This window comes from Chthonomonas sp., from assembly GCA_016788425.1.
Lineage (GTDB): Bacteria > Armatimonadota > Fimbriimonadia > Fimbriimonadales > Fimbriimonadaceae > JAEURQ01.
Genome location: JAEURQ010000002.1, coordinates 113465 through 569279, shown reverse-complemented (window position 1 = coordinate 569279; position 455815 = coordinate 113465). Strand labels below are relative to the sequence as shown.

At 60.3% G+C, this 455815-nt stretch carries 443 protein-coding genes, 7 tRNA genes, 2 other RNA genes and 1 other annotated feature (2 of these 453 cut by a window edge); of the genes, 199 read left to right on the top strand and 253 right to left on the bottom strand.

What is annotated here, in order from left to right; all coding sequences use genetic code 11:
* Positions 1–432, bottom strand: partial view of a GAF domain-containing protein gene (locus JNJ45_04650; GenBank protein ID MBL8047951.1) — the start only. The gene continues 738 nt to the left of window position 1, outside the view; the window shows 432 of its 1170 coding nt (coding positions 1–432); it begins with the start codon at positions 430–432; its stop codon lies off the left edge, out of view.
* 69 nt (positions 433–501) lie between these two features.
* Here JNJ45_04650 and JNJ45_04645 point away from each other — a divergent pair, with 69 nt between their 5' ends.
* On the top strand, positions 502–1611 hold the full coding sequence (locus JNJ45_04645) for an HD domain-containing protein (GenBank protein ID MBL8047950.1): 1110 nt from the start codon (positions 502–504) through the stop codon (positions 1609–1611).
* On the opposite strand, the gene JNJ45_04640 is transcribed toward JNJ45_04645, so the two are convergent.
* From JNJ45_04640 to rfbD, 6 genes are read right to left on the bottom strand one after another with little or no spacing between them, the layout of a single operon-like run.
* Entirely contained in the window at positions 1608–3506 is a 1899-nt protein-coding gene (locus JNJ45_04640; protein ID MBL8047949.1) for a thioredoxin family protein, read from the bottom strand. The genes JNJ45_04645 and JNJ45_04640 overlap by 4 nt on opposite strands.
* A gap of 24 nt (positions 3507–3530) precedes the next feature.
* Positions 3531–4433: an acetylxylan esterase gene (locus JNJ45_04635; protein ID MBL8047948.1), complete on the bottom strand. Its 903-nt coding sequence runs from the start codon at positions 4431–4433 to the stop codon at positions 3531–3533.
* Positions 4430–4669 carry an NIL domain-containing protein gene (locus JNJ45_04630; protein MBL8047947.1) on the bottom strand — a complete coding sequence of 80 codons (240 nt, stop codon included), beginning with the start codon at positions 4667–4669 and terminating at the stop codon, positions 4430–4432. Before JNJ45_04630 ends, JNJ45_04635 begins: the two co-directional genes overlap by 4 nt.
* Positions 4670–4690: 21 nt before the next feature.
* Positions 4691–5347 carry a fructose-6-phosphate aldolase gene (fsa, locus tag JNJ45_04625; protein ID MBL8047946.1) on the bottom strand — a complete coding sequence of 219 codons (657 nt, stop codon included), beginning with the start codon at positions 5345–5347 and terminating at the stop codon, positions 4691–4693.
* 47 nt (positions 5348–5394) lie between these two features.
* Positions 5395–5967: a DUF4339 domain-containing protein gene (locus JNJ45_04620; GenBank protein ID MBL8047945.1), complete on the bottom strand. Its 573-nt coding sequence runs from the start codon at positions 5965–5967 to the stop codon at positions 5395–5397.
* A 50-nt stretch (positions 5968–6017) separates the two neighbouring features.
* Positions 6018–6902, bottom strand: coding sequence for a dTDP-4-dehydrorhamnose reductase (gene rfbD / locus JNJ45_04615; GenBank protein MBL8047944.1), 885 nt, complete (start codon positions 6900–6902; stop codon positions 6018–6020).
* A gap of 745 nt (positions 6903–7647) precedes the next feature.
* Here rfbD and JNJ45_04610 point away from each other — a divergent pair.
* From JNJ45_04610 to JNJ45_04590, 5 genes are all read left to right on the top strand, one after another.
* Positions 7648–8238, top strand: a complete 591-nt coding sequence (locus JNJ45_04610; protein MBL8047943.1) for a hypothetical protein — start codon at positions 7648–7650, stop codon at positions 8236–8238.
* 87 nt (positions 8239–8325) lie between these two features.
* Positions 8326–9900 (top strand): flagellar hook-length control protein FliK, encoded by a 1575-nt coding sequence (locus JNJ45_04605; protein ID MBL8047942.1) that lies wholly within the window; start codon positions 8326–8328, stop codon positions 9898–9900.
* A gap of 12 nt (positions 9901–9912) precedes the next feature.
* Complete coding sequence (locus JNJ45_04600; protein ID MBL8047941.1) at positions 9913–10569, top strand: hypothetical protein; 657 nt, start codon at positions 9913–9915, stop codon at positions 10567–10569.
* 2 nt (positions 10570–10571) lie between these two features.
* Complete coding sequence (locus tag JNJ45_04595; protein MBL8047940.1) at positions 10572–10958, top strand: hypothetical protein; 387 nt, start codon at positions 10572–10574, stop codon at positions 10956–10958.
* A gap of 162 nt (positions 10959–11120) precedes the next feature.
* The gene (locus JNJ45_04590; protein ID MBL8047939.1) at positions 11121–12440 is read left to right on the top strand and encodes a flagellar hook protein FlgE; all 1320 of its coding nucleotides are present in this window, start codon (positions 11121–11123) and stop codon (positions 12438–12440) included.
* 64 nt (positions 12441–12504) lie between these two features.
* Here JNJ45_04590 and trxA read toward each other — a convergent pair whose 3' ends face one another.
* Complete coding sequence (gene trxA / locus JNJ45_04585) at positions 12505–12822, bottom strand: thioredoxin (GenBank protein MBL8047938.1); 318 nt, start codon at positions 12820–12822, stop codon at positions 12505–12507.
* A 149-nt stretch (positions 12823–12971) separates the two neighbouring features.
* Between trxA and JNJ45_04580 the strand changes: the two genes are divergently transcribed.
* The 3 genes from JNJ45_04580 (at position 12972) to JNJ45_04570 (ending at position 16564) form a co-directional block, all read left to right on the top strand.
* The gene (locus JNJ45_04580; protein ID MBL8047937.1) at positions 12972–13811 is read left to right on the top strand and encodes a hypothetical protein; all 840 of its coding nucleotides are present in this window, start codon (positions 12972–12974) and stop codon (positions 13809–13811) included.
* Positions 13812–13819: 8 nt separating this feature from the next.
* Positions 13820–15565, top strand: coding sequence for a DNA primase (dnaG, locus tag JNJ45_04575; protein ID MBL8047936.1), 1746 nt, complete (start codon positions 13820–13822; stop codon positions 15563–15565).
* Between the two features lie 132 nt (positions 15566–15697).
* Positions 15698–16564 (top strand): sigma-70 family RNA polymerase sigma factor, encoded by an 867-nt coding sequence (locus tag JNJ45_04570; GenBank protein ID MBL8047935.1) that lies wholly within the window; start codon positions 15698–15700, stop codon positions 16562–16564.
* Here the strand turns inward: JNJ45_04570 and JNJ45_04565 are convergent.
* On the bottom strand, positions 16561–17316 hold the full coding sequence (locus tag JNJ45_04565; protein ID MBL8047934.1) for a hypothetical protein: 756 nt from the start codon (positions 17314–17316) through the stop codon (positions 16561–16563). The genes JNJ45_04570 and JNJ45_04565 overlap by 4 nt on opposite strands.
* A 74-nt stretch (positions 17317–17390) precedes the next feature.
* On the opposite strand from JNJ45_04565, the gene JNJ45_04560 reads away from it, so the two are divergent.
* A tRNA-Gly gene (locus tag JNJ45_04560) sits at positions 17391–17465 on the top strand.
* Positions 17466–17504: 39 nt separating this feature from the next.
* Here JNJ45_04560 and JNJ45_04555 read toward each other — a convergent pair.
* Genes JNJ45_04555 through JNJ45_04545 form a run of 3 tightly spaced genes read right to left on the bottom strand, consistent with a single transcriptional unit; the run spans position 17505 to position 19032 of the window.
* On the bottom strand, positions 17505–17720 hold the full coding sequence (locus tag JNJ45_04555) for a hypothetical protein (GenBank protein MBL8047933.1): 216 nt from the start codon (positions 17718–17720) through the stop codon (positions 17505–17507).
* A gap of 18 nt (positions 17721–17738) precedes the next feature.
* Positions 17739–18437 (bottom strand): glycosyltransferase family 2 protein, encoded by a 699-nt coding sequence (locus tag JNJ45_04550; GenBank protein ID MBL8047932.1) that lies wholly within the window; start codon positions 18435–18437, stop codon positions 17739–17741.
* A 4-nt stretch (positions 18438–18441) separates the two neighbouring features.
* Entirely contained in the window at positions 18442–19032 is a 591-nt protein-coding gene (locus JNJ45_04545) for a PEP-CTERM sorting domain-containing protein (protein ID MBL8047931.1), read from the bottom strand.
* 120 nt (positions 19033–19152) lie between these two features.
* Between JNJ45_04545 and JNJ45_04540 the strand changes: the two genes are divergently transcribed.
* Positions 19153–20463 carry a dihydroorotase gene (locus tag JNJ45_04540; protein ID MBL8047930.1) on the top strand — a complete coding sequence of 437 codons (1311 nt, stop codon included), beginning with the start codon at positions 19153–19155 and terminating at the stop codon, positions 20461–20463.
* Between the two features lie 3 nt (positions 20464–20466).
* On the opposite strand, the gene JNJ45_04535 is transcribed toward JNJ45_04540, so the two are convergent.
* From JNJ45_04535 to greA, 5 genes are all read right to left on the bottom strand, one after another.
* Positions 20467–22365 (bottom strand): hypothetical protein, encoded by a 1899-nt coding sequence (locus JNJ45_04535; protein MBL8047929.1) that lies wholly within the window; start codon positions 22363–22365, stop codon positions 20467–20469.
* Between the two features lie 16 nt (positions 22366–22381).
* Positions 22382–24562, bottom strand: coding sequence for a hypothetical protein (locus JNJ45_04530; GenBank protein MBL8047928.1), 2181 nt, complete (start codon positions 24560–24562; stop codon positions 22382–22384).
* Positions 24559–25287, bottom strand: coding sequence for a 3-deoxy-manno-octulosonate cytidylyltransferase (kdsB, locus tag JNJ45_04525; protein ID MBL8047927.1), 729 nt, complete (start codon positions 25285–25287; stop codon positions 24559–24561). The genes JNJ45_04530 and kdsB overlap by 4 nt, the downstream gene beginning before the upstream one ends.
* Before the next feature lie 248 nt (positions 25288–25535).
* Positions 25536–26171, bottom strand: coding sequence for a hypothetical protein (locus JNJ45_04520; protein ID MBL8047926.1), 636 nt, complete (start codon positions 26169–26171; stop codon positions 25536–25538).
* A gap of 10 nt (positions 26172–26181) precedes the next feature.
* Entirely contained in the window at positions 26182–26655 is a 474-nt protein-coding gene (gene greA / locus JNJ45_04515) for a transcription elongation factor GreA (protein MBL8047925.1), read from the bottom strand.
* 37 nt (positions 26656–26692) lie between these two features.
* Between greA and JNJ45_04510 the strand changes: the two genes are divergently transcribed.
* Genes JNJ45_04510 through JNJ45_04500 form a run of 3 tightly spaced genes read left to right on the top strand, consistent with a single transcriptional unit; the run spans position 26693 to position 29160 of the window.
* Positions 26693–27526 carry a glycosyltransferase family 2 protein gene (locus tag JNJ45_04510; protein ID MBL8047924.1) on the top strand — a complete coding sequence of 278 codons (834 nt, stop codon included), beginning with the start codon at positions 26693–26695 and terminating at the stop codon, positions 27524–27526.
* A 10-nt stretch (positions 27527–27536) separates the two neighbouring features.
* Entirely contained in the window at positions 27537–28910 is a 1374-nt protein-coding gene (locus JNJ45_04505) for a D-alanyl-D-alanine carboxypeptidase (protein ID MBL8047923.1), read from the top strand.
* Positions 28891–29160, top strand: coding sequence for a hypothetical protein (locus tag JNJ45_04500; protein ID MBL8047922.1), 270 nt, complete (start codon positions 28891–28893; stop codon positions 29158–29160). Before JNJ45_04505 ends, JNJ45_04500 begins: the two co-directional genes overlap by 20 nt.
* A 59-nt stretch (positions 29161–29219) precedes the next feature.
* Here JNJ45_04500 and groL read toward each other — a convergent pair whose 3' ends face one another.
* The 3 genes from groL to JNJ45_04485 all read right to left on the bottom strand — a co-directional run bounded on the left by groL (position 29220) and on the right by JNJ45_04485 (position 31624).
* Positions 29220–30818, bottom strand: a complete 1599-nt coding sequence (gene groL, locus JNJ45_04495; protein ID MBL8047921.1) for a chaperonin GroEL — start codon at positions 30816–30818, stop codon at positions 29220–29222.
* A complete protein-coding gene (groES, locus tag JNJ45_04490; protein ID MBL8047920.1) occupies positions 30818–31129 on the bottom strand; it encodes a co-chaperone GroES in 312 nt (103 codons plus the stop codon). Before groES ends, groL begins: the two co-directional genes overlap by 1 nt.
* Before the next feature lie 120 nt (positions 31130–31249).
* Positions 31250–31624 carry a hypothetical protein gene (locus JNJ45_04485; protein MBL8047919.1) on the bottom strand — a complete coding sequence of 125 codons (375 nt, stop codon included), beginning with the start codon at positions 31622–31624 and terminating at the stop codon, positions 31250–31252.
* Positions 31625–31698: 74 nt separating this feature from the next.
* Between JNJ45_04485 and JNJ45_04480 the strand changes: the two genes are divergently transcribed.
* Positions 31699–32556: a tetratricopeptide repeat protein gene (locus JNJ45_04480; protein MBL8047918.1), complete on the top strand. Its 858-nt coding sequence runs from the start codon at positions 31699–31701 to the stop codon at positions 32554–32556.
* Here the strand turns inward: JNJ45_04480 and JNJ45_04475 are convergent.
* From JNJ45_04475 to JNJ45_04465, 3 genes are read right to left on the bottom strand one after another with little or no spacing between them, the layout of a single operon-like run.
* Positions 32553–33785: a hypothetical protein gene (locus JNJ45_04475; protein MBL8047917.1), complete on the bottom strand. Its 1233-nt coding sequence runs from the start codon at positions 33783–33785 to the stop codon at positions 32553–32555. The genes JNJ45_04480 and JNJ45_04475 overlap by 4 nt on opposite strands.
* 48 nt (positions 33786–33833) lie before the next feature.
* Positions 33834–35183: a replicative DNA helicase gene (gene dnaB, locus JNJ45_04470; GenBank protein MBL8047916.1), complete on the bottom strand. Its 1350-nt coding sequence runs from the start codon at positions 35181–35183 to the stop codon at positions 33834–33836.
* A gap of 49 nt (positions 35184–35232) precedes the next feature.
* Complete coding sequence (locus JNJ45_04465; GenBank protein ID MBL8047915.1) at positions 35233–35520, bottom strand: hypothetical protein; 288 nt, start codon at positions 35518–35520, stop codon at positions 35233–35235.
* A 92-nt stretch (positions 35521–35612) separates the two neighbouring features.
* Between JNJ45_04465 and JNJ45_04460 the strand changes: the two genes are divergently transcribed.
* The 9 genes from JNJ45_04460 to JNJ45_04420 all read left to right on the top strand — a co-directional run bounded on the left by JNJ45_04460 (position 35613) and on the right by JNJ45_04420 (position 40956).
* Positions 35613–36020, top strand: coding sequence for a CBS domain-containing protein (locus tag JNJ45_04460; GenBank protein ID MBL8047914.1), 408 nt, complete (start codon positions 35613–35615; stop codon positions 36018–36020).
* 27 nt (positions 36021–36047) lie between these two features.
* Positions 36048–36725 (top strand): hypothetical protein, encoded by a 678-nt coding sequence (locus JNJ45_04455; GenBank protein ID MBL8047913.1) that lies wholly within the window; start codon positions 36048–36050, stop codon positions 36723–36725.
* A complete protein-coding gene (locus JNJ45_04450; protein MBL8047912.1) occupies positions 36722–37174 on the top strand; it encodes a peroxiredoxin in 453 nt (150 codons plus the stop codon). The genes JNJ45_04455 and JNJ45_04450 overlap by 4 nt, the downstream gene beginning before the upstream one ends.
* A 17-nt stretch (positions 37175–37191) precedes the next feature.
* Positions 37192–37980: a 3-methyl-2-oxobutanoate hydroxymethyltransferase gene (gene panB / locus JNJ45_04445; protein ID MBL8047911.1), complete on the top strand. Its 789-nt coding sequence runs from the start codon at positions 37192–37194 to the stop codon at positions 37978–37980.
* Positions 37981–37994: 14 nt separating this feature from the next.
* The gene (locus JNJ45_04440; protein MBL8047910.1) at positions 37995–38807 is read left to right on the top strand and encodes a pantoate--beta-alanine ligase; all 813 of its coding nucleotides are present in this window, start codon (positions 37995–37997) and stop codon (positions 38805–38807) included.
* Positions 38808–38835: 28 nt separating this feature from the next.
* Positions 38836–39243 (top strand): hypothetical protein, encoded by a 408-nt coding sequence (locus tag JNJ45_04435; GenBank protein MBL8047909.1) that lies wholly within the window; start codon positions 38836–38838, stop codon positions 39241–39243.
* A 70-nt stretch (positions 39244–39313) separates the two neighbouring features.
* Positions 39314–39388: transfer RNA gene (locus JNJ45_04430), tRNA-Thr, on the top strand.
* Positions 39389–39464: 76 nt separating this feature from the next.
* A complete protein-coding gene (locus JNJ45_04425; protein MBL8047908.1) occupies positions 39465–40421 on the top strand; it encodes a PEP-CTERM sorting domain-containing protein in 957 nt (318 codons plus the stop codon).
* A gap of 82 nt (positions 40422–40503) precedes the next feature.
* A complete protein-coding gene (locus JNJ45_04420; protein MBL8047907.1) occupies positions 40504–40956 on the top strand; it encodes a CsbD family protein in 453 nt (150 codons plus the stop codon).
* An 84-nt stretch (positions 40957–41040) separates the two neighbouring features.
* On the opposite strand, the gene JNJ45_04415 is transcribed toward JNJ45_04420, so the two are convergent.
* On the bottom strand, positions 41041–42603 hold the full coding sequence (locus JNJ45_04415; GenBank protein ID MBL8047906.1) for a hypothetical protein: 1563 nt from the start codon (positions 42601–42603) through the stop codon (positions 41041–41043).
* Positions 42604–42749: 146 nt separating this feature from the next.
* Here JNJ45_04415 and JNJ45_04410 point away from each other — a divergent pair, with 146 nt between their 5' ends.
* Positions 42750–43514: a LamG domain-containing protein gene (locus JNJ45_04410; GenBank protein MBL8047905.1), complete on the top strand. Its 765-nt coding sequence runs from the start codon at positions 42750–42752 to the stop codon at positions 43512–43514.
* Between the two features lie 59 nt (positions 43515–43573).
* Here the strand turns inward: JNJ45_04410 and JNJ45_04405 are convergent, their stop codons facing one another.
* Positions 43574–44527 (bottom strand): prepilin-type N-terminal cleavage/methylation domain-containing protein, encoded by a 954-nt coding sequence (locus tag JNJ45_04405; protein MBL8047904.1) that lies wholly within the window; start codon positions 44525–44527, stop codon positions 43574–43576.
* A 290-nt stretch (positions 44528–44817) separates the two neighbouring features.
* On the opposite strand from JNJ45_04405, the gene JNJ45_04400 reads away from it, so the two are divergent.
* A complete protein-coding gene (locus JNJ45_04400; protein ID MBL8047903.1) occupies positions 44818–45261 on the top strand; it encodes a hypothetical protein in 444 nt (147 codons plus the stop codon).
* A gap of 54 nt (positions 45262–45315) precedes the next feature.
* Here the strand turns inward: JNJ45_04400 and rplT are convergent, their stop codons facing one another.
* The 3 genes from rplT to JNJ45_04385 all read right to left on the bottom strand — a co-directional run bounded on the left by rplT (position 45316) and on the right by JNJ45_04385 (position 46422).
* Positions 45316–45663 (bottom strand): 50S ribosomal protein L20, encoded by a 348-nt coding sequence (gene rplT, locus JNJ45_04395; protein MBL8047902.1) that lies wholly within the window; start codon positions 45661–45663, stop codon positions 45316–45318.
* A gap of 98 nt (positions 45664–45761) precedes the next feature.
* Positions 45762–45956, bottom strand: a complete 195-nt coding sequence (rpmI, locus tag JNJ45_04390) for a 50S ribosomal protein L35 (GenBank protein MBL8047901.1) — start codon at positions 45954–45956, stop codon at positions 45762–45764.
* On the bottom strand, positions 45871–46422 hold the full coding sequence (locus JNJ45_04385) for a translation initiation factor IF-3 (GenBank protein ID MBL8047900.1): 552 nt from the start codon (positions 46420–46422) through the stop codon (positions 45871–45873). The genes rpmI and JNJ45_04385 overlap by 86 nt, the downstream gene beginning before the upstream one ends.
* Before the next feature lie 231 nt (positions 46423–46653).
* On the opposite strand from JNJ45_04385, the gene JNJ45_04380 reads away from it, so the two are divergent.
* The 7 genes from JNJ45_04380 to JNJ45_04350 all read left to right on the top strand — a co-directional run bounded on the left by JNJ45_04380 (position 46654) and on the right by JNJ45_04350 (position 54014).
* Entirely contained in the window at positions 46654–47205 is a 552-nt protein-coding gene (locus JNJ45_04380) for an acyloxyacyl hydrolase (GenBank protein MBL8047899.1), read from the top strand.
* 2 nt (positions 47206–47207) lie between these two features.
* Positions 47208–48314 carry a tRNA guanosine(34) transglycosylase Tgt gene (tgt, locus tag JNJ45_04375; GenBank protein ID MBL8047898.1) on the top strand — a complete coding sequence of 369 codons (1107 nt, stop codon included), beginning with the start codon at positions 47208–47210 and terminating at the stop codon, positions 48312–48314.
* Between the two features lie 25 nt (positions 48315–48339).
* Positions 48340–48415, top strand: a tRNA-Arg gene (locus JNJ45_04370).
* A 94-nt stretch (positions 48416–48509) separates the two neighbouring features.
* A complete protein-coding gene (locus JNJ45_04365; protein MBL8047897.1) occupies positions 48510–49553 on the top strand; it encodes an SLBB domain-containing protein in 1044 nt (347 codons plus the stop codon).
* A complete protein-coding gene (locus tag JNJ45_04360; GenBank protein MBL8047896.1) occupies positions 49550–50281 on the top strand; it encodes a D-alanyl-D-alanine carboxypeptidase family protein in 732 nt (243 codons plus the stop codon). Before JNJ45_04365 ends, JNJ45_04360 begins: the two co-directional genes overlap by 4 nt.
* Before the next feature lie 16 nt (positions 50282–50297).
* Positions 50298–52826, top strand: coding sequence for a hypothetical protein (locus JNJ45_04355; GenBank protein ID MBL8047895.1), 2529 nt, complete (start codon positions 50298–50300; stop codon positions 52824–52826).
* Positions 52827–54014, top strand: coding sequence for a hypothetical protein (locus tag JNJ45_04350; GenBank protein ID MBL8047894.1), 1188 nt, complete (start codon positions 52827–52829; stop codon positions 54012–54014).
* Here the strand turns inward: JNJ45_04350 and JNJ45_04345 are convergent.
* Positions 53998–54837 (bottom strand): hypothetical protein, encoded by an 840-nt coding sequence (locus JNJ45_04345; protein MBL8047893.1) that lies wholly within the window; start codon positions 54835–54837, stop codon positions 53998–54000. The genes JNJ45_04350 and JNJ45_04345 overlap by 17 nt on opposite strands.
* 67 nt (positions 54838–54904) lie before the next feature.
* Positions 54905–56368: a PQQ-dependent sugar dehydrogenase gene (locus JNJ45_04340; protein MBL8047892.1), complete on the bottom strand. Its 1464-nt coding sequence runs from the start codon at positions 56366–56368 to the stop codon at positions 54905–54907.
* Between the two features lie 28 nt (positions 56369–56396).
* Between JNJ45_04340 and deoC the strand changes: the two genes are divergently transcribed.
* Positions 56397–57368 carry a deoxyribose-phosphate aldolase gene (gene deoC / locus JNJ45_04335; GenBank protein MBL8047891.1) on the top strand — a complete coding sequence of 324 codons (972 nt, stop codon included), beginning with the start codon at positions 56397–56399 and terminating at the stop codon, positions 57366–57368.
* Here deoC and JNJ45_04330 read toward each other — a convergent pair.
* The 9 genes from JNJ45_04330 to purL form a co-directional block, all read right to left on the bottom strand.
* Positions 57365–58045: a HEAT repeat domain-containing protein gene (locus JNJ45_04330; GenBank protein MBL8047890.1), complete on the bottom strand. Its 681-nt coding sequence runs from the start codon at positions 58043–58045 to the stop codon at positions 57365–57367. The two genes, deoC and JNJ45_04330, sit on opposite strands and share 4 nt — an antisense overlap.
* A 193-nt stretch (positions 58046–58238) precedes the next feature.
* Positions 58239–58724: a bifunctional nuclease family protein gene (locus JNJ45_04325; protein MBL8047889.1), complete on the bottom strand. Its 486-nt coding sequence runs from the start codon at positions 58722–58724 to the stop codon at positions 58239–58241.
* Between the two features lie 13 nt (positions 58725–58737).
* Positions 58738–60378 (bottom strand): carbamoyl-phosphate synthase large subunit, encoded by a 1641-nt coding sequence (gene carB / locus JNJ45_04320; GenBank protein ID MBL8047888.1) that lies wholly within the window; start codon positions 60376–60378, stop codon positions 58738–58740.
* A gap of 20 nt (positions 60379–60398) precedes the next feature.
* Entirely contained in the window at positions 60399–61124 is a 726-nt protein-coding gene (locus JNJ45_04315; protein MBL8047887.1) for an ABC transporter ATP-binding protein, read from the bottom strand.
* Positions 61124–61978, bottom strand: a complete 855-nt coding sequence (locus JNJ45_04310) for an ABC transporter permease (GenBank protein MBL8047886.1) — start codon at positions 61976–61978, stop codon at positions 61124–61126. The genes JNJ45_04315 and JNJ45_04310 overlap by 1 nt, the downstream gene beginning before the upstream one ends.
* A complete protein-coding gene (locus JNJ45_04305) occupies positions 61978–62709 on the bottom strand; it encodes an ABC transporter ATP-binding protein (GenBank protein MBL8047885.1) in 732 nt (243 codons plus the stop codon). Before JNJ45_04305 ends, JNJ45_04310 begins: the two co-directional genes overlap by 1 nt.
* A complete protein-coding gene (locus JNJ45_04300; GenBank protein ID MBL8047884.1) occupies positions 62702–63571 on the bottom strand; it encodes an NAD(+)/NADH kinase in 870 nt (289 codons plus the stop codon). The genes JNJ45_04305 and JNJ45_04300 overlap by 8 nt, the downstream gene beginning before the upstream one ends.
* Complete coding sequence (locus tag JNJ45_04295) at positions 63572–65035, bottom strand: tetratricopeptide repeat protein (protein MBL8047883.1); 1464 nt, start codon at positions 65033–65035, stop codon at positions 63572–63574. It abuts the gene before it with no gap.
* Positions 65036–65044: 9 nt separating this feature from the next.
* On the bottom strand, positions 65045–67303 hold the full coding sequence (gene purL / locus JNJ45_04290) for a phosphoribosylformylglycinamidine synthase subunit PurL (protein MBL8047882.1): 2259 nt from the start codon (positions 67301–67303) through the stop codon (positions 65045–65047).
* Positions 67304–67313: 10 nt separating this feature from the next.
* Between purL and JNJ45_04285 the strand changes: the two genes are divergently transcribed.
* A complete protein-coding gene (locus JNJ45_04285) occupies positions 67314–67682 on the top strand; it encodes a hypothetical protein (protein MBL8047881.1) in 369 nt (122 codons plus the stop codon).
* Positions 67683–67692: 10 nt separating this feature from the next.
* Positions 67693–68235, top strand: a complete 543-nt coding sequence (locus JNJ45_04280) for a LemA family protein (protein MBL8047880.1) — start codon at positions 67693–67695, stop codon at positions 68233–68235.
* On the opposite strand, the gene JNJ45_04275 is transcribed toward JNJ45_04280, so the two are convergent.
* The 5 genes from JNJ45_04275 to JNJ45_04255 all read right to left on the bottom strand — a co-directional run bounded on the left by JNJ45_04275 (position 68219) and on the right by JNJ45_04255 (position 72066).
* Complete coding sequence (locus JNJ45_04275; GenBank protein ID MBL8047879.1) at positions 68219–68407, bottom strand: hypothetical protein; 189 nt, start codon at positions 68405–68407, stop codon at positions 68219–68221. The genes JNJ45_04280 and JNJ45_04275 overlap by 17 nt on opposite strands.
* A 93-nt stretch (positions 68408–68500) precedes the next feature.
* Positions 68501–69628, bottom strand: a complete 1128-nt coding sequence (locus JNJ45_04270) for a helix-turn-helix transcriptional regulator (protein ID MBL8047878.1) — start codon at positions 69626–69628, stop codon at positions 68501–68503.
* Position 69629: 1 nt separating this feature from the next.
* Complete coding sequence (locus JNJ45_04265) at positions 69630–71246, bottom strand: peptide ABC transporter substrate-binding protein (protein ID MBL8047877.1); 1617 nt, start codon at positions 71244–71246, stop codon at positions 69630–69632.
* Between the two features lie 25 nt (positions 71247–71271).
* The gene (locus JNJ45_04260) at positions 71272–71724 is read right to left on the bottom strand and encodes a hypothetical protein (protein MBL8047876.1); all 453 of its coding nucleotides are present in this window, start codon (positions 71722–71724) and stop codon (positions 71272–71274) included.
* Positions 71725–71742: 18 nt separating this feature from the next.
* Entirely contained in the window at positions 71743–72066 is a 324-nt protein-coding gene (locus JNJ45_04255; GenBank protein MBL8047875.1) for a (2Fe-2S)-binding protein, read from the bottom strand.
* A 40-nt stretch (positions 72067–72106) separates the two neighbouring features.
* Between JNJ45_04255 and JNJ45_04250 the strand changes: the two genes are divergently transcribed.
* From JNJ45_04250 to JNJ45_04225, 6 genes are read left to right on the top strand one after another with little or no spacing between them, the layout of a single operon-like run.
* Complete coding sequence (locus JNJ45_04250) at positions 72107–72613, top strand: DinB family protein (protein MBL8047874.1); 507 nt, start codon at positions 72107–72109, stop codon at positions 72611–72613.
* A 15-nt stretch (positions 72614–72628) separates the two neighbouring features.
* Positions 72629–73642 carry a BMP family protein gene (locus JNJ45_04245; GenBank protein ID MBL8047873.1) on the top strand — a complete coding sequence of 338 codons (1014 nt, stop codon included), beginning with the start codon at positions 72629–72631 and terminating at the stop codon, positions 73640–73642.
* Complete coding sequence (locus tag JNJ45_04240; GenBank protein ID MBL8047872.1) at positions 73643–74959, top strand: ATP-binding cassette domain-containing protein; 1317 nt, start codon at positions 73643–73645, stop codon at positions 74957–74959. It begins immediately after the preceding gene.
* Between the two features lie 26 nt (positions 74960–74985).
* Positions 74986–75963: an ABC transporter permease gene (locus JNJ45_04235; GenBank protein MBL8047871.1), complete on the top strand. Its 978-nt coding sequence runs from the start codon at positions 74986–74988 to the stop codon at positions 75961–75963.
* Positions 75960–76817, top strand: a complete 858-nt coding sequence (locus JNJ45_04230) for an ABC transporter permease (GenBank protein MBL8047870.1) — start codon at positions 75960–75962, stop codon at positions 76815–76817. The genes JNJ45_04235 and JNJ45_04230 overlap by 4 nt, the downstream gene beginning before the upstream one ends.
* Positions 76817–77638 (top strand): 6-carboxytetrahydropterin synthase, encoded by an 822-nt coding sequence (locus tag JNJ45_04225; protein ID MBL8047869.1) that lies wholly within the window; start codon positions 76817–76819, stop codon positions 77636–77638. Before JNJ45_04230 ends, JNJ45_04225 begins: the two co-directional genes overlap by 1 nt.
* A gap of 1032 nt (positions 77639–78670) precedes the next feature.
* Here the strand turns inward: JNJ45_04225 and JNJ45_04220 are convergent.
* Positions 78671–79384 (bottom strand): outer membrane lipoprotein-sorting protein, encoded by a 714-nt coding sequence (locus tag JNJ45_04220; protein ID MBL8047868.1) that lies wholly within the window; start codon positions 79382–79384, stop codon positions 78671–78673.
* A gap of 74 nt (positions 79385–79458) precedes the next feature.
* Here JNJ45_04220 and JNJ45_04215 point away from each other — a divergent pair, with 74 nt between their 5' ends.
* Genes JNJ45_04215 through JNJ45_04205 form a run of 3 tightly spaced genes read left to right on the top strand, consistent with a single transcriptional unit; the run spans position 79459 to position 82158 of the window.
* Positions 79459–80421: a hypothetical protein gene (locus JNJ45_04215; GenBank protein ID MBL8047867.1), complete on the top strand. Its 963-nt coding sequence runs from the start codon at positions 79459–79461 to the stop codon at positions 80419–80421.
* Entirely contained in the window at positions 80393–81148 is a 756-nt protein-coding gene (locus JNJ45_04210) for a DUF4129 domain-containing protein (protein ID MBL8047866.1), read from the top strand. Before JNJ45_04215 ends, JNJ45_04210 begins: the two co-directional genes overlap by 29 nt.
* 5 nt (positions 81149–81153) lie before the next feature.
* Positions 81154–82158, top strand: coding sequence for a hypothetical protein (locus tag JNJ45_04205; protein MBL8047865.1), 1005 nt, complete (start codon positions 81154–81156; stop codon positions 82156–82158).
* Here the strand turns inward: JNJ45_04205 and nuoI are convergent.
* Together nuoI and JNJ45_04195 are read right to left on the bottom strand one after the other, a co-directional pair.
* Complete coding sequence (gene nuoI / locus JNJ45_04200) at positions 82155–82667, bottom strand: NADH-quinone oxidoreductase subunit NuoI (protein ID MBL8047864.1); 513 nt, start codon at positions 82665–82667, stop codon at positions 82155–82157. The genes JNJ45_04205 and nuoI overlap by 4 nt on opposite strands.
* A complete protein-coding gene (locus tag JNJ45_04195) occupies positions 82667–83248 on the bottom strand; it encodes an NADH-quinone oxidoreductase subunit B (protein MBL8047863.1) in 582 nt (193 codons plus the stop codon). Before JNJ45_04195 ends, nuoI begins: the two co-directional genes overlap by 1 nt.
* Before the next feature lie 77 nt (positions 83249–83325).
* Between JNJ45_04195 and JNJ45_04190 the strand changes: the two genes are divergently transcribed.
* Together JNJ45_04190 and JNJ45_04185 are read left to right on the top strand one after the other, a co-directional pair.
* Positions 83326–83997: a hypothetical protein gene (locus JNJ45_04190; GenBank protein ID MBL8047862.1), complete on the top strand. Its 672-nt coding sequence runs from the start codon at positions 83326–83328 to the stop codon at positions 83995–83997.
* A 44-nt stretch (positions 83998–84041) separates the two neighbouring features.
* Positions 84042–84959 (top strand): PEP-CTERM sorting domain-containing protein, encoded by a 918-nt coding sequence (locus JNJ45_04185; GenBank protein ID MBL8047861.1) that lies wholly within the window; start codon positions 84042–84044, stop codon positions 84957–84959.
* On the opposite strand, the gene JNJ45_04180 is transcribed toward JNJ45_04185, so the two are convergent.
* From JNJ45_04180 to JNJ45_04165, 4 genes are all read right to left on the bottom strand, one after another.
* On the bottom strand, positions 84940–86088 hold the full coding sequence (locus JNJ45_04180) for a glutathionylspermidine synthase family protein (protein MBL8047860.1): 1149 nt from the start codon (positions 86086–86088) through the stop codon (positions 84940–84942). The two genes, JNJ45_04185 and JNJ45_04180, sit on opposite strands and share 20 nt — an antisense overlap.
* The gene (locus tag JNJ45_04175) at positions 86088–86360 is read right to left on the bottom strand and encodes a hypothetical protein (protein MBL8047859.1); all 273 of its coding nucleotides are present in this window, start codon (positions 86358–86360) and stop codon (positions 86088–86090) included. The genes JNJ45_04180 and JNJ45_04175 overlap by 1 nt, the downstream gene beginning before the upstream one ends.
* A 149-nt stretch (positions 86361–86509) precedes the next feature.
* Positions 86510–87490 (bottom strand): alpha-ketoacid dehydrogenase subunit beta, encoded by a 981-nt coding sequence (locus JNJ45_04170; protein MBL8047858.1) that lies wholly within the window; start codon positions 87488–87490, stop codon positions 86510–86512.
* Between the two features lie 26 nt (positions 87491–87516).
* Positions 87517–88647, bottom strand: a complete 1131-nt coding sequence (locus JNJ45_04165; protein MBL8047857.1) for a thiamine pyrophosphate-dependent dehydrogenase E1 component subunit alpha — start codon at positions 88645–88647, stop codon at positions 87517–87519.
* Positions 88648–88746: 99 nt separating this feature from the next.
* On the opposite strand from JNJ45_04165, the gene JNJ45_04160 reads away from it, so the two are divergent.
* Genes JNJ45_04160 through JNJ45_04140 form a run of 5 tightly spaced genes read left to right on the top strand, consistent with a single transcriptional unit; the run spans position 88747 to position 92706 of the window.
* The gene (locus JNJ45_04160; GenBank protein MBL8047856.1) at positions 88747–89112 is read left to right on the top strand and encodes a tetratricopeptide repeat protein; all 366 of its coding nucleotides are present in this window, start codon (positions 88747–88749) and stop codon (positions 89110–89112) included.
* A 10-nt stretch (positions 89113–89122) separates the two neighbouring features.
* Entirely contained in the window at positions 89123–90925 is a 1803-nt protein-coding gene (locus JNJ45_04155) for a hypothetical protein (GenBank protein MBL8047855.1), read from the top strand.
* Positions 90926–90929: 4 nt separating this feature from the next.
* Positions 90930–91382: an OsmC family protein gene (locus tag JNJ45_04150; protein ID MBL8047854.1), complete on the top strand. Its 453-nt coding sequence runs from the start codon at positions 90930–90932 to the stop codon at positions 91380–91382.
* On the top strand, positions 91379–92137 hold the full coding sequence (locus tag JNJ45_04145; protein ID MBL8047853.1) for a triose-phosphate isomerase: 759 nt from the start codon (positions 91379–91381) through the stop codon (positions 92135–92137). The genes JNJ45_04150 and JNJ45_04145 overlap by 4 nt, the downstream gene beginning before the upstream one ends.
* Positions 92137–92706 (top strand): acyl-CoA thioesterase, encoded by a 570-nt coding sequence (locus tag JNJ45_04140; GenBank protein ID MBL8047852.1) that lies wholly within the window; start codon positions 92137–92139, stop codon positions 92704–92706. Before JNJ45_04145 ends, JNJ45_04140 begins: the two co-directional genes overlap by 1 nt.
* Here the strand turns inward: JNJ45_04140 and JNJ45_04135 are convergent.
* The 4 genes from JNJ45_04135 to JNJ45_04120 form a co-directional block, all read right to left on the bottom strand.
* Positions 92699–92980, bottom strand: coding sequence for a hypothetical protein (locus tag JNJ45_04135; GenBank protein ID MBL8047851.1), 282 nt, complete (start codon positions 92978–92980; stop codon positions 92699–92701). The two genes, JNJ45_04140 and JNJ45_04135, sit on opposite strands and share 8 nt — an antisense overlap.
* Positions 92977–94722 (bottom strand): hypothetical protein, encoded by a 1746-nt coding sequence (locus JNJ45_04130; GenBank protein MBL8047850.1) that lies wholly within the window; start codon positions 94720–94722, stop codon positions 92977–92979. Before JNJ45_04130 ends, JNJ45_04135 begins: the two co-directional genes overlap by 4 nt.
* Positions 94723–95222: 500 nt before the next feature.
* The gene (queG, locus tag JNJ45_04125) at positions 95223–96185 is read right to left on the bottom strand and encodes a tRNA epoxyqueuosine(34) reductase QueG (GenBank protein MBL8047849.1); all 963 of its coding nucleotides are present in this window, start codon (positions 96183–96185) and stop codon (positions 95223–95225) included.
* 5 nt (positions 96186–96190) lie between these two features.
* Positions 96191–97312: a M20/M25/M40 family metallo-hydrolase gene (locus tag JNJ45_04120; protein MBL8047848.1), complete on the bottom strand. Its 1122-nt coding sequence runs from the start codon at positions 97310–97312 to the stop codon at positions 96191–96193.
* Positions 97313–97354: 42 nt separating this feature from the next.
* On the opposite strand from JNJ45_04120, the gene JNJ45_04115 reads away from it, so the two are divergent.
* Positions 97355–97801 (top strand): HIT family protein, encoded by a 447-nt coding sequence (locus JNJ45_04115; protein ID MBL8047847.1) that lies wholly within the window; start codon positions 97355–97357, stop codon positions 97799–97801.
* Here JNJ45_04115 and JNJ45_04110 read toward each other — a convergent pair.
* Together JNJ45_04110 and JNJ45_04105 are read right to left on the bottom strand one after the other, a co-directional pair.
* Entirely contained in the window at positions 97782–98648 is an 867-nt protein-coding gene (locus JNJ45_04110; GenBank protein MBL8047846.1) for an Ig-like domain-containing protein, read from the bottom strand. The two genes, JNJ45_04115 and JNJ45_04110, sit on opposite strands and share 20 nt — an antisense overlap.
* Before the next feature lie 39 nt (positions 98649–98687).
* Positions 98688–98778: transfer RNA gene (locus JNJ45_04105), tRNA-Ser, on the bottom strand.
* A 110-nt stretch (positions 98779–98888) separates the two neighbouring features.
* On the opposite strand from JNJ45_04105, the gene JNJ45_04100 reads away from it, so the two are divergent.
* The gene (locus tag JNJ45_04100; protein ID MBL8047845.1) at positions 98889–99857 is read left to right on the top strand and encodes a hypothetical protein; all 969 of its coding nucleotides are present in this window, start codon (positions 98889–98891) and stop codon (positions 99855–99857) included.
* Between the two features lie 18 nt (positions 99858–99875).
* Here JNJ45_04100 and JNJ45_04095 read toward each other — a convergent pair whose 3' ends face one another.
* The 6 genes from JNJ45_04095 to JNJ45_04070 are packed head-to-tail and all read right to left on the bottom strand — an operon-like array spanning position 99876 to position 106407.
* Complete coding sequence (locus JNJ45_04095) at positions 99876–101447, bottom strand: GAF domain-containing protein (GenBank protein ID MBL8047844.1); 1572 nt, start codon at positions 101445–101447, stop codon at positions 99876–99878.
* Complete coding sequence (locus JNJ45_04090; protein MBL8047843.1) at positions 101444–102670, bottom strand: insulinase family protein; 1227 nt, start codon at positions 102668–102670, stop codon at positions 101444–101446. Before JNJ45_04090 ends, JNJ45_04095 begins: the two co-directional genes overlap by 4 nt.
* Before the next feature lie 5 nt (positions 102671–102675).
* A complete protein-coding gene (locus JNJ45_04085) occupies positions 102676–104148 on the bottom strand; it encodes an amidohydrolase (protein MBL8047842.1) in 1473 nt (490 codons plus the stop codon).
* On the bottom strand, positions 104145–105428 hold the full coding sequence (locus JNJ45_04080; GenBank protein ID MBL8047841.1) for an FAD-dependent oxidoreductase: 1284 nt from the start codon (positions 105426–105428) through the stop codon (positions 104145–104147). Before JNJ45_04080 ends, JNJ45_04085 begins: the two co-directional genes overlap by 4 nt.
* Positions 105425–105673, bottom strand: a complete 249-nt coding sequence (locus JNJ45_04075; protein ID MBL8047840.1) for a hypothetical protein — start codon at positions 105671–105673, stop codon at positions 105425–105427. Before JNJ45_04075 ends, JNJ45_04080 begins: the two co-directional genes overlap by 4 nt.
* The gene (locus JNJ45_04070) at positions 105670–106407 is read right to left on the bottom strand and encodes a hypothetical protein (GenBank protein MBL8047839.1); all 738 of its coding nucleotides are present in this window, start codon (positions 106405–106407) and stop codon (positions 105670–105672) included. The genes JNJ45_04075 and JNJ45_04070 overlap by 4 nt, the downstream gene beginning before the upstream one ends.
* A 34-nt stretch (positions 106408–106441) precedes the next feature.
* On the opposite strand from JNJ45_04070, the gene dapA reads away from it, so the two are divergent.
* The gene (gene dapA / locus JNJ45_04065) at positions 106442–107335 is read left to right on the top strand and encodes a 4-hydroxy-tetrahydrodipicolinate synthase (GenBank protein MBL8047838.1); all 894 of its coding nucleotides are present in this window, start codon (positions 106442–106444) and stop codon (positions 107333–107335) included.
* Here dapA and JNJ45_04060 read toward each other — a convergent pair.
* Positions 107280–108347, bottom strand: a complete 1068-nt coding sequence (locus JNJ45_04060) for a tRNA-dihydrouridine synthase (GenBank protein MBL8047837.1) — start codon at positions 108345–108347, stop codon at positions 107280–107282. The genes dapA and JNJ45_04060 overlap by 56 nt on opposite strands.
* Positions 108348–108382: 35 nt before the next feature.
* On the opposite strand from JNJ45_04060, the gene JNJ45_04055 reads away from it, so the two are divergent.
* The 3 genes from JNJ45_04055 to JNJ45_04045 are packed head-to-tail and all read left to right on the top strand — an operon-like array spanning position 108383 to position 111735.
* On the top strand, positions 108383–109543 hold the full coding sequence (locus tag JNJ45_04055) for an amidohydrolase (protein MBL8047836.1): 1161 nt from the start codon (positions 108383–108385) through the stop codon (positions 109541–109543).
* A 3-nt stretch (positions 109544–109546) separates the two neighbouring features.
* The gene (locus tag JNJ45_04050; GenBank protein ID MBL8047835.1) at positions 109547–110605 is read left to right on the top strand and encodes a hypothetical protein; all 1059 of its coding nucleotides are present in this window, start codon (positions 109547–109549) and stop codon (positions 110603–110605) included.
* On the top strand, positions 110602–111735 hold the full coding sequence (locus tag JNJ45_04045) for an aminotransferase class V-fold PLP-dependent enzyme (protein ID MBL8047834.1): 1134 nt from the start codon (positions 110602–110604) through the stop codon (positions 111733–111735). The genes JNJ45_04050 and JNJ45_04045 overlap by 4 nt, the downstream gene beginning before the upstream one ends.
* A gap of 54 nt (positions 111736–111789) precedes the next feature.
* Here the strand turns inward: JNJ45_04045 and rpoC are convergent, their stop codons facing one another.
* The gene (gene rpoC, locus JNJ45_04040; protein MBL8047833.1) at positions 111790–116577 is read right to left on the bottom strand and encodes a DNA-directed RNA polymerase subunit beta'; all 4788 of its coding nucleotides are present in this window, start codon (positions 116575–116577) and stop codon (positions 111790–111792) included.
* 154 nt (positions 116578–116731) lie between these two features.
* On the opposite strand from rpoC, the gene JNJ45_04035 reads away from it, so the two are divergent.
* From JNJ45_04035 to JNJ45_04010, 6 genes are read left to right on the top strand one after another with little or no spacing between them, the layout of a single operon-like run.
* Complete coding sequence (locus JNJ45_04035; protein ID MBL8047832.1) at positions 116732–118051, top strand: N-acetylmuramoyl-L-alanine amidase; 1320 nt, start codon at positions 116732–116734, stop codon at positions 118049–118051.
* Positions 118051–118851 (top strand): hypothetical protein, encoded by an 801-nt coding sequence (locus tag JNJ45_04030; protein MBL8047831.1) that lies wholly within the window; start codon positions 118051–118053, stop codon positions 118849–118851. The genes JNJ45_04035 and JNJ45_04030 overlap by 1 nt, the downstream gene beginning before the upstream one ends.
* 23 nt (positions 118852–118874) lie before the next feature.
* Positions 118875–119690: an acetyl-CoA carboxylase, carboxyltransferase subunit beta gene (gene accD, locus JNJ45_04025; protein MBL8047830.1), complete on the top strand. Its 816-nt coding sequence runs from the start codon at positions 118875–118877 to the stop codon at positions 119688–119690.
* Positions 119690–120676, top strand: coding sequence for an acetyl-CoA carboxylase carboxyltransferase subunit alpha (locus tag JNJ45_04020; protein ID MBL8047829.1), 987 nt, complete (start codon positions 119690–119692; stop codon positions 120674–120676). The genes accD and JNJ45_04020 overlap by 1 nt, the downstream gene beginning before the upstream one ends.
* Entirely contained in the window at positions 120673–121137 is a 465-nt protein-coding gene (locus JNJ45_04015) for a hypothetical protein (GenBank protein ID MBL8047828.1), read from the top strand. The genes JNJ45_04020 and JNJ45_04015 overlap by 4 nt, the downstream gene beginning before the upstream one ends.
* A 7-nt stretch (positions 121138–121144) precedes the next feature.
* Entirely contained in the window at positions 121145–121609 is a 465-nt protein-coding gene (locus JNJ45_04010) for a hypothetical protein (GenBank protein MBL8047827.1), read from the top strand.
* Here JNJ45_04010 and JNJ45_04005 read toward each other — a convergent pair.
* Positions 121606–122109 carry a DinB family protein gene (locus JNJ45_04005; GenBank protein ID MBL8047826.1) on the bottom strand — a complete coding sequence of 168 codons (504 nt, stop codon included), beginning with the start codon at positions 122107–122109 and terminating at the stop codon, positions 121606–121608. The two genes, JNJ45_04010 and JNJ45_04005, sit on opposite strands and share 4 nt — an antisense overlap.
* Before the next feature lie 61 nt (positions 122110–122170).
* Between JNJ45_04005 and JNJ45_04000 the strand changes: the two genes are divergently transcribed.
* The gene (locus JNJ45_04000) at positions 122171–123460 is read left to right on the top strand and encodes an alpha/beta fold hydrolase (protein MBL8047825.1); all 1290 of its coding nucleotides are present in this window, start codon (positions 122171–122173) and stop codon (positions 123458–123460) included.
* Here the strand turns inward: JNJ45_04000 and ychF are convergent.
* The 6 genes from ychF to JNJ45_03970 all read right to left on the bottom strand — a co-directional run bounded on the left by ychF (position 123457) and on the right by JNJ45_03970 (position 132693).
* Positions 123457–124548 (bottom strand): redox-regulated ATPase YchF, encoded by a 1092-nt coding sequence (gene ychF / locus JNJ45_03995; GenBank protein ID MBL8047824.1) that lies wholly within the window; start codon positions 124546–124548, stop codon positions 123457–123459. The two genes, JNJ45_04000 and ychF, sit on opposite strands and share 4 nt — an antisense overlap.
* A 24-nt stretch (positions 124549–124572) precedes the next feature.
* Positions 124573–126321 (bottom strand): hypothetical protein, encoded by a 1749-nt coding sequence (locus tag JNJ45_03990; protein MBL8047823.1) that lies wholly within the window; start codon positions 126319–126321, stop codon positions 124573–124575.
* A 71-nt stretch (positions 126322–126392) separates the two neighbouring features.
* Entirely contained in the window at positions 126393–127712 is a 1320-nt protein-coding gene (locus tag JNJ45_03985) for a hypothetical protein (protein MBL8047822.1), read from the bottom strand.
* Positions 127713–127814: 102 nt separating this feature from the next.
* Positions 127815–130322, bottom strand: coding sequence for an ATP-dependent Clp protease ATP-binding subunit (locus JNJ45_03980; GenBank protein MBL8047821.1), 2508 nt, complete (start codon positions 130320–130322; stop codon positions 127815–127817).
* Positions 130323–130761: 439 nt separating this feature from the next.
* Positions 130762–131115: a transfer-messenger RNA gene (gene ssrA / locus JNJ45_03975) on the bottom strand.
* 537 nt (positions 131116–131652) lie between these two features.
* On the bottom strand, positions 131653–132693 hold the full coding sequence (locus JNJ45_03970) for a BMP family ABC transporter substrate-binding protein (protein ID MBL8047820.1): 1041 nt from the start codon (positions 132691–132693) through the stop codon (positions 131653–131655).
* A 100-nt stretch (positions 132694–132793) separates the two neighbouring features.
* On the opposite strand from JNJ45_03970, the gene JNJ45_03965 reads away from it, so the two are divergent.
* From JNJ45_03965 to JNJ45_03950, 4 genes are all read left to right on the top strand, one after another.
* Entirely contained in the window at positions 132794–133444 is a 651-nt protein-coding gene (locus JNJ45_03965) for a hypothetical protein (protein MBL8047819.1), read from the top strand.
* Positions 133445–133527: 83 nt separating this feature from the next.
* The gene (gene dusB / locus JNJ45_03960) at positions 133528–134511 is read left to right on the top strand and encodes a tRNA dihydrouridine synthase DusB (GenBank protein ID MBL8047818.1); all 984 of its coding nucleotides are present in this window, start codon (positions 133528–133530) and stop codon (positions 134509–134511) included.
* Positions 134512–134529: 18 nt separating this feature from the next.
* Positions 134530–135453: a proline dehydrogenase family protein gene (locus JNJ45_03955; GenBank protein MBL8047817.1), complete on the top strand. Its 924-nt coding sequence runs from the start codon at positions 134530–134532 to the stop codon at positions 135451–135453.
* Between the two features lie 105 nt (positions 135454–135558).
* The gene (locus JNJ45_03950; protein MBL8047816.1) at positions 135559–138921 is read left to right on the top strand and encodes a PEP-CTERM sorting domain-containing protein; all 3363 of its coding nucleotides are present in this window, start codon (positions 135559–135561) and stop codon (positions 138919–138921) included.
* Between the two features lie 96 nt (positions 138922–139017).
* Here the strand turns inward: JNJ45_03950 and JNJ45_03945 are convergent, their stop codons facing one another.
* The 3 genes from JNJ45_03945 to JNJ45_03935 are packed head-to-tail and all read right to left on the bottom strand — an operon-like array spanning position 139018 to position 141364.
* Positions 139018–139491 carry a hypothetical protein gene (locus JNJ45_03945; GenBank protein ID MBL8047815.1) on the bottom strand — a complete coding sequence of 158 codons (474 nt, stop codon included), beginning with the start codon at positions 139489–139491 and terminating at the stop codon, positions 139018–139020.
* Positions 139492–139547: 56 nt separating this feature from the next.
* Entirely contained in the window at positions 139548–140297 is a 750-nt protein-coding gene (locus tag JNJ45_03940) for an ATP-binding cassette domain-containing protein (protein MBL8047814.1), read from the bottom strand.
* Entirely contained in the window at positions 140294–141364 is a 1071-nt protein-coding gene (locus JNJ45_03935) for a shikimate dehydrogenase (protein MBL8047813.1), read from the bottom strand. Before JNJ45_03935 ends, JNJ45_03940 begins: the two co-directional genes overlap by 4 nt.
* Before the next feature lie 68 nt (positions 141365–141432).
* Between JNJ45_03935 and JNJ45_03930 the strand changes: the two genes are divergently transcribed.
* The gene (locus JNJ45_03930; GenBank protein ID MBL8047812.1) at positions 141433–142689 is read left to right on the top strand and encodes an SGNH/GDSL hydrolase family protein; all 1257 of its coding nucleotides are present in this window, start codon (positions 141433–141435) and stop codon (positions 142687–142689) included.
* Here JNJ45_03930 and JNJ45_03925 read toward each other — a convergent pair.
* A tRNA-Ile gene (locus JNJ45_03925) sits at positions 142668–142743 on the bottom strand. The two genes, JNJ45_03930 and JNJ45_03925, sit on opposite strands and share 22 nt — an antisense overlap.
* A gap of 20 nt (positions 142744–142763) precedes the next feature.
* A complete protein-coding gene (locus JNJ45_03920) occupies positions 142764–143618 on the bottom strand; it encodes a hypothetical protein (protein MBL8047811.1) in 855 nt (284 codons plus the stop codon).
* 21 nt (positions 143619–143639) lie between these two features.
* Between JNJ45_03920 and JNJ45_03915 the strand changes: the two genes are divergently transcribed.
* The 5 genes from JNJ45_03915 to kdsA all read left to right on the top strand — a co-directional run bounded on the left by JNJ45_03915 (position 143640) and on the right by kdsA (position 147220).
* Complete coding sequence (locus tag JNJ45_03915; protein MBL8047810.1) at positions 143640–144035, top strand: hypothetical protein; 396 nt, start codon at positions 143640–143642, stop codon at positions 144033–144035.
* A 114-nt stretch (positions 144036–144149) separates the two neighbouring features.
* Positions 144150–144989: a prepilin-type N-terminal cleavage/methylation domain-containing protein gene (locus JNJ45_03910; GenBank protein MBL8047809.1), complete on the top strand. Its 840-nt coding sequence runs from the start codon at positions 144150–144152 to the stop codon at positions 144987–144989.
* A 109-nt stretch (positions 144990–145098) separates the two neighbouring features.
* Entirely contained in the window at positions 145099–145869 is a 771-nt protein-coding gene (gene sdhB / locus JNJ45_03905) for a succinate dehydrogenase iron-sulfur subunit (protein MBL8047808.1), read from the top strand.
* A 35-nt stretch (positions 145870–145904) separates the two neighbouring features.
* Positions 145905–146399 (top strand): hypothetical protein, encoded by a 495-nt coding sequence (locus tag JNJ45_03900; GenBank protein ID MBL8047807.1) that lies wholly within the window; start codon positions 145905–145907, stop codon positions 146397–146399.
* Positions 146400–146476: 77 nt separating this feature from the next.
* Positions 146477–147220, top strand: a complete 744-nt coding sequence (gene kdsA / locus JNJ45_03895) for a 3-deoxy-8-phosphooctulonate synthase (GenBank protein ID MBL8047806.1) — start codon at positions 146477–146479, stop codon at positions 147218–147220.
* Positions 147221–147275: 55 nt separating this feature from the next.
* Here kdsA and JNJ45_03890 read toward each other — a convergent pair whose 3' ends face one another.
* From JNJ45_03890 to JNJ45_03880, 3 genes are all read right to left on the bottom strand, one after another.
* On the bottom strand, positions 147276–147779 hold the full coding sequence (locus JNJ45_03890) for a CAP domain-containing protein (GenBank protein MBL8047805.1): 504 nt from the start codon (positions 147777–147779) through the stop codon (positions 147276–147278).
* A gap of 69 nt (positions 147780–147848) precedes the next feature.
* On the bottom strand, positions 147849–148649 hold the full coding sequence (locus tag JNJ45_03885; GenBank protein MBL8047804.1) for a tryptophan synthase subunit alpha: 801 nt from the start codon (positions 148647–148649) through the stop codon (positions 147849–147851).
* Between the two features lie 17 nt (positions 148650–148666).
* Positions 148667–149269, bottom strand: a complete 603-nt coding sequence (locus tag JNJ45_03880) for a hypothetical protein (protein MBL8047803.1) — start codon at positions 149267–149269, stop codon at positions 148667–148669.
* A gap of 70 nt (positions 149270–149339) precedes the next feature.
* On the opposite strand from JNJ45_03880, the gene lysA reads away from it, so the two are divergent.
* The 9 genes from lysA to ruvB all read left to right on the top strand — a co-directional run bounded on the left by lysA (position 149340) and on the right by ruvB (position 159241).
* Complete coding sequence (gene lysA / locus JNJ45_03875; protein ID MBL8047802.1) at positions 149340–150629, top strand: diaminopimelate decarboxylase; 1290 nt, start codon at positions 149340–149342, stop codon at positions 150627–150629.
* Entirely contained in the window at positions 150626–151270 is a 645-nt protein-coding gene (locus tag JNJ45_03870) for a site-2 protease family protein (GenBank protein MBL8047801.1), read from the top strand. Before lysA ends, JNJ45_03870 begins: the two co-directional genes overlap by 4 nt.
* Entirely contained in the window at positions 151267–152259 is a 993-nt protein-coding gene (gene trpS, locus JNJ45_03865) for a tryptophan--tRNA ligase (protein MBL8047800.1), read from the top strand. The genes JNJ45_03870 and trpS overlap by 4 nt, the downstream gene beginning before the upstream one ends.
* The gene (locus JNJ45_03860) at positions 152256–153014 is read left to right on the top strand and encodes an HAD family hydrolase (protein MBL8047799.1); all 759 of its coding nucleotides are present in this window, start codon (positions 152256–152258) and stop codon (positions 153012–153014) included. Before trpS ends, JNJ45_03860 begins: the two co-directional genes overlap by 4 nt.
* Before the next feature lie 144 nt (positions 153015–153158).
* A complete protein-coding gene (rocD, locus tag JNJ45_03855; GenBank protein ID MBL8047798.1) occupies positions 153159–154400 on the top strand; it encodes an ornithine--oxo-acid transaminase in 1242 nt (413 codons plus the stop codon).
* A gap of 65 nt (positions 154401–154465) precedes the next feature.
* On the top strand, positions 154466–155335 hold the full coding sequence (locus JNJ45_03850) for an alpha/beta hydrolase (GenBank protein MBL8047797.1): 870 nt from the start codon (positions 154466–154468) through the stop codon (positions 155333–155335).
* A 30-nt stretch (positions 155336–155365) separates the two neighbouring features.
* Positions 155366–157591: a prolyl oligopeptidase family serine peptidase gene (locus JNJ45_03845; protein MBL8047796.1), complete on the top strand. Its 2226-nt coding sequence runs from the start codon at positions 155366–155368 to the stop codon at positions 157589–157591.
* 20 nt (positions 157592–157611) lie between these two features.
* Entirely contained in the window at positions 157612–158211 is a 600-nt protein-coding gene (gene ruvA / locus JNJ45_03840) for a Holliday junction branch migration protein RuvA (protein ID MBL8047795.1), read from the top strand.
* Positions 158212–158215: 4 nt separating this feature from the next.
* Positions 158216–159241 carry a Holliday junction branch migration DNA helicase RuvB gene (gene ruvB / locus JNJ45_03835; protein ID MBL8047794.1) on the top strand — a complete coding sequence of 342 codons (1026 nt, stop codon included), beginning with the start codon at positions 158216–158218 and terminating at the stop codon, positions 159239–159241.
* 377 nt (positions 159242–159618) lie between these two features.
* On the opposite strand, the gene leuD is transcribed toward ruvB, so the two are convergent.
* Together leuD and JNJ45_03825 are read right to left on the bottom strand one after the other, a co-directional pair.
* Positions 159619–160212: a 3-isopropylmalate dehydratase small subunit gene (gene leuD, locus JNJ45_03830; GenBank protein MBL8047793.1), complete on the bottom strand. Its 594-nt coding sequence runs from the start codon at positions 160210–160212 to the stop codon at positions 159619–159621.
* 12 nt (positions 160213–160224) lie between these two features.
* Positions 160225–160524 carry a zinc ribbon domain-containing protein gene (locus tag JNJ45_03825; protein ID MBL8047792.1) on the bottom strand — a complete coding sequence of 100 codons (300 nt, stop codon included), beginning with the start codon at positions 160522–160524 and terminating at the stop codon, positions 160225–160227.
* A gap of 251 nt (positions 160525–160775) precedes the next feature.
* On the opposite strand from JNJ45_03825, the gene JNJ45_03820 reads away from it, so the two are divergent.
* Entirely contained in the window at positions 160776–161408 is a 633-nt protein-coding gene (locus JNJ45_03820) for a uracil-DNA glycosylase (protein MBL8047791.1), read from the top strand.
* On the opposite strand, the gene JNJ45_03815 is transcribed toward JNJ45_03820, so the two are convergent.
* Positions 161341–162570, bottom strand: a complete 1230-nt coding sequence (locus JNJ45_03815) for a PDZ domain-containing protein (protein MBL8047790.1) — start codon at positions 162568–162570, stop codon at positions 161341–161343. The two genes, JNJ45_03820 and JNJ45_03815, sit on opposite strands and share 68 nt — an antisense overlap.
* A 35-nt stretch (positions 162571–162605) precedes the next feature.
* Positions 162606–163430: a tetratricopeptide repeat protein gene (locus JNJ45_03810; protein ID MBL8047789.1), complete on the bottom strand. Its 825-nt coding sequence runs from the start codon at positions 163428–163430 to the stop codon at positions 162606–162608.
* A 163-nt stretch (positions 163431–163593) separates the two neighbouring features.
* Between JNJ45_03810 and JNJ45_03805 the strand changes: the two genes are divergently transcribed.
* The 5 genes from JNJ45_03805 (at position 163594) to JNJ45_03785 (ending at position 168475) form a co-directional block, all read left to right on the top strand.
* A complete protein-coding gene (locus JNJ45_03805; GenBank protein ID MBL8047788.1) occupies positions 163594–164817 on the top strand; it encodes an ABC transporter substrate-binding protein in 1224 nt (407 codons plus the stop codon).
* Between the two features lie 70 nt (positions 164818–164887).
* Complete coding sequence (locus tag JNJ45_03800) at positions 164888–166060, top strand: branched-chain amino acid ABC transporter permease (protein MBL8047787.1); 1173 nt, start codon at positions 164888–164890, stop codon at positions 166058–166060.
* Complete coding sequence (locus JNJ45_03795; protein ID MBL8047786.1) at positions 166060–167238, top strand: branched-chain amino acid ABC transporter permease; 1179 nt, start codon at positions 166060–166062, stop codon at positions 167236–167238. The genes JNJ45_03800 and JNJ45_03795 overlap by 1 nt, the downstream gene beginning before the upstream one ends.
* Positions 167235–168029 carry an ABC transporter ATP-binding protein gene (locus JNJ45_03790; GenBank protein ID MBL8047785.1) on the top strand — a complete coding sequence of 265 codons (795 nt, stop codon included), beginning with the start codon at positions 167235–167237 and terminating at the stop codon, positions 168027–168029. The genes JNJ45_03795 and JNJ45_03790 overlap by 4 nt, the downstream gene beginning before the upstream one ends.
* Positions 168026–168475: a hypothetical protein gene (locus JNJ45_03785; GenBank protein ID MBL8047784.1), complete on the top strand. Its 450-nt coding sequence runs from the start codon at positions 168026–168028 to the stop codon at positions 168473–168475. The genes JNJ45_03790 and JNJ45_03785 overlap by 4 nt, the downstream gene beginning before the upstream one ends.
* Here JNJ45_03785 and JNJ45_03780 read toward each other — a convergent pair.
* Both JNJ45_03780 and JNJ45_03775 read right to left on the bottom strand, forming a co-directional pair.
* Complete coding sequence (locus tag JNJ45_03780; protein ID MBL8047783.1) at positions 168472–169722, bottom strand: sensor histidine kinase; 1251 nt, start codon at positions 169720–169722, stop codon at positions 168472–168474. The two genes, JNJ45_03785 and JNJ45_03780, sit on opposite strands and share 4 nt — an antisense overlap.
* 66 nt (positions 169723–169788) lie before the next feature.
* Positions 169789–170415, bottom strand: coding sequence for a PEP-CTERM sorting domain-containing protein (locus JNJ45_03775; GenBank protein ID MBL8047782.1), 627 nt, complete (start codon positions 170413–170415; stop codon positions 169789–169791).
* Between the two features lie 134 nt (positions 170416–170549).
* Between JNJ45_03775 and mqnC the strand changes: the two genes are divergently transcribed.
* Both mqnC and JNJ45_03765 read left to right on the top strand, forming a co-directional pair.
* Complete coding sequence (gene mqnC / locus JNJ45_03770; protein ID MBL8047781.1) at positions 170550–171635, top strand: dehypoxanthine futalosine cyclase; 1086 nt, start codon at positions 170550–170552, stop codon at positions 171633–171635.
* Positions 171636–171720: 85 nt separating this feature from the next.
* Entirely contained in the window at positions 171721–172173 is a 453-nt protein-coding gene (locus JNJ45_03765) for a tryptophan-rich sensory protein (protein MBL8047780.1), read from the top strand.
* An 11-nt stretch (positions 172174–172184) separates the two neighbouring features.
* Here JNJ45_03765 and JNJ45_03760 read toward each other — a convergent pair whose 3' ends face one another.
* Positions 172185–173609: a hypothetical protein gene (locus JNJ45_03760; protein MBL8047779.1), complete on the bottom strand. Its 1425-nt coding sequence runs from the start codon at positions 173607–173609 to the stop codon at positions 172185–172187.
* 45 nt (positions 173610–173654) lie between these two features.
* On the opposite strand from JNJ45_03760, the gene JNJ45_03755 reads away from it, so the two are divergent.
* Complete coding sequence (locus tag JNJ45_03755) at positions 173655–175331, top strand: DUF885 family protein (protein ID MBL8047778.1); 1677 nt, start codon at positions 173655–173657, stop codon at positions 175329–175331.
* Here JNJ45_03755 and JNJ45_03750 read toward each other — a convergent pair.
* Positions 175328–176839: an ATP-grasp domain-containing protein gene (locus JNJ45_03750; GenBank protein ID MBL8047777.1), complete on the bottom strand. Its 1512-nt coding sequence runs from the start codon at positions 176837–176839 to the stop codon at positions 175328–175330. The genes JNJ45_03755 and JNJ45_03750 overlap by 4 nt on opposite strands.
* A gap of 33 nt (positions 176840–176872) precedes the next feature.
* On the opposite strand from JNJ45_03750, the gene JNJ45_03745 reads away from it, so the two are divergent.
* Positions 176873–177439, top strand: coding sequence for a hypothetical protein (locus JNJ45_03745; GenBank protein ID MBL8047776.1), 567 nt, complete (start codon positions 176873–176875; stop codon positions 177437–177439).
* Here the strand turns inward: JNJ45_03745 and JNJ45_03740 are convergent.
* The 6 genes from JNJ45_03740 to JNJ45_03715 are packed head-to-tail and all read right to left on the bottom strand — an operon-like array spanning position 177436 to position 183825.
* On the bottom strand, positions 177436–178713 hold the full coding sequence (locus JNJ45_03740; protein ID MBL8047775.1) for a homoserine dehydrogenase: 1278 nt from the start codon (positions 178711–178713) through the stop codon (positions 177436–177438). The two genes, JNJ45_03745 and JNJ45_03740, sit on opposite strands and share 4 nt — an antisense overlap.
* Positions 178714–178737: 24 nt before the next feature.
* A complete protein-coding gene (locus tag JNJ45_03735; protein ID MBL8047774.1) occupies positions 178738–179469 on the bottom strand; it encodes a 16S rRNA (uracil(1498)-N(3))-methyltransferase in 732 nt (243 codons plus the stop codon).
* On the bottom strand, positions 179439–180284 hold the full coding sequence (locus JNJ45_03730) for a 50S ribosomal protein L11 methyltransferase (GenBank protein ID MBL8047773.1): 846 nt from the start codon (positions 180282–180284) through the stop codon (positions 179439–179441). Before JNJ45_03730 ends, JNJ45_03735 begins: the two co-directional genes overlap by 31 nt.
* Complete coding sequence (gene dnaJ / locus JNJ45_03725; GenBank protein MBL8047772.1) at positions 180281–181396, bottom strand: molecular chaperone DnaJ; 1116 nt, start codon at positions 181394–181396, stop codon at positions 180281–180283. The genes JNJ45_03730 and dnaJ overlap by 4 nt, the downstream gene beginning before the upstream one ends.
* Positions 181397–181404: 8 nt before the next feature.
* Positions 181405–181908 (bottom strand): DNA-directed RNA polymerase subunit omega, encoded by a 504-nt coding sequence (rpoZ, locus tag JNJ45_03720; protein MBL8047771.1) that lies wholly within the window; start codon positions 181906–181908, stop codon positions 181405–181407.
* 12 nt (positions 181909–181920) lie between these two features.
* Positions 181921–183825: a glycogen debranching enzyme family protein gene (locus JNJ45_03715; GenBank protein MBL8047770.1), complete on the bottom strand. Its 1905-nt coding sequence runs from the start codon at positions 183823–183825 to the stop codon at positions 181921–181923.
* A gap of 30 nt (positions 183826–183855) precedes the next feature.
* Between JNJ45_03715 and mnmE the strand changes: the two genes are divergently transcribed.
* The 3 genes from mnmE (at position 183856) to JNJ45_03700 (ending at position 186682) form a co-directional block, all read left to right on the top strand.
* Positions 183856–185157 carry a tRNA uridine-5-carboxymethylaminomethyl(34) synthesis GTPase MnmE gene (gene mnmE, locus JNJ45_03710; GenBank protein MBL8047769.1) on the top strand — a complete coding sequence of 434 codons (1302 nt, stop codon included), beginning with the start codon at positions 183856–183858 and terminating at the stop codon, positions 185155–185157.
* Positions 185158–185263: 106 nt separating this feature from the next.
* The gene (locus JNJ45_03705; GenBank protein ID MBL8047768.1) at positions 185264–185878 is read left to right on the top strand and encodes a G5 domain-containing protein; all 615 of its coding nucleotides are present in this window, start codon (positions 185264–185266) and stop codon (positions 185876–185878) included.
* Positions 185879–185965: 87 nt separating this feature from the next.
* Positions 185966–186682 (top strand): hypothetical protein, encoded by a 717-nt coding sequence (locus JNJ45_03700; GenBank protein ID MBL8047767.1) that lies wholly within the window; start codon positions 185966–185968, stop codon positions 186680–186682.
* Here the strand turns inward: JNJ45_03700 and fliD are convergent.
* From fliD to JNJ45_03680, 4 genes are all read right to left on the bottom strand, one after another.
* Positions 186653–188962, bottom strand: a complete 2310-nt coding sequence (gene fliD, locus JNJ45_03695; GenBank protein MBL8047766.1) for a flagellar filament capping protein FliD — start codon at positions 188960–188962, stop codon at positions 186653–186655. The two genes, JNJ45_03700 and fliD, sit on opposite strands and share 30 nt — an antisense overlap.
* 95 nt (positions 188963–189057) lie before the next feature.
* On the bottom strand, positions 189058–189936 hold the full coding sequence (locus tag JNJ45_03690; GenBank protein MBL8047765.1) for an HDOD domain-containing protein: 879 nt from the start codon (positions 189934–189936) through the stop codon (positions 189058–189060).
* Between the two features lie 4 nt (positions 189937–189940).
* Positions 189941–191932, bottom strand: coding sequence for a chemotaxis protein CheA (locus JNJ45_03685; GenBank protein MBL8047764.1), 1992 nt, complete (start codon positions 191930–191932; stop codon positions 189941–189943).
* Between the two features lie 14 nt (positions 191933–191946).
* The gene (locus JNJ45_03680) at positions 191947–192381 is read right to left on the bottom strand and encodes a purine-binding chemotaxis protein CheW (GenBank protein MBL8047763.1); all 435 of its coding nucleotides are present in this window, start codon (positions 192379–192381) and stop codon (positions 191947–191949) included.
* Between the two features lie 86 nt (positions 192382–192467).
* Between JNJ45_03680 and JNJ45_03675 the strand changes: the two genes are divergently transcribed.
* Positions 192468–192821, top strand: coding sequence for a hypothetical protein (locus tag JNJ45_03675; GenBank protein MBL8047762.1), 354 nt, complete (start codon positions 192468–192470; stop codon positions 192819–192821).
* Between the two features lie 96 nt (positions 192822–192917).
* Positions 192918–194201 (top strand): UDP-N-acetylglucosamine 1-carboxyvinyltransferase, encoded by a 1284-nt coding sequence (murA, locus tag JNJ45_03670; GenBank protein MBL8047761.1) that lies wholly within the window; start codon positions 192918–192920, stop codon positions 194199–194201.
* Positions 194202–194269: 68 nt separating this feature from the next.
* On the opposite strand, the gene JNJ45_03665 is transcribed toward murA, so the two are convergent.
* The 4 genes from JNJ45_03665 to JNJ45_03650 form a co-directional block, all read right to left on the bottom strand.
* On the bottom strand, positions 194270–194551 hold the full coding sequence (locus tag JNJ45_03665) for a hypothetical protein (GenBank protein MBL8047760.1): 282 nt from the start codon (positions 194549–194551) through the stop codon (positions 194270–194272).
* The gene (locus JNJ45_03660) at positions 194548–195429 is read right to left on the bottom strand and encodes a prepilin-type N-terminal cleavage/methylation domain-containing protein (protein ID MBL8047759.1); all 882 of its coding nucleotides are present in this window, start codon (positions 195427–195429) and stop codon (positions 194548–194550) included. The genes JNJ45_03665 and JNJ45_03660 overlap by 4 nt, the downstream gene beginning before the upstream one ends.
* A gap of 2 nt (positions 195430–195431) precedes the next feature.
* The gene (locus tag JNJ45_03655) at positions 195432–197459 is read right to left on the bottom strand and encodes an alpha-glucosidase C-terminal domain-containing protein (GenBank protein ID MBL8047758.1); all 2028 of its coding nucleotides are present in this window, start codon (positions 197457–197459) and stop codon (positions 195432–195434) included.
* 92 nt (positions 197460–197551) lie between these two features.
* On the bottom strand, positions 197552–198571 hold the full coding sequence (locus JNJ45_03650; protein ID MBL8047757.1) for a LacI family DNA-binding transcriptional regulator: 1020 nt from the start codon (positions 198569–198571) through the stop codon (positions 197552–197554).
* A gap of 91 nt (positions 198572–198662) precedes the next feature.
* Between JNJ45_03650 and JNJ45_03645 the strand changes: the two genes are divergently transcribed.
* The 12 genes from JNJ45_03645 to JNJ45_03590 all read left to right on the top strand — a co-directional run bounded on the left by JNJ45_03645 (position 198663) and on the right by JNJ45_03590 (position 207364).
* Positions 198663–199139 carry a methylated-DNA--[protein]-cysteine S-methyltransferase gene (locus JNJ45_03645; GenBank protein ID MBL8047756.1) on the top strand — a complete coding sequence of 159 codons (477 nt, stop codon included), beginning with the start codon at positions 198663–198665 and terminating at the stop codon, positions 199137–199139.
* Positions 199140–199245: 106 nt separating this feature from the next.
* Positions 199246–199614, top strand: a complete 369-nt coding sequence (flgB, locus tag JNJ45_03640; GenBank protein MBL8047755.1) for a flagellar basal body rod protein FlgB — start codon at positions 199246–199248, stop codon at positions 199612–199614.
* 3 nt (positions 199615–199617) lie between these two features.
* Positions 199618–200007: a flagellar basal body rod protein FlgC gene (gene flgC, locus JNJ45_03635; protein MBL8047754.1), complete on the top strand. Its 390-nt coding sequence runs from the start codon at positions 199618–199620 to the stop codon at positions 200005–200007.
* Between the two features lie 14 nt (positions 200008–200021).
* Entirely contained in the window at positions 200022–200312 is a 291-nt protein-coding gene (gene fliE, locus JNJ45_03630; protein ID MBL8047753.1) for a flagellar hook-basal body complex protein FliE, read from the top strand.
* 31 nt (positions 200313–200343) lie between these two features.
* A complete protein-coding gene (fliF, locus tag JNJ45_03625; protein ID MBL8047752.1) occupies positions 200344–202056 on the top strand; it encodes a flagellar M-ring protein FliF in 1713 nt (570 codons plus the stop codon).
* Positions 202053–203063 (top strand): flagellar motor switch protein FliG, encoded by a 1011-nt coding sequence (gene fliG, locus JNJ45_03620; protein ID MBL8047751.1) that lies wholly within the window; start codon positions 202053–202055, stop codon positions 203061–203063. Before fliF ends, fliG begins: the two co-directional genes overlap by 4 nt.
* On the top strand, positions 203056–203730 hold the full coding sequence (locus JNJ45_03615) for a hypothetical protein (GenBank protein MBL8047750.1): 675 nt from the start codon (positions 203056–203058) through the stop codon (positions 203728–203730). Before fliG ends, JNJ45_03615 begins: the two co-directional genes overlap by 8 nt.
* Positions 203727–205049: a FliI/YscN family ATPase gene (locus tag JNJ45_03610; GenBank protein ID MBL8047749.1), complete on the top strand. Its 1323-nt coding sequence runs from the start codon at positions 203727–203729 to the stop codon at positions 205047–205049. Before JNJ45_03615 ends, JNJ45_03610 begins: the two co-directional genes overlap by 4 nt.
* The gene (locus JNJ45_03605; protein MBL8047748.1) at positions 205042–205464 is read left to right on the top strand and encodes a flagellar FliJ family protein; all 423 of its coding nucleotides are present in this window, start codon (positions 205042–205044) and stop codon (positions 205462–205464) included. The genes JNJ45_03610 and JNJ45_03605 overlap by 8 nt, the downstream gene beginning before the upstream one ends.
* Positions 205434–206084, top strand: a complete 651-nt coding sequence (locus JNJ45_03600; protein ID MBL8047747.1) for a lytic transglycosylase domain-containing protein — start codon at positions 205434–205436, stop codon at positions 206082–206084. The genes JNJ45_03605 and JNJ45_03600 overlap by 31 nt, the downstream gene beginning before the upstream one ends.
* Positions 206081–206539, top strand: a complete 459-nt coding sequence (locus JNJ45_03595) for a hypothetical protein (protein ID MBL8047746.1) — start codon at positions 206081–206083, stop codon at positions 206537–206539. The genes JNJ45_03600 and JNJ45_03595 overlap by 4 nt, the downstream gene beginning before the upstream one ends.
* Positions 206540–206557: 18 nt before the next feature.
* Positions 206558–207364 carry an alpha/beta hydrolase gene (locus tag JNJ45_03590; protein MBL8047745.1) on the top strand — a complete coding sequence of 269 codons (807 nt, stop codon included), beginning with the start codon at positions 206558–206560 and terminating at the stop codon, positions 207362–207364.
* Between the two features lie 166 nt (positions 207365–207530).
* Here JNJ45_03590 and tkt read toward each other — a convergent pair whose 3' ends face one another.
* Complete coding sequence (tkt, locus tag JNJ45_03585; protein ID MBL8047744.1) at positions 207531–209471, bottom strand: transketolase; 1941 nt, start codon at positions 209469–209471, stop codon at positions 207531–207533.
* 122 nt (positions 209472–209593) lie between these two features.
* Between tkt and JNJ45_03580 the strand changes: the two genes are divergently transcribed.
* Together JNJ45_03580 and JNJ45_03575 are read left to right on the top strand one after the other, a co-directional pair.
* Entirely contained in the window at positions 209594–210661 is a 1068-nt protein-coding gene (locus tag JNJ45_03580) for a lytic transglycosylase domain-containing protein (protein MBL8047743.1), read from the top strand.
* 48 nt (positions 210662–210709) lie between these two features.
* Positions 210710–211159: a nuclear transport factor 2 family protein gene (locus JNJ45_03575; protein ID MBL8047742.1), complete on the top strand. Its 450-nt coding sequence runs from the start codon at positions 210710–210712 to the stop codon at positions 211157–211159.
* On the opposite strand, the gene JNJ45_03570 is transcribed toward JNJ45_03575, so the two are convergent.
* From JNJ45_03570 to JNJ45_03525, 10 genes are all read right to left on the bottom strand, one after another.
* Positions 211143–212453, bottom strand: coding sequence for an FAD-dependent oxidoreductase (locus tag JNJ45_03570; protein ID MBL8047741.1), 1311 nt, complete (start codon positions 212451–212453; stop codon positions 211143–211145). The genes JNJ45_03575 and JNJ45_03570 overlap by 17 nt on opposite strands.
* A complete protein-coding gene (locus JNJ45_03565; protein MBL8047740.1) occupies positions 212447–214126 on the bottom strand; it encodes a carboxypeptidase in 1680 nt (559 codons plus the stop codon). The genes JNJ45_03570 and JNJ45_03565 overlap by 7 nt, the downstream gene beginning before the upstream one ends.
* Positions 214127–214171: 45 nt before the next feature.
* Positions 214172–217318, bottom strand: coding sequence for a PD40 domain-containing protein (locus tag JNJ45_03560; protein MBL8047739.1), 3147 nt, complete (start codon positions 217316–217318; stop codon positions 214172–214174).
* 42 nt (positions 217319–217360) lie between these two features.
* A complete protein-coding gene (locus tag JNJ45_03555) occupies positions 217361–217576 on the bottom strand; it encodes a hypothetical protein (GenBank protein MBL8047738.1) in 216 nt (71 codons plus the stop codon).
* Between the two features lie 53 nt (positions 217577–217629).
* A complete protein-coding gene (locus JNJ45_03550) occupies positions 217630–218283 on the bottom strand; it encodes a dienelactone hydrolase family protein (protein ID MBL8047737.1) in 654 nt (217 codons plus the stop codon).
* Between the two features lie 14 nt (positions 218284–218297).
* Entirely contained in the window at positions 218298–219893 is a 1596-nt protein-coding gene (locus tag JNJ45_03545) for a DUF4127 family protein (GenBank protein MBL8047736.1), read from the bottom strand.
* A 79-nt stretch (positions 219894–219972) separates the two neighbouring features.
* On the bottom strand, positions 219973–221787 hold the full coding sequence (locus JNJ45_03540) for an ABC transporter ATP-binding protein (protein ID MBL8047735.1): 1815 nt from the start codon (positions 221785–221787) through the stop codon (positions 219973–219975).
* Positions 221788–221860: 73 nt separating this feature from the next.
* A complete protein-coding gene (locus JNJ45_03535) occupies positions 221861–224947 on the bottom strand; it encodes a hypothetical protein (protein ID MBL8047734.1) in 3087 nt (1028 codons plus the stop codon).
* A gap of 268 nt (positions 224948–225215) precedes the next feature.
* The gene (gene eno, locus JNJ45_03530) at positions 225216–226499 is read right to left on the bottom strand and encodes a phosphopyruvate hydratase (protein MBL8047733.1); all 1284 of its coding nucleotides are present in this window, start codon (positions 226497–226499) and stop codon (positions 225216–225218) included.
* A 23-nt stretch (positions 226500–226522) separates the two neighbouring features.
* On the bottom strand, positions 226523–226918 hold the full coding sequence (locus tag JNJ45_03525; GenBank protein ID MBL8047732.1) for a hypothetical protein: 396 nt from the start codon (positions 226916–226918) through the stop codon (positions 226523–226525).
* 65 nt (positions 226919–226983) lie between these two features.
* Between JNJ45_03525 and JNJ45_03520 the strand changes: the two genes are divergently transcribed.
* Positions 226984–227625, top strand: a complete 642-nt coding sequence (locus JNJ45_03520) for a hypothetical protein (protein MBL8047731.1) — start codon at positions 226984–226986, stop codon at positions 227623–227625.
* Between the two features lie 7 nt (positions 227626–227632).
* Here the strand turns inward: JNJ45_03520 and JNJ45_03515 are convergent, their stop codons facing one another.
* On the bottom strand, positions 227633–228103 hold the full coding sequence (locus JNJ45_03515) for a DinB family protein (protein MBL8047730.1): 471 nt from the start codon (positions 228101–228103) through the stop codon (positions 227633–227635).
* Positions 228104–228164: 61 nt separating this feature from the next.
* Between JNJ45_03515 and JNJ45_03510 the strand changes: the two genes are divergently transcribed.
* Together JNJ45_03510 and JNJ45_03505 are read left to right on the top strand one after the other, a co-directional pair.
* Positions 228165–228884, top strand: coding sequence for a superoxide dismutase (locus JNJ45_03510; protein MBL8047729.1), 720 nt, complete (start codon positions 228165–228167; stop codon positions 228882–228884).
* Positions 228885–228968: 84 nt separating this feature from the next.
* Positions 228969–229952 (top strand): hypothetical protein, encoded by a 984-nt coding sequence (locus tag JNJ45_03505; GenBank protein MBL8047728.1) that lies wholly within the window; start codon positions 228969–228971, stop codon positions 229950–229952.
* Here JNJ45_03505 and JNJ45_03500 read toward each other — a convergent pair.
* The 12 genes from JNJ45_03500 to trpD all read right to left on the bottom strand — a co-directional run bounded on the left by JNJ45_03500 (position 229949) and on the right by trpD (position 241031).
* Complete coding sequence (locus tag JNJ45_03500) at positions 229949–231250, bottom strand: adenylosuccinate lyase (GenBank protein ID MBL8047727.1); 1302 nt, start codon at positions 231248–231250, stop codon at positions 229949–229951. The two genes, JNJ45_03505 and JNJ45_03500, sit on opposite strands and share 4 nt — an antisense overlap.
* A 252-nt stretch (positions 231251–231502) precedes the next feature.
* Complete coding sequence (gene purD, locus JNJ45_03495) at positions 231503–232744, bottom strand: phosphoribosylamine--glycine ligase (GenBank protein MBL8047726.1); 1242 nt, start codon at positions 232742–232744, stop codon at positions 231503–231505.
* Positions 232741–233334: a recombination protein RecR gene (gene recR / locus JNJ45_03490; protein MBL8047725.1), complete on the bottom strand. Its 594-nt coding sequence runs from the start codon at positions 233332–233334 to the stop codon at positions 232741–232743. Before recR ends, purD begins: the two co-directional genes overlap by 4 nt.
* A complete protein-coding gene (locus JNJ45_03485) occupies positions 233331–233660 on the bottom strand; it encodes a YbaB/EbfC family nucleoid-associated protein (protein MBL8047724.1) in 330 nt (109 codons plus the stop codon). Before JNJ45_03485 ends, recR begins: the two co-directional genes overlap by 4 nt.
* 7 nt (positions 233661–233667) lie before the next feature.
* Entirely contained in the window at positions 233668–235188 is a 1521-nt protein-coding gene (dnaX, locus tag JNJ45_03480) for a DNA polymerase III subunit gamma/tau (protein ID MBL8047723.1), read from the bottom strand.
* A gap of 14 nt (positions 235189–235202) precedes the next feature.
* Positions 235203–235301: signal recognition particle sRNA small type (ffs, locus tag JNJ45_03475), an RNA gene on the bottom strand.
* An 18-nt stretch (positions 235302–235319) separates the two neighbouring features.
* Positions 235320–236699, bottom strand: coding sequence for a tetratricopeptide repeat protein (locus tag JNJ45_03470; protein MBL8047722.1), 1380 nt, complete (start codon positions 236697–236699; stop codon positions 235320–235322).
* 3 nt (positions 236700–236702) lie between these two features.
* Positions 236703–237491: an ABC transporter permease gene (locus JNJ45_03465; GenBank protein ID MBL8047721.1), complete on the bottom strand. Its 789-nt coding sequence runs from the start codon at positions 237489–237491 to the stop codon at positions 236703–236705.
* Complete coding sequence (locus tag JNJ45_03460; protein ID MBL8047720.1) at positions 237488–238369, bottom strand: ABC transporter ATP-binding protein; 882 nt, start codon at positions 238367–238369, stop codon at positions 237488–237490. The genes JNJ45_03465 and JNJ45_03460 overlap by 4 nt, the downstream gene beginning before the upstream one ends.
* Positions 238370–238699: 330 nt before the next feature.
* Positions 238700–239269 (bottom strand): hypothetical protein, encoded by a 570-nt coding sequence (locus tag JNJ45_03455; GenBank protein MBL8047719.1) that lies wholly within the window; start codon positions 239267–239269, stop codon positions 238700–238702.
* Entirely contained in the window at positions 239266–240042 is a 777-nt protein-coding gene (gene trpC, locus JNJ45_03450; protein ID MBL8047718.1) for an indole-3-glycerol phosphate synthase TrpC, read from the bottom strand. The genes JNJ45_03455 and trpC overlap by 4 nt, the downstream gene beginning before the upstream one ends.
* Positions 240039–241031, bottom strand: coding sequence for an anthranilate phosphoribosyltransferase (gene trpD / locus JNJ45_03445; GenBank protein MBL8047717.1), 993 nt, complete (start codon positions 241029–241031; stop codon positions 240039–240041). Before trpD ends, trpC begins: the two co-directional genes overlap by 4 nt.
* Before the next feature lie 73 nt (positions 241032–241104).
* Between trpD and JNJ45_03440 the strand changes: the two genes are divergently transcribed.
* Both JNJ45_03440 and JNJ45_03435 read left to right on the top strand, forming a co-directional pair.
* Entirely contained in the window at positions 241105–241509 is a 405-nt protein-coding gene (locus JNJ45_03440) for an NADH-quinone oxidoreductase subunit A (protein ID MBL8047716.1), read from the top strand.
* Positions 241509–242114, top strand: a complete 606-nt coding sequence (locus JNJ45_03435; GenBank protein ID MBL8047715.1) for an NADH-quinone oxidoreductase subunit C — start codon at positions 241509–241511, stop codon at positions 242112–242114. The genes JNJ45_03440 and JNJ45_03435 overlap by 1 nt, the downstream gene beginning before the upstream one ends.
* Before the next feature lie 46 nt (positions 242115–242160).
* On the opposite strand, the gene JNJ45_03430 is transcribed toward JNJ45_03435, so the two are convergent.
* Positions 242161–244275, bottom strand: coding sequence for a right-handed parallel beta-helix repeat-containing protein (locus JNJ45_03430; protein MBL8047714.1), 2115 nt, complete (start codon positions 244273–244275; stop codon positions 242161–242163).
* A 53-nt stretch (positions 244276–244328) separates the two neighbouring features.
* Positions 244329–245441, bottom strand: coding sequence for a glycosyltransferase family 4 protein (locus JNJ45_03425; protein ID MBL8047713.1), 1113 nt, complete (start codon positions 245439–245441; stop codon positions 244329–244331).
* Between the two features lie 315 nt (positions 245442–245756).
* Between JNJ45_03425 and JNJ45_03420 the strand changes: the two genes are divergently transcribed.
* Positions 245757–246527, top strand: coding sequence for an exosortase/archaeosortase family protein (locus tag JNJ45_03420; GenBank protein ID MBL8047712.1), 771 nt, complete (start codon positions 245757–245759; stop codon positions 246525–246527).
* Entirely contained in the window at positions 246515–247204 is a 690-nt protein-coding gene (locus JNJ45_03415; protein ID MBL8047711.1) for an exosortase-associated EpsI family protein, read from the top strand. Before JNJ45_03420 ends, JNJ45_03415 begins: the two co-directional genes overlap by 13 nt.
* A 13-nt stretch (positions 247205–247217) precedes the next feature.
* Here JNJ45_03415 and JNJ45_03410 read toward each other — a convergent pair whose 3' ends face one another.
* From JNJ45_03410 to glmS, 4 genes are all read right to left on the bottom strand, one after another.
* Complete coding sequence (locus JNJ45_03410; GenBank protein ID MBL8047710.1) at positions 247218–248663, bottom strand: hypothetical protein; 1446 nt, start codon at positions 248661–248663, stop codon at positions 247218–247220.
* Between the two features lie 3 nt (positions 248664–248666).
* Positions 248667–250676 carry a hypothetical protein gene (locus tag JNJ45_03405; GenBank protein ID MBL8047709.1) on the bottom strand — a complete coding sequence of 670 codons (2010 nt, stop codon included), beginning with the start codon at positions 250674–250676 and terminating at the stop codon, positions 248667–248669.
* A 143-nt stretch (positions 250677–250819) separates the two neighbouring features.
* Complete coding sequence (locus JNJ45_03400; protein MBL8047708.1) at positions 250820–251569, bottom strand: sugar transferase; 750 nt, start codon at positions 251567–251569, stop codon at positions 250820–250822.
* A gap of 54 nt (positions 251570–251623) precedes the next feature.
* The gene (glmS, locus tag JNJ45_03395) at positions 251624–253453 is read right to left on the bottom strand and encodes a glutamine--fructose-6-phosphate transaminase (isomerizing) (GenBank protein MBL8047707.1); all 1830 of its coding nucleotides are present in this window, start codon (positions 253451–253453) and stop codon (positions 251624–251626) included.
* A 107-nt stretch (positions 253454–253560) separates the two neighbouring features.
* On the opposite strand from glmS, the gene JNJ45_03390 reads away from it, so the two are divergent.
* The 6 genes from JNJ45_03390 to JNJ45_03365 are packed head-to-tail and all read left to right on the top strand — an operon-like array spanning position 253561 to position 258822.
* Positions 253561–254433 carry a UbiA prenyltransferase family protein gene (locus tag JNJ45_03390; GenBank protein ID MBL8047706.1) on the top strand — a complete coding sequence of 291 codons (873 nt, stop codon included), beginning with the start codon at positions 253561–253563 and terminating at the stop codon, positions 254431–254433.
* A gap of 4 nt (positions 254434–254437) precedes the next feature.
* The gene (locus JNJ45_03385) at positions 254438–255151 is read left to right on the top strand and encodes an SDR family NAD(P)-dependent oxidoreductase (GenBank protein MBL8047705.1); all 714 of its coding nucleotides are present in this window, start codon (positions 254438–254440) and stop codon (positions 255149–255151) included.
* Positions 255148–256524 (top strand): FAD-binding oxidoreductase, encoded by a 1377-nt coding sequence (locus JNJ45_03380; protein MBL8047704.1) that lies wholly within the window; start codon positions 255148–255150, stop codon positions 256522–256524. Before JNJ45_03385 ends, JNJ45_03380 begins: the two co-directional genes overlap by 4 nt.
* The gene (locus JNJ45_03375) at positions 256521–257501 is read left to right on the top strand and encodes a bifunctional oligoribonuclease/PAP phosphatase NrnA (GenBank protein MBL8047703.1); all 981 of its coding nucleotides are present in this window, start codon (positions 256521–256523) and stop codon (positions 257499–257501) included. The genes JNJ45_03380 and JNJ45_03375 overlap by 4 nt, the downstream gene beginning before the upstream one ends.
* Positions 257480–258349 (top strand): tRNA pseudouridine(55) synthase TruB, encoded by an 870-nt coding sequence (gene truB, locus JNJ45_03370; protein MBL8047702.1) that lies wholly within the window; start codon positions 257480–257482, stop codon positions 258347–258349. The genes JNJ45_03375 and truB overlap by 22 nt, the downstream gene beginning before the upstream one ends.
* A complete protein-coding gene (locus tag JNJ45_03365; GenBank protein MBL8047701.1) occupies positions 258319–258822 on the top strand; it encodes a DUF2752 domain-containing protein in 504 nt (167 codons plus the stop codon). The genes truB and JNJ45_03365 overlap by 31 nt, the downstream gene beginning before the upstream one ends.
* A gap of 32 nt (positions 258823–258854) precedes the next feature.
* Here JNJ45_03365 and aspS read toward each other — a convergent pair whose 3' ends face one another.
* On the bottom strand, positions 258855–260672 hold the full coding sequence (gene aspS / locus JNJ45_03360) for an aspartate--tRNA ligase (GenBank protein ID MBL8047700.1): 1818 nt from the start codon (positions 260670–260672) through the stop codon (positions 258855–258857).
* A gap of 55 nt (positions 260673–260727) precedes the next feature.
* Between aspS and JNJ45_03355 the strand changes: the two genes are divergently transcribed.
* Positions 260728–261735, top strand: a complete 1008-nt coding sequence (locus JNJ45_03355) for an FAD-dependent oxidoreductase (protein ID MBL8047699.1) — start codon at positions 260728–260730, stop codon at positions 261733–261735.
* A 148-nt stretch (positions 261736–261883) separates the two neighbouring features.
* Here the strand turns inward: JNJ45_03355 and era are convergent, their stop codons facing one another.
* The 4 genes from era to hutH are packed head-to-tail and all read right to left on the bottom strand — an operon-like array spanning position 261884 to position 268111.
* Entirely contained in the window at positions 261884–262798 is a 915-nt protein-coding gene (gene era, locus JNJ45_03350; protein ID MBL8047698.1) for a GTPase Era, read from the bottom strand.
* Complete coding sequence (locus JNJ45_03345; protein ID MBL8047697.1) at positions 262798–265926, bottom strand: hypothetical protein; 3129 nt, start codon at positions 265924–265926, stop codon at positions 262798–262800. Before JNJ45_03345 ends, era begins: the two co-directional genes overlap by 1 nt.
* On the bottom strand, positions 265887–266606 hold the full coding sequence (locus JNJ45_03340) for an HAD-IA family hydrolase (protein ID MBL8047696.1): 720 nt from the start codon (positions 266604–266606) through the stop codon (positions 265887–265889). Before JNJ45_03340 ends, JNJ45_03345 begins: the two co-directional genes overlap by 40 nt.
* Positions 266603–268111 carry a histidine ammonia-lyase gene (gene hutH / locus JNJ45_03335; GenBank protein ID MBL8047695.1) on the bottom strand — a complete coding sequence of 503 codons (1509 nt, stop codon included), beginning with the start codon at positions 268109–268111 and terminating at the stop codon, positions 266603–266605. Before hutH ends, JNJ45_03340 begins: the two co-directional genes overlap by 4 nt.
* Before the next feature lie 80 nt (positions 268112–268191).
* Here hutH and JNJ45_03330 point away from each other — a divergent pair, with 80 nt between their 5' ends.
* A complete protein-coding gene (locus JNJ45_03330; GenBank protein MBL8047694.1) occupies positions 268192–268740 on the top strand; it encodes a hypothetical protein in 549 nt (182 codons plus the stop codon).
* 197 nt (positions 268741–268937) lie between these two features.
* Complete coding sequence (locus JNJ45_03325) at positions 268938–269078, top strand: hypothetical protein (GenBank protein MBL8047693.1); 141 nt, start codon at positions 268938–268940, stop codon at positions 269076–269078.
* A 40-nt stretch (positions 269079–269118) separates the two neighbouring features.
* On the opposite strand, the gene JNJ45_03320 is transcribed toward JNJ45_03325, so the two are convergent.
* The 4 genes from JNJ45_03320 to JNJ45_03305 all read right to left on the bottom strand — a co-directional run bounded on the left by JNJ45_03320 (position 269119) and on the right by JNJ45_03305 (position 273557).
* Entirely contained in the window at positions 269119–270060 is a 942-nt protein-coding gene (locus JNJ45_03320) for a TerC family protein (GenBank protein ID MBL8047692.1), read from the bottom strand.
* A gap of 48 nt (positions 270061–270108) precedes the next feature.
* Positions 270109–270426, bottom strand: coding sequence for a zf-TFIIB domain-containing protein (locus tag JNJ45_03315; protein MBL8047691.1), 318 nt, complete (start codon positions 270424–270426; stop codon positions 270109–270111).
* A 4-nt stretch (positions 270427–270430) separates the two neighbouring features.
* Positions 270431–271279 carry a zinc metalloprotease HtpX gene (locus tag JNJ45_03310; protein MBL8047690.1) on the bottom strand — a complete coding sequence of 283 codons (849 nt, stop codon included), beginning with the start codon at positions 271277–271279 and terminating at the stop codon, positions 270431–270433.
* Positions 271280–271424: 145 nt separating this feature from the next.
* Positions 271425–273557 carry a protein kinase gene (locus JNJ45_03305; protein MBL8047689.1) on the bottom strand — a complete coding sequence of 711 codons (2133 nt, stop codon included), beginning with the start codon at positions 273555–273557 and terminating at the stop codon, positions 271425–271427.
* 29 nt (positions 273558–273586) lie between these two features.
* On the opposite strand from JNJ45_03305, the gene JNJ45_03300 reads away from it, so the two are divergent.
* Positions 273587–274342: a hypothetical protein gene (locus JNJ45_03300; GenBank protein MBL8047688.1), complete on the top strand. Its 756-nt coding sequence runs from the start codon at positions 273587–273589 to the stop codon at positions 274340–274342.
* Between the two features lie 289 nt (positions 274343–274631).
* Positions 274632–274874 carry a helix-turn-helix transcriptional regulator gene (locus tag JNJ45_03295; GenBank protein MBL8047687.1) on the top strand — a complete coding sequence of 81 codons (243 nt, stop codon included), beginning with the start codon at positions 274632–274634 and terminating at the stop codon, positions 274872–274874.
* Between the two features lie 71 nt (positions 274875–274945).
* Here JNJ45_03295 and JNJ45_03290 read toward each other — a convergent pair whose 3' ends face one another.
* Complete coding sequence (locus JNJ45_03290) at positions 274946–275881, bottom strand: PEP-CTERM sorting domain-containing protein (GenBank protein ID MBL8047686.1); 936 nt, start codon at positions 275879–275881, stop codon at positions 274946–274948.
* Entirely contained in the window at positions 275878–276807 is a 930-nt protein-coding gene (locus JNJ45_03285) for a PEP-CTERM sorting domain-containing protein (protein ID MBL8047685.1), read from the bottom strand. The genes JNJ45_03290 and JNJ45_03285 overlap by 4 nt, the downstream gene beginning before the upstream one ends.
* A gap of 677 nt (positions 276808–277484) precedes the next feature.
* Here JNJ45_03285 and JNJ45_03280 point away from each other — a divergent pair.
* On the top strand, positions 277485–277688 hold the full coding sequence (locus JNJ45_03280; protein ID MBL8047684.1) for a hypothetical protein: 204 nt from the start codon (positions 277485–277487) through the stop codon (positions 277686–277688).
* Here JNJ45_03280 and rimM read toward each other — a convergent pair.
* From rimM to JNJ45_03250, 6 genes are all read right to left on the bottom strand, one after another.
* Positions 277685–278188 carry a 16S rRNA processing protein RimM gene (rimM, locus tag JNJ45_03275; protein ID MBL8047683.1) on the bottom strand — a complete coding sequence of 168 codons (504 nt, stop codon included), beginning with the start codon at positions 278186–278188 and terminating at the stop codon, positions 277685–277687. The two genes, JNJ45_03280 and rimM, sit on opposite strands and share 4 nt — an antisense overlap.
* A 77-nt stretch (positions 278189–278265) precedes the next feature.
* Entirely contained in the window at positions 278266–278502 is a 237-nt protein-coding gene (locus JNJ45_03270) for a KH domain-containing protein (GenBank protein MBL8047682.1), read from the bottom strand.
* A gap of 15 nt (positions 278503–278517) precedes the next feature.
* Positions 278518–279000, bottom strand: a complete 483-nt coding sequence (gene rpsP, locus JNJ45_03265) for a 30S ribosomal protein S16 (protein MBL8047681.1) — start codon at positions 278998–279000, stop codon at positions 278518–278520.
* 23 nt (positions 279001–279023) lie between these two features.
* A complete protein-coding gene (gene ffh / locus JNJ45_03260) occupies positions 279024–280343 on the bottom strand; it encodes a signal recognition particle protein (protein ID MBL8047680.1) in 1320 nt (439 codons plus the stop codon).
* Positions 280344–280395: 52 nt separating this feature from the next.
* Complete coding sequence (locus JNJ45_03255; GenBank protein MBL8047679.1) at positions 280396–281709, bottom strand: O-acetylhomoserine aminocarboxypropyltransferase/cysteine synthase; 1314 nt, start codon at positions 281707–281709, stop codon at positions 280396–280398.
* A gap of 106 nt (positions 281710–281815) precedes the next feature.
* Complete coding sequence (locus JNJ45_03250; GenBank protein MBL8047678.1) at positions 281816–282409, bottom strand: hypothetical protein; 594 nt, start codon at positions 282407–282409, stop codon at positions 281816–281818.
* Between the two features lie 77 nt (positions 282410–282486).
* Between JNJ45_03250 and JNJ45_03245 the strand changes: the two genes are divergently transcribed.
* Positions 282487–283311: a serine/threonine-protein phosphatase gene (locus tag JNJ45_03245; GenBank protein MBL8047677.1), complete on the top strand. Its 825-nt coding sequence runs from the start codon at positions 282487–282489 to the stop codon at positions 283309–283311.
* On the opposite strand, the gene JNJ45_03240 is transcribed toward JNJ45_03245, so the two are convergent.
* Positions 283304–284851, bottom strand: coding sequence for a M20/M25/M40 family metallo-hydrolase (locus tag JNJ45_03240; protein ID MBL8047676.1), 1548 nt, complete (start codon positions 284849–284851; stop codon positions 283304–283306). The genes JNJ45_03245 and JNJ45_03240 overlap by 8 nt on opposite strands.
* Before the next feature lie 73 nt (positions 284852–284924).
* Here JNJ45_03240 and pruA point away from each other — a divergent pair, with 73 nt between their 5' ends.
* Positions 284925–286556, top strand: a complete 1632-nt coding sequence (pruA, locus tag JNJ45_03235) for an L-glutamate gamma-semialdehyde dehydrogenase (protein ID MBL8047675.1) — start codon at positions 284925–284927, stop codon at positions 286554–286556.
* 3 nt (positions 286557–286559) lie between these two features.
* Here the strand turns inward: pruA and JNJ45_03230 are convergent, their stop codons facing one another.
* The 4 genes from JNJ45_03230 to JNJ45_03215 all read right to left on the bottom strand — a co-directional run bounded on the left by JNJ45_03230 (position 286560) and on the right by JNJ45_03215 (position 291173).
* Positions 286560–288488, bottom strand: a complete 1929-nt coding sequence (locus tag JNJ45_03230) for a hypothetical protein (GenBank protein MBL8047674.1) — start codon at positions 288486–288488, stop codon at positions 286560–286562.
* Positions 288489–288650: 162 nt separating this feature from the next.
* Complete coding sequence (gene rho / locus JNJ45_03225; GenBank protein MBL8047673.1) at positions 288651–290039, bottom strand: transcription termination factor Rho; 1389 nt, start codon at positions 290037–290039, stop codon at positions 288651–288653.
* Positions 290040–290106: 67 nt separating this feature from the next.
* A complete protein-coding gene (hpt, locus tag JNJ45_03220) occupies positions 290107–290643 on the bottom strand; it encodes a hypoxanthine phosphoribosyltransferase (GenBank protein MBL8047672.1) in 537 nt (178 codons plus the stop codon).
* On the bottom strand, positions 290640–291173 hold the full coding sequence (locus JNJ45_03215; protein ID MBL8047671.1) for a transcription elongation factor GreA: 534 nt from the start codon (positions 291171–291173) through the stop codon (positions 290640–290642). Before JNJ45_03215 ends, hpt begins: the two co-directional genes overlap by 4 nt.
* Before the next feature lie 217 nt (positions 291174–291390).
* On the opposite strand from JNJ45_03215, the gene JNJ45_03210 reads away from it, so the two are divergent.
* Genes JNJ45_03210 through JNJ45_03200 form a run of 3 tightly spaced genes read left to right on the top strand, consistent with a single transcriptional unit; the run spans position 291391 to position 293734 of the window.
* Positions 291391–292014, top strand: a complete 624-nt coding sequence (locus JNJ45_03210) for a hypothetical protein (GenBank protein ID MBL8047670.1) — start codon at positions 291391–291393, stop codon at positions 292012–292014.
* Positions 292015–292041: 27 nt separating this feature from the next.
* On the top strand, positions 292042–293094 hold the full coding sequence (locus tag JNJ45_03205; GenBank protein ID MBL8047669.1) for a PilT/PilU family type 4a pilus ATPase: 1053 nt from the start codon (positions 292042–292044) through the stop codon (positions 293092–293094).
* A 4-nt stretch (positions 293095–293098) separates the two neighbouring features.
* Positions 293099–293734 (top strand): SDR family oxidoreductase, encoded by a 636-nt coding sequence (locus JNJ45_03200; GenBank protein ID MBL8047668.1) that lies wholly within the window; start codon positions 293099–293101, stop codon positions 293732–293734.
* Here the strand turns inward: JNJ45_03200 and JNJ45_03195 are convergent.
* The 7 genes from JNJ45_03195 to JNJ45_03165 all read right to left on the bottom strand — a co-directional run bounded on the left by JNJ45_03195 (position 293706) and on the right by JNJ45_03165 (position 300459).
* Positions 293706–294587: a metal ABC transporter permease gene (locus JNJ45_03195; GenBank protein MBL8047667.1), complete on the bottom strand. Its 882-nt coding sequence runs from the start codon at positions 294585–294587 to the stop codon at positions 293706–293708. The genes JNJ45_03200 and JNJ45_03195 overlap by 29 nt on opposite strands.
* Positions 294575–295456 (bottom strand): metal ABC transporter permease, encoded by an 882-nt coding sequence (locus JNJ45_03190; GenBank protein MBL8047666.1) that lies wholly within the window; start codon positions 295454–295456, stop codon positions 294575–294577. Before JNJ45_03190 ends, JNJ45_03195 begins: the two co-directional genes overlap by 13 nt.
* Positions 295453–296124, bottom strand: coding sequence for an ABC transporter ATP-binding protein (locus JNJ45_03185; protein MBL8047665.1), 672 nt, complete (start codon positions 296122–296124; stop codon positions 295453–295455). Before JNJ45_03185 ends, JNJ45_03190 begins: the two co-directional genes overlap by 4 nt.
* 53 nt (positions 296125–296177) lie before the next feature.
* Positions 296178–297086, bottom strand: coding sequence for a zinc ABC transporter substrate-binding protein (locus tag JNJ45_03180; GenBank protein MBL8047664.1), 909 nt, complete (start codon positions 297084–297086; stop codon positions 296178–296180).
* A gap of 76 nt (positions 297087–297162) precedes the next feature.
* The gene (gene lon, locus JNJ45_03175) at positions 297163–299601 is read right to left on the bottom strand and encodes an endopeptidase La (GenBank protein MBL8047663.1); all 2439 of its coding nucleotides are present in this window, start codon (positions 299599–299601) and stop codon (positions 297163–297165) included.
* Positions 299602–299606: 5 nt separating this feature from the next.
* Complete coding sequence (locus JNJ45_03170; protein MBL8047662.1) at positions 299607–300089, bottom strand: Hsp20/alpha crystallin family protein; 483 nt, start codon at positions 300087–300089, stop codon at positions 299607–299609.
* 103 nt (positions 300090–300192) lie between these two features.
* Positions 300193–300459, bottom strand: coding sequence for a hypothetical protein (locus tag JNJ45_03165; GenBank protein ID MBL8047661.1), 267 nt, complete (start codon positions 300457–300459; stop codon positions 300193–300195).
* Between the two features lie 89 nt (positions 300460–300548).
* Here JNJ45_03165 and JNJ45_03160 point away from each other — a divergent pair, with 89 nt between their 5' ends.
* Positions 300549–301613, top strand: a complete 1065-nt coding sequence (locus JNJ45_03160; protein MBL8047660.1) for a YcaQ family DNA glycosylase — start codon at positions 300549–300551, stop codon at positions 301611–301613.
* Here the strand turns inward: JNJ45_03160 and JNJ45_03155 are convergent.
* The 6 genes from JNJ45_03155 to JNJ45_03130 form a co-directional block, all read right to left on the bottom strand.
* Positions 301610–302461, bottom strand: a complete 852-nt coding sequence (locus tag JNJ45_03155; protein MBL8047659.1) for an ABC transporter permease — start codon at positions 302459–302461, stop codon at positions 301610–301612. The genes JNJ45_03160 and JNJ45_03155 overlap by 4 nt on opposite strands.
* A complete protein-coding gene (locus tag JNJ45_03150) occupies positions 302454–303458 on the bottom strand; it encodes an ABC transporter permease (GenBank protein MBL8047658.1) in 1005 nt (334 codons plus the stop codon). The genes JNJ45_03155 and JNJ45_03150 overlap by 8 nt, the downstream gene beginning before the upstream one ends.
* Positions 303455–304936: an ABC transporter ATP-binding protein gene (locus tag JNJ45_03145; GenBank protein ID MBL8047657.1), complete on the bottom strand. Its 1482-nt coding sequence runs from the start codon at positions 304934–304936 to the stop codon at positions 303455–303457. The genes JNJ45_03150 and JNJ45_03145 overlap by 4 nt, the downstream gene beginning before the upstream one ends.
* Before the next feature lie 66 nt (positions 304937–305002).
* The gene (locus JNJ45_03140) at positions 305003–306286 is read right to left on the bottom strand and encodes a hypothetical protein (protein MBL8047656.1); all 1284 of its coding nucleotides are present in this window, start codon (positions 306284–306286) and stop codon (positions 305003–305005) included.
* Positions 306283–307602 (bottom strand): hypothetical protein, encoded by a 1320-nt coding sequence (locus JNJ45_03135; protein ID MBL8047655.1) that lies wholly within the window; start codon positions 307600–307602, stop codon positions 306283–306285. The genes JNJ45_03140 and JNJ45_03135 overlap by 4 nt, the downstream gene beginning before the upstream one ends.
* On the bottom strand, positions 307595–308131 hold the full coding sequence (locus JNJ45_03130) for a hypothetical protein (protein ID MBL8047654.1): 537 nt from the start codon (positions 308129–308131) through the stop codon (positions 307595–307597). Before JNJ45_03130 ends, JNJ45_03135 begins: the two co-directional genes overlap by 8 nt.
* A gap of 82 nt (positions 308132–308213) precedes the next feature.
* Between JNJ45_03130 and aroA the strand changes: the two genes are divergently transcribed.
* Both aroA and JNJ45_03120 read left to right on the top strand, forming a co-directional pair.
* Positions 308214–309497, top strand: coding sequence for a 3-phosphoshikimate 1-carboxyvinyltransferase (gene aroA, locus JNJ45_03125; GenBank protein ID MBL8047653.1), 1284 nt, complete (start codon positions 308214–308216; stop codon positions 309495–309497).
* Positions 309497–310165: a (d)CMP kinase gene (locus tag JNJ45_03120; protein ID MBL8047652.1), complete on the top strand. Its 669-nt coding sequence runs from the start codon at positions 309497–309499 to the stop codon at positions 310163–310165. The genes aroA and JNJ45_03120 overlap by 1 nt, the downstream gene beginning before the upstream one ends.
* Here the strand turns inward: JNJ45_03120 and JNJ45_03115 are convergent.
* Both JNJ45_03115 and JNJ45_03110 read right to left on the bottom strand, forming a co-directional pair.
* Complete coding sequence (locus tag JNJ45_03115; GenBank protein ID MBL8047651.1) at positions 310162–311148, bottom strand: LD-carboxypeptidase; 987 nt, start codon at positions 311146–311148, stop codon at positions 310162–310164. The genes JNJ45_03120 and JNJ45_03115 overlap by 4 nt on opposite strands.
* A gap of 9 nt (positions 311149–311157) precedes the next feature.
* On the bottom strand, positions 311158–313056 hold the full coding sequence (locus JNJ45_03110; protein MBL8047650.1) for a heavy metal translocating P-type ATPase: 1899 nt from the start codon (positions 313054–313056) through the stop codon (positions 311158–311160).
* 52 nt (positions 313057–313108) lie between these two features.
* Here JNJ45_03110 and JNJ45_03105 point away from each other — a divergent pair, with 52 nt between their 5' ends.
* A complete protein-coding gene (locus JNJ45_03105) occupies positions 313109–315007 on the top strand; it encodes a family 10 glycosylhydrolase (protein ID MBL8047649.1) in 1899 nt (632 codons plus the stop codon).
* Here the strand turns inward: JNJ45_03105 and JNJ45_03100 are convergent.
* Positions 315004–315573: a TlpA family protein disulfide reductase gene (locus JNJ45_03100; GenBank protein ID MBL8047648.1), complete on the bottom strand. Its 570-nt coding sequence runs from the start codon at positions 315571–315573 to the stop codon at positions 315004–315006. The two genes, JNJ45_03105 and JNJ45_03100, sit on opposite strands and share 4 nt — an antisense overlap.
* 46 nt (positions 315574–315619) lie before the next feature.
* Between JNJ45_03100 and JNJ45_03095 the strand changes: the two genes are divergently transcribed.
* Genes JNJ45_03095 through JNJ45_03085 form a run of 3 tightly spaced genes read left to right on the top strand, consistent with a single transcriptional unit; the run spans position 315620 to position 317757 of the window.
* Positions 315620–316270, top strand: a complete 651-nt coding sequence (locus JNJ45_03095; GenBank protein ID MBL8047647.1) for a class I SAM-dependent methyltransferase — start codon at positions 315620–315622, stop codon at positions 316268–316270.
* Between the two features lie 5 nt (positions 316271–316275).
* Complete coding sequence (gene galE, locus JNJ45_03090) at positions 316276–317253, top strand: UDP-glucose 4-epimerase GalE (protein ID MBL8047646.1); 978 nt, start codon at positions 316276–316278, stop codon at positions 317251–317253.
* A gap of 3 nt (positions 317254–317256) precedes the next feature.
* Complete coding sequence (locus JNJ45_03085; protein MBL8047645.1) at positions 317257–317757, top strand: hypothetical protein; 501 nt, start codon at positions 317257–317259, stop codon at positions 317755–317757.
* Here JNJ45_03085 and tsaD read toward each other — a convergent pair.
* Genes tsaD through JNJ45_03070 form a run of 3 tightly spaced genes read right to left on the bottom strand, consistent with a single transcriptional unit; the run spans position 317676 to position 319883 of the window.
* Complete coding sequence (tsaD, locus tag JNJ45_03080) at positions 317676–318707, bottom strand: tRNA (adenosine(37)-N6)-threonylcarbamoyltransferase complex transferase subunit TsaD (GenBank protein ID MBL8047644.1); 1032 nt, start codon at positions 318705–318707, stop codon at positions 317676–317678. The genes JNJ45_03085 and tsaD overlap by 82 nt on opposite strands.
* Positions 318704–319186: a ribosomal protein S18-alanine N-acetyltransferase gene (gene rimI / locus JNJ45_03075; GenBank protein MBL8047643.1), complete on the bottom strand. Its 483-nt coding sequence runs from the start codon at positions 319184–319186 to the stop codon at positions 318704–318706. Before rimI ends, tsaD begins: the two co-directional genes overlap by 4 nt.
* Positions 319179–319883, bottom strand: a complete 705-nt coding sequence (locus JNJ45_03070; GenBank protein MBL8047642.1) for an ABC transporter ATP-binding protein — start codon at positions 319881–319883, stop codon at positions 319179–319181. The genes rimI and JNJ45_03070 overlap by 8 nt, the downstream gene beginning before the upstream one ends.
* A 66-nt stretch (positions 319884–319949) precedes the next feature.
* Here JNJ45_03070 and JNJ45_03065 point away from each other — a divergent pair, with 66 nt between their 5' ends.
* Positions 319950–322742: an EAL domain-containing protein gene (locus tag JNJ45_03065; protein ID MBL8047641.1), complete on the top strand. Its 2793-nt coding sequence runs from the start codon at positions 319950–319952 to the stop codon at positions 322740–322742.
* On the opposite strand, the gene dapF is transcribed toward JNJ45_03065, so the two are convergent.
* From dapF to JNJ45_03040, 5 genes are read right to left on the bottom strand one after another with little or no spacing between them, the layout of a single operon-like run.
* Complete coding sequence (gene dapF / locus JNJ45_03060) at positions 322739–323473, bottom strand: diaminopimelate epimerase (GenBank protein ID MBL8047640.1); 735 nt, start codon at positions 323471–323473, stop codon at positions 322739–322741. The genes JNJ45_03065 and dapF overlap by 4 nt on opposite strands.
* Positions 323474–323501: 28 nt before the next feature.
* Positions 323502–323756: an RNA chaperone Hfq gene (hfq, locus tag JNJ45_03055; protein ID MBL8047639.1), complete on the bottom strand. Its 255-nt coding sequence runs from the start codon at positions 323754–323756 to the stop codon at positions 323502–323504.
* Positions 323757–324608: a tRNA (adenosine(37)-N6)-dimethylallyltransferase MiaA gene (gene miaA / locus JNJ45_03050; protein ID MBL8047638.1), complete on the bottom strand. Its 852-nt coding sequence runs from the start codon at positions 324606–324608 to the stop codon at positions 323757–323759.
* Positions 324609–324611: 3 nt separating this feature from the next.
* A complete protein-coding gene (locus JNJ45_03045; protein ID MBL8047637.1) occupies positions 324612–326291 on the bottom strand; it encodes a DUF1289 domain-containing protein in 1680 nt (559 codons plus the stop codon).
* Positions 326292–326309: 18 nt separating this feature from the next.
* Positions 326310–327176 carry a hypothetical protein gene (locus JNJ45_03040; GenBank protein MBL8047636.1) on the bottom strand — a complete coding sequence of 289 codons (867 nt, stop codon included), beginning with the start codon at positions 327174–327176 and terminating at the stop codon, positions 326310–326312.
* A gap of 282 nt (positions 327177–327458) precedes the next feature.
* On the opposite strand from JNJ45_03040, the gene JNJ45_03035 reads away from it, so the two are divergent.
* Entirely contained in the window at positions 327459–328100 is a 642-nt protein-coding gene (locus JNJ45_03035) for a fibronectin type III domain-containing protein (GenBank protein MBL8047635.1), read from the top strand.
* 621 nt (positions 328101–328721) lie between these two features.
* On the opposite strand, the gene atpG is transcribed toward JNJ45_03035, so the two are convergent.
* From atpG to JNJ45_02995, 8 genes are all read right to left on the bottom strand, one after another.
* Positions 328722–329579: an ATP synthase F1 subunit gamma gene (gene atpG / locus JNJ45_03030; GenBank protein MBL8047634.1), complete on the bottom strand. Its 858-nt coding sequence runs from the start codon at positions 329577–329579 to the stop codon at positions 328722–328724.
* A 9-nt stretch (positions 329580–329588) separates the two neighbouring features.
* The gene (locus JNJ45_03025; protein ID MBL8047633.1) at positions 329589–331133 is read right to left on the bottom strand and encodes a F0F1 ATP synthase subunit alpha; all 1545 of its coding nucleotides are present in this window, start codon (positions 331131–331133) and stop codon (positions 329589–329591) included.
* An 8-nt stretch (positions 331134–331141) separates the two neighbouring features.
* Positions 331142–331693, bottom strand: a complete 552-nt coding sequence (atpH, locus tag JNJ45_03020) for an ATP synthase F1 subunit delta (protein ID MBL8047632.1) — start codon at positions 331691–331693, stop codon at positions 331142–331144.
* Positions 331693–332331: a F0F1 ATP synthase subunit B gene (gene atpF, locus JNJ45_03015; GenBank protein MBL8047631.1), complete on the bottom strand. Its 639-nt coding sequence runs from the start codon at positions 332329–332331 to the stop codon at positions 331693–331695. The genes atpH and atpF overlap by 1 nt, the downstream gene beginning before the upstream one ends.
* Positions 332332–332393: 62 nt before the next feature.
* Positions 332394–332600: an ATP synthase F0 subunit C gene (locus JNJ45_03010; protein ID MBL8047630.1), complete on the bottom strand. Its 207-nt coding sequence runs from the start codon at positions 332598–332600 to the stop codon at positions 332394–332396.
* A gap of 57 nt (positions 332601–332657) precedes the next feature.
* Positions 332658–333407: a F0F1 ATP synthase subunit A gene (locus JNJ45_03005; GenBank protein ID MBL8047629.1), complete on the bottom strand. Its 750-nt coding sequence runs from the start codon at positions 333405–333407 to the stop codon at positions 332658–332660.
* A 21-nt stretch (positions 333408–333428) separates the two neighbouring features.
* Positions 333429–333770, bottom strand: a complete 342-nt coding sequence (locus JNJ45_03000; protein ID MBL8047628.1) for a hypothetical protein — start codon at positions 333768–333770, stop codon at positions 333429–333431.
* Positions 333771–333787: 17 nt separating this feature from the next.
* A complete protein-coding gene (locus JNJ45_02995) occupies positions 333788–334267 on the bottom strand; it encodes a hypothetical protein (protein MBL8047627.1) in 480 nt (159 codons plus the stop codon).
* 19 nt (positions 334268–334286) lie between these two features.
* Here JNJ45_02995 and recG point away from each other — a divergent pair, with 19 nt between their 5' ends.
* Genes recG through JNJ45_02965 form a run of 6 tightly spaced genes read left to right on the top strand, consistent with a single transcriptional unit; the run spans position 334287 to position 340554 of the window.
* A complete protein-coding gene (recG, locus tag JNJ45_02990) occupies positions 334287–336422 on the top strand; it encodes an ATP-dependent DNA helicase RecG (GenBank protein ID MBL8047626.1) in 2136 nt (711 codons plus the stop codon).
* 14 nt (positions 336423–336436) lie between these two features.
* Positions 336437–336919: a cytidine/deoxycytidylate deaminase family protein gene (locus tag JNJ45_02985; GenBank protein ID MBL8047625.1), complete on the top strand. Its 483-nt coding sequence runs from the start codon at positions 336437–336439 to the stop codon at positions 336917–336919.
* Entirely contained in the window at positions 336916–337944 is a 1029-nt protein-coding gene (locus tag JNJ45_02980; GenBank protein ID MBL8047624.1) for an undecaprenyl/decaprenyl-phosphate alpha-N-acetylglucosaminyl 1-phosphate transferase, read from the top strand. The genes JNJ45_02985 and JNJ45_02980 overlap by 4 nt, the downstream gene beginning before the upstream one ends.
* Positions 337945–337959: 15 nt before the next feature.
* Positions 337960–339093 (top strand): UDP-N-acetylglucosamine 2-epimerase (non-hydrolyzing), encoded by a 1134-nt coding sequence (gene wecB, locus JNJ45_02975; GenBank protein ID MBL8047623.1) that lies wholly within the window; start codon positions 337960–337962, stop codon positions 339091–339093.
* Entirely contained in the window at positions 339084–339947 is an 864-nt protein-coding gene (gene uppP, locus JNJ45_02970; protein ID MBL8047622.1) for an undecaprenyl-diphosphatase UppP, read from the top strand. Before wecB ends, uppP begins: the two co-directional genes overlap by 10 nt.
* 1 nt (position 339948) lies before the next feature.
* Complete coding sequence (locus JNJ45_02965) at positions 339949–340554, top strand: aminoacyl-tRNA hydrolase (GenBank protein MBL8047621.1); 606 nt, start codon at positions 339949–339951, stop codon at positions 340552–340554.
* Here the strand turns inward: JNJ45_02965 and JNJ45_02960 are convergent.
* Together JNJ45_02960 and JNJ45_02955 are read right to left on the bottom strand one after the other, a co-directional pair.
* On the bottom strand, positions 340532–340912 hold the full coding sequence (locus JNJ45_02960; GenBank protein ID MBL8047620.1) for a hypothetical protein: 381 nt from the start codon (positions 340910–340912) through the stop codon (positions 340532–340534). The two genes, JNJ45_02965 and JNJ45_02960, sit on opposite strands and share 23 nt — an antisense overlap.
* A 40-nt stretch (positions 340913–340952) precedes the next feature.
* On the bottom strand, positions 340953–341303 hold the full coding sequence (locus JNJ45_02955; GenBank protein ID MBL8047619.1) for a hypothetical protein: 351 nt from the start codon (positions 341301–341303) through the stop codon (positions 340953–340955).
* A gap of 50 nt (positions 341304–341353) precedes the next feature.
* Here JNJ45_02955 and JNJ45_02950 point away from each other — a divergent pair, with 50 nt between their 5' ends.
* The gene (locus JNJ45_02950) at positions 341354–341644 is read left to right on the top strand and encodes a 4a-hydroxytetrahydrobiopterin dehydratase (GenBank protein ID MBL8047618.1); all 291 of its coding nucleotides are present in this window, start codon (positions 341354–341356) and stop codon (positions 341642–341644) included.
* Between the two features lie 74 nt (positions 341645–341718).
* Positions 341719–342228, top strand: a complete 510-nt coding sequence (locus JNJ45_02945; protein MBL8047617.1) for a glutathione peroxidase — start codon at positions 341719–341721, stop codon at positions 342226–342228.
* 3 nt (positions 342229–342231) lie between these two features.
* Here JNJ45_02945 and JNJ45_02940 read toward each other — a convergent pair whose 3' ends face one another.
* Positions 342232–342843: a ComF family protein gene (locus tag JNJ45_02940; GenBank protein ID MBL8047616.1), complete on the bottom strand. Its 612-nt coding sequence runs from the start codon at positions 342841–342843 to the stop codon at positions 342232–342234.
* A gap of 41 nt (positions 342844–342884) precedes the next feature.
* Here JNJ45_02940 and rocF point away from each other — a divergent pair, with 41 nt between their 5' ends.
* Entirely contained in the window at positions 342885–343859 is a 975-nt protein-coding gene (gene rocF, locus JNJ45_02935; protein MBL8047615.1) for an arginase, read from the top strand.
* Here the strand turns inward: rocF and JNJ45_02930 are convergent.
* Positions 343834–345282 carry a cryptochrome/photolyase family protein gene (locus JNJ45_02930; protein MBL8047614.1) on the bottom strand — a complete coding sequence of 483 codons (1449 nt, stop codon included), beginning with the start codon at positions 345280–345282 and terminating at the stop codon, positions 343834–343836. The two genes, rocF and JNJ45_02930, sit on opposite strands and share 26 nt — an antisense overlap.
* Positions 345283–345342: 60 nt before the next feature.
* Here JNJ45_02930 and JNJ45_02925 point away from each other — a divergent pair, with 60 nt between their 5' ends.
* Positions 345343–346023: a DUF192 domain-containing protein gene (locus tag JNJ45_02925; protein MBL8047613.1), complete on the top strand. Its 681-nt coding sequence runs from the start codon at positions 345343–345345 to the stop codon at positions 346021–346023.
* A 3-nt stretch (positions 346024–346026) separates the two neighbouring features.
* On the opposite strand, the gene JNJ45_02920 is transcribed toward JNJ45_02925, so the two are convergent.
* Positions 346027–347892, bottom strand: a complete 1866-nt coding sequence (locus tag JNJ45_02920) for a homocysteine S-methyltransferase family protein (GenBank protein MBL8047612.1) — start codon at positions 347890–347892, stop codon at positions 346027–346029.
* 318 nt (positions 347893–348210) lie between these two features.
* Between JNJ45_02920 and JNJ45_02915 the strand changes: the two genes are divergently transcribed.
* From JNJ45_02915 to JNJ45_02890, 6 genes are all read left to right on the top strand, one after another.
* Positions 348211–349443 carry an MFS transporter gene (locus JNJ45_02915; GenBank protein MBL8047611.1) on the top strand — a complete coding sequence of 411 codons (1233 nt, stop codon included), beginning with the start codon at positions 348211–348213 and terminating at the stop codon, positions 349441–349443.
* Positions 349444–349496: 53 nt separating this feature from the next.
* Positions 349497–349745 (top strand): hypothetical protein, encoded by a 249-nt coding sequence (locus tag JNJ45_02910; protein MBL8047610.1) that lies wholly within the window; start codon positions 349497–349499, stop codon positions 349743–349745.
* Complete coding sequence (locus JNJ45_02905; GenBank protein ID MBL8047609.1) at positions 349742–350113, top strand: type II toxin-antitoxin system death-on-curing family toxin; 372 nt, start codon at positions 349742–349744, stop codon at positions 350111–350113. Before JNJ45_02910 ends, JNJ45_02905 begins: the two co-directional genes overlap by 4 nt.
* A 34-nt stretch (positions 350114–350147) precedes the next feature.
* Positions 350148–350288, top strand: a sequence feature (ribosomal protein L10 leader region).
* Between the two features lie 3 nt (positions 350289–350291).
* Positions 350292–350819: a 50S ribosomal protein L10 gene (gene rplJ, locus JNJ45_02900; GenBank protein ID MBL8047608.1), complete on the top strand. Its 528-nt coding sequence runs from the start codon at positions 350292–350294 to the stop codon at positions 350817–350819.
* Between the two features lie 59 nt (positions 350820–350878).
* Entirely contained in the window at positions 350879–351268 is a 390-nt protein-coding gene (rplL, locus tag JNJ45_02895; protein ID MBL8047607.1) for a 50S ribosomal protein L7/L12, read from the top strand.
* 66 nt (positions 351269–351334) lie between these two features.
* Positions 351335–351610: a DUF2087 domain-containing protein gene (locus JNJ45_02890; GenBank protein MBL8047606.1), complete on the top strand. Its 276-nt coding sequence runs from the start codon at positions 351335–351337 to the stop codon at positions 351608–351610.
* On the opposite strand, the gene JNJ45_02885 is transcribed toward JNJ45_02890, so the two are convergent.
* The 4 genes from JNJ45_02885 to JNJ45_02870 all read right to left on the bottom strand — a co-directional run bounded on the left by JNJ45_02885 (position 351597) and on the right by JNJ45_02870 (position 354729).
* Entirely contained in the window at positions 351597–352250 is a 654-nt protein-coding gene (locus JNJ45_02885; GenBank protein MBL8047605.1) for a DUF2807 domain-containing protein, read from the bottom strand. The genes JNJ45_02890 and JNJ45_02885 overlap by 14 nt on opposite strands.
* A gap of 44 nt (positions 352251–352294) precedes the next feature.
* Complete coding sequence (locus JNJ45_02880) at positions 352295–352726, bottom strand: NUDIX domain-containing protein (protein MBL8047604.1); 432 nt, start codon at positions 352724–352726, stop codon at positions 352295–352297.
* Between the two features lie 66 nt (positions 352727–352792).
* Complete coding sequence (gene tuf, locus JNJ45_02875; GenBank protein MBL8047603.1) at positions 352793–354016, bottom strand: elongation factor Tu; 1224 nt, start codon at positions 354014–354016, stop codon at positions 352793–352795.
* Between the two features lie 140 nt (positions 354017–354156).
* Positions 354157–354729, bottom strand: a complete 573-nt coding sequence (locus JNJ45_02870; protein ID MBL8047602.1) for a hypothetical protein — start codon at positions 354727–354729, stop codon at positions 354157–354159.
* A 364-nt stretch (positions 354730–355093) separates the two neighbouring features.
* On the opposite strand from JNJ45_02870, the gene JNJ45_02865 reads away from it, so the two are divergent.
* Positions 355094–355387: a hypothetical protein gene (locus JNJ45_02865; GenBank protein MBL8047601.1), complete on the top strand. Its 294-nt coding sequence runs from the start codon at positions 355094–355096 to the stop codon at positions 355385–355387.
* Positions 355388–355514: 127 nt separating this feature from the next.
* Here the strand turns inward: JNJ45_02865 and JNJ45_02860 are convergent, their stop codons facing one another.
* The 3 genes from JNJ45_02860 to JNJ45_02850 form a co-directional block, all read right to left on the bottom strand.
* Positions 355515–356354 carry a DUF1559 domain-containing protein gene (locus JNJ45_02860; protein MBL8047600.1) on the bottom strand — a complete coding sequence of 280 codons (840 nt, stop codon included), beginning with the start codon at positions 356352–356354 and terminating at the stop codon, positions 355515–355517.
* Positions 356355–356435: 81 nt separating this feature from the next.
* Positions 356436–357053 carry a PEP-CTERM sorting domain-containing protein gene (locus JNJ45_02855; GenBank protein ID MBL8047599.1) on the bottom strand — a complete coding sequence of 206 codons (618 nt, stop codon included), beginning with the start codon at positions 357051–357053 and terminating at the stop codon, positions 356436–356438.
* Between the two features lie 100 nt (positions 357054–357153).
* The gene (locus tag JNJ45_02850) at positions 357154–357456 is read right to left on the bottom strand and encodes a hypothetical protein (protein ID MBL8047598.1); all 303 of its coding nucleotides are present in this window, start codon (positions 357454–357456) and stop codon (positions 357154–357156) included.
* 65 nt (positions 357457–357521) lie between these two features.
* On the opposite strand from JNJ45_02850, the gene JNJ45_02845 reads away from it, so the two are divergent.
* A complete protein-coding gene (locus JNJ45_02845; protein MBL8047597.1) occupies positions 357522–359258 on the top strand; it encodes a family 20 glycosylhydrolase in 1737 nt (578 codons plus the stop codon).
* Positions 359259–359358: 100 nt separating this feature from the next.
* Here JNJ45_02845 and fusA read toward each other — a convergent pair whose 3' ends face one another.
* The 8 genes from fusA to pheS form a co-directional block, all read right to left on the bottom strand.
* The gene (gene fusA, locus JNJ45_02840; protein MBL8047596.1) at positions 359359–361488 is read right to left on the bottom strand and encodes an elongation factor G; all 2130 of its coding nucleotides are present in this window, start codon (positions 361486–361488) and stop codon (positions 359359–359361) included.
* An 81-nt stretch (positions 361489–361569) separates the two neighbouring features.
* Positions 361570–362040, bottom strand: a complete 471-nt coding sequence (gene rpsG / locus JNJ45_02835) for a 30S ribosomal protein S7 (GenBank protein ID MBL8047595.1) — start codon at positions 362038–362040, stop codon at positions 361570–361572.
* A 13-nt stretch (positions 362041–362053) separates the two neighbouring features.
* A complete protein-coding gene (locus JNJ45_02830; GenBank protein MBL8047594.1) occupies positions 362054–362437 on the bottom strand; it encodes a 30S ribosomal protein S12 in 384 nt (127 codons plus the stop codon).
* Positions 362438–362641: 204 nt separating this feature from the next.
* Complete coding sequence (locus JNJ45_02825; protein MBL8047593.1) at positions 362642–363097, bottom strand: DUF1579 family protein; 456 nt, start codon at positions 363095–363097, stop codon at positions 362642–362644.
* Positions 363098–363100: 3 nt separating this feature from the next.
* Positions 363101–364000, bottom strand: a complete 900-nt coding sequence (locus JNJ45_02820) for a TIGR01777 family oxidoreductase (GenBank protein MBL8047592.1) — start codon at positions 363998–364000, stop codon at positions 363101–363103.
* On the bottom strand, positions 363997–364593 hold the full coding sequence (locus tag JNJ45_02815) for a UbiX family flavin prenyltransferase (GenBank protein MBL8047591.1): 597 nt from the start codon (positions 364591–364593) through the stop codon (positions 363997–363999). Before JNJ45_02815 ends, JNJ45_02820 begins: the two co-directional genes overlap by 4 nt.
* A gap of 88 nt (positions 364594–364681) precedes the next feature.
* Positions 364682–365194, bottom strand: coding sequence for a flagellar basal body-associated FliL family protein (locus JNJ45_02810; protein MBL8047590.1), 513 nt, complete (start codon positions 365192–365194; stop codon positions 364682–364684).
* Between the two features lie 121 nt (positions 365195–365315).
* Positions 365316–366311, bottom strand: a complete 996-nt coding sequence (pheS, locus tag JNJ45_02805) for a phenylalanine--tRNA ligase subunit alpha (protein ID MBL8047589.1) — start codon at positions 366309–366311, stop codon at positions 365316–365318.
* Positions 366312–366389: 78 nt separating this feature from the next.
* Here pheS and pheT point away from each other — a divergent pair, with 78 nt between their 5' ends.
* On the top strand, positions 366390–368453 hold the full coding sequence (gene pheT / locus JNJ45_02800; GenBank protein MBL8047588.1) for a phenylalanine--tRNA ligase subunit beta: 2064 nt from the start codon (positions 366390–366392) through the stop codon (positions 368451–368453).
* Positions 368454–368492: 39 nt separating this feature from the next.
* Here the strand turns inward: pheT and JNJ45_02795 are convergent, their stop codons facing one another.
* The 4 genes from JNJ45_02795 to JNJ45_02780 form a co-directional block, all read right to left on the bottom strand.
* Entirely contained in the window at positions 368493–369719 is a 1227-nt protein-coding gene (locus tag JNJ45_02795) for a PEP-CTERM sorting domain-containing protein (GenBank protein ID MBL8047587.1), read from the bottom strand.
* Between the two features lie 518 nt (positions 369720–370237).
* Positions 370238–370624 (bottom strand): hypothetical protein, encoded by a 387-nt coding sequence (locus tag JNJ45_02790; GenBank protein ID MBL8047586.1) that lies wholly within the window; start codon positions 370622–370624, stop codon positions 370238–370240.
* A gap of 74 nt (positions 370625–370698) precedes the next feature.
* A tRNA-Ser gene (locus JNJ45_02785) sits at positions 370699–370786 on the bottom strand.
* 46 nt (positions 370787–370832) lie between these two features.
* Positions 370833–372908: a DUF255 domain-containing protein gene (locus JNJ45_02780; GenBank protein MBL8047585.1), complete on the bottom strand. Its 2076-nt coding sequence runs from the start codon at positions 372906–372908 to the stop codon at positions 370833–370835.
* 35 nt (positions 372909–372943) lie between these two features.
* Here JNJ45_02780 and gatC point away from each other — a divergent pair, with 35 nt between their 5' ends.
* The 7 genes from gatC (at position 372944) to JNJ45_02745 (ending at position 378507) form a co-directional block, all read left to right on the top strand.
* Entirely contained in the window at positions 372944–373234 is a 291-nt protein-coding gene (gene gatC / locus JNJ45_02775; GenBank protein MBL8047584.1) for an Asp-tRNA(Asn)/Glu-tRNA(Gln) amidotransferase subunit GatC, read from the top strand.
* A 6-nt stretch (positions 373235–373240) separates the two neighbouring features.
* The gene (gatA, locus tag JNJ45_02770; GenBank protein MBL8047583.1) at positions 373241–374683 is read left to right on the top strand and encodes an Asp-tRNA(Asn)/Glu-tRNA(Gln) amidotransferase subunit GatA; all 1443 of its coding nucleotides are present in this window, start codon (positions 373241–373243) and stop codon (positions 374681–374683) included.
* A gap of 10 nt (positions 374684–374693) precedes the next feature.
* Positions 374694–375485 (top strand): hypothetical protein, encoded by a 792-nt coding sequence (locus JNJ45_02765; GenBank protein MBL8047582.1) that lies wholly within the window; start codon positions 374694–374696, stop codon positions 375483–375485.
* Between the two features lie 156 nt (positions 375486–375641).
* Entirely contained in the window at positions 375642–376631 is a 990-nt protein-coding gene (locus tag JNJ45_02760) for a PEP-CTERM sorting domain-containing protein (protein ID MBL8047581.1), read from the top strand.
* 22 nt (positions 376632–376653) lie between these two features.
* Positions 376654–377463: a 4-(cytidine 5'-diphospho)-2-C-methyl-D-erythritol kinase gene (gene ispE / locus JNJ45_02755; GenBank protein MBL8047580.1), complete on the top strand. Its 810-nt coding sequence runs from the start codon at positions 376654–376656 to the stop codon at positions 377461–377463.
* Between the two features lie 9 nt (positions 377464–377472).
* Positions 377473–378198, top strand: coding sequence for an NTP transferase domain-containing protein (locus JNJ45_02750; GenBank protein ID MBL8047579.1), 726 nt, complete (start codon positions 377473–377475; stop codon positions 378196–378198).
* Between the two features lie 42 nt (positions 378199–378240).
* On the top strand, positions 378241–378507 hold the full coding sequence (locus JNJ45_02745; protein ID MBL8047578.1) for a hypothetical protein: 267 nt from the start codon (positions 378241–378243) through the stop codon (positions 378505–378507).
* Here the strand turns inward: JNJ45_02745 and JNJ45_02740 are convergent.
* The gene (locus JNJ45_02740; protein MBL8047577.1) at positions 378504–379025 is read right to left on the bottom strand and encodes a hypothetical protein; all 522 of its coding nucleotides are present in this window, start codon (positions 379023–379025) and stop codon (positions 378504–378506) included. The genes JNJ45_02745 and JNJ45_02740 overlap by 4 nt on opposite strands.
* Before the next feature lie 43 nt (positions 379026–379068).
* On the opposite strand from JNJ45_02740, the gene acs reads away from it, so the two are divergent.
* From acs to JNJ45_02715, 5 genes are all read left to right on the top strand, one after another.
* Positions 379069–381039: an acetate--CoA ligase gene (acs, locus tag JNJ45_02735; GenBank protein ID MBL8047576.1), complete on the top strand. Its 1971-nt coding sequence runs from the start codon at positions 379069–379071 to the stop codon at positions 381037–381039.
* A gap of 25 nt (positions 381040–381064) precedes the next feature.
* Positions 381065–382126, top strand: coding sequence for a GNAT family N-acetyltransferase (locus tag JNJ45_02730; protein MBL8047575.1), 1062 nt, complete (start codon positions 381065–381067; stop codon positions 382124–382126).
* A 3-nt stretch (positions 382127–382129) separates the two neighbouring features.
* Complete coding sequence (locus tag JNJ45_02725) at positions 382130–382828, top strand: glycosyltransferase family 2 protein (GenBank protein ID MBL8047574.1); 699 nt, start codon at positions 382130–382132, stop codon at positions 382826–382828.
* Positions 382809–383972 carry a TIGR03790 family protein gene (locus JNJ45_02720; protein ID MBL8047573.1) on the top strand — a complete coding sequence of 388 codons (1164 nt, stop codon included), beginning with the start codon at positions 382809–382811 and terminating at the stop codon, positions 383970–383972. The genes JNJ45_02725 and JNJ45_02720 overlap by 20 nt, the downstream gene beginning before the upstream one ends.
* Before the next feature lie 95 nt (positions 383973–384067).
* A complete protein-coding gene (locus tag JNJ45_02715; GenBank protein ID MBL8047572.1) occupies positions 384068–384889 on the top strand; it encodes a glycosyltransferase family 4 protein in 822 nt (273 codons plus the stop codon).
* Here JNJ45_02715 and JNJ45_02710 read toward each other — a convergent pair.
* From JNJ45_02710 to JNJ45_02680, 7 genes are all read right to left on the bottom strand, one after another.
* Positions 384879–385745 carry a DNA-processing protein DprA gene (locus tag JNJ45_02710; GenBank protein MBL8047571.1) on the bottom strand — a complete coding sequence of 289 codons (867 nt, stop codon included), beginning with the start codon at positions 385743–385745 and terminating at the stop codon, positions 384879–384881. The genes JNJ45_02715 and JNJ45_02710 overlap by 11 nt on opposite strands.
* 4 nt (positions 385746–385749) lie before the next feature.
* Positions 385750–386481 carry an MTAP family purine nucleoside phosphorylase gene (locus tag JNJ45_02705; protein MBL8047570.1) on the bottom strand — a complete coding sequence of 244 codons (732 nt, stop codon included), beginning with the start codon at positions 386479–386481 and terminating at the stop codon, positions 385750–385752.
* Entirely contained in the window at positions 386468–387406 is a 939-nt protein-coding gene (locus JNJ45_02700) for a serine hydrolase (GenBank protein ID MBL8047569.1), read from the bottom strand. The genes JNJ45_02705 and JNJ45_02700 overlap by 14 nt, the downstream gene beginning before the upstream one ends.
* Positions 387403–388293 carry an MBL fold metallo-hydrolase gene (locus JNJ45_02695; protein ID MBL8047568.1) on the bottom strand — a complete coding sequence of 297 codons (891 nt, stop codon included), beginning with the start codon at positions 388291–388293 and terminating at the stop codon, positions 387403–387405. Before JNJ45_02695 ends, JNJ45_02700 begins: the two co-directional genes overlap by 4 nt.
* Complete coding sequence (locus JNJ45_02690) at positions 388290–388781, bottom strand: YajQ family cyclic di-GMP-binding protein (protein MBL8047567.1); 492 nt, start codon at positions 388779–388781, stop codon at positions 388290–388292. The genes JNJ45_02695 and JNJ45_02690 overlap by 4 nt, the downstream gene beginning before the upstream one ends.
* A 19-nt stretch (positions 388782–388800) precedes the next feature.
* Positions 388801–390465: a DNA repair protein RecN gene (gene recN / locus JNJ45_02685; protein MBL8047566.1), complete on the bottom strand. Its 1665-nt coding sequence runs from the start codon at positions 390463–390465 to the stop codon at positions 388801–388803.
* Positions 390466–390576: 111 nt separating this feature from the next.
* On the bottom strand, positions 390577–391383 hold the full coding sequence (locus JNJ45_02680) for a Bax inhibitor-1/YccA family protein (GenBank protein ID MBL8047565.1): 807 nt from the start codon (positions 391381–391383) through the stop codon (positions 390577–390579).
* Positions 391384–391587: 204 nt separating this feature from the next.
* Between JNJ45_02680 and JNJ45_02675 the strand changes: the two genes are divergently transcribed.
* Positions 391588–393438 carry a hypothetical protein gene (locus JNJ45_02675; GenBank protein MBL8047564.1) on the top strand — a complete coding sequence of 617 codons (1851 nt, stop codon included), beginning with the start codon at positions 391588–391590 and terminating at the stop codon, positions 393436–393438.
* Here the strand turns inward: JNJ45_02675 and JNJ45_02670 are convergent.
* The 5 genes from JNJ45_02670 to JNJ45_02650 form a co-directional block, all read right to left on the bottom strand.
* Positions 393419–394249 (bottom strand): helix-turn-helix domain-containing protein, encoded by an 831-nt coding sequence (locus JNJ45_02670; GenBank protein MBL8047563.1) that lies wholly within the window; start codon positions 394247–394249, stop codon positions 393419–393421. The genes JNJ45_02675 and JNJ45_02670 overlap by 20 nt on opposite strands.
* Before the next feature lie 4 nt (positions 394250–394253).
* Entirely contained in the window at positions 394254–395165 is a 912-nt protein-coding gene (locus tag JNJ45_02665; GenBank protein ID MBL8047562.1) for a VOC family protein, read from the bottom strand.
* A gap of 56 nt (positions 395166–395221) precedes the next feature.
* Positions 395222–396421: a hypothetical protein gene (locus JNJ45_02660; protein MBL8047561.1), complete on the bottom strand. Its 1200-nt coding sequence runs from the start codon at positions 396419–396421 to the stop codon at positions 395222–395224.
* A gap of 127 nt (positions 396422–396548) precedes the next feature.
* Complete coding sequence (locus JNJ45_02655; protein MBL8047560.1) at positions 396549–397229, bottom strand: PEP-CTERM sorting domain-containing protein; 681 nt, start codon at positions 397227–397229, stop codon at positions 396549–396551.
* A 120-nt stretch (positions 397230–397349) separates the two neighbouring features.
* A complete protein-coding gene (locus JNJ45_02650; GenBank protein MBL8047559.1) occupies positions 397350–398594 on the bottom strand; it encodes a phosphotransferase in 1245 nt (414 codons plus the stop codon).
* Positions 398595–398647: 53 nt separating this feature from the next.
* Between JNJ45_02650 and JNJ45_02645 the strand changes: the two genes are divergently transcribed.
* Positions 398648–399244, top strand: a complete 597-nt coding sequence (locus tag JNJ45_02645) for a hypothetical protein (GenBank protein ID MBL8047558.1) — start codon at positions 398648–398650, stop codon at positions 399242–399244.
* 29 nt (positions 399245–399273) lie between these two features.
* Positions 399274–400506, top strand: a complete 1233-nt coding sequence (locus tag JNJ45_02640; GenBank protein MBL8047557.1) for a potassium/proton antiporter — start codon at positions 399274–399276, stop codon at positions 400504–400506.
* On the opposite strand, the gene JNJ45_02635 is transcribed toward JNJ45_02640, so the two are convergent.
* From JNJ45_02635 to JNJ45_02610, 6 genes are read right to left on the bottom strand one after another with little or no spacing between them, the layout of a single operon-like run.
* Entirely contained in the window at positions 400463–401806 is a 1344-nt protein-coding gene (locus JNJ45_02635) for an HD domain-containing protein (protein MBL8047556.1), read from the bottom strand. The genes JNJ45_02640 and JNJ45_02635 overlap by 44 nt on opposite strands.
* A 47-nt stretch (positions 401807–401853) precedes the next feature.
* The gene (locus JNJ45_02630) at positions 401854–402345 is read right to left on the bottom strand and encodes a hypothetical protein (GenBank protein MBL8047555.1); all 492 of its coding nucleotides are present in this window, start codon (positions 402343–402345) and stop codon (positions 401854–401856) included.
* A 48-nt stretch (positions 402346–402393) separates the two neighbouring features.
* Positions 402394–402741 (bottom strand): hypothetical protein, encoded by a 348-nt coding sequence (locus JNJ45_02625; protein ID MBL8047554.1) that lies wholly within the window; start codon positions 402739–402741, stop codon positions 402394–402396.
* 26 nt (positions 402742–402767) lie between these two features.
* On the bottom strand, positions 402768–403658 hold the full coding sequence (locus JNJ45_02620; GenBank protein ID MBL8047553.1) for a hypothetical protein: 891 nt from the start codon (positions 403656–403658) through the stop codon (positions 402768–402770).
* 41 nt (positions 403659–403699) lie between these two features.
* Positions 403700–404140 carry a hypothetical protein gene (locus JNJ45_02615; protein ID MBL8047552.1) on the bottom strand — a complete coding sequence of 147 codons (441 nt, stop codon included), beginning with the start codon at positions 404138–404140 and terminating at the stop codon, positions 403700–403702.
* Positions 404121–404708 (bottom strand): hypothetical protein, encoded by a 588-nt coding sequence (locus tag JNJ45_02610; GenBank protein ID MBL8047551.1) that lies wholly within the window; start codon positions 404706–404708, stop codon positions 404121–404123. Before JNJ45_02610 ends, JNJ45_02615 begins: the two co-directional genes overlap by 20 nt.
* A 233-nt stretch (positions 404709–404941) precedes the next feature.
* Between JNJ45_02610 and JNJ45_02605 the strand changes: the two genes are divergently transcribed.
* Complete coding sequence (locus JNJ45_02605; GenBank protein MBL8047550.1) at positions 404942–407125, top strand: hypothetical protein; 2184 nt, start codon at positions 404942–404944, stop codon at positions 407123–407125.
* Here JNJ45_02605 and JNJ45_02600 read toward each other — a convergent pair.
* Both JNJ45_02600 and JNJ45_02595 read right to left on the bottom strand, forming a co-directional pair.
* Positions 407082–407156: transfer RNA gene (locus tag JNJ45_02600), tRNA-Val, on the bottom strand. The genes JNJ45_02605 and JNJ45_02600 overlap by 44 nt on opposite strands.
* Before the next feature lie 20 nt (positions 407157–407176).
* Entirely contained in the window at positions 407177–409588 is a 2412-nt protein-coding gene (locus JNJ45_02595) for an EAL domain-containing protein (protein ID MBL8047549.1), read from the bottom strand.
* A gap of 123 nt (positions 409589–409711) precedes the next feature.
* On the opposite strand from JNJ45_02595, the gene JNJ45_02590 reads away from it, so the two are divergent.
* A complete protein-coding gene (locus tag JNJ45_02590) occupies positions 409712–411853 on the top strand; it encodes a M1 family metallopeptidase (protein MBL8047548.1) in 2142 nt (713 codons plus the stop codon).
* A gap of 73 nt (positions 411854–411926) precedes the next feature.
* Here JNJ45_02590 and JNJ45_02585 read toward each other — a convergent pair whose 3' ends face one another.
* Both JNJ45_02585 and JNJ45_02580 read right to left on the bottom strand, forming a co-directional pair.
* Positions 411927–412994, bottom strand: coding sequence for a PEP-CTERM sorting domain-containing protein (locus JNJ45_02585; GenBank protein ID MBL8047547.1), 1068 nt, complete (start codon positions 412992–412994; stop codon positions 411927–411929).
* A gap of 106 nt (positions 412995–413100) precedes the next feature.
* Positions 413101–413577 (bottom strand): TetR/AcrR family transcriptional regulator, encoded by a 477-nt coding sequence (locus tag JNJ45_02580; protein ID MBL8047546.1) that lies wholly within the window; start codon positions 413575–413577, stop codon positions 413101–413103.
* Positions 413578–413674: 97 nt separating this feature from the next.
* Here JNJ45_02580 and JNJ45_02575 point away from each other — a divergent pair, with 97 nt between their 5' ends.
* The gene (locus JNJ45_02575; GenBank protein ID MBL8047545.1) at positions 413675–414022 is read left to right on the top strand and encodes a CrcB family protein; all 348 of its coding nucleotides are present in this window, start codon (positions 413675–413677) and stop codon (positions 414020–414022) included.
* Here JNJ45_02575 and JNJ45_02570 read toward each other — a convergent pair.
* From JNJ45_02570 to JNJ45_02560, 3 genes are read right to left on the bottom strand one after another with little or no spacing between them, the layout of a single operon-like run.
* Positions 414019–414834, bottom strand: a complete 816-nt coding sequence (locus JNJ45_02570; protein MBL8047544.1) for a carbohydrate ABC transporter permease — start codon at positions 414832–414834, stop codon at positions 414019–414021. The genes JNJ45_02575 and JNJ45_02570 overlap by 4 nt on opposite strands.
* A complete protein-coding gene (locus tag JNJ45_02565) occupies positions 414831–415715 on the bottom strand; it encodes a sugar ABC transporter permease (GenBank protein MBL8047543.1) in 885 nt (294 codons plus the stop codon). The genes JNJ45_02570 and JNJ45_02565 overlap by 4 nt, the downstream gene beginning before the upstream one ends.
* Positions 415712–417073: an extracellular solute-binding protein gene (locus JNJ45_02560; GenBank protein ID MBL8047542.1), complete on the bottom strand. Its 1362-nt coding sequence runs from the start codon at positions 417071–417073 to the stop codon at positions 415712–415714. The genes JNJ45_02565 and JNJ45_02560 overlap by 4 nt, the downstream gene beginning before the upstream one ends.
* Positions 417074–417108: 35 nt before the next feature.
* Between JNJ45_02560 and galT the strand changes: the two genes are divergently transcribed.
* Genes galT through JNJ45_02545 form a run of 3 tightly spaced genes read left to right on the top strand, consistent with a single transcriptional unit; the run spans position 417109 to position 420294 of the window.
* On the top strand, positions 417109–418068 hold the full coding sequence (gene galT, locus JNJ45_02555; GenBank protein ID MBL8047541.1) for a galactose-1-phosphate uridylyltransferase: 960 nt from the start codon (positions 417109–417111) through the stop codon (positions 418066–418068).
* Positions 418065–419033 (top strand): hypothetical protein, encoded by a 969-nt coding sequence (locus tag JNJ45_02550; protein ID MBL8047540.1) that lies wholly within the window; start codon positions 418065–418067, stop codon positions 419031–419033. Before galT ends, JNJ45_02550 begins: the two co-directional genes overlap by 4 nt.
* A gap of 16 nt (positions 419034–419049) precedes the next feature.
* Positions 419050–420294 carry a glycosyltransferase gene (locus JNJ45_02545; GenBank protein ID MBL8047539.1) on the top strand — a complete coding sequence of 415 codons (1245 nt, stop codon included), beginning with the start codon at positions 419050–419052 and terminating at the stop codon, positions 420292–420294.
* Positions 420295–420375: 81 nt separating this feature from the next.
* On the opposite strand, the gene fabF is transcribed toward JNJ45_02545, so the two are convergent.
* Both fabF and acpP read right to left on the bottom strand, forming a co-directional pair.
* Complete coding sequence (gene fabF / locus JNJ45_02540; GenBank protein ID MBL8047538.1) at positions 420376–421626, bottom strand: beta-ketoacyl-ACP synthase II; 1251 nt, start codon at positions 421624–421626, stop codon at positions 420376–420378.
* Between the two features lie 9 nt (positions 421627–421635).
* Positions 421636–421869, bottom strand: coding sequence for an acyl carrier protein (acpP, locus tag JNJ45_02535; protein MBL8047537.1), 234 nt, complete (start codon positions 421867–421869; stop codon positions 421636–421638).
* A gap of 93 nt (positions 421870–421962) precedes the next feature.
* Here acpP and pyk point away from each other — a divergent pair, with 93 nt between their 5' ends.
* The 3 genes from pyk to JNJ45_02520 all read left to right on the top strand — a co-directional run bounded on the left by pyk (position 421963) and on the right by JNJ45_02520 (position 424487).
* On the top strand, positions 421963–423372 hold the full coding sequence (gene pyk, locus JNJ45_02530) for a pyruvate kinase (GenBank protein ID MBL8047536.1): 1410 nt from the start codon (positions 421963–421965) through the stop codon (positions 423370–423372).
* Positions 423373–423419: 47 nt separating this feature from the next.
* Positions 423420–423686 carry a hypothetical protein gene (locus JNJ45_02525; GenBank protein ID MBL8047535.1) on the top strand — a complete coding sequence of 89 codons (267 nt, stop codon included), beginning with the start codon at positions 423420–423422 and terminating at the stop codon, positions 423684–423686.
* A 78-nt stretch (positions 423687–423764) separates the two neighbouring features.
* Positions 423765–424487, top strand: coding sequence for a hypothetical protein (locus tag JNJ45_02520; GenBank protein ID MBL8047534.1), 723 nt, complete (start codon positions 423765–423767; stop codon positions 424485–424487).
* An 80-nt stretch (positions 424488–424567) separates the two neighbouring features.
* On the opposite strand, the gene JNJ45_02515 is transcribed toward JNJ45_02520, so the two are convergent.
* The 6 genes from JNJ45_02515 to JNJ45_02490 form a co-directional block, all read right to left on the bottom strand.
* Positions 424568–426259: a hypothetical protein gene (locus JNJ45_02515; protein MBL8047533.1), complete on the bottom strand. Its 1692-nt coding sequence runs from the start codon at positions 426257–426259 to the stop codon at positions 424568–424570.
* Positions 426228–428195 carry a hypothetical protein gene (locus tag JNJ45_02510; protein ID MBL8047532.1) on the bottom strand — a complete coding sequence of 656 codons (1968 nt, stop codon included), beginning with the start codon at positions 428193–428195 and terminating at the stop codon, positions 426228–426230. Before JNJ45_02510 ends, JNJ45_02515 begins: the two co-directional genes overlap by 32 nt.
* Before the next feature lie 53 nt (positions 428196–428248).
* Positions 428249–431068: a hypothetical protein gene (locus JNJ45_02505; GenBank protein MBL8047531.1), complete on the bottom strand. Its 2820-nt coding sequence runs from the start codon at positions 431066–431068 to the stop codon at positions 428249–428251.
* Positions 431069–431237: 169 nt separating this feature from the next.
* Entirely contained in the window at positions 431238–433307 is a 2070-nt protein-coding gene (locus JNJ45_02500; protein MBL8047530.1) for a hypothetical protein, read from the bottom strand.
* Between the two features lie 170 nt (positions 433308–433477).
* A complete protein-coding gene (gene coaE / locus JNJ45_02495; protein MBL8047529.1) occupies positions 433478–434023 on the bottom strand; it encodes a dephospho-CoA kinase in 546 nt (181 codons plus the stop codon).
* Between the two features lie 64 nt (positions 434024–434087).
* Positions 434088–435548 carry a S1 RNA-binding domain-containing protein gene (locus JNJ45_02490; GenBank protein ID MBL8047528.1) on the bottom strand — a complete coding sequence of 487 codons (1461 nt, stop codon included), beginning with the start codon at positions 435546–435548 and terminating at the stop codon, positions 434088–434090.
* Between the two features lie 80 nt (positions 435549–435628).
* Here JNJ45_02490 and JNJ45_02485 point away from each other — a divergent pair, with 80 nt between their 5' ends.
* Positions 435629–436561 (top strand): hypothetical protein, encoded by a 933-nt coding sequence (locus tag JNJ45_02485; protein MBL8047527.1) that lies wholly within the window; start codon positions 435629–435631, stop codon positions 436559–436561.
* Here the strand turns inward: JNJ45_02485 and JNJ45_02480 are convergent.
* Positions 436529–437173: a hypothetical protein gene (locus tag JNJ45_02480; GenBank protein ID MBL8047526.1), complete on the bottom strand. Its 645-nt coding sequence runs from the start codon at positions 437171–437173 to the stop codon at positions 436529–436531. The two genes, JNJ45_02485 and JNJ45_02480, sit on opposite strands and share 33 nt — an antisense overlap.
* On the bottom strand, positions 437142–437903 hold the full coding sequence (locus JNJ45_02475; protein MBL8047525.1) for a polyphosphate kinase 2 family protein: 762 nt from the start codon (positions 437901–437903) through the stop codon (positions 437142–437144). Before JNJ45_02475 ends, JNJ45_02480 begins: the two co-directional genes overlap by 32 nt.
* A gap of 115 nt (positions 437904–438018) precedes the next feature.
* Here JNJ45_02475 and JNJ45_02470 point away from each other — a divergent pair, with 115 nt between their 5' ends.
* Both JNJ45_02470 and rplA read left to right on the top strand, forming a co-directional pair.
* A complete protein-coding gene (locus JNJ45_02470) occupies positions 438019–440238 on the top strand; it encodes a DUF1080 domain-containing protein (protein MBL8047524.1) in 2220 nt (739 codons plus the stop codon).
* A 74-nt stretch (positions 440239–440312) separates the two neighbouring features.
* Positions 440313–441029, top strand: a complete 717-nt coding sequence (gene rplA / locus JNJ45_02465; protein MBL8047523.1) for a 50S ribosomal protein L1 — start codon at positions 440313–440315, stop codon at positions 441027–441029.
* A gap of 71 nt (positions 441030–441100) precedes the next feature.
* Here rplA and JNJ45_02460 read toward each other — a convergent pair whose 3' ends face one another.
* Positions 441101–441598 carry a hypothetical protein gene (locus JNJ45_02460; GenBank protein ID MBL8047522.1) on the bottom strand — a complete coding sequence of 166 codons (498 nt, stop codon included), beginning with the start codon at positions 441596–441598 and terminating at the stop codon, positions 441101–441103.
* Between the two features lie 138 nt (positions 441599–441736).
* Here JNJ45_02460 and glyS point away from each other — a divergent pair, with 138 nt between their 5' ends.
* Positions 441737–443728 (top strand): glycine--tRNA ligase subunit beta, encoded by a 1992-nt coding sequence (gene glyS, locus JNJ45_02455; GenBank protein ID MBL8047521.1) that lies wholly within the window; start codon positions 441737–441739, stop codon positions 443726–443728.
* A gap of 52 nt (positions 443729–443780) precedes the next feature.
* Here glyS and JNJ45_02450 read toward each other — a convergent pair whose 3' ends face one another.
* The 3 genes from JNJ45_02450 to JNJ45_02440 all read right to left on the bottom strand — a co-directional run bounded on the left by JNJ45_02450 (position 443781) and on the right by JNJ45_02440 (position 447165).
* Entirely contained in the window at positions 443781–444617 is an 837-nt protein-coding gene (locus JNJ45_02450; protein ID MBL8047520.1) for a hypothetical protein, read from the bottom strand.
* Between the two features lie 86 nt (positions 444618–444703).
* A complete protein-coding gene (locus tag JNJ45_02445) occupies positions 444704–445768 on the bottom strand; it encodes an acyl-CoA/acyl-ACP dehydrogenase (GenBank protein MBL8047519.1) in 1065 nt (354 codons plus the stop codon).
* Positions 445765–447165, bottom strand: a complete 1401-nt coding sequence (locus tag JNJ45_02440; GenBank protein MBL8047518.1) for a hypothetical protein — start codon at positions 447163–447165, stop codon at positions 445765–445767. The genes JNJ45_02445 and JNJ45_02440 overlap by 4 nt, the downstream gene beginning before the upstream one ends.
* Before the next feature lie 9 nt (positions 447166–447174).
* Here JNJ45_02440 and JNJ45_02435 point away from each other — a divergent pair, with 9 nt between their 5' ends.
* The 5 genes from JNJ45_02435 to JNJ45_02415 all read left to right on the top strand — a co-directional run bounded on the left by JNJ45_02435 (position 447175) and on the right by JNJ45_02415 (position 453281).
* Complete coding sequence (locus JNJ45_02435; GenBank protein ID MBL8047517.1) at positions 447175–448473, top strand: CPBP family intramembrane metalloprotease; 1299 nt, start codon at positions 447175–447177, stop codon at positions 448471–448473.
* Positions 448473–449606, top strand: coding sequence for a cysteine desulfurase (locus JNJ45_02430; GenBank protein MBL8047516.1), 1134 nt, complete (start codon positions 448473–448475; stop codon positions 449604–449606). The genes JNJ45_02435 and JNJ45_02430 overlap by 1 nt, the downstream gene beginning before the upstream one ends.
* A 103-nt stretch (positions 449607–449709) precedes the next feature.
* Positions 449710–451092 (top strand): ATP-dependent protease ATPase subunit HslU, encoded by a 1383-nt coding sequence (hslU, locus tag JNJ45_02425; GenBank protein ID MBL8047515.1) that lies wholly within the window; start codon positions 449710–449712, stop codon positions 451090–451092.
* A gap of 6 nt (positions 451093–451098) precedes the next feature.
* Positions 451099–451833 carry an ABC transporter permease gene (locus tag JNJ45_02420; GenBank protein ID MBL8047514.1) on the top strand — a complete coding sequence of 245 codons (735 nt, stop codon included), beginning with the start codon at positions 451099–451101 and terminating at the stop codon, positions 451831–451833.
* A gap of 53 nt (positions 451834–451886) precedes the next feature.
* Positions 451887–453281 (top strand): DUF2779 domain-containing protein, encoded by a 1395-nt coding sequence (locus tag JNJ45_02415; protein ID MBL8047513.1) that lies wholly within the window; start codon positions 451887–451889, stop codon positions 453279–453281.
* Here JNJ45_02415 and JNJ45_02410 read toward each other — a convergent pair.
* Together JNJ45_02410 and JNJ45_02405 are read right to left on the bottom strand one after the other, a co-directional pair.
* Positions 453255–453884 (bottom strand): hypothetical protein, encoded by a 630-nt coding sequence (locus JNJ45_02410; GenBank protein MBL8047512.1) that lies wholly within the window; start codon positions 453882–453884, stop codon positions 453255–453257. The genes JNJ45_02415 and JNJ45_02410 overlap by 27 nt on opposite strands.
* Before the next feature lie 5 nt (positions 453885–453889).
* On the bottom strand, positions 453890–454588 hold the full coding sequence (locus tag JNJ45_02405; protein ID MBL8047511.1) for a hypothetical protein: 699 nt from the start codon (positions 454586–454588) through the stop codon (positions 453890–453892).
* A gap of 10 nt (positions 454589–454598) precedes the next feature.
* On the opposite strand from JNJ45_02405, the gene JNJ45_02400 reads away from it, so the two are divergent.
* The gene (locus JNJ45_02400) at positions 454599–455648 is read left to right on the top strand and encodes an RsmB/NOP family class I SAM-dependent RNA methyltransferase (protein ID MBL8047510.1); all 1050 of its coding nucleotides are present in this window, start codon (positions 454599–454601) and stop codon (positions 455646–455648) included.
* Between the two features lies 1 nt (position 455649).
* On the opposite strand, the gene JNJ45_02395 is transcribed toward JNJ45_02400, so the two are convergent.
* Positions 455650–455815: the end of a protease complex subunit PrcB family protein gene (locus JNJ45_02395; protein ID MBL8047509.1), read on the bottom strand. 752 nt of this gene lie beyond the right edge of the window; the window shows 166 of its 918 coding nt (coding positions 753–918); its start codon lies off the right edge, out of view; it ends in the stop codon at positions 455650–455652.

Below are 455815 nucleotides of genomic sequence, written 5' to 3'. Positions count from 1 at the left end.
ATCGTCGGCGGTAAACGGCTGATGGCTGGCGCGGCGCGAAAGGCAGAGCACACCCAATACGTCGTTCGCGCGGCCCTCCAGTGGAAGCACAAGGCTCGTTGCGATTTCCTTGCGGCGGGTGATGGAGCTTTTGAGCAGCGATTCTTGGCTCGGATCGCCGATTAGCAAGGGTTGGCACTCCATGATCGCAGTACCCGCGATGCCCTCGCCAGGGACGATTTCCGCCGTCCAGGGCATCTTCGAAAGATCGCCCGCCTTACTCACCAGCGGATGGTGGTCGCCGCCCGCCTCGCGCAAAAAGAGTGATCCGCCATCGGCTTCGAACACGCGCACGACGTGCTCCAAAATCCGGTCGAAGCGCGCTCGACCGATGTCGGTGGAGGCTCGACCGACGAGGTCAAACAGGCCCCAAATGTCCTCTGAATGATGCATTCCAAAATTATTGGCTTGCAATAGGTTCGATTTAGGTTATAATTCGATCAACGCAATTTTGCGGGGATTATGAGCCGGATACTCATCGTTAGCCAGGATGGCGACGTGGCCGAAGGGCTGGCCGCGAATATGAACGGACCCGGGACGGAGATCGTTCGCGCCGAGTCCGAGCGCGAAGGCATCAGCGTCAGTTTGGTGGCCCCGTTCGACCTCATCATCGTTGACCTCGATGCAGTGACCGTCGCGGGCATCGAGCGCTTTAAGGTGAGCGGCGGCGTGCAAGAGATTCCGATTCTCGCCCTCACCGACATGACCCGCATCGGCCAGATCGCGCAGTGCGTCCGGGCCGGAGCCGACGATTATCTGGTCAAACCGATTCACCCCGTGGTGCTTTGCGCCCGCGTGGTCACGCTCCTCGACCGCCGCAAGCGCAACTTGCGCGAATTGAAGCGCCAAAGCAAGATCGAACGCGAGCACTCGCGCCTCAAGATTCGGGTGGAGAAAGAAAAGCAGCGCACCGAATCAGCCGAGCTTTCGACCATTTTCGCGATGTGCAAACTGGCCGAATCGCGCGATCCCGAAACCGGCGAGCACCTGGACCGCATGCGCGAGTACAGCCTCATCATCGCCGAGCAGTTGATGCTCGAAGGCACGTTTGGCGATGAGATTGACGACGCATTTTTGCAGCTGGTCTACGGCGCGAGCCCGCTGCACGACATCGGCAAAGTCGCGCTTCCCGACCACATTTTGCTCAAGCCCGGCCGCCTCACCGATGACGAACGCCGCGTGATGCAAACGCACTGCGAACTGGGCGCCGACACGCTGCGGGCCGTGCACCAACTGCACCCGACCAACGCCTTTGTCGAAATCGGCATCGAGATCGCGGCCAGCCATCACGAGTGGTGGGACGGCCATGGCTACCCGAACCAACTGAAGGGCGACCAGATTCCGCTCGTGGCGCGGGTGGTGGCCGTGGCCGACGTCTACGACGCGCTGACCTCGGCGCGATGCTACAAAGACGAATATTCGCACCAGCGCGCGCTCGACATCATTTTCAGCGAAAGCGGCACGCACTTCGACCCGCGCGTGGTCAACGCGTTCTTCCGCGCCGAACCACGCGTTCGAGCAGTTCGGGCGGATATGGGGCTGTTCAGCGGCGTTGCCGCCGGACTCAACTAGCCGCGCAAGAACTTGGCAAACGCTTCGGCGTTCTTGGTGAAGCCGCTCACCCGGATCGGCGTCTCGCCGTCTTGCGTCACCACGTAGCTGGGGAGCTCGGCGGACTTCGTCATCTTAAGCTTCAGCTGGTTGTACTTTTCGTCCTGCTCGTTCTTAGGGCGGTCGGTGTACAGCTTCACCAGCACAAACTTTTCGAGCTCGGCGTTCACCGCGTCCTTCGGGAAGATGTTGCGCTCCACGTACCGGCAGTTGGTGCAGAACACGCCGGTGAAGTCAATGAACATGAGCTTGCCTTCGGCGGCGGCTCGGGCCTTGGCCTTCTCGAGATCAGATTCCCAGACGAGCTTTTCGCCTTGGTTCTCAGCCATGCCTGGGTAGGGGTTTGGCGGCAAGAACGAGTCGAGTTCGCCGAGCGATTTGCCGTTTAGACCCATGAGCAAGTATCCGCCCAGCACGATAAACGCCACGCCAAAGCCGCGGCGCAGCCAGCCGATTTTGCTGCGCTCTTCGTGCGGAAGCTTCAGCCCGCCAAACAGGTAGGCCGCGGTGACCAGCGCGAGGCCCGCCCAGATCGCGAGGAACACGGGCATGGTCAGCGCTTTGGCTTGCACGGCGAGGTCCACGTTCGAGAAGAACTTTAAGGCCGCCATGAGCTCGACGAAACCGAGCGTCGCCTTGACCGTGTTCAGCCACGAGCCCGACTTAGGCATCTTGCTGAGCATGCTCGGGAAGAGCGCGAAGAAGAAGAATGGCAACGCAAACGCGGTGCTAAACCCGACCATGCCGACGATGCTGTAAAGCGGCCCGAGTTTGGCGGAACTGGCGAGTACCGTGCCCACAAATGCCACCGTGCAGGTGAACGTCGTCAGCGAGAATGTGGTGCCCATAAAGATCGGTGCCATCCACCCCGCGCCGCGCCCGAACTTGTCCACCTTGTTCACAAATCCGCTGGGCAGAACAAGCTCAAACAGGCCGAAGAGGCTCAGGCTGAGCACGACAAACAGGATCGCGAGGAACAGGTTGACCCAAAGATTGTTGGCGAGCTGCGAAACCCCGGTGGGTCCCGCGATGGCGGTAATGCCGAGCCCCAAAATGGTGAACGTGCCGATGATGCCGAGGCAGTAGAGCCCGGCGCTCTTCATCTGCTTGCTGAAGCTGCCGCCGCTCGATTTGCTAAAGAAGCTCACGGTCACCGGGATCATCGGGAACACGCATGGCGTGACAAGCGCGATGAGGCCGCTGGCGAAGGCAAAAAGGAAAAAGCTGAAGATGCCGCCGTCTTTCGCTTCGTTAAAGCGCTGAGCGGTTTCGTTGATCGCACCGCCAGCCGGAGCGGCCTTTTCCACCACCTTGGCGGCGGGTGGATTGGCGAAATCGCTACGCACCGCGCCGGTTCCGACCGAGACCTTGACGGTCATCTCCGGCCCCCAGGGTCGGAGGCAGCCGCCGTCGTTGCAGGCTTGCGCCATCGGATTCAGCTTCACCACGATCTCGCCTGATTTTTCGGCCCGGAACGGCACCGTGAAGGTGATCGTTCCTTCGTGCGTGCCAACCTTCTTCTGGAAGTTGGGGTCGAACTTCACCTTCGGCGCCGGCTCCATCAGGCGGCTCACTTCGGAGCCCAAAATCGTCAGCTTCTCGGTAAACACGGCATCGCCGGTCACCGTCACCTGAGTTGGGAACGGCCCATCGGCGACTTCGGTGGTGTCGTAGATGTGATAGCCCTCGGCCACGGTCGCAGTCAGCTTAATGGTTCCCCACTCGCCCTTGTTCAGGGTGTCCTGGCCCAAAGCGGCCTCCCACTTCACCGCGGTTTTCTCGGTCAGTTGCGCTCCGGCCAACGAAAGCATGAACGCGAAAAGAGCGACAAGGACCGAGCGAAGACGAAGGGGCATACCAGTGTTCATATGACAATTGCGTTAACTGAGTTCCGACTTTAAGGCGCGAAGGACGAAATCGCGATTATTCTCCACCATGTCCGGATGCCAATCGTGGCCCCAATCGTATGTGACCAGTTGCTTGTCGGCGGCCGGAACGGCGTCGTATATTGCCTGCACGTTTTCTGGTCGGCAGGCGGGGTCTTTCAGACCGCGGCTAATGAGCGTCGGCACCCGCACGCGCGTGGCCTGATTCATGGTGTCGAAGTAGCTAATGGTGTAGAGCACGCGTTCCCGCCCAAACGGAATCGTCTCCATGTAGTCAATCAGCTCTTTGAGCGGGTAGCGGTACGCGTTCCGGCTGAGCGCGTCAGGCATCGCGCCGAGAAATGGCATGTCCGCGGCCACCGCGCGAACAATCGGGCAGTGCGCGCCGAGCCACAACGAAAGGCCCGCGCCTTGGCTCATGCCCATCGCCGCGATCTGACGTTCATCCACTTCGAGTTGGGCTTCCAGCACGCGGGCGGCGATAAACGCATCCTGAAACATGCGGCGAAACACCCAGGTGTTGGGGTCGTCCGCACCATCGGCAAAGTAGCCGCGGGTGGGCGTGTACTTTTCCTGGTGGAAAGCGCCGTGCCCATGAAAATTGAGCGAGAGGCTCACCATTCCGGCTCGGGTGCCGTACCGATTCGGGAGCAGCGATTCGCGGCCATACGGCGGCGACCAAACGAAGCCCGGGAAGACCTCGCCGTCGCGCGGGATCGCGAGCCAGCCTTCGACCGTGCGACCCTGCACCGATTGAAACCAAATCGTCTCGACAAAAAACCCGTCGAGCACGAAATCGTTGCGCCGCGAGCGACGGAAATCAAGAGGGACGGCGCGCGCTTCCTCGACCACTTCGGCCCAAAACTGGTCGAAGTCTTCGGGCACGTACGGCGTCACGCCTTTACGGAGCGTTGCTGGGTATCGACGTGCAGGCCGGTGGTCATCAGCCAGCTGGTGGCGCGCTGAATTTCTTCCACCGCTCCTTCCAGGGTGATGTGCATCCACCCGAAATCGGTGTCGATGCTCGCCTTGACGATGTTCACTTTGACGTCGAAATCGCGGCCGATGCGCCAGATGAACGGCTCGTTTACGGCGTCGCCTTTTGCGGTGAGATGAATGTCAACCAGTGCCATGCGTTTGTGTTGGTTATACCCTTAGCTGATGCTCAATCCGGCGTCGCTCCAATCCTTAAGGAACCGGGTGAGGCCCGAATCGGTGAGCGGGTGATGGAACAGCGCTTCAATGATCTTGAGCGGCATCGTGGCCACATGCGCTCCGGCTTGGATGGCCTGCGTCACGTGTAGCGGATGGCGCACGCTGGCGACGAGCACTTCGCTATCAAAACCGTACACATCCACCATCTCGACGGTGTCAATGACGGCTTGCATGCCGTCTGTGTTGAGGTCATCCACGCGCCCGACAAAATTGGAAATGTAGGTGGCGCCCGCCTTGGCCGCCAGAAGTGCCTGTCCCACCGTAAAGACCAGCGTCACGTTGGTACGAATGCCCTTGTCGGCGAGGAAACTCACCAGCCGAATGCCGTCTTTGATCAGCGGCACCTTAACCGTGACTTGCGGATGCCAGCTACTAATCTCCATGGCTTCCTTCACCATGGTTTCGTAGTCGGTGGCCACGACTTCGGCGCTAATGTCGCCGCCGGGCACGGCCTCGCAAATCGCGAGCACGGTTTCCTTGAATCCCTTTCCTGACTTGGCGATGAGCGTGGGATTGGTGGTGACGCCATCAATCACGCCCCACTCGGCGGCCTGCCGCACTTCGTTGATATCGCCGGTATCGAGAAAGATTTTCATGTCCAGCTAGTTTACCGGAGGGCGGCCGACCAGCCCGTGGACAAGTGCTACTGCAACCGACGGCCGTAGCCGTCGAACTTCACGTTTCCGCACAGCATCAAAATGCCGTCGATCCACGCCCAGACGGCGCCGATCACGCAGGGCGACAAAATGAGTTGCATGACCCCCTGGGCAACGTGGCCCAGGTACATGCGCCCAACGCCGGGGATGAGAATCTGCAAAATGCCGGCGGCGATGCGGCTCTTGTCGCTCACTTGATACGCCGGATCTTGCCGCGCGTAGGGGTTCATCGTGCTCGGCACGGTCGGCATGGTGCCGTAATCCGGCTCGTTGAACATGCGGTGGAAAACATCGCCTTGCGGCTGAGCGGCGTAAGTTTGCACCGGCGGCATGTTCGGCTGGAACGGGGGCGGCGAAGACGCCATCGCCGGGAACATCGTGACCAGCGCCGGCACGTTGCCGGCCGGAGCCCAATCGGCCATGCCGGTCACCCAGACGTAGGTGCTGCGCTCGATCACCAGGTCGGTGATGAGGCCACGGACTTGCTCCTCGGTGAGCGGACCGAGGCGGCCATAGTGGCCAACGTAATACCATTCCACGCTGTTCGGGATTCCGCTCATGTTCTTGCTTATTGTAACGGGGTTGCGGGCATTTCTGTTGTGCGGCCCGACTAAGGTCCCAGCAGGGTTTCCGGCGGGTTTTGCTCGGCGAATTGGATAATTGCCTCTCGCAGCGGGGTGGGCGGGCCGTAACGCTCGTGCACCACGGACGAATCGAGCGCGGAATAGGCGGGTCGCGGAGCGGGCGCGGGCCAATCTTTGGTCGCGATGGGCTCAATGTGGATGGGGCAGCCAGTCTGGTGAACTTCCTCGTAAGTCCCAATCACCAATCGGGCAAACTCGAACCAACTCATGGCCTCGGCGCCTGCGGCGTGGAGCGTTCCAAACGGCATCGGACTGGCCAACAACGCCCGGATCCACTGCGCAAGGTCGGAGGCGTAGGTCGGCGTGCCCACCTGATCGCTCACCACGCGCAGTTCGCGCCCAGCCAGCCATGCGCGCACCATCGTCCGCGGAAAACACGCCCCAGCATTCCCGAACAGCCACGATGTGCGCACCACCCAGCCGTGGTTGATGTAGCGCTCGCCCGCCTCCTTGGTCTTGGCGTACACGCCTTGCGGGTTGGTGAGCGCTTCCGCCGAGTAGGGAGTTGTGGCGCGGCCATCAAAGACAAAGTCGGTGCTGACGTGGACCACCGGCACGCGGTGCTTAGTCGCCCATGCGCCCAGCGTCTTCGGCAAAAAGTGGTTCAACTCGCGGGCGAGAATCGGTTCGGATTCCGCTCGGTCCACGGCCGTGTAGGCGGCGCAATTGACCACTGCCGCAAGGCGGCGGTCGCCGATGGCGGTTTCGAGATTCACATTGACCAGCTCGAATTCGTCACGGGTCGGCGCCCAAACCGGCGGCGGCAAGTGCGCCACAACCTCTCGCCCCAGCATGCCCGTGCCGCCCAGGACGAGCGTTGCCGGTTGCGGTTGGGATTTTTTTGCAGCCACGGTCAGATTATGAGTGTAAGGTAGGGTGTGGAGTTTCTACCTGTGGCTCACCGTTGCGCACTAACCTGCCCTGGCTAACCCTTTACGCGCCGATTCCGATACGAAATGAGTACTCCATTGATGTTTGTGTTCTACTTCGTGGTTCCGTTGGCGATCCTTGGAATCGCGTGGAGGACAGGTGAGGATCGGTGGCTGGCCGGTTACTCAACAACGGTTGCGGCACCACTCATTCCACTCGGCTTATTCGGCTCAGTATGGTGGGATACTTCCTGGGTCTATCTCGATTCCCCTTGGTCAATTTTTTTGGCCGTGCCCATAATCGCGCTCAGTTTGATCCCAAGGAGCTTCGTACACCGAATCTTGCCCGGCGTTGCCTTCCTCGCCACTATCGCCTCGTTTGCCATTGGGATTGCCGGCGCAATACCGCCGAGGAGCGCAGATTTTTGGCAAGACCGGAGCCTGACGCTGTTAATCTGCCTCGTTGTGGCCGCCGCTTTCGGCTACCACGAAAGCCGTTGGGTGACGTTTACTCGGGCTGCCATCTGCACGCTTCCCGTCTTGCTCCTCGGGATATATATCGCAATCAGCATCGAGACTAGGCTGTTTGATAACACGCCGAACTTGTGGTTCATGCTACTTGCAGTCTGGTTGGGCGCCAGCGCTCTGGTCGCAGCTCGACACGAGACCCTGCGTCAGCAGAAAAACTCGAATCCTCCGGCCAGTCCAACTGGTATATCTTAGTGTCATGCAAATATCTGCCATCCTCCTGACCCTCGGGGTTTTCGCGTGTCTGGTTGATGGCTGGGATGGCCGGCGCAATGGCTTGCTGCGATTCGCGGCCGGTGCGCTGGGTTGGCTGTGGCTCATGCAAAGCCTCCCCATCGGCGAACCAAACACCGCAAGGGGAATCTTTGTCTCAATCCTCTCAACGGTGATTGCCATTACGGTCGCCTGGAATACCAAGGACACCTCAGCGGAAAAGCTCGCCATAAGCATCGCGTTTACTAGCATTGTGGTGAGTTTGGTGTTCAAACTCCTGAGTTTGGCCGGCGTTCAAATCAGACTTCCGTGGTACGGATATCTGGTTGTTGTGCTTATCCCCGCCCTTCTTGTTTGGCGCCGCCCCGCCCCCAAGGGAATCCTGGAGTTCTTCGCTGGCACCGCCTGTATATCGTTGGTGTTCGAAGCGTTGGCATCGATCGTCAAGACCAATTGGCCCCAGGGCATTTACTATCTTGAACTCGGACTGCCAGTTGTCTCACTCATCATCGGGTGGGGCATCGGCAGGCGGCACCGCGATTCGGGGCTGCGCGAAACCTCCCCGGATCCAGCCTAGTCCGCCTCAAAACCTCAAGCGCTACTTGAGGAGAGCGATTTTCCCCCTGAAGGAAATCGGCATCTTGCCAACAACACAAATGGCACTATGCAGATCGAGTCGCTACTTCAACTAGGAGCAGTTCCCGCGGAAACCGGAGCGCAGTTTGGCGCGCCGGCAGTCTCGCCGGACCTGGCCCCGGAGTTTGCGGGTCTCTTGGAACAGGCGCTCACCACGCCGCCCGATGTTCCAGACCCGGGACCACCCGGCCCTCCGATCAACCTGACGATCGAGGAAGCGCACATCGAATTGCCGAATGCAACCGAAACCCAGCCGCTGGACCTCCCGATCGAACCACGAAACGCCGCTCACACGGACTGCCGCCCGCAGACCGATGGCGACGACGAGGTCGAGCCCGCGCTTACCGCCGAGGTTCTCGCCTATGCGGTGCCGCCGCAGTTCGTTCCGTCAGCTGCGATCGTGGCCACCGATGAGCCGGAAGCCAAGGTCGAAACCGTGGGTGCCGTAGCCCCGGATGAAGAGCCCGTGTTCGCCCCGAGCCGCGAGTTCGCCGAATACGACCTCGCGCCAAAGGCCGATGCCAAGGTGGAAGTCACCACGCCCGAGCAAGACTTGCAGGTCGCGCCTGGCACCGTCAAGCAGTCGGCTGACACCCAGCTGCTGACCAGCGAGCAACTCGACTTTCTGAACCCGACGAAGGTGGAGCAATCCGCAGAAGTGCCGCGCCATCCGCTCACCGGCGAGCCCTTGAATCCGGCGAAAATCACGTTCACGACGGACGAGATTGCTCCCAAGCAACCCGCCGAAGCCAAGGTCACCACCCCGACTGAGCCAGTGGTCGCCGCCCAACCGAAGCCCAAGAGCAAGTTCGCGTTCGCCGACCGCGTGGATATGAAGCGCGCCTTTGAAAGCGGCTTCTCGGAAACCATCGAGCGTGTTGAAGTCCCAGCGCAACCCGTGACCGAAACCGTGACCAAGGCCGCCAAGCCCACGCCGGAACCGGTCGTGGAGCCGCAGGCACCCGCCAACGCGCCGAAGGAAGAAGTTTTCCAACTCAAGGGCAGCGAGACCACCCCAATTAAGGACGGACTCCTCACCCTCGAAACCAAGGAAACAAGCAAGGATTCCAAGCCGGTTGACGAACCAAAGGCTGACTTGACGACCCGCGAAGGCGTAGCGCCGACGCGCACCGAAGCGAGCCAGCCTAAGGAAAAGCCGCAAGCCCCGATTGACGATGCCAAACTGCACCGTCAAATCGTGGACCGCGCCGAGACTTTCCTCGCGTTTCGCCGAGAAGGTGCGTTGACCATCCATCTGGAACCGCGCGAATTGGGCCAGATCACGATGAGCGTGAAGCTTGACAACGGCCAGGTCCGCACCGAGATTCAGGCCACCAATCAGCAAGTCGCGCAGTCGCTGGAAAGCAATAAGCAGCAACTCGTGCAGCAGGTTGAGAGCCGCGGCCTTAGCCTGGGCTCGCTCAACGTGAGCACCGGCGGCCATTCCGGCAACCAGCAAGGTCAGCACCAAACCGCGACGCACCAAGATTTCGCCCGCCAGCAACAACTGGCTCGACACTTCGCTCCTCCGAGCCACGCCCTCGCCCCGGTCGCCCGAGCTTATACCTCGCCTACGTCCATGGGCCTCGACTACCTCATCTAGGGAACCTCAACCATGCCTGACATCGCAGTAACCCCGGTAAATGGCGCGCAGTATTTCGGCGCGACCACTCCCCGCAAGACCTCGGAACTGAACATGGAGACGTTCCTGCGGCTGTTGACCACACAGTTGGCCAACCAAAACCCGCTGGAACCCATGAACGACCGCGACTTCTTCGCCCAAATGGCGCAGCTCGGTACGGTTCAAGGCCTCGATAAAATCTCCAATAACGACGAGATTACGCAGGCGAACCAGCTGATCGGCAAATCCATTACGGCCACCCGACCCAATGCCGCCGCTGGCGACACCGACTACGTGCAAGGCGTGGTGCGGGGACTCATCATCCGCAACGGCGACCGCTTCCTGCAAGTGCAAGAAAGCAATGGCGGGATTGTCGAAATCCAATCCGAACACATCCGCGCCGTGGGTGATTCGGCGGTTTCGTCGAGCGTTCAGCAGATTCTGGATGCGGCCAGCGCGGCCAACCTCATCGGCAAAAAGGCAACTGCCTATCACCCGACGCAAAAGAACGCCGACGGCTCGCCGCTGGAATTTGATGGCACGGTGGACAAGGTGTCTTTCGAAAAGGGCACGGTCTATCTGACCATGAAGGATCGTCTTGGAACTAACGTCAAAGTCTCGCTCTCGAACGTGCTTTCGTTTAGCAACTAACCATGAGTAACCCGATTCAGAACTCGAAACTTAGCGACATGCTGGCCACCCGGGGCGTCACCCCGGCCACAAGTGCGCCGACCACGCCGGTCGATCGTGCTCAGCAAGGCGCCGAGTTTCAATCCCTTCTTGCCGACCGCCTCAAGGTGAGTGGCCACGCCCAGACCCGTCTGGCGAGCCGCAACATCGAACTCGGTCAAGGCGAATGGGAGCGAGTGATGAAGGGGGTGGATCAGGCCGCCGCCAAAGGTGCGCGCGAATCGCTGGTCATGGTCGACGACGTGGCCCTCGTGGTCTCGGTCAAGAACCGGACGGTCATCACCGCCGTGGACAAGGCCGGACTCAAGGACAACGTGTTTACCAACATCGATAGCGCCGTCATCGTTTAGCGCCAACAATTTGTAGCTGGCTCGCCAGCGACGACCGGAAACAGAACTGAAAACCGCTGGATCGAACACCCCGGTGTTCGAGAGCAACGCAAGGCCCGAATGGCCGAGCCCGGTTCCCTTTCCAACCTAGGACAGTAACAGAGAACCACTATGCTACAAGCAATGCTCGCTGGCGTCGCCAGCATCAAAGCGCAACAAACGCGCATGAACATCATCGGCAACAACGTTGCCAACGTGAACACGACCGCCTACAAGGGTAGCCGCGTCACGTTCCAAGACATGTTGGCCCAAACCATTCGCGGCGCTGGTCGCCCGACCGGGAGCCTCGGCGGGACGAACCCTATCCAGTTCGGTCTTGGCGTGTTGGTGGCTGGCACGGACGTCAATAACGAGCAAGGATCGCTTAACGCTACCAACCGCCCGACCGACCTGGCTATCCAGGGCAACGGGTACTTCATGACGGGAGATGGCAGCCGTGTGGCTTACACTCGCGACGGCGCCTTTGACCTCGACTCGAACGGGGACATGGTTCACCGGGCGACGGGCGAGCGCGTCCTCGGTTGGGACTTCATTCGCCAAGGCTCGCAAAGCACGAGCATCCCGATTGACGCCTCGAGCCGGGTGAACATCCCGATCGGACGCCTCAACGCGGTGCAGGCAACCACCAAGTCGGCCCTCGCCGGCAACCTCTCGGGCTACCACGCAGTCGGCAGCGACCCGCGCACCGCGCCGGGCGTCGCCGACTGGACCACAAAGTTCCGCGTGTTTGACGGCCAAGGCGGGAGCCACGATGTCAGCGTCGAGTTCTTCAATCGTCAAGAAGCGCCGTTTACTCCGGCAGCTCCGGGCGTCAACTCGCGATGGCAATGGCGCGTCATGGACGGCAACGGTGTGGAAATCGCGCAGTCAGATGGCGCTTCACCCGAAGGGGCCGCGCTTGACTTTGACGTCAACGGGAACGTGCTGAATGGCGACGCGATCCGCACCGTCACTGTGCCGACGCCGGGCAACTCGCTGGACTTTCCGTTCTCGCTTGACATGAGCAAGGTCACTCAGCTGAAAACCGGCTCCGCTACCGCTCCCGAATCGCAGGTGAATCTGGACGAGCAAGATGGCTTCCCGCCCGGATCGCTCTCGAGCTTCTCGGTTAGCACCGACGGCGTCGTGACCGGTCTCTTCACCAACGGTCTGACCCGCTCGCTGGGCAACATCGCCATGGCGATCTTCCCTAACCCGGGCGGTCTGGAACGCCAAGGCAGCAACCTGTGGCGCAACACCGACAACTCGGGCATCCCCGTCGTCGGAACGCCGCGCTCGGGTGGTCGCGGGGTCGTCAACTCGGGCTTCCTTGAGCAATCGAACGTGGACATCGGGAACGAGTTCACCGACCTGATCATCACGCAGCGTGGCTTCCAAGCCAACACGCGGGTTGTCACCACGGTCGACGAAATGCTGCAAGACCTGATCAACATGAAGCGTTAAGGCCCTAGCGGCTAACGCAACAATGCCCCGGCAGTGGTTCGCCGGGGCATTCTTTTTGTGGGACTTAGATGTGGCGGTCGAGCATGGCCGCGATTTGCGGCTTCGGCATCGCGCCGACATTCTGTTCGACCAGTTGGCCGCCCTTGAACACGAGCAGAGCGGGAATGCTCATGACGCCATACTTTGCGCCGATATCGCCTTCCTCGTCCACGTTGAGCTTAAGCACCTTGGCCTTGCCCGCGTACTCGCTGGAAAGCTCGTCAATGCTGGGGCCAATCATGCGGCACGGACCACACCAGGTAGCCCAAAAGTCGACAAGAACGGGGACGTCCGAGTTAAGAACCTCGGTGTCCCATTGTGAAGTTGTTACAGAAGCTGCCATGAGTTTTTGTACCTGTGAATATTCCGACGTATAGGAACGCGGAGATGTCGCATGGGTATACCCGGCCCGGGAAAAACGCGTGTAACAAAAAGGGCGGGTGGGGGCGTCTGACTCTTTGGAATCGCCGCAAGGAGGCGTGTAATCGAATTATGAAGTTATTCCCGGCTGTTTTGAGCCTAGCCCTCGTGGCTTCGACCCTGACCATTGACGCCCAACCGCGCACCAAGCGCATTGGCCGCGTCGCCGAAACGGCGCTGGTTGGGATCCCGCTGTATTCCCCCGGCCTCAAGGTAATCAACAAGTTCGGCCCGCCCGATGACATCCTCGCGATTACGCTCGGCACCGGCGGTGGAGCCGGTGGCGCAGGCGGCGGCGGTGGCGGTGGCGAACAAGGCCTCACCCGCCCGCCGAAGGGCGGCGGTGCTCCGGCTGGCGGCGGTAGCCCCGGCTCGGGCGATATGGCACCTCCGGGAGCCGTGACCCGACCTGGTTCAGGCGAAGATTTTATTGGCGATCCGTTTAGCAACGTCGGTTGGCGACAAGCCAATGCCGGTGCGGGCGACATGTCGCCGGCCGACGCCGGTGGTCGCGATGGCGGCTCGCCTCCCCTTCCCGGTGGCCCCGGCGGTGGGAACGGCGGTAGCGGCGGCGGTGGTTCGACCACGGCAACTTCCGTGCAGTTCACCAAGTGGGTTTACAAGCGCAAGAATGCCCGCTACTCGTTCGTCATCGACAAGTTCAACCGTGTCGTGCAAATCGAAGCGATCGGCATCAACGATCCAAACGTGCGCACCAGCCGCGGTATCAAGTTTGGCGACAACTTCAAGACGCTGTCGAACAAGTACTTCCAACCCGATGGCTACGATCTAGCCGGCGATTCGTTCGTCGTCAAGTATCTGCAGCGCGGGAAGGTAGCGTTCCGATTCAGCCGAATGGAACCGAACAAGCCGCACGTGATCACGGGCATCGTCGTCGCCGCCGGTAAGTAACGGACGGCGTGTCGGACGATCGCGATCAGATCCGCGCGCGGATTAGCATTGTTGAACTCGTCCAAGAACGCGTCAACCTAAAGAAAAAGGGCAAAGGCTGGTGGGGCCTTTGTCCTTTTCATCCTGATAAGGACCCCTCCATGCAGGTGTCCGATGACACCGGCGGATACCGCTGCTGGTCGTGCGGCGCGCGCGGCGACGTCTTCACCTGGGTCATGGAGACCGAGAAGGTCGAGTTCCGCGAAGCGATGGAACTCCTCGCCCAGCGCGCCGGGATCGAGCTCCGCAAGGGCCAAGCCCAAGAGCAGGGCCGCAAGAACCAGTATCGCCGCACCATGGACTTGGCGACGCAGTTTTTCGCTGAGCGCATCAACTCGGCCAAGGGTGTGCTCGACTATTGCGAGCGGCGCGGGCTGACCGACCTCGTGCGCCAGGCTTGGGACCTTGGCTACAGTCCGGGCGAGTACGAGCTCGCCACGTTTCTCAAGAAGAGCGGCGCTTCTCTGGCCGAGGCGCAAGAACTGTTTTTGGTGGACGGCGACGCACGTTCGGGCTACCTCGATAAGTTTCGCGACCGGCTGATGTTCCCGATCCGTGACGAGCGCGGCCAGGTTGTCGCCTTCGGCGGACGAATTCTCGGGCAAGGTCAGCCGAAATACATCAACAGCGGCGACACGCCCCTCTTCAGCAAGCGCAAGGTTCTCTACGGGCTCAACCGCGCCAAGGCCGATATCGCCGACCAAGATCGGGCCGTGCTGGTGGAGGGCTACATGGACGTGATCGCCTGCCACCGCGCCGGATTGACCACCGCCGTCGCCTCGCTTGGCACCGCGCTCAGCGAAGACCAAGCGCGGCTTCTGCAACGCTGGGCGAAGAACGTCACGATTCTCTACGATAGCGATGAGGCGGGCCAAAAGGCCGCCGAACGGGCGAGCGAAATCCTCATCGCCCAGGGCCTCAACGTCAAGGTCGCGCTGCTGCCGCAAGGGCAAGACCCCGATTCTTTGCTCAAGGAGGTCGGGGCGGAGGCGGTGATTCGGGCGGCGGGCGGCGGACTCTCTCCGGTGGAGTACGCGCTCGAGCGCTTGAAGATGCAGTACGGCGTGGATTCCGACGGCTACTGGGCGAATGTTTACGGCGCGCTCAAGCTGTGCCGCAACAACCTGGAACTTGAGACCCACCTGCAGCAACTCGCGGCCACCTATCCGCATATTCGCGATCCGCACGCCGCGTACCGGGCCTTGCGAAAAGAGGCGTACCAGGTTCTCCGTCCGCAAAAGCGGGCCGGCGACGAAGCGCCCCGCGCCGTCGCCAACATGAAGTCGGCACCGTTGCCGGGCGCAGAAAAGATGATTCTGGAGGCGTTGCTCATCGAAGAACTCCGCCCGCTCGCTTGGGAAGTGCTGGACGAATCGGATATTTTCAGTTCTCCGCAAGCAACGGCTGTGCAGCTGGCCTGCCTGGAAGCCTTTGGCGACGAAGCCCCGAGCGGGCCGGTATCAGAGTGGCTAGGCCAACTAGGCAACGAGGAAGTCGAGAGCTTGCTCGGCGACCTGGCTCTGCAACGCGAACGCCCGATCGGCGTGGTTCCGATTCGCGAACAAGACGTCATTGGGGCGATGAACATCCTCGTCCAAAAGCGCCGCCAAATCCTTCTCAAGCGCCAGCGGCTGGAGGGCAAGTTCGAAGGCGAAGGCGTGCGTGACTTCACCGAGCGGTGGCGTCAACTCAAAGATGCAGGCCGTGACGCCTAAAATTGTGACCAGCACAATTGCCAGCTTTCTCCCGTGTTTTAGCCTGCTATAACGATATTCTAAAATCTTTCTAAAATCTGCCCTTGTTTTCACCAGACGATGGTTGTACACTGATTTATAAGGGAGATTATTGTGCTTGCTCACGCTTACATCGCCGACGAGGCACCAGGTCTAATTGCGGATCAGGTGCCGGCTTGGCTCCAACGAGTTCGAAAGTTTCCGCCCCTTTCGGCGGACGAAGAGCGAACTCTTATTTCACGCGCCAAGGATGGATGCCTGGCCTCGCGCCACCGCCTCATTGAGAGCAACTATCGCCTGGTCATCAGCATCGCGAAGAAGTTCTCCAATCGCGGCCTGACCCTGGTGGACTTGATCCAAGAAGGCAACCTGGGCCTCATCCGCGCCCTCGATAAGTTTGAGATTGATCGCGGCAACCGGTTTAGCACCTACGCTACATGGTGGATTCGCCAAGCCGTGTCCCGCGCCGTGATGGATCACGGTCGCACGATCCGCATTCCGATCCACACGCTTGCCTCGTTTAGCAAGCTCAGCCGATTCCGCACGTCGCTGATCAATCAGTTGCAGCGGGAGCCGAGCTTCGAAGAGCTCGCCTACGCGAGCGGTGAGAACCTGGCCCGCGTCGAGGAGTTCTATCAGAACCTCCCGCAAGCCATCTCGATGGAGACATCGTCCACCGACCAGCACGAGCTCAGCCTGCTCGACGTGATTTCCGACGAGCATGAAGCCGATGACCAAGTGACGCGCGACTTCGCGATTCAGTCGGTTGTGCAAACCGCACTCTCGGACCTCAGCGAAAAGGAAAAGAGCGTGATGAGCCTGCGCTTTGGCCTCGATGATGGCGTGTGCCACACACTCGAAGACATCGCGCGCATTCTCGGCATGACCCGCGAGCGCGTGCGCCAGCTTGAGCAAAAAGGTCTGCGTAAGTTGCGCTCGACGCGCGTGCGCGACGAGCTAGCCTCGATTCTCTGCCGCTAAACGCGGAACGTATTGCCGGCCGGGAAGATCACAAAAGGCCCCGGCATGCGTCCGTGTTGCGCCACCCATTCCAGATCAATGGCCTCGCCGGTTACTTGGCGAAACTCCGCGCCCAATTCCTGCAAAATCACCACGCTGGCCGCGATGTCGTAGAGGTTTGCCCGCTGGCTGATGAGGCCGCGAAACGCTCCCTTGGCCATGAACGCGGCTTCCACCACGAACGCGCCGTTGTAGCGCATTTTGCCGGGAATATCGGCCGTTGGATACGCCAGTAGGGTGTCCTCGGCGTAGCTCACGAGTTCGGTGCGATCAATGTCTCCGGGGCGGACCGGCGGCAACGCCTTGCCGTTGAGGGTCGCGCCTCCTTGCGAGTGAGCCGAATATATTTCGCGAAGCTCGGGCAGAATCATGCCGCCAAGCGTGATGGTGCCTTGCTGCAACAGGCCGATGCTCGTGCCCCACAGCGGCGATCCAAACGAATAGTTGGTGGTGCCATCCACCGGATCAACCAGCCACAAACCTGACTCGCCGGGAGATTGGTGGCCGTGCTCCTCGCCCCACACGCGGGTGCCGGGCACGAGTTTCGGGAGCTCGGCATGCAGAAAATCCTCAATCTGCTGATCGGCCTTGGTCACCAGCGAACCGTCCGGCTTTACGCGGCGATCGTGGTTGGCGCGAACCTCCAAGGCGATGGTGCCGCAGGTGCGAAGCAGGTCTTCTAGCTTCGGGCGAATTGCGGCAAGGTCGGTCACAACAATGATTATGGCGAATTTTGCCCCCGACCCCCTTGCGCGGGACGGGAAAGGTTGGTACTATCTTTCTACTTGCGGGAGTAGCTCAGTGGTAGAGCATCTCGTTGCCAACGAGAATGTCGCGGGTTCGAATCTCGTCTCCCGCTCCAAGTTTGGAGAAGCCGCCAATAGGCGGCTCTTTTCTTTTATCAGGGTCGAAATCCCGTGTTCCAATCAACGGCCGCGTTCAGTTCTTCGCCGTCGAGCATGGCGTAGCAATATTCGCAAAGGCCGCAGGCCATGACGCCCTCGCGCATGCACAGCATGCAGGCGTTGCGGCGCACGTATTGGTTGACGATTTCTCGTCGCCGCAGAGCTTCTTTCAGCTCACGGCGAGGTACGCCCTCAAAGTTCCATCGCGCCATAGCCGATAGTGTACCGGTCTACTTGCGCCACTTCCGATACTTCCACAGCGTCGCGAATGCCTCGGGCGCGTCCGTCCAGCGAATCTTCTTCCCCGCTTTCAAGTTGCGCGGCTCGTAGGTAATCGGAACTTCGCGAATGGTCTCTCCGAGTCGCAGAGCTTTCGCCGTGACCTCGGGGCAGAACTCAAACCGGTGGCACTGCAAGTCCATGCTTTGCAGGAGTTCTCGTCGCAGGGCTTTGTAGCAGGTCGCTTCGTCGGTAATTCGCGTGCCAAACAACAGGCGCACCGCGCCGCGCAGCATGAGGTTGACCAACTTATTGGGGAGCGCCATACCTGGATGAAGACCGTGCATAAATCGGCTGCCGTAAACCACGTTCACGGTTCCGGCGAGAATGGGCTCGATCAAGCTCGGAATCTGCGCCGGATCGTACTCCAGGTCGGCGTCCTGAATCACCACCACTTCCCCGGTGGCAACTTTCAGCGCGGTGCGAATGGCCATGCCTTTGCCGCCGGGCTCGGGATTTGTGATGACCGTGATGCGATCGGCGAACTCCGCGAGAATATCGCCGGTCTTGTCGCGACTGCCATCGTTCACGACCACAATCTGTGTGCTCAGGGGCAACGCGAGCAGACGCGTGATTACCTCGCCGATGGTGGCTGCTTCGTTCAGGGCCGGCACGATGATGCTGACATCGGGCGGGCGGGCGTCGGACATGACGCTAGGATACTCGCCTTCGGCGCATCACCAAAAGCGCGGCCGCCGGCAAGAGCAACACACTTGCAGGCTCGGGCACGGAATAGAACTCGATTTCGTCCACCAAAATCCACCGCTGGGTGTTGCCGTCCACCAATTGCAAGCGCAAGGTTTCGGTTTCCCACCGCCCCAAAACCGTGATGAATCCTCGGCTGTTGGGCGCGACCAGCGCCGGGTTGATGTTGTAGAACACCCAGTTGAGAATGATCACCGGCGGCACATAGATGCGGCTCGACTCGTTGCGGGCGAAGCCGATGCGGATGCGGTCGATGCGGGTGGCCGGAGCAAACCGGAACTCGATCGCGGGTTCGGCGTTGCGCCACCCAACCCATTCGTAGGCCGCACCTTGACCCAAGTTTGCTCGCCATTGGTCGGCCCCCGGAATGCGGTCTTGGAGTTGGCGGCCCGTTTGGTCCGTCAAGTCGTAGGGGAGGCCCTGCGCCACGCCGTCGCCGGTTGGCGCGGAATACGACACGGAGTACCGTTGCTGGGCCACCGCGGAAGCGACACACGCCCCCAGCACCACGGCCCCAAAACCCTTGACCAAAACACCCATCCCAGTGAAATTATCGGCACGAAAACCAACCAATCGCACAAAATAGGTGCATGCTGAGCAACACTCTGGCCCGTGCTTGGGCCCGTACGCAGGGATGTCGGACCACCAATGTTTGACTGGGTGATTCACGAAGCGGAGATCATTTCGGCCACGGGCCGACAGGTCGCGGACATCGGCATTGAGGGGGGCCAGATCGCCGAAATCGGCACGATTTACAACAAGCGGCGCGACGAGATTAACGCGGGCGGCATGGTCGCCATGCCCGGCATCATCGACACGCAGGTGCACTTCCGCGAACCCGGAATGATGCACAAGGAAGACCTCGAATCGGGTACGCGTTGCGCGGTGATGGGCGGCGTGACGACGATTTTCGAGATGCCCAACACCAATCCGACCACCACGACCGCCGCTGCGCTTGATGACAAGCTGCAGCGTGCCGAGGGCCGCGCGTGGTGCGATTACGGGTTCTTTGTCGGGGCGGCCACCGACAACATTGATCAACTCGCCGCGCTGGAAATGCTCCCGGGAACGCCCGGCGTGAAGATTTTTGCCGGGTCGTCCACCGGCAACCTGTTGATCGAAGACGATGAGCACCTCTTGCGTGTGCTGGCCAACGGCAAGCGCCCCTGCCCCATCCACAGCGAAGACGAGCCTCGGCTCAGGGCGCGCAAAGCGCAATACGCCGCTGGAGCCCACGTCCGCGAGCACCCGAATATTCGCGACGCCGAGGCGGCTCGCCTTTGCACCGAGCGCGTGATCGCCGCGTGCCGCGAGACCGGGCGGCCGGTGCACGTGCTGCACATTTCCACGCAAGACGAGCTGCCGATGCTCGCCGCGGCCAAGGCGGAGGGTCTGCCCGTGACCTGCGAGGCCACCCCGCAGCATCTGACCCTGAACGCCGAGCTTTACGAAACTCTGGGCACGTTGCTCCAGATGAACCCGCCGATTCGCGACGAGTCGCATCGGGCTGCCATTTTTGAGGCGTTTGAGAATGACCTGTTCGACGTTCTGGGCAGCGACCATGCGCCGCACACGCTGGAAGAAAAAGCCAAACCCTACCCCGAGAGTCCGAGCGGCATGCCCGGCGTGCAAACGCTGTTGCCGGTCATGCTGAGCTGGGCGCAGCGGGGCCGCCTGAGCCTGGAAAAGCTGGTTCGCATGGGGTGCGAGCGCCCTGCCGAACTCTACGGCATCGTCAACAAGGGCCACATCAAGCAAGGCTACGACGCCGATCTCGTGCTGCTAGACCCTCGGCGAGAGTTCAAAGTCGAAAGCCATTGGCTGCAAAGCAAGTGCGGCTGGAGCCCCTACGAAGGCTGGACGCTGGTGGGTCAGCCTCAGCATGTGTTTGTGCGCGGGACGCGGGTGGTTAAAGACGCTCGCCCCGAGCGCATGGGCCAGGGGCGAGCGGTCACCTATTCGTGGAAGTAGCGGCTAGTCAACCTCGTTGATCGCTTCGGTGGCAAAGCTCGAGGCCGAGTCGTCGATCGGCACGCTGTACATGGCCACCAACCCGGGAATGCTCACCAGCAGGACGACCACAAAGAGCGCGGTGTAGCCGAAGTTAGCCTGCACGACTCCTCCGAGAGCACCAGCGAAAGCGATGGTTAGCGCGCCGAGTCCGGTGGCGATGGCGTAGTGCGCGGTCTGATACTTTCCGCGCTGGGCGACCCACATGAGATACACGAAGTAGCCGGCAAAGCCAAATCCGTAGCCGAACTGGTCAATGAACGCGACAAAGTACAGCGCCCCCGGCTGGGGTCGGGCGATGCTGGCCCACAAGTACATCAGGTTCGGCACGTACATCGCGGCGGCGAGGATCCAAAACGACTTGCGCACTCCGCGCTTGGAGATGAAGAGCCCGCCGACGATTCCGCCAAGGATAATGCCGATCACTCCGGCGAGGCCATCAATGGTGCCAAGAACCTCGTTGGGCACGGCCAGCCCACCCTTGCTCGGCACGTCCTTGTAGAACAGCGGCACCATGCCCGTGAGCATCGCCTCGCCGAACCGATAGAACAGCACGAAGAAGAAGATGCTGACGATGCCGGGTTGCTTGAAAAAGTCTTCCATCGAGGCCGCGAGGTCGCTTCCCTTCATCGTGAGGCGGGCCACAAAAACGAGAAACAGGAAGATGGCGGCGCAGAGGAGAAGTTGCGAGAATTCGACCGCGACCGGGTTGGCAAACGTGGCGAACCCGAGCATCAGATTGTTATCCGGCAGCAACCATCCCTTGAGGCCCTCCGAGCCGAAGCCACGCGCAAGGCCATGCAGGGTGAGGCGCAGGAGCGCGTTCATCATGAAGTAGCCGCTGAGCCCCAGGCCGACGAGGCTGACGATCTGAAAGACGTTGACGTTGCCCTCGACCGGGACGTGAACTTTCGGCGTGGCGCGGCTACTCCACAGGGCGCCGAGCCCGTAGACGATCGCCGCGACCAAGAACGTGAATGTCCACGCGAGGCGTGGCTCCATGCCGCTCTTGCTCTCGGCCTTCTCGGGAAGGGTTTGGCCATTCGTGAACAGGAATCCAAGATTCTTTTCACCGCCGCCCGTTTGGGCGATGAGGCTCCGGCCGTCGTATCGGAGGCCGTACGTGCCGGGAGGAGCCTCTACGGCACCGGCTCTGCCACCCGTCGGGGCGACGACAATGGGCATTTTTGTCGCTTGGTCCACGAGTTTCCCGCCTTCGACTACGACCGAAACGGTGTCGCGATACACGTACTCCGCATTCTTCTCCGCTTCAGCCGTCTTCGGCAACAGGGCAATGCCCGCCGGCGAGGCCACGCTCAGTTTCAGCGGTGTAAACGAAATGAGGAGCCCGGCGATGACCACAAGCAGGCTCTTGCAGAACAGCACCCCCAGGCGAAAGCATGTCGTCCGAACGCCGACATAGCGGGCCTGCTCGTCCTTGGTGGCCAGGATCATGTAGTAGCCGTCGGCGGCGATATTGGTCAGCGCGCTGGTGATGGCCGTGACGCCGAGAATCACCAGGCTGATGGTGAAGGAGTGCGGAAGCTTCTGCGCGAACGCGGTGAGACAGATGCCCACCGCGATGGTGAACTGCCCCACCACGATCCAGTTGCGCTTCGTGCTGTTGAATTCCACCAGCGGCCCGAGCAACATTTGCAGCGCCCACGGGAGACCGATGAGCGCAATCCAACGCGTGATCTCCTGGTTCTCGACCCCCTGGTCCTTGAACATGATCGCGGCCACGCCTTGCACCAGCACCACCGGGATGGCCTGCATGAAGTACATCAGCGGCAGGAACGTCCAAAAGTTGATTTTTGGACGCTCCGCCGGAGCGGGCACGGGGACCGGAGTTTGATCTTCCATGAGTGTTAAGCCAACTTTACCGACTTTTACCGTGCGGGACGAGCGTGATCGCCATGATTTCCAGCGCGGCCTCGTCATCGAGTTGTTTGAGCACGAGGTTGGGCCCGCTGCCGGTTTCGAATCGGATCGTCACGACGCTTGTGCCGTCCGGCCCGTTCTGTGCCCGGAATAGAGGTCGCAGATCGTCCTTGACCCGCACGTCCCAGCCGTAGTGCACAGACTCGTCCTCTTCGCCGATTGTTGCCAGAAGCACCGACTTCCCTTCGACGACCGGATTCCGGGCGCGGAGCATAATCTTGATCTCGCTGACCTCGTTGGGGAGGTCGAACGTATAGCTGGTGAACGGCTCGCCACCCTGGTAGGTGTCGTAAAACCGCAACGGCTTTTGCAACACGATTTGACCCTCAGGCACGTCGGTTGGCGCGGCGCTTGTGTCCCATATCACCGCCGACCCCGCGAGAGTGCGTCGTTCGCCGCCGAACCAGAGGTCGCGCAGCACAGTCTCGGGCTTGTAGGGCAAGTCTTTTGGGCGCTCTTTGCGACCGGAGAACGAGTAATCCGCGAGCAGCACCGTGCTGGCGTATTGACCCCAGTTGTCGAGCATGCTGCGCTCGCTCAGGTAGTAACCGGCCCAGGTGGTCTGCAGCATTCCGCGCTCGCCATGGTTGATGATGGCGTGGGTGTAGCCGTACACGTTGTCGGGGCGGTTCCACACCGATCCGATCTGGCGAAAGCCCCACTGTTTCCAAAGGGCGACATTGTTGTAGACCGCCGGATTCGGGTTGTTCAGATAGTGCCAATCGGTAATGGTGGCGGTTTTGGGCACAACCTCACGCCGCTTGGCGGCTTCGGCGACGCTGTCGCCTAGCGCGGCATCGGGTGCTTGGCCCGGACCGAGCATCTGGTCGCCCCACAGCATCCACGGGAGCTTTTTACTATCGGCATAGGCGGCAAGCTGCGGGATCATCTTGCGCCACAACTCGGTGGTGAGTGCCGGGTCGTCGGGCGCGCCGCGCATATCCACCTCGTCGAGTCCAAAGTGAATCTCTTTGGGCTTGAGTACCTTAATCGCTTCGTCCCAGATTTTCAGGATCGCGGCCACGGCTTCGGGTTTGCGCGGATCGATCGCGTAGGGCACCAGCGGATTGAACGCGAGGTCGCGATTTTGGCCACCCGCGAAGAACCACTCCATATGCCCGAAGCTTTGAATCAGCGGAATCGGTTCGATGCCGTTCTTGCGGTAGGTATCAAAAATCCGTTTGAGGCTGGCGAGATCAGTGAAGTTCTTGAGTGTGTCGGTTTTGAGGCTGCTCCACCGCGATTGCTCGCACTGCAGCAACACCTTGTTGATCTTGAGTTTCGGCAAGACGTCGCGCGCCAGTTTGGCGTGCACCGCCTCGCTTTGCGGCCCTACGAAGAGGTGAAGGCCGCGCCACTCCAGCTTGGGTTTCCCGGAGAGTTGCATGTCGCGCACGCCGCGCGGTTCCCAGGGTTTGACGGCCTGCTTCAGAGGCGCAAACGTGGCCGAAATGGCTTTGTCTCGCAGCATCGGTGCCATGCGAATCGGGTGCTCGACCGTCACCGAATAGCTGACCGGGACGCCCTTTTTGAGTTCAATCGCGGGGTGACCGAGCCAGAGCAAGTCTTGTCGCCGGGCCCATTCCTGTTCGTAACCGCGAGCATCGAAGGCGATGAACGGCAACGTGCTGGAGACGGTCACTTCGCGGCTGGGTCCGGAAAACACAAAGCTACGTTGCGGGTCGGCGGCCAAACGGCGAGCGACTTCGTCTCCCTTTCGCGCCGGGCCAAAGTCTTGTGGCTTTTGACCCGCGGAAAACTTGGTGAAGGGGCGTAACTTGAGCAGACCGATGGTGCTCTCCACGAGGCACGGCTCGTCGCCACGCCATAGGTAGTTGCAATCAATCCGAAAGCCCATGGGCGAAGGCCAGTAAGTTTGGGTGCCTTCGGCCTTGCCGTCGCCCGACTTGAACGTCACCAAGAGCGAGCCATCCGGCCGGCGAGTGATGGTTTGGTCATTCCAATTGCTGCTGTAGTAGCCCTTGGTCCATCCGGGGGCATAGAACTGTAGGAAGCTGCCACTCACAAGTTCAATTCCCTGCGAGCGAACCACCAGCCCGCTTCGGTTAACGTAGTCAAATTCGAGGGTCGAACCCACCTGCATATCCATAAGAATCATGATCGTCCTCCGGCCAACACTTGGCGCACCTGCTCCGCCTGCTCGGGCGTGTCCACGGCAATGGCCGAGCCGCTTCCCTCGCTCATCTTGATGCGCACACCGTTTTCTAAGAATCGCAGCTGCTCCAGGCTCTCCGCCTCCTCCAGCGTGCCCATCGGCCACCGGCAAAAGTCTTGCAGCACCTCGCGGCGATAGGCATAGATTCCGACGTGCTTGCGCAGGGCCTGAGGTCGGGGGTTGCGCGGAAACGGAATCGCATGGCGGCTAAAGTACAGCGCAAAACCTGCGCGGTCGGTGACCACCTTCACCACGCTGGGGTCATCCTCCTCCTCAGGTTTGCACTCCGAGAACACGCTGCCCATCAAGATGCTTGCGTCAGCCAAGAGCGGCGCGGCGCAGGCGCGGATGGTCTCAACCGGGATAAGCGGCTCGTCGCCCTGCACGTTGACGTACACGTCGGCAGGAATCTTCTCGCTCACTTCGCCAATACGGTCGGTGCCACTCGGATGGTCGTCGCGGGTCATGATGGCTTCGGCGCCAAATGCGGCGCACGCGTCCACAATCACCTGGTCGCAGGTTGCGACCACCACGCGGTCGGTGATCTCGGCTCGTCGCGCCGCCTCCACCACCCATTGCACCATCGGCTTGCCGCCGAGGTCAGCGAGCGGTTTGCCGGGAAAGCGCGTGGAGCCCATGCGGGCGGGAATGACGATGACGCAATTCACAAATCGCAGTATAGCGAAAACGAAAGCGCCCCTCGGTTGAGGGGCACTTCTGATTTTGTCCAGGGAGAGCAATGTTCATCGCACGCCCACGAACGCGGTCGTTGGTCGGCTAAAACCCTCGACCTCCCTGGTTACGTTTGTTACTATCCATTTTTTACGCACCACCTCCTGCTTTTGTAGATTTCCAATCCGCAGTAGATTGGATACATTAGATGACGCGGGTTTGCGTAAAAACGTTTCCGATGCGCCTACTTTGGTGTTTGGGCCGAAAGCAAGTTGCTGGCCCGCATGGCGTCGGCTTCTGCGCTGGAAGGATCCATCCGGAACTCACGCATGACCGGCGTGAGGCCCACCGCAGCCGTCACCAGCGTGGTGTTAGAGGCGTTCGGCGCCCAGCACAGCATAAGGGTTTGCCCGAGTTCCGGCGTGTCCCAAAAGCGGTATTCGACTTGGCCCCGGCTGACAAACTCGGGCTGGCCAAACTTTTTGGTGTAGCGATCGAGCAGAACCTGCACCGAAGTTGCGAGCGGCTTGGTGTGCACGGCCACCAGAACCCGTTCGTCGAGGCTCAGCACGGCAAACGACTCTTGGTCCTTGTCCCACACCGCGGTCTTGGCGCCAACGATCTTCACCGGCGGCTCATCGGAGCTTTCCACCGCGCCCTTCGGCCGCGGGAACTGCTGAAACGCGAGTTCGGAGTTGTCACCCACGTGGACGATGGCCGTGCCGTAGAGCAGAGCCAGCGCATCGGAACTCGGCGTTCCGGGAACCTGCACTTCAAGCTCGGTCGGAGCCGCTGGCCCCGCCGGTTTACTGGCCGCCCGCACGGTCTCGTTATTCTCCACGGTGGGCTCGCTTGAGCCGCAACCCGCGAGAATTCCCAAGAGCGCGAGGCTACTCGCTAATTTCCAGAATCTTGTATTGCTGCGTTCCACTCGGGGCTTCTACCTCCACTTCGTCGCCGACACTGCGGCCCAGAATTGCGCCGCCGAGCGGCGAGGTGATCGAAATCAAGTCGGCGGTCGGGTCGGCTTCGAAGCTGCCGACGAGGCTGATGACCAGTTCTTCATCCCACTTCTTGTCGTGCAACTTCACCTTGCTACCGAGGTGCGCCATCGCGCCCGCGTTCTCGGGACGTTGCACGACGCGCGCGATTTGCAACACCTTTTCGAGGTCCGCCACGCGGCTGTCGTTGCGGGTCTGGTTGAGCTTCGCTTCGTGATAGGCGGCGTTTTCACGCAAGTCGCCATGCGCTTTCGCCTCGCGGATCGCGTCGGCAATCGCGAGTCGCTTCGGCCCCTTCAGGTGAATCAACTCTTCTTCGAGCTTGTTGTAGCCTTCCTGGGTCAACAAAATTTCGTCGGCCATCCCGGCTATTTTAGCACCTTCGGGGTACAACCTCGGCGTGCTGCAGGTAACGGTGGTGGTGGTGAGCTATAACACGCGCGACCTGCTGCGTCGGTGCCTGGAATCCTTGGCCGATGTGGACCAGGTCATCGTTGTGGACAACGCGTCTGCCGACGGTTCGGCGGACATGGTCGGGTCCGAGTTTCCCATGGTCGAACTCGTCGCGAACCCCGACAACCGCGGGTTTGGCGCGGCCAACAACCAAGGCTTGGCTCGGCGGCGGCACGAGATCGCGCTGTTGCTGAACTCCGATGCGGCGGCCGAACCTGGTGCTATCGCCCGATTGCTTGATGAGATGGTGCCCGGCGTGGTTGCCGTCGGCGGCGGGCTGGTCACCGGCGGCTCGCTCTCACCATCAGCGTGCCGAAGTTTGACTTTGGGACGCCTGTTGTGCGAACAACTCTTCTTGGAAAAACTGTTCCGGGGGAGTTTTATGGACACCTACTGGATTCGCTCCGACCGAACTATGGAGGTCGAGCAGGTTATGGGCGCGTGCCTGATGTTTCGCCCGGTTGAGCCGTTCGATGAGCGCTTTTTCCTGTACTGCGAAGACACCGAGTTATGCCGTCGCCTACGCAAACATGGCCGCATTTTGTACATCCCCGAGGCGCGTTTTGAGCACGCGCTCGGGGCGAGTTCCAGCGGCAATCGGTGGTGGAGCGTGGCGATGTATAACCGCGGCAAGGAGCTTTACTTCCGCATCCACCATGGGCGAGCGGCGATGGCGGCGGCGTGGTGCATCAACCGTCTGGGCGCGCTGCTGCGGCTCCCGTTCAAACCGATGTTCTGGCGAGTGCACACCGCCCCGCTCTCGGGCCCGAAAGTCCGGTAAAACGGAACCTATGCTCGTCGTCAAGTCGCTTTTGCTCGCCGCTTCGCTTTGGCAAACTCCGCCGCTCAGCCAGCGCATCGACGAGATTCTCGCGAACCCCGCGCTGAGCGGTGCTCTGGTGAGCGTGACCGTCACCGACGAGCGCGGCTCCGAGCTCTACTCGCGGCTCAGCGGCATTCGCGTCGTTCCGGCGAGCAACCAAAAACTGCTCACCAACATCTTCGCGTTTGCCACGCTCGGCCCCGATTACAAGCCTGTCACCAGGTTCGCGCGGGTCGGCAATCGCGTGATCGTGGACGCCCCCGGCGATCCTGAACTCACCGGCGAAACCCTGCGCACGGTCGGCAAGAACCTGGGCGTGCGGAGCAACATGACGGTGTGGGCGCGGCTCGCCTACAACCCCGGTTACGGGCCGAGTTGGGAATACGATGACCTGCCCAACCGGTACGCGCCCAAGATTACGGCGTTCACCGTAGACGAAGCCGGCTTTGAGGCTCGCAGCCGCGCCGGAGCGGTCGTTCCGCTTGCGCGCGAACTCGGCATCAAGGTGATTCGACGTCCGGATGAGGCGGGTCCCAAGAGCGAGTTCGACCCGCACTTCGCCACCCTCATCGTGCGCGGCAAGCTTCCGCAGGACGAAGCCAGCATCGACACCCTGGCGCAGCCCAACCCGCTGAAAACGGCCGCCGCTTACCTCGGCGGAAAATGGGGCGGGGCGCTTAAGGAGCTTCCAGCCGATCTCAAGTGGAGTCCGCTGACCGGCAAGCCGCTCAGCGAGGTGGCCAAGGAGTGCCTTGTGGACAGCGACAACCATCACGCCGAGCACCTCCTCATGATGAGCGCGGCCAAACTCGCGCCGCTCGAAGCCGGGAAGGAATATAGCCAGGCCGCCCAACGAATGGGTGCGTTTTACGCCGGCATTCTCGCCGACCCTTCAGACTTTCGCCCGATTGACGGCAGCGGTCTGAGTCGCCACAACTTCGTCACCACGCGCGGCATTGCGCAGATTTTGCAATGGGCGCAGGGACAACCTTGGTTTGAGACGTTTTACGACTGCCTGGTCTCCGCGGGGGCTGGTACGCTCAAGGGCCGCAACCCGGGGGCGAGCTTCCACGGCAAGACCGGGACGCTAAATTCGGTAGTTTCACTGAGCGGATACGTTAAAAATGCGGTTGGCGAGCGGAGGATTGTTAGCGTAGTGTTTAACCACGGGATCACTTCTTCTTCCGCCCAGCGCGATTTGGCCGATAAATTGATGCGAACAGTAGAGGAAGATGGCGGCCCCACCCAAGGATATGAAAACACTCGCACAACTGCCCGCGCTGTATCGGCGAATACTGCCCACCCGCGCGCTGTTGTTGCTGATGGCGATTGGCTTCCTTGACCTGATCTCGACCGCGGTTCTCCATGCTCACGGCAAAATCGAAGAGCTGAACCCCGTGATGCGGCCCATCATTCAACACAGCGAATGGGCCTTCGTGTTTGTCAAGGCGCTCACGCTCATCACGTGCTGGGCAACCATGGTGTGGTACTGGCCACAAAACAGCGCCTTCGTGCGCCGCACCTGCCTCATCGGCTCGGCGGTCTACTTCAGCATTTGGCTCGCTTGGTTCCTCATCGGAACCCATAGCTAAAAGCAAACTGGCCCCTCATCATCGTGATGAGGGGCCAGTTCTATCTAAGTCCCGGTGACTTAGTGGTGGTGGCCGTGGCCTTCGTCTTCCTTTTCAGGAGCGTCGGCGATGGCGCATTCGGTGGTCAGCAGCAGGCCGCTGATCGAAGCCGCGTTTTGCAGACAGGTGCGAACAACCTTAGTCGGGTCGACGACGCCAGCCTTGAGCAGGTCTTCGTACTGCAGGGTGGCGGCGTTGAAGCCCTTCCCTTCGCGCTGAACCTTCTCAACCACAACCGAGCCTTCGACGCCGCAGTTTTCGGCGATCGTGCGGAGCGGAGACTCTACGGCGCGGCGGACGATGTTGATGCCGATTTGCTCGTCACCCTCACCTTGCAGCGTGTCGAGAACCTTACCGGCGAGCAACAGAGCTTGACCGCCACCGCTCACAACGCCTTCTTCCAGCGCGGCGCGAGTGGCCGCGAGGGCGTCTTCGATGCGAGCCTTTTGCTCCTTCATCGCGGTTTCGGTCGGGGCACCAACCTTTACCACGGCTACGCCGCCGCTGAGCTTCGCTTGTCGCTCTTGCAGCTTTTCCTTGTCGTAGTTGCTTTCGGTGGTTTCGATCTGGCGCTTGATCTGGCTCAGGCGACCTTCGATCTTCGCCTTGTCGCCCTTACCGCCCACAATCGTGGTGGTGTCCTTGGTGATCACGACGCGCTGGCAGGAGCCGAGCATGTCGGGGGTCACGTTTTCGAGCTTGAGGCCGAGGTCTTCGCTGACGAATTGACCGTTAGTCAGAATCGCCATGTCTTCGAGCATCGCCTTCCGGCGATCGCCGAAGCCCGGAGCCTTCACCGCAACGAGCGGGAGGTTGGCCTTCAGGCGGTTCAGCACGAGCGTGGCGAGACATTCGTTCTCCACGTCTTCGGCGATGATCACCAGCGGCTTGCCGAGGCGCAGCACCTTTTCCAGCACGGGAACGATGTCCTGCACCGAGCTAATCTTCTTTTCGTAAAACAGCAGAAGCGGGTCTTCGTAGACCGTTTCCATGCGCTTGGGATCGGTGATGAAGTAGGGCGACATGTAGCCCTTGTCGAACTGCATCCCTTCGACGATGTCGAAGCTGGTTTCGGTTGACTTGGCTTCTTCGACGGTCACGACGCCATCCTTGCCCACCGTGCTGATCACTTCGGCGACGAGTTCGCCGATGTTTTCCAGCTTGGAGCTGATGGTCGCAACTTCCTTCATGCCAACCTTGCCTTCAACCGGCTTGCTCATCTTGGCGAGCTCTTCAACCACGGCATTGGTGGCGGCTTCGATGCCCTTGCGGATGGCCGTCGGGTTGCTCCCAGCGGCGACGTTGCGGACGCCTTCCTTGAAAATGGCTTGGGCGAGGACCGTGGCGGTCGTGGTGCCGTCACCGGCGAGGTCGTTGGTTTTGCTGCTGACTTCGCGGATGAGCTGAGCGCCCATGTTTTCGAAGCGGTCTTCGACTTCGATTTCCTTGGCGATGGTCACGCCGTCGTCAATGATCGTCGGGCTGCCGAACTTCTTCTCGAGCACGACCAGGCGGCCGCGCGGGCCGAGGGTGACCTTCACCGTGTTGGCGAGCTTATCGACGCCGGCTTCGAGAGCCTTGCGGGCGTCGGTAGAGAACTTGAGTTCCTTGGCCGACATTAGTTGCCCACCCCAGCCGGAACGTTGGTGACCACGCCGAGGATATCGTCGGAGCGCAGGATCATGTATTCCTTGCCGTCCACCGTGACTTCGGTGCCGCTGTACTTGCCGTACAGAACCACGTCGCCTTGGCTGACCTCAACTTCCACCTTCTTGCCGTTGTCCAGAACCTTGCCCGGGCCGACGGCGATGACGGTGCCCTTCAGCGGCTTTTCCTTGGCCGAATCGGGCAGGAAGATACCGCCCGCGGAAACTTCTTCCTTGGCGGCCGGTTCGATGATGACACGATCGAGTAGCGGTTTCAAATTCATCGTTGTTCCTCTGTGAAGATGGTTGTCGCGGGCTCGCCGCGGCAACCAAGTTTTAGCAGTATACCCTTGCGACTGCTAATTTCATCACATTTCTACGATGAATTTCGGGCCTTGTTCGGCCTATTTAATGTTCGTGCTGATCCACTTTGTAAAGGCAGTTCGCTCGGCATCCTTGGGTTGCGGCTTGGCATCGCGCGGCGGCATTTGCTTGCTACCCGCGTACCGCGCTAGCTTGCGGTAGAGCTTGGCGTACTTCACCTTGACGTCGGCTTCCTTGACGTTCTTGGGGATGTCCACGCCATCGGCGGCGTTCTTGCCGGTATGGCAACTCACGCAGAACTTAGTGGTGAAGTCAACAACGTCCTTTTGGAACGTCGATTTGGCGGCGGACATCTTGGCGGCCACGGGCTTCTTCTTTTGTTGGGCGGTGGCCAGCGGCAAGGCGGCCACAAGAACGGCCACAGCGGCCACAGTCGTGAGGATTCGCGTACTCATCATTTGCCATCTTATCCTAACACTGGCCGATTGATGGGAGTCTGAAAGGGGCAAAGGTAAACTTTCGCTTCCCGATGAACCCCGAGTACCAAAAAATTGTGGACCTGTTTGGCCTGGCGATTCCGCAGGCCGAGCAAGAGGAAACCGACAGCGCGCTCGCGGACAGTCCCGACAACCTGCAGGAACTGGCCGAGGCGAGCCTGTTGCAAGGCGATTACGATCGGGCGGCGCGCCACTTCCGCAAAGTTTTGGAAACCCAGCCCAAGGAGTCGCTTTCGGCTCGTCGCGGCTTGGCGACGGCGCTGGAATGTCTGGGGCAAAGCCCGCAGGCGGTTCGACAGTTTAGCCGGATCATCCGCGAGAACGGCGGCGACATGGAAGCATCGCTTGCGCTTGGAGAAATCTACGCCCGCGAGGGTCGCACCAGCGAGGGCCTTGCCCACCTTGAGGAAGCCGTGAAACTTGAACCTGAGAACCCGTTTCCGTACCTCAAGCTCGCCGAAGAGCTGCGTCGCCGCGGCTACCGCGAGCGCGCGCTACGCGCGATTCAGGGCGCCGTGCTGTTCGCGCCGGATCAAAGCTTTTATCACTATTGGATGGGCGACATTCTGCTGGAACTGGGCCGGTTCGACGAGGCACTGGCCGCGTTCCGCGCCGCCATCGAGCTTTCGCCCGGCGACGACTATTTCTATATTCAGGCAAGCCTCGCGTTTTGGGCAACGGGTCGCCCGCTGGAAGCGATCAAAGCTGTCCGCATGGCGACCGACTTAGAGCCCGATAAGCTGTGGTACCGCGTGATTCTGGCCGAGTACTTGCACAAGCAAGGGCAGACGGACGAGGCGGAAATTGAACTGAAAGCGGCGAAGGAAGTCGGCGCTTACGAGCGCGAAAACCTTCGCCGCTTATTCAAGTTAGGCGGGCTGAGCCACTAGCGAATCAGCACATACATCGGCGTGGAGGTTGTCTCGCCGTTGTAGCTCACGTCCACCATCACAGTGTGCAGACCCTGAGTTCCGGCGGGAACCACGAGCTTGACCGGCAGCTTTTGCACGCCGCGAATCTGATGGATCATCAGGTTCGCTTCGCCACCCTTTTTGGCGGCCCACCCGCTTGGCAAACTTAGCGAAATCTTGCCGCGAAGACGCGTATCGGTGTAGCTCTTCACCATCACGTTCGCATCAATCACCTGCACGTCGGGGCTCATCACCGGCTCTCCGGACACCTTGCCCTCGACGCCATACGTTGGGCGGACGGCGTAGCTGGTTTGGATCGTAATGTCCTCTTGCTGGGCGCCACGAATCTTGGTTTCCATCACGCGATAGCCGTGTGTGGCCGTGCGGGCAACCTTTGTGCTGTAGTCCACAAAACTGCGACCCTTGCGGTCGAACTCGGGGAACGGCATTTCGAAGGCGACGGTGCTGGCGCGACCGAGGCCCATGGTGCGGCAATACACGCGCTCCAATTCGGCGTCCTTGGGCCGCCGGAAGTTCATGCGAATGCGGAAGTTGTCGCTCGGCGTGACGTTGCGGGCGAGGGTTTCGGGCTCCCATTCCATGCCGTTCGGCAGGCCGCGACTCCGATCGAAGCGCATCGTCACCGGCGAAACCCGGCGGATGAGATCAGTGGCGTTGGTGGATTCACCAGGGCCAAAAGCGTCGGCGCGAACGCCGATGGTGCGCCCCATTTCGAAGCTCGGAATCTCGATGGGAAGAAGTTTGACTTCGACACTCCACATGCCGCCGGCGTTCAGGGCGCGCGCGGTCATGGTTTGCTCAATCCAGGGAGCGCTGACCCAACTCGGCTCTTGGGCGCGTGTTGCATCGAGCGTGCGGCAACTCGCCTTCACGTCGCCATCGGCCCAGCTGAGGCGGACTTCCAAATTGTTCTTGCCGACCAGCCAGCCGTCGCCATCCATGTCGAGGCTAAACACGACGTCTTTGCCTTCGGGCGCGACCGAGGCCAGGTAGAGGGCACCGGGCTCCCATTGCAAGTAGGACTTGAGTTCGGGGGTTTCGCTGAGCGCGTCCCATTCCTCGTCGTCGAGGCGACCATCAATCGCCGGAGTGAGCGCGATGCGATTCAGCTCGGGGACGGCAAAGGCAGCTGCCATTTTGTTGTTGCCGCCGAGGGCAATCGTTGCCAAAAGCGTTGTGAGTTCCATCTCACTTATGTAGACGCATTCTCGCCGGGATACGTGTCCCCGATTTGTTTAGGTTTTCAAGTTCACAAACCGCGCATAGTTGGGCTGGAACCCGAGGACCACCTTGCCGGTCGGGCCGTTTCGGTGCTTGGCGATGATGATCTCGCTTTCCTGCACTTCGTCTGGATCCCAATCTCGCTCGGCGTTGTTCTCCTTGTCGGCGTAATAGGCCTGCCGGTAGATGAACATGACAAGGTCAGCTTCGGCTTCGATCGAACCCGATTCGCGGATGTCGCTGAGTTGCGGTCGCTTGTCGTCGCGGTTTTCTACGTTTCGGCTCAACTGCGAGAGGGCGAGAAGCGGCACGTTGAGCGTCTTCGCCATCCGCTTGAGTTCGCGCGCAATCTCGGAGACTTCTTGCACCCGGTTTTCGGTGCGCTTGCTGCTCCGCATGAGCTGAAGGTAGTCCACGACGATCATCGCCAGGCCGCCCTGCTGCGCGAGGCGACGACACTTCCCCATCATTTCCATGGCCGAGATGTCGCTGTTGTCGTCAATGTAGATCGGGAGGCCGTACAAGGTCTCGCACGCGTCGGCGAGCTTGTGATAGTCGTTATCGTGCAGGCGCTCCTGCTTGAGCACGCTCATGCTGACGCCCGAAATCATGGAGAGCATCCGGCGAACGAGCTGCTGACCGCTCATTTCCAGACTGAACACCGCGACATTGCCCTTGCCTGCCCGCGCCACGTTGAGGGCAAAGTTCAACACGAGCGAAGTCTTTCCCATGGCCGGGCGCGCGGCGACGATTGTGAAATCGCTGCCGTAAAAGCCGCCCGTCATGTTGTCAAGATCGTGAAACTTGGAGGGAACCCCAAGGATCGGCTGGCCCGTTGCAAAGAAGTTGTCCACTTCAGTGAAGAAGTCTTTGGCGAAGGTCTGCACCGGGCGAAGGTCTTGCCCCATGCTCTCGCGGCCAAGGTCAAACACCATGCTTTCCGAGCGGTCCACCTTTTCGCGGGAAGTTTGCTCGGGGTCTTGGGCGATCTTGACAATCTCATGGCCGATTTGCTGCAAGCGGCGCTCGGTGGATTTGTCCTTGACGATCGCGGCGTAGTCGGGCGCGTTGGTGGGGCTCGGCACGGCCTCCACGAGCTGCATCAGGTAATCCTGACCGCCGACGTTGCCCAGCGACTTGCGCTCGCTGAGCTCGTGCGTGAGCGTGAGAATATCCACCGCTCGCTGGTTGAGCACCAACTGGCGCACGGCCTTGAAAATCTCCTTGTGCGCGGGGCTGTAGAGGTCTTCTTCGCTCAGAATCTCGAGCACTTCGTCGAGCGCCCGCTCGGACATGAGCATGGACCCGATCGCGCACATTTCCGCTTCGAGGTTTTGGGGAGGCAAATAGGGGTCAATCGCCATGAATCGTCCATTATAGGGACGAGCCACGGTGGACTACTTGTGGCAAAGACTATGCGCGAATGTCAATTTTCTGGCGGCGTGTGAAACGCCTCCAAAGCCGCTGAAACCAGTTGCCGGCCGGCCATTGGTAAGGCAATAGTTCCTGCAGATTCGGACACTGGTCCACCAGCGAATCCATGGCCTGAGCCACCTGCGGGTGAGCGGCTTCGAACTTGCCATGCCAGCCACACACCTTGCACTCCGCGATCTGCCGACTCGTGACCGTGGAGCACACCGGGCAAACATGGGCCTGGCGCTTGGTGCTGGGTCGGATTCGGCTGCGGAAAGTGTAGGACATCTTGTTGACATGTCCATTTTCGGCCCGCGAGCGGGGGCTTCTTTAGGCGGATTCGCCAAACCTCAAGCACGTTGTGAGGTCACAATAGTGCAGTGACGATTCGCGAAGTGTTGCATGCCCATTTGCCGGTGCTCAGTCGCACCAGTACCATCCGCGACACCGTGGACAAAATGGACATCTACCAGTTCCCAGCGCTGGTGTTTGTTGACGACGAGAATCGGCCGCTGGCGGTGATGACGGAGGGCGATTTGGCCCGCGCGATTCATGCGCAGGGCAACCTTAGCGGTTTGGCTCACGAACCCGCCATTAAGTACGCCACGCTCAATCCGGTGACCGAGCATGTGGATGCCGAAATCAGCAACGCGTTGCACAAAATGTTGGTCAGCGGGCTCACGATTTTGCCGATTGTCGAAGACGAGTACTTCATGGGCGTGGTGCTCCGCGTGGATCTGATGCAGGCCCTGCTGATGGATCGCAGCGAAGACTTGCCGGGAACTTGACTCCTCGCCCAGAGTGTAGGATAGGGCATGCCACTTGCTCTCGCCTTGGCCACTGCGTTGCTCTCCTCGGACCTGGATCGTTATGTCTATCCGCTCGCGCCAGCTAAGGTTTGCCCTCCGATTTCAGTGGATACGAAGGCCGCTCCGAGTCTAGAACCGTGGGGCGAAGAGGCAAAAAACCTCGCGACCGCGTGGTACCCGCACATTTGCCAGTTGCTCGCAACAGAAGATTACAAACCGCTCAAAAGCATAAATTTTGTGTTCCGTAAGGATCAAGGTGCCCCGGCCTATGCGAGCGGTAACGAGATTTCGTTTAGCGTGGAATGGGTCACCGCGCACCCCGACGACCTCGGCATGGTCATCCACGAACTTACGCACCTGATTCAGGCCTACCCGCGCAACAAGGTGGACACGGGTTGGCTGGTCGAGGGAATTGCCGACTACATTCGCTGGTGGCGCTACGAACCCGAAGCCCCGCGTAGCCGCGTGAATTGGGAAAAGGCTAGCTATCGCGACGCCTACCGAACCACCGCCGGCTGGCTCGCTTGGGTCGGCAAAAAGTACAACCTCTCGCTGGTGCCCAAGCTCGATCGCGCGCTACGCAAAGGCGACGACCCGATGCCCATTTTCAAAGAGCTGACCGGGAAAGATGCCGATGCGTTATGGGGTGAGTACCGCGCGGCAAACGAGGCGAAATCGCGATGAGCAACAAACCTTTCCCTGCATTTTCGCTGGTCGATCAGGATGGCAAAACCTGGACAAACCAAGACCTGATTGGGCGCCCCACCGTGATCTACTTCTATCCGAAAGACGACACTCCCGGCTGCACCAAGGAGGCGTGTGACTTTCGGGACAACTTGCAGGGGCTTGGCAACGCCCAGGTGCTCGGCGTGAGCCCCGATCCGGTCAAGAGCAAGGCGAAGTTTGCGAGCAAGCATTCGCTCAACTTTCCTCTGCTGGCCGATACCGAAAAAGCACTTTGTGAGGCGCTGGGCGTTTGGGTTGAAAAGTCTATGTATGGCCGCACCTACATGGGCGTCGAACGCTCGACTTATCTGCTTGATCGCGAGGGCAACATTGCGCGCGAATGGCGCAACGTGAAGGTGCCGGGGCATGTCGCCGAAGTCGCCCGCGCCGTAGCCGAACTTGGATAGGTCGGTATACTGCCCGCGTGGCTGAGCGTATCTCCGCACATTCCCTTCCCCAACTTAAGGCTAACGGCCAAAAGATTGTGAGCCTGACGGCTTACAGCGAGGCTTCGGCGCGCATTGCCGATGCCGCGGGAGTTGACTTTATCCTTGTCGGAGACAGCGTCGGCAGCGTGGTTTACGGTCAGCGCAACACGGTTCGGGTGACGTTAGCCGATATGGTGCGGCACACTATGGCGGCACGCGCGGGTTGCAAACGCGCGCTTTTGGTCGCCGATTTACCGCTAGGCACCTACAATTCTTCCATCGCCCAAGCCGTGGATTCGGCGGTGGAATTGGTTCGAGCCGGGGCCGAGGCGGTGAAGCTGGAGGGGACCTATACCGAGGAGATCAAGGCGATTATTAAAGCCGGAATTCCAGTGATGGGTCACCTTGGCATGACCCCGCAAAGCGTGCATGTTTTTGGCGGCCATAAGGTGCAAGGCAAGCAGGCCGATGCGGCCGAGACGTTGCTTCGTGAGGCGCAAGCGTTGGAGGCGGCGGGGGTGTTTGCCATTGTCATCGAGCTCGTGGTGGCCGACGTTGCGGCTCAGGTTTCGCGGCAACTCGCCGTGCCCACCATCGGTATTGGTTCGGGTGTGGGTTGCGACGGACAGATCCAGGTGTTTCACGATCTGTTGGGGCTGACGGAGCACAAGTTTAAGCATGCAGGGCGTTACTTGGAAGCGGCGCTCCTGATGCAAGATGCGGTGGCCAACTACGCCGCCGATGTGCGGGAATCCACCTTCCCGCGTCCGGAGAATAGTTTTTGAGAATTGTGCGATCGGTGAGCGAGTTGCGCTCGGCTATTGCCGGTTGCAAGAGCATCGGGCTTGTGCCGACCATGGGCGCACTGCACGAGGGGCACCTCGAACTCATGCGTCGGGCTCGCGACGAGAATGAGCTAGTTGTTGTGTCACTGTTTGTCAATCCGACGCAGTTCGGCCCCAATGAAGATTTCACCAAATATCCGCGGCAAGAGGGCGTTGATGTGTCTCTGGCGGAAAGCGTTGGCGTGGATATAATCTTTGCGCCCCCGGTGGAGGAAGTTTATCCATTAAGGTTGGTGACCATTAGTGTTGCCGAAATCACGAGTCTCTTTGAAGGAGCCGTTCGGCCCGGACATTTTGCGGGCGTGGCAACTGTTGTGGGCAAGTTGTTCCATATGTGTCAGCCGCATCGAGCCTACTTTGGGCTTAAGGATTTACAACAATGTGCGGTGATTCAAGCCATGGTCACTGATCTTTGGTTACCCATTGAACTAAAATTTGTGGAAATTGTTCGCGAATCTCACGGTCTGGCGCGTTCGAGCCGCAACGAATATCTGAACCCCGAAGATCGTCAAAAGGCAGGCGCAATTTATGCGACACTTGTCGACTGTGCAGCGGCAATTCAACGCACAAAATCAAGCAGTATTGAACTTGAGAAAGCTCGAATCAAACTAACTTCTCAAGGTTTTGGTGTTGACTACTTGGAGTTGGTGAATCCAGATTCGATGCAACCTATTGACCAACCGGATGAAAAGAGTCGCTTGATTGTTTGCGCACGATTGGGCGGAGTTCGCCTTTTGGATAACATCAGTTGCGCAATCACAAATTAGGGTAACTTATTGGTTGTAGGAGTACCTTATGGCACAATCTGTTGAAAAAATTGAGAAAGCTCTGAAGTTAAAAGCGACGCCGAAAGTCGGTGCATTATCGCTCAAAGTCGGCGCAAAGCGCGTCACCCTTCCCTTTGACGTTCGCGTTCTGAGTTCGGAAGGTTCGCTGTTCGTCCACATTCCGCCGAGCGCTGGTCTGTTCTCGCTGAGCGGCAAGGACATCAAGAAGATTGATTCTGTGGATGCCGCGCAAACTGCGGTGAAGTCGTTCCGCAGCCGCAAGGGTCGCGGTGCCAGCAAGGCCAAGGCCTCGGCCGCCATGCCGCTGTCGCCCGAACTCGAGGCCGCTTTGAGCAAGATCCCCGCCGGCTATAAGCTGGTGAGCGACGCTAAGGGCAGCCGCCTCGTTCGCTCGCGCGCTCGCAAGACGAAGTAACTACTTCCCAGGCAACTGGGTCAGCACGCGGTAAGGATTTCCTTGCCGCGTGCTAAAATTTAAGTGGAGGGCCGACATAGCTCAGTGGTAGAGCGGCTGTTTTGTAAACAGCGGGTCGCGGGTTCGAGTCCTGTTGTCGGCTCCAATCTCAAAGTGTCCGCACCCTCAGAGATTTGCGGGGTTTGACGGCCAATCAGCAACCGATCCGCTAGAATATTTCTATGAAGAAATGGACCGTGATCTTCGCCTTGGCCGCCGCGGCGTCCGCGAACGCCTCGTTCGATCTGATGTTGCTGCCGTCCGGCGATGGTCGCGTGAGCCGCATTGATCCGATCAACCGGGCGTCCCTCGGTTCCTTCGGACCGAGCACGCCATCGCAGGTGTTCAGTTCGTCCGGCGGCATCTGGGTGCAGAATTCCACCAACCGTTACGCCCGCTACGACTATTCGACAGGTGAGCTGCTCCTTCAATCCTCGGTGCTGCCTGGTTTCACCTCGAACGCAATTGCCGGGAATTCCAGCACCTTCCTGCTGGGTCTGGTGGGCAGTTCCATTCGCGAATTCAACATGTCAACCGGAGCGTCGGCGACCATCGGCACCACCAGTTCAACTGTGGTGTACTCGCAAATCGAGCGGATGCCGAACGGCATCCTGGTGTTGATGGGCAAGGTGACGGCCACAAACAAATTCGTTTGCTCAACGTACTCCAGCAGTGGAGTTCTGATCGACTCCTTGCAAACCACGGAGAACGTTTTTGATGCGGTCGGCCAAATGGCCATCACCGGATCGGGCTTCAACTATCGCGCGTCCGCCTTTTACGGGACGGGCGGTGGGTCACCCACCCCACGTCTCACCACCATGAACATCACCGCGACGGGCCTCGTGACCGGATTTACCGGCATCACGGTCCCGAGCACGACTTGGTCCGCCAACGCCGAGCCCGCCACGGTCGCCGGACATGATGGTCTTTGGGTGGTCGGAAGATCAGTCGCCGGCACGACTCAGATTAGCCAGATCGCCTTGAATCCCACTCCTTCGGTCGTCGATACCTACTCGATTAATCACAATCTGCCGGACAGCGGTCGTTGGAGCATGGTCAATATCGTCGCCCCCGAACCCTCATCGCTCTGGGCTCTGGGCCTGGCGGCATTTGCATGCATCCGGCGGCGTCGCAGCTAAACCCTTCATAAGAAATTTTCAATGCGACCCTCGTGTAACCGGGGGCGTTCCAAAAACTGTTGCGAAAGCACGGAGGAAACAAATGAATTGGAACGAAATTGAAGGACATTGGACGACTCTCAAAGGAAAAGCCAAGGAGCATTTTGGCGACCTCACCGACAACGATCTCACCGAGATCGATGGCAAGAAGGACCAACTCGTTGGCCGGATTCAGCGCACCTACGGCATCACGTTGGAAGAGGCTGAAACCCGCGTTAATCACTTCGTTGACGACGTCAACAACAACAAGGATCGCCTGCTCAACCTCTCGGCCGACGGTGAAGCCGCGCTCAAAGGTGGCGGCGTTGCCGGAGCCGTGGTCGGCGCGATCGCCGGTTCGGCGTTGGGCGCGCTAGGCACCATCGGCGGCGCCATTGCTGGCGGCGCGGTGGGTGGAGCGGCATCGGCCGCCGCCGTGGAAGCCGTAGACAAGTACGATTCCGACGGTTCGCCTGACGAAAAGCAGCCCGAACCGGCCCGCCCACAAGTCGACTAAATTTGCCAAAACCTTCCCTGGCAAAAAAAGCCCGGCCACTTTCGTGAGCCGGGCAACTTGCTTCTTCAGAGAAAGTTTTGTCGCTTAGTTTTCGCCGACGCCATCAAAGTTCGTGGCCAGGATCGTATAGTCGGCGATATCCACAACACCGCTCGCATCGAGGTCGGCGGCGTCGAGCCAGTTCGGCGACGACTGGTTGCCAGCCGTGTTCACGTCTTCATCGAGTACGGCATCGAATGCCAACGCCAGAGCCGAGTAGTCGGCCACGTCGATGATGTTGTTGCCATCCACGTCGCCATTGACCAGCGCCGGGATCACGATTGCACCGCGATCGGCGAAGTCCACCGTTACTGTCTTCGAGAGCCAGTGCGAAGCCTTGACCCAGAGCTTGTACTGACCGCTCGCAAAGGTCGGCGACAGCATCTTGAGGAAGCGACCGTCGGGGCCGAGGTTTTGCGTCCAAGTGGAAACCAAGGTGCCATCCATTTGGCGGAGTTCGAACGTGGTCGGAACCGAGCTTTGCAGGGTGGCCGGATAGCTGCCGAGCGAGGCGGTGCCTCGATAGTTAGTGGACACCTTAGCGAGGGTCGCTTGGTTTGCCGCAATCCAGCTATAGCCGACATGCCATTCGCCGTTTGGCGACATGCCCCACAGGTTGTTCATGCTCGCCGTTTGGCGATCTACGGAGAAGCCGTCCAGGTGATCGTTGAGGAGCACCGAACCGGTTTCGCGAGTCCAGATAAAGGTTCGACCCTCGAAGAACGGGTTGCCGGCCGGCGGAACCACGCGGTAGGTGACCATGTCGGCCGCCTTGCTGATCGAGAAGACCGTGATCGAGCCGGTCATCGGCGGGGTCACCACTTCGGCGGTGCCGTTCAGGCGATCGTACACCCAGAACTTGCCGCTGGTTCCACCGTTACCGGTCATGAATCGACCTTCGCCATCCATGTCAGCAATCGCCGTCAGGTTGGTCGGCACGCCCGCCACCATCGCCGTAATGAGTTGCGGAGCACTCCACACACCGGCGGTCTTCACCCAGAAGTAATTGGGCGAAGTCCCTTCGCGCCAACCCGCGGCAACCGTTCCGTCGAAGTTGATGGCCGCGATGCGACCGTTATTCGTGATGGTCGGATACATGTTCGTGGCACCAGCCGTTGTGGCAACGGCAGCGTTGGCGCGAGCCGAGGGGCTACCCGCGGGCAGGGTTTGGTAGTAGCCTTGACCGGCGATGGTGTTGCCGTCGCCCGAAAGTCCCCAGCTGTTCGAGGCTTCCTTCGTTCCGCTCGAACCGTGGTAGTTCAGGTGGCCGAATTCGGTCCACGAGGAAGTCGTTCGATCGTAGCGAGCCATGGCGCTGTGAACGGCGTTGTCCAGGAACGTGTAGCTGCTATTCAGATTGCCGCTAATCTTAGTGCCGTCTTCGCTGATGTTGGCGCGACCGGTCGTTACGTTGTTACCGCCGATGAGCGTCATCGTGCCGATGTCGGTCCCGGTCATGAAAAAGTACTGGCTGGTGTTGAGGCCCACCGACACGGGAACATCGTTCACAGTGGTCACATCCCAGAACTGAGAAGCGTTCGGGTACAGGTTTACTTGAGCGAAAGCCGCCGGAGCGATGAGAACGGCGAGAAGGGAAAGTCTTTTCATAGTGTTGTCCAAAAGTCGTTGTGATAACGTTATCACAACTTTCTCAAATTAAGCAACCTTGTAAAGAAAACCTTATCATGTCAGGTAAAAATACGGGGCAAGTAAGGTAGTAACGCTTGGGTTCCGTTGAACGTCCAAACCGTATCATGCGAGTTGTCTTGTCGATCGCAGCTTTGGGCGTCGTCGCGCTCTCGTCCGCCGAATTGGTGGCCGCCTTTGGCGCCGAGCGCACCACCGCCGAGTCGGTCCAAAACATCCGGTCTCTGCCTCATGACCTGGTGGGATATGGTCAAGGCGTGCGCGGCAGCGGGTTCGACTTTATGAGCGAGACCGCCACAGTGCAGGTTGCCGACCATCCGAAGCTCGCCTTCACCGAGTCGTTCACCATTTCGCTCTGGGCGTTTCCGCGCTCGCTACCAGGACGCTACTCGCCCAATTCGCAAATCTTCTTCCGCGGCGACGACCGCGATGGCCTTGATCCCTACTGCCTTTGCCTGCGCAAGGACGGCGTGTGGCACTTCGCCATCAACAGCGAGAAGGGCGGCAACTTTATCCAAGCGCCGGCCACGATCGGCCAATGGAGCCACCTCGTCGCCAGCTTCGACGCTTACCGCGGGCGCATGCGCCTGTACGTCAACGACGAGCTCATGGCGCAGAGCTTCACCAGCGAAACCCCGTTTAGTGGCCTCGACATTCAGTGGGATCCCGGCGTATCCATTGGCAACGTCCAGCGCACCCAAGCCAACCGCCACTGGCAACCGTTCGATGGCCTCATCGACGAGATTTTGGTCTACAACGACGCCCGCGCCGTGCCTTCGAATCAGGCATACGTCACGCGCCCACCGCTCAGCCAAACCGCGCCCAAGAAGCTGGGTCTGTTTGGCGACGTCAACAAAAGCACCATTCCCTAGGTCACAAAAAAAGTGGCCACCCTCTGCAGGGTGGCCAAAGAAAGCTTTGAATGAAGCTGTTAGTTGACGGGCTCGGTCGTGCTGCCCGACTTGTAGATGAGCTTTCCGCCAGCCGAGTAGGCTTGGGTGCCCCACAGGTACTTGGTCGGGCTCAGGGTTGCATCGAGCGTGTAGAACTTCGCCGAGGTATCAGCCAGGGTGTAGTTCGCACCGTTGCCGAATCGCTCCGGCGAGGTGTAGCGCATGTGCGTTTGGGTTGCGTTGATCGTGCCGGCGATACAAGCGGCGATGTCCGACTTGACGCGAGCCGTGGTGACGGCCCAGAAGTTGGCCTGAGTGTATTCGGTGGCGTTTTCGCCCACGAATGCGGCGCTGCTGCTAGCCGAGCCGAGCAAGAACGCGTTGGCCGGTCGGTGCGACTTGAAAGCCACGCCCGATGCCGTCGAGGTGTCGTTGATACAACCAACCACGTCGGTCAGCGGAGCCAGCAGAATCGTTTGCGACACGCCTTCGACGGTTGTTTGCGAAACCACGTTGGCGGGGTCAGCCGAGCGGCGCTTGCGCGGCATCAGCGCGGCGTTGGCCGTGTAGCTGAGGCGCGGAGCTTGGTTGTCTTGAATCGTCGGATCTTGCGAAGTTTGGCCGCCGGGAACGCCAGCGCCGTCGTTGTTGGTCGAGGTGCGGAAGTTGGTCGGTGCCATACCCTTGAGCTTGTCGTTCGGGCTCACAAATATCTGCTTGTTCTTGATGTACGGCATGATCGAACCCGACCAGTGGACGTAGCCGCCCGCCGAGTTGTTGTCGTTCGGGTACCAATACGCCGACGGGTAGGTGTCGTCGTTATCGTTGAGGTAGATGGCAATCGCGGTGCCGATCTGCTTCATGTTCGACAGGTCTTGAGTCTTCTTTGCCGAGAGTTTGGCTTGGGTGAAAACCGGGAACAGGATCGCCGCCAGGATCGCGATAATCGCGATAACAACGAGCAGCTCAATGAGTGTAAAGGCCTTTTTCATAACGGTGACACGGGAGAACTCCCACACCAAATGATCCATCGGCAACGTTAGCCCGTCGTTAAGGACTCACTAAGGCAATGTTAAGGGCACCCTAAGCCCGTGGCCTTACCAGGTTCAACCCACCGGGGAAAACCCCGGAGTGAAATTTTACGTAAGGATGTTAAAAGAAGTCAGTGGACGTCATCTTGAACCCATACTTGGAGAAATTGTCCCCCGGTCCCGCCGGGGAAATCATTCTCCGGGATACGTGGCGGCCCGACCCTCTCGCATCCAGCACCCCGCAATTCGGCATGATCAATCATGCCCTCCACGAGCTTCCTCTCGGCCAATACTCGGTGCGGCAACGCGTGCGCACCATGCAAGAGCACGAGCTCCTTTGGCGAGTTCCGGAGATCACCCACTTCTCCCTTGCGGGCGACAATCAGCCGCGCCTGATCGTGCTCCACCCTTGCTGTCCCGACGAACTCGTGCACCTTCTCGACCCGCAGGTCCCCACAATTCAAAAGGGCATGAGCAAGGGTCGGGTCGCTTTCCTTACTGCCGATGGCCAACCCATTCTCCGTGTTGAACCCTTCCGCGAACCCGAATCAGTGGAAACTCGCGTGTGGCTGGAACTTATGGACGAAGAACCGCGCCACATTCACTGGGCCCTCTTCGCCGCCCTCATATTGGCCGAGCAGCACGCCCCCCTCGACGAAGGAATGTCGCAGTACCGGCACACCCTGACCCGATAAAAAAGCTCCCCCGGAATCATTCCGAGAGAGCTCTCAACGAGACGACGAGGCGTCTTAAGCCGTGGCCTGCTTCACCACTTCGGTGAAGGCGGCGGGGTTGGCGATAGCCAACTCGCTGAGCATTTTGCGGTTGACCGCAATTCCCTTCTTGTTCATGCCGTCGATCAGTCGGTTGTACTTCACGCCGTTCAGGTTGCAAGCGGCGGAAATCCGAGCGATCCACAGTCGGCGAAAATCTCGCTTCTTGGCGCGTCGGTCGCGGAAGGCGTATTGGCCCGACTTCATCACCTGCTCGTGAGCACGGCGGAAGACGTTCTTCTTACGACCCCAGTAGCCCTTGGCTCGGTCGATGATCTTCTTGTGGCGCTTGTGGCGCATTAGGCCACGTTTAATTCTTGCCATTGTTGTTGTTCCTCTGTTTGTTCGTTGAGCGGTTTGCTCAGGTCATGACCGGGTCCCAGCCTCAAATGGGCGGTAGCGGTAAGGGATGGTTTCTTCGCCTAGAGAACCAGGAGGCGACGAATGCGCTTGCGCATCGTCTTGTGCACTTCCGGTTCGCCTTCCAGACGGCGCTTTTGGCCGCCGCTTTTGGCTGCGAAGAGGTGGCTGTTACTCGACTTCCTTCGCGTGATCTTGCCCGACCCCGTGATCTTGAATCGCTTCGCCGCCGTCTTGTTCGTCTTGATTTTTGGCATCTTGTTTCGGTCCCTTGCCCTTGACCTTCGGCATCATGATCATTGACATTTGGCGACCTTCAAGGTTCGCCGGTCGTTCGACCACGGCCACATCGGCACAAAGCTCGGCAAAGCGGTCCATCTTTTGTTTGCCAATCTGCGGGTGAACTAGCTCCCGCTGGCGAAACATGCAGACGACCCGCACTTTATCCCCTTCCGCGAAGAACTTGGATGCCGTTTTGGCAAGGTGTCCAAGGTCGTGTTCCGCGATTCGGGGAGTTATCTTTATACCCTTTAATTCTTGTTTGTGCTTCTTGTTCTCCTTGTCCCGCTTCTCTTGGTCGTACTTGTACTTACCGAAGTCGATGACGCGGCAGACCGGGGGGTCGGCGTTGGGAGCAACGAGCACGAGGTCGAGATCGACCGAGCGAGCCAGTTCGAGGGCGTCGCGCGATGTCATCACGCCTTTTTGTTCGCCATCGGCCATGAGCACGCGAACTTCTTTCATCCGCAGCAACCGCCCATTGATCATGGGTCCCTCTTCGCGGCGAGGGGGACGGCGGAATCCACCACGTTTAGGCGGAATAGTGACTAACCTCCAGGGAAATCATCATGTGTTTCGTCTTCATTATAGCGTCGGCAGAATTCATCCATCCGCTTAGGCTCAAATCCTTTGACGTCTGGCACCGGAAAAGCGGTGCAGGTACAGTCTTTGACTATGACGCGGTGGTGGCTGGCCGGAGCGATTTTGGCCCCGATGGTGGCGAAGGCGGGCGACTATGATCGCCCCATTTTTTATCTGTCCGGCGGCAAATCGTGGCAGATTCTCGGGTCGCAAGACTTGCGCAATGGCTACGGCCTGCACGTGCAATTCGCGAAACCCGACAAGCGCCTGAGTTTCCGCCAAAATCGAGCCAAATTGGTGTGGGAGGGCTACTACATGCACTCCACCGGCGGCCGCCCCAATCGCACCGACGACATCCAAACGAACCTCGGGGTGCTCGCCATGGGCCGCTTTGAGCAAGGTCAACCCGGCTCGGCCCGTTGGTATTGGGAAGCGGGTTGGGGACTTCAGTACATCAGCCGCCTTGGACCTGATATCAACCTGCACTTCAACAGCACGCCCACCTTCGGCGCGGGCTACGTGATTCCGATGGGGAGCCGCGAAATGTGGCTCGGCGCGCGCTACCTGCACATCAGCAACGGCGGGTTCCGTAAACCGAACCAAGGCCAAAACTGGATGCAGCTTTTGGTCGGAGTGAAGTTCTAACCTTGCCCAACGTTCGCTACGAACTCCTCAAATTCTGTCCGCACACCGGTGCTCGCCGTGGGCGTCTCCACACACCGCACGGCACCGTTGAGACGCCGTGCTTTATGCCGGTGGGCACGCAAGGCTCGGTCAAAACGCTCGGCTCCGAAGATGTTGAGGCGCTCGGTTTCGAACTCATTCTGGCGAACACCTACCACCTGGATTTAAGGCCGACCTCCGAACTGGTGGAGCGAGCCGGGGGCCTTCACGAGTTCATGTCGTGGCGCGGGGCGATCCTCACCGACTCCGGAGGCTATCAGGCCATGAGCCTGAGCAAGATGAACAAAATTTCGGACGAGGGCGTGCTATTCAAAAGCCATCTCGACGGACACGAAGTCATGCTCACGCCGGAGAAGTCAATCCAGATTCAGGCCCGGCTCGGCGTGGACATCTCGATGGCGCTCGACGTTTGCCCGCCCTACCCTTGCACTCGCGATGAGGCCGCCGCGGCGATGGTGCGCACTCACGAATGGGCGCCCCGCAACTTGGCGGCGCGCGGCGAAGCGCAGGCGATTTTTGGCATTGTGCAGGGCGGCGTTCACGAAGACCTTCGGCGCGAATCGGCGGCGTTTTTGAGCGATCAGCCGTTCGATGGGTTTGCGATCGGCGGAGTGTCGGTGGGCGAACCGACCGAGATGCAGTACCCGGTGGTGCAACTCGCCGCGCCGCTGTTGCCCGCCGACAAGGCGCGGTACCTCATGGGCGTGGGCCATCCCCAGGATATTTTGCATGCGGTGTCGTGCGGGGTGGACATGTTCGACTGCGTGTTGCCCACGCGCATGGCGCGGCACCAGTGCCTTTACACTCTGCGGGGGCGCGTGAACGCGGCCGGGGCGCGCTGGGCGGAGCACTTTGGCCCGCACGATCCGGACTCCGTGTTTCCCAGCACCGAGCGATATTCGGCGGCGTACCTCCGCCACCTGTTCAAGGCCAACGAGCCGTTTGCCGCGCGGCTGGCAACCTTGCACAATCTGGCGTTTTACGCCCGGCTGATGCAGGAGATTCGGACCGCAATTGACGAGGAATCGTGGCCGGCGCTGCGCGACCGCTACGCCCACGTCGGGGATTAATTCGGGTACTATCCTTGCTCGGAACGCGCTCGTAGCTCAGTGGATAGAGCATCAGCTTGCGGAGCTGAGGGTCGGAGGTTCGAGTCCTCTCGAGCGCGCCAAACTCCAAACAATTTGTTCCGGAGACATGGGTGACACCTTGTCCTGGCAAACCATCCGCAACTACCGGGCTAGGTGGCTCGTCTGTAAAGGCATATGCTGCGTCAATTTGCCCTATTCCTGCTCCTGATCCTGGCGTTGGTTGCGCCGGCCCAGACGAAGGAGCGGATTATCGCGCCGGGCGACACGGTTCGCCTGACCTGCGAGGAGGAGCCAAGCCTCAACGGCCCCTACAAGATCACCCGCGACGGGCTGATTGTCATGAAGTTCATCGGCGCGGTGAAGGTCAGCGGATTGACCACCGCCGAATCGGGCCTTAAGATCCGCGACCAATTGCTCTTGCATCGCGTGTTGACTCAGGCCACCATCACGATCACGTTCCCAAACGAGGCCACGCCGAGCAAACCGGTGCGCTTTGAGGGCGCGGTAAAGCTGGCGAGCGAGATTCCGTTCACCGATAAGATGAAGCTCGCCGACGTGATTAAGCTGGCCGAACCGACTTCGGCGGCGAACCTCATGGCGATTGAAATCATCAGCGAGTCGCAGAAGAAAGCCATTTACGAGTTCCCTCGCGAGAACCCGGAAATCAAGCCCGGCGACGTGGTGTTTTTCCCGCTTGTGATCACGCGCACCGGCACGATTTCGGTGCTCGGCGGAGTGGTGAAGCCCGGCGTGCAAACCTGGAGCGACGGCCTGACCGCGCGCCTCGCCATTAAGGCGGCCGGTGGCTTCGACGCCCTCGGCAATTCGATGCGCGTGCGGCTCGAACGCGAGAGTCAGTCCCCGCGCAATCTCGACCTCAGCAAAGACGAGACCGACGCGGAACTCGTGCCGGGCGATCGCCTGATCATCGAACTCAACCCCGTGCGACGATTCGTGTTCATGTCGGGCCAGACCGTCAAGTCGGGCGCGATGGAGTTTGTTGACGGCCTCACGCTGACGCAAGCGATTCAGATGGCGGGCGGCTTGATCCCCGACGCCAAGGTCAGGGAAGTCAAGATTTACGAATCCGCTGCCCGCGGCAATGGCAAGCTCAAAGGCACGTACAACCTGGAAAAAATCCTGCAAGGTTATGTCGGCGACGTGAAGCTGGTCCCCGGCGACCGGATTGAAGTCGGCAAGGTGACGCGTCGCCGGTGAGGCCGCGCTGGGACCGAACGCAGGGTCGCCCCGAGCCGATAGCCGCGCTCAACCGCATTCCTGAACGAGAGAACGGCGAGCCGCTCCTGAGTCTCGCTGAGGCGTGCCCCAGCGTGCGCGTATTGCGCCCGCAGGTCATTCCTTGGCTCCGCGCGAGCGTCTGCGCCAAGATCGAGGCGGCAGCCGCCAGCCTGCCGGAGGGCGTGTACCTTTCGGTGTGGGATGCCTGGCGCTCGCTTGACCGGCAGCGCAAGATTTACGAATGGATGACGCGCTGCGCGATCGAGGTGTTTGGCGAGTTGCCGCCCGCCGTGTTGCGACGCCGCATCAATCGCTGGGTGGCTCCGTGGGATCAGCCGGCTCCGCCGGGCCACTGCACCGGCGCGGCGGTGGATGTGGCGCTAGTTAACGACGACAACGAGGAGCTTGACGTGACCTCTCCGTACCCGCGATTCATCGCCGCGCCCACCTACACCCTCGGCCTCACCAACGAGGCTCAGGCGAACCGCTCGATGCTGGTGCAGGCAATGCTCGCGCAGGGGTTCTCCAATTGCCGCGACGAATATTGGCACTACAGCTACGGCGATGCGGGTTGGGCGGTGCGGGTTGGCGAACCCGAGTGCTTCTACGGCGTCGCGCCGCTTCCGGATGAGTTCCACGCGGCCCATGATGAGCTTTGGCTGCAGCGATTACTCGAGCGGCCCAACCCCTTTTTGGAAGGCAAGTAAGCGTTATACTGGCGGAATGCTCGGCGCATTTGCCCTCGCCACTTCCCTGCTTTTCGCGGACAAGGACTATCATCAGCGGCCGCCTTACGCGGCGGAGATTCCGACCCCGCAATCGGTGCTCGGATTCGCCATCGGCACGCGCCACACCGACGTGCTGCTGCAAGAAAAGGTGGTCACCGCCATCGCCAACGCTGCGCCCGATCGCGTCGTGCGCATGGATTACGGGCGGAGCACCGAGGGACGTCCGCTGCGGGTTTTCGCCATCTCTTCCCCGGCAAACATCAAGAATCTGAGCCAGATTCAGCGCGATATCGCGAGCGTCAACGCCGAGCCGGGCTCGGCTAAAGCGGCAGAAATTATTCGCAAATCGCCCGCCATCGTGTGGATCAACCAGTGCATCCACGGCGACGAGACCGCGTCGTTCGAATCGTCCATGGAACTTATGTATAACTTGGTCGCTTCTCGTGATCCCAAGGTGATGGCCGCGATGGAGAACGTCGTCGTGATCCTGAACCCCGTGTACAACCCCGACGGCCACGACCGCTACATTACGGCCTACAACTCGATTCCGCAAGGCAACCCCGAGCGCGGCTCGTACGATCGCAGCGTGCCGAGCGCCTTCATGGGCCGGGCGAACCACTATCGGTTCGACATGAATCGCGACCGCGTGGCGATGAGCCAGGCCGAAACCCGCCAAGAAGTGCGCATGTTTCTGCAGTGGAACCCCCAAGTTTATGTGGACCAGCACGGTCAGGTGGAGACGTACTTCTTTCCGCCCGTCCAGCAATCGGTGAACGCCAATGTAGATCGCGCGCGGTACGAAAAGTGGACCGACATCTTCGGGCGGGCGACCGGCAAGACGTTCGACAAGCAAGGCTGGACGTACTACATCCGCGACCAATTTGACTTTTTCAACGTGTGCTACCTCGACTCGCACACAACGCTGATGGGCGCCATCGGCATGACGCACGAAACCGACGGCGGTCGCGTGGTGTCGCAGCGTCGCTCCGATGGAACGATCCTGACGCTCGCGGATGGCATTGAAAAGCACTTGGCCTCGGCGATCGCGGTGGTGATGAGCGCCGCCGACAAGCGCGAGGAGCTACTTTCCAGCTACAAAACCTACAAAGAACGCGCCGTTTCGGGCGCTCATGCCGGCCCCATGAAGCGCGTCGTGGTGACCAGCGCCGAGCCGCGCGAACTTCGCCGGATGGCGACGTTGCTCGATCGGTCGGGCATAAAGTCGAGCTTTGCCGCGAATTCTTGGTCGCAGGCAAACGCCCACAACTATTGGACCGGCGCGAAGGAAACCGCCAAGTTCCCCGCCGGTTCGTTGGTGATTGACATGGCGCAGTCGCAAGGGCCGCTGGCCAAAGCGCTCTTGGAACCGACCGCCGAGTTTGAGCCGGAGTTTATCAAGCGCCAAATCAGCCTAGCGAAGAATCTCAAAAACGACCGACCCGACCCGGAATTGGACAGCTACGAGTTCTATGACAGTACGGCGTGGTCGCTTCCGTATAGCTTTAACCTCAAAGCTTGGTGGTGCGAGGACGCGCCGAAGGTGGCCAGCATGAATCAGCCACGCCTCGACGCGCCGCTGCCGCTCTCGCCGGTGGGCTACTTCTTCCGCTACACCGACCAAGAAGATATTCTCGCCGCCGCTCGGTTGCTGCAACGCGGCGTAAAGATTTCCGTGGTCACCCGCGAAATCAAGGCCGGTGGCGAAATTCTTGCCCCGGGCACATTCTTAATCCTCAAGGCACGTAACGATCAAAAGTCGCTGCAGGCGTTGTTGGAAGAGGGCGCGCCGACCGTGCAGGCTCTCGCCACCAGTTACCCCGACGAGGGCCGCAACGGCCCGGGGAGCGGGTCTGTTATGCAACTGGTTGCGCCGCGCATCGGCATTGCCTTTGGCGATGCGGGTCGCTTGGCCGGGGGCGCGACCTGGTACCTGATGGAACAAGAGTTTAAGTTCCCGTTCGAAAGTATCACGACCTCGGCGCTGAGCGGCGACCTGAGCGGATTCACCACGATCGTCGTTCCGGAAGGGGCGATGAACGCGTTCCCGAGCAAGCTCAAGGAGTGGGTCTCGGCGGGCGGCACCCTGGTGTGCCTCGGTGGCGGCAGCTGGGCGACCGGCGAAAGCAACGCCGGGAAAGTCGAGTCGAAATCCACCGCCGAAAGCCTGCCGGGCACCTTTTTCCGGGCAAGCCTGGATGCCTACCATTGGCTGAGCTACGGCTACCCACGCAACGGATACGCGCCGATCACCATGAGCGTGCCGCTCGAAGGCGATTCCTTCTACAAGACGCCAGAGGGCGGCGGGGTGGTTGATCTGGCCGCCGACCCCAAGACCACGCGCTGGCTCTCAGGATGGACCTTCCCCGACAGCGACAAGGAACTCGCCGGGACTTCGTGGTTGCTGAGCAAATCGCTCGGCCGCGGCCAGGTCGTGCTGTTCTCGCAGGATCCGACGTGGCGGGCGCAATATCCCGGCCTCTGGAAGCTGTATCTGAACGCGCTGTTCTTGGGCTCGATGCAATAGATGAATTACGCCGAGGCCCTCGCCTACGTGCACGGATTGGCCCCGCGCGGGTGGCGCATGGGGCTGGACCGGATGCACGAGTTCGCCCGCCGCGCGAGCCTGGAAGTCGGCCCCGAGCGCAAGTTTCTGCATATCGCGGGCACGAACGGCAAAGGCTCAACCACGGCGTTTGTGCAGAGTCTTCTGCGCGAGCACGTCGCCCGCGAGGGCGCGTTTTTCAGCCCGTTTGTTTACGACCCGCGCGAGCGAGTGCAAGGGCCGGATGGTTACATTCCGGAGGCTGACTTTGCGCGGATCGTGACCGAACTCGAACCGCTCGTCGAGGAACTAGAAGCCTCTGAGTTTGAACTGAAGACCACTATCGGGTTCAAGTTTTGGGCCGAGCAGCATTGCCAAGCCGTTGCTCTTGAGGTGGGGCTGGGCGGGCGGCTCGATGCGACCAACATTTGCGTCCCGGCGGCCACCGCGATTGTGAGCATTGGCCTCGACCACCAAGCCATTTTGGGCGACACCATCGAGCTCATCGCCGCCGAAAAAGCGGGCATCATCAAGCCAGGCGTGCCGGTGGTCCTCGGGAGTCTCCCCGAAGCCGCGGAGCGCGTCATCCGCGCGATAGCCGACGAGCGCGGCGCGCCGATTGTGCGCCCAGAGCCGCCTGCGCACACGCCAACGAAACTAAGGGGGAGCATGATGCCGCACAACTTCGCGGTCGCGTTGGCGCTCTTTGGGGCGGCTGGTTACACAGCTGATCCGGCGAGCGTTCAACGGGCCGCCGCCACCGCCACCTGTCCGGGCCGGTACGAGCACCGCGAGATTAATGGCCGCCTTTGGATATTGGACGGCGCGCACAACGCCGATTCGGCCCGAGCGCTCGCCGAAAGCCTCGCGCAGGACGGGCACCACGACCTTGTGCTGATCACCAACGTGCTGCACGGTCACAACCCCAGCGAGGTGTTCGCCGCGCTGGCACCGTTTTGCGCCGAGGCACGGGTCGTGCCGATCGACTTTCACCGCGCCCGCGCGGTCGAGGAGACCGCCGCCTTGCTTCGCGAGCACATCCCCGACACAGTGGCAAACACAACTTTGGCGGCGGGTCTTGAGGACCTGCCGCCAAATTGCACCGTGCTGGTCACCGGGAGCTTTTATCTCCTCGGCGACGTCCACCGATACCTCAGTTGTCGTAGTTGATCGTGGTTTCGCTCACTACATAGTCCTTTTTGTTGACCAGGCAGCGGAACTTGAACTTGCGACGGGTGCCACCCGCGCTCGTGACTTCGGCTTCGCCGGTCACTTCATAAAGCAGGTTGCCCGCATCCTTGCGCGACGGCTGCCAGAAGCGCAGATCGTACTGGTTACCAAAATCCCGGGCAATGCGAGCGCGAACGGCTTCGCGAGCGGCGTCTTCCGGACTCTTGATGATCGGCGGAGTCGGCGGCTTCGGACGATCCGGCTGCTCGCGACCGAGGTTTAGATCGTAGCGCGAGATGCGACCCCGAGTGTTGTCCACAGTTGCCGTGAAGTCAAAGTCGCGAAGTTCCTTACCGAGTTGGAACGTGCCGTTACCGGTCGAGATATCCTGATCGCGATCGCGGCGAAGCGACGACTTTCGGAACGTGATTCGCGTGTTGTTTCCATGCTTACGGCGGATGTCGGCGATCACTCGGTCTTCAACCGCCTCGCGCGATTGTTGCTCGCTCCAGCCGATTTGTTCCCGATCTAAGTCGTAACGAGTCGAGAGCGCGCGTTGCCGATAAGTATCCACCGAAACATCAAACGTGAAGTTGCGTCGGTCTTCGCCACGCCGAACAATATATCCGGCGCCCGTCACATCAACGCGGTCGCGCCCAGCATCCCGCTTGTTCGCCTTGGTAAACACGACATCGTAGCCGCGGCCCTCGCGACGGGAAATCTCGTCCTCCACTGCCCGCTTGGCAATTTGCACCGAAGGCGGATCGCCAGCCAGGGCAAAGTGGGCGGCCAAAGCCAAACCGATTACTGCAAACTTTTTCATCATCATTAGTTTAACGAACCTGCTTATCAAATGCCATGTTTAGCTTAAAAATACTGGGCATTATTCCCTAACTTTGAGCGACGATCCTGACAATTCTATCAGCCCCGTTGAGCACCACATAGATCGCGCCATCGGGTCCCACACGCACGTCGCGCACTCGGCCCATGTCGCGCAAGATCGTTTCTTGAGAGACCATCTTGCCGTCCTTTAGGCGAATGCGATCGAGGTTTCCACCGGCCAAACCACCAGCCACAAAGTCGCCACGCCACGCCTTAAACTTCGGCGAGTTCACCACCGCCAGACCGCTCGCGCCGATGCTGGGAAGCCAACGGAAGGCGGGCATTTTGAAGTTTTGGTCCGCCGAGGGGTAGGCCGTGGTCAACACGGTGTCGTTGTAATTGATGCTAAATGCGATCTTCGGCCAGCCGTAGTTGGCTCCTTTGTCGATGACGTTCATTTCGTCGCCGCCTCGCGGACCGTGCTCAGTGTCCACGAGTTCACCGCTGAGACCCTGCGCCAGACCCTGCGGGTTGCGGTGGCCATAGCTCCAAATGGAGCCCAGCGCGCCTTGGCGCGCCACAAATGGGTTGTCCTTGGGCACCGACCCATCCTCGTTCAGGCGATGAATCTTGCCGTTGGTGCGCGTGAGGTCCTGCGCGAGTTCGCCGCTGCCGCGCTCGCCGGTGCTAAAGAAGATGTGACCCGTGCCGTCGAACACGATCTTGCAACCGAAGTGCACGCCGCTTCGCACATATTGGCGATCGGGCGCAGTCCAGATATCCTGCTGACTCACCCAATCGAAGTCGCCGCCGTTTGCCTTCAGCTTCCCGCGAACCAGTCGCGTCATCGCGCCGTTCGATTTGGGATCGGCAAACGAGAGGTATACCCAGCCGTTCTTTTTGTAGTCGGGGTGAACCGCGACCTCCATTTGGCCGCCTTGACCCATCTCCACCGTGGGTGGTAATCCGTTAATGGTTCCGGTAGCTTTGCCGCCCGTGAGCACCGAGATGCCGCCGGGGCGGTTGGATACGAGCATCCGACCATCGGGCAGCCAGTCCAGCGACCAGGGCGTGCGCAAGCCTTGCTTGGTGTCAACCACCTCTTCGATGCGGTACTTGATGCCGCCCGATTCGTACATTCCGCCCGTGGCCTTGGGCTTTGTCTCCTCGCGCAACGCATCGCGCTGAAGTTCGCGAATGTGCACGACCATGGCCCACACGGTGGCGTCGTCCATGCTCTCGCCAAAGGGCTCCATCCCCATGTCCTTCACGCCGTTCTTAATCGCATCGAAGAACGGCTTATCCCACTTTTGGTGGTACTTATCGAGCGTAAGGAGTGAGGGCGTGCCGCCGCCACCGCCTTCGGCTCGCCGACCGTGGCAGTTGCCACAGTTCGTGTCGTAAATCGCGGTGACGCTGCGGCCCTGAACTTGGATTTTTTTGGCCGGCTCTTTGGCCGAAGCTTCTTCTTTCGGGGCGCAGGCAAGGGCGGCTAACACCGCCAGGGGTCCGATCAACCAAATTGGTCGCATGCTTCGCATCTTAGCGTAAACTACGGTTATGATTCACACCCGGTCGCATGTTGCCCCTGTCACGCGGAACGCGGGCATGCCACTTGACCAAAGTTGGGTGGAAGAAACGGTCATTAATCGCAGTGCCGTGGAGCGCCGCGCCGCTACCTTGGGCGGTCGCCGAACGGTTAAGAAGGCATGGCAAGCGGCTTGGCTCTTGCGGGCGGTTGAGTGCATTGACCTAACCACCCTGAGCGGCGACGACACCGAAAGCAATGTCCACCGCCTGTGCGCCAAGGCCAAGCAACCCGTGCGGCAAGACTTGCTCGACGCGCTCGGGGTCGGGCCGATTCGCACCGGCGCCGTGTGCGTGTATCACAACTACGTGGAGGCTTGCGTGAAGAATCTGGCCGGCAGCGGCATCCCCGTCGCCGCAGTGAGCACCGGCTTTCCGGCGGGGTTGTCGCCGTTCCGCGAGCGCATTCACGAAATCAAGGCGAGCGTCCAATCTGGCGCGTCGGAAATTGACATCGTCATCACCCGGGCGCACGTGCTCAACCAAGATTGGCAAGCCCTTTACGACGAGATGCAGCAGTTCCGCGAGGCATGCGGCGAAGCCCACGTGAAGGCGATTTTGGCCACGGGTGAGCTCGGCACGCTCTCGAATGTCGCGCGCGCGAGCCTGGTGTGCATGATGGCCGGGGCGGACTTTATCAAGACCTCGACCGGCAAGGAGTCGGTCAACGCGACCATTCCCTTTGGCCTCGTGATGTGCCGAATGATCCGCGACTACGAGGATCGGACGGGCTTTAAGGTGGGCTTCAAACCGGCCGGCGGAATCCGCACGGCGAAGCAGTCGCTGGACTTTCTCACGCTCATGCGCGAGGAGTTGGGGCCACGATGGCAACAGCCCGACCTCTTCCGCATCGGCGCTTCGACGCTACTCAGTGATATCGAGCGGCAGTTAGAGCACTACTTGACGGGCCAGTATTCGGCGTACAATCGCCACCCGATGGCCTAGCTGCCCCAGATCACCTTGTTGGCGTCTTGCTTGGTTTTGTGCTTGGCAAGCGCGTTGAGCAACGCTTGGCGGGTGCCCTTCTGCTCTTCGTACGGCATGCGCAGCATGAGGATGCGTCCGGCTCGCGGCGAAGGCGACGATCCAAGCGCGGAGTAGGCAGCAATGCGCGTGTCCGAATTGGGATCGTAAGTGAACTTGCGAAGCATGTCGAGGAACTCTGGGCGATTCGTACCCATAAACAGTTGGCAGAATCGGCGACGCACTTGACCGCGCGGCTTGGTGCGACGAATGTACGCCTTCACCAGGTCCGGGTGCTCTGGAAACTTGCGCGTGAGTTCGGCAATGGCCATCGCCACTTCTTCTTCTGGCTCGGCCAGCAGAATCTCAAACACCACCGCTCCTTCAATTTTGTCCGCGTAGGGCAGCAAATTCTTGGCCGCTTGCAACCTGCTTTCGGGCGGCGAATCCTGGTCGCGCATCACGCTCTTGGCGGATTCGACATCCAGCGCCTGTTGCTTGCTGAACCCCGGGTTTTTGGCGTCGCTTGGGTGCGCGATCGAGCTGATCATCCAGCCCATGCCGATTAAAGCGGCGGCGGCAAGAACCTTCGGTCCTTGCTCCTTCAGCCATAGCAAAACGGGGTGTTCGCCAGGATACATGGCGCTCTTTAGATCCATCCTCCCCAGAGTTTTCGGTTCATTCCTCTACTCTTTTGACGAAAAAACCACACAATTTTGTAAATCTTGTGAAAAGGTTGTCACAAACTGGCCCTTTCCGGACAATTAGAAGCAGAGCAAAGCACGTTCTGGTGAGGCAAATTGCCTTCCGAATTGCAAGGCGGGTTGGTTTACTCAATCCGCCTCTATTTTTTTAGCCGTCGGCCGTTTTGTCAAACACTTGCGCCTTCACCCAGATCGGGCAACCCACGCGCAACGCCAACGCAATCGCATCGGATGGCCGGCAATCCACTTCGTACTGGCCGCTGCGGTCTTCGATGAACAGCTTCGCGTAGTAGGTGTTCGTCCAAATGTCGTCGATGAGGACGCGCACCAGGCTTCCGCCCAGGCGATGCAGCAGCGTGCGCATAAGGTCGTGGGTCATCGGGCGGTCGGACTTTTCGCCCTCGAACGCCATGCTGATAGCGGTCGCTTCAAACAAGCCGATGATGATCGGCACCCGGCGACCGGACTCGTCGGCGAGCATGACAAACCGCTGCACCGAGCCATTGGTTTCGGCGACGTAAAGACCCTCGACAGTCACTTCTACCGGCTCAGATTCAACCTGTTCCTCCTCGTCCTCTTCGTACGGAAAGAACGCAGGCGGCTGGTTTAGCTGATCGTCAAACTCATCCGGCATGGCAGAAAGGTACCTAGTTCAGGACGCGTCCGGCAAGGTAGGCGTTGTAGGGCAAGCACGAAGAGAGCTCGGGATTCTCGTACAGGGGTAACGCTTTGGCCAGTGCCCGGGCCGTGTCAACGCTCGTCAGGCACGCGATTCCGGTTTCGATGCAGGTGCGGCGAATGAGTTTTGCCTCGATGGTGCTCTGCTTGCCATGGGTGGGCGTGTTGATCATTAGGCGGACTTGCCCAGCCCGGATCAGGTCCACGAGATTTTCGCCGCCGTCCAGCATCTTGTTGACCAGCCGAGCTTCGATTCCGGCTTGTTGTAACACGGCGTGCGTTCCGGCGGTGGCGGCGATGGGAATGCCGAATTTTCTTAGCTGCTCGGCAATCTCGACGGCGAACATCTTGTCGCGATCATCGAGCGTAAGCACGACATAACCGCTACTTTTGAACGTGACATGGCTGGCGATGAGCGCCTTGTAGAGCGCGGCCTCGAACGTGAAGTCCAGGCCCATAATCTCGCCGGTGGACTTCATTTCCGGGCCGAGGCTCGGCTCGACCTTGCTGAGTTTTTGGAAGCTAAACACGGGTGCCTTCACGGCGTAGAACGGGGCGGTGGCTTCGAGGGCATCGGCGTTCATGTCGCCCACCGGCATCACCCAGCCGGGTCGTCCACCCGCGGCGACCTGCCAGAGGCCGCTCACGAAACCAAGTTCCTTTAGGGTCTTGCCCATCATGCACTGCGTCGCCAACTGCACCATCGGAATTCCGGTGACCTTGCTCAAGTAAGGCACCGTGCGGCTGGCGCGCGGGTTGACTTCGAGCACGTACGCCTGGTTGTCGCGAATCACGAACTGGATGTTCATCAGGCCACGCACGTCAAGGCGACGCGCGATCTGGCACGCGGCGCGCACCATCTCGACTTGCACTTCGCCGCTCAACGTCACCGGCGGATACACCGCCATCGAGTCGCCGCTGTGCACGCCGGCGCGTTCAATGTGTTCCATCACGCCCGGCACAAGGGTGTCGCTGCCGTCGGAAATCACGTCAACTTCGGCTTCCTGACCCAAAATGTATTCGTCCACCAGCACCGGCTGGCCAGGGTTGGCGTCAGCGGCTTCGGCAAAAAAGTGAGCCAGCTGATCGTCGTCGAAGCAGATTTCCATGGCCCGACCGCCGAGCACAAAGCTGGGCCTGACAAGCACGGGATAGCCGACTTCGGCAACAACGCGCTGGGCGTCGGCGACGCTCGTCACGGCTTTGCCACGCGGCTTGCGAATGCCGAGTTCGTTGAGCAACGCGTCGAACTGGTCACGATCTTCGGCGAGAGCGATGGCGCGAGGCTGCGTTCCCAGCACGCTCACGCCGGCGGCGTCCAGGTGCTCCGCGAGGTTGATGGCGGTCTGGCCTCCGAACTGGCAAACCACTCCGCGCGCGCCGGTGGCGCGCACCACGGCGACTACATCATCGAGCGTCACGGGCTCAAAAAACAGGCCGTCGCCGGTATCAAAATCGGTGGAAACCGTCTCGGGATTGTTGTTGATGATCTGGGCTCGGTAGCCCATTTCGTTGAGCGCCCACACGCAGTGAACGCAGGAATAATCAAACTCAATCCCCTGACCGATGCGGATCGGCCCCGAGCCGAGAACGAGGATGGAGTCTGGCATGCTCCGACTATTTTGGCACGTTACGCGTTTCGATACGCGCTCAAAATTTCGGTCGCCGGGCCATCGGCGCGCAGCTTGCCTTTTTCCATCCAGAGGCAGCGATCGGCCACGCGTTCCACGGCATCGGGATTGTGCGAGACAAAGAAGATGGTGCCGCCAGCTTGGCGAAACTCGGCGAGGCGGTCGTAGCACTTCTGCTCGAACTTCGCGTCGCCCACGGCCAGTACTTCGTCCACGATCAGCAGATCGGCATCGACGTGAGCGGCAAGCGAAAAACCGAGCCGCGCCATCATTCCCGCCGAATAGGTGCGGACCGGCGAATCAATATGCGAGTGAAGCTCGGCGAAGTCCACGATGGCCTCAGTTCTCTCGCGAACCTGCTTGCGCGTGAGGCCCATGATTACGCCGTTGAACAGCAGATTCTCAAGCCCGGTGAGGTCGGGGTGGAAGCCGGCGCCGAGCTCAAGCAACGGAGCCATTCTCCCGCGCCTTGTGATGGTGCCGCTCGTCGGCTGGTAGATCCGGGCGACCAGGCTGAGGACGGTGCTCTTCCCCGCCCCATTGCGGCCAACGAGGGCCACCGATTCGCCTTGCCGCACCTGAAAACTGACATCGTCCACCGCGACAAAGTGCTCGAGTGAACGCTTCCGCCACCACAATAGGCTGGTTTTGAGGCTCGCCGCGCCGCTATGGCTCAGCAAGAACTCCTTGCGGACGTGGTCGAATTGGATCAGCGCGTCGGCCATTAGGGACGCTCCACGAAGCGCGACTTCAGGCGATTAAAGAGGGCGTATCCGCCGACGAGCACCACAACACTGAGTCCGGCGGTGAGGCCAAGCATGCCCCAATCCATGGGTAGTGGGTCCACGAATTGACCGTCCACCCACACTCGGCTGGGCGGGACAAGAATCTTGCGGTAGGCCGTGCACAGCATCGCGATCGGGTTCGCGTGATAGGCGGTGTAAATCCAGCCGTTCTCGCGAACAACGGGCGAGTTCGCCACCGTCTCGCTGAAATACATGATCGGGCACACGAAGAACAGCAGGTAGAGGAGCACGCCGACGATGTACTTGACGTCCTCGTAAAACGTGTTGAGCGCGCTCACGATGAGCCCCACGCCCAGCGTAAGGGCTAGCTGGATGACGAGCAGAAGCGGCAACCACAGCAGGTTCATGGTCAGCGGAAACGCGCCGGGATTGAACGCCCACACCACCAGTCGGAACACAAAGAAAACCCCGAGCGCGAGGATGAAATGCAGGAAGTTGCTCAGAATCGGCGCAAGCGGCAAAATCTCGCGCGGGAAATAGGTTTTGCGCACCACTGGCAACGCCCCAATGACGGACTGCGCGGAGTCCATAATCGCCAGTTGAAAGAACATGTAAGGCAGGTACCCCGCCAGAATGTACGCGCTAAAGCTCGGCATCGGGTTGCCGAGCAGGTATTTGAACACCACCGTCATGACGGCGATCGTGATGAGCGGGTTGAGCAGCGACCAGAAAAAGCCGAAAAAGCTGTTCTTGTAGCGGATGCGGATTTCGCGCTCGATCATGCTGAGGAGCAATTCACGGAATTGCCATAGTTCTCGCAAGTGCGCTCGCATCACGGTACCGCCAAAAACCGCTCAAGATCGGGCGCGGCGGCAAGCAACGTCTTGGTGTACTCGTGCTGCGGACTGGCGAACACGGACTCGGTGGGGCCGGCCTCCACGATGATGCCTTGCCGCATCACACACACCCGCTGCGCGATGTAGCGAACGGTCGCGAGGTCATGCGAAATGTAGAGCATGGCGGCCTTTTCGACTTCCTGGAGGTCGCGCAGGAGATTGAGAATCTGCGCCTGAATCGAAAGATCCAGCGCCGCGGTGGGCTCGTCGAGCAACACCAGCGCAGGATGCAGAGCCAAGGCTCGACCGATGGCCACGCGTTGTCGCTGACCGCCGCTAAGCTGCCGCGGCAAACGGTCATGCAGGGTTGGGTCGAGCCCGACCCGTTCCATGAGGTTCGGCACATCCACCGAGTCGCCATGGATGCGGCCCGGTTCGCCGAGGCTTCGTCCGATCGTCCAGCGGGGATCGAGGCTGGCATAGGGGTCTTGCCAAACCATGCCCACTTTGCGCGCGAGGTCCTCGCGCCGGATGCGTTCACCATCCAGCCAAATCTCGCCGCTCGTGAGCGGCTGCATGCCCAGAATCGCGCGGGCCAGCGTGGTTTTGCCGCAGCCGGACTCGCCGACCAGCGCCACGACTTCACCGGCGTTGACGCTGAGACTCACGCCATTGACGGCGCGGAATCCGCCTTTGTACTCGACGACCGCGTCGCGGACCTCAAGCATCGAGGCTGGCTCCTTCGTCCACGTGCTTGCTCCACAGGAGCTTCTCGGTGAGCTTGGCGAGGAAGTCGCTGTCGTCCACGCTCACAAGTGTGGTGACAAACGGGGAGCGTTGCACGCGCACGGTGTCGCCACTAATCATGGTGAGGCGGCCTTGGCCATCGCAAGAAAGCACGACGTCCCCGCGCGTCTCGACGCGGATTTCGACGACCGAGTTGGGGCGGAGCACGAGTGGCCGCGCCGAAAGCGTGTGCGGGTTGGCCGCGGCGAGAATCATCGCCTCTAAGTCTGGGTCGCAAATGGGGCCGCCCGCCGAAAGGTTGTAGGCGGTGGAGCCGGTCGGAGTGGCGACGATGACCCCGTCGGCGGGGTAGCGCGTCAAGTGATGCCCATCCACTTTGACCTCGAAATAGAGCATACGAGCGGTCACCGCGCGCTGCACGACAGCTTCGTTGAGGGCGTGCAGGGTAGCGATCACTTGGCCGTCGCGAATGAGGTCCGTCTTCAGCATCATGCGCTCGATGAGGCGGGCTTGCCCGTCAAAAAAGTTGCTGAGCGCGGCACCGACCTCGTTAGGGTCGCACTGCGTGACGAACCCGAACCGGCCAAAGTACACGCCGAGAATCGGGGTTGGGTGCGGGCTACAATAGTGCGCTGCGCGCAGCAGTGTGCCGTCGCCACCAAAAGCGATCATCAGGTCGGCGCGGCCCAGCTCTTCCGGACCAAAGGCTGGCACATCCAAAAATGGAGCACCTTCGGTGTCGCTCGCCAATTCTACTTGGCGAGCCCGAAGGAACTCCACTGTTCGTCCCGCTGCTTCGACCGCGTCGGGTCGGCGAGCGTTCACCAAAAGGTGAATGCGCACTTATTGAGCGGCGGCCGAACGCATTCGCTCAAGGTTGCGTCGAGCTTCCGCGTAATCGGGGTTCATCTTAAGAGCCTTTTCCAACAAGGCGATGGCTTCCTTGCGCTTGTTCAAGCGTTCGAGGGTCACGGCCAGGTTGTTGTAAGGCGGCAGGTAGGCGGCCTTGGAACTGATCGAACGGCGGAACATCGTTTCGGCGTCCTTCAGACGATCGGCTTGGTAGTAGTACAGACCGAGCCCGTTCATCGCTTGCACGTTCTTGGGGTCGGATTGCAGCACCGAGGCGTACTGGGCGCGAGCGTTTTCGCGCTCACCCATTTGCCACATGGCGTTGGCCATTTCCACGCGCACATCGCTGCGAGCGGGGTTCTTTTGCAGATACTGCTTCCACAGTCCAACGGCGCCCTTAAGGTCGCCCACTTGGCTGCAGCACGCGGCGTAGTTCAGCGTGGCCGACGGCGTCGGGCTCATCTTGTAGAGGCGTTGGAAGAACGGCAATGCGTCCTCGTAGCGGCCCTGCTTAAAGAGCATAATGCCCAGGTTGTTGATCGCATCCTTGTCGTTTGCGTTCATCGAAACGGCCTTGCGATAGGCTTCTTCGGCACCCTTGCTGTCGTTGCTCGACGAGCGAAGCACGCCGAGGTTGTACCAGTAGTCGCTTTGGTTGCCTTTGGTGGCTTCCAGCGCCTCAAACATTTCGAGGGCGTCCACCTTCTTGCCTTGCTTCAGATAAATCTGAGCGAGAGCAAACGTGGCGTCCATGTCTTGACCGCTCTTGGCGACAACTTCCAGGTAGGGGACGGCTTCGGCTTCCTTCTTCAGGCGGAGCAGAGCGAACCCGGCGTTACGGTTGAACAGCACTTCTTCCGGTCGGCCGGCGACTGCCTTTTGGTAGCAGTCGGCAGCTTCCATCAGCTGGTTGTTGCCTTCGTAGGCGATGCCCAGGTTGTTCACAGTAAAGGGATCAGCCGCTTCGGGTCGGAGTTCCATGGCCTTTTTGTAAGCAGCGATGGCACCCTTGTAATCCTTCTTTCGCAGGCTGAGGCCGCCGATGTTGTACCAAGCTTCGGCTTGGTCCGGCTTCTTTTCCACCACCATGCGGTACTGGTCGAGCGCGCCTTCCGAGTTGCCAACCGCGAGGTAGGCGTTGCCCAGATTGTTCATGACTTCAAGGTCGTCCGGACGCAGCTTCTGGGCTCGTTCGAGGACGGCCACGGCCTTGGCGTTGGCGTTGTCCTTGATGTAGAAGAAGCCAAGCCAGGAAAGAAGCTCCACGTTATCGGGCGACTTGTCGAGGGCAGCTTCGAGTTGGCCGATCGCCCCGGCTAAGTCTCCGGCCTTGTACTTGTTGGCCGCTTCGACGATCTGAACCTTGGGATCGTCCGCCGCACCACTTTGAGCCGGGGCAATCGCGGCGGTCATGAGGACCGCTAGGATTGCAAGATTCTTCAATAATTGCTTCATATGATTACTCTATTTGCCCGACATGACCGAGGGAATACACCCCTCATAAAGCTCAGACAATTCGCCCAACTTCAGGTGAATATTGTCCACATCAAGCGCGTCGTTGTCACCGGTGAAGGTGCCAAACCGATCAACTTCCAAACCGAAAGACGACGCTAACTTCAATATCGCGTCAACATTCTGTTCAGAAGCGGCCACTACTACCTGGCCGGGGAACTCCCCAAACCAGCGCGCATCGGCCCGCTCTAATCCATTCATGGCGGCGATGTCCGTGGTTGCCTTGGCTCCGCAGTGACTCAGCACGCAGAGTTCGGCTAGCGCGAACACCAGTCCCCCTTCACTACAATCGTGGGCGGCTTCGAACAGGTTCTGCTCGGCAGCCGCAACCAAGAAGTTGCAGAGGTCACGCTCCTTTGGCAAGTCTGGTGAAAGTGGTCGCCCGTTCTCCACGCCATGAACTTCGGCGAGGTAACTCGACGCCCCCAAACCTTGCTGAGGTGCAATTTCCCGGGAATAGTATAGTAGCAATGCGACGCTATTCTTCCCCGTGACCTTACTTGGTTTGCGGTTCGATGCGCACTTTATGACGCCCAGCATGCCAATCAGCGGGGTTGGCAGCACTTCGCCAAGGTCGCTTTCGTTGTAAAAGCTCACGTTGCCGCTGATGACCGGTGTGCCCAACGCCTCCGCCGCATCGGCAATCCCGCGCACGCTTTCGTCGAACTGCCAGTAAATATGGGGCTGTTGCGGGTTGCCGTAGTTGAGGCCGTCCGTCACCGCGGTCGGGAGGGCACCAGTGCAGGCGACGTTGCGCGCGGCCTCGCACACCGCTAATTGTCCGCCCACATAGGGGTCTAGATACACCCAGCGTCCGTTGCCATCCACCGAGAAGCTGAGGCCGCGCTCGGTTCCGCGCGGAGCCAAGACCGCGCCATCGGCCTCGCTCGGGCCGAATGCGGTTTGGGTTTGCACTTCTTGGTCGTACTGTTGATACACCCATCGGCGACTACTGAGGTTCGCGCTGCCCATGAGGGCTTTCAGCGAAGCGGCAAGATCGGCCACCGGAATCGTCCCGATGTCAAAACTGGTTGCTTCGCGGAAGTAGTCCGGCACCGCGCTCGGCGAGGTGTAGGTCGGGCAGAAATCGGTGAGTAGCTTCGGGTTCACCTCGGCGATTACCTCGCCGTGACGGCGGATCGTCACAACCGGGTTGGCCGTGACTTCCCCGATGACCACCGCGTGGATGCCCCACTTGCGAAATACGTCGAGAACCTCTTGTTCGCGGCCCCGATGCGCGACCGCCAGCATGCGCTCTTGACTCTCGCTGAGCATCAGTTCGTAGCCACTCATGTCGTTTTCGCGGGCGGGCACCATGTCGAGATTGATGGTCATGCCGACGCCGCCCTTGCTGGACATTTCGATGGTGCTGCAGGTGAGGCCCGCCGCGCCCATATCCTGAATCGAGTGAACCGCGCCGGTTCGCAGCGCTTCAAGGGTGGCTTCAATGAGGAGCTTTTCGGCAAAGGGATCGCCGATTTGGACGTTCGGACGCTTGTCTTCGTTGTCCTCGCCCAAGGCATCGCTGGCAAAGGTCGCGCCGTGAATGCCATCGCGTCCTGTGGCCGAACCCATGTAGATCACCGGGTTGCCGGGACCACCCGCACCCGCCGTCGCGATCTCGTCCATGCGGACCATGCCGACGCTCATCGCGTTGACCAGCGGGTTGCCGCTGTAGCGCGGGTGGAAGGAAACTTCCCCGCCGACGGTAGGCACCCCCACGCAGTTGCCGTAGCCGCCGATGCCTGCGACCACGCGAGAGAACAGATAGCGATTGCGCTTGACGACCTCAGGGTCGGCGCCGCCGTCGTGAATCGGGCCGAAGCGCAGGCTGTTGAGGCTGGCAATGGGGCGCGCGCCCATTGTGAAAATGTCGCGGATGATGCCGCCGACCCCGGTGGCCGCTCCCTGGTAAGGCTCCACCGCGGACGGGTGGTTGTGACTCTCAATCTTCATGGTCACGCCCCAGCCATCGCCGAGGGGTACCACGCCGGCGTTTTCCAGGCCATCGCCTTCCATCGCCTCCTTGTATTTCTTAAAATAGTTGAGCACCGGGCGCGAGTACTTGTAGCCGCAGTGCTCGCTCCACATTACGGCGAACATGCCGAGTTCGGTGTAGCTCGGTTCACGCTCCAAAAGCTCACAAATGCGGCTAAACTCGAAGTCATTCAGGCCCATGGACCGATACACATCAACCGCAATTGCGCTCATCCCCCTTATTATGGCGGGTACCTGGGCTTGCGGTCCCACCGGGAATCCGGCTGAGTTTCTTGGCCGTTGGGAGGCCACGCTCAAAGGCGTGGCCAAGCCGGGTACCCCGCCCGACATCGTCAAGAGTTTGGAACGAGTACGCGTGGACCTAAAACCCGACGGCTCGGCGGTCGTCGTGCTCATGTCCATGCCCTACACTGGCATCTGGCGCGGAGATTCGCCGATCACAGTCCGCCTAACCCAGGTGCTTGGCAAGCCGTTGCCGGCAAAAGACGTGTTCGAAGTGAAGCTCGACTACAAGCAAGGGCGAGTGCAAGTCTACAAAGAGTGGATCGCGATCCGGAGAATCTCTGAAACCGTGCCCGCCGACGGCACGTAAGGACGTTATCTTGGACGCGCGACTGGTCGGACTGATCTTGCTCGCGGTGATTGCCCTTTATGCGGTGCTCACCTTCAATCGCTTCGTCCAGATGCGGCACCGAGTGACCAACGCGTGGCAGCAAGTGGAGATTCAACTGTCCACGCGCGACCGTTTGGTGGACCAACTTTTAGAACTCGACGCCCTCCATGCGGAGCATCAGCGCGAAATGGTCGGCGAGATTCTGCAAGCTCGTCAGCGGCTCGCCGAATGCAACGGCGTGGGGCCGTGCGCCGAGGCAAACCTAGCCATGCGCGAGGCTCTCACGCGATTTTTGACAATTGTGGAGGACTATCCGAACGCGCCGGAAATCGCCGACAGTCTCGTCCGACAAATCGGTCGAGCCGAGGACAAAGTCGCCTTCACGCAGCAGTTCTACAACGACCGAGTGACGGCTTTAAATACGAAGTTGGACATGTTCCCCTCCCGCTGGGTGGGGAAACTGGCAAAGGTCAGTCGCGCCGAACTCTTCGACGCTGAACCCAGCCGCGCGATGCCTACGCTGCGCGCTTGATCTCGGCGTCGCCCTGTTCGCTGCCAAGACCGCCATCGACGACACGAAACTGAACCGGACCCGTTGAGAACAGGGCCTCATACTCCGGCTCTGGCTGCGCCGAGAGATTCATGAATGCATAAAATCCCCCTGCTGCGAGCAAGTATCCGCCTATTACGAGTCCGACGATCATTACTGCGATCATTCCATTTCCTGCGGTCGGCAACCCTGCACGGATTACCAGTCTTACTTTAGGTTTTGGCCTGGTTGCGGCGAATCTTGAGGGTTAGCGCACCTGCGACGGCGAGTATCCAAACCGGCGCGAAAACGAGCGCGTGAAGTGAGCGGCGCTGACAAAGCCGACCATGTGGGTGACTTCGCTGACCGTGAGGTTGTGGTCTTGCAGCAGCAGCCGAGCTTTTTCCAAGCGCAGCCGCAACAAGTACTTTTGGAACGGCTCGCCGGTCGCCTGCCGGAACAGGTAGCGGAAGTGCGACGTGCTCAGGCCGACTTGGTCGGCGACATCGGAATCGTTGAGGGGCTGCGCGAACTGGCGATCCAGAAACTCCAGCGCGGCGGCAATCTGCGGCGGCGTGTCGTCGAGTTCCACCGGCACCACCTCGGCGAGCAGCTTGGTCGCTTCGTCGCTCGTAAGGGTAATCACCGCTTCAAGGCTGGTCAGGCCGTCGAGTTGCCGGGCCATGTCAAGCTGGTGGCGGTGCAGGCTCCGCGGTGCGCCAAGCTCCAGGAGAGCGGCGGCGATGACCGCCAGAAACGTCAGGGCGAGCCCGCGCGCCTCATCGAGATCGGCGGATTGTGATAGCGAGCGACGGAGTTGCGCGAGAGCTTCGTCGAAGCGGCGGCGATCGCCGATGCGAATGACCGAACCGAGTTCGGCCAGCGAAACGCCCGCCGAATGCGAGTGGAACGGACAGCCCACTTCGCTGCGGAGTTCGGCGTAAAGGTCAAAGACCAGCAACGGGCAGCGGGGCGTAATGTGAATTTCGTCAGCGCCCTCCACGCGGCCCACCTGCAGGTTCAAATCGTGCACGGGCCAGTGCGGCGAATTCGCCATGGCCACGCATCCGACCGCGTGTTGCGCGATGCCGTCGCCGCTGCTTCCCGCGACGCGCAGGTGCGTGGTGCGAATGGATTTGCGGAACACGCGTTGACCGCTCCGGAAAACCGCGACCTCAAACAGCGTGGCCTCGCGGCCATGCGGTTCGGGAACCGCAAAATTGAGCCAGAGCGAGTCGAGTTTTCCGCCCGTAACGGGCAGCTTGGCCCGCAACACGCCTTCGCCGCGCCAGGCCGGTTCGCGACTCGGGCAAAGCTGGCCGCGCGGACCCCCCTGAGTCCAGACCGGGCCATCGGCCGGACGATCGAGACTCAGGGTGACGACGAGTTCCTTCAAGCTAGTTCTTCAGCTCGACGGTGGTGTGCGGGAGGTGACCAAACAGCGACTCGCGCAGCCCGGTCACGCGGGGATTAATGAGTTCCGCGTCGCGCTGGAAGTAGAGCGGCAACCACGGCGCATCTTGCAGGATCAAATCCTCGGCCTGGGCGTACAGCGACCAGCGATCCGGACCGTTGTCCATCACGTCGGCTTGCGCGCACAGCGTGTCAACTTTCGGGTTCGAATAGCCGATCTTGTTTTCCGCGCCATTGGTGGTCAGGAGCAAGCTCAGGAAGTTTTCCGGGTCGAGATAGTCGGCACCCCAGCGCATGTGGAACAGTTGCAACTCGCCGCGATTGCGCTTTTCGAGGTAGGCACCCCACTCCATGCTGCGGATGTTGACGCTCACCCCGAGGTTGGTTTTAAGGTCTTCGGCGATACGGACGGCGGCGGATTTGATGTCGGGTCGGTTATCGCGGAAGTTGAATTCCAGCGGCGGCAGACCCTTGCCATCGGCAAAACCAGCCGACGCGAGGAGGCTCTTGGCTTCGGCGGGATTGTACGTAATCCCGGGCACGGTTTCGCGGGCACCAGCCACGCCTGGTGGCAGAATGCCAGTCGCGATCTTGTTGACGCCGCCGAGCAGTTCGTTCACGATGACGTCGCGGTTGATGGCCATGGCGAAGGCGCGGCGGACGCGCACGTCGGCGAACGGCTTATAGCCCTTCGGCGAGAAGCCCACATACCAAATGGCGGGGCGATCGAAATACTTGACGTGATCCTTGTACTTGGGGTCCTTGAGGAACGGATCGATCTGTTGTCGCTCGAGTTGGACCAAGTCCACTTCGCCGCTGCGGTACTTATTGAGGCGGGCTTCGGCGTCTTTGACGACCGGGCGCTCGATCTCAAGGAGCTTGGGTTCGCCGCCCCAGTAGTCCTTGAATGCGACTTGCTTGACCAGAGAATCTGGTACGTAGCTGGCCATTTTGAACGGGCCGGTGCCGATCATGTCAAACGGACCGGCGATTTCCTTATCCACCGCGACGCTGTCCTTGGGCAGTACGGCGCTGGTGAGGTAGGTGAGCTTCGCCAGGAAGTAGGGGCGAGGCTTGTCAATCTTGACGGTGAGTTCGAAGGGGCCGGTGACGGTGACGCCCTTGATATCCGGCGCGGTTCCGGCAAACTTTTCGCGAACGCCGACAATGGCGTCAAGGTAGGTAACGGCGACCGGCGAGGCAAGCTTGGGGTTGCAAGCACGCTCCAGTGACCACTTGCAGTCCTCAGCGGTGAGCGCCTTACCATCGTGGAACTTCACGCCTTCGCGAATCTTGAACACGTAGGTCGTGCCACCGTCCTTAATCTCCCAACTTTCGGCGATCGCGGGTTCGACTTCGGACTTGGGACTCCACGCGACCAGACCTTCATAGACCTGGCTGAGCATGTCGATGGTGTCGCCATCTTCCACACGGTGCGGGTCCAGCGTCGTGGGGCTGGTCACGATGGTGTAGCGGAACGTGTTTTCCTTGCCCTGATTGCTGAGCTTGGAGAATCCGCCGCCACTTTCGGACTTACCACAGCCGACAAGGAGGAGCGAGGCGGCCGAAGCCGCGACAAAAAGGCGAACCAGTTTCGTCATGGAAACCGGAGTTTACTCGGAACCCTTAACCAATAAACAGGATCGGTTCGCCGGGCTGCAACATGTCGCCGTTTTTGGCGGCGATCTTGGTGACGGTGCCCGCCATGGCAGCCGTAATTTCGTTGAACACCTTCATCGCTTCGATAAGGCCGACCACTTGTCCGGCGATGACGGTATCGCCTTCCTTGACAAACACCGGCGAGCCGGGGCTTGGCGACGAGTAGTAAATGCCCATCATGGGGCTGGCGACGGGCACGCCCTTGGGCGCGGCGGATGCTTTTGGTTTTTCTTTGGGCTTCGCCGCCGGAGCCTCGCCGGTGGCGGGGCTGGGCGCGACGCCCATCGTCATGGTCGCGCGCGTTTTGGGTTCGCGAGCGAGCTCGACCGACCAATCTTCGCCGCTGAGCTTCGCTTCTTCGAGCCCAAACTCTTGCATCAGTTGGGCCAGCTCGGTGACGTTGTCCTTGAAGTCGCTCATGCCGTGTAGTGTACTCCCTTAGGGTTCGATTTCCGGTCCCGGCTCCCAACCCTTGTCGCTGGCGAGCATCTGCGGCGCGACCGTCATGTCGCGATCCACCCGAATCTGGCAGCTCAGGCGGTATTTGCCGAGGTCGCCATCTTCCGTCAGGCAATTCAGTTCGGCCTCGCCCATCGGAGGTTCTTCCGAGGAGAAGTGCACTTGGCACGTGGTGCAGCGCGCGTTGCCCCCGCAACGGTGCGAAATGTCGATGCCGTTTTGCTCAATCGCGAGGACCAACTTTGTGCCTTCCTCAACTTCAAACGAGCCCTTTCCTGGAACGGTGACGGTGTGCATTGCCATGGCCGGGACTATACCCGCGCGGGTTGGGTAAGTTGCGACTGTGGACCAACTCTTTGACGCCTACATGCGCAACCAAAAAATGATCGACAATCTTGTGAGTCTGATCACGCCGGAAAACCGCCACGTGAAGCCGAGCGCCGACGGCATGCCGCTCGATGAGCAGCTTGCCCACCTGCAAAATACGCGCCGGTTTTGGCTGAGCAGCACGGGCAGCACCGAGCTGGATTCCTTTGGCCGCAACTACCGCCAGGTTTCCGAAGAAGAATGGGTGCCCATCGACTCGCTTGACGAAATGCGCACCAACCTTGACGCGAGCGCGGCGGCGGTGGTCAGCCTCACTAAGCGCCTTTTGGCCGAAGGTGCCACGGTGTGTGGCGCGTACGATCACCCGCTGTATTTTCTTCAGCACATGCTTTGGCACGACGGATATCACTTCGCGCTGATTCATCTGGCCCTCCGCAACGCGGGCGTCGAGATTTCTGAGGAATGGGAAGAATCCCACGTGTGGGGACTGTGGCGCGATGAGAGTCGCCTGAGCTGGGACTAAGGGTAAAACTCGACTATGACCATTCGATTTGGACTTATCGCCCTTTCTGTTCTGGCCGCGATCGCAGGTTGCGGAAACAAGCCGACCGAAGAGCAGCCCGCGGCATCGGGTGGCGGCGGTGCTAAGTCGGACAAGGAGTTCAAAGTTGCCTTGCTGACGCCCGGTCCCGTGAGCGACTCTGGTTGGAACGCAATGGCCAACGACGGCCTGATTCAGATTGAGGGCGACCTCGGCGCGAAAATCACGCAACGAGAATCCACCGGCACCAAGATTCGCGACGACCTTCGCGCATTTGGTCAAGAGGGCTATAGCCTCGTAATTGGTCACGGATACGAATACAACGAGCCCGCGGTCGAGGTGAGCAAAGACTTTCCCGATACCGTGTTTGTCACCTCCAGCGGCGGCAAATCTTCAAAGAATTCCGGCGCATTTCGGTTCTACTTAGAGCAAGGCTTCTACATCGCGGGCTATGTGGCCGGCAGCATGACGAAATCGGGCAAAGTCGCCATGATCGGCGGTCCCGACGTGCCGAGCATCCGCTCGACGTTCAAAGGCTTCCGTGCTGGCGCGCTTGCGGCCAACCCCAACGTGAAGGTGATCGAGACCTTTACCGGCAAGGAAAGCGATGTCGCCGCCGCTAAGCTGGCGACCACCGCGGCTCTTGCCGAAGGCGCTGACTTCGTGATTCACCAAGCGAACGCCGCCGCGCAAGGCGTGTTTGATGCGTGCAAGGAGAAGGGCGCGTTTGCCTTTGGGGCGAACAGCGATCAGAATTCCAACGCCAGCGGCGTGGTGATCGGTTCGGCGCTCATCAACGCGAAGCCCGCGTTTGTTGCGCTGGCCCGCGAAGTCAAGGAAGGCAAATATGGCGGCGGCATCAAGCTCATGGGCATTGATATCGGCGCGATTGACTTCGTTTGGAATCCCGCGCTGGATGCGAAGGTGCCGGCCGAGCTAAAGGAGAAGGTGAAGACGCTCGCCGATGACCTTCGCACCGGCAAGATTCTCGCTCCGAAAGACGAGTTCTAAGTGCGGCTGGCGACGCGAAATCTGGGTCGATCGTTTGGGCCGCTCGCGGCCCTCGCCGACGTATCGCTAGAATTCGCGCCGAGCTCGATCCACGCTGTCATCGGCGAAAACGGGGCCGGGAAATCAACGCTGATGAATCTCCTCGGTGGGCATCTTTTGCCTTCCGGCGGTGAGATTCTGATTGATGGCGCGCCAATTGTGGTCTCCAGCCCCCAGGTTGCGCAGCGGCTGGGCATCGAAATGGTGCATCAGCACTTTCAGTTGGTGCCCAATTTTACGGTCGCCGAGAACTTGGCTCTCGCCATGGCGAGCCGGTCGGCGACATTTCCGGGAGTTGGTTCGTTGGCTGAACCCGCGTTGGCCCGAGCCGCCGAGCTCGGCTGGACGTTTCGCGGCGAGGACCGCGTGGGCGACCTTTCGGTCGGGGCGCAGCAACGGCTCGAAATCACCAAGTGTTTGGTCGAAAGTTGCCGCGTTCTGATCCTGGATGAGCCGACGGCGGTGCTTTCGCCCGGCCAGGTCGAAGACCTCTTTGGCGTCTTGCGCGGGCTGCGCGATCGCGGCGTCACGATCCTGCTGATTGCCCACAAATTGCGCGAAATCTTGGACATTGCCGACCACATTTCGGTGCTCCGCCTGGGGCGGTTGGTGCTCAGCCAACCCCGCTCTGAGGTGACGGAGGGCGAACTGGCCCGCGCAATGCTTGGCGCGGAGCGAGTGGAATCCGCAGGGACAAGCGTGGTCAAGACAGGTCGGGATGAGCCCGTTGCACAGCCCGGGGAGATCCTCGGGATCGGCGGCGTGGACGGCAACGGACAGAAGGAATACGCCGAGCGCCTGGTGCGCGAGGGCGACGCCGCTTACATTCCCCAGGATCGCCAACACGAGGGGCTCGCGCTCACCATGACGGTGGCCGACAACCTCGCGCTGGGTCCGATTGCCAGCCGCGCATGGCGCGGGTGGTTGCCGCTTAGCAAGGTGCAAGTTTGGGCGCAAGACCTGATTGAGAAGTACCGCATTAAAGTCGGCCGCTCGCGCGACCTGGCCGGATCGCTGAGTGGAGGAAACCAGCAAAAAATTGTACTGGCGCGCGCGCTGAGCGGCGAGCCGACCGCGATTGTCGCCATGAACCCGACGCGCGGTTTGGACTTCGCCAGCACGGAGTTTGTCCACGAACAACTCCGCGCAGCGGCCCAGCGAGGCGCAGCGGTGACCCTCATCAGCAGTGATCGCGACGAGCTCGATGCCGTGGCGGACCGAGTTTTGTATATGGTTCGCGGCGAAATGCGCACGACCTTTGAGGAGGCGATCCAGTGAAAGGCGCGTCCACGGTTGTCACAGTTTTGGCGGTTTTCCTCACCTTATGCCTGACGCTTCTGGCGCTCGGATTGCCGGTCGGCGACTCGCTGGCGATCTTGTTTAAGGGCGGGTTGGCGAATAAGTTTGGGCTCTCGCGAACCCTCGTCAACGCGACTCCGCTGCTGCTAGCCGGGCTCGGCGTGATCGTCGCGTGGCGCGCCGGAATGTATAGCATTGGCGGCGAAGGCCAGTTCATTTGTGGCGGAATCGCGGGCGCGCTCCTGTTTGCCGTGATGCCCGGAGCGCCACCGCTTTTGTTGCTGGCCGCAAGTGTAGTCGGCGGAGCGGCGCTGGCCGTCCTCGTGGCTTGGCTCCAGATTCGGCGCGGCGTTCAGCTCGTCATCAGCACGATTCTGCTCAACTTTGTGGCGCTCCAGTTGCTCGAATGGGTGAGCGCGGGGCCGCTTCGCGACCCCGGTGGCGGCGTGCCGATGACAAAGCGCTTGCCCGACACGCAGATGCTGTTGCGGTGGGATCGCCAGATTGACCTCCACTTCGGAGTGCCGCTGGCCGTCACCATCGCGATTCTGGTGTTTCTGTTTCTCTACCGCACCACCTACGGGTTTTCGCTCCGCTTTGTCGGCCAAAACCCCGTCGCGGCGGAGGTGAATCGGCTGCCAGTCTCGCGGATTCAACTCGGTGCCATGGCGCTCAGCGGGGCACTTTGCGGGCTCGCGGGTGGAGTGGAATACGCCGGGATGGCGGGGCAACTCGGCGCGAGTTTCAGCCAAAACTGGGGGTTCCTTGCGATCCCGGTCGCCATTTTGGGCGGCTTGCATCCGCTGGGAGTGGTCGTCAGCGCCCTCGCCTTTGGCATGCTCATCGCCGGGACCGACCAACTCGCGCGCACCGGAGGCGCGCAAAGTAGCATTGTCGCCATCATTCAGGGCGTTAGTATGCTGCTGGTGATTGCGTTCGCCGAGCTCAACCGACGCCGCCAAATGCGGGAGGGCGCGGCGTGATTGCGCTGATTCTGCTGTTCTCCACGCCCATCGCGCTGGCCGCCATCGGCGAGGTGATTCACCAACGCGCGGGCCTGCTCAATATCGGCCTGGAAGGCACCATGCTGGGCGGGGCGCTAGCCGGTGCCTTGGTATCACTCACCATCGGAGATCCGTGGCTCGGGCTCCTCGCCGGTATCGTCGCCGGCGTTGCCATCGGCCTCTTGCAAGCCTTGTTTACGGTCTGGCTCGCGCTGGATCAAGTGGTCATCGGCACGGCGATCAACCTCACGATGCTCGGCGTGACAAGCACGGTGTTCCGCGCCCAATTCGGACGGAGCGGCGAGCTGCTGAGCCTGCCCGAACTGCCCAAGATCGGCGGTATCGACCCCGTGGTCATCCTCATGCTCGTCCTTGTCGTGGGCGCGGGGTGGCTGTTGAGGTTCAGCCGCTGGGGATTGCTGGCCCGGGCGAGCGGCGAAAACCCGGAGGCCCTACGCGCCTCGGGAACCAGCGTCAATCGCGTGCGGCTGCAGGCCGTGGTGTTAGCGAGCGCCCTCGCCGGGCTCGGCGGCGCGCACCTGAGCATTGGGGTGGCCCAAAGTTTCGCCGAGAACATGGTCGCCGGGCGCGGATTTATGGCCCTTGCCATGGTCACGTTTGGGCGTTGGTCGCCGACCTACGCGGTGCTCGCGGCCATGCTCATCGGCCTTGTCGAGACCCTGCAATACCGCGCGCAGGCCATGGGCTGGGGTTTGCCGCCCCAGCTTTTCGTCTCGTTGCCGTATGTCAGCGCGCTGGCTGTGCTCATCATTCTGGGTCGCGGAACCCGGCAACCCGCATCACTTGGCGTTCCGTATCGTAGAATGAAGTGATGCCGGTGGTGGAGTTAACGCGACAAGTGACTTTTGCCAGCGGGCACCGCTATTGGCGGAGTGACCTCACGCCCGCCGAGAACGAAGCGCTGTTCGGGCCGATTGCCTCGCCTTACAATCACGGCCACAACTACACGCTTGAGGCCACGTTCGCCGGCGAGATCAGCCCCGCCGACGGCATGGTCATCAACATCAAAACGCTCGACGACATGATCCGGCGTCAGGTGACCGACGAATTCAACGGCAAGTCCATCAACGACGAGGTGGCGCACTTCGCCAGCGCGTCGCCGAGTCTGGAGAATCTGCTCCACTACATCAGCCGCAAACTCGACCCACCCGCCGAGGCGCGCCTTACTTCCCTGCTTCTGCGTGAAATGCCCGACCTCTGGGGCGCTTGGCGCGCCGACCAACCCACCATGATCTCCCTCACTCGATCCTACGAATTTGCCGCCAGCCATCGCCTGCACATCGCCGCCCTCAGCGACGCCGAGAATCAGGAGCTCTTCGGCAAGTGCAACAACCGCAACGGGCACGGCCACAACTACATTTTGGAAGTCACGGTGACCGGCGAACCGGATGCGACAACCGGCTGGATTTGCGACCTGCTCGCGCTGGATGAAGTGGTGAACGCCCGGGTGGTGGACCGCTACGATCACAAATCCTTGAACGAAGATATCCCCGAGTTCGCGGGTCTCAACCCCACCAGCGAGGTGGTGGCGCAGGTGATCTTCGATCGCTTACGCGGTCAGACGCCGGCAAAGCTCGCCGAAGTGCGGCTGTGGGAAACCGCGCGGAGCGCATTTACCGTACGAGACTCGTAAAATCGCCCGAACATTTTCGCCCCTGACGGTGTATAACATAAGTGACGCCAGCGAAATGCGGCGGACGTCTAATCAGGCCGCAAGGCTTGAGCGGGGGACCCACCAACTGGGGTGAATGAGCGCATGCTCTAGGGTAACTTTCGGCCCGAACCCGGCAGCTAACCTCGTCGACGAGCGGGAGTACCCCGTCGGGGCCTTCGGGCTTTGACGTGGTTACAAAACCTCTCCTTCCGCATAAGCGGCTGTTGCCAGTAGGGTCGGTCTGACAGATGCACGCACATCCCAGAGCTCCTGACCTCAACTGGGCACCTCCTATGCAGAAGGCCCCTCCTATGGAGGGGCCGGTTTGCTTTATGGAGATGGGCCCTTCGCGATCCTTATAATTCTCTTGGGGCAGAAGCCGACAGTCTGTGACTTTTGTTAAAGAACTCCGAAAGAAGGCGAGCCTTGGTCTCTTGGACAGAATCACGCCTGGTGATTGAAAACACAAGTTTTCCATGAATAAGCCGAACACTCGTCGTGCGATTGTCCACGGCTCGCACAAAGCCTACGTTTTTCGAGAGATAGATCACGACTGGTGTCTCGGTCTTGACCAACATCACAACAGTATCAGGTCGGTCGCAGCTACCATATTCATCGACCTTCCCATAGAAGCTCAGACACTCTCGCATCTTGTGATCCAGGACCTTTGAATAGTCAGCCAACTTCCCGGCCATTTCAAGTACGAACCAAAACTTTGTGCACCGAAGACGATCGTCTAGACCGTCTTGAGGCCCTTCGCGTAAAAACCAACTCTTCCGAGGCTTAAAGTTGCGACCGTCAAAAGTGCCAAGGTAAGCGTTGCCACCACGGTCATCTCTTACAATCGCCCACCGACCGTGTTGCGCGGAGACAAAAGGTATTTCCCAAGTATCTTCTCCGTAGGTTCGTAGCAAGTTAGGACGCCTAATGTCTTCTTGCCCTAAGACAAAAACGGCTAACAATTCATTGATCACTGAAAATCACCCCGTGTTCTCGGGGTTTACCACAAAACTACTTCAGCTCAAACAAGCTCTCGCTCAGCCCGTCGTTCACCTTAAGATCGGTGTAAGTGGCGGTGCCGGCGACCTTATTGTCCGCGTTGCGAACGGTCAGCGTTGTCGGGAAATAGACGCCCGAACCGGAATCCTTGGCGGCGCCGCCATAGGTGAAAATCGCCATCAAATCGCCCTTCCGGTTGTACCATTCGCGCTTCGTCAGCAGCTTTGTGGTGGGTTCAATGAACACGCGCTGGCGCGTGTTGTCCTTAAATCGGGGTTCGTAGGTGAGATCGAATACCACGTCGCCGGTGGCGCGGTCGTTCCGCACGAACGAGGCTCGGTAGAAATCATCGAAGATACTAGCCGTGATCAGCCCAAAATCGAGCGGAGTCTGGATCTTGCCGGGGCTGTTGGCCACGTTGTCGCGGAAACTGATCTTGGAGCGCGGCACCTTCACCAGCTTGTTCTTGCCGTTGATGATATACATGATGCTGCTACCATCGAGTTTCCCTTCGACGCGCAACTTAAACGGCTCCTTCATCTTCACGTCGGTCGTCTTAAACCGGTACGAGTCGGCGAAATCCTTGTTGATCTTGCGGAGTTCGGCAAAGTTGGCCTGCCCTACTTTCATGGTAAAAGCGGCGTCGCGGAACTTCGGGATGTAGTCGTCAATGGTGGGAGCCACGAGCGGCGTGGCGAGGGCTACAAGGGCAATTGTTGAAATCATGCTGGCGGTGTCCTGAATTGTGGCAGAGCCTTAGGATATAACGATTCTACGCAAGAGAGAACACGGCGCATTCCATGAAGATTCTTGATGAACTCATCCACGAACGGCCCGGCCTGAATGTTCAGGCCGGGCTCACCATGGATGTGCTTCGACGGCGCTTTGTGGAGTTATTCAGCGCCTGCTGGGCGCCTATTGCCATGTTCGGCATGTCGCTGGGCGCATATTCGTTTCTTTGCCTTCCCTTCCTCGCAAGCAGCAGTTCGAATGATGCCACCGTCCAGGTTCGCGAGGCGCTCTGGTACGTCGGAGGTGGAGGTTTACTCTTGATCCCGCTCCTCGCCGTGAGCCTTAGCTACACCGGCGGGCTCATCGCCCGGGTGCTCACGACCGAGGCGCTCGAACAACCGGAGACGTTGGCTGCTTCATCGCGAATTGTCAGCGATCGGCTGTGGCACCTGATCATCATCTGCGCCCGCGTTCTATTTGCCCCCGTGCTGTACCTGCTCACGGCCGTCGCGCTGATGCTCGGGCCGGGCACAGTCGCGGGAGAAAACGATGGCCTCGCCGCGCTCACCATGGTTGGGCTGTTGATGCTCATCGCCGGCATTGGCGTGGTGCCGCTCTCGATGGTCGGCGGGTCGCTGGGCGTCACCATCCGCGTGATGGAAGACGTGAGCCCCAGCGAAGCGATTCGACGCAGCAAAAGGTTGAACAAGGTCAACCGCCTCATGGCAAACTCGGCGATGTCGGCGACATTGTTGCTTATCCTGATTACGGCGGTTGCCGGCGGACTGGTCATCGGTTTGCTGGAGCAGTTTTTGGAGGTGCAAGCGAGCACCCCCATGTGGATGGTGTTGGGTGTGCGCACGCTCGAGATTCTGCCCTTCATTCTCGGCATCGGCTTGATGCTCCTATACGGTTTCGCGGCAACGGCGATCTCCTACATCGACAGCCGCATTTCGTTGGAAGCTCTGGATGTTGATATCTTGGCTCGGAGGGCCGCGCAATATGGCAAGCGTTCGCGTTTTCGGGCTTAGTCTGCTCTTTGTCGCAGCCTTCGCGGGTGCGCAAAGCAGTGGCGTTTCGCTGGAGAAAATGCGCGAGGACGTCGTGATGGGCAAGGACGCGAAGGACTACCGCGCCGTAGCCGAAAAGGAGTTGTCGTCCGGCTACAACCGAGACGCCCGGCCTGGCAAATACGACAACGACTGGGCAGAGAATGCGTTTCGGCGTCTGAGCCGCCGGGATGCGCCCGTTTCGCGGGAGCGCCCGCCATCGCCCGATGTGGAGTTGCCTTCCAGTTCAACCCTCACGTTCATCATGTGGGTTGTCCTGGCCGCCGCGGTCGTCATTGCTCTCTACTTTTTGCTGCGCAACGTGGACCTGGCGAAGCGCGGCAAGAAGGCGGGCGCAGACGCCGACAAGTTGATGAGCGAAGTCGAGGCGAAGTACTCGGTGGATCAGTGGCTCGCGCTCGCAGCGAAAATGGAATCCGAGGGTCGCTTGCGTGAGGCCGTCCGCGCGCTGTACTTGGCGGCGCTGGTCACCATGGATCGGCGCAAACTACTGCGAATGCGACCGTGGGAAACCAACTGGGAGCACTACTATCGGTTCGCAGAGAGCCGCGCCATGGTTGACCTGCCTTTGCGAACGATCACGCAGAATTTTGATGACCTTTGGTACGGGTCACGGGTGGCGGGGCTTTCTGATGTCGCTGAGTTTCGCGCCTTTGTGGGCCAAGTCGAGGCGGTGCCCTTCGCATGAGGTCCATGCCGAAGTGGATTTGGCTCCCGTTCATCGCGCTCATCGCGCTGTGGGTATGGACCGTCTATTCCGAGCCGCGCGAAGAGTCGTATCCCAGCGTCAACTCCCGCCAGATTGATGGCCTCGCCGCCTTTGGGCGGTTGCTTGAGGCCGAAGGCTACTCGGTGCGGGTGAATCACTCGCCAGACGACCGTTCGCCCGACCGCAAGGAGCTGCTCATCAGTACGACGTACTCGGGCGATATTACTGATCTGCACCGAGTGCTCTCGTTAGAAGGTCTTACTCGGCTTAACTTGAAAGAACTTGAGGTTGCGCAGGACTACTTGGTGCTGGCGGGCGGCAAGCCGGCGTTCACAGTACGCGGTAACTCGACTTCGGAATTTGACCCTGACGGCGAGGCGTTACTGCGGCGCGGGCTCGACCCTTGGGCTTCGGTGGAAATCGAAGGCGAAGCCGTCGCCATTACGCTCGACGACGCCACGATCGCGACCAACGCCCTGATTGACAAGGCCGATAACGCGCGAGTGCTGATGAGGCTCGTCAAGGTGCTAATGCCCAAGCCCGGGCCGGTGGTGTTTGATGAGAGCGGCTTGGTGCACTCCGGGCAAGATTTGCTGAGCAAGATTCATCCGTCGGCATCGAGTATCTGGAATCAGGCGTTGCTCCTTTTCGGGGTGATTATCTTCACCTTTGGGCGGCGGTTCGGCTCGCCCATCCGCGAGGTGACGACCCAAAAGTCGACCAAGAGTCTGCTCATGGCGTTTGGTCACTTGTTGCGACGCGCGAGTGCCGACCGAACGGCGAACGAGATCATTTACGCAAATCTGGATGCGAAGATCAGAGCCCGGCTGAACCTCGCCAAGGACTCGCCGGAAGAGATTCGCAACTCGTTTTTGACCGACGAGCAGCTGCGGGCACTGGAGATTCTCAAGGCGGCTGGCAATGTGCCCGTCTCGCTCGAAAATCTGACGCGAGCCTTGGCGATCCCTTCGGAATTGGCGCGGCGTTAGTCTGCGCCGCCGGCCTTCACGCGCTCCCACTTGCTCAGGTGCGGCTCCAGGTTTTGGCCCGGCTCCTTCTCCAGCAGCATCTCCTTGGTGAAGATGAATTGCGGTCTGTCGTAATTGGCGAGTTCAAAATCCTTGCGCAAAACGATCGCGCCGGTGGGGCATGCGTCTTGGCAATAGCCGCAGAAAATGCAGCGCAACATGTTGATTTCGTAGCGGACGGCGTAGCGCTCGCCCGGCGAATATCGCTCTTGGTCAGTGTTCTCCGCCGCCTCGACATAGATGCACCGAGCGGGACATGCGCCCGCACACAGCGAGCAACCGATGCAGCGCTCCAGGCCTGAGTCGTAGCGGGTGAGGAAGTGTCGCCAGCGGGTTCGCGGGAATTGCTCGCGCAGTTCTTCCGGATACTGGATGGTGACCTTTTTGTGGCCGAGGCGCTTGAGCGTGATGCCGAAACCGGTAAGCACCGGCTTGACCACAGACTTGAACAATCCGGGGGCTTGCGGCATTACTTCGGCACCTCTTCCAGGCGTCGCGGGTTGACTTCGACGAGGCGCAGTTCGCTGAGCTTCTTGCGCGGGGTCTTGGTCATGATTTTCTTTTGAAGCTTGAGGATCCCGTAAATGAGCGCGTCGGGGGAGGGCGGACAGCCCGGCACGTAGACGTCAACCGGCACCACTTGGTCGGCACCCTGGACAATGGCGTAGTTGTTATAAACGCCGCCGCTGCTGGCGCAAGCGCCCATGCTGATCACCCACTTGGGTTCGGGCATTTGGTCGTAAATTTGCCGCAAAACCGGCGCCATCTTTTTGCTCAGGCGTCCGGCGATGATCATCACGTCGGCTTGGCGCGGGGTGGCGCGGAAGGCTTCTGAGCCGAATCGGGCGAGGTCGAATCGCGAGGCCACCGTGCTCATCATTTCGATGGCGCAGCAGGCAAGGCCAAAGGTCAGCGGCCAAAGGGCGTTCCCACGCGCCTGGTTCAGCAGGTAATCCAGGTTCGTCAGGACAACGCTTCCCGCCTTTTCCACGTCCCCGATCACGGGCGTGGAACTATCGTGCAGAACGATCGTTTCGATTCTCTTCGGCATGCAATCTCAGTATACGCGCTACGCTCAGCGAAGTGCGCACGCTCTAGGTTTCGGTTCGGCGGGCCGATAATTGAAGCATGGCGATTCTAAACCCCGCTGGTGGGTTGGTTTATCACCTACGCGCGCTCAAGTCGGCCGACCAGTGGCGCTCTTACCGCGCGCACGTCCACCGCTTTTTGCTGAGTTGGAATCCACCCAACTCGCAGATTTTGCTCGTCGGACCCAGTGCGGGCTATTCGCTGTCACGCGGCTGGCTGCAAAGCTTTACGCAGGTCATTGGGCTAGAGGTCGATCCGTCGGCCCGGCTGATGTTTGATCGCCGCCACAAGCTCCGCACCAAGTGGATCAAAACCGCTCGGTTTGAGCCCGATCTCGACTCGTTCCGTACAGTGCTTGAGGAATATCCCGATGCCGCCGTGCTGTTCTGCAACTTCCTGGGCCAGTTGCCCGCTCTCTATCCCGCGACCGACTTAGATGCGTTGCATAGAGAACTGCGTCAGTTGCTGTCCAACCGCAACTGGGCAAGCTATCACGACCGCGTTTCGGGGCAGTTTCAAGTTGGCGAGCGCGAACAGTTTTACTTCGCCTCCCCCACGTGCGAGACGTTGGCCGACGACTGGAAACTCTCCGGCGAACTGATGGATCATGAGACTTCGGTGCTCAGCGAGGGTCTTCCCTGCCGCGTGTTCCCGTGGCGGCTCACGGAGTCCTCCACGCACCTGATCGAAGCGATTCAGCAAGCCGCGTAAAATTACCGACTCCGTTTTGAGCAAACATTTGATATAACTAGGGCATGCGACTTGCACTTTTAGCCGCTGCCATTGGTTGTGTTTCGGCGGCGCACGCCTCGTTTGACATGCTCCTCATCGCGGATGCGACCGCGGGCGTGGTGTATCGCTACGACGGCGACACGGGCACCTACCTTGGCAGCTTTGGCGGCGGCGACCTTGTCGGCTGCACCTCCATTGCGATCAAGCAGAATCTCGGACTCGCCTTTGTTGGTTTGGGAAGCGCGGGTGGTTATTCGGTGTACGACTACAACACTGGGAACCTCATCACTTCGAATAGCTTTGCGTTTGTTCGTGGGATCGCCACCACAAACACGGGTGTGCTCGCCGCAACTGGTTCCACCCAAATAAGCCTTACAAATGGGTTTGGCACCGGGCTACCCTTCACAAATTACAATGGCACGGCCGGCGATGTCTTCAACGAAGTCGCGGTTGACAGTGGCCAGCAAGTTGTGAGCTACTCCACCAGCATGGGTCGCATTTCTCGCTGGAGCCCCACCGGCTACGCCTCGCCGGTGCAAACCGTGATTGATAACGCCTACATTGGGATGGCGGGCTGCAGCATACAGGGCACAAAGATGCTCTCCGTGAGCAGCACGGGAGTCGCGAATATCAAAAACATCACCGCGCTCGGTTCGGCGCCAACCGCCGGTTTTGGCCCAGGAACAGCTTGGACCTCCGCGATTGACATCGAGTTCGGTCACACCAATGTAGCCTACGGACTGGGCAAGGTCGGCACTCAACTGCGCCTGCAAAAGTATCGCCAGTTTGGCGTTTCCGATTACTGGGATTCGTTTGGCGCCAGCCGCCAGCTGACGTTGCCCACCAACGCCGTGGGAATGGCGATTGTGGTTGCGCCCGAACCGGGCGGACTGGCTTTGCTCGGCCTCGGCTTGGTGGTGATCATTCGTCGCCGACGATAAGGTGCGGCACGAATCGGGCGAGATCGGTGGTGATCGGCGTATCGCTCTCGCGAACCCCGATTCCCCGCGCCTCGCCGTCAATCACCCAACTGCCGATGACCGCGTGGTTTCCCCCAAACTCGGGTAGCCGCGCGTAAGACTGCCACACCGACTTGCCTTCGTCGTACTCGCCGGGCTGATAATGCTGGGCGTCGGACGTGGTGATGGCGATGTTTTGCCCCTCGCGAGAGAACACCGGCTTCTTGACAAACTCGGTGAGATCGCGCGGGCCGTCGTCATAGGCGGGCAACAGGTTCGGGTGACCCGGCGCGAGTTCCCACAGAATCGGGAGAATCGCCTTGTTGCTGAGGAGCAGCTTCCACGCGGGCTCCATCCAATGGGGCCGCGGATATGACTCGAGGACAAACTCCATAAAGGGGTCGTCCAGCATCTGCTCCCACGGGTAGAGCTTGAACAGGGTCTCGATCTCTTCCCCGCTGGCATCGACAAAGCGGCGCGTGCCCTCGTTCCAGCCGATTTCGTCCATGTGCAAGGCGCGCGTTTGCAGCTCAGCGGCCTCCGCTGAATCGCGCAGCAAGGTGATCGTCATGAGGTCTTCCCATGCGCGCTCGTGAGCAAAGTGAACGCAGCCATCCGGGAAAAAGCCCTCGTCTTTCAGCGCAGCCCACTTCTCCACTAGCCCCTCCCAAACACTGTTAAACTGATCGGCCTCGGGATGCAGATCCGCGAGCCAGCGCCACTGGATCACCGCCGCTTCGAGCAGGCTCGTCGGAGTGTCGGCATTGTATTCCAGCAGTTTTGGCGGACCTTCGCCGGAGTACGCGAGGTCGAACCGGCCATAAATCGCGGGCGGATCATCGTCCCACGACCGGCGCATGAGGTCGTGGAACTTGGCCGGAATGTGTAGCCGTTCCAGCCAATCGCGGGCGAAAATCTCGTCGATCGCGGATAGGCACAGCGCGTGCAGATCGTTGGTGGCTTGTTCGAGTTCGGCGATTTCGCGCGCCGAAAACTCGTAGCGAGCCGACTCAAACCAGTAGGGCTTGCCCTCGTGAGTGTGGTAGGTGAGGCCCTGCGCCTCGACGATTTCAACCCAGTTGTCGCGAGGCGGGCACGCCACGCGGCGCACTAGCTACTCCAGCTCGATCCGCTGCCAAACCCCGACGACCGAATCACTGTGCCGTTGCGGGTTTGGATGCCGCCTGTGGCGGGCATGGATGTGGAACCACCATAGATGCGTCCGTTGATGGTGCGACCGCCGTAGATGAACCGCGGATACAATCCGCCGCCAAACGAGCTGCGGTTCGTGCATTCCAGGTCGGGTCGGCGATTGCCGTATTGATCCACGCAATCGCGGGGTGTCATGCTGCCACAACCGGCGGCGGATACCGCGGCGACCATGCCGACAAGTTTAAGTGTAGGAGGCAAATTGCCTTTCATCGAAGTTCAAAAATGATACTCGGTTTTGGCATGTTCGGTTGCAAATAGGGTGACCGACACGTGTGTGTCCGTCACCCTATTACTTGCTCCATTACTTGCTCCGAGGTTCGTTAGAACTTACAGATTTTGAGCGCAGCGGCGTGAATCTTCTCCACGCTCGGCAGCACGAAGAGTTCCAGCGGCTTGACCCAAGGCACGGGCGTATCGAGGCGCGTCACGCGCAGAGCGGGAGCATCAAGATGCTCGAAGCAAAGCTCGTTAATGCGAGCCACGACTTCCCCAGCGAATCCGCACGTTTTCGGAGCTTCGTTCACCACCAGCACGCGGTTGGTCTTCTTCACCGATTCGACGATGGTTTCTTCGTCGAGCGGCACCAACGTGCGCAGGTCAATCACTTCGGCTTCGTAGCCGTCGGCGGCGAGTTTCTCCGCAACTTCAAGGCAATGGTACACGTTTTGGCCGTAGGTCACCAGCGTGATATCTTTGCCTTCGCGGCGAATGGCGGCCTTGCCCAGCGGAACGATGAAGTCCTCAGTCGGCAACACTTCCTCAATGGATTTGCTGCGGTACAGCTCCTTGATTTCGTAGATGAGCACCGGGTTCGGATCGCGCAACGCGGCCTTGGTGAGGCCCTTGGCGTCGTACGGCGTGCTCGGCACAACGATCTTGATGCCCGGGCTGTTGGCGAACCAAGCCTCGTTCATTTGGCTGTGATAGAGCGCGCCACCGCCGTAGCCGCCGGCCGGGCCGCGCATCGTAATGTTGAGCGCCACCTCACCTGCGGTGCGGTAGTGGTAGGTCGCCATCATGTTGACGATCTGGTCGAATCCGGTCGAAATGAAGTCGATGAACTGGAACTCCGCGCAGACCGATTTGTCGTTCAGCGCCATACCCACGGCGACACCAGCAATTGCGCCCTCCGAAATCGGCATGTCGATGACGCGCTCCTTGCCGAAGGTTTCTTGCAAACCGGTGGTGACGCCAAACGCGCCACCAAGAATGCCGATGTCCTCACCCATGACGATGAGGTCGCGGTTGGCGGCCATTTCTTCGGCGATCGCCTCTTGAATGGCAGTCAGGTAGTTGGTCATTACTTTGTTTTCAACGGCGGCCATGATTAGTTGCCCTCCCGGAAGACCCACATGCCGCCTTCTTCGGCGGCGGGGACGCCATCCTTCACGGCGAAGTCAACGCCGCGCTTAAGGAACGCCACCACATCAGGCGGGAAATCTTCATCGGAGCATTGCGCCGCACCCTTGTTTTCGGCGGCGTACTTGGCCGCGTCCTCGGCGCTCAGGTAACCCTTTTGCACGAGGTATTCCTTGGCGGCGGCGATGGGGTCGCGGCTGTAACGCTTGATCGCGTCAACGATGGCAGGGTCGCTGTCGTAGTCGGGGCGATACTTCGCGGCGCGGTCGTCATCGTGATCGCCGTGACCATACGCGCGGTACGTCTTGCACTCCACGATGCTGGGACCCTTGCCCGAGCGGGCATGAGCGACGGCCTCACTGACCTTGTCGTACACGTCAAACACGTCTTGCCCATCGGCGATGTACCCGGGAATCCCGTAGCCATCGGCGCGGCGCGCGAAGTCAGGGAGCGAATACTCCATGTTGTTTGGTGTGCCGTATGCCCAGTGGTTATTCTCGATGATCGTGACCACCGGCAGTTTGTGAACCGCGGCGAAGTTAACCGCCTCGTGGAAGATTCCTTGAGCCGTCGAGCCTTCGCCATTGTAGGTAAGAACCACGGCGTCGCCGCCGTTCATGCGGTCGGCGTAAACCACGCCGGCGGCGGCGGGAATGGTGCCCGCCAGCATCGAAGTCGAGTGAATAATGCGCGCCGACTTTTTGCCGATGTGGCTCCAGTTGTCGCGGGCGCGTCCGGGCGAACCGACCTTGCCCCACACTTGGCAGCAAACTTCCTCAATCGTCATGGCGAGGCGGCCTTCGCGATCCCAGCCGCCGCGCATGTCCTTCATAAAGAACGCCGGCATGTCGCGGTGAATCGGGCTGATCCAGTCGGTGGCTTTGAGCGCATAGAGCGAGCCGGCGAGGATGCCTTCTTGGTTGTGCGACGAATACAGCGTGCCGCGCAGTCGGCCGCGCTTCTTTTCCTTGATCAGGCGCACGTCGAAGTAGCGCGCGAGGAAAAGATGACGTAAAAGTTCGAGGTGCTCTTCCTTGGTGAGCAGATCACGGGGACGTTGGACAGACTCCCCGACTGATTCCTTAGTTGTGGTTGCCAAAATTTGAACTCCGGGTGAAGTAAAAGTGTACCTTCTAGGTTCATTATCGGACAAGGGGATTGCGTTCGGCAGGTCAACTTTGTGGGCCATAATGGCATCATGCGACGAAGCATTCTGGCTCTCTCGATGTTGCTGGTCGGCAGCGCGGCCTTTGGCCAAGCCAAAACCATGGCCAAGGACGAGAAACTCCTGGCCCAGGCCAAGGCCCTCTACACCCGCAGCAAGGCCGCTTTTGTGAAAAATCCGAAGGACAGCAAGATCAAAAAGGGCTACATCGACGCCACCGTGAGTTTCGGCACCATCAGCATGAACTCGCCGGTGTTGACGCCGAAGCAGAAGTATCCGCAGGCCCTGAAGCTTTACCGCGAGGCGCTGAAGATTGACCCGAAGAACGAGATTGCGCTCAACAACAAGAAGATGATCGAGTCGATTTACAAGAGCATGAATCGCCCGATTCCGCAATAACGAACGGCGCATGACTCAGCCGGTTGACCGCGAGCATTCGATCATGCGGTTCGTGATCCGATTTGGGATCGCGATTACCTTGATTGCGCTCTTGCCCGCGATGATCGGGTTCACCTCGGGCCGCCCCTACCTGGGGGTGCAGACCAACACCGACGACCATATGGTGTACGCCGCGTGGATGCGTCAGGCCGCGGAAGGGCGGTTTCTATTCGAAAATCGATTCACCACCGACCCCCAGTCGGGGCAGTTTTTCCACGTTTACTTTTTGATTCTGGGCTGGGTGAGTGCGCTGGTCGGCCCGATGGTCGCCACAACTCTGGCGCGGGGCTTCTTCTGCCTGCTGTTCTTTTGGCTGCTTGGCAAGTTGTTTACTCGCAGCGAAGTCAGCATCTACGCCAGCAAACTCGCCATCGCGTTGATCGGCGTGGGCGGCGGACTCGGCTTCCTGGTGTGGCACAACTTTGGCCAGGCGATTGTCAAACCAGTGCCGAGCGCCCTGGCGAGGCCCATGCTCAGCCGATTGCCGACCGACGTGTGGCAAACCGAAGGCTTTGTGTTCCCCTCCATGCTCAGTAACGGCCTTTTTATGGCCAGCTTGTGCCTGATTCTGGGGTTCTTTTGGAGCGTGGTGGAAGCTCGCACCAACAAGCGCGCGGTGTGGCCCGGGCTCGTTTGCATCGGTCTGCTGATGAATATTCACAGCTACGACGTGCTGCTGGTCGGGCTCGTCATGCTCGGATTCTTGGTGACGACCGTTCGCTCGGGCACGTTTTCGAGCGGCTGGTTGGGGCGGGTGGCGACCATGACGCTTGGCGTGGTGCCGGCCGCGCTATGGTTTGTGCACGTGTTGCGCGCCGATGCCGTGTTCCAGGCGCGGGCAGCGACGCCGACTTATTCACCCAACTTTCGGCAGTATTTCTTCGGCTACCTTCCGGGGGTTGGCGTTGGCCTTGCTGGGGCCTGGCGCTCGGCCCGCGTGGGCGTGCTGCTCGTTGCCGGGTTGATGCTCGCGGGCTTCGGCTTTGCCGCCTCGCACGTGTTTGACGGCTACTGGATGGGGCCGCTCGCCTTTGCGTTGGTCGCCGCGTTGGGCCTTGTTGTGTGTTGGTTCTTGGCGGGCGAATGCCAACTGACCAATCTCCTTTCGGCCTGGATGGTCATGGGGTTTATCGCGCCCTATTGGCCGGCCCTCTTCCAGCGCAAACTCACCATGGGTTTGGCCGTGCCAGTGGCCGCGCTCGCGGCTATCGGCATCGCCCGATTGATCGAAAACCGCAATCGCTCTTCGCGCAATATGGCCACGATTTTAGGTTGCCTGGTCATGAGCGGGTCGTCGCTTCTGTGGCTGGCCCGCGAGTTCCAATTGCAGGGCCAGAACGTGAGCAACACCACGGTGCAACCGGTGTTTTTGGGCACGGATGAGGCGGCCATCGTGCGCATTTTGAGCAACGCCTCGGGCAAGAAGGTGGTGTTGAGTTTGCCTGGCGTTCCGGCTCAGGGCGAGGTGCCTGATCAATTCCTCTCGCCGGTCGTCCCCGACCTCAACCCGATCTTGGTCGGCCTGGCCGGCTGCACCTCGCCGATTGGTCACTGGAGCGAAACGCCGAACTATCTGGAGCGGCGTGGCAAGGTCACCAAAGACGTGTTCCTCAACGCCGATCCGGCTGCCCGCGCGTCGAACCTGGCCACGCTCGGCGTGGACTACTTGGTCTGGCCGGATTCAAAGACGTTCGGCACCCCCGAGCAAGCGGGAACGGTGCTCTATGACGGGGAGAAGTTCGACCTCATCGACGTGCGGAACCTGCCAAAATAGACGCATGGCGAACCATGAGTATCCAGTAACAGTTCAGTGGCAGGGCGGGCGAGAGGGCGCGGGCAGCGTCACCGCCGACCGCAGTGGCACCCAAAACACGCTCAGCGTGCCGCCCGAATTCCAAGGGCCGGGCGCAGGCACAAACCCCGAAGAATTGCTGGCGAGCGCCATCGCCGGATGCTACAGCATCACGTTTGGCATCGTCGCGGGGAACCGTAAACTTCCCTTCCTGGGCATCGAAACCAAGGCCACCGGGCACGTGGAGCAAGCCGGCGCGATGTTCAACTACAAGGCCGTGGTCATTCGACCCACAATTCGCTTGGCCGCCGATGCCACCGACGAACAAGTGGCGATGGCTGAAGACATGGCGCACAAGGCCGACGCCTACTGCATCATCACTAACGCCGTTCGCGGCAAGGTGGAAATCACGGTCGAACCAACGGTTGTCCGCGGATGAGTCAGCGCCGACCGCTGATTGCCGGCAACTGGAAAATGAACCTCAACGCCGCGCAGGCGCGCGCCCTGGTGGGCGAGATTGGGGCGGCTTCCTCCGTGCACTGCGACGTGTTGGTTTGCCCCAGCTACACCCTCATCGGCTCCGTCGTGGGCCAAGGCGTGGCGGTGGGCGCACAGGACATTTTCTGGATGCCGAGCGGCGCGTTTACCAGCCGAGTTTCCGCCAGTATGCTGGTAGATGCGGGTTGCGAATATGTGATTATTGGCCACTCGGAAACGCGGGGCCGCTTCGGAAAACTTGAAGTTGCAAGCCGCACGGTTGGCTATTTCGCCGAGACCGACGAGACGTGTAATCTGAAAATGCGGGCCGCGATTGCGGCGGGTATCAAGCCGATTCTCTGCGTGGGCGAGACCCTTGAAGAACGCGAGCAAGGCCGCACCGACGCGGTGATCGCCGAGCAGCTGCGCGTCGGACTCGACGGCGTGGATATGGCGACCGTGATCATTGCTTACGAGCCGGTTTGGGCGATTGGCACTGGCCAAACGTGCGACACGCCGGAAGCCGAGCGCGTGTGCGCGATGGTGCGCGCCGAACTCGGATCCGCGGGCGAGCATGTGCGCGTACTCTACGGCGGCTCGATGAAGGCTTCGAATGCGCCTGAGCTGCTCTGCCAGCCCAACATTGATGGCGGGCTTGTCGGCGGTGCTTCCCTGGTGGCCGACGAGTTCCTCGCGATTGTGGCGGCGGCGGTCTGATGACCGGCAAGACCGTCACCCAAACCCGTTCGACCCTCACGCAGGTGGTCGAGCCGGGTCATGCCAACTTTTTGGGCAAGATGTTTGGCGGCGCGCTGCTGAGCTTTATTGACCTTGCCGCCTACACGACGGCTTCGAAGTTTGCCGGCAACATCTGCGTTACGGCCAGCTTTGACCGCGTAGACTTTCACGAACCGATCGAAGTTGGCGAGGTCATCACGCTCGATGGCTGGGTCAGCTACGCCGGTCGGACATCCGTGGAAGTGACGATTGACGTGACCTCGGAGAACATCCTCACCGGCGTTCGCCGGGAGACAAATCAAGCCCGCGTGACGATGGTCGCCATCAAAGACGGACGGCCGACGCCCGTGCCGGAGCTTGTCTGCGAGACGCACGACGAGCGGTTGCAATACCTGCGCGGCAAGCTCCGCAAGGAGCGCCGGTTTGCCTCGCGCGCCGAGTTCGACGCGATCTGCAAGCGACTCGAAGGGCTAAGTCAGCCACAGATTGAGGAATTGATGGTGGCCAAGGACCTCATGCACCACCCCATCGTCGAAGACGCTACTTAATCGCGCTCTCGAGGACGCCGCTTTCGCGTAAATCCGTGGCGAAAACGAAAGCGATGAGGATGAGAAACCACACGGCAAGAAAGGTGAACAGCCCGGTGAGCATGGGTCGGCCCCACCGCCGGGCGAACTGGTTCTGACGGATGAACGCGGCCTTCATTTTGCGCTGGCGATCGGGCGACCCCCAACTGTAGCTGGCGCGCTGCAAACGCTTCATCAGAGGGCGTCGCATGAACCAAAGCATGCCCCACCACACGCGATTGACCAGCCACTTCATGCTGGGAATTCTTGGCTGATCAGCGGCACCGCGTGACCCCGGGCATCCAAAAGATAGATCGCCATATCGCGGTTTGGTTGGTCAGGTCGAGGCACGCGAAACACGAATGTGTCTAACCCCTGGCTGACAAAGCTGGCCGAATAGGGTGCCTCGGCGCGGTGGGTAGGAGAATGAGAGTCCAAGTATCGAATCAGCTCCTGCCCGTTCACCACCGCGACGCCGCCAGGGCTCGCGCTGAACACCAAAGTATAGGTTTGCCCCGCCTGCAACGCACATTGCGCGGCAAAGAACATGCGCCCAGGCCCGTTCAAGAATAGCGGGTCAATCTTGAACACATTCGCCGGGAAGGCGCGCCTCGTCCACTTCACACCGAGCCCGCTTCGACCCGAAAACGTCTCCGATGTGTTCAACTTTTCCTCGCAACTATGCCGCAACGGGAAGGTTGCGCCGTGCTCCTCGGCCAGCGGCCCGCAGGTGTAGAGTTCGGTGGCCGGTGGCACGGGTACCGAAATCGGCTCGTGACCTTCGAGGTTCAAAGTTAGGCTCGTAGAGCCCGCGCCGAGCAACAGCGCTTGCCGAAGCGTTTGACCTTCGGCGACAAGGGTGTCGAGGTTGCGGGTGTGTACAGGTCCATCGCCGGAAACCTGGCTCAAGACGCGTTGGGGGCCAACAAACTCAAGCCCCATCTCCAAGGAGTTCTTCTCCGGCGACCAATCGGAAAGGTACAGAGCTCGCACGCCGGGAGCCACCTCTTGCGAAGGGGATTGGTGAGCTAAGGCGACCCAAAGTTGCGCAATCGTGGGCAGGTCTAGGGGGTCGGCGCCTTCGGGCTCAACATCGGGCGCAACCGGGAACGGCGCGGGGGCGGGGACCTGGGCGAGTAGGGTTTCGACGAAATCTTGAATTCTGGCCGGGGCTTCGACCCCGCTTAGCAAACCGGTGCTCACGAAGTCGGTGCCCAGGGGCCGGGTCCATTCGCCGAGGTCGTCGGTGGACTGCATAGCAGCCACCGCTCCGACGGCCATCACCGTTGCGGGGCGTAAACCCAACCCGGCGGCCGCCAAAACCGGGCCTGAGAACGACTCGCCGCGGCGGAGGCTCGCGACCAATCCGAGAAACTCAAACCGCGCGCCCGCGCCAAGTTGTCGCAACCGGTCGAAGACCATCTGCTCGTCGCTCCAGCCCATCGCCACCACCTGCTCGACCGCGCGTTGGGTCTCGCCGCTCAGCAACGGCAACGCGGTAGCGAGCGCCTCGCCAAAGCCTTGGCCACTCCGAATCCCTGCCACCAAGATCGCGAGCGCCAACGCACAACCCAGCCCCTCGCCGGACTGGGAAAAGGCCACATCCTCGCGGGCGAGTTCCGCGTCGCGCGGATTGCCCATGGTGAGCCCCCAATACAGCGCGCGGTCGAAGGCGGAGCCATCCTCGGCCAAAGGATTGCCAAACCGCCCGCATGACGGTGGGACAAATCCGCGATCCGCCGCCACCATGGCAAAAGCCAGCGCGCCTCGCCGATCCGGGAGCGCTCGACGCCGCATCTCGGTGAGGGTGCCGCGATCGCCCCAGAGCCGAAACGCGCTTGCCGCGAGCCACCAATCGAAGGCGGGGTTCGGCTGCATGCGCGTGGGCACCGGCTCGTAGAACGGCAGACGCCGATAGCTGCGAGCCGGGCCAAGCGGCGCGGCGAGGTGAAAACCGATGAGTGCGCCCCACCAAGCGCGTGCGGGTTTGGAGGTCATGTTGCCTTATTCAGGACGCCCAAAATAGGCGAGTGGATGCCAAACTAGGTCCTGTGCCTGGTCTCGATCGCCAAATTTTCTACTGGATCAACGGTTGGCCCGAGTTCTTTGCGCCGCTTTTTGCCTTTCTTTCCGACGCCACCAAGATTTGGCCGGGCCGGATTCTGCTCGCGCTCGTGCTCGCCTACTGCCTGTGGCAGCCCAAACTCCGCACGCCCGCGCTCATCGGGGTGCTCTGCTTCCCCATCGCCAACGAGATCTGCGACATCTTGAAAAATGGCCTTCAAATGAAGCGGCCCTGCGTGGAGTTGGCGGACGCGATTGTGCGCGGCAAGGCCCTGACCAGCTACGGCACGGCGAGCGCGCACAGCGCCAACATGGCGTGCATCGCGGCGGCTTTTCTGGGGTTCGATCGGCGTTGGGGAGTGGCGTGGGCGGTCGTTGCGGTGCTCACCGGGCTGAGCCGCATTTACAACGGGGTGCATTATCCCTCGCAGGTGCTATTCGGCTGGGCCGTCGGCGCTGCGGTCGGCTTGCTGGCGGTGTGGATCGTCCGGCGAGTGCAGGCTCGCCGCGCGCGCGTTGCGGCGGAGACCGTCGAACCCGGTCCTTCGGACGGCGCTGCCCAAGGTTAACTGATCCCACTCCGCCGCCTCGAGGCTGGCTATTGCTTTCGGGTCGGGCCACTCGCGAGCCGCGAAATCGGGCTCTTGAGTCGGTTGCGCGCGCAAGGGTTGCGTGGCGCGCGGTTCATTGAACGGACAGACCTCCTGGCAGACATCGCAGCCGAACACCCAACCATTCGTGTCGACTTCGAGTTCGCCGCGATGCTCGATCGTTTGGTAGCTGATGCAGCGGCGCGCGTCCACCTGCCAGCGTTCCTGCAACTGCACAATCGCGCCGGTCGGGCATGCGTCGATGCAGGCACGGCATGAGCCGCATCCGCCGATGCTCGGCGGGTCGGGCTCAATCTCCAGGGTTGTGAGGAGCGCGCCGATGAAGAACCAACTTCCCCGCCGCGAATCAATCAGCATCGTGTTCTTGCCAAACCAACCCAGCCCCGCGCGATGAGCGAACTCCCGCTCAAGAAACGGTGCGGAATCCACGACCGGACGATGTTCGTGGCCGGGATGCATTGTGTCGAGCGCCGTGACCAGCCGCCGCAACTTGCCGCGAATCACCTTGTGGTAGTCGCGACCAAGCGCATATCGAGCAATTTTCACCTGTGGCAACGGCGCTTGATTGTAGTTCAGCGCGACCATGATGGCGGTTTTCGCGCCAGAGAGTAGCGCGGTCGGATCGGCCCGCAGATCGCGCCGGTCGGCCATGTAGCGCATTGACCCGTGAAAGCCCGCCGCGAGCCACGCGTCGAGCGCGGGCAGAGATTCGGGCTCGGTGATCGCGGCAAACCCGCACTGGTCGAAACCCAGCGCAGTGGCGGCGGCCCGAATCTCCTCGCGCAAGTTCGCTACCCCAGCGCCGATTCGCGAATCAACTCGTAGCAGAGTTGCGTCGTGAGCATCAAATCCGCCCGCGAGACGTGCTCGTCATGGGTGTGAATCGCCTTCATTCCGGTCGCCACCACGATGCAAGGAATGCCCATCTTGTTGAACATATTCGCGTCGCTGCCACCGAGAGTCACTCTCAGCTCGGGCTCCAAACCGAGGTTGCGGCTGGCGCGTTGCCCGACCTGAACCACGCGGCTGTTCTCCTCCACCACGTAGGCATCGTAGTGGCGGCGATGGTCAATCTCCACCACCGCGCCGAACTGCGATCCCGCGTCCTCGAAGCGCAGAATCATGTGCCGAACCTGGTCTTCGAGCTCGGCTTTGACCGTGCTTCGCGCCTCGCAGCGGATGGTGACTTCCGGCGCGACGACATTCACGCCCGTGCCGCCACTGATGATCCCCACGTTGCTCGTGGTGTTCGGCGAGATGCGGCCGATCTTCATTTCGCTCATCGCGCGGGCCGCCACGTGAATGGCGTTGATGCCGTGCTCCGGGTCCTTGCCGGCGTGCGCAGGCTTGCCGATGATGCGCACGTCGAGCTTGTCGTGGTAGGCCGTTCGGTTCACATAGCTGCCGACCGGTGGACCGGTATCCAGCACAAATCCGAAGTCAAAGTTGTACTCAGCCAGTTCCATGGCGGCGGCGCCCTTGAGACCGATTTCCTCGGCGCAACTCATCAGCAAGTAGATGTCGCCGTGCTCAAGGCCATCCTCGCGGGCGGCGAGCACCGCCTCGATCATGGGTGCCATTCCGGCTTTGTCATCCGCGCCGAGAATCGTGTCCGAGGCGGAACGGAAGACCCCGTCTTCTTCCACCATTTCGAGGCCCTCGGTGGGTTCCACGGTATCGAAGTGGGCGCTCAGAAAGATCGTCGGCGCGCCGGGCTTGTTGCCGCGAAGTCGCGCCAGCAAGTTGTTCGAGTTGCCCCCGATTTTCCCCGCCGCGTCATCTTCCCAAACCTCCAGCCCAGCATCGCTCAGGTGGCGCTTGGTCCACTCCACCACGTCGCGCTCCTGGAGGCTCGGCGCATTGATATGGCAAAGCTCGCAGAACAGCGAGATCATGCGTTCTTCTTGAATCACGATTCAAGTTTAGATGATCGGCCCGCGGGTAAACCTTGAGGCATGGCTCAGCATCAAGATTCGTGCGACGTGTGCCGGCAACTCGCGTTGGCCGAGGCGGGAGAACACCCGCGGTTTGTGGCCAACTTGAGCCAGAGCGTGGTGGTGATGGGTCCGCACCAAGTGTGGCCGGGCTACACCATGCTCCTGGTTCGCCAGCCGGTGACCGAACTTGACGAGCTCAGCGAGCCTGATTATCTGGAGCTCATGAGCGAGCTTCGCCGAGTCGCGAAGGCGGTTCGCGAGGTGACGAACGCCGACAAGCTGAACTACGAGGCGCTGGGCAACCAGTGCCACCACCTGCATTGGCATATTTTTCCGCGACAAGCCAACGAGCCGCGTCGCCTGGAACCGGTGTGGACGAGCTTTCCCGAGAACATGGCGGACTACCGCTACGACGCGGAGAAGCACGACCAAATTCGGGCGGCGTTTACTTCGCGGCTGTTGTAAACGACCAGGTTCGCGAGTGCTTCGCGGCGTCGCCGATGAGGCTGAACGTGGCCGTGTACTTGGTGTTTGGCGCGAGTGGCTTTTTCGGCGTGATGAACGCCGCCGCTCGCAGAAAATCGTCGTTGCTAGTCGTGTTCACCCAAATCGGCACGGGCTCGCCCGCGGCATTGGTGAGCGTGACCTGCCCAAAGGCGACGGCCTCGGTGTTCGGGAACACGTTGAACGTGATGAACGGCCCGACAATCTCTTCTTCCAGCAAGATGTTGCCGTTCGCATCCTTCATTGTTTTGCGAGATCGGTGCATGCGCAGCGGATCGGGCAGTTCGTAGGTGTTGGCGCTTAGCGGTACACCCGTTTGATCGGCCGCGGGATACACGACCACGCCTTCGCCGCCGCGTCGCCCGAGGTGGGCCACGCCAATGAGCTGCTCGCTGAACTCGCCGATCGCGGTTCCCATGACCTGAAAGCCGGGATGAAGAAAGGGCATGCGGTGATACGGCACTTCCAGCAGGCCATCAATCATCTGCGCGCCGTTGAGGAATTTGCTGCCGTTGAGTGTTTCGGAAACGCCCCAGGTGAGCTGCGCGCGTTTGACCCGGTCGGCCAGGGTTTTGCCGGTGAAGCCGGGCTTGCCCTCTTGCTGCTCGTGCGAGCTCAGTTGCTTGTTCAGCACCAAGTAGTTGCACTGCTCGCTGGCCAGCGTGATGAGCTGGCTATCGAGACTGACTTCGTTGAGCTTGAGATTGCGGCGCAGTTCGTTGACTCGGCCGAGCGCCGAATTGGCGAATTCGGTTTGATTGAGATCGGGGGCGTAAACCGCGGCGAGGAGGGAGATGACGGTGACCATGACAATCGAATGATTTAATGACGGACCCGAGAGAGATTCTGGCGGACAGATCGGGATTCGAACCCGAGAGGGGAGATAATCCCCTACCCACTTAGCAGGCGGGCGCTTTCGTCCACTCAGCCATCTGTCCGCGGACGGCTCTCAGGATACCTGATATTTTTTCGGTCGCCCGGGAGCAGAATCTCAGCGCAGCATAAAATTTTCGTGCAGGTTGGGCGCCGGGCTGTTATGATTCAAGGTATGCGATCCCTTATTTTCGCGCTTTGTGTCTCGGCCATAGGTGCCACGGCCCACGCCAGCTTCGATCTGGCGATCATGTACGATTCAACCAATCAAACCTTCGTGCGCTATGACCCTGTCAACCGGGTGGTTTTGGGAACATTTGGCAGCCAGTACCAAGGGTACTTCGGAAATGCGCACCGCATGGCGTTGGACCCCACTTCTCCGGGCAAGTTTCTGAGCATGGACGTGAACGGGGTTGTTCGACAGATCGATTACAGTACCGGCCTTCTCACCGCCTCCTATCATCCAGGGACAACTGTTCTCTTTCCGACGGCCTTTCGGGCATTGAGCAATGGCAACCTCCTGCGCGTGCTTAACAGTGGCGCAACTACGATTCTCACCAGGGGGTCAGCGACGCCCATCACCACCTTTGCGACGTACAGCGGCTACACGACGATAGACGCCCTCCCCGTGGAGAACGGCAACTTCGTAACGCTTGAGCGTTCGATCTCGGGAAGCAATTATTTGTACCACCTGTTCTATCGCAATTCGGGTGGCACATTTGTTTCCTGGCTCCCCAACTGGTACACAAGCACTGCAGCTGCGGCGCTTCGGACGATTCAGCTCCACGAGGGAGAAATCATCGGTGCGGGGCATACCTCGGGCCAGTTGTTGAACGCCTATGCTCCATATTCGGCAGGGTCATTTGGAACTGCCGGCACGATTGGTGTGAACCACACCGTTGATACAACCAACATCTCAACGCTGGCCAACGGACACCCAAGCACCGCTTATTTCGTGCAGAACGGGTCCGGCGGCACTCGGGTTTTCCGTATGGATTTGGCCGGGCGAATCAGCACGCAATTTGACACAACTTCACTCAGCGGCCGGAACATCACCGACATGGTGGTCGTGATCGCACCGGAGCCCGGTGCCTTCGCCGGTCTTGCGCTCGGCGCGTTGCTGCTCCTTCGCCGTAAAAAGTAAGCCCGAGATTCCCTCGCGCTACTCGCTGGTAGCGCGAGGGAACGTGACTTCGCCGACCGTCCAGCCCAGGCGGTCTTCCATCATGAACGTCCCGCCGAGCCCTCGGGCCAGGTTTTGCACGATCTGCAACCCGAGGTTGCTCGCGTGTTGCGGGTCGAACCCGGGCGGCAATCGGTCGCCGTTGTTGCTGACCCACAGCCCAATCTGGTCTTCGCCGGATTCGATGTTGACGTGAATCTCTCCCGCGGCGGTCTCACGAAAGCCGTGCTCCACCGCGTTCTGAATCAGCTCGTTGAGCACCAACGCAATCTGCGTCGCCTGCGTCATGTTGAGACGGACATCCTGACCGCGCACCTCGAACTGGATGGATTTATCCGGCAGAATAAACGACTGCGACTGGTGATTGACGAGCGCCTCGGCGATGCTTCGAATTCCCACGTGGTCGAGGTCGTCGCGGCTCAGCAGGTCGTGCACCGAGGCAATCGCCAGAATGCGGCTCAGCGAATCGTTGAGCGCCTCCTCGATGCTCTTGTAATGCTTGTGGCGAATTTGTAGGCGTAGCAAACTCACCACCTGCTGCAAATTGTTTTTCACGCGGTGGTGCATCTCTTGCATCAGCGTGTTGCGCACCTGAAGCTTGGCGTGCTCGATGGCCACCGCCGCCTGGCTGGCGATCGTCTCCAGGGCAATAATTTCGGCGGGCTCAAACTCGCGGACCTCCGCGGTGTAGCAGGTCATGACGCCCACCGCGCGGTCGTGCATCATGAGCGGCACGCAGATCATGCTGTGCAGGCCTTGCTCCCGCGCCAAGTCGTGGCCAATGTAGTCAGGGTCGTGCTGAACATCCTGCACGATGACCGTGTGCTGCTCCTTCACGACCCGCCCGGCGATACTTTCGCCGAGTTTGATGGCGCGCTTGCGGCGATACGCGCGCACCGTCGCTTGGGTAGCCCGCAGCACAAGTTCCTGGTTCACCTCGTCCAGCAGCCGCACCGTGCAGACGCGGTAATCGAACTGCTTGGCCGTTAAGTGCACCAACAGCTGGAGGATTTCTTCCAGATACGGGCTCGCCGTGATGGTGCTGGTGACCTGGTTGACGGCGGCGACATTTCCGCTCGCCGCGCCGTGCGAGAACGCCTGCCGGTAGCCGAGCAGCGCCTCGACCAAGTCGCGCACCAGACACAAGATGCGGTCGCGATCGGGAGTCTTGGCCTTGTACGAGCGCAGATACACCACGCCGCCATAGTGGTCTTCCAAAAACGGAATCGCGAATCCGGCGCGGAACTGCGACTCCTCGAACCCAGGAAAAACAACAAAGCGCGGGTCTTGACAGAGGCCCGATTCAATCCAAACCGGCTCTTGCGTGACCCAAGCGGCACCGGTGACACCTTGGGTTTGCACCAGGCGCACGCGGTGGGCGAGATCGGGGGTGAGGGTGCTTGCCTCCAGCGCGAGCATGCTTTGTCCATCCCACATCAACAGGTCCACCGAGTCGCAACCCGACTCGGTGGCGAGCCAGTTGGCCAGACGTCGCTGCAGGTCTTGCTCGCTACGCGCAAGGCGCAGAATCGGAAGAATCGTGTGGCTCACGCAAAGGGTCCGATCGCGGTGGTGCGTAGCTTTTCGGGAGCCATTTGACGCCCGATGTACGCGATCACCTGATCTTTGGTCACCGCACGAAGTTTTTGCAGCGTCTCCTCGATGGGGATGTCGCGCTGGAAGTGAATCTCGTTGCGAGCCATGCGCGACATGCGGCTTTGCATGCCTTCGAGAGCCAGCACCATGTTGCCCGAGAGTTGCCGCTTACAGCGCTCGACTTCGTCGTCGTCGAGTTCCCCGGCGGCGAGCTTCTTCAGCTCGATGTCCACCAGTTCCTGCACCTGCCCCCAGGTGTCTGCGCCAGTTCCGCCATAGACCGTAAAGGCGCCGCCGCTAGAATAGCGCAGGCCGTAGGTTCCGACAGAATAGGCGAGGCCGCGCTTCTCGCGGATTTCTTGGAACAAGCGGCTGCTCATGCCGCCACCGAGAATGCTGTCGGCGATGGCTTGCACGTAGCCGTCGGTTTCGTCGAAGATGCCGGCGCCGTCCGCGCCGATGCAAAAGTGGACTTGATTCACATCGTCGGCGATAAGGTCAACTCCGGGATTGGTCACTGGTCGCGATTCGACGGCGTCGTCGCCACCCGGCTGCGCGTCGCCCAGTTCTTGTTCGGCAATGCGCCGAAACTCTTCGGGGTCCACCTTGCCCGCGACGGCCACCACCAGGTTGCTGCCGCGGTAACGGCGCTCCATGTAATTGCGGAAATCTGGCTGGCGGAAGCTGGTCACGCTTTCGCGAGTGCCGATGATCGGCTTGCCAAGCGGATGCGTGCCCCAAATGCCACTGATGTGTAGCTCGTGCACGTGGTCGCCGGGCTCGTCTTCCCCGCGCTTAATCTCCTCGACAATCACGCCCGATTCGCGGGCGATCTCCTCGGGGTCGAGCAGCGAGTTCTGCACCATGTCGGTAAGCACGCCCGTCGCGCGGCCCACCTCTTCGGAGAGGACCCGAGCGTAGTAGCAGGTTTGCTCCTTGTCGGTGAACGCGTTGAGCACCCCGCCGCGACCCTCGATCTCCTCGGCGATGCCCTTGGCAGTGCGAGTCTTGGTGCCCTTAAAGAGCATGTGCTCGATAAAGTGGGTGATCCCCGCCTCGTTGTCGTGCTCGTGGCGGCTGCCGGATTTGCACCAAATTCCGATGGCGGCTGACGACACGTTGTCGTTTGGCTCCACCATCACACGGACGCCATTCTCGAGCACAAATTTGTGGATCATTGCCTCTATTTTGGCAGGCTTTCTCGGGTGACGAACGCAGCCAACTGGCCGGGCTTGAGCTCGCCCATCACGCCCTGATCTCCGTTGGCGGTGGCGGCGTGTTTGGTGTAGCCATCGATGGCCTCGGTGAGAGTAAGCGCCTCGGCGGGGTTGAACCCAGCAGGCCGATTCACGGCCATGCGAATGCCGTCTTCGGGGTCGCCGGCGACGATCGGGCGGTCGGAGTTTAGGCTCAGCTCGATGCCCGCATCGGTGAGGCTGCGCATCCGCTTGAGGTTCCACGAGCGCTCGGGGCCAAGTTGCCGCTGATACGCGTGGCCGAACCGCATGAGGAATTCGGGCTGCATGGTGACGTGGCAACCCAGCCGTTGAATGTGCTCGATTTGCGCGTCACTCAGGAGCATCGCGTGCTCCAGACGGTGGCGAGCCGGGTCTTGGCTGGCCTCGTAGGCGTTCAGCACCAAGTCGGTGCTGTAGTCGCCGATGCTATGAATAGCGATGCGCCAGCCGTCAGCGTCGGCAACGCGGATCATCTCCGCCAGCCGCTCGGGCGTGTAAATCAGTTGCCCGCTCGTTGTCGCGGCGGGGTCGCCGCCCTGGTAGCCGCCGTAGATCGCGGCGGTCGCCGAGCCAATCGCGCCATCGGCGAAGATTTTGATTCCCTCCGCGCGGCACCGAAGTGGATCCATGGCGGCGGTGAGCTCTTTCAGCTGGCCCGGGTCAATTTTGCGCGGCCCAAACACGCGGCTCCATTGCAGAAATAGCCGCATGGCGATGCCGTCCGGATGCTCGCTCGCGAGCCGATACGCCTCAAGTTCGAGGGGCATATCGTAGCGACCCGTCATCATATCGGTCGCGGCGACAATGCCGTAGGATCGCATGGAACGGCACGCGGCGAGGATCGCCTCGACCATTTCATCGAGTGTCGGGTTCGGCACGCGGGCCGTCACGGCTTCGTGCGCGTGCTCCAAGAGCACGCCAGTGAGTTCGCCGCTAGCATCGCGGACGTACTCGCCGCCCGCCGGATTAGGCGTTTCCCGGGTGACTCCCGCTTGCTGCAGCGCCGCCGAATTGGCGATGCTCGCGTGGCCATTCACATGCCGCAGCAGGATGGGCCGCTCGCGATTGATGGCGTCGAGTTGATCGCGGTGCAGATGCTGACCATCGGGAAATTTCGTTTGGTCGTAGAGCATCGCCTGCAGCCATTTGCCCGGCGGCAGGGTTTTTTCGAAGTCGCGGACCAAGTCCAGCACTTGGTCCGGCGTGGACGCCTCGCCGAGTTGCAATTGCAAAAATCCGAGACCGGTCGGCAGGATGTGGCAGTGCGCATCGATGTAGCTGGGCAGCAGATACTTCCCCGCCATCTCCTCGTCGCGAGGCTGGCCGGTGTCCGGCTCCACGCTCATGATTCGGTCGTTGTCATGCTCCAGCCACCACTGGCCAGGCGCGTCGTATCGCTGAAATCCGCCAATTCTCATTGCTTTGCCAACACTTCCGCCGCGGCGCGTTCGCCGCTTTCGAGGGCCCCCTCGATGAACCCCATCCAATCCGCCGAGTGATCGCCGGCAAAATGCAGGCAGCCGATCGGCTGGCGCAGGGTTTGCAAGTTGGCGAGCACGGTGCCCGGCGGCGTGTACGGGAACCCGCCGCCCGCGTACGGGTTTTCCATCCAGTTGTGGATCGCGCCCGACACAAAGTGCTCCTCGGCCTCGGGGAACTTGCGGCTGAGTTCCTGCAGAGCCTCTTGCACGGGCTCGGCGGATTCGCTATAGTGCGCCGCGCCATCGCCGCAGACGTAAAAATTCAGCACAGGCATCTCGCCGAGCGTGCCGTCCCACCCTTGGCCCAGCGGCGTGTCGAGCATCATCCGGCCCCTAAATCCGTGGTCCAGCCACCACCGTTCTCGGAAGGCGAGGCTGATTTTGAGGGTGCGCGACATGGGGATCAGGTCGATCGCGTCTTCCATGCTCTCGGGCAGAGCGGGATCGAATTCGATGTGACCTAGCGCACTCGGCGGCATCGCCAGGATGACCGCGTCCACCGCGATGAGGCCGCGCTCGAACGTGAGTAGCGCCGAGTCGTCACTCCAGGAGACTTTGCGCAACGGGTTGCCGAGTTGCGGCTCGCTACCTGCTGCGGCGAGCATGCGTTCGCAAAAGCCTTGCGCGCCCTCGGGAAACCGAAACCGACTCATCGCCCCGGGGTCGCGATCAACGTAATGCATGTAGTTGACGAGCCACCCAAGGAGGCTAATTCGTTCGGGCTCCTCACCTTCGTCGCTCCGCGCCACCGAGCGAACCCACCACCGACCGCGCGGCGATTTGGCGTGGCGGTGGAGGTAGTCGGCCACGTTCTGCGTGTCAAGATTCGCGCTGAGAAGGTTGTCCCACGGCACTGGGTCGAGGTCCAAGATGTCGTAGTCGCACTGCTCTTCGACCGCCGCCTCATCTATTGTTGCATCCGGCCAAAGGTCGTCTTCCGATCGCCACTCGCCATCGTAGAAGGCGCGGCCCGGACGTTGATCGCTTGGGACCGGTTCTTGCCCGAATCTGGCGAGTAACCCTAGAATCCGTTCGTGGTCCGCGTCAATCCATTCGCCGCCCGCTTCGTAGCTCAAACCGTTCGGCAGCCGAACGGTATGCAACCTTCCTCCGACGCGGTCTTGAGCATCAAAAAGCAAGCCGGGCCGCCCGGCGTCGGCCAGAGCCAAAGCCGCGCGACATCCCGCCGGGCCGAGTCCCACCACCGCGATTTTCATGAGGGCTTCGCCGCCTTGTTCACCACATCAATGAGCACGCCGATGAACACTACTACCCCGCTCGCGATGGCCAGCGGCTGACTGCCCGCGCGATAAAACCAGGCGAGGCCCGCCATGCCGAAAAACGCGATCATGAGGCCGACCGCTCGTTGCGGGCGACGACGCGCCTGCGTCATCCAACCGAGTGCTCCGATGAGGCTCAGCACGAAAAACCCAAGCAGAAACTGATTCGCGGCGTCCTTCACGAAACGGCCTCCAACTCCGAGATTTGCATTGGCGTCGCCTCGGCGAGGGCGGAATCAATCTCGGCGGGCGTGCGCACGCCCACAAGGACCGGATGATCTTGGCGATAGGTGCACACCAGGCGGCCGCCCGTCGGCAAGTCGTCCGTCACTGGGCCGTCGCCCCAATCAATGCTTCCGCAGGTCACCACGCCCACCCGTCGCTCGCGGGCCAGGCCGCTCAGCATCTCATAGGGTTCGGTTTGGCGCGGGTTGCGCGGCATCAAAATGAGGTCAAAAGCGTCATGAAATTGCCACATGGCCAGAGTTGCAAAGGCCCGCCCGTAGCAGGCAACGCCCAAATGCGAGATCATTCCGTCCTCGCAATTGAGTTCCAGGGCCTCCAACGCGCCGTTGATTTGGAACTCCTCCAAGCGGCGATCCAGCCGCAGAAACACAATGTCCAACCGATCGCGCCCGATGCACGAAAGGAACTGGAGCAGCTCGCCCATGATCATGTCGTTGGCGGTTTCGGCGCGGTCGCAGGTGGCCAAGTTTCGACCGACGGTAACCGCGACCGTCGCTTCGGTGCCGCGCATCAAACCGCCCCACAACGCAGGATTGCTGGAAATCTCCAGGGGCACCTGCGCCGCCAAGGCGCGTTCGACCAAAGCAGGGGCCGCGTCTGGCGGCGGAGACATGAGGCCAAGCCAGGTGCCGGGGAAAGCGCGATTCGTCCGACCCAACACCCCGTGCATGGTTTGAATGTACCTGGCAAGGTAAAACCAAGGCATGAAGGACTGGGGTTGTTTGCTCACTGCGATGGTCACACCGTTTGCCGCGGATGGGGGCGTAAATATTTCGGAAGCCAAACGAATTGCCGCCTATTTGGTGGACGAACAACGCAACACCGGCATTGTTGTCAACGGCACCACCGGCGAATCCCCCACCACAACTGAGGCGGAAAAGTTTGCCCTGCTCGACGCGGTTTTGGAGGAAGTGGGCGACCGCGCGGCCGTGGTTTTTGGCGCGGGAACCTACAACACCGCCGAGAGCCAACACTACATTCGCGAAGGCACGCGCCGCGGCGCGCACGGCATTATGGTCGTGAATCCCTACTACAACAAGCCGGGGCAAGACGGACTTTACGCCCACTTTATGGCGTGTGCGGAGGCCACCGACCGGCCGATGATGGTCTACAACATTCAACCGCGCAGCTCGATTAACCTGGAAACGCCAACCTTGATGCGTCTGATTCAGGACATCCCTCACCTGCGCGCGGTGAAGGAGGCGAGCGGGAATCTGGGCCAGATTTCGGACGTGATTCGTGAGGCTCCCGAAGGATTTTTGGTGTATAGCGGCGACGATGGATTGACGCTGGCGATCATCGCTCTCGGTGGGTACGGCCTCGTGAGTGTGGCCGCGCACTTGGTCGGACGTGAGTACCGCGAGATGATCGACTGCTTCGCCACCGACCCGGCACGGGCGCGAGCCCTGCACCACCGAGTCACCCCGCTGGTGCAAGAGCTTTTCGCCCATCCGAATCCGGTGCCCGTGAAGGCCGGACTGGCCGCGCGAGGGTTCGCGTGCGAGGATGTCCGCCTTCCGCTGGTGAAGCTCAGTGCCGAGGCTAAGGCGCGACTGCTTCGGCTCGCGGAATCCAGCCCGGCACAGCCTCGATCTTAGCCGCAAGTCCCGCTGGAAGGACGCATTCGGCGGCGAAATCACCGGCGGGCAGCACGGCGATCGGCGTTTCTCCGCGCGCGACTTTGTGCGCGAAATCCGGATCAGTTAGCGCGCCGCGACCGACGGCCACCGCGCGACATCCCAGCGCCAGGCAGTGCTCCACGTCCTCGCGGGTCAGCACGCTTCCGACTCCGATCAGCGGCAACGTAACCATGCTGACAACCAGCGGCAAGATCGCCCCGCGCTCCGGCTGACGAGCGGATTCCTGCTCGTAACTTCGCAGCGAGATGTGCAGGAAGTCGAGCCCGCACTCCTCCAACCGCCCAAGCAATCCCGCGGTTCGGTCGAGGTCAAGCCCCGGCTCCTCAATCTCTTCCGGACTGAATCGGTACCCCACCGCCACCGGCGACGGCACCACCGCGCGAACGGCCCGGGCCACTCGCTCGCTCATCAGGTACGGGTCTTGGCCGTACTCATCGTCGCGGCGATTGGAATGCGGGCTCACAAACTGTTGCAACAAGTAGGTGTTGGCGCCGTGAATCTCGATGCCGTCGTACCCGGCCTCCACGCCCCGCCGCGCGGCGTCGGCATAAGCCTGAATCAGCTCGTCAATCTCAGCCAAGGTTAGGGCGCGGGGCGTTTCCGCGCCCTCCCGCGGGGCGGGGATCGCGCTGGCACTCACCGGTTCGCCGCACAACCGGCTCGGAGCCATGCGGCCACCGTGGTGAATCTGCAATATCGCCTTGGCACCGGTTGAATGAATTGCCTCGGCGGCGCGGCGCAAACTGGGAACGTGGCGATCGTCCCAGCACTGCCATTGCCCCTCAAAGGAATATCCCGAAGGATGCACGCAGCAAGCCGCTGTCATGATCGCGCCGTAGCCCGTTCGGCGAGCCAGATACGTCAGTTCGTCATCGGCGATATCGCCGTTCGGATGCGAGGAGTAGGTGGTCATGGGCGCGACGACAAGCGGATTGGCCAAGACAAGCGGCCCAAGTTGAACGGAATGCACCCTTGGTTATACGGGCAAAGCGGTAACCTTATTCCGTGAATCTCAACGCCATTCGGCATGCCCTGCACGCCCACCCCCAAGTCCGTTTTGAAGAGACCTTTGCCAGCGAACTGGTGCAGCGCACGCTTGCCGAGCTCGGCATCGAGTTCCGAGCGGGCCTAGCCCGCGGCACCGGCGTGCTGGGTTACCTCCCGGCCACCACCGATCCGTCCTCCGCGCCGACGATCGCGTTGCGCGCCGATATGGACGCATTGCCCATTCACGAAGAGACCGGAAAACCCTACGCGAGTACGATCGCCGGTCGCATGCACGCGTGTGGACACGATGGGCACACCACCATTTTGCTGGGCGTGGCGGAGCGGCTCAGCCAAACCGCGCATCGCCCCAACAACGTGTTGTTCGTGTTTCAACCCGCCGAGGAGGGTGGTGGCGGAGGCGATTTGATGGTGCGCGACGGCTGCCTGAATGGCACCGTGCTCGGCAAACGCGCCGACTTTATGTTTGGACTCCACGGCTGGACGACAGTCGGGCTGGGGCATGTCGCCACTCGGGTTGGCGCGCTCATGGCGAGCACCGACGAGTTTTTCGTGGAGATGCAAGGTCGCGGCGGACACGCGGCGGCGCCGGAAACCACCCGTGACCCGGTACTCGCCCTCGCCCAATTTGTGGTTGCCCTGCAACAGATCGCAGGACGCAATGTGGACCCGTTTGACAATGTGGTGGTCACCGTCGGCGAGATTCACGGCGGCACGGCGAACAACGTGATTCCGATGACAGCCACCGCGCACGGGACGATCCGCACGATGAACCCCGAAACACGCGAACTCGCCCGGGCGCGGGTGGCGCAGATTGCCGAAGGGATCGCCACCGCCCACGACATGGTGGCCAACGTGACCCTGAACGAGGGATACCCGGTCGTCATCAATGAGCCAACCGCCGTATCCAGGTTCCTTCAGGTTGCCCGGGCCACGCTCGGCGATGAATGGGTGAGCGACAACGCGAAGCCGACCATGGGCGGCGAGGACTTTGCCTACTATGGTGCGGAATGCCCGAGCTGCTTCTTCCAGTTGGGCCTGATTCCGGTGGGCGAGAGCAGCTATCCCAGCGTTCACACGCCGGTGTTCGACTTCAACGACGACGCCACGCCGATCGGGGTGCGCGTGATGACGGCGCTGGCGCTAAGCCAAGGAGCGTAGCGGGTGGCCAACTCCTCCGACACTTACAAGTCGTATCTCGGGCTCTCCACGCTCCTGAGTTGCCAGAACACGGTGAGCCCAGCGCACGACGAGATGATGTTCATTACCGTGCACCAGGCCTACGAGCTTTGGTTCAAGCTGTGCCTTTTCGAACTCGACCGGATTCAGGACATTTTCGGCGGCGACGTGGTGGGCGATTCCGAGCTTCGGCTCGTGTCGGCGAGCCTCAATCGCATTGTCACGACGCTTCGCCACGCCAGCGGCGCGCTCGACATTATGGAAACGATGACGCCGCTGGATTTCCTCGATTTTCGGCACGTGTTCCGCTCGGCTTCGGGCTTTCAGAGCATGCAGTTTCGCGAGCTAGAAGTGCGTCTGGGTCTTGCGCACGAAGCGAGGCTCGGCTACGCCGGCAAGTCGTTTGAGACCTATCTCGATGCCGAGGACCGGGAGCGCCTGGTGCAAGTTGGGTCGCGCCCGACTTTGGTCGCGCAACTGGACGAGTGGCTCGCCCGCACCCCGTTTGTCGAAATGCGGGGCTTCAGCTTCTGGGAGAGTTATCGCGCGGCGATCGCCGAGATGATTGCGCGCGACCGCGCTGTGATCGAATCCGACGCCCAGCTTTCCGACGAAGGGCGAGCGATGGAGCTTGGGAAACTGGAAAACACCGAGAAGCAGTTCGCGCAGTTGTTTGCTACCGAAGACGGGTTGCAGTGGCGGCTCTCCAACGAGGCGCTTCAGGCCGCTCTGTTCATCAATCTCTACCGAGATGAGCCGGCGCTACAGTTGCCGTTCCAAATATTAGGCAACCTTATGGATTTGGACGAGCTGCTGGCGATCTGGCGCTATCGCCACGCGCTCATGGCGCAGCGAATGCTCGGCACCAAAATGGGCTCCGGCGGATCTTCGGGCCACGACTATCTGGCCGCGACGGCCAGCAAACATCGCATCTTCGGCGATCTTTTTGCGATCTCGACCTTCCTCATTCCGCGGTCAAAGCTGCCCAAGCTCCCCGAGGAAGTCGCCAAAAAGATGGCCTTTCACTACGGAGTCACACCGTGAAGGAGCACTTCAGTCTTGCCCTCGAATCGACGCCCGGGCGCTTTCATTTTGCGGCGCATAGCCACCACCTTTGGCCCGATTGCACGCTTGGCGCCCAAGTCCAGGCGTGGCAAGACGCGGCAAGTCTGGCCGACGTGAAGTGGGAAAAGGTGTTCGGCGAGGTTATTCCAGCGGTGCAGCAGGGCATCGCGCGGCACCTCAATTTGCCCGATCCCAAGACCATCGTCTTTGCGCCGAACACGCACGAGTTTGTGCTGCGGCTCCTCAGTTGCCTTCCCGCCGACCGGCCCGCCCGGATTCTCACCACGGACAGCGAGTTTTACAGCTTCCGGCGACAGACTCAGCGCCTCGCTGAAGATGGGCTCGTCGAGCTGACCATCATCCCGGCGGAGCCTCACGGCACGTTCGCCGAGCGGTTTGTGGCGGCGGGCACAGACTTCGATCTCGTCTTCTTTAGCCAAGTATTTTTCAACTCCGGGTTCGCGGTTCGGAACCTAGCCCAGATTGTCCAAGCCTTTGCCGAGCCGACCATGGTCGTGATTGACGGCTATCACGGCTACTTCGCGGTGCCCACCGATCTCAGCCAGGTGGCGAGCCGCGCGTTTTACATGGCCGGCGGCTACAAGTACGCCATGAGCGGCGAGGGCGCCTGCTTCCTGCATTGCCCGCCGGGACAGGCTTTGCGACCGCGCAACACGGGGTGGTTTGCCGAAATGGATAGCCTGGCCGCCGCCAAAACCGGCCAAGTGGATTACGCCAGCGACGGATTTCGAATGGCCGGAGCGACCTTCGATCCGAGCGGACTCTATCGCATGCGCGCCGTGCTCGATTGGGTGCAGGCGAGCGGCGGATCGGTGAGCACGTACCACTCTCACGCCAAGCGATTGCAAGCGCGGTTCTTGGCGGGTCTGGCACATCCCGCGCTCGGCGAAGCGCAACTTGTGGTGCCCAGCATCGAGCTTAGCCGGGGCAACTTCCTGACTTTCCAAACCCCTCACGCGAGTGAGCTTTATTACTTCCTGCGCGGACACGGCGTGATCACCGACACCCGCGGCGATCGCCTCCGGTTCGGATTCGGAATCTATCAAGACGAGAGCGATGTGGACCATTTGCTAGCGCTCTTAAGATAAAAAAGTAGCGGCTCCGGAAAACCAGAGCCGCTACTTTTTTTACGAGCAGGAACCTTAGCTTTCGGCCGGGGTCCCGTCGTCGTTGATCTGCATGATCGTTTCCGCGCCTTCCGGAGCGGGCTCACCCAGACCGGGCATGTCGATTTCGCCCGCCAGATCGGAGAGCGAACCGAGGTCCATCATGTCGAGCGAGGCGGTGTCGCCAAACTCGTCGGCTTCGACCAGCGCGGTCAGCGATTGCTGAGCCCAAGTCGGCGCACTCTTGTCGACTTCGATCGCCACGTCGCGATAGTTACTCGCGCCGGTACCGGCAGGAATCAAGCGACCGATGATCACGTTTTCCTTAAGGCCGACCAGACCGTCGTACTTTCCGCGGACGGCGGCGTCGGTCAGGACGCGAGTCGTCTTTTGGAACGAGGCGGCGCTGAGGAACGAGTCCGTGGCCAGCGAGGCTTCCGTAATCCCGAGCAGAATCCAGGTCGCGTTCGCTTCCTTCGGATTGCGCTCCACGTTGTCGCCCGTCACCGGATCCATGTACTTGATCGTGCGACCCGTCGCGATGAGCTGCTTCACGCGATCGTTTTCGCGATCGAATCGGAAGCGGTCCACCACTTGACCCGGCAGGAACGGCGTATCGCCCGGCTCCTTCACTTGGCGCTTGCGCAGCATTTGGCGAACGATGACTTCAACGTGCTTGTCGTTGATGTCTACACCCTGCGACTTATACACCGATTGGAGGTTGGTCACAAAGTAGTCGTACACCGCGTCGCGGCCAGCCAGGTCCAGAACTTCATGCGGATCGCGCGGACCATCGGTGAGCGGGTCACCCTTAATCACGCGGCTTCCCTTTTGCACCGGCAACTTACCGAGCGGCGGAACCAGAATCGGATAAAGAATCTTCACCGTTTCTTGGCCGTACTTGCGCAGGATGGTCAGAGCCGAGGCCACCAACTTGGAGCCCACGAGACGCTCCATGTAGGTAAAGCCTTCCATTTCCGGCGTCCAGTTTTGGCTATCGCTGATGTAGGCATCGCGCAGCGGACCCTTGAGGGGCACGTCGGCTTCTACAATCACGAATCGGCCATAGCTGGATTCTTGAATTTCGGCGACAATCCCGGTGACCGGACAAATAATTGCCTTACCCCGCGGTTGCTTTCGGGCTTCGAAGATTTCTTCGACCCGGACGATACCACTGGATTCACCCGTCCACGAGGCGAAGAAGGTCTTTCGGCTGCGGTCCCACAGCTTTTGCGAGTCCTTGTCCATCTTCAAGGCGGCCTTTTCGGCGGCCTTGGTTTGGCGTTCGGTCTTCGGCTTCTTGGCTTCGGTTTCGGATTCTTGTCGCGACTTGCTAAACAGACCCTTGACGATCGACTCTTGGGCTTCGATCAGCTTGGTGGCGTCGAACTCCTTCATGTCAGTCTTGGTGGCCGTGCTGAAGTCCTCCATGAACTGCTTCACGAACTTACCGGTCTTGTACTGGTTCGTGCGAGCAATCGTCGCCGAACCGGCCACACCACCGGTGTGGAACGTTCGCATCGTCAGCTGCGTTCCGGGTTCACCAATCGACTGGGCGGCGATGATGCCGACGGCCACGCCGACTTCCACCACGCGCTTGCTGGAAAGGTCAACACCGTAGCACTTGGCGCAGATGCCTTGTTCCATTTCGCAGGTCAGCGGCGAGCGGACACGCACGCCGAGTTGGTCGTGTTCGTCCACCACAAAACCGGCGCGCTCGTACTTATCGGCGACCGCCTTGCGTTCGGCATCGGTCTCCACGGCTTCGTACTCGGCGGCAAAGGCTTGCTCCAGCTTGGTAACTCCGCCCGAGACTTCGAGCGTGATGAGGTCATCGTAGCTAAAGACCACTTCGCCGGTATCCGGGTCGGTGATCGTGCTCAGCGAGACGCGTCCCGTGACCCGTTCGCCGATATGCTGAAGGGTTTCGCCTTCGTGTGTCATGCGGTGAATCACGATGCCGTCGGTGGTGCCGCAATCCTTGGTGCGGATAATCACGTCCTGAGCAACGTCGCAAAGGCGTCGCGTCAGGTAACCAGCGTCAGCGGTTCGCAGAGCGGTGTCGGCGAGACCCTTACGGGCACCGTGAGTGGTCACGAAGTACTCAAGCATCGAGAGGCCGCGGTGGAACGAGTTCTTGACCGGCAGCTCATAGATAACTTCGTTGAACTGGTTCATCATGAGCCCGCGCATCCCGGAGAGCTGCGCAAGCTGCTTGACCGAACCCCGTGCACCGGAGACCGTGATGATCGACAGCGGATTGAACTGGTCCATACCGCGCGTCAACTCGACCCCGATTTGGTCGTAGGTGTCTTGCCACAGCTTAATGAGGCTGCGCTGCATTTCGTTAAAGTCGAGCATGCCGCGTTGGAACTGCGTGCTGATGCGGTTCGACTTCTGCTCGGCTTCGGCGAGAATCTCGTCGCGCTTGGCGGGCGGGTCCATGTCGGTGATGGCGACCGAAAGGCCGTATCGTGTAGCCCACTTAAAGCCAAGTGCCTTGAGCTCGTCCAGCAGGTGAATCGTGGCGTCCACGCCCACCAATCGGTGGCAGCGGATGACGACTTCGGCGAGTTGCTTCTTGCCGAGTTCGGTCTTGAGCATTTCGTTGCTGAACTTGAGCGGCCACGGAAGGATGTTGTTGTAGATCAACTGGCCCGGGGTGGCGGTCACGACGACTTCTTCCCACTCCATGTCGAGCGGCACCAGGCGGCGCTGCTCTTCATCGTCTTCGTCCAAGTAGGTTTCGTAAACGTATTCTTGACCCGACTTGTAGTCGCGGAAATCAATCTCGCTGTCCACGCGGAAGAGCGGTCGGCTAAGGCGAACCTTAATCGGATCGTTGAGGCCCATCTGACCTTGCGTTACCGGCGAATCAAGCACGAACAACACCTCGTCGATGCTGTTGTAGATCTTCGGCGCGGGATGCAGTTCCGGGTTTTCCTTGTGCAGTCGCTCGATTTCTTCCAGCTTCGCGAGGCCGCGTCGGCTGACGAACGTCAGCGCGTAGTTGCCCAAAACGATGTCTTGGATCGGCGCCATAACCGGCTTTCCGTCCGCGGGCGAGAAGAGGTTTTGCGTCGACATCATCAGGACGCGCGCTTCTGCTTGGGCCTGTTGGCTCAGCGGCACGTGCACGGCCATTTGGTCGCCGTCAAAGTCGGCGTTGTAGGCGTGGCAAACCAGCGGGTGGACCTGAATGGCCTTCCCTTCCACGAGGATCGGTTCGAATGCCTGGATCCCAAGTCGGTGCAGGGTCGGAGCGCGGTTCAGCAGAACCGGGTGCTCCTTGATGACCTCTTCGAGGCCGTCCCAAACCGCCGGATGCATGCGATCGATCATGCGCTTGGCCGTCTTGATGTTCTGGGTGATCTTGCGTTCCACCAGAGTCTTCATCACGAACGGCTTAAACAGTTCGAGCGCCATTTCCTTGGGCAGACCGCACTGGTTGAGCTTAAGGTGCGGGCCGACCACGATAACCGAACGACCAGAATAGTCAACGCGCTTACCGAGCAGGTTCTTGCGGAAGCGACCTTCCTTACCCTTGAGCATGTCGCTGAGCGACTTGAGCGGGCGGCTGTTGCTCCCGACCACCGGGCGAGTGCGGCGACCGTTATCGATGAGGGCATCGACGGCTTCTTGCAGCAGGCGCTTTTCGTGGTTGATAATGCTTTCCGGCGCCTGAATTTCCATGATCTTCTTCAGGCGGTTGTTGCGGTTGATGATGCGGCGATAGAGATCGTTCAGATCCGACGTGGCAAAGCGGCCACCGTCGAGTTGGACCATCGGTCGCAGCTCCGGCGAGATGACCGGCACGACGCCGAGGATCATCCACTCCGGTCGGCTCTTCGAGCTGATCAGCGCTTCGATGAGTTCCAGACGCTTGATGGCGCGGGCGCGGCGTTGGGTCGTCGTGGTGACGATTTCTTGGCGCAGTTCGCGAGCCAGGCGTTCGCAGTCAACCTTCTTGAGAAGTTCGGCGATGGCGTCGGCGCCGATGCGGGCGCGAACCAGGCCGCTGATGTCCTTGCGCATGCGGCGACCGACGGCGTCAAGCATTTTGCTCACCGCGCGCCACTTGTCTTCGTCAATCAGCTGGTTCAGTTCGAGCTTGCCGAGCAGGTCCACGGCGACGTCGAGGTCCTTCAGACGGTCGTCCGCGTCGCGGTATTCGGCGCGGATGCGGTCGAAGTTCGTCTTCATGCGATCGCGGACAAACGCGTCGTCGGCGTACTCGTCCGGGTTGTTGCGCATTTCGTTGCAGAGGCGCGAGACCGATTCGGTTTCCAGTTCGCGAATCTCGTCCTGAATCGCCTTCTTCTCGTCTTCCACTTGCTGGCGGATCGCAGGCATGAGGCCGTCGATTTGCTCCTTATCCAGTTCGATGACGATAAACGAAGCGAAGTAGGCGACCTTTTCGAGTTGTCGCGGCGAGATATCGAGGATGAGGCTCAGCGGCGAGGGAACGCCCTTGAGGTACCAAATGTGGCAAACCGGGGCCGCCAGCTCGACGATGCCCATGCGCTCGCGGCGCACTTTGCTGCGGGTGACTTCGACGCCGCAACGGTCGCAGATGGTGCCCTTGTACTTAACCTTTTTGTACTTACCGCAGGCGCATTCCCAGTCCTTGGTCGGACCAAAAATTCGTTCGCAGAACAGGCCATCGCGTTCGGGCTTGAAGGTGCGGTAGTTAATTGTCTCGGGCTTCTTGACCTCGTAGTAGATCATTTGCCCGTCGCCGTCTTTGCGGTATGCCCAACTGCGGATTTCTTCGGGACTTGCGATTCCAATGCGGAGCTTATCAAAAAGTGTGACGTCTGCCATAAATTCCCTAGCACTGACATCGCCGACTGATGACCACGCGCGTGAGGTCACCGGCTGTTGCGGGCGAAAAGTGCGAACTTTCATATTACCCTGCTGACAACATTTAACGCTAGGGGAACTTGCTTTTGGGGAGAGTTGCTCTATACTGAAAGGTATGCACGTTCTTCGAAGTGGTTGGACGGTCGCGGCGGCGCTCGCCGCAGTGGTCGGTTGGGCTCAACCGGACTACGCCTCCGCCCTTTGGAACCCCGCCTACAGCGGCAACTACTCGACCTCGAACCGCCCCAGCACCTACCCGATCACGCACGTGGTCATCCATATCATGGAGGGCACGTACTCGGGCAGCATCAGTTGGTTCCAGAACCCTTCGTCGAACGTGAGCGCGCACTACATGGTGCGCTCCAGCGACGGCCAGATCACGCAGATGGTCCGCGAAAAGGACATCGCCTGGCACGCCGGGGTCACGTTCTACAACCAGCAAGCCGTCGGGATTGAACACGAAGCGACCAGCACAAGCACCAGTTGGTACACCGACAATCTCTACTGGGCGAGCGCCCGCTTGACCCGCTACCTCACCGCGAAATACAACATTCCGCTCACCCGAACTTACATCATCGGGCACCGCGAAACCGGTCGCGCCACCACCTGCCCTGGGCCGTATTGGGATTTCGACAACAAGTACATGCCGCTGCTCAAAATCAATGCGACGGCGGGCACCCACACCTTCCCCGTGAGCCTGAGCCCCAATGTCAGCGGCAGCGTCGTGGTGCGCATGAACAACACCGGCGTGGACGATTGGCTGAGCCTCGGCAATGACCCGGTCTTCCTCGACACGTATCCGGCGGGCCGCGTCTCCACTTTTGCCAACAGCTGGATCAACACCACGCGACCGTCGTCGGTTTTCCAAGCCACCCCGGGTGGCACCACCGGCGAGTTTCGCTTTAACATCACCGCGCCGGGCACGCAGGGCTACTACGAAGAGGAATTCCAACTTAACCGCACGAGCGTGGGCCGATTCGGCCCGGTCATCAAGCTCGGCATCACCGTCGGCCAGACCGACAAGGCGGTGGATAACACGAGCACGGATTTCACCACGACCGGCACCTGGAGTACGGGTACAACTGCCGTCGGCAAATACGGCTCGGACTACCGATTTAGCACTTACACTCGCAAAACCGGCGCCAAGGCGACCTGGAAACTGGGCGTGGTGCAGGACGGGTTCTACGACGTCTACGCCTGGTGGCCAGCCGGCACCAATCGCGGCGCTTCCGTGGTGTATGACGTGGACGACCTCATCGAAGGCGCGCTCGCCAAACCCTTCAATCAGCAGGTCAATGGCGGCCAATGGAACCTCATCGGGCGGGTTCGCCTGATGCCGGGGCGTGACTACGTGCGCATGACGCCAGTAACCCGCAGCGGCGCGGACGCGCAGGTCGCGATCGCCGACGCGGTGCGCGTGGTCGGGCCGTTCTAGTGGTTTCGGTTTTGATCGCGCTGAGTCTTGCGGAGCCAGCTTTGATCGCCCGGGTTGACGACAAAGACCTCACCGAAAGCTCCGGCGTGGCCGCGAGCGTGTTCGCTCCGCAAGAATTTTGGACTCACAACGATAGCGGCGATAAGGCGCGGCTCTTTCGGTTCAACCTGAAGGGTGAGATCACCGCGCGCGTCATGGTGGACGCAAAGGCGCACGACTGGGAGGACATGGAGATTGTGCGGCGTGGCGGCTCCTCCACCGTGTACGTGGCGGATATCGGTGACAATTCTCGCCGCCGCAAGTCTGTAACAATCATTGCCTTTCCGGAGCCGCGCGGCTCGGGTGACGTCGCCAAACCGACGCTCTACGAACTCACCTATCCGGACGGACCACGCGATGCGGAGAGCTTCGCCGTTGATCCAAAAACCGGCGCGTTTTATATTGTCGAAAAGGTGAATGGCCCGAGCGGAGTGTATGCCCTCGACAAGCCGAAGCCGGGCGAAAACAAACTTCGGCGGGTCGGTGCCATCACCACCAGTTCCATCGTGCCGATGTCGAAGCTGACCACGGGCGCATCGTTTTCCCCCGACGGCAAGCATGTCGTGGTGCGGGGCTACCTCGGGGCTTATCTTTTTGCCGTCCCCGACAAGGACCGCGCTTGGTGGAAGTCCACGGGCTCTCGGCTCGATCTGCGGCCCGAACGCCAAGGCGAAGCGATTTGCTTTTCGCGCGACTCGCGCTGGCTTTACACCACCAGCGAGGGGCGCCCTTGCGAGGTGAGCCGCGTCCAAGTACCCTAGCTTCCGGGTATCCTCTCGGTTCCATGCGGGCAGGAAAAACCACGGGAAATCCTCCGGCGAGCAACGCCTTCTTGCAGTGCAGCAACTGCAAAAAAACCCTCTTTCGACGCGAGTTTGAGCAAAACCTGATGGTTTGCCCCGCTTGCGACCACCACCATCGGATGTCGGCCGAGCAGCGCATCGAAGCGACCTTTGACGAAGGCACCTTTGAGGAGCTTGACGCGAATCTGACCAGCATCGACACGCTGACGTTTCCCGATTACGCCGAAAAGCTGGAGCAAGCGATCGCCAAGACTGGCCGCAACGACGGCATGATCGCCGGTAAGGCCGATATTGTTGGTCAGCCCTGCTATGTCGCCCTGTCGGAATTCGCGTTTATGGGCGGTTCGATGGGCTCGGTTGCGGGCGAGAAGGTCACCCGCACATTGGAGCGCGCCGCCAAAGATCGCATCCCCGCGGTCATCTTTTGCACCAGCGGCGGCGCCCGCATGCAGGAAGGCCTGCTGAGCCTGATGCAAATGGCGCGCACAACCGCCGCCGCCGAACTCTGTCGCCAAGCCGGCGCGCCGTTCATCACCGTGTTTACCGATCCAACCATGGCGGGCGTCCTCGCGAGTTACGCAAGCATCGCCGACGTGATTCTCTGCGAGCCCAAAGCACTGGTCGGGTTTGCCGGAGCCCGCGTAAGCAAACAGGCCCAAGTCGTGAAAGCGCCCGACAACTTCCAATCCGCCGAATTCTGCCTCCAAAAGGGCATGGTGGACCGCGTTGTCCACCGCCGCGAACTGCGCGACACACTTGGCTCGCTGGCCGCGATGCTGGCGGGAGGCGTGCGCTGATGGCCGAGAAAATGCGACCGACCACGTGGAAGCAGTGGGAGAAAAATGTCCTCGACCTCGAGGATGCGGTCCGCCAACTGAAGGAACTTCTTCCTTCGACCAACGCCGATCGCCGCGCGGAGTTGGAAAACAAGATTTCCACCTACGAAAAGACCCTGCAGGGCGCGATAAAGCGCCTGTATGAGAGCCCCGATCCGTGGGAGAAGGTGCTCATCGCTCGCTGCGAGCGACGGCCTTACACGCTCGACCTCATTAACGCGGTCTGCACCAACTTTATTGAGCTCCAAGGCGATCGCCGCTTTGGCGTGGACAACGCGATTATTGGCGGACCGGCCCGTATTGATGGCCGCGCGGTGATGGTGATTGGCCACCAAAAGGGTCGCAACATTCAGGAGCGCCAAATGCGCAACTTCGCGATGAGCAAGCCAGAGGGTTACCGCAAGGCAATTCGCTTGATGGACATGGCCGACCGCTTCGGTTTGCCGATCGTCACCTTTGTGGACACTCCCGCCGCCGACCCCGGCGTCGAGAGCGAGTCGCGCGGGATTAGCGAGGCGATCGCCGCGGCGATTCAGAAGATGTTCGAGGTCGAGGTGCCGATCGTGAGCGCCGTGATTGGCGAAGGCGGAAGCGGCGGGGCCATCGGCATTGCCGTCGCCAACCGCATCATGATGCTGGAGCACGCGGTGTACAGCGTCATTCCGCCCGAGGGTTGCGCCGCCATTTTGTGGCGACGGCCCGAGATGGGTCCTGAGGCCGCCGCGGCCCTTAACCTGACCGCGCAGAACGCGCTGGAACTGAAACTCGTGGACGAGATTGTCCCCGAGGGCTTGGGTGGGTTCCACCGCAACCAAGCCTCAGTCATGGACGACGTCAAGACGCGCATTCTTGGCCACCTCGATGAACTTTCTGGCCTTTCGCGCGATCAACTGAAGAAGGATCGCTACGAGAAGTTTCGAAAGATGGGGCGATTCTCAGGCCAATGAAGAAGAGCATTATAGTCCTCGCCGCGCTGTGCGGCACACTTGTGCACGCGCAGTTGGTCGCCCAACTTCCCCGGGTCAAGGGCGCGGCGCGGGTCAAGCTGAAAATGGAGAACCCGTGGCGACCGGCGGCCAACGCCGACCGCGCCAAGAAGGGTGATTACTTCTCGCCGAAAGGGACGATGACCGTGGTGGGGTTCATCAAAAATGCGCCCAAAAAGTACATCATCGTGCCCAACGAGATTTACACCCGCATCAAGAAGAAGCAGATTCCTTTCCGCAAGGGCAACACCCCCACGTGGCGGTACTACGCTTATTGGATCAAGACCGACGCGATTACGACCGTCACGCTCATCGGTCGATCGGGCGCGCGGGCGGTGAACGTCAACGCGATTTTCACCAAGCCCATCACGCAAAAGGATGTTGATGCGGTGATCCGCATGGGCGCCTCGGCCCGGGTGTAAGCATCCCATGAACCACGTCGTCGTTCTTTGCGCGGGCGATATGGTGGTCGGCCCGCAGGTCGTGGGCGCATTGGCCACCTACTTTGGTGAGCGTCCGCTTACCGTCTCATTTTGGGACGAGGAACCCGAGCGCGAGGCGCTGATTCGCAGCCTCGCCATCGCCGCGTTCGAAGGCAACGGCTCGACTCACCAGCAGTTTTTTGGCGAGATTGACGTGGCGCTGGCCGAGGCGATATTGGTGCTTCGCTGCGCCGGCGAGGATTTTCGCCCCGCGCCGAGTAGCGCAGTGCCGCAATTCGACCTGACGCCGCTGTGCCTGGACGATTCGTGGCCGCGCGAGCTCACTGTGGATTTGTCACTGGTGCCGCACCAGCTGCTTCGCTGGATTCGGCAAGACGACCCGATCCAGCAGTTGCTGATTGACCACGATGCATCGCCGCTGCACGACCTGCTCGATAGTTTGGTTTCCTAGCGCACCACGCTGGTCCAGTCCGGATCGTGGCCGTTCTCAAACAGCACTTGCTGTACTTGGCCAAGGTGAATGCCAAGGTGCCGCAAGTTCACCAGCACGTGATCGAGTTTCGGAATCTTGTACCAGGGGAAGCCACTCTCGGGCGAGGTCAGGTCCAGCGCATCGAGCCAACTCACAACTTGACCGTCAATCTGATCCAAGTAGCCGATGATGTCTTCGCGGGAATAGGTGGTCTCCACCGGCGGCATGCCTTCCTCGTCGTCGTCCCACAGCACCACGGCTTGGTTTTGGTGCTTTTCCCATGGCGTGTTCGCCTCGTGGTGCGGCATCAAGTAGTACTGGGTGTAAAACAGCGCGTGGTAGACGATGCGCCACAGGGCGCGCGGATGTTGGCCGCTCGCCCACAGCTCGTCCGGGCAGAGCTCGATGCACTGACGCATCATCTTGAGTTGGGCGCGAAACTGGCCGGCAAGCGCGGACTTCAGCGGATCGGGGTTCATGCGACTAGTATGGATTTATTTTGCGGAACCGGGGCTTGCCACGCCGCGCGTACTATGGGCGATGATCACAATCGCCGCTCTCTCGCTGGGTCTTGGCCTGCTGCAAACGGACGAACTCCCGCGCAAGCCGATGCTGGGCATCCAGTTTCAGCCGAACTCGTTGGCCGTGGCTGGCACCGCCCCCGGCGGATCCGCGGAAGGTGCGCTGAAGACGGGGGACGTGATTGTCGAGTTCGACAAGAAGGCCGTGAAGGCACCCGGCGAAGTCACGACGGCACTGACCAAGATGCGTACCGGCCAGAAGGTGGACGTCACCGTGCAGCGCGACGGCAAGCCGTTAAAGATCGCGATGACGCTCAAGGAGCGGCCGCGCGAGGTCTCGGCCGACTACGATGTGATTTATGGCCACGTGATGAGCAACGGCAAGCGGATCCGCACGATCATCACGCGGCCCAAAGCCGAGGGCAAGTATCCGGTGTTCTTTATGATGCAGGGCTTGGGGCAGTTCAGCATGGACTTTCCACTGAGTGGCACCACCGGGCCGTATCGCGAGTTTCTGGCCCACTTCGCCAAGCAGAAGTTTGTGACCATCCGCGTGGAGAAGCCGGGCATGGGCGACGCCGAGGGTGGGCCGTACCCTGACACCGACTTTTACACCGAGGGCGATGTGTACCTTCAGGCGCTGCGCGATGTGAAGAAGAAGCCGTACGTCAACCCCGACCGCGTGTTCCTGTTTGGGCATAGCATGGGCGGCACCTTTGGGCCGTGGGTGGTGAGCCAGGAGCCCGTTTATGGTTTCATCCCGAGCAGCACGCTTTACAAAACCTGGACCGAGTACTGGCTGGAAAATGTGCGCCGCCAAAATGTGTTGGCCGGAGCGAGCCCGACCGACGTGGATCAGCAGGCGCGCGCCGACGCCGTGATTCAGCCTCTGGTGCTCCTGCACGGGTGGTCGCCGGCGCAGGTTGCCGAGAAATTCCCCGAGTACAAGGCAAGCATAGACGGCTACTTCGCCGCCGATCCCACCAAGATGATGGGCCGAACACTCGAGTTCTGGCGACAGTTAGCGAAGCTCAACTTGCCCGAACTTTGGACCAAGGTAAAGTGCAATACGCTGGTGCTTTGGGGCGAGTACGACTTTGTGAGCACGGAAGCGGATCACTTGATGATTCGCGATCAGTTGAACGCACAGAATCCAGGCTCAGCCACCTACGCCCGCATTCCGAACAGCTTCCACGGCTTCACGCAAGCCAGTAGCTACGAGAACGCGTTTCGCGTGCAAGGGCAGGCGTTCAACAATCGCGTTATCGAAGTGATGGACGAGTGGATCAAGAAGCAGCTCGGCGACTAAACGTTAAACCGGAACAGCATCACGTCGCCCTCGTTGACGACGTATTCCTTGCCTTCGCTCCGGACTAAGCCCTTCTCCTTCGCGGCGCCCATCGAGCCATACTCGGCGAGATCCTTGTAGGCGACGGTTTCCGCACGAATAAATCCGCGCTCGAAGTCGCTGTGAATCACGCCGGCGGCTTGGGGGGCGGTCATGCCCTTGGTAATCGTCCAGGCGCGGGTTTCCTTGGGTCCGGTTGTGAAGTAGGTTTGCAAGCCCAGCAGATCGTACGTCGTTCGGATGAGGCTTTGCAGGCCGCCTTCCTTGACGCCGAGACTTTCCAAGAACTCTTGGCGATCTTCTTCCGGCAACTCGGTGAGTTCGGCTTCGACCTGGGCGCTGATCACAATGACCTTCGCGCCTTCGGCGGCGGCGATCGCCTTCACTTGCTCGACGTACTTGTTTCCGGTCGCGAGATCGGCTTCGCTGACGTTGGCGGCGTAGATGATCGGCTTGAGCGAAAGCAGCCCGAGGTGCTTGATCACCGCGCGCTCATCCTCGGAAAGGTCGGCACCGCGCGCGGGATTCCCCGCTTCCAGTAACGGAAGCACCTTTTCCAGCGCGTCCACTTCAATCTGCGCTTCTTTCTTTTGGCGGGCGTCCTTGCGGGCGCGCTCAATACGGCGCTCCACCTGCGCCATGTCAGCAAGAATGAGTTCGTAGTTGATGATCTCAATGTCCCGAGCCGGGTCCACCGAGTTCATTACGTGCAGAATATCGTCGTTATCAAAGCAGCGGACCACGTGGACAATGGCGTCCACTTCGCGGATGTTGGCCAGAAACTGGTTGCCCAGCCCTTCGCCGTTGCTCGCGCCCTTGACCAAGCCGGCGATATCCACGAATTCCACGCGGGCGGGCAGAATCTGCTCCGAACCGGAAATCTTGGCGAGAACGTCCAGACGGTCGTCGGGCACGTTGACCATCCCCACGTTGGGTTCAATGGTGCAAAAAGGAAAGTTCGCGGCCTGAGCCTGGGCGTTGGCGACCACCGCATTGAAGAGGGTGGACTTTCCGACGTTAGGGAGACCGACATTACCGGCGCGGAGCATCGGTCTGGGAGTGTACCCGCCCGCCTACGCGGTATCCAGGTGGTGGCACACGTTACTGACCAGCCGCGAGGGTCGCGCCTCATCCGCCCACTCGGCAAATCGGTCGGTGTTGCCGCACGCGCCTCGCGCCACTTCCAGGAACACCTTCTCGGCGGGCGAATGCTCATGCTGATCGTGCTCGCGGAAGCGCGTGTAGGCGTCCAGCACCGCGTTACCCTCGGCGTGCATATCAAGCAGCCCGAGCGTCGCCCCCATGTAGTCGGCGCTCACTTGGTGCATGCGGAAAATCCGGTTGCGGAAGGTTCCGGCGAAACCCTCGGAGGCCATTTGGCGCGCCTTGGCCCGTTCGCCATCCATCGCATAGAGCATGGCGCGCACGGCTTTTACGGAGTTGACGACCATAATTGCGCGCTCAATCTGCGCCCGCCGGAGCGAAAGATCGGCGTATTCCTTCGCGCGTTTCCAGTCGCCGCGAATGGTGGCCACGTACATCGTGTTGCCATAGAACACGGTGAGAGATCGCTGATCGGTTTCGGTTCCGGATTCATTGAGAAGGCGCTCGCCTTCTGCGTAGTGGTAGTCGCATTCGTCCATGCGAAGCTGGTGCCAGGCGATGGAGCCCAATTGCAGGTGACTAATCGCCTGCTCCGACTTACTCCCGTAAGCAAGGTTGGCTTCGTAATGTTGCCGCAAGTACTTATCGGCGAGTTCCCAGTTGCGTAGTTCGAAGTTCCCAAATCCCAGTTGGTTCAAGGCTTGGCGATAGGGCGAGGACTCAATGCTGGAGTGCTCCATGATGTCCTCGCAGTAGTCGAACGTCGTCGCGTAGTCGCACACCATGGTCGCCAGTTTTGCGGCCAGGCTCTGCGCTTCAATGCGCAGGCTGTCGCCCGGCGCGGTCCGTTCAATGACACGGCGTAGCAGGCCCAGGGCATCGTTGGGCGAATGCATGGCCTCAAACCGAAACGCTTGGCTGGTGCAGAGTTCGAGCACGACGCGCGGGTCGGAATCCAATTGCTTTTCGAAGACGTCAATGACGAGGTCGCGCTCGGCCTGCGAGATTTTGGCCGGTAGCGCGTTCTCCGGTACGATCTGCTTGTCACGAATGCGCTTCGCGAGGCTCATGAGTTCGGCGCTGAAGTCGAGGTGGCTCTGCTCCAGCCACGCCTTGCGCACGACACGGAATCGGTCCAATGCTTCAGCGTCGCGACCCTCGGCGACCATGAGACGGAAGTACAGAGTCCAACCTTCCTCGTCAGCAGGCTCCAGCGTCAAAAGGTGGTCCACCATGCTCAGCGCCACCGCGTGATCTTGGAGGCTCAGGGCCAACTGCGCGATTCTGAGCTTGACTTCCTTTTCGCGGCTCGCCCAGTGGAGACGAATGCCGTCGGTCCACGGGTCGCGCCAGCCGGGCAGAAAGCCGGGTTCGATCAATGTGTTGAGTTCCGTGAGCAGCCTGAGCTCAACCGTTGGCTCTTGGGTAACCCGCGCCTGTTGGTAGAGGCGCTGCGCCAGGCTTAAGTCGGAGTGGAAGAGTTCGCTGTGAAGACCGATCTCATAGCGATCGCCATCCACTAGATCATAAGGTTCGCCAGCGCTCCGCACGGCCACAAGAGCGGTGCGCAGGCGATTGAGCGCGCGTTCTTCCTCGACCTCAGGCCAAACCGCCTCGGCGACGTACAACCGCGGCTGGCGACGATGCCCTTGGTTGACCAAATAGGCGAGGAGACTTCGCGTCGGCTGCGTCGGAAACGATGCAGGATTCCCGTCCACTAGGAACGAGAATCCTCCAAAGCAAGCTACCGAGATCGGTCGCGAAGTCGGTTCAGCAGCCAAGTTTCTCCTTAGGGCAGGGCGTCTCCCACAATGTCGAAGTTAGCAGCGAGAATCGTGTAGTCCGCGATGTCGATAATGTCGTCGCCGTTGAAATCGGCTTGGGCATTCCAGTTCCCCGAAGAAGGAATGGCATCAAAGGCGGCGGCAAGAGCCGAGTAGTCGGCCACGTCGATGAAGTCATCAAACACGGCGTTGCCATTGATAAGCGTGGCGTTGACTCCGTTGAGGCCAGCCGTAGGCACGTTGACCGAGACCTTGCGACGCAGCCAGTGGCTACCTTCGAAGTAGAGGTCCAGGTTGCCGCGGTAGATGGTGCTAAGCGAGTAGGCACCCGATGGCGGCTGGTTCGGCAGCGTGGTAGTTTGCAGCAGGTTGTTCGTACCACCTTCATAGATACGTACGGTTGCGGGCCGGTTGACACCCGAGTAGTTGCCAAACGTGAGAGTTCCGTTAATGGAAATCGGCGTTTCCGTTTCCATGTCCACGATGTTAAAGCCCCAGTTGGCGGCCAAAAGACCACCGTATTGACCCGTGACCCGATCGAATCGACCGATCACATATTGGCTGCCCGCGTTGATGACCGAAGCGGCGACGAGCACGCGACCATCGGGCATGGCTTCGATGTCCCGAATCGCACCGAACCAGTTCGGAGCAATGGGCCCCTGATATTGGAACTGCTGGTTCACGCGGAGGACCCCGGCTTGGATTCCGCCCGAAGCGTCGCTCGCGTAGCCGATGTTGGTATTGCCCAGGTCGTTCATCACACGCGGCGCCGAAGGTGCGGGCGGCGTGGTGATACTCAGCAATTGCCCCGTCACGCGGTCGAGCTTGACAATTTGGCCGGACGTGTTCGTGCAGAAATAGTTGTTGCCATCGACGTAGGTGTTTTGTCCGCCGGTTTGGACGTTCCATTGGCCGAGCGGCCCCAGGTATTGGCCTGTCGCGCCATCGAAGCGGAGGATCAGGGCCGAAGCGCCCGAGTTGGCGCAGTAAAGTGTTCCATCGGTGGCCATGGCGAGACCGACCAGCGAGCCATTGAAGCCGCTGGCGAGCGGGCCAAGGTACTGACCCGTGTACGGATCGAAGCGCAAGACGAGTCCATCGGCGCGGCCAACGTAAAGCAGCCCGTCCTTCGAACTTTGCGCCATGCTCACCGGAGCGGAGGAGCTAAAGAACCCGTTTCCGAAGATTCCCTTGTACTCGCCCGTCTCGGCGTCGAACCGGAAGATCGACCGGCTGTTTGAGTCGAGAACGAACACAAGCGAGGCCGAAGCGGAAGCAAGACCTGCCAATAGACTGCAGGCAACCAGAGCACCCTTAAACACCATGCTTTGATTCTACAAACAATTCCCAGAAAATGGGGGATTTTTCTCAGCAAACCTAGTATTTCGAACAAAAAAGCCAGGTGATGAACCTGGCTCTTGTTGTCGTTAGCTCTTAACGAGCTGCTTTTTCTTCTTAGTTTCGTCGTTGGGGTCCTTCTTTCGGAAGGCAACCTTGCCATCGACCAGTTCGGCGAGGATCGTGTCGCCGGCCACATACGTGCCGAGGAGCAGGTCTTCGCTGAGCGGATCTTCGATCAGACGTTGAACCGCGCGGCGCAGAGGTCGAGCACCCAGGTTGGGGTCGTAGCCTTCCTTCACCAGCATGTCCTTGACTTCTTCGCTGAGTTCGATGGTGAAGCCCAGCGTGGCGGCTTGTTCGTTGACTCGCTTCATATACAGACCCGAGATTTCGAGGATTTCCTCGCGCTTGAGGTGGCGGAACACGATGGTTTCATCCACGCGGTTGAGGAACTCCGGTCGGAAGAGCTTCTTCATCTCGTCGATCATCTTGTTCTTCATGTACTCGTACGTCTTCGGATCTTCGGCTTCCCGCTTCTCTTCGACAAAGCCAAGGCCCTGATCGAATTCGATGGGGCGAACACCCACGTTCGAGGTCATGATGATGATCGTGTTGCGGAAGTCCACCTTGCGACCTTGCGAGTCGGTCAGGTGACCATCTTCCATGACTTGCAACAGGATGTTGAACACGTCCGGGTGAGCCTTCTCGATTTCGTCGAGGAGCACCACACAGTACGGGTTGCGGCGGACTTGTTCGGTCAGTTGACCGCCCTCATCGTAACCGACATACCCCGGAGGGGCACCAACCAGGCGGCTCACGGAGAATCGCTCCATGTATTCCGACATGTCGATGCGAACCATGTTCGATTCCTTGTCAAACAGGTACGAAGCCAGCGCCTTGGCGAGCTCGGTCTTACCGACCCCAGTGGGGCCGAGGAAGATGAAGCTACCCAGGGGTCGCTTCGGATCCTTGAGACCAGCTCGGCTGCGGCGGATGGCGCGGCAGACGGCGCTAACGGCGTCATCTTGACCGACGATGCGGGCGTGAAGGTCTTCTTCCATGCGAAGTAGCTTCGCGGATTCGGTTTCCTTCACCATCTGCACGGGAATGCCGGTCCAGCTTTGCACGATCTGGGCAATTTCTTCTTCGCCGACGATCGCCTCGGGCTTGGGCGTGCCAATCCAGATTTCCTCGCGGTCGATCACGGAGTTTTCAAGGTCGTCAAATTCCTTTTGCAGGCTTTCCACCAGGCTCGTGTTGTTGCGGCGCGTTTCGTGATCAATCTCGGCCTTGAGCTTGTTGAGCTTGACCTTGTCCTGACGCACGTCCAGCGGCGGCAAACTGAGTTGCAGGCGAACGCGGCTGGCGGCTTCGTCGATCAGGTCGATCGCCTTGTCCGGCAGAGTGCGATCCGAGATGTAGCGCTGCGAGAGGTTGACCGCCGAGGAGATCGCGTCGTCCGTGATCTCGACGTTATGGTGAGCCTCGTAGCGTTCGCGCAGACCCTTCATGATCTCCACGGCTTCTTCTTCGCTCGGTTCGCGCACTTGCACACCCTGGAAGCGGCGCTCAAGCGCGGCATCCTTTTCAATGTACTTGCGGAATTCGTCTTGCGTGGTCGCGCCGACGCATTGCAGTTCGCCACGAGCCAAGGCCGGCTTCATGATGTTGCTGGCGTCGATGGCGCCTTCGGCCGCCCCGGCTCCCACCAACGTGTGAAGCTCGTCGATGAACAGGATGACTTCGCCTTCCGCCTTGCGGACTTCTTCCATCACCTTCTTCATGCGCTCTTCGAACTCGCCGCGATACTTGGTGCCCGCGACCAGACCGGCCAGGTCCAGCGCGATGATGCGCTTATCCTTGAGCAAGTCGGGGATGTCGCCGCTGACGATACGCAGCGCGAGACCTTCGGCAATCGCAGTCTTCCCTACGCCCGGCTCGCCGATGAGACACGGGTTGTTTTTGGTGCGGCGCGACAGGATTTGCATGACGCGCTCAATTTCTTGCTGCCGACCCACGACGGGATCGAGCTTGCCTTCGCGTGCCATCTGCGTGAGGTCGCGACCAAATTCGTCGAGAGTCGCCGTTTTGGCACCACCGCCGCCGCCCTGATTGCTCGAACCCGAGCTGCGCGACGACGAGCCTTTGCTTTGCGACTCGTTATCTTGGAGGCCCATGACTTCGCGGCGAGCGCGGTCGAGTTCGACTCCAAGTTTGGCGAGGACGCGGCCAGCCAGACCATCGCCTTCGCGGATCAGCCCCAGCAGGAGGTGCTCGGTGCCGATGTAACTGTTGTTGAGGTTGCGCGCCTCGTCGTAGGCCAGGTCAATGACGCGCTTTGCCCGAGGGGTGAGCGTCATTTCTTGACCGGTGCGAGCGTCGCCGCGCGGCAGTTGCTTCTCAACCTCTTGGCGAATGCGGCTCAAGGTTACGCCTAGCCGCTCCAAGACGCGAGATGCCACCGAATCCGATTCTCGGACCAATCCGAGAAGCAGGTGCTCCGTGCTGACATACCCTTCGCCGAACTTCTGCGCTTCTTCTTGAGCGTAGAAAACGACCTTACGTGCTCTTTCAGTGAACCTTTGCCACATAATTTTTTACTTCCTTGCGTGAAGTACAAATTAGACTTCCGGCAAGACTACAGGGTTCTACGCCGAAATCCTCCTGGGCGTGCTTGTAGTCAATTAGGCCTAATTTGAACCCAATCCTAGGTTTGATTAGAGTACCCGGCGGCCCGTTGCCACCACCGTATTCTTAACGTTCCTTATCGGTATCTTTCCGCATTTTTCCCAGGCTCCCACGCGGCTCCCCCGAACCCTGGTATTTGTACTGGCTCTCAACTTTGAGTTAGGGGCAGCCTTTGACTAACGTTTGCCGCGCTCTGCCTCAAAATCTTCGGCAAGAGCGGCCATATGATCTTTGGAATGTGGAAGTTCGTTGCGTACCGGCAAAGACTGGCAGGTCTATATCAGCGGAACGGAAATCGGAATGTGAATCATCCTCGCCATAGCCTTCGAAATCGGTCAAAAAAACTGGTGGAGGCGGAGAGAATTGAACTCTCTTCCAAACCTGTCGGCCTTACAGTTCCCACGAGCGTCTTCTCTGAGCTTTTCTCGATCCGAACCACTCCCAGAGACAGGCTGATTCGGATCCAGTCCGGTTGAATTTAGCTTAGCTTGCTACGAACAGAAGCTCGCTTCGCGATCCGAATTTGGCTAAGCCGCGATGATCCCTATCGGCCCGGAATCAGGCGACTCACTGCGTTAATTAAGCAGCGTATGCGTAGTTGTTATTGGCAACTATTGTTTTGCCGTTTATTTTCGAGGCCAACGGCACCTCGGCTCGCAACTCTAAGTCGAACCAGCTCTGTCGAACCCGTTCGCCCCCATGTTGTCTTTTATTTTGACGCAAGGTTGCGGGGTTTTGTTTCATGCGCCGCCCCGGCTTGCCCAGGGCCACTCCCTGGTCGGGTCTATCGCCCGACCTATGCCCCGCCGGGGCGGGCGCTCAGCCGAGCGGGAGGTGAGTCCGAGATTGTAAGGGGTCGCCGGCTTGCCCAGGGCCTCTCCCTGGTCGGGTCTGACGCCCGGCCTATGCCCCTCCGGGGCGGGCGCTCAATCGGGCGGGAGGTGAGTACGAGATTGTAAGTCGGCTGTCGGCTTGCCCAGGGCCACTCCCTGGTCGGGTCTGACGCCCGACCTATGCCCCGCCGGGGCGGACGCTCAGCCGAGCGAGAAGTAGGTGAAATCGGAAGTGAGTGGTCGACTTGCCCACGGCAACTCTTTGGTCGGGTCTGACGCCCGGCCTATGCCCCGCCGGGGCGGGCGCTCAGCCGAGCGGGAGCCACACAGAAAAAACTGCTGCAGCAACACGAAAAAAGGGGCCGGGCGACGAGCCCGACCCCCCGCTTCAAACCAGCCAACCTTACTTCGCGTTGAACTCAGCTTGGTTCGCCGGGACCTTGACTTCCCCGGCGATGATCTTGGCCTTCGCCTCCTCGATCTTCTTCATGCCCGCATCGCCGATCACGGACTTGGTGTTGCGGAAATCCGACGTGCCGACGCCATTCGACTTGAGGTCGTAGATGGTCTCGCCCGCCGAATACTTGCCTTCCTTCAGGTCCTTAATCGTCGCGTAAACCGCCTCGTCCACGCGCTTGATCATCGAGGTCAGCACGACGCCCTTTTCCAGGTCGTCTTGGTCGCTGTCCACGCCGATGCAGAACTTGCCCGCGTCCTTGGCCGCCTTGATCGTGCCGAGCCCAGCCCGACCCGCCGCGGCGTACACCACATCCGCGCCCTGCGAAAAGAGCAGCGCGGCGAGGTCCTTGCCCTTGCCCTGATCGTCCCAGCTGCCGGTGTACTTAGCGGGCAAAATCACGATGTTCGGATTCGCCCACTTCGCGCCAGCATAAAATCCGTACTCAAACTTCTTAATCAGGTCGATTTCTTGTCCGCCAACAAACCCGATCTTGCCGGTTTTGCTGACCATGCCGGCCGCGACGCCCACCAAAAAGCTGCCTTCTTCCTCCTTAAACTTCAGCGAGCGAATGTTCTTGGCGTCGCCCGAACCATCCACGATGGCGAATTTGGTGTCCGGGAAGTTTGCCGCGACCTTGGCCAGCGGTTCGCCCTGGGCCAAACCGACCGCGATCACGAGGTCCGCGCCATCTTCGGCCATCTGCGAAAGGTTGCCTTCGTAGTCCTTGGCCGCCTTCGATTCGACTTCCACCGATTCGATGCCAAAGTCCTGGCGTGCGCGCTCAATGCCGTTCCAAGCGCTATCGTTAAACGACTTGTCGCCGCGCCCGCCGCTATCGTAAACCACGGCGATTTTCATCTTTTTTTCGCCGCTGGGGGTTTCTACCTTGCCGCCGGTGCCGGCGCTGGCTCCTTCGGTCCCCGCGTCATTCTTACCGCATCCAATGATGCCGACCGTAAGACCGGCCGCTACAATCCACTGCATCCATTTCATAAGCGTTCTCGCCCCGTTGCCGGGTATAATTCGCTTTATTATGGCCTTAACGGGCCAGCCGTGGCCCCGCCCGGCACCGGAGATTTTCCCATTGATCACTTGTAATCTTTCGAAGCCCGAAACTACGCTGGACCAGGTTAAGAAGTCCTTCCCGAAACTGCAAACCACCGATGCCGCGCTGGTCGCCACCGCGCTGGTTATTAGCGGTCGCGAAGCGCAAGCCATTTACGAAGGCAACACCTTTAATTGGCCCGACGACATCGACGGTTTGACCCGGTCGCTGCTTCGCCAACTGACCATGATTCAGGACAACGAAGCCCCGGAAAAGAAGACGAAGGCCGCCATGGCCGCCCTCGACGAAAAGGCCGTGGAAGTGGGCGTGGGTCTGCAAGCCAACTTTATGCAAGCCGAAAAGCTGCTCGATGGTCGCGACGACCTGAAGACGCTCCTCAGCGACATCCTCACCGGTCAAGTGGAGTTTCAATACACCCCGCAAGACATCGGCTGGCAGTGGGCGTTGGACCGCGTGAACTGGACGACCGTCAGCGGTGGCGATTTGACGCGCCGCGTGAAGCTGAAGGCAACCTTCCAAGGCGACGTGGTCGGCCTGGAACTCGGCTTGACCAAGAAGCGCACGACCAAGAAGGCCGTGGCCAAGGTCGTTGAAGAAGAAGAAGAAGAAGTCGTGGCCGAGGCTCCGGCGGAAGTTCCGGCCGAAGTGGCCGCCGAAACGGAAGCCTAAGCTCCCCGCTGCGCAACATGAACGTGGTACCGGGATTCGCCATCCGAGATGTGCGAGTGCCGGTACCGCTTGTTCTAGCGCCCATGGAAGACGTCACCAGTCTTCCCTTTCGCCTCATTTGCAAGCGCATCGGCCAGCCGGGCCTGGTTTTCACCGAGTTTGTCTCGGCGATGGCCATTCATTACGGCGCAGAAAAGACGTTCAAGAAGATGCAAATCCGCGAGGAAGAGCGTCCGCTGGGCATACAGATTTTTGGCGCCGTGCCCGAGATCATGGCCGAGACCGCACGCATCGCCGAGTCGTTTGGTCCCGACATTATTGATATCAACATGGGGTGCTGGGTGCCCAAGGTGTGCCGAACGGGCTCCGGCGCAGCCCTGCTGAAAGACCCCGACAAAGCCACCGAAATTGTTGAGGCAGTGGTGAAGGCGGTGAAATGCCCTGTCACGGTGAAGGTCCGCGCGGGCTGGGATTATTCCAGTTTCGCCGCGCCCGAACTCGCCCGTCGCTTTGTGGATGTGGGCGCGCAGATGATTACCCTCCACGCGCGATTTGCCAAACAGGGATTCGACGGCGAGGCGGACTGGCGCTTAATCGGCGACCTGCGCGAGGCGGTGACGGTTCCGCTGATCGGCAACGGCGATGTGAAGACACCCGCCGATGCCCGTCGCCTGATTGACGAAACCGGGTGCGACGGGGTGATGGTGGGGCGAGCCGCGATTTCGAACCCGTGGGCCCTGGGCCGGATATCGGCGGACTTGCAAGGACTGCCCGAGCCGCCGATGCCGACTCTGAGTGAACGCGTGGAAACCGCCCTTGAGCACGCCCTGAACACGATTGCCTACGAGGCGCGCGTGAGCGATGTCTCGCTGGTGAACCCAGACGATTATGCCGACATGGAGAAGCGCGCGATCCGTTCATTGCGCGGCCTGATTCCGCAGTACATTAAGGGCGTACCGGGCGCGGCGGAGATTCGTGGCCGCATTACCGCCGCCAACACCTACTCCGAACTGGCCGAGTTGCTCCACACCTTCCTGGCACAGCACGAGGCAGGCGTCCTCGCGTAAACTTTCGGCTATCCTCCAATGGCGCTAGGACGAACCCTCATCTTAAAATTGGCCGAGTTACGGCCCGTCGAATCTCTGGTTCGCAAATCGTTCCTTTTCCGACCCGTGGTCAAGCGCTTTATCGCTGGCGACACGCTCGAAGAATCCATCGCCGCCTCGGAAGAACTGTGCAAAGCCGGCTTGCTAGTGACGCTGGACTACTTGGGCGAGAACACACACACCGAGGAAGAATCACGCGCCGCGATTACGAAATACAAGGAGATGCTCACCCGGATTGGGCAGTCGCCTTACGCGTCGATGATCAACATTTCGATTAAGTTGACGCAGTGCGGCTTGGACCAGGGCGAAGCCTTTGCGGAGGCGAACTATCGCGAGGTGCTGGAGCATGCGAAGCTGACCAATACCTTTGTGCGCATTGACATGGAGGCGAGCGAATACACCGAGCGCACCGTGCGCATGATCGAGCGCGTGTTTCTGGATTACCCGAACACCGGCACCGTTTTGCAGAGTTACTTGCACCGTTCGCTGGCCGACACCGAGCTGATGATTGCGCTGGGCGCGCGGGTGCGCGTGGTGAAAGGGGCCTACCTGGAACCGGCGAGCGTCGCGTTTCCGGAGAAAAACGAGGTGGACGCGAAGTACGTGGAGATGAGCAAGATGCTGCTGGCGCGCGGGAACTACCCCGCTATCGCGACCCACGACGAGGCGATTATTAAGGCGGTGCGCGAGTTCGCCGTGGCCGAAGGGATTGAGAAAAGCCGCTACGAGTTTCAGATGCTCTATGGCATTCGGCGGGACTTGCAGAACTCGCTGCACGCCGAGGGCCACCCGGTGCGCGTGTACGTGCCGTTCGGCGACCAGTGGTATCCGTATTTTACGCGGCGCTTGGCCGAGCGCCCCGCGAACGCGATGTTCATTCTGAAATCTTTGTTCAAGAAGTAATTGGATTTTTGCCAGGCCTGTGATATAGTGTCCTTGTGATGCCGCGTTTTGTGGTGTCCGGGTTGTGGAATGAGGTCAATCTCGAGATTTGGCACGACGGCCGCGTTGGTCGTCTCTGGTTCGCTGGGCTTCGCCGCGGATCGGTACTTTGTGGGCACAGCGACGGCGAGTTGGCGAACTCCCGGTATCTGGGACGGAGGGATCATTCCCACGTCCGCGGATAGCGTCTTCATCGGTTACGACCCCTACCTGCTCCCGAACCCTGGCTCTATCACCCTGACCGATTCCGGATCGATCCTCCTCGCAAATCTGTCCACACGCGCGGTTGTTCAATTAGCGAACCTTACGGTGTCATCGCATACGAACGTTGATGCAACCGGCCATTTGCGAATGCTTTCGACGTCGGGGCGATATACATTCAACGACCTGACCATGACCAGCGGCGGGCGATCAACCATCGGGGGTTTGCTCGTGGCCACAAAGCTAGATGCTTTGCAGAATAACCAACTTACGGGGGCCGGGCGGTACGAAGTTGGAGCACTCACGCTTGGAGCTGGAAGCCGCTTGACGAATGCAAGGCTCACCGCGACTTCAATCAACTTGACAAACTCAACGTCCTATGTTTCGACGTCAAATGTAACGGTCAAGCATCTGGACCTTGGCGCGGGTGGCTCCGTTAATGCGACAACGAGGATAGACTTCAGTCCCGGTGCGACGATCACCGGAACTGGCACGCTCCAATCAACATTTTTCGGCTTTGCGGGATCGGGTATCCGCACACTTCACTCATCAATCTCTCGCAACAATTTCTACGGTTCGATTGAAAACGATACCGAGATTAGCGGTCAGCTTACGGGAACCAGTACGCTAGTCGGAGGAACAGCTAAGCTGCAAGATGGATTCAACGGTGCCCTGATCGCCTTCAGCACGGTTGAACTATTTGGAACTTCGACGGGAGATGTTACTGGTAGTGGCCCAACACTCACAATTCGTGGGACGCTCAACGGCTCTTCCGGCGCGCTCAGTACAATCAATTATGGAACCTTCAATGGAGTTGGAATCAATGTAACGAACTACGGAGTCAACAACGCGCAGACCTTTTCTGACAATTTAAAGAACTATGGTACTGCTGTTTTCACCTCAAACGCTAGTCATAGTGCGGCCAGCTTCATCAATTACGGTGAGATCCGATTCGAAGGTTCTGGGACGCACGAAGGAACCACAACCGCGGCCCACCCCGGAATGCTCACGCTTAACGGGCAGAGCCACTTGCGGCTGAAGTTTGTTGCAAGCTCGCCTACACGCGACAAGTTCCAGTACATCCACGTTTCTCCTCAGGCGAGCATGGACCTTGCGATCGGCACCAACACAAATGGCGTCTACGGGCAGATGGACCTAGAGAATGCACCGCTCGACTTCGCTACGTTCCTAAATGGACGGATGACAAAATACCGAGGAGGTATGGTCGGCGGAACCATTTCAAACTTTAGCAACACTAAGTTTGTTGGATCATCACTTTGGGAGGATATTCGATTCCAAGGTTCTAACGTGTTTCAGGGGGAAGAGTACAACCCAGACTTTGATCACGTCGTTTTTGACAATCCGATTTTGCAAAATGGGGACTATGTTCGCGTGAACGTGCCTCACAAGCTAACCGCGAAAAACGCGACAGTGAACGGCGCCTTGCATCTCGAAGGGGCCTTTACAGATTTTCTCAATTCGTCGATCTCGGCCACCGGTAAGGTCATTGTCAACAACCCTTACCGCGTCACCAACATTGTGAATTCTGGACGCCTGGAGATTCGCGGGCAGATTAAACCCGCATTCGGTAGTGAGGTAGGCCACATTGCCAACATTGTCAACAACGGCACCCTCGACATTTTCCGGTCGGCCTTTAGTGTAAGCCAACTCACGAACAACGGTACGATGATGGTGAATCGCTCGCAAGTTAGCGGCAACTCGAGTTTTCCGGTCATCAATAACGGTCAGCTGACTCTTGTCGGTGGATCGCTGTCCAATATCAACAACAATGGTTATGTGGAAGCTACGGACGGATCCGAAATCGGCATCCTTTCGATGTCGCCGACAGCTCGTACAGTTGCCAAGAACGAATCGATCGTCAGCGTCTTTGGCTCCGATTTCGTAAACCTGGAACGGAGGATTGAAACTGACGCAACGAGCCGGGTGCATATTAGTGGAGATGTAGCTGGGCTGACTATCGATAATGACGATCTGCAATCGAGGAATCGATACTGGCAGGAGGTATTGATGGCGAACTCCACGCTGACGGGTGGCCCCATCAGAAACGTACTGAACGGCTACTTTACCGATACGACTTTTCAGTCTCCGCTCATTTTGGATAACTCATCCGCGAAGTCTCTTGAATTTACACGATCAAGAATTCCGGAAGGGTCCAAGTTCAGTCACGGATTTATCTCCATTGGATCGAGCGACTCGATGCCCAACTTGCTCGAAACGTCGGGATACAGTTCTATCCGCAAGAGCACCTCTGCGTCTGCCGAATCCGGAACGATTCGAATGCAGAACGCCAGGTTTCAGTCGTACCTAGAAATTGGTCGAGACATGGAACTTCTCGGCACGGTCACCGGCACACCCACTGCCGAAGGTTTTGGATCCAGACTAGGGTTTTCAAGGGCGGTCAACCGTGGGTCCATGTTAGTCGATGAAGTTTCGTTCCGAGACAGCACGAATTACTCAACCCTTAGCGCCCGTAACTCAATTGAGTTTTTCGGCAGCACAAACCACGGATCCGTAATTAGTCGGCGGCTAACGGTGGGTTCTTCTGAAAACTTCGGGCAAATGATTGCTGAAGATGGACCGGGCACAGAAGGAATCATTTCCTACGCCGGGATAAATCGAGGACAGATATCCGCGCGCTCGGGCTCTTGGTCAGGATCTAATCGTGGGACGGCAACCTTCAGCGGTGGCGCCGGAACCGAACTCTATCTCTCAAACGAATCGACCGGTTCACTCGCAGTTACCGGAGTGGTGAAGGGCGAGGTCAATAATCGAGGCAACGTTTCATTCCTCAATATCGGAGGTAGTCAATCATTCCGATACGTGGGTCACTCTGGAGTGCAAGAGTTTATTGGAGAAACAGGTCCCAAAGTCGAAGTTTTTCGCATTGGTGGGCACACCATTATTGCTCCCAATGCAAGCGGAGTTTTGCCAGTGTTCCGCGGCGGTTTCTATGCCGATACCACTTATGACTTTAGCGGCTCGATGGAGATTCGGGGGACGTATTCTCCAGGGTTCTTCCACGACATTCATGTCAGCGGTAACCATGCAATCATCAACTGGAATGTCAACATCTTGACGCCGAACTGGACGGTGGAAAGAGGTCCATTCAACATCCGCTTAGTCTATGCCGTGCCCGAACCGAGCAGCGTGCTCAGCCTCCTCGCCGGAGCGGCGTTGCTATTACGACGCAAGCGCAAGGCACCCTAAAAACAAGGAACCCGCTCAGCAAGTGAGCGGGTCCTTTTTGGAGTTCGGGCCTCTCTCTCCCGTTCCCCAAGCTTGGGATTTATGGATCCAGCGAGATCAGGGCTTCGGAGCGCCGCCCTTGCCACCCTTGCCGCCTTTACCGGCCTTGGCGCCGGGGGCACCCTTGTCGCCTCGCTTGGCGCGGGCTTCCTTCATCAGCTGCTCGAGCTTGGCCTTTTGCTCCTTCGTAAGGATGGCTTGGACCTTTTCCATGTGCGACTTCATCATCGATCGCATCTTCTCTCGCTTTTGTTCTTGCGGAAGGTTGCTGCTGCGCATCTTTCCAAACTCGGCCTTCATTGCCTCGTCGAGCTTGGCGAGCTTCGCCTTTTGGTCGGCCGTCAGGTTCAGCTTGTCGGCAAACATCTTGATGCCGCCGCCGCGCATTCCGCCGCGAGGACCGTCGCCGCCCTTACCAGGACCGCCGGGTTGGCCGCCTTGACCCTTGGGGCCAGCGGTTTGAGCGATGGCCGAAGTTGCCATGACAAACGTGATGGCCGAAACGATAAACAGGTTCAGGAATTGTTTCATTGTGCTTCTCCTACGTACCTTGTACGCAGAGGAAGACGCGCCACCATTCCGTCAGTTCACTGACTTTTCACAAATTCTTCGGCCTGAGCCTTGTCCACCAATTCGCGAATCATGGCGTCGTTGCTCGCGCGGAACTCCGACTCGTTGCCCACAAAGGTCAATGCACCGCCCGCGAGGAACGCAATGCGATCCGCCACCCGGAACACGCTGCTCACGTCGTGGCTCACCACAATGCTCGTGATCTTGTGCTCGCGAGCGGTTTCCACAATCAGTTCGTCAATCGCGTAAGCCGTCACGGGGTCCAGGCCGCTCGTCGGTTCGTCGTAGAGCAAAACCTTCGGCCCCAACACCAGTGCCCGGGCGAGTCCGACGCGCTTCTTCATGCCGCCGCTGAGTTCATCGGGCATAAGCTTGCCGGCATCGGGCAGGCCCACACTGGCGAGCGCCTCGTTCACTTGATCGGTCAGCACGCTCGCGCGCATGCCCCGGATTCGACGCAACCCAAAGGCCACGTTTTCAAACACGTTCAAGTAGTCAAACAGCGCCGCCGATTGAAACACCAAGCCCAGTTCGCGGCGCGCTTCCTCGGGTTGCCGCACGCTCGAAATTCCGTGCACCACCACATCGCCTTCGGTCGGTCTCAGCAGGCCGGTAATGATTTTCAGCAGGGTGGATTTTCCACCGCCCGAGCTCCCCATGATCGCGAGAATCTCGCCGTCGGCCACTTCAAGCTGAATGTTCTGCAGCACCCATCGGTCGCCGAACTTATGGCTTACCTTGTCCACCAACAGGGCTGGTGCGCTCATGCCAAACTGCCCGCGAACTCCATCCGCGCTTGGCGGGTGCGCTCAATCGCGGCGTCGTCCACGCCACGTTCAAAGGCGCGGAACCCGGCGACCTCAAAGCCGTGCTTGGCGGCCAGGCGGTTGGTTTCCTCCACCTGCTCCACCGAAACTTCTTTGCCAAGCGTAAACGATTCCAGCTTGTCTTCCAGGGCCAGCATCATGGTTTCGCTCATGCAAGCATATGCCGTGCCGGGCGGAAAGCCGAATGTCATGCCAAAGTCCACGTTGCCCGGAACCTTCACCACGCCGCCTTCAATCACCAACACGTCGGGCCGCTCCTTCGCCACCCGCACGCTCGTATCGCGGGGCCGCGAAACATCGCAAACAATCGCGCCGCGGCGCAGATGTTCCGGTTCAATAATCGCGGTTTCCGCCGAGGTCACGGTGACCACCAAATCAGCCGTGCGCAACTCGTTAATGTCAATGCTCGCCGTGGCTCTCGGAAGCTGGGCGGCGATCGCCGCCGTGCGGTCGAGGTCGCGCCCAATCAGCACGGTATCGCGAAACATGGGAGCCATCACCATCGCGCAGGTGCGGCCGATCGAGCCGGTTGCGCCCACCACCGCTAGCCGCGAGGCGGCCTTGTCCACGCCTACCATTTCGGCGGCCCGCAGCGCGCCTTCAATGGCCGTCGCCACCGTGTAACTGTTCCCGGTCGTCACCGGGATCGGCGAACGCTTTTCCACGGTTATGCCGCCATCGCCGACCACGCTTGTGAATGCGCCAAGGCCGATCAGTTTCGCGCCTTCGCGGTGCGCCAACTCGGTGCAATAGGTCAACTCGTCGTAGACCTGATTCAGCGGCATGCGCTGCATCATCATGCCCGGCGTGAGCGGGCAGCCGATATAGATGCCCTCGGCGGTCGCGCCGGTCTTGGATTGCAGACCCGTGACGTGGGCCATGACATCGGATTTGCGGTGCTTGATCAGCCATTCAATCGCGCGATCCGGAACGTACTTGAGGATCGGATACCGTTTCGCGGCATCCTTCGCGACAATCGGATGGACAACAAACGCAAATTTTGCCAATAGAAATCCTCGGGTGGAAAGGTTGTACCCTAGTCTACTTACGCTCTTTCGGGCCAAAATGAATCGGTTTGCTTTCCACCGTCGCCCTCTTCGCCCTTGCCTTCAGCGGTCCCGTTGAACCCGCGGGCAAGTTCGCGCTCGAGGATGGCGATCGCGTGGTGTTTTACGGCGACAGCATTACCGCGTCCAACGAGTACACCAAGTTCCTTGAGGTGTTCATTCGCACCCGCCACCCCGAACTCAAGATCAGCTATCACAACGCGGCCGTGCCGGGCGAGGCCAGTTGGGGCGGCCCCATGGGGCGCACCAAAGATCGCGTCGAGCGCGACGTAAACCCGTTTTCGCCAACCCATGTCGCGATCATGCTCGGCATGAACGATGGCGGCTACGTCAGCTATTCGGCGTACCTCGAAGAGAAGTTTAAGGAGTCCTACGACGACCTCGTGACCCGGATCGTAAAGGAGAACCCCGGCGTGCGCTTGAGCCTGATCCGGACGAGTCCGTTCGATAATCTCACTAAGGGGCTCACCGGCGAACGCTCGACCTTTGCCAAAGATTACAACGACGCCTTGCAGCGATATGGCGGTGTGATTCAGGCCGTCGCTCAGCGCACCAAGGCGCACTATATAGACTTCAATCAGCCGCTCTACGACTTGCTCAACGAGTCGCGGCGCCGCGACTTTGTGGCATCGCGGGCGCTCATTCCCGACTGCACGCATCCCTCGGTTGCGGCTCACCTGATGATGGCCGCCCTGCTCTACAAAAATTGGAACGGCGGCGGGCTGGTCTCCGAGGTTGATATTGATGCCAAGAAGCACGCCGTTAAGGAAGTGAAGAACGCCGAGGTCACGTTGCTCGCGGGCACCACTCTGCGCTGGCGGCAAATCGAAAAGTGCCTTCCCTTCCCCGTCCCCACCGACCGCACGACGCAGTTTTTCACGGGAATCTGGCCGTTCCAAGATACGTTCAACTCCCAGATTTTGAGGGTGCGCAATCTGCGCGAGGGCGATTATCGCCTGAATATCGACACACAGGACATTGGCACGTTCCCCGCCGAGTTCTACGAAGTTGGCATCAATCTGGCCGAGTTCGAAACGCCGATGCTCGCGCGGTCGCGCGAGGTGCTGCGACTCATCGACAAGAAGGGACAGCGGCAACACAATCGCTGGCAGAGCATTCGGCGGACGGCTCCGCTCACGCTTAGCGAAGCTCTCTATGAGGCGAGTGAGCCCATCGAGCGCGAAATCGCGCGCATCACGGCGCGCCGACCGGTCATCGTGAGCGTTACGCGGGTCGAAACAAGTGGTGGGCCCGGTGGGGATTGAACCCACGACCAAGCGGTTATGAGCCGCCTGCTCTGACCACTGAGCTACAGGCCCGATCAGGCGGCTAGTTTACTTTACTGACTCTGTTCGCCCTTGGCGGGTCGCGTCACACCCGAGGTGTCGGGTCCTTCGTTCATGCGAATGCGTCGGCCATCGCCGCGCTCGTCGATGTTAATCGTTGCGTAACCCTTGGGCGGGGTGGCATCGAACGTGTTGGCCGCGAGCGGCTTGTTCACGCTGCGATAGAAGAAGTCGAACCGGTAGATGCGCCCTCCGATCGGCGCGGAGCCCTTGCCCGCCTTGTTCATGGCGGTGCGCCAAGCCATTTCGTTATCCCATTCCACACGGCGAGCGAGCTTCATCGGGTCGGCAGGATCAAAGTAGATGTTCATCACGCCGGCGCCGAGGGTGCCGAAGCTCACCGATTCGAGACCGTCTTCTTTCGGTCCCGCGACGATAAACGTGTCCGCCGGAATAGCCTTGCCCATCAGGTCCACCTTGCCCAAAAAGGCGAGCAGCGGGTTGCCCGACGTGCGGCCCAACGCAAAGGTCGAATCCATGTCGGCCACGGCGGGCTTGGCCTTGCCGATCGCAATGCGCGTTTGCGGGGTTTCGGTCTGCGGGTCATACATGTACTTCGTGCCGTCGCTTACGGCGCGAATGCCATTTCCAAAGTGGCCGATCGTCTCAAAACGAAACTTGTTGCCGCCGCCGTACCAAAGTTCCTGCGACCCACTATAGAGGAAAGGCAGGTCGCTGGCCGCGCGATTGCCGACCCACACGGTCACGTGAAAAGACTTGACCTCTTGGTAAGTTTTTAGGATAGTTGCCAGCGTGGCCTCGGCATTACGTTCGGGCCGAGGGTCTTCCTGGGCGAATCCCCCGGCGGCCATCACAACTAAGCTCATCAAGACGAACTTCTTCATCATGAGTAACATTACACCACTCGCATGGAAGTCGTTACCCTTGGCCCGCACACAGCTTGGATTGATCCAAGGGGCGCGGTGTGGTTTCCCGACTTGCAGATGCTGGTCATCCGCGTTCCCGACCTCGCCGCGAGCCTGTTTCCCGAGGTGGATTTAGAGCGGATCCACGCCATCGCCGCCCAGCACGAGCCCACCACAATGGTGCTGATGTGTACCGGGGCCGCACCCGAACTGGCATCACCGGCGCGCATCATCGAAATCGGCCCGCAGGGGTTTTTCCACTGGTCGGGCGACGGCCTGCATTTTTCCCTGGAGGATATTGGCGAGCGCCCCCTCATTCTGGGTTCCTTTGAGGGCGAGTTAGGTGTCGTAGACGAACTGTTATCGTTACCGGAGATCAACAAAATGTTTTCGGCGTAGAACGAACCTGGGGATTTGGACCCTCTCTCATTTGCCACTTGAACAATCCCATCTTGTGGGCTATCATAGTGGCTTGTCAGTGGGCCTCACCCCCGTCGACACTCTGGAGATTCAATGAAGAAAGCTTTTACGCTGATTGAACTGCTCGTGGTTATTGCGATCATCGCAATCCTGGCAGCAATTCTGTTCCCCGTTTTCACGCAAGCCAAGGCTGCTGCCAAGAAGACAGCCGCCCTGAGCAATGCGAAGCAAAACGCCCTCTCGGTTCAGCTTTACATCGGCGACAACGATGAAAACTACCCGCAATCGGCATACATCCTGCCGACGGCTCCCCGTCAAATGGTTTCGGTGTACGACGCTCTGCAACCCTACAGCAAGAACAAGGACATCTTTGGCGATCCGGGCGATCCCAAGGCAATCAACTGGAAGGACATTCTGGCCACCAAGCTTGCTGCTCTGGGCGGACCGTTCGTCTCGCCGGCTGGCATCACCTTCGCTGGTTTGGGCATCAACTTCGCTCTGTTCGAAGATCCGGGTATCCCTGGCGGCGCAACCGACCTTGACGTTGTTCGCAACGAAGGCGGCCTCCCGCTTCCGGCCGAAACCGTGATGTTCTACAGCGCGGACTACACCAACGCTGGTCAACTGAACAAGTGGGCGACCAAGTATCCGAGCTTCGGCACGGGCACCACAGCCTACCTGGCCTCGTACCGCCAACCGACGACTCCGTTCGACCGAGCCAACTTTGCTGGTTCGCCGCGACACAATGGTCAACTCATCGTCAACTACGCCGATGGTCACGCCAAGGCTGTCAACGGCAACGGCAAGCTGCCGGGCACCGGGATCAACCAAAACACCACTTCGACCGCTCTGGTGGACTGCTACAACTTGCCGTTCGACCTCAACGGTATCCCCGATCTGGTGGGCGAACCCTCGCTGGTTCCGCAACAGTAAGAAGCTCGCTTCGGCGATTGATGGATGGGCTAGAGCAATCTAGCCCATCTTTTTTGTGAGGATCAGCCCCGGCGCACCATAGAATTAGATAGACTAGGAAAACAGTTCTATGGCAACCAAAGTCCGGCTTCGTATTCTGCGCCAGCAAGACGCCAACTCCCCCTCGCGCTGGGAGACCTTCGAGATTCCGTATCAGGACAAGATGAACGTGATCTCGGCGTTGCTGGAGGTCCGCAAGAATCCTCGTACGACCGAGGGCCAAAACACCACGCCGCCGGTGTGGGACGCCGCCTGCCTCGAAGAAGTCTGTGGCAGCTGCACCATGAACGTCAACGGCCACATTCGACAAGCCTGCTCGGCGTTGCTCGAAGACTGCGCCACGCTCGAAGGCGACACCTACCTGGTGGACATCGAGCCGATGAAGAAATTCCCGGTCATCCGCGACCTGTGCGTGGACCGCTCGAAGATGTTCGACAACCTGCGCGCGGCCAAGGCGTGGGTGCCCATTGATGGATCGTATGACCTCGGCATGGCCCCGCCGCAAGACGACCACGTGCGCCAACTCCGCTACGCCCTCAGTCGCTGCATGACCTGCGGGTGCTGCATGGAAGCGTGTCCGCAAGTGAGCGAGAAATCCGACTTTGCCGGACCGGCCGTGATTGGTCAAGTGCTGCTGTTCAATCTGCACCCGGTTGGCAAGTCGCTCGAAGGCGAGCGTATGGACTTTGTCACGAGCGAGCGCGGCATCACCGGTTGCGGCAACGCCCAAAACTGCGTAAAGGTCTGCCCCAAGGGAGTCCCTTTGACCCAGGCCATTGCCCAACTGAACCGCGACACGACGGTGCACAAGCTCAAGAAGTGGGTCGGTCTCGTCAACTAGGAACTTTCCCCGCCAAAAAACATTAAAATAGGGTGATGAGAAAAATTCTCATGGCCCTTTCTCTTACCGCCTTCGCCGGCATGGCGATGGCTCAGCCCGCCGGACCTCCCGTCAAGGTGAAGGTTGACCTGCCCAAAACGATCTCCGCGAACGTGGACTTTGTGGCGATGGTGCGGGTGACCCTCCCCGAAGGCTGGCACGCCTATGGTCCGAACCCCGCCCGCAAGAAGGGCGACGAGGACTTCAACACGCTCCTGAGCGTCGCGCTGACGCCGAACAAGGCGGTCTCGCGCTTTATGCCCGGCAAGGCGAGCCCCGCGCCGGTCGCCGGAAAGAACGCCGGCGAATACATTTGGGAAGGCGATGTCGCGTTCCCGGTCACGATGCGCGTGAAGCCTGGCACCAAGTCGGTGAAACTCAAACTCAACGTCACGCACCAAATCTGCGACTCAAACACCTGCCTCCCGCCCAAAACGGAAGTCATCGAAGTGTTGGTGACCGTGAAGCCCGCCCAGAAGGCGAGTAAGTGACGCCCTCCCCGGGCAAGTTTTTGGTCCGCGACCTGGAGGTTGGCGCGGACCGGCTGACGATTATCGGCGGTCCGTGCATGGCCGAATCGTATGAGGTCTGCATTGCCGTAGCCAACGAGCTTCGCCGCATCTGCGACAAGTTCGGATTCAACTACGTGTTCAAGGCGTCGTTCGACAAGGCGAATCGCACGAGCGTTTCCAGCACGCGCGGGCTCGGGATTGACGAAGGGCTTCAGCTGATTCGCCGCGTGGCCGACGAAGTCGGCGCACCCGCGACGACCGACATCCACGACGCTCCGCAAGCCGCGGTGGTGGCTCAGAGCGTGGACCTGCTCCAGATTCCCGCGTTCCTCTGCCGCCAAAGCGACCTCTTGGAAGCGGCCGCCAAAACCGGCAAGCCTGTCAACGTCAAAAAGGGCCAGTTTCTCGCCCCCTGGGACGCCAAGAACATCGTCGACAAGCTCCGGCAATTCGACGCCAACGGCATCATGCTCTGCGAGCGCGGCGCGTCGTTTGGCTACAACAACCTGGTCGTGGATATGCCCGGCTTGGAAGTGATGCGCAATTTCGGCGTGCCGGTGTGCTTCGATGGCACGCACTCGGCGCAGCGCCCCGGCGGTCAAGGGACGTCCACGGGCGGGAACCGCGAAGCGATTCCGGCCATGGCCCGCGCCGCCACCGCGGTGGGCATCGACGCGCTCTTTATCGAAGTGCACCCCGATCCCGACCGCGCGCTCAGCGATGCCGCTACCCAGTGGCCCCTCGCGCAAGCCGAAGCCTTGCTCAGCCGGGTCGCCGCGATTCGAGCGGCCCTGACATAAAAAGGGAGGGCGGCCAGAAGACCGCCCCGGGACTATGTTCAGAAAAACGTAAGGGTCACTGCGCGCGGCGCGCGAAGTTTTGCACCCAGTAGTAGCCGTGGCGTGAGCTCTTATCGAAGTAGAACGCGATGCCGATCTCGTTCACTTTCGGGTCCATGATGTTCTTTTTGTGACCCGGACTCTGCATCCACGCCTGCACCACCTCGTCGGCCGTCAGATAGCCACCAGCGATGTTCTCGCTCAGGCGCTCCCAATCGGTGTAGCCGAAGCTCTCGATGCGATCCTTGGGGCTGCGACCGAGCGAATCCTTGTGATCGAAGACCTTGCACGTCGAGAGGTCCACGGCCTTCCAAAAGGCGGCGCGATTCAGCGTCGGGTCGAGCTTAAGTGGTTTGAGGCCCGCCGTGGCACGTTCAACGTTGGTCAAACGCAACACTTCGTCCATCAGGACCGTCATTTGCGAATTCGGATTCAGGTCAACGTCAGGGCGAGCGTTCGCTTGGGCGGCAACCACCCCGACCATGAAAACCGTTACTGCTAGACTACGGCGAAACCTCATGTCTCGCTTGTTCCGCTCGCCCCGCAGATTTCCCCTGCGTCGATTACCAGCCTCCTAAAACACTGGTAGTTAACGGGGTGAAGACGCGGCTTTTAGGTTCGAAACTTCTTCTTTCAGGCGAGCCATCGCGGCTCCGTCGGCCAGCAGTTTCACGAGGCTCGATCCCACGATCACCCCGTCCGCGACATCTCGGAGCGCGGCCACATCAGCAGGTTGGGAGATGCCAAACCCGATCATCGCTGGCAAGTTAGTGCGCGACTTCGTCGCCGCAATGAGCGCCGGCACGCGCTCGTCGAGTTGCAATCCGCCTCCGGTCACGCCCGTGCGACTGACAAAGTACACAAACCCGCTGGCCACCGCGCAGACCTCGTCCACGCGCTGCGGAGTGCTGGTGGGGGCGAGCAAAAAGATGTTGGCCAGGCCGTTACGTTCGCTTGTTGCGACCCAATCGGCCGCGGTTCCCGGTGGCAAATCGCTCACCAGCGTCCCGCACACGCCCGCCTCGGCAATGGCTTGCCCCATGGCGTCGAGTCCCCCCGCGAGAATCGGGTTGTAGTAACCCATCAGAATGATCGGCGCCCAACCTCGTCCCGCGCCTTGCCGCAGCACATCCAGAATCTTTGCCGTGGTGACGCCGCGGTCCAAAGCGCGCTGACTGCTCGCCTGAATCACCGGGCCATCAGCGATCGGGTCGCTAAAGGGCAGGCCAACCTCAATCACATCCGCGCCCGCGGCCGTGAGCGTGTCCAGAATCTCGGGAAGCTGCTCCAGCGATGGGTCGCCTGCGGTGACAAAACAAATCAGCGCCCGGTTTCCGGACGCTGACAGTTGTTGAAACGTAGTTTGAAGGCGTTCACGACCCGTCGGCACGAGTCAAGCCTACCCGCTCACTTCTTGATCTCGATCTCTTTGCCCTTGGCCCACGCCGACCCGGCGTAGCGAAGGTCGTCGAACGCCTTATTCTTCTCGGTCACCGCCGTTTTATCGGCCACGTCCGCTGAGACAAGATACACGAGCACCTCGTGATCGCCGATGAGCACAAGCCCCTGCTCTTCCATCTTGATGTCCGAGGTCTCGAGCGTGGCCGTGAAGGCTTGGCCCCGAAACGCGCCGAACGTCCCCGCCTCGCGGGTCTTGATCACGTACTTGATCTCCTTGTCGTCGGCCCGCGCCTCCAGGTAGCTTTCAGCGAACGTCTTCAGGAAATCTTCCTCCATGGACGACGAGCTCTTGAGCACGGTCAGCATGCTGAACATGCCTTCCGATTCGCCCGGGAAGAAGTAGTTCAACCCGCTCGGGAAGAGTTCCTTGTCCGAGTCATCGAGCTCCAGTTTCTCGGGCTCCGGCATCTCTTCCGGCACGACAATCGAAATTTTCGTGTTGGGAATTTCGCGAAGCTTATAGCCATCCAACACGGAGGCAAATGCTTGCGTGGCCACCAGCGAGAACGCGAGGGCGAGCCGAAGAACGGAGTTTGCGCGAGGTTTCATTGCGATCACCTAATCGCGATATTCCATGGAAGACCCCAAAGATCACCTGGTTCCGGGCAAAATAAGGTCAATGTCCACGTCGGCCACCATGGATGGCTTGTTTGAACTCACCGAGTTGCAAGGGGATTCGCTGGCCGCGGCGTTCGGCACCCCCCTTTATGTCGTGGATGAGCGCACCTTTCGCGAGCGCATCCGCGAGTACATAGCGGCGTTTCGTTCGGCTTGGCCCAACTGCCAGCTCACCTACGCCAGCAAGGCAAACTCAGCGTTGGCGGTGTTGGCGATTGCGGCGCAAGAAGGCTGCACCATTGACGTGGCGAGCGAAGGCGAGTTTCGCGCCGCGCTCGCGGCGGGGATTCCCGCTGGCAAGTGCCAGCTTCACGGCAACAACAAGAGTTCTCAGTTGCTGCGCTTTGCGATCGAGCAAGGCGTGCGCGAGATCATCGTCGACAATCAGCGCGAACTGGAACTCATCGTCGAGCTCGGCGGAGCATGCCCCGAGTTGCTTCTGCGGCTCAGCCCGGCGGTCAACCCGCTAACCGACCCGAAGATTTCGACCGGGCACCGCGAAAGTAAATTTGGATTCAGCATCGGCGATGACGCGGCCCAGAACGCGGTGGCCTTTTGCCATTCGGCAGGGTTGCCTTTGGCCGGATTCCACTGCCACGTAGGCAGCCAACTGCTGGAGCCGAGTGCCCAGATTCAGGCGGCGCGCACGGTGGCCGAATTCGCGCTACGCATGGCTCGCGACCAAGGCTTTTCGGCGCGGGTGCTCAACATCGGCGGCGGGCGCGGCATCCAATATCGCCCGGGTGAGGTGCCGATTCCGATTAACGAATACTGCGCCGCCATCGCCGAGGCCGTTCGCGATGCGTTGAGCGGCTCGGCGCTCGATCCGGTGCTGGTGCAGGAGCCGGGGCGGGCTTTGATCGGACCGGCGGGCGTCACGCTGTACCGTATCGGCACACGCAAGCGGCAAGCCTCGACGGAGTACCTGATCGTGGATGGCGGCCTGAGCGACAATCCGCGGCCGGTGATGTACGGCGGCACCAATATGGTGCGGCCCGTGACCTCCAAGAGCGGCAGGCCGCAGCAGTTCGTCATCGCGGGTTCGCACTGCGAGACGGATACGCTATTCACCGACGTAGAACTCCCCAACGACCTCGGGCCCGGCGACCTGATTCAGGTCCTGGGGACGGGCGCATACAACGCAAGCATGGCCAGCAACTACAATCGCTTCCCCCGCCCCGCCACGGTCCTCCTTCGCGAAGACGGCTCCGTTGCGCTGATCCAATCGCGTGAGACCTGGGAGCAGGTGCTCTCCCGCGAAGTTGTGCCGCACGATCTGGAGGCGAAATGAGCATAGAACCAATTTCCATCATGTTCATCGTGAGCGCATTTATCGCGATCACGATTCACGAGTTTGCCCACGCAATCACCGCCGATATGCAAGGTGATTCGACCCCGCGCATCATGGGGCGCGTGACCCTAAATCCGCTGAAACACTTTGATCCGTTCGGCGCAATCATGATCGTGTTTACTTCGCTTTCGGGATTCGGAATTGGCTGGGGTAAGCCCGTCATGGTCAACCATCGGAATCTCAAGAATCCGCGCTGGGATTCAATGTGGGTAGCGCTCGCCGGCCCTCTGAGCAACTTCTTGCAGGCCGCAATCGCCGCGGTCATCTTCCGGTTAATCGGTTTTCAGAATATTGACCCATTCGCGTTCAGCGCGGGCTCGTTCATATTCATCTATATCCTGGCCAACATCTCGCTCATGTTGTTCAACCTGATTCCCCTGGGACCGCTGGACGGACACTGGATTCTCGGTGCTTTCCTCCCGGACGGAACGCGCGAACGATGGTTTCTGTGGAACCGCTTCACGGGGACCTTTGCGTTGCTCGGCATCATCATCATGGCGCAGGTATCGAAACTTGATCTCCTCTCCATACTCTTGGAGAAGCCCAGCTACGCCATAATCTCATTTCTCCTCGGACGATGACCCAACCCACAAGAATTCTCAGCGGCATGCGGGCAACGAACCCGCGCTTGCACCTCGGCAACTACGAAGGTGCTCTACGCCCGTGGGTGGAGCTTCAAAGCCAGCACCAAATGTTTTGCATGGTGGCCGACTGGCATGGCCTTACCGAGCTGAAATCCGAACCGCAAGAAATCGCCAAGAACGCGCGCGAGGTCGCCAAGGATTTTGTCGCCGCCGGTCTCGACCCCGACCGCTGCAACATCTTTATTCAGAGCCACGTGAAGGAGCACGCCGAGCTTAGCCTGCTGCTCGGCATGGTCTCCAGCGTGGGCAAACTCGAACGCAACCCGACCTACAAAGACCACCTGGCCGCGAGCGAAGGCAACGAGGGATCGCTTTCCTATGGTCTGCTCGGCTACCCCGTGCTGCAGAGCGCCGACATCTTGCTGTACAAGCCCTACGGCGTTCCGGTGGGCAAAGACCAGGCGCCGCACCTTGAGCTGAGCCGCGAGATCGCGCGCTCCTTTAACTCCAAGTTTGGCGAAGTCTTCCCCATGTTCAAGGACATCATCAGCCAAGACGAGTCGCGCTCGAAGGTGCCCGGGCTCGACATGCGTAAGATGTCGAAGAGCTACGACAACTGCATCTATTTGAGCGATACCGCCGACGAAACCGCCAAGCGCATTAAGTCGGCGTTCACCACGCCCACCAAGATCAAAATGACCGACCCCGGCATTCCCGAGGGTTGCGCCATTTGCCAGTATCTCAAGCTCTACGACCCCGACTACCAGCAAAAGTGGGACGAGGATATCCGCGGCGAGCGCGGCTGCTCCAAGAGCAAGCAAGAACTCACCGAGATCATCAACGAGTATCTGCGACCGTTCCGCGAGCGGCGAGTCAGCATGACGGATGGCGACATCGAAGCGATTTTGAAGAACGGTGCCGAGGGCGCCCGCGCGGTCGCCGCGCAGACGATGGATGAGGTGCGCCGCGCCATGAGGCTCGCATGATCGCTCCCATCAAAGCCATCTATTTCGATCTCGACGACACGCTGTGCGGCTATTGGGACGCCAGCAAGGCGGCTCTGCGCAGCACGTTTGACGAGTTCCGCCCCGGCGACCAAGGCGCAGACGCCTGCATCGGTGCCTGGGCGACCGCGTTTCGCTCGTTCAGTCCCGAAGTCAAATCCACCGAGTGGTACCAAACCTACCTGCGCTTTGGCGGCAAGACCCGCAACGAGCAAATGGCGCGCACGCTCCAGGTGCTCGGCGTCGACGACTCTACGCTGGCGGTTAAGCTTGGCGATCGTTACGGTGAGCTCCGCAACGCCAACCTCGCGTTGTTCGACGACGCGATTGAGGTGCTCGACAACTTGTACCACCGCTTCCCGCTTGGCCTCATCACCAACGGCCCGGCCGATATTCAGCGGCAAGAAATCGCGACGCTTGGCATCGGCCACTACTTCCAGCATTTCTACATCGAAGGCGAAGTTGGCTTTGGGAAGCCGGAGCCCGAAGTGTTCCGCCGCGCCGCCTACGCGGTCGGTTGTTTGCCGGAGGATTGCCTGATGGTCGGCAACAGTTACGGGCACGATGTACGCCCGGCGCTGGCTTGTGGATGGCAATCCATCTGGATTCGTCGCCCGAGCGATGTCGCGCCCAGCGCAGATGGCTCGTCGAAACCCGAGGAGCGGCCCCCTGACTCGCCCGAGCCGACGGCCGTGATCGGTAGCCTCCGCGAATTACTAGACTTGCTCCCCGCCTAGGTGCGGAAGGTATCCTCTAAGCATGGGTGAGTTTATGCCTTCCATCGTGGGCGAACCCGAAACTGTGTTCTGGAGCTAGGGACTGATTCCCTTCTCCTGCGGATGGCTGTCGCCTCCGCCTGCCCTTTTTTGCAACAAGAACACATGAATATTCGCGAACAACTCAACTCGATTTCCGACGCTCAAGCGATCGAAATGACCGAGCACTACGGTGCCCATAACTACCACCCGCTGCACGTCAACCTGGTGCGCGCCAAAGGCGCGTACGCCTGGGATGGCAGCGGCAAGCGCTACATCGACTGCATCGGCAGCTACTCCGCCGTGGCCAACGGCCACCTAAGCGAGGCGATTGTCAGCGCCATGAAAGAGCAACTCGACACCCTGACCCTGACCAGCCGCGCCGTTTACACGAGCGAACTTGCGTTGTTCCTGAAGTCGGTCTGCGAGTTCACCGGCATGGACATGGCCTGCCCCATGAACACCGGCGCCGAAGCTGTGGAAACCGCCCTGAAACTCGCTCGCAAGTGGGGCTACACGGTCAAGGGAATTCCGGAAGGTCAAGCCGAAATCCTGGTCGGCGAAGAGAACTTCCACGGCCGCACGATCACGATCGTCGGCTTTAGCACCGAGGCGCAGTACAAGGCGAACTTTGGGCCGTTTACGCCGGGCTTCAAGGCGATTCCGTTTGGCGACATCGAAGCCGTCCGCCGCGCGATCACTCCGAACACCGCGGCCATTCTGCTTGAGCCGATTCAAGCCGAGGGCGGCATCCTGTTCCCGCCGGCCGGCTACATGGCCGAACTCCGCAAGCTGTGCACCGAAAACCGCGTGCTGCTGATCTGGGACGAGATTCAAACCGGGTTCTGCCGCACGGGTCGCCGCATGGCTTGGGAGCACGAGGACGCGAAGCCCGACCTCATCTGCCTTGGCAAGGCGCTGGGCGGAGGCGTGTTCCCCGTTTCGGCCGTTGCCGGTAGCCGCGAGGTCATCAGCGTGTTCGTCCCTGGCGATCACGGGTCCACGTTCGGCGGCAACCCGCTTGGCTGTGTGGTGGCCATCGCCGCGATGCAAGAAATGCTCGAGAAGGATTTGGCCGGCCGCTCGGAAGTGCTCGGCGAGCGCATGATGGAGGGCCTTCGTCGTCTCAACCATCCGGCGGTCGAAGATATTCGCGGTCGCGGTTTGCTCGTCGGCCTCGAAGTCAGGGAAGGCATCGACACGAAGAAACTCTCGCAAGCATTCCTCGACAACGGTCTGCTGACCAAGGAGACCCGCTCGCGCACCTTCCGCTTTGCGCCGCCGCTCATCATCGACGAAAAAATGACCGACGAAATTGTCCGCCTGATTGAGGTTTGCCTCAACTCGGTGGTCGCCGTCACAGCCTAGTTAGGTTGCTAGGATTCACGCCGCCGGAACATTGTTCCGGCGGTTTTTTCGTTACACTGATTGATATGAAGAGTTTTGTGAGCCTGGGATTGCTGGCGATTGCCGCCGCGAGCATGGCGCAAGAAGCCGCCCGCCGCGACACCCTCACTGGCGACGTGCGATTTCACGAGGGTTTTCGTAGCGCGTTCCTGGAAAACGAGCGCACCTTGCGCGTGTACGTGCCGCCGCAATATTTAAGCGAGCCTAACCGCCGCTTCCCGGTTTTGTATATGCACGACGGCCAAAACTTGTTCAGCGGCCTCACCAGCTTCATTCCGAACCAGGAGTGGCGCGCCGACGAGTCGGCGGAGATGCTCATCCGAGCGGGCATCATCGAGCCGATCATCATCGTGGGGATAGACAACGCAGGCATGTCGCGCGGCGACGAGTACCTGCCCCTGATCATCCAGAACAAGGACACGCTTTACGGCGGCCGGGCCGAAGATTACGGTCGTTTTCTCGTTGACGAGGTGATGCCATTCATCAAAGATCGCTACCGCGTGAACACCGATCCGCGGAAGACCGGCCTTTGCGGGTCGAGCTTCGGCGGTGTCATCACCCACTATCTTGGGTTGACTTATCCCAAGGTCTTTGGGAACCTCGGCATCGTGTCGCCGAGTCTGTGGGTAGGCAAACACGAGCGCATGATTGACGATTTGCACACCATGGCTAACGCGATCAAGCGGCAGCGGGTTTGGGTGGATATGGGCGGCGACGAAGCCGACGCCAAAACCAGAAGTACGTTCGAAACTTACACCGAAACTTGGACAAAAATGCTCAGCAAGGGCGGTGGCATATGCAACGCCGTGATGGACGAATTCGCGCCGCACAACGAGGTGGCGTGGGCGCGCCGCTTCCCGAGCATGCTGCAGTTCTGGTACGGCGTCAAACGGTAATCGAATCCTGCGCGGGGTAAACCTTACGGCATGAAATGGCTCATGCCCCTCTTTTGCTGTCCGGCGCTTCTTTGGGCGGCGGACATTCCTCTCACCGAGGGCATGGCGCGCACGATTCCCGGCAACCAACGCACGCCCGCGCGGATGGACCCGGTCGAACTTGATCTCTTGCGTGGGCAAGCCTTCGAGGGCTCGGCATGGACCGCCGTGAAGGCCGCCGCCAACGGCACGTTCTCCGGGCCGTTCACGAGCAGCGGATACTTGCGGTTTACGGTGAACTCGCCCGCAGACAAAACCATGTTTCTTGAGGCCATCGGCAACAGCATGGTGTACGTCAACGGCGTGCCTCACGGCGGTGATATTTACATGTTTGGGTACGTGAGCGTGCCCGTTCCCTTGGTCAAGGGGCCGAACGAACTGGTCTTCGCTCTGGGCCGCGGCCAATTCCAGGGGCGTTTGGTGGATGTCGTCAAGCCGCTAAGTCTGGACCCCCGTGATTCGACCACGCCTGACGTCGTCGAGGGCGGTCCCAAGTCCAGTTTGGCCGCGCTCATCGTCCGCAACGCCACCGCCGATGTGGTGGATGACCTCGTGATTGTCGCTGGAAAGCACCGCACCAAGGTCGGCCGAGTTTTGCCGATGACCACCGTAAAGGCCGGGGTCGCCATTCCGCTCGAAGCCACCGGCAAGGTCAACGTCCGCCTTATGCGCGGGAGCAGGGAGCTCGATGCCACCGAGCTGACCCTGCGGGTGCGCAAACCCAGCCAGCCGCACAAGATCACCTTCCGCAGCCGCATCGACGGCTCGGTCCAGTACTACGCTGTTCAGCCGAGCACCAACCCCGCGCCGGGACAAGCCCTGTTCCTGAGTCTGCACGGCGCGAGCGTGGAGGCGAGCGGCCAAGCCGAAGCCTATTCGGCGAAGTCGTGGGGCACGGTTGTTTGCCCGACGAATCGGCGACCTTACGGGTTCAACTGGGAGGATCAGGGTCGCCTGGATGCGTTGGAAGTGCTCGAACTCGCCCAGGCCCGCTACAAGCCCGATCCGCGCCAGATTTATCTGACTGGCCACAGCATGGGCGGGCATGGCACGTGGCAGCTGGGCGCGCATTTTCCGGACCAGTGGGCCGCGATCGCGCCCGCCGCGGGTTGGGTGAGCTACTGGAGCTACGCAGGCGGGGCCACTTACAACAATCCGAGCGAGATCGAAAAGTCGTTGCTCGCCGCGATGTCGCCCAGCGACACCCTCGGCCTCAAGTCGAACTTCGCCCAGCATGGTGTGTTCATTCTGCATGGCGACGCCGACGAAACCGTGCCGGTCAGCGAGGCAAAAACCATGGCCGACGTGCTCGGCAAGTTCCACAAGAGTTGGGACATGGCGCTGGTGCCGGGGGCCGGCCACTGGTGGGATAACGACCCCGAAGCCGGCGCCGACGCCGTGGACGATGCGCGGCTTTTCCGGTTCTTCGCGCGCCATCGCCGCCCGCTCGCCAACGAGGTCACGGAGGTGGACTTTGCGACCGCCGATCCCGGCGTGTCGGACAGTTGCCACTGGGTGACGGTGAGCCAACAAGCAGCGGTGCGCCAGGTTAGCCGAGTCGAACTCGTGGCGCGGCCCCACATGGGCCAGATTTCGGGGCAAACCACCAACGTGAGCGCGATGCGTATCCGCCCGGATGCGCTCGTGCTGCAGGCAAACATCAGTCTTGACATTGACGGCACCAAACTCACGGTGCCCTGGGCGAAAGAGATCGCCTTGCGCAACGATGGCCGGGGTTGGACGCTGGACAACACCAAGGATGAGCCGAGGTTCAAGCACGGGTTCAAGGCGATGTTCGATCGCGAGTTCGCGTTCGTCATTGACCGCCCTGAGCGCGACCCGAAAGCCAAGGAGCATTTGCAGATTGCCCGCTACCTCGGCGAGCAATGGCGCGTCATCGCCAACGGTCGAGCCGAAGTTCTGTTCCGTGACGAGCTGACCAGCGAAATCCGCCGCAAGCGCAACCTCATCTACATCACCAACGACCGGAGCCTGCTGCCGAGCGGGTTCGGCGACAACCCGGTGGTCCTCACGCGCTGGCTCGATGGTCAGCAGGTGGGCATTATCTACGGTGGCACGGCGACGACCCGGCTCCCCTACTTCACCGCCGGGGCGCATTTTGCCGACTACTTTGAGTTCCGCCCCGAGATGCTGCGCGACGGCACCAAGGGCATTGTGCGCACCGGATTCTGGTCGCCCGCGGACGAAAAGAAGTAGACATAAGGTAACGTTACACCGTGATCGCACGCCTGCGCGGAACCGTTTGGGAAATGAACCCGCCCCACCTAGTGGTGGATGTGCAGGGCGTCGGCTACGAGCTGTTAGCCCCCGAACCGGTGCTCCTGCAACTCGGTGTCGTCGGGCTGCCGGTGGACCTGTTTGTGCGGCAGATATTCCGCGAAGACGGGACCACGCTTTACGCGTTCGCCAATGCCGACCAGCGGCGTTGCTTTGACATTTTGACCGGCGTCAGCGGTTGCGGACCCAAGATCGCCTTGGCCGCACTCGGCACACTCGGCGAGCAAGGCGTGGTGGCCGCCATCGTGGACGAGGACATTCCCACCCTTATTAAGACACCCGGCATCGGCGCGAAACTCGCCGAGCGCATCTCGCGAGAGCTTCGCGAGAAGATGCGCGAGGAGCTTTGGGCGCGTCATGCGACGACGCCGAAGCCCACCAAGGAAGTCAGCAGTCCCGTGGACGACGAGCTCGTAGACGCGCTGATGAACCTGGGCTATCGCCGCGCCGAAGCCGATTTGGCCGCCGCCACGGCGCGAGACGAAGCCACTGGGTTGGAGGATCAACTGCGGGCGGCTCTGCGTCATTTGAGAAAGTAAGACGATGATCGACGAACTCAGCCCCGAACAGCATCCCGAGGACCGCGCGCCCGAATTCTCGCTGCGGCCGAAACTGCTGCGCGAGTTCATTGGCCAAACCAAGCTCAAGGAGAACTTGAACGTCTTTCTGACCGCGGCTCAGCGGCGTGGCGAGCCGCTTGACCACACGTTGCTTTATGGCCCGCCAGGACTCGGCAAAACCACCATCGCGCATATTCTCGCGACGGAAATGAATGCCCCCTTCCACGTCACCACCGGCCCCGCGCTGGAGCGGCCCGGCGACCTGGTGGGGATCGTCACCAACCTCGAGCCCGGCGCGGTGCTGTTCATTGACGAAATCCACCGCCTGAGCAAGATGGTCGAAGAAATTCTCTACCCGGCGATGGAGGACTTTAAGATCGACTTGATGATCGGCAAGGGTCCGGCCGCGCGGTCAGTACGGCTCGACTTGCCGCGCTTTACGATTATCGGCGCGACCACGCGCCAGGGCCTCCTCACCGGCCCGCTACGCGACCGTTTCGGCATCGTCTCGCACTTCAACTACTACGACCAACCAGCGCTGCATGAGATCATCTCGCGGTCGTCCAGCATCTTGGGCTATCAGATTTCCGATGATGCCGCCACTGAGATTTCGCGGCGTGCCCGCGGAACGCCGCGCATCGCCAATCGCCTGCTGGCCCGGGTGCGAGACTTCGCCGAGGTCGCCGACGAGACCGTGATTTCGCTTCAAGCCGCGCAGCGAGCGCTCACCGCGCTGGAAATTGACGACGCCGGACTCGACCTGGTGGATCACCGCATCTTGCTGGCGATTATCGAAAAGTATGATGGCGGGCCGGTCGGCCTGGATACCATCGCGGCGACCATTGGCGAGGATTCGGGCACCATCGAGGATGTGTTTGAGCCTTACCTGATGCAGCTCGGCTTTTTGCAACGCACTCCGCGCGGACGGGTGGCGACCGCCGCGTGCTATCGCCACCTTAAGCGCGAACCCAAGGCGAAGCCGGAAAACCCAGCGCTCTTCGAAGGCTAGGCAAAACAAAAAGGGGCCCCAATTGGAGCCCCCGTATGATTGCTATAGATGGTTGAACCGGGTTAAGCCGTTTCGGGTTGTCGTGCAAGACGCTCAGCATGAGCGCCGCAGTACTGTGCCAGTTTCTGAAGAGCGGCTTCGGCGGTGGCATCAAGCGGCTGGGGACTGGTCATACACAGTTCCAGCAACTTAAAGGCCTCCTCCTCCGTTAGCTCCAATTGATTTATCACGTGCACCACTTGAGTGTTCCCTCCTAGGAACGTAGAATCATAGACGACAGTCACATGACCAATGTTCGGTCGGAAACCGAAGTTCTTAACTCCGCATCAACAATACTCGTGAGAATGGCGTGTGGTTCCGCAATAAGCCTTAAGGCCCTACAACGGAGCGGGCACGAACGCCGCCGACCGCGACTCGTAGTCGTCAATCGCGCCGGCGTGTTCCAGGGTGCTGCCGATGAGGTCCAACCCTCTTAGAATCTGGTCCTTGGTCGCCGGAGTCAGCGTGAACCTGAACGTTTGATCGCCAAGGCTAACCGTTTCCGCCGAGACATCAATCGTCACCTCGGCGTTCGTGCCCGCCGCGACGAGCTGTGCGTGACTCGCCGGGTCGAGCTCGATGAGGAGCAGTCCGCAGTTGGCCGAATTCTGTCGGAAGATATCGCTGTAGCCCGGCGAGTCCGCGGTCGCCAACGCGATCACCGCGCGGAATCCCCACTGCTGAATCGCCCACACCGCGTGCTCGCGGGAGGATCCGCAGCCGAAGTTGGTGCCCGCGACCAGCACGGTCGCGCCCTGCGCCTCGGGCGTGTCCAGCACAAAGTCGCCGCCGCGAACATCGCTGAACAAAAGCTCGCCGTAACCGGTTCGGCTGACACGGCTCAGAAACCGCGCCGGGATAATCCGGTCGGTGTCCACATTGTCTTCGTTGTAAATGGCGAGTCGTCCGGTATGGACCGTGAGGCCAGGCATGGCCCAATTATACTAGTCGTCGGTGAGCTTATCGACGGCGTCGCGGTGAAGAATCGAAGGACCCTCGGTGCCGGCCACGCGCTCGTACACGCCGCTTTCTAGCTTCTTAAAGGCCGTGAACCCGTTCTTACCCGCGGTCTCAATGAGGTTGCCCATGCCCATGGCGATGGAGGCGCGCGAGATGACGCGGCTGATCTCCATGCCGCACGCCGGACAGTGCGTCAGCGTGTCGTCTTTCACCGATTGCAGCACCTCAATGCGGTGCGGACACATCAGCGACTCTTCCTTATGTTCGTATTCGTAAATGGGCATTTCGGCGATTCTAGTATTAATGATGAAACATTTTGGGCGTAGACACGCTTATATATGTGTAGACGGCAAAATTTGATCAAAACCTAAGGTTGACCTTGAAAATTGCCGAAACTAACAAGACGGGTTCGTAAGAAACCGTAGACAACAAAACGAGGTTCGATACCGGAACTCGAGAAAAGGAAGCGACGATCAAGTCCTGAGCTAACAGGGACACGAAGAGGTCGCTCTTTTTTTTTGCCAAACTCTAAGCCATGGATGTCACTCGGTGCGAACGCTGCCCGCGCCTGCGGACCTGGTGCGAACTGGTTGCTCGCGAGAAACGCGCCGCCTACGCGGAGGAAGTCTACTGGGGTTTGCCCGTGCCCAACTTTGGCCCGGACGACGCCTCGCGGCTGATTGTCGGGCTCGCGCCCGCTGCCCATGGCGCCAACCGCACCGGGCGTATGTTCACAGGCGACCGTAGCGGCGAGTGGCTCTACCGAGCATTGCACCGCGCCGGGCTGGCGAACCAACCGACTTCCCTGCACCGAGGCGATGGCTTGGGGCTACGCGATACGCTCATTACGGCGGTGTGCCACTGCGCGCCGCCAGACAACAAGCCCACTCGCGAGGAGATGGCCAACTGCTCGGACTACCTGCGGGCGGCGGTGTTGCACCCCGCTCGACGAGCGATCCTTTGCCTGGGCGGCATTGCGTGGGAATCCACGCTGCGGATTCTCGAAGTAAAGCCCCGCGCAAAATTCTCGCACGGGGCCATGGTTTCGATCGGCGATCTCGCCGTGCTGGGTTGCTACCATCCCAGCCAACAAAACACCTTTACCGGCCGCCTGACGGAGGCGATGCTTGACCAGGTGATCCAGCAGTTCGCGGCGGCATCTGGTTAATCAGATAGTCGCGCTCAATTTCGTAGCGCTTGACCACACCCTGGCGGCTAGCGATCACCTTGACCTTCGATCCAGGAGCGCCCTCGAGCAAGCGGCGCATTTCGCGATAGCCCTGCTTTTGCAGTTCCACGCCGTCCAGCGAGAGAATGTGGTCGAGCGGCTTGATGCCCGCCTTGTCCGCGGGCGACTTCGGCATAACGCGGTACACAACCACGCCCTTAAGTTCTTCGTCGTAAAGCGCGACCAAACCCAACTCGGCCTCGGCTTCGTTCTGAGCGTTCTCCTTGAACATCTCCATGAAAACGCGGCGACGACCGAGGTCAATGGTCACGTTGAAGTTGCTGAGGAAGCCAAACCCCACCGTGCCTTGGCTATCCGCCGAACCCGAAGGCTGGGCGATGATGTCCCAATAGCTCTCTTTCACCGGGACGCCGAAGATGTGCAGGTCGGCCAGGCGCGTGGTAAAGCTGGGCACTTCCCCGCTCGCGACGAACGAGGATTTCATGAAATCGGGCTTCTTTTCCTTGGGCCAAAGACCGGCGTTCTCGATTGTTTCCAGGTACGTCGTCGCGTAGAACGCGTTGCCGGTGTCAAGCGTCAGGATGAACTCTTGCTCGTCCTTGGTGTGCACGAGCAGCTCAATCGCGGTGTTGCCCATGGGCAACATCTTTTGCAAGAAAGTCTTCTTGTTGTCCGTCGGCTTCTTGGTGATATCGTAGGTTTTCGGATAGAAGTATATCTCGTTTTTTTGGAAGTTGATCTCGAAAATCTGGTCCTTAAATACGCTGAGGCCCATGATGCCGTCGCAGTGCACGCCGTACGATTCGGACATGTTTTCGCCGGGTTGCTGCACGATATCATCGTCGCACTTGATCTTCATGCCGCCGATTTCCAGGCTGCGCATCTTCACGGTTTTGGCTTGCAACTCGCCGACAAAGTCGCGCAGGGTAATGGTGCCGGTTGCCGGCCCAATGTTGTACTGATCGCCCATGACGAACGCCCCGGCGAACCCGGTATCAAACATGAACGAGCCCTTGACACCGTTCACCGTTGCGTCAATGATCATCGAGTTCTCGCCGCGCTTAAACGGCACGACGTTCACGGGTTTGGTCGCGGGCGCGGCTTGGCCCAGAATAATTCCAGCTAGAAGCGGAAGCATCATGTCACATATTCTAACGCGGAAACGGCGGTTTCGCGTCAGGCTCGACGACCAAAAAGTAGATAAAGCGGCAAAGTCACCCACTGCAATCCGGTGACGACGCAGACGGGAATGCTCGTGAGGCACAGCAACAGCACCCAGACAAATTCGCGGGAGCTGCGATCCATGAGGTCCAATACGCTCCAAACGCTGGTCGCGATAAAGCCGATCAAGGCAACGACAATCGCGGCGGTGTACTGCGGTCCGGTCATCAGTTGGTTCGTGAAGCTGGTGGCGTTGGAGATATTCGGCGAGCTGATGTAATCCGCCCCCAGCTTGATGAAGAACACCATGGTGCAGGCCGAGATCGCCGCCAACAGCCAGCCGATGGCGGGCCACGCCTTGCCCATGCGCGCAATCCAGGGGATCGTGTGCTCCGGCTTAAACTGCTCGCCCATGCGGTAGCTCGTCACCTTGAACTCGCCCTCACCATAGGGCCGTCCCGAAAGATCGGGGCGCGGCGCGGGCGTTTCGTTGCGGATGAGGGCCAGCAGGTCGCGGGTGTCAGCGTGGGTGGGGTTGAGCTCCAGCGCCTTGGTCGCCATGTCCTCGGCCTCGGCCATCGCTCCTGTTTGGTAAAGATGGGTCGCGAAATTGTAGTACGCCTTAAAGCGGGACGGCGCTAAATTGATAGCCCGTTTGAAGGAGTCGGTGGCTTCCTCGTTGCGACCAAGCTCGGCGAGCGCGATCCCCTTGAGCACGTGGGCATCAGCGTGTTGCGGAAACTGCTCCAACGCCTGATCCAGAATGCCCAATGCGTCGGTAAAACGATCGGCCCCAAGCGCATCGCCCGCTTGTTGAAGGAACTTTTCTGGTGACCCCATTGCTACTCTCTATTATAGAGTCGGCAGTTGAATTGCCGACCTAGACAAGCAAGGTGCAATTCTGTATACTAGCGAAGTCAAGGGACCCCGGCAAAACTTGCGGGGGCGGAGGCAATTTCTGAGCATGAAAATCAATGCAACATTTCTGACATCGATCGCTTCGATGGCTATCTTCGGCGCCTTCATGGCTGGCTGCGGACCCAAGGGCGAAGAAACCACCGCCTCGGGCGGCGGTACCAGCACCGCCAGCGGCGGAAGCGAAACCATGAAGCGCAAAGCCGTCACGGCGGAAGGCGTGAAGGTTGAAGGCGACGTCATCAAGATCGGCATCGTCGCTTCGTCCACCGGCGAACTCAAGCCTTGGGGCGAAGATTCGGCGCGCGGCGCGCAAATGGCGGTTGACGAAATCAACGCCGCGGGCGGCATCGGTGGCAAGAAGGTTCAAATGCTCATCGGCGACAGCCAAAGCAAGGCCGAACAAGCCAAGACCGCGGCCGAAAAGCTGCTCGGCGACGGCGTGATCGCGCTGGTTGGCGAAGTCGCTTCTGGCTTCACCATTCAAATGGCGAAGGTCGCCTACGACAAGGCCGTGCCCGTCATTAGCGTCGGTGCGACCCGCACCGACCTCACCGACGAAGGCAACCACGTGTTCCGCGTGTGCTACACCGACGACTTTCAAGGCCCGCTTATGGCTAAGTTTGCCTACGAAGAACTTGGTCTGAAGAACGTCGCCCTGATGACGGACCAAAAGCAGCCGTACAGCCAGTATCTTTCGAAGAGTTTCGGCGAAAAGTTCAAGGCGCTCGGCGGCACGATCGTCGGCGAAGAAAGCTACGAAAGCGGCCAAACCCAATTCAGCCCGCAACTCACCTCGCTCAAGGCCAAGAATCCGGACGGACTCTTCCTGAGCGGTTACTTCACCGAAGTCGGCCCGATCGCACAACAAGCGGTCCAAGCCGGCCTGAAGGTGAAGATGCTCGGCGGCGACGGTTGGGATAGCTCGCAGCTGCTAACCAGCGGCGGCGACGCGATCCTCGGCGGCTTCTTCTGCAACCACTACAACAACAAGGAAACTCGACCCGAAGTCAAGACATTCCTTGACAAGTGGAAGGCGAAGTTTGGCCAAGAGCCCGGCACCACCATGGCCGCTCTCGGCTACGATGCGATGGCCCTGACGCTCGACGCGCTGAAGCGCGCCAAGACGATGGACTCGAAGGCCCTGATCACGGCAATTGACGAAACCGTGGACTTCCCCGGCGTGAGCGGCAAGATCACTCTGAAGGGTGCCAACGGCAACCCGGAAAAGCGCGCCCTCGTGGTTGAGGTTCGCCCGATGTCGGAAGGCTTCCAAGTTTTCCGCAAGGCATACGAGCCCGGCGATCTCTAAGCAGGCGCAGACTCTGCTAACATAGAGCGTTCCCCGCCTGCGGGGGACGCTCTTTTACTCATAGTCCACCGTGCATCTACTCAATCATTTTCTCGGAGAAGTGTCGTTCCAGATTCTGCCGCAGCAGATTGTGAATGGCATCCTCAACGGGGGTATCTATGCCCTCATCGCCCTGGGCTACACCATGGTTTATGGGGTCCTCAAGCTGATCAACTTCGCTCACGGCGAAGTGTTCATGCTCGGCGGATTCATCTCGCTGTTTGTGAGCTGGCGCATGGGATATGCGCCGACCGACAACCCCACGGGATCCTCGATCTTGGCGTTGGTGCTTATGCTCCTCATCTCCATGACGCTCTGCGCGATCATCGGCGTACTCATTGAGCGTTTTGCTTATCGCCCGCTGCGAAAGCAACCGCGCATCGCGAGCCTCATCACCGCGATCGGTGTCTCGCTATTGATTCAGTACGCGGGCCAGATTTTCTTGCCCACCAGCCCGGTACCGAGCATCAACTCGCGGGTCAGCCCGTTCCAAGACAACCTGAACGTGACCTTGAAGCCAGCTTCCGGCGACCTGAATCAGGCCCTTGCCGCCCAGCAACAACTCTTCGATGCCGCTAACACCAAGTGGTTGGCGGTGAAGGCCTCCGAGCCTAACCCCTACGACCTTTCCCCCGCCGGAAAGGAAGCCAAGAAGGAGTTTCAGGCGGTCGAAACCAAGCTGAAAGATGCCGAAGCCGCAGTGAACCGCGGAAGCGTGAATGTGGGCATTCCCAAGGGACAGCTCATCATGTTCGCCACCACGCTCGTGCTGATGGCGCTCCTTTATGTGCTCGTCATGCGCACCAAGGCGGGCCGCGCGATGCGCGCAGTGTCTCACGACTTCCAAAGTGCAAGTCTCATGGGCATCAACGTGGACTCGATCATCACATTTACGTTCGTGATCGGGTCGGCGCTCGCCGGGGCCGGGGCGATGATGAACTTCACGTTCATCGGTGGCTCCTCCATCACCACGTTCTCCGGCGTCCTCCTCGGCACCAAGGCGTTTGTCGCGGCGGTGCTCGGCGGAATCGGCAACATCCCGGGCGCCGTGCTGGGCGGATTCCTGTTGGGTGTCGCCGAATCGCTCGTCACCTGGATTGGCTACAGCGGCTATAAGGACGCCGCCGCCTTTGTCATCTTAATCGCCGTGCTCATCTTTAAACCCGGCGGGTTACTCGGTTCGGCCGCGGTGGAGAAAGTCTAATGCGCGCCAACTTCCTTCCCGTTCGACTGATTTCCATCGTTCTCGGCATTGCGCTGGCGCTGGGGATTCAGGTCCTGGGCAAGTCTATGTTTGGCGGCGGCTACCTATACACGCTGCTCGCCTACTGCGGCATCTACGTGACGCTCGCCGTCAGCCTCAACCTTATCAACGGTATCACCGGTCAGTTCAGCATCGGCCACGCCGGATTCTGGATGGTCGGCGCGTACACCAGCGGCACGCTCGGGCTGCTCGTATGGCCGCACATGGCCTCGCTGCCGTTGTTCACCAAGGTCGTGCTCTCCATGCTCGCCGGAGGCATAACGTCCGCGCTGATGGGGCTGATTGTCGGCTTGCCTTCGCTGCGACTTCGTGGCGACTACCTGGCGCTGGTCACGCTCGGCTTTGGGGAAATCATCCGGATTGTCGCCCAAAACCTGGACCTTTACAACCGGTCGAGCGGCTTTAACGTGACGCCGACGACCCGCGACTACGTGTGGCTGATTTGGCTCCTCGCCTTTGTCACCATCGCGGTATGCCGCAACTTGCTGCAGAACGCGCAGGGCCTGGCGTTTATCGCCGTCCGGGAAGACGAAGTCGCGGCCAACGCGATGGGAGTCAACACCACCCGCATCAAGGTCGGCGCGTTTGTTCTCGGCTCAATGTTTGCCGGGATGGCGGGCTCCCTCTTTGCCAACTTTGATGGCTTCCTCACGCCGGATAAGTTTAAGATGGATATCAGTTTCTTGATCCTTACCATGGTGGTTTTGGGAGGCACCGGCTCGATCACAGGTTCAGTGGTCGCCGCCATTGTGCTCTACATCATTCCCGAGCAGCTCCGCAACCTCGGCCAAGTACCGGTGGGCGCGGTGCTCGGCGCGGCGCTAAGCATCGTGATCTGTGTCAGCGTGATCCGCTGGCTTATGGAGCACGTCCACGAGAAGCGCGCCCGATGGGTTGGGCTCACCGTACTCGGCGGGGTACTGCTCACCTTCATCGGCGGCAAACTCAGCATGATTCCGGCGCTCGCCAAAACGATTGACGGCAACAGCCTTCGGATGCCGATTCTCGCGATCACCCTCATCGTGGTGATGCTGCTTCGCCCGCAAGGAGTGTTCGGTCACAAGGAGTTCTCGCTCGGCCACCTCTTCGGCGGCAAGGCCGACGAGGTGGCAGCATGAACGTTCTCGAACTCCAAGCGGCCACGATCAAGTTTGGCGGTCTCACCGCGGTCAACGAGGTTTCTTTCCAGGTCAAACAGGGCGAGCTTTTCGGCCTGATCGGCCCGAACGGCGCGGGCAAAACGACCTGCTTTAACCTCGTCACCGGGATGTATCAGGCGACATCGGGCAGCGTGCTATTCGAGGACACCGCGATCAATATCAGCGCTGCGACCGGCGGTCGCCGCAAACCAAAGGCTCCCCACCAAATTGCGAAGATGGGCATTGCGCGGACGTTCCAAAACATCCGCATTTTCCCGTCGCTGTCGGTTCTCGAAAACGTGATGGTCGGCGGTTACCTGCGCAACCGCGCCAACCTGCTTCAGGCTCTTGGGCACCTGCCGAAGGCAATTCGTGAGACTGGTCGCCAACGCGAAGAAGCGATGGCGTTGCTCAAGGTGCTGAACCTTGATAACCTGGCCCACGAGCGCAGCGCGGACCTTCCCTACGGCAAACAGCGCCGCCTGGAAATCGCGCGCGCCATGGCCACTCAGCCCAAGCTTTTGCTGCTGGATGAGCCGGCCGCCGGGATGAACCCGCAGGAATCGGAAGACCTCATGCAGACAGTGCGCAAGCTGCGCGACGACTTTGCGATTACGGTGCTGCTGATTGAGCACGACATGAAGTTTGTGATGAATCTTTGTGAGCGCATCGTGGTGCTCGACCGCGGCAAGCAGATCGCCACCGGCGTGCCGGACGAAATCCGCAACGATCCGAAGGTCATTGAAGCCTACTTGGGTGAGCCTGTTTGAGCGGCACTGATCGGAACCAGGAGTACGTTCGCGAGTTCACCTACCACGCGTGGGCGAACGACCTCTGGGTGGCGGCCGCACCGAATCTGCCGTTTGCCGACCAAGCGAACGACATCCTGCGCCACATTGCGATGGCCCAAAACCGCTGGTTGGGTCGGTGCTGGAATGAGGATGAGCAGGCGCCCGAAGAGCCCGATACCGCGGCTTGGCTCAGCGCCACCAATGCCCGGTGGCGCGAGTTCATCGCCATGGCCGATATCGAGGCGTTCATCAATTGGGAGCGCGAAGGCAAGGTGATGTACCTGACGCTCGAGGATATTGTGCGGCAGCTCATCAACCACGGCAACTATCATCGAGGCGAATTGCGCGGCTTGTGCCGAGCCCACGGTGTGGAGGAATTCCCTGAAACCGACTTCGCGCGCTACGTGATGCAGATCGAAAACTAGGCGAACACGATTCGGAACGTGGTGCCGACGCCAAGCTCGGAATCAATTTCCAAGTGCGCGTTCAAAGCCTTGGCCAGTTCAAGCACGATCTTGGTGCCCCAACCAGAGCCGCTGTTGTTGCTCCACGCGCTCGCCGCGTTGCCGGCCAAAATGCGCAGCCGAATCTCTTCGGGCATGCCCGGGCCGTCGTCTTGCACTTCAATGAGCTGGTGACCATCGCGCAGGCAATGCCGCACGGTCACGGTCTTCCAAAGCGTTTCGTCCTCTTGATCGTAAGGGTTCTCGTCTTCTTCGCCGACCGCCTTAATGGCGTTGCTCACGAGGTTCTGCACCACCCGAAACACAAACATCTCGTCGTGCGGGTACGCCGCCAGTTCCTCGATCTCCTCGACCAGCTTGACGCGGTTGTTGCGCGCCATCGAGCCAAAATAGCTCACGCTGCTGCGGATGGACTCCGCCATCGGCGCGTGGATGATCACGGGCTTGAGGGCCGCCCCCGCGCTGAGGTCGCTCATCAACTGCGAATAGCGCTTGATGCGATCCACGGAGCCAGTGAGCTCGACCATGGATTCCTTGACTTGGTCCATGTTCTCCATCGCCGAGTCAGGGTTGCCGCCTTGAATGTCCTCCTTCGCGGCATCCACGCTAAAGTCGGCCAAACTCAGAACTGCGTCGAGCGTAAACGCCATGTTCTTGATGTCGTGGCCCACGCGACCCATGCCTAGGAGTTGACTGGCGCGGGTCTGCTCTTCGAGCAGTTTGGAGTTCATGAACGCCATGGTGCTAACCGCGCTGACGGTCTCCAGGACTTCGGCGTCTTGCTCATCGAATCGGCCCTCGGCCTTGTTGAGGAGCTGCACCACGCCGATCGGCGCGTCGCCCGACATCATGAGCGGCACGGTGATCATGTTTTGCGTTCGCGTACCGGCTTGCTCGTCGATTTTGCGGCGCTCTTCGTCGCCACTGCTGAACTCGCTGATGATGGTTTTGCGGTTCTGAAACGCTTCGCCCGCCTTCCCAAAGTCGTCGGGAATGCTCGAGAAGTTGATCTTGGTTTCGGAAGGCAGAACGTGCTTGAACAGCAGCTGCTTCTTCTCGGCTTCGTGCAGGTAGATCGTTCCGCTTTTGGCGCCAGCCGCCGCCATGCAAATCTCCAGCACGTCGCGGAGAGTTTCGCTCACGCTCCCGCCGCCAGTAAGTTGGCGCGTGGCGAGGTGAACTGCGGATAGCAGCGAGCCTTGGGACATCACCCTCAATGATACATCACCCTTGGACGGTGGGCGAGATTGGCCTCGCCCACCGCCAAAAGCGACTTACTTCTTGCGGGCTCGCAGAAGCAGTGCGCCGATGGCCAACGCGGCCAAGGAGCCTGGCTCGGGCACCGCGTTGATGCGGAAGTCGTCAAAGTTCATCTGCGAACCTACCGTCTTTTCCAAGCGAACCGTCAACGATTGGCCAATCAGGCTGCTCGACGTAGGAGCCGTGTAAACCACCGACAGCGGCGTGAACGTGGCGGGCGCAATGCTCGTATGATCAAATGCCGCCTCACCCAACAGGGTGCCGCCAACCATTACGAGCGAACTATTTAGGGCGCCGCCGGCCCAAAGTTGCATCTTGAACGAGCCGGCGAAAGTGTCCGAGCGTCGACCAGCCATGCAGGAAAGGGTTACTTGGTCAACCGCAAGAATCCCGATGTTGCCTTGCGCGAAAACGCTGCCGTTCGAATAACCGATTTGGGTTCCTTCGGGCGCCTCGGCCGCAAAGAATCCCCCTGTTGGGATGTTCCAAACGCCGCTGGTGCCATTTGAAGACCAGCCAGCGGGAGTGAGCGTGTTGTACAAGCCACTTCCCAGAGCCGGGGATTCAAAACCGCCGTTGATAATGCTGGCGTAAGATGCGCCCGCGAGTGACGCGACAAAAAGTAGGGTGAGACCTCTCATAGTTCAATGTCCTGAGGTTCAAACTGAACCTACCCCGCAAGTGTAACAGAAACCCCACTAACCTGCACAATAATTTTCAAACTCTTTCAAACCAGTTTTCAATAAAAACTGAAATTTCGGTAAACTGCGTTTGTATGGTCACTCCCGAAGCCGCCCCCATGACAATCGACACGATTTCCGACAAGGTCTTTGCCAACGAGCGAATCACCCCCGCCGAAGCGCGCTTCCTCTTCGACCACCCCAACCTCCTCGACCTCGCGTCTCTAGCGAATCACCGTCGCCAACAGCGCGTCCCCGGCAAGGTGGTCAGCTACATCATCGGGCGCATTCTCAACTACACCAACGTATGCTGGGTGCGATGCAAGTTCTGCGCGTTTTACCGAGTGCCCAACCACACCGAGGGATACACGCTCACCGACCAAGAAATCCTCGACAAAGTTGGCGATACCGTGAGCAAGGGCGGCATTGAGATCCTGTTCCAAGGCGGCCTCAATCCCAAGCTCAAAATTGACTATTACGAGCACGTATTCAGCCTCATCATGCGCGAGTACCCGCAGGTCATTCTGCACGCGCTAAGCCCGGCCGAGATTATCTACATCGCCCACATCAGCAAGATCACCTTACGCGAGTGCTTGGAGCGCCTCAAGGCCGCGGGCCTACACAGCATTCCGGGTGCGGGCGGCGAAATCCTCGTTGATCGCGTGCGAAAGATCATCGCGCCCTACAAGGACACCACCGACGAGTGGCTGGCTTGCATGCGCACCGCCACCGAACTTGGCATTCGCAGCACGGCGAGCATGATGTACGGCCACGTCGAGACCCTGGACGACCGCATTGAGCACCTCACGCGCATTCGCGATCTGCAAGACGAGTGCAACCCGTTCCGCGCGTTTATTGCCTGGAATTTCCAGCCTGAGGACACGCAGCTTCCCATCGCGGTGAAAGCCGATGCCTCGGACTACCTGCGAACGGTCGCCGTGGCTCGCATCTTCCTGGATAACTTCGACAACTTGCAGGTTTCGATCCTCACGCAAGGTCCGAAGATTGCGCAGCTTGCTCTTGGATATGGGGCGAACGATTTTGGGAGCATCATGATCGAAGAAAACGTGGTTTCCGCCGCGGGCAGCAAGTTCATTCTGAGTACGGAAGAGTTCGAGCGACTCATCGCCGGCGCCGGCTACGAGCCCCGTCGCCGGAATACACGGTATGAACTGATCTAGGACTTCTTTTCGGACCGGAAACCCAGCGCGAGACGTTGGAGAGAATATGATGAATGCGGCGGAGCGCCCTGCATCGCGAAACTGGATGTTGATTCCTTTTCTCGTGATGACCCTGGGGATTGGTGGCTTGGGCAGCATCTTTACGAGCCAGTCGGTGGAGACATGGTTTCCGCTGTTGACGAAGCCCAGCTGGAATCCGCCCTCATGGGTTTTCGGCCCGGTGTGGACGACTCTCTATATTTTGATGGCCGTGGCGGCGTGGCGGGTGTGGCTCCGCGGCAAGTTCTGGGGCACACCGGCGGTTCTCTTCGCAGCTAATTTACTGCTAAACCTGGCATGGTCGCTGCTCTTCTTTGGGCTTCGACAACCGGGCACAGCGTTTGCGGAGATTCTTGTTCTCCTCGTCTCCATCCTCGCGATGACGGTGAGTTTCGGCAAGATTGATCGGGTGGCGGCGTGGCTGCTCGGCCCGTACCTTGCGTGGGTGAGTTTTGCCTCCGTACTGAACTACAGCATTTGGATATTGAACCGGTCGTAACGACCGTGGTGCTAGGCTGGCGCGAGCAATCGCGCCCTTAGCCCATCAAAATTCCCGTTGCTCAGCACGGCGACGACGTCGCCCGGTTGCACCCACTGTTGCAGCTGAGCATAGATCAACTCGCCCCAGTTGCCCGCTTGCGCCTGCTCAATACTCACGTACATGCCGTGGATGCCTTGGGCCCGCAGGCTCGCCACTAGCGCGTCCATGTTCAGGCGTTCGGACTCGCTGTACCGCCACGGGCGATCGGTCGCGCCGAAGCATACGCCGGACGCGCCCGCGAAGCACTCGCTGAGTTCCTCCTGAAAAATGTTGCGCGTAGTGGTGTTGCTCCGAGGTTCGAACGCAACCCAAATCTTGCGCCCCGGATAGCTCTGCCCGAGCGCGGTAATCGTCGCCTGAATCGCGGTCGGGTGGTGGGCAAAGTCGTCCACCACGGTCGCGCCTTGAAACTCGCCGATGAGTTCCAAGCGGCGTTTCGGGGGGCGGAATGACGCGGCTCCGGCGATGACTTGCGTCAAGGTGAGTCCACACCGCAACCCGATGACGCACGCCACCAGCATGTTCACGGCGTTGTGCTCGCCGGGCATCACCAGCGGAATCTGCCCCAAAGTTTGACCCTCATGCACCAGGTCGAAACTAGTCAGCGTCACGTTGTCGGCCCGCCAAGTGCAGCCCGCCGAAAGCCCGAAGGTTTCGACCGGGCAAACCGGCTCGGCCACCACCTCGGCGACGTTCACGTCGTCGCCGTTGGCCAGCAGCACGCCGTTGCGCGGCACCAACCGAGCAAACAGCCGAAACGTCCGCTTCACGGCGTCGAGGTTCTCGAAGATGTCGGCGTGATCGAACTCGATGTTGTTGATCACCGCGATGTCGGGTCGGTAATGCAGAAACTTGCTGCGCTTATCGAAGTAAGCCGAGTCGTATTCGTCGCCTTCGGTGACGAAGTAGCCGCCCTCGGTGTTGTGCCGCGCGGGCGCGACCGGCCGACACGATTCATCGAAGTTGCCCGGCACGCCACCGATGAGGAAACCTGGCTCCAATCCGGCTTGTTCGAGCATCCAGGCCGTCATCGAGGTGGTCGTCGTTTTGCCATGGGTGCCCGCGATGACGATGCTCGTGTTACGGTCGATGAGTTTTTCGGCGACCAGCGCGGGCAACGAAATCAGGCCTTGGCGATGCTCCAGCGCGACTTCCAGCTCTTCGTTGCCGCGACTCACGGCGTTACCGACAACGACGCGGTCGGGCTGGGCGGCGAGCAGATTGGCCGGATCGAAACTCGGAAACACGTGCACGCCATGCTCGGCGAGATAGCTCTTCATTGGCTCGTAGAGATCGGCTTCGCTCCCCGAAACCAGGTTGCCCTGACGCTGGCAGGCGGCCGCCACGCCACCCATCGCGGTGCCTCCGATGCGAATGAAGAACAGCTTTTCCATGCCGCCAAAGTGTACCGAGCCGCCGCTGGCGGGTAGCGTAGAGGCATGCGCTTGATCCCCGCGCTTTTCGTTCTTATGGCCACTCCTCCCGAGCCTAACATTCCCGATCTTGTTCGCCGCGTTCAGGCGGACTCCGCCGCGCTCACCCGCAAACTCGGCTCTTCCCTTTCGTCTGGGCGCCTGAGCGGCCTCTCGGCCTACTACGCGGCGGAGAGCAAGGCGTTAGAAAAACTGGATTTCGATCGGCTATCCCGCGAGGATCAGATCGACGTGTTGCTGCTCCACAACAAGCTGAAGTCCCAGATCAGTGAACTGAAGATTGACGCCGCCGAGCGTGCGGAATTGGCGACGCACCTGCCGTTTATGGATCGGCTCTTGGCGCTCGATGAGAAGCTTCGCGAGACCATGTCTCGGCCCGACGGTCGGGCCAGCGCGGTGACCCTCGATGCGCTCGCCGATGAGGTCAGCAAGGCTCGCGAAAAGCTTGCGAAAGCCAAACTGAGCCCCGCCGCCGCGATCAAAATCGCCAATGCCGCGGACGAACTTCAGAAGTCGCTGAGCCACTGGGCCAAGTTCTACGCGGGCTACGACCCCGACTTCACGTGGTGGTGCGACAAGCCGGTTCAGGCCCTCAACGCCGCCCTGGAGAACTTCGAGCGGACCGCCCGCCAAGAGAAAGCGGGCCTCAAGGAAGGCGACACGACCACGATCATCGGCGATCCCATTGGCCGCGAAGCCCTGCTCGCCGCCTTGGAGATGGAGATGATCGACTACTCGCCGGAGGAACTCATCAAGATCGCCGAAAAAGAATTCGCTTGGTGCGAGGCCGAGATGGCAAAGGCGGCGCGCGAACTCGGATGTAAGACCAACGCCGAGGCGCTGGAGAAGGTAAAAAACCTCTACGTGAAGCCGGGCGAGCAGCCTGAGCTCATTCGCGATCTGGCGGTCGAGGCGATTGACTATTTCAAGAAGAACATGCTCCTGACGGTGCCGCCGCTGGCCGAAAGCACGTGGCGAATGAGCATGATGTCGCCGGAGCAGCAGCTTCAAAGCCCGTTCTTTTTGGGTGGCGAACTCATCCAGGTGAGCTTCCCGACGAGCACAATGGACCACGACGCCAAGCTCATGAGCCTGCGCGGCAACAACCCGCACTTCGCCCGCGCGACGGTGCATCACGAGCTGATCCCTGGCCACCACTTGCAGTTTTTCTACATGCAGCGGCACAACACGCACCGCGAAGCATTCGACACGCCGTTTTGGATCGAAGGTTGGGCGCTCTATTGGGAGTTCATGCTGTGGGATCGCGGGTTCGCCCGCAACGCCGAGGACCGCGTCGGCATGCTGTTTTGGCGCATGCACCGATGCGCTCGGATTATCTTCTCGCTGAAGTTTCACCTCGGCCAAATGACCCCGCAAGAGTGCATTGACATGCTTGTCGAGAAAGTGGGGCACGAGCGCGAGAACGCCACCGCCGAGGTGCGACGCTCGTTTTTTGGCAACTATCCCCCGCTCTACCAAGCCGCCTACATGCTCGGCGCGTTGCAGTTGCGGGCACTACGCACCGAGCTCGTAGACTCCGGTCGCATGAAGGAGATGGCGTTCCACGACGCGATCCTGATGGGCAATCAGATGCCGATTGCGATGGTGCGCGCACGGCTCAACGGCGAGAAGTTGCAGTTCGGCAAGCGCAAGCCGTGGCGCTGGTATCCGGGCCTCAACTAGCTCCGGAATACGCGCCACGAATCGCCGAGGTTCCAAACCGAGGCGGCGGGGGTGGGTTTGTCGGGTGTGCCGACCGAGCCGCCCTTGGCGGCCTGCACGAGTTCGCGCAATCCGGCGGGCCACTCGTCGCCCGGTTGCCACTCGCTCAGCGAGCGCTCGATGTACTTGGTGTCAAAGTTGGCACTGGCAAAGTCACCGAGACCCAACAGCATGAGCAGGTACTCGATGTTTGTGTGAACGCCCAGGATGTGGAAATCCTCTAGCGCCTCGGCGAGGGTTCGCATGGCCGCCTCGCGAGTCGGGCCACTGGCGATCACCTTCGCGATCATCGAGTCGTAGTACTGCGCAATCGTTTGCCCCGCGCCAAAGCCCGAATCCACGCGGATGCCCGGACCCTTAGGTTCCTGCCAGGCGAGAATCGGGCCGATGGACGGCATGAACCCGCGACCCGGGTCTTCGGCGACCACGCGCGCTTCGATCGAGTGTCCGCGAATCAGACCGCGATCCCCCGCGATCATCCCCGCCGGAATCAAGTCTGCCAACCGCTTTCCTTCCGCGATGTCCAGTTGGATGCCGACCAAGTCCAGACCCGTAATCTGCTCGGTGACAGGGTGCTCCACCTGCAAGCGGGCATTGACTTCCAAGAAATAGAACTCGCCGTCGCTGTCGTCGAGCATAAACTCGACGGTGCCCGCGCCCACGTAGTTTGCGCCTTTGGCGAGGGCGATGGCGGCCGCGCGCATGCGCTGCCAAAGTACTTCGGTCATCACCGGCGACGGCGCTTCTTCGATGACCTTTTGGTGCCGCCGCTGCAACGAGCATTCGCGCTCGTAGAGCACGGCGACTGTGCCGTGCTGGTCGGCCATCAGTTGCACCTCGATGTGGCGCGGCTTGAGCACAAGCTTTTCGACCATCATTTGGCCGTCGCCAAACCCCTTCAACGCTTCGTCGGAGCTGGTCTTGAGCTCTTGCGCAAATTGGGCGGGATCAAACACCGCGCGCATGCCGCGACCGCCACCGCCGGCGCTGGCCTTCAGCATCACCGGGAACCCGATCTCTCGCGCCGCGGCTTCGAGTTGCTCAGCGGTGGCACCCGGTTCAAAGTAGCCCGGCGTAATCGGTACTCCGTGGTCCACGGCCAGCTTTTTGGCGCTGATCTTGTCGCCGAGTTTGCGCATGGCTTCGGCGGGCGGGCCAATGAACGTGATTCCCGCCGCCGCGAGTTCATCCACAAAGTTCGCGCGCTCGCTGAGGAACCCATATCCCGGGTGAACCGCGTCGGCGCCCGTTTGCCGGCAGGCGTCAATGATCTTGTCAATCCGCAGGTAGGTTTCGCCGGCCTCATTGCCGCCCAGGGCCACCACTTGGTCCGCGCCCATCGCGTGCAATGCGCGGGCGTCGGCATCGCTAGCCACGGCCACCGTCGCGATTCCGCGGCGACGGCACGTCGCAAAAATTCGCAGCGCAATTTCGCCTCGGTTAGCAACAAGCAGTTTGCGGATGGGCACCAGAGGGTTATACCTTGGGGCTAAAATGCACCTATGCGCCTTGCTGTTCTTTGTCTCGCCGTGGCCGTCGCCGCCCCCTCCTTCGCCCAAAACTCGCTGCTCAAGGGCGTCAGCCTGCGGGCTGGCTGGTTCAACGGATTCGAATTCGACGGCGTGAACCCGAGCCGCGTCCGCTTGAAAGGCTATTCGCTCGGCGCGGACATGACGATTTCGCAGCAGCCGTGGACCGGCAGCAAGCAGAGTCTGTCGCTCACCGGCGTGTTCGCGGGTCGCCAACAAAGCGGTGGTGACGCCGACGCGGATGTGTATCGTCTTCTGCTGGTGAACCGCAACCGCGTCAAGGGTGCGGGCGTGTACATCATCACCGGTTACGGCTACGCCGAGGCTCGACCGCGCGGCGGCACCGACTTCGCCGGCAAGAAAGATTGGGTGCGACAGTACGGCATCGGCAAAATGCTCAGCAAGTTCGACACCCTGAGCGAACTTGGCGGCAAGTACGGCGACCTCGCCAAGGGCATTGCCCCGTTTGTCGAGGTCAGCTACATCGATGGCACGCGAGTCTTCCGCGGCTGGCAGTTTGAACTCGGCTTCCGGTTCTAGTCGAGCACACGTAGGCAGTTTTCCACTTGCTGCACTCCGGGCTCGCTCTTGAGCGCCCGGAGAGCGGCTTGGACATTGGCCTCGCGCGCGGGGTGGGTCAAGAATGTGATCTCGCCCTGACCCTCGCCAAGCACCCGCATGTCCATGGTGCTGATCGAGATTTCTTCGAGCCCGAACACCTGCGCGATTTCGCCCAGCACTTTGGGGCGATCGCTCACCCGAATTCGCAGATAGTAGCGGCACGTGAGGTTGTCCATGCTCGCGACTTCCCCGCCTTCGGCATACGGCACGGCCGAACCCTTGCCTTCGTCGTCAATGTTGCGGACGATGTCAATGAGGTCACCCACGACCGCCGACGCGGTTGCCGCGCCGCCCGCGCCGCGTCCGGAGAACAGCAAACTGCCCACGAAATCGCCTTCGACCCAGAGCGCGTTGTAGACGCCGCGCACCGAGGCCAACGGGTGGTCGGCGGCCACCAGCGCAGGGTGCACTCGCACGCGCACCTGCTCGCCGGTCGGCTCGACAATGCCGACCAGTTTGATGCGAAAACCCAGGTTCTCTGCGTACTCCACATCCTTGCGCGTGATGGACCGGATTCCCTGACGCGACACCTGCGCCGGATCGACTTGCCGACCAAACGCGATACTGGCCAAAATCGAAATCTTGTAGGTTGTGTCGAAGGCGTCCACGTCGGCGGTCGGATCTGCTTCGGCGTAGCCCAGCGCCTGCGCCTCGGCCAGCACCTGACCAAAATCGCCGCCCTCCTCGATTTTGCTGAGAATGTAGTTGGTGGTGCCGTTGAGAATGCCGACCAACCGCAGAATATCGTTGCCCGCGAGTTGGTGCTTGAGCGGCTGAATCAGCGGAATTCCGCCGCCAACAGCGGCTTCCAAGTGCAGGTCGAGGTCTTGCGCGGCGGCCATGTTGAGCAGTTCCGAGCCGTGCTTGGCCATGAGTTCCTTGTTGGCCGTCACCACGCTTTTGCCTTGCCTCAGCGCACTCTTGATGAGTTCGTAGGCGGGTTCGACGCCGCCGATGACCTCGATGATGACGTCAATCTCGGGGTCGTTGACAATGGCTTCGCAGTCGGTCGTGAACAGCTTGCGGTCAATGCCGCGATCCTTGCCCTCGTCGCGAATCGCGATGCGGTGAATCGCGATGGGCAGTCCGGCGCGCCGCTCGATGACTTCGCGATTGTCGCTGAGCATGTCGAAAACACCCTTTCCGACCGTTCCAAACCCCAATAAACCAATGCGAACTACGCGACCAGACACGGGGTGAAGGGTACCCGTTTGAACCTAATCGGCGAGCGCCAGGGCGCACGCGGTGACCGCCGCGGTCACGACCCGAAGCACGCGCGGCCCGAGCGTTGTGGCGCGATCGCCGATCGTCTTGACTTCGTTGGGGCTCCAGCCGCCTTCGGGACCAATCACCAATGTGGCGTCGGTGCCGGCGCTCAAGCGCGCCTTGAGCGTGCGGTCCAAGTTGGGAGTTTCGGCCAGCACAATCGCCTCCGGCTGCTCCTTCAGCAGGTTCGCCAGATTAGGCGTCATCCGAATGATCGGCAACCGGCCGCGGTAAGCCACTTCGCACGCCTCGCGAGCGATGGAGCCCATCCGGTGGAGCTTGTCGTCGAGCTTGGAGCCGGACCACTGCACCACCGTGCGATCGCTGCTGAACAATATGAACTCGGCGACGCCGAGCTCGGTGCCCATGCGAATGATCTCGTCGATCTTGTCGGCCTTCGGGAGTGCTTGCGCCAAAGTGATGCGCCGCGCGCTTTCCGTGAGTACGGGCTCCTGCTCTAAGAGCACGGCCTCGTAGCGGCGAAGCTCGGCGCGCCAAACCGTGCCATCGTTGGGAAAGAGCGCGACCTGGTCGCCGTTGCTCAACCGCAACACGTTGTGAAACTTGCGATACTCCTCCTTGGGAATCTCCAAGGACTCGCCGCTAAAGTCGCTGTCGGGCAAAAAGCAGCGCGGCAGCGACCGAATCGGGGCTAAACCCGATCGAACAGGGCCGCGACCCACTCGCCTTCCTCCCGATGCTCGCGATAGGCAAATCCGTGACGCTCGGCGGCGGCGCGGACATCTGGCCAATTCGCTTGAATAATGCCGCTCATGATCCAGCGCGCGCCATTGGTGGTCCACACCGGCAGATGCGGCGCAAGCGTGATGAGCGCGGCGCTGATGATGTTGCTCAGCACCACATCATAGGGACCGTCATCGCCGAGCGGCTGAAACCCCATGCCCTCGAAAAACGTGCATTCCACGCCGTTGCGCTCGGCGTTCTCACGGCTAGCTTCCACGCTAGCGCGCTCGACATCCACGCCGACGCACGATTGCGCGCCCAGGAGCATGGCGCCAACGCTCAGGATTCCGCTGCCACAACCAATGTCGGCCACGCGTTCGCCGGGCAGAGCCGCTCGCTCCATGAGCTCCAGGCACATGCGCGTGGTCGGGTGATCGCCGGTGCCGAAGGCTTGCCCGGGGTCGAGCACAATCTCGAGATCGCCCGGCTGCGTCTCGTAGGCTTCCCACGTCGGACGCACGACAAATCGCTCGCCGATGCGGCGCGGCACGAAGTACTGCTTCCACATCTCGGCCCAGTCCACGCTCGGCACCAGGGCCACTTGCACGCCATCGACTTGCGCTTCGGCAAGCGCTGTCTTCAGAGCATCGAGTTCGACATCGGCGGGGTCGTAACAGTACCCGGAGATGCGCCACGGCTTCTCCTCCACGATCGTTCCGTCAATGCCGTGTCGGGCAAAAACCTCATGGTACGGCGCCCAATCCTCGGGCTCGTCACGCAGAGTCGCCGTCACGCAAGTCCAAGATTCAATCATTTCTTCTTTCCGAAAATGCCACCCAAGAAACCGCCGCCACCGGGGCCGGAAGGATTGTCGCCTTGCAATTCGGCGAGCTCGCGGATGAGCTTTTCTTCGGCCTCGTTGATCTTCTTGGGCACGCTCAATTGCATCTGCACGTAAAGATCGCCGCGCGGTCCGCCATGAAGCGGAGGCAACCCTTGGCCCTTGGCGGTAAAGACTTCTCCGGGCTGAGTGCCGGCGGGGATCGTGATTTCCACGTCGCCGTCCACGCCGTCGATGATCACAGTGTCGCCGAGGACAGCTTGCGGATACGTCACTTCGAGCGCGGTCTGCAGGTAGCGACCGTCACGCACAAATCGCTCGTCGGAGGCCACGTGAAGCGTGATGTAGAGGTCGCCGTCATCGCCGCCGCGCAGCCCTTGGCCACCTTCGCCGCGCAGGTGCATCACCTGGCTCTCTTCCACGCCTGCCGGGACGTTGATAGTCTTTTCGAAATCTTCAGCCACCAACCCCCGACCGCGGCAAGTTTTGCACGGGTCCTTGATGGAATAGCCTTGTCCGCGGCACACGTTGCACTGCACGCTGGTGCGCACCTGCCCCAGGAACGTGTTTTGCACCTGCGTCACTTGACCGGTGCCTTGGCAGTTACCGCACTTTTCGGGCGCGGAGCCGCTGGCCGTGCCGTTGCCGCTGCAGGTACCGCACTTGACCGGCTTTCGGAATCGCACTTTGCGCTCTTGGCTGGTCAGAACATCCTTCAGCGTGAGGTCAACATCCACGCGCAGGTCGTCGCCGGGCGTGCCGACTGACCGCTGGCGCGAACCGCCGCCGCCACCAAAAAACATGTCGAAGATGTCGCCAAAGCCCCCGCCGCCGCCACCACCAAAGAACGGCCCTTGGGGCATGCCCTCGGTGCTGCCGTACTGATCGTAGGCTTGGCGCTTTTCGGGATCGCTGAGGACGCTGTACGCCTCGTTGATCTCCTTAAATTTTTCCTCGGCTTCGGGATTATTGGGGTTGACGTCGGGGTGATATTGACGCGCTAGCTTGCGGAAGGTGGAGCGGATCTCGTCCGCCGACGCCCCTCGACCGATGCCGAGGACCTCGTACAGATCCTTGTTCGCCATCAACCTTCTTACGCTTCGTCGTCCGAGTTTTCGTCGTCGGCGTGCTCTTCTTCGATTTCGAGGTCGCTCAGCGAAACGCTGTCCTCGTGCTCGGGAGCGACGGTTTCGACTTCGGCTTCGTCGTCAAGCAGAGCGTCCAGAGTAAGACCGCCTTCGGCGATTTCCTCTTCCATCAGTTCGTGATCAAGCAGGTCGCTCACGCCGTCGGCTTCGATTTCATCGAGGCCCGGAAGCAGGATGCCCAGTTCGGTCGGCAAGGTGTCGTCGAAGGCAACTTCCGTAACCGCGAGTTGTGCGTTTTCGGCGGGCAGATTCGCGCGGATTTTGCCGGCGGCAATTTCAGCCAACGCAATCGTCAGCGGATTGTTGGAATCCACGCGGACGAGGGGAGGCGCGCCGTCCTTCAACTGCTTGGCGCGCTTGGCGGCCAAGTTCGAAAGAACGTAACGACCAAGTTCAAAGTCGTTCAGGGCATCGGCTGTCGGGCGTACTGGCTCGTTCGAGGAATTCATAGTGAGACAGCGTTATTCTACCACCGTGGAGGCTCTCGAAGCTAGTCTACTGGCGCGAAGCCATTCGGCCACACTCCACGCCTGCCACGGACAACCCGCCGCCTCGCGCGGCTCGTCGCCATCGTACACTTCGGCGATGCCGCCGATCCCGGTGTCTTCGAGCATCTCAATGCCGTTGCGTAGAATCTCTTCGGCCTCGCCGGGAGACCCGCCGAGCTTCAGATGCGCTTCAATGAACGCGCCCATGAGCCAGGGCCACACCGTGCCCTGGTGGTAGGCCGCGTCGAGTTCCTGAAGCGGCCCGCGGAACCGCGGACGATAGTGCACCGAATCCGGCGCCAGTGTGCGCAGGCCGACGGGCGTCAGCAGATGCTCGCGCACCGCCGCCAGCGCCCGCTTTGCGTGTCCGCCTTTGGCCGGGCCGAATGGCAGCGAGATCGCGAACAGCTGGTTCGGGCGGAGGCTGGCGTCGTCGGGCTCAGCCACGTCAAGGTAGTAGCCCAGCGACTCCTTCCAAAACTTGGCTTCGAACGACGCTTCGCCTTGGTCGGCGGCAGTTGCGTAGGGGGCCGGGTCTTCGCCAAGGCCCTCGGCGAGGGCGGCGAGGATACGGCACGCGTTGATCCAAAGTCCATTGAGTTCGACCGCCTTGCCACGGCGCGGCGTCACCACCCAATCGCCGAGTTTGGCGTCCATCCAAGTGAGTTGCAAGCCTTCCTCGCCTTGCGTTAGCAGGCCGTCGGCGTCAATGCGAATCCCGAAATCGGTGCCCGCCATATGGTGCTCAAAGAACGACTTGAGACTCGGCCAAAGCTCCCGGATCAGTCCGGAGCCCGGGTTGGCCAGGTGCGTGAGGTAGCAACTGTTGACAAACCAAAGCGTGGCGTCGGCAGTGTTGTATTCAGGAATCTCGCCTTTTTCGACAAAGCGATTCGGGATCAGCCCACGCCGCATCTGCGAGGCGTAGTCGCGCAGAATGCGCTCCGCGACCTCAACTTGGCCGGTTTCGAGGCAAATGCCGGGCAGCGAAATCATGGTGTCGCGTCCCCAATCAGTGAACCAGGGGTAGCCCGCGAGCACCGAAGTGCGCGACGGTGTGCGAACGATGAATTTGGCGCACGCAGACATGAGGCGCTGCTCAAAATCCTCGACAAACTCGCCCTCATCCCAATCGGCAAAGGGCGTCGGGTTTGGCTGGTCGCTCAGCACGAGCCGAATCTCGTGCCCCGGCAACAAGTGATGACTCAGGACGCAAGGACAATACGCGTCGTCCCGCGAGTCCAATCCGCGATCCGCCTCGCGCAAATTCTCAAAGCGGTAGTACCAACCGACCGCCTCCTCGCGGGTCCACTCGGCGTGATGAATGTGCAGGTTCACGCCGTCGTTGCCGACGATGGTTTGGTCGGTCGCGAAGTCCAGCCGCTCCGGATATTCGGCGGACGCGCGGAAGTTAGCGTGATAAAACTTGTGGCTCACAAGCGGACGCACGACGACCGTGTAGCCCTTGGTGCCCGTGTTCGCGAACCGGATCGTCGTGGTGTTTTCGCCCTCCGTCATCGCGATCGCCTTAGCGAGGCGGAACGGGCCGGACACGTACTCCCACCGCAAGACGTGGTCTTGTGAAAACGAATCGAGGTATGCAAAACCCTCGGGGTGAACGGCCCCTTGATATTGATTCGCGCTGAGCCCGATTGATTCGGTTCCCGAAACAATTTCGACGTCAATGTTGGGGACCAGCACCACGCGGTGGGCGGGCGGATCGGTCGCCGCGACAAGCAAACCGTGGTAGCGACGAGTGTTCACGCCGGCGACGGTGCCCATCGCGAAGCCGCCGATTCCGTTGGTGCGGAGCCATTCTCGCCGGGCCGAGATGTTGAACGTTTGGCAAGCGGAGGAATCGAGGGCGTAGCGCGCCATACGCTTGGATGATGGCACACAATGATGGGCATGGCGGGCCACTTCGACACGATCTTTGCGCCGATCACCGCGCCCGGACGGGCCGCGGTGGCGGTCATTCGTGTGTCGGGTTCGCTCGCCTTCGAGGTGGTGCGCGGCGTGTTCGCCGGGTTGCCCAACGAACCTGAGAGTCACCGAGCGTACTTCGGGCAGTTCAGCACCGGCGACGAGGGCCTTGCCCTGGCCTTTGCCGAGGGTCGCGGCTACACCGGCGATCCGTCGGTGGAGTTGACGGTGCACGGATCGCCGGTGGCGGTCGGATTGCTGCTTGACGCCCTTGAACGGCAAGGCGCACGACCCGCGGAACCGGGCGAATTCACGCGCCGCGCTTTTCTGAACGGCCGCCTGGACCTCACGCAAGCCGAGGCCGTCCGCGACACCGTAGACGCTGAAACCGACGCCCAGTTTCGCGCCGCCAATCGCGTGCGGCAAGGACATCTCCACGCTCGGCTGGCCAATGCCATGGCTCCGGCCAAAGATGTGCTCGTGGCCATTGAAGCCAGCGTTGATTTTAGTGAGGAGATCGGCTTTCTGGACCGCGCTGCGGCGTTGCCCAAACTCCAGCGCAGTCTTGCGGCGTTCCAAACTTTGCTGGAAACTGCAGCCTGGGGCCGGTTGTCCCGCGAAGGCGCGGTGGTGGCCCTGGTGGGTGCGCCCAACGCGGGAAAAAGCAGTCTGCTCAACGCGCTGCTTGGTCGCGACCGCGCGCTGGTGACGCCGGTGGCCGGAACCACGCGCGACACGGTGGAGGAAATGACCGAGATTGAAGGCGTGCCGTGCCGCCTCATCGACACGGCGGGTCTGCGCGAAACGGCGGACCTCGTGGAAGGGCTCGGCATCGAGCGATCGCGCGACGCCTCCCGGGGCGCGGACCTGATTCTCTATGTGGTGGACGCGCAACTGGGCTTGTCGCCCGAGGACCATCAGGAGATCAGGCGGTTGACGAGTCCGCATCTCGTGGTGATGAACAAGGTTGACCTCGTACCGGGCCAAACCGGCGTTAGTGCCACAACCGGTGCGGGTCTGCTTGATCTCAGACATGCCATCCGCTTGGCCCTGGCCGGGCAAGCCAACGCCAGCGATGTGGCGATCAATGCGCGGCATCAACCGTTGCTGGAGCGGGCCATTGCCGGGGTCCAATTGGCCATCGATTGCTTGGAGTCCGATCAGCCCGACGACCTCGCCTCGGTCGCCTTGCGCGATGCCCTGTTTGCGGTGGGAGAAATCACCGGCGAACACGCGTCGGCGGACATTTTGGATAGGATTTTCCACGATTTTTGCATTGGCAAATAGGTTCAACCTACAGAAGTTTGTCTAGCATTCCGATAAAATTGGGGGATATCTCGACCTCCGTCGGGGTATCCTCTTTGTTGCGACCACGCACGGACACAATCCGCCTATGCGCCTTAGCAAGATTAAGGGTGCTCTTGTAGGGGTGATGACATTCCAACTGGTAATGTCGAATCCGCTACCGGAAACTCGAACTATTCAGAAGATCGAATCTGCAAAGATTCCGTTTTCCACTCAATACGTTTTCAGCCGAGAAGTTGGCAAGGGCCGACTCCTGACCAAGCAAAAGGGTCAACCCGGCTCAGTGAAGCGCGTTTACGAACTGCGCACAAAGAACGGCAAGTCCGTTCGCACACTGCTCTCCACCGAACGCACCGAAGCGAAGCCCGAGATTATCCTCATGGGCACCTCCGGATATCCATCGAGCCGTGGCTCGTTCGATCGCGGACGCGTGATGACGATGACGGCGACCGCTTACTATCCCACCGATGGCAGCCCTCAGGGCCTCACCGCCAGCGGCATCAAGGCGAAGTACGGCGTGGTGGCCGTTGATCCCCGAGTCATTAAGCTCGGCACCAAGGTTTACGTAGAAGGCTATGGGTTTGCCATCGCCGCCGATACCGGAGGCGCGATCAAGGGCAACAAGATTGACCTTTGCATGCACGACCGAGGCGCGATCTATAACTTCGGTCGCCGAAAGGTTCGGGTTCATATTCTGCGCTAGGTGATCAACCTCACCTCGCCGACAGAACTACGCGCTCTGCTTGAGCGCCACGGGTTGGCTCCACAGAAAAAGTGGGGCCAACATTTTTTGATCTCCTCTCGCGTGGTGGAAGCCATCGTCGGCGAAGTCGCGGACGTGGCGGGCGTGCTGGAAGTCGGCCCGGGCCCGGGCGTACTCACGCAACCCCTTTCTGCCGGACGCCGAGTGATCGCCTATGAGGTGGACCCGGTGGCCATTTCGGCGCTCGCTGAGAGCGCGCCCGACGCCGAGATTCGGCATCAGGACGTGCTGACCGTTGACCTCGCGCCGGTGCTCGCGAGCCTGCCCAGCCCACGCGCCATCGTCAGCAACATGCCGTACAACATCACCGGCCCGCTGCTCGAGGCTTTCGCCGAACAGCGCGCCCACGTGCAAAAGTGCGTGCTGATGATGCAAGCCGAGGTGGGGGAGAAGATTCTCGCCGCGCCCGGCGATCGCCTGCGCGGATCAGTCTCGGTGAACCTGCAAGCGCAATTCCATATTCAGCGGCTGTGCAAAGCGCCTGCAGGGTGCTTTTTCCCCCCGCCCAAGGTGGATAGCATCGTGCTGGTGATCACGCCGCGCGGCGATGAGCCGCCGGTGGACTACCGCATGGTACGGGCCGCTTTTCGGCAGCCGCGGAAGACGCTGGCGAACAACTTAAGGACCGCCGGTTGGAGCCGCGAAGTGGTGGCCGAGGTTGGGCTCTCGCCCGAGATCCGCCCGCATCAGCTCACCGAAGCGAATTGGTTAGCGCTATCCGCTGCTACCCGAGCCCAGGATTGAAGTCAGCCGACTTCCCTGCGCTTGCGAGGCGGCAATCGCCCGCTCCATCGCGTCGAACTTGGACTTCAGCACCGCTTCTTTTGCCTTCGCGCGCTCTTGCAACGTCACGATCTGCTTGTCGAAGTCATCAATTTGTTGTTGAAGCCCCTTTTCGTTGGAAGTCAGCAGGCCGGTGGTGCCGTCCATAAACTTCTCCAGGCTTTGCTGCATGAGCGAGCCGATGCCGCGCTGGAACTGCAGGGTGCCGAGCGCGCCCGTCGTGGTGCTGGTAACCATCAGTTGCACGCCCTCGGTCGTCAGGTTGTCCTTGTTGCCGGTCAAAAATTGACCCGAGCCGGTGGCAGGTTCGCCGTTGATGGTGCCCATCACGTCTTGTCCGTTGACGCTGCTTTGCGTGCCCGTCCAGCTTGGCGTCCAGGTGAAGTTGCCCGACGCGCCGAAACGCTTGGATTCAATCTTGAGTTCGCCGTTGGCCGTCACCGAAGCCTCGAACAAGGCGTTCAGGCGGGTGTCGGCGTTGATCGCGCGGACCATGTCGGCCTTGCTCGTTCCGGCGGCCACACTCAGCGAAACCTCCGAACTCAGTCCGCCACCGTTCAGGCGAATCGTGGCGCCCGCTCCAGTCGGATCGAAGTTGCCCACGGTGCGGGAAGCCTTTTGCGCGGCTTGCGTGATGTTCACGTTCCACGCACTGCCCGTGACCTTGCTTTTGTCGGTCGAACTGACGAACGAGAAGCCGTCGCCGGTGACATCGGCCGTGGCCTGGAAAATCTTCTTCACCGCGTCGGGATTGGTTTCCAGCGCGTCGGCGAGCTTGCTTTGGTCCACCTTAATCTTGCCGCCGCCATCGCTGGTGATGCCAAGGTCCACGAGCGAGCGGTACTTTCCGGTCAGTCCGGGCACAACCTTGGTCACGAGGCCGTTCATTTCGCCTTCGATTTGCGAGATCACCGCGTTGCCAAACAGGGCCGCCGTCGCGTAGGTTTCCTTGTCAAACTGGGTGGCTTGCGAGATGAACTCGGCCATGCCGTTGAAATTGTCAACGAAGCTCGTCACCATGCCCTTGGTTTGCTCAAACGACTTACTGATGGTGACCTGAGTTTCCTTCGCGGGGTCGGCTTTCAGCAGCGTGATCGAAAGGCCATTGACCGCCTTTTCGAGCTTGTTGGAAGCGCTCTTGACGAGAATGCCATCCACGAGGGCCTCAGCATCTTGGGCCGCCAGAACCACGGCGGATGACTTGATCCGCTTGGTGACGCCGGTCTCGCTCGTCGTTTGAACGGCGTTGAAAATGCCGCCGGTATCGGTGATGTCGGCGTTCGGCACGCCAAGGTTCAGCTTCGCGCCGCCGGGCGTGTTTTCGATCGTCGGCTTGATGCCGGTGGCCTCATAGATTGCATCGCTAAGCGTGCTCAGCGAGTCGGACATTTTGTAGGTGACGCTTTGCCCGTTGATGGTGAGCGTCTGCTTGGAATCAGCATCATTTTGCTGGCGGAATTTCACCGGGTCAATCCCTTTCAGAACCAAGTTGGCGTTGAACGTAGGCACGCTCGCGGGGTCGCCGTCGGTTGGAATTCCGAACAGTTTGGCGAAACTTGCGTCCTTGTCAACGGCGACGATGGACTCGCCCGAGATTCGCGTAGTGGTCGTCGTCGTGCCACCCGTGCGCTCCAAAATGCCGAGCTTTTCCAGAATGTCGCCCTGCGTATCTTCTAGGCGCATGGCGTTATCCACGCCCGAGCTTCCGGCCGTCAGCGAAAGATAGCTGGAGCCCGTCCCGTTGTTGATGACGGTGGCCGAGGCGGAGGCACCCGCCGATTGAATCTTGGTGGCGATGTTCGCCATGGTGTCGCTCGCCGTGACCACAACCGTTTTGTCGTTGATCTTGAACGAGCCGTTGTAGCCGAGCGCCACGTCCGTGGCCTTGGCATCGGAAGTCAGCTTGTGCGACTGCGCAAGCTTGTTGACGCGGAGCGAAAAGTTACCGGCCGCCGCGTTGGAAGAATTCTCGATCTTGGCGATGTCGCTATCGGCGATCGTAGCCGAACCCTGGACGAGGTTGAACGCCGTAGCCAATTGCCCAATGGAGTTGCTGAGGCCGCGCAGTTGCGACTTGAACTGCCCGAACGCGCTAAGCTGCTGCTTAATCGCATTTTGACGGTTCTGCACCCGAGTAACCGCTAGGTTCTCGATACGCATGTACTGGGAAATGATCGAGCTGGAGTCAATCCCGCTCGCCAATCCCGAAAAGCTTATTCCACTGCTGGATCCAATGCTCATTCCTTGACCTCGTCATGTTGCGTGGGAAGTCCTATCCCATTCGCTCTTTTCCCTACCTCTCACAAAAACTTGCTAGTAGAAACGCTAGCTCGCAATTAAGCGGCTAGCGAATCGAGCATGTCGTTACTGTCTTCGAGCTTGACCTTCGCCTCAGCCTTAAACAGTTCGATCTGTTCGATTTCGGCGTCGAGCCAAGCAACTGCCGACTCATCTGCCCCAAAAATCTGCCCCTTGAGTTCTTGACCCGAAATCACCATCGTCGCCAAGCGATCGGCCAGGTGAAGTGCGAGTGCCACCGGGTTATCGGTATTCTCAAACGGCCCTTCATGCTGCTTCAGCGAAGCCGCGATTTCGTCGGGCAAGTTCCACTGCTGGCAAAGCTTTTCCGCCACATCCGCGTGGGTCATGCCGAAGACGGCGTTCTCAAAATGGCTGAGCGGTACTTGTCGGTGCTGATCCCAGCGATCGTACACTTGCAGGTACGGAAGCGTGAGGTGCTTCAGCAAGAACAATGCGCCGACGTTGGCGATCATGCTCGTGACGAAGGTGAGTTCAAGCTCCTTAACGGCGAACTTCTTGTGCTTGGCAATCGCCGTGGCGCACGTCGCGGTGGCCATGGAGTGACGCCAGAAGTCCAGGTGCACCGGTTGAGCGCGCTCGTTGTCCGAAGCGAACATCGCGCTGGCCCCGACCGAAAGCACAAGGTTGCGAATCTGGTTAAAGCCCAGAATGACGATGCTGTGGCTGATGCTCGAAATCTGTCCGGCGATGCCAAAGTAGGGCGAGTTCACAACCCGCAGCATCTTGGACGAGAGCGATTGGTCCATCGACACGTAGCGTTCCAGGTCGGAGGCGTTACCATTCACGTCCCCCGTAATTTGGAGAACCTTGGTCACGATCGTTGGAAGCGGCGGAAGGTCACCCATCGCCTTTTCCATCGTTGCCTGAATTGCGCTTTGTCGTGTCTGTTCCATTTCTTTAACTTGCAAGTAGGGCGCTGACATCGAGAATCATCGCGACGTTGCCATCCCCCAAAATCGTTGCACCCGAAACTCCGGGGGCTTCCCCGCAGTGTCGGCTGAGGGACTTAATCACAACTTCTTGTTCGCCGATGAGTTCATCCACCAACAAACCAATTCGTTGTTCCGCAAGGCCCACAATAACAGCATAGGAAGATTCGCTCGAATCTTTACTGTTCTTTTTACTAGGTGAAAATTTCTTAGTCAGATCCACGAGCGGTGTTGTTGCTCCACGGATGACAGTAACCGGCTTGTTATTGACCCGCTGAAACTCGTTGGAATCGAGGAACAGCGTCTCGACGACACTGCCGAGCGGGATCACATACGTGCTCGCGCAGATATCAACGAGCAAACCGCGAATGATGGCGAGCGTGAGCGGCAATCGCAGTGTGAACTTAGACCCCTTACCAACCTCGGAATCGATATCAATGATGCCGCCCAGTTTGACAATGTTGGACCGCACAATGTCCATTCCCACGCCACGACCGGAAACGTCGCTCACTTGTTGGGCAGTGCTCAGACCGCTCGCAAAGATAAGCTGGAAGGCTTCCTTGTCGGGCATCTTGTCAGCCGCGTCCTTGGTCATCATGCCATTCGCCACGGCCTTTTCTTTCACGCGGGCCAGGTTAATGCCCGCGCCATCGTCCCGAATCTCGATGACAATATGATTTTCTTGGTGACGCGCGCTGACCGTGATCGTGCCGGTAGCGGGCTTGCCCGCTGCGGAGCGAAACTCGGGCATCTCGACGCCGTGGTCCACGCAGTTTCGCAGAATGTGCAGCAGCGGGTCGCCGATGACCTCGATGACGCTGCGGTCGAGCTCGGTTTCCTTGCCGACGAGTTCGAGCTTAATCTCCTTGCCGAGCTTCTGCGCGAGGTCGCGCACGACCCGCGGGAAGCGGTTAAACACGGTGTCAATCGGCAGCATCCGCGCCTTCATAATCTGCTCCTGCAGGTCGGTGGTGATTCGCGCGATGTGGCCCACAGTCTCGCTGAGGGCGTCAATGTTGGCATCGTGGTACTTGCCGGCGAGTTCGTTCCCGATTTGAGCGATCCGCGTGCGATCAATCACGAGTTCGCCCACCAGGTTCATCAGCGCATCCAGCCGAGCCACGTCCACGCGGACGGTCTGGTTTGTCTCCGTCTTCTTCGCTTCGGGTTTTGGGGCCTCCGCGGGGACGGCAGGTTCCGCCGCCAACAGCATGACCGTGGGTGCGGGCGCAAAATCGTACTCGCCGATACTTGCGCTGGCGACCTCCGAAATCCCGCGAATATGCTCGGTCAGGGCGTTGAGGTCGTCCGCGTATTGGAACCACACTTCAAAGCGATCGCCAAATTCTTCTGCTTCCAATTCGTCTTCGTTGGGCACCGCCAACACGATTTCGCCGTGCGCCTGAATCGCGCTAATCGCCATAAACGCGCGGACGTACTTCATCACGCAGTCCGGCGCCAGGTCGAACACGCCATGAAAAAGGGAGCCGGTCGACTTGGCGAGCTTCAGCGTTTCAAGTTGCTCTTCGGTGAGTGAGCCTGAGCCAGCCGGAGGCGCGTTCACCGCCGCAGACCCCGTGGAAATCTTTTGCAAGGCAAGGATCAGTGGCCCGCATTCCACCTGATCGCCGGTGCCGGCGGCAATGCCCTCGGACATGGACTTGAGCGTGTCGATGCACTGGAGCAGCGCATCCGTAATCTCGGTGCAGACCTTCAGCACGCCGTTGCGCAGCTGGTCCAGCAGGTTCTCCATCTCGTGGGTAAGGCCCGCGTAGTTGGCAAAGCCCATCGCCCGACTGCTGCCTTTGATGGTGTGCGCCGCCCGGAAAATCAGCTGAAGACGCTCCACCGAGGGGTCGTCTTCGAGGTTCAGCGTCTCTTGTTCAAGAATCTCTAGTTGCTCCCCCGCTTCCTGGAGGAACAAATCGAGATATTGACTCATGTCGAGTTCGGCGCTCATAAATGAAAACTGGGTTAGGCGGCGAGCGCCTGATCGATGTTGAGCAAGGTGATGAGCGTGTTGGCGCTCTTGGCCACGCCGCGGACAAACTCGTTGTCAAGGTCAGTGACGAGGGCCGGGGCCTGCTCAATGTCGTCGGTGGCCAAGGTCAACACCTCGCGGACCGCGTCCACCAAAATGCCGACGTTGCCGTCGTCGCTATCCAAAACGATAATGCGGGTGCTGGCGGCTTCCGCGCAGCTGCCCATGCCGAAACGGGCTTTCAGGTCAATCACGGGAATGGTCTTGCCCCGCAGATTCACCAAGCCACGAATATGCGCCTCGGTGCCCGGGATGGGCGTTATCTCTCGTAAGCGAATGATCTCGTTCACCCGGAAAATGTCCACCCCGTAGAATTCGTTTTCCAGTTGAAAGACGATTGTTTGCTGAGTTTCAGAAATGTTGACCACGGTTTCCATCGCGAGTTCCCTGCCTTGCCCTCTCAATTGTCGGCAAGCGCATCGCCGTGGCTCAGGTGGTCAAGTACACTAATCTCATGCCGCAGCAAATTCCAGAGTGGTGGTTGAATCTTTCCGGAGCGTTCTTCGGACTCAGCATCCTGCTGCTGATCGCGCTACTCGTGGTGGCGATCTACCTGATTGGCGCGATTAAGCAGATCACGAAAAAGATTGAACTCTTAGCCGTGAAAGTTGACGAAATCGGCGGTCGGGTCTCCTCGCTCGTGGGCAATGTTTCCGAGTCGAGCAAAGCCATTGGCAGCACCGCGCACGGCGTGATGGACAACATCTCGATCGTCACCCGCGCGATCGCCGGCAAGGCCGAGATCATCGGCTCCGCGATCACCGTCGCGTTGGTCGCCCGACAGTTTTTGAGAGCCCGCCGAAAGTAGTCGAAAACACTAGCTTTTTTGCATCGAAGTTCGCAGTTTTCGCGTCTTTCCCGGTAAAATGCTGACTTCAGGAGATGCTTCTTCTGAAGTCCACGGATGGACGGTCTCAGCATGCATGTACTAAAGATTCAGGGTGGGGCTCCCTTGGTGGGAGATGTTATTGTTCCGGGGAGTAAGAATGCCGCGCTGGCGATTCTTTCCGCCGTCATGTTGGGGCGCGGGGTAACAACCCTCACCAACGTTCCGAATGTATCGGATATCCACATCAAACTTGAACTTTTGAGCCGCTTCGGCGCGAAGTTCGAATGGCGTGGAGATAACCTGGATATTGACTGCACCACGCTGCAACCGGCGATTGTCGAAGAAGACATCGTCCGCCCGATCCGCACCAGCTTTTACATCATCGGTTCGCTCCTGGCTCGACTCGGCCAAGTGACCCTGCCTGCCCCCGGCGGATGCAAGATCGGTGCTCGGCCGGTGGACTTCCACCTGAAGGGCCTCGCCATGATGGGCGCGAAGATTGACCTCGATGGCGGCAACTACATCGCCGAAGTCGATCGCCTCCGCGGCACTGAGATTTACCTTGACTTCCCCAGCGCCGGGGCGACCCAACACCTGATGAGTACGGCCACCCTCGCGGAGGGCGTGACCGTGATCCAAAACGCTGCCTGCGAACCCGAGATCGTGCAGCTTGCCGAATTCCTGACCGCAATGGGGGCCCGCATTGAGGGCGCGGGTACCCCCACTGTTTCCATCATCGGTGTGGACCGTCTGCACGGTTGCACGTTCCGTGTTCCCGAAGACCGGCTCCAAGCGGGCACCTTCCTTTTGGCGGGAGCCATCACTCGCGGCAAGGTCACGGCGCGCGGCATCATGCCCGACCACCAGATTGCGCTGATTAACAAGCTCCGCGAAGCCGGTGCCGAATGCGAAGAAGGTTTCGACTGGGTTTCGGTCGCCGCCCCCAGCCGTCTCGAAGGCATCAAGATCAAGACGATGCCGTACCCGGGGTTTGCCACCGACATTCAGCAGCCGATGGCCGCAGTGCTCGCCCTCGCTAAGGGGCAAAGCTCCATCGAGGAAACGATTTACGAAAGCCGGACTGGCCACGTCAGCGAGCTCAATCGCATGGGCGCGAAGATGAGCGTGGTGGGACGCCTCACCCAGATCGAGGGCGTCGAAAGCCTCGATGGCGCGGTGGTGGAATCCAGCGACCTGCGCGCGGGCGCGGCTCTGGTTCTGGCGGGACTCGCCGCCGAAGGCGAGACCATCGTCCGCAATATCCACTTTATTGATCGCGGCTACATGAACTTTGAGGCCCTGCTCAATAGCCTGGGCGGCAACGTCGAGCGCGTGGCCACGGCCGAAGCCGGCGTCTAACCCCAACCCGCACACATAGAAGAGCCCCGATCCTAAGATCGGGGCTCTTTCTTGTTGGACGAGGACGACTACCCGCCGGGCTTGCCGGACGGGTTGGCAGCCTGAGCCGCACCTTCACCGCTTTGCGGAGGCCCACCTTGAGCACCGGCTTCGCCGCCAGCGCCACCCGAGGAGCTTTCGTACCCTGAGTATTGTTGGCGCGCGGCCGCGCCCTGCATCTCTTCCAACTTGCGGTCCTCCGCCGAGGCACCCGCGCGTCCGGAGAGCATGTACGCTCCTCCGAGCACGACCAGCGCCACGGCCACGATGATCGCAATGACTGCGCCCTTAGGCAGTTCTTGCTTCATCATTCACCCGGAATCGGGCAATCTCCTTCGGTCGTCGGCCAGCCCGAGTCAAGGCAGCTCAAACCGGCATGCCAGTAGGGATCCGGAGCGTTGTTGTTCGGGTTGTCTTGCCAGCGCGGCGATTCGCGGTAGCCGGTGAACTTGAAGCCCCACAGTCGGCTAGCGCCATTATAGGTGTGGCTACCGTTCATCTTGTGGTATTTCGCGTGGCCATCGGCGAACGCGAAGTTCGAGCCGCCGCCATAGACCTTGGTCATGACTTCGCCGTACGGAGCCGCCGGCTCCGTCGAGAGCAGTTCGTCCGCCGATCGGGTGTTGTTCAGCTGGATGCAGTAGAACCAGTTGTCCTTGTTCCACGGATTGGGATCGTCCGGGCACATGCGGCGCTCGCCGAATGCGATGGTGTCGGCCGGTTGCGGCACCGAGGATTCCGTGCGCGGGCTCTTGCCCGTGAAACCGGCCCAGTAGCCTGGTCGCACTTGAGTGCTGATGAAGTAGTTCGAGGCCACGGCCACCGTGCGGCGGAGATTGCCAAACGGAGTCGGATAGCTTCGACCCGAGTCGGACGGACTCGCGAACACTGTGTAGTTCTTGGCGTACTGCTGCAGAATGCGGTCAGTCGACATCGCGTTGTAAGGATCGGGACCGTTGACGCCGGTAAAGCCGATGCGCAGCTTCGGTGCCACGGTGTCGTCGTTATCGTTCGAGTACAGCGTGGAGGCCAACCCGATCTGCTTCATGTTGCTGAGCGCAACGATCTTCTTAGCGGCTTGCTTCGCCTGGGTGAACACCGGGAAAAGGATCGCCGCCAAGATCGCGATGATCGCGATGACTACGAGAAGTTCAATGAGCGTGAAGCCCAGTCTGCGTTGACTTGTCATGATTATTCTCCTCCACGATGGGGAGGTACGGATTGCTTTGACTCCAACCCGGAGCCGGGGGTCCCAACGAGGGCGGCGGAGAGCGGCGGAACCGTTACTCGTAGCTTATTCGCTGATTGTATAGAAACACTGTTTCCGGTGAAAAATTCGCGGGGGCTCGCACCCATCGCTCGGCGGGCCGCCTCGGGCAGTTTGCTGAGCGAGATGTCTAAGGTTTGCGGTTGGTCAGAGCGGTTGAGCACGGTCACGATCGCCTCATTCCCGAGAACCCGGGCGTACGCCATGGATTTCTTGGCGTCGTCGGCCGAGAGGATCACCGGCTCGCCGGAGGCAAGCACGGCGCTGCGCGTTCGCAGGGCAATGAGCTTGCGATAGTGGCTGTAGATCTCGTTGCTCGGCTTCGCCTCGTCCCACATCATCGGTCGCCGATTGTCCGGATCTTTGCCGCCAGGCATCCCCAACTCCTCGCCGTAGTAGATGCTCGGGGCACCCACCCAGGTCATTTGGAGCGTGGCGCCCAGCATTTGGAGTTGGCGGTTGCCTCCCGCCAGGTGAATAAATCGTTCGGTATCGTGGCTGCTCAGCAGATTGAGCTGGTTGCGAGCGACTTGCGGAGCGGTGAAGTGATACACCTGCATGAGCCCGTTGGCAAACTGGCTCGCACTGATGTTGCTCTGCGCGATAAACCGGACAGCCTGGTCGCGGAACGGATAGTTCATGCTCGCGTCCCACTGATCGCCGCCCAGCCAAGGTGCGGCGTTGTACCACACCTCGCCAACCAGGTAGGCGTCCTTGTCAATCTTCTTGACGTACTTGCGGAACTCGCGCCAAAACTCCATTGGCACTTCGTTGGCCACGTCCATGCGCCAGCCCGCCAGCTCGGCGCGGCTCATCCAAAAGGCGATCGAACTGAACATGTACTCCCGCACTTCGGGGTTGTTCATGTTCACCTTGGGCATGTACTCAGTGCCCCACCAGCCTTCGTAGGGCGGATTCGGTCGGACTTCGACCGGCCAGGATTTGACAAAGAACCAATCCTTATACTTCGACTTTTCTTGGTTCTTCAGGAGATCGAGGAACTGCGGGAACTTGATGCCGACGTGATCAAAAATCTGGTCGAGCACGGTCTTGATGCCCGCCTTCTTCAATTCCCTCGTCAGGTTGATAAACTCGTCATTTGTCCCAAATGGCGGGTCAATCTTATAAAAATCGCAGGGGTCGTACCGGTGATTGCTGTTGCCGAGCATGACTGGGTTAATGTAGATGCTGTTGACGCCGAGCCCTTGTAAATAAGGAATGCGTTGGCGGATGCCTTCGGCATCGCCGCCAAACCAGTTCGAGTAGGTCGGCACGCCCTTCTTCCAGTCCTCCGTATCCTTGGGGTCGTTCGCCTTGGAGCCATTCTCAAAGCGGTCGGGGAAGATTTGGTAGAAGACGGTTTTTTCAACCCAGGAAGGAACCATAAACGGAGTGAAGGTTTTCGGCGAGATGAGGAATGGCACGGTGCCACCGAAGCCATCTTTGGCTAAGGTCACCACCTTGGGGCCGTCGGTCATGCGGAACTGGTACTTGAGTTCGGACTTGCGATCCCAGGGAATCTTGACCTCGTAGGTCGTGAAGATGTCGTCCGCGGTCGCGACGGTCATCGGGAACGCCTTTCCGCCCACCACGGCGGCCACCTTTTCGACGTCGTTGGAGCGGCCCTTCAGGGTCAGCCGAACCTTGCCTTGGTCGTAATTGAGCGAGGGCAACGCCTGATCGTGGGACACAACCTCGGTGGTGATGGTGCCATCGCCTTTAACTCCCGGCTTGCTGTAGCTCGGCGGCAAAATCACGAGCCGCGAGTTCACATAGCCGCTGCCGTCGTCCTCGTTGACCTTGGCGAGCGGGTCGGTAATCCAGGTGTCGCCGTTAATTACGAACTTGTAGTAGTGTTTGCCCACCGGCATGCGGAGCGTCGTGCGCCACTGCATGCCCGATTTCGTCATCGGGTTCGCGTCTTTGTTCCAGCCGTTAAAAGTGCCGGCCACGTGGACGCTTTTGAGCTCAGAGGTCGCCGTGAATACGAATTCATGGGCCACTGATGTGTCCTGAGCTAAGAGCGCAATGAGCGAAAGTAACGTCATAAGGCGAATTGCTTAAGTTTTTGACTTGACCCGCGCACATGAAGTTCGCACGGAACGATGCGGCGGCGAGCCGTCGGGGTATCGCGACCTTCGATCGCTTCGATCAGGGTTTCACAACAAATCTTCACCATTTCCGGAATGCCGAGACTGATGCTGGTGAGCCCATTTTCTAAAACATCGCAGAGATGAGAGTCGTTGAAGCTGACAATTCCGAGGTCGGGACCGACGGCCAGGCCATGGCCGCGGGCGGCTTGCACCGCGCCCATCGCCATAAAGTCGTCCATCACCACAAGGGCATCGGGGCGATCGCTCGGGTTGAGCAAGTGGTGTGCCTCGCAGCGTGCGCTCTCGATGCCGAAATCGCTGTAGACAACCTTGGTCGGTCGTCCCGCTTCGGCCATTGCGTCGCAATAGCCTTGGGCACGATCGCCGCAGACGGTGAGGTCGCGCGGTCCGCTCAGGAAGGCAATACGCTGATATCCCTGTTCAATCAGGTGCTTCGTCGCGAGCTTCCCGGCGAGCCGGTTGTCGTTGTCCACGCTAAAACTGTCTTCGATCAGCGGGTTGCCGATCACCACAAACGGAAACTCGTCCACGCGCAGGCGGGCGATGCGCTCGTCATCCGGCGAGGACTCGACGAGAATAATGCCGTCTACGCGCCGCGAGCGGAGCATCTCATCGTAGACCGCGGTTTCCGAATCGTCGTTGGCCACGTCCACGCAGAGGTGGAAGGGCGTGTCAACGAGATAGCCGATGATGCCCGAGATGAGCATGCTGAAAAATGGATCGCCTTCGAGTTCTTGCGGTTCGCGGCGGAGAACCAGACCCACGAGGCCGGTGCGCTGCTGACGCAGGGAGCGGGCGCGCATGTCGGGCCGGTAGTTGTGCGAGGCGACTACTCCAAGGACGCGGTCACGGATATCGAGTTCTACGCGGTCGTCGCCCGAAAGTACGCGGCTGACCGTGGCTTGGCTAACCCCGGCGATTTTCGCTATACCTTGCTGTGTGATTCTCATCGTTGAGGACCGCGTGAATACGTATTCTGAGTGTACACCAAGGGACGGCGAAAACCAAATACTTTTTTCAACAACCGGTTATTATTCTTTCATGAGTGACGTGGCGGAGGTCAAAACGCATCTGGGTTTGTGGCGAATCACCGAGCACATGGGCGCGATCACCAAGGTGTGGATCGGCGAAGGCACGGTGGCGCACCCACCCCAAACCCCACTGCAGCAAGAAGCGTGCCGCCAAATCGAGGCGTACTCGGCGGGCGAACTCCAGCAGTTCGAGTTGCCCCTCAGTCCGCGCGGACCCGAGTTTCATCATCAGGTGTGGCAAATCCTCCTGCGCATCCCTTTTGGCAAGACCACCTCGTATGGCGACATCGCGATCGAACTCGGCAACCCGCAGCTCGCCCGCGCGGTGGGTCAAGCCAACGGCAAAAACCCGATTGCCGTCCTGATTCCCTGCCACCGAGTGATCGGCAAGAGCGGCCAACTGACCGGCTACGCCGGCGGACTTAGCCTCAAACAGCGCCTGCTGGAGCACGAGCAAGGCCTCGTTCAACCGCGCCTAACTTTTTGAACCTCAAGTAGATTCTGAGGAACTGCGCGAGATTCCCTAAAGAAGCCCGCCCGCATCGCCAACAACACCTGATAGGCCGCAGTAGGCCATTTCGAAAGGTGGAGTGATGCAGTACCTCGACGCGATGTTTGGCAGTCATGCCGTGAACCTGGAGCGGGCCCTTGACAAGGCTTCCCTGCGCCAGGGGCTTCTCACGCGCAACATCAGTAACGTCAACACGCCCGGCTACAAACGCCGCGACGTGGACATGAACATTAGCCTGGAACAAGACAACTCCGGCCGCTTCGAATCTATGCTTAACGATCGCCGGCAACGCGAGACCGAGCAGACCAGCATCCGCATCGACGGCAACAACGTCGACATGGAGCGCGAAACGTTCGCCATTGCGGAGACCGAAATCCGCTACCAGTTGCTCACCGACCTGACGAACCGCTACTTCAGCGGGCTCAAGAATGTGATCCGGGAGGGCCGCTAGTAGATGTCTATTTTTAGCGCGATGCGCACCAGCAGTTCGGGCATGACCGCCGAGCGATTCCGCATGGACGTGATTTCCCAGAACATTGCGGGTGCCAACACCATTCAAACGCCGACCAAGGATGCGTACCGCCGCAAGGAAGTCGTCCTCAGCGCCGAGCGCGAAGGCGTGCGTGTGTCGCAGATCGTGACTGATCCGACGCCGCTGCAGATTATTTTTGATCCGACCAACCCCTATGCCGACGCGCAAGGGAATGTCCGCATGAGCAACGTTCAACCCGTCATCGAGATGGTGAACATGCTCGGCGCGAGCCGCGCCTACGAGGCAAACATTGCCGCGTTCAACTCGGCTCGGAGCATGGCGAAGGCCGCGCTTAACATTGGCAACATCTAAGGAGACACACACCCATGAGAATCGATGGATTTCAGAACCCCAACCTCGCAAGCCAAATGGCCAAGCGCGGGGCCACGGGGACCGAAGACTTCGGCCAGATGATGATGGACGTGATGAAGGAAGTGAATCAAACGCAGGGCGAAGCCCGCGAGATTCAGAACGCCTTTCTCACGGGTCAACCTGGCGTAGAAATCCACGATGTCAAGATGGCCGCCGAAAAGGCGAGCATCGCGATGCAGCTCACCATCCAGGTGCGCAACAAGGTCCTTGAGGCCTATCAGGAAATCAGCCGAATGCAAGTCTAACTTCGTCGGTTTCTACGCGGCTTGAAATGACATGGCCGCATTATTATTGAGATTAAGAACGTGGTGGGAAACCGCAGATCGCACCCAGAAAGTGGTGACGATCTTCGGCAGCCTGCTGCTGGTTGTCATCTTGGGGGCAACGGTGTTTTTCGCCGGACGACCCAAGATGGAGGTGTTGTTCCGCGACCTGAGCCCGCAAGAGCAGGCTTCGGTGGTGGATGAACTGACGAAGGCGGGGATTCAACTCGAATACGACCGCTCGGGTCTGGTTTCGGTGCCTTCCAACAAGATCGCCGAAGCGCAAGCCAAGCTCGCCAGTTCGGGCAAGTTGCCGACCAGCGGCCACCTTGGCACCTCGGAACTCGCCAACATCGGACCGATGGGAAGCGATGCGGTTACTCAGCGCCGATTGCTGGCCATTCAAGAAGGACAAATCGCGAGTTCCGTCGAGCAGATCCAAGGCGTCCAGCAAGCCGAAGTCCACGTGACGCTCGGCGAAAGTTCGCCGTTCGCTCGCAGCGAGAGCGCGGCCAGCGCGAGCGTCATCCTCACCGAATCGGCCAACAACCCCATTTCCGCCGAAGCCGCTTCGGCGATCAAGAACCTCGTCGTGCGCGCCGTTGATCGGCTCGACGCAAAGAACGTTTCGATCATCACCAACACGGGGCGCACTCTGTTTGATGGCGCGGAGCAAGAGTCTGGTCAAGGTTTGGCCAGCGCTCGCCTCGTCGCCGAATCCACCGAATCCCGTCGCCGCGAGCGAAGTCTGCAACAACGACTCGACGCCATCCTCGGCCCGGGCAACGCGATTGTCAGCGTGCCCGTGCTCGAAATGAACTTCGACACCAAAACCGAAGAGAAGGTCGAGCGCAACCCGAGCGAGGGCCCTATCGCCGTGGAGACCGCGAAGGAGAGCATGAACGGCTCGGGTTCGGCGAGCACCGGTGTGGCCGGCGCGCCAAGCAATTTGCCCGAAGCCGCGAATGGCGCGGGTGCCCGCACCGACTCTTACGGCAACGAGGTCACGAGCAAGTCGTGGGAGATCAACGAGACCAAAACCAAGACCGAGAAGGCGACCGGCAACCTGACCAAACTAGCCTACAACGTCGTGGTGAACACCGACAAGGTGAAGAATCTTGACACGGTGAAGGAAGCCGTGCGCGCCGAGCTTGGCCCGTTCGCTCAGGACAGCACCAACTTTACGTTCAACGTGACCGGCATGGCCTTTGATAAGACCGTGACCGAGGCCGCCGCCAAGAGCACCGCGGCCAGCGCGAGTGCCGCCAAGATGCAGCAAATGATGTCGCTGCTTCCGGTGGGCGCCCTGCTTCTGGTGGGCTTCATGGTGGTTCGCGCCATCAGCAAGGCGAGCCGAGCGCAAAACGTGCTCGTCGCTGCCTCGGCCGGAGGTTCGATGCAGCAGCTTGAGCTTGGGTCGCCGACGCACGCGCTGATCCCCGGTGATCAAGAGCAGCACCTGTATACCGACCCCGAAACTGGCGAGCAACGGGTGATCTCGCCGATGGAAGCGCAGAGCCTCCCGGCGGGCACGAACACCACCGTGATTCGTGGTACGGGCAGCACCGAAATGGTGCTCGAACGCGCCACCGCCGACGAACTTCAGATCGAAGCGATCCCCGACCGGCTCAACTTGCCGCTCGAACAGCTTCGCCGATTTAGTGTTGAAAAGCCCGACAAGGTGGCCTTGCTTCTGAAGAGCTGGGTGCTTGAGGATGGACGATGAGAAAAGCCGCAGAACTAACCAATAAGCGCAAGGCCGCAATCTTGCTGACCGCCCTCGGGGCCGACGCCGCCGCGTCGGTGATCACTCACCTTTCGGAAGACCAGATCGAAATCCTTTCGCTGGAACTCGCTCGCCTGGAGCGAATCTCACCGGAAACCCGCGAGAACGTGATCATGGAGTTCCACAGCCTGGCCACGGCGCAAGACTTCATCGCCGAAGGCGGGGTCGAGAACGCACAAAAGATTCTGGAAGTAGCCTTTGGCGAAGAACGGGCCAAGAACATTATCCAAAAGATTGTGTCGGCCATGCAGGTGGTGCCGTTTGAGTTTCTTAAGCGCGCCGACCCGCAACAGCTGCTGACCTTTATTCAGGATGAGCACCCGCAAACCATCGCCATGGTGCTCGCCTACCTGCCGATGGCTCAGGCGGCGGCGGTTCTCGGCAAGTTGCCGCAAGACCTCCGCGCCAACGTCGCGGCGCGCATCGCCGAGATGGAGCAAACCCCGCCGGACGTGATCCGCCGGGTTGAGCAGGTTCTCGAAAAGAAGGTGTCGAGCCTCATCAGCCAAGACATGTCGAAGGCGGGCGGGCCCAAGGCCCTGGTTGACTTGCTCAGCAAAGTAGACCGCACCACCGAGCGGCAAGTGCTGGAGAGCCTTTCCGAGAGCAATCCCGAGCTCGCCGAAGAGATCAAGAACATGATGTTCGTGTTCGAAGACTGTATCTCGCTCGACGACCGCGCGATCCAAGCCGTGCTCAAGGAAGTGGATGGTCGCGAGCTTGCCACCGCCCTCAAGTCGGTGAAGCAAGAAGTGCGCGACAAAATCTTTACCAACATGTCCGAGCGCGCCGTGAAGATGCTCAAGGAAGACATGGAATTCATGGGGCCGGTCAAGCTCAAGGTCGTGGAAGAGGCCCAGCAGAAGATCGTGGCCGTCATCCGCCGCCTCGAAGAAACCGGCGAAATCACGATCGACCGAGGTTCGGAAGAAGACGCGTATGTTTAATCCCAGCGACACGCAGCCGCGCGTCACGCGGACATTCGCCGAGATTTTGGGCCAAGCCCCCGTGGGTAACGTGATCAAAGCCGACGCCGACAATCGCCTCGTCACCCGCCGCGAGCGAATTATCGAGGAAGCGCGATTGCAGGGCTATAACGCCGGCTTCGAGCAAGGCCGCCGCGAGGGTGTCGAGGTCGGCACGGCCCAGGCGTTCGCTCAAACCGAGGAGGAACGCCAAGCGCTGATCACGCAGCAAGTCGATCAGTTTGCGCAAGACCTCGACCAGATGGGTCAGGACATGCGCGCCGCGATGCAGCAGTGGTTTGTGCAAGCCGAGCAGCAATTGGGACGCGTGGCCGTGATGGCCGCCGGACGATTGCTGCGCAAAGAGCTGGATGAAAACCCCGAAGTGGTGATTGACATCGTCCGCGAAACAATTAAGGAAGTGACCCACGCCCAAGAGGCGCGGATCATGGTCAACCCGTTTGACCTTAAGTTTTTGATGGGCCGCGAGGACGAGCTCAATCGCCTTGCCCCGACCATCCGCGAGGTGAGCATCGTCGGCAGCGACGACGTGATCGCGGGTTGCCGCATCGAATCGGATGGCGGCGCGATTGACGCCCGCCTGGAAGAAGGCTTGCGCAAGCTCGTTGCCGAGGTGATGGGCCGATGATGACCGTTCCGAACCCGAGCTTTACGAGCGTGCGCGAGGCGGCCGAGCACTTCCCTATTCTCGCCGTGTCAGGACGCGTCACGCAAGTGGTGGGTTTGGTGGTCGAATCCAATGGTCCGAACTCGCGCGTCGGCGATCTTTGTCTCATCGAATCGCTCGACCATGAGCACATCGCGGCGGAGGTCGTAGGATTCCGCGGCGACCGCACGTTGCTCATGCCACTCGGCGATATGACCGGCATCCGCGCTGGCTGCTTGGTCCATGCGACCGGCGGCTGTTTGAGCGTGCCGGTGGGCGGCGACCTTTTGGGCCGCACGCTGAACGGTCTCGGCGAGCCGATTGACGGTGGCGCGCCGCTTGCATCGCGCAAGCGATATCCCGCCTGGGCCGCTCCACCGAACGCCTTGGAGCGACAAATGATTGAGCGTCCGTTTTTCACCGGCGTCAAGGCGATTGACTCGGTGCTTACCATGGGCATAGGCCAGCGCATCGGCATCTTCGCCGGTTCGGGCGTCGGTAAGTCCACCCTCATGGGCATGATCGCCCGCAACGGCGGCGCCGATATCAACGTCATCGCGCTGGTCGGGGAACGGGGCCGCGAGGTCCGCGAGTTTATCGCCAATGACCTGGGACCCGAAGGCATGGCGCGCTCGGTAGTGGTCTGCGCGACCTCCGACGAGCCCGCGCTCATGCGAATTAAGGCGGCGCTCACGGCGACCGCGATTGCCGAGTTCTTTCGAGATCAGGGCCAAAGCGTGATGCTGATGATGGACTCCGTGACCCGCTTTGCGATGGCTCAGCGCGAGGTCGGATTGGCCACCGGCGAGCCGCCCAGCACCAAGGGCTACACACCCAGCGTGTTCGCGCTGCTGCCCAAGCTCATGGAGCGCGCCGGTTGCGGACGACAAGGCGCAATTACGGCGATTTACACCGTTCTGGTGGACGGCGACGACACCAATGAACCGATTGCCGACGCCGCCCGGGGGATTTTGGATGGCCACTTTGTGCTCAACCGCAAGCTCACCAGTCGCGGGCACTATCCGCCGCTCGACGTCATGGGCAGCCTCAGCCGGGTTATGCCGATGGTCACGTCGGCCGAGCACGTCCGCGCGGCAAATCACCTGCGCGAGTTGGTCGCGGCTTACAACGACGTGGAGGACCTCGTGAGCATCGGCGCGTACAAGGCGGGCACCCGCCCCCTCGCCGACGAAGCGATTGCCAAGTGGGACATGATCAACCAACTTCTCCGCCAGGCCAAGGACAGCCGCTCGACTTATGCCGAATCGCAGCAAATGCTGCTGGAGATCGCCGGTGCGTAAATTCGAATTTCGCCTCGCTAAGGTGCGCGAGTTCCGTCACGCCGTGGAGGAGCAAATGAAGGCCGAGTGGCAGGAAGTCCAGCGTCGGGTCGCCGAGGCCGAGGACATTCTCAAGCGCCAGAACCATCAGCTTCATTGCACCAAAACGGAGCCGGCCACCTCGCTGATCGACCTCAAAAACCGCGAGGCCGTTATCCAAAAGCTCTGGGACGATATCAGCGCGCAAGAAGCGATCATCGCCATCATTCAGCACGACGAGGAGGAAGCGCGCCTGGCTTGGCTAGAAAGCAAAAAGGAAGCCAAAGCCCTTGATGCCCTCTACGATCAAGCTCGCGCCGAATACGATCTCTCGGTCGTTCGCCACGAACAGGCGGAACTGGACGAATGGTCAACCATGCGGAGGAAAGCCGCGTGAAGATTTCGCTCCGCGGATATGAAGGCGCGCAGCAGCGCATGTCCGAGATTCGCGCCCGCATGAACGGACGTTTCGGCACCTACGAGGGTAGCCTCGCGAGCCCCAGCGTCAACGAAAGTGGCCGCCCGACTTTGTCGGGGTCCATCGGCGCGGCGAACCGTGCGGATATCGCCGAGGACACGTCGCCGATGAGCCCATTCGCGCCAGGAACCCAGGTCGCCGTAGACCGCGCGCCGGTGCAACTGCGTGCGATGATTAACGACGCCGCCAGCAGCGCGGGCGTGGACATGGAGTTATTCGAAGCGCTCATTGGTCAGGAGTCCAATTACAACTCCGCGGCTCGCTCGGGAGCGGGCGCCATCGGTCTCGCTCAACTCATGCCGGACACCGCCAAAATGCTCGGCGTCGATCCGCAGGATCCGGCGCAAAACCTCAAGGGCGGCGCGAAGTATTTGCGGCAAATGATTGACCAGTTTTCGGGGAATGTCGAGCTTGGCCTTGCGGCCTACAACGCCGGCCCCGGTGCGGTGAAGCGCTATGGCGGCATCCCGCCGTTCAAAGAAACTCAGGACTACGTTCGCAAGGTCCTCGCCCGCTATCAATCGATTCGTAAGCCATGAAGAAAGTCATCATCATCGCGATTCCGGTGCTCCTGCTTGTGGCGGGGGGCGCGGTTTTTGGTCTGGCCAAAATGGGCAAGATCAATATCCCGGGCGTGACCCCCAAGAAGCCCGTCGCCAAAACCAAAGGGCCAGTGAAACCCAAGGTCGAAGTCGCGAAGAAAGAAGAACCACCCAAGGCGGTGGAAGAACCCAAACCGGCGCCAAAGCCGACGCACAAGATTGACCCCGAAAAGGGCGCCAAGAAGCTGGCCAAGTACTGGAACGAGATCAGCCCGGCTTCGCTGGTGGGCATCGTGAAGGGTTGGAAGCCCGCCGAGGCCGCGCGCGTGGTGGCAGCGATGGACCCCGAAAAAGCGTCGGCTTTGCTAAGCCAACTCGACCCGAAGACGCTGGAGATTATCAGTCGCGAAATTCAAAAGCAAGGCAGCCTGGTGCCCATCACCGAGGGATAACTGGCGTAGAATAGCGTCATGCTATCGCTCTTCGCGTTCGTAATCCTGCAGCCCCGTGTTGACGTTCAAAAGAACGTTGTATACCGGGAGATTGCGGGCGAAAAGCTCATGTGCGATATCTATCGCCCCACGACTCCGGGCCGCAAAAAGGCGGTCGCCGTGTTCCACGGCGGCGCGTGGGTTGCCGGGCAGCGGCAAGACATGGCCCCGCTTTGCGAGAAAATCGCGAGCGAAGGCATGGTCGCGATCACGTTTCAATATCGCCTCGCGCCGAAGCACAAGTGGCCTTCGATGCGCGAAGATGCGCTGGCCGCGATCCAGTGGATTCGCGCAAACGAAGGCAAGTACGACCTCGATGTGCGCCAAATCGGCGCGCTAGGCGCCAGCGCCGGAGCGCACCTGGCCATGCTTACCGGCTATTTGCCGACCGCGCCGGGCAAGTATTCCTCGCGCACGCAGGCGATCATCAATTTCTTTGGCCCCACCGATATGGCCGTGGATTATCCCGCCTCGGTGGACGCGCTCTACTTCCTGGTGCTCGGCAAGAAGCGCGCCGACGCCGCGCAGGAGATTTTTGAAGCGTCGCCGGTGAAGTTTGTGGATCGCGGTGATGCGCCCACCTACACGATGCACGGCAAGATGGATCAGGTGGTGCCGTTTAAGCAAGCTGAACGCCTGCAAGAGGCCCTGGCGGGCGCCCGCATCGACCGCAAATTCCACCCGATTGACAACATCGGGCACGAACTACCGGTGACCAACGCCGAAGTCGTGCAATCGATCAACGAGAGCATGCTCTGGCTCAAGAAGTATCTTCGCGTTCGCTAGTCGCGTCGTCCTGCGCCTGGATTCGTTGCCAAATCTGCACGAGGTCATCGTCCTCAAAGTGGTCGGTTTCGGGTTCTTCCAGGTCAAGTAAAAAAACGCGCGGGTCTTCGGTCATGCATGTTTGATTCCCGAAAACCCGCGCCGTTCGCCCCGTAGGAACTCTGGACTACACGCGAACCGCGGCGACCACGTTCTCCACGGTAAAGCCGAACTTCTCGAACAGCACAGGCCCGGGCGCGCTCGCGCCAAAGTGGTCGATTCCCACGTGCGCGTCGGCATACTTGGCCCAGCCGATGGTCGTTCCGGCTTCGATGGAAACCGTGCGGACACCGCGCGGCAACACCGATTCGCGGTATTCGCTTAGTTGCTGATCGAACAAGAACCAACTCGGCAAGCTGACCACGCGCGTTCCCGCGCCGAGTTGCTCGGCGGCCGCCAAGGCCAGCGCGACCTCGCTTCCCGTGGCCACCAAAATGGTCTCAAGTGGACCGGTCTCTTTGCGAAGGATGTAGCCACCCTGATGCGCGGGATGATCCTCGGAAAACGCGGGCGTGCAGATCGGCAACGCCTGTCGCGACGTGATGATCGCGGTCGGCGTCGTATTGCTACTGAGCGCCAGGTTCCACGCTACTGCAACCTCGTTGGCATCCGCCGGGCGGAACACGTTGAGGTTCGGGATGAGCCTCAAGCTCATGATCTGCTCGATCGGTTGGTGCGTCGGGCCATCTTCGCCGAGCCCAATGGAGTCGTGGCTGAAGTTGAAAATCGTCGGCTGGTGCATCAGCGCGGCGAGGCGCACACTCGGGCGACAGTAGTCGCTGAAAATAAGGAACGTGCCCGCAATCGCCTTGCCGCCGTGCAGCGTAATGCCGTTCGCCGCGGCCGCCATGGCATGCTCGCGTACGCCATAGTACACGTTGCGCCCGAGGTGGTTGTCACGCTGAAACCCGGACTCGCCCTTTTGATTCGTGAACACGTTTTCGGTGAGGTCGGCGGAGCCGCCGAGCAGAACCGGCACCTGACTGGCAATCGCGTTGAGCACCGCCGCGCTTGCGTTTCGAGTGGCAATCGGCTTGTCAAAGGTCGGCAACTGACTCCAATCCAGTTGCAGTTCGCCGCTCAAAAACGCGGCGAGTTCTTGGCCAAGTTCCTCGTTCACCGCGACAAAGGCGTCGGCCTTGGCTTGCCACTCGGCTTCCCATTCGGCAAAGCGCGGCGCGCGGCAATAATCCAGCGCATCTTGCGGGCAATAGAATTCTTCGGGCGGCAAACCAAGCGCATCCTTGGTGGCGCGGAGTTCATCCGGCCCGAGCGGAGAGCCATGCGCCGCCGACTTTCCGGCCTTATTGGGGCTGCCATAGCCGATGGTGGTGCGCGCAATGATGATGCTCGGCTTGTCGGTCATCGACTTGGCGGCTTCTAGCGCAGTATCCACCGCGGCCATATCCATGCCGTCAATCCGCTGCGTGTGCCAGCCTAGCGCGCTGAACTTGCGCTCAGTGTCCTCGGTAAACGCGAGGTCGGTGCTACCGTCAATCGTCACCTTGTTATCGTCGTAAAGCCAGATCAACTTGCCCAACGCGAGGTGCCCGGCGAGGCTGGCCGCTTCCTGCGCAATGCCTTCCATCAGGTCGCCATCGCCGCACAACACGTAAGTGAAGTGATCAAAGACGCCGGGGAACTTGGCCGCCGTGTACGCCTCAGCGATCGCCATGCCGACGCTGGTCGCGCAGCCTTGACCGAGCGGCCCCGTCGCCATTTCGACGCCTTGGGTGTGGGTGTTTTCGGGGTGGCCGGGGGTAATGCTTCCCCACTGGCGGAAGTTCTTGAGGTCATCCATCGACATGTCGTAGCCGAACATGTGGAGCAGCGAATACAGCAGCATGCTGCCGTGGCCAGCGGAAAGGATAAAGCGGTCGCGATCCATCCACTTCGGGTTCGCCGGGTTGTGCTTCAAGTGGTGTCGCCACAGTTGAAACGCCATCGGCGCGGCGCCCATCGGGAGACCAGGGTGGCCCGAATTTGCCCGCTGGACCGCGTCCATCGAGAGTCCGCGAATGACATTTACGCAAAGAAGATCAAGAGAGGTGGGAGCCGCCGCCAGCATGCCAATAGGGTACCAGTTTTGGGCTCAAATCCCCCGAAAAGTTGCAGGGAATCCGCGCACTTTGGCCCACTCAACCCGTCCTCAACTTGAAAACCAATATGTTTTTGCGATACGATAGAGGAGTGAGCTGGCCCCTGCCGAAATTGGCCCTGGTTTTTGGGGCGTGTTGCGCCATGAGCGTGGCCTTCTCGCAGGCGAGCACCTACGCCGCTGTGGCCGCCAAGCACAAGGTCCACGGATTCGTTTCCGCAAAGGCTCTCGCCGAGGCCAAGGGCACCAAAATTGTGCAATTTCAAGGCACGATTAGTGGCTTCATGCAGAGCGACGAGGGCGCAACAATCCCCTTCGTCACGCCCGACGGGTTGTTCCTCACGATTCAGAGCAAGACCGCCGCTGAGTGGATGCGCGCTGGCAGCGTCACTTCGCGCGTGATCGTCCGCATCTCGCGCGAAAACGAGTACGGCAATTGGTCGGCGACCCTCCTCGCGGCCATGGCCAGCGACCTCAAATCCGAGGTGGTCGTGCCGACTACGGCGGCCAAACCAGCCGCGCCGATGCAAAAGTCGCTGTCGAGCCGCAGCAATTCGAGCCGCTCGGGCCGACCCGCGCCGATGCAAGGCAGCATTCCTCCGCGCGAAACCGCGACCGCCAAGCCCACGCCGAAAGTCGCCGTGATGAGTCGCCCGATGGCGTGGAATGAGGCCGCCGACGAGGCGCTGCCGATTTACGTGCAGTTCATTCGCCGCGAGAACAAGAAACTCGCCCTGAAGGATGCCGAAGAAATCGCTCGCGCGATCCTCGGGTTCAGCCTGAAACATGGCGTGGATGCCCGCCTCATCATGGCGGTCGTCATCACCGAAAGCAATTTCCGCCCCGGCACCGTCAGCCGCGCTGGCGCGATGGGCCTGGGCCAACTGATGCCGGTGAACGTGCGCGAGCTCGGAATCTCAGACCCGTTTGACCTCACCGAAAACCTGTACGGCACGATCAAACTGATCCGTGGCCACCTTGATAAGTACAGCAAAAAGCACTCCGACTTGGACACGATCCTCACCCTGAGTCTGGCCGGGTACAACGCCGGCGACGGCGCGGTGCGCAAGTACGGCGGCGTGCCGCCCTACCGCGAAACCCAGAATTACGTCCGTAAGGTGACGAAGCTGTACCGAGAACTCTCGGGAATCAAGGACTAAAGCCTCTGCCGGGAACGATCTGGCCCCCGCGCCAGTAGCTTGCCGGTGATGATCACCTCTCTCGCCTTATCCACTGCTCTCCTCTCCGCCACTTTGTCGCCGGAAGCCGAAGTCGAAGCAACGCTCAAGACGTTCTATGCGGCCACATTTCGTTACGACGCGCCCCTGCTAGAGCGCCTCACCGCGCCGGACTTCTTTGAGATTTCGCCGCTCGGAGAGTTCGATTCGCGCGACAAGTTTCTCGGGTTCTACCGAGTTCCGGACAGTCAACGTACGGCCACGCCGATTGATTGCAGCCTCAAGTTTGAACGGATCAGCTTTCCCGCCAAGAACGTGGCCGTCGGGGTGTACCGCCTCAGCCTCGTGCTCCAGCGCGACCCGAAGGAGGTGAAGTTCGATCTGGCGGTCACCGCGAGCCTCCGCAAGCAAGGCAAAGACTGGCAACTAGTAAGCCACCAACTCACGCCGATACGTCCGAAAGCTACTCCGGGACGCTAAGGTCGAGCTTGGCGGCCAACCGGTCGTATGGAACCTCGCGAGCCGCGAACCCCTCGGCGGCGGCGATTGCCGCCGCCACACCCGCCGCCTCGCCTAGGCTGCGACAGACCGGCTGAATGCGGATGCTGCTTTGGGCGACAAAGTCGGCGCTTAGACAGCGCCCCGCGACCCAAAGATTGCGCACTCCGCGCACAACAATCGCCTCGTACGGCACGTCGTGCCAGTCGCCCTTGGGCATATGGCGGAAGTCCACGCCGAAAACCAGGTGAATGTCCACCGGGTAACGATTGCGCGCGACCGGGTTCGGAAACTTGCGGCAAGATTGGTGGTCGGCGGCGGTTACGATGTACTCGCCGACCACGCGGCGACTCTCGCGGATTCCCATGAGCGGGGCGATGCCGCTGACAAACGCGTCGCCAAACCCCGGAAACCACCGCCGCAAGAACGTCGCGATGCGATAAATCTTCGCTCGCCCAACTTGGTAGGCGCGGCTGAGTTCGAGCGCGTCGAGGGGGTCCAGCCCGGCGATCCGCGGCGCGTTAAACGCGAGTTCGCCGGGCCGTCCGTTCATGGTGAAAAACTGGAAGTAGCCGAGGTCGTCTTCCTGCAGCACGCCTGCCGCAATGCCTTCGCGAACCCAATCGCCGAGTACCGGCGCGGTTTTTGCCTCCCCAAATCCGAGCTCAACATGTTGCTCATGATTGATGCCGAAGTGCGCAAACCCGGCCCGCATGGCGGCGATATCCACGTTGCCCATCGTAAATCGCAGGGTCATCGGTTGGTGCGCGCCGTCTTCGTTGCCGCCCATCATCTCCGCTCCCGCGAGCCGACTCAACTCGCCGTCGCCGCTGCAATCAATGAAGGTTTTCGCCTCAATCCACAACCGGCCTTGGCGCGTCGCGACCTCAATCGCCTCAACCACGTCGCCGTTTTTGCGCACGTCAATGAGCGTGGCGTTGAACAGACATTCGGCTCCGGCAGCGGAGGTCAGCTGATCAAGCACGTAGGCCAGATAGATCGGGTCGTACCACACGTCGCCGTGCGAGGTGCCGTCTTCACTCGAAGGCTGGGCGACGTTCTGCTCGCGAATAATGTCCAGGTTCACGCCTCGGTTGAGTTTGAACTCGCCCAGGTAGTTCGGCATCATCGGCGTCACCCAACCGTTCGCCTGGGTGCCGCCGAGCGACCCCAGTTGCTCAACGATCAGCGTGCGCGCGCCCTGTCGGGCGGCGGCAATTCCGGCGGCCGCGCCCGCGGTGCCGCCGCCCACCACCACCACGTCGTACGCTAGCAAGAGACCGAAATCTCCACTCGACCCGCCTTATCGTGTTGCGCCACCACGCGATACTCGCCGGGCTCGGAGACCACCCACTCGAACACCACCATGTCGTCGGTCGCGTTCATCTGCCAGCCAAATCCGCCCGCCGTAACGTGCGACCAACCGGTCAGTTCGGGGCCAACTTTGCGCACGTCTCCGCTCGCGAGCCAACCCAAATCGGTGCGACCCGGCTTCGAAATCTCGCCGACCACGCCGCGCGTGACTTTCTTCTTGCGACCGGTTTCGGTGACGAAACTAGGCAGGTAGCCGGTGTTCATGAACGCCGCGCGAATGCGCCACGATCCGCCGAGGTCGTCCACGAGCGTGTCGCGCCATTCGAGCTTCGGCGAGGCCAGCGCCTGCCAAATCACCCAGTCGGCGTGCGGCGCAACTTCGGCCTCCAGATACTTGGGCGGCGGATTGCGGAACGCGTAGTGCGGGTCCCAACCGCCGAGCTCAATCTGCCCTAGTTGCGGGTGCTCAAAGGCGTACCAGTCGATGTAGCCGTTGCCGTCGAGCTTCTCGTCGCTCCACTTGAGCATCTTGATGTCGTCCTCAAACGGGTGGTCGCGGAACCAATCGATGTACTTGTAGTCGGTGATACCCGCCTGACGTTGCGGGCTCCAAAGCTCCGTGGTCCAGGCGATGATCCCACGGTGCTCCAGCGCCCAGTCATCGAACACGCCGGTGATCACCTCCTTGGGGTGATACTTGAACTCGTGGTAGTTGCTGATCGCCGGGTAGCCGGTCATCTCCTCGCCCACCTTGCCAAATTCTTTGTAGATCCACAGGTCTTCGGCGGGCATGTCGTCGTCGGCAAAACGGCTCGGCGGACGCAAGTGAACGCCGCTAAACGTGTGGAAGGTCACCGCGCCACAAATGTTGGGGCGATCGCAAATGGCTTGCACCGCGGCCCGGATTTCGGGTTCGCTCGTAGGGAACGGCCCGGCGCCATACTGCTCGCTTTCCGTCCGCCACGCACTTGGGAAGTTGCGGTTCATATCCAGCCCTTGCTGAATCTTGCGACCGCGCATGGTGATTCCGTCGAAGTTTTGGAACAACCCCTCGGGCATCACGCGGTAGAACTGCTTCCCTACTTCACCCGGCTTGCGGCGGCGTAGCAACCGAGGCTCAGTTTCGTCAATGACCCACGCGCCGTTGGGATCCGGCACGCGCATGTTGAGCACGCGGCCATCGCCATCCACGTCTTCCCGTTCCAGACCGTAAGGGTCCTCCTCGTTGTAGGGGTAGGGCCGGGTGCTGCTGCGCACGATTTTTGGCTTGTCGGCGAGCGCCCACTCCGCGCCGTCCGGGCCGAGTCGCGGCACCAAGTAGAACGCGCGCGAATCGAGCGCGCGGGTGATGGTTTCATCCTTGCCGAAACCCGTCACCAGTTTGTTGATGAGATACAAAACGGCGGTGGAAGCGCTGACCTCGCTTGCGTGAATGTTGCCGTCGCACCAAAATGCGGGCTTGGAATCGGCTGCGCCGGTGGCCGAGTTGGTCACCGTGACCAGCCAAATGTCGCGACCTTCAAACGAGTTTCCGATGCTCGTGAGCTCAATCAGTGCGGGATATTCGGCGGCGAATCCGCGCAGAAGTTGGGTGAGTTCATCGAACCGGTAGTACCGGTTAAAAGCGATCTCCATTGCCTCATTATGGGCAATGGAGATCAGCCTCGTTGGCGGTCGGCGTCAGCCGCGCTTGCCGCCGAGCAGCACGTCAATCGCCTTGGCGATCTGCGGGTCTTGACCGGCGAAGAACTGCTCCGGGGTCAGGTCCACTTCGTAGTCGGGACGTTGGCCGTTGTTCTCGATGGGCGTACCATCCATGCGGTACACGCCCGAACCCGGCATCCGGCCCGATGTTCCGTCCACCAGCGGCAAGCCGCTGGTCCAGATGACGTAACCCGGCGTGCGCTTGCCCACCAGTTTGGCGATGCCTCGCTGACGGGTCGCGTAGGGGAACATTTCGCCGTTGCTAAACGAGGCGTCGTCAAGCATCACCACGATCGGCACGTCAAACGCCATGCCCGGCGCGAGGAACGCTTCGCCGCCCCGATTTTGGTAGTAGCTGTGCGGGCGTCGCTCCAACATGTCAATCAGACGGTCGCTGATGTTGCCGCCGTTGTTGCCACGGCAGTCGATGATCATGCCCTTCTTGCCTTGAATGGCTTCCCAATATTCTTGGTTGAAGCGACCGAAGTCGCCTTCGCCCATCGCCGCCACATAAACGTAGCCAACGTTGCCGTTGCTCAGCTTATCCACGAGCTTGCGAGCGGCATCCAGATCGGCCTCTTCCATCAGGGCGTTTTGCTCGCCGCCAGAAATGCTGCGCAGCGTGACGTCGCGCGACTTGCCATCCTTGCCGGTGACGGTGAGCTTCAGGTCGCGAGCAACCTGGTCGTTCAGCACGTCGCGGAAGAACACTTCGCTGAGTTCGGCCGGCTTGCCATTCACCTTGGTGATCACCTCACCAGCTTCGAGCTTTGACTTTTTGTAGCTAGCCGGGGAGCGCGGGACGATCGCCGCAATGCGAATGCCCTGGCCGCTGAATCCATAGTCAAACGTCACGCCCATCATCGCCGTCGAAGCGCTGCGAACGCCCGGCGCGAATGCCGGTGAAACTTCCGAGTGGCTCGATTCGAGTTCGCCCGTCATCATGCCGAGGATCGTGGCCAATTCGTTGCGGTGCCCAACGCTGCTGAGCAGCGGTCGGTAGCGACGACCGATTTCAGCCCAGTCGCGACCGTGGAAGTGCGGATCGTAGAAGCTGCGGTTGTAGCTGCGCCAGAACTGCTGATAGGCCGCCTCGCGCTCGACTCGGATGTCGCGCGTCCAGTCGGCGCGGAAGCCGACGTTGGTTTGCGGAGCGCCCGGCGCGCGGTGATTGATGATCGCGAGCCCCCCGCTTCGCACGGCGTAGACCTGCTTGTTATCGCGGGTGAACGAGAAGCCGCTGAAGCCGCCCCCGCCCGTGAGCGGGCGTGCGCCCTCGCCGTCATATCCGGCGCGCCAGAGGTCGCCCGCGCGGATGAAGACGAGATCGCCATTTTCGGGATCGCTTTCCACACCGGTGGTTTCCCCGGCGATGAGTCGTCGCACGCGCTTGGCGGCTTCTTCAAAGTCAAAGCTCAGCTTCGGCGTTTCCTTCGGCTTTTCGAATTTGAGTTCGAGTTCGCCAACACGGGCTTCCTCACTCGCCAGCGGGAGAGCGTAAAGTCCTTGGCCGCTGCGGTCGCTTTGGAAGTACAGATACTTCCCGTCCGGACTCCAGGTGGGACCAAACTCGGCGGCGTTGATGCGCGAAACGTTGGTCGCCTTCTTGGTCGTGGTGTCCCACACCATGATGTTGCTTGCGTTTTGCCAGAAGTAGTAACCCGAGCGATTGATCTGGTCGGTGTACGCAATGTAGCGCTCGTCCGGCGACCAACTGTAATCGGTGTCGTCGCCAAACACGGCGGTCGGCTGGACCGGAATCACCTTGTCAATCTTGCCACTCGCGATGTTGTAGGTGTGCAAACCGGCGTGATCGCCCGTACCAACAAAGCTCAGCGAGGTGCCCTTCGGCATCAGCCGGAGGTTGGTGATGTCCTGGGCGAAACTGGTCACTGCCTTGGCCGCCTTGGTGGTCATGTCAATGACCCAAAGATTGACCGCGCCCGATTTGTCGCTCAGATAGAACAACTGCTTGCCATCCGCGCTGAGAATGGCGTTTCCGTCAATCCCTGCCCAGGTCGTCAGTTGGTTCGCGTCGTCGGAGTTGGGGCCCTTGACTTTCTTAACCGGGACTTCCCAAAGATCGTTGCGCAGGCCGAAGACGACAGTTTCGTTGTTGGCGCTGAGGGCCATTTCGGTCGCGCCGTTGGTAATGATCTGCCGATCTTCGAGCGTGGTCTTGTCATCCGCGCTGACCGTGAAGGTCACCTTCTTGGCTTCCGCGGAGCCGTCCGCCGGACCCACGAAGACCGAACCGTCTTTTTCGAACGCCATCCATTCGCCATCGGCGCTGACGGCCAAATAGCGGGCACCCGCGCCGCCAACAACCGAGGTGCGTGCCTTCGCCGCGCCGTTCAGACTCACTTGGTACACGTTGGGCGTGCGCTTGGCGTTGTCAGTGTAAGGCTTAAACGCCTCGTTGTACTTGCGCGAGCTCGGCGTGACCTCTGTGGCCGTGACCGTCAGCAACGAGTCGTTGCCAGCGAATCGCGTCCATAGGTGCTGGAAGCCGTTGTTGCGCACGACGGTGCGCTTGCCGGTCGCGACGTCGAGAACATTGATCTCGGCTCCGGCGCTGCCATTATAGCGAGGCCGCACAAACGGAAAGCCGTTGCGTTGGAAGACAATCTTGGTGCCGTCCGGGCTGAACGCCGGATTGCGAATGTCACGGATGTCGGTGAAATATTCCTTGAGCTTGCCGCCCGCGATGGCCACCGAATAAATCGACACCTTCCCCTTGTCGCGCAATCCGCGGAAAAGGATGGACTTGTTGTCCGGAGAGAAGTCGGTCGGCGCGTCGTTCGTGCTCATGTAGGTCACGCGCTGCGGGCGACCGCCATCGGCATCGACCACGAAAATGTCGAAGTTGCCGTAGCGGTTGCTGGCGAAGGCGATGGACTTGCCGTCGCGCGACCACACGGGGTTGTCGTCCATTTCCACGTGACTGGTCAGAGGAATCGCGCGGCCACCCTTGGCCGCGGCCACCCAGATGTCGCCGAGATAGCTAAACGCGATTTGCGAACCATCGGGGCTGAGCGACAAACTGCGGGCGCCGACGATGGGCTCGTTGGCGTGAGCAAAGGCCACTCCCAAGGCCAAGAGAAAACCTGTCGTTAGTTTCATGACTTTGCCATTTTGCCATGAAACCCGCGGGTTCAACGCGGGTTAAAGCTCAGTCGTAAGAACGAGGGCGTTGTGCGGGACATGCATGAGCGTCAGATCGCGCCGCGCCTGCATCAATTCGCGGAGCGAAGACACCACCAGATCGCGAGCCTCGTGCTCGGATTCCGCCTCGCAATAAGCACCGGGCACCTCGGGAATGTAAGCCGAGTAGCCGCCCGCCGCGCATGGTTCCACGATGATCGTGACCAATGATGCCATGAAAGGCATTGTAATCCAGACTCACTGAAAATCGAACAGTGAGAGATTAATATTTACAAGGTATGGCTCAAAAACCACTTGGGCAGGGCTTCTTCCATGTACGCCTTCTCCCAACTGTTGTGGCCAACCCCCGGATACAGCGTTAGCTTGGGCGTGGCGCCCGCCTCGCGAAGGGCTTCGACGGCGAGAATGCTTCCGCTGGGCTTAACTACATCATCGGTCGCGCCATGAAACGCCCAAAGCGGGATGTTGACCAGTTCCTTGGCTGCGGTCGCGGGATCGCACCAACCGCAAACCGGCGCAATCGCGGCAAAATGCCAGCGCAGTTTGGTCGCAAGCGCGAACGTGCCGTTGCCGCCTTGGCTCAGGCCGGTGAGATAGCGACGATGCGGATCGATGGCATACTCGCTTTCGACCTTCTCCAGCACTGCATTGAGAAAGTCGCGCTCCTCGGGCCAGAGTTCGGTTTCCTTGCGCTTTTGCGGCATCACGACGATGAACGGCCAGCGATCGCGGGCAAACAAAATGGAGCGCGGCACGCCGTGAATCAGCGGTTTGGTGCCATCTTCCCCGCTTTCGCCACGACCATGCAAGTGCAGAATCGCCGGGATCGGCTGGAGCGACTCGATCTCGCGCGGCACGTACACCATGAACGTGCGCAGTTCCCCGCGAAAGGTGATGTAACGCTCGACAAACCCATGAATCATGGAGTTACTATGACCTACTTTGCGGGTTCGGCTTTGAGGGCAAACGAGATGCGCACCTCGTAGGCGCGCGGCCACGGCAAGTTAACATCCACATCGGTGAGGTCGCTAACTTCCAACCGATCGCTCCCCGCGAAAAACTGGTTGCCGCGGAAGTACGTTTGGAAAGTCTGCTGCAAGCGTGTGGTCACGTCGCGCCGAACGAAGTCGTTGATGACATCAAACGCGTAGCCGTACACCTCCTCCTTCGCACCGCCTTGCTCGGTGAGGTCGCGGAGGCGATAGGCCTCGGGGCGGGTGTAGCGGTGGAACTCAAAATCGTTCACCAAGCGATGGAGCAAGAACGTCTGGCGCGCCATTTCGCGGTGCGCGGGATCGACATCGAGTTGGCGGGCCGTGAGATAAACCGACGCCGCCGGAATCGTCGTGCCGAGCGTGTTGCCGGCGGTGTTCCAACCGGCGTAGCCGAGCAGGCGTTGCGCGCGGCCTTGCTCCAGCATGAATTGGAACAATTCGGGGTCGCCGGTGCCTGTCTTGCCCAGGTTTGTATCGGCCACCGCCACCGGGAAGCCCTGCTCCACTTCTTGCGCCAACCGACCTTTGAACAGGCTCAGGTTTTCGGCGCTCGCGTTGGGCACGTTCACATAAAGCGAGTAGTCGAACGGCGCGCCGCTCTTGGCGACTTGACCTCCGCTCGCGACGATGGACTCCTCGACGCTTTTGTAGATGCCCTTTTGTTCGTAGGCCGGGATCGCGAGAATCTGGCTCGCGTCGGAGTAGACGATCCGCACCTTAGGCGACCAGTTTGCGGCCTGCGTGATCGCCCGGCTCACCAAAACATTGGCGTGCTGGTCAATGCCTTCGCAGAAATAGGTGCGGCTGGAGACGCTCAGGTTCGCGACCATCTGCCGCAGCTTAACGGTTTCGCTCACTTGCGGACCGAAGGGCTGGGCATCGTCTTGCCCAAAAATCATGTAGTCGTAAACGCCCGCCGCAACTTGGCGGCAGAGCTCGCGCTGAACCAGGTGGTTGCGCCGCCGGGCCGCGTAATACGCCGACAAACTTTGCGCGGGAATGCGCGTCTTGAGCCGCTCGATTTCGGTCTTCAGTTCGACCGTCGGCTCGACCTCGAGCTTCGAGCGCAAGACGGCCAGTTTGGCGAGGGCATCGCGCCACGGACGGGTGCGTTCGAGGGCGGTCGGGGCGATCCGCATAAGCGCGCCAAAGCCAAACACGCGCAAGTCCTTCGCGCCGCGTCGCCAGCTTTGGAAGCGTCGAATGCGCTGGATTGCTTGCTCGTACGTGCTCGCGGATTCTCGGCTGGCGATGAGGCCGCCGTAGGTCAGCATGTCGGTGCTCACAATCGCCGCCTCAAACTGCTTCGGGTCCTGCGTTTCCAGCCATCGGAGCACCGCATCGCTGTCTCCGGCGCTCGTGAACCGGCCCAGCAACTTGGCCGGCGGCAGAACCACTTCGACATCGGCGATCGCGCCGATCATTTGGGCAAACTGCCCGGTGGCGGGCCGATCGTCGATCGGAATGAGCAGGATGCGCGATTTGGCCGCACCACTTGCCCCGAGGGCGAACGCGACACTGCACCAAATCGATTTCATGGACACCTAAGAAGACGGATGATTGGGCGGGAAAACTCCGGCCAACTCACCCTAGATGATACTGGATAGCGCCCTCAATCTATCTACCGACTTCGCTGGCTTCACGATTGAGAAACTGCTCGTTGTAGAGTTTGGCGTAGAGCCCGCCCTCAGTCAGAAGTTCGCTGTGTGTCCCCCGCTCGACGACCTCGCCCTTGCGCAACACCAGAATCTGGTCGGCGTGGAGAATTGTGCTCAGTCGGTGCGCAATCGCAAAGGTTGTTCGCCCTTCCATGAGGCGGTTGAGCGCCTGCTGAATCACCCGCTCGCTGTTGGTATCAAGCGCGCTTGTGGCTTCGTCGAGAATCAGGATCCGCGGGTCTTTGAGGATCGCGCGAGCAATCGCCAGACGCTGCTTCTCGCCGCCGCTGAACTTGTAGCCGCGTTCACCGACCAGCGTATCCAAACCTTCGGGCAGCGAGGAAATGTGGTTCCAAATGTTGGCCGCCTCGCAAGCCGCCTGAATCTCGGCGTCGGTCGCGTCCACTTTGGCGTACTTGAGGTTCTCGCGAACCGTGTCGTGCACGAGATAAGTCTCTTGCGAGACGACGCCGATGACACTGGCCAGCGCCTCAAGTTTGATATTGCGCACGTTCTCGCCGTCAATCAAGACTTCGCCTTCCACGGTGTCGTACAGTCGGGGAATCAGGTAGCTCAGCGAGGTCTTGCCGGAGCCGCTCGGGCCGACCAAGGCGATAAGTTGCCCGGGCTCGGCCACCAAGCTGATGTTCTGCAAAGTCCAATTTTCTTGCTCAGACTCATACTTAAAGAACACGTCCCGGAGCTCGACTCGGCCTTGGCAGTTGTCCTTGGTCAGGTCGTGCGCTTGCGGAGAATCCACAATGTCCTGCTTGAAATCCAGGTATTCAAAGATGCGCTCAAAGAGCGCAAAACTAGATAAAACTTCTACATAACTCGCCATCATTCCGCTGAGCGGGAAGAACATGCGAGTCTGGAGCATGGTGAACGCGACCAACTTGCCGACGGTCAAACTCGTGTCGCCCTGGCTGATCATGAGGTACCCGGCGAGCCAATACACCAGCACCGGAATGAGGCCGGTGACTGTGCGCATCAGGCCGAAGAAGACGTAGGTCATTACCTGCTGCTTCACTTGCCAATCCGCCAAGCCTTGGCTCTCCGCGCGGAACTTTTCCATGAGTTGGCCGCGGCGGCGACTCGTCTTGATGAGCAATGCCCCGCTCACGCTGAGCATTTCCTGCATCATGCTGTTGAGCACGCCGGTCTGCTCCTGCGAGCCGCGGCGAATCTCGCGCGCCCATTCGCCAAGTCCCTGCCCGGCCTTCGCGAACAGCGGCACCAACACCAACGCGAGGAGGGTTAGCCGCCAATCCACGAGGAACATGGCGATGATCGTGGAGACAATGATCGCGATGTTGCTGATCGCATCGGTGAGGGTCGCCGAGACCACGCCTTGCACGCCGCTGACATCGCTGATCAACCGGGTTTGGATCTCGCCGGTGCGCGTGCTTGTGAAGAACTTCAGCGCCATTCCCTGCAGATGCTCGAACAGGTGGTTGCGCAGCTGGTGCATGATTTTCTGCCCGACCAACACGCTCCAATAACCGTACAGCAGCGTGAAGAGCGCGCCGAGCAGAGTCGCGATAATCGTGAGGATCGAGTACAGCACCACCGTGTCCATTTGGCGCTTGGTGATGCCCTCGTCGATGATGTGTTGCAGGAAGATCGGCGGGAAGAGGCCGAGCACCACACCGACGAGCACGGCCGCCAGGGTCTTGATGACCATGGGTTTGTGCGGCAGAAAGAGCCTCGCGACGCGGCGGATATGCTCTTTTGAGATTTTTGAGGGTGGGCGGTCAGTTCCTCCGGCAAACATGTAGAGGTTAGTTTACCAATAGAAAGGGGCGGAGTCTTGCGACCCCGCCCCTTTCGGTCTGCCTCGGTTGAGACTAGCCGTCGCCGAACTTGTCGAAGTTCCCGGCGAGGATGCTGTAGTCGGCGATGTCAACAATGCCATCTCCGTTCAGGTCCGCGCGGATATCCCAGTTCGGGCTGCTTTGGTTGCCCGCCGTTCCCGGATCGGTATCCAGTTGCGCATCGAACGCTGATGCAACGATCGAGTAGTCCGCAATGTCAATGATGTCGTTGCCATCGCAGTCGCCATTCAGCAGGTCATGCAGAATCGTGCTCGTTCCCGTCGTGGTGTTCAGCGTGATGTTGAGCTTGCGCTGGCTGAGCCAGTGACTCGTCTTCACCGTCACCCGATAAGTGCCCGCGGCGAGCGACGTCGGCAATGCCCAGACCCCGGCGGCGTTGGTCGCCACCGTCGTGGGTCCTTGCACCACCACGTTGCTCGTGTTGCGCACCGTCACGACGGCATTTACCGCGTTCGATCCGCCCCACTGCAGCAGAGTGAGATCGCCATTGAAGGTCGGCAAACCGACCGTGAGCGTGCCTGATCCGCTCGAGTTGTTATAGAACCCAGCGGCCGGGAACGTGACGCCAATCGGATGCGCACCGAAGGTGGCCCCGGCCGGAATCACGTAGTTCAGCGTCGCCACGCCACTTCCGTTGGTGATCGCCGAACCCACGCCGACGCCATCCACCGTGAAGTTCACGGTTTGGCTGCCCACCAGCGCGCTATCGTGAGCGCGCCGAAGCGTGGCCGTCAGCGCAACCGATTGCGTTCGCTGGCCGCTGACATTCGGAACCGTCAGCGTCGTGTTGGCATAGCGATTGAACGTACTCGCGGTTGAGTCCGAGTTGTACTGGGTGTCGCCCAGCCAGCTCACGCTGTAGGTGCGAGCGCCAAGCACGCCGGCCGTCACGTTCCAGTTAAAGGTCGCGAGACCGCTGGCGTTCGTCACGGCGGTGCCGACTCCGACGCCGTCCACCGTAAAGGAGAGCGTGCGACCGGAAAGGGCCGTATTGTCCGACGTGCGGGTCAGCGTCCCGGTGAGGGCTGCGTTCGAGCCGATCGTGCCGTTCACCGCGGGGACCGCGATGTTCGTGACGCCCTTGGTGACCGTCAGAAGGCCCGTCGTATCCGAAACGGCATTGTACAGCGAGTCCGCGGCAAAGTTACCGTGTACCGCGTAAGCGCCAACCGGATTGGTGATCGTGTACGTGCGAGTGGCGAAGCCGCTCGCGTTCGTCACGGCGCTGCCAATGAGCACGCCGTTGACCGTGACGCTCACCGTCTTGCTGGCCAGAGCCGCGCCATCCGTCGTGCGGATGAGTTGGAGCGTAAAGGTCACGGTCTCGCCAGGCTCGCCGGTTTCGTTCGTGATCTGAATCGCGGTGTTTGCCTTGGACACCGTGAGGACCGCCGTGTCGGTGCCCTCGTTTCGGGTCGTCGTACGGTTAACCGTACAGCTAATGGTTTGCGATGTCGGCAACGTGCCGGAAGGGACGGTGTACGACTTGGTCGCGATGCCACTGGCGTTGGTGATCGAAGTGCCCTGGGACACGCCGTTGACGGTCCAGTTGACGACGGCACTTGGAACCGCCGCGCCGCTCACCGAATCGGTGACCGTACACGTTAGGGTGCCCGTGTCCGACTGCTGAATGTTCGCCGCCGAAACCACAAGCGCATGATCGCTCTTGTAGTTGGCCGAGAAAATCCACGCGCCATATTGGGTCGTGCCGCTGACGGCACTTTCGGCGTATTCGCCGCTCATCCAAACGGTGCGCGAATCGAAGGGGTCAAGGGCGCACGTAAAGTAGTCGCCCCATCGGTTGCGTCCGCTGAAAATGCGGCTGTAGGTGTTCTCGCCCGCCTTGGCCAGCGCGCTACCTTCCAGCGCCGTGTCGGCGAGTTGCATGGAGGTCCAGCGAAGCTCAGCGAAGTCACTCGCGCCCGTGCCACTGCGGCCAAAGACGACGACACAATCGCCATCGGTGGTGCCGACGACGCCGGGATAGAAGTAGTCGAACCCGGTCGCGCCGAACGTGGCGTCCGCGGTTACCGTGGGAGCCGAGCCGGCGCTGACTGTCATTCGGGCGACGCGCACAACCGAGCGGTTTCCGCCGCCCGATTCGGCGACGGCCGAGGTCCAGGCCGCGAAGATGCGACCGCCGATGTATTCGCATTGGAGAATGCGGCAGTCGATGTTGTCGAGCAGCGCTGCGCCGCTGGGTTGGCGGATGTCGGGAGGCGTAATGTACGCGTTCACGGGTACCAAATACGTACCGAGCAGGTTCGTCTGCGCGCCGTTATCTCCGCCGGCGGTGTCGTCATACTCGCGAACCGTGAGGTCGCTCGCGCCGCCTTCTTTGGCACTCACGACATAAAATCGCGAAGGCGAAGACTGCATCGTCGCCGGGAAAACTCGCTTATCCGGCGAGCCGTTTGAACTCAAATTCCAGAAATCCTTCCAACCGATACCGCCGCCGTTGAAGACGTCGTCGGCATCCATAAAGCGGACTTTTCCAAAGGAGTCGCCGCTACCAGCCGGAGTCGGGAACATGATCGCCGAGACCGCGATGGCGTCATTCGTGTAGCCGATGTGCGGATAGTCCGCCCAAATGTTCTGGTCGGTTGAGCCGTTTTGACGAGCGTTCAGGGCCAGCGCTGTCCAGGTTCCTTCGGCGGTGTTGTCGTCAGACATGAGGAGCCACCAACGAGCGTTGTTGAAGTTCGTCGTGTCGTCGATCGAGATGATGACGCCGATAAATCGGTCGCGATAGGTGTCGTAGCGGAAGTTGGGGTCGCTCAAAAATTGGCCCGTACCAAGCAGAGTTGACCAGTTGGCCGAGACTTGCTGCACACCATTGAGGTCGTACACCCGCAGGTTGGTGTTGACCGAAACCACCATGTCGCTCGGACCTACCGCGATGGTATTGTCGGGCGGGAATCCGCCGGGGCTCGCGCCACCATATTGGAATCCGGGCCGGTACGACGGCGCGGCTTCCACATTAAACAGCATGGCTGGGTCGGTCTGCGGAGGCGTCGGCGGATGGAACGGGCGCGGATCGTAGACCGCGGCGTAGTCATCTCGCTTGTGCTTTTTGCGCTCCGAGTCCCACGGAATCATGCTTTGAGGCTCAAAGCTTCCTCCGCGCAAGACAAATTTACGAACCTCAGGTTTGGGATCGTAGCCGGAACCCGACTGTTCTTCCCCCTGAGCCATCGCCGATGCCGCGAGGGAGAGCGCTCCCACCAAGACGGCCACCGACCTTTTAAACAAGCTTCGAATATTCATGATCACACCCACTGGCGTCATGGTAGTTCTAGCAGATGCGGGGTCGGTTTGCGCAATAAAAAGTGGCGAACTTTTGAAAAGTTCGCCACTAAGGGGTCGCTCAGAGTCGGATTTTGCCGAACGCTTCGCGGCCACCGTACACGGCTTCCATGCCGAGCATTTCCTCAATCCGCAGCAGCTCGTTGTACTTCGCCACGCGGTCGGTGCGATTCGGGGCGCCGGTCTTGATCTGGCCGCAATTCGTCGCGACGGCGAGGTGCGCAATGGTCACGTCCTCGGTCTCGCCCGAGCGGTGACTCATCACCGCGGTGTAGCTAGCGCGCTTGGCCATTTCCACGGCGGCAAGCGTTTCGGTGAGCGAACCAATCTGGTTAACCTTCACCAAAATGCTGTTGGCGGTGCCTTCCTTGATGCCACGGCTGAGACGCTCCACGTTGGTGACAAAGAGGTCGTCGCCAACCAGCTGGCACTTGTCGCCGATCTTCTTGGTGAGCAAGTTCCAACTCGCCCAGTCGTCCTCGGCGATGCCGTCTTCGATGCTGATGATCGGATACTTGTCGGCCAGCGTGGCCAGGTAATCAGCTTGCTCGGCGCCGCTCAGCGACTTGCCGTTTTTGTAGTTGTACTTGCCGTCGCTATAGAACTCCGTCGCCGCGCAGTCGAGGCCCAGATAAACATCCTGACCCGCCTTCAGACCGACGCTGGCGATGGCCTCCAAAATGTAATCGAGCGCGAGTTCTTGCGAGTCGAGATTCGGCGCGAAGCCGCCCTCATCGCCGACGCCGGTCGCCAGACCCTTGCCCTTGAGCACCTTCTTCAGGGAGTGATAGATCTCGCAGCCCCAGCGAATCGCGTCGCTAAAGGTCTCCGCGCCCACGGGCAGAACCATAAACTCTTGGAAGTCAACGTTCGAATCGGCGTGTTGGCCGCCGTTGAGAATGTTGAGCATCGGCACCGGCAGCACGTGCGCGTTGACCCCGCCCACATAGCGATAGAGCGGCAAACCGGTCGCGGCGGCACCCGCCTTCGCGACGGCCAGCGAGACGCCCAAGATGGCGTTTGCGCCGAGGCGGCCCTTGTTCGGGGTGCCGTCGATTTCGAGCATCAGCTTGTCAATCGAGACCTGATCGGTTGGATCGCGGTCAATCAGTTGCGGCCCGAGCTGCTCGTTCACGGCTTCAACGGCCTGAAGAACACCCTTGCCGACGTAGCGATCGTTATCGCCATCGCGAAGCTCAACCGCCTCGAAAGCGCCGGTGCTCGCGCCAGAAGGCACGGCGGCACGGCCAAGCGAGCCGTCGTCCAAATGGACATCTACTTCAACAGTGGGGTTGCCCCGGGAATCCAGAATTTCGCGACCGACGACGTCGATAATTACCGCCATAGCTGGGAGTCTACCAGCCGAGGTCAGCGTCGTCCGGGAACCGTGAGCTCGAGTTCGTTAAGGTCGGCGAGGCGATACTCTTCTTCATCTTCGCCGGGCCACATTTCGAACGCGCCGCCATCGCGCATCGGGTTCACCGCAGTGCACCAATTGCCGGAAACAACTGCGCCATCCCATTTGCCTTGATACAGGTACGGAATGCCGACGCCGCCTTGCGAGGGCTCGGTGGTGTAGGTGTAGCGACGGGTCAGCGAAACGTTGCCATCGGTGCCGAAGGTGCCGATGACTTCAAAATCGCCGTCGCGATCGGAGCCAACGCCCACAATGCGACCACCGTTGATATTCAGATGGAGCGTTTCGGTGATGCGGTTTCCCCATTGGACCGACCACCCCAACCATGTTCCGGACCGACCTTCCATTGATACACCCTAGTTTACGCCAACTTTCGCTAAATGCACGCAAAAAAGTTCGGTACACTCGCGGCATGACCTTGGGTCGGGAAAGCTATTTTTGGCACAAACTTCACTCGCTGACAGGCATCATTCCCGTCGGCTTTTACGTTGCCCAACACCTGACGCTTAACTCGTTTGCCTTTGCCGGCAAGGAGAACTACAACGGGGTCATCAAATTTTTCGGAAGCATTCCCGAGCACATCATGTGGGTGTTGCGCATCGGCATCATCTTCCTGCCGCTGCTCTTCCACGCCGTGTACGGCATGTTCATCGTGGCTCGCGGCAACCCAAACTACTCGCAAGCGAGCTACAAATATCGCGAAAACCGATATTACACGCTGCAACGGCTGTCCGGCCTGTTCTTGGTGGCGTTCCTGATCTACCACTACATTGATGCCCCCATCAAGGGCTTGGTGCAGGGGCACGAGGCGATCTATTACGAAGCCTGGAAGACCAAACTCCTCAGTTCCTTCGGACTCCCGCTCGTGATGTACGTGCTGGGTGTGATCTCGGCCGCCTACCACTTGGCCTACGGAATCTGGAATTTCTGCATCCGCTGGGGCATCACCATCAGCGAGAAATCGCAAGCCCGAATGGGGAAAGTCAGCTTCGGTGCGTTCGTCCTACTCTCGGGCCTGGGTGTCGTTTCGCTGGTCGGATTCTTTATCCACTAAGCACGGATTACCAAGTGCCGACGACCTTGTTGGCCAGGTACTCGGTGATCTGCTCGACGTGATACGTGTCGTGCGCCGACAGCACGTTGCCGGTTTCGCGGATTGTCACTCGCCCGCGCTCGCTGTGGTTGTACGCACGATCCAGTAAGGCCGGGTCCAAAGCGCGGATCATGGCGACCGTCGCAGCTCGCTCCTTCGCAAATCGGGCGAGCGTGTCCGCCACATTCGCCTGAGCGTAGTTGTTGCGAATGGCGAGTTCCCCTTCGTCAATGCCCTCAACCGCACGGCCGTCCTCGTCCAGGGCCGCTTGGATGCGCTGCCGGAAAATCGGCTCCCAATCCGCGAGGTGAGCAATGACCTCGCGCGGCGTAAAACGATCGCCTTTGCGTTCATCCAGTTGGGCTTCGGTCAGCAGTCCGTAGAGTCGTTCGAAAATGACGGGACCAAACTCGGCGCCAAGCAGATGGTAGTGGACCATGGGAAAAAGCGTACCCGCAAGGTGAGCATCTACCCGCCCGCGAGACGTAAACTAACCGTAGATGAGCCGAGAGATCGAGATTTCGCGTCGCAGTGTCCTTGCCATGTGTGGGGTCGCCGTTGTGACGCCGAGTCTGGGTCAAATCGGGTTCAAGGAAAACTCCATGGAAACTATTGCCTCCCCCAAACTTGTTGCTGTTCCGCAAGCGATTCCGGACAAGGTGTACACCTCCGAGCGAGTGGGAATCTCGCGCAAGACCCACGACGAACACCTGAAGCTGTGGCAGGGCTACGCAAACAAGACCAACGAAATCCGCAAGGCGCTTGCCGAAATGGAAGTAGACCCTGCCAAGGCTAACCAGATTTTCAGCCAGATGCGCGCGCTGAAGGTGGACTACACCTTTGCCTACGAAGGCTACATTAACCACAACGTTTACTTCGAAACGCTCGGCGGCGAAGGCGGCCCGGCAACCGGCGCGGTGGCCGACCTCATCAACGAAGCCTACGGCTCGTTCGACAAGTGGCTCGCCGACTTTAAGGCGACGGGCATTGCCGGACGCGGCTGGGTCTACCTGGCCTACGACCACGAGGAAAAGCGAGTGTTCAACTACATCGGCGACGCCCAGAACAGCTTCCCGATTTGGAACCATACGCTACTGCTCGCCATGGACGTGTACGAGCATGCTTACTTCATCGATTTCCAGACCGCGCGGGCCAAGTACATCGAGGCTTATCTGCAGTGCATCGACTGGAACGCGGTGAACAAGCGCATTCCCAAGTAACCCTAACAGTCCATTTGGTCAGAATCCCCCGCACTTTTAGCAGGTGCTGGGGATTTTTGTTGTGGAATAACAATTTTGGGAAAGATGAGCGTCAACTTCGATGAGATATGGGCCTTGGGTGTTGCCGGTCAGGCGACACCGAAAACGATTAGCTACCTTTACAAACTGTTGGAAGCCCCGAATCCGTCGACGGAATTGCAAGTTTGCGTATCGAGAATTGAACTTGCGCAGCTTGATGCTTACTCGGCGATCAATCGAGCCGCCGAGGCTCTGGCGGGGCTGAACAACTCCTCGCCCTGGTCGGGTCGGGCCCTGACGGTGATGTCGCAAGGCTACGGCGAATTGGGCCACACCCGCGAAGGTCACCAATTTGCCCGCGAAGCCAAACAAGTTTCAAGTGAGGCCGACGAAGCCGAGGTGTTCCTGGCCATGGCGCACAACGAACTCGTCGACGGCAACCTCGACGTGGCCGAACGAGCGACGGCGACCGCAATTCAGGTGTTCAACGCTCACGGCAAGACGCAGGAAATGGTGGCGGCCACGATTCAGCTGGGCACCATCCGCAAGGAGATGGGCCAACCATCGGCGGCGGAACGCGCCTTTGAAATCGCCGGCCGGCATTTGACAGCAGGGCAAGAGTTGCAGCGGGCACGGATTGATGCTCTGCGGGCTTCAACCGTGGAGGAGCCGGGTCTGGCCGAGCTCCGCCTGATCATGCACAGCGTGGCCTTGGCCGAGCAGCACGATCAGAAGCGCGCTCTGTTGGAGCACTACGGCGACTTTGCGCACGTGCTGAGCGCAACCGGCGACCACGAAAAGGCGGCGCTGGTTGCGCAAAAGCTGACCACTCTAGCCGAGAAGTCCGGCATGATTCGCCCGCAGTTGACGGGTCATAAAGCGATGTCCAACGTGCTGCTCCGAGCCGGGCAGGTGCACCAGGCGCAAATGGCGCTGGCGCGTGCCCGCGACGTGAAGCCGAGCATGATTTTGAACGACACGACGCGGGTGCAACACACGCTGATCCAGCTGAAAAAGCTGCACCGCGAGCTCAAGCAAAAGATCGGCTAGGCCAGCGACTTGGGCGCGTTGCGCAGGTGCGCTTCCAGCGAGAAGAGGTGATCCACTTCCTCACTCGTCAGCCGCTGCGTCACGTCGGAATCTTCGGCCACGCAAGTGCGGAAATCCTTGGCCTCATCCCAGCTTCGCGCGGCGTTGCGCTGGGCAACCTTGTAGGCATCCTCGCGGCTAAGACCCTTTTGGATGAGCGTGACCATGACGTGCTCGCTGAATACGAGATCGCCCATCTGGCGGAGATTGCGCAGCATATTCTCGGGCATGACGACCAGTCCGCGAATCTGCGCGACCATGCGATGGATCATGAAATCGAGCATGGTGAAGGTGTCCGGGAACACGATTCGCTCGGTGGCCGAGTTCGAATTGTCGCGCTCGTGCCAGGTCATGATCGCCTCGAACATCGCGCCAGCATTGGCGCGGATGACGCGGGCGAGCCCGCACACGGTTTCGCTTTGCCACGGGTTGCGCTTGTGCGGCATGGCGCTGCTGCCGGTTTGACCGGCGCGGAATTCTTCCTGAACTTCGAGGATTTCGGTGCGCTGCAAGTTTCGAAGTTCGGTCGCGATGCGCTCTAGCGACCCAGCCAGAACGGCGCACGCGCCCAGCAAGTGCGCGTGAGAATCTCGGGCGACAATTTGCGTGCTGTTCTTGGCCGCGATAAGACCAAGATTCGTACAAATTCTTGCTTCTAAATCGCGGTCCACATGGGCGTGGATGCCGACCGCGCCGCTGACCTTACCGACCGCGACTTCTTGGCGGCATTGTTGGAAGCGAGCTTCCGCACGTTCAAGTTCGTAATACCAACCTTCTACTTTATGGCCAAAAGTCACCGGCTCGGCATGGATGCCGTGCGTGCGGCCGATGCATGGGTGGTGCCCCGCTCGATCAAACAGAGTTCGCAGTTCCTGCCGAAGCGAGCCGACGGAGCTAATGAGCACGTCGCACGAGTCGCGCAGCATGATGCCAAGCGCGGTATCGATGACGTCGTAGCTAGTCACGCCGAAGTGAATCCATCGCCCCGGCTTGGGATCGAGTGCCGTGGCATTGTTCACGTTTTCGCTCAAACAACGGACAAAGGCCATCAGGTCGTGGCGCGTGACTTCCTCAATTTCGTCGCAGCGCTCCAGCGTAAAGCTGGCGTGCTGCTGAATCTCGGCGAGTTCGCTCGCCGGGAAGAGCCCCGCCTCAGAATAGGCTTCGCAGATGGCGAGTTCGACCTGCTTCCAGCACTCATACTTGGCCTGTCGGCTCCAAATATTCATCATCGCGGGCGTGCTGTAGCGGTCAATCATTGCCTGTAAGGGTACCTTTTCGAGCCTCTCCTAGCCCTGTTTTGCACACTTTCCGGGATGTGGATAAGTTTGTGGATATGTACTTGTAATGGTGGAAAACTCTGGTTTTGCCACCCCTGGTAAATCCAATGGCTTAAGTTCAAGTTTTGCGTACGCGGGTCACAAAACTAGGCATTTGTGACAATAAGATTCGAGGCATTCATTCGCCTCGTCCCCTGTAGTGGCCCTGACGATCTCCGTTGGGGCACTTCTTCATCCCCTCGCGCCGATATCGGTGCGCCAGATGAGACCCTCACTTTCGATCTTCGCGACCGCCCGGTAGGCAGTCGCCCGGGCCGCGGCCACGTCGGCCCCGACTGCCGAGACGCCAAGCACTCGCCCACCGGAGGAGACCAACTGGTCGCCTTGCATGGCGGTTCCGGCATGGAAAATCTCTACTTCTTCGGGCATGTCGCTCGGGATATGAATAGGGATGTTCCGTTGAACTTGCCCAGGATATCCTCCCGCCGCCATCACGACGGTGACCGCGGCTTCTTGGCTGACGGCCACTGGCGGGATCTCGTCGTTATTGGCGCAAGCCAGCAGGGCATCCCCAAAATCGGGGCCGAGGCGTCGCATGACGCTTTGCGTTTCGGGGTCGCCAAATCGCACGTTGTACTCCAGACATTGGATGGAATCCCCGTCCATCATAAGCCCGCTAAACAGCACGCCACGGTAGGAAATTCCCTGCTTTTCGAGTTCGGCGAGGAGCGGGGCGACGACCAGTTCTTCGGTCCGCGACACGACGTCGGCGGTCACCGCCGGTACCGGCGAGTAGGTGCCCATGCCGCCGGTGTTAGGCCCGCGATCGCCGTCGAGGGCTCGCTTGTAATCTTGTGCGACGGGCAAGCTTTGGTATCCGCGGCCATTGACCAAGGTGAGGAGGCTGAACTCGAACCCGCCGAGACGATCTTCCACCACCACCGTCGCACCGGCGTCACCAAACTCGCGGTCCACGATCATCATGGCGATGGCGTCGTCGGCTTCGGCGAGGTCGCTCGTGACGATCACACCCTTCCCGAGCGCAGCGCCACTCGCCTTAATGACCACCTGAAGTCCGCGGTCGTGGCGCGCCCGAGCAAAGGCTCGCGCCTGCTCCGGGGTTGTGCAAACGGCGCTCGCCGCGGTCGGCACGCCCGCGGCCAGCATCATTTCCTTGCTCCACGCCTTGCTGGCCTCGAGCTTTGCACCCCTAGCGCCCGGCCCAACGACGGCAAAACCTTCCGCCCGCAAGGCGTCGGCCAAGCCTTCGATCAAGGGGTTCTCAGGACCAATAACGATGAGGTCTGGCTGCACAAACTTGGCGCATTCCAGGGGGTCGGACATGTCCAACGTGGCAATCCCATGCCGCAGCGCGCCAGGATTTCCGGGTGCCCAAATGACTTCACCGAAATCGCGGAGCCGCCAGGCGAGCGCGTGCTCGCGGCCACCCGAACCCAAGACCAACGTTTTCATAACTCGCGACGATATTCCAGTGCGCTCAGCAGAGTGGCCGAGTCGGCATAATCGAGTTCCCCGCCCACGGCCATGCCTTGCGCCAGCCGGGTCACGCGCACTCCAAGCGGCTTGATCAGCTTGGCCAAGTACAACGCGGTCGTATCGCCTTCGATGGTCGGGTTGGTGGCGATAATCACTTCCTCGATGTCGCCTTCGAGCCGGGCGAGCAATTCGCGAATCTTCAGTTGCTCGGGCCCGATCCCGTCCATCGGCGAGAGCAAGCCGTGGAGCACGTGAAAACCACCGCGATATTCGTGAAGTCGCTCAATCGCGGCGATGTCGCGAGCCTCGCCCACCACGCAGATTTGTTGAAGATTTCGCCGCGGGTCTCTACATATCTCGCAGAGTTCGCTTTCGCTGATGTTCTGGCAGGTTGTGCAAAGTTGCAGCTTCTCGCGAGCCACTGTTAGCGCGTTCGCTAGGCGCTGAACATCTTCGGCGGGTTGCCGCAGCACGTGGAACGCCAGCCGCTGAGCCGACTTCGGGCCGAGGCCAGGAAGCTTCTCCAGTTCGGCGATGAGTTGCGCGAGAGGTCGGGCGAACGTCACATGCCCATGCCGGGAATGTTCGGCATAATTTCGCGCACTCGCTCTTCGCGCAGGTTGGTTGACTTTTCGAAACCAGCGCGGATGACGCCGACAATCACATCTTCCAAAGATTCCTTGTCGTCGGGATCGATGAGCGCCTGGTCAATCGAGAGCGAGAGGATCATGCCGCGACCATCGAAGGTGGCTTGGCAACCATTTTGTTCGAGTTCCACTCGCTCGTTCGCCAGTTCCTCTTCCATGTTCTGAGCGCGCTGCATCGCTTGTTGCATCATGCCGCCCATGCCGCCGCCGGCATTTCCAAAACCATATCCTTTAGGCAATTTCATCGCTTAATCACATCCCCTCAAAAGTTTCTTTGGTGAGCTCGTGGAGTTTCTCACCTTCTGCGGGTAATTCTACCGCCGAGTCGGAAGGCACGGGCGCCGAAGCCACGGCGGTGCCCGCCTTCAAAACCAGTTTGCGGCCCTTGCCGTCCGCAGTGGCCCAGCCGGCCATGATCGCCGCCTTCACCTTCGGCTTCTCTTCCACCCAATCCAGGTCCATGGCGCGCTCAAACATGATCACCACTTCCTTATCCGACTCAGTGGCGATCGCCGACTTCTCAAGGTGCATGCGGGCAAGTGGTGACTTCTCCGAGAGGTCGGCGACTACTTGCTTCCACGGATGCTGAGCGGTCGCGGCCGGTTCCGGCGTCACCGCCTTGGTCGGCACCGGCGCATCCACCACCGGTTTGGCTTGCGGAGCAGTTGGCTTCGTCGCCACGACTTGTGGGGCCGGTTGCGCAGCCGCGACTAGCCACGACTCCAGCCAAATCTTGGGCAGGGTTACGTCTTTGACGTTCTTGTGAGCCTGACCGATCGCCTCACGCACGCGGGCCAGGCCCTCCGGCGACATCTTTACGGCGAGTTCGCGCGCCGCCGCGTCGGCGGTCGCGTCCGATCCGGACGAGGACTCGATATTGTAAAGCCCGCGAGTCAAATCGCTCACCCGCATGAGGCACGCTTCCAGAATGCTGCGCGGATCGCGGCCCAGTTGGTAGGTTTCGTCCATGCCGCGAAGCACAAGCTCAGCGTCGCCACTCGCCATCCCGAGCAAAATCTTGTCCACCGATTCGGTTTGGATCAACCCGAGCTGCGCGACGACATGCGCCTGCGTGAGGGTGCCCTCGCAGGTGAGCAGAAGCTGTTCCAGCAGCGTCAGAGCATCGCGGTAACCGCCATCGGCCATGCGGGCGATCGTTTGCACGGCGGCCGGTTCCACCTGGTAACCCTCGGCTTCGGCTACGAACTTGATGCGGTCAACCAAGTTGTTGACCGAGGCCCGGTGAAACTCAAACTTTTGGCAACGCGACCGAATGGTGGCCGGCACCTTATGGAATTCGGTGGTCGCGAGAATAAAGACAATGTGCGCCGGCGGCTCTTCGATGGTCTTGAGCAAGGCGTCAAACGCCTTCGGCGAGAGATCGTGGACTTCGTCAATGATGAACACGCGGTAGGGCGCGCTCACCGGCATGTACTCCACGGCCCCGACAATCTTCTCCCGGACTTCGTCAACGCCCGCCTCGCTGGCGGCGTCAAATTCCAGCACGTCCATGCTGCTGCCATCCGTAATCGAGAGGCACTGCTCGCACTCGTTGCAGGGCTCGGTGCCGTTAAGATTCGTGCAGCTGAGCGCCTTGGCCACCAGGCGCGCGGTGCTGGTTTTGCCCGTTCCTCGCGGCCCGGTGAACAAAAAGCTCTGCGCGACCTTGCCCGACGAGAACGCGTTTTGGAGCGTGCGGACGACGTGCTCTTGCCCCATCAGGTCGCCAAATGTTTGGCTGCGGTATTTGCGATAGAGGGCGAGTTGAGCCATGGCCAAAGTAACGATAATGCCGGGAATATCGCGTCGCACCTAGTATCGAGCTACCGTTGCTGCCTTCCGGCCCTGGCGGAGTTCACCGACCTATAGCCGCGCGGTTCCCGGCGATATCGTGTCCCTTGAGTTTACTTTGTGGCTTGCGCGTCTTGGCTTCGCAAACTCGGAATTTCGATAAAGTCTTCCGATCCCTTGGCCGCCTTATCCACAAAGTTCTTCGTCGCCAGCACCGGCACCTTGCCGCCGCCCATGCTCCATTCGCCTCGCCGCAGAATCATGTCGCGGGTAAGCGGAATGTTGTGGTACAGCACGCGCTGATTCGGGCGAATCTCCGTGTTGAGGAAGTTCTTATCCGTGAACCCTTCGCCATTCCAGCTGAACTTGTCCTGAATGTGCGGGGGAGCGCTGCGCGGGTTGTAATAGAACTCGGCCACGTAGTTTTGGGTTTTGAACGGGTACATCGTCGGGTCGCGACTCATGTCGCACGTTCGATCGAAGCGCTGGTTCTTGACGTACAGTTGGTCCTGCATGAAGGTCAGGTCGCGGGGCGGATCCAAGTTCACCGCGCCGTCTTGCTTCCACTTCATACCGCCGGGCACCGCGTTGGGATAATCCTCATCGCGGAGAACCACGCGAATGCGGGTTCCGACCGGTCGCACGCCATAGCTACCCTCAAAGCGAACCACCTTGGGTTCGGGGATGGTGATGCGAACGCTGAAGTTCACATCAAACGGCGGTTGCGTATCGTAGGGAATCGCGCCCGGGCCTTCTTCGCGGCCAAACCATCCGCGCTGACTCATCCGCACAAGCATCGTGTCGAGGTTGCCCTCAATCGTGTCTTGGGTGACGCGAGCTTGGAAGTCGGCGCCCGCGGCGTCCCGCTTCTTGGCTTCGGCGAGCAGTTTTTCGTAATACTCAAGGGCCTTATCAATCTGTCCATCGCGCTGATACGCGTTGCTCAGCAGGTTGCGGCGAGCCGGAATGATGTCGGGCTTGGTGATCGCCTTTTCCCAGTACGAGACTGATTGACCGTAGTCGTCGTCAATCTTGTGATAGAACAACCACCCCGTCTCGAAGAACATTTCGTACGTGTTGGGGTTGTTGCGGGAACCTTCGTCGCCTAGGGCAACCGCGCTCGGAATGTAGCGGCGGTCGCTGCGACTTTGTTCGTCGGTGAAGTTGTAGGCGATGTGCCACATGCCAGTCGCGTAGACGTCAATCTGACCCGGATCGAGCCAGGTCACCAGGCGAATGATCGGCAGGATGGCGTCGTAGTTTCCACTCTCAAAGTAGCTATCGCCCTTGACCCAGAGGATGCCCGCGATCATTTCGCGGAAGCCCGAGAGCGCGAGCAGAAACTGCTCCGAAGACAGGCCGCTCACGTAGCCCGTTTGCTTGGGCATGAACTTCTCCTTGTAGGTAGGTTGCACCTGCGTGCGATCCCACACGGCCTGCCCAATGCCGCACGCGGCGAGCAAACCGAACATGATTGCGCGAGACTTCTTCATGGCTTAAACCTCCCGATTTTCGAAGACCAACATTCCGACGATCAGCACGCCCACGATGTAGACGATGCCGTACACGGCGGCGTCGATGTAGTAGCGGGTGACGTTCCCGATCTGCTGGGTATTGATCTCCAGATTTTGCACGTTGAACCGGCTAAAGTTGGGCAATACGGAGCCCACCAAACTAGCAAACCCCTTCACCATCGGGTGAGTTCCCTGCTGGCTGCTGATGGATTCAAACACGCTGCTAAAGAGCGTCCCGACTAAGTACAAACCGAGGCTGACAAAGATGTTGACCAGCGGTGGAAGGAAGGTACTGAGCGATATCGCGACGGCGGCGAGCAAGCACGTTTGCACGTAGTACATCAGCGCAACTTGCGCGATGCCGGCGAGGTCGGACATGGGCGCGCCTTCTTGGAATTTCCAGTACAGCAGAATCGAAAGCCCAGTCATCATCGCGATCATCAGGCCGAGTGCGCCAATGGCGCCCAGGTATTTGCCGACCAGCAACTGCCACCGGCGAACCGGCTTACACAGAATCGTGTAAATGGTACGGCGCTCGATTTCGTTGGGGATGATGTAGACCGTGAGGATGACCGCGATCATCACCGCCGTCAGCTGCATGGTCCCGAAGATAAAGCTCTTAAGAACGGTGCGTTCTTGGCGGGCCGAAAGGGCTTGCAGGCCGGGCGCGATGCCCAGAAGCAACACGCCGATCAGCAAGATAACGAGCAGAACCTTGCGGCGAATCGCTTCGCCAATTGTGGTCGCGGCAATGGCGGTGATTACTTTCACGAGTTTTGCTCCTGCGGGTTTCGGCCGTAGTTCGACGTCCGAACGGTTTCGATGAACAGGTCTTCCAGGCGCTTGCGGCGCGGAATCACGCTGACGATGCTCGCCTTAGCCGAGCGGAGCGTGTCCAGGACGGCGTTGATGTCGGCGTCGTCGGGCATGTCCAAAATCAGGCGACCGTTCTTAAAGCTGTGGATGGCACTCGCCGATTCCAGCGCTTTGCTCGTCGCTTCGGGAACGTCGTCGGCGGTGATTTCCATGCGACCACCGGCGAGCAACGTGTCGAGCGAGCCTTGCGCTTCGACCTTGCCCTTGTTGATAATCGCGACGCGATCGCAAATGCGCTCGACGTCGGAGAGTTCGTGCGAGGAAATGAAGACGGTCTTCCCTTCTTCGCGGAACTGCAGAATCAGGTCACGCACTTCGATGTGAGCGATGGGGTCGAGACCGCCGGTCGGCTCGTCGAGGAAGATGAGCTTGGGATCGTTAAGCAAGCTCTGCGCCAGACCGATCCGTTGCTGCATCCCCTTGGAATACTGATTGATGGTCTTGTGGCTATCGCCGGCGAGGTTCACCTTCTCCAGCAGAGCCTGGCATTTATCATTGTCTTTGATGCCAAACAGGCTGGCGTAGAACTTCAGAATTTCCATGCCCGTCATATGTTCGTAGTAATACGGCTTTTCGGGCAGGTAGCTCAAAAGGCGGTGGACTTCAATGTCGTCAACGTCGTGCCCGAGGATGCGAGCATCGCCCGAGGTGGGCACGATGACGTTGAGGAGCATCTTAATCGTCGTGGTTTTCCCGGCTCCGTTCGGCCCGAGAAACCCGAAGATTTCGCCCTCTTCGACCTGAAGATTGAGATTGTCGACAACGGAGACCACCCCGCGCTGCCGGCTCTTGTAGCTTTTAGTTAGGTTAACTGTTTCAATCGCTAGTGGCAAAATGCTGCCTCCGCAAAAATATTGCGTTTGGAATCTTACCCGCGCCAAGGGGTGGACTACCCGACGGACCTTTTGTGACAAACTTTTAATATTGCGGTGAAAAGCACAATATTTTATGTCACACAATAAAATTTCGTTGGTATCATGATTGTAGCAAGGTCAATGGTGTGATCCAACGCGGTCTTTAAAACAACGCCAGCGACAAAAACAAACTTGCGGGAACGTGCTTTGCTCTCCTTTCAGCGTTCCCGCTATTTTTTTGCCTGAAGGTCAGAGTTTTGCGGCGGCGATGAAATCGCGCATCCGAGCCGGGTCCTTGATTCCGTAACTGGCTTCGGTTCCGCTGGCCACATCCACGCCGAAGGGCTGGACCTTGGCGATAGCGGCAGCCACATTGTCGGGTGTTAGGCCACCCGCAAGGTGCATGGCCTCATATCCTTGTTCCACCAGCTTATGCGCGGCGTCCCAGTCGGCCAGTTGACCGGTTCCGCCGAACTGCCCGGCGACGGTCGGTTCGAGAATGAATTCTTGCGCGGGCTCCCACCGCGGCGCATGGTCGAGGGTGAGAGCGGGCCGTTGTCGTTCTCGCGGGGTGGCCCCGGGGGACCAGCGGTACTGAACGAGGTCGAATCCTTCGATGCCTTTGAATGCATAGAATTCGCCGAAGACCACCACGGTCTGAGCCTTGCCTTGTGCAATGCGAGCCAACTCCTTTGCTCGCTCAGGAGTAAGGGCCCGCTTGCTCGTGGGTTCGACAACAAAGCCGACCGCGTCGGCCCCAAGCTCAATGGCCAATTCGACGTCCATCTCGCGCGTGAGCGCGCAGATTTTTACCTTCACCAACCCATGACCTCGATGACCGCCGCGCCGGGATCGGCGGCCTTGACGAACGCTGTTCCGATCAGCACGCTGCGGGCACCGGCCGCTTGCACTCGAGCGACGTCGGCGGCGTTGCGAATGGCGCTCTCGGCGACCAAGTGAACGTGGCTGGGAACTTTGGGCGCGAGTTCCTCCAGAGTTTCGATCCGCGTTTCAAACGTCCGCAAGTCGCGATTGTTCACGCCGACGAACGTCGCGCCCGAGTCGAGCGCACGGCCCATCTCTTGGGCGTCATGAACTTCGACGAGAGCGTCAAACCCTAGGCCCTCGGCGAGTTCGCGAAGGCCCTTGAGTTCGGCGTCATCGAGGCCGTATGCGATGAGCAAAATGGCATCCGCGCCCATGGCTTTGGCCTCCCAAATGTCGTACTCACTCACGGTGAAATCTTTGCGGATGACCGGGACCGAGGCGGCGCGCTTGGCCGCGATCAGATTGCCTTGCGAACCCTGGAAAAACTCGGCGCAGGTGAGGACGCTCATGGCCTGCACGCCCGCCAAACGGTAGGCGTTCGCGATCTGCACGGGGTCGAAGTCCTCTCGCAGCACGCCTTTCACCGGACTCGCCTTCTTGACCTCCGCGATCAGGGAAATGGGTCGGTTTGCATTTTCGAGCGCGCGCCGAAATCCGGCCGGCGGCTCGACTTGCCTGGCTTGGAGGTCGCGAAGCGGCACGCGGGCGTGCTTCTCCGCTTGCGATGCCCGCTTTTGAGCGAAGATTTCGTCGAGGATATTCATGAGCGGGTGGCCTCCACAAACTGGTTGAGCTTACGCTCGGCGGCGCCCGATCGCAGGGTCTCGCGCGCAAGTTCCGCGCCCTCAGCGATGCTGCCCGCGCGCCCGGCCAGCCACAGACCCACCGCCACGCTAGGGATGAGCGCGTCACTGCGACGCGGGTCGCGACCCGAGAGAGCCAGCCGCAAGACGTCCGCCGATTCAGCCACGGTTTCGCCCGGCGAAAGGTCAACTTCACCGATGCCGAAATCGCGCGGCGCCAACGTGAGCAGCTCTCCGTTCAGCAGCACCAAAGACGTGACTCCCACCGGCGAGACCTCGTCCATGCCGCCTTCGGCATGAACGATCGCGCCGCGCTGGACTCCGAGCCGGGCGGCGGCTTCGGCCATGATCGGCAGCGCCTCGCGAGAAAAATGCCCAATGAGCTGCACGTTGGCCCGCGCCGGGTTAGCGAGCGGGCCAAGCCAATTGAACACTGTGCGAACACCAATCTCTCGCCGAATCGGCCCCATCACCCGCATGGCGGGATGCTGGTTTGGCGCGAAAAGGAACTGCATTCCGGTCTCGCGAAACACGCGCTGGAGGTTGGGCACATCAAGCTCGAGGTTCGCGCCCAGCGCCTCCAGCACATCCGCGCTGCCGCACTTACTACTCACCGCACGATTGCCATGCTTGGCCACGTGCACTCCAGCGGCCGCCGCCACAAAGGCCGCGCCCGTACTGAGATTGAAGCTCGGCGGACCGCCTCCGGTGCCGCAAGTGTCCAGCACGACGTCACCCTCCACCGGCACCGCGACCATGTGCTCGCGCATTTCGGTGACGAACCCCACCAACTCGTCGGCGGTCGGTCGCTTAGCGGCCAATGCTCCCAAAGCAGCCGCCTTTTGCAGGGGGCTCACATCTTCGCTAAGGAAGGCTCGAAACAACTCGCGCGCCTCGGCTTCGCTGAGGCTCTCGCCCAGCATCAATTTTTGAAGGCCGTCCGCGATCATTCCACCGTGATTTTGGCCGTTGCTTGGGTATGCTTGCCCGAGTATGAGTGCGAGCTATGCTCCTATTCTAATATTGGTCGCGGTTGCCGCGATCATTTGCGCCGCCATGGTGACCCTCAGCTACGTGCTCGGTCCCAAAAAGGTGACGCCTTACAAGCAGTCGCCTTACGAGTGCGGCGTGGCTCCGCTCGGCGATGCAAACGAACGCTTCCCCATCAAGTTTTATCTGGTGGCGATGATCTTCATTCTGTTTGACATTGAAGTCGTCTTCCTATGGGGCTGGCTCACGGTGTTCAAGCACGCGCCGTTGCCGTTCCAAATCTTCAGCTTCTTCGAGATGTTGGTTTACATGGGCCTGTGGGTCGCCGGCTACTACTACGCGGTTCGCGTGGGGGCGTTCGACTGGGATGATGCCGCCGCCAAGGAAGAAGAGCAGCTCATGATTGCCGAAGGCACGCCGATGGAGGTGGCAAGCTAATGCCGATTCCAATGGACGGTACCGAGCGCCTGGAAGCTAAGCTGGTTCGCGAGCAATATGGCGCGGCGCTGGTGAAGGTCAAGGAGTATCGCGGCGACACCTGGCTTTGTGTCAGCGTGGACAAACTGATCGAGATTCTCTCGTTCCTGCGCGATCACCCGGCTCTACAGTACAGCTACTTTAGCGAGTGCGTGGGCGCCGACTATAGCGCGTGGAACCACGAGCGCGATCTTGATGGCCGCTTCGAGGTGGTTTACAACCTCATGTCCCTGAAGCATCACTCCCGCATTTTTGTGAAGGTCGCGGTGAACGACGGCCAAGCCATCCCGACCGCGAAGCATGTTTTTGCCGGTGCCGAGTACCCCGAGCGCGAGATCATGGACCTGTACGGTGTGATCTTTGAGGGCAACACCGACCATCCGGGACGGTTTTTGCTGCCGGATGACTGGGTGGGCTTCCCCCTCCGCAAGGAATATCCCCTCGGCGGCGAGGACGTGGTGTTTGACCAAGATACCAAGGGGCCGGCGGTCGAAGATATCTCCATGCCGTTCGCGGGCTCCAGCTTCGACGGCAACACCGGAACCGAGAAAGTCTCGGGTCGTTAAGCACAAAAAAAATCCCGGACCAATCTGGTCCGGGATTTTTTGTGGCTTAGTAGTCTTCCGGCGGGAGCGGACTCGTTACCGGTGACAAGCGTTTGCCGTTCACCTGAGCCCCCACATCGCTAAGGTCAATCGACTGGAACCCGATGAAGTCGGCGTCGCTGTTCGGAATCACCTGGAAGTTATTCGAAGCGGAGTTCACGAAGCCTGCGTTCGCGCCGTAATAGTTGTCAAGTGTGATGAAGGCCTCACTCGGGTCATCCACATCGGAGTTGATGATTCCATCGAAGAACACCAGCGCCGTGCCGGCATCCACGACATTGCGCTCCATGCGGTTGTTGCGCGGGATTGCCGGGTTGCCCACTGTAAGGTAGTCGTTCATGTCGGGGTAAGCCGCGGCATAGACGCCGGTTCCCAATCCGACTTCAGCACATCGCTGAGCGATACGACCATTCGTAAACCAACTGCTGTTCCAACTCGTACCGCGAGCGTCCAGTTGAACACCGAGTCGGCAATCGTCAAACACGTTGTTCCAGATCATATTCTGGCTGCCACCACCCAACTGGATTCCCATGTCGGCGCGTCGGATCACATTATCGTAGACCTGCGTGCCGCAAGTGAAGTCGTCAAGGTAGATCGCGTTCACCTTGTTGTCCAAGATCGTCGCGTGACGTCGCGGCAAGTCCTCAATCAGGTTGTTGCGAATCACGTTGCCGAGAAACGTCGGGTTTTGGCCAATGTAGATCGCGCCGGCATCGTCGTTGTCGAAACACAGGTAGCGCAAGTGATTCTTCTCGATGATGTTGTCATTCCCGAGAACAAAGAGACCCATGCCCGGAGCTCGGTAGATGCTGTTTTGCGAAATCAGGTGACCCACACCTTCCACCCGAATCCCTGGCTTGTGCGACCGACAGACTTGACTAAAGTCAGTCATCTCGTTGTTGGTCACCTCATGGCCCGAGGGAGTCAGGGTGAGTCGATCGCCACCCAGAACCCAGACCGGCGTCTCGGCAATAGCGCTGAACTTACACGAATCGATGATGTGATTGGTCCCGTTGCGCAAGCGAATGCCATCGAGGCCGGTGTTCTTGACGACCACGTTGCGAATAGCAACGTCGGTGCCGCGGTGCACCTCAATGGCGCTGCCCCGCGTGTTTTGGATCGTCAGGTCCTCCACCGTGGTGTACTCACAGTCAGCCAACTTGATCAGCATGTCGTTGACGCCGGTGATCGAAACGCTGTTTTGGAATCCGGTGGCCGGCGGATAGAAGTACACCTTCATCGCGGCGCGATCAATGAAGTACTCGCCGGGAGCATCCAGTTCCTGCAGGATGTTGACAAAACGAAACCGCTGACCGCTGGCAATGCCGTAGTGCACCGGCGCGGCGAAGTTGACGCGACCGTTGGCGACGGAAGAAATCTTCTCGTAGGAATCCGCCCACTGGTTTGAGAGGTACCCGTAGGTCCACGCATCTTGAGCGTTGGTCCAACCGCGACTCGCCGGGATGCTACTCTCCATGGATTGGTTGTCGCCGTTGTGCCCTTCGCCTACCGTAAGCCATGCTTTACCATTCGGATACTGTGCGACGGTCATGCGCTTGCCACGATAGATAAGCTCCGGATAAGTAGTTTGTGTGTCGTACGGAAATCCCTTGCGCTGAAAGGACGTGAACGTGCCCACCCGGTGCTGGCGCAGATCGGCAACATAGAGGCGCCGCTGCAGGTCCCCGCTAATGCGGCTGTCGCGGGTGACGCGTCGCCACACCCGAATCGGAGTCGAACCATCAATGATCGTCTGATCCGTACCGGAACCGCGAATCACAATCGGTTTGGTGGGCGTTCCCTTCTCCCATCGTTGCTCCAGCGAAAATTGGGTGGCCAAGTTGTAGGTCCCGGGAAGAAGCTTCACGATAATGCCGCCTTCCGGAATTGAGTCGGCCATGCCGAGTTGTCGGATGAGAGATCGAGCCCCTTCCAGAGTTCTCTTCGGACCAGTCAGGGTACCGCTGGAGATGGTCGCCACTTGACCCGTGTTTCGATCGTTTCCACGAGGCGAGACATAGATCGTGCGCGGGCCCGTCGCTCCTGGATCCTGTTGCTGTTGCGCTTGCACCTGACTGACCGCCGAAAGCGCAGCGAGGAAGAATAAGGTTTGTCGTTTCATAGTCCGTTCAAATGCTTGTTTCCACAAGGCATTCGGGACTGTGCCGGGACAATTTACTGGGGTTTCTGGGAAAGAATGTCGAGAAGCTTCTCGCCCTCTTGTTCCAGGCTAAAACTCTCGCGCGCTCGTCGCTGGCCAGCTACTCCAAGGCGGTGGCGCAGTTCGGGGTCCTGCTCCAGCAGGAGAAAGGCGCGGGCTTGGGATTCGACATCGCCTTCGGGAAACACCAGCGTCGTTTCGTCAGCCAAAACAATCTCGTTGACGCCGCCGTTTGTGGTTGTGACCGTGGCCATGGCGGCCGCCATGCCCTCTAGCACCGACACCCCAAACGCTTCAATTTGGCCTGTCTTTGGGCCCACCAAGTTGTGCTGGGTGAATACGTCCGCTTCCGCGAGCAGTGCCTGCACCTGCTGGTTTGGCACCGAGCCCACCAGGTGAATGCGATCGGCAACCGTACTGGCCGTGGCCAGTCGCTCGCATTCGGCGAGCATTGGACCTGAGCCCACAATGGTCAAGCTTCCCTGCAGGCCGAGTTCGCAGGCGCGGATGAACGCGCGAACCGTGAAGTCTGGGCCTTTGCAGTCAATCATGCGACCCACGGCTGCGATCATGATCGGGCCACTACGCGGTTCCCTATTGATGTTTATCACGGGGACCCCAAGAGTCTTCACACGAACGCGGCTCGGCGGTGTACCCGCGCCCCGAAGCACACTCGCCGTAAACTCGCTGTTGGCAATAAATCCTGCTCGCTTGGCAAGCTGGACAATCTTGGCCTGGTAGTCCGCCGTGTGGACACGCTCATGGGGGGGCTCGGCGCGGCGCATGTCGAACATCGCGTCGTAACCGTGAAAATGCACCCATGCGTTTAGGTCGGGCCCTAGCAGCGGCTCCAACAGCAAGCCCGTCGGACCGTAGTGGATGAGGGCCGTGTCCACCTCAAGTCGGGCGATTTCTTTCCGGAGTTCTGGAAGGCGATATCCAACGCTCGGGATCCCAACCTTTGCAGCGAGAGCCCGACCTCGCTGAAACCGGTTGAGTTCGAACACTGGCTGGCCGAAATCCGTGTGGCGGGCACCGCCCGTATCGCCGGCCGCAACCAAGACAACCCGGTCGCCAAGCTGCTCCAACATGCGCTGAATCCAAGTTTCCGAAGTGGCTTTTAGCATCGGAACGACAAAAAGTAGGCGCATCTTGGCTAAAGTACCACCCTACTCGATGCGAATACCTAGTAAAACAACGAGTGAATCTGCGATGTGGCAGGGGAATGTCTTTCTTGCTTCTCCATCGTCGTAGAAGAAATCGGCCGTCGTGGGAACCGCAACTGGCCCAAAACTTGTTAGGAAGACATTGTTGTGAGTTCTACTGTCGATAGCCCACCACCAGGCTTGGACCTGGCTTCGAGGAATGACCTCGTCAATTTTCAAAAGACGGTACGGGAACCTTGGTTCCTCCCGGCTTTAGCCATTCTGGCTTCCATTTGTTTGGGGTTCTGGCAGCTCATCTATAACCTGCCGCAGCTCTGGACCAAGGAGGAAGGTTACTATTCGCACGGCATGATTGTGCCGTTGATCTCGGCGTACATTGTCGCCAAGAACTGGGATCGCCTGAAGACAATCCCGGTGAAACCGTTCTGGTTTGCCACGATCCCGTTAGTCTTTTGCCTGCTCGGCGGCTTCGCGGCCGGTGTTACCGACGTACGCGAAGTGCTGTCGTTCATGTTTGTCGGCGCACTTTTCTTTGCGGTTTGGACCGTGGCCGGGGGCCGATGGGCATTTGCGCTGCTACCAGCTGTTCTATTCCTGCTCTTCATGTTGCCGGTGTGGGACAACATCATCGACCGTTCGACCCAGCCGCTACAAGTTCTTAGTACGGACGTAAGCTACTACATGCTGAAGCTGATCGGGTTCAATCCGCTTCGGCACGGGCAAACCTTCATCTACCTCGACCAGTTCACGCTGAACGTCGGGGCACCCTGTAGCGGCCTCAAGCTGATTATCTCAGTTTCCGCGTTCACATTCTTCTTTATCATGATCGGGCGACTGGCTTGGTGGAAGAACATCTTCTTCTTCCTGCTCATCTTCTTGATCTGCCCGGTGATGAACGGGCTGCGTATCGCCATGATCGGCGTCGTCGGCAACCTCTGGGGAAGCAAGGCCGGCAACGCGTTCCACGACTATAGCGGCTACTTAATGCTGCTCATCTGCTTCTTCCTGCTCTTCAAAATCGCGAGGTTCCTTGGATGGAAAGACTAACTCGAAACATTTACATCACTTGCGGCCTCTTCGCCGCCGTCGGCGTTGCCTACCTCATGGGTCGTGGCGAACCGCCTCCCGCGAAGACCGAGAAGGAAATGATTGCCTTGCTCCCGGTGACGGTGGCGAACATGCCTTACGACAAAAACTCCGAGGATCCCGACGTGAGCTACAAAATGGACGAGACCACCTACAAGGTGTTGCGCCCGTTCGGCATCGTCGCTCGCGAGTATTGGAAGGGCGCCCGGCGCTTTGACGTCGTGGTCATTGCTAGTCGATCAAAGGATAGCTTCCACGATCCGAGAGTCTGCTTCTCGGCTCAAGGTTGGACGATCGAACAGTTCTTCGATCAGACCGTGCGCACCAAGAATCGCGGTATAGTGCCGGTCCGGATCATCAGCATCAGCAAAGAGAAGTCCGACTCTAGCTTTGCCGTGTTCTTGTATAAAGCTCCCAACGGAAAGTTCTACTCTAACACTCTCAAATTCAAGCTTGGCCTTTGGACAGGGCGCTTTGAAGACTTGCTCACGGGCAAGATCAAAGAGGAAGCAAGCTCGCTAGACGGCGTGTTCTACCGCTTCATGCCGAAGTACCCCAACGCCTCAATTGATGAATTGAAATGGTTCGTCAGCCAGTATCTGGACGAGGCTTACAAGTCTTCAAACGGCTACTTCTGAGCCCGTTTCTCGCTCAGGGCTGAGTGCTTGCTTCCGATTCGGAGGCAAGCGCTTTTTCTTGATGCGGGAACTTAGCCGCGACCACGCTGAACCGGCGAGTATCGCCATAGCGTTCACGTAGGTTGCCGCGCACATGTTCCATGTGCTCGGATTCGCTACTCATGGCCAACCCAGCCAGGACGAAATACAGCATGCTTGTCGACGGGTTAACAAAGTAGTTGCCCATATACATGTGCGGAATCAGGTTGACGCCGATCGGAACCAGCGCCAACAGATAAATGCGGCGCTCGGGAACGGTCGATCCTCGCCATGCGTGTGTCACGATGCTGAGGGTCGCCGTTGACGCAAAAATAATCAGCAAAACGACGGCCGGTAATCCGCCGCACGCGGCCGCAAAATGAAATCCACCGTCCATCGTTCCCATGCCAACATAGCGGTCGCGGAACGAGGGGAGTCCGGCAAACCCCGGCTCAAGTCCAATCCCAAACATCGGACGCTCCGACAACACATTTCTGGCCTGTGACCAAAGATAGTTGTTGCGGTAGGTGAAGGTATCACTATCTCCCGAGAATAAGCTGAAAAGGTATTGAAGTTTGTCGCGACCGAAGTAGAAGAAGGCCGCCAGGAAGCCCGTACTCAGGATGATGACAGGCGTCGAATTCGCCTTCATGCGGCGGATCAGCATCACGAGGAGCATGATCATCGTGACCCCGATTCCGAGCAGCAACACACGCACCTGAGGCAGGAACGCGGCGACAAGCAGGATCGGGACAAGCACAACCTCATACCATTTGAGGTTGCGATACAGAAGGTTTCCGCCAATAAGGATGGCCGCCACCAGATACAGCGTGGTGCCGTGGCCCAGCTGCATCGCGCCGATCCCGCGGACCGTTCCACCCGCTTCGGCCGCAAACGAACCAATGTCGGCAAAACCTAGGATGCGGTTGCCAAGGTCCACAAGGGGTCCAACTCCCGCCATTTGACCGATTGCGACCAAGGCCGAGAAGGTGGTCAGCACGATGAGGCTCGTGGTGAAAATCTTACGTGCTCGCGGATATAGGTACACCACGGCGGCTGCTTGCAGAAAGCACATGACCACCAGGAGCACATGGTAGTACGTGATCACGATAATGTAGCGACGGCCAACCGAATAGTCGCCGAGCAGGGTGGTCACGCAGTACCAGAGTTGCAGAATAATGAGCGCGGTGATGGCAACCGGGACGCGGAACGGAATCTTTCGCGTGCTATATCCAACAACCAACCAAGCAGCCATGGAAGCCAATTGGTACTTGAACAGTTGGTCAAAGCTGATACCGAGGATCGGGAACAACTGAGCCAGCATCGTGGTGAACACGTTGAACATCCCCCAGGCGAGAAGCGCGGAGGTAGAGCCAGTGAGCACTCCCTCGCGGGCGCGGGGAGTGCTCGTGGCGTTCAGCGTGTTCGGGTTGCGGATCATCCCTTAGGCTGGCGTAATCGATCGTTGCCTCATGAACGGCTCCTCGTCCGAATTCGCGTCGGTGAGGATGATTTGCAGGTTCTTGGCACCCGCCTTGGCCAGCAAGTCGGCGGCGGCAGGAATCTGGCGATAGACCGTCGTGCGAGCGCTAACCACGAGACAAGTTTCGTCCACGTAGTGAGCCACAGCCGAAGCATCGGCGATCACGTCACAGGGCGCCATCGCAAAGATGACTACATCGGCGTACTTCTTGAGCGCCGTCATCACCGATTCGATGCGCTGCACCGGAACGTCGGTCACGGCCGTGATCGTCGCGTTGCCGGCGGGCAAAACAAACAGGTTGTCGATACCCGTGGTCTGCACGAGTTCGGCATTCGAAAGCGATGCCGGGTCCTCGCTCAGCAAGTTGCTAAAGCCACGCTTCCCTTCGGTGTCAAAACTCTTCGAAATCCCTTGTCGGATCAAATCGCCATCCACCAGCAGCACCTTGTAGCCGGCTTGAGCACTGGCTTTCGCCAGGTTCAAAGCGCCCGTAAAGCTACCGGCCGCGTTCTTCACCCCGGTGAACATGAACGACTTCGGCACGTCGGTCGGCGTGAGCTTCGCGAACGTCATGTAGCGATACGATTCCAGCGGGGGAGTGTTCGGCGAGGTGAAGGCGCGGAGACCGCGGCCTTCAGCCATCTTGAGCACCGGCACCGCGGCCGAAACCGGCAAGCCGGTGAGCTCGGTGAGCTGCGAACTGGTGTGGACGCGGAGTCGCATTGATTCGAGCAGGAAGCTCCAGATCAAACCACCGCAGAGGCCAAACACGAGGCCCAGGAACATCCAGCGGACAAGGTCCGGGGAGACCGGATCGGGATCGGCTTGGGCTTGACCCAGCGCGGTGACCACGCGGAACTGTGTTTCGCCGCGATCCTTGAGGCTAGTGATTTGGGCTTGAATCGATTCAAAACGACCGCGAGCGACGACATAGTCGCCGGTCAGCTTAGCCAGCTTCGATTGCTTTTCGGGCAAGGACTCAACCTCAGCCAGCTTTGCGGAGAGCGATGATTCGGCTTGGGCGAGGGATTGGGCAACCCCTTCGGCCTCGGCGTTGACCTGATCGCGCTGCACTTCAATCGCCTGGCGCGCGGAGTTCACGGCCTCAGTGCTGGTATTGCTTTGCATCGGAGTCTTCGCTCGGATGTCGGCGATTTCCTTGGTGCGCTTTGCGATCTGCTCATCAACCTTCTTGACTTCCGGAGCGTCCGGCAGATACACCGCCAGCAGTTGCAGGCGGCGACCCTTGAGGTCTTCGAGTTGACCTTGGATCGTCAAAATTTGGGGGTTCACCGCATCACTGCGGGCTTCCGTGCGGCGCTCAGGCAGCGCGGCCGCCTTCTGGCCCAGCTCTGCGGCTTGGGCGCGGAGACCTTCCAGTCGTTGTTTCAAGTTGTCGCGAGTCGTTTCCAACTGCGAGCGTTGACCGACGAGGTCGCGAACGTTGATGTCCGGATCTTGGATTTTCGCCTCGTCCTTGTAGGCTTTCAGCGCATTATCCTTCTCCTCAAGCGAAGTCTTGGCCTTAGGAAGTTGGTCTTCCAGGTAGGCAACGGCATCCGCCACGGCTTTCTTCGAACTGTCACGACGTTGGTCGTTATAGACGTTCGCGATTTCTGAAGCCACGTCGCGGGCCACGGCCGGGTCATTCATCCGAACCTTCAGTTGAACAACGGTCGCGGTTTCTTCCGGCGCGTTTGTCCGCGGTACGACCACGTCGTACATTTGGTACAGCTGTTGGAAGTTCGGCAGCAGGTCGCGGTTCTTTTTGCGCTCGGCCACGCGGCTCAAGGCTTGGTAGAACACCGACGCCGAACTCACGATTTGGCGCTCGGTTTCCGCGGAGGCTGTGCTCGACTTGTTGAGGATCCGGTCGACGTCCGGAGTGTATTGACTGGTACCGCTCGTGCGAGGAATCGGCGGCTCGCCGAGGACCAATTCGAGGGTTCCTTCGTAAACTTTCGGGAGCAATTTTGCGGCTGTGAAAGCAATTGCGATGCCCAGAATGGTGAAGATGGCTGTACGTCGAGCGTGCTGTTTATACATAGGTAGCCTAATGAGAACTATAGCTTATATCGGGTTAGACGAACTGAACCTGAAGAAGGATGCTCGCCTTAATAGGCGGAATCCCCGGGAAAGAGGATCGCCTTGGGCGTCTTCGCAATGATCTTGATGTCCGTCCAAAAGGACATCTCATCAATGTAACGATTATCGAGCGCCATCCATTCCTCAAAGGTCAAATTACTGCGACCCATGATCTGCCAATAGCAGGTGATGCCAGGCTTGACCGTAAGGCGGCGCTTGGCAAAATCATCGTAGTGCTCCACTTCGCGTGGAATAGGCGGTCGCGGACCTACCATGCTCATGTGCCCGACGAACACGGACCACAATTGCGGGAGTTCGTCGAGGCTGTACTTGCGCAGGAACCGGCCGATCGGCGTGATCCGCGGGTCGCGCTTCATCTTAAAGATTGGGCCGTCCTTTTCGTTCTGGGTCTGGAGTTTCTCCAACACCTTGTCGGCGTCAGCGCGCATGGAGCGGAACTTCACGAACGGAAAGAGTTGTCCGCCACGACCGACTCGGAACGAGCGGTAGAACACGGGTCCGGGGCTTGTGATCTTGACCGCGAGCGCCAGCACGATGAACACCGGCAAAAGCAGGATGAGCGCCAGGCCGGAGCTGAAAATGTCAATGATGCGCTTGCGTTTGACGTAGCTGATGTTCTTGATCTCGAGCCCTTCGCAGCACTCGATGACCTTCCGGCGCGCGGAGCGAGCCGATGCCGTGGCGGCACTCGATCTCCTTCCTACATCAACGCCTGGATCCAACACTGAACATCTGGACAGATCCAAACGACCGTCCACCCCTTCTATTATACTGGCGGTTTTCCCCTAATCCCTAGGGTATTTTCGCTACTTTTACTCAACCGTAACACTCTTCGCGAGGTTCCGCGGCTGATCGATCTCGCAGCCGCGAAGGTGGGCGAAGTGATAGGCCAGCAATTGCAGCACGATGTTGCTGGTGATCGCGTCGAGGAAGCTGTAGCCCGCGCTCGGAATCTTGATCGTGTGCTCCACTGTGCGCTCCATAAGCTGGTCTTCATCGGTGGTCACGGCAATCACCTTGCCGCTCCGCGCCTGGACTTCCTTGATGTTGCTGATGAGCTTGTCGCGAAGCGGCTCTTCGGTCGCCCCGAAGATGGTGTAAACCTTGTCCGTGATGAGCGCCAGCGGGCCGTGCTTCATTTCGCCGGCCGGCACTTCCTGGGTCGGAATGTAGGCCACCTCCTTCATCTTGAGGGCACCTTCGAGGGACACATAGGCATCCGCGCCGCGCCCAAGGAAGAACAGAAGCTCTGCCATATGCGCCTCTTCGGCGATGGCCCGAATCTGGTCATTTAGCTCCAACACCTTCACGGCATTGCCGCTGAGTTCTCGCAGGGCGCGCACGATGTGCTCCACTCGCACGCCGGGCATTTCCTTGATCTGCGCCACGTGAAGGACCAGCAGCAACAGCGAGATCACCTGCGCGGTGTAGGCCTTGGTCGAGGCAACGCTGATCTCGGGCCCGGCTTGGGTCAGGATCGTGCGGTCGCATTCGCGGGCGATGCTCGAACCAACAACATTCACCACGCCGATGGTGCGCATCCGTTGCTGGCGACAAAGCTTGAGCGCGGCGAGCGAATCGGCGGTTTCGCCGGACTGACTCACGAACACGCAGAGCGACTGTTCGCCGAGAATCGGTTGTCCGTACCGGAATTCGCTCGCGTAGTACACGTCCGTGGGGATGCGCAGCAGCCGCTCGAACAGGTACTTCGCCATGAGGCCGGCGTTGTAGCTGGTTCCGCAGGCGATGATATTGACCCGCTGGACTTCGTTCCACACGTGCTCGCTGTAGACATGGTCCAGGCGGACGCGGTTCTTTTCGTCCACCCGACCGGCCAGCACGCGCTGAATCACTTCCGGCTGTTCGTAGATCTCCTTGAGCATAAAGTGCTCAAATCCACCCTTCTCGGCGGCGTCCACATCCCAGTCAATGTGCATCGTCTCGTAGGCGACCTTGCGACCGTCGAGGTCGGTCACCTCAATGCCGTCCGGCGTGAGGATGCAGACGTTGTCGTCTTCCAAAATCAGGACTTCGCGGGTGTAGGGCAGCAACGCGGGAATGTCGCTCGCGAGCAGGTTTTCGTTCTCAGCGAGGCCAATCACGAGCGGACTCGCCGAGCGAGCGGCGACAATCTTTTCCGGCTCTTTGCGCGAAATGACGACCATCGCGTAGGCACCGCGAAGCCTCTTCACCGCGCGACGGACGGCCTCTTCCAGGCTCACCCCCGCCGAATACTCTTCGCCGATGACGTGCGCGGCGACCTCGGTATCGGTCTCGCTGTGGAACGTGTGGTGGTCGGCGATCAGGCCTTCTTTCAAGTCGAGGTAGTTCTCGATGATCCCGTTATGGATAATCGCGATCTGCTCGTACTGATCCATGTGCGGGTGCGCGTTGAGGTCGGTCGGCGCGCCGTGCGTAGCCCAACGCGAGTGAGCAATGGCGAGGTGGGCTTTGCGGGGGTTCTCGTCCACCAGCTCGCCGAGATTGCTGAGTTTGCCCGCCCGCTTGAGCACGCTGATTTCTTGGTCCTGAAGGTAGGCGATCCCGGCGCTGTCGTAGCCCCGATATTCGAGCCTCTTCAGCTGGTCGTACACCACTTCAATGGCACTGCGCTTCCCTACGTATCCGGCGATTCCACACATAAACTTTCTGGCTCCTGACGGTGTAACGACGTCGTCTCTCAATCCATACGGCAAATCTGCCGAAGATTCTCTTACAGAACCTCATTATGTCGCCGATCCTGCGTTTAATGCGACCCAAGCAGTGGACCAAGAATCTCTTGGCCACCGCCGCGTGGGTCTTCACTGGCAGCTTTGCCTCGGGCCAAAAGACCGTGCAGATGCTGCTGGCGTTCGTTTGTCTCTGCTTGGCGAGCTCGGCGACCTACGCTCTCAACGATGTGCTGGATGCCGAAGCGGACCGCAACCACATCGTCAAGAAAAACCGCCCGGTGGCGAGCGGCGAGGTGTCGCCAATGATCGCGCTGGCCCTGTTTGGAGGTTTGCTCGTCGCGAGCTTTGGCGTGGCGTGGATTCTGGGCCGCAACACCGTCATCGGGCTGGGCATTTTTCTCACGATCCACTTTCTGTATAACGGGTTCGTCAAACGCTACGCGGTGGCCGATGCTTTGTTCATCGCGCTTGCGTTTGTGCAACGCGCCGTGATCGGTGCGCTCGCCATCAGCGTGGCGATCTCGGGTTGGCTGCTGTTTGTCACCGGCTCGCTGGCGCTGCTGCTTGCGTTCGCCAAACGGCGGCACGAGTACCTGATGCCCGAAAGCACCGAGGCCGAAACCCGCGCGGCGTTGCGTGGGTACTCGCAACCGCTGCTGGACTACTTCGTGGTGATGAGCGCCACCCTGGCCGCGCTGAGCTACGGCGTGTACGTCATCGAATCGGCGACCGGACGCGCGCACCCCAGCCTCATTCTCACAATTCCGTTCGTGCTGTTCGGGATCTTCCGCTACCTTTCGCTCGTGTTTGGTCACGACGAAGGCGGCGAACCCGAAACCCTGCTCCTGAAAGACAAGCCTTTGCTGGTTTGCGTGGCGCTCTATATGGTGCTCGCGATGGCGTGCATGAAATTCATCCACATCGGCGTTCTCATGTCTGCGGCAAAATAGAGGCATGCTCGATCGCAACCCAGCCCGCGCCATTGTGGTCGGCGCGTCCTCGGGATTGGGTTTAGAAATCGCCCGCCAACTGCTGGAAGCCGGCTGGCGCGTGGCGTTGCTCGCCCGCAACGTCGAGCCGATGATGGCGCTCGGCGGGGACAGCCTAGTTTTTGAGCATGATGTTACGGATTTCGCCGCGATTCCTGCACTTTTCTTGCAAGTGACCCAGGAGCTTGGGGGGCTGGACGCTGTCTTCTATGTCGCCGGAGTGATGCCCGCCATCACCCACACTGAATACAACTTTGAGAAGGATTCTTCCATGATTCAGGTGAACTGCATGGGCGCAGTAGCCTGGCTCAACGAGGCGGCGACCCGGTTCTCGCGGATCGGTGAAGGGACAATCATCGCGATTGGGAGCGTCGCCGGTGAACGGGGGCGCTTGGGTCAGCCCGTTTACAATGCATCCAAGTCTTTCGTCAATACTTATACAGAATCGCTGCGCAATCGTCTGCCCCAGATCAAAGTGACCACCTTCAAGCCCGGGCCGGTGGAAACTCCGCTGACCGCGCACCTCGACATCAAGAAAATGTCGGTCGAGGTTGCGGCCCGCAAAGTGATCGCGGGCATGCATTCGGGCCGCGAATTGTTCCTGTCGCCGGTCCACAAAGTCATTTTCACGATCATCCGCAATATCCCTAGCGGCATCTTTCGGAGGCTCAAGCTTTGATCCTTCGGAACGAGATGATCGCCCGCCACGCCGGATACGGCATGGTGGACATCGCCGACAGCTACACGGTGCTCGTCAATTCGGAAGCGGACGTGCGGCAAGCGTTATTTCTAGCCGCGGAAGCCGAGCGCACGGTGTGCCTGCGCGGGCAGGGCCGAAGCTACGGTGATGCCAGCATCGACCGCGAACAGGTTACGCTCGACCTGACGGCGATGAACCGGATTCTCGAGTTCGATGCCGAGTCCGGCGTGGTGAGGCTTGAGCCGGGCGTCACCATTCGCCAACTCGCCGACGCCGCGCTCCCGCAAGGCTGGTGGCCGCCGGTGGTGAGCGGCACCGCTCACGTGACCATCGGCGGTGCGCTCGCGATGAACATTCACGGCAAAAATCACTTCGCGGCGGGCAGCCTGGCCGAACACGCGCTCAGCATCACCGTCCTCAAGGCCGACGGCGAGTCGGTCACTTTAACGCCAGACCACCCCGACTGGGTCTGGATGATCAGTTCGGCGGGCCTGCTTGGAGTCATCACCGAGGTCACGATGCAGCTTCATCGCGTGGTTTCTGGGAACCTGGAGGTCACGTGCTGGCGGTCGCCAGACTGGCTGGCGACGCTCGACGACTTCCTCGCGCCGACCATTGATTTTGATTACCTCGTGGGTTGGATCGACATGTTCGACCCCGACGGACGCGCCGTTGTCCATGGCGCGGTTTACGAATCCGAGCCGAATCAGGCGTCGTTGCAACATGCCGCGCGCGCTCCGAGCGGCCTCAAAGCCAAGCTCGTTCCGCTGATGCGACTCCTCAACAACCGGTTTGGCGTGCGCCTCACCAACGCCGCGAAGTACATGCTCACGAAGCGCAACCCGCACGCGTTTCGGCAGTCGCTCAACGACTTCAACTTCTTGCTCGATTCGATTCCCGAGTGGCGCGGCGTGTATCGCCACGGGTTCGCCCAGTATCAAGTGTTCATCCCGAGCGAGCACGCCCGCGAGATTCTGCCGCTCATCGCCGACACGTGTCGCTCGGCCCGATTCACGCCGCATTTGGCCGTGCTCAAGCGGCACCGCGCGGACCAGGTTCCGCTGAGTTGGGCGCTCGATGGCGTCAGTTTGGCGATGGACTTCCCGCACTCCGCCAGATTGGAGGAGCACCTCGCCGAGCTGACGCGCATGGTCATTGGGTGCGGCGGCAAGTTTTACATGGCCAAAGACCGCGTGCTCAACGCGGATGAGTTTGCCATGAGCCTCGGACAAGATGTCATCGAAGAGTTCATCGAGGTCAAGCGCCGCTGGGATCCGGAGGGCAGATTCGCCACCCAACTCGGGCGACGGCTGGGGCTGGTGGAGGCTTCCGGGTACCATTTAGGAAGTTGAACGACCTTCCCCTTCTCGCCGAGGAGTTCCGCGCGCGGTTAGAATCCGCATCCTCGGTCCTCGTTGTTTCGCACCTTAATCCGGATGGTGATGCCATCGGGTCTTCCCTTGCCGTCAGCTTCTATCTCGATCAGCTCGGCATCAAGCACGAGGTGCTGAACCAAAACGAATCGCCGTTGAATCTGCGCTGGATGCCCGGCATTGACCGCCTCAAAACCGAAACCCGACGCAAGCACGAGGTGGCGGTGGTTCTCGACCTCAACACGTTTGACCGCCTTGGGCGAGTCCACGACGCCGTCATGGCGACCGATTCGATTTTGCTGGTGGACCACCACGTGCCGCAAGACGAGATTGGCGACCTGCGGATAGTGGACCAAACCGCCCCCGCGACGGCGCTGATTCTCTACCGATTGTTCAAGCAGCTGGGCGCGGAATTTACGCCGAAACTCGCGACGGCGCTGCTCACGGGCGTCGTGACCGACACCGGTAGCTTCCGGTTCCGCAACACCACGCCCGAGGCGCTCACCATGGCCGCCGACCTGCTGGCCCATGGCGGCGAACTCAACCGCATCAACGAGGAAGTCTTCGGCAAGAGAACGCTCGAAGGCGTGCTGCTGATGCGCAAAGCGCTCGACAACATGCAGCTCTTGCGCGATAACCGCCTGGCGATGAGCGTGCTCCGCGCCGAAGATTTTGCCTCCATCGGCGCGATTGAGAACAACACTGAGGGCCTGGTCAACGAACTTCTGTCCATCGATACGGCGCAGATCGCGGTGCTGTTGCGGCAACCCAGCCCGGAGCGCAAGGTCCGCGCGAGCGTGCGCTCACGCGAGCCGTTCGACGTAGCCACCGCGCTGCGACCGCTCGGCGGAGGCGGCCACCGCAACGCGGCGGGCGTAACCTTTGAGGTGGACATTGACACCGCCGAAGAGCAACTGGTGGAGGTGCTTAGCGCATGCTTAGCGGCATCCTCGTAATCGACAAGCCGCACGGCATCACCTCGCACGACGCGGTCGCGGCCATGCGCCGACGATTCCAAACGAAGCGCGTCGGCCACGCGGGCACCCTCGATCCGCTCGCCACTGGTGTGCTCGTCATCGCCATCGGGAATGCCACCAGGTTCCTGCAGTATCTTCCTCTGGAACCCAAGATTTACGAGTGCGAGGTCACCTTTGGCGAGACTCGCAACACCCAGGACGCGGAGGGCGAAGTCACCAGCAACGCGCCCGTGCCCGACAACCTCGAAGAGCTAATTCGCAAACACCTGCCGACGCTCACCGGCGCCATCCAGCAGATTCCGCCGATGTTCAGCGCCGTGAAGCGTCAAGGCAAGCCGCTCTACTTTTACGCCCGTCAAGGGCAGGAAATCGAACGGGAGCCGCGCCCGGTGACGATCCACAAGTTCGATCTGGTCGAGGTGCAAGAGGGCAAAGCGCACCTCTACATCGAGTGTTCGGGCGGCACCTACGTGCGCACGCTGGCACACGATCTCGGGCAACTCGTCGGTTGCGGTGCGTACCTCACGGGCCTCACTCGCACGGTGGTTGGCAATTTCACGCTGGAAGAAGCCGCTCCGCTTGAGGAAGTGCGTGACGAAGAAGTGATTCCGATTCGCGAGGCGCTCTCGAACGTGCCCGAGTTTATGCTCAACCTAGGTCAAGAAAAGCTCGTGCTCAACGGCGGCGAAGTGCGCGCAGCGAGGCCAATCGACGGCGACCTGGTGCAGTTGGTCAACACCGCCGGGGCGACCATCAGCATCGCCAAGGTCCAGCCACCGTATCATATGCAACCGCTATGCGTGATTCCGGCGAACGTGAGCGAATAGAGTTCCGCGAGCTTGTTTCGTGGCAGCGCGACGTGCCGCGCAAGTACCTGGTCGGCCAGTTCCTCTTTTTTTGGCTCTGGGTGGGCATCACGGTGTTCGGCATCATTCTCACGCCAAGTTCAGTTGGCCACGGCACGCACCAGCAATTGGGATTGCCGCCCTGCGCGGCTGTGCTGATGTTCGGCCGACCCTGTCCCGGTTGCGGCCTCACGACATCGTGGACCGCGACCTTGCACGGCAAGCTGACGCAGGCGTTTTCCGCGCACGCGCTCGGCCCCGTTTTGTACCTGGGATTCACCGTCGGCGCGCTCATTTGCGGCTATGGGTTCGTCAAGGGGTGGCGATGGCGTTCGGAAAGCCGCACACTTTCCATGGTGCTACTCATCGCCCTGGGCGTTTTTATCACCTATGGGCTCGTGCGCTGGTTCACCACCCGGATGTACTATTCGCCCGAGATTCCTCTCGGGCGATAACCGTCCAGTCTTACTTTTCGCTCCTCAAAAGCTTAAGTAACCCGTAAACCGAGTTCCGCCCACTGCATCGGATCAATGGTGCTCGGCGCATCCATAAACGGATCGTAGCCGTTGCCCATCTTGGGGAAGGCCATGACGTCGCGGATGTTCTCGATGCCCAAGAGCAGCATGATGTAGCGGTCGATGCCGGGGGCGATTCCGCCGTGCGGCGGCGCGCCATATTGGAATGCCTCCAGAATGTGGCCAAACCGCGCTTGCTGCGTGGCTTCGTCAATGCCGAGCAAGTCAAAAATCTTCGCCTGAATATCCGGGCGATTGATCCGGATCGAGCCCGAGGCCCATTCCCCGCCGTTGCACACGATGTCGTAGCAGTCGGCGCGCACCCGGCCCGGGTCGCTGTCGAGATACTGCATGTCGTCGGCCTTAGGCGCGGTGAACGGGTGGTGCACCGAATCCCAACGACGCGCGTCGGGGTTCCACTCCACCAGCGGGAAGTCAATCACATAACCAAAGCTGAGCTTGCGCGGATCGCGCAGGCCGCATCGCTGTCCGATCTCGTTGCGCAGGCGATACAGAATATTGTTCGCCGAGGCGTAGTGGTCGGCGATAAAACAAAGCAGGTCGCCCGGCTCGGCGCTTGACTTGGCCAAAATTGCGTCGAGTTCCCCGCCGCTGAGCATCTTGCTGCAGCCGCCGCGCACAAACTTGCCGCTCGGCGTGGTGATGACCCCTTCCCCATCGTCCGTGTTGCGAGCCACATAAAGGAACGCCATGCCCTTCGCGCCGAACTCCTTGCAATAGTCTTCGAGGCCCGTGACTTCCTTGCGGCTCAGCACGATGCCGCCCGGATAGCGAACGCCACGCACGCGGCCACCGCCCTCCACGGCTCCCGAGAACACTCCGAAGCCCGAGTTGCGGACTTCCTCGCTCACGTCGAACAGCTCAAGATCAAACCGGCGGTCGGGCTTGTCGCAACCGTAGCGCTCCATGCTCTCGTCGTACGGCATCCGCCAGAACGGCTCGACATGGTTCAGCGGGAGTTCGAACTGGTCAATCAGCTCGTTCGTCACGGTGCGCGTCATGCCTTCGATCAGGGTGAGAATGTCCTCCTGCGTGACGAACGACATTTCGAGGTCGAGCTGCGTAAACTCGGGTTGACGGTCGGCGCGTTGCGCCTCGTCGCGGAAGCAGCGCGCGATCTGGAAGTAACGCTCCATGCCGGCGACCATGAGAATCTGCTTGTACTGCTGCGGGCTTTGTGGCAACGCGTAAAACTTGCCCGGCTCCAGGCGATACGGCACGAGGTAGTCGCGCGCGCCTTCGGGAGTGGACTTCGTAAAGATCGGGGTTTCGATTTCGAGGAAGCCTTGATCCTCCAAGTACCGGCGCAACTTGCCGGTAGCGGCGGCGCGCAGGGCCAGCATGCGGTGCATGCTCGGGCGGCGGATGTCGAGGTAGCGATACTTGACGCGCAGCTCCTCGTTCACCGATTTCATCTGCTCTTCGTCGCTCACCGGGAACGGCAACGCCTTCGCTGGGCCGAGAATTTCGATGCTGGTGGCGGCGATTTCGATGTCGCCCGTCGCCATCTTGGGGTTGCGCACGGCCTCGTCGCGCATCCGCACTTGGCCGGTCACGGCAATGCAGCACTCGTTGCGAACATCGGCTCCGTCCGGAAGTTTGGTCGGGTCAAACACAACCTGCACGAGTCCGCTGCGGTCGCGCACGTCCACAAAGGTCACGCCACCGAGGTCGCGGACCTTATGCGCCCAACCGTTAAGCGTAACGGTTTGGCCGGCGTGGTCGGCCCGGAGGGACCCACCCAAATGCGTGCGCTGAGAAAAACTCATGGGAAGGCACTAGGATACCCCGCCTGCTTTGAACCTAAGCGGATATGCTTGCGGCATGCAGGTGGCGGTCATTGGGGCGGGGATTGTAGGCCTGAGTGCGGCTTTGCACTTGTCGCGCCGGGGGCATCAGGTGACGGTGTTCGAGCAGTTTCCCCTTTTTCACAATCGAGGGAGCAGTCATGGACGCACGCGCATTGTGCGCCGCGCTTATCCGGATGCGTTTTTTACAGGTTTGATGAGTGAGGCGTATCCGATGTGGGCTGAGTTGGAGGCTCTTTCGGGGGTGGATTTGGTGGATGAGTGCGGGCTGCTCTATTTTGGGAGCGAGGAGTCGCCCCGGGTGGTTTCCATGGTCGCGGCGTTGGCTTCGTTGGGCGTGCCGCATAGGGTGCTTTCGACTCGCGACGTAGGGGAGGTGTTTCCCCGTTTGCGGCTTCGGGCGGGTGAGGTCGGGGTGTTTACGCCGGAGGCGGGCGTGGTTCAGGCGGAAAAAGCGTTGCGCGCGACTCATGCGCTGGCGGTAGGGGGCGGGGTTGAGTTCATCCAGCGGCGCGCCGATCCGATGGCGCTTGGGGCCGAGTTTGATGCGGTGGTTCTGGCCGCGGGCGCGTGGGTGCCGGATACGGCTCCGACCAAGCCGGCCGTGACCGTGCAGACCTTTGGCTATGCGCAACTGGACCTGACCGGCCCGGTTTGGATTAACGATGACACGCTGGGCTATGGATTCCCGGCCGATGAGTGGGGCGCGAAGATCGGGTTTCATCAGGCGGGGCCGGAGATTCATCCGGACGATACGCGGCCCGCGGCTGACGACCAGTTGGCGGCGATTCGCGAGCTGGTGGCGGCGCGGTTCGGGGTTGAGGACTGCCCGATTGTGGGGGTGGAGACTTGCCTTTACACGAGCTACCCGGACGAGATGTTCCGGATGGGCTGGGTCGGCGACAACGTGCTCTGGGTGAGCGCGTGCAGCGGGCACGGGTTCAAGTTGGGTCCGTGGGTGGGTCGGACGCTGGCGGGGATTGTGGAGGGCGCGGGGATTCCGGAGGCGTTTCGGGCACGGTAGCGACAATGTTTTTCACGGACTGATCACCCACAAGCCATCCTCTCCCCCGAGGGGCGAGGGGGAGAGTGCGCACTTGAGAGTTTGCCCCTCTCCGTTCCCTGTCGGTCACGTTCTGCCCGTGAACAGGGAGAAAACTGATGGCCTACGCTTAGAGGTAGTCGAGTTCGTGAAGCATCCGCGCGCTTTGTCGCCACTCGGGCCGCACCTTCACAGTCAGGTCCAAATTGACTTTCCGACCGATCATCTCCTCGATTTCGAGCCGAGCCTGGGTGCCGATCTGCTTGATCATGCTCCCGCCACGCCCGATGATGATGGCCTTTTGCCCCTGCTTTTCGACGATGATGCTGGCGTGGATCGTGGTCATGTTCGGCTCGTCCTCCCAGTGATCCACCATCACGCCAATGCTGTGCGGCACCTCTTTTTGAGTGAGGGCCAAGGCTTTTTCGCGCACGAGTTCCGCCGCGATCGAGCGCATTGGCGAGTCAGTAATCGCATCTTCCGGGAACAGGGCTTCTTGTTCGGGCAAGCGATCCACAATCATTTTGAGGAGCAGGTGGTGGTTCAGTCGCTTGGTCAAGCAGGTGAGCATGCTTTCCTCGGCATTGAACAACCGCATGTAGGCTTCGGTGTGTTCCACCACGTCCTCCGCTTTCAGGCGATCCATCTTGTTAAGGCACAGCAGAATGCCCGACTTGCCGGGATTCTCTTCGGCGTAGGGGTACTTCCAGGTCTTGCTAACCATGTCGGCCAAGGTCTCGTCTTCCTTGTCCGGCTTACGACTCGCGTCCACCACGACGAGGACAAGGTCCACGTCGCCGAGTGAACCCGCCGCCGACTTGTTCATCAACTTCTGCAGCTCGGTGTGAGCGGCGTGCAAGCCGGGCGTGTCTACCAACACAACTTGGTAGTCAGTGGTTGTGACGATGCCCCGGATTGAGACGCGGGTGGTTTGCGGCTTGTTTGAGACGATAGTCACCTTCTGACCAACCAGAAGGTTGGTCAGCGTGCTCTTGCCGACGTTGGGCTTTCCGACCAGGGCGACGGCCCCGCAGCGAAAACTCATCAGGTGCGCTTCCTAAACACGACGTTGAGGCCGGCGCTGGGTTCGGGTTGCTGCGTGCGAGGCTCGCTTCCCCGTCCTCCGCGGCGGCGATTGCGGCGCTCGGGCGTGCGACCGAAGTCGTCGTCGAGAGCCGGACCATCGAGTTCCAGTGCGCTCGGTTTGAGCAGGAAATCGTCGGCGAAGTCTTCGCCCCACGACTCTTCCATGTACTCATCGAGTTGCACAATCTGCACGTCGAAGTTCAGCTCGTCCAGCCGAACCGTGTTCTCGGCGCGAGGCGGAATGTGATCCACCGTCTCAAGCTGAGCCAGCTTGCGGCCAAGGATTTGTTCGAGTTCCAAACGAGCGCCAACCAGGAACGACAGCGTCTGCCCGGCAATGGCCGTGAACCGCAGATGCGTGGAATCGACCGAAGCCCATTCGCCGGTTTGCAGGTTAAAGGCCGACCACTTGTCAGGCAACGTGATCGTGCGGATTCCGCTTGTCGCGCAGGTGATCGAAAGGAACGGCGCGCGGACGTGAACCACATCGTCGCCGTAGTTCCACACGTGCGCTTGGGCGAGGCTGCCCAGGGCGCGCACTAGCGCGGAACTGACCACCGGTTCGCCGAGGAAAACGCTGGTCCAGCTTTGCTCCGGCGTGTCGCCATCCACATGGCGCAGCACGAAGCTCGGCAGGCCGGTTTCGCTGTACTCGCCAATGACCATTCCATCTTCGGGAATCGCGATGTAGCTCGGCTCCAAACCGCCGCCGCTCAGCAGCACCGATTCCGGCAAGGCTTCGGCCAACGCGTGGCGTCGCTGAATCAGTTGCGTGCCGGACTTACTGGCAAACGGTTGCGGGCGCAGGGCGATGCCCGTGACTTCTCGCACTCGTTCCAGCGCCTCGCGGCCACCATCAAAGAGGCCGGCGGCATAGAGCCAGAACAGCACCTTGCCATCCTTGTGCAGGCGCGTCTTGATGGCGCTACGCACTTCGGGGCGGATGTCCCAGGCGTTCAGGAACATATACAGACGGCTCTCCGGGAATTCCTGGCGGTGAGCCAAATCGCTGAGCAGGTAGAAGCCGATGCTCATTCCGCTGCGCATGACGGCCTCGCGGACGTTTTGCACCAGAAGTTCAAACGCGCGTTCGTCCACCAAGTAGGCCAGCGAGCGCTCGTCGATAAACACGGCAACATCGGGCGGGCCAACCGGCGCGGCGGTCGCGCGAACCAGCGCCTCGCGAACCAATGCGCCTCGACGCCAAATCGTCGCGGTGTTGAGCCAGCCTTGGCCCAACGTATCCGACCAGTTGATTGCGGCTTGGTGAGCCAGGGCCGCGCCAAGTCCACGCCAGTGGACGCTTTCAAGATCTTGCGGGGTGCGGATGACCGGGTTTTCGGCGTCGGAGTCCGAACCGCCCGCCATCGGCGTGCGATAGTCTTCCAGGCTTACGTAAAGCTTGCCGTTCAGGGCCACACTGTCGAGCGGGCCAGGGAACGCGGCGACGCCACCAGCTTCGCGACTGCGATAGCTGGGCGGGCCCGTTAGCAAGTCGATTTCCGGCGTGCGAAGTAGCTTGCCCAGCGCCAAGTGCCCGTTGCCGGGCCTCGATCGCTCGAAGGTGAATCCGTAGTTAACGCCGACAAGGAAGTTGCCCTCGGTCGTCTCCTTGACCAGGTAGGCGAGCTTGCTGATTCGCTCGACCACCACGTCGCTGAGGAACAAGTTGTAATCCACGTGGCGACGCGCGCGGCGGTCCGTGCGGACGAATTCCTCGCCCTGGTGCGATGCCTTGCCGTTGACCGGAATGCTGACCGTGTCGAACTCGGCGCTGCCATCGAACCAGCTAGCGCGCATGGCGACCAAGTCGTTGCGGTAACGCATGCGGAGCCATTCGCGGAACTTCTCCAGCGACGCGAGCGACGTATCGTTGCTGGCGTAGCTCCACGAGTCGCGGTCAAGGTGGACGCCCAGCACGGCGTCGGCGTCGTTGCCTTGGCGGAGTGCCTCGCAGAAGCCGCGCAAGCAATCCTCGGCCACACCCCAGAACTTGTCGTCACTGAAGCTCGGCAGAGCCAGCTTACGATCCTCGCAGAAGTACTTGCCGTTCGTGAACTCGTATTCCCAGCCGGTGGCGGCCGCGAATTCGACAAAGAACATCACTTGCGCGCCGGGGACGATCTCCAAAATCTTGTGGAGCGCCTCTTCGGCCTCGCTTACCGCGCTGGCGATTTTGTCGCGGCTGACCGTGAGTTGCAGGTTGTAGCCCACCACCTGGATTCCGCTCGCCGCGACGTGACGCAGTTGTTCGCTGATGACGCTCCAATTGCGAGCCTCGCCGCCGAACGTAAAGAAGATCGGCGACAACATGCGCTTGTTGCGCACGAGCACCAGGTGGCCATCCCGGTGAATGACTTGCGGGGCGTCCTCGGGAATCGGCACGATTTGACGCGTGGGAGGTGGGGGAGGCGGCGCTTGCAGGAGCGGCGGACTTGCGACGACCGAGGGCTCGGCGCGCTTGCCGCGACCACGTCGGGCGGGACGCTCGTCGGCTCCATCGTTATCGTCTTCGCGGACCGGCAACTCGCGACGTGGCGACACCGCCTCCGCCGCGGAAATCGGTTCACTGCGATCGCGGCGATTGCGCGAGCGGCGCGGCGCCAGTTTGCCTTCGCGAGGCGCGGTGGCCGGGGCTGCTTCGCGGGCGCGGAAGGAGAATCCGGGGAAATCGTTCGCAACCGCGGCGAGCAGATCGGCGTCGGTGGAGTCGGGGCCGACAATGGCTTCAACCGCCGGTGGAACCTCGCGGGTAACCGGAGCGGGCTTGTCAGCGCGGGCGCGGAATTGCGGCACGATTTCCTCGCGAAGCGTGGCCAGTTCCTCTTCCAGTTCGGGAGTGACTTCGATGGTCGAGGCCACAACCGCCTTGGCCGCCGGTCGAGGTGTTCGTTCGCGCTTGGGCGCAGGCCGGGATTCGGACGAGGCCGGTGCCTTGGCGCGCGGACGCATGGTCACCGGGGGCAACTCGAGGGTTTCGGCAATATGATCCGGAATTTCTTCCGTGGGGGCCGCGGTTTTTGCCGTGCGGCGAGCCGGCTTGGCGGCTACGGGTGCGTCTGATTCGCTAGTTTTCTTGGTTCGCATAAGGGGGTTAATTCTTGGAAGGCACGGAGCACCTCGGCCGGGGAACGAAAAGTCCAGGCGGGGGCAAAGGGTGCCAGGTCGTTGGGGTCGCCCGCGCCGTAGGTCACCGCTAAGGCGAGGACTCCGGCACTTTGGGCACAACCCATATCAAACTTGGAGTCGCCCAGCATCACTGCTTCTTCGGGCAACACTCCTAAACGGTCACAGGCGAGGAGGGCGGAATCGGGCGCGGGCTTGGGATGCACCACATCGCTCGATGAAATCGCACTGTCCACTTGCTGGAGGACCGGGAAATCGTGAAAAAGCTCCGCCAACTCGCGATGATTGCGGCTGGTGACGAGCGCGGTTCGGTAGCCGAGAGATTGCGCCAGCTGAAGGGCATCCACCGTTTCTTGGTAGATGCGCTGGGTCTCTCGGTGTCGCATGTAATTGTCGACGGTGGCGTGGCAGCGCTCGGCGTTTGTTTCCTCGGTGCGCTGGTCCATGCCGTAGTAATCCATCTGCTCGCGAAGAGCAACGCCCATCATCGCGAGAAGCTCCTCGCGGGGCGGACGGCGACCGGAAAAATGCTCAAAGCTGTCGCCGAGGCCCGCCACCAACATCTCCATCGTATCGACAAGGGTGCCGTCAACATCAAACAAGATGGCGGTTTTGCCTTGCAATAGTTCGGGAAACGTCATGGAGTGGAAGCTTCAATTGTACCCGCTCGGAGGGCCTCGGCCAACACTTCAATGTCATATCCAAAGGCGCGGTCGGCGGTGACGGGCGGCACAATCCGGCGGATTTCTTCTCTGAGTTGCTCAATCACTGCGCTCGATCGCATCGGTCGGCGGAATTCCAAACCCTCGACGGCGGCCAGGGCCTCGACCGCGACGACATGCTCGGCCAGACCTACGATTTGCTCGAACTGCAGCGCGGCGGTCATACCCATGCTCACGTGATCTTCCTTGCCGGCTGAGGTCGGTGTGTTATCGCAGCTGGCCGGGTGCGCCAACGAGCGCGCCTCGCAAAGCAGGGCGGCGGCCGTGACCTGAGCCATCATGAAACCGCTTTCCATGCCCGGCGATTTGGCCAAAAAGGCGGGCAAACCCTCGCTGAGATCGGGGTTCACGAGCCGCTCAATGCGCCGCTCGCTGATGCTCATAAAGTCGGCCATTGCGATCGCGGCGTAGTCCATGGCGTAGGCCAGCGGCGCGCCGTGGAAGTTGCCCCCGGAAATCACATCCCCCTCAGCCGCGAACACGAGCGGATTGTCCGTGCCCGAGCCGCTTTCGATGGCGAGCACGCTTTCGACGTGCCGCAGTACATCCAAAATCGCGCCATGTACCTGTGGCATGCAGCGTAGCGAATAGGCGTCTTGCACGCGATCGTCGCCAAAACGATGGCTTTCGCGGATTTCGCTACCTTCGAAATCTTGGCGGAGCCACGTGGCCACCTCGCCTTGCCCGGCATGGGGACGCACCGCCTGGATTCGTTCGTCGAACGCGGCGGGGCTGTCGCGCAGGGCTTCCATGGACATCACCGCGATGCGAGTGCCAACCCGCACGAGGCGATATGCGCGCTCCAGCGCATGCCAGCCGACCGCACCGATGGCCTGGGTTCCGTTGAGCAACGCGAGACCTTCTTTGGCCTGGAGAACGAGCGGCTCAATGCCCGCCTTGCCGAGAGCTTCCCCGCCCGACATCGGCTCGCCTTGATAGGTGGCGAAGCCTTCGCCGATGAGCACCAGCGCGAGATGCGCCAGGGGGGCAAGATCGCCGCTCGCGCCGACGCTTCCGCGGCTAGGAATGCGCGGCGTGACGCCCTTGTTCAGAAGTTCAGTGAGGATTTCGGCGCAGCGCGGGCGCGCGCCGCTGACGCCTTTGGCGAGCACGTTGGCGCGGAGCAGCATCATGGTGCGCACGATCGGCTCGGGCAGCGGCTCGCCGACTCCGCAGGCGTGCGACCGCACCAAGTTGAGCTGGAGCTCACCCATTTTTTCGGCGGGAATCACCACCGTGCTCAGGCGGCCAAAGCCGGTGTTGATGCCGTACATGACTTCGCCGCGGGCGAGAATGTCCTCGACCACGCGGCGGCTCGCCGCGATGCGTTCGCGGGCCGATGCGCCGAGTTCGACGGTCGCACCTTGCTGGGCGACGGCGTGGATGTCGGTGAGGGAAAGCGGCTCGCCGTTGAGCTTAAGCATGCGTGGGAGTTTACCGGTGCGCTGATTTTTGACCCAACGGATTGCATCTGAGCGCGAAGCATGTGTAAGATAGAGTCCACATGAACGGCGACGAACAGAATCCGGACATCCCATCCGTGAAGCAGACGCCGGGCATCACGTCGCTACATGTTGGGCAGCCGTATCAAACGGGTCCATCCGGGCACCCACTCCACGAAAACGATTCGGTTCTCGCGCGGTGGCAGTGGGCCGCCAGTGCGATTGCTCTGCTCCTCATCTTAAAGAGTCTCGCGGTTTACTTCGAACGTTCGGGCCAGAGCCAACTTCCGAACAATCTGGCCGTTGGGGATCCTCAAGCAAGAGCCGACTCGCAGAAGATTGTCCCGATGGAAGTCCCGGTGCAACTTATCAATTACGAGGGCTTGAAACTTTCCATTCCTAGTTCTTCGGTGCGAGAACCACTTGGTATGAAGTGGACGCTTGGAAACGGTTCGAAAGCTTTTATGGAAGTGCTGTTTGATCCCGGCGGCAACACTACACAATATGCACAAGAGTTGCAGATTGACCTCGCCACAAAATACTTCGAGAGTGATCCCAGTTTCCAGTCGATTTCATTTAGGCCGAGAGTCGGCGGAACTCTCGATTGGTAGTTTTCGATTCGCGACAAGCAGGGCCGAACGATCCGTCGCCGCATGCTATTTGTTCCATTATCAGGGAAAATTGGCATCTTAAGTAGCGGCGCCGAAGCGAATATGCTCCCACAAATTGACAACTTTTACCATCGATATGAGACCAACCCGTAATGGCAAACGAACCACGATAAAAAGTTTTTGAAGCCGACGGCCAAATGTTCGGCCCGACCGACGCCGCGACTCTCGGCGATTGGATTAAGCAGGGCCGAGTCCTCCCCGGGACGACGATCGGCGATAGCATGCTCGGCGTTTATCCCTTCGTCCGACTCCTCGGCGACCTCGAATCACGGGCATAAAAAGTGCCCCGGCAGTTGCCGAGGCGGAAAGGTACGTGACTTAGCTTGCCTGCTCAGGCAGAGCGTGGGAGGGATTCTTCGGCGGGAACTTGAGCGAAACCCACACCGAAAGCACCAGGATTCCGGCGATGACCGCCAAGGAGATTCCAACCGGAAACTTGTCCCAAAAGCTGTAGATCATCTTGCCGCCCACAAACACCAGAATCGCGGCGAGACCGTAACTCAGATAGTGGAACAGATTCATCAATCCAGCGAGAGCGAAGAACAGTGCGCGGAGACCAAGAATCGCAAACACGTTCGACGTGAACACGATAAACGGATCGCGAGTAATCGCGAAGATCGCCGGGATCGAATCTACCGCGAAGATGATGTCGGTCAACTCGACAAACAGCAGCGCAATGAACAGCGGCGTCGCCCACAAGCGGCCATGGATCCGCGTGAAGAAGTTTTGCCCCACGTAGTCCGGCGTCACCGGCATGATCTTGCGGAACCCGCGAATGATCGGATTCTTCTCGGGGTCCAACTTCTTATCCTTCAGCACCAGCATCTTAATGCCCGTGAGGATCAGGAACACGCCGAACACGATCACCATCCAGTGGAATCGCTCAAGAAGCGAAGCACCGGCCGCGATAAAGATCGCGCGGAAGATCAGCGCCCCGAGAATCCCGTAGAACAGCACCCGGTGCTGATACTTTGCCGGAACCTTAAAGAACGAGAACACCAGAATGAAGACAAATATATTGTCTACACTGAGCGCTTTCTCGATTAAGTACCCAGTAAAGAACGCAGTTGACGCTTGCGAGGCGGTGTACCCGCTGGACGTGCCGATCTTATCCCAAAAGAAGTAGATCAGGACGTTGAACACAAGGGCCAAACTGATCCAAACGCCGCTCCAAGTCAGAGCTTCCTTCATGCCCACTTCATGGGATTCTTTATGAAAGACGCCAAGGTCAAGGGCAAGCATGCCCAACACGAAGAGCATAAATGCTCCCCACACATAAATTGAAATACCAGCTAATTCCATCGTAGATCAGTCGAAGTCAAAGATTTCGGAGAAGAGCCCTTTCTTGCGCTTCTTCTTCGAGTAGTAGTCGTCGTCATCGTATCGCTTCCGATCGTCGTAATCGTCGCGATCGCGGCGCTCTTCGCGCGGCGGAGGCGGTGTGCCGTAGCCGGGCATCGGTGGCGCGGCCGCGTGCATCGCACCGACGGATTCGGCGGCGAGAAGCTTCTCCAACTCGCCGCGGTCGAGCCAAACGCCGCGACAGGTGGAGCAGTAGTCAAGCTCAATTCCCGATCGTTGGACCGGGGTGAGAGCAACATTGGAGCAGGTGGGGCAGAGTTTCATGGTCCTAGTTTTGGGTCGGACGCCACTCGTTAAGGCGGCGAATTCGTTCGTCCATCGGCGGGTGCGTGCTAAACAGATTGGCCAAACCGCCCACGCCGGCAAGCGGGTTGACAATGCACATGTGCGCCGCGCTGGGCGGCATGTGGCCGGGCACCTGTTGAGCGCCACTTTGCAATCGCGCCAGAGCCGAGGCCAGTCCTCGCGAGTCGCCAACCAACTCGGCGGCAGTGCGGTCTGCTTCGTATTCGCGTGCTCGCGATACGGCAAACTGAATCATCATCGCCGCCATCGGCGCGACAAAAATCAGCAGCAGTTGCACCAGCGGGTTGGGGCGATCCTCATCGCTACCGCCGCCAAACAGCGAAGCAAACATGGCGATGTTGGCGATGGAGCTAATGGCCCCGGCCAGGGTCGCCACAATTGCGCTTGTCAGCGTGTCGCGATGCTTAATGTGGGCGAGTTCGTGGGCGACAACCCCTTCGACTTCCCGCACGTCCAGCAGATTCAGCAAGCCCTGATTCACGGCGACGACGCCGTTTTGCGGGTTGCGACCGGTGGCGAAGGCGTTCGGCGAGGGGTCGGGCACCAAGTACAGCTTGGGCATCGGAATCTCGGCCCGGCGGGCGAGCCGCTCGGTCATGTCAAACAGCTCGGGAATCTGGTCGCGCGTCAAGGGCTGAGCTCCGGTCATTTTGATGACCAATTTGTCGCTGAACCAGAACGTGCCCATGTTCATGACCACGGCCAGCACCAACGCGATGACCATTCCCGCCTGACCGCCGAGCAAGTGCCCGATGGTGAGGAACAGCGCGGTGATCGCGGCGAGCAATATTCCGACTTTGAAGTTGTTCATCCTTTTCTTTGTCCCAGAAACGAAAAAGACCTTCATTCCGATGATCGGAATGAAGGTCTTGCCTTGTGAAAGCTACCGGCCTTTCGGCGTTCTGACGGCACTTCCTCCTCTTGCGAGGCGCTACTCCCCTTCTGGGATTACATCATTATACGCTTTGTTTTGAGTCTTGTTCCACGAAACTTCCCAAAATCTCCACAAGGTCCAGCGCGGTGAGTTCGCACCCGTAGGTGCCGCCGGGGAGCGCGTACTGTACGTCAAGCGGCTCGATCTCAAGCGCCAGTTCTTCATCGTCGTTGGTGAGCCGTAGAGTGTCCTCGCTCGCCGACCACTGCGCAAACCGGTCGAGGTTCCAGCGGTGCTTTTTCAGGCCGCGATTGAGCGTGATCTCCTCCGCGGTGATCGTCAGCGTGCCGCTGAAATTCTGCCAAGTCGCGGGGCCGCGCCATAGAATCTCGGGATGCCTCGGGATGAGCGGGGCGTCACCGCTGCGGATCGCCTCGGCAAGTAGCTCGCTCGACTCGGCCAAAAATTCCTGCTCCTCGGCTTGGCTCGGCAACCCCTGCGCCAACCGGTGCAGATCGAGCATCGCAAAGGGAGTTTGCGCCGCCGCTTGGAGTCCGGGTTCAGTTGCCCGCACGACGGTGAAGGCGGGTTCGTCGCCATCTAGTTCCAGGTGGCAACTCGGGCAAACCAGCCCGCGTTGACCAGAAGTCTTCCCCACCGCCCGATACCGAACCGCCTCGATTCCGAGCGCCTGCCCGCGATATTCGGTGGCGAAACCATAGGGGTCGCGACCTGCCTGCAGCAGCGTCACCATGTTATCGTTGATCCAATACTCCGACTCGCAAGCGTCGCAGCGGTGCGAGCCCGAATCGGGCGCGGCCCCTGCCGCCACGCGCGCCCACTCGTCCGCGCGCAACAAGCTGAAGGCGCCGACATTCGGCGGCGGCACCATCTGCGCCCATCGGTCCAGGTGGTCGCGATCAAACTCGGCGGAGCAATGATCGCACATCCGAATATGGTCGCTCCGGCCCGATTCCGCCAGCCATTCGTCCCACGACTTCGCCTCCTCGCCATCGGCCCGGCGCACCTGCCCGCGCTCGTCCACAAACTCGGCTTCGCACGCGCCACAGTGGTAGGTCTTGGCTCGCCACGGCAATCCGCGCGGCGCCGCCAAATGCCCCGTCGTGCAGGCGGGGCACCGCACCAGCGGCCCGCGATTCGCAACATCGCGCAGGCGACCGGTCGGGCAAAGCGGGCAACGGCTCTCGTCGAAGTCCAGCTTCCTGAGCCGTCCGGAATGGCACACCGGACAGACTCCAGCCGCGATCGGTTTTGGTTCGCTGAGCGGGGCGTGGCACTGCGGGCATTCGCGCCGCGAAGGCCGAATGTGACGCGCCGCCAAACACGCGGCGTCCATCTGCTCCAGCCGCGCCCACGCCGATTGCGGGTCGGCGCGCCCATCCAAAATCGCGAGCCACTGCCCTACCGTCGCGGGTCGCGCGGCCAGCTGAATCTCCAGCCCCGCCGCCAGCGCATCGCCGAGGTCAGTGTTCGGGAGCATCAATGGCGTGTCGTTGGCCAATCGGTCAATCGGCGTCGGCAAATCGTTGCCAGTGAGCAGCGCGTAGCCGAGCGCGCACAGCCCGTAGAGGTCGGTGCCGGGGCCGCGGCGCGCGTTCTCCGTGAGTTGCTCAAGCGGCGCGTAGCCCGGCGTAAACACCACCGTGTGGCCGCCGGTCACGTCCGCCTGAAACGAGCGCGCCGAGCCAAAATCAATGAGGGTGGTTTCGCCGTGCTCGTCAATCAGCACGTTGCTCGGCTTCAGGTCGCGGTGCAGGTAGCCAGCCTCGTGCAGAGCGGCCAGCGGTTCGGCGAGTTGCCGCAGAATCGCTTCGACCTCATCCGACGGCAACGGCCCGTTAGTGCGCAAACGGTCTTCCAGCGAATGAACCCCGGCGCGAAACTCGGTGACGCAATAGGCCGTGTCGTTGGCGGTGAATGCCTCGCGCACACGCAACACCCGCGGATGGCGAAAGTTGCGCAGCAGCCGCGCTTCCTCCACAAAGGCGCGCACCAGGTTGCGCTGATCGCCGCCCATCACCAGCGAGCCATCGGGCTGGCGCTCGCAACCGCTCGGCGCGAGTTCCTTGAGCACGATGCTGGTGCCGCCATCTTTGGCGAGATACGTGATGCCGAACCCGCCCCGACCGAGCACCTCCTGAATGCGGTAGCGCCCGAAAAGCAGCGTGTCGGCGGGGAGTGGCGCGGGCCTCATCTGCGCCTAGTTTACGGCAGAATAGAGATGTGATTTCTGCGCTTGTTTTGGCCGGCACGCTGCGCTACCAGTTGGCGGCGGGTACGGTGCGCCGCTACGACTTTTCGGCGACCTTTGAAGGGTTCATTCCGATTCTCGGCGGTCAGGAAGGTAAGGCCGAAGTCGCGCTCACGGTCGAAGTCACCGGCCTCGCGCCCGCCGCCAACGGCGACTCGCGAGCGCAACCCAAAATTTCCGCCGCCGAGATCAAGTTCAACGGCGGCAAGATTCCACTGAGCGTCGAGACAATTGCCGGGTTCTTTCCCAGCGGGCTGGTTGAATTCTCGCCGCTGGGAGTTTCGCGGCCGCTCGCCCAACCCAAGCCCGCGCCGCCATTCCGGTTGCCCGGTCTCGATGTCAACCGCCTGGCCGAGCTCGTGTTTCTCCCAATCGAGTTTTCTGAACTCGACGCGCCGCAATGGACGTTTAACCGAATGGTGGGCGGGAGCAAGCAGGAGACGTTGGCGCAGGAAAGCGACGACCGGATTCTGCTGGAGCAAACGCAACTATTCCAGGTGATGGAGAACGAGGCGCTGGAAGTGGTGACCAACCCCGCCGATGCCGTGAGCGACGTGAGCACGCGCGCGCTGGGCAAGGGCTGGGTACGGATGGATGTCAAGGCCGGGGCAATGCTCGGGTACGAGCTAAAAACCACCGCCACCTCCACCGTCAAGGATCGGGCGAGCGGCAAAACTAGCGTCCGGGAGCTGAAGTCCGTCATGAAATGTTCATGGGTCAAAGATTGAGTCCTAGGACTTTCTGCCAGTATTCTTGCGGGTAGACTCTAGTTTTTGAACTTGGCCACCGCAAGAATGGCCACTTCTTGGCGCAAAAGTTGGAGCGTTCCTCACGGATGGGAACACATGCACGAGAAAGGGATTCTCAAAATCGATTGAACGCACGAGGCGAACGATTAAAATTCGACAAGCAATGTTAAATCCGACCACTACCATGGAATGACTACCGTGGCGGCGAGACAAAAATAAAACTAGAAGGGGTGGGTTCATGGCAATGCCAGGTACATCAAGATCGGATATGACTCCGCGCGGCGTTCGTTTAACGCCGACGGAAGTGAAGGTTCTTAGCTTAATCGCGAAGGGCCACAGTAGTAAAGAAGCAGCAGATCAGTTAGTCGTTTCGAAGCGCACAGTCGACTTCCATTTGGCCAACATTTATGATAAGTTGCAGGTAAACAACCGCGTCCAAGCTCTGCGGATGGCGACCCGATTGGGTCTGATTCCGTTCGAGCCGCCCTTCGGGCACGGATTCGGGGAATAACCGGTCGACTCTACTGTCTCGCAGAATTGGCTGCTCGCTTCGGCGGGCGGCCTTTTCACATTTTGGCGCGACTAGTTTCGAGGACGGCTTTGCCGTTGGCGTCGGGTCAGCAGCAACAAAGCGACACCGAGCGCGGCCATTGAGGTCGGCTCAGGCACGAGCGCGGCTCCGATGAGATTGTAGCGCGCTCCGATGTTGATCCAATCTGGTTCGTTGCCGTAATATTGTAGGCTCTGAAAGAAGTGAGTTCCTCCCCAAGTCGGACTTACACGGCCAGGTCGAACATGAATGCCAAGGCCCGTTTCTGATCCCAGTAATCCGTACTGCTCTCCAACGGCTAAATTTGCTCGCCAACTCACGTCGCAAATGTATCGTGATTCGCCGACGCTGTATAGAGAACCGCCCGTGCCAGAACCTTCGCGGTAACCGCCAATACCTCCATGCAGACCAATGTCGCGTAACATGTAGTCACTGGAACCGTTCCACGCACCTGCAAAACCTCCTGAGATGGCTTTGTAGGTAAAAGTATCCGGCATTCCATCGCTGTCATTGTCAAAAAAGGTCGTTGGATTGATCCAACCTCCAAGCGGCTGGCCATTGATAAAATTGCTTGGCGCACCGTCAACCTGCACATGGCTTGGGGCGAGCTTACGATAAGACTCAGCTCCCAGGGCGCTTGACAAGTCCAAGACCGAACCGTCTGTAATCCAAGCCCGATCAAACACAAAGTTCGTCGCATGGAACCGACTGAAGATTGTCTCGTAAGCACCACTGACATATGTCATTCGGTACTGCACGCGAAACTCGTCGGTGTTGGTTGGTACCCGTAACTGCACGCCCTGCGGAATTTCTTTTCCGATTGCCGCTGTAGTGTCAGCCCCGCTCTGCCGAGCAAGCTGCACCAAGCGGTCATCGCCGTAGGCAAAATAGTGCCGGAAAGTCGGCACTTGGGCAAGGCCATTAAGCGTCAGCAACGAAGCTGTCAGACATAAAATCGCTTTGTTCAAGTCCTCGCTCCCGATTCTTTCCGACGCAACAGGAGCAACCCCAGGCCGAGCGCGGCGATTGAGGTCGGCTCAGGCACGAGCGCAGCTCCGATGAGGTTGTAGCGCGCTCCGATGTTGATCCAATCAGGGTCGCCCGGGTAATGGAATTCACTCTGGTAGAAAGTTGTCGAGGTCCAGTCAGCACTATCTCTGCTTGGGAAGACGTGGATCGCTAGTCCCGTTTCTGATCCCATCGAACCGTACTGCTCTCCGTTTACTAAATTTGACCGCCATCTAACATCAATGATATGTCGGGTCTCACCTAGCGCCAATCGTGAACCGCCAATTCCAAACAGCGGGCTTCTTCCAGACACCGAACCATACAAGCCTACATTCCTAAGTGATGTGAGTTCCGTACCATTTGCGGAACCCGAGAGTAAGGTGGGGTTTGCTTGATATTGCGATTGGTCTGGCTCTCCATTCTCATCAAGATCAATCATCTGAGTAGGGGAGTCCCACGATCCTTGCATCTGTCCATTTACAAAATTCTCGGAGAGAGTTTGTAAAGTGAAGCTCGCGGGTTCCACTTTGCGAAAGGACGAGTCATCAAGAAACTCATTCGGATCCCGCGTCGAACTGCTGTCCCAGTGAGACTGATCGAAAGAAAGATGATAGTCATGAAACCAGGTCCACATGTGTGGGCGGCTGCCATCGACATACGTCGAGTGAATCTGCAAGCGAAACTCTTCCCCGTGAGTGGGAACTCGCAATTGCACGTTCTGCGGGATTTCTCTGCCGATCGCGGCCGCCCGATCAGCTCCGCTTTCTCTCGCAAGGTCTACGAGATGCTGATCTCCATAGGCAAAGAAGTGGCGGAACGTGGCCGTTTGGCCGGGACAGAGACCGGCCATTAAGAGCGAAATCGCGGTCCAAACTATCCGCTTCATTCTGCACCATTCATTTGCGTTGAACTGGGCGCCGAAGTTAGGAGAACAGACCAATCAATATTCGAGATTACGCCATCGCGGTTCAAATCGTGAAGATGATTGTAATTGAAAGTTGTCATATCATTGCTTGGGACGTAAACTCTAACTTGAGCCCCTAACCGAGCGTCCATTTCACTTAGATCCGAACCTGGTCCGACAGTCCGCTTTAAAGAATTGTTCTCATTCACATCGCCATAAGCGATCTTCAAATCCTGCCAATTCCCGAGACCAGCGGAGAGGCTCGTGCCCCACGCGATATAGTTGAAGGAACTTTCACCGCTAGGAGTGCCCGAGGGAACGACGATCGGTTCGCCATCCAAGAAGAGCTTCTTCCACAACCCCGCCTCTGTCCGGACATACACGTACTTCCACGCGCTGGGAAGCTTAATCGCAAAGCGACCATCTTGGTCAAGCACGGTGCGGAACACCTTTTGCCCCCGCGTCGACGACCTGACCGATCGCCTCAACAAGTCCACCACCACTGCAAAACACTGACCACGCCTCTATTCTATGGCAACGGTGCACATTACGACGCACTCAGCCCAACCTTCCCGCAAAAATACTGGCCCGCGCGCCGAGTTGGGTCTTTCGGCATGCGTCCCGACGCCGCGCAACGTATTCTCCTCTGTAGGAAAACAATGAAGAACATTTGGCGAGTCGTGATCATTGGCGTTTTGGCGATCATTGCCTTCAACATCGTTATCGGGCTGCTCGGAACCGTGCTCGGTTTCGCGTTCAAGGTGCTCATTCCGCTGGCCGTGCTGGGTGTGGTGGTGTACGCCATCTACAGCATGAGCGGCGGCAAGTCACTGGGCGGCCGCAACGGCAAATACTTGCCTTAATCGACCGAGCCGCGAGCCTCGACGGCCGCGTCGTCGAGCAAACCGGGAATGGGGCGGATCACGATCTGCCCCTTTTTGATGTCAATTTTCAGGACGAATTCGCGGACCATGGGGATCATGTTCTCGCCGGTGACAATGAGGTCCTGCGCGGGACCGGCCAAAATCCGGTCCACTTTGCCCACCACTTGCCCGCTTTCGAGCACGAGGCTGAGGCCCTCCAGGTCTTGCGTGTAGTATTCGTCTTCGTAGAGCTCGGGGCGATCGTCGGCGGCGACGCAAACGCTTTCCCACTTGAGCGCCTCGGCCTGCTCCACCTTGGTGATGCCCTTGAGCTTGAGGCGCACCTGGCTCTTGTGCACCTGAACATCGAGGATTTCGTACGGGGTTTCCAGCACGAACACGGTGTTGCCGGGTTCAAACCGCTCCGGGAAGTCGGTCATCGGCGCGACCTTGACCATGCCCTTGAGGCCGAACTCGCCGACAATCTGACCGATGATCATGAATTTGGCCTCGTCAACCCTTTGGGGGCGACGAGGCCGACTCGATGCGTGTCCGGAAACGACTTTCTTCAAGCCCGTTAGTCAGTAACGACTTTGACGTAGGCTCGCTCGCGATTCTTGGCGGCGACCGCGCTTACCACAAAGCGCACCGCTTGAATGACGCGACCATTTTTGCCGATGACCTTGCCGACATCGTTCGGGGCGACCCGAACGTGATAGGTCAAGCCATCGCGGTCATGCTCTTCTTCCACCGAAACTGCTTCCGGTTCGGCGACGAGGAGTTCGACGATCTTTTGAACGAGTTGTGCGCTCATAAAGTGTGTGCCAGCTTAGGCTTCAGCCGGAGCTTCGGCGGTTTCAGCCTCGGTCACCGGGGCTTCGGCCACGGGTGCTTCGGCAACCGGAGCTTCGGCGGCGGGTGCTTCCACGGCGACAGGCGCTTCAGCCACGACTTCTTCCGTCTTGGCTTCGGCCTTAGCCTTTTCCACGGTGCTTGCCTTGCTGATGGCGGCGGTTCGCTTGTCCAGGCTCTTGTACTTGGCCTTGGCGCCGGGGCGTTGCTCAAAGAACTTGTCGAGCACGCCGGCGGCCTTCAACATGTAGGCCACGGTCTCGGTGGGTTGAGCGCCGCTGAGAAGCCACTTGAGGGCCTTCTCTTCGTTAATCTGAGTTCGGTTGGTGCTCGCCGTGGGGTTGCTGGTACCCACAATGTCGATGAACGCCCCATCTCGGCCCGCGGCGCTCTTTGCCACCACGATGCGGTAGAAGGGTCGTCCCTTGCTGCCCATTCTTCGTAATCGAATCTTAACCATAAGTCTTTGTTTCCGGTCCGCAATCACCGCCGCGGCTTGGGCATTTTCATTTTGCCCATCGCCTTAAACGTGCGACGCATTTCATAAAGCTGTTTGACCAGCGCGTTCACTTCTTCCACGGTCGTGCCCGAGCCAATTGCAATTCGCTTTCTTCTTGAACCATTAAGTATATCCGGATTTGATCTCTCTTTGGCGGTCATGCTCAAAATGATCGCCTCGACCCGGTAAATCTGCTCGTCCTTGATGCTATCCATCGCGCCTTCGGGCAACATGCTGGTGACGCCGGGGATCATGCCAAGGATCTTTTTCCAGCTTCCCATCTTGCGCATCATCGCGAATTGCTGGAGCAGAGTATTGAAGTCCACGGCCCCGCTCTTCACGGTCTTTTCCATCGCCATGGCGTCCTCTTGCGAAATCGCTTGCTCCGCCTTTTCGATGATGCCCATGACGTCGCCCATGCCGATGATGCGCTGCGCCATGCGCTCGGGATAAAACTGGTCAAGCGCGTCGGTCTGCTCGCCGATGCCGATAAAGCGCACCGGCACGCCGGTGGATTCGCGCACGCTGAGCACGGCCCCGCCGCGCGCATCGCCATCGAGCTTGGTAAAGATAGTGCCGGTGACTTGCAGCCGCTCGTGGAACGCTTGCGCGACATTCACGGCCTCTTGTCCGGTCGTGCTATCCAGCACCAAAAACACTTCGTTCGGCTTAACCGCCTTCGCGACGTTGCCAATCTCGGTCATTAGTTCGGCGTCAATGCTCAGGCGGCCAGCGGTATCCACTACCAGCACATCGTTGAACATGTGTTTGGCCCGGGCGAGCGCGGCCTCGGCCACTTGCACCGGACTTTGGCCGGGTTCGCCGACGAACACCGGCGCTTCGACCTGCTCGCCAAGAACCTGGAGCTGCGTAATCGCGCCCGGACGCTGGAGGTCGCACGCGGCGAGCAGCGGCTTTTTGCCTTGCTGCTTCAGCCAGCGCGCAAGTTTGGCGGTGGTGGTGGTCTTTCCCGAACCCTGCAAGCCGCACATGAGGATTACGGTCGGCGGGGCCGAGCCCCAATTCATGCGCACTTCGTCGCCGCCGAGCATCTCGACGACCTCGTCCTTGACGATCTTGATGAGGGTTTGGTCGGCGTTGAGGCTGCCGTAGACTTCCTCGCCGACGGCCTTTTCCTTCACGCGGGCGATGAACTTCTTAGCGACCAGGATGTTGACATCGGCTTCCAGCAGCGCAATCCGGATTTCCCGGAGCATTTCGGTGACGTCGTCCTCAGTGAGGCGCCCCTTGCGGCGAAGGTTGGCGAACACGCCAGTGATCCGGCGCGTGAGGTTGTCGAGCATGGAATGAGTTTACCAGCCGGGCCTGCCTGGCCCGGCTGGCGAAAGCCCGCGACTAGGCGCGCAGAGCTTGGTCGAGGTCGGCGATCAGGTCATCGATGTTTTCGATGCCGATGCTGAGGCGGACAAAGTCGGGCGTGACGCCCGTGCTCAGCTGTTCGTCAGGGTTCAGCTGCTGGTGCGTGGTGCTCGCCGGGTGAATGACCAGCGACTTGGCGTCGCCGACATTCGCCAGGAGCGAGAACACCTGCAGGTTGTCAATGAACTTGATCGCCGCATCGTAGCCGCCGCGAACGCCGAAGCCGAGGATGCCGCCGAACAAGCCGCGCGGGTGATAGTATTCGGCGCGGGCGTGGTCCTTGTGCCCCGGCAGGCCAGGATAGTTGACCCAACTGACCAGCGGGTGCGAGGCGAGGAACTCGGCCACCTTTTGCGCGTTGGTGCTATGCCGCTCCATGCGCAGGTGCAGCGTCTCGATGCCTTGCAGAATCTGCCACGCGTTGAATGGCGAGATGCACTGACCCTGGTCGCGCAGCCCTTGGACGCGCGCCTTGAGGCCGAACGCCACGTTGCCGAGGCCGGGGAAATCGCCGAAGACTTCCCAGAATTTGAGGCCGTGGTAGCTCGGGTCGGGCTCGGTGAAATTCGGGAAACGGCCACTGGCACCGTAATCGAAGTTGCCGCCATCCACAATGATGCCGCCGATGCTGGTGCCGTGGCCGCCGATGAACTTGGTGAGCGAGTGGATGACCACCGCCGCGCCATGCGCGATCGGGTTAACGAGATAGGGCGAGGGCAGCGTGTTATCCACGGCCAACGGAATGCCGTACTCGCGACCGATGTCGCTGATCGCCTTGATGTCGAGCGTGTCGAGCTTGGGGTTGCCGACAGTTTCGCCGTAGAACAGCTTCGTTTTGTCCGTCACCGCCGCGCGGAACGCGTCGGGATCGTTCGGGTCAACGAACTTGACCGTGATGCCCATCTTCGGCAGCGTGTAGTGCAGCAGGTTGTAAGTGCCGCCGTACAGCGAGTTGCTCGCCACGATCTCGCCGCCCGCTTCCACCAGGTTGGTGATCGCGAGAACCTCCGCCGCTTGCCCGCTCGCGGTCGCCACCGCGTGGGTGCCGCCTTCGAGCGCCGCGACCCGCTTCTCCAGCGCGTCTGTGGTCGGGTTCATCAGGCGGGTGTAGATGTTGCCGAACTCTTGCAGACCGAACAGGCGTGCGGCGTGGCTCGTGTCGTCGAACACGTAGCTGGTGGTTTGGTAAATCGGGATGGCCCGCGACTTGGTGGTCGGGTCGGGCGACGTGCCGCCGTGAAGCGCAAGCGTCTCAAAGGCGGGATTCTTGGTTTTGGTTTCAGTGCTCACTCGTCTATTATGACGAATCTTTCCCGAAATTTTCTCCCGTTTGCGGATTAAAATTCGGTTAACGCCCGTTTGCCGAGACGTTAACCGAATAAAGTTAGCGAAACACCTACTTGCCGCGGAAGGAATCGGCGATCGGGCCGAGGATCGACTTCATTTTTTCCTTGTCCGTGCCCTTAGGCGCGCTGTAAGTAATCACGTGCTGCTTGCCGCCTTGCACGGCCAGCACGGCGATCATGTCCATCCCCATCATCGTGTAGGTTAGCGCCGCTGAGTTTGGCAATGTGGTCAGCCCCTTCACTTCCTCAGCGGTGGGGTCCATTGATTTCATCTGCTTGATGTTGGCTTCGATAATTTGCTCGACTGAGGCATTCGCGGGCATGGACACGACGTTGATGTTGGCGAAGACGCCGGGCTTGGAGTTGTCTGCGTCAAAGGCGAAGAAATTCACCATGGACCGCATCTTCTCCATATCGGCGGCGCGCACCTCAAACTGGGTTCCTTTCAGCTTGGCCTTCACCGCCGCCGCATCCATTTTCTCCAGGTCAATCGGAACCCAGCTACTCGGGATCGTCATCGTGAAACCGGACGTGTCGACATTGGGCGGAGCCGTTGTTGATGCCGCCGGAGCCATGGACTCCTTTTCCTTCGAACCACAACCGATGGCGAGGAGAGCGACAAAAGCGAGAGGTGCGTAACGCATACGATGTTGTAGCAAATCGGACCGGCGAAACGCAAGGCACAACTAACCGGGTCGGTTCCTACGTCTACACTTACTGCATGCACGACATCACGGCTGAATTCAGCGTCACCGAACTTGCCGCACCCGTGGAGTTAAGGGTGATTCCCCGCCTCGTGGTCGGCGGAAAGACCGACATTGGCCGCGTCCGCGAGGTCAACGAGGATAAGTTCGAGTTTTATATCCCCAACGATGAGGCACAGTTGGCCTCGCGCGGCTCGGTGTTTGTGGTGTGTGACGGCATGGGCGGGCATGCCGCCGGGCAGATTGCCAGCGAAACCAGCGCCAAAACATTTATCGATGCCTACTACCAGCACATTGGGAGCGATCCCGAAGAGGCGGCCCGCTCCGCGATTCATGTCGCCCAGCGGTTTATTCTCAACATCCAGGCGACGATTCCGCAGCGACGCGGCATGGGCACGACCCTCGAAGCGGTCGCGATTTGCCAAGACAAGGCCATCATCGTGCACGTTGGCGACAGCCGCATTTACCGCGTTCGCGACGCGAAGTTGGAGCGCGTCACTCACGACCATAGTTGGGTGCAGGAGATGGTGGACGGCGGAATCATGTCCGAAGAGGCAGCGGAACTGCATCAGAACCGCAACGTGCTGACCCGCTGCATCGGCCACGAGCAAGATTTCCGGCCCGACGTGTTCACCCTCGATTTGGTTCCTGGCGACACGTTCTTGCTGTGCTCCGACGGCGTGACCAAGTGCGCGAGCGAGGAGCGGATTTCCGCGATTATGAGTGGCGGTGCGCCCAGCCAACAGGCATGGGACCTAATTCAGGTCGCAATGATGGGCGGTGGCCATGATAACGCCACCGCCCTGATTGTTCACATCTCCGCGATTGACGCGGTTACTTGATCGACCCGCCGATCCGCTTGAGCAGATCGTACATGTACTCGTAGTACTCGTCGTTGTGGTCGTGCGCGTTCTTGCCGTCCTTTTCGTGACCGTGATCTTCGCCAAACGGGAAGTAATGGCGAGCCGCACCCACCGGCGGAGCGAGCACTTGCAGCGTCTGTTGAGTGACCGGCAAGCGACCCATGAGTTCGGGCGCGTTGGCCACGTAGAGCGCGACCGATGCGGCGTTGCTTGAGCTCTGCGTCAGGTACTCCTCAATCGAGTTCTCCGGCTTGTCGTTTTGCGTGTGCCACACGTAGCCATAGTCGGCGCGACCCGATTCGATGGTGAAGAACGCGGGAACGCCGGCCCACACGAACGGCGCGTGGTCGCTGCTTCCGCCGCGAGGCACGGCCGGGCTGGTCGGGAGCGTCATCGGCAGGTTCGGGAAGGCCCTTTGCGTCGGCGCAATCGCCGGTTCGAGCATCGCCTTCATTTCGGGCAGGATGTTGTAACCGCCTTGGTAGTTCGTCCCGCCATCGTCGTTGAACACGGCACTGATTTTGCCGAGCTCGGCCTTATGCTTCTCGACGTAGGCGCGCGATCCGAGCAAGCCTTGCTCTTCCCCACTCCACAGAATGAAGCGAATCGTGCGTTTGGGCTTCACGCCGCTCTTGGCGAGCAAGCGCGCGGCTTCGAGCGTAACGCTCGAGCCGGTGCCGTTGTCATTGGCGCCGACTGAACCCGGGCCGTTCCACGAATCGAAGTGGCCGCACACGATCACCATTTCGTCCGGCTTTTCCGAGCCCGGCAGATCGGCGATGACGTTGTACTGCGGGACCGGACCCTTCACAAAATGGTTTTCGATATTGAGTTCGAGCGTCGGTCCGCCGCGTCGGTAAGCCGCAACCAGCGCCTTCATGTCGCTCTTGCGAATGCGCACTTCGGGCACGGTCGGAAGCTTGTCCCAGGTGAGGCCCGTGAAGCGACCGCCGGTGTGAACGCGTTCATCGCTCGTGCCGTAGATTCGGCCCGCAAGCGGCATTTCGGCAAGTGCCCTTTCAACAGCACCCGCTTCGCCTTGCGGTCCGCGAAGGCCGCTGGTGCGGGTCATGATGACCCACTTGCCGGGCAGAGTCGCCTTCATCTTTTCGAACTCTTCCATGGTTTCCGGTTGGAGCACGGGTTGAACCATCTGCTTGCCCGCCGTTCCGGGCGTCCACGCCGGGGTGGTGAATTGGAATTCAATGTTCCAGGGCGCGGTCATGCGCACCACTTGGTTTTTGCCGCGGTAGAAGCCGACCGGAACTTCGCCCCACTTTTCGAGCTGCACGTTCTTGAGACCCCACGACTTAAACTGGCCGACCGCCCATTCTTGAGCTTTCGCCAGATTCGGCGAGCTGGTCAAGCGCGGACCAAACTTGCCGGTAAATGTCTTGAGGTGCTTGTACGCTTGGTTTTGCGACTTGCCAAGTTGGATCACCTTTTCTTGATCGGCGGCCGTGTTCTGCGCGTAGGCGAGAGTCGAGCCCAAAGCGACGAGGAGAGCGAGGGTACGCATGTTCTTACTATAGACACTTTTTGCCCAGTTCGGCGCGAAATCTTGCGAGATTACAAACCAGTAAACTAAGGATATGAGTCTTGGTACCTTTCGATACCCGCTTCCTCCAAACGAACCCGTTCTCAATTACGCGCCGGGCAGCCCCGAGCGAAGCCGGTTGCAAGCTGTCCTCCGCGAGTTGAAATCGGAGTCGGTGGACGTGCCGATGATCATTGACGGCAAGGAAGTGCGGACCGGCAACACCAAGACGATTCATCCGCCGCACGAAATTGCGCACACGCTGGGCGAATTCCACGCTGGCGACCGCACCCATGTCGAAGCGGCGATTGCCGCCGCTCTGAAGGCTCAGCCCGCGTGGGCCGCGATGCCCTGGGAGGAGCGAGCGGCGATCTTCCTTAAGGCAGCCGACCTCATCGCCACGAAGTATCGCCCGTACATGAATGGCACCACGATGCTCGGCCAAAGCAAAACGGCGTACCAAGCCGAGATTGACGCGGCCTGCGAGATCATTGACTTCCTGCGATTTAACGTACACTTTTTGAGCGAAATTTATACACAGCAGCCGATTAGTGGGCCTGGCATGCACAACCGCCTGGAGTATCGCCCGCTTGAAGGTTTTGTCCTCGCGGTCACCCCGTTCAACTTCACCGCGATCGGCGGGAACCTGCCCACCGCCCCGGCCATGTGCGGCAATGTGGTCGTTTGGAAACCAGCCAACACGCAAATATATTCTGCGCAGATGTTCATGCGCATCCTGCTGGAAGCCGGTCTGCCCGACGGCGTGATTAACCTGGTGTTTGTGGATGGCCCGACCATCGGCGACGTGTGCTTCAACAACCGCGACTTCGCCGGGGTGCACTTCACCGGCTCGACCGGCGTGTTCAACCGCATGTGGGCGACCATCGGCGCGAACATGAGCAACTATCGCAGCTACCCGCGCATCGTCGGCGAGACCGGCGGCAAGGACTTTGTGATCGCGCACCCCTCGGCCGACGCCGATGTTGTGGCCACCGCGCTGCTGCGCGGGGCGTTCGAGTTTCAGGGCCAAAAGTGTTCGGCGGCGAGCCGCGCCTACCTGCCCAAGAGCCTGGCCAGCGCCGTGCTGGACAAGATGAAGAGCGAAATGGCGACCTTCAAGATGGGCACACCGGAAGATTTCGGCAACTTCATCTCGGCCGTGATTGACGAGAAATCATTCGACAGCATCGCGAGCTACATTGACGGAGCCAAGAAGGACTCGAATGTAGAAGTCGCCATAGGAGGAAACTATGACAAATCGAAGGGCTACTTCATCGAGCCGACCGTGCTCGTGACCAAGAACCCGCAATCCACCACCATGTGCGAGGAAATCTTCGGGCCGGTCCTGACGGTGTACGTCTACGACGACGCGAAATGGAGCGAAACGTTAAGGTTGGTGAACGAAACTTCACCATATGCATTGACGGGCGCCGTGCTTTCGCGCGACCGCGAGGCCGTAGTTGAAGCTACCAACGCTCTGCGCAACGCCGCCGGTAACTTCTACATCAACGATAAGCCGACCGGTGCTGTGGTTGGCCAGCAGCCCTTCGGTGGAGCCCGCGCAAGCGGCACCAACGACAAGGCGGGCTCGGCGCTGAACCTCTACCGCTGGCTAAGCGCGCGAACGATCAAGGAAACCTATAATCCGCCGACGGACTACCGGTACCCGTTCTTGCAAACCGAGTAGGGGCTAGAAGCCGATTGGCATGACCCACTTCACGGCTAGCCGCGAGCGGAAGCTGGGTGCGTTCGGGTCGCCGAGGATGACGTAGATTTCGCTCCCGGCGAACCCCGCCTCGCGATAAGCGAGGTAGCTGTTCGTCTGCGTACCATTTCGAACCAGGCGGGCCGAGAGGCTACGCTTGGGGTCGAACTGCCAGCTCGCGGTTCCGATCATTTGCGATGCCACGGGACCGAACTCCTCCTGATACCAACTGAGTCCAAGGTCGAGATTCTTGATCGGACGGCGGCGGATTCCGGCGCTATACGAGCGGGTGGATTGGGTGCCGCGGGCGCCGGTTGAATATCCCAGAGACAGGCTGTTGTACGGGTCGCGTCGGCTGAACGAGTACTCGGTGGCCAAGATTCGGTCGGTGGCATCGGGGAATTGAACCGAGGCGTAGGTCATGGAGAACGTGTGGAAGCTGCGAAGGCTGGCGAACATGTCCAGTTGGACGCCACGCTGCTGAACCTTCCCATCGAACTGGCGATCGTCAATGAGGGTGCTCGTCGCCCCATAGCTTTCGAGCGCGCCCTTCGTTGGATTGAGCGCATAGCTGGTCACCCAAAGCGGCCCGGCGAAGCCAACAAACGAAGCAAACCCGAGGTACGGACGGTAGTTCGTGGGGACGCTGCGGTAACTGAGCAGCGACGACAGGTTCGGCGCTTTCAGAGTTCCGCTCATTTGGTAAGCGCTTGCGTCATCGCCCACTCGATTCAGGCGACCGAGTTGGCCGCTGAGCGAAAAATTGCCGAAGCGCTTGGTGCCGGCCATGCCCATCAGGGTTTCTTTTCGATTCTCGTCCTGGTGGGCGGTCGCAAACGCGCTGACGGCACCTTGGCCGGCGAACGTTCGCTGGACCTTCCCGACGAAATTGAACTCGTTGTCGGGCGAAAGAGCGGCGAACGCGCCGAGCTGCGTGTTCGGGTTCAGTTGACCATAGACCTTGGCCGCGGAATCTATCTCGCGGATGCGGCGAGAATAGAATCCGGAGCCCATGCCGCCGCCGGTCATGACGTTGAAGTATTGGTCGCCCTCCGCGAAAAACGGGCGGCGATCGGATTGATATCGCTCGGTGCGGGTGAATCCGACGGCCTCCACTTGCTGCTCGATATTTTGGAAGTCCGGATAGAGAGTGCCGATGCCGGTCATGGTGCTCGACAGCTTCACCTTGGCGTCGAGGCCGACGCGCAGGCGTTCAAAGCTCGGGTCTTGTCGACCTTCCAGCAGACCGTACGCCAGAATCTGGGGCTTACGGTCCGAGGTGCCGGCGGGCAACTGCACTCCTTGCCAAAGGGCTTCATTCTCCGGTTGCGCCGGGCGTCCCATTTCGTTCCAAACGTCGGTCCGTGCGATGGCCGCGTGACGCCGCTCAAAGTTGATCGAGAGATCGCGTGTCCCTTGCGGACGGTCCAAGATCGCCCATGGAATCTCCATCTCCACCGTGTAGCCGCCCTCCCAACGCTTGGTCGCCGCTTTCCAACGGCCCCGCCACTCGCGCTTTTCGGCGCGTCCTCCGCCGATGACTTCGGTTTGCGTGCCGATCGCGTTCACGCGGAACAACGACTCAAAACCCGAGCGCGCGTTGAACGGATCAATGGCGAAAGTGACGTGATCGTCGTTGGCAAAACTAGCACCGGGAAGCACTTCGCGGGCGACAATCTGGCTGGGGTCGGGATGCGAGCACCGGAACGCGACATAAACCGCCTTCGCGTCGTAGCCGAGCCACACCTCGGTTTTGAATTGGCTGGGTTCTTGGCTGAGAATGTCCACGAACCCCTCGCCTGGTTTCAGCGCGGCCCAGGTAGCATCGGCGAGGTCGCCATCAATAACCGGCGGAGCGATGACCTTTTCGCTCGGCCAACGCCGCGCGGATTCCGCGTGCGCGAACGGCGTCATTAAAGCCGCGAGGAAAGGGAGCCAAATTTTCGAGTGAAGTGCCACACCAGCGCTACAACACCTGCCTCAAATTTGGTTCCCCCTTCTATTACAAATTGTAAGTCCGAAAGGTGCGAGCGAAAAAAGAGCCAGCCGAATCCGGCTGGCTCCTGTTGTTTTGGCTTAGACCGTGGCTTTCATGCGCTGCATGATCTGATCGAGGAACACCTGGTTGGTTGGCGTCTTCTTCAGCAGCTTGATCAGCTGATCGGTGGCTTCGACCGTGTTTTGCTGGTTCGCCAGCAAGCGGTGAAGTTGGATCACGCCTTCCAGTTGGTTCGGCGCGAACAGCTTCTCTTCGTGGCGAGTCGAGCTGCGGCGCACGTCGATCGCCGGCCAAATGCGGCGCTCGGCGAGTTCGCGGTCCAGCACGATTTCCATGTTGCCGGTGCCCTTGAATTCTTCAAAGATCGCGTCGTCCATCTTGGAGCCGGTGTCCACCAGTGCGGTGGCGATGATCGTGAGCGAACCGCCTTCCTCGATGTTGCGGGCCGCACCAAAGAATCGGCGTGGGCGATAGAGTGCGGCGGGATCCAGACCACCCGAGAGCGTACGGCCCGAGGGGTTGATGGTCAGGTTCGAGGCGCGGCTCAAGCGGGTGATCGAGTCGAGCAGAATCACAACATCCTTGCCGGATTCCACGAGGCGCTTGGCTTGCTCAAGGCAAAGCTCGGTGACGCGCATGTGGTTGTCGGCGGGTTCATCAAACGTCGAGCTGATGACTTGACCCTTGACCGAACGGCGCATGTCGGTGACTTCTTCCGGTCGTTCGTCCACGAGCAAAACCAGCAGGCTGATCTCGGGGTGATTCGCCGAGATGGCGGCGGCAATCGTCTTGATGATGGTCGTCTTCCCAGCCTTGGGCGGGGCGACGATGAGGCCGCGCGAGCCCTTGCCGATGGGAGCGATGAGGTCAATGACGCGGGCCGGAATGTTCTCCGGATTGATCTCCATGCAAATGCGCTCCTCGGGGAAAAGCGGCGTCAGCGAGTCGAAATTGCGGCGGTTTTGGCTCATCGTGTGAGCCGTGCCGAATCCGTTGACCGATTCCACGCGGAGCAGGCCGCGGTACTTTTCACCTTCTTTGGGTTGGCGAACCAGACCAAACACGGTGTCACCGGAGCGCAGACCGAACTTCTTGACCTGGGCTTGCGAAACGTACACGTCGTTGTTGCTCGGCACGTAGTTCTCGCGGCGAAGGAATCCCCAGTTGTCGCTGCCGAGGTCAAGAATGCCTCGGGCGTACTCCATGGTTTCTTCGGAAGTCGTGCGGATGAGAATCTCTTCGACGATCACGGAGCGGTCGGCTTCGGGGGTCATCTTGAGCTTCTTGACGACCTTCATTAGCTCGGCGTCGGAAAGCTGTTCGTAATGGTTGTAATCAAGCTCGGGCAAGTTTTCGAGGTCGGCCACGTCGGTTTGTGGCAGCCCCTCTTTCGGCTTGTTAGTGCGGCCTGTGCCGCGGCGGCGCGAACCGCTCTCGCTCTTACGTGGACGGAAGGTAGGACTCATAAGGAGTTTGTCTCGGGAAGTTTTCGTCGGCATCTAGCCAACAAGGCTTTGGGGGAAGCCGCTCTCTTCAGGATTCGTGGAGAACAGCAATATACGGGAGGGTTCGAAACCGTTCGCCGTAATCTAGGCCATATCCTACCACAAAAGCGCTCGGAATGTCGAATCCAACATATTTGACGAGCGCATCGTGCTCAATGGCTTCGGGTTTTCGTAGGAGCGAGCAAACTTCCAGGGAGCGGGGTCGCCGCACTTCGAACAATTCTTTCAGGTGCTTGAGGGTGAGCCCGGTGTCCACGATGTCTTCGACGATGAGCACGTGCTTGCCCTCCATGGTGGTGTCGACATCCTTGCGGATCTGCACCACGCCCGAGGTTGACTTTTGGTCGTGATAGCTACTCACCTGCACGAATTCGATGCTGGCGTTGAGGCCAAGATTGCGCGCGAGGTCGGCCAGAAAGAGGTAGGAGCCCTTGAGCACGCCCACGAGGAGCACGTCTTCGTCGCCGTAGTCGGCGCGGATTTGGGCGGCCAGGTCTTTGACCCGAGTGAGGATTTGATCCTCCGTCAGCAGAGGTTCAAGCCATTCACCCGGGAGCAAACTCATCGTGAAATACTTTTTACCTTGTACTTCATTTTGCCGGCCGGGGCGAGGAACTCAATGGTTTCGCCCGGCTTGGCGCCCATCAGGGCCAGACCCATCGGCGACTCGTCGCTAATCAGGTCTTCGTCCGGATTCGCTTCAATGGAAGCCACGATGCGCACCGCAAACTCAATGCTCCGGTTGGCATCGCTCACCGTCACCAGCGAGCCCGGGCCCACGTGGTCGGTCGGAATCGCGTCCATGTCCAGGATGTGGGCGTTCGCAAAGAACAATTTGAGTTCCTTAATGCGATCTTCCACGAGCTTTTGCTCAAATTTGGTTTCGTCGAGTTCCTGGTTGTCTTCGCTGAACTCGCCGTGATCCTTGCTCTCGCGCAGTCGGTCGGTGATTTCGGCGCGACGAACCGTCGTCAGGTAATCAAGTTCGGTCGTGAGCCGGGCATGACCTTCCGGCGTGAGGAATACCGGCCCCCCGAAGACCGCCGATTCCGAGTAGGTCTCCACATATTGCGTTTCTAATTCAGGCCGTTCCATGTCCATACTTGACCGCGTCATTATAGCTAGCGATACGTACGATGTGGTGGACTTATTGCAAAAGCTTTCCACACCCTGCCGCTTTTTCGATTTGCGCGGTAACGTTACTAACGTGATGAGTGCCGCCAGGGTTCGCTGTTTCGCGAGCGTTCCTTTGTTTTTTTCCATAAGTTGGGCCCAAAGTGGCAGTGAGGCCGCCGAAACCCTTGTAAATGCGGTGCCCCCGCAGGTCCTCATCACCATCACGCGGCACCCGACCGGCGCCGACCTCGTGACACTCGCGCCAGTGGGCTCCGGCTACACTAGCCAGGACATGGTGGTGCTGTGCAACCGCATCGGCGAACTCACCGGCGACCCCGCGCGAGGCGTGCAGGTGGTGAGCACGCGCATGGGCGCCGACGACAAACTGAACTTCTATCGGGCCAGCTTCGCCACGTCGGGCCTGATCAATCGCGAGACCGGTGAGTTCAACCTGCAGACCATCGCGCGCGCCGTTGCCCCGGCGCCCGGCAAGTTCACCTCGCTGATGGTGAGCCTGCCCGGCGAAGGCCCGAACCAGCGTACGATTCGCACGTTTGCCAACGAAAGCGCGGCCATGGCGGGGCGGTTCATTCAGACTCCGGCGACGATGGAGTACCGCATTCGACTCTTCACCTCCGACCCGGCCAAGATCGTGATTCCGAGCGACCTGAAGGCCATAACTCCGTCCAGGAAAAAGGAATCTGTGCCGGAAAAGCGAACCAATTGGCCCCTGTTTGCCATCATCGGAATGTGTTCGGTGGGGGTGGGCCTTTTGGTATACTCGCGCCTGCTGGCCATCGCAAATTTGCGAAAGCGATAAATACCCATGAGCACTCTTACTTTCAACATGCAAGACCTGTGTCGCATTGCTTACGAGCACAATGCTTCGGACGTGCTCGTGAAGGCCGATTCGCCGCCCATGATGAAGCAGTACAGCGTCATTCGGCCCTTGCCGGGCGAGTGGCCCACGCTCACCGGTGACCAAGTTGGCAACCTGCTGGGCCAACTGATGAGTCAGCGTCAGCAAAAGATTTTCGAAGAAACCCACGAAATGGACCTTGCCTTCCAGGTAGAAGACAAGTGCCGTGTGCGGACCAACATTTACCGCCAGCGCAACGCGCCGGCCGCCGTTTGCCGGGTCATTCCGCTCAAGATTCGCACGCTGGAAGAACTCGGGCTACCGCCGGTTCTCGCCGAAGTCACCAAGCACCGCCAAGGTCTGGTGCTCGTCACTGGACCGACGGGTTCGGGAAAGACCACCACTCTCGCCGCCCTGATTGACATCATCAACCAGGCTCGCGAGTGCCACATCGTTACGGTTGAAGACCCGCTCGAAATCGTCCACCCGGATAAGAACTCGTACGTCAGTCAACGCGAGGTCGGGATCGACACGCTTGACTTCCAACCGGCCCTTCGCGCCGTCGTCCGGGAAGCGCCCGACGTCATCCTGATCGGTGAAATGCGCGACGTCATCACCATGAACGTCGCTCTGCAAGCCGGTGAAACCGGCCACTTGGTCTTCTCCACCGTTCACACCGCGAGCGCCTACGAAACGCTGGACCGTGTCATCAACATGTTCCCGCCGCACGAAAAGCTCTACCTGTGTCAACGGATGGGCAACGCGCTTCGCGCAATCGTCGCCCAAAAGCTGGTGCCCCGCATCGATGGCGGACGCGTCGTGTGCAACGAAATTCTTATCTGCACCCCGACCGTGACCAAGGCGATTGAAGACGGGCAGTTTGGCGAAATTTACACGCACATGAACGAAGGCGCTTTCTGGGGCATGCAAACCATGAACCAGTGCCTTGCGCGCTACGTGAAGGCGGGCATCATCGCCGAAGAAGTGGCCCTGGTCTATGCCGGTGTCGTTTCCGAGCTCAAGCAGCTCCTTCGCCAGTAGATTCATGGCTCAGCGAGTCGTCGTTACGGGGGCCTCGTCCGGCATCGGACGGGGCCTCGCCGTTGCTTTGGCCCCCGGAAATCACTTGCTGATTCATGGGCAAAACCGCGAACGCCTTGCCGAAACTGCGTCTTTGTGCGGAGCGGCAAACGAGATCCGATCGGCGACCAGCGACCTCACGATGGGTTTTGATTCCTTGTTGGCCGAGTTCGCCCACCTTAAGAGCGCGGCCCCAATTGTGCTGGTGCACTGCGCCGGCGTGTTTTTTCCGCAACCCCTGGCCGACATGCCGCTCGACCGGCTCCACAAGACGTTGGCGCTGAATCTCACCGCGCCGATTGAGCTCACGCACACGTTGTGGCCGCGAATTTGCGAGGTCGGGGGAAAGGTGCTGTTTGTCTCCAGCGTGGCGGCGAGCACCGCCTTTGAGGGTTCGACGGTCTACGGCGCGAGCAAGGCCGGCCTCTCGCAGTTTGCGCGGACGCTTGCGCTCGAAGCGCCGCCCACCGTCGGCGTGCACGTGTTTGAGCCCGGACCCATCGACACGCCGCTTTGGCAACGTCAGAGTTTTCGTCCCGATGGGATGATGTCGGTGGACGATCTCGTGGACTCTATGCTTCGCGAATCTGGGTTGCGGTAGCTCGCTGACCCGCCCGCACCCGCCACTCGCGCACTGCGAGCACCACGGCGAACTGCAGACCCATGGTCAGCGCGATGCTGCCCGCCACGCTCGTGTTCAGCGCGGTCGCGAGTCCATAACCCAGCAGGATGCCCGTCGTCGCGAGCACTAGTGAGACCACGCCAAGCGATCGCATGTCGTTGCGGATGAGGCGAGCCGTGGCTGCTGGCGCAACGATGAGAGCAACCACCAGAATGCTGCCGACCACCTCGAAGCTGACCACGCAAACAATAGCCACCAAGATTGTGTGGATGAGGCGAAGCAGGTGCGGGCGGAACCGGTTGATCTGCCCGAAGTCCGGGTCGAATGACGCCATGAGCAGCTCTTTGTAGAGTAGCCAGGTGATGGCCCATGTGGCAAGGAGCGTCGGCACGAGCGTCACGACGGCGGTCGGAATCCTCGCCCCGCCGAGCGCCACGGTTTCGAGCGGAATCATCTCAGCAAGACCATAGAGGACGCATCCGGGATCGAGGTCAACCTGCCCCGCAAAGCGAGTGACGAGCAACGCGCCAAGAGCAAAGAAAATGCTGAACGACGCGCCAAGCGCGGCGTCGCCCGGAATTCCGCGCAAGCGATCCAAGTAGCGGGTCAGAGTCACCGTAAGCACGCCTGAGATTGCCCCGCCAATGACCATCGGAATCGGGTTGCGCGTGCCCGTGACTACAAACGCAAGCACCAAGCCGGGCAGCACGCCGTGACTAATGCCGTCGGCGGTCATTCCTTCGCGTTGCACAACCAGCCAAAGCCCAACGCGCGCGCAAAGCACGCCCGTGAGTAGCAGCGCAACCAGGCTCCACAGAACTAGCGAGTCCACTGCGCCTCCGCCTGCCGTCGCTGGTGCCTACGCGTCCGCCAGGCCGAAAGCAATCCACGCTGCGGCGAGAAGATGATCGCCGCCAGGAAGATCACCGCCGCCGAGAGGATGATAAGCGGGCCGGTTGGCGCCTTCGCGACCCGGTCGCTAATCAGGACTCCGCTCACCGCGCTGACCAATCCGATGCCCGCCGCCAAGCCGACGACACGCCCGTAGCCATCAGCGAGCAAACGCCCGCAAAGCGCGGGCACGATGGTGAGGGCCGCGACGAGCACCACCCCAACCATGGGCAACCCGAGCACGACAATCGCGCCTAAAAGAAAGGTGAGCACCGCCTCGGTAGTGCGTGGTCGGAACCCGTTGAGTTGCGCGAACTCCGGATCGAACACGGTCATGCGGACCTCCTTGCGCAGCGCGATCATCAACAACGCAACAACGACGCCGACGGCAATCAGCACGAAGAGGTCGGCTCGCACCAGACCGGAAGCCTTGCCAAAAAGGAACCCGTCGAGCCCCGCCGCCGAGCCATCGGTCACTGCGTTTTGCACCATCTGCGAGAACATGATCCCCGCGCCGAAAAACGCGGTGAGCACAACCGCAAGGGCCGAATCGCTGCTCACACGAAAGCGGCGAAACACCTGCAAACAGGCGACCGCGAGCAACCCGCTGATGAGCGCGCCCACGAGCAACACAGCCACGGACTTGGAGCGCGTCATCCAAAAGCTCAGCGCCATGCCGGGCAGCGCGGCGTGGGCAATGACATCGCTGGTCAAACCGCGCCGTTGCAACACGATCGGCACGCCCACCGCGCCGCAAACCGCGCCGAGCAAGCCGGCGGTGAGGAGCACAATGAGGGTGTTGTAGGTCATGACGAGCCGAGGAAAAGCGCCTTACCGTAGGCGGCCTTGAGGAGGTCGGGCTGCAACACTTCGCCCGCCCCACCGGCCGCGACCACGCCGCCCTTCACCAGAACGACATGCTGGAAATTTGCCCGCACCGTATCGAGATCGTGGTGCACGGCGAGGATCGTCTTGCCCTCGCGGACCAACTCCGCCAAAAGGTCGAAAATCACTTCTTCCGTGGCCGCGTCCACACCCGCCAAAGGCTCGTCGAGGATCATGAGGTCGGAGGCTTGGACCAGCGCCCGCGCCAGAAACACGCGCTGCTGCTGACCGCCTGAGAGCTGCCCGATTTGCGAATGGGCCAGATCGGCGACGCCGAGCTTGGCGAGCGCCTCGCGGGCGCGCTCACGTTCCGATGCGCCGGGGCGGCGGAACCAGCCGACCTCCCGGTACGTGCCCATAAGCACGACATCGAGCACCTGAATCGGGAAATCCCAGTCCACAGTTTCGCGCTGCGGCACGTAGCTGACGCGCCGAATCGCTTCGCTCAGCGGGTCGCCGAACACGGTGACCTCGCCGATGACGGGCGGCACCAGACCCAAGATGGCCTTGAGGAGCGTGCTCTTCCCCGCCCCGTTCGGGCCGATAATCGCGGTCGCGGTGGCCGCCGGGATCTGCAGATCAACGTCGCGCAAGACCCACTTAGGGCCGTACGCGACGCCGAGATTTTTGACCGAGATCGCCGCGCTCAGCGCAACCCCTCCAAGATGGATTGGGCGTTGGCGCGAACCATTCCGGGGTAGGTGTCGGCGCCCGAGCCCGGCCCGCCCATGGCGTCGCTGTAGAGGCTCTTGCCGAACTTCACCGTCCAACCGCGCGACGCAGCGCCCTCGCGCAACGCCTGCATGTTCTTGGGCGAAACACTCGACTCCGTGAAAATGGTAGGCACGCGCCGGGTGACGATGAGGTCAACCAGCTTGTTGATCTCCTTAAGGCCCGCCTCGGAATCGGTGCTGATGCCCTGCACGGCGTGGACCTCCAGCCCATACGCACGGCCAAAATAGCCGAACGCGTCGTGCGAGGTCACCAAAATTCCCTTCTTGCCGAGGACCGCGAGTTCACCCTTGATCTCAGTGTGGAGTTTCGTCAATTCCTCGTTGTATTCCACGGCGCGCTGGACAAACACGCTGGCTTTGGCCGGGACCTTCTTGCCGAGCGCCTCGGCGACGACCTGACAACCGCTTCGCCAAACGTCCGCGTCGAACCAAATATGCGGGTCGGGAGCCGAGCCAAAGTGCAGCAGCTTGTCTTCCGGCACCCGATCGGTGACCGCGACAACCGCCTTGGTTTGGGCGAGAGATTCGAAGACTTCGGTCATTTTTCCTTCGAGGTGGTGGCCGCTATAGAAGACGATGTCCGCCGCCGCCATGGCGCGGATATCGCCCGGCGATGCCTTATAAAGGTGGGGGTCAACGCCCGGGCCCATCAGCACCTTGAGGTCCACATCCTCGCCGCCGATGCGGCGGACGAGATCGCCGACCATGCCCGTGGTCGCGACGACCGAAATGCGCCCGGGTTTGGATTCCTTGGGCGAACACGAGGCCAGAACGAGGGCGAGACAAAGGGCGAGAAAGGTGCGGAGTGCGTTTATAGCCATGGGTGCAAAATGTAGCCTTAGCTATATTACTCCAAACGGACGAAATATGAGCCGAGCGGATTGGCTCGGCTCGGGATTATTTGCCCAGCGCGTGCTTAAGCACCTGCGAAACGTCCTTGACGAAGATCGCCTTCAGCTTCTCGCGGATGGCTTCGGGCACGTCTTCCATAAAGTCCTTGCGGTTGTCCTCGGGCAGAATCACTGTCTCGACGCCCGCGCGATACGCGGCCAACACCTTTTCCTTGATACCGCCCACGGGCAGAACCGAGCCGGTCAGCGTGACCTCGCCGGTCATGGCGAGCCGTTCGCGCACGGGCACGTTGCGGAAAAGGCTGGTGAGCGCGGTGACCATCGTCACCCCCGCGCTGGGGCCGTCCTTCGGCACCGCCGCCGCCGGCAAGTGAACGTGAATCTCCGACTCCTCAAAATCTTTGAGATTGATTTTGAGAGCGGTCGCATTGGCGCGGACATAGCTCATCGCGGCCGTCACCGATTCCTTCATCACGTCGCCCAGTTGGCCCGTGAGCGTGAGGCCGCGCTTCCCGGGCATTTTGAGGGTTTCGATGAACAGGATGTCGCCGCCGACCGGCGTCCACGCGAGGCCCACCGCCATGCCCGGGCGAAGCTCGCGCTCAGTGATCTCGTCGCGGCTGAAGCGCGGCGCGCCCAGCGCGTCCTCGACGAACTTCGGCGTGATGGTCAGCTTTGTGTTGCGCCCTTGAGCGAACTGCAGCGCCGCCTTGCGGATGACTCCCGCAATCTCGCGCTCCATGTTGCGCACGCCCGCCTCGCGGGTGTAGCCGCGAATAATCGCCAGCGTCGCCTCGCGCTTCAGGGCAATCTTGGACTTCTTGAGCCCGTGCTCCTCAATCTGCTTGTCAATGAGGTGGCGGACCGCGATTTCCAGCTTCTCTTCCTCGGTGTATCCGCCGAGCTCGATGACCTCCATGCGGTCGCGAAGCGGCCCTGGAATCGTGTCGAGGCGGTTGGCCGTGGTGATGAAGAACACCCGGCTGAGGTCGAACGTGCTCTCCAGGTAGTGGTCGCGGAAGCTCGAATTCTGCTCGGGGTCCAGCACTTCCAGCAGCGCCGACGAGGGATCGCCGCGGAAGTCGTTGCCCAGCTTATCGATCTCGTCGAGAATGAACACCGGATTATTCGATTCGCAGCGGCGGATTCCCTGCATGATCTGGCCGGGGAGCGCCCCGATGTAGGTCCGGCGGTGGCCGCGAATCTCGGCCTCATCGCGCATGCCGCCCAACGAGATGCGCACAAACTTGCGATCCATGGCGTGGGCGATGCTCCGCCCGAGCGACGTCTTCCCCACGCCCGGAGGGCCGGCAAAGCAAAGAATCGGCTGCCGCACGGCTTGGTCGCCCTTGAGCTTGCGCACGGCGAGAAACTCGATGATGCGATCCTTGATCTTTTCGAGGCCAAAGTGGTCTTCGTCGAGAATGCGGCGCGCCTCGGCCAGGTCGAGATTGTCTTGGGTGTGCTTTTGCCACGGCAACGAGACCATCACGTCCACGTAGGTGCGCGCGACGGTGTATTCCGGCGAGCCGGGATTCATGCGGCGCAGGCGCTCGAACTCGCGGTTCACCTCGCGCAGCGCGTCGGCGTGCATGCCCGCGTTGTCAATGCGTTCCTTGAGTTCCTGCAGGTCCTCGTAGCGGTCGTCCACCTCGCCGAGTTCGCGCTGAATCGCGCGAAGCTGTTCGCGGAGGTAGTACTCGCGCTGGCTCTTGGTGAGCTCTTGCGAAACCTCGCTATTGACCTTGCTGGCGAGTTCCAGCACGCGCACTTCGCGGCTGATCATCTCGACCAACTTGCGGAGTCGCTGGCGGATGTCCAGGGTCTCCAGCACGGTTTGCTTGTCGGCCAGCGGCAGTGTCATGTGAGCCGCCACGAGGTCGGCCATGCTCGAGGTTTCTTGCACCGCCGAGGTCAACGAGCGCAACTCTTCGGGCATTTGCGGCGACAGCCGAACGGCTTGCTCAAACAATCCCGAAACCGAGCGGCGAAGCGCCTCGACTTCTTCTTGAAACTCCTCGGGCACCTGCGGCTCTTCGATCAGCTCGATGCGAGCGCGAAGGTACGGCTCTTCTTGCACGCGCTCGACAATCCGGAATCGCTGGATTCCCTGCACGATCAGGCGCACGGAATCGGGCATCTTCACCAGCGTGCGAATGATCGCCGCGCACCCGTATTCGAACACGTCCTCAAAACCCGGCTGATCGGTTTGCGCCTTGCGCTGGGCGACCATCCCGATGATGCGGTTGGCGCTGAGTACGCTATCGTCAATCAGGCGCATCGAGGACTCGCGAGAGACGCTGAGCGGGGCGATCAGCATCGGATAGACCACCGAATCGCGCAGCGGGAGCAGGTTGAGAATCTCGGGAATGTCCGGACGCGAGGCTTCGTCGTCGTCCAAATCGGCGACGCCCGCGCCCAGCAAATCGCTATCAACGAGATCGAGTTCGTCGGTCAGCAAATCAAATTCATTTCGGTCAGCCATAGGTTCTAAAGTTCACGTTCGATTCGCTGAATGAGCACAACACGTCGTCGGATTGGTGACGATTCGGCGATGGTTTCGGGCTCGGCCTGCCGCCCCCACACAATCAGGAGGCCGTGGTCGAGCGCGGCTTCGATAGTCGTTGGCACAAGGCGTGCGGTCGGAATGGCGATTCTTCGCTCGAATTCGCCATGCGGAATTTCCAGAATGTGCGGTCGTAGACTTTCGGTCAGGCGCTCGTTTTCGCGCCGGGTGCCGCGCACAATCAGAATATTCTCTTGGGTGTCGTAGGTTAGCTTGAGGTCGTCTTCGCTGACCCCGGCAAGTTCCACTTTTATGAGGATGCCGCCCTTTCCGGCGAGGACGTCTACGCGCGGTTGCCAGCCAGCGCCTTGCGCCAGGCGAGCCGAACCCACCGGGCCCTCATGCCCCTGTTGTTGGAGTTCCAGTCCCACCTGCCAAAGCCATTGGTCGAGGTCTTTGCGCCGCATCCGTTCCTCTATTGTACGCGCGCGGCGCGCAAACCGGGTGGACAAAACAGATTCGGTGGTTGACCGAGCCAACCACCGAATGTAGCGTAAAGCGAACTTTCGCTTAGATGCCGTAGGTCGGCTTCTTCAGCCAAGCCTTGGGGATCGGCTTGATGCCGGCCATGACCTGGGCGAACTCGAGGGACTTGATCACCGATGCGGCGACCTGCAATCGCACCTTGCCATGCGGTGTCCTCACCGTGACAGTTTGCAGATTGGCGTTTTGCACCCGCGGCTTGTGCGGGGCCTTAAACTTCCACGCGGAGTGGCGGTGGCGGCAGTGCTGCGCCGAGTTGCCTTTCTTACCGCTGACTTGACAAATTTTCGCCATAGAAAAACCTCTTAGATACGAAGGAGAATCATACCGCACGATCGGCTCGCTGTCAACGGGGGCCGCCGAGGCTGGGTATACCCTCGCACATGACCTCCGCCGATTTGCGCGCCATGGCGCGCCGCCAAGCGCTTTTTCCGCACACAACGCTGCCGGAACTCTTCGACGAATTGCCGTACGTGCAGATCGACCCGATCACCTCGCCCGCAAAAGCGCAGGACTTGATTCTCTTTCAGCGCGTGCGGGACTACCGAGCGGGCGACGCCGAGCGCGAATATCGAGACTTACCCATCGTCGAGGATTATTTTATGAATTACGGCTACATGTCGCGGGCCGCGATTCCGCTCATGCACCCGCGCACACCGCGAAAGCCGTGGACCGTGGAATCAGAAGCTGGCGACCTAATGGAGCCGATCTACGATTTTGTCTGCGAGAACGGCCCGACCCACGCCAAAGAGATTATCGCCGAGTTTGGCAAGCGTCAGGTGGCCAACTATTGGGGCGGGCGTGGGCAAGCCGCGACCAAGGTGCTGGATTACTTGCACTTTCTGGGGCGGCTCGGCGTCAGCCACCGTCAGGGCGGGCAGAAGCACTATCACGCGGTGGAGCACGATCACGAACCGCTGAGCATCGAGGAGCAGGTGCAGCAGTGCCTGCGCGTGCTCACCGAAATCTACGCGCCGGTGCCGATCAAGTCGCTGTGGTACCTCCTGCGGCACACGGCGTGGTTTGGCGGTCCGCAGTGTTTTGGCCACATCATGGCCAACCGTAAGATGCTCAACGACGTTCGCCAAGAAATGGTGGATGGCGTGTCGTACGCCTTGCCCGAGTCACCTCGCGAAGCCGACTCTGACGGGCTCGTGCGCATCGTCACGCCGTTCGATCCGGTGGTTTATGATCGCGACCGCTTTAAGCACCTTCACGGCTGGGAGTATAAATTTGAGGCCTACACGCCGGCGGCCAAGCGCACCATGGGCTACTACGCGATGCCCATTCTGTGGCGCGACGACGCCGTTGGGTGGGCGAATCTCGCGGTTGTCAAAGGCGAGTTAGTTGTGGATCTCGGCTACGTAAAAGAACCCAAGGAAAAGGCCTATCAGCGCGAGTTGGACCTTGAGCTCGACCGGTTCCGGTTCTTCCTGAGCGCGCGCTAGGGCTTGCCCATGCCGCTCGGCACGCGGAACTTGCCGCCCAGGAAAGCCAGGGCGAAGATCGTAGCGATGTACGGCAGCGTGTTCCAGTACTGCGGCGGAATCGCGCTAAGCCAGCCCTTGCCGCCTTGCAACACCTGCTGAATTGCCTCACAAAGCGCGAAGAACAGGCACGCGGCCAGCGTGGGCAACGGACGCCATCCGCCGACCACAAGCGCGGCCAACGCGATGAAGCCCTTCCCCGCCGTCATGTCGTCGCTGTAGTTGGCGGTCTTCGTGACGATGAGCGCCCCGGCGAGTCCGCACAGCAATCCACAAATGGCGAGCGACTGCAACCGCACACGGGCGACGTTGATGCCCGCCTCGCGCGATTTGTCAGGATCGTTGCCCACGGCCAGCAACCTCAATCCCGGGCGAGTCTGCCGCAGGTAGAGGGCCACGGCAAACGGCATGACTGCGGCGAGCGCCCAATAGGCCGCCTCGGGCAGGTGCGGAATCTCGCCGCTTCGATTCTTATCCGTGAACTGCGCGTAAGCAAATCGGCAACCGCCGATAGCGAGCACATTAATCGCCATGCCACTCACCACATGGTCAATGCGGAACTTTTGCGTGAGCATGTAGTGGAGCAGCGACAGCAGCGTCGCCGCGAGCACTCCGACGAGTAAACCGATCAGCGGGTTGCCGCTCGCCACGCTGATGAGCGCGACGGCGCACGCACTGGCGAGCATCTTGCCTTCGAGCGCGATGTTCATGACGCCGGCCCGCTCGCTGTAGAGTCCGCCGAGAGCGGCCAGAATCAGCGGCGTGCTGAGTTCCAGCGCTTTGCCGAGAATGAGGAGGACGTCAGCCACGTTTCTTGATCTCCCGATAGCGGAACGCCGCTAGCACGATAATGAGGCAGCCCAGCAACACGCCGGTGAGGCCTTTGCTAATGCCAATTTGGATGAGCGCGCTTTGGCTGACGGTGAGCAAGCCAAAGCCGAGCGCGGCGGGGATGAGCCCCAGCGCGGTGGGTCCGGCGAGCAACGCCACACCCAGCGCGTCGAATCCGTAGCCCGGCGAGAAACCGGCGTAGAAGCGGCCTTCCGTGCTGAGCACGATGAGGGCCCCGGCCAGGCCGGCCAGCGCGCCGCTCGTGAGAAAAGCGCGGAGCATCACCGCTTTGGAGGAAATTCCGGCGAACTCGGCCGCCGTGCGATTCGCGCCAACGGCGTTGAGCTCATAGCCGCCAATGGATTTTTTCATCCAGACGGCAAACCCGATGACCATCAAGAGCCCGAGAATGAGGCTCGGATGAATGACAAACGGCCCCGACCTGAAGATCGGCGAGAGCATGCTGCTGTCGGCTAGCTTGGCGGTGTACGAGGAATCTTGCCCCGCTGCCTTGAGCGGTCCGTTGGCGAGGGCGGTGGTGATTTGAATAATGATGTTGTTGAGCATGATGGTGGTGATCACCTCATGCCCGCCGCGATAGATGCGGATAAGCGCGGGGAGCAGCGCGGCCAGCACGCCCACCGCGATGGCGGCGGCGATAGCCAGCCCAATGCCCATCGGCCCCGGCACGCGATACGCGATCACCGCCGTCGTGCACGCGCCGGCCACCAATTGGCCTTCCACGCCGATGTTGAACAGCCCCGCGCGTAGCGCGATGAAGACGCCGAGCCCGGCGATGAGGAGCGGCGTCGTTTCCTTGAGCGTCTCCGACCGCACGCGGGGAGTGCCGAGACTGCCGCGGATCATGCGCTCGACCACTTCGATCGGCGACTTTCCGGCCAACAAAATGACGGCGCAGATGACAGCCAGCGTGCCCAGCACGAGCCAGATCAAGCGCCAGTTCAGGTTCTTCACGCGCCCACCATCAGCCGTCCGATTTCGGCGCGATCCATGGCGAGCGCGGAGTCGGGCTCAACCATGATGCCGTGGCAAACGGCGACCACGCGGTCGCACTGCGCAAGAAGTTCGTCGAGGTCAAAGCTGACCACCAGCGCGGCCGCGCCGAGGCGACGACATTCGGCCCGAATGGCGCTATACACCTCTTCGGTACTCGCGATATCGAGCCCGCGCGTCGGCTGAAAGGCGAGAATGAGTTTCGGCGCGCCATCGAGGGCGCGCCCGGCAATAAATCGTTGTTGGTTGCCGCCGCTGAGCGAGCGCATCGGGTTGGTGAGCGCGCCGAATTTCGTGCGGAATCGCTCGGCCATGCGACCGGCGGCTTGCTCCCTGGTTTCGGTTCGCGGCTGGCGGTGGATGCCCAAAATAGCGTTGTCGGCCAGGCTCCATTCTTCGATGCAACCCTCGGCGTGGCGGTCCTCGGGAATCAAGCGCACACCTTCATCCAGGAGTTGCCGCGTGTTGGCCTGCGTGATGTCGCGGGCACCCAGCTCGACCGTGCCGCCCACGATCCGCGCGCGACCCATGAGCGCGTGAAAGAGTTCTTGCTGGCCGTTTCCGTCCACCCCGGCAATGCCCAACATTTCACCAGCGCGAACTTCAAACGTGGCTCCTTTGAGCCCAAGAACGCCTTGGCGATTCAGCACTTCCAGGTTTGAAACTCTTAACAGCGGTTCACCTTGGGGAGCCGAGCGGTTGGTGTCCGTGGGCACACTTCGCCCGACAATCAGTTCCGCAACGTGGGCAGATTCGAGTCCGGCCACGGGCCGCTCCTCGATGAATTTTCCGCCCCGCAGAACGGTCAAGTTTTGGCAGTGTTCCAGGACCTCGGGAATGCGGTGCGTCACGACGATGACGGTCGCGCCGTTCGCCACGAGTTGCCGCAGACTCGCATACATGGCGTCGCTATCGGCGGGCGAAAGCATTGCCGTCGGCTCGTCGAGAATCATGATTTTGGCGTTGCGCCAAAGGAGTTTGAGGACTTCCAGCTTCTGCCCGGCCGCCGGACTCAGCTCGTACGCCGGAGCGCTCCAATCAAACTGAAAGCCCATGCTGCCCGCCAGTGAGTCGGCCCGCGCCATCGCCGCGCCGAGCGGCAAGACGAGACCCGGCTCGCAGCCAAGCATGAGATTTTGCAGGCAGGTGAGCTCGGGAATGACGCTGTAGTGCTGGCTCACCATGCCGATGCCAAGTTCCTGAGCGGCGGCGTTGCCGCCGATGGTGACGGGCTGGCCGTTGACCAAAATCTCGCCGGAATCGGGTTGGTGGGCACCCTGCAGAATCTTCATCAGGGTGGTTTTGCCCGCCCCGTTTTCGCCAACCACGGCGTGGATGGTTTGCGGCTCTACCCGGAGGAAGACCCCCGACAACGCTTCGACCGTGCCGAAGCGTTTTGAGATGTTTCGCATCTCGATCATGGGCGTCTCAGCGGGCATAGAATGTCGTCAAACTTTACCCGCGAACCGCTAGTGCTGGCAGTTTTTGGGGGACGTTCGCCCCCGTTATTCGGACGGGGACGGTTCAATGCTCTTCGGGACGGTGACTTTCACGTTAACGGGCGTCGGGGAGCCGAGTTGCTTGACTTTCTCGACGACATCGAGGCCAAAGACTTCTTTGAGCTGTTCGCTGAGCGCGAGTAGGTTGCCGGGGCCGCCCGAACCTCCTTGGTCAATGACGGTGACCTTTTTGATTTGGGAGGCGGCGTTGACTGACTCCCCTATGGCAGCTAAGATGGTCTCGACTTTTTGGGCGATGACGATTTCGCGGGCGCCGGGGCCGGCCTCTTTCCACGCTTCCGCCATTTTGGTAAGGGCTTCGGCGCGGGCGGTGCCGTCGGCGACGACGGGAGCGTACTGGGCCTTGGCGCGGGCGGCGGCGGCGCTGGCTTGGGCTTTCGCGGGTTCAATGACTTCGGCTTCCAGACGGCGGCGCACTTGCTCGACGCGGGCGGTCTGCACGGCGACCTCGGCCTTGGCTTTGGCGACTTCGGCCGCGACGACGGCGAGTTCTTCGGCGATGACCGCTTCGCGGCGCGAGGTGGCATCGAGCAGGCGGCGCTCGGCATCGGCCTTGGCGCTGGCGATTTGGCCGTCCACGCGGGCGCGGGCTTGCTGCTCCTTGTTGGAGGCTTCTCGTTCGCTGGATTCGGCGCGGGCTTTGGCTTCGGCGATGCGGGCGGACGAGATGACCTCGGCGTTGCGGCGGCGGCCGATGGAGTCGAGATAGTGCACCTCGTCTTGCACGTGTTGAATCTTCATGGTGTCGACGGCGAGACCGAGGGCGGTCATGTCGGCTTCCACTTCGTGGACGAGTCGCTCGGCGAAGAGCAACTTGTCTTCGTTGATCTGCTCGGGCGTCATGGTGCTGACGATGCCGCGGAGGGAGCCTTCGAGAGTGGCCTTCGCGATGCCGATGATTTCCTCGCGACTGCGGTTGAGGAAGCGTTCAATTGCGTTGTTGAGGAGGGGCTCTTGGCTCGCGATTTTGACGTTGGCGACGCCTTGTACGGAGACGGGAATTCCGCCTTTGCTGTACGCGTTGGTGGCGGTGACGTCAATGACCATGTTGGTGAGGTCCATTCGGTCTACGCGTTCCATGAACGGCACACGGATGCCGCGTCCGCCTTTGATGACGCGATAGCCAAGGTCACGGCCATGCTCCTGGCGACGCGAACCGCTGAAGATGAGCACCTCGTTGGGCGCGCAAATGTGGATGAGCGAGGGCAAGGTGATGAGGAACAGCAGGAGGAACGCCAAGATGACGCCCACGACGACGATGAAGCTCACTTTCGCACCTCCGTGGTGATGCCGCCCAGGGCCTTTTTCAGATCGAAGCCAACGAGTTGCTCTAGGGCACCGGTGAGTTCGGTGAGCAAAGCGACGCGCCCGGCGACATAGTTCGGGAGCCCCTTGCCGGAGCCGTTGTCAATGATATTCACTTCTTCCACTTCTACTTGGTTGGCGATATGCACCATGCGTTTGAGAATCGAGTCGAGGGAGTCGAGGACGACGATGTTGATGGCGTTGTCGCCGGCGGCGCGCCACGCAGAGTTGAGGGCGCTGAGCGCCTCCCCGGCGGCGAGGCCACGTTCGCGGGTCACCGAGGCTTCGGCTTCGGCGATGGACTGTTGGGCGATTTGTGCCGCTTCGGCGGGGAGGACTTCGTCCACTTTGAGGCGGATGGCTTCCACTTGGGTGCGGATGCCTTGCAACTCTTGTTCGGCACGGGCGCGGGCCTCGCGGGCGGCGGACTCGGTGATTTTTTCTTCGCTCGTCACGCGCGATTCGAGGTCGGCGAGGATTTTGCGGAGTTCGTTTTCCATGCGGGCGATTTGGGCGTCGGCATTGCTCAGGGCGACGGCGCCTCGGGCGGCCATTTCGCTTTCGATTTGCTCGGCTTGTCGCCGGGCGTCTGATTCGGCCATCTGGGCGTCGCGAACGACGTTGGCGATGGCTTCGCGTCCGATGGAATCGAGGTATTTCACGTCGTCGCTGACGTGCTGAATTTTGAGCGTGTCGAGGTGGAGGCCGAGCTTCTTGAGGTCGAGTTCGCTTTCGTTGGCGAGTTCTTCCGCGAAGGTGAGGCGGTCTTCGTTGATTTGTTCGGGCGTCAACCGTGCCAGAACTCCGCGCAGGTGGCCTTCGAGGGTTTCTTTGGCGACGCGGCGGATGGCGACGGGTGGTTGACCGAGGAAGCGCTCAATTGCGTTGCCGACGACACCGGGTTCACTGGAGATTTTGACGTTGGCGACGGCGTCCACGTGAAGCGGGATTCCGCCTTGAGCGTAGGCTCCGCGCACGCCGATGGGAATCTCCATCGTGTTGAGGGTCATGCGGTCTACGCGCTCCAGAATTGGCACTCGCCAGCCGCGACCGCCGAAGACGACACGAAATCCGCGGACGGTGCCATCGGGTGCTTTTTGCTTGCGCCCGGAGAACACGAGGAACTCGTTGGGCGGGCAGATGTACAGGATCGTCTTGACGAGAACGAAAAAGACGAGGATGCAGACGAGGACCGGGGCCGCGCCCTTGAGCGCGGTGATCAGTTGCTCGACGGATTCGGGGGTCGTCAGTTGGCCAAGCCAAAGGGAGACGTTATTCATGACTGTTTCCTAACGAAAGGCTGGCCGCTTCGGACTCGGCGACCACCTCAAAAATTTCTCCCGTGACGCCAACGAGAATGACCTTTTCTTTCGGCAGAATCTCGATGTCGGGGTTGAGGGCTCGGGCTTGCACCTCGATGATGTCGCTGCCGTATTGAACGACCACCTTCCCTACCGAGCGCGACCGGATAGGGACGCTCACGGTGCCCCAGCGGCTCACCAGATCTTGGTAAGTGGTGCTGCCGGACGCGCTTCCTCGGCGGGCGAGTTGGCGGGCGGCGATGCTGACGGTGAGGCCGGTGATGACGCCCGCCGCGATGGCCATGATGAGGGCTTCGGGCATGTTCATGAGCGTGGCCAGGACGCCGGTCAGGCCGAAGGCACCAACACCATACACCCAGAACCGGAAGCTGAGGATGGGCAGCCAGTCGCCGATGCCGTGGTCGCTATCGAAGCTGTGATCGCCGACGTCGTGGTTGCCATGGCCGACGATGATGCCGACCAACAGGAGGCCTACACTGACGATCATGCAACCTGCGTAAACGACAAACACTCACCCACTATACAGCCGAAACTGGGGGAAGGTTGCGACTGGTACTCTTGGGGCGTTCATGGAGCTTCGTTTTGGTCCGGCCCTTAGCCCGCCTCGGGGCGAAATCACTCCCCCCGCCGACAAAAGCCTGACCCACCGCGCTCTAATTTTTGGCGCTCTTGCGAATTCGACTAGCGAAATCCACAACCCCTTGACCGGCGAAGACTGCCGCGCCACGCGACGCATTCTCGAAATGGTCGGCATGCGGGTGGAGGAATCGGGCGACGTGTGGCGGGTCCAGCCCGCGACCTGGACCACCCCAACCGAGCCGGTTGATTGCGGGAATTCTGGCACCACCATGCGCCTGCTCATGGGAGTATTCGCTTCGCGACCGATGAGCGTAGAATTTGTCGGCGACGCTTCGCTCTCGCGGCGTCCGATGGGGCGCATTGGCCTCCCGCTCAAGATGATGGGCGCAAAGGTAGAGGGCGAAAAGGCGCCCGTGCGATTGACCGGCGGAACGCTGCGCGGCATTGACTACCTCTCGCCGGTGGCGAGCGCGCAGATCAAGAGTGCGATTTTGCTCGCGGGGGTGCGGGCCGAGGGTGAGACTAGCGTGGACGAGCCCGAGCAAAGTCGCGACCACACGGAGCGCTTGATGGAGGCGCTCGGCGTGCCGCTCACCCGGTGTCGCAACCAGATTTCGGTTCAACGCGCCGAGTGGGGCGGATTTGAGTTTCGAGTGCCGGGCGACATTTCGAGCGCGGCCTTTGCGCTGTGTTTGGTGGCGGGTTCGCCGGGGGCGCAGGCGGTGCTTCGGGGCGTTTCGGTGAATCCGACGCGCTCGGGCCTGCTTGATGTGCTTGCGCATATGGGGGCTTCGGTGACGCGGGAAAATGAACGGGCGGAGTTGGGCGAACCGCTCGCGGATTTGGTGGTCAGCGGGCCGCCTGGCTTGAAGCCCTTTGTGATTGAAGGCGAGTTGGTGCCGAGGCTGATTGATGAGATTCCGGTGCTGAGTGTTCTCGCGACGCAGGCGCACGGAACGAGCGTGGTGCGCGGAGCGGCGGAGTTGCGGGTGAAGGAGAGTGACCGGATTGCGCAGATGGCAAAGGGGTTGCGGGCGATGGGCGCGTCGGTGGACGAGTTTCCGGATGGCATGGCCATTCACGGGCCAGTGGCTTTAAGGGGCGCGACGATTGACGCGCACGGCGATCACCGGTTGGCAATGAGTTTTGCGATCGCGGGGTTGCTGAGCGCGACGGGCGACACCACGATTCGGGGGGCTGATTCGATTGCAACCAGCTATCCTGGATTTGTGGACGACCTACGCACGCTCGGCGTGACCTGGAGCGAAGCCTAATGCGACCCGTCATTGCGATTGACGGCCCGGCCGGAGCGGGAAAATCAACAGTTGCCAAAATTCTCGCCGAACGGCTCGACTTGCGATACCTCGATACTGGCGCGATGTATCGGGCGGTTGCCCTCCTGGCCACTCGCCACGGGCTCGGCCCGGAGGATGGCGAGGCTGCCGCCCGGCTCGCCGCGCCCAGTGAGATTTCTTTCGGCGAGGGGACGCCACAGCGCGTTTTTCTCAACGGCGAGGATGTCACCGCCGCGATTCGAACGCCTGACATGGGAGAACTCGCTAGCGCGCTAAGTGCTCACTCGCCGGTGCGCGCGATCATGGCGAGCCGTCAGCAGGCGATGATCGCCGCTGGCGGCGTGATTCTCGAAGGTCGCGATACGACCACCGTGGTCGCGCCCAACGCCACGCTAAAGGTGTTTCTCACGGCCAGCTTGGAGGAGCGGGCGCACCGCCGATTGGAGGAGTTTCGGGAGAAAGGCATTGACCTTTCGAACGAGGAGTTGACCCGCCAGATCGCCGACCGCGATCACCGCGATTACACTCGCCAAGATTCGCCGTTGACCAAAGCCGAAGACGCCGTGCTCGTGGAGAGTTTCGGCAAAACTCCCGAGGCGGTCGCGGAAGAGATCATCGCCGCGCTCAAGCGTGTCTTAGGCGACTAGCGGTGCCACCACAGCTCGGGCTGCGATCCGGTGTTGAGCGTCACTTCGGCCCCGACCGGCAACATCAGTTGCTCGCGAATGTGGCCGAATTGGATGTTGCTGACGATCGGCACATTGAGCTTGCCAAGCTGCTCGCGGAGCACCTCCATGGCCGTCGGCACGTCCGTCGAATCGGGGTCGTCGCACTTGGTGAACTGCCCCAAAAGCACCGCGCGCACGCCCTTGAACACGCCCGCCATGTGCATTTGCGTAAGCATGCGATCGATGCGATAGGGCGCCTCGTTCACGTCCTCCAGAAACAGAATCTTGTCCTTGAACGACGGCAGATAGCCCGTGCCGATGAGCTGGTTGAGCACCATGAGATTGCCGCCAATCAGCCGCCCCCGCACGGGGTCTGAACTTGCCCGGTCCACCGCCAGCGGCGGCGACTCGCCGCCCGACGCAAAGATGTGATACGGCCCGGTTTCCATCAGCGCTCGCCGGAACGAAGCCGTGCTCAGCGGCTTTTCGGGCGGCGGCGCTTGCGAGCCGTGGAATCCGAGCGGAACCTTGTGGCCCATCGCCGCCACCAGCAAGGCCGTGATGTCGCTAAACCCGATGACCGGCTTGGGGTCGGCGCGCCACGCGGACCAATCAATGAGCGGCAGAATGCGGGCGCAACCCCACCCGCCGCGCAGACAGGATATTGCCCGAATTTTGGGGTTGCGAATCGCCTCATTCAGGTCGGATGCCCGCTGCTCGTCGGTCCCGGCGAAGAACTGATGCCGCCGCTCGGCATTGGGGCCGAGCACCGGCTCTAGCCCAAGGCTCCGCAAGTTGCCAAGCAGCGCTTGGATGAAGTCGGGCTCCAGCCGACCAGCGGGGCCGATGGCGGCCACTTGGTCGCCGGGACGAAGAATCGGGGACTTGCTCATGGCGAAGGAGGTCGCGGTCAGTCCGACGCCAGTCGCCGCCAAAAAGCCACGCCGGGACACTCCGCTCATGCCGGTAGGTTACTCCAACATGCGCTCGGCGCCCGCCCCTCCAAGCAGCCGTAGACCGTTCAGAACCACCAAGGCGGTGCTCCCTTCGTGGCCGAGCACGGCCCACGACAGCGGCACCCAACCCACGAGCGAGCCGAGCGTGAGGGCCGCAATCATGCCACCCGCGAACCACAGATTGAACCGGATGTTGGCGCGCGTTTTTCGCCCGAGCGCCACCAAGAGCGGGAGCCGCTGAATGCGGTCTTGCACGAGCACGACGTCGGCAACTTCGAGCGCCACTTCGTTGCCGAGGCCGCCCATCGCGACGCCGACATGGGCCTCGGCGAGCGCGGGCGCGTCGTTCACGCCGTCGCCGACCATCATCACGATCTCGCCTTGCCGCACCTGTTGTTGAACCAGCTCGTGTTTGCGCTCAGGCGTCATCCCCGCTTCAAATTCTTGGAGGCCGAGTTCTTTCGCGACGGCGTGCGCGGTTTTGGCGTTGTCGCCAGTGAGCATCCGAATGTGGCCAATGCCCAGCTTGCGGAAGCCGGACAGAAGCTCGGGGGCGTCCGCGCGCGGCGTGTCGCGTAGACCCAGCGCCGCCTGCACGTCGCCCGCGGAAACAACTACGACAGTAAGCCCGCGCTCGCCCATTTCCGCGGCGTGCTCATTGAGTTCGTGGCCAAGCTCGGCGGGTTCAAAAAAGCTCAGCTGCCCGACTTTCGTGCTGATTCCGCCGACCACCGCGCGTAGCCCCTTGCCGGGTACGACCTCGACATTTTGGGGTTCGGGCCATTCGACGGCGGTGCGCCGCGCGAAGTCGAGAATCGCTACCGCGATCGGGTGCTGGCTCGCGCTCTCGGTGGAGGCGACCAGTCGCAAGACCTCCAGCACAGCCTCGTTGGGGCGCGATCCGGGGCGCCAGCACTCCACGATCGGCTCGTGTAACACGCACACCTCGGCGACGTCGAACTTGCCCGTGGTCAGCGTGCCGGTCTTGTCCAGGTTGACGGCGGTGACCATTCCCGCCTGTTCCAGAGCCAACCCGCCGCGCACCAATATCCCGCGTCGAGCGGCGAAGGCGAGCGCGCTCAGCGCCGCGGCCGGTGCCGAAATGACCAACGCGCACGGGCTCAAGGCGACGAGCAGAATTAGCGAATGGTAGCCCGCTTGCGCCACCGTCTCATGCAAACCAAAGAAACGAACCGCAAACGAAATGAGCGCCACCGCCAACACAAAGGCGGTGTAGGTCGCGGCGAACCACCGGCTGATCCGCTCTCCGCTGGTCGGCTTTTCCTGAGCCTCTTCGACGAGCCGCACAATTCGGTCGAGGGTCGTGTTGCCCGCCGCCGCCGTGACCCGAACGTCAGCCCGCGTCCCCAGATTCTGCGTGCCCGCGATGGCGTTGTCGCCAGCGATTTTGTGCACGGGTTGGCTCTCGCCACTGATCGCGGCCTCGTTGAAGCTGGATTCGCCGAGCAACACGCCGTCCAGCGGCACAATGGAGAACGGGTTGAGGCGCACCACATCGCCGACTGCCACCTCTTCCAGAGGCACCTCATGCGTGCCATCGGCCTGAACTCGCAACGCCGTGGCCGGCCGGAGTTTCACGAGCGCACCGATGGCCGCCTCGGTTTTCGCCATCGCCATCTCCTCCAGCGCGCTGCTCAACGAGAACAAAAACAGCAACACCGCGGCCTCGCGCGGCTGCCCCACGAGCACCGCGCCAATGGCGGCCAGCACCATCAACAGGTTGACATCGAGTTGGCGGGCTCGCAGCGATTCGAGCATCGTCTTGACCGCGAACACCGACCCGCAGGCAATGCTGACCATGACGGCGACGTTGCCGGCGGTGAAGTAGCTCGCCACCAGCCCGAGACCGCAGGCCACGGTGAGGACCATCATGATTCGCGGCAGGTTCAGCATCTCCGTAAGTTTACTAGCCGGACTCGCCTCACTTTTCCGCTACACTTTTGCCATGAAGAAGCTCGCCGGGCTGCTTACCCTGGCCCTGATCCAAATCGCCCCGGCTCAGTACCTGGATTCGCGTCCGGTGCGCGGAGCTTGGCTTCGCGGAGATGGCAGCACGATCGGGCTGGAAATCGCTTTTGCGAACCTGCGGGCGGCGGGGATCACCGACGTGTTCCTGGAGACTTTCTACCACGGCGTCACGATTGGGGCGGCGGGGACCTTTAACCAACGCTATCCAGGAACCGACTACCTGGCTCAGGCGATCCCGATTGCGACTCGCTACGGCTTGCGGCTGCATGCGTGGCTCGAGACTTCCTACTGGCAGTACGACACAACGGGGGGATACAACTTCACCGCCAACCCGGAATACCGCGTGTGGAACGTGGCGACAAACGCGACGGGCGGCGACCAAGCGTTGCAAGTGTTCGCCAACCTTACTCTGCCGGGAGTGCAAGCCAAGCTTCGCGCCTATACGGGCGAACTAGCGGCTTACGCCGGCCTTTGGGGAATCCAAACTGACTACCACCGATTCCCGCTCGACAATAGCACCAGCGACAACTTCCCCAGCCCGTGGAGCTACGACACCACTTCGCAAAGTCTGTTCTCGACGTTTATTGGTTCGAGCGTCACCCTGAGTACGCAGGCGGCGCGGACCTCGCAGGGGCAGTACGCCAACTTTTTGGCGTGGCGGCGAGCGCGCATTGCCGAAGCCGCCAACCAGATGCGCCAGGGCATCATCGCGGTGAACTCGGACCTCACGTTCTCGGGCGCGATTTTCGCCTCGGCGATGAGCAGCAGCGCCCAGGTGGCCAAGTGCCAAGATTGGCCGACAATGGCCGCTCAAGGCTACTTGGAAGCGATTGTGCCCATGGCCTACGGTTCGACAACCGCTTCCATCAACACCGATTTGCAGACCACTCAAAACTCGGCCTCGGGCCGTCCGATTTGGGCGGGCCTCGCGATCACCGGAGGGGCCACACACCCGGCGCTGACCTCGCAACTGGCGACCGTGAAGGCGCGAGGCATCGAGAGTTGGATCGTCTTCGATGGGTCGTGGTTTGCCTCGCCGACCGAGCAGACGTCCACCAAGACTTGGCTGAACGCCAACGCCATGCCGCAACGCGCCGATCTCAACGGCGATGGCGAAGTTGATTTCCGTGACTGGACAGTATTCCGCGGCCTGTATTCAGGTTCGCCGGTGGCCTATTCGGGGCGCGCGGATTGGAATTCCGACGGGCAACTCACGACTCTGGACAACCAACGCCTGCGACAAGCGATCGCGGAGAATCGCTTGGGTGCGCGCGGAATGCTCACGGATGGCGACCGCGCAATCTTTGATCAGGTGTTCACCGGGCCCAGCACCGGCGCGAGCAGCCCCAACTTGATGAACTTTGACGGCGACGCCGATGTGGACCAAGACGACCGCCGCGCGATGGAGTTTATTGGCAGCCCGAAACGGGTGTTCTTTGGCGATATCGCCCTGCTCAACAGCCACTTTGGCCCGGCTCGCCTGTTTACTTTTGAAATTGCCGACGCCAACGGGCAGATTTTGAGCACAGTTCAGGCGCGCGCCAACGGCTCGGGCAAGTTTGCTTTGGCTTTGCCCGGCGACGACGCCTACCGCGTGGCGGTGAAGCACGAGCACTGGCTCCGGCGCGTGGTGAGCGTGGCGGCCGGGACGAGCGACGTGCCCGAGGTGCCGATGAGCCTGCGGAATGGCGACGTAAACGGCGACAACATCGTGGATATCGCCGACTACTCGGTGCTGGCGGGGGCGTTTGATGCCGCGCTCGGCGACGCCGCGTTTGTGAGTGGCGCAGACCTCAACGAGGATCTCATCGTCGACATTGCCGACTATGCGATCCTCGCGGGTTCGTTTGATATGGTGGGCGACGAACTAAACTAGTTCGGCTCGGCCATCAGTTCCTTCAAGGCTTGGCGCATCTTGGCTTCGTTGAAGCCAACCATGGTTTCGCGCACCACGCCCTTGCGGTCGATGATCAGGAAGCTCGGGTAAGCCGGTGCCTTCAGCTTCTTCATCAGGTCATCGTTGCCGTAGGTGAATGTGTATTCGTACTTGTGCTCGGCTTGGTAGGCAACCGCATTTTCCTTGGTTTGCACTCGCTTGCCGTCCTTGTCGCGTTCGCCGGCATTGGCGCCGATGAACACCACACCTTCGCTCGCGAGTTCCTTATGCATAGCGTTGATCTTCGGCGCGGCGGCCTTGCACGGGCCGCACCAGGTTGCCCAGAAATCAATGACCACGATCTTGCCCATCAGGTCCTTGTTGGTGAGTTTGTTGTCGGAGATAGTTGACATCGTGAAGTCAGCCATCGGCTTGCCCATGTTGGCCTTGTTGAATTCAGCAATGCGCTCTTCCAGCGTGGGTGCTTTTTGCGCGGCGGGTGGTGCTGTTTGGGCGAAGACGAGGCTTGCGACAGCGGTGAGCAGGAAAACGGTTTTAGCTCGCATACCTCTTTATACACGACCAACCCTGGGATGCGTAACATGTTTATGCATGGAATCGCCGCAATTTTCCTTTGGCAGCGCCGCGGTCGCGGCTCGTTACGATGAAACAGCGCCTCGGCTGGTGCCGGGATATCAAGAAGTTTTAGCGGCAATTCCTTCTCTTTTTCCTAGTGCAACGCGTCTGCTCGTGGTCGGTTGCGGGACTGGTCGGGAGATCGACGTGCTGCGTGGCGAGGGCCGGCGGATTGTCGGCGTTGATCCGGCCCAAGCGATGCTGGACGTAGCCCGAGAACGCTTTGGTGGCGATCGTTCTGTGCAACTTCTATGGGGTGAAGTAGACAATTTAGCCCCGGATGACGAGTTCGATGGCGCAACTTGCCTGCTGGTGGGGCACTTTTTGGCCGACAAGGTGCGGTTGTGGCGTTCAATCCGGCGACACCTTGCGACCGGCAGCGTGTTGATGACCGCCGACTTTTGCAGTGACGATGTGCCCGCCGACCGCGATGCCTGGATTCACATGCTCACGGAGAACGGTTTGCCTCCCGCCTTCATTGAAAACGAACGCCAAGTTTTTGACCAAAAATTTAACATTTCTTCGTGTGCTGCGTATTTGGAAGGTCTCACGGAAGCGGGATTTGATGAAGTCACGGTACTAGCTCGGCATCATTGGACCACGGTCGTAACCGCACGGGTATCTTGAGGCCTATGATTCTTGTAGTTGGCGGCGCCGGTTTCGTCGGGTCGCACGTGTGCAAAGCGCTGCGCGCCGAGGGCATTCCCCACCTCATTTTCGACTCGCTGGAGAAGGGCTTCCGCCCCGCGACACAAGGCTCGCAGCTGTTCGAGGGCGATATCACCAACCCGAGCTCGCTGGATCAGGTGTTTGCCGAAAACGACATTGATGTGGTGATGCACTTCGCGGCGTACATCGAGGTCGGCGAGAGCACCAAAGAGCCCGCGCGCTACTACCGCAACAATCTGTATGGCGTGATGACCCTACTTGATGCGATGCGAGCGCATGGCGTCAGCAAGTTCGTGTTCAGCTCGACCGCCGCTGTGTATGGCGAACCGCAGTACGTGCCGATCGATGAGAAGCACCCCAAGGACCCGACCAGTCCGTACGGCGAAACGAAGTGGAACGTCGAGCGCATGATTCAAAGTTACGACCGCGCGTACGGCCTCAAATCGGTGGCTTTGCGCTACTTTAACGCCGCCGGTTCCGACCCCGAGGGCGTGATCGGTGAGAACCACAATCCGGAAACGCACCTCATTCCGCGAACGATTTTGGCGGCCATGGGCAAGGTGCCGCCCCTCACCGTGTTCGGCACGGATTGGGATACGCCCGACGGCACCTGCCTGCGCGACTACGTGCACGTGATGGACCTCGCCGCGGCCCACATTCTGGCGACCAAGCACTTGCGCGCGGGCGGTGAGAGCCGCCAGTTCAACTTGGGCAACGGCAACGGCTTCAGCGTGCGCGAAGTGATTGACGCCGTCGCCCGCATCACCGGCATGCCGGTGCCCAACCAAGACGGCCCGCGTCGCGATGGCGACCCGGCGCGCTTAATTGCCAGCAGCGAGGCGATTCGTAAGGAGTTCGGCTGGACGCCGAAGTACCCCGACCTCGACACGATGGTAGAGCACGCTTGGGCGTGGCGGCAGACGCACCCCGACGGATACTAAGCGATGGGCCGCTGGAAGAACTTCAATCTTTGGCGCGGCCACCTGCCCCACTGGCGCGCCGACGACGTGGTGTATTACGTCACGTTCAACTCGCGGCGGCCACTGACCGATGACGAGCTGAAGATCCTCTATTTCCGGCTGATGAAACTCACCAGCAAAGGGTTTGACCTGATCATTGTGTGCGCCCTTCCCGAGGCCACCGAGATGATGTTTCGGTTCCCCGAGGGCGGCGAGTTCTCCGACGCGCTCGAGAAAACCAAGGCGAAAGCGATGCGCGAGATTCTCAAGAAATCGGGCGAGCGTTACCCGCCGGTGAGCGGCGAAAGCTACGACCGCATCGTGCGCGACCAAGCGGAATTTGAAGAACGCTGGGAGACGATTTTTGAGAGTTGCGCTCCGATCGAAGAAGAAACCGGCGGCGATTACGACTGGTTTTGGTGCGTCGAGGATGGTAGCTCGGCGTTTGGAAACACGTCCAGCGAAGAGTCGTCGGCCTGCCCCTGAGCCAAGCGCCACGATCCCGCGAGCGCGATCATGGCCGCGTTGTCGGTGCAAAACTCCATCGGCGGCGTCGCAAACCCGAAGCCAGATTGCTGGCACTTGTCGGCAAGTCGCGAGCGCAGCTCGCTGTTGGCGGCCACGCCGCCCACCAAAGTCAGGCCCCACACGTCGCCGATCTCGCGTAACGCGTGCATGACCTTTTTCACAAGCACATCCACGATGGCGGCCTGAATGCTAGCCGCCGCGTCGTGCCGATTGATGCCCGGCCCTTCGCGCTCAATCAAGCGGAGGGCGGCCGTTTTGAGACCGCTAAAGCTGAAGTTGAACGGGTCTTTGGGCAGGCTACGCGGCAGGTCGAACGCGCGCGAATTGCCCGTTGCCGCGAGTTCCTGCAAGCCACGTCCGCCAGGATACGGGATGCCGAGCAGTCGGGCGCACTTGTCGAACGCTTCGCCCGCCGCGTCGTCAATGGTCTCGCCGAAAATCTCGTAGTCGCCCGGGGCCCGCACGAGCACGATTTCGGTGTGACCGCCGCTCACGATCAGCGCGACGTGCGGAAACTCAGGCCGCGTGGCGGCAAAGTGGGCGCTCATCAAGTGCCCCTCCAAGTGGTGGACTCCCACCAGCGGAACGCCTTGCGCGACGCTTAGGGCCTTGGCCGCGGTGACGCCGACCGAAAGCGCGCCGACCAAGCCCGGGCGGTTCGTGACAGCGATTCCGCGCACGTCAGCGATCGAGGCTCCCGCGGCTTGCAGGGCCGAGGCGATGCATGGAATCATGCTTTGCACGTGGGCGCGGGCTGCGGCCTCGGGAACCACTCCACCCCACTGCTGGTGCATTGCGATTTGGCTCGCCACGATGTTAGCGCGCACGTTGAACCCATCGAGAATCGCCACGCTCGTTTCGTCGCAACTGCTTTCAATGCCAAGCACCAAGCCGTCGAGCAGTTTCACAGCTTAGCCTCGGCGAGGTTGTAGAGCCACATCACCACTGCGTCCTCTTGGTTGTCCGGGTAGTAGCGCTTGCGCACAGCGACATTAAGAAATCCCAGCCGCTCGTAGAGCTTCAGCGCGGCGATATTGCCGGCTCGAACTTCGAGCGTGGCGTCGGTCATGCCTTTTTCGCGGGCTCGGGTGAGGGCCTCCCGGACGAGACGATCGCCGAGACCCTGGCGACGGTGATCGTCGCGAACCATGACGGTGGTGATGTGCGCCTCATCAACCAAGAGCCAAACACCGACGTAGCCGACAATCTCGCCGCCGAGAAAGGCGACCAAAAACACGGCGTGCTTGTGGTTGATTTCGTTGCGGAAGGAGGCCGCGGACCACGGCGCAGATTGCCCCGCTTTCTCAATGGCGAGCACCGATTCGATATGTTCTTCGCGCAGGGTTTCGTAGCGCAGCGTGGACAGGTCCATCGGCGAACTAGCCACCCAAATACGCTTCTCTCACCCGCGGATCGTCTAGGAGATCCTTGCCCATGCCGCTCAGCACCATGCTGCCGGTCTCCAGAACGTAGGCCCGATTCGCAATTTCGAGGGCGCGGTGCGCGTTTTGCTCGACCACGAGAACGGTCACGCCGGTGGCACTGATGTTGAGGATGATCCGGAAAATCTCGGCCACCAAGTTCGGCGCGAGGCCCATGCTGGGTTCATCCAAAAGCAGCAACTGCGGGCGACTCATCATGGCGCGGCCAATGGCCAGCATCTGCTGCTCGCCGCCACTGAGGGTCCCGGCGTTTTGCTTGTACCGCTCTTGTAGCCGCGGAAACAGGCCGAGCACCTTTTCGACATCCTCGGCAATGCCCGCGGCGTCGCGCCGAATGAAGGCTCCGAGTTGCAGGTTTTCCTGCACGCTCATGTTCGTAAAGATTCGGCGACCTTCGGGACTCTGACCGATCCCGGCTTTCACGATCAGGTCGGCTCGCATGCCGCCAATATCATCGCCCAAAAACTGGATTGAGCCATTGCGAGGCTTGAGCAAGCCCGAGATGGTGCGGAGGAGGGTGCTCTTGCCGGCTCCGTTGGAGCCGATGATGGAGACGATCTCGCCCTTTTCGACCTCCATGCTGACGCCTTTTAGGGCGTGGATCGCCCCGTAGTAAACGTTAATGTCCGAAATCTTGAGCATGAAGGAAAGGTTATGTTACCGGAAAAGCTCAAGGTGCCCCTGCGGTTTAGGGTCAAAACAGCCGACATGGAACCGAGAGCCATGGTAACCCAAGTAAGCCGGAGCAAAAAACTAAGAACTCAGTTCATACTGGGCGTCGGCCTGCTTGTCATTCTGTTGGTCGGCATGATCGGCCTTATCTCGCGGTTCGTGCTGCTGAGCGGTTACGATAGTTTGGAGAACCGGAACGCATTGCGCACCGGCGACCGAATCGAAAAAGTGTTGCAGGTTCGGCTGGAGGCCCTGACGGCTGCGGCGGAGGCCCTCAGCGTATCGTGCCGAACCCGGCCCTTGGCTCAGGTGTTTAGCAAAACCGATTCGGCGAGCGCGTTTCACGGCGCGGTCATCATCGATTCGCACGGCTCAATACTGCAGTCCGCCGGACGACCCTTTACCAGCACTCGCAGCGACAACACGCTTCTCCCGATCTCGCTAAAGGCCCGCCAATGGGTCAAAGCGGCTGAGCTTCAGGAGCAGATTCGGCTAAGCCCGGTGCTGAAACGCGGGTGGGGCAAGGCGCTTTCGGTGGGCGACAGCCTGGTCGGACTGGTTTCGCTGGTGCCGTGGAAGTCGCAAACCAGCGGCAAGTCTGGATTCCTGGCGACGGTGCAAGTGCTCAACAACACGCACCTCGGCGATCTTGGTCGGTTGAACAATCTGAATTCGGCGCTCGACGTTAACTTCGAAAACGTAGCCGGCACCTCCTCGGCCGCGGTGACCAAGCTGCAAGATGGCATTCTGAAAATCTCGGTGCCACTCATCAATTTCTCATCGCGCACCTTCGCAACGTTGGATACCAAGGTTCCGCAAACGATTCTCTCGGAGGGTAAGGACAACATCACTGCGCTGATCTTCTCGGTGTCGGTGACCACCATCGCCGTCGGGCTCATGTTTTGGATGTATATCAGCCGCACCGTTCTGCGCCGGCTGGAAACCTTTACTTCCGACGTGCAGAACGTCGGCGAGCGAGTTGACAAGCGCGTGGGCGTGGATAGCACCGACGAGATCGGCTGGCTCGCCACGCAGGTGAACAAGATGCTGGAGCGGCAGGCTGCCGCTCAGCGCGAGATCGAGCGGCGCGAAGAACTCCTGCGCCAGGCCAACGAAAACTTGGAGACCGTGGTGGAAGAGCGCACCGCGCGGCTCGGCGAACTAAACTCGGTTTTGGAAAACGCCGTGGAAGGCATCGCGCGATTCAATCCGACGGGCAAAATCCTCGAGGCAAACACCACGTTTGCCGCGATGCTCGGCTTCGTTCCCGACGAAATCATCGGCCAGAACTGGGAGCAGATGATGAGCTTCTCGGACCTCGATCGCGTTTACCACGAGCTCGAGAAGTCAATCGCCGAAAACGCGAAGACCCAATTTGATACCGAATGCATCCGCCGCGATAGCTCGCACGCAATGCTCGAAGTGACCGCGATTCCGCAGCGCGACGAAGAGGGCGCCTACGCGGGCATGTATTGGTTTGTCCGCGATATCACCGAACGCAAGCGGCTCGAAGCACGGATTACCTTCCAGGCGTTTAACGACGAACTCACGGGGCTGCCCAACCGCAGCATGTTCACGGCTCACCTTGAGACTGAACTGCGCGGCACCCACGGCAACAACGAGCTCGCCGTGTTGCTATTCGACGTCGACAACTTTAAGTACGTGAACGACAGCTACGGCCACTCCGAAGGCGACCGCCTCCTGGGCTTGTTCGCCGACCGTCTGCGCGACCTGTCGCCGCGGGGCGCGGTTCTGGCGCGAATCTCGGGCGACGAGTTTGCCATGCTTGTGCCGAACTGTAGCCCGGATATGGCCGCCGACGTGGCCAACCTGGTCTTTAGAAAGATGCGGCCGCCGATTATCCTCGGCAATCGCGAAGTGTTTATCTCGTGTACCATCGGCATCGCGCTGAACAACGAGGAATGCGACACCGTTGAGAAGCTGTTTAAGGGCGCGGAAACCGCCATGTACGAGGCCAAATCGCGCGGTAAGGCCGGTTTCGCGATGTACCACTCGGCGATGAACGAGAACATTTTGGAGCGCATGGAGATCGAAGTCGGCCTGCGGCGCGCAATCGAGCTCAACGAGTTTCGCCTCGTCTACCAACCGATTGTTGACCTTGCTACCGGCGCGACCACAGGCGCGGAAGCCTTGGTGCGTTGGAATCACCCCGAGCGCGGCGCGATCTCGCCGGCCAAATTTGTGCCGATTGCTGAAGAAACGGGCCTGATTATTCCGCTGGGTGAATGGGTGTTGAAGCAAGCCTGCAACCAGACTCGGCGCATTCTCGACGAGTTTCCCGATAGCAATTTCGTGATGTCCATTAACCTTTCGGCGCGGCAGCTTCTCATCGACAATCTCAGCGAAGTTGTGATGAACGCGATCAACTCGGCCGGGATTCGGCCGCAGAACCTGAAGATCGAAATCACGGAGTCGGCGATGATGGAGGACGTGGAGGTCGGGATCGCTCGCCTCGAAGGTCTACGCGAACTCGGCCTGCAACTCGCCGTCGACGACTTTGGAACTGGGCACAGTTCTCTTTCCTACCTGCGACGCTTGCCCGTGCATAACGTGAAGATTGACCAGAGCTTTGTGAGCATGCTCGGCGTGGAAAAGCAGCCGACCGCGATTGTCAAGGCCATTATCTCCCTTTGTCAGGCCCTCGAACTCAACGTGACCGGCGAAGGCATTGAGACCACCGAGCAACGCGCCGTGCTGACTTCGCTGGGTTGCGATTATGGCCAGGGCTACCTCTTTGCGAAGCCGCTAGACGAGAAGGATTTTGTTGAGCAGTGCATGACCGACTGCCACTGGCAACGCGCGGCTTAGGCTTCGATCGCGCCGGTAAACACGGTTTCCACCGGGCCGCGCAAAACGTAGTCGTTGCCCGAGCTATCGATTTCTACCCAGCCGCCGGGCACATTCACGCGCACCGGCAGAGTGACCTGCCTGCGCAAGGCAAACGCGGTGGCGCAAGCGCCCGTTCCGCAGGCCAAAGTGAGCCCGGCTCCCCGCTCCCACGTCGCCATTTCGATTTGGCCGTTGATGACCCGCGCGAAGTGCACGTTCGTGCGATTCGGAAACAGCGGATGCTTTTCCAATTGTGCGCCGAGGCGAGCGGCCAGCGCCGGATCGCCCTCGACCACCAGGTGCGGATTGCCCATGCTCACCGAAGTTCCTTTCAGGGGCAGCGGAGCGAGGTCAAGGTCGGCGGCGAGCAGCGTGGGTTCACCCATCGTACAACTGACCAGGTCCTTGGCACCCACGGAAATCTGATGCCGCCCCGCCTTGGTGACGACCTCGAAATCGCTACCGGAAACAAGCTCCTGCGCCACAGCATACGCGCCAAAACAGCGCAAACCGTTCCCGCACATCTCCGCCTCAGAGCCGTCCGGGTTCCACATCCGCATCCAAAGATCGTCGCCGCGTTGCTCGGCCACCACAAGGCCATCTGAGCCGACGCTGAAGCGCCGATCGCAAAGAATCTTGGCCAGGGCCGCCCAGCCTTGAGCGGGTTCGCTGGCGTGAAGAAGCACGAAGTCGTTTCCGGCTCCGTGCATCTTAGTAAAGTTGAGTTGAGCCAAGCGCCTATTCGTCGCTGGTGTGCTCTTCGCCTTCCTTTTCACCCACGCCGCGCGCCGGAACGATGCTCGTCACTGCGTGCTTGTAGACCAGTTGGGTCGGCTTGCCGGGCGAATCCAGCATGATGGTAAAGGCATCAAAGCCGCGGACTTGACCGCGCAATTGCACGCCGCCCATCAAATAAATCGTAACACTGATCCCTTCCTTTCGGACTTGGTTCAGAAACATATCCTGCAAATTAATTGACTTTGCCATTGCCACTCACTCCATTTGGCCAGGCCATGCTGCCCGGTCCAATTCGCTCTCCCACTGCAAACCTTGTTCGCCTCGCAACCAAGTCCTTTGTCGTTTTGCATAGCGGCGAGTCTGCGAAACAATCTCGGTTTCGAGTTCACTCGCGCTCAGCAACCCGCTGAGGAAACGCGCAATGGGAATATACCCAATGGCCCGAAATGCGGGGCAAGCGGTTGTTAAGCCGCTGGCGAGCAGGTGTTCAGTCTCCTCAATCCAGCCATTGGCCAGCATGGTTTTGGCGCGCTGGGCGATGCGCTCATCGAGGATTTCCGTGAGCCACTGCGGCGCGACCTTGATTATCTTGAAACCTGGCAGACTGAACTGGAAGCTCTCGCCCGGGGTGAGGGCTCGCTCCAGCGCGCGGCGCACCCGCACGGGGTTCAGCTCATCGACCTGGGCGTTCGGGTCAAGGCTCTTTAGGTGCTGGAGGTTCTCTTCTCGCGACTTTCCTTCGAGTTGCTCTCTTAGTTCAGGGGTCGGCGCGGGTTTGAGTTCGCTCCACTGGTCCAGCAAAGCGCGGGCATAGAGCCCGGTTCCGCCGACCATCACGACATCGCGGCTGGCGGCAAACGCTTGCTCCAGGATGGGCAGGGCCTCGCGGATGAACTGGCCGACGCCGGTTTGCTCGGTCGGATCCTTATGGTCGATCAGTTCGTACGCGGCGAGGTCCGCCGGCTTGTTGGTCCCGATATTGAACCCGCGATACATTTGGAAGGCGTCGAAGTTGATCAGCACGGCTGATCGCTCCGACGCCCAACGTTCGGCGAGGTCTGACTTGCCCGACCCTGTTTCGCCGTAGATGGCGACGAGCGTGGGCATGCCTTAGCTCAGGCCGTAGATTTCGCGGTACTTGGCATGCAGATTCGACACGTAGTCATCGGCGCCAATCGGCTTACCCGTCACATGTTGCACCAAATTCTTAGGCGACATGCTGCGACCCTTGGCATAAATGTGCTCGCGCAACCAGTTATGAATCGGGGCAAAGTTGCCTTGCGCCATCAGCTCATCCGGATTCGGAATGTCCTTCTTCATGGCGGTCCAGAATTGGTAGCTCAGCAAGTTACCCATCGAGTAAGTCGGGAAGTATCCGATGCTGCCCATGGACCAGTGCACATCTTGCAAACAGCCGTTCTTATCGCTATCCGGAGTAACGCCTAAATACTCTTCGTATTTTGCGTTCCAGGCGTGCGGAAGATCGAGAATCGCGAGCTTGCCGGTGAGGATATCGCATTCGATTTCGAAGCGAATCATGACGTGCAAGTTATAGGTTAACTCGTCCGCTTCCACGCGAATGAGCGAAGGCTCGACCTTGTTGATCATGCGGTAGAAGTCGTTGAGGCTGTAGTTGCTCATCGACGGGAACGCGGCTTGCAGATCGGGCAACGCCCACTGCCAAAACGCCTTGCTGCGGCCAACAATGTTTTCCCACGTTCGGCTTTGGCTTTCGTGGACGCCCAACGAGGTGCCGCCGGCGAGCGGCGTGCGGTCCCACTTGGTCGGCGAGCCTTGCTCGTACATGCCGTGACCCGCCTCGTGCAGCGAACCGAAGATTGCGGAGCCCAGATAATCCTTGTAGCGCGTTGTCAGGCGCACGTCGTTGACCGACCAACCCGTGCAGAACGGGTGCGGCGCGGTATCGAGGCGGCCACGATTGTAGTCGTAACCAATGGCCGTGGTGATTTTGACGCTGAAATCGCGCTGAGCGGCTTCGTCCCAGTTGCCGTAGAACGCGGAGTCGTCAACGGGCTTTCCGTTCTCCTTGATCTCGCGCACCAGTTGCACAGTCGGCGCTTTCAACGTTTCGAACATGCGCGTGCAATCGGCGGCGGTTGCGCCTTCTTCGTATTGATCCAAAAGCGCGTCGTAGATGTTATCGGTGTAGCCCAGATACTCGGCTTCTTCTTTGGCGATATCAAACATCTGCTGCAGTACAGGTGCGAATCCGGCAAAGTTGTTATCTGCGCGAGCTTCCACCCACTTTTCGTGAGCTATACTCGCTAACTCGCTTTTGCGACCGACAAGTTCTGAGGGAATCTTCGTGCTTAGGTCGAGGTCGCGTTTGGCAACTTTCACCATCACGCCTTCTTCGCTCATCGGATCCACTTCGCCACCGGCTTGGTCGATCAGTTTGCCGGTTTTCTCGTCCGTAAAAATCTCGTGCGCCATGCGACTGAGGATTCCGACGTGGGCGGCGCGCGCCTCGCTTCCTCCGCGCGGCATCAGCACCTGCTGATCCCAATCCATGATATTGATCGCGGCGTGCAGCGCGTTCACTTCGAACAAGCGATCTTTCAGCTTTTCAACAGTTGACATAGGGTCAAGGATACCGCTTGGCGGGCTGCCGGGTTCCAAAATGATGCGCCAGCGTTCCTCGTCGCTTAAGCCCGTCCAAGCCGCGATCTGTCGCCCGGTGCGCTTGCACCCCGAACACCGCAACGACTCATCGATGCCGCAATGGAGGATGCAAGGCGACGGCGCCGGAAGCGGCGGCTGGTGCGGCATCCTCCGATTTTGAACGCTTTACTTACGTCGTCGCAGCAGCAGCGCGCCAAACGCAATCGCCACCATCGAGCTTGGCTCAGGCGCGAGCACCATTCCCGGGCGCGCACTTGAATATCCAATGCCGCTGAGCGTAGTCGTACTTACTGTGGTAAGGCCGAGGCTGGGCGTTAGGCCCAAGTCAGTTATGCGATACTCGCTGACCGATGCATCACGACCCACGGCATAAAAGCCGGTATGGTGAGCAACGATGTGGATTGCACTTGTGAAGTCGTATCCACTCAAGTTGGCGGCCACAAACTGACTAGGCGTACCGCCTAGTCCAAGTACGATTTGAACACTTGCCGAACTTGCCGTTTGAGAGACATAGTAAGCGCTCGTCGCGCCCGATCGCACCAATTGGCTCACACGAGTGATTGAGGAAAGCGTCGGTCCGCTCTGTGTTGACGTGAAACCAATTGTTGCCCAGGTGTGGAAGTTCACTTGCCCTGCGGTAATCGATAAGCCGAAGCCACTATTGGTTCCAAATCGCATAAAGGATTGTACATTGGCAACGCCAATATTCGGACCAGCGTTATAGGCCGCTGAAGACGGGGTAATGGTGTCAAGAAAAGAACTCGAGGAACTCGCATAGAGAACATCAAAATTTCCGGCCGCGCTATTGTACATCGAGTACTTGGAAAGACCGAACGACGCATTAAAAGCCAACCGTTCGCCCGAACTGTAGTCGTAGATGGCGGTCGAACCTCCGCGCAAGGCGAGCACGGTGCCGTTGGACGGATTCACCTCAAGGTCGGTTGAACTGGAACCAAGACCAAACGAACCCATGTAGACGCTATTCACCGGATCGTAGCGGTGGATCTTGCCGTTGGAACCGGGCAGGAGCATAAGGTCGAAACTGGCATAGCTAGCGCCAGCACAAAGCAACACAAGAACGGAGACACTCGTTCGCATGCCCCTATTATAGGGGAAAGGCGCAAAAAGTGGTCACATTTTCGAGCAAAGACCGATAATTGTGCGAGCGAAGTCGCAACCGCTTGCCAAAGGTTGTGGTTCTGCCGCAAACTTGAGCGACCCCATCCTCATCTCTTCACGCAAAATCCCGATTTCTCGCGCAAACTTCCCCATTTCTAGCGAAAAGTGTGGAATCCCTTCCGTGGAGTTATCAAGATGAACCTATCTTCTTTTGTCACGCAAGCCGATGCCCCTCTGGTCAGCTCGGCCGAGTTTGCCGCCAACACCATCGGCGCCGCGCCCGGCATTTTTGGCCTCACCGCTGGTGGAGCCTCTGCCATCAACACGGCTTCGGCCCTGCTCAGCACGCGCTACGACGAATATCTCGCGGCGAAATCTGCGTTCGATTCCGCCGTGAAGGCAAAGGCCTCCGCGCGGGACAATTTCGCGAACGTGTTTACCACTTATCTGCAACAAAGTTACGCAAATCCCGCCGTCACTGATGCCGCGTTGGCGAGCATTGGGCTCGATTCGCGTCCTTCGCGCACCGTTCGCCCCGTGCGTCAGCCGCTGGAATTGGTGGTCACTCCGAGCACAAATGGCTACATTGCGGCCAAATGGAAGCGCAATCAGAACACCACCGCGACGACGTTTGTGCTGGAGCAACTGAGCGCCGACAACCAGTGGGAGGTCATTTGGGTCGGCACGCGCATCCGCGTGGAGCTGACCGGTTTCACCCCGGGCGTGCGCGAAACGTTCCGCGTGTACGCCACGAAGGCCGACCAAAATAGCGCGCCGAGCAACACGTACACCATCTACGAAAACGGCGGCAACGGCGAGATTCAACTCGCCGCGTAAGCTGGCGATCCATCCACCTAACGCAAAATAGCGCGAGACTTGTGTAAGTCTCGCGCTATTCTTTTTTGGTAGATTGCTTTTGCTTAGCCGGGGGCCTTAAGGTAGACACGCGTGGATGGATCCATCCCGTGTTCTGTTTCCACCATCTCCCCAAACTCATCCTCAAAATGACAGAGAATTGAGCGGGGATCACGTGGATCTTGACTGAACATGAGTGTTCTTAACTTGCCTGCCGGGTCAAACCGTGCCTGAAAAGACAGGTGGTGACCTGGGTTTGCGTTAACAATGCGGTAGATCTTGGTTCCTTCACCGGGTTTCGGCAGAAACACAAGAATCAGAATGGTTAGTCGAGGCACTCCATAGAAGCGAGCTCCTTGGCCGGCCAAAGGTCTATGCTGATTGATACCAGCGGGTTGATAGAGAAAGAGATTTTCTTCTTCATTTTAGAATACAAGGGGCTACTCGCACCCCATAAAGCCCTGAAACGAGCCAGATCGGACTGGGTACCCTTGTGGGCACCTAGTATACCAGAAGAATACAGACAAAATTCTAATACGACGGAGGACAAAGTCACCGCGTCGTACTGCTGGCATCAGCCTCGGCCCAAGCCTCAGATAGAAACTAGCCCTTGAGCGCTTCGGCGCCGCCGACGACTTCCAGAATCTGGGTCGTGATCGCGGCTTGGCGTTCGCGGTTGGCCACCAGAGTCAGATCGTTGATCATCTTGCCGGCGTTGTCCGTGGCGGCGGTCATCGCGCTCATCCGGGCGCCGTGCTCGCTGGCCGTGGCCTCGAGCAGAGCCTGGAACGTGAGCGTAAACACGTAGCGCGGCAGCAGCGTTTGCAGCAATCCTTCGGGCGAGGGCTCGAATTCGTACTCTTTGCTGGCAGCCTTGCCCTCTTGCGCAGGCGGCTCAATCGGCAGCAGTTGCATGACGGTCGGGACTTGGCGAATCGCCGAATAGAACTTGCTGTAGATCACGTAGATCGCGTCCACTTCGCCGGTGGTGAACATTTCCACCGCCTTCTTCACGACCGTATCGGCGCAAGTTGTCTTGGCGCCGCTCGTCGGCAAAGCGTAGTTGAACACCACGTTCACGCCGCGCTTGCCAAAGAACTGGCCACCCTTCTTGCCAACCGAAAGCAGGTCAATCGGATGTTGCGAATTCTTCACAAAATCCGCCGCCTTACGGATGAGGTTGGTGTTGTAACCACCCGCCAATCCGCGCTCGGCGGTGATGAGGATGAGGCCGACGCGCTTGACCGGGCGCTTTTCGAGCAGCTCATGCGAAGGTAGCGAGCCCGCCGAGCTGATGCTGGCCATGAATTCATGGAGCTTATCGGCGTAGGGGCGCGATTCCAGCACGCGATCTTGCGCTTTCTTAAGGCGTGCGGCGGCGACAAGCTTCATCGCTCGCGTGATCTGGCGAATATTCTTCGCCGACCGGATTCGCTGTCGAATTTCCTTGAGTGTCGCCATAGCTTGTGGTTAGCTGAGTCCCTTTTCCTTCTTGAAGGCGCTGACCGCTTCGGCGTAGGCCGTCTTCAGCTTGGCTTCGACGTCACCGCTCAGCTCGTTCTTCGCGTTGATTTCTTCCACGGCGTCCGGATACTTATCCTTGAGGAACGCGAGCAGGAAGGTTTCGAAGTTGGCGATTTGATCGAGCGGGAGATCGTCGAGGAATCCGTTGGTACCGGCAAAAATCGAAAGAACTTGGTCGGTGTTGCTGTACGGCTTGCTGAGACCCTGCTTAAGAAGCTCGGTAAGGCGTTGGCCGCGGAGCAACTGCATCTGCGTGGCGCGGTCGAGGTCGCTGGCGAACTGCGCGAAGGCAGCCACGTCGCGGTACTGAGCCATTTCGAGCTTCAGCTTCCCGGCGACTTGCTTCATCGCCTTCACCTGGGCGTTCCCACCCACGCGGCTGACCGAGATCCCGACGTTGATGGCGGGGCGGACACCGGCGAGGAAGAGGTCCGGTTCGAGATAGATTTGACCGTCGGTAATCGAGATAACGTTGGTCGGGATGTACGCCGAAACGTCGCCCGATTGGGTTTCGATAACCGGCAGCGCGGTGAGCGAACCACCACCGAGCTCATCGCTGAGCTTGGCGGCGCGCTCGAGCAAGCGGCTGTGCAGGTAGAAAACGTCGCCGGGGAACGCTTCGCGTCCGGGCGGTCGTCGCAGAAGCAGCGACAGCGCGCGGTAGGCGGCGGCGTGCTTGGTAAGGTCATCGTAAACCACAAGCGCGTGCATTCCGTTGTTGCGGAAGAACTCGCCGATGGCGGCTCCGGCGAACGGCGCGAGGTATTGCATGGCGTTCGAGTCGGAGGCCGAAGCGAGAACGACGATGGTGTATTCGAGGGCACCGGCTTCGCGGAGGGTTTCCACGACGCGGGCGACGTTGGCCATCTTTTGACCGACGGCAACGTAGATGCAGTAGACCGGAAGGCCACCCGGTTCGTGGGTGCGCTTCTGGTTAATAATCGTGTCGATACAAACCGAGGTCTTGCCGGTTTGGCGGTCGCCGATGACGAGTTCGCGTTGGCCGCGGCCGACGGGAATCATGGAGTCAACGGCCTTGATGCCGGTTTGCAGCGGCTGCTTAACGGGCTGTCGCTCGACAACGCCGGGGGCGATGACTTCGATACGGCTGCTGGATTCGGCGTTGATCGGACCCTTGTTGTCGACCGGTTGACCGAGCGAGTTGACGACGCGTCCGAGCAGACCCTTGCCGGTCGGGATTTCGATAATGCGGCCGGTTTCGCGGACCGTGTGACCTTCCTTAACGAGGGTTTCGTCGCCGATGATAACCGCACCGATCGAATCTTCTTCCAGGTTCAGAGCGAGGCCTTGAACGCCCGCTTCCGGGAATTCGAGCAGCTCACCCATTTGGCAGTCGGGGAGGCCGTAAATACGAGCGATCCCGTCACCCACCTGGAGAACGGTGCCGACGTGTTCGGTGTCTGTCTTGCGGTCGAACTTCGTAAGTTCTTGTTCAAGAATCGATGTAATTTCTTCGGGTCGGATAGCCATGGTTGCAGTTATCGTTGGTTCAGGAAGTCGTATTTCAGGGTCTCTCGCAGTCGGTTCAGGCCGCCGGTGACGGTGCCGTCAATGACGTACCCCCCGAGTTCGACCTTGACCCCGCCTTGCACTTTGGGTTCAATTTCGTAAGTTGCCGTCACCGACTTTTTGGTCGCGTCGGCAATCTTCTTTTCAATTCGTTGCTTTTGGTCGGCGGTGAGTTCGCGCGCCGAAACCACGTTGATGCTGAGCACGCGCTCATCTTCTTTGCGGAGAGCGTCGTAGGCATCGCGCAATTCGAGCAGCCCGCCTTCACGCTTCTTTTCCAGCATGAGCCGCAGCACTTGCATGGTGAGCGAGGTCACGCGGTCGGAGAACAACCGCTCCAGCAGACCCTGCTTTTGGTGGCGCGGCGTATCTTGGTCGCCGATGATCTTCGCGAGTCGCGGTTCACCTTGGATAGCACCGCCAATCGCGTTAAGGTCATCGCCCACGGCGCCTACCACCCCTTGCTTCTTGGCGGCATTAAAGAGCGCTTGAGCGTATCGGAGGGCGACGCGTTGGTCCATTAGAAGCTGGGCACCTCGGCCTTGTCGATGAATTCTTCGATAAGCTTGCGATCCGCTTCGGAATCGAGCTTCGCGCCAATTAACTTTTCGGTGGCGCTCATCGTGAGGTTCACGGTTTGGGTGCGGAGTTGGCTAACAACGCCAGCTCGCTGGGCCGAAATTTCATCCTCGGCCTTCTTCAGCATATCCGCCCGTTGGGCGGCCACTTCGGCTTGCATTTGCGCCCGAAGGTCCTGAGCTTTCTTAATCTCTTCTTGAATGGCGGCCCGAGCTTCACCTTCGGCTTTCGCCAGGCGGGTTTCGTAGTCGGCCTTCATCTGCGTCATTTCCGACCGCAGGCTTTCGGCTTCGCTAAACGTGCTTTCGAGGCGCGAGGTGCGCTCGTTGACAGCATCTTCCAGCGGCGTAACATAGAACGATTGGATTGCCGGGAAAACAATAAGGAAAACGCCAATGACGGCGATGGTAATCCCAAGGTCAATGGGGATCCCCATTTCCGACATCTTATGCGTGATGTCGTACAGCCCGTTGCCTGGCTCGTGTGCCATGTGCGAGAGCTTGAAGCCACCAACCGCCATCCCCACGCCCACAATGAGCTTGACGATGTATGGAATTCCAGAAGATTTTTGCGTTGCCATTTCAGAAACTGTTCAAAAAATTTAGGGAGGTTCCTTGGGTTGCCCCAAGGAACCGTGTCGGGTTAGCTACCCTTGAACGCGCCCGCGCCAACGAAGACGGTGAGCAGGAAGACGAGTTCGACGAACGCCATAGCGATAAGCATGGCGGTCTGCATTTTGCCGATGGCTTCGGGCTGGCGGCTCATGCCGTTCATAGCGCCGTTACCGATCATGCCGAGGCCGATGGCGACCCCGAGAGCTGCGAGTCCAAGTGCAATGGGAAGGTACATATTTTTTAGTCCTAATTTTCGTTTGAGTGTTGATATTTGCCCGAGGGCAAAAGCGATTTAATGGGCGTGAGCCTCGCCGTGATGTTCGTCGTGCGGCTCGTGGGTAACCAAGCTGATGTAGACGCAGGTGAGCAGGCAGAAGATAAGCGCCTGGACAACAACCGTGAGCATCTTCACGGGAATCAGCAGTTCACCCATGGGGAACGCGGAAGTGATCTGGTTCATTCCATGCACGGCCTCGTGACCGCCATGGATGTTTCCGTAGAGTCGGAGGCTGAGCGACACCATTTTCATGGTCTCCGAAACCAACTCGATAAAGAACAGCATCACGGAGATGAGGACAAGAGCGCCCCCGAGTTTCGGGCCCGCAAAGTGGCTGAAGTGGCCGATGAATCCATTCTGTTTGATGCCTTCCCACTGAACGTAGAAGATCGAAATGATCGCCATCCCAAGGTTGAAACTTAGCAGCGCGGTCGGCGAAGTCGGGAAGAACAGAGCCACCAAGTTGCTGATGAAGATGATGAGCCAAAAGGTAATGATGAACGGAACGTACTTGCGGCCATGCGAGCCAATGATGCTCACGCAAAGATTCTCAATAAAGAGGTAGAGCTGCTCCGACCAGTTGGCTAACCGCCCCTGGAAAACTCCGGGCCGGAAGCCTTTGCGGGCGACAGAGAGGAGTCCAAAGACCACCGCGAGCACGAGCCCAAAGTACACCATCGTGCCGATAAAGTTAACCGTAACCTTATGGCCCTCTTCTCCGCCCCCGGCGGCCAAAAACGTACTTAGTTGGCTGGTGATGTCCATACAGCAAAATGGGCGTTCTGGCTACGAATCTGCGGCCATCAACCACCCTATGACCGCAAAGTATACCCAAAGCAAACCCACTGCAAGGCCCATGCTGGCCGGATTTCCCCATTCAGATTGCAACCGGAAGCCCATGGCTATCGTAATGACTTTCAGGGCAAATGCCGTCATCATCACGATGGTCAGCCTCAGCTTTTCGGGACTGTTCTCGTTGCTTGTCGCCAAGAACTTTGCGTAGGCCTGGTACGTGATAAACGCTTGTCCTCCCGCAGCCATGCCGATGAGGCCGCCTGTCACGTACTCCAATCCCCGCACCGCAAGCACCGCCAGCACGATCCCGCTGCCCAAGATTAGCGCCGGCACCAAGCGGAAAAAGCGTCTCAATCCTTGTTCCCACGCGAAAGCACGACGAGCATGTAGGCAAACCCGCTAACGACGCCTACAAGGGTCATGACTTTGACCGCGTTTGGGCCGGGCCAGACGGTATTCTGCAGCATTAGTCCGATGAGAAAAAATCCGGCGGGCACGGCAAGAAATCCGTAAGCTGCCGCCATGCCGACGCTCGTCGCTTTCATATAAGCGCGCTGGCCCTCAGGGATTTCTCGCTCGCTTTGCAACGCCTGCTGCCCGGCAGTTCCCCGCTGGTGAATCTCGTCCAGTTTGTCAAAATCGGGCGGATCGGGAAGGTTGACTTTTCGCTCGCTCGCGGACGAGAGCAACGAATTGGCTTCTTCCTCTAGCGCATCGAGTCGCGTCTTCGGCGGGTCGAGCGGAGACCGCTCGGCGTCATCCAGCTTGGTTTCGAGCTCCCGGATTTCGGCGTCCAGCGCGTCATCAGGCGGCAGGCGGTCGTCATTCATACTTGAATTAAAGCACTAGATGGACGACTTTGCGCCCCAGGATCGCCTCGCGACTGAAATACAATATCTCAAAGGTGTCGGCCCCAAGTGGGCCGTCCCGCTGGGCAAGTTGGGTCTGCGCAAAGTCCGCGACGTGCTCTACCACTTCCCCCGCCGCTACGAAGACCGGCGCAATTTACCGCCGATTCGCCTACTCGTGCCCGGCGAAGTTGCGACCGTGCGGGGAGAAATCCGTCGCCTTGAAAGCCGCACGCTGCGCGGTGGTCGCGTGATCCTCACCGCCACGCTCACCGACGGCACCGGCGAGGTCACGCTCACCTGGTTCAACCAACCGTGGATTCGCAAAAAGCTGGACGGCGCCGAGGATGTGATCGCGTTCGGCATGGTACGCGAGAGCCGCGGCTCGCGCACGCTTGAGATTTCGGCCCCCGAGATTGAGCTTCCCGAAGACGAAGATGATGTTGAGGCGTTCGCCCGCCTCACGCCGGTCTATCCGAGTACCGAAGGCGTTCCGCAAACAGTGCTCCGCAAGGCCACCGATAGCGCGTTGCAGGGCTATATCTCTGCGGTGGCAGAGGCGCTGCCGCGTCAATGGCGACAACGCGCCAACCTCATCGGCATCCGCGAGGCGCTCACCCAAATTCACCGCCCGGATTCGGAGGACACGCGCCGTGCGGCCCGGCGGCGACTCGTGTTTGAGGAGTTCTTCTTTATGCAGTTGGCGCTGCAAATGCGGCGGCGAGAAACCCAGCAAGAAGTCGGAATCGGGTTCGATTGGGACGAGCCGAATCTCAGTGGCGGCGGCCTTTTTGCCGACGGCCAACGGATGGACATCCGCGATCAACTGGGCGTGATGCTGCCATTTGAACTCACGGGCGCGCAAAAGCGGGTGATTCAAGACGTTTGGAACGACATGCAGCGGCCCGCGCCGATGAACCGTTTGGTGCAGGGCGATGTGGGTTCCGGCAAGACCGCGGTGGCCGCCGCCGCAATGCTCGCCGCGGTTCGCGCGGGGTATCAAGCCGCGCTCATGGCGCCGACGGAAATCCTCGCCGAACAGCATTTCCTTAACTTGCAAGCGGTGTTCGATCGGGTGGGCATCAAAGTGGTGCTCCTTCACGGCAAGATGCCCGCACCGAAAAAACGCAAAGCGACTCAGCAAGCCGAGAACGGCGAGGCGCAGATTCTGGTCGGCACCCATGCGCTAGTTCAAGAGTCCGTCACATTCCACAAACTTGGCCTCGCCGTCGTGGACGAGCAGCACCGCTTTGGCGTGTTGCAACGAGCCGCCCTCCGGCAGAAGGGTCGCGAGAATCCTGACGTGCTGGTGATGACCGCGACCCCGATTCCGCGGACGCTCACCATGACGCTGTATGGCGACCTCGATGTGAGCATCATTGACGAGTTGCCGCCCGGCCGACGCCCGATCAAAACTCACTGGAAGCGGCCGCACGAACGCGACCAAGTCTATAGCGCGGTCCGGGACATCTTGACGCAAGGTCGGCAAGCCTACTTTGTGTGCCCGATGATCGCCGAGAGCGAGAAGCTTCAGGCGCAGGCAGCGGAAGAACTCTACGAACGGCTGCGGACGGAGCATTTCCCCGACTACCGCGTCGGCCTGCTCCACGGCAACATGAAAAGCGCCGAGAAGGAGGAGATCATGGGCGCGTTCCGCCGCCACGAACTCGACATTTTGGTCAGCACGGTCGTCATCGAAGTCGGCGTCGACGTGCCGAACGCCACGGTAATGACCATCGAAGATGCCAACCGGTTTGGCCTCGCCCAACTCCACCAGCTGCGTGGCCGCGTTGGGCGGGGCTCGTTCCAAAGCTACTGCATTCTCATCGCCGATGCCAAAACCGACGAGTCCATCACGCGCATGTCCACGATCCGCGATACAACCGACGGATTTAAGATCGCCGAAGTGGACCTGCAATTACGCGGCCCGGGTGACGTCGCGGGAACCCGGCAGTCGGGTCAGTTCGATTTCAAACTCGCTGACTTGGTGCAAGACACCAAGTTGCTCGAGGAATCACGCGCCTTGGCCATGGAGGTGTTGGAGCAAGACCCCGACCTCGCGCGCCCTGATCATGCGGTGATGCTCGAGCGCGTGCGCGAACGTCGCGCGATTCAAGCCGTGGCCGTCGTCTCTTAGGTCAAAATAACAGGATGACGGCGACGCGCCCCAGTTGGGATACCTACTTTATGGACATCGCCCACCTGGTCGCGACGCGCGCCACGTGTCCGCGACGCAGCGTCGGCGCGGTGATTGTACGGGACCGCCGCATTCTCTGCACGGGCTATAACGGCGCGCCGCGCGGCATGAGCCACTGTCCGCCGAACGGGCCGACCCACGAGTGGCCGGAGGGCTGCCTCCTCGCCGGCCATTGTCAGCGGGCGCTCCACGCCGAGCAAAACGCGCTACTGCAAGCGGCAATGATCGGCATTCCTTGCGCGGGGGCGACGATGTATGTGACTTGCCAGCCGTGCAATTCCTGCGCGAAAATGATCATCAATGCGGGCATCGAGCGCGTCATCTATGAAGGAGACTATCCCGACGCGTTCTCGCTGGAACTCTTCCGCGAGTCGGGTCTGGAAGTGCTTCGCTACATTAAAGGCTCGCCCGAACTGGAGCCGGTGCAACTGAGTTGAATTTTCTTGCCGCCACCGTTACCAATTCCCCGCTGCGCGGGTTCGGCACCGCCTTGCTTGCCGGAGCCATCGCCCTGGTCATCACCTGGGCGCTCACGCCGTGGGTGATGAAGCTCGCCATCGCCAAGGGGGCGGTGGACGACCCGACGCGCGACGACCGGCGCGTGCACACCAAGATCACGCCGCGCTGGGGCGGGTTTGCGATCTTCGCGGGAGCCCTGATCTCGGTGCTGATCTGCCTTCCGCTGCGCTGGCCGGTTCAGCCGTTCGCCCCGTGGGTCATCGGATTGCTAGGGCTGGGTGCGGTCATCACTTTGGCCGGCGCGGCTGATGACCTTCACCAGTTCTCCGCGAAGATTCAGATGGGCATCTTGCTGGCCGCGGGCGTGGCCGTGCAGTTCTTTGGCTCGGGCACCAACAAGGTGCAGGTTCAGGGCATTTCGTGGCCGATGTTCAGTGACGGCGCGCATTGGATCGCCTTCGCGCCGTACGTCGCCATTCCGCTGACCGCGGTTTACATCTTTGTCGTGACCAAGACGATGGACACGATTGACGGGATTGACGGCCTCGCCGCGGGGATCGCGGCCATCAGCGCGGCGACGCTCGCCATCGTCGGCGTGGGCGTGCAGCCGCGCGTGGCGCTCATTGCGGCGGCGGTCGCGGGCTCGGCCATCGGATTTTTGCGACACAACTATAACCCCGCTAAGATCTTCATGGGAACGGGTGGCGCCCAGTTCCTCGGCTTTACGCTCGCCTGCCTGAGCATTGTTGGCGCGATGAAAACCGCCGCCACCATCATGCTCATCATCCCCATCTTCGTGTTCGGCGTGCCGATCTTCGACGCCTTCTTCGTGGTCACCCGGCGACTGCTCAGCGGCCAGCCGATTACGGCTCCCGACAAGCGCCACCTGCACCACACGCTTCTGCGCAAGGGCCTCGATCAACGCCAAACCGTGCTTGTGCTCTATGCGGTGGCGGCGGTCCTCGGCGGCATCGTGGTGGTGGCCGCCCGAGCCTTGGGGTAACTTGAAGCGTCTCTGATGGCTGAACGACCCCGTATCATTTTTGTCGTCGGAACGCGTCCGGATGCGATTAAGAGCGCTCCCGCGATCCTTGAATTCAAGAAATATCCGCAGGTTGAAACCGTCGTCGTGTCGACCGGTCAACACCGCGAAATGCTCGCCCAGGCGCTCGATGCGTTTGGCATTACCGCCGACTACGACCTCGACCTCATGCAAGCCGGGCAATCGCTGGCTCAGCTGACGAGCCGAGCGCTGGTGGGGCTCGACCAGATTTTCCAAGATGTGAACCCGGAATGGGTACTAGCGCAAGGCGACACGACCACCACGTTTGTCGCGGGCCTGGCCAGCTTCTACTTGCAGATTCCGTTCGGACACTTTGAGGCCGGCCTCCGCACGCCCACGATCTGGAACCCGTTTCCCGAGGAGTTCAATCGCCGCACGGTGGGCCTCTTCGCGCAGCATCACTACGCGCCGACCTCGCAAGCCGCCGACAATCTGCGCCGCGAGGGTGTGCCCGAGGATCAAATTTTTGTGACGGGTAACACCGGCATCGACGCCGTGCTCCAGATTGCCAAGCAGTCGGCGACCGCGTGGTATCCCGAGGAGACGCGCGACATCATTCTGCTCACCACGCACCGCCGCGAAAACTGGGGCGACCCGCAAACCCGCATCGCGCGCGCGTGCCGGCGACTCCTGGACGAACTGCCCAACACCGTTTTGGTGGCCGCGATGCACCGCAATCCAGCCGTGCGCGAGACGCTGCAACGCGAGCTCGGCGACCACGCACGCGTGCGACTGATTGAGCCGCCCGACTACCCAGATTTTGTGAAGCTCATGGAGCGCGCGAAGTTGATTCTCAGCGATTCAGGCGGTGTGCAAGAAGAGGCGCCCGCCTTTGCCCGTCCCGTGCTGGTGCTGCGCGAAACCACCGAGCGTCCCGAAGGCGTGGATCGCGGCGTGGCGAAGTTAGTGGGCACCGACGAGGAACTGATTCTGAGCGAGGCGCGCACATTGTTGACCGACGCCGACGCCTACGGCAAGATGGCGACCGCGGCGAGCCCCTATGGCGACGGTCGGGCGGCGGAGAGAATTCGATATCTTTTGCTCCAAGACTTACATATTTCCAGTCCAGAGGTGCCGCTATGGGCATAGTCGAAGCCGTCGTCCTCGGCATCATCCAAGGCGTCACCGAATGGCTGCCCATCAGCAGCACGGCCCACCTGCGGCTCGCGCCGCTGCTCTTTGGCTGGTCGGACCCCGGCGCGGGTTTCACCGCCGTGATCCAGCTCGGGACGCTCGCCGCCATCCTCATCTACTTTTGGGGCGACCTTACGAAAGTGTTTTTGGGCTGGCTTGGCTCGCTCACCGACAAGTCGAAGCGAGGGTCGCTGGAAGCCAAGCAAGGCTGGGCGATCTTCATCGGCACGTTGCCGATCGTGGTTCTGGGCAAGTTGTTTGAGCATCAGATCAAGGGACCGCTTCGTAGCCTCACGGTCATCGCGACCAGCCTCATCGTGGTCGGGATTCTGCTCTTTATCGCCGAACGCGTGAGCCGCAAGAAACTCAGCATGGAGGACGTCACGCCGATGCGCGGGTTGTGGGTCGGGCTCTGGCAAGCAGTGGCGCTGATTCCGGGCGCGAGCCGCAGCGGAAGCACCATCACCGGCGGTCTTTTGGCCGGATTCGACCGCAAGAGCGCGGCGCGATTTTCGTTCCTGTTGAGCGTGCCGAGCATCCTCGCGGCGGGCATCAAGGAAGTGTTCGACGCGCGCGATCAATTGGTATCGCTGAACGTGGCGAACGTTGGCGTGGCCACCGTCGTGTCGTTTGTCGTCGGGTTCGCGACGATCAAGTGGTTCATGGACTTTTTGGGCAAGCACTCCACCAACGTGTTCATCTACTACCGATTGGCGCTCGGCGCCCTACTGCTCGTGCTCATCGGCACGGGTCGGCTAGAACCCATGGCGGGACTGCCGCCCGAAGCCGCCAAGACCAGCAGCAAGTAGCATGTTCCGCCGCAAGCCAAGTGCGCCCACACTTCCGCCCGAATGGATCTTCGTCGGGCTCGGCAATCCGGGTCCGCAGTACGCGCACACGCGCCACAACGTCGGCTTCGACCTCATTGATCATCTGGCCGAAGCGGCCAAGCACACGCTGAAAACGCGCAAGCACTCGGCGGTGTACGAAGTCGTCCCCGTGGCCGGTGTGCCGTGCTTGCTGGTCAAGCCAATGACCTTCATGAACCTCAGCGGGCAGGCGGTGTCACCGATCCTCAAGGAATTCCGGCTCGGGCTCGACCGCCTCGTGGTGATCACCGACGAACTTGACCTTCCCGTCGGCGACGCCAAGTTCTCGCCGAAGGGTTCGGCGGGTGGCCACAACGGTCACAAGTCGCTGATCGCGACGCTGGGTTCGACCGAGTACGCGCGCATCAAAATCGGCATCGGCAAGGGCGAAGACGAAACGATTGATCACGTGCTCGGGCGGTTTCGTCCGGAAGATCGCGTGGACGTGAACAAGGTGATCGCGCGCGTGGCCGAGTGCCTCGAAACCGTGGCGTTACACGGCATTGACCGGGGGATCGCCGAGCTTAACCGGCAGCGGCCCCGGTAAGGACCTTCTTGCAGGCGCGCTCTTCGTATGAATGTTGCACGCTCAGCACGTGAAGCGGTAGCTGTTCGCGACCCCAAATCGGCGTCGCTCGCCCGATAAACGTTTGGTAGGCGTAGCGCCCGTCGTCCAGCGTCACCCATCGGCTTGGCCCTTGGCCGGTGCCCAAAATCACGAAGTGGCCGGGGTTAATGGTCACGTCGTCGGTGAACATGTGGCACGACACCGAGTTGTGATCGAGGCAAGTTTCGCTGAGCAGCACGTGCCCACGAAGCCGCACTCGCAAACCGCCCTGGTTCTGCAAGATCACAAATTCCGACGACGCCAAGTCGGAGTGTTCGATGGTAACAATCCGGATCATAGGTTATGGTTTTGGACGAGAAAGCTAGGAAAAAAGCCGCTTATTGGTTGACTTTTCGCGCCTTCACGGCTCGCATGTGCGCCATCCCCAACGCTACAAATACGATCAGCGACAGCCCGAGTACGCCGCCAGCCATGCCCGGCGACTTGCCCGCTTGCATCGCCCCGATCAGCCGCGTGGTCCAGAGAATCACCATGGCCAGCGAAACCACGCCCGCCAAGCGATAGCCGAGACTGGGATTTTTGCCCGCGATCACGGCGGCAATCACCGCCAGCAGACCCGCGGTCCCGCCGACGATCAGAGAGGTAGAACTGCCGGCTTTCAACCCCATGGCGCCGCCGCCAATGAGGGCCAGACCGTAAACCAACACGAGGATTTGGAGCTTGTTCACGATCCGTAAGTTTACCTGGAGCCGGTCCGCGTTCTCGGCCATAATGAGGCATGCGCACCAAGCTCACCGAAGCCCAAATTGGGGAAAAATTGACCGCCGGATGGACGTTCCGCGACAACATGATCCACCGCATCTACGAGTTTCCCAGCTATGCGCACGGCTCGCAGTTTGCCGCCGGCGTGGGCCTGCTCGCCGAGGGCATGGACCACCACCCGGACATTCTGATTCAGTGGCGCAAGGTCACCATCAGCCTGAACACGCACGATGCGGGCGGCGTGACCGACACCGACTTTGCCCTCGCCGAAAAGATTGAGCGACTACGAGAGCACGGACCCGCGTAGAATAGGGCATGCTCGACAAACTTAAGTCCGCCGTTACAGGAATCGCCGCCCTCGCCGGAGTCAGCGTGGGTTCCATGCCAGCCGAACTCGTGCCGGTCGCCAAAACCATTTACGAGTTCCAGATGAACTCGATTGACAAGAAGCCGGTGAAGCTCGACAAGTACAAGGGCAAGGTGCTCATCGTGGTGAATGTCGCCAGCAAGTGCGGTCTCACGCCGCAATACGAGGCGCTGGAAGCGCTCTACCGCAAGTACAAGGATAAAGGTTTGGTGGTGCTTGGCTTCCCCGCCAACGATTTTGGCGGCCAAGAACCGGGCACCGAAGAAGAAATCAAGACGTTCTGCAGCACGAAGTACGACGTGACCTTCCCGATGTTCGCCAAGGTCGAGGTGACCGGCGACAACACGGTCGGCATCTATCGCTGGCTGATCGAGCAAAGCGGCGATAAGTCTCCGATCGAGTGGAACTTCGCCAAGTTTGTGGTAGGCCGCGACGGCAAGTCCGTGCAGCGGTTCGGCTCGCGCCTCAAGCCGACGGACGAGAAGTTCGTCGCCGCGGTCGAAGCCGCGCTCGCGGCGAAGTAAGCTCTACTTCCCGGCGTAGACCAGCACTTGAATGCTCCCCGCCCCCGCGGCGAGGAGCGTTTTTGCGCATTCGCGAGCCGTCGCGCCGCTCGTAAACACGTCATCCACCAGCAAGACGTCGCGGCCACCGAGGTCGCCGTTCACGGTAAACGCGTTGGCGACGTTCTCGCTGCGTTCAAACGGCGATTGCCCGACCTGCTGCTTGGTGTAGCGATGCCGCTCCAACGTGTCAATTTGAACCTGCGCGGCGGGGAACGCGCGCACCAGATACTCCGCCTGATTAAAGCCGCGCTCGTAGCGGCGGCGCGGGTGAATCGGCACCGGAATCACCAAGTCATCCGGGCCGAGCAGGTTGTGCTTGGACGCAAACAGCATCAATTCGCGGCTCATGGTGCGGCCCAACGAGGTGCTCCGGTGGTACTTCAGAGCCTGCACCACGGGATACGCCGAGCGATACGTGTGGATCGCCCAGCCCGCCACGATGACGCCGTTCGGCGGGATCGCGATTTTCCCGAGCGGACGCATCGTTCGGCGGCAATCTTGGCAAAGCGCGGCTGGCCCCAGCCGCAGGCAAAGGGCGCATTTGCTCGGATACAGCAGGTCCAGCAAGGCCACGATCCAACTTACCTGCCCCGCCAGGGTGGAATAATCTCCTTATGCTGGAATTGTTGGGATTGCCCTTTGACAAAGGCGGGCGCACGCGCGGAAGTCGGCTTGGCCCGGCGGCCATTCGATTGGCGGGTCTCATCCCGGCGATGGCCGAGCTCGGCCACCCGATCTCCGACCTTGGCGACTTTAGCGTGCCCGAAACCGACACACCCGCAGGCGGTTGGCGAGAGTTCGATGAAGCGTTTCCGAGCTACCAACTCGCTCAGCAAAAGGTCGCTCAGGTTCTGGCGCGCGGTAACACGCCGCTGGTGCTCGCCGGCTCGCACGACGTGGCGCTCGGCACCGTCAGCGCGGCGTTGCGGCACCTGCAAGGCGATCTCGCCGTGCTTTGGATTGACGCTCACGCCGACCTGAACACGCCGGCGACTTCGCCGAGCGGGAACCTGCACGGCACGCCGTTGGCGGCCTTGCTCGGGCTGGCTCCGGGTTCCGCGCCGAACCAAAAATGGCTCGACCAATGGCAGCAATTGGTGGATTTGGCCGGTCCGCATCATCTGGAATCGCACCGTGTGGCGTGGCTCGGGCTCCGGTCGGTTGATCCCGGCGAGAGTCGGCACATGGCGCAACTCCCCGGCTGCCTGCCGCTGACCATGCAAAATATTGACCAGCACGGCATTCCCAAGCTGATCGAAGGGATTCGGCGTTGGGTGGAGGCGAGCGGTACGCGCAACCTTTGGGTTAGCTTCGACCTCGACAGCCTCGACCCCATCTACGCGCCGGGCACCGGCACCACCGTTCGCGGCGGACTGACCTACCGCGAGGGCCACATGATCGCCGAGTTGCTCAGCAAAATGCTTCGCGATGTGAATCTGGTGGGGCTCGATGTGGTGGAGGTGAACCCGACCCTTGACCAGTTCAATCTCACCGCGACCATGGCCACCGAGTGGATTTGTTCGCTCTTCGGCAAGCGCATCCTTGGCGGTTGGGAACCCGATCTCACGCCGTGGTTGTCCGGGCAATAAACTCGTCGGCTAGGTTCAAAATGCGGTCCCGCCGCTGCGGTTCGAGCCGATCGAATCCGCCGACCACCGGTCCCATGCGACGGTTGGCGGCAATCCAATTGCGGTTGCGGTGGATGAACCGCCAGTACAGCCCGTCCCACACCTCGCACCACTCACCGCGCGGTAAATCGCTCATCTTCAGAATGTACGCCGACCCGCTGATGTAGGGCTTGGTCGCGAAGAGTCCGCCGTCGGCGAGTTGCGACATGCCGTAGACGTTCGGCGCCATCACCCAATCGGCGCTGTCGATGAACATCTCCGTGAACCAGCGGTATGCCTCGTGCGGGTCCACGTCGCTCATGAGCATGGCCGACCCGGCGATCATCAACCGCTCGATATGGTGGCACCAGCCGTGCCGCTGCACTCGGCGGATCACCGTATCCAGCGGCGGCAGCCCGGTGGAGCCATCCCACCACGCCGAGCCGAGCTTTCGCGAGTTGCCAAACGGGCTGCTGAAGCTCCGTTGCGCCTGATGGTAGTCGCGGTCGATGCCCCGAATGAACTCGCGCCAGCCGATAACTTGGCGGATGAATCCTTCGCGGCTGGCGATCGGAATGCCGGGCATTTGCAACGCGGCGTCCACCACCTCGCGCGGGGTGAGGAGGCCGCAGTTGATCAGCATGCTCAGGCCGCTGTGCCACAGCATGACTTCCTCGCTCAGCATCGCGTCTTCGTAGGGCCCGAACTCGGCGAATCGGGATTCGAGGAATTCGCTCAGCCACTCGCGGGCGCCCTCGTGAGTGACCGGCCATCGAAAGTCGCTCGCCGCGCCCGGGTGGTCGGTGAACTCGCGCTCCACAAGCTTGATGACTTCCTGGGTGACGCCGTCCGGCTCGGGCCACCAGATGCTTGGCGGCCGCTTGCCGCGCGGAACCGGTTTGCGATTGTCGGCATCGAAGCTCCACTGGCCGCCTTCGGGTTGATCGCCATCCATCAGCACGCCGAGACGAAGCCGCTGCCTTTGGTAAAAATCGGCCATCAGCCGACGCTTCGTGCCCGCCGCACAGTGCGTCCAATCGTCGGCGCTCGTCAAAAATCCCGGACTATCTAGTAGGGTCAGCCGCACCCCCTGCTTGGCGCAGGCACTGCGCAGTTGCTTGGCAAAGCCCGCGTCGTGCGGCTCGTAGGTCACCACCTCTTGCTGCTCCTGAGCGAGAAGATTCTCCAGCAATCCGCGGTCGGATTCACCCCACCGCACGTAGCGGACCTCGCGCCCGCACCCGGCCGCGAAGTGCCGCATCGCCGAAAAGAACAGCGTCACCTTTTGCTGGTGATGCCGCATGCCCGTGGCCAGCGCCCGGTCTTCTTGCATGAAAACTGGGCCATCCGGCATGCCTGGCAACCCATCGAATAGCTGATCGCCAAGGACGAGAATCGTGGGCATGACGATTTCTACGCGGCGAACCTAACCTTTTGCGGGCCGGTACGTCTAAACTTATGCTGAATGCGCCGTCCGAATCTCATGATTACTTCCCTTATTGCCCTTGCTGCCATGGGTTGTGGCTCCGCAACACCCGAGTCCACGCCCGCCCCGCTGCCGGCGAAAGTCACCGCGGTGACCAAGCAAGCCGGTGGCGACCCCACCGGGCCGACGGGCACCAATTCCACCACCAATCCCGTGAAAGCTGATCCTCCCGCTGGCTCGCCGCCCAACCCCACAACGGTTGATGACAAGCTCATTGAAGAGGGCCTCAAGGCACGCAAGAAGCCCTACAACGCCGTTCGTTTGTATCAGCTGGATGAGCTTCAAGTGGTGAAGCTGGTGGTCAACAAGAAGAGTTACTACTGCTACGTAATGGACACCGAATCCAAGATGATGGAAGGGTGCATGCACCTGGAAAAGAACGAGCTTGCCGAGGACGAGGCGATGATCTTTGCCTATCCGAAGGCGGGCGCACTCAGCTTCTGGATGAAGAACACGCGCATTGACCTCGACATCATGTTCCTCAGCGACAAGAAGGTCGGGCTCAACGGCACGACCATGAAGGCTTACGACGAAACGGGCGTGCCCAGCAAGGGCAATGCGATGTACGCCGTCGAATTCCGCGCCGGCGTGATGAAGAAGGACGGCCTCACGGCGGGCATGAAGTTCGAGTTCGCGAACGTGAAGTTTAAGCTCGAGTAGTCTCTACGTAGCGACGGCGAACTTGCGGCGGTCGTAAACCAGGTCGTCGCCAATCTGCCAAACCTCAGGATCAATCCGGTCCTGAGGTTTGATTTTGCTAAAATGCACAATTGCGCTGGTGAGGCCGGCTTCGAGGCATCGCTGCAGGAACACGCTGTTGAGCACTTGGCGCGCGGCCGGTCGCAGGCCAAAGCTAATGTTGCTAATGCCGAGGGTGGTGTTGACTCGCGGGGCCAGTTCTTTGAGGCGGCGAATCGCTTCGATGGTTTCGATGCCCGCCTGCCGAAACTCCTCATCGCCGGAGCCGAGCGTAAAGGTCAGGGCGTCGATAAACACGTCGTGGTCGGGGAGGCCCGCCGCGCGGGTTCGATCCAGAATTCGCAGGGCGATCTCGACCTTCTTGTCGGCGGTTTTCGCCATGCCATCTTCGTCGATGGTCAGACCCACCACCGCCGCGCCGTACTTGCGGCAAAGGCCCAGCACACGCTGGGTGCGGTCCTCGCCATCCTCAAAGTTGATGGAATTGATTAGCGGCTTTCCGGCGAGCATCTTGAGCGATTCCTCCACCACCGGCGCCTCCGTGGAGTCGATCATGATCGGCACGGTGATGTGCTGGTTATAGCGGCTCAGCAGTTCGCGCATGTCCGAGCTCTCGTTGCGGCCCACGTAGGCACAGCACACGTCGAGCATGTGCGAACCCTCGCCCTCCAGCTCGCGGGCGAGTTCGGTCAGGCCGTCCCAGTTCTCGGCGGCGAGCATGTCGCGGAACGCCTTCGAGCCATTCGCATTGGTCTTCTCGCCGACGATCAGGAAGCTGGAATCTTGCTGGTAAGGCTGGAACTGGTAGAGGCTAGACGAGCCAACCAGCTTGAGGCCCTCCGCGCGTTCCTGGCTCGACATGTCGAAGTCGAACCCAGGATAGAGGTTGCGGACCTGCATCCAGTGCGCGGGCGACGAGTGCGCGCGACCACCCACGCGCTGCGCGACCGCGCGGATGTGATCGGGCGTCGTGCCGCAACAACCACCGCACAGCGCCACGCCATGCTCGGCGACAAAAATCTCATGGAAATCAGCAAGTTCTCCCGGAGAAAGCTTATACACAGCCTGACCATTCTCCATCATCGGCAATCCGGCGTTGGGTTGCACGCTCAAGGGGCGCGTGGAGTTTTGGCCGAGGAACCGAATGTGCGGCATCATCTCGGCGGGGCCGGTGGCGCAATTCATACCGACCGCCACCACCTCCGGGAAGCACTCGATCATGTTCAGAGCCGCGCTGATCTCGGAGCCGAGGAGTAAAGTACCAGTCTGCTCAACGGTAACTTGCACAATAACTGGCAACAAGCGGCCGGTTTCCTGCATCGCGTTGCGGGCGGCCACAAGCCCGGCCTTCACCATCAAGAGGTCTTGCAGCGTCTCCAACAGCAGCACGTCGGCGCCGCCATCGAGGCAGCCCTTAAAGGAGAGTCCATACGTGGCGACCAGCTCGTCGAAGGTGACTTGCCCGAGCGTGACGAGTTTTGTGCCCGGACCGAGCCCACCCGCGACAAACCGGCGGCGATCGGTGAACTCGTCGGCCACTCCGCGAGCGACCTGAGTCGCGGCCAGCGACACCTCGTAGACCAGTTCGGCGATGTCGTACTCAGCTAAAACGATGCTGGTTGAGCCAAACGTGTTGGTCTCGGCAATGTCCGAACCGGCGGCAAAGTAGCTGCGGTGGACGTCGGCCACTACGTCGGGCCGAGTGAAGGGCAAAATCTCGTTGCAGCCTTCAAGAAACTCCCCCGCCAGCCGTTCCGCGGCGGCGTTGACGGCGGGGGATAAGTGGGGTCGGGATTTGAGAGTGAAGTCGTCGCGATTGAGACCGGCCATTTGGAATTGGGTCCCCGTCGCACCATCAAAAACTAAAACCTTTTCTGCGAGAGATTCGAGAAAGGGGGAGTCAAACTTCACCTCTCCATTATGACGCCCTAGGGTTCGGGCGGCGAAAGCGAATCCTTAATCAGCGTCGAAAGACCCGTGATTCCCGCGACCCCAACAACCATTCCAACAATGTTCATCCATTCCATTCACGGGTCATATGCCACCCGACCGATCGGCTGATCCTGGTAGAAACTGCGGTCGCCGCACAAACGCGCACGATCACTGGCGGTATGGTTACGGGCCGGTAAAGTTGCGCACAATGGGGCTGTGAGCGCGTTCACCAATCGTTGGTCATGGTACTACGGCCTTAGCGCCTATTGGTTTGCCACCAGTGCCAAGTGGTTCATTCTGCTTCTTGTCGTGTTGCCGGGGCAGGTTCGAGACCTGGTTCCGGGCGGCGAAAAGGGCTCGACGTGGGGCACTGTCGTCATGATTGGCGCCTGCTGGGGCGTGTTTGGTCCGTCGCTGTTTGGGTTCCTTACCGACCGACTGGAAGCCAAAGTCGGCGCGCGAAGTCGCATGATCGGCATCGCCGCGGCCGCCACGTGTATCGCGCTGATCATGCTTTATGGCGCGCGCTCGGTGCCCATGATTATCATTGGCTACCTGTTGCTCCAAGTGGCCGACGACCTTGGCCAAGGGCCCTATCAGGCGATGATCCCCGATTTGGTGCCCGCCGAGCATCGAGGCCAAGCCAGCGCGGCTTATGGCGTCATGACCAGCGCGGCCCAGGTGGCCATCGCCCTCTATGCTCAGGCGGTGGGCAAGCCCGAGCTCATCTACATCGGGCTCGGCGTAATCCACATTCTCGCCGCCATCATCGTGCAGCGCACGGTTGCCGGCGCGGTTTCGTTGGCTCCCGCGGCCAGCGAGACCAAAGTCGGGTTCTTTGCGGCGTGGCGCGAGCCGTGGCGCGACCGCGACTTCTTTTGGGTGTGGTTTACGCGGTTCCTCAATGCGTTTGGGTTTTACATCATCGTCACGTACATCCAATACTTTCTGCAAGACGTGGTGGTGAATCCGGGGCCAGACGCGGCGAAGGCCGCGGGCCAACTCACGCAGATGATCGCGCTCATCATCGCCGTCACCGGCATCGTGGGGGCGCTCGTATCCTCCCGCATGAAGGGACGCAAGCGCACGGTCCGCATGTCCGGTTACATCATGCTGGTCGCCATCGTGCTGTTTATTTTCGTGCACCAGCAGGCGGTGCTGCTTGGCGCGGCGGCGGTGTTTGGCATTGGCTACGGCATGTACCTTAGCGCGGACTGGGCCCTCGTCAGCGACGTGTTGCCCGATCCCAATCAGGCCGGCGCACAGATGGGCGTGTGGAGCATGGCCAGCGTCGCGCCGCAGATCATCAGCGGCGGGCTCGGCTTCGGAATCGAGGCGCTTAACCGCTCTCTGGGAAAGGGCCAAGGCTACACCATCGCCTTCACGGTGGCAGCGGTGGCGTTCCTGCTGTCCACGGAATTGGTCGTCAAAGTTCGCGGAAGCACCTAAAATGTGGAACCATCAAGAAATATCATGATGTTTCATGAAACATTTATTGGGCAGTGAGCGTCGAAGGATTCATGGGGAAGATAAAGCGACAAAAATTTGCGACGCAGGTCAGCGAAGAGCTCCTCGCCAGGACGCGCGAGTACGCCGCCTCCGAGGGCAAGCAACTCCAGATGGTGGTTGAAGAGGCCCTTGCCGACTACCTTGTCAAAGAGAGCGGCGTGGGCGTTCGTCCATTTGTGCTGCGACACTTTGAGGACAGCTACCGCGATAACGAAGAGCTCTACAAACTGCTGGCTCAATGAGGTTTCTGTACCCAACCCTCGACGAGGTGTTGGCGTTGCACGACTTCCTCATTGAGCGGCAGGGTGGCTCGACGGGCATCCGTGACAAGGGACTGATCCAAGCGGCCTTGGCGCGCCCGCAATCGGGCTACTACCCTGGCCTCCTCGAAGAAGCAGCTGCGCTGTGGGAAAGCCTCTGGCAGTACCATCCGTTTGTTGACGGAAACAAGCGTGTCGCCCTCGCCACCACCGACGTGTTCTTGCGCATGAACGGGACGGCCATTCGCGTGCGGAGTCGCGAAGCCCACGGCCTCATGATTCAACTGCTTGAAGACGGGAGATTCAACTTTGACGAGCTGCTCAAGTTGCTTCAAGACTGGACCAGCTAAACCGCCCCCCTTGCGCCTGCCCCGCTCCAAGCGGTACAATAGTCGAAAAGCTCTGAAGACAGCAGGAGGGTTCGCCCTTAATTTCCTGCCGAGGGGGAAAAGTTAGAAGGTTTCGGCGATCGCTCGCCACCAAGCCTCTGGACTCTACCCGTCCAGAGGCTTTTTCATTGACAAAACTATGCCAACTGCAGAAAAAGCAGCCGTAATCGATCAGGCGCGTGAGTGGTACCAAGGTGCCGCTGGTATGGTGTTTGCCGACTACCGAGGTCTGACCGTCAAGGAGATGCAAAAGCTCCGTGGCGATCTTAAGGCCAAGGGTGGCGACATTCACGTTATCAAAAACACGCTCTTCCGCATTGCGGCCGGCGAAGAAATCGTCGCGCAGTTGCCCTATGAATTCCACAATGGACCGACGGCCGTAGCGTTCTTTACCGAGAACGAAGCCGAGTGCAGCAAGATCCTCATGGATTTTGTGACGAGCAGCAAGAAGCTAGCCGTCAAGGGAGGCCTGTTCGCAGGCAAGACCTTTGATGCCAAGCAAGTCGAAGCGCTCAGCAAGCTCCCAAGCCGCGAAATCCTGATTGCACAAGTTATCGGAGCGATTGCCGCCCCGCTGACGAATGTTGTGGGCGTCATCGAGGCCCTTTACGCTCAGCCCATCCGCACGATTGGCGCTGTGGCCGACAAGGTCGCCGAAGGCAACTAAGTTTCTCTCCTCCCCGCCCCCAAGGCCACGACCAACCAAATTAAGAAGTAACCAAGACAATGGCATCTACTGTTGAAAAACTCGTTGAAACGATTAGCGGCATGACCGCCCTGGAACTGAGCGAACTGAAGACCGCTCTCGAAGACAAGTTCGGCGTAACCGCCGCTGCTCCCATGATGGGCATGCCCATGATGATGGGTGGTGGCGACGGTGGCGGCGCAGCTGCAGCCGAAGAGAAGACCGAATTCAATGTCGTTCTGACCGACGCTGGTGCAGGCAAGCTGAACGTCATCAAGGTTGTCCGCGAAATGACCGGTCTCGGCCTCAAGGAAGCCAAGGACCTCGTAGACGGCGCTCCGCAAACCATCAAGGAAGGCGTCGGCAAGGACGAAGCCGAAAAGATGAAGGCCGCGCTTGTCGAAGCCGGCGCCAAGGTCGAGCTGAAGTAGTTTCAACTCCGACACAACTGGTTGCGGTCCACCGATCTTTCGGTGGACCGCTCCTATTTCTTAGCCATGAAAACGCCAACCCTCGACCGATACTTTGATGAAGCGGGCCGCCTGAAAGAATGGCCGAGCCGTCATCGTCGCGCCCTGCAGATCGCGGCGCTCCATTGGCTCGTGGGCAAGTTCGACGCGGCTGAGGTTTACCACGAGCGAGCGGTGAGCGAGATCATCAAGCGTTGGCACACTTTTGACGACCACGCGCTGTTGCGGCGCGAAATGATCGACCTTGGATTGCTCGCTCGCGATCCGCTCGGCACCGAGTATCGGGTGGTTACTTCTTCGTGACCACGCCCGAGCCGTTGATGCTCTCGTTAATCTGAGCTCCGCCCGCGACCTCGACGCTGCCCGAACCGTTGATCTTCGCATCCACCACCTTGCTGGCGTTCAGCAAGATATTCCCCGAACCGTTGATGTGGGTGTCGGCATTGTCCGACTTCACTCCGTGCAGGTCAATCGTGCCCGACCCGCTGATGTTGGAGTCCGTTGAGGAGACCGCGCCAGCGGCGGTGACCGCTCCGGAGCCGTTGATTTTGGCTCGGAACTCGCTGCCTTTGAGCCCTACGATGTTGATGGTGCCCGCGCCATTGATCTCGCAGGCCTCCAGGCTCGGCACCTGAATCCTCACGCGGATCGTGCTGTTGGTGTAGGAGCCGTTTTTCAGGTCCAGTCGCAACTCGCCACTTCCGACTGATGAGGTGATCTTGGGCAGGATGTTATCGTCGGCCGAAATTTCGACGAGTTGCGTCTTGCCGACTTCGACTTCGACTGACGCGGGCATGTTGAGCCGGATTCGGGTGAACTCGTCGGCGGCGCGTTTCTCGGACTTGACCTTGCCCGACCCCGTGATCTGTTCTCCGCTGCCGATGTGGAAATGGCATCCGGCGAGCATGGCGGAGGCGACGACAAGCGCAATTGCTGGCTTCATAAAGACAGCATACGGCCTTTTGCGGGCTGCGTGGGACTTTCGGGCTAAGCGGTCGCCATTTCGATGGCGAGGTTGACCAGCCGCACGAGCGGCAATTCCTTGAGTGCGTGCAGCGAGAACCACTCGCAGCGATCGGTGGAGCCGTTCAGTTCGTGCCGCATGGCGCCACCCACCACGCGCGCCGTGTAGACGATGCGCAGGCTGTGCACCTGGCGCTCGGAGCCATTGAACACAATGCTATCCACGCCGATGACTTCGTCCAGCTCAATTTCGTAGCCGGTTTCTTCGCGGACTTCGCGCACGACGGCGTCGCGGGGATGCTCGCCAAACTCGATTCCGCCACCAGGAAGCGTCCACGATCCGGGGGCGTCGGTGACTTCGGAGAGGTGGCACAAGAGGATGCGGTCCTGCTCATCGAGAAGCAGGGCGTAGGCCGCCACGCGCATGTGGCGTTCAGTTTCCATCTTGGTTTCCATCCTGGGAGAATTTAGAATAAAAGCGTCGCCCAGTTGGGCGACGCTTTGTCGTTGACCGGAGTCGGCTTAGGCGTGGATCTTGGAGATCGAGCCTGCGCCAACCGTTCGACCACCTTCGCGGATGGCGAACTTCGAACCATCTTCCATGGCGATCGGAGCGATCAGGTTGATGGTCATGATGACGTTGTCGCCCGGCATACACATTTCAGCCTTCGATCCGTCCGAACCCTTGATGCCATCGATGGTACCGGTGACGTCGGTCGTGCGGAAGTAGAACTGCGGTCGGTAACCGGCCACAAACGGGGTGTGTCGTCCGCCTTCTTCCTTCGACAGGACATAGACCTGGGCGTCGAAGTTGGTGTGCGGCTTGATCGAACCCGGCTTGCAGATAACCATGCCGCGCTCAATGTCCTTGCGATCCACACCGCGAAGGAGCAGACCCACGTTGTCGCCCGCTTGGCAGCTGTCGAGCAGCTTGCGGAACATTTCAACGCCCGTACAGGTCGTCTTGCGGGTATCGGTGATGCCCACGATTTCGACTTCGGTGTTGACGTTCAGCGTACCGCGCTCGACACGACCGGTGGCAACCGTACCGCGACCCGTGATCGTGAAGACGTCTTCAACGGCCATCAGGAAGCTCTTGTCCATGTCGCGCTCCGGCGTCGGGATGTAGCTATCAACGGCGTCCATCAGGTCGGTGATCGACTTGACGTACTTGTCGTTGTAGTCCACGGTGCCAGCTTCAACTTGGTCCAGAGCCTTGCGGGCCGAACCCTTGATGATCGGGGTGTTGTCGCCATCGAAGCCGTACTTGCTGAGCAGCTCGCGGACTTCCATTTCGACCAGTTCGATCAGTTCGTCGTCGTCGACTTGGTCGCACTTGTTGATGTAGACCACGATGTACGGAACACCAACTTGGCGGGCCAAGAGGATGTGCTCTCGCGTTTGTTGCATCGGACCGTCGGTACCGGCAACAACCAGGATCGCGCCGTCCATTTGGGCGGCACCGGTGATCATGTTCTTGATAAAGTCAGCGTGACCAGGGCAGTCTACGTGAGCGTAGTGCCGAGTGTCGGTTTCGTACTCTTGGTGCGAAATGTTGATGGTGATACCGCGTGCCTTTTCTTCGGGAGCGCTGTCGATTTCATCGTACTTGCGCGCCTTTGCGAGGCCCTTGGTTTGGAGAACGCCGGTGATAGCGGCGGTGAGGGTGGTCTTCCCGTGGTCAACGTGGCCAATGGTGCCGATGTTGACGTGCGGCTTTGTTCGTTCAAATTTAGCTCTTGCCATAAATTTTCCTTGATTGAAGAGATTAGATCGTGATCGAATAAAGCGGCTTTGCTCGCGCTCTGCCTCCAGCTTCAATACACCGAATCAACGACTGAAGGTATTTTACCCGGCGAACCGTGTGCAAGGCAAGGGTAATGAGCCTAGGCAAGCTCCATGTTTTTGAAGAGGGACGAAAAGTATCTCGTGAGCCTTGTCTCGCCATTTGTACTCCTCACGAGCACGGATGCCCTCGATTGCGCATGACTTCCTCGGAAGTGATGCTCCCAGATTTTGTCCTCCTCGTACTCAAAGGAGTTCATGAATCTTGTGCGGTCCGCAGTTGAGATGATGTCCAGGGCAAACGCCTGCTCAATGACATGTCGGGCATATTCGTTCGCAAACCACTCTGGAATGGAGCAGTAGCGCTCAGCAACCTTTAGTTTCCGTTTAAGGCGAGACGCCTCCCTTCGATCTGCTTCCGTCAATTCATCCTGAATCGATGGATCGGCCCAGGCATCTACGAATAGGGCGACTTCACGGAGGTGACCCTGCCAAAGTTGGAACTCGTTGCTTGTCCTAATCTCTCGGCAGATGAGCTTGATGATCTTGGCCGGAGGAGAAAACAGCTGACTGCGGGACGAAAGTAGTTTCCCGCGGCCAACGACCTCGCGATCAACGACGTGGCCAATCTCATGAAGGAGAGTTGGGATCACCGAGTCCTTGTGGGTGGCCACGGCTGGCGGTACGATACGAATCGTCGCCCCCGAGGAATCTGCCTTTCTCCACCAGGGCGCCCGCAAGCTCGGCTCAAACTCCCCAACTTCGCTCGATCCGGGACCCGCGACCAACTCGCGGACACGAACCAAGTATTCCTGAGAATCGAACTGGCTTAGATGCTTGAAGCAACGATGGATTGTGGGTGGCGGGAGGCTGTGACAAGCCTGCACCATTTGCATGGCGAGCTCAAACTCGGATCGGAATGAAGCAGGTGGAGCACCCCACCATTCAACCGACATATGACCCCTCCATTTTCGTCGTCCAACTATACCTGGCAGGAGTACTTGACAAACGGAAACTCCTCGGTGCCATACTCCGTAAATGCCTGCCATTTTGGAGCCTGAACCTGCGAATGCAAGCGAGCGGAGCCAACAATCCTACTTAATGGATGCTCCTCGCCAGAACTCAAAGGCACCAAAACCGTCTAACAGTTTGATGTTTTTTGTAGGCACGGTCCTCACCTGGTGGAGCAACTTCGTCGGCGCATTCACGCGTCAGCCGGGCCGGAACCCGAAAGACCTGGTTCGGCGCCCGGTGTCCCTTGAAGAGCTTCGCGCACAAACGAAAGCCGCTTTTCCAAGCGAAGAAGGCGAGGATCTGCCAAGTCTCCGATAACATCCGTTTGAATTCCGGTCCGAGACTATTCTTTCAAGGCATTGAGCCACACGCTGGTCCGCAAAACTGATTGAGGCTTGCCCGAAACCCGGGCAAGCCTCATTACTAGGTAGACCAGGCGATCACCTTACGGGCTGACGGTTGTCGTCGGCTTCGCCGCCTTAAAGACGTAGAAGTCGTTCCGACGAATGAATCCCCACGTCTTCGCGCCGGCGTGGCCGTCGGCGAAGATGTAGTTCGCCATCTTATTAGCGTGACCCGGCGTGTGCTTGCGGGTGTAAGCCGTCGTGCAGTTCGCGGTGGGAGCCTGATCGCTGGGTGCACTCGAAGGATACGTCCGACCAGCAAGCTTAAACGTATCGCAGTCGATGAATCCCGAGCCCCAGATGCCGCCCACGTACGGGTCGTTCACGTCGATCGGCCAGATTTCCACCCACGCGACGGAGTCGGCACTGGATTCCAGTTCGGTCGTCGCGCGGCCCTTGTAAGTCCAAGCACCCGGGCCGAGCCAAGTCGTAATCCCCGTGTTTTGGTCAATGCCCGAGGCGCCAAACTCGCGGGTGTAGATGTTCCCCACGTACTGGTAGCTGCGAGGGATGGCCTTGGTGCGATACTTCCCGTCTTGGAAGATCACCGAGGAAGCGGGCATCCGCTTTTTGTGGTCGGTCGGGCACGTCCAAATCTGCTCGTTTTTGATGAACGGCATCACCTGGATGTCCGGACTGACGAAGTTGGTGGTGCCGCCATTCACCGGGTTTTGCAGCGTGGCCCAGGCCGGATAGTTGTCGTCGTTCTGGTCGGCATACATCATCGTCGCCAACCCGATCTGCTTCATGTTGCTGAGGCACTGGGTGCGCTTGGCGGATTCCTTTGCCTGAGTAAAGACGGGGAACAAAATCGCCGCAAGAATCGCGATGATCGCGATTACGACAAGAAGTTCGATGAGTGTAAAAGCCCTAGCCCTCATGTTCGCATAGTACACCAAATGTTAACGAAAACAAAAGAGTGCCGCCAAAGCGACACTCTTTTGAGGATGAGTTGAAGGTGCTTAGGCCTTCTTGCGGCGAAGGACAATCATGCCTGCGCCGATCACCAGAGCGGCCAAAGCAGCCGGTTCCGGAACAACGGTGAGTTGCGATTGACCCGAGTTCGTCGGAGTTGCCTTCAGATAAAGGGCTTCGCCGGGCGTCGAGATCGCGCTGTAGTACGAGTAGGCTTGGTTCTTCACCGAGGTGCTGACGGTTGCCTTGAAGTTACCGCTCGAGAACGAGGGGCTCGATCCCGTGTCGTAGATGGCTTCCCAAACGGCGAGTTGCAGCGCAGCTGCCTTTTCGTTGGTATTTGCCGAATTGAAGTGCTTAGCCACGATGCGACCGGCCTTGGCGATGCCAAGCGGGCTGGCCGAGGCGAACTGGTTGTTCACGTTGTACGTTTGACCGCCGCTGATTTGAACAGCGAGGTCGGCGCAAACGGTAAAGAAGTCGCTACCCTTGGCCACGTTGTTAAACTTGAGCTTGCCGGCAAACACGTTCTTGCTCGAACCATAGAACTTGATGCTCGTCGATTGGCCCACGCTCGTGGACTTGAACTTGACCGTGTACGGTGCAGCAAATGCAGCCGAAACAACGGTGGCCAGCAAGGCGCTGGTGAAAATTACTCGATTCATATTCCTCTCTCGGGCCCGTGAATGAGCCACAGCCTACAGTATATTGCAAGCCCGAGAGCGAACACCCCGGCATATTTTCGGGGATTCGAAGTGATTTCGATTAACTGGGCTTTTTGCGTGGCGAGTTTGGCGGCGATTTCGGGGCACTCTTCGTGCGCCCCTTCTTCGCTTCCTGGCAGTGCTTGCACATCGTGATCTTCTTCTTGCGAGCCTCCGTCATCGTGATCTCGTGCACGTTTTTGGCGCCCTTTAGGGAGGGGCACGCCTTCGACAGGTGGTACTTATCCCCGCTCTTGCTCACCCAAACTTTGTCGGGCGCCGCAACGCCGGCGGTGGCAAGGGCGACCAAAGCGAAGAACAAGGAGATTTTTGCGAACTTCATGATGTGCTCCGCTTGTAGCATAAGCGAGATTTTTGCCTGGAGCAAGGGTTTTTGCGGTCCTTTTTCAAAAAACGTATACTCCGCGCATGGCGCGAGGCTTGGGAGTGTTGGTGCTGGCGATGGCGCTAGGGTGTCGGCCAGCGCCCGCTCCGTCGCCGGTGTCGGGGCCGTACACCGTGCAGTTCTCCGGTCTGAAGCCATCGTTGGAGCCGGTGGTGGCGGCGTTTATTGAAGATCACGGGCCGATCGGTCAGGGCAAAAGGGTCTCGGGGACGATCTCGCTGGAGCCCAAACTGGGTCCAGATGCATTTGTCGTGGAGGTTGGAGCGGGCGTGTCCTTGCGGGCCGGGTCGGAGCGGGCCGTGGTGTGGGGGCTACAGAAGCTACGTTCGCTCGCCCTCGCTGGTCAACGGCCAAGAGAGTTTCGCGACAAGCCCGCGTGGAACTTTCGTGCGGTGAGCTTGGATGTCGCGCGGCGATACCACTCGCCCGATGCATTGCGGAAGCTGATTCAGTGCGCTAGTCTGGCACGCGTGCCGTACGTTAGCCTGCATCTGACCGACGACCAAAACTGGATGTTCCCTTCCCGGGTGGTGCCCACGGCCCCGCTCTTCAATCGGCACAAAAAGCCAGCGTATTCTCGGCCCGAACTCCGGGCGCTCAACGAGTTTGCCAAGGCGCGAGGCGTCACCTTGATTCCTGAGATAGACGTGCCTGGGCATAGTCAAATTCTCTGCAAGCTTGGACGGCAGTGGCGGTTTCCAGGCACGTGGAACTGCATTGATTTTCGTTCGCCCTGGGTTCGCGGGGATGTGAAAAAGATTCTCGCCGAGGCCATCGAGTTGTTCCCCGATTCGCCGTACGTCCACATCGGCGGCGACGAGGCGATGTTCCCGGGCGGGGCCGCCAACGAAGCCGCGTTCGTAGATTTCCTCGGTGAAACCACGGATTTTGTGATCAAAAAGGGGCGGACGCCGCTCATGTGGGAAGGGTTTCGGCGGTCGGAATTCTCTCGGTCGCGGATCAGCAGGAAGGCGGTGGTAATCAGTTGGTCCATGGATTGGTATCGCCCAGACCACTTGATTGCCGACGGCTTTTCCGTGGTGAACGCGTGTTGGGACCCGTGCTACGTGGTCGGCCACTACCCGTGGGACGCCTTCACACTGACACCGCTGCCGAAGCTCTTTCAGATCAATCCGCGCCGGTTTGGCCGGATGAGCAACGAGTCGCGGACACTCGACAGTCGGCGCGGGATCGAGGGGAGCATGCTCTGTTGGTGGGAAGGCAAGGAGCCGGACGCCTTGCGGATTTTGCCCGAACGGATATTGGCGTTTGGCGCGCGGCTCTGGAACCCTAATCTGACCTCCTCATACGCCGATTTTGCCGTGCGAACGCAAGAAGATCTTGCGCGCGTAATGCCGGGCCGACCGGCTTTTACGGCGGCACGTGTTCGAACCAGTACGGCGGCGGACCCTCATTTTTCGCCGGATGCCCTGGTGGATGGCGACTCCACCTCCGTGGGGCGGCATTGGCTCGCGTACCCCCTGCCCGCCTCAGCGACCATTGACTTTGGCCGAGTTCGGACCGCCTCGCAAGTGCGCGTAGTGACCTTCTTCGCCGCGAACAAGGCGACCCAGTTCCGGGTCGAGGTGAGCTTAGACGGTAAGCAGTGGACGCGGGTCGGGTCGGGGTCGGCTTCGACGGCCGCGGGATCGACGCTGTCGTTTGGCGCGCGCCCGGTTCGATTCGTGCGGCTGACCGTGACGGGTAGCGATCAGCATCCCCCGTTCGTCGGCCGGGTTCATGAGGTGGAGCTGCGATAGAGGTGCCTGGACATCTTCGCGAGGATCTCGACGTCGAACCAAAACAAAAGGGTGGGTCGCAAACTATGCGACCCACCCTTCGACTTTGGCTGACGACGACTTAGTGGCCGCTCTGCGCCTTGCCGATGATGTCGTCGGCGATACCCTTCGGCACTTCTTCGTAGTGCGACGGCGTTACGTTCGGAATCGCGCGGCCCTGCGTCAGCGAGCGAAGCGTCGTGACGTAACCGAACATTTCGGCCAGCGGCACGTGCGCATTCACAATCGTGGCGCCCATCGCGGTTTCCATGCCTTCGATGCGGCCCCGGCGTCCGTTGATGTCGCCGACTACGTCGCCGACGTTGTTTTCCGGCGTCGTAACTTCGACGTGCATGATCGGTTCCTTGATGACCGGGTTTGCCTTCTTCATGGCTTCGCGGAAGCCAAGAATGCCAGCTTGCTTAAAGGCGTTTTCGTTCGAGTCAACGTCGTGGTAGCTACCATCGAAGACCGTGACCTTCACGTCCACAACCGGAGCTCCGGCGAGAACGCCGCTCAGCAGACCTTCGCGCACACCCTTTTCGATGGCGGGGATGTATTCCTTCGGAATCGAACCACCAACAACCTTGTTCTCGAACACGAATCCCTTACCGGATTCCATTGGCGAGATTTCCAGCCAGCAGTGACCGTACTGACCCGAACCACCCGTTTGGCGGACGAATCGGCCTTCGGCCTTGGCGCTGGTGCGGACCGTTTCGCGGTACGCAACCTGCGGCTTGCCTTGGTTGGCTTGCACGCCGAATTCACGGTTCAGGCGGTCAACAATAATTTCGAGGTGAAGTTCACCCATCCCCGAGATGATCGTTTGGCCCGACTCTTGGTCGGTAAAGACGCGGAACGTCGGATCTTCTTCGGCGAGGCGTTGCAGCGACGTCCCAAGCTTTTCTTGGTCGGCGCGGCTCTTCGGCTCAATGGCAATTTGGATAACCGGCTCAGGGAACTTGATCGATTCCAGCGAGATCGGCTTCGCTTCGTCGCAGATCGAGTAACCCGTGCGAACGTCGCTCAGACCGATGACGCCCACGATTTCGCCCGCGTACGCTTCGTCAATGTCTTGACGGTTGTTCGCGTGCATTTCCATGATGCGGCCAATCCGCTCGGTGCGAGTGCGGAAGTCGTTGCTCACCGGGTCGCGGAAAGCGACCGTGACCGGCGTGCCCTTCTTGAGCTTGCCCGAGTAGATGCGGAGGAACGTGAGACGACCCACGAACTTGTCCGACATGATCTTAAAGGCGAGCGCCGAGAACGGCTCGGTGTCATCAGCCTTGCGGACCAGGGGCTCTTCCGAGCGCGGATCCACACCGCCAACTTGACCGCCGTTATCCAGCGGCGAAGGCAGGTATTCCACGACCGAGTCGATCATGGCTTGTACACCCTTGTTCTTGAACGACGAACCCGAGATGCACGGCACGAAAAGGTTCGCGAGAACGCCGGTGCGAATCGCCTTCTTGAGGTCAGCTTCCGGAATTTCTTCGCCTTCCAAGAATCGCTCCATGATGCTGTCATCAAAGTCAGCAATGGATTCGATCATGGTTTCGCGCCACTTGTCGGCCTCGGCCTTCATTTCGGCGGGGATGTCGGTGACTTCAAAGACCTTGCCGTCATCGTTCTTGTACAGGGTCGCCTTCATCGTGATGAGGTCAACGTAGCCCTGGTAGTTCGATTCGGCGCCGATCGGAATTTGGATCGGAGCGGCGTTCGCACCCAAGCGTCCGCGCAGCTTTTCGACCACGGCGTAGAAGTCCGCGCCCAAGCGGTCCATCTTGTTGACGTACGCGATGCGAGGGACGTTGTACTTGTTGGCTTGACGCCACACGGTTTCGGACTGAGGCTGAACGCCACCGACCGCGCAATACACCGCGACCAGACCATCGAGAACCCGCAGCGAGCGTTCGACTTCAACCGTGAAGTCAACGTGGCCCGGAGTGTCGATGATGTTGATCTTGTGTTCCGGCTTGTCTTCCTTGGAACCGCGCCAGAAGCACGAGGTGGCAGCCGACGTAATCGTAATGCCGCGCTCTTGCTCTTGCTCCATCCAGTCCATGGTGGCAGCGCCGTCGTGGACTTCCCCGATCTTGTGCGAGCGACCGGTGTAATAGAGAATGCGCTCGGTAGTCGTGGTTTTTCCGGCGTCAATGTGGGCCGCGATACCAATATTTCGAACGAGATCCAGTGGGTGTGAGCGTGGCATAGTTTTGGGTTCGCTGGACGTTACCGCCCAGCGGTTAATTGCAGGTTAAAGCTGTCGTGGGCCGAGAATCGGCCCGGGTTCCTAGAATCGGTAGTGGGAGAACGCCTTGTTGGCATCGGCCATACGGTGCGTTTCTTCCTTCTTCTTGATCGAGGAGCCAGTGTTGTTGTAGGCGTCAATGAATTCCGCGCTGAGCTTTTCGATCATCGACTTGCCGCCGCGCTTGCGCGAGTTGTTGACCAACCAGCGGAACGCCAGGGTGCGCTTGCGCTCGTGGCGAACGTCCATCGGCACTTGGTAGGTTTGTCCACCAACGCGTCGCGGTCGAACTTCGACGGCCGGCGTGACGTTTTGCACGACCTTTTCGAAGACTTCCACCGGATCGGCTTCGAGCTTTTCCGAAGCGGTCTTAATCGCGGTGTAGAAAATACGTTCGGCGGCGGTTTTCTTGCCGTCGAGCATCAGGCGGTTGATAAATCGTTGCATCAGTTCGCTACCGTACACGGGGTCCGGAGCGATGACGCGCTTAGCAGCTGGTCCTTTTCGTGGCATTGTTCAATTCTCCTTACTTCGCGGCCGGCTTCGGTCGCTTGGTGCCGTACTTCGAACGGCCCTGCTTGCGGTTGTTGGTACCCGAGGTTTGTTGGGTACCGCGGACGATGTGGTAGCGGACGCCCGGAAGGTCCTTGACCCGGCCACCGCGGACGAGCACAACCGAGTGCTCTTGGAGGTTGTGGCCAACGCCGGGGATGTAGGCCGTCACTTCAATACCGTTCGTCAAGCGCACACGAGCGACCTTACGCAAAGCCGAGTTCGGCTTCTTGGGCGTTTGGGTCCGCACAATGGTGCACACCCCACGTCGGAAGGGATTTCCCTTCAGCGCAGGCGATTTGGACTTCAACGATGGCGTCTTGCGTCCTTTGCGTACGAGCTGATTGACTGTCGGCATTACTGATCCTAATTTCTATTTCGTTGTCACCGGGCAAAAAAAATCCCGGCGATTGTTCACGCAGGGACGTCCAGTCTCATTGAATTTGACTCATTCATAGCTGTCAAATGCTCCGCGATAGGCTCGCCCCGTTGTGGTTTGGCATGGCATACGCCAGACCAAACGATATTATGTCGTGCTCACCTGGGGGTTGTCAAGGGCGGACTACTGCTTCGAGTACGCGGCTTTCACCGCCCAATCCTCTTCCCCACTCGGCGTGATGTTCGTCATGTGAAGTTCCATCACATTCGGCGCGAGCATTCGCAGCTCAGTGCGCCAACCCCAAACCTCATCGCCGCCGCCATAGGAGCCTTGAAACACCATGCCTTTCTCGGTGAGCGTGCCCTTGCAATGCATGATCTGGCCGGCCATGTGCCACGTATCCGTCCAAGCGACCTCGACATCGTTGCCCGCGACAACGATCATGTAGCGGCCGGTTTGCTGCTCGTTGTCGTGCGACCACGTATAGGCTCCATCCAGCACCGGATTCGACGCGACGGCGTGGAGCGCCAGCGACGACTCGCTTTCAAAGACGCGGTCGCCCGACCCCGGAGGCCAGTCGTTAAGGTGAAGTTGGCTTAGCCCGTGCCAAGTGCCGTCGAGTTGCTCAACCGTGAACATGCCTTACTTTGGCACTAAATCGCGCAAGGCAGATTCCAAATCAGAAAACTTAAACTCAAAATCGGCGCGTTGCGCAGCCTGCGGAATCGCGCGGCAACTATCCAAGACCAGTTCGCTGGCGGGGCCGCCGAGTTTCGCCATGAGCTTCATCGCCAAGGCCGGCGCTGGTGGCGCCCAGGGCCGACCGATCACGCGGCGCAAGGTCGCCATAAAATCTACGTTCCGCGCCGGATTCGGCGCGGTGCCATTGACAATCGCCGGGCGCTCGCAGTGGTCGCAGAGCCACACGTACTGCCGAACCAGGTCGAGTTCGTGAATCCAGCTCATGTATTGCTGACCCGAACCGAGCGAGCCGCCCAGGTACATGCGCGCGACCTTTAGGATCGGCGGCAACGCGCCGCCCCCATCGCCGAGCACAAGCCCGGTTCTCACCAGCCGCAGTTCAACCGTGCTCGGGCATGCTTCGCGAGCCGCCCCCTCCCACGCCAAGCAGGTTTCCACCAGAAACTCGCTCGTGTTGCCCGCGGCAGATTCTTCGGTGAGCACCTCATCGCCGCGATTGCCATAAAATCCGGTCGCGCTCGACTGCACCCACACCGGCGGCGGCGATTGCAAACCTGCCAAAGCCCGACCCAGCACATGGCACGAATCCACTCGGCTGGCCAAAATCTTGCGGCGATTCTCCGCCGTCCAAGGAAGCGAAATCGATTCGCCGACCAGGTTGATGAGGGCGTGCGCGCCGGCCAGAGCCTCGGTCCACGGGCCAAGGGTTTGGCCATCCCACTGCACCATGCCCTCGCCCGATCGGCGCGAAAGCAAGACAAACTCGTGACCTGCGTGCGTCAGTTCGGCTTGGAGACTGCGCCCGATGAAGCCGGTGCCCCCGGCGATGACGACCTTCACTGGCTCATCCACTCCGAAAACAGCTCTTGCGGCTGGCCGACGGCCTGCAGAATGCGGGCGACCACGCTGTCGGCGAGTTCCTCCAGCGAGGTGGGGTTGCGGTACCAGGCCGGGCACGCCGGCAAGACGGTTGCGCCCGCCTCAGCGAGCGTCGTGAGGTTGCGCAGCATGATCAGGTTCCATGGCATTTCGCGCGGGACCAATACCAAAGGTCGCCGCTCCTTAAGGCAGACATCCGCCGCCCGGGTCAGCAAGTCGTTGCTGATTCCGTTGGCGATGCGCCCGGCGGTGCCCATGCTGCACGGGCAAATGATCATGCCGTCGTGCCGATAACTGCCGCTCGCGGGCGGCGTAAAGAAGTTTTTCGAATCCAGCAGCCGGATGTTTGGCAGGTCTTCGCCGAGCCAAGACACCGTTGAAAACTGCTCGCGGCTGAGGTTGACATCGAGCTCGGTGCTGGCGACCTGAATGGCTTGCTCGCTGAGAATCAGCAGCACTTCCTCGTAGCGCCGCGCCAACTGGCGCAGCAGCCGCTGGGCATAAATCGCCCCGCTGGCGCCCGTCACTCCGACCACAATTCGTCCGGTACTCACTGCCCCCATACTACGAAAAAAATCCGGCCGATTGCTCGACCGGCACCCCATTTACCCTTTACCCTTTACCCTTTCCGTCAAAAATCGCTTATTGCGTGGCGAAGCTCGTGAAGTAAATCTTCAGGATTGGACCGGTGTCGGAATCGAATTCCGGATACTCGATCTCGGTAGATTCCTCCTCTTCCGCGTGCTTCTTCTTTTTCTTCTTGTCCTTGCTGTCTTCCTCTTCCGCCGGCTCTTCGCCAGGCATGTGGAAGCCGGCTACGTGCAACGCATCGTTGGCGTCTTTGGCCAACACTCGCTTGAGCGCCGCCTTGTCCTCGGGCGTCGTAAGGTCCTTGAGATCGAGCCCGCTGAGCCGCATGATGAACGCGTTTTGAATCGCCGGGAAGTACTCCTCAAAGTGCTTCGCATCAACACCCTTGAGCAGGTGAAGCGAGACTTCCGTACGAAGATAGCTTTCCTGTTCGCGAAGATTCACGAGCACTTCCTTGGGCAGCGGCACCACGGCGCCGAGCTCAATCTTCGGCTCTTCCTTCTTCTTCTTGCCGCCCGACATCTTCATGTAGCCGCCGCCGCCAATGACTAGCGCGACGATCATGACGAGAGGCATTTTGCCTTTCTTCTTGGGGGCTCCTTCTTCCGTGGGTTTTGCTGACATCCTGTGTGCTCCTTAAGGGATCACCAAGGAGATTCCACACTTTTGCCAGGAATTCACATGTCTAGCGGAATTGCCGGAGGAATCGCAGATCGTTCTCCAAGAAATGTCGCAGATCGTCCACGCCGTGCGCCATCATCGGAATCCGCTCGACACCCAATCCAAACGCAAAGCCACTGTATTTGTCGGTGTCGATTCCGTAGCGCTCCAGGATGTTCGGATGGATCAGTCCCGCGCCGCCAAGTTCCACCCAGCGACCATTGAATAGCTTTGGTGTGCTAATCGCGTAGTCCACGCCCGGCTCGACAAACGGGAAGAAGTCGGGGCGAAACCGCACCGTCACGTCGTCGCCGAACATGGCCCGAGCAAAGGTGCCCAGCGTCCATTTCAGGTTCGCCATGCTCACCTTTTCGTCCACCATAAACACGTCCACTTGGTGGAACGTGTGCGAGTGAGTGCGATCCACCGCCTCGTTGCGGAAGGTCCGCCCGATGGTGAACATGCGGAACGGCGGCTTGCGCGTTTCGAAAACGTGGCCCTGCAACGCCGTGCACTGGGTGCGCAGCAGCAGGTCGTCGTCAATGTAAAACGTGTCCTGATCGTCCATCGCGGGATGATCGGGCGGATAGTTCAGCGCGTCGAAGTTGTAGGCAAACTTTTCGAGTTCCGGCGACTCGGCGTATTCAAAGCCCAGCCCGACGAACACCTCTTTGATCCGGTTCATCGTAAGTTGCAACACGTGCTCGCGCCCGGCGGCCACGGGCCGCGAGGGGAGGGTGATGTCCAGCCGCTCGCGTTCAAACTGCACCGATCGCTCGGCGGTGTGCGCTTCGGCAAATCGCGACTCGTATTCGGTTTCCAGACGACCCTTCGCCTCGTTCACCGCTTTGCCAAACATCGGGCGCTGATCGGCCGGCAAGCCGCCCAATTCCTTCATCAGCCCGCCCACCGAACCCGACTTCCCAAGAAACTGGCTATACACCTTTTTCAGGTCATCGGTCGTGTTCGCACTCGCCAAGGCAGCGCGCGCCTGGCTTTCAACGCGGTCAATCAACTCCATACTCTGCCCCACTGTTTACCCAGAACCCGCTCAATCTAACCCAGGGGTCGCCTTGTTTTGGGTAAAAAAGAGGCGTCTATGAAGCTTCCCGTCTCCCTTCTCCGGTCTCTTGTCGAGACAAACCTCAGCGCCGAGCAGATCGGCGACCTGCTGACGATGGCAGGCTTTGAGTTGGAGGGCTTGGATGTGGTGGCGGGGCAAGACGTGCTGGACATCAAAGTCATGGCCAACCGCGGCGACGGCCTGAGCGCCCTCGGTTTGGCGCGCGAGATTCTGGCGAAAGATGCCGCAGCCAAGCCGACCGAACTTTACAATCGCCTGGCCGATCGCATCGCCTTTGGCGACGAAAACGGCAACCCCGGCATTCGCATTCAGATTGAAACCGAGGACTGCACCCGGTTCGCCGCCCGCCTGATTCGTGGCGTGAAAAATGGTGCCAGCCCGGCGCCGCTGCAGGCGGTGCTTGAGGCGGCGGGTCTGCGCCCGATTAGCCTGCTGGTTGACCTGACCAACTATGTGATGCTCGAAATGGGACAACCGCTCCACGCCTATGACCTCGGCAAACTGGGCGGCCCCGATCTTGGCGTGCGACTGGCCAATGCCGGCGAGACGCTGACCACGCTGAACGGCGACGAGCATAAGCTGACGACCGATCACATGGTGATTTTCAACGCGAACGGCGCGATTGGTCTGGCTGGCGTGATGGGCGGCCTGAGTACCGAGTGCGACGAGAACACGACCGACGTTTTGCTGGAGGCCGCGCACTTTGTGAACACCCGCGTGCGCAAGACGCGCAAAGAAAACGGCCTCAACACCGACGCGAGTTACCGGTTTGAGCGGTCGGTGGACCCCGAGGGAGTGGTCTCGGCGCTCAACCGCTTTGTCGAGCTCTACATGGAGGCCGTCGGCGCGCAAACGCCGATGGATGCGGGCGTACTGAGCGGCGTGGCCGACGTCTATCCGCGGCCTCCGCAGCGCCGCGAAGTGACCTTGCGAATCCCGCGCGCCGTGGAACTGTTGGGAATGCCGATCACCACTGGCGAGGCGATTCAACACCTCAGCCGACTCGGCATGGACGTGCGCTCCGATGGCGATACCTTGCGCGTTGCGCTGCCTTCGTGGCGGCCCGATATTCTGCGCGAGGAAGATCTTGTGGAAGAGCTTGGCCGCGTTCACGGCTACGACAAGATTCCTGAGTCACCGATTGTCGGGCACGCAAATCGCGGCGGCATTTTTGGCGTGCCGAAACTCGCCGACCAAGCCCGCGCCGCACTGCTCCGCTGCGGCTGCGATCAGGTGATCAACCACACGCTGCGCGATAAGCACGCGCTGGATTTCAGCGAGAGTTGGCGGCTCGGACCGCGCAATCCGCATAGCCCCGAAATGGCGCTGATGCGCGACAGCTTGTTGCCCGGCCTCGCCGAGTCGGCCCTGCGCAACGGAGGCCGAAACGTCCACCTGTTCGAGGTCGGGCAAGTCTTTCTGCAGGGCGATTATCAGGTGGATGAAAGCCCGGAAGTCGCGATCCTCTCGACCGGGCAGTTGACCCGCTCGCACTGGTCCGGCGGCAACCCGTCGGAGGCAGACTTCTTTAGCATCAAGGGAATGGTCGAGGAGCTGGCCGGCGCCCTCAACGACAGCATCACCTTTGATCTGCCGCACGATCCGGATCGCCGCTTCCACCCGACTCGGCAGGCCGGCGTGTTGCTTGACCACGGCCGTCTTTGGGCGGGCACCGTGGGTCAAATTCACCCCGACCTCGCCAATGAATTGGGTCTGCCCGAAGCCACCTTCATGGCCGAACTCGATCTGCTGGTCTTCGCGATTCAGGACGACATGGAGCACGCGATCCACGACATCAGTCGGCACCCGGCCACGCGCCGCGACATCGCGGTGATGCTCCCCAAGAGCGTGCCGTTTGCCACCGTGATCGCCGCTGTCAATGACGCGTGCGGCGACGTGCTGGAAGACAGTTGGCTCTTTGACGTGTACGAGGGGCAAGGTGTGCCCGAGGGCAACCACAGCCTGGCGCTGGCGTTGCAATTCCGCAAAATGGGCGCGACGTTTACCGACGAGGAAGCCAATGCCGTGCGCGACCGCGCGGTGTCGGCGGTGACTTCGCTCGGCGGCGTCCTGCGGTAACAAAAAATCCGCCCGGCCGAAACCGGGCGGATGTGGTCCTTAGCTCTTTTTGCGACGCAGGAGAGCAACTGCGCCAATGGCCAAGGCCATCATCGAACTGGGTTCGGGGACCGCGCCGAAGACCATGGCGAACTTGTGGGTCCCCAAGAATCCGGTGTCGTGGGCGAGGCCGTTGAGGTTGCGATCGAGCGTGAACGAGGTGCCGTTGTTCCCCGCGACCACCTGGGCGTACATTCGCGATTCGCGGTCGTACTTGCTTTCCAGTTCCAGCTCAAAGTTGCCGACGAAGTCGGCTCGGTTGGCCTTGAAGCGGTGCACATTCGGGCTGATCTCACCTTCGTAGGTGAACGCCGCCGGTGCGCCCGGACCCCAAAGCGTGCCCGTGAACCCTTGATAGCCCCAGAACTCAATGTCGATATAGGGGTTCGTGGTGAGCAATCGGTTGGTGCCGAAGTTGCCGCGATACTTCCACTTCTTCGCGTTGTTTTGGCCGTGGTGTTCCGCCGAACCGCGACGGGGGAACGCACCCGCGGTGTAGGCGGCGTTCATCGCGCCGGTGTAGATGAAACTGTGCGGCGAACCCCAGAACCAGGCGGCTCCGTAGATCTCGTCGTTATCAATCACGGTCACGCCCGGCAGGTTGTAGTTGTTGCCGTTGTTGATTTGGAACATGATGTTGTCGCGGCGCGAATCGTAGTTGAGGCGCGGGTTCGCCCCGGCGTTCACGTCGTGATCCACGAAGTCCTCCGCCGTGTTTTCGTACAGGTCGAGCAAGCCCAGCGTGTGGCCAAGCTCGTGCTTAACCGTCCACGCAAAGTTCGCCGCGGTCCATGCCGCGCCCGCGGTTGGTCGCCGACCAAGGACGATCTCCGCGTAATCCACTTGTCCGGCGACGCCCCCGACGATGCCATCGGCATACGCGCCGGTCGCCCGCGTCGGATCGTAGCGCAACCGAATGGTGCCCGTGCCGGCCGCGCCCATCGCCGAATTGTCATAGCGAATGTTGAGATAGGTGCTCCAGTCGGCGGTCGCCGCGGCAACCCCGGCGGCGACATCGCCTGCCGCGAGGCCGGGCGGCAACGCGCCAAAGGCGCCGATCTTGCCGAAATCGTAGACGTTGGCGTTCATCTGCCCGGCGTAGCGCAGGCGCGCACCGATGTCATATTTCGAGGCAAAGTCCATACGGCCGGCCGTGTTTCCGTAGTGGCCGTACGCGGAGGCAAGGGCGGCCAGCGCCACCGACGACAAAACAAGGATGGATTTCATAGCTCTCTTCTCCTGTTGCTAGTTGCGCCTAGGAGCGAGCAATGTGACAGTCCGGCTGTTAAGAATGCCAGTCTCGGCGGATGTTGCGCGAATTGCGGCAAGAAGCTGGTCGCTACTTGGTCGCAGGCTTGGGGGCAATTCGGTACCCCTCGACCAGGACGAACTCGGTTCGGCCCTTGCCGACCGTTCGGAACAGTGATTGTCCATCAAAAGCTGGTCTCCACTTCTTGCCGAAAGCGTCCAAGAACTCACCAGATTCCATCCATGACAACCACTGGTTAGCAATGCGTAACTCCACCTTAGTCTCGGACGGGTGAAAATGCACTTGTGGCAACGCACCGCTCCCAGGTTTGACAGGCCCAGAAGACTTGAAATCGCCAAGAATCTCCAATCCTCGATCCGTCCAAAATGCGTCGATGTATGGGTATTTGGGAAGGTCACCGATTGGGACAGATTTTAGAGTGGAGAGGTCGACAAGGATGATTGAATCCTTTCCCCCAGAAATCGTCACAACATAATTACTCGATCCTAAGGACAGGAACGAATTCACCCTTCACGAGGATGGAAGAAATTGTATTGCCTTTTGCGTTAACTTTCTTGATTTGTTGAAGCGGGCCGCTATCAAGAACGACATAGCCGCTATCCATTAACGTAACAACAATAGAGTTTCTTCCCAACTTTATACTGTCGGTGATGTTTGCGCTGTAGTCTGCCACGCTCCCTTCACGGGAGTCCTCATCGATCAAAACAACTTTGCCAGCTTTCGGGTAGAAGCCGTAAGCTAAGAACTTTGGATTATGCTGAACGATGCCGCGCTTATCGTCGGCGGCTACTTGCTTAGACCCACAGCCATGTGCAGCTAGACACGCAACGATGATGAGTAACGGATACGCGGGTTGCTTCACAACAACTTCCCAACCTTCGAAACCTTGTCATAGTTCCCGGTTTCGATGGTTCAATGTAGGCGAAAAAAGCGAAATGGAGGAGAGGGTGGGATTCGAACCCACGGTGCCTTGCGACACACCGCATTTCGAGTGCGGCGCACTAGACCACTATGCGACCTCTCCGATCCGAAGGAAGATTATAGCCCGATCCGGAGAAATTTTCAGGGTGCTAGCCGCCCAATTGCCCGGTTACCTCGTCCGGAGTCAGCGGACCGGCCACCCCATCCGGGCTCACCACGTACACGCCGTCGGCCTTCAGGCTCCATCCCTCGGTGAGTTGACCCACCAGCGGCGCCACAAACCGATGAGGAATCCGGCGCGCCAACGTGGTCGCCTCGTCCACCGCCAGCGGCCCTTTCACCAGCACGACGCTGCCTTTGAGCACGCGCCACGCCGAGCAGAAATAGCCGGCCGCGTTCCAACCGACCCTTGTGGCGGGTTGCGAAAACACACGCACCGAGGTTTCGGCGAACGCCGCGAGTTTCTCGCCCACGGCCGGACCCAGGTCGTCAATCTTTATCGCGCGCAGAATCTTGCCGTAGTTGTTGGCTAGCCGAATCGCCATCGCCGCGCTGCTCTCGCCGAACGAATCAACCAGCCCCGGCGTGGTGATGTCCGGCGGCCAGTTTTCGGGGGCGAACGGTTTCCAATTCACCAACACCCCGTCGCGCGGACCGGAGAAGTCCTCCATCGCCGCGAGCAAAATGCGGAGACCCCGCTCAAAACTATCCAGATTGCCGTTCAGCAGGTACTGCTCCAGCATCGCATCGGAGACTGCCAAGGCGTCTTTCAGGGTGCTGTGGCCCTCGTTGAGCACTCGCAGCGAGTGCAGCACCGAATCGCCCGCCAGCAAGGTTTCCAGTTTGTCGCGCAGTTCCGAAGCCACGTCCGACTTGTCGTGATCTTGGAACAGACGCGCCATGCGCGACATCCGCGCCACTGCGATCCCGGCGACGTCGGCCTGCTGCTCGGCCCCAAAGTAGCGCGTCTTTCCGGCCTTGGCCAAGCGCACCGGGAGCAGCACTTCGGCGAGTTCGGCAAGGTTCTCGCTGGCGAATTGCACATCGTTGAGCACCAGCGTTTGTTGCGCCGGAAGGCGACGATTGAGCGGGAAGAATTTGAAGAGCGTGTCGCGCTGCGCGGGCGTCAGGCCCTCGCGCAGCTCGGAAAACGGAACCGAGTAGATCGGCGAATGTCCGTTTGCCGACATGTCGGCAAACTGTGAACCCCGCACAAATCCTCCCAGGCGAAACCGATCCGCCAGGCACGAGAAGGCGAGGTCCGCGGCGTATTTGTACAGCGGGTTTTGGGTGCGCAAGTAGGCAATGGTCAGCACGCTGAGGAAGTCCGCCACGCGCACCGCGGACTTCTGAAACGCGACCTCGCTCCAATCCATGCGGAGCGCCTGCTGAAACACGCCGCCATCCACCCAATCGGTAAACGGCGACATCAAGAGGCGGTCCAAAAGCGCCGTTGCCTCCTCCGTTCGACCCGTAATCAGCAGAAACTGAATCTGCTGGGTGGGCGGCAAAAAGTGGGCCGGCACGGGCGCGGCTTTCGCCAATTGTTGAGCGTACTCCTCCAGGTAGTCGCCAAAGCGACTCGTGTCGGGCGTTTCGGCAGGCGAGCCGATGAGGAAGTTGCGATCTTTGGCCTGGGCTTCCCCGGGAACCACGCCGCCGCCGCCGCGCTGAATCTCGCGAAACCGTTGCACGCTCGAGCGTACAATCGGCATGAACCAGCGGGCATCCAGTTGGCTCACACCGCTAAGCAAAATGCGATTGAACGTCTTGCCGTTGGGTAGCAGCATCCAACCCTGCCAGTTGGGGTTTACGTGCGCGCGCCCGCGCTCCACCTGCAGGTAAACGTCACGCCACTCGGGCCGCTGGGCCAGGTCCACCCTCACGCAGATAAAGCTGGTTTTGAGCCACGCCGTAACCTCCCGATCGAGGAATACCTTCTCATCAATCCGCTGCGCCATCAGGTCCATGCGATCGCCGCAGATCATCAAAATCGGCTTGTCCTTAAGCTTGGCCTCGCGAAACACTTCTTCCGAAAGTTCTTGCCACGGAATGTCCTGATTGCTCGCCGCACGCAAAAAATCTTCGGTACCCTCGCGGAGGGTTCCCGCGCCGATCCGCGGCACCGAGGAACGCAGACCCTGCGACAAGAACGTCGCCACCACGAGCGTGGTGACCGTCAGCACGCTCGCGGGAAACAAGGATTTCTGCGGGCCTTTCCTCACGGTGACCAGTTGCCTCCTGCGCTATAATGCATTGTATGGCGATTTCCTTCGATGAGGTCCAGCATGTGGCCCGACTCGCGCGACTCGACCTCACCGAACAGGAACTCCGAGTGTTCCAAGGTGAGCTCAACGCGCTCCTCGGTCATTTTAGCGACTTGGACGAAATTGATGTTGAGGGAATCCGCCCGCGACCGCACGCCGTGTCGCTTACCAATGTCCTTGCCGACGATGTGGTCGTGCCCGGGCTCTCGCGCGATGTGATTTTCAAATCCGCTCCCAAGTCTCGCGCTGGGCTCTTCGTCGTCCCCATTATCATCGAGGAGTAAGCCCGGTTGTCTCACCCCAAAACAGCGGTCGAACTCGCACGCGCCATCGCGTCCCGGCAAATTTCCGTGCCTGAAGTGGCCGAAGAGTTCCTTTCCAAACAAGCGCGAGCCGCTGAGCTCGGCGTGTTCCTTAACGTCGACGCCGACGCCGTGCGCGCGGAAGCCACGGCGATCCAAGCCAAACTCGATTCCGGTTGGACATCGCCGCTGGCGGGCGTTCCCGTCGCGGTCAAGGACAACATCGCCGTCGAAGGGCAACCGCTCACCTGCGCGAGCAAGATTTTGGAGGGCTACATCCCTCCCTACAGCGCCTCGGTGACCAACCAATTGCGCGATGCGGGGTGCCTCATCGCGGGCAAGACCAACCTCGACGAGTTTGCGATGGGCAGCTCCACCGAAACGAGCGCCTACCAACTTTCGCGCAATCCGTGGGACCTCACGCGGTCGCCGGGCGGAAGTTCCGGCGGATCGGCCGCCGCCGTCGCGGGTGGAATCACGCCGCTCTCGCTGGGTAGCGATACCGGCGGCTCGATTCGGCAGCCCGCCGCCCTCACCGGCATCGTCGGGTTCAAACCAACTTACGGGCGCGTGTCGCGCTATGGGCTGGTCGCCTTCGCCAGTAGCCTCGATCAGATCGGTCCGTTCGGCACCACGGTCGAAGATGTTGCTCACCTGACCGCTGCCATCAGCGGTCACTGCGGACACGACAGCACGTCTCTGCCCGACGCGAAAATCGACATTTCGGACCTCAAGGGTGGGAGCCTGAAGGGCAAGCGGTTCGCCGTGCCGCGCGAAATGATGGAGGAGGGTCTGGAAGATGGCGTTCGCCAAGTGGTCGAAGCCGCCTTCGAAACGCTCCGCCGCGAGGGTGTCGAGATCGTCCCGGTTTCCGTGCCGAGCGTCAAGCAAGCCGTCACCATTTACTACATCATCGCCCCCGCCGAAGCCAGTAGCAACCTGGGCCGATTCGACGGTGTTCGCTACGGGCCGCGCATCGAAGGCGACGGTCACGCGGGCAGCTCGGCCAGCACTCGCGGACAACTCTTTGGGCGCGAGGTGAAGCTTCGCATTATGACCGGCACCTACGTGCTGAGCGCCGGATACTACGACGCCTACTACCGCCGCGCGCAGCAAGTGCGAACTGTGATGGCGGACGAATTCGCCGCGCTGCATCGAGATTTTGACGCCGTGATCTCGCCGACCAGCCCCACCGTTGCGTTTACTATTGGCTCGCTGAGCGAAGACCCGATGGCTCTGAAAGTGCTGGACTCGTGCACGATTCCGGCGAACATGGGCGGCTTCCCTGCGATTTCGCTCAACGCCGGGTTGGCCGACGGCTTGCCGGTGGGCTTGCAACTCATGGGCCCGGTCATGGGCGATGAGCGCATCTTGCAACTGGCTTACACCGTAGAGCAAGTGATGCCTAAGGTGCAACTTCCCTTCGGCTAAAATCAGCATCATGAGAGAGGTTCAGAAGCGCGACTGGCAAGTGTTCTGGCAGACCCTTCTCAAGCCTTCGTCCATCTTGCGCGGATTCATCTTTGCCCTATGTGGCTACTTTCTCAGTACGCAAGGGGCCATGTTGCCGCTCGTATTCGGCACGGGGTTCGTGGCCGTTGGAGCCTGGGCGTTCACGGCTTATTTGGAATCCACGCAGCGGCGGTTCCATAACATTCGCCTGAAAAATTTGTACACGGAAGTGGCGGATCGGAGCGCCCGCATGCAAAAGGCGATTCGCCTTTCGCGCGAGTCCGGAAGCGGCGTGTTCAGCGAGCTTCCGCAAGCGGTTCGGCGCGTTGATCGCAACATTTACTATGCCCTGCGACGGGCGGATATTCTGGCCGATGAGGTGATCCGCAGCGAAGGCGGAACTTCGATGAGTCGGCCCTCTATGTCTCACGCGAAGGATCCGCAGGCGCAAGCCTTGTTGCAAATGGCCGACCGCAACGTGGTGGAATACAATCAGGCGCTCGCCGGCGTGTGGGCGGCGGTGGAACGCACCGAGGCGCAGGCCATGGTGTTCGTCACCACGCTCGACGGATTGCGCGTGCGGATGCTCGGCCATCGGTTGGCGGCGCGCACCGTGGATATCGACAACATGGACTTTCTGAGCACGATCGCGGAAACCAAGATGCAGCTGTCGGCGATTGATCAGGCGCTTGAGGAAATCGAGATGCAACCCTTCCCCAAGATGATCGCGGTTATGCCTCCCACCCCGCCCACCGACGAGCACCAGCAACAAGGCCATTAAAGCTGGCAAGGTTCTTCCATTCTTTGAAACACTAGCCGACGGCTGTCGTCAAATGCATGTCCGTCTTTTGAGGGTCATATGAAATATTCTCGTTTGTGTCTTTCAGTGGTCGCCACTGCCATCGCTTTTCAATCATTCGCGTGGACCGTCACGTCCTTGCGACCCGTCAATGTGCAAGGCTCAACCTATAACGGCGGAAGCGTCACCGCCTTGGCTCCTGGCAAGCAAGCCGGATATGTTCAGCGCAGCCAAAGCCCTGTCTACCGACCGTTTAGTTGGTCAGGCACTGCCGCATCGGGTGTCGACATGTCGCCGCCCAACCACGCCTATCTTGAGGTGCTCGCGATTGCCGGCAATAATCAGTACGGCTACACACGAGCCACTTTGAGCGGCGCATCTCAGGCAGCCCGCTGGTCGGGTGCCGCCAACACCTATATGAGCCTGGCTCCCGTCGGCTCGACGTCGTCGTTGATCACAGGTGCCGATGCAAACTTTGGCTATGGCGACGCCCGAGTTAACGGGATCTGGCAAGCTACGCGCTGGAACTTTTCCGACGGCACCACTAGTTCGCTCCACAGTGGGCCCTGGACTGAGTCGTCAATCCTCGGTTCCCGAGGAAACAGCCAGGTGGGAAGCGTTTTTGACGGTCAAACTCAAGCTGCGGTTTGGACCAACAACGGCCAAACCATCACCGCTCTTGGGCCCGCGAATGCAACGTCCTCGGCCGCTCATGGCGTTAGCGGCTCGATTCAAGTTGGTCAAGCGACGATCAACGGAGTGAGCCAGGCGGCAGTATGGCGCGGGACGGCAGCATCCTTCATGTCCCTGCATCCGAATGGGGCGACTGAATCGGCGATTTTGGACATTGACGGCAACTTTGCCGTCGGCTACGCGCTGATCAACGGTGCTTTCGAAGGAATGGTCTGGAATGTTGCGAATGGACAGTTCGTCATGCTGAATCAAGCAACGGGTCGTAATGTTCTCCCCGGGGTAATCCGACTTGACGGAAACCAACTCACCATCGGTGGGCAGGTTCAAGGCCAAGCTGGGATCCTTACCACGACCATCGTCCCCGAGCCGACTTCATTGCTGGCGATTGCATTCGGTGCGCTCGCCCTACGAGCCCGGCGCAAGCGCGGCAACTGACTGAGTCGGGTACAACGCGGGCATGGTGCGCGTGGTGTGCCCGGCAAAACTTAACCTGTTTCTCAACGTCAGTCCGCCGTTGTCGAGCGGGTACCACGCCATCGTCAGCGAGTTCCAAGCGATCTCGCTGATCGATACCATCGACCTCAGCCTGAGCGATGGGCCACGGACCCTGATCACCTCCAACTGGGATGACCTGCCGACGGAGAACACGCTCACAAAGGTGCTGGGCCGGATGCACGAGCTCATTGACGTGCCGCCGCTGCGGGTGCACCTCGAAAAGCGCATCCCCAGCGAGGCCGGGCTTGGCGGCGGAAGCTCCAACGCGGCGGGCATGATTCGCGGGCTTTTGGCGCTGCTGCGCACCGAACTGCCTTGGGGGCAGGAGCACGCGGTGGCGGCGAGCATCGGCGCGGACGTGCCGTTTTTCCTGATCGGCGGACGCGCCCACGTGAGCGGCACGGGCACCGAAATCGAGGCCCTGCCCGACGGTACGCCCCGCCACTTCGTGGTCATCAAACCGCCGGTCGGCATGAGCACGCCTCACGCCTATCGCCAACTCGACGACCAGCGCGGCGACTTTCAATGGGAGCCGCAAAACGCGGGAAATGATTTCGAACTCGTCGCGCCCGCGCCATGCCACGCGGCGATATCCGCTCTACAACAAGCCGGGGCCAAACTCGCCCAGCTCACCGGATCGGGCTCGGCGGTGTTCGGTGAATTCGACACGGCCACCGACTCGGAAGCCGCCGCGCGACGCGTCACCGACCACGGCCAAGTCTTCGTGACCCGCTCGCTCAGCCGAGTGGAAAGTCTCGCTACGGTACAGTAAGGCTCGGCGATGGATGTTTTGATCTTGGCGGGCGGAAAAGTGGACGAGACGTTGAGGAGGCGCATCGGCGTGGAATACCGCGCGCAGCTCCCGTTTGGCAAGCAAACCATGCTCGAGCGCGTGCTGAAGGCGGTCCGCAAATTCGGCAACATCAAGGTGGTCAGCACGGCCGAGGTCGAGGGTTTGCCGGTGATTCCGGCTGGCCGCAGTTTCGTCGAGAGCTTGGGCAACGGCCTCGCCCAGATCACCAGCGAAACTTTCCTGCTCGTTACCGCCGATATCCCGTTTATCACCGCCGAGGCGATTGATGACTTTTTGGAGCGGTGCGACAAGACCGCGCTCATCAACTACCCGATCATTCCGCTCGACGCCGCCGAGGCCGCTTACCCCGGCATCAAGCGCACGAGCTACCGGCTGAGCATTGGCCCGGTGACGGGTGGCAACATCGCGCTGGTCAACACAGCAATGATGCGGCGCAGCCTGCCCAAGCTCGAAAAGGCGTACAAGAACCGCAAAAACGTGCTCAAACTCGCGCTGCTGATCGGGCCGGGGATTCTGGGACGGTTCGTGGTTGGCGCGGCTCTGCCTAAGACGCTCACCGTGCAAAGCCTAGAGCAAGCAATCGGCAAGATCATGGGCGGGCGAGTGAAGGCGATCTACACCGAGCACGCCGAAATCGGCAACGATATCGACAACATCGAGCAGTATGAACAAGCCGTTCAAATGCTCGTGTAATCTCTGCAAATTGCTGGCCCGCGAGCCGATACTTTCTGTGGAATGACTCACAGTGAAGTGGTACCCCGCGGCATTAGCCTTAGACTCACCGAAGACTTTCTTCTCTCGCGCCCGCAGGTGCTAGAAGCCTCGGTGCTTTGGGCCGACGGATGCATGCATGCTTACGTGACGGTGGCCGAAGGCGAAGAGATCACAACGAAGCAACTGCAGAGTGAGTGCATGGACGCGATCGGGCTTCACCAAACGCCGCGCAACCTCAAGCTGATGCGCACCTATTCGCGCCGCTCCAGCCAAGCGATGGCCGCCTAGGCGTCGTCGCCCGGGCCGAGCAACACCGCCGAACTCTTCTGCGCGAACGTGCGGATGCTTTCCGGACTGAGAATCACCACGGTCGGATCAACGGCGCGCATGAAGCTGTCGAGGTCCAGGTTCTCGCCGAACCCGGCTTCCTGAAACTCGCGGTAGAACTGCCGCAACACGTCCAGTTGCGTCGGCTCGTTGTCGAACGCCTCCATCCAAAGCCCCGGATTGCGCGAATCCGAGCGGTACGCGACTCCCGCGACATGGCAATCGAAGAAGTTGGCATGAATCGCGATCGCTTCTTCGCCGATCCAAGCGCCGCGCCGCATCTCAATTCCCTGCTCTTGAAGTTGGCCACGTAGTTCGTCCTCGCCCAGCTGCGTGCGGCAGAACAAGATCAGTTCTTTGCCCGGATTGCCCGCGGTCAGTTGTCCACCAGCCCGCGCGGGGGCATAGTAAGCCACCTTCTCGATCGTCCGACTCGCGAGTTCGCCGGCGAAATCCTCAAAGGCAACTTCCAAAACCATATCAGCGAGACTACCCAAGGACCAGTAAACTTGGCGAAACACCATGTCAGAGTCGATTGAGGTTCTACTCCACGAAAACCGCCAGTTCGCGCCGTCCGCCGAATTCGTGGCCCAAGCCAACATGAACGACCCCGCCATTTATGAGCGGGCCGCCGCCGGCCCCGTGGCGTTCTGGTCGGAATGGGCCAACACTCTGGATTGGATGACGCCGTGGACGACGGCGTTGGAGTGGAATCTCCCCGACGCCAAGTGGTTTACCGGCGGGACCCTCAACGCGTGCGACAACTGCGTTGATCGGCACGTGCGCAACGGGCTGGGCGACAAGACGGCCATCATTTTTGAAGGCGAACCCGGCGACACGCGCCGACTGACTTATCGGGAGTTACAAGACGAGGTCAGCCGAATCGCCAATGCCCTCAAAGCCATGGGCGTCAAGAAAGGTGACCGCGTTTGCATCTATCTGCCGATGGTGCCCGAGCTCCCCATGACCATGTTGGCGTGCGCCCGCATTGGTGCCGCGCACTCGGTGGTGTTTGGCGGATTCAGCGCGGAGAGCGTGTCCGACCGCATCAACGATTCGCAATGCTCGGCGGTGGTCACCGCCGATGGTGGATGGCGTCGCGGAACCGTGGTGCAACTCAAAAAGATTACAAACGACGCGCTTGCCATGGGTTGCCCGAGCATCAACAAGGTGCTGGTGCTGGAGCGAGTTGGGTCCGACCTTGCGCCCGACGCCAACTGGGTGGAGGGCCGCGACGTGCGCTGGAGCGACCTCGTGCCTGCGCAATCCACCGACTGCCCCTGCGAGCCCATGGACAGCGAGGACCTGCTTTTCGTGCTCTACACGAGCGGCTCCACCGGAAAGCCCAAGGGCATCATGCATTCCACCGCCGGCTATCTGACCGGAATCACCGCGACGGCCAACTGGGTGTTCGACCTCAAACCGAACGACGTTTACTGGTGCACCGCCGACTGCGGCTGGGTGACCGGCCACAGCTACCTGACGTACGGCCCGCTCAGCAACGCCGCGACCGTGGTGGTGTACGAAGGCGCGCCGGACACGCCAGACAAGGACCGTTTTTGGCGCATCATTGAGCGGCACGGGGTCACGATTCTCTACACCGCGCCGACCGCGATTCGGACGTTTATGAAGTGGGGCACCGAGTACCCCGACCGCTGCGACCTGACTTCCCTGCGCCTGCTTGGCTCGGTCGGCGAGCCGATCAACCCCGAAGCTTGGATTTGGTACCACGAGAACATCGGCGGCGGGCGGTGCCCGATCGTTGACACCTGGTGGCAAACCGAAACGGGCGGCATCATGATTTCGCCGCTGCCGGGTCTGGTGGCGACCAAGCCCGGTTCGGCCACGCGCGCGTTCCCCGGAATTCAGGTCTGCGTGATGGACGAAAACGGCAACGAGGTGGTGAGCCAGCCGGGCGAGGAGCACGGCGGCATCCTCGCGATCACTCATCCTTGGCCGAGCATGGCGCGCGGCATCTACGGCGATCCGCAGCGATTTTTGGACGTGTACTGGAGCCGCTTCCCGGGCAAATACTTCCCCGGCGATGGCGTGAAAGTTGATGCTGACGGCTACATTTGGTTGCTCGGCCGCGTGGATGACATTATGCTGGTGGCTGGCCACAACATCTCGACCATGGAAGTGGAGAGCGCGCTGGTGGACCACCCCGCGGTGGCTGAGGCGGCAGTGATCGGCCGCACCGACTCGGTGAAAGGTCAGGCCATTGCCGCTTTCGTCACCATCCGCGCCGGCCACACCGCCAGCGAGGACCTTAAACGCGAGATCAAAGCGCACGTCGGCACCAAGATCGGCCCGATCGCCCGCCCCGACGACCTGTTCTTTTCGGCAGACCTCCCCAAAACGCGCTCCGGCAAGATCATGCGTCGCCTCCTGCGCGACATCGCCGAGGGCCGCGCCATTGGCGACACGACGACGCTTGCGGATTCGGCGGTGGTCAATAGCCTCAAAGAGCAGTACGAAAACGTCGAGGGGTAGCGGCTTAGTCGGCCATAATAGGGCAGTGCTGCGAACAGAGCTACTGACCGGTGTCGCGGCCCTCGAAGGTCTCGCCGAGCCGTGGGCGGACCTGCTCCGCCACTCGCCGAGCGGCACCGTGTTTCAGACTCCCGCCTGGCTGCTTACCGTGGCCCGCCTGCGCCGCCGCAGCCTGCGCACGATCGCGCTCTACGAGGGCCGCGACTTGGTCGCGCTCTACCCGCTGGAGCGTCGCCGCCAGCCTTGGCTCAGCGTGCGTCCGTTGGGCACCGGCCCGAGTGACTATCTGGGGCCGTTGATTCTAGAGAACCGCGCCGACATCGCCGCCGCCATGTGGGACGCGCTCACTCAGCTTCCGGCGGACGTGCTGGACCTGCACCAGATTCGCGAAAACCATCCGCTCCTCGCCGCGGCTCCCTCCAGCGAGACCACCGACCAAGCTGAATGCCTGGTGCTCGACCTCCCCGACACGTGGGATGCCTACGCCAAATCGCTGAACAAGAGCTTGCGCTACGAGGTCCGTCGCCCGGAAAAGGAGCCTTACCTCACCCAAGGCGCGCGGCTAGAAACCGCCACTGAACCCGAGGCGATGCGCCGCGCCTTTGACATTTTCTTAGAGCTGCACGCGCAACGCTGGCGCAAGCGCGGGCTGCCGGGTGCGTTTGCCCTGCCCCACCTCAAACGGCTTCACTACGAGTGGTTGCAGCGGGCCGAAGGCCACGCGCACTTCCATTTGTTGTGGATGAATGATCAACCGGCGGGCGTTCTTTACGGAATGCGCGTCCCTGGACGCACGTACTTCTATCAGTCGGGCTTCGACCCTGCGTATAATCAACTGTCACCGGGAACAGTGTTGGTGGCGAGCGCGATTCGCGCGGCAATTGAACGCGGCGATGCGGAGTTTGACTTTTTGCGCGGAGCCGAAGCCTACAAGCGGCGCTGGCAACCGCAACGGTCGCTGCGGAATGTGCGTTTGATGGTGAAGGGCTCGCCCGCCGCCGGAACCGTCGGCCTTTGGGCCAAAAACATGGGTTGGAAAGTTGAGCAACAAATTAGAAAACGACTTGAAGGAAAGGGGCTCCACTAACCAGTGAGGGTCGCCGTCATCATTCCCGCCTACAACGAGGAGCACCGCATTGCGAACGTGCTCCGCCCCATTACGGCGGCCGCGTTGCCGCACGAGATTCTGGTGGTGTGCGATGGCTGTACCGACCGCACCGCCGAGGTGGCCGCCACCTTCCCCGAGGTGCGCGTGATTGACCTGAAGCAGAACGTCGGCAAAGGCGGCGCGATGGCCATGGGCGTGACTTCCACCGACTGCGAGATTATCTGCTTTGTGGACGCCGACCTCTTGGATTTGCGACCCGAGCACATCGACAAAATTATTCTGCCGCTGCTGAGCGGCACCGCCGACATGGTGGTGGGCGTATTCCGGGGCGGCAAGTTTTGGAGTGAAACCGCCCAGCGCGTGACCCCCCACTTTAGCGGGCAGCGCGCCATGTTCCGCACGTTCTTTGCGAGCATCCAAATCAACCCCGACGTGCGGTTTGGCATTGAGCTTGCGCTGAATCAGGCGGCGAAGAAGCAGTTTTTGCGGGTGCGCCGCGTGCTTTTGCACGGCGTGAGCAACACTCACAAGGAAGAAAAAATGGGCTTTGTGCAAGGCACGGCGGCCCGAACAAAAATGTATGCCGAAATTGCCAAAGCTCTGGTGCAGACTCGCAATCGCGAGATCGCGACCCGCAAACGCAAACAACGGAGGTCGAAAAATGGTCGTCGCCTCCTTTAGCGTGTGGCTGAGTTTGGCGGCGGGGTGCTCGACTCCCAAAGCACCGCTGGTGGAACCGCCCCCTCCCCCCGACGTGGAAAGCGGACGCTACGGAGTGGACCCGGCCAAATCGCCGCGCGAAAGCAAGCGGGTGCTGGTGGTGTATAACGCGACCAGCCCGATCAGCCGCAAGATTGCCGAGTACTACGGCTCGAAGCGCCGCATTCCGCGCACTCAGGTGATCGGCGTGAAGTGTTTGGACGGCGAGCAAATGGGCGAAACCGCCTACCGCAGCGACATTGAAAACAAGGTGCGGGCGGTGCTGAGCCTGAGCAAAAACCAGATTGATTTTGTGGTGTTGACCAAGGGCATTCCGCTGCGGGTGGGCGATAGCAGCGGCTATTCGGTGGACGCCAAGCTGATGGCGATGAACCGCGACGGCGCGCCGATTCCGGCCTCGCTGGAAAAGGTGCCCGAAGCCGAGGCCGAATCCGCGATGCGCCGCAACGCCAACCCCTATGCCGGCGCGACCGAAGGATTTTCCTCCCGCAAGTACAACATGACCCTGGTTACGCGCCTGGATGGCTACAAATGGGAGCACATTAAGGGTCTGGTGGACCGTTCCCTAACGGCAAAACCCGTGAAAGGGCCGTACTTTTTTGACTGCGCCGACAACCGCAAAGGCGGCGGCTATGGCGAATTGCAGGAAACCATGGTGAACGCCCACCGCATGATGAAAGGCGCGGGTGTGGACGTGACGTTGGAGACGACGGGCAAGTTTGTGAATCCTGGCCGGGCGCTGATGGGCTACTGCAGTTGGGGCAGCAACGATGGCGCCTTTGACGCGGCCGCCTACAAGGCTTTGCGGTTTTTGCCAGGTGCCTTAGCGGAGACCTTTGTTTCCACCAGCGGGCGCACGATGTTGCCGACCGATAAGGGGCAAAGCTTGATCGCCGACTTGATTGCGAGCGGCATCACCGGAGTGAAGGGCTATGTGAGCGAGCCCTACACCATTGCGCTTTGCCGCGCCGACGTGCTGTTCACAAGGTATCTGAACGGTTTCAATTTGGCCGAGTCGTTCTACGCGGCCTCGCCGCTATTGCACTGGAAAGACATCGTCATCGGCGACCCCTTGTGCAACCCTTATGGGAAGGCGGACAAGTGAGGGTTGCGTTCGCGTTTCACAATTCGCGACGGGGGATTCAGGAGTACGCCAAACTGCTCGCGCAGGGTTTGCGGTCGCCGGAACTCTCCATTGATTTGATCGACTTTGCCGATGTCGTTCCTGTTGAGACGGATCCTAAACTCAATAAAGGGACCAGTCAGTCCCTAATTAAGCGCTTGGACAGCTATGACTTGGTGCATTCATTCGGTTACCGAATGAGTTGGGCTCTTGCTGACGCTTTCGGCGATAAGAAGCCATGGGTGTATACGGCCTACGACATGCCCGGTTCGACGCATGATTTGTTGATGGAGCGCCTGAACAAGGCGCGCGCTGGGTACTGTTGCAGCGAGTATGTGCGCAAACGTCTTGGCTGGTATGGCGCTGATTTCCTGAAAGTCACTCGGTTGGGCTTGTCCTCCTTTGACGGCGGTTCTTTGTCTCGCGAGACTTGCTGCTTGGCGTTGGGATTAGATCCCGAACAGTCTCATATCGTCTCTTTTTCGGATGATGCCGGTTTGGTGCCGGATGTTTCGCGCGTTCAGGCGCGCATTTCCGATGCCAACATCGTGGTTGCAGGCGACCAGGACCGCGCCGAATTGTTCGCCGTGGCTTCGCTGGTGGTGTTTCCGGCGTTGGAGAAGGGCGCGAGCATGTGCTTGTTGCATGCCATGGCCGCCGGAGCGCCCGTGATGGTGCCCGAGGACAGCGGCCTCGCCGAATATGTGGACGACCGCGCGACCGGATTGTGGTTTGACTCGCTCGACGCCTTGACTGACATGATCGCCAGCGCCTTACAGATGCCGATTCGAGCCGAATCCATGGCGCAAGCGGCGCAGATTCGCGTGCAAGAAACCGAAAACCTCTTGGATGCGATCGACCTTCTTGGTCGTCACTATCGCAAGATGGTCAAGCAATAAGCGCCGCGCCCTTGCGTCGGTATTCGCTGGCTTGCAGGTTGAGGTCGCTCACTCTTACGGGCTTGCCCACCTCCAGGGCCCGCTGAAGTAGCTGATCCATGTTGCCGCCCTCACGCACTTGCGCGAAGTCGATGCGCTGCGCGAGCCCCGCGATGAGGCCGTCCCGCTTGCTGTTCGCCGCGGGGTGAGTCGTCCACACCGGGTTGATCGCGCTGACCACGAGATCGGTTTGCGGATCGAATTTGTATCGCCACAGCCGTGCGGTGCGGAACGGTTCGTCGTCAAGGTTCTCGCCGAGGGCGGCGAACATGCCCATATCCAGCACCAAAATGCGCGGCGATCCCCAGCGCAGCGGCACAATCGCGGCTCGCTGATACTCTTTGGTATCGTGCCCAGCGACAAGCACCTCGGAGTGCTCAATGCCTTCTTCGGCGAGCTTCTCAATCTGTTCCAGGTACGCCATCGGCGACTTGCGCGAGCTCATGACGGCGAAAGTCTTCGTGTTGAGCAGGCGCATGTTGCCGTAGAGAAAGAGCAGCGCGGGCGGGCTATCGAGAAACTTCTCCAGCGAATATGGATAGAGCGCGTCCATGGTGCTCGCGACGCGCACACCGCGCTTGGCGAGGTCGCTCTTAAGCTCCTTTGCTTTTGATACCAATTGGGTTCTATTTGCTACCCAATTGTTCGCGGCGGTTTTGGTGAACTTGAATTCCTCGACGAGGGTTGCCTCGTTGAGTTCGCAGAACCCTTCCGCCTTGTAGCCGAGCAACTGATTGCGCATCAGCGCGCGCGTGGTGGTGTTCGAACCGATTCCGCGGCAGAGTTGCAGGGCGAGCGCGAGTTCCGTGGCGTCCATGAGGTCAACCTAGCCCTGCGATGGCCGATTCGATGAGTTGCAAGACCTTGCCGCCTCGCGCCTCCATGACATCCAGCACTTCGCTGTGATCGAGTTCGGTCTCGCTGATTCCCGCCGCCAGATTGGTGACGACGGCGAAACAGCAGTAAGGCACCATGCATTCTCGCATCACGATGGCCTCTGTGCTGGCGGTCATGCCGACCAGTTCCGCCCCCCAGCTTTGCAGCATCTTGATCTCGGCGGGAGTCTCATAGCGCGGTCCATTCAGCGTCATGTAAACGCCGCGCTCCTCGACCTTTTCGTTGGCCCTCTTGGCGGCGTCGATCAGGGCCTGGCGCAAACTTGGATCAAAAGGATGCGTAAAGTCGCGGTGCACCACCGTGCGATCGAACACGGTCGTTTGTCGACAACTCGCATCGAGGAAGTCGCTACAAATCACAAAGGTTCCTGGCGTCCAGGTCGGCACGAGGCTTCCGACGGCGGCAGTGGCGAACACGCCCTTGACGCCGAGCTGAGCGGCGGCCTTGGCAAAGGCGGCGTAGTTCACCAGGTGCGGCGGTGTTTTGTGCCCGCCGGAGTGGCGCTGCACAGCGAGCACGCTCTTGCCGCCGAGCGTCACCATTCGGCCTTTGATCACCCCGCCTTCGCAGGGGATGGCCACGCGCGGACCCGCGAGTTTCTCTAGGCGTGACCCAATGCCCGAGCCGCCGATGAGCATGTAATCAGGAGTCTTCAACGCCGCCTCCGGTGGGATAGAACTTGTCGTAGCCCGCGGGCATGGTGTAGGGTGAATTTGGATGCAAGTGGTTCCATATCATGCCAGCCATCTTCTTGAGGGAAGCATCCCCTTCGTTGTCTGACGCCCAGCGACGGTCCTTTTGCGAGTCGGTATAGATCGTGAGAATGTAGGGATTCGTAGGCGAGAAGACGATCGCCGTGTCGCTACGGCTCCGGCTGATCGCGCCCGACTTGCTCGCGCAAGTGACGCCCGGCGGCACGCTGCCCCCGATCCAATCATCCCAATATTGGTGCGAGAGGATGCGGACCATTTTCTCGCACACGGCCGGGCTCCCTGCTTTTCGTTGATAGATCAATTCAAGGAGGCGGTTCATCTCGTTGGGCGTGGTCATACCCATCCCGAACTGTCGTCGCAGCCGCTGAATCATGACCTCCTCTTTTGGCGCGTTGCCGAGAATCTTTGTATTCGCGAGGCCCAGCGCTGCGAGCCGGCGATTCACTTCCATCGTGCCGAGCCAATCGCGCACCACCATGGTCGCGGTGTTATCGCTCACCGTCACCATCAGGTTCACCCAGCCGTCCAAATCCAGCTTCAATCCGTCCCGGAAGAAGAACGACCACATGCTGCTTTCGCGACCCGCCGGCGGCGGGAGCGCTCGCTTGTCGGACATTTTCATCTTGCCTTCGTCAACCATCTGGAGCGCGGCGAGGGCGACCCCGGTTTTGATGGTGCTCGCCGAGGGAAATCGCTCGTCGCCATTAAAGGAAATCTGTTTTCCGGTCTTGAGGACCTTCAGCGAGTAGCCCATCCGCCCCTGAAATCCTTTGCAAATCTTGTTCAGTTTGGCCTGCAATGGCGCCAAGTCTTGCGCCGGAGCAATGGCCGCCGATAGAAGCAAGATGGCAAGTAGCGCGGCCTTCATGATGACTTACTATATCCCGCGGACTGACTCCGCAACCAGAAATCCAGGCCGTCGGCGTTGATTTCGATGTCCGTTTCGTAGCGCTCGCGGTTTGCGTTCGGCGGATGCAGTTCGCGAAGGGCCTCGCGAATGCGCGGCACTCGGTCCGGTTCGCGCTCATAGCGCCGGGCAACCGCTTCAAACTCGTCGAGCATCTCAATCAGTTGCTCCGCCCGGGCCGCGACATCTTGCAATACGCCGAAGTGAGCGATGGCTACCCGTTCCGGCTTGAGGTCAACGATCTGGCGAATCGTTGCCCGCGCGGCGTCCGGATCAAACTGCACCGGCGAGCTGCTCGGGTAGCTGACGCCGCCCTCGTAGGCAAGGCCAAACGCGTCGCCAGCAAAGAGCGTGCCGCTCGTCTCATCCCACACCATGTAGTGGTGTCGGGCATGGCCCGGCGCGTCGAAGAACCTGAGCCCGAAGTATTCGTCGCCATCCTCGGCCACCACCAGGCGGTCCTCCGGCACCGGCAAAGTCTCGCCGTAGAGAGCGGCGAACCGCTCCGCACCCCATACCTCCCGCGCGCCCGCCACCAAGCGGCTCGGGTTGGCGAGATGCCGCGCGGCGCGGGGATGCGCAATCACCTTTGCGCCGGGAAACTGCGCTGAAATCACTCCCGCGCCCCCGGCATGATCCAAGTGCACGTGCGTCGGAAGAATCCCGACCAACGCATCCACGCCGATTTCGGCCAAACCGGCCAGCACGCGAGGCGAGCATGCCGCCGCCGAGCAATCAATGAGCACCCATCCCGCGGCCGCGCGCAACACGTAAACGGCGGTGCACCGCTCATGGCCGAGCCCGGAGTCAATCCCCCAAATCCTGCCTGGCTCGACCTCAAAAATCATCGGAAGTTCACAAAATCGACCGGGTAATCCAGGTCGAGACCCTTGACCGCCTGCATCGCCTTTTGCAAGTCGTCCTTGCTTTTGCCCGAAACACGGACCTCTTCGCCTTGAATCTGGGCGTTCACCTTCATCCCAGTATCCTTGATCTGCTTCACCAACGCCTTGGCTTTCTGCTGCTCGATCCCCACCTTAAAGGTCACCTTTTGCCGCACGGTCATGCCGCTGGCCGGTTCTTCCTTGCCAAAATCAACCTGCCGCGGATCGATACTGCGCTTGATGAACTTGCTCAACAGAATGTCTCGCACCATCTGCAGCTTCATTTCGTCGCCCGCCACCAGCTCAATCTCATCCTTCTCAAACTCGATCTCGGTGTTGGTGTTCTTGAGGTCCCAGCGATTGCCCAGCTCCTTTTGAGCCTGGTCCACCGCGTTGCGCACCTCTTGTTTGTCAACTCGCGAAACAATGTCGAAGCTAAATTCTGCCGCCATGAGTTCATTTTACCGGGCTCTACCCGACTCCCAAAAGCGCCTCCGCATTCCGCAAGGCGGTCTCGCCGACCTCGTCGCCGCTCAGCAGCCTCGCCACTTCTTCAATACGGGTCGTGCCCTCAAGCGCCTCCACGACCGTATGAGTGTGGCCCTCCCCTTGAGCCTTGTCAATTCGGAAGTGGTGCTCCGCGTGGCACACGACCTGCGCTAGGTGACTGACAGCCATCACCTGCCCGCTGCCGGCGAGCTCAGCCAGCTTGCGACCGACCGCCGCCGCCGCCCGGCCGCTCAAGCCCGTGTCCACCTCATCAAAGATCAACGTCGGAATTCCTTCGCGATGCGCGAGCATCGCCTGAACGGCAAGCATCACGCGCGCCATTTCGCCGCCGCTGGCGATCTTCACGATGTCGCGTGGCGCGGATCCCGGGTTCGCCGAGAACTGCAACGAAACGGCATCGCGACCGGTAATGCCCAGCCCGCCCGCCGCAACGCTCACCACGAACACGGCGCTGGCCAAACCGAGATCGCCCAAGTGGCGAGCCACGTCCTCAGCCATCCGCGGCGCCGCCGCCGTCCGAAGGTCGGTCAGGGCCACACACACTTCATCGAGCGCCTCGGCCGAGCGCTGAACTTGTTCATCCATCGCCGCCAGGGCAAACTCGGCGTTCTCCAGTTGCGCCAGCTCGATCGCCGCCGCATCCCCAAAGGCGATGATCTCCAACTCCGAGTCGCCGTACTTCCGGCGCAGGCGACGAATCGCTTCGGTCCGATCCTCAAGCTCGGCGAGGCGCGCCGGGTCGATCTCCAATTGACTTCGGTACTGCTGAATCGAACGGAAGCTCTCCTCCGCGCAGATGAGCGTTTCGTCCAGCCCGGCCCGAATCGCCGCGAACTCGCCATCAATCTGCTCCACCGCGTGCGCTGAGCGCGCCGCAAGCCGCAACGAGCCGAGCGCCGACCCTTCCTCCCCTTCGAGTAACTGGTCGAGCTGGGCCAAATGCTCTTCGAGTTTAGAAAGGTGCCGCACCCGCGCCAACTCCCCCACCAGTCGGTCGAGTTCGCCCACGCACACGCCAGCCCCCGAAATCTCCTCAACTTGATAGCGAAGCAAGTCCATGCGCTGCTCGCGTTCGCGAGCCGACGTCACCAACCCGTCCCGGGCCACCTCCAGCCGCCGCAACTCCTGATACTCCGCCTCGACTAAACCCCGCAAGCGGCGCGCTTCCTGACCGATATACAGGTCCAGAATCTCCATCGGCCGCTCCGCCGAGGAAAGCAGTTGGTGATCGTGCTGCGCATGAATCTGCACCGTGAGTTCGCCAACTTGACGTAGCACCATCGCCGGCACTTGCTTGCCGTTGACGCGGCAAACCGACTTCCCGTCGGACGAAATCTGCCGCTGCAAAAACAGCATCGAGTCTTCGAGCACAATCCCGTGCTCCAGCAAACGCTCCCGCAAACCGGGATTATCGCCCAAGTCCAGAGTCATTCCGACCAAGCCGGCCGACGCCCCGTCCCGCACCAACCCGTAGTCTGCGCGCCCGCCGAGCACGAGCTGAATGGCTTGCAATACCAGCGATTTGCCGACACCCGTTTCGCCGCTTATGGCGGTGAATCCCTCGCGCAATCGCAGGCAGGCCCGATGGATCAGGGCAAAATTCTCGATGACCAATTCGACGATCATGTCTACCAGTATAGTAGACAAATAGATACATTGCAAGAGTTCGCCGAAAAAAGATGAAAAAAGTGCCCGCGACCGAAGTCGAGGGCACTTTTTGAACCTAACGCGGACGATTTAGCGACGCGCGCTGAGCTTCCAAATGAGCTTGAGAATCTCAACATACAGCCACACGATGGTGACCATGAGGCCGAAACCGACATACCACTCATAGTATTTCGGAAGTCGCTTCGCGGCAGCTTCATCAATCCAGTGGAAGTCGAGGATCAAGTTGAACGCGGCGATCGCGATCACCAACACGCTGAACAAAATCCCTGTCAACGTAGGCCGGAAGATGCCCATCTGCTGAAGCGACGGGACAAAGAACACAAGCGCGAGGACCACGAGATACAGCAGAAAAACCGCAGCCGTCGCGCCAAGAACTACGGCCTTGAACGTCTCGGTAACCTTGATGATCTGCGCCTTATAGAGGAACAGCATCACGCCAACCGTCAGGGCGGTGCCCAAAATCGCAGCGGGAATCGCGTTGTTGAAGATCAGGCTCGCGCCACCGCGACCGCCACGTTCCGCGATCGAAGCGCCAATCGCCCGGTTGATCGCGAAGCTGATCACACCGACCGCATAACCCTGCGCCAGCGCGTACACCGGCGAAACTGATGGTGCGAGATGGGGCTTGAAACCTATCACAAAACCCAGCACGATGGTGCCGATGATGCAGCCAATGGCAATACCAATATTCGGAATCGCGTAGCCGATCACGCCGGTCATCAGCACGAGCATCAGAAGGAAGAGAGTCTTCCCGATGGCTCCGTTGACCGTCGATGCCTCGGCGGCCGGAACCGCACCCGCGTCGAAGGCATCCTCCCTAAAGGCAGGATTGTTTACTTGTAAAAACTTACGTTCTTGTTGTCTATTCGGCTCCATATTTGGCTCCCAAGTGAATTACGTTCAAACCCATGGGCACGATTCACCTTTGACCTCAGTATAGATCGGAGCAACCGTATGACCCGCGAATTCCGCACATTTATTATAACAACAGTTTCCCTCACAAGTTCCCTTTGCTGGGCTGGAGACTCCTCGCGGCAGCTTCCGGCCACGGCAACTGCGGTTCCCCCGGCGATCGACGGCGTGATTTCCGACGGCGAATGGGCAGCCTCAACCAGGCTTTCCAACTTCTACGATGCCTCCAGCGGCGAGCCAATTAACATGCCCACGGAAGCCTGGGTCACGTACGACAGCAAGGCAATTTACGTCGCCGTGCGATGCGAATCGCTTGACGGCGAACCGATCCTGGCGCGCGAGATTCAGCCCGGCGCGGCCATGGGCCAGGAGGATCATGTCGGGTTTCAGATCGATCCTTTCCTCACGCGGCAAGGCAATCGCAACACGTTTCGAGTGAACCCGCTCGGCACGCAGGGCGAGGATCTCGCCGGTGGTCGCGCCGGAAAGCGTGAGTGGCGCGGCCTTTGGCGTAGTGCGGTCACTCGTACGGCGAACGGCTATACCGTCGAAATGGCGATTCCGTGGGATATTATTAGCCGCCCCGATGGCAAGCGCTCGGTGAGTTTCAACGTCTTTCGCCACTGTCCCCAACGCGCCCGCACCTACTTTTGGAGTGACCTCGGTCGCCCGAACCGCGGCGAAAACGACGGCATTTGGGTGGATGTCGAGATGCCCAAGGGCAAGCTCGATCGCAAGCCGCAGTTGCTGGGCTATGTCAGCGCCGAAGGGCGGCGCAGCCCCGACTACCTGCGCCTGCGATACGGTCTCGATGCGAAAGTCCGTCTGACGGAAAGCCTCAACGGCATCGCGACGATTTCGCCGGACTTCCAGAACATCGAGCAGCAAGTCGAGGCGGTTGGCTTCACTCGCACCGAGCGCTTTCTGGAAGACCGCCGTCCTTTCTTCGCCGAAGGTGGTCAGCTGTTTAGCATGCTCTCCATGTTTGGCATTGGCCGCGGTTTCTATTCGCGGCGCATCGGTGAGATCGACGCGGCGGCAAAGGTGTATGGCCAACTGAATCCGAGCACCACGGTGGGCGCGTTGGCCACGGCCAGCCCCAACAGCGAATACAACTTTGCCGGGCGGATCAATCGCAACCTTGGCGCATTGGGGAGCGCGGCTGTCTACGCGACGGCCCACCGCGACGACAATCTGCGCGAAACGCTACTCGGCTCGTCGGCCAATTACCGCTTCGGGAATCACTTACTTTTCGGACATGGAGCGGTGCTTTCCGGCACCCGCAACAACTCCACGACCTACCAAGTGTCCGCGGATTACAACGTCACGAACTTCTTCAACACGGTCACTTACCGCAGTGTGCCGACGGACTTTAATCCGTACTTGGGCCTCATTCCATTCCGCGGCTACACCGGCGCGTTTTCTTACTCGGAATATGTCTCGCAGCCCAGCAAAGGGCCGATTGAGCGAGTGAGGTTTGAGAATGAGCTGGCCCTCGAGCACAAGTTCGATGGCAGCATTCACCGACGCGGAGCGTTCGGATTGGCATCCATCGCGCTTCGCTCGTTTCACAACTTCGGCGCGTACGTCTCGAGCATGCAGTTTTCCGATTCGACCGACCGCGAGGTCGGGGCGTTCTACAACTTCTCGCGTCGGGACCCCTACAACGTGCTGAGCCTCAACTACAACGTGGGCAGTCGCGGGCCGCAGAAAGTCGAGTCCCGCTCCTTGGGAATTCAGCGCCGACCGATCCCCAAGCTCGACCTTGGAGTCCGCTACTTTGAGGAGCGCTCGGACAGTTTCGTTTCGCAGTTGGTAGGCACGGCGAGCTACCAATTCGATGCCAAGCGGAGCCTGTCAGGACGTCTGGTGCAAAGCGACGGCAACCTGAATTCCTACCTTGCGTATCGTGAGGCCGGGTTCGAGGGCAGCGAGTTCTTCGTGATTCTCGGCGATCCGAATGCGCCGAGCTTCCGCACGCGACTCGCCGTGAAGTGGGTTACACCAATTCGCTGGTAGGCGCCTCGCGGCTCAGCTGACGATACATGCTCGGGGTCATGCCCGACTCGGTGCGGAACACCTTGACAAAGTGCGCGTGATCGTAGAAGCCGAGTTTCTTGCTCACGGCCGCGATACTGAGCTCCGATGAGCCAAGCCAATACTTGGCCTCTTCCAGGCGCAGGCGACGCATGTATTCGCCCACCGTCTCGGCGTAGTTCTTCTTGAATTCCTGCGCCAGATGAACCGGATGAATGCCGACCATGGTCGCGATCTCCTTGAGGCTTTTGGGGTCGCGAAACGTTTCCTGCATAATCTCGCGGGCTTGGATCAGCCAGGGTTGCACGGAAATGCCGGGCCCGCTGCGCGATGCCATCGTGACGTCGAGGAGCTTTTCGTAAAGCTCCATGAGCCACACTTCGGCGCGACCAGCGGGGGCCTCAAAGGCGTGGCAGAAGTGACGTGCGACCTCGCGCCCGTCATCGCCCATGACAAACCGCGACGAAACGTCCACGCCTTTGCGGCGCAGGCGATCTAGGTCGTTAGAGCGCGGGGTCACGGCAAAGCCGATGTTGCCTTCCTTGCCGACAATGGAGGTGTGGATTTCGTGGCGGGGGTGGAAGTGAATCTCAAACGGGCGATAGAGCACTGTCGGACCCGCCTCGACGATTTCTTCGGCACTGCCGGAAATCACGAAATTAAAGAACGCAAACTCATGCGAGTGTCGCGGCTTGACGACCCCCGGCAGATTCTTGCCCGCCATGAACTGAACTCCCCCCACCTCGCGGTAGGAGAGAACGTCGGCGGTCACTGAATCTGGCGGGGGCGTCATAACGTTATCCTAACAATATCATATTTCCGTCGAAATGATGAAGTTCGGGCAGACTGTTTTTCACGCTTTCCCTCCCCAAGGTCAGCCAATCTGGTATTCGTACGGACGTGCCCAGGGCCTCTAAAGGCTCATCGAAAGTAAAGCCAGGCTCCAGGGTCGCCACTTCAAACAGCACCGCTCCCGGCTCGCGGAAATAGATGCTGCGGAAGTAGTCGCGCTCCATGATCGGCGAGATGTGGCGTCCCGTTTCGATGATCGCGGCATGCGTGTCCTCGATGGATTGACTCGACGTAAAGGCGACGTGGTGGAAGGTGCCCGCCCCCGGATTGAGCGAAGTTTGGTTAGACGCCGGCACGAGAGAGACCTGCGCGCCATCGGCCAGCACCAAGTCCTCGGTTGCGCCAAGACCGGTGAGAAATCGCTGAGTCTCGGCGGGTTTGAAGCTATGCAGTTCCACGCCGACAATGCGCTGCGGCGCGAGTTCGAGTGGCCGGCGACCGCCGGAGTAGAGATCGGGCGCTTCCGCCGAGGGTCGAAGCCGAACCTCCATGCCGTCCGGGTCTCGTAGAACTACCTCGCCGGCTTCGTTCAGTAGGGTTGCAACCCCCTCGCTTGCCAAATAGTCCTGCCACGCCGGGACGGTGCCCGTGGGCACGGAATAGGTCAGCGACCGGGCCGCGCCGCGTCCGCTCACGCCTTGCCGCATGCCCGGAATCGGGAAGAAAGTCAACGTGCTGCCGACTTCGGCGTTGCCGTTGGCATAGTACAGGTGCACCATGCTCGGGTCGTCGTAGTTGATGGTGACCTTGACCAGGCGCAGGCCGAGAACGCCCTCGTAGAAGTTGATGTTGGCCTGCGGATCGCTGGCCATGGCCGTGACGTGGTGGATTCCGGTGAGTTGAAACGGGCTTCCCATGCCTCATTCTACGCCGAGATAGTTGCGCGCGCAACTATCTCGGCGTAGTTTGTTGTTTATTCGCCGACTTGGTCGAAGCCCGCCGCCAGGTAGCTGTAGTCGGCGATATCCACCAGCGACGACCCGTCGAGATCGGCGGGTTCATCGTAGTTAGGATCGCCCGGTTGAGCGTCGAACGCCAACGCCAGCCGCGTGTAGTCGGCGATGTCAACGATGTTATCGCCATTCACGTCCCCGTTCGTGAGGGTCAGGTTCAGGAAGTTGACCCCCGCGGCAATCGGCTGCACGGATGAGACCTTGCTCAGCCAGTGCCGGCCCTTGAATCGCACGCGATAGTTCCCCACCGCGGTCGTGTTAAAGGCATACCAGTTGTCGTAGCCCAGGGCCATCGTGCCGGAATCCAAAACGACATCCGCCGTGTTGATCACTTCCCAGTCGATGAGTTCGCCAGCGGGACGATTGAAGTTGGCGAGCGTGAGCTGACCAGCCACCGTGCCCGGCGCGGCATCCACTGAGAACTGGAAGTAGGTTCGCTTGTTGAAGCCCCAGCTCACGGGAACCGTGTTGCCGAAGCCAGTGTTCCCCGCGCTCTTCGCCGACTGGAACGCAACTTCCATAAAGTAGTGCCGACCGGAGCTGAGCGCCGAGCCAGGAATCGTCGCCGAAGTCGTTGTATTCGGCGTGATCAGGGAATAGTTGTCGCCGGGCACCGTGTAGCCGACCACCGAGAGAGTGGTTGACTTGTCGTGGCCAGCCGCCGGTGAACTCCACGCGTTCCACGACACGTTCAGTGCGCCGCTTGCTGGGCACAGTTGAGCCGAGGTGTACGTGAGTCCGGTGAAAAACGGAGTCTGCGCGGGAAAATCATGCGGAGTGGCATTGAGTTGGGCAAAGAGCCCATTGAGCGGCCCGCTCGTTGCCGAGAACACATAAGAACCGGCGGGATAGTCGGCCAGGAAGTTGCCAACCTGGGAGCCGTAGTCGCTGGAGTAAGTGATGGCCAGTGAAGGCGTGATGATAAAGTCCGGCAACGGGCCGCTTGGGCCCGACCAGGTTGCGGAAGGCATGTCGGCGTCCGAGTCGTAAACCATAAGAGCCACCGCGGATGACGAGCTGGCGGCGACCGGCTGGGCGTTGGAGTTTTGGACGTAGGTCACGTACCAGGTTTGAGTGGCAACTCCGACAGTTGCATGAGCGGCGGTTGGCGCAAGAGCAATGCTGGTAAGCAGCATAAGAGAGGAAAAGCGTGCGTTCATAGCACTTCATTTGTAACACACCACCCGCAAAGTTGCATGCTAATTTTAGAAAAATTTTAGCTTTCTCCGAACAAAGGAGGCCCTCCGATGAAGGACCTCCCTTATTCCGGTTTACGGAAAGGCCTGGTTAAGCCGACTTGCGTCGTCGCAACAGTGCCACGGCGCCGAGTCCGAGCACGGCGATCGTGCCGGGTTCAGGCACCGCAGTAATCGTCAGGTTCACCGGGGTCGTGTCATAGAAGTACTGATCTTGACCCATCCCGACCATCAGATCAAGCGTGTCCCCGGCCAACAGCGACACCGAGCTGAGGCTGAAGCTTTGGGTCACACCGGTATTCAGAGTGCTATACAGCACCGTCGAGTTATGGTAAAGGTAGCCGTCGATGTTGCCGTACACGCTACCAAGCGCGTCGCCCGACTTGAAGAAGCCGCTGAGGTTGTAAAGGCCACTTGCGCCGACCGTGAATCGGGTCGTCGAAAGCTCGCCGTTCGGACCGCCGTGCATGGTGGTTTCGCCGACGGCCACGCCACCGACTCCCCCGTTGTAGCCGTTCATTGTGCCGGAGGTCAACTGCGCGACATGAAGATCGGGGACCAACGGCGTGTTCCAAACGTCAAAGGTGCCAGAGCCGAAGTTCACGGTGCTTGTGTTCGTGAGAGCATTGAACGAGCCCGCCAGATTGCTCTTGTAGCCGTAGCTCCATGCGCCATTGGGGTTGCCATTCACGATCGAGAAGTCTGCAGTCATGTCGGCCGCAAACGAAATCGAAGTCGCGATTGCAAGAATCGAAACGAGTCGAAGTTTCATATTTTCCTTTCCTTTAAAAAACCGGAGTGACAACTCCGAGACCATGGGATTATAGCAGTGAGCAACGCAATTTTGGGCATTTTTCCCGTAAAAATACGGGGGAAATCGTGCCTAGGTTGACTACTTCTGAATCTGCATCAATCGATCCGCGAGAGTCAACTGCACGGCCGCTCGAGTGAGGTTCAGTTCTGGATCGCTGGCGGGCACCCCAAAGTACGTATCACCGCGCAGGTAATCGGTCAAGAACCGCGTGCCCAGTTCCATCGTGATGCTGATTACCGCGTCGTGCATCAAGGCGCGCTCGGCATCCGTGATGCCCGGAGCCGCGCTCAAGAAGCCGCGCTGAACCGCGTCGTAGACCTCGGTGTTCACCTGAACCCGGTCGAGGTCGGGTTCCTTTTCACCGGCCACATTCACCAGCGAACGCACCATGTCGCCGTAATCGGCCAGCCACGTGCTGCTGACAATCGTGTCCAAGTCCACCAGCGCCTTCACGCGCAGCGTCTCCTGGCAGAACAGAAAGTTCTCAATCTTCGTGTCGCCGTGAATCATGGTGCGGCGGACCTTGCCTGCTGACAGAGCTTCGTAAAGCCGCATGGCCTGCGGGCGATGCTCTTGCAGAAAATTGATCCAGGGCCGCGCGCGTTCTTGCCGCTCGGCGGCAACCTCGGGACTCGCCTTGACAAAGAAGTGCGGGCCGCAGGCCTCGCGGAGTTCTTCGGTTTCGGGCATGTAGGGCGCCGCTTCCAACGGGTCGCGCAGATCGTCAAGCGCGGCGTCAAGTTGACGGAAGTAGATATCCGTGCGTCGGTATCCGGGCAGCGGGCTCGGGAGGTCCACTGGCATGTCGGCAGTCAGGTCGCCAAACTGGGCCAGACCCGCGCCAACCTGCTCGGCCACGAACATGCGGCGATCGGCGGGCACTTCGGCGAGGCTCTTAAAGCTCACGACCCGCTGAATGCGGTGCATTAATCGCCAGACCGACCAGCCGTGCTCGTCGCTGATCGCGAAGTTGGACTTGCCGTCGCGAGTCGGGACCAATTCGATCGGCTCCCAAAATGCGCCCGCCTCCAGATTTCGTCGCTGGGCATCGAGGCACGCCCCCATCGAGTCCATCACCCGCGCGGGCCGCGTAAACACACTGCTATTCACCTTTTGCAAAAGGAACTGCTTGCCCGTGGCGGTTTCCAATGCGTAGGTATGCAGATTGATGTTGCCCTTTTCGGGGAAATCGTCCAGGTAGATCGGCAGATCGACCTGGAACTGGGACACGACATAGCGCAGGTCGTCCGCCGAGTAGTCGTTCGTTCCGCCGTTCAATCCGCTGGGACGAATCAGGGCTTGTTCCACCAAAGTCAAGGCCATGTTAACGCCGAAAGTATACGCCACGACGCTCGGGGAAACAGCTAACATTTGCTGTGCCCACGTTTGAGATCAACGAGTTCCCTTGGCAGCGCGCCGACGCCTGGCGTCCGCAAACCACGGTGGACCTCACCCGCGAGGGCGAAGCTCTGCGACTGCGGTTTGTCGTGCAAGACGCCTTTGTCTTGGGCCGCACGCAAGACTTCAATGGCCGTGTCTGGGAAGATTCGTGCGTCGAGTTTTTCTTTAACCCTTGCCCTGGCGAAAGCGACTTTTATTTCAACATTGAGACCAACATTGCCGGCGGCATTCTGTTCAATCGGCAAACGGGTCGCGGCGAAAACACGACGGTTCTTTCTCCCGATGTTGCGGCGCAAATGGAGCTCACCGTGAATCCCGGCGAACTGATAGTGCCGGAAGACCCGGCTCCTCGCGAGTGGAGCGTGGAGTACCTGTTGCCCTTCGCCATTCTGCGCGAGTTCGGCCCGGTGAACCCCCACGTGTGGCACGCGAATTTTTACAAATGCGCCGAGGCGAACAGCCATCCGCACTGGGGCAGTTGGGCTCGAATCGGCACAGCCACGCCGTACTTCCACAGCCCGAATTTCTTTGCCGAGGTGGACGTGTCCACCGAACAGATCGAAGCACCATAATATTCACAGGGCTATACTGAACTCAAGCCGTGGGTTCCAACCTTTCCCTTGAGGCAGTGTTGCTGATCGTCGGCATGCTGCTCGCCATCTGCGTAGTCAGCGCAAAATTCGCCACCAAGCTTGGCGTGCCCGTGCTGATTGCGTTTGTCGGCTTGGGCATGTTGGCCGGGTCGGATGGTCCGGGCGGAATCTATTTTGCCGACGCCCAAATCGCGCAACGCACCGGCACGGTGTGCCTGCTGTTTATCCTCTTTGCCGGCGGCATGGACCTTCACTGGCATAAGGCCAAGTCGCGAGTAGCGCCCGCTCTCGCGTTGTCCTCGATCGGCGTGGTCATCACCGCCATCTGCATCGGCGCGGCGTCACACGCTTTGCTCAAAATCAGCATGATGGAGGCGCTGCTCCTCGGCGCGATTGTGAGTTCCACCGATGCCGCCGCCATCTTCAGCGTGTTGCCCCGCGGCGAACCCCGACTGAAGCAAAAAATTCATGACATCATCGAGCTCGAATCGGGCACCAACGACCCTACGGCAATCTTCCTCACCAGCGCGCTCATCAGCGTAGTCCAATCCGGTAACCAATTGACTTGGTCGGTGGCCGGGCACTTTGTTTGGGAAATGCTCCTCGGCGGGTTTGGCGGGTGGCTGTTCGGTCGCGCCGGAGTCATCGCCATGCGCAAGGTGCGGCTCCACGCACAAGGGCTGTTCCACGTTGTCAGCATCGCGCTGGTGCTCATTAGCTTCGGCGCCATCGCCCTGATGAAAGGCAACGGATTCTTGGCGGTTTACGTCGCGGGAGTTACCTTTGGCAACGGCGACTTCTCGCAGGTGAAAGGGCTGCGGCGCTTCCACGACGGCATCGCGTGGATCATGCAAATGGCGATGTTCTTTGTGCTGGGGCTGCTGGTGTTCCCGAGCAAACTCCCCGAGGTTGCGTTGGTCGGCATCGCATTGGCGCTGATCCTGATTTTCTTGGCGCGACCCATCGGCGTCCACATCGCGCTATTGCCATTCCGCATGCGCTACCGCGAGCAGGCGATGGTCGCCTGGTGCGGGTTGCGCGGCGCGGTGGCGATTTTGCTCGCAACCTACCCGCTGCTGGCCGGTCTCCCCAACGCGGCGAAGATCTTCGATGTCGTGTTCGTGATCGTCCTCGCGACCGTGCTCATTCAGGGCACGACCCTCAAATGGATCATGGTGAAGCTTGGCCAGACCGAGCCTACGCCGCAATCGGCAGATTCTCTTCCTGCACAATCTCCTTAATCGCGGCGACGCAGTCGCCATCGAACGCCACGCCAATGTCATCGGTTAGGATTTTGTGCACGAGCGCCAGCGGCATCGGGTCGCGATACGGCCGCTTGGCGGTCAGGGCATCGAACACGTCGCAGACCGTCACGATGCGCACATCGAGGCTGAGTTCGTCGCCTTTTTTGCCCTGCCAATAGCCGGTGCCATCGAGTTTTTCGTGGTGCGACGAGGCGATTTCCGCCGCGTATTCGAACCCCGGTATCTCACTGAGAATGCGGTATCCGTTCTCCGGGTGGAGCTTAATGCGATCGAACTCAGTCGCGTCCAGGCGACCCGGCTTTTCGAGAATGCCGGTCGGCACGCCGAGTTTGCCGATATCGTGGAGCAGAGCCGCGCGGCGCAGGTTCAAACGGCGGTGCGGCTCGAAATCGAAGTGGTCGGCGAGCGCCACGGAGTACTGCATTACGCGCGTGGAGTGCTCGGCGGTGAAGCTCGACTTGGCGTCAACGATCATGGCGAAGGCTTCGCAGATGCCATCCACGTCCGAGTCCAGCACCTGCTCGTGCAGCTGCGGAAGCTGCTCGAAGCTGAAATCCTCGTCGCCGATTTTCTCCCAGAAGGCGCTGTCGTTGGCAAAAGCGTCGAGCGCCTTGACAATCTGCGGCTCGAACCACGATCCGCTGCGGCCCTTGGCCATGTCGAGGGCTTCGGTCAGACCAAACGTGGCGAGGAAAATCTCGAAGGTCTGGGCAAATCCGAGGATGCGCGCCAGGGCCGGAATCTCCTGCTCGCGCTTGCCGTAGGGCGCGCCCTTGCCGTCCCAGTGTTCATCAAGATAAAGGATAGCGCCGGCCACGCTCACCCGGAAATTCAGCAGGCTGGCGATGGCCGCGCCGCGGGTGCAGCGCGCCTCGGTCACCTCGTTCATCACCTTGGTCGGCGGCCCCAAATTGCTCGCCATGCGGCGGAGTTTGGCGACCAGAGTCTGCCCGCGCTCCGTGTTTTGCCATGCAAACTTCAGCGATTCGGTGGTGCTCGACCAGTCGATCAGCTTCACCGCGCGCTTCGCCAGGTGCTCGTCGCCGCCAAAGATTTTTTGAATCCGCACCGAGTTGTTCGAGCAGCCCGAATCCTTGAGCAGCGCGGCAAAGTAGAGGTCTTCTTTGGCTTCTTCCGGCATCTGCAACGCCTCGGCCAGACGCACCGCAATGTGCGCCGTCCGCAGGGCGTGCCCCGGCGGCTGCCCTTCGACGAGGTCGAGCGCGCGGCTAAGGGCGGTCAAAATTGTTGCTTTGGAAACAAACAGAAGACTCACGCCTTAGATTTTCGGCACAGCGCGCAAGCTTCTTTGTGAATAAATCCTTACGGGGTGGGGCGCCCTCCCAGCCAGGTGACGTCGAGGCCGTTCGCGATCATGATTTCGGTGAGCTGCCCGATGTGCCCATGCAGGTGCCGCAGGCTCAGAATTTGCAGCTCTAGGCGGCTCACCGTGGGGTACCAGGTGTAGCCGCAGGTCGGCTCGTCCAGGTCCATGACGTCGATTTTGGCGTCCACCATCTGGTCGGTCACCTCGCAAAACTCCAGCATCTGGGCCCGCGTGTAGGGCTCGGCGACCGGCACATCATCGCCCTCCAAGTAGGTGCAATCCTGGCGATGGTGCTCCCACTTTTCCCACTCGGCCAGGTTCGGAAAGAGATAGAGGTGCGCATACGCGAGGGCGTGGAACGCAATCCGCCAGTAGTTTCGCGGGTGCTCGCCGCCCAGCCACACATGCTCGGGCGCGGCTTCGATGGCCTGCCGCATCATGGCGAGCGCGGCGTGGTGCTGATTCTTGAGGGCGGTTCGCACGTCCATGCGATAGTAGACGCAAGTACACGTGCGAGAAGTGCCGCGATTTTCGGGTTAGGTGGATTTCAGTGTCGAGGGCTCGGATGCGGCCTCCGCACGGTACCGAAGTACATACGTCCCCTCCGGCACCGGATCACCATGTTTTGCCGCGTACAGGTGGATGTTGAAGTTGCCGTTTGCGAGCATCCCGACCGAACACTTCACAGCGGTTTTCTTTCCACCTTCAACCTGAATGTTCACGGTTGGAGTCATTCGAAACTGCTGATCAAAGGCAAACTTTGCCACCGGGTTTTGGACGGCGTGTTTTAGTGAAATAGTTATGACTCCGCCCTCCACGCCTGGTGAAAGCACCTTGACTTCCTTTTGAGATGTCATGGCGGGTAACGCCTCGGTCGTAACCAACCTCAACGCTTCGAAGTCCGAGGACTCTACGCGATGCTTAGCGCCTTGGATGCGTAGCGCAAGAACTGATCCGAGTTGATAATATTCAGGTGAAAACCTGCCTTCATCGCCTCTACCGTAAGCAGAGGGTGCTGACGACCTTTTTCTGCGCGACCCTTAAACCAGTCTGGCTTTTCATCGTCAGTCACCAGAATGATTCGGCTAAGAGCTTTTTGCTTTTGCTTGAGGGAGGTGGCGCAATCGAGCAATTGCCTCCACACCAGGAGGTCGCCAAACATGCGGAACATCTTCCGCTCGGCGCTGTAAATGTAGTAGCTTGCCGGGTCATCCTCGCCGCTTGAGGACTTCGATTGGTCTTCGAACCCCGGCGGAACAACCATTCGATACCGCTCTGCTCCGTTCAAAGTGATCCATTGCAACTCTTCGTCCGTTGGCTCGCACCGCTTGGTTTCGTCAAACAACGACTCTAGAAACTTGAAAACGGGATCCTTTGTATTGCGGTCCTTGATTTCCTTCCTTTGTTTCTCAAGCGTAGCAATGAAAGGAGCCGCGAACTTGGTCGAGGCATCGCGCCATTCCGGCTTCATCTGGCCGCTCACATAGTCCGGCGCATCTTCCAGAATCGAGTGCACCGAGCTCAGCTTCGATAACACGCCATCGTACACCTCCAGAGCATCGCTTTTGGCCTTCGCAAACAGAGTTACGAACTCAAACACCACTTGCGGCGGAATCTTGACCGACACGCTTTGGTTTGCCAGTTCTGGGCTGCGCAGCTTCTCCAGAATCTTTAAGTAAGTCTCTGTTGTGCCGACCGGCAACTTGTACAACTTCAGCAGCGTGCTGGTGTCGAATGCGATGAGCACATTCTTAAATTCAATACGGTCAGCCTTGTTGCTGAGCCAAGCCCTCCACCCCATGCCGCACATAATACACGCAATCTGTCAGATGAGCGACAAAATTATTGCCAGGTAAGGCGATCGGGCTTCACGGTGGCGCACGTCGGACCGCCCTTGGCGTCGGTGCATACGAACGTTCCCGTCACCGCGCCCGAGGCCACCATCTCCCAACTGATCCCTGTTAACGGCAGCTTCGCCCGGCGGAATCCGCTCCACCCGCCGAAGCTCGGCCGCCCCCAGCAGACATAGATGAACCGCTCCTGCACCGTGCCTTGCGCAAACGGCCCCAGGAAGTTCGGCGGCGCCGCGCCGGGCTCGTTGCCAAGCCGCAACTCCGCTTCAAAAGTGATGCTGTCGGCGGGCAGCTTTACTCGCTGAACAACATCCTTGCCGCTTTGAATGCCGATCCAAATCTCGCCGTGCCCGCCCCAATCGGGAACGGGCAGGTCGATGCACCGAATCCTTACGCCGAGGGTGCGGCTGTTATCGCCGACGACGTCCACCCTTGAGCAGCACCAGCGCAAACCCAGCAAAGGCTAGCGCCGATGCCGGCTCGGGGACCGCGGCCACCGAGATGTTGTCAACGCCGGTGATTTCCAGCGCGTCGGAGGAGCACGGCATGAACACCCGCACTTCGGTTACGTTGCCCAAAATCGAGTTCAGATTTCCGCTGACCGACCAGGTGTTGGCGTTCAGGGCGCTGGACCAGTTGGTCCAGCCAAACGCCGCCGTGAAGTTGCCCGGGAAGCTGTGCGACATCGAACCGGACGTGCCGGTGATGGTGACGCCCATGGGGAACGGCATAAACACGCCGGCTCGCACGACGCGATAGTCCAGGGAGAATGTGCCGTTGGCGCCGTACGAGGTCAGCCAATTGCCCAAGTAGGTGTTCGGCGCGACGATCTGCCCGCCGTTCGCCGGACCCGAATCGGCGAACTGCAGATGCCCGCCCAGGTTGCCGCCCGCCACCTGGTGCGTCACCCCGCTCGTCTGCGTCCAGCCCTCAAAGCCGGTACTAAAAGTCGTGGTCAGGGCCGAACTCGTCGCCGCCCAACCGATCACTGCACTCACGAAAACACTTCGAGAAATCTGCATATCGCTCACCTTCCTGGTGGTTATACTGCAGGTCGCCGGAATGCGGCTCTTGGGGTGCGGTTTCCGGTAATTGTGCGGGGCGCTGGTCCTGGGCCAGAAGGACTCGACTCATGTAACTCAAAATTGCTGTGCTGCAGGGTACGAACCCACCAATATTCCACATGCAAGTCACGTACACTGCGATTTAACGAGGTTGCAAATAGTAGACGATGATCGATTGGAATGATAATCCGTTGGAAGATGAGGAGCATGATGAGCTGGGTCGCGGACCATTTGCGGCTCTCGTAGCACATGCTCTGCTGGCAGAGAACAAAAAGCGAGCGACAGTCGTTGGGCTAACCGGCGGATGGGGAACAGGAAAGAGCACGGTGGCGAACTTCGTTATTGCTCGCGTTCTAGCCACTGATCCGTCGATCAACGTGGTTCGATTTGAGCCGTGGATGGTGAGTACGCCGGAGGCTTTGGCGCGCGAATTCTTTAAGGAGCTCGGAAAGGCGGTACTGCCGAAGGATAACTCAAAGGAATCTAGGGAGAAACGGGCTAAGTTCTACAGATATACAGCATTAGCATTGGATGCCCTTGCCCTCACCGCCGACGCCACCGGATCTCTAGGGGTGCCGCTTGCCGGTGCGGCCGGAAAGGCTCTGCGAAGCTCCAGAAAAGCCATGGAGATCGCCGTGAAGGGGTTGGCAGAGCAGGCTCAACAGCCAACTCTTAGAGAAGCGAGGGACTCGCTTTCGAAAACCCTAGTTGATCTGGAAAAACCAGTGGTCGTAATGATAGACGATATCGACCGCCTAGACTGCGCGGAGGTTCGCACTGTCTTCCAGCTAATAAAAGCTTGCGCCGACTTTCCCAATGTTCGATATCTGCTACTGTACGATCATGATCAAGTAGTATTCTCACTAAGCGATTCGGTCCATGACAGTAATGCCTTCGTTGAAAAAATCATTGGACAAGCATTCCACCTTCCTCATACTACAATATTGCAACGTCAGCTAACTCTGACGAGGTTTCTAGAAGGTCTTGATCTACACAGTGTTGAAGGCAACGCTAAGGAGCGTCTCCATGATGTATTCCTATGCATCCTTTTGCCGGGCCTTAAGACCGTCCGTCAGATGAAGCGCTATGTTGGGACCGTGCAGTCTTTGCTTCCGGGTGTAACTAGCGGTAACATTCGTAACGTTGACCCAGCAGACTTCCTTGCCCTGGAGTTTCTTAGGCAAACCGTGCCCACGCTTTATGAGGTGTTGCGAGACGAATATTCTCCAGTTCCGGGTGGCATCGTTCAAGAGTACGGTTTTCCTGAGGAGCTAAGCAGGGTGCGCAAGGCCGCCCGCGACGCGGCCACACCGCCTGCAGAACCGTTAAAGACACTTTCTATGGAGGTCCTAAGACTCCTCCAGGATAATATTACAGATACAGACGGTGTTGGAAGAACTTGGGGATTACCACAGCATCGAGATCGGCGTTTCGCCTCAATCCATTGGACCCACGTCTATTTTGGGTATGACTCCGGACGAGCCTCAATGCGCGAAGAAGAGTGGCTCGAGTTAAGAAGGCAACTCGCTGATGGCGAGAACGGCGACAAATGGTTGGTGTTTCTAGACGAGGAAGTAAGTAGGACAAGATTTTCAAACATTGTTGCCGATAGAGCACATGAGTTATCGGTTGTCGAGGCGATGGCACTTCTTACAGGCGTGCTAACATGGGGAGAATCCCAAAGCAATCTGAGGATTAGCTCGTGGGAAGACCCCAGACCTCTTACAGTTGTTCGTCGCATTTCTGCTGCGTGTCTGAGCCGACTTCTCAAAGAGGAGCCTGCTGAAGACGTTATCGGAGAAGTGTGGCTTTGTACAAAAGCACTGTGTTGTTTAAGCTATGTCTGCGCGATGGAGAACAATAATATAACTGTTGCTCACCGTGGTGGAGAGTGGTGTACCCGAGAACAAATGGAGTCTGTCCGAAATTTCATTCTTCCTCTCCTCTTAAAGGCCTGTGATTCAGAAGACTTTTTCCAATCTAATCATGTAGAAGTTTATTTTGATAGCCTGAGGGGATTGCTGGGGCCAAATGAATACTCCAATTGGTTCGAAAGTAGAGCCAAGTTACCGGAGTGGTTGGCAAGCTATGTAAATACAGTTCTTGCAAGCCGCTGGCGCAATAATGTCGGAACGGTTGCTGCCGAACCCGGATCGCAATACTGGATATCGCTGCAAGCACTTGACCGCACGTTACTGACACAAGACGGCATCGCTGCCAGAGAACATTATTTCCAAAATGCGGCGGGAATCAAGATGGTGGCCGATGATTTCAAGTTTGAAAAACAGGAAGCTTGCTCAGCGGAAATGGTGGTCGGTATAGGATTTGAACCTACGACCCCTTCGGTGTGAACGAAGTGCTCTACCACTGAGCTAACCGACCAGTCCCGAAATCATACCCCATCACGCAGCCTCGGCCGACGACCAACCCGCCAGCAACCGTTCGAATTCCGCGCCCGGGATGGGGCGGCTGTAGAAGTATCCCTGCCCGAACTGGCACTGCTGGCCGCGCAAAAACTCGCCTTGCGTGACCGTCTCAATCCCCTCGGCCACCACGTCGATCCGCATCACCTTCGTCATCGAAAGAATCGCCTCCACCACCGCGCGGGCGTGCTCGTCCTCGTCAATCGTCATGACAAACGAGCGGTCGATTTTCAGGCAGTCAATCGGATGCTGATGCAGCGTCGAAAGCGAGGAATAGCCGGTGCCAAAGTCGTCCAGCGCAAACGCCACGCCAAGCTCGCGCAAGGCGGAAATCTTCGATTTCGCCGAGTCCTCGTCAATCAGCACCGATTCGGTCAGCTCAATTTGCAGGTTGGGGGCCGGCAGACCGGTGCGCTCCAAAATAGCTCGGACCTTGCTCACCACGTCGCTTTGCGCGAGTTGCCGCCCCGAGAGGTTGACGCTCATCCGGAAACCCTCGTAGCCCGGAAGTTGCGTCCAGGCGAACGCCGCCTCGCATGCCTTTTCCATCACCCGATATCCGAGTTCGCCGATGAGGCCGCACTGCTCGGCAATGGGAATGAACTCCGCCGGCGAAATCGGTCCGCGCCGCGCGTGAGTCCACCGCGCCAAGGCTTCCGCGCCATGCACGAGGCCGGTTTGCAAGTCCACAATCGGCTGAAAGTGGACGTCAATTTCGTGGTTCACCACGGCCTTGCGCAGCATGTTGCTGAGCTCCAGGCGCTCGGTCGAGGCGTGATCCATGTCGTCGCTAAAGAACTCGAAACAGCCCTTGCCGCGAGCCTTCGCCGCGTACAGCGCGGTGTCGGCCTTCTTCATCATCTCCTCGGCGCTATCCCGGCACCGCGGCGCGTACGCCACGCCGATACTCGCCATCGCGAAAAGCTCTTGCCCGGCCAGCACATAAGGGAACGAAAGGTCCTCCATGATGCGCGCGATAATGCTCGCGGCGTCATCTTTGCTCACCAAATCTCGCACGAGCACCACAAACTCGTCGCCGCCCAGCCGCGCGATCACGTCCTCCGAGCGCACGCATTGCTGCAACCGCCGACCCACCATCACCAGCAGTTCATCGCCGGCCATGTGCCCCAGGCTGTCGTTCACCATCTTAAACGAGTCGAGGTCCAGATACGCGACCGCCACCGCGTGACCCTCGGCGCGGCCGCGCTCCAACGATGCCAGCAAACAGCGGTTGAACAGCGCGCGATTGGCCAAACCCGTGAGGGCATCGTGGTTCGCTTGGTATTCCACAGTTTCGATAGCTGAGTTCAACGAGGTGTTTTGCGAGCGCAGTTCATCTTGCGACTGGCGCAGCTTCAGCGATTCTTGGTCCAGCGTGGCGAGCATGTCGTTGACCGTCCCCGCTAGGTCGGCAAACTCGTCGGTGCCGGACATGGCCACGCGCGCACCTTCGCTGGAGCGAATCGCCTGCATCTGGGCCCGCAGACTAAAGAGCCGACGCAGCACGAAGCGATCTACGAGCACGGTAATGAGCACGCAAGCTAGCAGTCCGACGCCAAAAATGGACCAACTCAGTCGGCTCACACTCTTCATCCCTGCCTCGGCGATGCTGTGCTTCAGGGGTGCGCGCACCAAAGCGATCGGCTCGCCGAAGATGCTTTTCAGTTGTAGGTATCCGTGCCGTTGCACGTCATCCAGCCGCGGCGCGAACATCCCGGTTCCCGCAATCGTGGCGCGCATGGAGCCGGTCACCTCGGCGTCATCGAGGTCGCGCACGCTTGCATCAATCTGCGTGACGTCGCGGACAATCGCTTGAAAGTCGTGGCCGTACCGGCGCGCGAACAACAGGTAGCCATTGCTTGGTCCGGTCTGATCCGACCGCAACACCGGCCTCACGATCACGGAAACCAGTTCGCGCCCGACCAGGACATAGCCGTGAACACCCTCTTTCTTGAAGCCGGGCTCGGCCAGCAATTGCGGCCAGCGCAACGATTCCTGAACCATGTTCAAGTCCAACGGCGCCAAATCCGTAATCCGCCGAGGAAACGAGCCTTCAAACAGCGATCCATCGGGCCGGAAGAAGGCCAGCGCATCGAGCTTCATTTCGCTCACCGTCTGCGGCGTCATGTTGACCGTAACGAACTCAGGGCTCTTGTCGATCAGAAAGCGGTAAGCGTCGTCCCATTGTGCCCAGTCAATCGCCCGGTCGTACTGGGTCTTGTTGACAAGCCGAAATGCCTCGCCGATCCGCTGCAGTTGCTGCTCGCCGTCGCGGTGATCGAGGTCGGTAAAGGTGCGCTGCATCGGCGCCGTGACCGTGGCGATCAGCAATCCAATCGCGCCCAGCAATGACAGGGCCACGGTGAGGATAAGTCGATTACGTACAGTCATACAAACCTTCTCCCCACGTATTTATTCCACTTTGAACCTAATTCTTACAAGTTTCTTATTGCTCTTTTGCCGCAATGTTGGCCGTGCTGAGCGAGAATTGGGGCCGCAAGGTAGCGTTAGAGCATGGCAACACGACATGCCCTGGCCATCGGATTGGCCGGGCTATCTCCCTTTGCGTTTGGACAGAACAACCCGTTTTCGGCGACCACCGCCACCATGACCTACGCGCCCTCGCGCACCTGCGACCTCCTGAACGTGGAAGTGGACATCAACGTGGACTACCCGGCGCGCTCGTTCAGCGGCACCAGCCGCAGCCGCATGGCCGCGCTGCGCAACGGCATTGAAGAGGTCGGCATCATGGCCGGCCCGCAACTCACGATCATGGCGGTGACGCTTAACAATCAGCCCGCGGCCTATCGCCGCGACAAGGGCATGCTCTACGTGAGCACCGGCAAGCTCAAAAAGGGTCAAGAGCTCACAATCGGCGTGCAGTATTCGCAATCCAACTCCAAAGGCACCGGATTCGGTTCGGGCGGCGGCGGCTTCCACTGGATCGAACCGACCGCCGACACCCCGACCCGCGTTGGATTTTGGACGCAAGGCGAAACCGGATACAACTCGCAATGGGCGCCCACGTGGGACTATCCCAACGACTTCGCGACGAGCAAGGTGCGCGTCACGGTTCAGTCCGATTGGACCGCCATCGGCAACGGCACCCTCACCAAAGAAACCACAAGCGGCAACAAAAAAACCTTTGAATGGACGATGACCCAGCCCCACGCGACCTACCTTTTGAGTCTGGCCGGCGGACCACTGGACATCAAAAAGGACAAGTGGCAGGACGTGGACCTTTGGTACGTCGGGCCGCGCGGCAAGGGCAAGTACCTGGAAGACTCGTTTGGCAACACCAAGGACATGCTGACCTTCTTCAGCAACGTGCTGAATGTGAAATACCCCTGGCCGAAATACGCTCAAAACGCGATGTACGACTTTGGCGGCGGCATGGAAAATGTCAGCGCCACCACTCTTGGGCAAAACTCGCTGACCGAAAAGCGCGAAGGCTACTTCGAGATGGACAGCCTGAACTCGCACGAGCTGGCTCACCAATGGTTTGGCGACCTTGTGAGCTGCATGCACTGGGGCGATGCGTGGCTCAACGAGAGCTTTGCGACGTACTTCCAAATTCTCTACTTCGAGCACAGTCGCGGCAAGGCCGGGCTGGACTGGGAAATCGAGGGCGCGATGCGCAGCTACTTCTTCGAGGCGCGGCGTTACAAGCGACCGATTTCGACCAAGTTCTATTCGAACGCCGACGCCATGTTCGATTCGCATAGTTACCCCAAGGGCGGCGTGGTGCTGCACACGTTGCGCAAGCAGATTGGGGACGAAGCCTTCTATCAAGGGCTGAACTACTACCTCACGAAGTGGCGTCACACGCCGGTGGAGAGCGCTCAACTTCGCCGCGCGTTTGCCGAAGGAACCGGCATTAATGTCGAGCCGTTTTGGGATCAATGGATCGACAAACCGGGCCACCCGGTGCTGGAAACCTCCTGGCGTTTGCTCGATACCGCGCTGATGCTCACCGTCAAGCAGGTTCAAAAGACCGACGACGGCACCCCGATCTACACCATTCCGGCCGAAGTGGGCTACATCACCAAGGGCGGTCAGCGCGGCACGCGTCCGATTCGCATCAGCAAGCAACAAGAGGAGTTCACGCTCTCCGTGCCCTCCGATACCGTGGCCGTGATTCTCGATCCGGAACATGACTTCCTGCGCGAGATGGTCAACACCCCCTGGACCAACGAGCAAGCCGAGGCGATTCTCGCTCATGGCTGGGATGCCACCGACCTGCAGCGAGCGTTCGATCAGGTGGTCGGCGCGGGCAACCTTCCCGCCGCCATCGCCGCCGCCCGCAAAGATCGCGAGCACTTCCCCATGATTCGCTCGACCAACACCCTGGTGGCGAAGGCCGAAGAAGGGCAACGCGCCTTTTGGATGGAGGAACTCGCTCACCAAGACTTCGATCGTCGCGCCGCCGCGGTCAACGCGCTGGGTCGGCTGGGCGCCAACGCCGAGGCCAGCCGTGCGCTCCGCGACCTCATCAACGATAAGAGTCCGGTCGAGGTGGTGGTGAACGCCATTCGCGCCCTGCAAGCATGGGACGCCAAGGGCAACCGCGGCACCTTTGAATCCGCCGCCAAGATTGACGACATGCGGGGCCGCATCAAGCGCGCCGCCGATGCCGCGATTCGCGCCGGAAACTAAGCTAAAAAAAGGAGAGACCCCGGCACTGCAGGTGGCCGGGGCTCTCTTTTTTGTGTTGATTGGTCGGGAGTGGTTAGGCTTTCTTGCGGCGAATGAACAGCGCCGCGCCAAGACCGAGAGCAAGGAGCGAACCCGGCTCGGGGACTGGCTTGAAGCTGCTGATGCCACGGTAGGCGGTGTTGGTGGCCGCCGTCGCGATCGCCGAGAAGGAGCTCGCGCCGAGCGTGCCGTTGTAACCCGTCGAGTCTACAATCTTGCCGATTTGAGTCGGGCTGGTTGCGTAGAGCTCCACGTCATTGCCGTTCTTTATGGCCGTGAGGTTTTGGAACGAACCAAACGATGAACCATTGTTGCCGTTGGAAACCCAAATCCCACCGACCAGGCTCATCTTGATGAGGCGGCTGGCCACCGTATCCATGGCGTAAAGAGTGTCAACACCCGCGACGGATGCATCGAGGTCCAAGGCAATAAAGCCGTGAACGGCGTTGTTAAGGCCAGGCGAATAGATGGGGTTGGCGGCCGTGGTTCCAGTTGGCATGTTGCCGTACGTTTGCACCTTGCCGGTGATTGCGGTTGAACCGTTCGAAGCCCAAAGATTGCCACCGAACATGTTTACTTGTCGCGAGTTTCGAGCGTCAACCACGGTTGCCGCTTGCGAAGACCCAGCCCCACCGATGTACGCGACCGAACTGGCACTGCCAATCCAATACTGGCCACCATTGTTGGTGACTGCACTGCGGAAGATGCCGGAGATACCAGTGACATCCGTAAGCGTATCAACGTTTCCGGCTAAGTCCACTGAGCCAACCGCCCGACCAGTGCTGGTCGCGAGGCCCGCATCGCGGCGATAACCGCCGAACGAAATCCGCGAGCCGTCGTTGGAGAGGCTGAGGATCCCTTCGGTTACGCCTGTACCGCCGACCGTAAGTGCGTTTGCGCCGGACGATGCAACGGAGATGGACTGGACGAGCACGCCACTGGTGGTGTATTCGTCAAGAAATACTGCTGCCGTGGATGCCGTCAGCGCGCCAGAACCAGTTCCGGCTCGCATCACCACGAGATTATTTGCGTTAATGGGCGCCGCTGTTGCAGCCACACCGGCCACAATTCCCGCCACCACTAAGGTTGCTTTGATTTTCATATACTCCCTTCTTTGCGGCGGACAAACCCCGCCAGACTTCATTAGTATAGTTCAACCAAGGAGAAAACGGGGGCGAACCACTCCGGCAATATTGCCAGTATTTTGATTAGGCCAGCAGTTTGGCAAGGGCCGCGTCGCGGATGCTTGGCTTCACTTGGCGATCTTGACGGATCGCCTCGACCGCGAAACCCTGGGCCAGGCCCAGCACTTCCATTGCGCGGTTTTGAGCCAGTTTCGGCTTGAGGTTCTGGCGGCAAGTCTCGAAAAACGCGGCCAGTTCGCGGCCGACCTCGGGGTCGTCGTAGCTCGCCATGGCCGCCGTGCGAACGGCGAGCTCAATTCCAGGATGCATGTCTTCCGGGTCGCAACACCACATCGCAAACCACTCGTCAAGGTCGGCGTCGTTGAGGCGGGCCTGCAAATCCGTGAGGCAACGCTGAAGAACCGCGATAAACATCTCGCGCTTGCTGGGATAAGCCTTATAGAGGCTGCCCTTGCTGAGGCCGGTCGCGATTTCCAGGTCGGAAAGCGATGTCGCGTGCAGGCCGTTGCGCATGAACGGGATGAGAGCGGCGTCAAGCATCTCGTCCTTGGGCAATTTTCGGGGTCGTCCCGGGGGCATCAACCTTAGGACGGCATTTGGAACCGAATGGTCACATACATTGGACTAAACTGAAACCATGAACGGCGCAATGGTGTTTCTCGGAAGCGGGCTCGGCGGTTTGGTGCGATGGCAACTTGGGCTTAGGCTACCGCTCAACTCGCCGTGGCCCACCCTGGTCGTGAACATCATCGGCAGTCTGCTGTTGGGATGGCTCTTCGCCCGGATGGGGTCCGACCGCGAGCGCGCCGAGTGGTTGCTCGCCGGAGTCGGATTCTGTGGTGGGCTTACCACCATGAGCACCTTTGCCCTGGAAAACGTGGTTCTCGCGCAACACTCCTCATGGCGAATGGTGGCAGCCTACGCGGTTGTCACGTTGGTTCTGTGCGTGCTCGGGTGCTGGGCCGGCTTTCGCATTGGCAGTTAGCCCTTAACGGCCCCCGCCACCATGGTTTGCTGAATCTTCTCCCGGAACACAAAGTAGACAATCATCAGCGGCACCATCACAATCACCATGCCCGCAAAGAGCGCGCCCCAATCGCCTTGATATTGCTGGGTCATCATGATGCGGCCCATGCCCACCGGCATGGTGTACTTGTCCGTGTCGGAGATCAGCACTAGGGCGAGCGAGTACTCGTTCCAGAGCCCGATGATGTTGAAGATCAGCGCTACCAGGAGTCCAGGTTTGGCGAGCGGCAACATCACTCGCCAAAACGTTTGCGCGTGACTCGCTCCGTCCACGGAAGCTGATTCGATCAGCTCGTCGGGAAGAATCTGGAAAAACCCGAACAGCACAAACACCGTAAACGGCAGCGAAAACGCCACGTAGATCAAGATTAATCCGAGCTGTGTGTTGTAAAGGTGCAGCATTTGCGCCAGCATAAACAGCGGCACAATCGCTAAAAACTGCGGCACAATCATCCCCGCGCTAAACCCGGAAAGAATGAGCTTGCTCCCCCGAAACGGGAACTTCGCCAGCACATAAGAAGCCATCGCCGAGATCGGGATGAGAATGGCCAAGGTCATGATGACCGTGACCAGACTATTGACGAAGTACTTGCTAAACTCGGACTTGGTCCACGCGTTGACATAGTTGGCAAAGTTCGGACTCTTCGGCAAACTCCACGGGTGGCTGATGATCTCGTTGCCGGGCTTGAACGAGTTGAACACAATCCACACGAACGGCAGAATAACGATGGCGAGGAACAGCCATGTCAGCGTGGCGCGGGTGAGTTTCACGAGTCACGCCCTCCTGAAGGATTTCGCCGATAGATGAAGTTGATCACCCCCGCCACTGCTAACACGACAACCAGGTTCACCGTGGCGAGCGCCGTCGCGTAACCGAAATCGCTGTTCGAGAACCCCGTTTCGTACAGGTAAGTCAGCATCACTTCGCTACTACGGTTCGGGCCGCCAGCGGTCATGAGTTGCACCAGCGCAAACATGTTCATCGTCGCAATCGCAACATGGGTCAGCGTCATGCGCTTGATCGACCACAAGAGCGGCCACGTAATCTGCCGAAACCGCTGCCAAGGTCGAACACCATCGAGGTCGGCGGCTTCATAAATCTCTTCCGGGATTCCCTTGATCCCGGCCGCGAACAGCATGGAGTAAAAGCAGAATCCATACCAGATAAAGGCGACCATCACGCACAGCAGCGCGGTTTTTGTATCCCCGAGCCAAGCCGGCGGATCCTTCACCCCGAGTGCTTTCGCGATGATGGTGACCGGCCCTAACGTGGGGTTGAAAATAAACCGCCACATCACCGCGACGATGACCATGCTCACCATGTGTGGAAGCAGATAACTCGCGCGCAAAGCCTTGGTCAGGCGACCATTCCCTTGGAGCAAATGCGCGACAACAATGGCAATCAAGAGAACCGCGATTCCGCAGCCCACAAAAATGATCAGGTTATGCTGAATCGCGCCAACAAATATCTTATCCTTCGCGAGGTCCTGAAAGTTCTTAAGACCAACGTATTCGCGGTTATCGCTGAGCCCGGACCAGTTAAACAGCGACATGAAAAAGGCTTGCGCTACGGGATACAAAAAGAGCAACCCGTACAGCCCCATAGCCGGGGCTAAGAACGCAAACCTAAACCAGCCGCCGCCGCGCTTCATCCGCGCGAATACTTGTGCTTCATCACCTTGGCGTCGTTACGGGTTTCTTCCGCCGCCGCCTCGCAAGCTTCGGCAAACTGCTTCGGCGTAATCTCGCCATTCATCAGCTGAGCCGTCGCGCCCTCCAGCGCCTTTTTAAACTTGGGATACCAAATGCTAAACATGGGCGACCACACGGCTTGGCTCTGGCCAAACAAGCGCGCCGGCTCCTTCAGATGCTCAGGCAACTTTGCCTTTTCGTTCGCGCCCTTTATGCCCATCAACGTGCCCTTCGCCTCGACAAATCGCACCGCGTTTTCTTGGGTGGTCATGTACTTGTAAAGCTCAATGCCGCCGAGCGGATTCTTACCCTTCGCCGGAATGACCCACGGCTCAATGCCAACGCAAATGTTGGTCGCGTCCTTGCCGCTCGCGAGCGCCGGCGGCAGCATAAAGACCGCCTCGGCGCCCTTTGGCCACACGTCCTTCATCTCCGAATGGAGCCACGTGCCGCAGGGAATCATGGCCGCCTTGCCGAGCAAGAATTCGCTCTGCGATTCGGTGTGCGACATGCCGGTTGCGCCCGATTGGAAGAATCCCTTCGTGCGGAGTTCGGTCATCATTTCTGCCGCCTTCACCACCGCCGCCGAGCCCCAAGCGCCCGGCACCAGGTTCTGCATGTCGTCGAGTTGCTGCATTCCGCCCGCCGAAATGGCCCACGGAAGCACGAATCCGAAGATGCTGTAATACGGATATTGACCTTGGAAAGTGATCGGCGCGATGCCCTTCGCCTTAAGTTGCTCGCCGACCGTGAGCAGTTCTTCGTAGGTCGTCGGCACCTTCAGGCCGTTCTTGTCGAACACGGTTTTGTTCGCCCACCAGCCATTGATGTTGAAATGGTACGGCAGCATCCAGGTCTTGCCGTCTTCTTGCCCGAGCGCAAGGAGGCCCGGTTCGAACGTTTCGCGCCACTTGGTTTTGCCGTCGGCGGCCATCGAATCCAGCGCTTCGTCCAGCTGCATGAGTTGGTTTTCCTTCACCAACTTCCAATAGTCCATGCCCCAACCCGGCCAGGTCAAATCGGGCGGGTTTCCACCGACGAATCGCGGCTGAAGTTGCAGCCAAATGCGCGGGTCGCCCCCGACCTTGACTTCCACTTTCTTGGCGGCGGCAAACTCCTTGCCGAACTCTTCAAACATGTCCAGGCCGTAACCGCCTTGGAAGCTCGATACCTCCACCTTGTTGCCCATTTTGAGAGCCGCAAATCCACTGGATTTACTCGCGCCACCGGAGGCGCTTTCGGAGCCACCGCCGGAGCCGCAACCTGCCAAAAGGAGCCCGGCTCCCACCACCATCGAAACGAGCGTCACACGCATCATGTCGCAAGTCTAGCACGGCGGTAACCTAGCCGTACATGCCGACCGGGAGCCATCGACGTTTGAACCTGCTGACTGGCGAATGGGTCGTGGTTTCGCCACACCGCAGCGACCGGCCGTGGCTGGGCGCGGCCGAGCCTTTTGCACCCCCGGCCAGCGCGGATGGATGCACGCTGTGCCCGGGCGCGACGCGCGCCTCCGGCGAGGTGAACTCGCTGTACGAAGGACCGTGGTGGTTCGCCAACGACTTCCCCGCCCTCGCCTTGTCGCAGGTTAGTGAGCCGCAGGGCTTGTTCCGAGCCGAGCCCGCCGATGGCACGTGCCGAGTGTTGCTCTACGGACCGGACCATCACCGCCCGCTCAGCCAGTTTTCTCAGGCCGATATCGAGGCCGTCATCCAGCTATGGCAGGCGCACGAGAACGAGCTGTTTCGCGACCACACCTACGTTCAAATTTTCGAGAATCGTGGCGAGGCGATGGGAGCCTCAAACCCGCACCCGCACGGCCAGGTGTGGGCGACCAAATTTCTGCCGAGCCTCGTGCAGCGGGAAATGGAGCATCAAGCGAGCCACCCCGGCGAGCTCCTCATGGAGGTGGCCGCCGCCGAAATCGCGAGCGGCGAGCGAGTCGTGGCGCTCAACGACGACTGGCTGGTGGTGGTACCGTTTTGGGCGGCTTGGCCGTTCGAAACCCTGCTCTTGCCACGCCGGAGCATGCGCCGTTTAGCCGAAGCCGAGCCGGGACCGCTCGCCGAGATTCTCGGCCAGTTGTTGTGGGCGTACGATCGCCTGTTCGAGTGCCCTTTTCCGTATAGCATGGGTTGGCATCCAGCGCCCGCCGAGGCCAGCAAGTGGCAACTTCACGCGCACTTTTATCCGCCGCTTCTGCGCTCGGCGAGCGTCCGCAAGTTCATGGTCGGGTTCGAGTTGCTCGCCGAACCTCAGCGCGACCTTACGCCCGAGCAAGCCGCTGCTCGGCTCCGGGAGTGTGTTCGATGACCATCCGCGTGCCGGGCCGGGTGAACCTCATGGGCGATCACGTGGACTATCACGACGGCATCGTCGTGCCGTGCGCCATCAATGCGTTTATCACGGTGCGGGCCGAGCTCGACGACGGGCCGTGGACCACGTCGGCTTCGGTCGGAGAGCAGTGGCAATGCTTACCGCGCGGCGTTATCGAACTGCTGGGCGAGGTTCCGCCATTTGCCGCGCACGTCGAGTCCACGTTGCCCGTTGGCGCGGGCCTCAGTTCTAGCGCGGCGATTGCGGTTGCGTTCGCTCATTTGGGCGCGAACTTCCAGGGCCAGCCAATCAACCGGCTGACACTCGCCAAACTCGCTCAGCGCGCCGAGCACGAATACGCCGGGGTGATGTGTGGCCTCATGGATCAACTGGCCGTCAGCTACGGACAGGCAGGTCGCGCGCTAAGAATCGACCTGCAAACCGAAACGATCACCCCGATTCCCATTCCCGAAGCGTGGACCATCGCGCTGATTCCTACCGGTGTGACGCACGAACTCGCGTCCACCGAGTACGGTCAACGCCGCGCGGCGACCATGGCGACCGCCCAGCGATTGGGGCTCACGACGCTACGCAACTCCACCGCCGATCAAGTAAAAAGTGACCCTCTCGCCACGCACGTGGTGGACGAGATCGCCCGCGCCGAAGCCTTTTGCGCCGCCCTCCTTAACGCCGACGAGACCGTAGCCGGAGCCCTCATGCGGGCCAGCCACGAGAGCCTCGACCAACTCTATCGCGTCTCCTGCCCCGAACTCAACGCGGCGGCGGCCCGAGCGTGGGCCGCGCCGGGTTGCATCGGCGCGCGTATGACGGGCGGCGGATTCGGCGGTTCCGTCGTCGCTCTGGTTCACCAAAACCGAAAAGCTGCCTTCCACCGTGCAGTGCCCGAAGCCCGATTTGTGGAACCTGTTGATGGGGCGCGGTTCGTTTCCGAACCGGGGTAAACCCTCAACTCAAGCGATGAAGGTTTTACTGTTTGCGAGCGTGGCCGAGGGGCACCAACTGATTTTGCACGCCCGCACCATCCTGCACGAGTGCCATCGCCGGGGCTGGACCACGCATTTGGTCGTGCCCGAGGCCGTGACGCAGCACAAAACTTGGCCGGTTTTGCAGGCCGAATTCGGCGACAAGCTCACGTTCTCGCTCATGCCAAACCCGCATCCCGAGGTGAAAAAATGGCCCTTCCTCAATGAGTTTCGCCGAATCCTCGTGCCCGATTTCGCGCATCGCAAGGCCTACTTGACCGGGCTGGCCGAGTCTCGGAAAGTGTTCACGCCCGACGCCATCTACATGGTCAACTTCGAGAGTCTGGAGCGGAGCGTGGCGATCCTCGGGTTCGACGCGGGCGGCACGCCGCTCACCGGCATGCTCATGGGGCGCAGCTTCCACTACGCGCCGATGGGCATTCCCGTGCCGATGGGCAAGTTTGAGAGCATCTTCAGCCCGAAGTTTTTCCGCCGCTTCCTGCGCCGCAAGGAACTCACAAAACTGGCGATCATCGACCCGCTTCTGGAGGAGTACATCCAAAAAGAAAAGCTTCCCGGCGGCGAAAAGGTGACCTTCGTGCCCGACATCGGCAAGCTGATGGTGGTGCCCCGCGAGCAATCGCTCCACGCGGAACTCGGCATCGCGAGCGACGAGTTTGTGCTCCTCAGCTTTGGGTGGCTCCACCCGCGCAAGGGGATCGCGGAGATTCTGGCCGCGATGGATCACGCAGAGTGGCCCGAAAAAGCGCGCGTGCTCATGGTCGGTTCCGCGCGCCCCGAAGCCAAGGTGCTCCTCGAATCCGATTCAGCCAAGCGCCACATGGCGAGCGGTCGGCTCATCGTGAAAGAAGGCTTCGCCGATGACCTCATAGAAGGACGCGCCTTTGCCACCGCCGACGCGATTTGGCTGGGGTACAAGGGCCACTGGACCATGAGTGGCGTGCTCGTGCAGGCCTGCATCGCGGGCAAGCCGGTTGTCGCCATGAACCAAGGGCTCATTGGCTGGTACACGCGCCGCTACAACATCGGCGTCGAGGTGGATATTGATTCGCCGGCGTCCATTGGCGAAGGAATTCGCAAACTGATGGACAGCCCCGAGCTTGTCCGTTCTTGCGCCGAGAGCGCAAGCGCCATCGCGCAACTGCACGAGCCAGGTTCCTTTGAGCGCAATATTTGCAATCTCATCGAAACTGCGGTTAGCAAAAATACGAGGGCTTAAATCGCCTTGACCATAAGGTAAAGTTATTTTTGGGTCCGAGGGTAGTTGTTCCTAAGGGGAGAGAGTACGCCCGAGGCCCGCTTAGGCGTCGCGCTTCAGCACGAGGCACGCATTGTGCCCGCCAAACCCAAACGAGTTACTCAACGAGTACTGAACGTCCGCCTTCCGCGCGCCTTCGGTGATGTAATCGAGGTCGCATTCCGGGTCCGGAGTTTCGTAATTGATCGTGGGCGGCAAGATGCCGTCGCGCATGGCCAGCAAGCAGAAAATCGCTTCCAGGGCGCCGGTCGCGCCAAGCGTATGCCCGATCATGGACTTGGTGCTCGACATCGGAATCTTGTAGGCGGTCTCGCCAAAGAGCTTTTTCACCGCCGCCGTCTCGCCCTTGTCGTTCAACTGAGTCGAGGTGCCGTGCGCGTTGATGTAGCCGACTTGCTCGGTGGTAATTCCAGCCCGATTCAGCGCGTTGCGCATGGCACGGACCGCGCCCTCGCCTTCGGGGTGGGGAGCCGTAATGTGGTGGGCGTCGCTGGTGAATCCGTAGCCCACCACTTCGCCGTAAATCTTCGCCCCGCGCGCCACCGCGTGGTCGTAATCTTCGAGCATCAGCACGCCCGCCCCTTCGCCCATCACAAATCCGTCACGATCCGCGTCAAAGGGTCGGGAGGCATGCTTGGGGTCGTCGTTGCGCGTGCTCATGGCGCGCGCCGCGCAGAATCCGCTGAGGCCCAATTCGTTGATCGCAGCTTCGGTTCCGCCCGCAAGCATCGCAATAGCGTCGCCGCGCTTAATCATGTGATAAGCGTCGCCGATTGAGTCGGTGCCCGTGGCGCAGGCCGTGACCACGCAAGTGGAGGGGCCGCGCAAACCGAGGGTAATCGAGGTCATCCCGCTCGCCATGTCGGGAATGATGTAGGGCACAAAGAACGGCGAGACCCGCGAGGGGCCACCTTCGATAAGTCGGTGAGCGTTCTCGGCGAGCACATTGTGGCCGCCAATTCCGCTGCCCACGAGCGCACCAACCCAGTCGCGGTTGTCGTCGTTGAGGGGAAATCCCGAGTCGTCCAGCGCCATTCGCGAGGCCGCGACGCCGTACATGATAAACCGGTCGAGGCGCTTGGCCTCCTTGCGGTCCACCCAATCTTCGGGGTTGAAATCGCGAACCTCGGCCGCAAAGCGCGTGGAGTAGTCGCTGGTATCCATGATGGTGATGTTATCCACCGCATTTTCACCGGCCAAAATTTTTGGCCAGGCTTGTTCGATACCTGTACCGAGCGGCGTGACCGCTCCAATACCCGTGACTACAACTCGACCTGACGCCCGAGGTTCCATAGGTCCTGGTTAGCCTGCCAGGTAGTCGACGACGTCCTTCACCGTCTTCAGGTTCTGCACGTCTTCGTCCGGAATGTCCTTGCCAAACTCATCTTCCAGGGCCATGACCAGCTCAACTACGTCCAGCGAGTCGGCGCCCAAATCTTCGGTGAAGCTACTCGCTTCGGTCACTTCTTCTGCCTTTACCACGAGTTCCTTCACGGTAATGTCGATCACTTTTTGCAAAATTTCGTTTCGATCCATCTGACTTCTCTGCGTCCTGGTTAGGATACGAGTGCGAGTGTACCGCCGTTCCAACTTCCAAGGAATCGCATTCCCTGCCAATATTACTATAAGGTGAGACGCCGTACCAAAATTGTCGCCACGCTGGGGCCCGCGATTCATTCGCAAGAAAAGCTGCTAGCCCTGCTCCAAGCGGGCGTCAACGTGTTGCGCTTGAACTGTTCTCACGGCGATTGGGATGCCAAACGTCAGTGGATCGCCTGGCTACGCGATTCGGAGTTTTCCAACCGCGTCGGAGTCCTTGCCGACCTCCAGGGGCCTAAAATTCGGCTCGGCATTTTGCCCAACGACGCCGTGACCTTGGAGACCGGCCAAACCGCCACCATCACCCAACTCGATGGCCCGCACCTGAGCGTGCCCGACGAACGGATTTTTAACGCGCTCGCCCTCGGCGATCGCGTCCTCATTGGCGACGGCCACGTCGAACTCCGCGTAACAGCGCGGGTGGACAACGCCGTGATGGTCTCCGTGATTTCGGGCGGCGTGGTGAAAACCAAGCAAGGCGTGACCGTGGTGGGGCGCTCGTTCCCGGTGGAGAGCCTGACCGCCAAAGATCGCGACGACGTGCGCCAAGCCTGCGCGGCGGGCGTGGACTTTATCGCCCTGAGCTACGTTCGCACCGCCGACGAAATGGTGGAGCTTCGCGATCTCGTGAACGACTATGATCCGTTCATCTCGCTCTGCGCCAAGGTGGAGACGCGCGAGGCCGTCCGCAATATCGACAGCATTATCGAAGCCAGCGACGTGATCATGGTTGCGCGCGGCGACCTGGGCCTGCAAGTGGATATCGAGGACGTACCGATCATGCAAAAGCAGATTATTCGGCGCTGCTTGCGGTTTGGCAAGCCGGTGATTACGGCGACCCAGATGATGGAAAGCATGATCGATTCGCCTCGCCCAACCCGCGCCGAGGCCACCGACATCGCCAACGCCGTGATGGACGGCACCGACGCCTTGATGCTGAGCGGCGAAACCGCTGCCGGCAACTTCCCGCTGGAATGTGTGCGCACCATGGCCAAAATCGCCGAGCGCAGCGATGGCGCGTTCGACCACGAAAGCCATTTCGATCGATCGCACTTGGGGCAAAAGGATGTCGACATTCGCCACACCGAGGCCGTGGCTCAATCCGCGGTGCAACTCGCGACGACGCTCAAAACCAAGGCGATTGTCTGCACCTCCACCAGCGGCATGACGCCACGCCTCGTGGCCAAATTCCGACCCGATTGTCCGGTGTTCTGCGCCACCTGGGATCCGCGCGTGCAACGGCGACTTTCGATTTCATGGGGCGTGGAAACCGCGCTCGTTGAGTTTGCCGATGCCAACGAAGAGGTGGTCCGACGCGCGATCGGCGGTTTTAAAGACACAAAGCGCTTACGGTCCGGCGATCCTGTGGTCGTCACGGCTGGCGTTCCGGCGGGCGTTCCGGGCCGAACCAACCTGATTCAGTTTGAATTCGTAGATTAATCGCGCCCACTTGGTGTACTATAGCGAGTACGTCCAGGATGGTCGTCATGAAGAAACGAAGGAACGGTTCGCGCATCTTACTGATCGCCGCATGTTGCGGGGTCGCCCTCAGCCTGCCCGTGTGGCGCGAGGTTCTCCGCCAACGCAACGAAGCCAAGCTCGCTCGCGAGGCCACGACGGCCGTCGCCGCCCGTAAGAGCAGCCTGCTGATGGAGCAAGCCAACTTTGAAAATCCGGCCCGCCGCGAAGAAATTTTGCGCGCGCACGGTTACCTTCGCCAAGGCGAATCCCGCGTCGAAGGCGATACCAAGTAGCCTGGCACCAAAGTCCTAGGCAAAATTTCGCGGGAACTCCCCTGCGTGCTTCGTTTGTAAATGCAGTTGGAGGAAACGATGCCTTTTACAAACATTGCTTATTCAGCCTTGCTCGTCGCCGCTGGTGCGGTCGGTCTGCATTTAGTCGACGACGCCACCCCGGTGCAAGCCAAAACGCCGCCGAAGGTGGAAGTTCAAAAGTCGGCCGCCAAGGACGTGGAGGTCTACGTGAACGGCCAGCGCATCCAAGTGAAGGCGGGCGAGCCGCTCGAAATCAAGATTAAGTCCAACGGCAAGGAGCGGATCATGAAGGTCCACGTCGACGCCGATGGCATGAGCAACTCATGGGAAATGCCCGACATGAAGTCGCTCCACAAGCACTTTGAAGACCTGAAGTTTGACTTTAAGGACCTGAGCGAGCTCAAGGAACTCGAAGGCTTCAAGGACTTCGACCTCAAGGTTCTGCCCCGCTTCTCCCCGGAAGACTCCGAAAAGATGATGAAGGAAATGGAAAAGTTCCACATCGAAATGAAGGACATCAAGCCCGACATGGAGAAGATGAAGATCGAGCTGAAGAAGATTAAGCCCGAGATTGAGAAGGGCATGCGCAAGTGGCAAACCAACTCGCACAAGGACCTGATCGCTTCGCTCACGCCAGAACAACGCGCAAAGATGAAGTCGCAAGGCTACTTGCGCGCGAGCGACCTGACGCCGAGTCAGCGCGCCAAGGTTCCGACTGATGGCGACTGGACAATCTCCATCAACACCGACGGCGAGAAGTTCGAGTTCCGCAGCAAGTAGGTTTGTAGCCTCGAAGCATGAGTCACACCGGCGAATTTCGCCGGTGTGTTTTTTTGTAGCTCGACCAGGACGGCCCCAGGTTACGGTTGAATCTGCTCTACGTAATCCGGTAGCGCCGGAAACGCGGGCAGCGGATGGTCGCGCAAGTCCCGCAGCTTCACCACGGTCGTCTTCCCCGCCAGTCCTTTCACCGTAAACACGGCCCGCCCTTCGGCGGTTCCCCATGTGTAGTCGGCCTCGCCATCGATATCCACAATCTCGTAGCGACGCACGCAACTGAGCCGCAACGTGCCGCCCGCGAAGGCGAGCGAAAGCACGGTTGGCGTGCGCCGGAACGTGGGCAGCGGCCCGGAAAGAATGCGAATTGGGCTCTGCCAAAACCGCCCGAGATTGTCGGCGGGCTTTGCCGTGAACAGACTCTTACGGACGCCTTCGAGCACGCGCAGCGAACCGGCTTGCCGCCGGGCGATATCGCCGGCGTGGATCATCCCCGCGAGCGCGCGATCGCGCGCGGTTCCGCTGAACCCGGCCAGCGCCATGTAGGCCGCCACGCGGTTGTTTTGGCCCTGCGCCAGGTAGCCCGGCTCCCACGCCGCCATGTCCACGCCGCGCCACGCTTGGTCCAGATCATCCGACTTGCCCGTGAGCAAGAGCTCAAACCAGCCGGCGTAGGCCAGTTCCCAGTAGCCGCGACCTTTCGAATCAAACCGAGTGGGGTTGTTCGTGAGATTGCGCGACCACGGTCCGGCCGCGGCAAGGCGAGCCTGCGAATCTTCCATCCACTTTTTCGGCCCCGGCGCAATGCTCAAGAACATCGCCTGAATCGCTTGCCGGTAGTAGTTCGGCGGGTCTTGCGCCTCGCCTTGCAGCAGCGGCGCGATCATGCCCGTGCCGAGCGGTCGCCCGCTGAGCTTCGGCAGCATCGGAAAGAAAATTGTCAGTTCCTTTGTTCGGCTAAAGGCGCGGACTCCGGCGACAATCGGCTTCTTCATCACGTCCAGCGGCGAACGGACTTCGAGCATGTAGCCGTTTGCGCGAGCCGCATGGGCTGCGGCGGGCACCATCGCGCCCGGACGGTCGAACACCCAGGTCGCGTTGACGCCGCCCGCCACGTTCTCAGCGCGGAAGTTCACCAGTTTCGGAATCGGTTTTTCCCAAAACGTCGCCAGATTTGCCACGCGCGTGGCGAGTTGGCCGAGGCTTTGCACGCCGCTCGTGCCGACCGATTCGTGCCCGGTGGGGAGCAAAAACCGCACCCAGCCTTTGTAATCGAGGGGTGATTTCACGGTCCAGTCGCCCGTGCGGCCCTCAACCTTCAGGGTCGTCTTGCTGGAGAGGAACGACATCATGACCGGCGGTTGCGCCTCGCCAAACGAGATCATGAGCCACTTGCTCGGCGGCACCGGCACGCCCGGGCCGGCGCTGCCGCCCGGCCAGCTAAGGAACGGCGCCGTCAGCGACCGACATCGCAGCCCGATGCCATCGGGAAAATACGCTTCGATGCCGAGCCCGGCCTGCGCCAGGCGAAACTTGCTGGGGTTGAGCGAGCGCACGTTGGTGACCAGCAACCGCTCCATCGCGTTGACGTATTGCGGCGTGGGAGGAGTCACCGGCTCCCAGAAAAGGAGCTTGTCCGATGCCGGAACGGCGGCTCGAAGGCCCTCCTGATCAAACTCAAAATCGAGGAGTTTCGGCGACGAATCGGCAAAACCAAACGGGCCGAACGCTTGCGCCGACGCGCTAGAAACCAGCCCCCAACAATTCAAGACCAAGGCGACGTGTACGACTCGAATAACTCACCCCAACTTCTATGCCCTGAATCGGCCGGCTGATAATCAAGCTGGTCTCGCCGAAGTAACTATCGGTGAACCGGTCCAAGGAATGGACGGCTTGGAAACGCCAAGCCGAACTGAGAACATACCCGACGCGCCCGGTCAAGTTGTACCGCCGTGCGTCGAGCGTCTTGCCGCCGTACAGTCCCAGCGAGAAGCGCCCCTGATCCCAAGTCGCGCTGGCGTTCACGCGGTGCCGCCCGGTGTTGAACGACGAGGAGATCGGGTCTTCCAAGAAATCGTAGCCCGCCTGCAACGTGCCAAACCGCCCGAGCAATTGGTACACCGAGGTGGTCCATTGAAACGCGGTGCCCTGGCTTTGGTTGCGCGCTAGACGGTGGGTGATGGCCACCGCGCTGTTCATGCTGGTGCCTTTGGCTAGGCGCAGCGAGTTGGTGTAGAACCGCCCGCGCACGCCGACGTTGGAACTCGACCGGCTCTGCCCGCCCGATCGGGAATCGAAATGCAGCGCGGTAAGACCTAGTGTGTAGTTGATGCCGCTCTTGCCTAGGACCTCGGGAATGTTATCGAGCGCCAGTTGGTGCGTCGCGCTGCCAAACGCAAAACCCTTGAGCGAGCGGTTGTTGGTCAGCGTGTAGTTGAGGCTGCTCTTGCGGAATTGCTGCGCCACTTGAAGGTTCGCGAACAGGCTGGAGTGGGCCGGCGAGTCGAGCAAAAAGTTGACCGTGAGCTTGTCGTTGAGGCGAAGATATTGCTGAAGTCCGGCGCTCCAGTCGCCACGCGAGATGCCGCGCAGCAGGAGCGAGCCATCGTTATTGGCGCCCTTGTTCCAGCGATGCTCCAAGTCTATAAAGTTGCCGCCGGTGGCGCCCGCACCGGTGGAGCTCTTCAGACCCGATCGGAGACGGAGCAGGCTGCTCGACTCGGGCTTGAGGCTCAAATAGTACGGGTAGCTTAGCGCGACCTGGCTGTTGGTGATGCTCATCACCTGCTCGCCAAGAAGGGGCGCGTTTGGCTGAGTGCCCATTTTTAGCAACGGCAGCCGCAGAAGGCGACGCCCTTCGAGAGTGACTTCCGCCTGCCGGAAGTAGATGTAGCGGTATGGCCACACAGTCGCGCTCTTCGCGCGCACATCAACCCCTAGCCCGGCCACATCGGCCATTTCGAACCAACGCGGGTTGGTGGTGAGCTTGTATTCCGCCGCTTGCAGCCCGGTGAGCTCGACCACGCCAACGACTTGGCGCTTTTCGACCGCGACCTTGACCGGCCATTCGGGCTTGATACGCGGGCGCGGGCGATCCACTGTACTGACCGCATAACCGGCCTTGCGATTGAGCTGATAGTACAGCTCGCGAAACACGGTGCTTTTGCCCGAGATCGTGACCAGCGCGTTGCGGGCGCGCACCTCGAACTGCGGCACGTTAATCTGCAGATCGTCGGCTTGGATCTCGATGTTGCGATAGGTGATGCGCGCGCCGCGGTTCGGCGCGCTTACCATGATGATGCGATCGCCGCTGGCGAAGAGCAGCTTTTCCGGGCCGCTGACCTGAATAAAATCTTGAAGCTGATTGAGTTCTTCGGCGGTCGCGACGAACTCGTAATCAATGGTGGTGTTGGTCGCGAGGCGCGGCACGCTTGCCGTGACCTTGGCGATGCCGGCCTGCGTCGGCGCGAGCAGAGTCAGGCGGGCGATCCCGTTGCGCGTCGTGACAATGGTCTCGTTGATCGTGCCGATGGTGGTGGTCAGCAGAACCTGCGTGCCATCGGCCACCAGCCGTCCCGTGGAGTCGCGGACCTCGACCGTCACCGTGACGTTGGTGCGGCCATCGCCCACGGCGATCGCCGGGAAGAACGTCATTTGCGCCGAGCCGCCATTGGCCCACGCGAAGGTCAGCAGGCAAAAAAGCCCAACCAAAAACGCGCAAAAACGGGGTCCGAGCCTAAATGCCCGAACCCCGTTGTGAGTCATTATCGAACGACGTTGACCGGAACCAGCTTGCGAACTCGTTCGCCAGTGGAGGTTTCCGCCACGATTTCGACTTGGTAGACGCCCGGGGCCACCGCACGGTTTGCGTTGTCGCGCATTGTCCAGGTCGCCGAATTTTCGCCGACGCGGTCTGCTCGACCACGGGTCACCGTGTAGACTTCGCCGCCATTGCTACCAAGAACACGAATCGTCGTGTTGGCGCTCGACGAGAGGCTGTAGTTGATGGTGAACGGAGCGCGGACATCCTTGCTCGGGCGAGTCACGATCACGTTGCCGATCACTGCCTTGGTGGCGAGGCCCGGTTCGATCTGCACCTTCATTTCGCGGGTCGAGTTGGCTTCCATCTTGAAGCTGTAGCTCGAGGCGAATCTCAGGTCGCGAGTCGTGTTCGTGGTGGTGTCCACCAGTTGAACGCGAACGTTGCGTGGGATCGAGTTGACGTTCGGCCAGAGCAGAGTGACATCACCCGCATCGTTGGCGCGGACATTCACCTTGAACTCACGGCGTCCCGAGGTTTCGCTGAGGACTTGGGCCAGGCGAGCCGGCTTGCCATCCACGGTATCCAGGACCGAAAGCTCAACGCTTGCGTTCGGCGAGCGCGGCGGCTCGTAGACTCGCAGACGAGTTGCCTCAGCCTTGTTCTTGGCCACGCCAATGAAGTTGCTGCTGTCCACACCACTATCGGTGCGAGCGACGAGGTTGAGTCGCCACTGCTTGTCCGATTGCGTCCAGGCGTTTGCGGCTTGTTGGCTTCGGGTGGAACCCGGCAGACCAGCGGTGAACACCGGCGGCCAGCTCAAGCGAACCGGTTGGAAGCTTGTGACATAGATCCAGTAGCCTTGATTCGGCAGAAGCGTGTCGGCGTTCGAACCGGTGAAGGCGTAGCTGCCCGAAGTCGGGTCAGCCGGATCGCGTTGCCAGAAAGCAAGGCTCGGGCTCACGAGTTGGTTTTGCACCATTTCGGCCCACGTCAGCGATCGCGAAGGATTGTCTTCGGCGAAGCCCACGAGTTGGCTGAGCGGAATCGGGTAGCTGTACGGGTTCCCGATTTGGTTCCAGCCCGGTCGAAGGTTCGTCACCAAACCACCGGTCACGTTGTCGGCCGCCGGTTGAGCGCCCGTTAAATCCAGAACTCCGGTATCCAAGTCGGACACGATCCAGATGGCTTGGCCGCGTTCGGCCGAAGTCACCGGTACATATTCGCCGGTGTCCGGATTCCAGCGGTAAGCATAGAAGTCTTGACCGTTCACGAGCGGATCAAAGATCGCATCCAGCGAGGTATCGGTGAACGACCACGGGAAGCTCACCATGTTCGCACCTTCACCAAGTCGAACGTTCGGGCTGCTCGCGATCTTGAACTTGCCGGCGAGCGTCTTGACCGGACCGGGCGTCGGCTGCACCGTAACTGTGTAAGGCACTTCCGAAGGCGATGTACCATCGGTCTCCAAGTCCCACTGAACCGTGCGAATCTGCTTCGGGTTGATCGAGGGGATGATCTTCGTAATCGTTTCGCCGGGAGCAAGGCTTACGCCCATGCCTTCTGGCAAATTGATCGTCACCTTCACGTTGTTCAGGGTGATTTCTTGATCGAGCTCAGCCAGCGTATTGTCGACGTGGACGAATACATTGAACGGGTTCGGAGCAAGCGCGCCGCCGTTCGGGTCGTTTCCAATGAGCAAAGGACCGTCCAGAACCGCCGAGTAGGCGGCCGGAGTGGTGCCCACATTGGTGGCGTAGCTGGCCACCGACCAGCTCGAACGAATATAGTTGACGAAATCGACCGTGCCGCCTGCGCCAACGTTTTGCGGTTGGAACGTTTGCACGAAGGCCATATTTTGCACGGCCACGTCCGAGCGCTCTCGAAGGGCCGGGGCACCTGCGTTAAGAACAGGGTCGCCGGTCGCCGAGCCGTAAGCCGGGTCGTTGAACACGCGCGATTCCATGTTGTTGTCGCGGGTGAGATATAACTCGTCTTCCATCGCGAAACCGGCGACGGGGCTGTGATCCGGAACCGAATCATTCGCTTCGTTTTCGATTCGCAGGCCATAAGGTAGAGCCTGTCCGAAAGTGAAACTCACCGTGGTCGGGAAGCCCGGCGTGGTGCGAACCCACGAGCGGCCTTCACGAATCGGTCGGTTTTCCGGAGTAACAATGTACGAAGGATAAGGCGGGTTGCCGGTGCCTTGCTTGACAATACCGGTTGCGCTCGGCAAGTTTGCGCCAGCTTGCGTCCAGGGCTGGGTGTCGCCGGTTACCGGATCCACATAGCTGCCGGGTTGAGCAAACATGCCCGGCCAAGCGCCGAACTTAAGACCAAAGGTTTGGGTGGTCGTGCCGGTGTTGGTCATGCGCCAGCGCATGCGGATGGCGTCACCAACAGCGTCAGCGCGCAATTCTACGCGGCAACCACCGTTTTCGGTAAGGGAGATAAAGTAGCGGTTGCTTGCTCCAACAAAGTGGCCAACGCCATCTTCGCCAAACAGATAGCTCTTCTCGGCGTCAGCTGGCACGTCGGTCGGATCGAAGCGAACAATGCGGGCGTAGCAAAAATCGCCAGCGGCATCGCGGGGAGCGCCCACCGTGTAGGCCAAGATGTCGTCAAAGTCGGTTTGACTACTCCCGGTTCCAGCCGTATAAAAAGCAAATCGGCCCTGGGCGGAGAGGGTTCGGGCGGTCGGGGCATAGCAAGGTCCAGTCATGCCTCCGTAGGTAACGGTGCCGCTAAGACCCTGGGTAATGCTGATAAAGCGGTTTCCGATGCCGCTCACGCCGTAGTCGGTTGAATACGGAGCCGTATTCATCGGATCAATACATTCGTTAACCCACATTTGGGCAAGTGCGCTCGCTGGCAGCACGCCCAATCCCAAGGCAATAGCAAGTAAAGCTGTTCGATTTTTCATTGTTTGCTCAGTTGTGCCCTTCTGCGGTTAACAGAAGGGCACGGTTTTGGCAGTCGTAGGTTCAGACGTCCTACGGATTGGGAGGATTCGTTGGTCTTTTGAATCTTTGCGGTTGGCTAAAGATAAAACCACCAACGGGGCCGGGCTTGTCCGCCACGTTTCGTACGCCCACTCTCCACCAGACTTCCGACACGCCGGGGAAGACGGTCAGAACGTCAGCGATTGCTTCCGGAGTCGCAATGTTAGCGCTGGAAGAGTTATCCACGAAGGACTTCGACGATCGCACGGTGCCCGTGAAGCTCAGGTCTGCGGAGAACTGAATCACGTATTCGAGGATGGCCGAGGCACCCGTGGGGCGCTGCACTTGGAAGCGGAACACCTGCGGCGTGGTGACCGTGATGTTGTTGATCGGCGATTGAGCCAACGGTCGAGCGTACGGGGTTGCCGTGCTCTTGGAGGCCGTGCGGCTGCTCACGAAGTAGCAGTCGCTATCGCCACCGGTCGTACCGCCGGTGGTCGTACCGGTCGTGGTGCCGGTCGTCGTACCCGTGGTCGTGCCAGTCGTCGTACCCGTGGTCGTTCCCGTCGTCAGTACTTGGTAGTACGAGTACAGGTCACGCGGAGCTTCGAAGCCACCGCCCGAGCTCAGCGAGCGTCGAGCATCGGAGAAGCCAGCGCGAGCGCCGAGACCACCGGTCAGACCACCAGTGGTCGTGCCCGACGTGGTACCGGACGTGGTGCCGCTGGTCGTACCCGAGGTGGTGCCACCGCTAAGGCCGCCCGTTCCACCCGCCGTACCCGAGTTTCCGGTCGAGTAGGGGTTGTCCAGAGCTGCGATTCGGTAGAACAGTTCGACCGAGTACACATAAGGCACACCCGATTGGTGCGGAGCCGTCGTGGACGTACCGCCGGTCGTCGGCGTCGGACAAGTGGGGTCACCCGTCGTGGCCTTCGTGTAATACGTGCCCGCCGGCGAAATGCCGTAGTCCTTCACTTCGGGAACGTCGCCAAGCGAAGCATCGCTGGCCACGATGACCGGAGCCGAAGGCTGGTCGGATCGCCAGATTTGCCACAGAATGCGTTGGCTGCTGCCCTTGACGAAGCTGTCCGGGCGCCACTTGACGAGAACGCCGAAGCGATCGTCGGGATCAACAAACGCTTGAGCCGTAACCTTGGTGACAGCCGCGTTGCCACTGCTCTTTGAGCCAAGCACGAAGACCAGACCAAGGATGATGGCGAGCGAGACGATGCCCGAGGTATTCGCCTTACCGCGAGGCTTGATGACACCCACGCCACCGCCGGCCTTGAATTCCGGATCGATTTGCGGAGCGTCGAAGACAGCTTGGATGCGGTCGCCGGGCTGAATGCCGCGCGTCGACTTCGTCAAGCGAACGTAGGAAGTGTCGGGTTCGACCAGGGTCACTTCGGCCATGCCCACCTGTTGGCGGCCACGAATCACGATGACCTTTTGGCCTTCCTTAAAGCCCGATCGGATGCCCATGTTGACCAAGGCATTCTTATCGGTCGTGTTCAGTACGGTGCCCTTCGGCAAAACGTTCGAGGCAACGTTGTTCGCGGCCAGGTTGGCCGCGCTCTTCAAAGCATCTTCGTAGAGCGTTTGGTCGCTGGTATCTGCGGGCCGCACCGAAGACGTGCCGAGAACGGCCGCGCCATTGATGGGCATGCCCGAAGCAACGTCGCGAACCACAACTCGCACCTTCACGTCAGCCACCTTTTGGCCGTCGCCTAGCTTGCGAATCTGTTGGTTCACCAGTTCCCCGGTCACCACGCTCGCCACGCCCAGGCTCTGACCGACTCGCATCAACTGATCCTCTCGCGTTACGGGCGACGCAAAACCGAGATTCTCGATTTCGCGATCCACCGTATCGGCGGGCACCATTTCGGCAAACTTCACCAACTTGGCGAGCTCATCGTTCAGTGCATTGGAACCAGCCTTGCTCATCTCGATATCCTTGATGGGCTTGGCAATATAGAATGGCATCACTGCCCACTGCTCTCGGCCGTCCGCCTGCGCCACTGCCTTCCTTGCTAGAAGAAAGGAGTAGAACGGCAGAACTAGCGCAAAGACCAGCAGATAGCTGATAGCCTTGAACTTGGTTGTCTTGACGAACTGCCTCATCGGCCTGCGTCCTCCTGTTTACTCATCCTCAACTCTTCCTGTGCGTGATCCAACCGAGGTTGAACTGGGGGATCTACACGCAAGCCCCATGTTAGTCGATTCTTACAGCTTGTTGCTGACCCTGCTGGGGACAACTTGCCCAAGAAACATACCGGGGGAGTATAGCACCCCTACCGGTCCTGAGTTCGACTTCGCCGTAGGGCTAGGTCTATCTGACTTAGGACGTTCGATCTCTCGCCGTTAGTTCTAAAAATTTCATCGGCAAATGAACACCGCACCGAATCTGCCACCTGGGTGGCAAGCAGGGCGCCTGCATCCTCAAGGGAGAACCCACGACCTTGTAGGCGCTTAAGCTGAGTCTCCCGGTCGCACGAGCACACCCACACCTCATTAAATCGGTGAAAGAGCCCGGCCTCGATGAGCAGCGGGACTTCGGCGACGTCGGAACCGCTCGTGAAAATTGTATGAATAACGTGCCGGTGCGAGAGCTCGTTGAGGGCGCGTCGCTTAGCGGGCTCCCGCAGAATCGCGGCTCGGACCAATTCGCGGGTCGGCCGCGCGGTATCAAAGACTTCCGCGACGCCCACCAAAAAGGTCTCGTCCAGCCACAGGTCGGCCACCACCTGGTCGGCACTAATCGTGGCCCAGCCGCGATCGGCCAACGCATGCAGGATGGTTGACTTGCCCGAGGCCGCGCCGCCAGTAATCGCGATCATAGAGATACAAAAGATGCTGACAGATTTTCATCTGTCAGCATCGTGTTCGCCGATTGAGGAAAGGTTATTCGCCTTCCGACTCTTCGGTGGTCTTGCTGAGCAAGCCCTTGAGCATGCCCAGGCGCTCGCCGATGGTCGCGCCACCGCTCGGTTGGCGGCTGCTCGAACCCGGCATATCGCCCGCTCCGTCGTCGCGGCGACCGCGACCTCCGCCTTGACCCGGCTTGCGGCGCGGACCCGTGCCCGAACCGGTTCGCGGACGATCCGACTCGTAGTTGGTGTCGGCCACATAATCTTCCGGCGGCTCAATGGCGTTGCCCGCTTGTCGCAGAGAAAGCACCATGCGGCGCTCATCCGGCTTCAAGTCGATGACGGCCATCTCGATTTCTTGATCGAGTTCCAGCACGTCGCTCGGCTTGTTGATGCGGCGAGTCGAGATTTCGCTGACCGGCAGGAATGCTTCGGCACCTTCGGGCAATCGAATGAATGCACCGCTCTGCACCAAGCGACCCACCTTCGAGGTGATCTTGTCGCCAATCTTGTAGTTTTCGCGAATGAGCTTCCAGGGATCCGGGAGCACTTGACGGAGACCGAGGCTGATCTTGCCCGTGGTCTCGTCCAAGCGAAGGACCATGACCTTGATTTCTTGGCCTTCCTTCAGCACTTCGCGCGGGTGGTTAATGCGCATCCAGCTCATTTCTGAGATGTGGAGCAGGCCATCAATGCCGCCGAGGTCCACAAACGCACCGTAATCCGAGAGGCGGCGAACCGTACCTTCGAGAACGGCACCGGCCGTGACTTCGTTGAAAATTCGATCCTTGACTTCGCCGCGCTTTTCGTCTTCGGCTTGTCGGTTGGAAAGGACCACCTTCTTGCGTTCGCGATCCAGCTCAATGATCTTGAGTTCCATGGTTTCGCCAACAAACTTGTCAATGTTGCGGAGCTTGCCGTTGCCAACGTGCGTCGCCGGGACAAAGCCGCGCACGCCAATGTCGGCCACGAGGCCGCCCTTCACACGCTCGACGATGGTCGCTTGCATGGTTTCGCCCTTTTCAAACTGGTCAATGACCTTGTACCAAGTGGCTTCGAAATCGGCCTTCTTCTTCGAGACGACCGGGTTGCCATCGCTGCCCGAGGGGTTGATGACGACGACCATGATCTTATCGCCCACATTGACCACGCCTTCGGCGGTCGTGAGACTCGTCTCAGAAAGTTCGTTGAGCGGGATCACCGCTTCCGACTTGCGGCCAAGGTCCACGAACACGCGGTTCGGTTCGACAAGGATGACCGTCGCTTCGATGCGGTCGTTCTTGTTGAGGCGGCGATTTGCGTCTACCGAGCCTTCGGTATCAAGCTCGGCCATCGCGGCGAGGAACATGTCTTCGTCGGATTGAGCTGAAGCTGCGGGTGCAGCAGGCGCGGCAGGTGCCGGGGTCGGAGCCGTTACCGGCGCTTCACTGGTCGGTGCGACCGCTTCTGAAGTTGCTTCCTCAGGGGTCGTGGTCATGTCGTCTTGAATGGTCATGAGTGGAAATTCCGTAGAACGGGCGAAAGTGTACCCGACCAGACTCGCCAAACAATAGGGGCGTGTAAACTTGATCCCGCATGCGCAAGGCGGTGATTGATGTCGGCTCGAACTCGGTGCTTTTGGTCATCGCGGAACACCGTGATGGCGCGTGGCGAACGCTGGATGAGCGCACTCAGGTGACGGCCCTCGGCGACCAAACCAAGGTCACCGGATTGCTGAGCGAAGCCGCCATGGGGCGCACACTCGCCGCTCTGGCCGAGTTCTTCGCCGTCGCCCGAGCCACCGACGCGCCTTGCATCGCCGGAGCGACGATGGCCGCGCGAATCGCGACCAACACACCCGAGTTTCTGGCTCGCTGCGCCGCGCAAGGCACGCCGGTGCAAGTGGTGTCCGCCCAAGCCGAGGCTCAATTGGGCTTGTTCGCCGTGGTGGATGACCCGCTTTTCGCGAGCGCTGAGCGAGTGACGATCATTGATCCGGGTGGCCATAGCACCGAGATTTGCACCATTGATCGGGTTCGCGGGCAGGTCGAGTTGCGCAAGTCGGTTGCCGTGGGGGCGCTTGGAATTCGCGACGAATTCGCGCCCGGCGGCGTGGCGGACGGCCCCACGATGATGGCGATGAGCGCGACGATCGATCGCGAAATCGGCATGGAATATCGGCCGCACACCTGCGGCACGGTGGTGACGCTCGGGGCGACCGGCACCAATCTCGTCAGCATTCGCGAAAAGCTCACGAGTTGGCAACCGGACCGCGTGCATGGGCAGATTCTTGACTACGAAGAGGTGAGCAAGGCGGCGGGTTGGCTCGGGCCGATGACGGACGCCGAGCGCGCCCAGGTTCCTGGAATTGAGCCCGGACGCGAGCGAACTCTACACATCGGCGCGTTGATCCTCGAACGCTTTTTGTGGGCGTGTCACGGGCTGGATTGCGCCGTGAGCGTCCGCGGTTGGCGCTACGCCGCTCTAGATCACGGCTTAGTATTGGCGGATGAGTTGCAACGTTCCTAGGTCAATCTTGACCGGTAGACCCTTTTCATCCAGCCAAAAGGTCTTCATGCCATTCGCGATTTTGTGGCTGACGATCTTGCGGTTCCCCGCGAAGAGAGTTTCTTTGCCAATGTAGGAAACAAGCCTGTCGTCGAAACGCAGCGACTCGGAATTGAATTCGTACCCGCGATCTTGCGATCCGGCGCGTGGTGTGGCCTTCACAAACCAAAACACGCTCGGGCTGCTGAGACTGGCCCCTTCGGGGACCTTCACTGTCTTCGTTATGCGACGGCCGTCGGTCACCACTTCAGCCTTCACCGAACCCGCCGAGTAACTCAGCAATGTGGTTTTTTTGCCGGCCGGAGATTTCTGCACATAGTTCTCCCTTATGGGTCGGCCATTCTTGTTGTATGTTCCGCGCGCGGCAAACTCCGACTTCCCTTCGGCGGTCGAAAAGTACAGACTAAAGTAGTTTTCGAGACCACCTTCGGGCAGCTTCTTGATGAAGTACTTACCTTGCCCAACCACGCGCCCGCCGACCATCACGTTGTAGGTGGCTTGGGCGTGACCGAGCCCCGCAATCGCCAGCGCGGCGAATACGTTAAGACTTCGGCAAACTCGCGCGGTATGCACTCAGTTCCTCCTTCGCTTCGACGCCAATTTTGACAAGCTTCTCCTTCCACTCCGACGCTAACGGGCGAAGAGTGTTCACCAGAATCTCAGTGATCGCCAAGTCGCGCTGCGACTTCTTGTTCGCGGGAACCACGTACCATGGCGCTTGCTCGGCGCTGCACTTGCGAATAACATCTTGATATGCGGCTTGATAATCGTCCCAACGCTCGCGCTCTTTCCAATCGCCGACGCTGAGTTTCCACGCCTTTTCGGTCTCTTGCTCGCGAGCGATCAGACGTTCTTCTTGCTCCTCCTTACTGATGTGCAGAAACACCTTGACAACCATCGTGTTGGCCGTCGCGACGACTTGCTCAAAGTTGTTGATGTGCTCGTACCTCGCCGACCAGACTTCCTTCGGCACAAACTCGTGGACGCGAACGACCAGAACATCTTCGTAGTGGCTGCGGTTGAAAATGCGCATCTCCCCTCGGCCGGGAGTCTGCTTGTGGCAACGCCACAAAAAGTCGTGCGCCATTTCTTCGGGCGTCGGGACCTTAAAGCTGGCGACGCTGGCCGCCTGGCCGTGCAGAATGCTGAAAATGTGGCGGATCGCCCCATCCTTGCCGGCGGTGTCCATGCCTTGCAGAACCAGGAGCAACGAATGCTGCCCGGCATAGAACATCAGGTCCTGCAGTTCGTTGAGTTCCTTGCCCAACTTTTCGGTGCGCTCCCGCACCTCCGCCTTGTCCATGTCCAACCCCTTCGGGTCAATGTCCGTTAAGTTTGCGGAATTAGGCGCATCAAATTTGTGATACAGAGGCAATTTCGACTCACTCCTGCCGGTCGGCAAAGGTAGATTATCCCTAATGTTCTCGGTGGCCGCCCTCGTACTTTCATCGGGACTGACTCCCTGGGCTCAAGTTCAAGGCTCGCCGCCGGTCATCCGCGCGACGGTGGATGGTCGGGCGCGATCGCTCGTATTGCCCCTTGCCCCAGCCATGAGCGTCGTGTTCGACGCCGCCACGGGCCGACTCCGCAAGGTGTGGGCGGGCGGATTGCGCGATGGCAAGACCGAGGGCGACGCCTACGCCGAAGACCTCTTGATGAACCCGACGTGGCGCGTGCGGCAAGGCAACTCCGCCGACCGCGTGCCCGCCGTGTTTCGCGGGTATCGAATTCGCAAGGGCGTCGCGACCTTGTTGTACGACATTCCCTTTCAAGGGCAACTGTTTCGGATTGAGGAGACGCTGACCGCGACGGAGAATCGGCTGGAGCGCGTGTTCAATCCGATTGATTTGCCGAAGGATGTGCGACTCAGCCTGACAATTCCCCTGGATCTGCGGCAACCCGCCAGCACCAGCGGGTCCCTGGCGGACGCCGAGGAAACCGGCATGTCGCCGAGTTCGATGCAGCTCACGCTGCGCAACGATAGCGCGACCGTCGTTTCGACCACGTTCTCGCTTGCTGCCCCCGGCAAACTGCAGATTCCCTCGCCGCGCCCCGCAGCCAAGGCCTACGAAACCAGCGATCGCCCCTTTCCGTTCACCACCTCGCTAGTGAGTGAGGTTCCGGCCGACGCGAACTGCTTTGAGATTCTTTCAAGTGGCCGCGCCATCGTCGGCGATCGCTCGCGAGTGTTCATTTTGGCGACCGGCCAAACCCTCGCCAGCGGCCTCGATGATTGCCTCGCGCTGCACATGGTCGGCGGCAAGCTACTGGCGTTGCAACGCGGCGAACTCACTGAGCTGACCGACCTCGACCAAGACGGCGTGTTTGACCAATACATGGTGCGCGCCACGGGTTGGGCATCGTCAAACGCGCGCGACTTCAGCGTCACGCCCGATGGCACGTTCATCGTCACGGACTCGGGCGTCGTGACCGCTCGCCCCGATGGCACCATTGAACCGAGCACGGAAACGATTAGCGGGGCCACCTCGGTCAGCACCGGCCCCAATCAGCAGCGGCTGGTCGCCGCTCCGGGTGCATTTGTGCCCTGGGCGGGCGGATCGCCCCTTCGCGTGCCGACTCACGCCTCGCCCAGCAACATGGTCCCCATCGTCGCGAAGCCGTTTGCCGGGCAATACGTGTTCGGCCGCACCGATGGCCCGGGCACCTGGCGCTGGATTCCCGAAGTGGTCAACGGCACCCTGCAGGGCGCGATGATCCCTATTTCGGGTGCGTGGTCCGAGCGGCTCGCGGGTCCCAATTTCTTCGCCATGGGCGGTGGTCAACTTGTAACCATCCGGCCTCGAACCGGCACCTTCTTTGAAATCGTGGACGCGAGCCTCTTTGCCAACGGCATCGAACTCGTGCTCAGCGAGTCGCTCAGCGAGGGCATGGGGCTTAGCGTCGAGGACTACACGGCTGAAACTTGGGAAGGGAAAGCCATGCCGATCACCACGGTCAGCGTCAACCGCTGGCGCAACCGCGTTTTCCTCGAGATTCCGAGCCTCGCGAGCGGTCAACTTCTGGGCGTGCGGCTGAACCAAGGGCTGACAAGCACCTCAAATCGCCTTCTCGGAGCGCGCGATCTCTGGTATTCGGTCGGCCGGGTCCCCGCGAAGGCGGCGGTGGTCACCCCCACACCCGAGCCCAAAGACCCCGCCGGATTCTCACCTCTCGCCCTGACCGCCAAAGGCGGGCAGTTGTGGTCCAACGATTCGCTTGCCAACTTTGAGCTGAGGTTCCGTTGGCGCAGCACGCCGGGCGGCGCCACGGCTTTGTACCTGCGAGTACCCGGCGAGGCCGTCCCCGCCAAAACGAGTTTGCGCGTGTTGCTCGGCGCCCCGACAGGCGGCGGCTCGCTCGACTTCTTCGAGGCGGCCAAGCATCGCCCCTTGCGCGAGCCCGGCCATTGGAACGATTCGCGCCTCATCGTGCAGGCCGGCGTCGTTGAGCATTGGCTTAACGGGTTGCGGGTGTGGCGGTTCAATCTCGACAACGTGAACACGCGGGCGCGGGTCGCCGAGAGCGAGCCGGGCAAGAACCCGGGCTTCGCCAAGGCTCGTGCGGGGATGCTCGTGTTCGAAGGCGGCAACGCCCTGGCCGCGAGTCTCGACAATATTCGGGTCAAACGAACGCGCTAATCGGGTATCCTTTCAGGTTCCTGTGGGAGGCTTTCGGGCCGCTACTACCACGGAGGTCTCAATTGAAAAAGAATATTCGCAACAAGACTCGTCATTCGGCGCGCTACTCGGAAGTCGCCAAGACCATTGAGAAGGATGCCCTGCACGGCGTAGAAGAGGCGATTGTCGCCGCTAAGAAGAACGCCAACGCAAAGTTCGTCGAGAGCATCGACATCAGCGTTCGCCTTGGCATAGACTCCCGCAAGAGCGATCAAAACGTGCGCGGAATCACCACCCTGCCCCACGGGACCGGCAAGAAGGCCGTCGTGTGGGTGCTGGCCAAGGGCGACCTGGCCAAGGAAGCCGAAGCCGCGGGCGCGGACTTTGTGGGTGCCGACGAGCTGATCACCAAGATTCAAGGCGGCGAAAAGAACTTCACCGTCGTTCTCGCGACCGACGAAATGGCTCCCCAAATTGGGAAGATCGGTAAGGCGCTCGGCGCCAAGACGCCCAACAAGCGCAACGGCACCGTGACCAACTCGATTGCTCAAGCCGTCAAGGAACTCAAGTCGGGTGCCCGCGTTGAGTATCGCGCCGACAAGGGTGGCGTGGTCCACTGCAGCATCGGCCGCGCCAACTTCAGCGACGATCAACTGCAAGAAAACTTCAAGGCCGCGCTCACCGCGATTGTGAAGGCGAAGCCGGCGAGCAGCAAGGGCAAGTACCTGCTCTCGATCACCGTGACTTCGACCATGGGTACCGGCGTTGGCGTCGACCCGAGCATCGCGCAAAAGTTCGCCGGCGTCGCCTAAGCGACCTGACCGCAAAAGTAAAGTGGGCTCCCTCTTGGAGGGAGCCCACTTTTTGTTGTAAGCCGCGAGGCTTAGAACTTGTAGCCTACGAACACGCCAACCGAGTTGGCCTTGGCGCCGTTTGCATCACCGCTGAGAACGGCGGCTGCTTCGGCGAAGATGTTCGCATTCAGACGAGTCCCGATGCCGCCGCGAACGCCAAACACGGTCTTAGCCGAGGTTACGTCCATGAACACCAGACCCGCGCCGAGGAACGAGTAGAACTGCTTGCCCGGCTCATCGCCGAGTCGCACGTTGAACATGATCGGGAACATGTTGCCCTTGGCACCGCTGCCGCTCTTGCCATACCAATCGAATGAGAAGTAGTTCTTGCCCCCCTTCACGAAGTTGGACGGTGCTTCGAAATCGAGGCCGATGGCGATCATGTTCTTCGTCACGTTGCGAGTGGTGCGCTCCAGAGGATAGACGCCGCCCAAGCGGATCGAGAGGTCGGTAGTGTTGATGAGCGATTGTTGGCTAAATGCCATAGCGGACGCTCCCAGAGCCGCGATCAAAAGTAGCTGCTTCATGCTGTTTTCCAGTCGCCACGTCCATCGACGTGTAGGGCAATTCTACACAATCCGGTCGGGCCTCGTCCGAAGATACGTTCGAAGGAGGCCAGAAGTCGCATCGGAGGTACAAGTTCCAGAACGGTAAACTGGTGCGCTATGCCCGAACTTGTTTTCGAATTGGGTTGCGAAGAGCTTCCCGCCGGGTCGGTGGCGCGCGCCAGCCACGACCTCGCCCGACATATCGAAACGGCCCTCGCTGAAGCGGGTATTGGATTTGAGCGCACGGAAACTTTCGCCACTCCCCGCCGCCTGATCGTGATCATGCAAGGGATTGACCTTCGTCAACCCGACCGCAACACCACCAATCGCGGCCCCGCGCTCTCGAGCGCGTTTGACGCCGACGGCAATCCAACCAAGGCGCTTGAAGGCTTTTGCCGGGGGCAAGGCATTTCGCCCGCGGAGGTGCGACGCGAGGGCGATTATGTGTGGGTGGACAAGGTTGTGGCGGGTCGCCCTTCGGCCGAGGTTCTTGCCGAGGTTCTTCCCGCGAGTGTCCGTAGTTTGACCTTTGACAAGACCATGCGCTGGGGCGCTTCGCGCATGCGGTTCGCGCGCCCGATCCGCTGGATCGTCGCCGTCTTCGACGGGCAGATCGTGAACTTTGATATCGAAGGCGTCGTCAGCGGCGGCGAGTCGCGCGGCCACCGTTTCTATGCTCCGCAACCCTTTCCGGTGCGAACTGGCGGTCAGTTCATTCGCGATTTGGAAGCCCACCAGGTGCAGCCCGACGCGGCCAAGCGCCGCGCGATGATTCTGGCCGGCGCCGAGCTCGCGCCGACCGGCTGCCAGGTCGAATGGAGCGACGATCTGATCGACGAAAACGTGTACCTGACCGAATGGCCGCAGCCGCTGCTGGGCAACTGGTCGAGCGATTATCTTGAGCTCCCCGAGGACGTGCTGATCACCGCCATGGCCAAACACGAGCGCATGTTCCCGGTTCGCCAAGGGCAGGGCAAGCTCGCGCCGCACTTCCTTTGGATTCGCAATTCTGGCGAAGAGGACACCGTGCGAGGCGGCAACCAGTGGGTGCTCAATGCGCGCTTTAACGACGCCAAGTTTTTCTTTGACGAGGACAAAAAGTACGATTTGAACCACTTCCTCGGCATGACCGAAGCCATGCTCTTTCAGGACAAGCTCGGCACCGTGCGTCAGCGCGCTGAGCGTCTCGAAGGCTTCATGGATGCCACCATCGGCGGCGAAAATGCCCGCTTAGCCGGACGCTACGCGAAGGCCGACCTCACGACCGGATTAGTCGGTGAACTCGCCTCTCTGCAAGGCAAGGTCGGTGGCGAATATGCTCGCCGCGAGGGCCTGGCCGCCGAGGTTTGCGACGCCATTGGCATACAATATGTGAACCCGGCCGATGCCGAACTCTCCCCGCTGGCCGCGGGCCTCATTGCCGCTGACCAATACGACAAACTCGCCGGATACCTGGGCATCGGCGTGGTTCCGAGCGGCTCCAGCGACCCGATGGGTCTGCGCCGCGCGGCGACGTATCTGATTTCTCTGGGCTTCGCCGGGCACCTGGACGACCTCCGCGTCGGCCTTGAGATCGCGCTTAAGGAGTACCAAAAGCAAGGCATCGCGGTGGATCCGGCCGCCGCAAACCAGGCGCTCATGACGATTCTGGAAGGGCGATATCAGGCGATGGTGGATGCCCGCTACGACATTCTGAACGCCGCCCTAACCGAACAAAACATGGTGCGCCCGGCTCGCGTGCTCAAGGCGGTGGAAGAACTCACCGCGTTCCAAGCGAGCGCAAGTAATGTTGAGACCGCGCTCCGGCCTGTTCGGATCGTGAATTCGACTTTGGAAAAGGGCCACACCGACTGGCTCGCGGTGGAAGCTATTACCGACGCGGCACTCAACTCCGCCGAGGGCTCGGCGCTCCTCGCCCAGCTGAAGCAAACCCAACCCGGCGCCGCGGGAATCGCCTCCCTCTGCCCGGCGATTCACGCCTTCTTCGAGTCGACGATGATCATGGACGACAACGCAGACACACGCCGCGCCCGACTCAGCCTGGCCAAGGGTGTCCGCGACAAAATCCTCGAGATCGGCGATCTGACGAAGCTCGTCATCGAAGGCTAAACAGAAAAAGCCCGCCGCTCATCGAGCGACGGGCTTCTTTGCGTCTGACGATTTACTTAATCGTCGAGGCCTTGATGATCGAGGTGGTGTTGCCGAACATCGGGAGTTTCACGCCCATGTCCACCATATCCACCGTCATTTCCTGCGTCATCTTCATATCGATGATCAGGAAGTTGCCGGTTTCAGCGTCAATCGTCACGACCGAATCGTTGTCCATCTTGCCGGTGATGGCCATCTTCATGCCGGCCATCGGGTTGTCGCCGCCGCCTTGCTCCATCATCTTGCTCAGGTCCATGTTCAGGTTCAGCGGGCCCTTCACCGAGATTTCGTAAGCCTTCTTGCCATTGATGTCCTTCACCGAGAGGAACTTGGCCTTCAGCACTTGGTCGGTGTCGAACATCATGCCGTCCTTCGGAACCTTCACGTCCCAGCCGTCGCCGACCTTCACGGCTGCTTCCGGGAATTGGACGCCGCCGAGGCTTTGTCGCATCGAGCTTTCCGACATCATGCGGAGCATGCCCGGCATGCCTTCAATCTTCATGTCCTTGATGCGGTTCATGCTGTCCATGGTCGCCATCACCGAGTACTCCTTCGGCATATCGCCGCCCATTCCGGGCATGCCGCCTTCCATCTTCATGTCGATGTCGAAGTACTTGATTTCCAGGTTGGCTTCCTTCTTCGCTTCGTCAACCTTGGTGGTCTTGAACGAGATTTTGCCGCTCTGCGTAAAGGTGGTCTTTTGCTCACCTTGACCGAAGGCGCTGATGTCCACCGTGGTTTCGGAGGTCATGGCCATGTTGTAGGTCATGGTTTCGCCCATCTTGAAGATGCGGCGCAGAGTGAAGGCGTCCTGCGCTTGGGCCACGCCCACTGCGCCCAGCGCCAACATTAAAACGAGAGTTTTCGAAGCATTCATAGTCTTTTCCCAAGCTAGCGAACTAGTCTAGCTGTTTTTACGGGTTCATCGCCAAAAAATTACGCCCGAATTTTATTTGCGTTCAAAGTGTTAGGACTTTCGGCAAGATTGAGGTTGTTCGCGATGGTCCGCAGGGCTGCCGACTGAACATCCGGCGTGATCGCCGACACGCTAAACACGAACGCTTCGCGGGCGATGCGCTGCGCGGAATGGCTGAGCGCGATGCCGCGACCGCCGCTCGCGATGAGCGCGGCGTGGGCGGCGCGGCCCATGAATTCGATCGCGGTGGCGCGGATGGCGAGCTTCTCGGCCATGGGCAATCCTTGCTGATTGACCAACTCCACGAGTTCGTGCCACTTGCTGAGGAATGCGTTCTCGACTTCCGTCTTCGCGAGCAAGTCAATCGCCGCCCGCGAACAGCCGAGCGCAAAGGTGGCCTGGAGGGTGACGTTCAGCCGATCGTTCTGGTGAATCCAGTCGCCCGCCTCGATGCTCACGACCTCGCTCGCCGGAATTGGCAAGTCGCGAGCAACGCCCGAGACCGTGAGCGCGGTGCCCATCGCCGCCAGCTGCATCGGCTCACTGAGGGAAAGGTTTGCGCTTGGGGCAAACGGCGTCCGGGCGAACAGCGTGCGGCCATCGGGCAAGGTTGCGCCGATCAGAATGTGCTCAAAAAAGCCGAGCCCCGTGATCCAGGGCATTTTGCCGTTGACTCGGTAGCCATCGCCGTCCGGCGTCGCGGTGAGGGCGGGTTGCCCATCCTTGCGCAGCTGACTAAACGCAATCCCGATCGTTCGGTTGTTGGTGCTTGTGCCCAAGAGCATCCGCTCGGCGACTTCGGGCGGAGCCATCTTGCTGATCATCGCGACCGCGCGCTGCTGTTGAGTTTGCAGGAAGGCGAGAGTCCCGCTGGCGCGAGCCACTTCGAGTTGAAACTCGCGGAAATCGGCGTCGCTCCACGCTGGGCCGCCGAGCGATGCGGGGGCGCGCAACGCCATGAGGCCGTGCTGGCCGAGCGTGTCAAACGCCTCGCGGAGGTCAACGGTACTTTGGTCAATAAGTTCGGCGCGAGGACGGATGTCCTCGCGCAAAACGTGCCTCGCAACTTCGAGGGTGGTGGTCACCAACTGCGCTGGACCGCGGCCGGCTTCGTTTGGTCGAACCACATTTGGCCCGCCGTCGTGGCCATTATCCCAATTGGTTGCGGAGCGGTGTCTTCGCGACGCAGATTCTTCGGGCTTCCGCCATGGCGCTTGCCGACAAACACCAGATCGAACTGCAAGAACTTCTTGAGCTTGGTGTCGTAGACCGAGCGGCCATACACGCTGAGGTCCACGCCTCGACTCTGCAACTCGTCCATCTTCGGCTCTTCGCCCGGAGCGAGCGCCCAGTTGCCTTCGGCGCTGGCCGTCACGCTGCCGTAGTAGCGGTACAGCACGGTGTTGCCGTAACTCGAATGGACCTTGGTGCTCATGCGAGCGACGGAAATGTTTTCGGCGGTGTAGGTCAGGGCGTGTCCGCGCACATTGTCGTTGAGCGCGGTGGTCGCCATATCCCGCACCAAATCGGTCGGCCAGTTCACGACCTCGCCGCTGCGGTTCACGCCCGGCATGATCTGCGCCTGACGCCCGGCGGCGAGCACAAAGGTACCCATGTTATAAAGATCGCTCCACACAAACGGGCCGCTCCGCGGCAAGTCTCGCTGGGTGAATCTCAGCGAAAGATCGGTGGCGAACGGGGCGGCGGCCGCGGCGCTGTTAGCGTTCGTGCCGGGAGTAACCGAGGCGGTTCCGCCGTTTGCGCGAGTCGGGCGACCCTGAACCGTGGTGACGGTGTCCTCTTGCACCGGCCCGCCACGGACTTCCTGCGGTCCGGTATCACGGACCGTGACGCCGCCGCCAGCACGACCGCGATTCGGCATGGGCGGTTGCACCTGCTTCGGCGGTGTGGTCGGCGGACTCAGGCGAGCCATTGCGGCCAACTCTTCGCTCCATTGACGCTCGACGCCGGCCAGGCCATTCCAACCCGACAGCATGTCGCTCATCCACTTGCTCACGTCGCTCGCGTTCGTGGCGCTGGTAAAGCCGAGAAGTTTGCCCCTCGGCGCGACGGCATACAGTCCCGAGCCGCGCTTCGCGAATTCGGCGGTGAGTGGCGCAGGGAGCCAAGTCTGGCGCCCACGAGCCTCGCGCAGATCGCCAAGAAACAGCGCAAACCCGCGGGCCTGCGAATTGACCATCGGGTCGCTAAACACCATGCGGCGCATCTTCACGCCCGTTGTATCAGTCTGGTCACGAGGGTCGCCCTCGGCCAGCCAAAGCAAGGCCGCGGAGCCTTTCTTGGCGGTCTCGGTCGGAAACTTCATCAGGTCGGTTTGCCACGACAAATCTCGCCACATGAGGTCGGGACCCTTAGCACGAATGAGTTCGCGCATTTTGTCAAAGTTCTGCTCGTTGACTTCGAGCGGACCCGGTGCCGCTTGGGCGAGGGCAAGCGATAAGATCAGCGACGAAAAGGCCATATACCTACTTTGACGCACAGCGAGTCGCTGGCGATACGCGCAAAGCAGGCGGGTACGCTTCTCAACTTGCAAGAAGAGCCGGTCATCGAACCCGTTAACCCCGCCGTGCGCTCGCTGAGCTGGGCCACTTTTTGGCTGATGATCGTGCTAATGGCCTCCAGCGGGTTGGCGATGTATCTGAACCCGGCGGCGACTCCGACGCCCGAGTTAGCCCGCGAGCTCCTGCAGCGGAAATTGCAAGCCGAACCTCTTTCGCCGACCGCGGCCGCCACGTATCAACGGGATATCTTGACCGGCCCCGACGCGTTGCAACCGGATCGGTTGGCCCTGCTCGGGCCCGTGGTCGCGGATACCGGGGCGGAGATCCCGGTAAAGGTGCGCCTCAGTTTGCCAAAGAAGCCGCTCGGCATTCCCAAAGAGCTGTATCTTCGCATCTTCAGCCCTCGAACCAAACCTCTGAAGCTCACGGCCCAGGAAACCCAAGCGCTCACCCGACTTGGTGGCTGGGGGGCCGTGGCACTTCGGAAGGCCGCGAGCGGCGCCTCACCACCGGTGACCGTCAATCCTTACGCCGTCCTTTGTGTGCCCCTCCTTTTCATGATCTTGGGTGCGGCCGCGCTGATCAACTACATTTCGAACTTACACTCGCGGTTGAAACCTAGGGAACTGCCGCTTCCCCTCGCCTGGAAACCCGAGTCCGAACGCGAGCAACTCGCGCTGGTCCAGCGATTCGTCCTGGTTTGCTTAAGCTTTATCGCCGCCTCATTCATCGGAGTATTCGCCCTACCGCTGGTGATCCTTGCCATGAGCATGCCGATTAGCGGGTTCAACATTCCTTGGAAGCGCATCTTCGGCTGGGGCGAGCGCAATCCGCTTATCTGGGGGCCCTACAGCTATCTCGGGGCGATGCCGTTGCTGATTATCGGGGTCATCCTCTCGACCTTGATCTCTCAGTTTCTGCCGGGTGGTTCGCACGAACTCACCGACTCTCTCGCCAAGGACCCTTCCGGTCTGGCGCTGGCATTTTTCTCCGCCGTGATCATGGCGCCGCTCATCGAGGAGGTGCTGTTCCGCGCGATCCTTCTGCCTCTCTTTAGCAACCTCTTTGGGCGGATCCGGTACGGCATCATTGCCTCTTCGGCGATCTTTGCGGTGGTGCACATGCAGGGGCCGCCGGTGTGGCCGGTCCTCTTCGTCCTCGCCGCCACCTGCAGCGTGGCCTACGTGCAGTCGCGAAGCTTGTGGGCATCAATCTTCGTCCACATGATCCACAATTCAATCATCCTACTGGTTGTTGTCTTCGGTTAATGAAACGCTACTATCTCGATCACGCCGCCACGACTCTGCTTCGCCCTGAAGTGCGCGAGCGCATGCAGCCGTGGCTTGAGTTGCTCGGCAACCCGAGTTCCTCGCACGCCCACGGTCGCGCCGCCAAAGCGGCGATTGACGTCGCGCGAGAGCGCGTGTCGGCCCAGCTCGGCGTGCTGTTCGGCGAGATCTGCTTTGTCGGGAGCGGCACCGAGGCCGCGAACCTGGCTCTGCTTGGCTTAGCAATCGGTACCACCAGCGAGCGGCGACGCATTCTCGTCTCCGCCGCCGAGCACCACTGCATGCTGCACCCGGGACCGGTGTTGAAGCGGCTCGGATTCGAGCTCGAAGAGATTCCCATTGACGCCGACGCGCGCGTGGACACCGAGGCGCTCGCCGAGATGATGGGCGACGACGTGCTGGCGGTCGTCGCGATGCACGCCAACAACGAGTTCGGTACGTTCAACGATCTCGCCGCGATTCGCGGTCTCTGCGACGAGCACGGCTCGCTCCTCATCGTTGATGCGGTGCAGACCGCCGGCCACTACGAGCTTCGCCCGGAGGCGATGGGCGCGGACATCATGACGTTTTCCAGCCACAAATTCGGCGGCCCCAAGGGCGTTGGCGCGCTGTGGATTAAGTCCGGCACGCAAGTCGAGGCGCTGGTGCGCGGCGGCGGCCAGGAGCGCGATCTGCGCGGCGGCACCGAGAACGTCGCCGGAATCGTGGCGTTCGCCGACGCGTGGGACATCACGGCCGAACGACGCGACATCGAAGAATCCGCCAAGCTCGCAGCCCGCGACGCGTTTCTTGCCGCGCTCGGCCCGCAGGCGATTCGCACGGTTTCGCCGGGCCAGCCCACCCTGAGCGGCCACGCCCACGTGCGGTTCGCCAACGTCCTCGCTACGAGTCTGCTCATCGCCATTGACCGGCGCGGTGTTTCGGCCAGTAGCGGTTCGGCGTGCAGTAGCGGGAGCCTCGATCCCAGCCACGTGTTGCTTGCCGCGGGTTACGACATGAGCGAGGCGCAAGGCGGGTTGCGGTTTTCGTTTGGGCCCGAAACGACTCCGGGCGAGGCGTTGGAAGCCGCCGAGATTGTGCTCGCCGAAGCCTCGCGGATCGCCGGGCGCTGACTCCCAACGAGGGCCAGCCCGGGCGCAGTCCCGACGTGAGCCCCGCGAACGATGGAAGGGCGCGGCACCGGGCGGGCTGGCCCTCGCCATAATAAGGCTATTGATGGAACTCCCCATTGAATCCCTCACCCCCCGCCAAATCGTGGCGCAGCTCGACCAGTACATCGTCGGCCAAAACGCCGCCAAAAAGGCCGTGGCGGTCGCTCTGCGTAACCGATATCGCCGTCAGCAACTCCCTCCCGGAACCCGCGACGACATCATGCCCAAAAACATTCTGATGATTGGACCGACCGGCGTGGGCAAGACCGAAATCGCGCGACGCTTGGCCCAACTCGCCAAAGCGCCTCTCATCAAGGTCGAGGCAACCAAGTTCACCGAAGTCGGCTACGTGGGTAGGGACGTGGACGCGATGATCCGCGATCTCGCAGCCGCCGCGGTTCGCCTCGTCGAAGCCGAATTCGTCGAACTCAATCGCGTGGCCGGGCTGGAGCAGGCGCTGGATTCGTTGGTGGAACAGCTATCCGAACGGGCCGGGGTGCCGCCGCTCTTTGGCTACTTCCCCACCTACGACGAAACTGCGACTGAGCCGCAAGTGGACCTGGCCGACATCGAAGCCAAGCGCGCCGCCCTGCGCCAAGAAATCATCGACGGCAAGTGGGATCACGAACTCGTCGAGGTCGAATACGAGGAGAAATCCAATCCGTTTCTGCAGGTGTTTGGCCCGCAAGGCATGGAGGAAATGGGGCTGGACATGGCCAACATGCCGGGCGCCAACCAAACGCGCAACATCAGCCGCCGCATGAAGGTAATGGACGCCAAGGAGTATCTCACTGAGCAGATGGCGCGCAACAACATCGATTCGGCGAGTCTCCACAAGGAAGCCGTTCACCGCGCCGAGCAGACTGGCATCATTTTCATTGACGAAATTGACAAGGTCGCCGGCAGAACCGGCGGATCGGGACCCGATGTCTCTCGCGAAGGCGTGCAGCGTGACCTGCTACCGATCATCGAGGGCTCGACGGTGCAAACCAAATTTGGCCCGGTCCGCACCGATCACATCCTCTTTATCTGCGCCGGCGCGTTCCACATCAGCCAGCCCAGCGAACTGATTCCTGAACTTCAAGGTCGCTTGCCGATTCGGGTCGAACTGGACAACTTGGGCGAAGATGATTTCCGCCGCATTTTGAGCGAACCGAAGAACGCCCTCACCCGCCAATATCAGCTTCTGCTGGGCGTGGACGGGATTGAGCTTGAGTTCACCAGCGACGGTCTGGATGAGATCGCCCACTTCGCCACCGAGGTCAACCAAAAGGTGGAAAACATTGGCGCGCGCCGCCTGCACACGTTGATGGAGCGGCTGCTTGAAGAGATGTTGTTCGACGCGCCCGATTGCGGCGCGAAGAAGATGACGCTTGGCGCGGGCGAGGTGCGGGAAAAGCTTGGCAATCTAGTTCGCGACGCTCAGCGGAACTCGCGCGTCCTATAGGGCAGGATGCGCGGATTGTTTGAGTTTGTGGGCGAGTGCATCCTGATTCTCGGGGACGCATTTCGGCGGCTGTTTACCGGTCGTTGGGAGGCCGGCGAGATGCTCAACCAGATGAGCTTTGTCGGCGTCAACTCGGTGCCGATTGTCGCTCTTACGACGTTCTTTAGCGGCTCGGTTTTGGCTCTCTACAGCACCGAAGTTTTGGTACGATACGGCGCCTCGGGGCTGGCCGGGGCCACGATCGGCCTGGCCGTCACCCGGGAGATCGCGCCCGTGCTCGCCGGAATCATGGTCGCCGCACGCTGCGGCTCCGCGATGGCGGCGCAAATCGGCAGCATGAAGGTCACCGAGCAGGTTGACGCACTGCGCACCTTGCGGGTTCACCCCACCGATTATCTGATTCTTCCCCGCCTGCTGGCCGGGCTCCTCATGGTCCCGATTCTTTGCCTGGTCGGGGTCTTCAGCGGCGTCGGTGGCGGGTATCTGCTCTCCATTTCCAAAGGCGTCGCCAGCGGGGCTTTCCTGAACTCGCTGAAGCAATTCGTTGAACCGTGGGATTTTTGGGGCGGGATGATCAAGGCGGTTGCCTTCGGCATCATCATCGCCGTGGTCGCCTGTCAGCAGGGCCTGGCCACCCGAAACGGGGCGGTCGGCGTCGGTCGTTCCACCACGCAAACCGTGGTCATCAGCATGGTGCTCATTTATGTCGTAAACTTCTTGTTGGCGGCGGTACTTTACTGATGATTTTTGTCAACAAGCGGGATTATAGAAACGGGCAAACTTGCGCGCGACTCATGGCTCTTTTGCGCAAGGAGCCGCAACTGCAAGAGGAGCGCGACGAATCGGCGCGGTACAGCATCGCCGTCGGCAACACGATTGGCGAACTCGCGCGCGCTCTTTTTCCGGGTGGGGTGCTCGTCCCATTTTCGGATGACAAATTCGAGCGCACGCGGGAACTGATCGAGGAACAAACGCCGGTGATCTATGAAGCCGCTTTTCAGGGAGGTCAGGCCGTAGCTATCCTTGATGTTTTGGTCCGGCAGCCCGATGGCACATACCACGCTTACGAGGCAAAGTCGGCGAAATCGGCCAAGGACAGTTACTACTACGAGTTAGCGATTCAGGGTGTGGTCGCGGCGGAAAATGGCGTCCGCATTTCGGGATACTTTATCATCCACGTTAATGGCGATTCGCTTTACGATGGTTCGTCCTACACCACGGACTTGCTGAGCATCACCGAAGTCACACCTCATATTGTCAACGAGCTCGATGTCACCTCGGTGAACCTTGCGCTCATGCACAACGTGATGAACGCGGACAAGGTTCCGGACGCCGACCTGAAGTTTGTGTGCAAAGGATGTCATTTGATCGAGCACTGCCATGGCGTGTTACCCGATGATCATCAACTTTTCTTACCGGGCATGACCACCAAAGAGTTCGAAACCGTTCGCGGAGGCGGCACCATCGTATTCTCTGACAATCCGACCAAGGTCAAAGACTTTCAACGCGTCAATTTCTCGCATGCTTTGAAGCAGCAAGGCTGCGTAACCGCAGAGGGAAAACAGACTCTTGCCGATGCCAGTTTCCCGCAAGTGTTTCTGGATTTCGAGGTCTTCGCCGCGCGGTTGCCGATCTTCGCCGGCACCAAACCCTACGACCAGTTGCAGTTCCAATTCTCGGCCCACATTCGGGAACATGCGGGCGCTGAACTCCAGCACGTTGAGTATCTGCCCGAGCACGATCAAGACCCGCGAGCCGAGTTCGGCGCACGCCTCCATCAGATTATCAAAGACGCGGGCACAATCTTCACCTACTCACATTACGAAGGCACCCAACTTCGTAACATGCTCAAGAACGAGTTCGAGTTTGCCGATCTTAACGTAGCCAAGTTGGAGCAATGCGAAATCGACCTTTACAAAGTCGTGAAGCGACACACGTATCACCCCAAGTACCGCGGTTCGTTCAGCATTAAGAGCGTGCTGCCCGCGTGGGTACCCGAGCTTAGTTACAAAGAGCTGGCCATCCAAGATGGCATCACCGCCGCTATCCAATATGGTCGCCTGATTCAGCTGTTAGGAACCCCGGAAGGTGACCAGTTACGCGCCGACATGTTGGCCTATTGCCGACTCGACACGCTCGCGATGGTAAAGGTGTACGACGCCCTACTCGCGTTCGAGCCAAAGGCTTAAGCGCGCGACTCCATCGGCGAGACTTTCCGCCGAGACCTGGTGCGCCATTGGATACTCCAGGTACTCATGGGCTGCGCCCACTTGCACCAAGTAGTCGCGGATTCCGCGCCCAAATTCAATCGGCAACACCGGGTCGAAGGTGCCGTGTTGAACTAGTTTCGGCAAGGCGAGAAACTCCGCCGAGACCGACGAAGGAACGAATTCAGGATTGAGCGCGCCGCTCATCAGCCACACTGCGTCCACCAAGTCGGGCCGCCGCAAAGCGATGCCGAGCGACTGAATGCAGCCTTGGCTGAAGCCCGCCAAGAAGAGGCGCGGGCGCGTTGCCCGCAACGCCTCCAGCTCCTCCACCAACATAGCCTGCGCGGCCAGCGATTCCTGCTCGTTGTAGTGCCGAATTCCCTGCTCGTCGAAGCTGAGGTTGTACCAAGCGAAGGAGCCCATGCCGAGACTAATCGGCGCCCGAAACGCGATGACCTCAAGCGGTAAGCCGATGTGCTCAGCCAAGCCGAGCAGGTCCCGTTCGTTCGAGCCGTAGCCGTGCAACACGACCAGCGTGGCCCGCGGATTCGCCGCGGAAATCGATTCTTGGAGCAGGGGCATTACCCCTATTTTGACGCCAAAGTGAGGGTGAGGCGTTGCGGTACTTGGAGTTCGTCGCTCGGCAGATACGTGCGCTCAAACTCCCACTGGCCGTCGTGGGTCATCTGGTTGTCGCGGCGCACCCGGGCCCAGCCTTGCCCCCGAAATCCGCGCGCCACTTGCTCGTTGAATCGCAATCCCACGCGCATGAGCGCGCTCTTGTCCAGCAGCACTTCTTCCTTTTCGAAGGTGTATTTGTAATTCCATTTCGCCCCGTTGAGCACGTCCGGCGCCTGCCCGGCCATCCACGATTCGCCCACTTTCACGACTTGACTCGGGCGGATAATCAGCCCCGCCATCGCGTAGCGAATGGCCAGCAACTGGTCTTCCGAATCCTCGCTGCGATCGCGAAACTCGGCTTGCTTGCCCAGCGTCACCGTGTACTTCCATTGGTCGCGCGTTTCGCCATCCGGAACCTCGAGCGGTTGCCCGGCCACCTCCAAAACCACCGCGCCGCTCGAATCCTTTTGCCGCACCATCACGCGCACCCGGTCGCGCCACTCGGTCACGGTTTTGTCCTCGCTATCCTCATAGCGCCGTGTCATCACGTAGCTCGCGGCGGCACCCAATTCGGGCGAAAAAGTGGTCGGGAACGGGTCAACGAGGGCCGCGGCGAGGGCGAGAATCACGTTGATCAGACGGCTGACAAGGGGCGGGTGATACACTGAAGGCGGTTTGGCAAGAACAAAATCTCGACGCCCGCCTCGAACCGGGCCAGGAATTCACATGGTGAAGGCGTCGGAATACCTGTTCCCCGACCCCACCGAGCGCGAGGCGTTCATCAACGCCCTGCTCACCGGCGTCGGCCGCGAGCAATCGCTCATCATCCTGCGCGATCATTCCGCGCTGCGCGTGTTCCCGCGCCTCGGCCCGACCAGTTGGCAGCCCGATTTTGTCATGCGGCTCGACGCCGACTTTCGTCCCGGCAAACACCCGCTCTACGAGAAAGGGCACTTCTACTCGCTCGATTTTTCGTCCGTGTTCTCGAGCTCGGTGATGACCGCGATTCAACAGCCCGTCCGCCGCGTTCTCGACCTTTGCTCCGCGCCCGGCGGCAAGGCGATTTTCGCGTGGCGATTGTTCCAACCCGAAGTGCTCGCCTGCAACGAGACGATCCGTAAGCGTTGCGGCATGCTCATTGACAACCTCACGCGTTGCGACATCACCGGCGCCCGCGTTTGGTCGGCGGATCCCAGCGTGTACGCGCGGCGCTGGCCCGAATCCTTTGATCTGGTGCTCGTCGATGCGCCTTGCTCGGGCCAATCGCTCATGGCAAAAGGCGAGCCCGCTCCCGGCGCGTTCACCCCCGCCATGATCGACATGAACGTCGGTCGGCAACGACGCATCGCCGCGCACGCGGTAGCGTGTTTGCGGCCCGGCGGGCACATGTTCTACAGCACGTGCACGTTCTCGGCGAAGGAGAATGAGAAGATCATCGCGTGGATCATGGAGACGTTTCCGGCCATGAAACCGGTGGTGGTGGACAAACTCGCCGCGTTCCAAAGCTCCAAGGCCGAGTTCCCCTGCTACCGGCTTTTCCCGCATCAGGGTCTGGGCGCGGGCGCCTTCGCATGCTTGCTCCGAAAAGAGGGCGAGCCGCCGGCCCACTATCCGCCGATTGACGATTTGACCGGGCTTTGGTGGACCGGCAAGCCGCCAGTAGACCGAACGGCGAGGGCCGATATGCCCCCGCCGCCGCGGAATCGTCCGAAAAAGCCAGACTAAGTTAGCGTCCGAGCGGTTTGCCCGGCAACTTGATCACGGTCACCCGCGCGGTTACTCGCGGAATTCGGAGCCACGCATAAGGTCGCGTAATCGCGTTCGTCACGCGATCGCCAAAGTTCGGCGAGTTCTCCCAGTAGCGTAGCGTCGTCTCGGCCGCGTTATTCACC

Excerpts from the sequence above, each read along its gene's own strand:
- rho (MBL8047673.1), bottom strand. The coding sequence starts at position 290,039 with ATGAGTCCTACCTTCCGTCCACGTAAGAGCGAGAGCGGTTCGCGCCGC.
- JNJ45_04135 (MBL8047851.1), bottom strand. The coding sequence starts at position 92,980 with ATGAAGTGGCTGGTCAATCGCGTGTGGTGGGGCATGCTTTGGTTCATG.
- JNJ45_03130 (MBL8047654.1), bottom strand. The coding sequence starts at position 308,131 with ATGATCGTCAGTGTAGGCCTCCTGTTGGTCGGCATCATCGTCGGCCAT.
- JNJ45_02680 (MBL8047565.1), bottom strand. The coding sequence starts at position 391,383 with ATGGAGCCGAATAGACAACAAGAACGTAAGTTTTTACAAGTAAACAAT.
- JNJ45_03550 (MBL8047737.1), bottom strand. The coding sequence starts at position 218,283 with ATGATTCATGGGTTTGTCGAGCGTTACATCACCTTTCGCGGGGAACTG.
- JNJ45_02750 (MBL8047579.1), top strand. The coding sequence starts at position 377,473 with ATGGATGTTTTGATCTTGGCGGGCGGAAAAGTGGACGAGACGTTGAGG.
- JNJ45_03120 (MBL8047652.1), top strand. The coding sequence starts at position 309,497 with ATGCGACCCGTCATTGCGATTGACGGCCCGGCCGGAGCGGGAAAATCA.
- JNJ45_03010 (MBL8047630.1), bottom strand. The coding sequence starts at position 332,600 with ATGTACCTTCCCATTGCACTTGGACTCGCAGCTCTCGGGGTCGCCATC.
- JNJ45_04160 (MBL8047856.1), top strand. The coding sequence starts at position 88,747 with ATGCGACGAAGCATTCTGGCTCTCTCGATGTTGCTGGTCGGCAGCGCG.
- JNJ45_04385 (MBL8047900.1), bottom strand. The coding sequence starts at position 46,422 with ATGGCCGATGGCGAACAAAAAGGCGTGATGACATCGCGCGACGCCCTC.
- JNJ45_03470 (MBL8047722.1), bottom strand. The coding sequence starts at position 236,699 with ATGAAGAAGTCTCGCGCAATCATGTTCGGTTTGCTCGCCGCGTGCGGC.
- rpsG (MBL8047595.1), bottom strand. The coding sequence starts at position 362,040 with ATGCCACGAAAAGGACCAGCTGCTAAGCGCGTCATCGCTCCGGACCCC.
- pheT (MBL8047588.1), top strand. The coding sequence starts at position 366,390 with ATGAAGCTTCCCGTCTCCCTTCTCCGGTCTCTTGTCGAGACAAACCTC.
- flgB (MBL8047755.1), top strand. The coding sequence starts at position 199,246 with ATGCAGTACCTCGACGCGATGTTTGGCAGTCATGCCGTGAACCTGGAG.
- JNJ45_02440 (MBL8047518.1), bottom strand. The coding sequence starts at position 447,165 with ATGGCCTTTTCGTCGCTGATCTTATCGCTTGCCCTCGCCCAAGCGGCA.
- rplL (MBL8047607.1), top strand. The coding sequence starts at position 350,879 with ATGGCATCTACTGTTGAAAAACTCGTTGAAACGATTAGCGGCATGACC.
- JNJ45_03065 (MBL8047641.1), top strand. The coding sequence starts at position 319,950 with ATGGAACCGAGAGCCATGGTAACCCAAGTAAGCCGGAGCAAAAAACTA.
- JNJ45_03100 (MBL8047648.1), bottom strand. The coding sequence starts at position 315,573 with ATGCGAGCTAAAACCGTTTTCCTGCTCACCGCTGTCGCAAGCCTCGTC.
- JNJ45_02740 (MBL8047577.1), bottom strand. The coding sequence starts at position 379,025 with ATGGTTTTGGAAGTTGCCTTTGAGGATTTCGCCGGCGAACTCGCGAGT.
- hpt (MBL8047672.1), bottom strand. The coding sequence starts at position 290,643 with ATGAGTTTGCTCCCGGGTGAATGGCTTGAACCTCTGCTGACGGAGGAT.
- JNJ45_04245 (MBL8047873.1), top strand. The coding sequence starts at position 72,629 with ATGACCATTCGATTTGGACTTATCGCCCTTTCTGTTCTGGCCGCGATC.
- JNJ45_03345 (MBL8047697.1), bottom strand. The coding sequence starts at position 265,926 with ATGCGAACCAAGAAAACTAGCGAATCAGACGCACCCGTAGCCGCCAAG.
- hslU (MBL8047515.1), top strand. The coding sequence starts at position 449,710 with ATGGAACTCCCCATTGAATCCCTCACCCCCCGCCAAATCGTGGCGCAG.
- rpmI (MBL8047901.1), bottom strand. The coding sequence starts at position 45,956 with ATGCCAAAAATCAAGACGAACAAGACGGCGGCGAAGCGATTCAAGATC.
- rocF (MBL8047615.1), top strand. The coding sequence starts at position 342,885 with ATGCTGGAATTGTTGGGATTGCCCTTTGACAAAGGCGGGCGCACGCGC.
- JNJ45_03415 (MBL8047711.1), top strand. The coding sequence starts at position 246,515 with ATGGAAAGACTAACTCGAAACATTTACATCACTTGCGGCCTCTTCGCC.
- JNJ45_04130 (MBL8047850.1), bottom strand. The coding sequence starts at position 94,722 with ATGACCTCCAAACCCGCACGCGCTTGGTGGGGCGCACTCATCGGTTTT.
- rimM (MBL8047683.1), bottom strand. The coding sequence starts at position 278,188 with ATGATCATCGGTCAGATTGTCGGCGAGTTCGGCCTCAAGGGCATGGTC.
- JNJ45_02960 (MBL8047620.1), bottom strand. The coding sequence starts at position 340,912 with ATGATCCGGATTGTTACCATCGAACACTCCGACTTGGCGTCGTCGGAA.
- JNJ45_04580 (MBL8047937.1), top strand. The coding sequence starts at position 12,972 with ATGAAGTTATTCCCGGCTGTTTTGAGCCTAGCCCTCGTGGCTTCGACC.
- JNJ45_03690 (MBL8047765.1), bottom strand. The coding sequence starts at position 189,936 with ATGGAACAGACACGACAAAGCGCAATTCAGGCAACGATGGAAAAGGCG.
- JNJ45_03600 (MBL8047747.1), top strand. The coding sequence starts at position 205,434 with ATGGTCAACCATGCGGAGGAAAGCCGCGTGAAGATTTCGCTCCGCGGA.
- galE (MBL8047646.1), top strand. The coding sequence starts at position 316,276 with ATGATTCTTGTAGTTGGCGGCGCCGGTTTCGTCGGGTCGCACGTGTGC.
- JNJ45_03810 (MBL8047789.1), bottom strand. The coding sequence starts at position 163,430 with ATGGGGTCACCAGAAAAGTTCCTTCAACAAGCGGGCGATGCGCTTGGG.
- JNJ45_03190 (MBL8047666.1), bottom strand. The coding sequence starts at position 295,456 with ATGACCTACAACACCCTCATTGTGCTCCTCACCGCCGGCTTGCTCGGC.
- JNJ45_03795 (MBL8047786.1), top strand. The coding sequence starts at position 166,060 with ATGCGCGCCAACTTCCTTCCCGTTCGACTGATTTCCATCGTTCTCGGC.
- JNJ45_03565 (MBL8047740.1), bottom strand. The coding sequence starts at position 214,126 with ATGGAGATCGCTTTTAACCGGTACTACCGGTTCGATGAACTCACCCAA.
- JNJ45_04005 (MBL8047826.1), bottom strand. The coding sequence starts at position 122,109 with ATGAACCCCGATCCGCTGAAGTCCGCGCTTGCCGGCCAGTTTCGCGCC.
- JNJ45_04605 (MBL8047942.1), top strand. The coding sequence starts at position 8,326 with ATGCAGATCGAGTCGCTACTTCAACTAGGAGCAGTTCCCGCGGAAACC.
- JNJ45_02560 (MBL8047542.1), bottom strand. The coding sequence starts at position 417,073 with ATGATGCGTGTGACGCTCGTTTCGATGGTGGTGGGAGCCGGGCTCCTT.
- JNJ45_02925 (MBL8047613.1), top strand. The coding sequence starts at position 345,343 with ATGCGCCGTCCGAATCTCATGATTACTTCCCTTATTGCCCTTGCTGCC.
- JNJ45_04555 (MBL8047933.1), bottom strand. The coding sequence starts at position 17,720 with ATGGCGCGATGGAACTTTGAGGGCGTACCTCGCCGTGAGCTGAAAGAA.
- JNJ45_03105 (MBL8047649.1), top strand. The coding sequence starts at position 313,109 with ATGAAGAAGCTCGCCGGGCTGCTTACCCTGGCCCTGATCCAAATCGCC.
- JNJ45_04205 (MBL8047865.1), top strand. The coding sequence starts at position 81,154 with ATGCCGAAGTGGATTTGGCTCCCGTTCATCGCGCTCATCGCGCTGTGG.
- JNJ45_02850 (MBL8047598.1), bottom strand. The coding sequence starts at position 357,456 with ATGCTACAAGCGGAGCACATCATGAAGTTCGCAAAAATCTCCTTGTTC.
- JNJ45_03870 (MBL8047801.1), top strand. The coding sequence starts at position 150,626 with ATGAGCATAGAACCAATTTCCATCATGTTCATCGTGAGCGCATTTATC.
- trpC (MBL8047718.1), bottom strand. The coding sequence starts at position 240,042 with ATGAATATCCTCGACGAAATCTTCGCTCAAAAGCGGGCATCGCAAGCG.
- glyS (MBL8047521.1), top strand. The coding sequence starts at position 441,737 with ATGCCCGAACTTGTTTTCGAATTGGGTTGCGAAGAGCTTCCCGCCGGG.
- JNJ45_04010 (MBL8047827.1), top strand. The coding sequence starts at position 121,145 with ATGAACCACGTCGTCGTTCTTTGCGCGGGCGATATGGTGGTCGGCCCG.
- greA (MBL8047925.1), bottom strand. The coding sequence starts at position 26,655 with ATGGCCGACGAAATTTTGTTGACCCAGGAAGGCTACAACAAGCTCGAA.
- rpoC (MBL8047833.1), bottom strand. The coding sequence starts at position 116,577 with ATGGCAGACGTCACACTTTTTGATAAGCTCCGCATTGGAATCGCAAGT.
- JNJ45_02720 (MBL8047573.1), top strand. The coding sequence starts at position 382,809 with ATGGTCGTCGCCTCCTTTAGCGTGTGGCTGAGTTTGGCGGCGGGGTGC.
- JNJ45_03745 (MBL8047776.1), top strand. The coding sequence starts at position 176,873 with ATGCGCCTTGCTGTTCTTTGTCTCGCCGTGGCCGTCGCCGCCCCCTCC.
- ruvB (MBL8047794.1), top strand. The coding sequence starts at position 158,216 with ATGATCGACGAACTCAGCCCCGAACAGCATCCCGAGGACCGCGCGCCC.
- JNJ45_03180 (MBL8047664.1), bottom strand. The coding sequence starts at position 297,086 with ATGGCTATAAACGCACTCCGCACCTTTCTCGCCCTTTGTCTCGCCCTC.
- JNJ45_03430 (MBL8047714.1), bottom strand. The coding sequence starts at position 244,275 with ATGAAACGACAAACCTTATTCTTCCTCGCTGCGCTTTCGGCGGTCAGT.
- acpP (MBL8047537.1), bottom strand. The coding sequence starts at position 421,869 with ATGGATCGAAACGAAATTTTGCAAAAAGTGATCGACATTACCGTGAAG.
- rplJ (MBL8047608.1), top strand. The coding sequence starts at position 350,292 with ATGCCAACTGCAGAAAAAGCAGCCGTAATCGATCAGGCGCGTGAGTGG.
- JNJ45_03310 (MBL8047690.1), bottom strand. The coding sequence starts at position 271,279 with ATGAACAACTTCAAAGTCGGAATATTGCTCGCCGCGATCACCGCGCTG.
- JNJ45_02620 (MBL8047553.1), bottom strand. The coding sequence starts at position 403,658 with ATGGGGTGGAGGGCTTGGCTCAGCAACAAGGCTGACCGTATTGAATTT.
- JNJ45_03485 (MBL8047724.1), bottom strand. The coding sequence starts at position 233,660 with ATGAAATTGCCTAAAGGATATGGTTTTGGAAATGCCGGCGGCGGCATG.
- JNJ45_04140 (MBL8047852.1), top strand. The coding sequence starts at position 92,137 with ATGACCGGCAAGACCGTCACCCAAACCCGTTCGACCCTCACGCAGGTG.
- JNJ45_03845 (MBL8047796.1), top strand. The coding sequence starts at position 155,366 with ATGAAATGGCTCATGCCCCTCTTTTGCTGTCCGGCGCTTCTTTGGGCG.
- JNJ45_04355 (MBL8047895.1), top strand. The coding sequence starts at position 50,298 with ATGCTCGGCGCATTTGCCCTCGCCACTTCCCTGCTTTTCGCGGACAAG.
- purD (MBL8047726.1), bottom strand. The coding sequence starts at position 232,744 with ATGAAAACGTTGGTCTTGGGTTCGGGTGGCCGCGAGCACGCGCTCGCC.
- JNJ45_03520 (MBL8047731.1), top strand. The coding sequence starts at position 226,984 with ATGACCTTGGGTCGGGAAAGCTATTTTTGGCACAAACTTCACTCGCTG.
- JNJ45_04260 (MBL8047876.1), bottom strand. The coding sequence starts at position 71,724 with ATGAGCGACTTCAAGGACAACGTCACCGAGCTGGCCCAACTGATGCAA.
- carB (MBL8047888.1), bottom strand. The coding sequence starts at position 60,378 with ATGCCAGACTCCATCCTCGTTCTCGGCTCGGGGCCGATCCGCATCGGT.
- JNJ45_03315 (MBL8047691.1), bottom strand. The coding sequence starts at position 270,426 with ATGAAACTCTGCCCCACCTGCTCCAATGTTGCTCTCACCCCGGTCCAA.
- JNJ45_02665 (MBL8047562.1), bottom strand. The coding sequence starts at position 395,165 with ATGGGAAGCCCGTTTCAACTCACCGGAATCCACCACGTCACGGCCATG.
- recG (MBL8047626.1), top strand. The coding sequence starts at position 334,287 with ATGGACGACTTTGCGCCCCAGGATCGCCTCGCGACTGAAATACAATAT.
- JNJ45_04185 (MBL8047861.1), top strand. The coding sequence starts at position 84,042 with ATGCGACTTGCACTTTTAGCCGCTGCCATTGGTTGTGTTTCGGCGGCG.
- JNJ45_02550 (MBL8047540.1), top strand. The coding sequence starts at position 418,065 with ATGACCATCCGCGTGCCGGGCCGGGTGAACCTCATGGGCGATCACGTG.
- JNJ45_02985 (MBL8047625.1), top strand. The coding sequence starts at position 336,437 with ATGACGGCGACGCGCCCCAGTTGGGATACCTACTTTATGGACATCGCC.
- JNJ45_02450 (MBL8047520.1), bottom strand. The coding sequence starts at position 444,617 with ATGTTGGCGCTGGGCGCAGTGGGCGTGGCCCAAGCGCAGGACGCCTTC.
- kdsA (MBL8047806.1), top strand. The coding sequence starts at position 146,477 with ATGGCCGAATCGTATGAGGTCTGCATTGCCGTAGCCAACGAGCTTCGC.
- JNJ45_03385 (MBL8047705.1), top strand. The coding sequence starts at position 254,438 with ATGCTCGATCGCAACCCAGCCCGCGCCATTGTGGTCGGCGCGTCCTCG.
- JNJ45_03900 (MBL8047807.1), top strand. The coding sequence starts at position 145,905 with ATGAGAAAAATTCTCATGGCCCTTTCTCTTACCGCCTTCGCCGGCATG.
- nuoI (MBL8047864.1), bottom strand. The coding sequence starts at position 82,667 with ATGCCGCAAGCCCCCGGATTGTTCAAGTCTGTGGTCAAGCCGGTGCTT.
- JNJ45_04455 (MBL8047913.1), top strand. The coding sequence starts at position 36,048 with ATGCCACTTGCTCTCGCCTTGGCCACTGCGTTGCTCTCCTCGGACCTG.
- JNJ45_02930 (MBL8047614.1), bottom strand. The coding sequence starts at position 345,282 with ATGCCCACGATTCTCGTCCTTGGCGATCAGCTATTCGATGGGTTGCCA.
- fliD (MBL8047766.1), bottom strand. The coding sequence starts at position 188,962 with ATGAGCATTGGATCCAGCAGTGGAATAAGCTTTTCGGGATTGGCGAGC.
- JNJ45_02945 (MBL8047617.1), top strand. The coding sequence starts at position 341,719 with ATGCCAGCCGAACTCGTGCCGGTCGCCAAAACCATTTACGAGTTCCAG.
- JNJ45_03250 (MBL8047678.1), bottom strand. The coding sequence starts at position 282,409 with ATGCGTTACGCACCTCTCGCTTTTGTCGCTCTCCTCGCCATCGGTTGT.
- miaA (MBL8047638.1), bottom strand. The coding sequence starts at position 324,608 with ATGCCCACGCTCGTCGCCATCTACGGCGAAACAGGGTCGGGCAAGTCA.
- acs (MBL8047576.1), top strand. The coding sequence starts at position 379,069 with ATGTCAGAGTCGATTGAGGTTCTACTCCACGAAAACCGCCAGTTCGCG.
- JNJ45_04340 (MBL8047892.1), bottom strand. The coding sequence starts at position 56,368 with ATGCGACCAATTTGGTTGATCGGACCCCTGGCGGTGTTAGCCGCCCTT.
- coaE (MBL8047529.1), bottom strand. The coding sequence starts at position 434,023 with ATGATCGCGATTACTGGCGGCGCGGCCTCGGGCAAGTCAACCATCCTG.
- JNJ45_04505 (MBL8047923.1), top strand. The coding sequence starts at position 27,537 with ATGCTCGTCGTCAAGTCGCTTTTGCTCGCCGCTTCGCTTTGGCAAACT.
- JNJ45_03355 (MBL8047699.1), top strand. The coding sequence starts at position 260,728 with ATGCAGGTGGCGGTCATTGGGGCGGGGATTGTAGGCCTGAGTGCGGCT.
- JNJ45_04640 (MBL8047949.1), bottom strand. The coding sequence starts at position 3,506 with ATGCCCCTTCGTCTTCGCTCGGTCCTTGTCGCTCTTTTCGCGTTCATG.
- JNJ45_02415 (MBL8047513.1), top strand. The coding sequence starts at position 451,887 with ATGGCTCTTTTGCGCAAGGAGCCGCAACTGCAAGAGGAGCGCGACGAA.
- JNJ45_03610 (MBL8047749.1), top strand. The coding sequence starts at position 203,727 with ATGATGACCGTTCCGAACCCGAGCTTTACGAGCGTGCGCGAGGCGGCC.
- JNJ45_03270 (MBL8047682.1), bottom strand. The coding sequence starts at position 278,502 with ATGAGCGCACAACTCGTTCAAAAGATCGTCGAACTCCTCGTCGCCGAA.
- JNJ45_02710 (MBL8047571.1), bottom strand. The coding sequence starts at position 385,745 with ATGGACGCCACGGAACTCGCGCTCGCCCTGCAACTCTGCCGCGGAATC.
- wecB (MBL8047623.1), top strand. The coding sequence starts at position 337,960 with ATGGCTGAACGACCCCGTATCATTTTTGTCGTCGGAACGCGTCCGGAT.
- JNJ45_02860 (MBL8047600.1), bottom strand. The coding sequence starts at position 356,354 with ATGAGGGCTAGGGCTTTTACACTCATCGAACTTCTTGTCGTAATCGCG.
- JNJ45_03955 (MBL8047817.1), top strand. The coding sequence starts at position 134,530 with ATGGCGCTAGGACGAACCCTCATCTTAAAATTGGCCGAGTTACGGCCC.
- lon (MBL8047663.1), bottom strand. The coding sequence starts at position 299,601 with ATGGCTGACCGAAATGAATTTGATTTGCTGACCGACGAACTCGATCTC.
- JNJ45_03515 (MBL8047730.1), bottom strand. The coding sequence starts at position 228,103 with ATGGTCCACTACCATCTGCTTGGCGCCGAGTTTGGTCCCGTCATTTTC.
- trpD (MBL8047717.1), bottom strand. The coding sequence starts at position 241,031 with ATGATCGCGGACGGCCTTCAAAAATTGATGCTGGGCGAGAGCCTCAGC.
- JNJ45_02545 (MBL8047539.1), top strand. The coding sequence starts at position 419,050 with ATGAAGGTTTTACTGTTTGCGAGCGTGGCCGAGGGGCACCAACTGATT.
- JNJ45_04310 (MBL8047886.1), bottom strand. The coding sequence starts at position 61,978 with ATGCGAGCGCACTTGCGAGAACTATGGCAATTCCGTGAATTGCTCCTC.
- JNJ45_03135 (MBL8047655.1), bottom strand. The coding sequence starts at position 307,602 with ATGAATAACGTCTCCCTTTGGCTTGGCCAACTGACGACCCCCGAATCC.
- JNJ45_03780 (MBL8047783.1), bottom strand. The coding sequence starts at position 169,722 with ATGTCCCAAGGCTCGCTGCTATCCGCAGTTCACCTCGCCACGCGCCAA.
- JNJ45_03985 (MBL8047822.1), bottom strand. The coding sequence starts at position 127,712 with ATGGTGTTTAAGGGTGCTCTGGTTGCCTGCAGTCTATTGGCAGGTCTT.
- JNJ45_03525 (MBL8047732.1), bottom strand. The coding sequence starts at position 226,918 with ATGGAAGGTCGGTCCGGAACATGGTTGGGGTGGTCGGTCCAATGGGGA.
- JNJ45_04265 (MBL8047877.1), bottom strand. The coding sequence starts at position 71,246 with ATGACGAAACTGGTTCGCCTTTTTGTCGCGGCTTCGGCCGCCTCGCTC.
- JNJ45_04345 (MBL8047893.1), bottom strand. The coding sequence starts at position 54,837 with ATGAAAAAGTTTGCAGTAATCGGTTTGGCTTTGGCCGCCCACTTTGCC.
- rplT (MBL8047902.1), bottom strand. The coding sequence starts at position 45,663 with ATGGCAAGAATTAAACGTGGCCTAATGCGCCACAAGCGCCACAAGAAG.
- JNJ45_03390 (MBL8047706.1), top strand. The coding sequence starts at position 253,561 with ATGCGACCCAAGCAGTGGACCAAGAATCTCTTGGCCACCGCCGCGTGG.
- JNJ45_03790 (MBL8047785.1), top strand. The coding sequence starts at position 167,235 with ATGAACGTTCTCGAACTCCAAGCGGCCACGATCAAGTTTGGCGGTCTC.
- JNJ45_03540 (MBL8047735.1), bottom strand. The coding sequence starts at position 221,787 with ATGTTTGCCGGAGGAACTGACCGCCCACCCTCAAAAATCTCAAAAGAG.
- JNJ45_04630 (MBL8047947.1), bottom strand. The coding sequence starts at position 4,669 with ATGGCACTGGTTGACATTCATCTCACCGCAAAAGGCGACGCCGTAAAC.
- JNJ45_04015 (MBL8047828.1), top strand. The coding sequence starts at position 120,673 with ATGAAGAAGAGCATTATAGTCCTCGCCGCGCTGTGCGGCACACTTGTG.
- JNJ45_04485 (MBL8047919.1), bottom strand. The coding sequence starts at position 31,624 with ATGAGTACGCGAATCCTCACGACTGTGGCCGCTGTGGCCGTTCTTGTG.
- JNJ45_03575 (MBL8047742.1), top strand. The coding sequence starts at position 210,710 with ATGATCACCTCTCTCGCCTTATCCACTGCTCTCCTCTCCGCCACTTTG.
- JNJ45_03805 (MBL8047788.1), top strand. The coding sequence starts at position 163,594 with ATGGCTATCTTCGGCGCCTTCATGGCTGGCTGCGGACCCAAGGGCGAA.
- JNJ45_04035 (MBL8047832.1), top strand. The coding sequence starts at position 116,732 with ATGCACGTTCTTCGAAGTGGTTGGACGGTCGCGGCGGCGCTCGCCGCA.
- JNJ45_03590 (MBL8047745.1), top strand. The coding sequence starts at position 206,558 with ATGCTATCGCTCTTCGCGTTCGTAATCCTGCAGCCCCGTGTTGACGTT.
- purL (MBL8047882.1), bottom strand. The coding sequence starts at position 67,303 with ATGAGCGCAATTGCGGTTGATGTGTATCGGTCCATGGGCCTGAATGAC.
- JNJ45_02585 (MBL8047547.1), bottom strand. The coding sequence starts at position 412,994 with ATGAAAATCAAAGCAACCTTAGTGGTGGCGGGAATTGTGGCCGGTGTG.
- JNJ45_02830 (MBL8047594.1), bottom strand. The coding sequence starts at position 362,437 with ATGCCGACAGTCAATCAGCTCGTACGCAAAGGACGCAAGACGCCATCG.
- JNJ45_03665 (MBL8047760.1), bottom strand. The coding sequence starts at position 194,551 with ATGATGAAGCAAGAACTGCCTAAGGGCGCAGTCATTGCGATCATCGTG.
- JNJ45_03435 (MBL8047715.1), top strand. The coding sequence starts at position 241,509 with ATGCCGATTCCAATGGACGGTACCGAGCGCCTGGAAGCTAAGCTGGTT.
- JNJ45_02485 (MBL8047527.1), top strand. The coding sequence starts at position 435,629 with ATGCGCAAGGCGGTGATTGATGTCGGCTCGAACTCGGTGCTTTTGGTC.
- JNJ45_04325 (MBL8047889.1), bottom strand. The coding sequence starts at position 58,724 with ATGCCGGATGAGTTTGACGATCAGCTAAACCAGCCGCCTGCGTTCTTT.
- fliF (MBL8047752.1), top strand. The coding sequence starts at position 200,344 with ATGGCCGCATTATTATTGAGATTAAGAACGTGGTGGGAAACCGCAGAT.
- ispE (MBL8047580.1), top strand. The coding sequence starts at position 376,654 with ATGGTGCGCGTGGTGTGCCCGGCAAAACTTAACCTGTTTCTCAACGTC.
- JNJ45_02520 (MBL8047534.1), top strand. The coding sequence starts at position 423,765 with ATGCCTTTTACAAACATTGCTTATTCAGCCTTGCTCGTCGCCGCTGGT.
- JNJ45_02525 (MBL8047535.1), top strand. The coding sequence starts at position 423,420 with ATGAAGAAACGAAGGAACGGTTCGCGCATCTTACTGATCGCCGCATGT.
- uppP (MBL8047622.1), top strand. The coding sequence starts at position 339,084 with ATGGGCATAGTCGAAGCCGTCGTCCTCGGCATCATCCAAGGCGTCACC.
- JNJ45_04080 (MBL8047841.1), bottom strand. The coding sequence starts at position 105,428 with ATGAAAATCGCGGTGGTGGGACTCGGCCCGGCGGGATGTCGCGCGGCT.
- JNJ45_02810 (MBL8047590.1), bottom strand. The coding sequence starts at position 365,194 with ATGATCGTCGCGCTAGTCATTGGCGGCGGCGGCTACATGAAGATGTCG.
- JNJ45_03660 (MBL8047759.1), bottom strand. The coding sequence starts at position 195,429 with ATGACAAGTCAACGCAGACTGGGCTTCACGCTCATTGAACTTCTCGTA.
- JNJ45_03085 (MBL8047645.1), top strand. The coding sequence starts at position 317,257 with ATGGGCCGCTGGAAGAACTTCAATCTTTGGCGCGGCCACCTGCCCCAC.
- JNJ45_03815 (MBL8047790.1), bottom strand. The coding sequence starts at position 162,570 with ATGATGCTTCCGCTTCTAGCTGGAATTATTCTGGGCCAAGCCGCGCCC.
- JNJ45_03035 (MBL8047635.1), top strand. The coding sequence starts at position 327,459 with ATGAACCTATCTTCTTTTGTCACGCAAGCCGATGCCCCTCTGGTCAGC.
- JNJ45_04295 (MBL8047883.1), bottom strand. The coding sequence starts at position 65,035 with ATGAAGCAATTATTGAAGAATCTTGCAATCCTAGCGGTCCTCATGACC.
- JNJ45_03910 (MBL8047809.1), top strand. The coding sequence starts at position 144,150 with ATGAAGAAAGCTTTTACGCTGATTGAACTGCTCGTGGTTATTGCGATC.
- JNJ45_02630 (MBL8047555.1), bottom strand. The coding sequence starts at position 402,345 with ATGGACGTGCGAACCGCCCTCAAGAATCAGCACCACGCCGCGCTCGCC.
- JNJ45_04100 (MBL8047845.1), top strand. The coding sequence starts at position 98,889 with ATGCGATCCCTTATTTTCGCGCTTTGTGTCTCGGCCATAGGTGCCACG.
- JNJ45_04610 (MBL8047943.1), top strand. The coding sequence starts at position 7,648 with ATGCAAATATCTGCCATCCTCCTGACCCTCGGGGTTTTCGCGTGTCTG.
- JNJ45_04480 (MBL8047918.1), top strand. The coding sequence starts at position 31,699 with ATGAACCCCGAGTACCAAAAAATTGTGGACCTGTTTGGCCTGGCGATT.
- JNJ45_03760 (MBL8047779.1), bottom strand. The coding sequence starts at position 173,609 with ATGGAAAAGCTGTTCTTCATTCGCATCGGAGGCACCGCGATGGGTGGC.
- recN (MBL8047566.1), bottom strand. The coding sequence starts at position 390,465 with ATGATCGTCGAATTGGTCATCGAGAATTTTGCCCTGATCCATCGGGCC.
- JNJ45_04465 (MBL8047915.1), bottom strand. The coding sequence starts at position 35,520 with ATGTCCTACACTTTCCGCAGCCGAATCCGACCCAGCACCAAGCGCCAG.
- dapF (MBL8047640.1), bottom strand. The coding sequence starts at position 323,473 with ATGCACGGAGCCGGAAACGACTTCGTGCTTCTTCACGCCAGCGAACCC.
- JNJ45_03330 (MBL8047694.1), top strand. The coding sequence starts at position 268,192 with ATGAACGGCGACGAACAGAATCCGGACATCCCATCCGTGAAGCAGACG.
- dnaX (MBL8047723.1), bottom strand. The coding sequence starts at position 235,188 with ATGGCTCAACTCGCCCTCTATCGCAAATACCGCAGCCAAACATTTGGC.
- JNJ45_03285 (MBL8047685.1), bottom strand. The coding sequence starts at position 276,807 with ATGAAGCGGATAGTTTGGACCGCGATTTCGCTCTTAATGGCCGGTCTC.
- era (MBL8047698.1), bottom strand. The coding sequence starts at position 262,798 with ATGAGTTTTCGCTGCGGGGCCGTCGCCCTGGTCGGAAAGCCCAACGTC.
- JNJ45_02470 (MBL8047524.1), top strand. The coding sequence starts at position 438,019 with ATGTTCTCGGTGGCCGCCCTCGTACTTTCATCGGGACTGACTCCCTGG.
- fsa (MBL8047946.1), bottom strand. The coding sequence starts at position 5,347 with ATGAAAATCTTTCTCGATACCGGCGATATCAACGAAGTGCGGCAGGCC.
- JNJ45_04330 (MBL8047890.1), bottom strand. The coding sequence starts at position 58,045 with ATGGATCTAAAGAGCGCCATGTATCCTGGCGAACACCCCGTTTTGCTA.
- flgC (MBL8047754.1), top strand. The coding sequence starts at position 199,618 with ATGTCTATTTTTAGCGCGATGCGCACCAGCAGTTCGGGCATGACCGCC.
- JNJ45_02650 (MBL8047559.1), bottom strand. The coding sequence starts at position 398,594 with ATGGCCTTGACTTTGGTGGAACAAGCCCTGATTCGTCCCAGCGGATTG.
- JNJ45_04450 (MBL8047912.1), top strand. The coding sequence starts at position 36,722 with ATGAGCAACAAACCTTTCCCTGCATTTTCGCTGGTCGATCAGGATGGC.
- JNJ45_02605 (MBL8047550.1), top strand. The coding sequence starts at position 404,942 with ATGATCGATTGGAATGATAATCCGTTGGAAGATGAGGAGCATGATGAG.
- JNJ45_04285 (MBL8047881.1), top strand. The coding sequence starts at position 67,314 with ATGGCGGGTACCTGGGCTTGCGGTCCCACCGGGAATCCGGCTGAGTTT.
- JNJ45_03365 (MBL8047701.1), top strand. The coding sequence starts at position 258,319 with ATGCGTGATTCCGGCGAACGTGAGCGAATAGAGTTCCGCGAGCTTGTT.
- JNJ45_04215 (MBL8047867.1), top strand. The coding sequence starts at position 79,459 with ATGAAGATTCTTGATGAACTCATCCACGAACGGCCCGGCCTGAATGTT.
- leuD (MBL8047793.1), bottom strand. The coding sequence starts at position 160,212 with ATGCCTGGCCTCACGGTCCATACCGGACGACTCGCCATTTACAACGAA.
- JNJ45_04425 (MBL8047908.1), top strand. The coding sequence starts at position 39,465 with ATGAAGAAATGGACCGTGATCTTCGCCTTGGCCGCCGCGGCGTCCGCG.
- deoC (MBL8047891.1), top strand. The coding sequence starts at position 56,397 with ATGATTCACACCCGGTCGCATGTTGCCCCTGTCACGCGGAACGCGGGC.
- accD (MBL8047830.1), top strand. The coding sequence starts at position 118,875 with ATGCGGGCAGGAAAAACCACGGGAAATCCTCCGGCGAGCAACGCCTTC.
- JNJ45_04115 (MBL8047847.1), top strand. The coding sequence starts at position 97,355 with ATGGCTCAGCATCAAGATTCGTGCGACGTGTGCCGGCAACTCGCGTTG.
- JNJ45_04190 (MBL8047862.1), top strand. The coding sequence starts at position 83,326 with ATGGCGATTCTAAACCCCGCTGGTGGGTTGGTTTATCACCTACGCGCG.
- JNJ45_04590 (MBL8047939.1), top strand. The coding sequence starts at position 11,121 with ATGCTCGCTGGCGTCGCCAGCATCAAAGCGCAACAAACGCGCATGAAC.
- JNJ45_03880 (MBL8047803.1), bottom strand. The coding sequence starts at position 149,269 with ATGAAACCTCGCGCAAACTCCGTTCTTCGGCTCGCCCTCGCGTTCTCG.
- JNJ45_04255 (MBL8047875.1), bottom strand. The coding sequence starts at position 72,066 with ATGGCAATGCACACCGTCACCGTTCCAGGAAAGGGCTCGTTTGAAGTT.
- JNJ45_03305 (MBL8047689.1), bottom strand. The coding sequence starts at position 273,557 with ATGAGGCCCGCGCCACTCCCCGCCGACACGCTGCTTTTCGGGCGCTAC.
- mnmE (MBL8047769.1), top strand. The coding sequence starts at position 183,856 with ATGGCGGGCCACTTCGACACGATCTTTGCGCCGATCACCGCGCCCGGA.
- JNJ45_03170 (MBL8047662.1), bottom strand. The coding sequence starts at position 300,089 with ATGCGGCGCAAAGACCTCGACCAATGGCTTTGGCAGGTGGGACTGGAA.
- JNJ45_02765 (MBL8047582.1), top strand. The coding sequence starts at position 374,694 with ATGAGAGAGGTTCAGAAGCGCGACTGGCAAGTGTTCTGGCAGACCCTT.
- glmS (MBL8047707.1), bottom strand. The coding sequence starts at position 253,453 with ATGTGTGGAATCGCCGGATACGTAGGGAAGCGCAGTGCCATTGAAGTG.
- lysA (MBL8047802.1), top strand. The coding sequence starts at position 149,340 with ATGTCCACGTCGGCCACCATGGATGGCTTGTTTGAACTCACCGAGTTG.
- JNJ45_04210 (MBL8047866.1), top strand. The coding sequence starts at position 80,393 with ATGGCAAGCGTTCGCGTTTTCGGGCTTAGTCTGCTCTTTGTCGCAGCC.
- gatC (MBL8047584.1), top strand. The coding sequence starts at position 372,944 with ATGGCGATTTCCTTCGATGAGGTCCAGCATGTGGCCCGACTCGCGCGA.
- JNJ45_03410 (MBL8047710.1), bottom strand. The coding sequence starts at position 248,663 with ATGATCCGCAACCCGAACACGCTGAACGCCACGAGCACTCCCCGCGCC.
- fliE (MBL8047753.1), top strand. The coding sequence starts at position 200,022 with ATGAGAATCGATGGATTTCAGAACCCCAACCTCGCAAGCCAAATGGCC.
- eno (MBL8047733.1), bottom strand. The coding sequence starts at position 226,499 with ATGGCGGTAATTATCGACGTCGTCGGTCGCGAAATTCTGGATTCCCGG.
- JNJ45_02660 (MBL8047561.1), bottom strand. The coding sequence starts at position 396,421 with ATGAACGCACGCTTTTCCTCTCTTATGCTGCTTACCAGCATTGCTCTT.
- pruA (MBL8047675.1), top strand. The coding sequence starts at position 284,925 with ATGAGTCTTGGTACCTTTCGATACCCGCTTCCTCCAAACGAACCCGTT.
- groES (MBL8047920.1), bottom strand. The coding sequence starts at position 31,129 with ATGAATTTGAAACCGCTACTCGATCGTGTCATCATCGAACCGGCCGCC.
- JNJ45_03730 (MBL8047773.1), bottom strand. The coding sequence starts at position 180,284 with ATGATTGAATCTTGGACTTGCGTGACGGCGACTCTGCGTGACGAGCCC.
- JNJ45_03095 (MBL8047647.1), top strand. The coding sequence starts at position 315,620 with ATGGAATCGCCGCAATTTTCCTTTGGCAGCGCCGCGGTCGCGGCTCGT.
- JNJ45_03110 (MBL8047650.1), bottom strand. The coding sequence starts at position 313,056 with ATGCTGAACCTGCCGCGAATCATGATGGTCCTCACCGTGGCCTGCGGT.
- fliG (MBL8047751.1), top strand. The coding sequence starts at position 202,053 with ATGAGAAAAGCCGCAGAACTAACCAATAAGCGCAAGGCCGCAATCTTG.
- aspS (MBL8047700.1), bottom strand. The coding sequence starts at position 260,672 with ATGAGTTTTTCTCAGCGCACGCATTTGGGTGGGTCCCTCCGGGCCGAC.
- JNJ45_03595 (MBL8047746.1), top strand. The coding sequence starts at position 206,081 with ATGAAGAAAGTCATCATCATCGCGATTCCGGTGCTCCTGCTTGTGGCG.
- JNJ45_04620 (MBL8047945.1), bottom strand. The coding sequence starts at position 5,967 with ATGAGCGGAATCCCGAACAGCGTGGAATGGTATTACGTTGGCCACTAT.
- JNJ45_02880 (MBL8047604.1), bottom strand. The coding sequence starts at position 352,726 with ATGGAAACCAAGATGGAAACTGAACGCCACATGCGCGTGGCGGCCTAC.
- JNJ45_03615 (MBL8047750.1), top strand. The coding sequence starts at position 203,056 with ATGTTTAATCCCAGCGACACGCAGCCGCGCGTCACGCGGACATTCGCC.
- JNJ45_02965 (MBL8047621.1), top strand. The coding sequence starts at position 339,949 with ATGTTCCGCCGCAAGCCAAGTGCGCCCACACTTCCGCCCGAATGGATC.
- JNJ45_04150 (MBL8047854.1), top strand. The coding sequence starts at position 90,930 with ATGGCGAACCATGAGTATCCAGTAACAGTTCAGTGGCAGGGCGGGCGA.
- JNJ45_04145 (MBL8047853.1), top strand. The coding sequence starts at position 91,379 with ATGAGTCAGCGCCGACCGCTGATTGCCGGCAACTGGAAAATGAACCTC.
- JNJ45_03650 (MBL8047757.1), bottom strand. The coding sequence starts at position 198,571 with ATGAGAATCACACAGCAAGGTATAGCGAAAATCGCCGGGGTTAGCCAA.
- JNJ45_03765 (MBL8047780.1), top strand. The coding sequence starts at position 171,721 with ATGTTGATTCCTTTTCTCGTGATGACCCTGGGGATTGGTGGCTTGGGC.
- murA (MBL8047761.1), top strand. The coding sequence starts at position 192,918 with ATGGACGGTCTCAGCATGCATGTACTAAAGATTCAGGGTGGGGCTCCC.
- JNJ45_03545 (MBL8047736.1), bottom strand. The coding sequence starts at position 219,893 with ATGAAATCGATTTGGTGCAGTGTCGCGTTCGCCCTCGGGGCAAGTGGT.
- rpsP (MBL8047681.1), bottom strand. The coding sequence starts at position 279,000 with ATGGTTAAGATTCGATTACGAAGAATGGGCAGCAAGGGACGACCCTTC.
- JNJ45_03025 (MBL8047633.1), bottom strand. The coding sequence starts at position 331,133 with ATGGCTATCCGACCCGAAGAAATTACATCGATTCTTGAACAAGAACTT.
- JNJ45_03705 (MBL8047768.1), top strand. The coding sequence starts at position 185,264 with ATGCGCCTTAGCAAGATTAAGGGTGCTCTTGTAGGGGTGATGACATTC.
- atpF (MBL8047631.1), bottom strand. The coding sequence starts at position 332,331 with ATGGCAACGCAAAAATCTTCTGGAATTCCATACATCGTCAAGCTCATT.
- JNJ45_03215 (MBL8047671.1), bottom strand. The coding sequence starts at position 291,173 with ATGGAACGGCCTGAATTAGAAACGCAATATGTGGAGACCTACTCGGAA.
- JNJ45_03755 (MBL8047778.1), top strand. The coding sequence starts at position 173,655 with ATGCGCTTGATCCCCGCGCTTTTCGTTCTTATGGCCACTCCTCCCGAG.
- fabF (MBL8047538.1), bottom strand. The coding sequence starts at position 421,626 with ATGGAACCTCGGGCGTCAGGTCGAGTTGTAGTCACGGGTATTGGAGCG.
- JNJ45_04175 (MBL8047859.1), bottom strand. The coding sequence starts at position 86,360 with ATGGTCGCCGCGGTATCCGCCGCCGGTTGTGGCAGCATGACACCCCGC.
- JNJ45_02845 (MBL8047597.1), top strand. The coding sequence starts at position 357,522 with ATGGCGCGAGGCTTGGGAGTGTTGGTGCTGGCGATGGCGCTAGGGTGT.
- JNJ45_03165 (MBL8047661.1), bottom strand. The coding sequence starts at position 300,459 with ATGGCGAAAATTTGTCAAGTCAGCGGTAAGAAAGGCAACTCGGCGCAG.
- JNJ45_04220 (MBL8047868.1), bottom strand. The coding sequence starts at position 79,384 with ATGATTTCAACAATTGCCCTTGTAGCCCTCGCCACGCCGCTCGTGGCT.
- galT (MBL8047541.1), top strand. The coding sequence starts at position 417,109 with ATGCCGACCGGGAGCCATCGACGTTTGAACCTGCTGACTGGCGAATGG.
- tuf (MBL8047603.1), bottom strand. The coding sequence starts at position 354,016 with ATGGCAAGAGCTAAATTTGAACGAACAAAGCCGCACGTCAACATCGGC.
- JNJ45_04600 (MBL8047941.1), top strand. The coding sequence starts at position 9,913 with ATGCCTGACATCGCAGTAACCCCGGTAAATGGCGCGCAGTATTTCGGC.
- JNJ45_03240 (MBL8047676.1), bottom strand. The coding sequence starts at position 284,851 with ATGCGTACCCTCGCTCTCCTCGTCGCTTTGGGCTCGACTCTCGCCTAC.
- JNJ45_04400 (MBL8047903.1), top strand. The coding sequence starts at position 44,818 with ATGATCAATCATGCCCTCCACGAGCTTCCTCTCGGCCAATACTCGGTG.
- JNJ45_04380 (MBL8047899.1), top strand. The coding sequence starts at position 46,654 with ATGACGCGGTGGTGGCTGGCCGGAGCGATTTTGGCCCCGATGGTGGCG.
- JNJ45_04090 (MBL8047843.1), bottom strand. The coding sequence starts at position 102,670 with ATGATCCACAAATTTGTGCTCGAGAATGGCGTCCGTGTGATGGTGGAG.
- truB (MBL8047702.1), top strand. The coding sequence starts at position 257,480 with ATGCTTAGCGGCATCCTCGTAATCGACAAGCCGCACGGCATCACCTCG.
- hutH (MBL8047695.1), bottom strand. The coding sequence starts at position 268,111 with ATGCTTAAGCTCAACGGCGAGCCGCTTTCCCTCACCGACATCCACGCC.
- JNJ45_02430 (MBL8047516.1), top strand. The coding sequence starts at position 448,473 with ATGAAACGCTACTATCTCGATCACGCCGCCACGACTCTGCTTCGCCCT.
- JNJ45_03425 (MBL8047713.1), bottom strand. The coding sequence starts at position 245,441 with ATGCTAAAAGCCACTTCGGAAACTTGGATTCAGCGCATGTTGGAGCAG.
- JNJ45_03115 (MBL8047651.1), bottom strand. The coding sequence starts at position 311,148 with ATGAGCGGAGTGTCCCGGCGTGGCTTTTTGGCGGCGACTGGCGTCGGA.
- rocD (MBL8047798.1), top strand. The coding sequence starts at position 153,159 with ATGAATATTCGCGAACAACTCAACTCGATTTCCGACGCTCAAGCGATC.
- aroA (MBL8047653.1), top strand. The coding sequence starts at position 308,214 with ATGGAGCTTCGTTTTGGTCCGGCCCTTAGCCCGCCTCGGGGCGAAATC.
- JNJ45_04350 (MBL8047894.1), top strand. The coding sequence starts at position 52,827 with ATGAATTACGCCGAGGCCCTCGCCTACGTGCACGGATTGGCCCCGCGC.
- JNJ45_03005 (MBL8047629.1), bottom strand. The coding sequence starts at position 333,407 with ATGGACATCACCAGCCAACTAAGTACGTTTTTGGCCGCCGGGGGCGGA.
- JNJ45_02795 (MBL8047587.1), bottom strand. The coding sequence starts at position 369,719 with ATGAAATCCATCCTTGTTTTGTCGTCGGTGGCGCTGGCCGCCCTTGCC.
- dnaB (MBL8047916.1), bottom strand. The coding sequence starts at position 35,183 with ATGGCGATTGACCCCTATTTGCCTCCCCAAAACCTCGAAGCGGAAATG.
- JNJ45_03325 (MBL8047693.1), top strand. The coding sequence starts at position 268,938 with ATGTTCGGCCCGACCGACGCCGCGACTCTCGGCGATTGGATTAAGCAG.
- JNJ45_03535 (MBL8047734.1), bottom strand. The coding sequence starts at position 224,947 with ATGATTCCGTGGGACTCGGAGCGCAAAAAGCACAAGCGAGATGACTAC.
- ychF (MBL8047824.1), bottom strand. The coding sequence starts at position 124,548 with ATGCTCCGCGCCGGTAATGTCGGTCTCCCTAACGTCGGAAAGTCCACC.
- JNJ45_04415 (MBL8047906.1), bottom strand. The coding sequence starts at position 42,603 with ATGAAAAGACTTTCCCTTCTCGCCGTTCTCATCGCTCCGGCGGCTTTC.
- JNJ45_03070 (MBL8047642.1), bottom strand. The coding sequence starts at position 319,883 with ATGCTCAAGATTTCGGACATTAACGTTTACTACGGGGCGATCCACGCC.
- JNJ45_04070 (MBL8047839.1), bottom strand. The coding sequence starts at position 106,407 with ATGCACGGGGTGTTGGGTCGGACGAATCGCGCTTTCCCCGGCACCTGG.
- JNJ45_04305 (MBL8047885.1), bottom strand. The coding sequence starts at position 62,709 with ATGCTTGAGGTCCGCGACGCGGTCGTCGAGTACAAAGGCGGATTCCGC.
- JNJ45_04535 (MBL8047929.1), bottom strand. The coding sequence starts at position 22,365 with ATGGAAGATCAAACTCCGGTCCCCGTGCCCGCTCCGGCGGAGCGTCCA.
- pheS (MBL8047589.1), bottom strand. The coding sequence starts at position 366,311 with ATGGAGTTGATTGACCGCGTTGAAAGCCAGGCGCGCGCTGCCTTGGCG.
- JNJ45_03295 (MBL8047687.1), top strand. The coding sequence starts at position 274,632 with ATGACTCCGCGCGGCGTTCGTTTAACGCCGACGGAAGTGAAGGTTCTT.
- JNJ45_03045 (MBL8047637.1), bottom strand. The coding sequence starts at position 326,291 with ATGCCGCACCAGCCGCCGCTTCCGGCGCCGTCGCCTTGCATCCTCCAT.
- JNJ45_03245 (MBL8047677.1), top strand. The coding sequence starts at position 282,487 with ATGCACGACATCACGGCTGAATTCAGCGTCACCGAACTTGCCGCACCC.
- JNJ45_03675 (MBL8047762.1), top strand. The coding sequence starts at position 192,468 with ATGCCGCAGCAAATTCCAGAGTGGTGGTTGAATCTTTCCGGAGCGTTC.
- JNJ45_03505 (MBL8047728.1), top strand. The coding sequence starts at position 228,969 with ATGAGCGTCAACTTCGATGAGATATGGGCCTTGGGTGTTGCCGGTCAG.
- dapA (MBL8047838.1), top strand. The coding sequence starts at position 106,442 with ATGAAGGACTGGGGTTGTTTGCTCACTGCGATGGTCACACCGTTTGCC.
- JNJ45_03145 (MBL8047657.1), bottom strand. The coding sequence starts at position 304,936 with ATGCCCGCTGAGACGCCCATGATCGAGATGCGAAACATCTCAAAACGC.
- JNJ45_03825 (MBL8047792.1), bottom strand. The coding sequence starts at position 160,524 with ATGCCCATTTACGAATACGAACATAAGGAAGAGTCGCTGATGTGTCCG.
- JNJ45_04195 (MBL8047863.1), bottom strand. The coding sequence starts at position 83,248 with ATGCCGAAGAGAATCGAAACGATCGTTCTGCACGATAGTTCCACGCCC.
- JNJ45_04365 (MBL8047897.1), top strand. The coding sequence starts at position 48,510 with ATGCTGCGTCAATTTGCCCTATTCCTGCTCCTGATCCTGGCGTTGGTT.
- JNJ45_03200 (MBL8047668.1), top strand. The coding sequence starts at position 293,099 with ATGGCTCAGCGAGTCGTCGTTACGGGGGCCTCGTCCGGCATCGGACGG.
- JNJ45_03555 (MBL8047738.1), bottom strand. The coding sequence starts at position 217,576 with ATGGCATCATTGGTCACGATCATCGTGGAACCATGCGCGGCGGGCGGC.
- JNJ45_02575 (MBL8047545.1), top strand. The coding sequence starts at position 413,675 with ATGAACGGCGCAATGGTGTTTCTCGGAAGCGGGCTCGGCGGTTTGGTG.
- JNJ45_03230 (MBL8047674.1), bottom strand. The coding sequence starts at position 288,488 with ATGACGCCGTTCGCGCACGCGGAATCCGCGCGGCGTTGGCCGAGCGAA.
- JNJ45_02700 (MBL8047569.1), bottom strand. The coding sequence starts at position 387,406 with ATGAAGGCCGCGCTACTTGCCATCTTGCTTCTATCGGCGGCCATTGCT.
- JNJ45_03945 (MBL8047815.1), bottom strand. The coding sequence starts at position 139,491 with ATGAAACAATTCCTGAACCTGTTTATCGTTTCGGCCATCACGTTTGTC.
- JNJ45_02885 (MBL8047605.1), bottom strand. The coding sequence starts at position 352,250 with ATGAAGCCAGCAATTGCGCTTGTCGTCGCCTCCGCCATGCTCGCCGGA.
- atpH (MBL8047632.1), bottom strand. The coding sequence starts at position 331,693 with ATGGACCAACGCGTCGCCCTCCGATACGCTCAAGCGCTCTTTAATGCC.
- JNJ45_02745 (MBL8047578.1), top strand. The coding sequence starts at position 378,241 with ATGACTCACAGTGAAGTGGTACCCCGCGGCATTAGCCTTAGACTCACC.
- JNJ45_04275 (MBL8047879.1), bottom strand. The coding sequence starts at position 68,407 with ATGATCGTCGGACTCGTAATAGGCGGATACTTGCTCGCAGCAGGGGGA.
- JNJ45_03645 (MBL8047756.1), top strand. The coding sequence starts at position 198,663 with ATGAGTGACGTGGCGGAGGTCAAAACGCATCTGGGTTTGTGGCGAATC.
- JNJ45_03510 (MBL8047729.1), top strand. The coding sequence starts at position 228,165 with ATGAGCCGAGAGATCGAGATTTCGCGTCGCAGTGTCCTTGCCATGTGT.
- JNJ45_04315 (MBL8047887.1), bottom strand. The coding sequence starts at position 61,124 with ATGGCCGACGCGCTGATCCAATTCGACCACGTCCGCAAGGAGTTCTTG.
- JNJ45_03970 (MBL8047820.1), bottom strand. The coding sequence starts at position 132,693 with ATGCAGTGGATTGTAGCGGCCGGTCTTACGGTCGGCATCATTGGATGC.
- JNJ45_02500 (MBL8047530.1), bottom strand. The coding sequence starts at position 433,307 with ATGAGGCAGTTCGTCAAGACAACCAAGTTCAAGGCTATCAGCTATCTG.
- JNJ45_03160 (MBL8047660.1), top strand. The coding sequence starts at position 300,549 with ATGACCTCCGCCGATTTGCGCGCCATGGCGCGCCGCCAAGCGCTTTTT.
- JNJ45_04000 (MBL8047825.1), top strand. The coding sequence starts at position 122,171 with ATGATCACAATCGCCGCTCTCTCGCTGGGTCTTGGCCTGCTGCAAACG.
- JNJ45_04170 (MBL8047858.1), bottom strand. The coding sequence starts at position 87,490 with ATGACCAACTACCTGACTGCCATTCAAGAGGCGATCGCCGAAGAAATG.
- JNJ45_02855 (MBL8047599.1), bottom strand. The coding sequence starts at position 357,053 with ATGAATCGAGTAATTTTCACCAGCGCCTTGCTGGCCACCGTTGTTTCG.
- JNJ45_04500 (MBL8047922.1), top strand. The coding sequence starts at position 28,891 with ATGGCGATTGGCTTCCTTGACCTGATCTCGACCGCGGTTCTCCATGCT.
- JNJ45_04475 (MBL8047917.1), bottom strand. The coding sequence starts at position 33,785 with ATGGAACTCACAACGCTTTTGGCAACGATTGCCCTCGGCGGCAACAAC.
- dusB (MBL8047818.1), top strand. The coding sequence starts at position 133,528 with ATGGAAGACGTCACCAGTCTTCCCTTTCGCCTCATTTGCAAGCGCATC.
- fusA (MBL8047596.1), bottom strand. The coding sequence starts at position 361,488 with ATGCCACGCTCACACCCACTGGATCTCGTTCGAAATATTGGTATCGCG.
- JNJ45_04085 (MBL8047842.1), bottom strand. The coding sequence starts at position 104,148 with ATGAGAATTGGCGGATTTCAGCGATACGACGCGCCTGGCCAGTGGTGG.
- JNJ45_03820 (MBL8047791.1), top strand. The coding sequence starts at position 160,776 with ATGGATGTCACTCGGTGCGAACGCTGCCCGCGCCTGCGGACCTGGTGC.
- JNJ45_04545 (MBL8047931.1), bottom strand. The coding sequence starts at position 19,032 with ATGGGTGTTTTGGTCAAGGGTTTTGGGGCCGTGGTGCTGGGGGCGTGT.
- JNJ45_04410 (MBL8047905.1), top strand. The coding sequence starts at position 42,750 with ATGCGAGTTGTCTTGTCGATCGCAGCTTTGGGCGTCGTCGCGCTCTCG.
- JNJ45_04530 (MBL8047928.1), bottom strand. The coding sequence starts at position 24,562 with ATGATTCTTATGGATATGCAGGTGGGTTCGACCCTCGAATTTGACTAC.
- JNJ45_03040 (MBL8047636.1), bottom strand. The coding sequence starts at position 327,176 with ATGCTCCTGCCCGGTTCCAACGGCAAGATCCACCGCTACGATCCGGTG.
- JNJ45_04645 (MBL8047950.1), top strand. The coding sequence starts at position 502 with ATGAGCCGGATACTCATCGTTAGCCAGGATGGCGACGTGGCCGAAGGG.
- JNJ45_03205 (MBL8047669.1), top strand. The coding sequence starts at position 292,042 with ATGCAAGACCTGTGTCGCATTGCTTACGAGCACAATGCTTCGGACGTG.
- JNJ45_04110 (MBL8047846.1), bottom strand. The coding sequence starts at position 98,648 with ATGGTCACCGTCATCTCCCTCCTCGCCGCGGTTTACGCCCCCGATCTC.
- JNJ45_02490 (MBL8047528.1), bottom strand. The coding sequence starts at position 435,548 with ATGACCATTCAAGACGACATGACCACGACCCCTGAGGAAGCAACTTCA.
- JNJ45_02865 (MBL8047601.1), top strand. The coding sequence starts at position 355,094 with ATGCCTGCCATTTTGGAGCCTGAACCTGCGAATGCAAGCGAGCGGAGC.
- JNJ45_03775 (MBL8047782.1), bottom strand. The coding sequence starts at position 170,415 with ATGAGAGGTCTCACCCTACTTTTTGTCGCGTCACTCGCGGGCGCATCT.
- JNJ45_02505 (MBL8047531.1), bottom strand. The coding sequence starts at position 431,068 with ATGAATACGGCTCCGTATTCAACCGACTACGGCGTGAGCGGCATCGGA.
- JNJ45_02595 (MBL8047549.1), bottom strand. The coding sequence starts at position 409,588 with ATGACTGTACGTAATCGACTTATCCTCACCGTGGCCCTGTCATTGCTG.
- JNJ45_03920 (MBL8047811.1), bottom strand. The coding sequence starts at position 143,618 with ATGATGAAGAAGTTCGTCTTGATGAGCTTAGTTGTGATGGCCGCCGGG.
- groL (MBL8047921.1), bottom strand. The coding sequence starts at position 30,818 with ATGTCGGCCAAGGAACTCAAGTTCTCTACCGACGCCCGCAAGGCTCTC.
- JNJ45_02420 (MBL8047514.1), top strand. The coding sequence starts at position 451,099 with ATGCGCGGATTGTTTGAGTTTGTGGGCGAGTGCATCCTGATTCTCGGG.
- JNJ45_03860 (MBL8047799.1), top strand. The coding sequence starts at position 152,256 with ATGATCGCTCCCATCAAAGCCATCTATTTCGATCTCGACGACACGCTG.
- JNJ45_04405 (MBL8047904.1), bottom strand. The coding sequence starts at position 44,527 with ATGAAAAAGGCCTTTACACTCATTGAGCTGCTCGTTGTTATCGCGATT.
- trxA (MBL8047938.1), bottom strand. The coding sequence starts at position 12,822 with ATGGCAGCTTCTGTAACAACTTCACAATGGGACACCGAGGTTCTTAAC.
- ffh (MBL8047680.1), bottom strand. The coding sequence starts at position 280,343 with ATGCTCGACAACCTCACGCGCCGGATCACTGGCGTGTTCGCCAACCTT.
- JNJ45_04550 (MBL8047932.1), bottom strand. The coding sequence starts at position 18,437 with ATGTCCGACGCCCGCCCGCCCGATGTCAGCATCATCGTGCCGGCCCTG.
- JNJ45_02825 (MBL8047593.1), bottom strand. The coding sequence starts at position 363,097 with ATGTTCACGGTTGAGCAACTCGACGGCACTTGGCACGGGCTAAGCCAA.
- mqnC (MBL8047781.1), top strand. The coding sequence starts at position 170,550 with ATGGTCACTCCCGAAGCCGCCCCCATGACAATCGACACGATTTCCGAC.
- JNJ45_02695 (MBL8047568.1), bottom strand. The coding sequence starts at position 388,293 with ATGATTTTTGAGGTCGAGCCAGGCAGGATTTGGGGGATTGACTCCGGG.
- JNJ45_03280 (MBL8047684.1), top strand. The coding sequence starts at position 277,485 with ATGAAGAACATTTGGCGAGTCGTGATCATTGGCGTTTTGGCGATCATT.
- JNJ45_03500 (MBL8047727.1), bottom strand. The coding sequence starts at position 231,250 with ATGATTGACCGCTACAGCACGCCCGCGATGATGAATATTTGGAGCCGA.
- JNJ45_03340 (MBL8047696.1), bottom strand. The coding sequence starts at position 266,606 with ATGACGTTTCCCGAACTATTGCAAGGCAAAACCGCCATCTTGTTTGAT.
- JNJ45_02905 (MBL8047609.1), top strand. The coding sequence starts at position 349,742 with ATGAGGTTTCTGTACCCAACCCTCGACGAGGTGTTGGCGTTGCACGAC.
- JNJ45_02460 (MBL8047522.1), bottom strand. The coding sequence starts at position 441,598 with ATGAAGCAGCTACTTTTGATCGCGGCTCTGGGAGCGTCCGCTATGGCA.
- JNJ45_04435 (MBL8047909.1), top strand. The coding sequence starts at position 38,836 with ATGGCACAATCTGTTGAAAAAATTGAGAAAGCTCTGAAGTTAAAAGCG.
- JNJ45_02410 (MBL8047512.1), bottom strand. The coding sequence starts at position 453,884 with ATGCCCCTGCTCCAAGAATCGATTTCCGCGGCGAATCCGCGGGCCACG.
- rpoZ (MBL8047771.1), bottom strand. The coding sequence starts at position 181,908 with ATGAATTCCTCGAACGAGCCAGTACGCCCGACAGCCGATGCCCTGAAC.
- JNJ45_02995 (MBL8047627.1), bottom strand. The coding sequence starts at position 334,267 with ATGAATGACGACCGCCTGCCGCCTGATGACGCGCTGGACGCCGAAATC.
- JNJ45_03560 (MBL8047739.1), bottom strand. The coding sequence starts at position 217,318 with ATGAAACTAACGACAGGTTTTCTCTTGGCCTTGGGAGTGGCCTTTGCT.
- JNJ45_02950 (MBL8047618.1), top strand. The coding sequence starts at position 341,354 with ATGCGCACCAAGCTCACCGAAGCCCAAATTGGGGAAAAATTGACCGCC.
- atpG (MBL8047634.1), bottom strand. The coding sequence starts at position 329,579 with ATGGCGACACTCAAGGAAATTCGACAGCGAATCCGGTCGGCGAAGAAT.
- tkt (MBL8047744.1), bottom strand. The coding sequence starts at position 209,471 with ATGCTGGCGGCGGCTCCCACCTCTCTTGATCTTCTTTGCGTAAATGTC.
- JNJ45_02590 (MBL8047548.1), top strand. The coding sequence starts at position 409,712 with ATGGCAACACGACATGCCCTGGCCATCGGATTGGCCGGGCTATCTCCC.
- JNJ45_04420 (MBL8047907.1), top strand. The coding sequence starts at position 40,504 with ATGAATTGGAACGAAATTGAAGGACATTGGACGACTCTCAAAGGAAAA.
- trpS (MBL8047800.1), top strand. The coding sequence starts at position 151,267 with ATGACCCAACCCACAAGAATTCTCAGCGGCATGCGGGCAACGAACCCG.
- JNJ45_03715 (MBL8047770.1), bottom strand. The coding sequence starts at position 183,825 with ATGGCGCGCTACGCCCTCGATTCCTCCGCTTGCCAAACGTTCAACATC.
- dnaJ (MBL8047772.1), bottom strand. The coding sequence starts at position 181,396 with ATGGCGAACAAGGATCTGTACGAGGTCCTCGGCATCGGTCGAGGGGCG.
- JNJ45_03320 (MBL8047692.1), bottom strand. The coding sequence starts at position 270,060 with ATGCTCTTCGTGTTGGGCATGCTTGCCCTTGACCTTGGCGTCTTTCAT.
- sdhB (MBL8047808.1), top strand. The coding sequence starts at position 145,099 with ATGGCAACCAAAGTCCGGCTTCGTATTCTGCGCCAGCAAGACGCCAAC.
- JNJ45_04595 (MBL8047940.1), top strand. The coding sequence starts at position 10,572 with ATGAGTAACCCGATTCAGAACTCGAAACTTAGCGACATGCTGGCCACC.
- JNJ45_04225 (MBL8047869.1), top strand. The coding sequence starts at position 76,817 with ATGCCGGTGGTGGAGTTAACGCGACAAGTGACTTTTGCCAGCGGGCAC.
- JNJ45_02475 (MBL8047525.1), bottom strand. The coding sequence starts at position 437,903 with ATGGACAAGGCGGAGGTGCGGGAGCGCACCGAAAAGTTGGGCAAGGAA.
- JNJ45_02690 (MBL8047567.1), bottom strand. The coding sequence starts at position 388,781 with ATGGCGGCAGAATTTAGCTTCGACATTGTTTCGCGAGTTGACAAACAA.
- JNJ45_02670 (MBL8047563.1), bottom strand. The coding sequence starts at position 394,249 with ATGACGCCCCCGCCAGATTCAGTGACCGCCGACGTTCTCTCCTACCGC.
- JNJ45_03685 (MBL8047764.1), bottom strand. The coding sequence starts at position 191,932 with ATGAGCGCCGAACTCGACATGAGTCAATATCTCGATTTGTTCCTCCAG.
- JNJ45_04155 (MBL8047855.1), top strand. The coding sequence starts at position 89,123 with ATGACTCAGCCGGTTGACCGCGAGCATTCGATCATGCGGTTCGTGATC.
- JNJ45_02890 (MBL8047606.1), top strand. The coding sequence starts at position 351,335 with ATGAAAACGCCAACCCTCGACCGATACTTTGATGAAGCGGGCCGCCTG.
- JNJ45_02565 (MBL8047543.1), bottom strand. The coding sequence starts at position 415,715 with ATGAAGCGCGGCGGCGGCTGGTTTAGGTTTGCGTTCTTAGCCCCGGCT.
- JNJ45_03890 (MBL8047805.1), bottom strand. The coding sequence starts at position 147,779 with ATGAGGTTTCGCCGTAGTCTAGCAGTAACGGTTTTCATGGTCGGGGTG.
- JNJ45_03940 (MBL8047814.1), bottom strand. The coding sequence starts at position 140,297 with ATGAGCGCACCAGCCCTGTTGGTGGACAAGGTAAGCCATAAGTTCGGC.
- JNJ45_02580 (MBL8047546.1), bottom strand. The coding sequence starts at position 413,577 with ATGCTTGACGCCGCTCTCATCCCGTTCATGCGCAACGGCCTGCACGCG.
- JNJ45_02655 (MBL8047560.1), bottom strand. The coding sequence starts at position 397,229 with ATGAAACTTCGACTCGTTTCGATTCTTGCAATCGCGACTTCGATTTCG.
- JNJ45_03850 (MBL8047797.1), top strand. The coding sequence starts at position 154,466 with ATGAAGAGTTTTGTGAGCCTGGGATTGCTGGCGATTGCCGCCGCGAGC.
- JNJ45_02920 (MBL8047612.1), bottom strand. The coding sequence starts at position 347,892 with ATGGCCGGTCTCAATCGCGACGACTTCACTCTCAAATCCCGACCCCAC.
- JNJ45_03915 (MBL8047810.1), top strand. The coding sequence starts at position 143,640 with ATGGAAGTCGTTACCCTTGGCCCGCACACAGCTTGGATTGATCCAAGG.
- JNJ45_04020 (MBL8047829.1), top strand. The coding sequence starts at position 119,690 with ATGGCCGAGAAAATGCGACCGACCACGTGGAAGCAGTGGGAGAAAAAT.